The organism is Azospirillum lipoferum (assembly GCF_024170005.1).
In the GTDB taxonomy this organism is placed as follows: Bacteria; Pseudomonadota; Alphaproteobacteria; order Azospirillales; family Azospirillaceae; genus Azospirillum; species Azospirillum lipoferum.
In genome coordinates this window covers 110030-563433 of record NZ_JALJXJ010000002.1, presented here as the reverse complement: position 1 = coordinate 563433, position 453404 = coordinate 110030, and the positions used below count along the sequence as shown (strand labels likewise).

General features: G+C 67.3%; 425 protein-coding genes, 4 tRNA genes, 2 other RNA genes and 1 riboswitch (1 of these 432 cut by a window edge). Of the genes, 222 read left to right on the top strand and 209 right to left on the bottom strand.

Features of this window, described 5'->3' with window-relative positions; genetic code table 11:
- The first annotated feature begins 130 nt into the window (after positions 1 to 130).
- A complete protein-coding gene (locus J2848_RS06525; protein ID WP_149229933.1) occupies positions 131 to 550 on the top strand; it encodes a bacteriohemerythrin in 420 nt (139 codons plus the stop codon).
- 244 nt (positions 551 to 794) lie between these two features.
- Here J2848_RS06525 and lpxC read toward each other — a convergent pair whose 3' ends face one another.
- The 25 genes from lpxC to J2848_RS06400 form a co-directional block, all read right to left on the bottom strand.
- Positions 795 to 1730, bottom strand: a complete 936-nt coding sequence (lpxC, locus tag J2848_RS06520; RefSeq protein WP_149229934.1) for a UDP-3-O-acyl-N-acetylglucosamine deacetylase — start codon at positions 1728 to 1730, stop codon at positions 795 to 797.
- Between the two features lie 417 nt (positions 1731 to 2147).
- On the bottom strand, positions 2148 to 4097 hold the full coding sequence (gene ftsZ, locus J2848_RS06515; RefSeq protein WP_149229935.1) for a cell division protein FtsZ: 1950 nt from the start codon (positions 4095 to 4097) through the stop codon (positions 2148 to 2150).
- A gap of 121 nt (positions 4098 to 4218) precedes the next feature.
- On the bottom strand, positions 4219 to 5493 hold the full coding sequence (ftsA, locus tag J2848_RS06510) for a cell division protein FtsA (protein WP_098741034.1): 1275 nt from the start codon (positions 5491 to 5493) through the stop codon (positions 4219 to 4221).
- Positions 5494 to 5591: 98 nt separating this feature from the next.
- Positions 5592 to 6551 carry a cell division protein FtsQ/DivIB gene (locus J2848_RS06505; protein ID WP_149229936.1) on the bottom strand — a complete coding sequence of 320 codons (960 nt, stop codon included), beginning with the start codon at positions 6549 to 6551 and terminating at the stop codon, positions 5592 to 5594.
- On the bottom strand, positions 6536 to 7483 hold the full coding sequence (locus J2848_RS06500) for a D-alanine--D-alanine ligase (RefSeq protein ID WP_149229937.1): 948 nt from the start codon (positions 7481 to 7483) through the stop codon (positions 6536 to 6538). The genes J2848_RS06505 and J2848_RS06500 overlap by 16 nt, the downstream gene beginning before the upstream one ends.
- Complete coding sequence (gene murB, locus J2848_RS06495; RefSeq protein WP_149229938.1) at positions 7480 to 8445, bottom strand: UDP-N-acetylmuramate dehydrogenase; 966 nt, start codon at positions 8443 to 8445, stop codon at positions 7480 to 7482. Before murB ends, J2848_RS06500 begins: the two co-directional genes overlap by 4 nt.
- Positions 8442 to 9860, bottom strand: a complete 1419-nt coding sequence (murC, locus tag J2848_RS06490) for a UDP-N-acetylmuramate--L-alanine ligase (protein ID WP_149229939.1) — start codon at positions 9858 to 9860, stop codon at positions 8442 to 8444. The genes murB and murC overlap by 4 nt, the downstream gene beginning before the upstream one ends.
- A gap of 7 nt (positions 9861 to 9867) precedes the next feature.
- Positions 9868 to 10107: a hypothetical protein gene (locus J2848_RS06485; protein WP_244592762.1), complete on the bottom strand. Its 240-nt coding sequence runs from the start codon at positions 10105 to 10107 to the stop codon at positions 9868 to 9870.
- Positions 10108 to 10115: 8 nt separating this feature from the next.
- On the bottom strand, positions 10116 to 11363 hold the full coding sequence (gene murG / locus J2848_RS06480; protein ID WP_149229940.1) for an undecaprenyldiphospho-muramoylpentapeptide beta-N-acetylglucosaminyltransferase: 1248 nt from the start codon (positions 11361 to 11363) through the stop codon (positions 10116 to 10118).
- A complete protein-coding gene (gene ftsW / locus J2848_RS06475) occupies positions 11360 to 12481 on the bottom strand; it encodes a putative lipid II flippase FtsW (protein ID WP_149229941.1) in 1122 nt (373 codons plus the stop codon). Before ftsW ends, murG begins: the two co-directional genes overlap by 4 nt.
- Positions 12478 to 13899, bottom strand: a complete 1422-nt coding sequence (gene murD / locus J2848_RS06470) for a UDP-N-acetylmuramoyl-L-alanine--D-glutamate ligase (RefSeq protein ID WP_149229942.1) — start codon at positions 13897 to 13899, stop codon at positions 12478 to 12480. Before murD ends, ftsW begins: the two co-directional genes overlap by 4 nt.
- A 13-nt stretch (positions 13900 to 13912) precedes the next feature.
- On the bottom strand, positions 13913 to 14998 hold the full coding sequence (gene mraY, locus J2848_RS06465; protein ID WP_149229943.1) for a phospho-N-acetylmuramoyl-pentapeptide-transferase: 1086 nt from the start codon (positions 14996 to 14998) through the stop codon (positions 13913 to 13915).
- Between the two features lie 9 nt (positions 14999 to 15007).
- Positions 15008 to 16501: a UDP-N-acetylmuramoylalanyl-D-glutamyl-2,6-diaminopimelate--D-alanyl-D-alanine ligase gene (locus J2848_RS06460; protein ID WP_149229944.1), complete on the bottom strand. Its 1494-nt coding sequence runs from the start codon at positions 16499 to 16501 to the stop codon at positions 15008 to 15010.
- An 8-nt stretch (positions 16502 to 16509) separates the two neighbouring features.
- Complete coding sequence (locus tag J2848_RS06455; RefSeq protein WP_149229945.1) at positions 16510 to 17985, bottom strand: UDP-N-acetylmuramoyl-L-alanyl-D-glutamate--2,6-diaminopimelate ligase; 1476 nt, start codon at positions 17983 to 17985, stop codon at positions 16510 to 16512.
- Positions 17951 to 19822, bottom strand: coding sequence for a peptidoglycan D,D-transpeptidase FtsI family protein (locus tag J2848_RS06450; protein WP_149229946.1), 1872 nt, complete (start codon positions 19820 to 19822; stop codon positions 17951 to 17953). The genes J2848_RS06455 and J2848_RS06450 overlap by 35 nt, the downstream gene beginning before the upstream one ends.
- The gene (gene ftsL / locus J2848_RS06445; RefSeq protein WP_149229947.1) at positions 19819 to 20634 is read right to left on the bottom strand and encodes a cell division protein FtsL; all 816 of its coding nucleotides are present in this window, start codon (positions 20632 to 20634) and stop codon (positions 19819 to 19821) included. Before ftsL ends, J2848_RS06450 begins: the two co-directional genes overlap by 4 nt.
- A complete protein-coding gene (gene rsmH / locus J2848_RS06440) occupies positions 20631 to 21605 on the bottom strand; it encodes a 16S rRNA (cytosine(1402)-N(4))-methyltransferase RsmH (RefSeq protein WP_149229948.1) in 975 nt (324 codons plus the stop codon). The genes ftsL and rsmH overlap by 4 nt, the downstream gene beginning before the upstream one ends.
- A complete protein-coding gene (locus tag J2848_RS06435) occupies positions 21605 to 22051 on the bottom strand; it encodes a division/cell wall cluster transcriptional repressor MraZ (RefSeq protein WP_246193678.1) in 447 nt (148 codons plus the stop codon). Before J2848_RS06435 ends, rsmH begins: the two co-directional genes overlap by 1 nt.
- A gap of 778 nt (positions 22052 to 22829) precedes the next feature.
- Positions 22830 to 23231, bottom strand: an RNA gene (gene rnpB / locus J2848_RS06430) — RNase P RNA component class A.
- Positions 23232 to 23292: 61 nt separating this feature from the next.
- Positions 23293 to 23985 carry an N-acetylmuramoyl-L-alanine amidase gene (locus J2848_RS06425; RefSeq protein WP_149229950.1) on the bottom strand — a complete coding sequence of 231 codons (693 nt, stop codon included), beginning with the start codon at positions 23983 to 23985 and terminating at the stop codon, positions 23293 to 23295.
- Between the two features lie 25 nt (positions 23986 to 24010).
- A complete protein-coding gene (locus tag J2848_RS06420) occupies positions 24011 to 24889 on the bottom strand; it encodes a DMT family transporter (RefSeq protein ID WP_149229951.1) in 879 nt (292 codons plus the stop codon).
- The gene (locus tag J2848_RS06415; RefSeq protein WP_149229952.1) at positions 24886 to 26718 is read right to left on the bottom strand and encodes an ATP-binding cassette domain-containing protein; all 1833 of its coding nucleotides are present in this window, start codon (positions 26716 to 26718) and stop codon (positions 24886 to 24888) included. Before J2848_RS06415 ends, J2848_RS06420 begins: the two co-directional genes overlap by 4 nt.
- A 118-nt stretch (positions 26719 to 26836) precedes the next feature.
- Positions 26837 to 27976, bottom strand: a complete 1140-nt coding sequence (locus J2848_RS06410; protein ID WP_149229953.1) for a hypothetical protein — start codon at positions 27974 to 27976, stop codon at positions 26837 to 26839.
- Positions 27977 to 28100: 124 nt separating this feature from the next.
- Positions 28101 to 28883 carry a TerB family tellurite resistance protein gene (locus J2848_RS06405; RefSeq protein WP_149229954.1) on the bottom strand — a complete coding sequence of 261 codons (783 nt, stop codon included), beginning with the start codon at positions 28881 to 28883 and terminating at the stop codon, positions 28101 to 28103.
- Positions 28884 to 29026: 143 nt separating this feature from the next.
- Entirely contained in the window at positions 29027 to 29173 is a 147-nt protein-coding gene (locus J2848_RS06400) for a hypothetical protein (protein WP_170306948.1), read from the bottom strand.
- Between J2848_RS06400 and J2848_RS06395 the strand changes: the two genes are divergently transcribed.
- Both J2848_RS06395 and J2848_RS06390 read left to right on the top strand, forming a co-directional pair.
- Positions 29172 to 29750, top strand: a complete 579-nt coding sequence (locus tag J2848_RS06395; RefSeq protein ID WP_149229955.1) for a GNAT family N-acetyltransferase — start codon at positions 29172 to 29174, stop codon at positions 29748 to 29750. The genes J2848_RS06400 and J2848_RS06395 overlap by 2 nt on opposite strands.
- A gap of 167 nt (positions 29751 to 29917) precedes the next feature.
- Positions 29918 to 33586, top strand: coding sequence for a hydantoinase B/oxoprolinase family protein (locus J2848_RS06390; RefSeq protein WP_149229956.1), 3669 nt, complete (start codon positions 29918 to 29920; stop codon positions 33584 to 33586).
- A 39-nt stretch (positions 33587 to 33625) separates the two neighbouring features.
- Here J2848_RS06390 and J2848_RS06385 read toward each other — a convergent pair whose 3' ends face one another.
- Positions 33626 to 35572, bottom strand: coding sequence for a sigma-54-dependent Fis family transcriptional regulator (locus J2848_RS06385; protein ID WP_149229957.1), 1947 nt, complete (start codon positions 35570 to 35572; stop codon positions 33626 to 33628).
- Between the two features lie 258 nt (positions 35573 to 35830).
- Here J2848_RS06385 and J2848_RS06380 point away from each other — a divergent pair, with 258 nt between their 5' ends.
- Positions 35831 to 36745, top strand: a complete 915-nt coding sequence (locus J2848_RS06380) for a GGDEF domain-containing protein (RefSeq protein WP_149229958.1) — start codon at positions 35831 to 35833, stop codon at positions 36743 to 36745.
- A 312-nt stretch (positions 36746 to 37057) separates the two neighbouring features.
- Positions 37058 to 38326, top strand: a complete 1269-nt coding sequence (locus J2848_RS06375; RefSeq protein WP_149229959.1) for a hypothetical protein — start codon at positions 37058 to 37060, stop codon at positions 38324 to 38326.
- A gap of 360 nt (positions 38327 to 38686) precedes the next feature.
- On the opposite strand, the gene J2848_RS06370 is transcribed toward J2848_RS06375, so the two are convergent.
- The 7 genes from J2848_RS06370 to cysE all read right to left on the bottom strand — a co-directional run bounded on the left by J2848_RS06370 (position 38687) and on the right by cysE (position 43910).
- Positions 38687 to 38761: transfer RNA gene (locus J2848_RS06370), tRNA-Met, on the bottom strand.
- 169 nt (positions 38762 to 38930) lie between these two features.
- Positions 38931 to 40106 (bottom strand): tRNA 2-thiouridine(34) synthase MnmA, encoded by a 1176-nt coding sequence (mnmA, locus tag J2848_RS06365; protein ID WP_149229960.1) that lies wholly within the window; start codon positions 40104 to 40106, stop codon positions 38931 to 38933.
- 110 nt (positions 40107 to 40216) lie between these two features.
- The gene (locus J2848_RS06360) at positions 40217 to 40546 is read right to left on the bottom strand and encodes a ferredoxin family 2Fe-2S iron-sulfur cluster binding protein (RefSeq protein WP_012974620.1); all 330 of its coding nucleotides are present in this window, start codon (positions 40544 to 40546) and stop codon (positions 40217 to 40219) included.
- A gap of 66 nt (positions 40547 to 40612) precedes the next feature.
- On the bottom strand, positions 40613 to 41293 hold the full coding sequence (locus J2848_RS06355) for a molecular chaperone DnaJ (protein WP_149229961.1): 681 nt from the start codon (positions 41291 to 41293) through the stop codon (positions 40613 to 40615).
- 170 nt (positions 41294 to 41463) lie between these two features.
- Positions 41464 to 42603 carry a cysteine desulfurase family protein gene (locus J2848_RS06350; RefSeq protein WP_149229962.1) on the bottom strand — a complete coding sequence of 380 codons (1140 nt, stop codon included), beginning with the start codon at positions 42601 to 42603 and terminating at the stop codon, positions 41464 to 41466.
- 45 nt (positions 42604 to 42648) lie between these two features.
- Entirely contained in the window at positions 42649 to 43134 is a 486-nt protein-coding gene (locus J2848_RS06345) for an Rrf2 family transcriptional regulator (protein ID WP_149229963.1), read from the bottom strand.
- A complete protein-coding gene (gene cysE, locus J2848_RS06340) occupies positions 43131 to 43910 on the bottom strand; it encodes a serine O-acetyltransferase (protein WP_149229964.1) in 780 nt (259 codons plus the stop codon). The genes J2848_RS06345 and cysE overlap by 4 nt, the downstream gene beginning before the upstream one ends.
- A gap of 346 nt (positions 43911 to 44256) precedes the next feature.
- Between cysE and J2848_RS06335 the strand changes: the two genes are divergently transcribed.
- A complete protein-coding gene (locus J2848_RS06335; protein WP_085089866.1) occupies positions 44257 to 44919 on the top strand; it encodes an alpha/beta hydrolase in 663 nt (220 codons plus the stop codon).
- A 63-nt stretch (positions 44920 to 44982) separates the two neighbouring features.
- On the opposite strand, the gene J2848_RS06330 is transcribed toward J2848_RS06335, so the two are convergent.
- The 7 genes from J2848_RS06330 to J2848_RS06300 form a co-directional block, all read right to left on the bottom strand.
- The gene (locus tag J2848_RS06330) at positions 44983 to 45390 is read right to left on the bottom strand and encodes a DUF2155 domain-containing protein (protein WP_246193680.1); all 408 of its coding nucleotides are present in this window, start codon (positions 45388 to 45390) and stop codon (positions 44983 to 44985) included.
- A 151-nt stretch (positions 45391 to 45541) separates the two neighbouring features.
- Positions 45542 to 45805: a hypothetical protein gene (locus tag J2848_RS06325; protein ID WP_149229965.1), complete on the bottom strand. Its 264-nt coding sequence runs from the start codon at positions 45803 to 45805 to the stop codon at positions 45542 to 45544.
- A 116-nt stretch (positions 45806 to 45921) separates the two neighbouring features.
- Positions 45922 to 46443, bottom strand: coding sequence for an outer membrane lipid asymmetry maintenance protein MlaD (mlaD, locus tag J2848_RS06320; protein WP_149229966.1), 522 nt, complete (start codon positions 46441 to 46443; stop codon positions 45922 to 45924).
- 103 nt (positions 46444 to 46546) lie between these two features.
- Positions 46547 to 46939: an NADH:ubiquinone oxidoreductase subunit NDUFA12 gene (locus J2848_RS06315; RefSeq protein ID WP_149229967.1), complete on the bottom strand. Its 393-nt coding sequence runs from the start codon at positions 46937 to 46939 to the stop codon at positions 46547 to 46549.
- A gap of 135 nt (positions 46940 to 47074) precedes the next feature.
- Positions 47075 to 47482, bottom strand: coding sequence for a hypothetical protein (locus J2848_RS06310; protein ID WP_149229968.1), 408 nt, complete (start codon positions 47480 to 47482; stop codon positions 47075 to 47077).
- A gap of 10 nt (positions 47483 to 47492) precedes the next feature.
- The gene (locus J2848_RS06305) at positions 47493 to 48743 is read right to left on the bottom strand and encodes an MFS transporter (protein WP_149229969.1); all 1251 of its coding nucleotides are present in this window, start codon (positions 48741 to 48743) and stop codon (positions 47493 to 47495) included.
- Between the two features lie 124 nt (positions 48744 to 48867).
- Positions 48868 to 49806 (bottom strand): LysR family transcriptional regulator, encoded by a 939-nt coding sequence (locus tag J2848_RS06300; protein WP_149229970.1) that lies wholly within the window; start codon positions 49804 to 49806, stop codon positions 48868 to 48870.
- 120 nt (positions 49807 to 49926) lie between these two features.
- Here J2848_RS06300 and J2848_RS06295 point away from each other — a divergent pair, with 120 nt between their 5' ends.
- Positions 49927 to 50403 carry an NUDIX hydrolase gene (locus J2848_RS06295; protein WP_149229971.1) on the top strand — a complete coding sequence of 159 codons (477 nt, stop codon included), beginning with the start codon at positions 49927 to 49929 and terminating at the stop codon, positions 50401 to 50403.
- Here J2848_RS06295 and J2848_RS06290 read toward each other — a convergent pair.
- The 7 genes from J2848_RS06290 to J2848_RS06260 all read right to left on the bottom strand — a co-directional run bounded on the left by J2848_RS06290 (position 50348) and on the right by J2848_RS06260 (position 60019).
- Positions 50348 to 51253 (bottom strand): EAL domain-containing protein, encoded by a 906-nt coding sequence (locus J2848_RS06290; protein ID WP_246193681.1) that lies wholly within the window; start codon positions 51251 to 51253, stop codon positions 50348 to 50350. The two genes, J2848_RS06295 and J2848_RS06290, sit on opposite strands and share 56 nt — an antisense overlap.
- Positions 51254 to 51459: 206 nt before the next feature.
- Positions 51460 to 53130, bottom strand: a complete 1671-nt coding sequence (locus tag J2848_RS06285) for a Na/Pi cotransporter family protein (RefSeq protein ID WP_149229973.1) — start codon at positions 53128 to 53130, stop codon at positions 51460 to 51462.
- A 138-nt stretch (positions 53131 to 53268) separates the two neighbouring features.
- Positions 53269 to 54369 carry a redox-regulated ATPase YchF gene (ychF, locus tag J2848_RS06280; RefSeq protein ID WP_149229974.1) on the bottom strand — a complete coding sequence of 367 codons (1101 nt, stop codon included), beginning with the start codon at positions 54367 to 54369 and terminating at the stop codon, positions 53269 to 53271.
- Positions 54370 to 54472: 103 nt separating this feature from the next.
- Positions 54473 to 55045, bottom strand: a complete 573-nt coding sequence (pth, locus tag J2848_RS06275) for an aminoacyl-tRNA hydrolase (protein WP_149229975.1) — start codon at positions 55043 to 55045, stop codon at positions 54473 to 54475.
- A 93-nt stretch (positions 55046 to 55138) separates the two neighbouring features.
- On the bottom strand, positions 55139 to 55735 hold the full coding sequence (locus J2848_RS06270; RefSeq protein ID WP_149229976.1) for a 50S ribosomal protein L25/general stress protein Ctc: 597 nt from the start codon (positions 55733 to 55735) through the stop codon (positions 55139 to 55141).
- A 139-nt stretch (positions 55736 to 55874) separates the two neighbouring features.
- Entirely contained in the window at positions 55875 to 56630 is a 756-nt protein-coding gene (locus J2848_RS06265; RefSeq protein WP_149229977.1) for an FkbM family methyltransferase, read from the bottom strand.
- Positions 56631 to 56962: 332 nt separating this feature from the next.
- Positions 56963 to 60019 (bottom strand): transglycosylase domain-containing protein, encoded by a 3057-nt coding sequence (locus tag J2848_RS06260; protein WP_149229978.1) that lies wholly within the window; start codon positions 60017 to 60019, stop codon positions 56963 to 56965.
- A 311-nt stretch (positions 60020 to 60330) separates the two neighbouring features.
- On the opposite strand from J2848_RS06260, the gene J2848_RS06255 reads away from it, so the two are divergent.
- Entirely contained in the window at positions 60331 to 60537 is a 207-nt protein-coding gene (locus tag J2848_RS06255; RefSeq protein ID WP_149229979.1) for a hypothetical protein, read from the top strand.
- Positions 60538 to 61403: 866 nt separating this feature from the next.
- Here the strand turns inward: J2848_RS06255 and hisS are convergent.
- Positions 61404 to 62753, bottom strand: a complete 1350-nt coding sequence (gene hisS / locus J2848_RS06250; protein WP_149229980.1) for a histidine--tRNA ligase — start codon at positions 62751 to 62753, stop codon at positions 61404 to 61406.
- A gap of 206 nt (positions 62754 to 62959) precedes the next feature.
- Here hisS and J2848_RS06245 point away from each other — a divergent pair, with 206 nt between their 5' ends.
- Both J2848_RS06245 and pyrC read left to right on the top strand, forming a co-directional pair.
- Entirely contained in the window at positions 62960 to 63523 is a 564-nt protein-coding gene (locus tag J2848_RS06245) for a hypothetical protein (RefSeq protein WP_149229981.1), read from the top strand.
- Positions 63524 to 63689: 166 nt separating this feature from the next.
- Positions 63690 to 64745, top strand: a complete 1056-nt coding sequence (pyrC, locus tag J2848_RS06240) for a dihydroorotase (protein WP_149229982.1) — start codon at positions 63690 to 63692, stop codon at positions 64743 to 64745.
- A 41-nt stretch (positions 64746 to 64786) separates the two neighbouring features.
- Here pyrC and xseA read toward each other — a convergent pair whose 3' ends face one another.
- Positions 64787 to 66403: an exodeoxyribonuclease VII large subunit gene (xseA, locus tag J2848_RS06235; RefSeq protein ID WP_149229983.1), complete on the bottom strand. Its 1617-nt coding sequence runs from the start codon at positions 66401 to 66403 to the stop codon at positions 64787 to 64789.
- 73 nt (positions 66404 to 66476) lie between these two features.
- Between xseA and purD the strand changes: the two genes are divergently transcribed.
- A complete protein-coding gene (gene purD / locus J2848_RS06230) occupies positions 66477 to 67763 on the top strand; it encodes a phosphoribosylamine--glycine ligase (RefSeq protein ID WP_149229984.1) in 1287 nt (428 codons plus the stop codon).
- A gap of 25 nt (positions 67764 to 67788) precedes the next feature.
- Here the strand turns inward: purD and J2848_RS06225 are convergent, their stop codons facing one another.
- The 3 genes from J2848_RS06225 to J2848_RS06215 all read right to left on the bottom strand — a co-directional run bounded on the left by J2848_RS06225 (position 67789) and on the right by J2848_RS06215 (position 70800).
- Complete coding sequence (locus J2848_RS06225) at positions 67789 to 68400, bottom strand: Holotricin-3 precursor (RefSeq protein WP_149229985.1); 612 nt, start codon at positions 68398 to 68400, stop codon at positions 67789 to 67791.
- Between the two features lie 199 nt (positions 68401 to 68599).
- Positions 68600 to 70105, bottom strand: coding sequence for a methyl-accepting chemotaxis protein (locus tag J2848_RS06220; protein WP_149229986.1), 1506 nt, complete (start codon positions 70103 to 70105; stop codon positions 68600 to 68602).
- Between the two features lie 242 nt (positions 70106 to 70347).
- Complete coding sequence (locus tag J2848_RS06215) at positions 70348 to 70800, bottom strand: nucleoside deaminase (RefSeq protein WP_149229987.1); 453 nt, start codon at positions 70798 to 70800, stop codon at positions 70348 to 70350.
- A 105-nt stretch (positions 70801 to 70905) separates the two neighbouring features.
- Here J2848_RS06215 and J2848_RS36275 point away from each other — a divergent pair, with 105 nt between their 5' ends.
- From J2848_RS36275 to oxlT, 3 genes are all read left to right on the top strand, one after another.
- Entirely contained in the window at positions 70906 to 72243 is a 1338-nt protein-coding gene (locus J2848_RS36275) for a pseudouridine synthase (protein WP_149229988.1), read from the top strand.
- Positions 72224 to 72778, top strand: coding sequence for a 16S rRNA (guanine(966)-N(2))-methyltransferase RsmD (gene rsmD, locus J2848_RS06205; RefSeq protein WP_149229989.1), 555 nt, complete (start codon positions 72224 to 72226; stop codon positions 72776 to 72778). The genes J2848_RS36275 and rsmD overlap by 20 nt, the downstream gene beginning before the upstream one ends.
- Before the next feature lie 669 nt (positions 72779 to 73447).
- Positions 73448 to 74794 (top strand): oxalate/formate MFS antiporter, encoded by a 1347-nt coding sequence (gene oxlT / locus J2848_RS06200; protein WP_149230437.1) that lies wholly within the window; start codon positions 73448 to 73450, stop codon positions 74792 to 74794.
- 97 nt (positions 74795 to 74891) lie between these two features.
- Here oxlT and J2848_RS06195 read toward each other — a convergent pair whose 3' ends face one another.
- Complete coding sequence (locus J2848_RS06195; RefSeq protein WP_149229990.1) at positions 74892 to 75125, bottom strand: hypothetical protein; 234 nt, start codon at positions 75123 to 75125, stop codon at positions 74892 to 74894.
- Between the two features lie 321 nt (positions 75126 to 75446).
- Between J2848_RS06195 and J2848_RS06190 the strand changes: the two genes are divergently transcribed.
- Positions 75447 to 77132: an alpha-amylase family protein gene (locus J2848_RS06190; protein ID WP_149229991.1), complete on the top strand. Its 1686-nt coding sequence runs from the start codon at positions 75447 to 75449 to the stop codon at positions 77130 to 77132.
- On the opposite strand, the gene J2848_RS06185 is transcribed toward J2848_RS06190, so the two are convergent.
- Positions 77129 to 77566 carry a winged helix-turn-helix transcriptional regulator gene (locus J2848_RS06185; protein ID WP_149229992.1) on the bottom strand — a complete coding sequence of 146 codons (438 nt, stop codon included), beginning with the start codon at positions 77564 to 77566 and terminating at the stop codon, positions 77129 to 77131. The genes J2848_RS06190 and J2848_RS06185 overlap by 4 nt on opposite strands.
- A gap of 146 nt (positions 77567 to 77712) precedes the next feature.
- Here J2848_RS06185 and J2848_RS06180 point away from each other — a divergent pair, with 146 nt between their 5' ends.
- Entirely contained in the window at positions 77713 to 78324 is a 612-nt protein-coding gene (locus J2848_RS06180) for an NAD(P)-dependent oxidoreductase (RefSeq protein ID WP_149229993.1), read from the top strand.
- Between the two features lie 105 nt (positions 78325 to 78429).
- On the opposite strand, the gene mutL is transcribed toward J2848_RS06180, so the two are convergent.
- A complete protein-coding gene (gene mutL, locus J2848_RS06175) occupies positions 78430 to 80349 on the bottom strand; it encodes a DNA mismatch repair endonuclease MutL (protein ID WP_149229994.1) in 1920 nt (639 codons plus the stop codon).
- Between the two features lie 60 nt (positions 80350 to 80409).
- On the bottom strand, positions 80410 to 80727 hold the full coding sequence (locus J2848_RS06170) for a hypothetical protein (protein ID WP_246193682.1): 318 nt from the start codon (positions 80725 to 80727) through the stop codon (positions 80410 to 80412).
- A 318-nt stretch (positions 80728 to 81045) separates the two neighbouring features.
- Between J2848_RS06170 and J2848_RS06165 the strand changes: the two genes are divergently transcribed.
- A complete protein-coding gene (locus J2848_RS06165) occupies positions 81046 to 82251 on the top strand; it encodes a DUF3095 family protein (protein ID WP_149229996.1) in 1206 nt (401 codons plus the stop codon).
- Positions 82252 to 82277: 26 nt separating this feature from the next.
- Here J2848_RS06165 and J2848_RS06160 read toward each other — a convergent pair whose 3' ends face one another.
- Both J2848_RS06160 and J2848_RS06155 read right to left on the bottom strand, forming a co-directional pair.
- On the bottom strand, positions 82278 to 82946 hold the full coding sequence (locus J2848_RS06160) for a hypothetical protein (RefSeq protein ID WP_149229997.1): 669 nt from the start codon (positions 82944 to 82946) through the stop codon (positions 82278 to 82280).
- Positions 82947 to 83056: 110 nt separating this feature from the next.
- Positions 83057 to 83524: a YccF domain-containing protein gene (locus tag J2848_RS06155; protein ID WP_211103050.1), complete on the bottom strand. Its 468-nt coding sequence runs from the start codon at positions 83522 to 83524 to the stop codon at positions 83057 to 83059.
- A 279-nt stretch (positions 83525 to 83803) separates the two neighbouring features.
- Here J2848_RS06155 and J2848_RS06150 point away from each other — a divergent pair, with 279 nt between their 5' ends.
- A complete protein-coding gene (locus tag J2848_RS06150; protein ID WP_149229998.1) occupies positions 83804 to 84352 on the top strand; it encodes a hypothetical protein in 549 nt (182 codons plus the stop codon).
- A gap of 229 nt (positions 84353 to 84581) precedes the next feature.
- Positions 84582 to 85283 carry an alpha/beta fold hydrolase gene (locus J2848_RS06145; protein ID WP_149229999.1) on the top strand — a complete coding sequence of 234 codons (702 nt, stop codon included), beginning with the start codon at positions 84582 to 84584 and terminating at the stop codon, positions 85281 to 85283.
- 27 nt (positions 85284 to 85310) lie between these two features.
- On the opposite strand, the gene J2848_RS06140 is transcribed toward J2848_RS06145, so the two are convergent.
- Both J2848_RS06140 and J2848_RS06135 read right to left on the bottom strand, forming a co-directional pair.
- On the bottom strand, positions 85311 to 85988 hold the full coding sequence (locus tag J2848_RS06140; protein ID WP_149230000.1) for a LuxR C-terminal-related transcriptional regulator: 678 nt from the start codon (positions 85986 to 85988) through the stop codon (positions 85311 to 85313).
- Between the two features lie 297 nt (positions 85989 to 86285).
- On the bottom strand, positions 86286 to 86966 hold the full coding sequence (locus J2848_RS06135; protein WP_149230001.1) for a LuxR C-terminal-related transcriptional regulator: 681 nt from the start codon (positions 86964 to 86966) through the stop codon (positions 86286 to 86288).
- Between the two features lie 581 nt (positions 86967 to 87547).
- Here J2848_RS06135 and J2848_RS06130 point away from each other — a divergent pair.
- From J2848_RS06130 to recN, 10 genes are all read left to right on the top strand, one after another.
- Positions 87548 to 89890, top strand: coding sequence for an ATP-dependent helicase (locus J2848_RS06130; RefSeq protein WP_149230002.1), 2343 nt, complete (start codon positions 87548 to 87550; stop codon positions 89888 to 89890).
- 149 nt (positions 89891 to 90039) lie between these two features.
- Entirely contained in the window at positions 90040 to 91236 is a 1197-nt protein-coding gene (locus tag J2848_RS06125; protein ID WP_149230003.1) for a hypothetical protein, read from the top strand.
- 118 nt (positions 91237 to 91354) lie between these two features.
- The gene (locus J2848_RS06120) at positions 91355 to 92245 is read left to right on the top strand and encodes a 50S ribosomal protein L11 methyltransferase (protein ID WP_109086150.1); all 891 of its coding nucleotides are present in this window, start codon (positions 91355 to 91357) and stop codon (positions 92243 to 92245) included.
- Positions 92246 to 92310: 65 nt separating this feature from the next.
- Positions 92311 to 92781 (top strand): tellurite resistance TerB family protein, encoded by a 471-nt coding sequence (locus J2848_RS06115; RefSeq protein ID WP_149230004.1) that lies wholly within the window; start codon positions 92311 to 92313, stop codon positions 92779 to 92781.
- A 115-nt stretch (positions 92782 to 92896) separates the two neighbouring features.
- Complete coding sequence (locus J2848_RS06110; RefSeq protein ID WP_149230005.1) at positions 92897 to 94948, top strand: aminopeptidase P family protein; 2052 nt, start codon at positions 92897 to 92899, stop codon at positions 94946 to 94948.
- A gap of 246 nt (positions 94949 to 95194) precedes the next feature.
- Positions 95195 to 95560: a chemotaxis response regulator CheY gene (locus J2848_RS06105; protein ID WP_012974572.1), complete on the top strand. Its 366-nt coding sequence runs from the start codon at positions 95195 to 95197 to the stop codon at positions 95558 to 95560.
- A 113-nt stretch (positions 95561 to 95673) separates the two neighbouring features.
- On the top strand, positions 95674 to 96762 hold the full coding sequence (locus J2848_RS06100; RefSeq protein ID WP_149230006.1) for a protein phosphatase CheZ: 1089 nt from the start codon (positions 95674 to 95676) through the stop codon (positions 96760 to 96762).
- Between the two features lie 204 nt (positions 96763 to 96966).
- Complete coding sequence (locus tag J2848_RS06095; protein ID WP_246193683.1) at positions 96967 to 97695, top strand: protein phosphatase CheZ; 729 nt, start codon at positions 96967 to 96969, stop codon at positions 97693 to 97695.
- A gap of 126 nt (positions 97696 to 97821) precedes the next feature.
- On the top strand, positions 97822 to 98637 hold the full coding sequence (locus J2848_RS06090) for an outer membrane protein assembly factor BamD (protein ID WP_149230008.1): 816 nt from the start codon (positions 97822 to 97824) through the stop codon (positions 98635 to 98637).
- An 8-nt stretch (positions 98638 to 98645) separates the two neighbouring features.
- Entirely contained in the window at positions 98646 to 100337 is a 1692-nt protein-coding gene (recN, locus tag J2848_RS06085; protein ID WP_149230009.1) for a DNA repair protein RecN, read from the top strand.
- Positions 100338 to 100345: 8 nt separating this feature from the next.
- On the opposite strand, the gene J2848_RS06080 is transcribed toward recN, so the two are convergent.
- Entirely contained in the window at positions 100346 to 101239 is an 894-nt protein-coding gene (locus J2848_RS06080) for a LysR family transcriptional regulator (protein WP_149230010.1), read from the bottom strand.
- A 62-nt stretch (positions 101240 to 101301) separates the two neighbouring features.
- Complete coding sequence (locus tag J2848_RS06075; RefSeq protein WP_149230011.1) at positions 101302 to 101913, bottom strand: NUDIX domain-containing protein; 612 nt, start codon at positions 101911 to 101913, stop codon at positions 101302 to 101304.
- 395 nt (positions 101914 to 102308) lie between these two features.
- Here J2848_RS06075 and J2848_RS06070 point away from each other — a divergent pair, with 395 nt between their 5' ends.
- Positions 102309 to 104870, top strand: a complete 2562-nt coding sequence (locus tag J2848_RS06070; RefSeq protein ID WP_149230012.1) for an HWE histidine kinase domain-containing protein — start codon at positions 102309 to 102311, stop codon at positions 104868 to 104870.
- Here the strand turns inward: J2848_RS06070 and J2848_RS06065 are convergent.
- Genes J2848_RS06065 through mltA form a run of 3 tightly spaced genes read right to left on the bottom strand, consistent with a single transcriptional unit; the run spans position 104867 to position 107347 of the window.
- A complete protein-coding gene (locus tag J2848_RS06065) occupies positions 104867 to 105631 on the bottom strand; it encodes a TrmH family RNA methyltransferase (protein WP_149230013.1) in 765 nt (254 codons plus the stop codon). The two genes, J2848_RS06070 and J2848_RS06065, sit on opposite strands and share 4 nt — an antisense overlap.
- A 34-nt stretch (positions 105632 to 105665) precedes the next feature.
- Positions 105666 to 106205: a GNAT family N-acetyltransferase gene (locus tag J2848_RS06060; RefSeq protein WP_149230014.1), complete on the bottom strand. Its 540-nt coding sequence runs from the start codon at positions 106203 to 106205 to the stop codon at positions 105666 to 105668.
- A complete protein-coding gene (mltA, locus tag J2848_RS06055) occupies positions 106205 to 107347 on the bottom strand; it encodes a murein transglycosylase A (RefSeq protein ID WP_246193684.1) in 1143 nt (380 codons plus the stop codon). Before mltA ends, J2848_RS06060 begins: the two co-directional genes overlap by 1 nt.
- 413 nt (positions 107348 to 107760) lie before the next feature.
- On the opposite strand from mltA, the gene J2848_RS06050 reads away from it, so the two are divergent.
- From J2848_RS06050 to J2848_RS06035, 4 genes are all read left to right on the top strand, one after another.
- Positions 107761 to 109161: an RsmB/NOP family class I SAM-dependent RNA methyltransferase gene (locus J2848_RS06050; RefSeq protein WP_149230016.1), complete on the top strand. Its 1401-nt coding sequence runs from the start codon at positions 107761 to 107763 to the stop codon at positions 109159 to 109161.
- 131 nt (positions 109162 to 109292) lie between these two features.
- Positions 109293 to 110801 carry a leucyl aminopeptidase gene (locus tag J2848_RS06045; protein ID WP_149230017.1) on the top strand — a complete coding sequence of 503 codons (1509 nt, stop codon included), beginning with the start codon at positions 109293 to 109295 and terminating at the stop codon, positions 110799 to 110801.
- 20 nt (positions 110802 to 110821) lie between these two features.
- Positions 110822 to 111271, top strand: coding sequence for a DNA polymerase III subunit chi (locus J2848_RS06040; RefSeq protein WP_149230018.1), 450 nt, complete (start codon positions 110822 to 110824; stop codon positions 111269 to 111271).
- A 100-nt stretch (positions 111272 to 111371) separates the two neighbouring features.
- Positions 111372 to 112592, top strand: coding sequence for an ATP-binding response regulator (locus tag J2848_RS06035; protein WP_149230019.1), 1221 nt, complete (start codon positions 111372 to 111374; stop codon positions 112590 to 112592).
- A gap of 42 nt (positions 112593 to 112634) precedes the next feature.
- Here the strand turns inward: J2848_RS06035 and J2848_RS06030 are convergent, their stop codons facing one another.
- Both J2848_RS06030 and J2848_RS06025 read right to left on the bottom strand, forming a co-directional pair.
- On the bottom strand, positions 112635 to 113402 hold the full coding sequence (locus J2848_RS06030; protein ID WP_149230020.1) for a class II glutamine amidotransferase: 768 nt from the start codon (positions 113400 to 113402) through the stop codon (positions 112635 to 112637).
- 162 nt (positions 113403 to 113564) lie between these two features.
- The gene (locus tag J2848_RS06025; protein ID WP_149230021.1) at positions 113565 to 114629 is read right to left on the bottom strand and encodes a DUF2125 domain-containing protein; all 1065 of its coding nucleotides are present in this window, start codon (positions 114627 to 114629) and stop codon (positions 113565 to 113567) included.
- 93 nt (positions 114630 to 114722) lie between these two features.
- Here J2848_RS06025 and J2848_RS06020 point away from each other — a divergent pair, with 93 nt between their 5' ends.
- Positions 114723 to 115337, top strand: a complete 615-nt coding sequence (locus tag J2848_RS06020; RefSeq protein WP_149230022.1) for a gamma-glutamylcyclotransferase — start codon at positions 114723 to 114725, stop codon at positions 115335 to 115337.
- Positions 115337 to 117295, top strand: a complete 1959-nt coding sequence (locus tag J2848_RS06015; RefSeq protein WP_170306949.1) for a M1 family metallopeptidase — start codon at positions 115337 to 115339, stop codon at positions 117293 to 117295. The genes J2848_RS06020 and J2848_RS06015 overlap by 1 nt, the downstream gene beginning before the upstream one ends.
- 44 nt (positions 117296 to 117339) lie before the next feature.
- Here the strand turns inward: J2848_RS06015 and J2848_RS06010 are convergent, their stop codons facing one another.
- The 7 genes from J2848_RS06010 to rpsU form a co-directional block, all read right to left on the bottom strand.
- Positions 117340 to 118515 (bottom strand): CobW family GTP-binding protein, encoded by a 1176-nt coding sequence (locus J2848_RS06010; RefSeq protein ID WP_149230023.1) that lies wholly within the window; start codon positions 118513 to 118515, stop codon positions 117340 to 117342.
- Positions 118485 to 118955, bottom strand: a complete 471-nt coding sequence (locus J2848_RS06005; protein ID WP_149230024.1) for a Fur family transcriptional regulator — start codon at positions 118953 to 118955, stop codon at positions 118485 to 118487. Before J2848_RS06005 ends, J2848_RS06010 begins: the two co-directional genes overlap by 31 nt.
- A gap of 284 nt (positions 118956 to 119239) precedes the next feature.
- Entirely contained in the window at positions 119240 to 120712 is a 1473-nt protein-coding gene (locus J2848_RS06000; RefSeq protein WP_149230025.1) for a cryptochrome/photolyase family protein, read from the bottom strand.
- A gap of 77 nt (positions 120713 to 120789) precedes the next feature.
- Positions 120790 to 121491: a ligase-associated DNA damage response endonuclease PdeM gene (gene pdeM / locus J2848_RS05995; protein WP_149230026.1), complete on the bottom strand. Its 702-nt coding sequence runs from the start codon at positions 121489 to 121491 to the stop codon at positions 120790 to 120792.
- Positions 121492 to 121508: 17 nt separating this feature from the next.
- Positions 121509 to 124022: a ligase-associated DNA damage response DEXH box helicase gene (locus J2848_RS05990; RefSeq protein ID WP_149230027.1), complete on the bottom strand. Its 2514-nt coding sequence runs from the start codon at positions 124020 to 124022 to the stop codon at positions 121509 to 121511.
- A gap of 61 nt (positions 124023 to 124083) precedes the next feature.
- Positions 124084 to 124917, bottom strand: a complete 834-nt coding sequence (gene panB, locus J2848_RS05985) for a 3-methyl-2-oxobutanoate hydroxymethyltransferase (RefSeq protein ID WP_149230028.1) — start codon at positions 124915 to 124917, stop codon at positions 124084 to 124086.
- A gap of 221 nt (positions 124918 to 125138) precedes the next feature.
- The gene (gene rpsU, locus J2848_RS05980; protein ID WP_012974546.1) at positions 125139 to 125342 is read right to left on the bottom strand and encodes a 30S ribosomal protein S21; all 204 of its coding nucleotides are present in this window, start codon (positions 125340 to 125342) and stop codon (positions 125139 to 125141) included.
- A gap of 193 nt (positions 125343 to 125535) precedes the next feature.
- On the opposite strand from rpsU, the gene def reads away from it, so the two are divergent.
- On the top strand, positions 125536 to 126066 hold the full coding sequence (def, locus tag J2848_RS05975; protein WP_149230029.1) for a peptide deformylase: 531 nt from the start codon (positions 125536 to 125538) through the stop codon (positions 126064 to 126066).
- 24 nt (positions 126067 to 126090) lie between these two features.
- Positions 126091 to 126786 carry a COQ9 family protein gene (locus J2848_RS05970; RefSeq protein WP_149230030.1) on the top strand — a complete coding sequence of 232 codons (696 nt, stop codon included), beginning with the start codon at positions 126091 to 126093 and terminating at the stop codon, positions 126784 to 126786.
- A gap of 108 nt (positions 126787 to 126894) precedes the next feature.
- On the opposite strand, the gene J2848_RS05965 is transcribed toward J2848_RS05970, so the two are convergent.
- The 3 genes from J2848_RS05965 to ssrA form a co-directional block, all read right to left on the bottom strand.
- Positions 126895 to 127290: a TfoX/Sxy family protein gene (locus J2848_RS05965; protein WP_149230031.1), complete on the bottom strand. Its 396-nt coding sequence runs from the start codon at positions 127288 to 127290 to the stop codon at positions 126895 to 126897.
- A 12-nt stretch (positions 127291 to 127302) separates the two neighbouring features.
- Positions 127303 to 127800, bottom strand: a complete 498-nt coding sequence (locus J2848_RS05960; RefSeq protein ID WP_149230032.1) for an SspB family protein — start codon at positions 127798 to 127800, stop codon at positions 127303 to 127305.
- An 81-nt stretch (positions 127801 to 127881) separates the two neighbouring features.
- Positions 127882 to 128242, bottom strand: a transfer-messenger RNA (tmRNA) gene (ssrA, locus tag J2848_RS05955).
- 120 nt (positions 128243 to 128362) lie between these two features.
- On the opposite strand from ssrA, the gene thyX reads away from it, so the two are divergent.
- Together thyX and J2848_RS05945 are read left to right on the top strand one after the other, a co-directional pair.
- Positions 128363 to 129304, top strand: a complete 942-nt coding sequence (gene thyX, locus J2848_RS05950) for an FAD-dependent thymidylate synthase (RefSeq protein ID WP_149230033.1) — start codon at positions 128363 to 128365, stop codon at positions 129302 to 129304.
- 12 nt (positions 129305 to 129316) lie between these two features.
- The gene (locus J2848_RS05945; protein ID WP_149230034.1) at positions 129317 to 129751 is read left to right on the top strand and encodes a tetratricopeptide repeat protein; all 435 of its coding nucleotides are present in this window, start codon (positions 129317 to 129319) and stop codon (positions 129749 to 129751) included.
- A gap of 23 nt (positions 129752 to 129774) precedes the next feature.
- Here J2848_RS05945 and ruvX read toward each other — a convergent pair whose 3' ends face one another.
- Positions 129775 to 130317: a Holliday junction resolvase RuvX gene (gene ruvX / locus J2848_RS05940; protein ID WP_376992669.1), complete on the bottom strand. Its 543-nt coding sequence runs from the start codon at positions 130315 to 130317 to the stop codon at positions 129775 to 129777.
- A 73-nt stretch (positions 130318 to 130390) separates the two neighbouring features.
- Here ruvX and J2848_RS05935 point away from each other — a divergent pair, with 73 nt between their 5' ends.
- The 4 genes from J2848_RS05935 (at position 130391) to gatA (ending at position 133255) form a co-directional block, all read left to right on the top strand.
- Complete coding sequence (locus J2848_RS05935; RefSeq protein WP_149230036.1) at positions 130391 to 130933, top strand: GNAT family N-acetyltransferase; 543 nt, start codon at positions 130391 to 130393, stop codon at positions 130931 to 130933.
- A gap of 138 nt (positions 130934 to 131071) precedes the next feature.
- Entirely contained in the window at positions 131072 to 131398 is a 327-nt protein-coding gene (locus tag J2848_RS05930; RefSeq protein ID WP_149230037.1) for a hypothetical protein, read from the top strand.
- Between the two features lie 88 nt (positions 131399 to 131486).
- Positions 131487 to 131774 (top strand): Asp-tRNA(Asn)/Glu-tRNA(Gln) amidotransferase subunit GatC, encoded by a 288-nt coding sequence (gatC, locus tag J2848_RS05925; protein ID WP_042691134.1) that lies wholly within the window; start codon positions 131487 to 131489, stop codon positions 131772 to 131774.
- Positions 131774 to 133255, top strand: a complete 1482-nt coding sequence (gene gatA, locus J2848_RS05920) for an Asp-tRNA(Asn)/Glu-tRNA(Gln) amidotransferase subunit GatA (protein ID WP_149230038.1) — start codon at positions 131774 to 131776, stop codon at positions 133253 to 133255. Before gatC ends, gatA begins: the two co-directional genes overlap by 1 nt.
- 83 nt (positions 133256 to 133338) lie before the next feature.
- Here gatA and J2848_RS05915 read toward each other — a convergent pair whose 3' ends face one another.
- Positions 133339 to 133524, bottom strand: a complete 186-nt coding sequence (locus J2848_RS05915) for a hypothetical protein (protein ID WP_014248132.1) — start codon at positions 133522 to 133524, stop codon at positions 133339 to 133341.
- 75 nt (positions 133525 to 133599) lie between these two features.
- Positions 133600 to 133794 carry a hypothetical protein gene (locus tag J2848_RS05910; protein WP_149230039.1) on the bottom strand — a complete coding sequence of 65 codons (195 nt, stop codon included), beginning with the start codon at positions 133792 to 133794 and terminating at the stop codon, positions 133600 to 133602.
- Between the two features lie 142 nt (positions 133795 to 133936).
- On the opposite strand from J2848_RS05910, the gene J2848_RS05905 reads away from it, so the two are divergent.
- Positions 133937 to 134263, top strand: coding sequence for a hypothetical protein (locus J2848_RS05905; protein WP_211103051.1), 327 nt, complete (start codon positions 133937 to 133939; stop codon positions 134261 to 134263).
- A gap of 46 nt (positions 134264 to 134309) precedes the next feature.
- Here J2848_RS05905 and glnA read toward each other — a convergent pair whose 3' ends face one another.
- The gene (gene glnA, locus J2848_RS05900; RefSeq protein WP_109086114.1) at positions 134310 to 135719 is read right to left on the bottom strand and encodes a type I glutamate--ammonia ligase; all 1410 of its coding nucleotides are present in this window, start codon (positions 135717 to 135719) and stop codon (positions 134310 to 134312) included.
- A gap of 294 nt (positions 135720 to 136013) precedes the next feature.
- Complete coding sequence (locus tag J2848_RS05895) at positions 136014 to 136352, bottom strand: P-II family nitrogen regulator (protein ID WP_012974531.1); 339 nt, start codon at positions 136350 to 136352, stop codon at positions 136014 to 136016.
- Positions 136353 to 136720: 368 nt separating this feature from the next.
- Here J2848_RS05895 and J2848_RS05890 point away from each other — a divergent pair.
- The 11 genes from J2848_RS05890 (at position 136721) to J2848_RS05840 (ending at position 149629) form a co-directional block, all read left to right on the top strand.
- A tRNA-His gene (locus J2848_RS05890) sits at positions 136721 to 136796 on the top strand.
- A 191-nt stretch (positions 136797 to 136987) separates the two neighbouring features.
- Entirely contained in the window at positions 136988 to 138451 is a 1464-nt protein-coding gene (locus tag J2848_RS05885; protein ID WP_149230041.1) for an NAD(P)H-hydrate dehydratase, read from the top strand.
- 91 nt (positions 138452 to 138542) lie between these two features.
- Positions 138543 to 140069, top strand: a complete 1527-nt coding sequence (locus tag J2848_RS05880) for a malonyl-CoA decarboxylase (RefSeq protein ID WP_149230042.1) — start codon at positions 138543 to 138545, stop codon at positions 140067 to 140069.
- A 154-nt stretch (positions 140070 to 140223) separates the two neighbouring features.
- Positions 140224 to 140308: transfer RNA gene (locus J2848_RS05875), tRNA-Leu, on the top strand.
- 91 nt (positions 140309 to 140399) lie between these two features.
- Positions 140400 to 141743 carry a trigger factor gene (gene tig, locus J2848_RS05870; protein WP_149230043.1) on the top strand — a complete coding sequence of 448 codons (1344 nt, stop codon included), beginning with the start codon at positions 140400 to 140402 and terminating at the stop codon, positions 141741 to 141743.
- 112 nt (positions 141744 to 141855) lie between these two features.
- The gene (clpP, locus tag J2848_RS05865) at positions 141856 to 142482 is read left to right on the top strand and encodes an ATP-dependent Clp endopeptidase proteolytic subunit ClpP (protein ID WP_098739527.1); all 627 of its coding nucleotides are present in this window, start codon (positions 141856 to 141858) and stop codon (positions 142480 to 142482) included.
- Positions 142483 to 142737: 255 nt separating this feature from the next.
- Positions 142738 to 144000 carry an ATP-dependent Clp protease ATP-binding subunit ClpX gene (gene clpX, locus J2848_RS05860; RefSeq protein WP_012974526.1) on the top strand — a complete coding sequence of 421 codons (1263 nt, stop codon included), beginning with the start codon at positions 142738 to 142740 and terminating at the stop codon, positions 143998 to 144000.
- Between the two features lie 419 nt (positions 144001 to 144419).
- Entirely contained in the window at positions 144420 to 146357 is a 1938-nt protein-coding gene (locus J2848_RS36095; RefSeq protein ID WP_211103052.1) for a methyl-accepting chemotaxis protein, read from the top strand.
- Positions 146358 to 146564: 207 nt separating this feature from the next.
- Positions 146565 to 148979, top strand: coding sequence for an endopeptidase La (gene lon, locus J2848_RS05850; protein WP_149230045.1), 2415 nt, complete (start codon positions 146565 to 146567; stop codon positions 148977 to 148979).
- A gap of 198 nt (positions 148980 to 149177) precedes the next feature.
- A complete protein-coding gene (locus J2848_RS05845; protein WP_012974523.1) occupies positions 149178 to 149450 on the top strand; it encodes an HU family DNA-binding protein in 273 nt (90 codons plus the stop codon).
- Between the two features lie 104 nt (positions 149451 to 149554).
- Positions 149555 to 149629: transfer RNA gene (locus tag J2848_RS05840), tRNA-Val, on the top strand.
- Positions 149630 to 149752: 123 nt separating this feature from the next.
- On the opposite strand, the gene J2848_RS05835 is transcribed toward J2848_RS05840, so the two are convergent.
- Complete coding sequence (locus tag J2848_RS05835) at positions 149753 to 150922, bottom strand: hypothetical protein (protein WP_149230046.1); 1170 nt, start codon at positions 150920 to 150922, stop codon at positions 149753 to 149755.
- Between the two features lie 133 nt (positions 150923 to 151055).
- Positions 151056 to 153302 (bottom strand): type IA DNA topoisomerase, encoded by a 2247-nt coding sequence (locus J2848_RS05830; RefSeq protein ID WP_149230047.1) that lies wholly within the window; start codon positions 153300 to 153302, stop codon positions 151056 to 151058.
- Between the two features lie 75 nt (positions 153303 to 153377).
- Here J2848_RS05830 and J2848_RS05825 point away from each other — a divergent pair, with 75 nt between their 5' ends.
- The 10 genes from J2848_RS05825 (at position 153378) to J2848_RS05780 (ending at position 162800) form a co-directional block, all read left to right on the top strand.
- Entirely contained in the window at positions 153378 to 154139 is a 762-nt protein-coding gene (locus tag J2848_RS05825; RefSeq protein WP_149230048.1) for a trypsin-like serine peptidase, read from the top strand.
- Positions 154140 to 154233: 94 nt separating this feature from the next.
- A complete protein-coding gene (locus J2848_RS05820; protein ID WP_063634880.1) occupies positions 154234 to 154581 on the top strand; it encodes a RidA family protein in 348 nt (115 codons plus the stop codon).
- Between the two features lie 229 nt (positions 154582 to 154810).
- The gene (fusA, locus tag J2848_RS05815; RefSeq protein WP_149230049.1) at positions 154811 to 156952 is read left to right on the top strand and encodes an elongation factor G; all 2142 of its coding nucleotides are present in this window, start codon (positions 154811 to 154813) and stop codon (positions 156950 to 156952) included.
- A 354-nt stretch (positions 156953 to 157306) separates the two neighbouring features.
- Positions 157307 to 157783 (top strand): tetratricopeptide repeat protein, encoded by a 477-nt coding sequence (locus J2848_RS05810; protein WP_246193686.1) that lies wholly within the window; start codon positions 157307 to 157309, stop codon positions 157781 to 157783.
- A 150-nt stretch (positions 157784 to 157933) separates the two neighbouring features.
- A complete protein-coding gene (locus J2848_RS05805; RefSeq protein WP_149230051.1) occupies positions 157934 to 159340 on the top strand; it encodes a hypothetical protein in 1407 nt (468 codons plus the stop codon).
- Positions 159341 to 159539: 199 nt separating this feature from the next.
- Positions 159540 to 159908, top strand: coding sequence for a 30S ribosomal protein S13 (rpsM, locus tag J2848_RS05800; RefSeq protein ID WP_149221948.1), 369 nt, complete (start codon positions 159540 to 159542; stop codon positions 159906 to 159908).
- A 15-nt stretch (positions 159909 to 159923) separates the two neighbouring features.
- The gene (rpsK, locus tag J2848_RS05795) at positions 159924 to 160322 is read left to right on the top strand and encodes a 30S ribosomal protein S11 (RefSeq protein WP_012974490.1); all 399 of its coding nucleotides are present in this window, start codon (positions 159924 to 159926) and stop codon (positions 160320 to 160322) included.
- 136 nt (positions 160323 to 160458) lie between these two features.
- Complete coding sequence (locus J2848_RS05790) at positions 160459 to 161475, top strand: DNA-directed RNA polymerase subunit alpha (protein ID WP_085089782.1); 1017 nt, start codon at positions 160459 to 160461, stop codon at positions 161473 to 161475.
- 162 nt (positions 161476 to 161637) lie between these two features.
- On the top strand, positions 161638 to 162066 hold the full coding sequence (rplQ, locus tag J2848_RS05785; protein ID WP_149230052.1) for a 50S ribosomal protein L17: 429 nt from the start codon (positions 161638 to 161640) through the stop codon (positions 162064 to 162066).
- A 155-nt stretch (positions 162067 to 162221) separates the two neighbouring features.
- On the top strand, positions 162222 to 162800 hold the full coding sequence (locus J2848_RS05780) for a YqaA family protein (protein WP_149230053.1): 579 nt from the start codon (positions 162222 to 162224) through the stop codon (positions 162798 to 162800).
- A gap of 14 nt (positions 162801 to 162814) precedes the next feature.
- Here the strand turns inward: J2848_RS05780 and J2848_RS05775 are convergent, their stop codons facing one another.
- A complete protein-coding gene (locus J2848_RS05775) occupies positions 162815 to 163087 on the bottom strand; it encodes a hypothetical protein (RefSeq protein ID WP_149230054.1) in 273 nt (90 codons plus the stop codon).
- Positions 163088 to 163211: 124 nt separating this feature from the next.
- Here J2848_RS05775 and J2848_RS05770 point away from each other — a divergent pair, with 124 nt between their 5' ends.
- Both J2848_RS05770 and J2848_RS05765 read left to right on the top strand, forming a co-directional pair.
- Entirely contained in the window at positions 163212 to 163601 is a 390-nt protein-coding gene (locus J2848_RS05770) for a hypothetical protein (protein ID WP_149230055.1), read from the top strand.
- 10 nt (positions 163602 to 163611) lie between these two features.
- Positions 163612 to 164931, top strand: a complete 1320-nt coding sequence (locus J2848_RS05765; protein WP_149230056.1) for a replication-associated recombination protein A — start codon at positions 163612 to 163614, stop codon at positions 164929 to 164931.
- Positions 164932 to 164980: 49 nt separating this feature from the next.
- On the opposite strand, the gene J2848_RS05760 is transcribed toward J2848_RS05765, so the two are convergent.
- Positions 164981 to 165208, bottom strand: coding sequence for a hypothetical protein (locus tag J2848_RS05760; RefSeq protein ID WP_098739542.1), 228 nt, complete (start codon positions 165206 to 165208; stop codon positions 164981 to 164983).
- A 202-nt stretch (positions 165209 to 165410) separates the two neighbouring features.
- The gene (locus tag J2848_RS05755; RefSeq protein WP_246193687.1) at positions 165411 to 166268 is read right to left on the bottom strand and encodes a cell envelope integrity EipB family protein; all 858 of its coding nucleotides are present in this window, start codon (positions 166266 to 166268) and stop codon (positions 165411 to 165413) included.
- Positions 166269 to 166379: 111 nt separating this feature from the next.
- Between J2848_RS05755 and J2848_RS05750 the strand changes: the two genes are divergently transcribed.
- On the top strand, positions 166380 to 167408 hold the full coding sequence (locus J2848_RS05750) for a 2-hydroxyacid dehydrogenase (RefSeq protein ID WP_246193688.1): 1029 nt from the start codon (positions 166380 to 166382) through the stop codon (positions 167406 to 167408).
- Positions 167409 to 167548: 140 nt separating this feature from the next.
- On the opposite strand, the gene J2848_RS05745 is transcribed toward J2848_RS05750, so the two are convergent.
- Together J2848_RS05745 and J2848_RS05740 are read right to left on the bottom strand one after the other, a co-directional pair.
- Positions 167549 to 167914 (bottom strand): type II toxin-antitoxin system RelE/ParE family toxin, encoded by a 366-nt coding sequence (locus J2848_RS05745; RefSeq protein ID WP_149230058.1) that lies wholly within the window; start codon positions 167912 to 167914, stop codon positions 167549 to 167551.
- Positions 167915 to 167917: 3 nt separating this feature from the next.
- The gene (locus J2848_RS05740) at positions 167918 to 168169 is read right to left on the bottom strand and encodes a type II toxin-antitoxin system ParD family antitoxin (protein ID WP_149230059.1); all 252 of its coding nucleotides are present in this window, start codon (positions 168167 to 168169) and stop codon (positions 167918 to 167920) included.
- A 371-nt stretch (positions 168170 to 168540) separates the two neighbouring features.
- Between J2848_RS05740 and J2848_RS05735 the strand changes: the two genes are divergently transcribed.
- From J2848_RS05735 to J2848_RS05700, 8 genes are all read left to right on the top strand, one after another.
- Positions 168541 to 169257: a GGDEF domain-containing protein gene (locus J2848_RS05735; protein ID WP_149230060.1), complete on the top strand. Its 717-nt coding sequence runs from the start codon at positions 168541 to 168543 to the stop codon at positions 169255 to 169257.
- Between the two features lie 317 nt (positions 169258 to 169574).
- A complete protein-coding gene (locus tag J2848_RS05730; protein WP_149230061.1) occupies positions 169575 to 169982 on the top strand; it encodes a response regulator in 408 nt (135 codons plus the stop codon).
- Between the two features lie 41 nt (positions 169983 to 170023).
- A complete protein-coding gene (locus J2848_RS05725) occupies positions 170024 to 171418 on the top strand; it encodes a PleD family two-component system response regulator (protein ID WP_149230062.1) in 1395 nt (464 codons plus the stop codon).
- Between the two features lie 103 nt (positions 171419 to 171521).
- Positions 171522 to 172187, top strand: coding sequence for a phosphatase PAP2 family protein (locus J2848_RS05720; protein ID WP_149230063.1), 666 nt, complete (start codon positions 171522 to 171524; stop codon positions 172185 to 172187).
- 184 nt (positions 172188 to 172371) lie between these two features.
- Positions 172372 to 175857 (top strand): DEAD/DEAH box helicase, encoded by a 3486-nt coding sequence (locus J2848_RS05715; protein ID WP_149230064.1) that lies wholly within the window; start codon positions 172372 to 172374, stop codon positions 175855 to 175857.
- Between the two features lie 230 nt (positions 175858 to 176087).
- The gene (locus J2848_RS05710; RefSeq protein ID WP_149230065.1) at positions 176088 to 176894 is read left to right on the top strand and encodes an enoyl-CoA hydratase; all 807 of its coding nucleotides are present in this window, start codon (positions 176088 to 176090) and stop codon (positions 176892 to 176894) included.
- Complete coding sequence (locus tag J2848_RS05705; RefSeq protein WP_149230066.1) at positions 176891 to 177412, top strand: CoA-binding protein; 522 nt, start codon at positions 176891 to 176893, stop codon at positions 177410 to 177412. Before J2848_RS05710 ends, J2848_RS05705 begins: the two co-directional genes overlap by 4 nt.
- A gap of 21 nt (positions 177413 to 177433) precedes the next feature.
- Entirely contained in the window at positions 177434 to 178729 is a 1296-nt protein-coding gene (locus J2848_RS05700; protein ID WP_149230067.1) for an O-acetylhomoserine aminocarboxypropyltransferase, read from the top strand.
- Positions 178730 to 178751: 22 nt separating this feature from the next.
- On the opposite strand, the gene J2848_RS05695 is transcribed toward J2848_RS05700, so the two are convergent.
- The 9 genes from J2848_RS05695 to dprA form a co-directional block, all read right to left on the bottom strand.
- Complete coding sequence (locus J2848_RS05695; protein ID WP_149230068.1) at positions 178752 to 179987, bottom strand: MFS transporter; 1236 nt, start codon at positions 179985 to 179987, stop codon at positions 178752 to 178754.
- 133 nt (positions 179988 to 180120) lie between these two features.
- Positions 180121 to 180540 carry an alternative ribosome rescue aminoacyl-tRNA hydrolase ArfB gene (gene arfB / locus J2848_RS05690; protein WP_149230069.1) on the bottom strand — a complete coding sequence of 140 codons (420 nt, stop codon included), beginning with the start codon at positions 180538 to 180540 and terminating at the stop codon, positions 180121 to 180123.
- Positions 180537 to 181433 (bottom strand): 16S rRNA (adenine(1518)-N(6)/adenine(1519)-N(6))-dimethyltransferase RsmA, encoded by an 897-nt coding sequence (gene rsmA, locus J2848_RS05685; protein ID WP_149230070.1) that lies wholly within the window; start codon positions 181431 to 181433, stop codon positions 180537 to 180539. The genes arfB and rsmA overlap by 4 nt, the downstream gene beginning before the upstream one ends.
- A gap of 56 nt (positions 181434 to 181489) precedes the next feature.
- Positions 181490 to 181798 carry an AzlD family protein gene (locus J2848_RS05680; protein ID WP_149230071.1) on the bottom strand — a complete coding sequence of 103 codons (309 nt, stop codon included), beginning with the start codon at positions 181796 to 181798 and terminating at the stop codon, positions 181490 to 181492.
- Complete coding sequence (locus tag J2848_RS05675; RefSeq protein WP_246193689.1) at positions 181791 to 182519, bottom strand: AzlC family ABC transporter permease; 729 nt, start codon at positions 182517 to 182519, stop codon at positions 181791 to 181793. Before J2848_RS05675 ends, J2848_RS05680 begins: the two co-directional genes overlap by 8 nt.
- Before the next feature lie 10 nt (positions 182520 to 182529).
- Positions 182530 to 183396, bottom strand: a complete 867-nt coding sequence (locus J2848_RS05670; RefSeq protein WP_246193690.1) for an AraC family transcriptional regulator — start codon at positions 183394 to 183396, stop codon at positions 182530 to 182532.
- An 84-nt stretch (positions 183397 to 183480) separates the two neighbouring features.
- Positions 183481 to 185031, bottom strand: a complete 1551-nt coding sequence (locus J2848_RS05665; protein WP_149230073.1) for a tetratricopeptide repeat protein — start codon at positions 185029 to 185031, stop codon at positions 183481 to 183483.
- Between the two features lie 144 nt (positions 185032 to 185175).
- The gene (gene topA / locus J2848_RS05660) at positions 185176 to 187977 is read right to left on the bottom strand and encodes a type I DNA topoisomerase (protein WP_149230074.1); all 2802 of its coding nucleotides are present in this window, start codon (positions 187975 to 187977) and stop codon (positions 185176 to 185178) included.
- Between the two features lie 46 nt (positions 187978 to 188023).
- Positions 188024 to 189160: a DNA-processing protein DprA gene (gene dprA / locus J2848_RS05655; protein ID WP_149230075.1), complete on the bottom strand. Its 1137-nt coding sequence runs from the start codon at positions 189158 to 189160 to the stop codon at positions 188024 to 188026.
- Between the two features lie 383 nt (positions 189161 to 189543).
- On the opposite strand from dprA, the gene J2848_RS05650 reads away from it, so the two are divergent.
- Positions 189544 to 191022 (top strand): methyl-accepting chemotaxis protein, encoded by a 1479-nt coding sequence (locus J2848_RS05650; protein WP_149230076.1) that lies wholly within the window; start codon positions 189544 to 189546, stop codon positions 191020 to 191022.
- An 80-nt stretch (positions 191023 to 191102) separates the two neighbouring features.
- On the opposite strand, the gene J2848_RS05645 is transcribed toward J2848_RS05650, so the two are convergent.
- A complete protein-coding gene (locus tag J2848_RS05645; protein WP_149230077.1) occupies positions 191103 to 191900 on the bottom strand; it encodes an oxepin-CoA hydrolase, alternative type in 798 nt (265 codons plus the stop codon).
- 236 nt (positions 191901 to 192136) lie between these two features.
- Here J2848_RS05645 and J2848_RS05640 point away from each other — a divergent pair, with 236 nt between their 5' ends.
- The gene (locus tag J2848_RS05640) at positions 192137 to 192850 is read left to right on the top strand and encodes a rhomboid family intramembrane serine protease (RefSeq protein WP_149230078.1); all 714 of its coding nucleotides are present in this window, start codon (positions 192137 to 192139) and stop codon (positions 192848 to 192850) included.
- A 77-nt stretch (positions 192851 to 192927) separates the two neighbouring features.
- Positions 192928 to 193815, top strand: coding sequence for an S-methyl-5'-thioadenosine phosphorylase (locus J2848_RS05635; RefSeq protein ID WP_149230079.1), 888 nt, complete (start codon positions 192928 to 192930; stop codon positions 193813 to 193815).
- Positions 193816 to 193894: 79 nt separating this feature from the next.
- Here J2848_RS05635 and J2848_RS05630 read toward each other — a convergent pair whose 3' ends face one another.
- Entirely contained in the window at positions 193895 to 194032 is a 138-nt protein-coding gene (locus J2848_RS05630) for a hypothetical protein (protein WP_170306951.1), read from the bottom strand.
- Between the two features lie 514 nt (positions 194033 to 194546).
- Between J2848_RS05630 and J2848_RS05625 the strand changes: the two genes are divergently transcribed.
- Complete coding sequence (locus J2848_RS05625) at positions 194547 to 195635, top strand: TRAP transporter substrate-binding protein (protein ID WP_109047788.1); 1089 nt, start codon at positions 194547 to 194549, stop codon at positions 195633 to 195635.
- A 198-nt stretch (positions 195636 to 195833) separates the two neighbouring features.
- On the opposite strand, the gene J2848_RS05620 is transcribed toward J2848_RS05625, so the two are convergent.
- On the bottom strand, positions 195834 to 196499 hold the full coding sequence (locus tag J2848_RS05620) for a glycosyltransferase (protein ID WP_211103053.1): 666 nt from the start codon (positions 196497 to 196499) through the stop codon (positions 195834 to 195836).
- Between the two features lie 172 nt (positions 196500 to 196671).
- Entirely contained in the window at positions 196672 to 197115 is a 444-nt protein-coding gene (locus tag J2848_RS05615; RefSeq protein WP_149230080.1) for a MaoC family dehydratase, read from the bottom strand.
- Positions 197116 to 197237: 122 nt separating this feature from the next.
- On the opposite strand from J2848_RS05615, the gene J2848_RS05610 reads away from it, so the two are divergent.
- On the top strand, positions 197238 to 197831 hold the full coding sequence (locus J2848_RS05610; protein WP_149230441.1) for a TetR/AcrR family transcriptional regulator: 594 nt from the start codon (positions 197238 to 197240) through the stop codon (positions 197829 to 197831).
- A gap of 86 nt (positions 197832 to 197917) precedes the next feature.
- Here the strand turns inward: J2848_RS05610 and sciP are convergent, their stop codons facing one another.
- From sciP to J2848_RS05580, 6 genes are all read right to left on the bottom strand, one after another.
- The gene (gene sciP, locus J2848_RS05605) at positions 197918 to 198244 is read right to left on the bottom strand and encodes a CtrA inhibitor SciP (protein ID WP_149230081.1); all 327 of its coding nucleotides are present in this window, start codon (positions 198242 to 198244) and stop codon (positions 197918 to 197920) included.
- 188 nt (positions 198245 to 198432) lie between these two features.
- On the bottom strand, positions 198433 to 199185 hold the full coding sequence (locus J2848_RS05600) for a flagellar hook assembly protein FlgD (protein ID WP_149230082.1): 753 nt from the start codon (positions 199183 to 199185) through the stop codon (positions 198433 to 198435).
- Between the two features lie 78 nt (positions 199186 to 199263).
- Positions 199264 to 201165 (bottom strand): flagellar hook-length control protein FliK, encoded by a 1902-nt coding sequence (locus J2848_RS05595; protein ID WP_149230083.1) that lies wholly within the window; start codon positions 201163 to 201165, stop codon positions 199264 to 199266.
- A 288-nt stretch (positions 201166 to 201453) separates the two neighbouring features.
- Positions 201454 to 201963: a flagellar basal-body protein gene (locus tag J2848_RS05590; protein WP_149230084.1), complete on the bottom strand. Its 510-nt coding sequence runs from the start codon at positions 201961 to 201963 to the stop codon at positions 201454 to 201456.
- A complete protein-coding gene (locus J2848_RS05585) occupies positions 201956 to 202333 on the bottom strand; it encodes a rod-binding protein (RefSeq protein ID WP_149230085.1) in 378 nt (125 codons plus the stop codon). The genes J2848_RS05590 and J2848_RS05585 overlap by 8 nt, the downstream gene beginning before the upstream one ends.
- A complete protein-coding gene (locus J2848_RS05580) occupies positions 202333 to 203475 on the bottom strand; it encodes a flagellar basal body P-ring protein FlgI (RefSeq protein ID WP_149230086.1) in 1143 nt (380 codons plus the stop codon). The genes J2848_RS05585 and J2848_RS05580 overlap by 1 nt, the downstream gene beginning before the upstream one ends.
- 230 nt (positions 203476 to 203705) lie before the next feature.
- Here J2848_RS05580 and J2848_RS05575 point away from each other — a divergent pair, with 230 nt between their 5' ends.
- The 3 genes from J2848_RS05575 to J2848_RS05565 all read left to right on the top strand — a co-directional run bounded on the left by J2848_RS05575 (position 203706) and on the right by J2848_RS05565 (position 205257).
- Positions 203706 to 204131, top strand: coding sequence for a flagellar assembly protein FliX (locus tag J2848_RS05575; RefSeq protein WP_149230087.1), 426 nt, complete (start codon positions 203706 to 203708; stop codon positions 204129 to 204131).
- A gap of 250 nt (positions 204132 to 204381) precedes the next feature.
- Complete coding sequence (gene dksA / locus J2848_RS05570; RefSeq protein WP_012974451.1) at positions 204382 to 204801, top strand: RNA polymerase-binding protein DksA; 420 nt, start codon at positions 204382 to 204384, stop codon at positions 204799 to 204801.
- A 237-nt stretch (positions 204802 to 205038) separates the two neighbouring features.
- Positions 205039 to 205257 (top strand): DUF6494 family protein, encoded by a 219-nt coding sequence (locus J2848_RS05565; RefSeq protein WP_149230088.1) that lies wholly within the window; start codon positions 205039 to 205041, stop codon positions 205255 to 205257.
- A 4-nt stretch (positions 205258 to 205261) separates the two neighbouring features.
- Here the strand turns inward: J2848_RS05565 and J2848_RS05560 are convergent, their stop codons facing one another.
- Positions 205262 to 206383, bottom strand: a complete 1122-nt coding sequence (locus J2848_RS05560; protein WP_149230089.1) for an ATP-grasp domain-containing protein — start codon at positions 206381 to 206383, stop codon at positions 205262 to 205264.
- 187 nt (positions 206384 to 206570) lie between these two features.
- On the opposite strand from J2848_RS05560, the gene J2848_RS05555 reads away from it, so the two are divergent.
- The 3 genes from J2848_RS05555 to J2848_RS05545 all read left to right on the top strand — a co-directional run bounded on the left by J2848_RS05555 (position 206571) and on the right by J2848_RS05545 (position 207319).
- Entirely contained in the window at positions 206571 to 206711 is a 141-nt protein-coding gene (locus J2848_RS05555; protein WP_149230090.1) for a DUF1289 domain-containing protein, read from the top strand.
- Positions 206712 to 206799: 88 nt separating this feature from the next.
- Positions 206800 to 206964, top strand: a complete 165-nt coding sequence (locus J2848_RS05550; RefSeq protein ID WP_170306952.1) for a hypothetical protein — start codon at positions 206800 to 206802, stop codon at positions 206962 to 206964.
- A gap of 163 nt (positions 206965 to 207127) precedes the next feature.
- Positions 207128 to 207319: a hypothetical protein gene (locus J2848_RS05545; protein ID WP_149230091.1), complete on the top strand. Its 192-nt coding sequence runs from the start codon at positions 207128 to 207130 to the stop codon at positions 207317 to 207319.
- Positions 207320 to 207522: 203 nt separating this feature from the next.
- Here the strand turns inward: J2848_RS05545 and flgH are convergent, their stop codons facing one another.
- The 4 genes from flgH to flgF are packed head-to-tail and all read right to left on the bottom strand — an operon-like array spanning position 207523 to position 210686.
- The gene (gene flgH, locus J2848_RS05540; RefSeq protein WP_211103054.1) at positions 207523 to 208287 is read right to left on the bottom strand and encodes a flagellar basal body L-ring protein FlgH; all 765 of its coding nucleotides are present in this window, start codon (positions 208285 to 208287) and stop codon (positions 207523 to 207525) included.
- Between the two features lie 13 nt (positions 208288 to 208300).
- Positions 208301 to 209086 (bottom strand): flagellar basal body P-ring formation chaperone FlgA, encoded by a 786-nt coding sequence (flgA, locus tag J2848_RS05535; protein WP_149230092.1) that lies wholly within the window; start codon positions 209084 to 209086, stop codon positions 208301 to 208303.
- A gap of 60 nt (positions 209087 to 209146) precedes the next feature.
- Positions 209147 to 209932 carry a flagellar basal-body rod protein FlgG gene (flgG, locus tag J2848_RS05530; protein ID WP_149230093.1) on the bottom strand — a complete coding sequence of 262 codons (786 nt, stop codon included), beginning with the start codon at positions 209930 to 209932 and terminating at the stop codon, positions 209147 to 209149.
- 31 nt (positions 209933 to 209963) lie between these two features.
- The gene (gene flgF, locus J2848_RS05525) at positions 209964 to 210686 is read right to left on the bottom strand and encodes a flagellar basal-body rod protein FlgF (protein ID WP_149230094.1); all 723 of its coding nucleotides are present in this window, start codon (positions 210684 to 210686) and stop codon (positions 209964 to 209966) included.
- A gap of 528 nt (positions 210687 to 211214) precedes the next feature.
- Between flgF and J2848_RS05520 the strand changes: the two genes are divergently transcribed.
- From J2848_RS05520 to J2848_RS05505, 4 genes are read left to right on the top strand one after another with little or no spacing between them, the layout of a single operon-like run.
- Complete coding sequence (locus J2848_RS05520) at positions 211215 to 211766, top strand: flagellar basal body-associated FliL family protein (protein WP_149230095.1); 552 nt, start codon at positions 211215 to 211217, stop codon at positions 211764 to 211766.
- A 28-nt stretch (positions 211767 to 211794) separates the two neighbouring features.
- Positions 211795 to 212868, top strand: coding sequence for a flagellar motor switch protein FliM (gene fliM, locus J2848_RS05515; RefSeq protein ID WP_085089732.1), 1074 nt, complete (start codon positions 211795 to 211797; stop codon positions 212866 to 212868).
- A complete protein-coding gene (locus tag J2848_RS05510) occupies positions 212865 to 213497 on the top strand; it encodes a DUF6468 domain-containing protein (RefSeq protein ID WP_149230096.1) in 633 nt (210 codons plus the stop codon). Before fliM ends, J2848_RS05510 begins: the two co-directional genes overlap by 4 nt.
- 2 nt (positions 213498 to 213499) lie before the next feature.
- Positions 213500 to 214471: a MotE family protein gene (locus J2848_RS05505; RefSeq protein WP_246193691.1), complete on the top strand. Its 972-nt coding sequence runs from the start codon at positions 213500 to 213502 to the stop codon at positions 214469 to 214471.
- A gap of 50 nt (positions 214472 to 214521) precedes the next feature.
- Here J2848_RS05505 and parC read toward each other — a convergent pair whose 3' ends face one another.
- Together parC and recO are read right to left on the bottom strand one after the other, a co-directional pair.
- A complete protein-coding gene (gene parC / locus J2848_RS05500; RefSeq protein ID WP_149230098.1) occupies positions 214522 to 216747 on the bottom strand; it encodes a DNA topoisomerase IV subunit A in 2226 nt (741 codons plus the stop codon).
- 21 nt (positions 216748 to 216768) lie between these two features.
- Positions 216769 to 217491 (bottom strand): DNA repair protein RecO, encoded by a 723-nt coding sequence (gene recO, locus J2848_RS05495; RefSeq protein ID WP_149230099.1) that lies wholly within the window; start codon positions 217489 to 217491, stop codon positions 216769 to 216771.
- Between the two features lie 193 nt (positions 217492 to 217684).
- Here recO and J2848_RS05490 point away from each other — a divergent pair, with 193 nt between their 5' ends.
- Entirely contained in the window at positions 217685 to 219817 is a 2133-nt protein-coding gene (locus J2848_RS05490; protein ID WP_149230100.1) for a sensor domain-containing protein, read from the top strand.
- Positions 219818 to 219852: 35 nt separating this feature from the next.
- Complete coding sequence (locus J2848_RS05485; protein ID WP_149230101.1) at positions 219853 to 220236, top strand: hypothetical protein; 384 nt, start codon at positions 219853 to 219855, stop codon at positions 220234 to 220236.
- Positions 220237 to 220273: 37 nt separating this feature from the next.
- Here J2848_RS05485 and J2848_RS05480 read toward each other — a convergent pair whose 3' ends face one another.
- The 3 genes from J2848_RS05480 to J2848_RS05470 are packed head-to-tail and all read right to left on the bottom strand — an operon-like array spanning position 220274 to position 223069.
- Entirely contained in the window at positions 220274 to 221056 is a 783-nt protein-coding gene (locus J2848_RS05480; protein ID WP_246193692.1) for an SGNH/GDSL hydrolase family protein, read from the bottom strand.
- Complete coding sequence (locus J2848_RS05475) at positions 221053 to 221835, bottom strand: SGNH/GDSL hydrolase family protein (protein WP_149230102.1); 783 nt, start codon at positions 221833 to 221835, stop codon at positions 221053 to 221055. The genes J2848_RS05480 and J2848_RS05475 overlap by 4 nt, the downstream gene beginning before the upstream one ends.
- Positions 221836 to 221881: 46 nt before the next feature.
- On the bottom strand, positions 221882 to 223069 hold the full coding sequence (locus J2848_RS05470; RefSeq protein ID WP_246193693.1) for an OpgC family protein: 1188 nt from the start codon (positions 223067 to 223069) through the stop codon (positions 221882 to 221884).
- Positions 223070 to 223639: 570 nt separating this feature from the next.
- On the opposite strand from J2848_RS05470, the gene J2848_RS05465 reads away from it, so the two are divergent.
- Entirely contained in the window at positions 223640 to 224737 is a 1098-nt protein-coding gene (locus J2848_RS05465; protein ID WP_149230103.1) for a TRAP transporter substrate-binding protein, read from the top strand.
- A 46-nt stretch (positions 224738 to 224783) separates the two neighbouring features.
- Here J2848_RS05465 and J2848_RS05460 read toward each other — a convergent pair whose 3' ends face one another.
- From J2848_RS05460 to J2848_RS05405, 12 genes are all read right to left on the bottom strand, one after another.
- Complete coding sequence (locus J2848_RS05460; RefSeq protein ID WP_246193735.1) at positions 224784 to 225563, bottom strand: MBL fold metallo-hydrolase; 780 nt, start codon at positions 225561 to 225563, stop codon at positions 224784 to 224786.
- 26 nt (positions 225564 to 225589) lie between these two features.
- A complete protein-coding gene (locus tag J2848_RS05455) occupies positions 225590 to 226384 on the bottom strand; it encodes a TatD family hydrolase (RefSeq protein WP_149230105.1) in 795 nt (264 codons plus the stop codon).
- A gap of 9 nt (positions 226385 to 226393) precedes the next feature.
- Positions 226394 to 227944, bottom strand: a complete 1551-nt coding sequence (metG, locus tag J2848_RS05450; RefSeq protein WP_149230106.1) for a methionine--tRNA ligase — start codon at positions 227942 to 227944, stop codon at positions 226394 to 226396.
- 51 nt (positions 227945 to 227995) lie between these two features.
- The gene (locus tag J2848_RS05445; protein WP_149230107.1) at positions 227996 to 229114 is read right to left on the bottom strand and encodes a DNA polymerase III subunit delta'; all 1119 of its coding nucleotides are present in this window, start codon (positions 229112 to 229114) and stop codon (positions 227996 to 227998) included.
- Entirely contained in the window at positions 229111 to 229758 is a 648-nt protein-coding gene (gene tmk / locus J2848_RS05440) for a dTMP kinase (RefSeq protein WP_149230108.1), read from the bottom strand. Before tmk ends, J2848_RS05445 begins: the two co-directional genes overlap by 4 nt.
- An 11-nt stretch (positions 229759 to 229769) precedes the next feature.
- Complete coding sequence (locus tag J2848_RS05435; RefSeq protein WP_149230109.1) at positions 229770 to 230972, bottom strand: D-alanyl-D-alanine carboxypeptidase family protein; 1203 nt, start codon at positions 230970 to 230972, stop codon at positions 229770 to 229772.
- An 87-nt stretch (positions 230973 to 231059) separates the two neighbouring features.
- Positions 231060 to 232031, bottom strand: a complete 972-nt coding sequence (locus J2848_RS05430) for a septal ring lytic transglycosylase RlpA family protein (protein WP_149230110.1) — start codon at positions 232029 to 232031, stop codon at positions 231060 to 231062.
- A gap of 132 nt (positions 232032 to 232163) precedes the next feature.
- Positions 232164 to 232958: a YdcF family protein gene (locus tag J2848_RS05425; RefSeq protein WP_149230111.1), complete on the bottom strand. Its 795-nt coding sequence runs from the start codon at positions 232956 to 232958 to the stop codon at positions 232164 to 232166.
- A gap of 82 nt (positions 232959 to 233040) precedes the next feature.
- Entirely contained in the window at positions 233041 to 233433 is a 393-nt protein-coding gene (locus J2848_RS05420) for a VOC family protein (protein ID WP_149230112.1), read from the bottom strand.
- 44 nt (positions 233434 to 233477) lie between these two features.
- Entirely contained in the window at positions 233478 to 234074 is a 597-nt protein-coding gene (locus tag J2848_RS05415) for a class I SAM-dependent methyltransferase (protein WP_149230113.1), read from the bottom strand.
- A 39-nt stretch (positions 234075 to 234113) separates the two neighbouring features.
- Positions 234114 to 234833: an exopolysaccharide biosynthesis protein gene (locus J2848_RS05410; RefSeq protein WP_246193694.1), complete on the bottom strand. Its 720-nt coding sequence runs from the start codon at positions 234831 to 234833 to the stop codon at positions 234114 to 234116.
- Complete coding sequence (locus J2848_RS05405) at positions 234830 to 236740, bottom strand: ABC-F family ATP-binding cassette domain-containing protein (RefSeq protein WP_149230114.1); 1911 nt, start codon at positions 236738 to 236740, stop codon at positions 234830 to 234832. The genes J2848_RS05410 and J2848_RS05405 overlap by 4 nt, the downstream gene beginning before the upstream one ends.
- A 279-nt stretch (positions 236741 to 237019) precedes the next feature.
- Here J2848_RS05405 and betB point away from each other — a divergent pair, with 279 nt between their 5' ends.
- The 5 genes from betB (at position 237020) to J2848_RS05380 (ending at position 242689) form a co-directional block, all read left to right on the top strand.
- On the top strand, positions 237020 to 238489 hold the full coding sequence (gene betB / locus J2848_RS05400; RefSeq protein WP_149230115.1) for a betaine-aldehyde dehydrogenase: 1470 nt from the start codon (positions 237020 to 237022) through the stop codon (positions 238487 to 238489).
- A gap of 44 nt (positions 238490 to 238533) precedes the next feature.
- Complete coding sequence (gene betA, locus J2848_RS05395) at positions 238534 to 240309, top strand: choline dehydrogenase (protein ID WP_425458673.1); 1776 nt, start codon at positions 238534 to 238536, stop codon at positions 240307 to 240309.
- Between the two features lie 70 nt (positions 240310 to 240379).
- Entirely contained in the window at positions 240380 to 241357 is a 978-nt protein-coding gene (locus J2848_RS05390) for a choline ABC transporter substrate-binding protein (protein ID WP_149230116.1), read from the top strand.
- 241 nt (positions 241358 to 241598) lie between these two features.
- Entirely contained in the window at positions 241599 to 242021 is a 423-nt protein-coding gene (gene ndk / locus J2848_RS05385; protein WP_012974418.1) for a nucleoside-diphosphate kinase, read from the top strand.
- A gap of 155 nt (positions 242022 to 242176) precedes the next feature.
- Positions 242177 to 242689: a hypothetical protein gene (locus J2848_RS05380; protein WP_149230117.1), complete on the top strand. Its 513-nt coding sequence runs from the start codon at positions 242177 to 242179 to the stop codon at positions 242687 to 242689.
- A gap of 113 nt (positions 242690 to 242802) precedes the next feature.
- Here J2848_RS05380 and J2848_RS05375 read toward each other — a convergent pair whose 3' ends face one another.
- Complete coding sequence (locus tag J2848_RS05375) at positions 242803 to 243162, bottom strand: cupin domain-containing protein (protein ID WP_149230118.1); 360 nt, start codon at positions 243160 to 243162, stop codon at positions 242803 to 242805.
- Between the two features lie 321 nt (positions 243163 to 243483).
- On the opposite strand from J2848_RS05375, the gene J2848_RS05370 reads away from it, so the two are divergent.
- The 3 genes from J2848_RS05370 to J2848_RS05360 are packed head-to-tail and all read left to right on the top strand — an operon-like array spanning position 243484 to position 248157.
- Positions 243484 to 246027, top strand: coding sequence for a response regulator (locus tag J2848_RS05370; protein WP_246193695.1), 2544 nt, complete (start codon positions 243484 to 243486; stop codon positions 246025 to 246027).
- Positions 246028 to 246035: 8 nt separating this feature from the next.
- Positions 246036 to 247922 carry a response regulator gene (locus tag J2848_RS05365; RefSeq protein WP_149230120.1) on the top strand — a complete coding sequence of 629 codons (1887 nt, stop codon included), beginning with the start codon at positions 246036 to 246038 and terminating at the stop codon, positions 247920 to 247922.
- A gap of 58 nt (positions 247923 to 247980) precedes the next feature.
- Positions 247981 to 248157 (top strand): hypothetical protein, encoded by a 177-nt coding sequence (locus J2848_RS05360; RefSeq protein WP_170306953.1) that lies wholly within the window; start codon positions 247981 to 247983, stop codon positions 248155 to 248157.
- A 61-nt stretch (positions 248158 to 248218) separates the two neighbouring features.
- Here the strand turns inward: J2848_RS05360 and J2848_RS05355 are convergent, their stop codons facing one another.
- Positions 248219 to 248404, bottom strand: coding sequence for a hypothetical protein (locus tag J2848_RS05355; RefSeq protein WP_149230121.1), 186 nt, complete (start codon positions 248402 to 248404; stop codon positions 248219 to 248221).
- Positions 248405 to 248830: 426 nt separating this feature from the next.
- On the bottom strand, positions 248831 to 249274 hold the full coding sequence (locus J2848_RS05350; protein ID WP_211103055.1) for an ATP-binding protein: 444 nt from the start codon (positions 249272 to 249274) through the stop codon (positions 248831 to 248833).
- Between the two features lie 258 nt (positions 249275 to 249532).
- On the opposite strand from J2848_RS05350, the gene J2848_RS05345 reads away from it, so the two are divergent.
- From J2848_RS05345 to J2848_RS05305, 9 genes are all read left to right on the top strand, one after another.
- Positions 249533 to 250291, top strand: a complete 759-nt coding sequence (locus tag J2848_RS05345; RefSeq protein ID WP_246193696.1) for a tetratricopeptide repeat protein — start codon at positions 249533 to 249535, stop codon at positions 250289 to 250291.
- A gap of 174 nt (positions 250292 to 250465) precedes the next feature.
- Entirely contained in the window at positions 250466 to 250804 is a 339-nt protein-coding gene (locus J2848_RS05340; RefSeq protein WP_149230122.1) for an STAS domain-containing protein, read from the top strand.
- Between the two features lie 72 nt (positions 250805 to 250876).
- Positions 250877 to 251278, top strand: coding sequence for a response regulator (locus tag J2848_RS05335; protein WP_149230123.1), 402 nt, complete (start codon positions 250877 to 250879; stop codon positions 251276 to 251278).
- Between the two features lie 264 nt (positions 251279 to 251542).
- On the top strand, positions 251543 to 253081 hold the full coding sequence (locus J2848_RS35865) for a BON domain-containing protein (protein ID WP_149230124.1): 1539 nt from the start codon (positions 251543 to 251545) through the stop codon (positions 253079 to 253081).
- 360 nt (positions 253082 to 253441) lie between these two features.
- Complete coding sequence (locus J2848_RS05325) at positions 253442 to 254002, top strand: cytochrome b (RefSeq protein ID WP_170306954.1); 561 nt, start codon at positions 253442 to 253444, stop codon at positions 254000 to 254002.
- A gap of 25 nt (positions 254003 to 254027) precedes the next feature.
- On the top strand, positions 254028 to 255062 hold the full coding sequence (locus tag J2848_RS05320; protein ID WP_149230126.1) for a hypothetical protein: 1035 nt from the start codon (positions 254028 to 254030) through the stop codon (positions 255060 to 255062).
- 283 nt (positions 255063 to 255345) lie between these two features.
- Positions 255346 to 255903, top strand: coding sequence for a TetR/AcrR family transcriptional regulator (locus J2848_RS05315; RefSeq protein WP_246193697.1), 558 nt, complete (start codon positions 255346 to 255348; stop codon positions 255901 to 255903).
- A gap of 42 nt (positions 255904 to 255945) precedes the next feature.
- Positions 255946 to 257232 carry an efflux RND transporter periplasmic adaptor subunit gene (locus J2848_RS05310; protein ID WP_149230128.1) on the top strand — a complete coding sequence of 429 codons (1287 nt, stop codon included), beginning with the start codon at positions 255946 to 255948 and terminating at the stop codon, positions 257230 to 257232.
- Positions 257229 to 260348, top strand: a complete 3120-nt coding sequence (locus J2848_RS05305; RefSeq protein ID WP_149230129.1) for an efflux RND transporter permease subunit — start codon at positions 257229 to 257231, stop codon at positions 260346 to 260348. Before J2848_RS05310 ends, J2848_RS05305 begins: the two co-directional genes overlap by 4 nt.
- Before the next feature lie 77 nt (positions 260349 to 260425).
- On the opposite strand, the gene J2848_RS05300 is transcribed toward J2848_RS05305, so the two are convergent.
- The gene (locus tag J2848_RS05300; RefSeq protein ID WP_246193698.1) at positions 260426 to 260890 is read right to left on the bottom strand and encodes a hypothetical protein; all 465 of its coding nucleotides are present in this window, start codon (positions 260888 to 260890) and stop codon (positions 260426 to 260428) included.
- 253 nt (positions 260891 to 261143) lie between these two features.
- Here J2848_RS05300 and J2848_RS05295 point away from each other — a divergent pair, with 253 nt between their 5' ends.
- The 3 genes from J2848_RS05295 (at position 261144) to J2848_RS05285 (ending at position 266577) form a co-directional block, all read left to right on the top strand.
- Positions 261144 to 263132: a PAS-domain containing protein gene (locus tag J2848_RS05295; RefSeq protein ID WP_246193699.1), complete on the top strand. Its 1989-nt coding sequence runs from the start codon at positions 261144 to 261146 to the stop codon at positions 263130 to 263132.
- 391 nt (positions 263133 to 263523) lie between these two features.
- Positions 263524 to 265047: a sensor domain-containing diguanylate cyclase gene (locus J2848_RS05290; RefSeq protein WP_149230130.1), complete on the top strand. Its 1524-nt coding sequence runs from the start codon at positions 263524 to 263526 to the stop codon at positions 265045 to 265047.
- Between the two features lie 282 nt (positions 265048 to 265329).
- Positions 265330 to 266577: a hypothetical protein gene (locus J2848_RS05285; RefSeq protein WP_149230131.1), complete on the top strand. Its 1248-nt coding sequence runs from the start codon at positions 265330 to 265332 to the stop codon at positions 266575 to 266577.
- 36 nt (positions 266578 to 266613) lie between these two features.
- Here the strand turns inward: J2848_RS05285 and J2848_RS05280 are convergent, their stop codons facing one another.
- Together J2848_RS05280 and J2848_RS05275 are read right to left on the bottom strand one after the other, a co-directional pair.
- On the bottom strand, positions 266614 to 270117 hold the full coding sequence (locus J2848_RS05280; protein ID WP_149230132.1) for an indolepyruvate ferredoxin oxidoreductase family protein: 3504 nt from the start codon (positions 270115 to 270117) through the stop codon (positions 266614 to 266616).
- Positions 270118 to 270376: 259 nt separating this feature from the next.
- Positions 270377 to 271423 carry a response regulator gene (locus J2848_RS05275; RefSeq protein WP_149230133.1) on the bottom strand — a complete coding sequence of 349 codons (1047 nt, stop codon included), beginning with the start codon at positions 271421 to 271423 and terminating at the stop codon, positions 270377 to 270379.
- 361 nt (positions 271424 to 271784) lie between these two features.
- Between J2848_RS05275 and J2848_RS05270 the strand changes: the two genes are divergently transcribed.
- Complete coding sequence (locus J2848_RS05270) at positions 271785 to 272336, top strand: cation diffusion facilitator family transporter (RefSeq protein WP_246193700.1); 552 nt, start codon at positions 271785 to 271787, stop codon at positions 272334 to 272336.
- A 30-nt stretch (positions 272337 to 272366) separates the two neighbouring features.
- Here the strand turns inward: J2848_RS05270 and J2848_RS05265 are convergent, their stop codons facing one another.
- Positions 272367 to 273638, bottom strand: coding sequence for a lytic murein transglycosylase (locus J2848_RS05265; protein ID WP_149230135.1), 1272 nt, complete (start codon positions 273636 to 273638; stop codon positions 272367 to 272369).
- Positions 273639 to 273982: 344 nt separating this feature from the next.
- On the opposite strand from J2848_RS05265, the gene J2848_RS05260 reads away from it, so the two are divergent.
- Positions 273983 to 275050 (top strand): CgeB family protein, encoded by a 1068-nt coding sequence (locus J2848_RS05260; RefSeq protein WP_149230136.1) that lies wholly within the window; start codon positions 273983 to 273985, stop codon positions 275048 to 275050.
- 96 nt (positions 275051 to 275146) lie between these two features.
- The gene (locus J2848_RS05255; RefSeq protein WP_149230137.1) at positions 275147 to 275680 is read left to right on the top strand and encodes a GNAT family N-acetyltransferase; all 534 of its coding nucleotides are present in this window, start codon (positions 275147 to 275149) and stop codon (positions 275678 to 275680) included.
- A 12-nt stretch (positions 275681 to 275692) separates the two neighbouring features.
- Here J2848_RS05255 and J2848_RS05250 read toward each other — a convergent pair whose 3' ends face one another.
- Together J2848_RS05250 and J2848_RS05245 are read right to left on the bottom strand one after the other, a co-directional pair.
- Positions 275693 to 275908: a hypothetical protein gene (locus tag J2848_RS05250; protein ID WP_149230138.1), complete on the bottom strand. Its 216-nt coding sequence runs from the start codon at positions 275906 to 275908 to the stop codon at positions 275693 to 275695.
- Positions 275909 to 276272: 364 nt separating this feature from the next.
- Positions 276273 to 276521, bottom strand: coding sequence for a hypothetical protein (locus J2848_RS05245; protein ID WP_149230139.1), 249 nt, complete (start codon positions 276519 to 276521; stop codon positions 276273 to 276275).
- A gap of 271 nt (positions 276522 to 276792) precedes the next feature.
- Here J2848_RS05245 and fumC point away from each other — a divergent pair, with 271 nt between their 5' ends.
- The 4 genes from fumC (at position 276793) to J2848_RS05225 (ending at position 279650) form a co-directional block, all read left to right on the top strand.
- Positions 276793 to 278184, top strand: a complete 1392-nt coding sequence (gene fumC, locus J2848_RS05240) for a class II fumarate hydratase (protein WP_149230140.1) — start codon at positions 276793 to 276795, stop codon at positions 278182 to 278184.
- 90 nt (positions 278185 to 278274) lie between these two features.
- Positions 278275 to 278481, top strand: coding sequence for a ribbon-helix-helix domain-containing protein (locus J2848_RS05235; protein WP_149230141.1), 207 nt, complete (start codon positions 278275 to 278277; stop codon positions 278479 to 278481).
- A gap of 91 nt (positions 278482 to 278572) precedes the next feature.
- Positions 278573 to 279295: a DUF599 domain-containing protein gene (locus tag J2848_RS05230; protein WP_149230142.1), complete on the top strand. Its 723-nt coding sequence runs from the start codon at positions 278573 to 278575 to the stop codon at positions 279293 to 279295.
- A 136-nt stretch (positions 279296 to 279431) separates the two neighbouring features.
- A complete protein-coding gene (locus J2848_RS05225; RefSeq protein WP_149230143.1) occupies positions 279432 to 279650 on the top strand; it encodes a hypothetical protein in 219 nt (72 codons plus the stop codon).
- A gap of 30 nt (positions 279651 to 279680) precedes the next feature.
- Here the strand turns inward: J2848_RS05225 and J2848_RS05220 are convergent, their stop codons facing one another.
- The 4 genes from J2848_RS05220 to purE all read right to left on the bottom strand — a co-directional run bounded on the left by J2848_RS05220 (position 279681) and on the right by purE (position 285110).
- Positions 279681 to 281390, bottom strand: a complete 1710-nt coding sequence (locus tag J2848_RS05220) for an EAL domain-containing protein (RefSeq protein WP_246193701.1) — start codon at positions 281388 to 281390, stop codon at positions 279681 to 279683.
- A gap of 373 nt (positions 281391 to 281763) precedes the next feature.
- The gene (locus tag J2848_RS05215) at positions 281764 to 282927 is read right to left on the bottom strand and encodes an acyltransferase family protein (RefSeq protein ID WP_149230145.1); all 1164 of its coding nucleotides are present in this window, start codon (positions 282925 to 282927) and stop codon (positions 281764 to 281766) included.
- A gap of 554 nt (positions 282928 to 283481) precedes the next feature.
- On the bottom strand, positions 283482 to 284606 hold the full coding sequence (locus J2848_RS05210) for a 5-(carboxyamino)imidazole ribonucleotide synthase (protein ID WP_149230146.1): 1125 nt from the start codon (positions 284604 to 284606) through the stop codon (positions 283482 to 283484).
- Between the two features lie 36 nt (positions 284607 to 284642).
- Positions 284643 to 285110 (bottom strand): 5-(carboxyamino)imidazole ribonucleotide mutase, encoded by a 468-nt coding sequence (purE, locus tag J2848_RS05205; RefSeq protein WP_170306986.1) that lies wholly within the window; start codon positions 285108 to 285110, stop codon positions 284643 to 284645.
- 284 nt (positions 285111 to 285394) lie between these two features.
- Here purE and J2848_RS05200 point away from each other — a divergent pair, with 284 nt between their 5' ends.
- Entirely contained in the window at positions 285395 to 285847 is a 453-nt protein-coding gene (locus J2848_RS05200) for a group III truncated hemoglobin (RefSeq protein WP_246193702.1), read from the top strand.
- Positions 285848 to 285910: 63 nt separating this feature from the next.
- Here the strand turns inward: J2848_RS05200 and J2848_RS05195 are convergent, their stop codons facing one another.
- Positions 285911 to 286111 (bottom strand): YdcH family protein, encoded by a 201-nt coding sequence (locus J2848_RS05195; protein WP_012974357.1) that lies wholly within the window; start codon positions 286109 to 286111, stop codon positions 285911 to 285913.
- A gap of 287 nt (positions 286112 to 286398) precedes the next feature.
- Here J2848_RS05195 and J2848_RS05190 point away from each other — a divergent pair, with 287 nt between their 5' ends.
- Both J2848_RS05190 and J2848_RS05185 read left to right on the top strand, forming a co-directional pair.
- Positions 286399 to 287493, top strand: coding sequence for an ATP-dependent 6-phosphofructokinase (locus J2848_RS05190; RefSeq protein ID WP_109442660.1), 1095 nt, complete (start codon positions 286399 to 286401; stop codon positions 287491 to 287493).
- A gap of 10 nt (positions 287494 to 287503) precedes the next feature.
- Positions 287504 to 287953, top strand: a complete 450-nt coding sequence (locus tag J2848_RS05185) for a TIGR02444 family protein (protein WP_149230148.1) — start codon at positions 287504 to 287506, stop codon at positions 287951 to 287953.
- A 9-nt stretch (positions 287954 to 287962) separates the two neighbouring features.
- On the opposite strand, the gene J2848_RS05180 is transcribed toward J2848_RS05185, so the two are convergent.
- On the bottom strand, positions 287963 to 288388 hold the full coding sequence (locus J2848_RS05180; RefSeq protein ID WP_149230149.1) for a hypothetical protein: 426 nt from the start codon (positions 288386 to 288388) through the stop codon (positions 287963 to 287965).
- Between the two features lie 194 nt (positions 288389 to 288582).
- On the opposite strand from J2848_RS05180, the gene J2848_RS05175 reads away from it, so the two are divergent.
- Positions 288583 to 290367 carry a tetratricopeptide repeat protein gene (locus J2848_RS05175; protein ID WP_149230150.1) on the top strand — a complete coding sequence of 595 codons (1785 nt, stop codon included), beginning with the start codon at positions 288583 to 288585 and terminating at the stop codon, positions 290365 to 290367.
- Here J2848_RS05175 and J2848_RS05170 read toward each other — a convergent pair.
- The 5 genes from J2848_RS05170 to J2848_RS05150 form a co-directional block, all read right to left on the bottom strand.
- The gene (locus J2848_RS05170; RefSeq protein ID WP_149230151.1) at positions 290343 to 290603 is read right to left on the bottom strand and encodes a hypothetical protein; all 261 of its coding nucleotides are present in this window, start codon (positions 290601 to 290603) and stop codon (positions 290343 to 290345) included. The genes J2848_RS05175 and J2848_RS05170 overlap by 25 nt on opposite strands.
- A gap of 231 nt (positions 290604 to 290834) precedes the next feature.
- Positions 290835 to 291512, bottom strand: coding sequence for a carbonic anhydrase (locus J2848_RS05165; protein ID WP_149230152.1), 678 nt, complete (start codon positions 291510 to 291512; stop codon positions 290835 to 290837).
- Positions 291513 to 291644: 132 nt separating this feature from the next.
- Positions 291645 to 292238: a UbiX family flavin prenyltransferase gene (locus J2848_RS05160; protein WP_149230153.1), complete on the bottom strand. Its 594-nt coding sequence runs from the start codon at positions 292236 to 292238 to the stop codon at positions 291645 to 291647.
- A gap of 65 nt (positions 292239 to 292303) precedes the next feature.
- On the bottom strand, positions 292304 to 292918 hold the full coding sequence (locus J2848_RS05155; protein ID WP_149230154.1) for a DUF1013 domain-containing protein: 615 nt from the start codon (positions 292916 to 292918) through the stop codon (positions 292304 to 292306).
- Positions 292919 to 293200: 282 nt separating this feature from the next.
- Entirely contained in the window at positions 293201 to 294217 is a 1017-nt protein-coding gene (locus J2848_RS05150) for an NAD(P)H-quinone oxidoreductase (RefSeq protein WP_149230155.1), read from the bottom strand.
- A gap of 120 nt (positions 294218 to 294337) precedes the next feature.
- On the opposite strand from J2848_RS05150, the gene J2848_RS05145 reads away from it, so the two are divergent.
- On the top strand, positions 294338 to 294544 hold the full coding sequence (locus tag J2848_RS05145) for a DUF1192 family protein (RefSeq protein ID WP_149230156.1): 207 nt from the start codon (positions 294338 to 294340) through the stop codon (positions 294542 to 294544).
- Positions 294545 to 294604: 60 nt separating this feature from the next.
- Here the strand turns inward: J2848_RS05145 and J2848_RS05140 are convergent, their stop codons facing one another.
- Positions 294605 to 295411 carry a DUF2189 domain-containing protein gene (locus J2848_RS05140; protein ID WP_149230157.1) on the bottom strand — a complete coding sequence of 269 codons (807 nt, stop codon included), beginning with the start codon at positions 295409 to 295411 and terminating at the stop codon, positions 294605 to 294607.
- Positions 295412 to 295588: 177 nt separating this feature from the next.
- The gene (locus J2848_RS05135; protein WP_149230452.1) at positions 295589 to 295771 is read right to left on the bottom strand and encodes a DUF4169 family protein; all 183 of its coding nucleotides are present in this window, start codon (positions 295769 to 295771) and stop codon (positions 295589 to 295591) included.
- A 292-nt stretch (positions 295772 to 296063) separates the two neighbouring features.
- Between J2848_RS05135 and J2848_RS05130 the strand changes: the two genes are divergently transcribed.
- The 9 genes from J2848_RS05130 to J2848_RS05090 all read left to right on the top strand — a co-directional run bounded on the left by J2848_RS05130 (position 296064) and on the right by J2848_RS05090 (position 305968).
- Complete coding sequence (locus J2848_RS05130; protein WP_149230158.1) at positions 296064 to 299330, top strand: AsmA family protein; 3267 nt, start codon at positions 296064 to 296066, stop codon at positions 299328 to 299330.
- 110 nt (positions 299331 to 299440) lie between these two features.
- The gene (locus tag J2848_RS05125) at positions 299441 to 299812 is read left to right on the top strand and encodes an accessory factor UbiK family protein (protein ID WP_149230159.1); all 372 of its coding nucleotides are present in this window, start codon (positions 299441 to 299443) and stop codon (positions 299810 to 299812) included.
- A gap of 235 nt (positions 299813 to 300047) precedes the next feature.
- Positions 300048 to 300551, top strand: a complete 504-nt coding sequence (locus tag J2848_RS05120; protein ID WP_149230160.1) for a type III secretion system chaperone family protein — start codon at positions 300048 to 300050, stop codon at positions 300549 to 300551.
- Between the two features lie 34 nt (positions 300552 to 300585).
- Positions 300586 to 301410, top strand: coding sequence for a pyrroline-5-carboxylate reductase (gene proC, locus J2848_RS05115; RefSeq protein WP_149230161.1), 825 nt, complete (start codon positions 300586 to 300588; stop codon positions 301408 to 301410).
- 15 nt (positions 301411 to 301425) lie between these two features.
- Positions 301426 to 301908, top strand: a complete 483-nt coding sequence (locus J2848_RS05110; protein WP_149230162.1) for a YbaK/EbsC family protein — start codon at positions 301426 to 301428, stop codon at positions 301906 to 301908.
- A 78-nt stretch (positions 301909 to 301986) separates the two neighbouring features.
- Positions 301987 to 302673, top strand: coding sequence for a TetR family transcriptional regulator (locus J2848_RS05105; RefSeq protein WP_149230163.1), 687 nt, complete (start codon positions 301987 to 301989; stop codon positions 302671 to 302673).
- Positions 302674 to 302845: 172 nt separating this feature from the next.
- Positions 302846 to 303280 (top strand): phasin family protein, encoded by a 435-nt coding sequence (locus J2848_RS05100; RefSeq protein ID WP_149230164.1) that lies wholly within the window; start codon positions 302846 to 302848, stop codon positions 303278 to 303280.
- Between the two features lie 151 nt (positions 303281 to 303431).
- Positions 303432 to 303767, top strand: a complete 336-nt coding sequence (locus tag J2848_RS05095) for a tRNA-binding protein (RefSeq protein ID WP_149230453.1) — start codon at positions 303432 to 303434, stop codon at positions 303765 to 303767.
- A gap of 200 nt (positions 303768 to 303967) precedes the next feature.
- On the top strand, positions 303968 to 305968 hold the full coding sequence (locus J2848_RS05090) for a methyl-accepting chemotaxis protein (RefSeq protein ID WP_149230165.1): 2001 nt from the start codon (positions 303968 to 303970) through the stop codon (positions 305966 to 305968).
- 46 nt (positions 305969 to 306014) lie between these two features.
- On the opposite strand, the gene J2848_RS05085 is transcribed toward J2848_RS05090, so the two are convergent.
- Entirely contained in the window at positions 306015 to 306752 is a 738-nt protein-coding gene (locus tag J2848_RS05085; protein WP_246193703.1) for a response regulator transcription factor, read from the bottom strand.
- Positions 306753 to 307727: 975 nt separating this feature from the next.
- Between J2848_RS05085 and J2848_RS05080 the strand changes: the two genes are divergently transcribed.
- The 5 genes from J2848_RS05080 to J2848_RS05060 all read left to right on the top strand — a co-directional run bounded on the left by J2848_RS05080 (position 307728) and on the right by J2848_RS05060 (position 313562).
- Positions 307728 to 308369 (top strand): response regulator transcription factor, encoded by a 642-nt coding sequence (locus J2848_RS05080; protein ID WP_149230166.1) that lies wholly within the window; start codon positions 307728 to 307730, stop codon positions 308367 to 308369.
- Positions 308370 to 308756: 387 nt separating this feature from the next.
- Positions 308757 to 309401, top strand: coding sequence for a tetratricopeptide repeat protein (locus tag J2848_RS05075; RefSeq protein WP_149230167.1), 645 nt, complete (start codon positions 308757 to 308759; stop codon positions 309399 to 309401).
- A 36-nt stretch (positions 309402 to 309437) separates the two neighbouring features.
- On the top strand, positions 309438 to 310778 hold the full coding sequence (locus tag J2848_RS05070; protein WP_246193704.1) for an outer membrane protein assembly factor BamB family protein: 1341 nt from the start codon (positions 309438 to 309440) through the stop codon (positions 310776 to 310778).
- A gap of 41 nt (positions 310779 to 310819) precedes the next feature.
- Positions 310820 to 312214, top strand: a complete 1395-nt coding sequence (gene der, locus J2848_RS05065) for a ribosome biogenesis GTPase Der (protein ID WP_149230169.1) — start codon at positions 310820 to 310822, stop codon at positions 312212 to 312214.
- A 397-nt stretch (positions 312215 to 312611) separates the two neighbouring features.
- Positions 312612 to 313562 (top strand): glycosyltransferase family 2 protein, encoded by a 951-nt coding sequence (locus J2848_RS05060; protein WP_170306956.1) that lies wholly within the window; start codon positions 312612 to 312614, stop codon positions 313560 to 313562.
- Between the two features lie 52 nt (positions 313563 to 313614).
- Here the strand turns inward: J2848_RS05060 and J2848_RS05055 are convergent, their stop codons facing one another.
- Genes J2848_RS05055 through map form a run of 3 tightly spaced genes read right to left on the bottom strand, consistent with a single transcriptional unit; the run spans position 313615 to position 315466 of the window.
- Positions 313615 to 314061 carry a cupin domain-containing protein gene (locus J2848_RS05055; RefSeq protein ID WP_149230171.1) on the bottom strand — a complete coding sequence of 149 codons (447 nt, stop codon included), beginning with the start codon at positions 314059 to 314061 and terminating at the stop codon, positions 313615 to 313617.
- The gene (locus J2848_RS05050) at positions 314061 to 314648 is read right to left on the bottom strand and encodes an NUDIX hydrolase (protein WP_149230172.1); all 588 of its coding nucleotides are present in this window, start codon (positions 314646 to 314648) and stop codon (positions 314061 to 314063) included. The genes J2848_RS05055 and J2848_RS05050 overlap by 1 nt, the downstream gene beginning before the upstream one ends.
- Positions 314645 to 315466, bottom strand: coding sequence for a type I methionyl aminopeptidase (map, locus tag J2848_RS05045; RefSeq protein ID WP_149230173.1), 822 nt, complete (start codon positions 315464 to 315466; stop codon positions 314645 to 314647). Before map ends, J2848_RS05050 begins: the two co-directional genes overlap by 4 nt.
- A gap of 188 nt (positions 315467 to 315654) precedes the next feature.
- On the opposite strand from map, the gene radA reads away from it, so the two are divergent.
- The 4 genes from radA (at position 315655) to J2848_RS05025 (ending at position 320172) form a co-directional block, all read left to right on the top strand.
- Positions 315655 to 317103: a DNA repair protein RadA gene (gene radA, locus J2848_RS05040; RefSeq protein WP_149230174.1), complete on the top strand. Its 1449-nt coding sequence runs from the start codon at positions 315655 to 315657 to the stop codon at positions 317101 to 317103.
- Positions 317104 to 317142: 39 nt separating this feature from the next.
- Positions 317143 to 317832, top strand: a complete 690-nt coding sequence (locus tag J2848_RS05035; protein ID WP_149230175.1) for a CvpA family protein — start codon at positions 317143 to 317145, stop codon at positions 317830 to 317832.
- 103 nt (positions 317833 to 317935) lie between these two features.
- Positions 317936 to 319384, top strand: coding sequence for an amidophosphoribosyltransferase (purF, locus tag J2848_RS05030; RefSeq protein ID WP_211103057.1), 1449 nt, complete (start codon positions 317936 to 317938; stop codon positions 319382 to 319384).
- Between the two features lie 80 nt (positions 319385 to 319464).
- Positions 319465 to 320172, top strand: coding sequence for an SDR family NAD(P)-dependent oxidoreductase (locus J2848_RS05025; RefSeq protein ID WP_149230177.1), 708 nt, complete (start codon positions 319465 to 319467; stop codon positions 320170 to 320172).
- A gap of 141 nt (positions 320173 to 320313) precedes the next feature.
- On the opposite strand, the gene mutS is transcribed toward J2848_RS05025, so the two are convergent.
- Complete coding sequence (gene mutS, locus J2848_RS05020; RefSeq protein ID WP_149230455.1) at positions 320314 to 322950, bottom strand: DNA mismatch repair protein MutS; 2637 nt, start codon at positions 322948 to 322950, stop codon at positions 320314 to 320316.
- A 259-nt stretch (positions 322951 to 323209) separates the two neighbouring features.
- Between mutS and J2848_RS05015 the strand changes: the two genes are divergently transcribed.
- Positions 323210 to 323728 carry a hypothetical protein gene (locus J2848_RS05015; protein ID WP_149230178.1) on the top strand — a complete coding sequence of 173 codons (519 nt, stop codon included), beginning with the start codon at positions 323210 to 323212 and terminating at the stop codon, positions 323726 to 323728.
- 40 nt (positions 323729 to 323768) lie between these two features.
- Here J2848_RS05015 and J2848_RS05010 read toward each other — a convergent pair whose 3' ends face one another.
- Together J2848_RS05010 and J2848_RS05005 are read right to left on the bottom strand one after the other, a co-directional pair.
- Positions 323769 to 324092 carry a hypothetical protein gene (locus J2848_RS05010; RefSeq protein ID WP_149230179.1) on the bottom strand — a complete coding sequence of 108 codons (324 nt, stop codon included), beginning with the start codon at positions 324090 to 324092 and terminating at the stop codon, positions 323769 to 323771.
- Positions 324093 to 324294: 202 nt separating this feature from the next.
- The gene (locus J2848_RS05005; protein ID WP_246193705.1) at positions 324295 to 324660 is read right to left on the bottom strand and encodes a hypothetical protein; all 366 of its coding nucleotides are present in this window, start codon (positions 324658 to 324660) and stop codon (positions 324295 to 324297) included.
- Positions 324661 to 324925: 265 nt separating this feature from the next.
- On the opposite strand from J2848_RS05005, the gene J2848_RS05000 reads away from it, so the two are divergent.
- The 5 genes from J2848_RS05000 to J2848_RS04980 all read left to right on the top strand — a co-directional run bounded on the left by J2848_RS05000 (position 324926) and on the right by J2848_RS04980 (position 333329).
- Positions 324926 to 327769 (top strand): [protein-PII] uridylyltransferase, encoded by a 2844-nt coding sequence (locus J2848_RS05000; protein WP_149230180.1) that lies wholly within the window; start codon positions 324926 to 324928, stop codon positions 327767 to 327769.
- A 563-nt stretch (positions 327770 to 328332) separates the two neighbouring features.
- A complete protein-coding gene (locus tag J2848_RS04995; protein WP_211103058.1) occupies positions 328333 to 330408 on the top strand; it encodes a TonB-dependent siderophore receptor in 2076 nt (691 codons plus the stop codon).
- The gene (locus J2848_RS04990; RefSeq protein ID WP_149230182.1) at positions 330408 to 331508 is read left to right on the top strand and encodes an ABC transporter substrate-binding protein; all 1101 of its coding nucleotides are present in this window, start codon (positions 330408 to 330410) and stop codon (positions 331506 to 331508) included. The genes J2848_RS04995 and J2848_RS04990 overlap by 1 nt, the downstream gene beginning before the upstream one ends.
- Positions 331486 to 332565 (top strand): FecCD family ABC transporter permease, encoded by a 1080-nt coding sequence (locus J2848_RS04985; RefSeq protein ID WP_211103059.1) that lies wholly within the window; start codon positions 331486 to 331488, stop codon positions 332563 to 332565. Before J2848_RS04990 ends, J2848_RS04985 begins: the two co-directional genes overlap by 23 nt.
- On the top strand, positions 332562 to 333329 hold the full coding sequence (locus J2848_RS04980; protein WP_149230183.1) for an ABC transporter ATP-binding protein: 768 nt from the start codon (positions 332562 to 332564) through the stop codon (positions 333327 to 333329). Before J2848_RS04985 ends, J2848_RS04980 begins: the two co-directional genes overlap by 4 nt.
- Before the next feature lie 14 nt (positions 333330 to 333343).
- On the opposite strand, the gene ccoG is transcribed toward J2848_RS04980, so the two are convergent.
- Positions 333344 to 334861 (bottom strand): cytochrome c oxidase accessory protein CcoG, encoded by a 1518-nt coding sequence (ccoG, locus tag J2848_RS04975; protein WP_149230184.1) that lies wholly within the window; start codon positions 334859 to 334861, stop codon positions 333344 to 333346.
- Between the two features lie 105 nt (positions 334862 to 334966).
- Positions 334967 to 335545: an HD domain-containing protein gene (locus J2848_RS04970; protein ID WP_149230185.1), complete on the bottom strand. Its 579-nt coding sequence runs from the start codon at positions 335543 to 335545 to the stop codon at positions 334967 to 334969.
- Positions 335546 to 335615: 70 nt separating this feature from the next.
- On the opposite strand from J2848_RS04970, the gene J2848_RS04965 reads away from it, so the two are divergent.
- Together J2848_RS04965 and J2848_RS04960 are read left to right on the top strand one after the other, a co-directional pair.
- A complete protein-coding gene (locus J2848_RS04965; RefSeq protein ID WP_149230186.1) occupies positions 335616 to 336806 on the top strand; it encodes a vWA domain-containing protein in 1191 nt (396 codons plus the stop codon).
- 41 nt (positions 336807 to 336847) lie between these two features.
- Positions 336848 to 337429, top strand: a complete 582-nt coding sequence (locus tag J2848_RS04960; RefSeq protein ID WP_149230187.1) for a hypothetical protein — start codon at positions 336848 to 336850, stop codon at positions 337427 to 337429.
- Positions 337430 to 337561: 132 nt separating this feature from the next.
- Here J2848_RS04960 and J2848_RS04955 read toward each other — a convergent pair whose 3' ends face one another.
- The 3 genes from J2848_RS04955 to J2848_RS04945 all read right to left on the bottom strand — a co-directional run bounded on the left by J2848_RS04955 (position 337562) and on the right by J2848_RS04945 (position 339055).
- Positions 337562 to 337888 (bottom strand): type II toxin-antitoxin system RelE/ParE family toxin, encoded by a 327-nt coding sequence (locus J2848_RS04955; RefSeq protein ID WP_211103060.1) that lies wholly within the window; start codon positions 337886 to 337888, stop codon positions 337562 to 337564.
- Between the two features lie 31 nt (positions 337889 to 337919).
- A complete protein-coding gene (locus J2848_RS04950) occupies positions 337920 to 338144 on the bottom strand; it encodes a hypothetical protein (protein ID WP_149230189.1) in 225 nt (74 codons plus the stop codon).
- A 98-nt stretch (positions 338145 to 338242) separates the two neighbouring features.
- Positions 338243 to 339055, bottom strand: a complete 813-nt coding sequence (locus J2848_RS04945; protein WP_246193706.1) for a DUF2189 domain-containing protein — start codon at positions 339053 to 339055, stop codon at positions 338243 to 338245.
- A 332-nt stretch (positions 339056 to 339387) separates the two neighbouring features.
- On the opposite strand from J2848_RS04945, the gene J2848_RS04940 reads away from it, so the two are divergent.
- From J2848_RS04940 to J2848_RS04915, 6 genes are all read left to right on the top strand, one after another.
- Positions 339388 to 340125, top strand: coding sequence for a hypothetical protein (locus J2848_RS04940; RefSeq protein ID WP_149230190.1), 738 nt, complete (start codon positions 339388 to 339390; stop codon positions 340123 to 340125).
- 211 nt (positions 340126 to 340336) lie between these two features.
- Entirely contained in the window at positions 340337 to 342460 is a 2124-nt protein-coding gene (locus tag J2848_RS04935) for a multicopper oxidase family protein (protein WP_149230191.1), read from the top strand.
- Between the two features lie 139 nt (positions 342461 to 342599).
- The gene (locus J2848_RS04930) at positions 342600 to 344045 is read left to right on the top strand and encodes an NADP-dependent isocitrate dehydrogenase (RefSeq protein ID WP_149230192.1); all 1446 of its coding nucleotides are present in this window, start codon (positions 342600 to 342602) and stop codon (positions 344043 to 344045) included.
- 75 nt (positions 344046 to 344120) lie between these two features.
- Positions 344121 to 344639, top strand: coding sequence for an RNA polymerase sigma factor (locus tag J2848_RS04925; protein WP_246193707.1), 519 nt, complete (start codon positions 344121 to 344123; stop codon positions 344637 to 344639).
- Positions 344639 to 345451 (top strand): anti-sigma factor family protein, encoded by an 813-nt coding sequence (locus J2848_RS04920; protein WP_149230194.1) that lies wholly within the window; start codon positions 344639 to 344641, stop codon positions 345449 to 345451. The genes J2848_RS04925 and J2848_RS04920 overlap by 1 nt, the downstream gene beginning before the upstream one ends.
- A gap of 174 nt (positions 345452 to 345625) precedes the next feature.
- Positions 345626 to 345994, top strand: coding sequence for a GcrA family cell cycle regulator (locus tag J2848_RS04915; RefSeq protein WP_109047672.1), 369 nt, complete (start codon positions 345626 to 345628; stop codon positions 345992 to 345994).
- A gap of 59 nt (positions 345995 to 346053) precedes the next feature.
- Here the strand turns inward: J2848_RS04915 and J2848_RS04910 are convergent, their stop codons facing one another.
- The 9 genes from J2848_RS04910 to rpsF all read right to left on the bottom strand — a co-directional run bounded on the left by J2848_RS04910 (position 346054) and on the right by rpsF (position 353414).
- Positions 346054 to 346497: an NfeD family protein gene (locus J2848_RS04910; RefSeq protein ID WP_149230195.1), complete on the bottom strand. Its 444-nt coding sequence runs from the start codon at positions 346495 to 346497 to the stop codon at positions 346054 to 346056.
- Positions 346498 to 346500: 3 nt separating this feature from the next.
- Positions 346501 to 347457 (bottom strand): SPFH domain-containing protein, encoded by a 957-nt coding sequence (locus tag J2848_RS04905; protein WP_149230196.1) that lies wholly within the window; start codon positions 347455 to 347457, stop codon positions 346501 to 346503.
- 92 nt (positions 347458 to 347549) lie between these two features.
- A complete protein-coding gene (locus tag J2848_RS04900) occupies positions 347550 to 347930 on the bottom strand; it encodes a Gfo/Idh/MocA family oxidoreductase (protein WP_149230197.1) in 381 nt (126 codons plus the stop codon).
- Positions 347931 to 348060: 130 nt separating this feature from the next.
- Positions 348061 to 349284, bottom strand: coding sequence for an NADP-dependent isocitrate dehydrogenase (locus J2848_RS04895; protein ID WP_149230198.1), 1224 nt, complete (start codon positions 349282 to 349284; stop codon positions 348061 to 348063).
- Positions 349285 to 349609: 325 nt separating this feature from the next.
- The gene (locus J2848_RS04890) at positions 349610 to 350878 is read right to left on the bottom strand and encodes an SAM-dependent methyltransferase (RefSeq protein WP_149230199.1); all 1269 of its coding nucleotides are present in this window, start codon (positions 350876 to 350878) and stop codon (positions 349610 to 349612) included.
- Positions 350879 to 351134: 256 nt separating this feature from the next.
- Positions 351135 to 351695 carry a 50S ribosomal protein L9 gene (rplI, locus tag J2848_RS04885; RefSeq protein WP_149230200.1) on the bottom strand — a complete coding sequence of 187 codons (561 nt, stop codon included), beginning with the start codon at positions 351693 to 351695 and terminating at the stop codon, positions 351135 to 351137.
- Complete coding sequence (locus J2848_RS04880) at positions 351695 to 352654, bottom strand: DUF2232 domain-containing protein (protein WP_149230201.1); 960 nt, start codon at positions 352652 to 352654, stop codon at positions 351695 to 351697. The genes rplI and J2848_RS04880 overlap by 1 nt, the downstream gene beginning before the upstream one ends.
- A 49-nt stretch (positions 352655 to 352703) precedes the next feature.
- Positions 352704 to 352973, bottom strand: a complete 270-nt coding sequence (gene rpsR / locus J2848_RS04875; RefSeq protein WP_012974291.1) for a 30S ribosomal protein S18 — start codon at positions 352971 to 352973, stop codon at positions 352704 to 352706.
- A complete protein-coding gene (gene rpsF / locus J2848_RS04870; RefSeq protein ID WP_063634790.1) occupies positions 352974 to 353414 on the bottom strand; it encodes a 30S ribosomal protein S6 in 441 nt (146 codons plus the stop codon).
- Positions 353415 to 353840: 426 nt separating this feature from the next.
- On the opposite strand from rpsF, the gene J2848_RS04865 reads away from it, so the two are divergent.
- The 7 genes from J2848_RS04865 (at position 353841) to J2848_RS04835 (ending at position 360076) form a co-directional block, all read left to right on the top strand.
- Positions 353841 to 354827, top strand: a complete 987-nt coding sequence (locus J2848_RS04865; protein WP_149230202.1) for an acyltransferase family protein — start codon at positions 353841 to 353843, stop codon at positions 354825 to 354827.
- A 257-nt stretch (positions 354828 to 355084) separates the two neighbouring features.
- On the top strand, positions 355085 to 356026 hold the full coding sequence (fabD, locus tag J2848_RS04860; protein ID WP_149230203.1) for an ACP S-malonyltransferase: 942 nt from the start codon (positions 355085 to 355087) through the stop codon (positions 356024 to 356026).
- A 40-nt stretch (positions 356027 to 356066) separates the two neighbouring features.
- Entirely contained in the window at positions 356067 to 356804 is a 738-nt protein-coding gene (fabG, locus tag J2848_RS04855) for a 3-oxoacyl-[acyl-carrier-protein] reductase (protein ID WP_149230204.1), read from the top strand.
- Positions 356805 to 356992: 188 nt separating this feature from the next.
- Positions 356993 to 357232 carry an acyl carrier protein gene (locus J2848_RS04850; RefSeq protein ID WP_014247969.1) on the top strand — a complete coding sequence of 80 codons (240 nt, stop codon included), beginning with the start codon at positions 356993 to 356995 and terminating at the stop codon, positions 357230 to 357232.
- A gap of 127 nt (positions 357233 to 357359) precedes the next feature.
- Complete coding sequence (fabF, locus tag J2848_RS04845; protein WP_149230205.1) at positions 357360 to 358622, top strand: beta-ketoacyl-ACP synthase II; 1263 nt, start codon at positions 357360 to 357362, stop codon at positions 358620 to 358622.
- Between the two features lie 49 nt (positions 358623 to 358671).
- Positions 358672 to 359679, top strand: a complete 1008-nt coding sequence (mltG, locus tag J2848_RS04840; RefSeq protein ID WP_149230206.1) for an endolytic transglycosylase MltG — start codon at positions 358672 to 358674, stop codon at positions 359677 to 359679.
- Between the two features lie 94 nt (positions 359680 to 359773).
- The gene (locus tag J2848_RS04835) at positions 359774 to 360076 is read left to right on the top strand and encodes a DUF2934 domain-containing protein (protein ID WP_246193709.1); all 303 of its coding nucleotides are present in this window, start codon (positions 359774 to 359776) and stop codon (positions 360074 to 360076) included.
- Between the two features lie 23 nt (positions 360077 to 360099).
- Here the strand turns inward: J2848_RS04835 and J2848_RS04830 are convergent, their stop codons facing one another.
- A complete protein-coding gene (locus tag J2848_RS04830) occupies positions 360100 to 360339 on the bottom strand; it encodes a hypothetical protein (RefSeq protein WP_149230208.1) in 240 nt (79 codons plus the stop codon).
- Between the two features lie 247 nt (positions 360340 to 360586).
- On the bottom strand, positions 360587 to 362581 hold the full coding sequence (locus J2848_RS04825) for a methyl-accepting chemotaxis protein (protein WP_149230209.1): 1995 nt from the start codon (positions 362579 to 362581) through the stop codon (positions 360587 to 360589).
- Between the two features lie 217 nt (positions 362582 to 362798).
- Between J2848_RS04825 and J2848_RS04820 the strand changes: the two genes are divergently transcribed.
- From J2848_RS04820 to recG, 7 genes are all read left to right on the top strand, one after another.
- Entirely contained in the window at positions 362799 to 364016 is a 1218-nt protein-coding gene (locus tag J2848_RS04820; RefSeq protein ID WP_149230210.1) for a methyl-accepting chemotaxis protein, read from the top strand.
- On the top strand, positions 364013 to 364924 hold the full coding sequence (locus J2848_RS04815) for a CheR family methyltransferase (protein ID WP_149230211.1): 912 nt from the start codon (positions 364013 to 364015) through the stop codon (positions 364922 to 364924). Before J2848_RS04820 ends, J2848_RS04815 begins: the two co-directional genes overlap by 4 nt.
- The gene (locus tag J2848_RS04810; RefSeq protein ID WP_149230212.1) at positions 364921 to 366351 is read left to right on the top strand and encodes a chemotaxis protein CheW; all 1431 of its coding nucleotides are present in this window, start codon (positions 364921 to 364923) and stop codon (positions 366349 to 366351) included. Before J2848_RS04815 ends, J2848_RS04810 begins: the two co-directional genes overlap by 4 nt.
- Positions 366348 to 367427 carry a chemotaxis-specific protein-glutamate methyltransferase CheB gene (gene cheB, locus J2848_RS04805; protein WP_149230213.1) on the top strand — a complete coding sequence of 360 codons (1080 nt, stop codon included), beginning with the start codon at positions 366348 to 366350 and terminating at the stop codon, positions 367425 to 367427. Before J2848_RS04810 ends, cheB begins: the two co-directional genes overlap by 4 nt.
- Positions 367428 to 367483: 56 nt before the next feature.
- Positions 367484 to 367906 carry a response regulator gene (locus tag J2848_RS04800; RefSeq protein WP_149230214.1) on the top strand — a complete coding sequence of 141 codons (423 nt, stop codon included), beginning with the start codon at positions 367484 to 367486 and terminating at the stop codon, positions 367904 to 367906.
- 52 nt (positions 367907 to 367958) lie between these two features.
- The gene (locus J2848_RS04795) at positions 367959 to 370898 is read left to right on the top strand and encodes an ATP-binding protein (protein ID WP_149230215.1); all 2940 of its coding nucleotides are present in this window, start codon (positions 367959 to 367961) and stop codon (positions 370896 to 370898) included.
- 419 nt (positions 370899 to 371317) lie between these two features.
- Positions 371318 to 373399 (top strand): ATP-dependent DNA helicase RecG, encoded by a 2082-nt coding sequence (gene recG, locus J2848_RS04790; RefSeq protein ID WP_149230216.1) that lies wholly within the window; start codon positions 371318 to 371320, stop codon positions 373397 to 373399.
- Here the strand turns inward: recG and J2848_RS04785 are convergent.
- Together J2848_RS04785 and J2848_RS04780 are read right to left on the bottom strand one after the other, a co-directional pair.
- On the bottom strand, positions 373351 to 374130 hold the full coding sequence (locus J2848_RS04785; protein ID WP_149230217.1) for a DUF502 domain-containing protein: 780 nt from the start codon (positions 374128 to 374130) through the stop codon (positions 373351 to 373353). The two genes, recG and J2848_RS04785, sit on opposite strands and share 49 nt — an antisense overlap.
- An 83-nt stretch (positions 374131 to 374213) precedes the next feature.
- Positions 374214 to 374615, bottom strand: coding sequence for a hypothetical protein (locus J2848_RS04780; RefSeq protein ID WP_149230218.1), 402 nt, complete (start codon positions 374613 to 374615; stop codon positions 374214 to 374216).
- Between the two features lie 213 nt (positions 374616 to 374828).
- Here J2848_RS04780 and J2848_RS04775 point away from each other — a divergent pair, with 213 nt between their 5' ends.
- Positions 374829 to 375587 (top strand): Crp/Fnr family transcriptional regulator, encoded by a 759-nt coding sequence (locus J2848_RS04775; protein WP_318604831.1) that lies wholly within the window; start codon positions 374829 to 374831, stop codon positions 375585 to 375587.
- A 113-nt stretch (positions 375588 to 375700) separates the two neighbouring features.
- Here the strand turns inward: J2848_RS04775 and J2848_RS04770 are convergent, their stop codons facing one another.
- Together J2848_RS04770 and J2848_RS04765 are read right to left on the bottom strand one after the other, a co-directional pair.
- Positions 375701 to 375898, bottom strand: coding sequence for a hypothetical protein (locus J2848_RS04770; RefSeq protein WP_149230219.1), 198 nt, complete (start codon positions 375896 to 375898; stop codon positions 375701 to 375703).
- 46 nt (positions 375899 to 375944) lie between these two features.
- A complete protein-coding gene (locus tag J2848_RS04765) occupies positions 375945 to 376139 on the bottom strand; it encodes a hypothetical protein (protein WP_246193710.1) in 195 nt (64 codons plus the stop codon).
- A 261-nt stretch (positions 376140 to 376400) separates the two neighbouring features.
- Between J2848_RS04765 and hisE the strand changes: the two genes are divergently transcribed.
- Positions 376401 to 376820 (top strand): phosphoribosyl-ATP diphosphatase, encoded by a 420-nt coding sequence (gene hisE, locus J2848_RS04760; RefSeq protein WP_149230221.1) that lies wholly within the window; start codon positions 376401 to 376403, stop codon positions 376818 to 376820.
- Positions 376821 to 376878: 58 nt separating this feature from the next.
- Here hisE and J2848_RS04755 read toward each other — a convergent pair whose 3' ends face one another.
- Positions 376879 to 378573 carry a sensor histidine kinase gene (locus J2848_RS04755; protein ID WP_149230222.1) on the bottom strand — a complete coding sequence of 565 codons (1695 nt, stop codon included), beginning with the start codon at positions 378571 to 378573 and terminating at the stop codon, positions 376879 to 376881.
- Between the two features lie 483 nt (positions 378574 to 379056).
- Here J2848_RS04755 and J2848_RS04750 point away from each other — a divergent pair, with 483 nt between their 5' ends.
- The 4 genes from J2848_RS04750 (at position 379057) to J2848_RS04735 (ending at position 382953) form a co-directional block, all read left to right on the top strand.
- On the top strand, positions 379057 to 380817 hold the full coding sequence (locus J2848_RS04750; protein ID WP_246193711.1) for a hybrid sensor histidine kinase/response regulator: 1761 nt from the start codon (positions 379057 to 379059) through the stop codon (positions 380815 to 380817).
- Between the two features lie 116 nt (positions 380818 to 380933).
- Positions 380934 to 381485, top strand: coding sequence for a SiaB family protein kinase (locus J2848_RS04745; RefSeq protein WP_149230224.1), 552 nt, complete (start codon positions 380934 to 380936; stop codon positions 381483 to 381485).
- Between the two features lie 23 nt (positions 381486 to 381508).
- The gene (locus J2848_RS04740; RefSeq protein WP_149230225.1) at positions 381509 to 381907 is read left to right on the top strand and encodes a DUF1987 domain-containing protein; all 399 of its coding nucleotides are present in this window, start codon (positions 381509 to 381511) and stop codon (positions 381905 to 381907) included.
- Complete coding sequence (locus tag J2848_RS04735; protein ID WP_149230226.1) at positions 381904 to 382953, top strand: sensor histidine kinase; 1050 nt, start codon at positions 381904 to 381906, stop codon at positions 382951 to 382953. Before J2848_RS04740 ends, J2848_RS04735 begins: the two co-directional genes overlap by 4 nt.
- 36 nt (positions 382954 to 382989) lie before the next feature.
- On the opposite strand, the gene J2848_RS04730 is transcribed toward J2848_RS04735, so the two are convergent.
- The 4 genes from J2848_RS04730 to ftsH all read right to left on the bottom strand — a co-directional run bounded on the left by J2848_RS04730 (position 382990) and on the right by ftsH (position 388177).
- Positions 382990 to 383751, bottom strand: a complete 762-nt coding sequence (locus J2848_RS04730; protein WP_149230227.1) for a response regulator transcription factor — start codon at positions 383749 to 383751, stop codon at positions 382990 to 382992.
- A gap of 164 nt (positions 383752 to 383915) precedes the next feature.
- Positions 383916 to 385490 (bottom strand): SpoIIE family protein phosphatase, encoded by a 1575-nt coding sequence (locus tag J2848_RS04725; protein ID WP_149230228.1) that lies wholly within the window; start codon positions 385488 to 385490, stop codon positions 383916 to 383918.
- The gene (locus tag J2848_RS04720) at positions 385487 to 386233 is read right to left on the bottom strand and encodes a substrate-binding periplasmic protein (protein WP_246193712.1); all 747 of its coding nucleotides are present in this window, start codon (positions 386231 to 386233) and stop codon (positions 385487 to 385489) included. The genes J2848_RS04725 and J2848_RS04720 overlap by 4 nt, the downstream gene beginning before the upstream one ends.
- 162 nt (positions 386234 to 386395) lie before the next feature.
- Positions 386396 to 388177 (bottom strand): ATP-dependent zinc metalloprotease FtsH, encoded by a 1782-nt coding sequence (gene ftsH / locus J2848_RS04715; protein WP_149230230.1) that lies wholly within the window; start codon positions 388175 to 388177, stop codon positions 386396 to 386398.
- 251 nt (positions 388178 to 388428) lie between these two features.
- Between ftsH and J2848_RS04710 the strand changes: the two genes are divergently transcribed.
- The 4 genes from J2848_RS04710 (at position 388429) to J2848_RS04695 (ending at position 391710) form a co-directional block, all read left to right on the top strand.
- Positions 388429 to 389253: an ABC transporter ATP-binding protein gene (locus J2848_RS04710; protein ID WP_149230231.1), complete on the top strand. Its 825-nt coding sequence runs from the start codon at positions 388429 to 388431 to the stop codon at positions 389251 to 389253.
- Positions 389254 to 389260: 7 nt separating this feature from the next.
- On the top strand, positions 389261 to 390061 hold the full coding sequence (locus tag J2848_RS04705) for an ABC transporter permease (protein WP_149230232.1): 801 nt from the start codon (positions 389261 to 389263) through the stop codon (positions 390059 to 390061).
- A 36-nt stretch (positions 390062 to 390097) separates the two neighbouring features.
- Entirely contained in the window at positions 390098 to 391126 is a 1029-nt protein-coding gene (locus J2848_RS04700) for an ABC transporter substrate-binding protein (RefSeq protein ID WP_149230233.1), read from the top strand.
- Positions 391127 to 391275: 149 nt separating this feature from the next.
- Positions 391276 to 391710: an ArsC/Spx/MgsR family protein gene (locus J2848_RS04695; RefSeq protein WP_149230234.1), complete on the top strand. Its 435-nt coding sequence runs from the start codon at positions 391276 to 391278 to the stop codon at positions 391708 to 391710.
- A 6-nt stretch (positions 391711 to 391716) separates the two neighbouring features.
- Here the strand turns inward: J2848_RS04695 and J2848_RS04690 are convergent, their stop codons facing one another.
- Entirely contained in the window at positions 391717 to 392112 is a 396-nt protein-coding gene (locus J2848_RS04690) for an acyl-CoA thioesterase (protein WP_109085596.1), read from the bottom strand.
- 108 nt (positions 392113 to 392220) lie between these two features.
- On the opposite strand from J2848_RS04690, the gene parE reads away from it, so the two are divergent.
- The 4 genes from parE (at position 392221) to J2848_RS04670 (ending at position 396430) form a co-directional block, all read left to right on the top strand.
- Positions 392221 to 394209: a DNA topoisomerase IV subunit B gene (parE, locus tag J2848_RS04685; protein WP_149230235.1), complete on the top strand. Its 1989-nt coding sequence runs from the start codon at positions 392221 to 392223 to the stop codon at positions 394207 to 394209.
- Positions 394210 to 394365: 156 nt separating this feature from the next.
- Positions 394366 to 394815, top strand: a complete 450-nt coding sequence (locus tag J2848_RS04680) for a hypothetical protein (protein WP_149230236.1) — start codon at positions 394366 to 394368, stop codon at positions 394813 to 394815.
- 163 nt (positions 394816 to 394978) lie between these two features.
- Positions 394979 to 395785, top strand: coding sequence for a hypothetical protein (locus J2848_RS04675; protein WP_246193713.1), 807 nt, complete (start codon positions 394979 to 394981; stop codon positions 395783 to 395785).
- Between the two features lie 90 nt (positions 395786 to 395875).
- Positions 395876 to 396430 (top strand): hypothetical protein, encoded by a 555-nt coding sequence (locus J2848_RS04670; protein WP_149230237.1) that lies wholly within the window; start codon positions 395876 to 395878, stop codon positions 396428 to 396430.
- A gap of 6 nt (positions 396431 to 396436) precedes the next feature.
- Here J2848_RS04670 and J2848_RS04665 read toward each other — a convergent pair whose 3' ends face one another.
- Entirely contained in the window at positions 396437 to 397153 is a 717-nt protein-coding gene (locus J2848_RS04665) for an alpha/beta fold hydrolase (RefSeq protein ID WP_149230238.1), read from the bottom strand.
- Between the two features lie 16 nt (positions 397154 to 397169).
- Positions 397170 to 397715 (bottom strand): hydrolase, encoded by a 546-nt coding sequence (locus J2848_RS04660; RefSeq protein WP_149230239.1) that lies wholly within the window; start codon positions 397713 to 397715, stop codon positions 397170 to 397172.
- A gap of 257 nt (positions 397716 to 397972) precedes the next feature.
- On the opposite strand from J2848_RS04660, the gene J2848_RS04655 reads away from it, so the two are divergent.
- A complete protein-coding gene (locus J2848_RS04655) occupies positions 397973 to 399523 on the top strand; it encodes a DEAD/DEAH box helicase (protein ID WP_149230240.1) in 1551 nt (516 codons plus the stop codon).
- A gap of 4 nt (positions 399524 to 399527) precedes the next feature.
- Positions 399528 to 399770 carry an Lrp/AsnC ligand binding domain-containing protein gene (locus J2848_RS04650; protein ID WP_042694936.1) on the top strand — a complete coding sequence of 81 codons (243 nt, stop codon included), beginning with the start codon at positions 399528 to 399530 and terminating at the stop codon, positions 399768 to 399770.
- A gap of 67 nt (positions 399771 to 399837) precedes the next feature.
- Here the strand turns inward: J2848_RS04650 and J2848_RS04645 are convergent, their stop codons facing one another.
- From J2848_RS04645 to J2848_RS04635, 3 genes are all read right to left on the bottom strand, one after another.
- Positions 399838 to 400257: a winged helix-turn-helix domain-containing protein gene (locus J2848_RS04645; RefSeq protein ID WP_149230241.1), complete on the bottom strand. Its 420-nt coding sequence runs from the start codon at positions 400255 to 400257 to the stop codon at positions 399838 to 399840.
- Positions 400258 to 400274: 17 nt separating this feature from the next.
- Positions 400275 to 401402, bottom strand: coding sequence for a PLP-dependent cysteine synthase family protein (locus tag J2848_RS04640; protein ID WP_149230242.1), 1128 nt, complete (start codon positions 401400 to 401402; stop codon positions 400275 to 400277).
- A gap of 93 nt (positions 401403 to 401495) precedes the next feature.
- A complete protein-coding gene (locus J2848_RS04635) occupies positions 401496 to 403184 on the bottom strand; it encodes a methyl-accepting chemotaxis protein (protein ID WP_149230243.1) in 1689 nt (562 codons plus the stop codon).
- A 233-nt stretch (positions 403185 to 403417) separates the two neighbouring features.
- Here J2848_RS04635 and J2848_RS04630 point away from each other — a divergent pair, with 233 nt between their 5' ends.
- Positions 403418 to 404149 carry a DUF6065 family protein gene (locus tag J2848_RS04630; RefSeq protein WP_149230244.1) on the top strand — a complete coding sequence of 244 codons (732 nt, stop codon included), beginning with the start codon at positions 403418 to 403420 and terminating at the stop codon, positions 404147 to 404149.
- A gap of 32 nt (positions 404150 to 404181) precedes the next feature.
- Here the strand turns inward: J2848_RS04630 and gmk are convergent, their stop codons facing one another.
- Complete coding sequence (gene gmk, locus J2848_RS04625; protein ID WP_149230245.1) at positions 404182 to 404829, bottom strand: guanylate kinase; 648 nt, start codon at positions 404827 to 404829, stop codon at positions 404182 to 404184.
- 39 nt (positions 404830 to 404868) lie between these two features.
- Positions 404869 to 405735 (bottom strand): YicC/YloC family endoribonuclease, encoded by an 867-nt coding sequence (locus J2848_RS04620; protein WP_149230246.1) that lies wholly within the window; start codon positions 405733 to 405735, stop codon positions 404869 to 404871.
- Between the two features lie 142 nt (positions 405736 to 405877).
- On the opposite strand from J2848_RS04620, the gene J2848_RS04615 reads away from it, so the two are divergent.
- A complete protein-coding gene (locus tag J2848_RS04615) occupies positions 405878 to 406639 on the top strand; it encodes an SDR family NAD(P)-dependent oxidoreductase (RefSeq protein WP_149230247.1) in 762 nt (253 codons plus the stop codon).
- 9 nt (positions 406640 to 406648) lie between these two features.
- Here J2848_RS04615 and J2848_RS04610 read toward each other — a convergent pair whose 3' ends face one another.
- Both J2848_RS04610 and rnd read right to left on the bottom strand, forming a co-directional pair.
- Positions 406649 to 407935, bottom strand: a complete 1287-nt coding sequence (locus J2848_RS04610; protein WP_149230248.1) for an EAL domain-containing protein — start codon at positions 407933 to 407935, stop codon at positions 406649 to 406651.
- A gap of 335 nt (positions 407936 to 408270) precedes the next feature.
- Positions 408271 to 409461, bottom strand: a complete 1191-nt coding sequence (gene rnd, locus J2848_RS04605; RefSeq protein WP_149230249.1) for a ribonuclease D — start codon at positions 409459 to 409461, stop codon at positions 408271 to 408273.
- Between the two features lie 343 nt (positions 409462 to 409804).
- Here rnd and aspS point away from each other — a divergent pair, with 343 nt between their 5' ends.
- The 16 genes from aspS (at position 409805) to gloA (ending at position 426029) form a co-directional block, all read left to right on the top strand.
- The gene (gene aspS / locus J2848_RS04600) at positions 409805 to 411631 is read left to right on the top strand and encodes an aspartate--tRNA ligase (protein WP_149230250.1); all 1827 of its coding nucleotides are present in this window, start codon (positions 409805 to 409807) and stop codon (positions 411629 to 411631) included.
- 241 nt (positions 411632 to 411872) lie between these two features.
- Positions 411873 to 412652 carry a 30S ribosomal protein S2 gene (gene rpsB, locus J2848_RS04595; protein WP_149230251.1) on the top strand — a complete coding sequence of 260 codons (780 nt, stop codon included), beginning with the start codon at positions 411873 to 411875 and terminating at the stop codon, positions 412650 to 412652.
- A gap of 133 nt (positions 412653 to 412785) precedes the next feature.
- Positions 412786 to 413718, top strand: coding sequence for a translation elongation factor Ts (gene tsf, locus J2848_RS04590; RefSeq protein WP_149230252.1), 933 nt, complete (start codon positions 412786 to 412788; stop codon positions 413716 to 413718).
- Positions 413719 to 413785: 67 nt separating this feature from the next.
- Positions 413786 to 414541 carry a UMP kinase gene (gene pyrH, locus J2848_RS04585; protein WP_149230253.1) on the top strand — a complete coding sequence of 252 codons (756 nt, stop codon included), beginning with the start codon at positions 413786 to 413788 and terminating at the stop codon, positions 414539 to 414541.
- Between the two features lie 4 nt (positions 414542 to 414545).
- Entirely contained in the window at positions 414546 to 415103 is a 558-nt protein-coding gene (gene frr / locus J2848_RS04580; protein ID WP_063634334.1) for a ribosome recycling factor, read from the top strand.
- A gap of 6 nt (positions 415104 to 415109) precedes the next feature.
- On the top strand, positions 415110 to 415850 hold the full coding sequence (locus J2848_RS04575) for an isoprenyl transferase (protein ID WP_149230254.1): 741 nt from the start codon (positions 415110 to 415112) through the stop codon (positions 415848 to 415850).
- Positions 415792 to 416670, top strand: a complete 879-nt coding sequence (locus tag J2848_RS04570; RefSeq protein WP_149230255.1) for a phosphatidate cytidylyltransferase — start codon at positions 415792 to 415794, stop codon at positions 416668 to 416670. Before J2848_RS04575 ends, J2848_RS04570 begins: the two co-directional genes overlap by 59 nt.
- Positions 416661 to 417869, top strand: coding sequence for a 1-deoxy-D-xylulose-5-phosphate reductoisomerase (locus J2848_RS04565; RefSeq protein ID WP_149230256.1), 1209 nt, complete (start codon positions 416661 to 416663; stop codon positions 417867 to 417869). Before J2848_RS04570 ends, J2848_RS04565 begins: the two co-directional genes overlap by 10 nt.
- A 36-nt stretch (positions 417870 to 417905) precedes the next feature.
- Positions 417906 to 419039 (top strand): RIP metalloprotease RseP, encoded by a 1134-nt coding sequence (gene rseP, locus J2848_RS04560; RefSeq protein ID WP_149230257.1) that lies wholly within the window; start codon positions 417906 to 417908, stop codon positions 419037 to 419039.
- 78 nt (positions 419040 to 419117) lie between these two features.
- On the top strand, positions 419118 to 421406 hold the full coding sequence (gene bamA / locus J2848_RS04555; protein ID WP_376992668.1) for an outer membrane protein assembly factor BamA: 2289 nt from the start codon (positions 419118 to 419120) through the stop codon (positions 421404 to 421406).
- Between the two features lies 1 nt (position 421407).
- Positions 421408 to 422037 (top strand): OmpH/Skp family outer membrane protein, encoded by a 630-nt coding sequence (locus J2848_RS04550; protein WP_149230259.1) that lies wholly within the window; start codon positions 421408 to 421410, stop codon positions 422035 to 422037.
- Between the two features lie 226 nt (positions 422038 to 422263).
- Positions 422264 to 422746 (top strand): 3-hydroxyacyl-ACP dehydratase FabZ, encoded by a 483-nt coding sequence (gene fabZ / locus J2848_RS04545; protein WP_149230461.1) that lies wholly within the window; start codon positions 422264 to 422266, stop codon positions 422744 to 422746.
- The gene (gene lpxA, locus J2848_RS04540) at positions 422743 to 423537 is read left to right on the top strand and encodes an acyl-ACP--UDP-N-acetylglucosamine O-acyltransferase (protein ID WP_149230260.1); all 795 of its coding nucleotides are present in this window, start codon (positions 422743 to 422745) and stop codon (positions 423535 to 423537) included. The genes fabZ and lpxA overlap by 4 nt, the downstream gene beginning before the upstream one ends.
- A 12-nt stretch (positions 423538 to 423549) precedes the next feature.
- A complete protein-coding gene (locus J2848_RS04535; RefSeq protein ID WP_149230261.1) occupies positions 423550 to 424407 on the top strand; it encodes an LpxI family protein in 858 nt (285 codons plus the stop codon).
- Positions 424408 to 424436: 29 nt separating this feature from the next.
- Complete coding sequence (gene lpxB / locus J2848_RS04530) at positions 424437 to 425615, top strand: lipid-A-disaccharide synthase (RefSeq protein WP_246193714.1); 1179 nt, start codon at positions 424437 to 424439, stop codon at positions 425613 to 425615.
- A gap of 18 nt (positions 425616 to 425633) precedes the next feature.
- On the top strand, positions 425634 to 426029 hold the full coding sequence (gene gloA, locus J2848_RS04525) for a lactoylglutathione lyase (protein WP_149230263.1): 396 nt from the start codon (positions 425634 to 425636) through the stop codon (positions 426027 to 426029).
- Between the two features lie 11 nt (positions 426030 to 426040).
- Here the strand turns inward: gloA and ftrA are convergent, their stop codons facing one another.
- Positions 426041 to 427075: a transcriptional regulator FtrA gene (ftrA, locus tag J2848_RS04520; RefSeq protein ID WP_149230264.1), complete on the bottom strand. Its 1035-nt coding sequence runs from the start codon at positions 427073 to 427075 to the stop codon at positions 426041 to 426043.
- Between the two features lie 101 nt (positions 427076 to 427176).
- Between ftrA and J2848_RS04515 the strand changes: the two genes are divergently transcribed.
- Positions 427177 to 427575 carry a rhodanese-like domain-containing protein gene (locus J2848_RS04515; protein WP_149230462.1) on the top strand — a complete coding sequence of 133 codons (399 nt, stop codon included), beginning with the start codon at positions 427177 to 427179 and terminating at the stop codon, positions 427573 to 427575.
- 9 nt (positions 427576 to 427584) lie between these two features.
- Here the strand turns inward: J2848_RS04515 and J2848_RS04510 are convergent, their stop codons facing one another.
- The 3 genes from J2848_RS04510 to gltX all read right to left on the bottom strand — a co-directional run bounded on the left by J2848_RS04510 (position 427585) and on the right by gltX (position 430601).
- Positions 427585 to 427758, bottom strand: coding sequence for a hypothetical protein (locus J2848_RS04510; RefSeq protein ID WP_170306958.1), 174 nt, complete (start codon positions 427756 to 427758; stop codon positions 427585 to 427587).
- A 22-nt stretch (positions 427759 to 427780) separates the two neighbouring features.
- The gene (gltA, locus tag J2848_RS04505; RefSeq protein ID WP_149230265.1) at positions 427781 to 429094 is read right to left on the bottom strand and encodes a citrate synthase; all 1314 of its coding nucleotides are present in this window, start codon (positions 429092 to 429094) and stop codon (positions 427781 to 427783) included.
- Positions 429095 to 429194: 100 nt separating this feature from the next.
- On the bottom strand, positions 429195 to 430601 hold the full coding sequence (gene gltX / locus J2848_RS04500) for a glutamate--tRNA ligase (RefSeq protein ID WP_149230266.1): 1407 nt from the start codon (positions 430599 to 430601) through the stop codon (positions 429195 to 429197).
- A gap of 156 nt (positions 430602 to 430757) precedes the next feature.
- On the opposite strand from gltX, the gene J2848_RS04495 reads away from it, so the two are divergent.
- Positions 430758 to 432911 carry a ComEC/Rec2 family competence protein gene (locus tag J2848_RS04495; protein ID WP_149230267.1) on the top strand — a complete coding sequence of 718 codons (2154 nt, stop codon included), beginning with the start codon at positions 430758 to 430760 and terminating at the stop codon, positions 432909 to 432911.
- Between the two features lie 49 nt (positions 432912 to 432960).
- On the opposite strand, the gene lexA is transcribed toward J2848_RS04495, so the two are convergent.
- The 8 genes from lexA to J2848_RS04455 form a co-directional block, all read right to left on the bottom strand.
- Positions 432961 to 433686, bottom strand: coding sequence for a transcriptional repressor LexA (gene lexA / locus J2848_RS04490; RefSeq protein ID WP_149230268.1), 726 nt, complete (start codon positions 433684 to 433686; stop codon positions 432961 to 432963).
- Between the two features lie 198 nt (positions 433687 to 433884).
- Positions 433885 to 435114, bottom strand: coding sequence for a molybdopterin molybdotransferase MoeA (locus J2848_RS04485; protein ID WP_149230269.1), 1230 nt, complete (start codon positions 435112 to 435114; stop codon positions 433885 to 433887).
- A 4-nt stretch (positions 435115 to 435118) separates the two neighbouring features.
- The gene (moaC, locus tag J2848_RS04480; RefSeq protein ID WP_149230270.1) at positions 435119 to 435616 is read right to left on the bottom strand and encodes a cyclic pyranopterin monophosphate synthase MoaC; all 498 of its coding nucleotides are present in this window, start codon (positions 435614 to 435616) and stop codon (positions 435119 to 435121) included.
- Positions 435613 to 436086: a GNAT family N-acetyltransferase gene (locus tag J2848_RS04475; protein ID WP_149230271.1), complete on the bottom strand. Its 474-nt coding sequence runs from the start codon at positions 436084 to 436086 to the stop codon at positions 435613 to 435615. Before J2848_RS04475 ends, moaC begins: the two co-directional genes overlap by 4 nt.
- Before the next feature lie 4 nt (positions 436087 to 436090).
- A complete protein-coding gene (gene trpC / locus J2848_RS04470) occupies positions 436091 to 436894 on the bottom strand; it encodes an indole-3-glycerol phosphate synthase TrpC (protein ID WP_149230272.1) in 804 nt (267 codons plus the stop codon).
- A complete protein-coding gene (gene trpD, locus J2848_RS04465) occupies positions 436894 to 437928 on the bottom strand; it encodes an anthranilate phosphoribosyltransferase (RefSeq protein ID WP_149230273.1) in 1035 nt (344 codons plus the stop codon). The genes trpC and trpD overlap by 1 nt, the downstream gene beginning before the upstream one ends.
- Entirely contained in the window at positions 437925 to 438518 is a 594-nt protein-coding gene (locus J2848_RS04460; RefSeq protein ID WP_149230274.1) for an anthranilate synthase component II, read from the bottom strand. Before J2848_RS04460 ends, trpD begins: the two co-directional genes overlap by 4 nt.
- A 130-nt stretch (positions 438519 to 438648) precedes the next feature.
- Entirely contained in the window at positions 438649 to 439101 is a 453-nt protein-coding gene (locus J2848_RS04455; RefSeq protein WP_149230275.1) for an STY0301 family protein, read from the bottom strand.
- Between the two features lie 124 nt (positions 439102 to 439225).
- Here J2848_RS04455 and J2848_RS04450 point away from each other — a divergent pair, with 124 nt between their 5' ends.
- From J2848_RS04450 to J2848_RS04440, 3 genes are all read left to right on the top strand, one after another.
- The gene (locus J2848_RS04450; protein ID WP_246193715.1) at positions 439226 to 440359 is read left to right on the top strand and encodes a divergent polysaccharide deacetylase family protein; all 1134 of its coding nucleotides are present in this window, start codon (positions 439226 to 439228) and stop codon (positions 440357 to 440359) included.
- A 25-nt stretch (positions 440360 to 440384) separates the two neighbouring features.
- The gene (locus J2848_RS04445; RefSeq protein WP_149230276.1) at positions 440385 to 440606 is read left to right on the top strand and encodes a heavy-metal-associated domain-containing protein; all 222 of its coding nucleotides are present in this window, start codon (positions 440385 to 440387) and stop codon (positions 440604 to 440606) included.
- Between the two features lie 103 nt (positions 440607 to 440709).
- Positions 440710 to 440940, top strand: a complete 231-nt coding sequence (locus J2848_RS04440) for an FmdB family zinc ribbon protein (protein WP_149230277.1) — start codon at positions 440710 to 440712, stop codon at positions 440938 to 440940.
- A 10-nt stretch (positions 440941 to 440950) separates the two neighbouring features.
- On the opposite strand, the gene J2848_RS04435 is transcribed toward J2848_RS04440, so the two are convergent.
- Positions 440951 to 441709, bottom strand: a complete 759-nt coding sequence (locus tag J2848_RS04435; protein WP_246193716.1) for an alpha/beta hydrolase — start codon at positions 441707 to 441709, stop codon at positions 440951 to 440953.
- 214 nt (positions 441710 to 441923) lie between these two features.
- Here J2848_RS04435 and J2848_RS04430 point away from each other — a divergent pair, with 214 nt between their 5' ends.
- From J2848_RS04430 to J2848_RS04415, 4 genes are read left to right on the top strand one after another with little or no spacing between them, the layout of a single operon-like run.
- Positions 441924 to 442385, top strand: a complete 462-nt coding sequence (locus J2848_RS04430; protein WP_149230279.1) for a cupin domain-containing protein — start codon at positions 441924 to 441926, stop codon at positions 442383 to 442385.
- Entirely contained in the window at positions 442382 to 442906 is a 525-nt protein-coding gene (gene cobU, locus J2848_RS04425; RefSeq protein ID WP_149230280.1) for a bifunctional adenosylcobinamide kinase/adenosylcobinamide-phosphate guanylyltransferase, read from the top strand. The genes J2848_RS04430 and cobU overlap by 4 nt, the downstream gene beginning before the upstream one ends.
- Entirely contained in the window at positions 442903 to 443526 is a 624-nt protein-coding gene (gene cobO / locus J2848_RS04420; protein ID WP_149230281.1) for a cob(I)yrinic acid a,c-diamide adenosyltransferase, read from the top strand. Before cobU ends, cobO begins: the two co-directional genes overlap by 4 nt.
- A 19-nt stretch (positions 443527 to 443545) precedes the next feature.
- Positions 443546 to 445009 carry a cobyric acid synthase gene (locus tag J2848_RS04415; RefSeq protein WP_149230464.1) on the top strand — a complete coding sequence of 488 codons (1464 nt, stop codon included), beginning with the start codon at positions 443546 to 443548 and terminating at the stop codon, positions 445007 to 445009.
- Between the two features lie 21 nt (positions 445010 to 445030).
- Here the strand turns inward: J2848_RS04415 and ispH are convergent, their stop codons facing one another.
- Positions 445031 to 445993 carry a 4-hydroxy-3-methylbut-2-enyl diphosphate reductase gene (ispH, locus tag J2848_RS04410; protein ID WP_149230282.1) on the bottom strand — a complete coding sequence of 321 codons (963 nt, stop codon included), beginning with the start codon at positions 445991 to 445993 and terminating at the stop codon, positions 445031 to 445033.
- Between the two features lie 202 nt (positions 445994 to 446195).
- Here ispH and J2848_RS04405 point away from each other — a divergent pair, with 202 nt between their 5' ends.
- The 5 genes from J2848_RS04405 to gcvPB all read left to right on the top strand — a co-directional run bounded on the left by J2848_RS04405 (position 446196) and on the right by gcvPB (position 451687).
- Positions 446196 to 446750: a hypothetical protein gene (locus tag J2848_RS04405; protein ID WP_246193717.1), complete on the top strand. Its 555-nt coding sequence runs from the start codon at positions 446196 to 446198 to the stop codon at positions 446748 to 446750.
- Positions 446751 to 446949: 199 nt separating this feature from the next.
- Positions 446950 to 447065, top strand: a riboswitch (glycine riboswitch).
- 169 nt (positions 447066 to 447234) lie between these two features.
- Positions 447235 to 448347, top strand: coding sequence for a glycine cleavage system aminomethyltransferase GcvT (gene gcvT / locus J2848_RS04400; protein ID WP_149230283.1), 1113 nt, complete (start codon positions 447235 to 447237; stop codon positions 448345 to 448347).
- A gap of 52 nt (positions 448348 to 448399) precedes the next feature.
- Positions 448400 to 448774 carry a glycine cleavage system protein GcvH gene (gene gcvH / locus J2848_RS04395; protein WP_149230284.1) on the top strand — a complete coding sequence of 125 codons (375 nt, stop codon included), beginning with the start codon at positions 448400 to 448402 and terminating at the stop codon, positions 448772 to 448774.
- Position 448775: 1 nt separating this feature from the next.
- Positions 448776 to 450119: an aminomethyl-transferring glycine dehydrogenase subunit GcvPA gene (gene gcvPA, locus J2848_RS04390; protein WP_149230285.1), complete on the top strand. Its 1344-nt coding sequence runs from the start codon at positions 448776 to 448778 to the stop codon at positions 450117 to 450119.
- Positions 450116 to 451687 (top strand): aminomethyl-transferring glycine dehydrogenase subunit GcvPB, encoded by a 1572-nt coding sequence (gcvPB, locus tag J2848_RS04385; protein WP_149230286.1) that lies wholly within the window; start codon positions 450116 to 450118, stop codon positions 451685 to 451687. Before gcvPA ends, gcvPB begins: the two co-directional genes overlap by 4 nt.
- 51 nt (positions 451688 to 451738) lie before the next feature.
- On the opposite strand, the gene J2848_RS04380 is transcribed toward gcvPB, so the two are convergent.
- On the bottom strand, positions 451739 to 451954 hold the full coding sequence (locus J2848_RS04380; RefSeq protein ID WP_149230287.1) for a hypothetical protein: 216 nt from the start codon (positions 451952 to 451954) through the stop codon (positions 451739 to 451741).
- A gap of 186 nt (positions 451955 to 452140) precedes the next feature.
- On the opposite strand from J2848_RS04380, the gene J2848_RS04375 reads away from it, so the two are divergent.
- Positions 452141 to 453404: the beginning of a glycosyltransferase gene (locus J2848_RS04375; RefSeq protein ID WP_149230288.1), read on the top strand. It continues 1382 nt past the right edge of the window; 1264 of the gene's 2646 nt are visible here — the first part of the coding sequence; it begins with the start codon at positions 452141 to 452143; its stop codon lies beyond the right edge, outside the window.

The window sequence follows — 453404 nt, the reverse complement described above, 5'->3', positions numbered from 1 at the left end:
TCAGACAACGCTCATAGTCAGAAGCGAAACGATGCCAAGGCAGGCGGTCCAACCCGGATAAGGGGGCGGTGCCGACGGGTGGCCAACGCCCGCATCCGCCTGCCCGGCAGCCAACGAAGGGGGAAACGCCATGGAGCCAATTCAGTGGTCGCGCTGGATGAGCGTGGGCAACGACGCGCTGGACGAGGATCACCGCGTCCTGATCGCCATCGTCAACAAGCTGTATGACGAAGCCAACCGTCAGGACCCCGCGCTGATCGAAGCCATCCTGAGCGAACTGATCACCTACACCCGCCACCATTTCGCGGAGGAGGAGGCGCAGATGGAGCGGCTGAACTATCCGACCTTCGCCGCGCATAAGGCTCTGCATGACCGGTTGACCCGGCAGGTGGAAAACTACCGTGACGAGTTCCGTACCAATGGCGGCCGCATCAGCGGCGAAGAGGTGTTCCTGTTCTGCTCCGACTGGCTGGGCAAGCACATCCTGAAAGAGGACACCCGCTTCGGCGAATATGCCGGTACTGGGGCGGAGATGGCGGTGGTGGGATAGGGGAGGGAGGATGGCCCTCCTCCCGCTCGTCTAAAGCTTCATATAAAGAAAATTTCCTAAAATATTGAAGTAGCTCATAAAAACTTTAAACCATCCGAATTGGTGAATGGCGCCTGCTCCGAGAGGGGAGGGCGCTTTTTCTTTTGCGTGCCTAGCCGATCGGTAGGGGAGGGGAGTGCGTGCAAAGAAAAAGCCCTCCCCGGTGGGGGAGGGCAGGGCAAACCCAATCGAAAACTGGTGGCGATCAGGCAACCGCCAGTTGCTTCAGGCCGTGGTGCGCGACCGGCAACGACACCGCCGTCTCGTAGCGCCAGGCGCTGCGGTCGGCGAACAGCGCACGCAGCAGCTGGTTGTTCAGTGCATGGCCGGAGCGGACGCCGTGGAAGTGGCCGACGATCGGCGCACCGGCCAGATACAGGTCGCCGACGGCGTCCAGGATCTTGTGGCGTACGAACTCGTCCTTGAAGCGCAGGCCCTCGGCGTTCATCACCGTGTCGCCGGAGATGACCACCGCGTTGTCCAGCGAACCGCCGCGGGCGAGGCCCATCTTGCGCAGCCCTTCGACCTCATGCAGGAAGCCGAAGGTGCGGGCGCGGCTGATCTCGTCCTTGAAGCTGTCCGGATCGATCTCCAGGGCACGGGCCTGACGGGAGATGGCGGCGCTGTCGAAATCGATCTCGAAGCTGTAGCTGGTGGCGTCGTCCGGGGTGAAGGACGCGCTCTTGACACCGTCGCCGATGGCAACCGGCTTCAGGATGCGGATGAAGCGGCGGGGCGACTTCTGCACGGCGATGCCGGCCTGCTCGATGGCGGTGACGAAGGGGGCGGCGCTGCCATCCATGATCGGCACCTCGATGCCGTCCAGCGACACGATGGCGTTGTCGATGCCGCAGCCGGCCAGGGCCGACATCAGATGCTCGATCGTGCCGACGGTGGTGCCATGCTCGTTGCCGATCACGGTGCACAGGCGGGTGTCGACCACCGTGTCCCAGCGCGCCGGAATGACGGCGGCGGCCCCACGAAGATCGGTGCGCAGGAAGGTGATCCCGGAATTCGCATCGGCCGGCGAAATCGTCAGCGTGACGATGACGCCCGAATGCAGCCCGACGCCGGCGATGGTCACCGGCTTCTTCAGGGTCTGCTGGAACATGCCGTCCGCGTTGCTGCGATTGTTGGCCACGATGTCTTTTCCATCTTGGTCGTGAAGGAGTGGTTTCCAGCGATAGCGCGCCGCTTGATCTTTGAAGATCATCACGTCGGCAGCTTTCGCTTTCGACCATGCTGATAGGTAACACCCAGGCTCGGAAATCGGCAAATCACTCATTGTTACCGTTTGTTGCAGGGCAAAACTGGCTCGCCATGCAAGCAATCAGCGGTTTCCGCCAAATAACGGGGAATAAAAAATCCCCGGCGACGCACGAGGGCATCACCGGGGTCCGAAAGGTTCGGTCAGGTTGTGGAGCCGCCGGCACCGCGATTAGGAGGCTGCGGTGACGGCGGTTATCTCCGGCTTTCGCCGGGATCGGCCGGCCACCGTATCGGACACGGGGTCCGACACGGTGGCCAAGATCGGTTTAGGTCCGGACGGTCCGGCCGCTCAGTTGGCCTGACGGCGCAGGAAGGCCGGGATGTCCAGTTCCTCCTGCTCGCCGGGCTTGGCATCGGCCCGCGGGGCCGGCGCCTGCGGCTGCGGAGCGGCGGGATAGCCCGGCGCCTGCTGCGGAGCGGACTGCGGCGGATAGACCGGCTGCTGCTGCGGGGCCGCCGGATACTGGGGGTAGCCCTGTTGCGGGGCCTGCGGTTGCTGCGGATAGGCCGGCTGCTGCGGATAGCCCTGGGGAGCCGGCTGATACTGCTGCGGGGCCGGCTGCGGCTGGTAGGCCTGCGGTGCCGGCTGGGGAGCCGGCTGCGGCACCGGCGGGTGTGCCGGTTCGGACTTGCGGCCGAGGCCGGTCACCAGACCGAACAGGAAATTGCCCTTGCGGGCCGGCGCCGGTTCCGGCGCGGGGGCCGGGGCCGGGCCGACGGACAGGCCGCCGGGATGCTGCTGGCCGGGATGCTGCTGATGGCCCTGCGGAGCGGCATGGTGGTGGTGCGCCATCGGGGCCGGCTGCTGGTGCTGGGGCTGGTGCTGGGGCTGGTGCGGCTGCTGATGGCCCTGCATCTGCGGCGCCTGCGGGGCGTGCTGCTGGTTAACCGGCTGCTGCGGGGTTGACAGCGGCGCGGCGCCGACGGTCACCGGCTGGCGCGGACCGGCGTCGGCCGGCTTCGGCGCGAAGAAGTGGCCGCCCTGGTTTTCGCCATGCAGCGGGCCGGCGGCCGGCTTCGGCGCCTCGACATGCGGCTGGGCATGGTGGACCGGCTGCTGCTGCGCCGGGTCGTGCTGGATGGCGGCGGCGCCGGCGGTGACCGGCTGCGGGGTGCGCAGGCCCATGGCGGTGCTGGGGATGGGCGAGCCGGGGGCACCGGCCGGAGCGGCGGGGGCGCCGGTCAGGTTGCCGGGAGCGGCCGGCTTCTTCGTGCGGTCGCCGGGGACCAGCGACAGGTTGACCGGGTGAAGGGTGCGCGGGTTGCTCATCGCCGCGGCGTCGATGCCGGTGGCGACGACCGACACGCGCATCACGCCGTCCAGCGAGCTGTCGAAGGTCGAGCCGAAGATGATGTTGGCGTCGGGATCGACCTCGTCACGGACGCGGTTGGCGGCCTCGTCGACCTCGAACAGGGTCATGTCGTAGCCGCCGGTGATGTTGATGAGGACGCCACGGGCACCCTTCATCGATACGTCGTCCAGCAGCGGGTTGGAGATGGCGGCCTCGGCAGCCTCGATGGCGCGGCGCTCGCCGCCGGCCTCGCCGGTGCCCATCATCGCCTTGCCCATCTCGGTCATGACGGACCGGATGTCGGCGAAATCCAGGTTGATCAGGCCGGGCATCACCATCAGGTCGGTGACGCCGCGGACGCCGGAATGCAGAACGTCGTCGGCCATCTTGAAGGCGTCCGCGAAGGTCGTCTTCTCGTTGGCGATGCGGAACAGGTTCTGGTTCGGGATGATGATCAGGGTGTCGACATACTGCTGCAGTTCGGCGATGCCGCCTTCCGCCAGCCGCATGCGGTGACCGCCCTCGAAATGGAAGGGCTTGGTGACGACGCCGACGGTCAGGATGCCGCGCTCGCGGGCCGCGCGCGCGATGACCGGAGCGGCACCGGTGCCGGTGCCGCCGCCCATGCCGGCGGTGATGAACACCATGTTGGAGCCTTCGAGATACTGGACGATCTCGTCGATCTGCTCCTCGGCCGAGGCACGGCCGACATCCGGCTTGGAGCCGGCGCCCAGGCCGCGGGTGGTGCCGGTGCCGAGCTGGATGCGCTTCTCGCACAAGGAACCCTTCAGCGCCTGCGCGTCGGTGTTGCCGACGACGAAGTCCACGCCTTCCAGGTTCGACTTGATCATGTTGTTGACGGCGTTGCCGCCGGCGCCGCCGACGCCGAACACGGTGATGCGCGGCTTCAGCTCGGGCTCGATCTGGGGGATGGTCACGTTGATCATTCTGTGCAGGCCTCCACAACCTGTTTTCATTGGGTTTGATGTTTGATATGCCGCGACCGGCGCCCGGTTGTGTCCGGTGTCTGTCCGTTCGGGAATCGGTGAATGGCGGCTGACGGGATCATCAGAGATTCTCCCGCAGCCACAGGCCGACGCGGCCGAGGAGCCCGGTTGACGCGACCGCCTCTTGGCCGGTCACCATCAGCTCCGTCGGGTTGCGGACGGCATGTAGGAGCAGGCCCGCCACCGTCGAAAAGGCCGGACCGCCATGCGCCTCGTTGAGGCCGGCGATCCGGGTCGGACGGGCGATGCGGACCTGCTTGTCCAGGATGGGGGCGGCCATCTCGCGCGTGTTGGGCAGCTGGCTGGCGCCGCCGGTCAGCACGACACGGCGGCCGACCAGCTGGGAATGGCCGGACTGCTCAATGGCGCTACGCACCTCTTCGAAGATCTCTTCCATCCGCGCCTGGATGATGCTGACCAGGAAGGACCGCGGATGGCTGGCGGTGCCGCTGCCGCTGCGCTCGTCCTCACCGATCTGCGGCACCTCGATCATCTCACGCTCGTCGGCCGGGTTCACCCGGGCGCTGCCGTAGAGCACCTTCAGCCGCTCGGCATGGACCAGCGGCGTGGCCAGCCCGTGGGCGATGTCGTTGGTGACGTGCCGGCCGCCCAGGGGGACGAAGCCGGTCCAAACCAGATTGCCCTCGGCGAAGATCGAGATGGTGGTGCCGCCGCCGCCGATATCGACGCAGGCCGCCCCCATCTCCATCTCGTCCTCCACCAGACAGGCGAGGCCGGAGGCGAAGGGACTGACGACGATGGATTCGATGTTCAGGTGGCAACGGGCGATGCAGGCATGCAGCGTGCGGATGGCCCCGGCCGCCGCGGTGACGACATGCAGCTGGGCACCCAGCGTATGGCCGCTCATCCCCTTGGGATCGCGGATGCCGCGGCTGCCGTCCAGCGTGAAGCCCAGCGGGATGGTGTGGATCAGCGCCTGATCGGGGCCGGCCTGAAGGGTGCGGGCATGGGCCATGGCGCGGCGGATGTCGCCCTCCGTCACCTCCTGGCCGGAAACCGGGACGGTGGCGGTGAAGGCGTGGGAGCGCGGATGGCCCATCGACAGGTTGACGACGACGTCATGCACCGTCTCGCCGGCCATCTGTTCGGCGGCGTGAACGGCGGCGCCGATCGAGGTTTCCGCCGCCTCCATGTCGATGATGGTCCCGGCGCGGATGCCCGTGGCGATCTGGTGGCCGACGCCGATCACGCGGAGGGAGCCGGGCTCCTCCATCCGCGCGATGACGCAGCACACCTTCGTCGAGCCGACGTCCAGCGCCGTGACGATCCCGCCACGGGCCGGCCGCTTCGGCTTCTTGGCACCGTTGAATCCCATCCCGAACATGCCCCCCAAGACTTTCCCTCGACTCCTGTCCGCCGATGACAGGTGCTTCCCCACAAGAGCCTGTCGCCGGCAAGTCTTACCATCTCGTCCTACGATTTCTTGCCGTTCTTTTTCTTCGTATCGTCCTCCCAGCCCGGAAGCTGGGCGGTGGCGGAGGTCTGGATCGCGGCCTTGTCGGGCAGGCGCAGGTCGATGGCGACGATGTCGCGGTCCAGCACATGGCTGGCTGCGTGCATCTGCTCCAGCTGGCGCAGCGCGCGGCGCATCTCGGCATTGCCTTCCGGCAGCTTCACCGTCACGCCGTTGCCGAGCTGGAGGTTCCAGCGGCGGTCGCTGATCCAGCTGGCGGAGGACAGCATCGGCGCGATGGTGGGTGCGCCCTCCAGCGCCGACAGCAGTGTGTGGACCTGCTGCGGCGCATTGGCGCCGATCACCTGCGGCAGCGTTTCGATCCGCTGGTTGCCGCGGCGCGCCAGTTCCGCCGCGTCGGCCAGCGGGCGGCCGGCGCGGTCGATGACGGTGAACTGACGGTCATGCTGCCAGATCGCCATCGGCTGGCGTTCGGACAGGCGGATATAGAGGAAGCCGGGCAGACGCCGTTCGATCGAAGCGGACGACACCCAGGGCAGCTCCTCCAGCCGCTGCTTGGCATCGGCAAGGTCGATGGACAGGATCGGCTCGCCCCGGCGCACGCCCAGCGCGTCGAGCACGACGTCGCGCTCGGTCTCGCTGCGGCCCACCACCAGGATCTCCGACAGGCGGAAGCCCATGTCTCCGGTCAGCCGGACGACGCTCTCCTGTGCCGCCTCCAGCGTCTCTGCCAGATTGCCGCGCTTCCAGGCCGAGCCGGCGGCGGCGGTCAGCCCCAGCACCGGCACCAGCAGCAGCGCCGTCTTGACGGCGGAGCGGGTCCAGCGCGGCCAGGCACGGCGCCGCTTGCCTTTCTCCGCCGACGCGGCCATGGCGCGCGGCGGGGTCGGCATCTCGTCCCGCGCGCGCGCGCCGGCGGCGGCGCGGAAATCCGGGTTGGCCATCAGGCGAGCTGACATGCGGCATTCTCCACCAGCCAGCCGACCAGCGCGCCGTAGGTGATTCCCACATGCGCGGCCTGCTCGGGCACCAGCGACAGGGGCGTCATGCCCGGCTGGTTGTTGATCTCCAGGAAGTACAGCCCGTCCGTTCCCGGCCGGCTGTCATCCCAGCGGAAGTCGCTGCGCGACACGCCCCGGCAGCCCAGGGTGTGGTGCGCCAGCACCGCCAGCCGCTTCGCCTCCTCCGCAACGACCTCGGGGATCGCGGCGGGGATGGTGTGGACGGCGTGGCCGGCGCTGTATTTCGCGGTGTAGTCGTAAACCTGAGCCTGAAAGACGATCTCGGTCACCGCCAAAGCGCGGTCACCCATGACGCCCACGGTCAGTTCGCGACCGGGGATGAACTCCTCGACCAGCGCGCGTTCACCGAAGGTCCACGCATCGCCGACCGGGCTGTTCTGCCCCTCGCGGACCAGGGTTACGCCAACGGTCGAGCCTTCGTCCACAGGCTTGACGATATAGGGCGCCGGCATGGGGTGGCTGCCGCCGGTGATCTCCCCACGGGACAGCACCATGCCCTTGGGCGAGCGGATGCCGACGGTGTCCAGCACGCGCTTGGTCATCGCCTTGTCCATGGCGACGGCGGCGGCCTGGACGCCCGAATGGGTGTAGGGCAGGCCCAGGAACTCCAGCACGCCCTGGATCGTCCCATCCTCGCCGCCGCGGCCGTGCAGGGCGTTGAACACCACGTCGGGGCGCGGGGTGGACAGGGCGTGCATCAGCCCGCCCAGGTCGCGCTGCACGTCGATGGCGGTGACGCGGTAGCCTTCCTCCTCCAGCGCCTTGGCGACGCCGGCCCCGCTGACCAGCGACACCTCGCGCTCGGCCGACCAGCCGCCCATCAGGACGGCGACATGCTTCTTGTGGGCGTGGAGCAGGGCTTCGGTCATTGGGCGGTGCTTTCCTCGGCGGCAGGGCTGCCGATGCGCTTGATTTCCCACTCCAGCGTGACGCCGCTGGTCTCGAACACGCGGCGGCGGACCTCCTCGCCCAGCGCTTCCAGCTGGGCGGCGGTGGCCGTGCCGTTGTTGATCAGGAAGTTGCAGTGCTTTTCCGACACCTGGGCGTCGCCGATCGACAGGCCGCGGCAGCCGGCCTTGTCGATCAGCTCCCAGGCCTTGTGACCTTCCGGGTTCTTGAAGGTCGAGCCGCCGGTGCGGGAGCGGACCGGCTGGCTGTCGGCGCGCTTGTCGGAGATCTCGGCCATGCGCCGCGCGATCTCCAGCGGGTTGCCGGGCCCGCCGCGCAGGACGGCACCGGTGAAGATGCAATCCTCCGGTGCGGCGCTGTGGCGGTAGGTGAAGCCCATGCCGGCGTGGCTGAACTCCAGCCGCCGGCCGTCGCGCGCCACGGCGGTGGCGCTGACCAGCACGTCGGCCAGTTCGCGGCCATAGGCGCCGCCGTTCATCCGCAGGGCGCCGCCGATGGTGCCGGGAATGCCGGAGAGGAACTCCAGCCCGGCAATGCCGGCGTCGCGGGCAACCATGGCGACGTTCAGGTCGAGCGCCGCCGCACCGGCGGTCAGCGTCATCCCATCTGCCGTGATGTCGGTGAAGCCGCGGCCGAGCCGGATGGTGACGCCCGGCACGCCGCCGTCGCGCACCAGCAGGTTGGAGGCGACACCGATCACCGTAACCGGCACCCCGGCCGGCAGAGCCGCCAGGAAACCGGCGAGGTCGTCGGCATCGGCCGGGCGGAACATCACCTCCGCCGGGCCACCGACGCGGAACCATGTCACCGGCGCCAGCGGGGCGTCGGCGGTCAGCCGGCCGCGCACGGTGGGCATCCGGTGGATCAGGTGGCCGTTGGGCAGATGACTGTCAGCCGGGCTCATGCTGGGCGCTGCCGTCATCGGGTCACGCCGTAGAGGGCGGCCAGCTCACCCGGCAGCGCGTTCGCCCACTGGGTGATGTTTCCGGCGCCCAGGCAGACGACGAAATCGCCCGGCTTGGCCATCTCGCGCACCACCTGCGCCAACTCCTGCTGGCCGTGAAGGGCCACGACATGGCGGTGGCCGTGCATGCGCAGGCCCTCCACCAGGCTGTCGCGGCTGACGCCCTCGATCGGCGCCTCGCCGGCGGCATAGACGTCGGCGACGATCACGGCGTCGGCGTCGTTGAAGCAGGTGCAGAACTCCTCGAACAGGGCGGCGAGGCGGGAATAGCGGTGCGGCTGGACGACGGCGATGGTACGGCCGGTGCCGGCGGTGCGCGCGGCCTTCAGCACCGCGGCGATCTCCACCGGGTGGTGGCCGTAATCGTCGATGACGGTGATGCCGTTGGCCTCGCCGGTCTTGGTGAAGCGGCGCTTCACGCCCTGGAACTTGGCCATGCTGTCGCGCATCACCACGTCCGGCAGGCCCATCTCGTTGCCGACAGCGAAGCAGGCCAGTGAGTTCTGGACGTTGTGCGGCCCGTACATCGGCAGGCGCACGCCGGCGATGGCGCGGCTCTCGCCGGTGTGGCGGTCATAGATCAGCACGTCGTACTTGGCGCCATCGGGACCCAGCTCCACGTTCACCGCGCGGACGTCGGCCTGCGGCGAGAAGCCGTAGGTGACGATGCGGCGGTCCGATACGCGGGGGATCATCGCCTGCACCTCGGGATGGTCGATGCAGAGTGCGGCGAAGCCGTAGAAGGGGATGTTCTGGACGAAGCTGTCGAAGGCGGCCCGCGCGTTGTCGAAGGTGCCGTAGAAGTCCAGATGCTCCGGATCCATGTTGGTGACGACGGCGATGCAGGCCGGCAGCTTCACGAAAGTGCCGTCGCTCTCGTCCGCTTCCACCACCATCCAGTCGCCGGTGCCGAGCCGGGTGTTGGAGCCATAGGCGTTGATGATGCCGCCGTTGATGACGGTGGGGTCGAGGTTGGCGTGCTCCAGCATATGGCCGACCATCGAGGTGGTCGTGGTCTTGCCATGGGTGCCGCCGATGGCGATGGCCCATTTCAGCCGCATCAGCTCGCCCAGCATCTCGGCGCGGCGGACCACCGGCACCAGGGCGGCGCGGGCGGCCACGACCTCCGGATTGTCGCGCTTGACGGCGGAGGAGACGACGATGACGGCGGCCCCGGCGATGTTCTCGCCGCGATGGCCGACGAACACCTTGATGCCCAGTTCGCGCAGGCGCTTGACGTTGGCGTTCTCGGCAAGGTCGGAGCCCTGGACGGTATAGCCCAGGTTCCGCAGCACCTCGGCGATGCCGCTCATGCCGATGCCGCCGATGCCGACGAAGTGGATGGTGCCGATCGAGAGGGGGAGGGCGCGCATGTCGGGCTTACTTTCCGCGGCGAAGCATCAGACGAAGGGTGGCGTCGACCGCCCCGTCGGACAGGTCGTTGGGGAGGGGTTGCGATCCGTGGATCATCGACAGGCGGTCGCGCAGGAAGCCGCCTTCGGCGAGGAAGCGCGGCACCAGCGGGCAGCCCGGACGGTTGTACCAGCCACCCTCGGTCCGCGTCATGTCCGCCGGCCAGTCCTGCAGCGGTCGCGGCGTCGGCCGGGTCAGATTCCGCATGGGTTTCATCATTCCGCGGCCCCCTTGGCGCTGGCACCGGCGGATGAGTGCCGGGCGTGTTGGGATTGGTCGTGGTCGGTGTGGGCGTGAGCATGTGCGGTTGGGCCGCCCCCCAGCATCGCCAGCACGGCGTCGGCCAGTGCGGTGGCCGCGTCGGCGGTGCCCCAGTCGTGGGCGGCACGGGCCGCTGCGGCAAGCGCCTGCGGGTCGCCCAGCAGGGCGGACAGCCGCTCCGCCAGGGCCTGGGCGGTGAAGGAGGGCTGCGGCACCAGCCAAGCGGCGCCGGCTCCTGCCAGATGGCGGGCGTTGGCGGTCTGGTGGTCGTCGGTGGCGTGCGGGTAGGGCACCAGGATCGCCGGACGGCCGACGCAGGTCAGCTCCGCGATGGTGGAGGCGCCGGCGCGCGTGACGGCGAGATGGCAGGCGGCCAGCCGCTCCGGCACGTCGCGGAAGAAGGTCTGAAGCTCCAGCCGGGCGAGGCCCAGCGGTTCCAGCGCGTCGCGGGCGGCCTCCAGATCCTCCGGGCGGCATTGCTGCGCCAGATGGGTGCGGGCGCGCGTCGCCTCGGGCAGCAGGGCCAGCGCCGCGGGGATCACCTCGGAGAAGACGCGGGCACCCTGGCTGCCGCCCATCACCAGCAGGCGGATCGGGCCGCCGGGCTGCGGTGCCTCGTAGGGGGACAGACGGTTGGCGGCGACCGCCGGACGGACCGGGTTGCCGGTGCGGACGATTTTGGCGCGTTGCGCCTCGCCCAGCTTCTCGATGTCGGGGAAGGCGACGGCGATGCGGCTGGCCCCGGCGATCAGCATCCGGTTGGCACGGCCCAGCACGGCGTTCTGCTCGTGCAGCAGGGCCGGCAGCTTCGACTGGATTGCGGCATAGACGGTGGGGACCGACGGGTAGCCGCCGAAGCCGACGACCGCGGCGGGATCGAGCCGGCGCATCAGCGCCCGCGCCTCCAGCAGGCCAAGGCCCATCTGCAGGGCGGCCTTCAGCTTGCCGACGATGCCGGCGCCGGGGGAGGCGGCGCGGATGCGGTGGACCGGCACCTCCGGCAGGTTCTCGCCGAAGGCATGGCCGCGCTTGTCGGTGACCAGCGTCACGGCGCGGCCGCGCGCCAGCAGCTCGCGCGCCAGCGCCTCGGCCGGGAACATGTGCCCGCCGGTGCCACCGGCGGCCAGGACGATCGCCTTGTTGGCGTCGGCGTCGAAGCCCGCATTGAAGCCGGTTGCGCTCAAGTCGGTCGGCCTCCTCATTCCGCGGGGCCGAAACGTTTGCGTGTCAGTGCCAGAACCATACCCATGCCGAACCCGAGAGCGAGCAGCGAGGAGCCGCCGTAGGAGATGAACGGCAGGGTCATGCCCTTGGTCGGCATAAGATGCAAGGACGAACCCATGTTGATCGCCGCCTGAAGCCCGAACTGGATCAGAAGACCGGCGGCGGCCAGCAAAACGAAATAATTGTTGTCATTGAAGACACGAGCGAACCCGCGCAGAACGACGAAGGCGAACAGCACCACCAACCCAAGGCAGAAGATCAGGCCCAGCTCTTCACCCGCCACCGCGAAGATGAAGTCGGCGTGGCTGTCGGGCAGATAGAACTTCACCGTGCCCTGGCCGGGACCGGTGCCCATCAACCCGCCGTTGGCGAAGGCCTCAAGCGAGCGGTTGACCTGATAGTTGTCGCCGGCATGCGGGTCGAGGAAGCGGTTGATGCGGCTGGTGACGTGCGGCAGCGTATAATAGGCGCCGACCAGACCGACCACGCCCAGCCCGCCGAGACCCATCACCAGCACGAGGTTCAGCCCGGCCAGGAAGAACTGGGTGAACCAGACGGCGGAGACGACGAAGGTCATGCCGAGGTCGGGTTGAAGGATCAGGCCGGCCATGGTGATGCCGTAGAGCGCCATCGACACCAGCGCGCCGGGGAAGCCGGGATTGGTGCGCGACAGCGAGAACAGCCACGCCGCGACCACGGCGAAGGCCGGTTTCACGAATTCGGACGGCTGGATCGACAGGCCGGGGATATGGATCCAGCGGCGCGCACCTTTGATCTCCACACCCACCACGAGGGTGGCATAGACCAGCACCACCGAGATCAGGAACACCCCCAGCGCCACCCGCCGCACGCCGCGCGGGCTGAGCAGCGAGACGCCGACCATGATGATGATCGCCGGGATCAGCATCATCACGTGGCGTTCGACGAAATAGAAGGTGTCCTGGATACCGATGCGCTCGGCCACCGGCGGGCTGGCCGCGGTGATCAGGACGGTGCCGAGAAACATCAGCAGGGCGACGGCACCCAGCTGCCAGCGGTCGACGGTCCACCACCAGCGGCCGAAGATCGATTGGTCGGTACGGTCGAAGGTGATCATGCAACGCCCCCGCTGGTGCCGTCCCCGGTGCTCTCATGCGCCGCGACGATGTTCGCGACATAGGTCGCGAAGGCTTCACCGCGCTTCTCGAAATTGGCGAACTGGTCCCACGACGCGCAGGCTGGCGACAGCAGCACGCAGGCCCCCTCCAGCCGCTCCGCCAGGGCCAGTCCGGCCGCCTTCGCGGTGGCGACATCCAGCGTTCCACAGCGTGTATAAGCAACGCCCCGAGCATCGAGCCATGCGGCGAATTGTTCCTGCGCCTCGCCGATCAGGAAAGCGTGGCGGACGCGGCCCATATAGCCCTCCAGCCCGTTCAGCCCGGTGTCCTTGGCCTGTCCGCCGAGGATCCAGTAGATCGGGTCGAAGGTCGCCAGTGCCTTTTCCGTGGCGTCGGCGTTGGTCGCCTTGCTGTCATTGACGAAGCGCACGCCGTCCAGCGTCCCGACCAGCTGCTGCCGGTGGGCAAGGCCAGGGAAGGTCGCCGTCGCCGCGACGATCGCCGGTACCGGCAGGCCGGCGGCCTTGCAGGTGGCGAAGGCGGCGGCGGCGTTCTGCCAGTTGTGGGCGCCCAGCAGGTTGGGCAGCGCCGACAGCTCCACGACACGAACCGCTTCGCCGTCGGTGTCGTCGATCAGCCAGCCGTCGGCGGCATAGACGCCACCCGCCACCGGCCCCCGGGCGGAGATCGGCCAGATGCGCTGGTCGCCGACGGCGACGAGGTCGGCGTGGATCTTGCGGCAATGCTCGTCGTCCACCCCGATTACCGCGGTGCGCGGTCGGGTCTGGCGGTGGAAGATCAGCTTCTTGGCGGCGATGTAGCCCTCCATCCCGCCATGGCGGGCGAGATGATCGGGCGTGATGTTCAGCAGGACGGCGATGTCGAAGGTGATGGAGTGGGTCAGCTCCAGCTGATAGCTCGACATCTCCAGCACGCAGGTGCCGCCGGATCCGATGGGATCGAAGGTCAGCACCGGCGTGCCCAGATTGCCGCCGACCGCGGCCTTGCGCCCGGCGGCGGCCAGGATATGGCCGATCAGGGTGGTGGTGGTCGATTTGCCATTGGTGCCGGTGATGCCGATGAAGGCGCAGTCGCGCTCCGCCCGGCCCAGCAGCTCGATGTCGCAGATCAGCTCGATCCCCAGCGCGCGGGCACGCTCCGCCACCGGGTGCGGCTTGGGGAAGCTATGCGGAATGCCGGGCGACCAGACGATGGTGGTCAGGTCCGACAGGTCGGCGGTGGCGAGATCGACCACGGCGAAGCCCTCGGCCTCCGCCGCGGTGCGGGAGGCGGGATTGTCGTCCCACACCCGCACCTCGGCCCCGCTGTCGCGCAGCGCGCGGGCGGTGGCGAGGCCGGACTTGCCCAGCCCCATCACCGCGACGGGCAGCTCCTGCATATAGAACAGGTCGATCATCGCCGGTCTTCCCTCACCGCAGCTTCAGCGTTGACAGGCCGACCAGCGCCAGGATCGAGGCGATGATCCAGAAACGGATCACCACCGTCGGTTCGGCCCAGCCTTTCTTCTCGAAGTGATGGTGCAGCGGCGCCATGCGGAACACCCGCTTGCCGGTCAGCTTGAAGGAGGCGACCTGCACGATCACCGACACCGTCTCCAGCACGAACAGGCCGCCGATGATGGCCAGTACGATCTCATGCTTGGTCACCACGCTGACCGCACCCAGCGCACCGCCCAGCGACAGCGACCCGGTGTCGCCCATGAAGACCATGGCGGGCGGGGCGTTGTACCACAGGAAGCCCAAGCCGGCGCCGACCAGCGCGCCGCAGAACACCGCCAGTTCGCCGGAACCCGGCACATGGTGGATTTGCAGGTAGTTGGCGAAGATCGCGTTGCCCGACAGGTAGGAGATCAGGCCGAAGCAGCCGGCGGCGATCATCGTCGGCACGATGGCCAGCCCGTCCAGCCCGTCGGTCAGGTTCACCGAGTTCGAAGCGCCGACCATGATGAAGGCGCCGAAGGGCACGAAGAACCAGGACAGCTGGATCAGGAAGTCCTTGACGAAGGGAACCGCCACGCCGCCCGACAGCGGCGGGGCCGAGACCCACATGATGAGTGCCGAGGCCACCAATCCGATGGTGATCTCCCAGCCCAGACGGAAGCGGCCGGACAGCCCCTTGGTGTTGCGCTTGGTCAGCTTCAGGTAATCGTCGCCGAAGCCGATCAGGCCGTAGCCGATGGTCACCAGCAGGACGATCCAGATATAGGCGTTGGTCAGGTCAGCCCACAGCAGGGTGCTGACCGTCATGGCGATCAGGATCATCAGGCCGCCCATGGTGGGCGTGCCCTTCTTCTTGAAATGGCTCTCGGGGCCGTCGGCGCGGATGGGCTGTCCTTCGCCCTGCTTGCGCTTCAGCCACGCAATCAGGCGGGGAAAGAAGACGAAGCTGATGACGAGCGACGTGATCACGGCGCCGCCGGTCCGGAAGGTCAGATACCGGAACAGGTTGAACGGCGAGAAGACGTCGGCCAGACCGAAGAGGAGGTTGTAGAGCATTTGGGTCCGTCAGCCTCGCGGGCCTTGCGCGGACTGCGCGGCCTGCGGCTGGTTGGTGGTTCGGGAGGCGGCTTTGTCCTCGCTTTCGCGCCCGCTGTCGAGTGCCGCGAGCGCATCGACGATCAGACCTGTACGACTGCCCAAAGACCCCTTGACCATGATAACGTCGCCGCCTTTTACGGTCCCGGTCACGATGGGGGCCAACTCCACGCTGGTTTCGGTCCAGGCACCACGCATCGCCGCCGGCAGGTGGTCGAACAGTGCCTTCATGTGCGGCCCACAGGCATAGACGGTGTCGACAAGTGCTGCGCGCAACGGCTCGGCGAGCGCGACGTGCAGCGTGTCGGCGCGGTCGCCCAGCTCGCGCATGTCCCCAAGCACGGCGATGCGCCGGCCGCCGGCACCGGGGTCGATCTTGCCCAGCACCTCCAGCGTCGCGGCCATGGCGGCCGGGCTGGCGTTGTAGCTCTCGTCGATCAGGGTGAAAGCGCCCTGCGGCAGCCGGATGCGCTTGCGGGTCCCGCGGCCCTTGACCGACGGCAGGCTGGACAGGGCCCGGGCGGCGGTGGCGACGTCGGCGCCCAGTGCCTTCACCGCCAGCAACACTGCCAGGCTGTTCATTACCCAATGCCTGCCGGGCTGCGACAGGCAATATTGCAGCCGCTCGCCGCGGATGACCGCGGTCACGGCACTGCATGTCGCGTGCAGCGAGCAGTCGAGCAGGCGGGCGTCGGCCTCCTCATGGGTGCCGAAGCTCCAGACGTGGGTCAGGCCGTGGCGTCGTGCCGCGGCGGCCAGCCGGACATACTGCCCGTTGTCGCGGTTCAGCACGGCGACGCCGTTGGCATCCAGCCCCTCGAAGATCTCGGCCTTGGCGTCGGCGATGGCTTCGACACCGGAGAAGAATTCCAGATGAGCCGCCTCGACCGTCGTGATGATCGCGACATGCGGCTTGACCTGCCGGGACAGCGGGCCGATTTCGCCGGCGTGGTTCATCCCCAGCTCGAACACGCCATAGGCGCTGTCGGCGGGCAGGCGGGCGAGCGACAGCGGCACGCCCCAATGGTTGTTCAGGCTGCCTTCGGTGGCATAGGTCGACCCTTGCGCCGACAGGACGTGACGCAGCGTCTCCTTGGTGCCGGTCTTGCCGACGGAGCCGGTGACACCGACGAAGCGCGCGCCGCAGCGCGCCCGTGCCGCGACACCCAGCGCCGCCATCGAGTCCAGCGTGTCGGCCGGGGCCATCAGCAGCGGCGCCTCCGCCGGCAGCCCGTCCGGCAGATGATCGACCAGCGCTGCCGCGGCACCGGCGGCGAGCGCCGCGCCGACGAAGGCATGGCCGTCGAAGTTCGGTCCGCGGATGGCGACGAACAGGTCGCCCGGCGCCACTTTGCGGCTGTCGATGGTCACGCCGGTGGCGGTCCACGCGGATAGGCCGGCCAGACGCCCGCCGGTGGCGGCTGCCGCATCCGCCGCGGTCCAGAGGACCGTCTTATCCGTCATGTCCCTGCTCATGCTCCAACCTCCGCTACGGCTTTCCGGGCCTCGTCCGCATCGTCGAACGGACGCACCTCGGTGCCGATCGTTTGTCCCTGTTCGTGGCCCTTGCCGGCAATGACCAGCACATCGCCGGGCTGAAGCTGCCGTACCGCGGTACGGATCGCCTCGGCCCGGTCGCCGATCTCCTCCAACCGGCCGGCCAGTTCCCCGGTGGCCCCGGCCAGCACCTGACCCCGCACGAAAGCGGCATCCTCGGTCCGCGGGTTGTCGTCGGTGACGATGGCGCGGTCGGCCAGTCTGGCCGCCAGCGCCCCCATCACCGGCCGCTTGCTGCGGTCACGGTCGCCGCCGCAGCCGAATACCGTCACCAGATGGCGCGCGGCATGCGACCGCAGCGCCAGCAGCACCGTTTCCAGTGCGTCCGGCGTGTGGGCGAAATCGACGTAGACCGTCGCTCCGTTGGGGTGGGTCGCGACATGCTGCAACCGGCCCGGCACGCCTTCCAGCGAAGGAAGGGCGGCCAGTGCCCGTTCGGCGTCGCCGCCTGATCCGATGACCAGACCCAACGCGCAGAGCACGTTCCAGGCCTGGAAGCGACCTGCCAGCGGCAGGTCTACCGTCACCTCGCGGCCGAGCACGGACAGGGCAAGGCGCTGACCATGGGCCAGCGGCTCCACCCCGGTCACCCGAAGCTCGGTTCCGGCCAGACCATAGGACAGGATTTGGTGGCCACGTTCGTTACAAATTGTGGCAAAAAAGTGGAAGTCGTCGCTATCGGCGTTCAGGACGGCGGTGCATCCTGTAGGTAGCACACGCTGGAACAGCATCGCCTTGGCGTCGCGATAGGCCGCCATGGTGCCGTGATAGTCGAGATGGTCGAGCGTCAGGTTGGTGAAGCCGGCGGCCTTGATCGCCACGCCGTCCAGCCGGAACTGCTCCAGCCCGTGGCTCGACGCCTCCATCGCCAGATGGTCGATGCCGGCGTCCTTGGCGGCGGCGAGGTCGCGGTGCAGCGACACGGGGTCGGGTGTCGTCATGCCGCCATAGCCGTGCAGGCCGGGGCCGAGCAGGCCCAGCGTGCCCAGGCTGCCGGCGGGCAGGCCCATGCGTGCCCAGATCTGGGCGGCGAACTGCACGGTGGAGGTCTTGCCGTTGGTGCCGGTCACAGCGACCACCGTTTCCGGCTGGCGCCCGCCATGGAAGGCGGCGGCCATGTGCGCGAAGGCGAGGCGAGGCTGCGGGTCGGTCAGCAGGACGGCGGTGGAACCGGCGGGCAGGTCGGTGCCCTCGGGCGCCAGCACCGCGACGGCGCCCTTGGCGAGCGCATCGGCGATGAAGGCGCGGCCATCGGCCTTCACGCCGGGCAGGGCGGCAAAGACGAAGCCGGGCCCGACCGCCCGGCTGTCGGCGGTCAGCCCGGCGATGTCGGGGTCGGCTGCGCCGAGGCCGAAGTCAGCGCGGTTTGGTCTGAGTTGGGAAAGACGCAACGGTGCTTCCCTTCGACGGGGGTGGGGCGGTGACGGGAGGCAGCGATTGCTGCCAGTTGGTGGAACCGGCGGCGTTCAGATAGGTGGAGTTCAGGATTTCCGGCGCGTTCTCATCCAACATCGGCACGTTCAGCAGCGGGCCGACCTGCCTGATGATGCGGCCCACGGTCGGAGCGCCAACGGTGCCGCCGGTCGCAAAGCCGCCGGTCCTGGCGATGCCCTTGGGCTCATCGACCAGCACGTAGACGATGTAGCGCGGATCGTTCATCGGGAAGGCGCCGAGGAACGACGACATGCGCGAGTTCTTCTCGTAATGCTTGCCCTTTTGCTTGTCCGCGGTGCCGGTTTTACCGCCGACAAGATAGCCTTTGACCGCAGCGGTCTTGCCGGTGCCTTCGGTGACCACGAAGCGGAACATACGCCGCATCATGTCGGAGGTCTGGCGCGACACCACCTGTTCGGTCGGGATCTCATCTCCCGCTTTGCGCTTCAGCAGGGTCGGCTTATGGAAGAAGCCGCCGTTGATGACGGATGCGGCGGCGGCCACCGTGTGCATCGGGCTGACCGAGATGCCGTGGCCGAAGGAGATGGTGTAGCTGTTGATCTCGCGCCATGGGTTGGGCACCAGCGGCCAGCCGTTTTCCGGCAGTTCCAGCCCGGTGGGCCTGGTGAAGCCCATCTTGGTCATGAAGGCCTTCTGCGCCGCCACGCCGATCAGCTGGATCATGCGAACGGAGCCGAGGTTGGACGAGTGCTGGAACACTTCCGCCACCGTAAGGGCGCGGTGCAGGCTGTGATAGTCATTGATGGTGAAGCGGCCGATCTTCACCGGATGCGCCGCGTCGAACATGTCCGACACCCGGATCTTGCCGGAATCAAAGGCCAACGCCGAGTTGAAGATCTTGAAGGTCGATCCCATCTCGTACACGCCGAGCGTCGCCCGGTTGAACAGCGTCTCGGGATTCAGGCCGGTCGGATCCTGCGGGTCGAAATCGGGCAGCGAGACCATCGCCAGCACTTCGCCGTTGCGCACGTCGAAGACGATGCCGGCGGCACCGATGGCGCTGAACTCCTGCACCGTGGCGGTCAGTTCCTTCTTCAGGACATGCTGCAACCGAAGGTCGATCGACAGCTGGAGCGGTGTTCCCGGCTCCTCTTTCAGCCGCTTGTTGAAGCCCTGCTCCATGCCGGCAAGGCCGTTGTTGTCGATGCCGGTGAAGCCGACGATGTGGGCGGTCAGCGGACCGGCCGGGTAGAAGCGGCGTTCCTCCTGCTCGAACGCGACACCGGGAATGCCCAGCCGGTGGACGGCGGCCTGCTGCTTCGGCGTCAGGTTGCGCTTCAGCCAGACGAACCGGCGGTCGCCGCTCAGCTTGGCGAGGACGTCCTTGTAGTCCAGGTCCGGCAGGGCGCTGACCAGCTTCTGTGCGGCCTCTTCCGGGCGCGAGACCAGCTTGGGGTCGGCGTAGAGCGACTGGGTGACCAGCGAGGTCGCCAGCAGATTGCCGTTGCGGTCGGTGATGTCGGCGCGGTTGGTGGTGGTCTCGCCGATCTCCAGCGCGACATGCGGGCGCGGCTCGCCGCCGCCCGCGAGCAGAGTTGCCATCGCCAGCTTGACGCTGATGGCGGTGAAGACGGTCGTGACCACGGCAGCCGTCACCATCAAACGGTAACGGCTCTGTTCCAGCGCGACCGCCAGCGAGGTCCGCGGCTTGGCGGACGGCTGCGGGGTCGGCTGGGGAAAAGGCGAGGGCGCCGGCGGCGGCACGTAGGTGCTGCCGGTGCTGGCACCGGGCTGGCCGTAGCCGGCCGGACCGCCGTGGTCGTGACCGTTCATCGATTGGCCCCCAGCCGCGCAACGAGCAGCCCGAGGCTGTCGGTCGGTTTGGGCTGATAGGCCGGCTGCTGGGCGGCGGGAGCCGCGGCGGCGACAACCTTGGGGGTGGGTGCCGGCGCCGGGGTCGGGCGGGCGGCCAGCTCGGTCGGGCGCGAAGTCGGGGCGTTCGGTGCCAGCTTACCGGCGGCCGGCGCCGCCGGGGCAGCGGACTTCTCGGCGGGCGCACGGGCGGAGCCGGGGACCAGGGCGGCCGGCTTGATCCGGTTGGCGCGGGATGGATCGGCGAGACCGCCGGAGGAGGGCAGGGACGCAGGCACGACGACAGGCGCGCGTTCCAGCGCCTTTTCCATCGGCAGCGGCTTCGCCAATCCGACCGGCGCGCTGACCGGAACGATTCCGGCGGCAGCATTGTTGTTGGGAGCGGCGGGGGCGCGGGCGGCGGCCAGCTGCGAATTGCCGGCGCCGGGTGCCAGGACCATCGGCGGGAGCGGAGCGATGCCGGGCGGCGTCAGGGCGGGCGGCGGAACCGCATCGGCCGGGCGCATCGGGATCACGTCCATCGCCAGATACTGGCGCGGTTCGGTCGGTTTCAGCGTCAGATAGGCCTGCGCCATCTGCTCCAGCTTGGTGGGATCGTTCAGGTAGCTCCACTCGGCCTTCAGGACCTGGATGGACTCCTGCTCCTGAACGATCTTGCGGTTCAGCCCGGCGAGCTTCTCCTCCAGATCCTGGACGTCGTAGCTGGTCTGGAACAGCACGCCACCGGCGGCCGCGATCAGGCCGCCCCAGAACAGCCAGGTCTTGCCTTTCATGCTGCCTCCTTGCCGGACGCCGGGAACGCGGGCGCCTCGGTACGTTCAGCCGCGCGCAGCCGGGCGGACCGGGCGCGTGGGTTGTTACGGGCTTCGGCCTCGCTCGGGTCCACGGGTTTCCGGGAGAGCAGGCGGAAGGATGGATGATGCGCCGCGACCGCGGTCACGGGCGTATGGCGGGACGGGGAGGGCGGCGGCGAAGAGCGTTCCCGCAGGAACGCCTTGACCTCACGGTCCTCCAGCGAATGGAAGGAGACGACGGCCAGACGCCCGCCGGGTGCCAGCAGCGACTCGGCAGCGGACAGGCCGCGCCGCAGTTCGCCCAGTTCGTCGTTCACATGGATGCGCAGGGCCTGGAAGGTCCGGGTGGCCGGGTCGATCCCGTCGCCCTTCCCTTTCGGCACCACCGAGCGGATGATGTCGGCCAGCCGCGCCGTGCGCTCGATCGGCGCCTCGCGGCGGGCGGCGGCGATGGCGCGGGCGACGCGGCGCGCCATCCGTTCCTCGCCCAGCTGATAGATGATATCGGCCAGTTCCGCCTCGTCGGCGGTGTTGACCACGTCGGCGGCCGTCGGCCCATCCCGTCCCATCCGCATGTCGAGCGGGCCGTCGAAGCGGAAGGAGAAGCCGCGCTCCGGCTCGTCGATCTGGGGGGAGGAGACGCCGACGTCGAGCGCCACGCCGTCGACCTTGTCGACGCCATGGTCGGCGAGCAGCCGGTCCATATCGCCGAAGCGGCCCTCGATCACCTCCAGCCGTCCGGGGAATTCCTGGGCCAGCGCACGGCCGCGCTCGATCGCGGCGGGATCGCGATCGATGCCGATAACCCGGCAGGAGGCCGATTGCAGCAGGGCGCGGCTGTAGCCGCCGGCGCCGAAAGTGCCGTCCACATAGAGGCCGCCCTCGCGCGGGGACAGCGCGGCGATCACCTCGTCCAGCAGGACGGGAATATGGATGCGGGAGTCGGTCATCAGGCGCCCTCCCCGCTCCGGCCGGCGGCGGCGCGGGAGGCTTTGGCAACGATCTGGCTCAGCGAGATGTCCTTGCGCACGACCTGTTCGCGCAGGGCGGCCTCGTGGGCCTTCAGGGCGTCGGGTTCCCAGATCTGGAAGGTCTTGCGGCGGCCGATAAAGGCGGCCTCCTCGCTGATGCCGGCGAATTCCGCCAGTTCCTTGGGCAGGACGATGCGGCCTTCGGCGTCGGAGGAGACGGGGATCAGCTTGCCGAAGATGAAGGTCTCGATCATGTCGCGCTCGTCGGCATCGAGGTCGGGGGATTCGAGGCTTTCGGAGAGGACGTCGAGATAGTCCTGGTCGGCGCCTTCCAGCGCCTGGTGGTTCAGCGAGGGCCAGAGATAGACGGTGCTGGGGGCCGACGTTTTGGCAAGCGACTGCCTGAACTGTGCCGGGATCGACACACGCCCTTTCCTGTCAACTTTGTTGACGTATGTGGACAGGAAAACGGCCATAGGCCCGGCGATCCCCCCTGCTATTCCCCATGCGCGGTCGGGTGCCCCGCGCTAGCCCCGCTTGGCCCATTCAGCTCCCGCCCCCGGTGTTAACCAGAATGGGTAGGAGCCCCCCTTAAATGGGCATTCTTGGGATAGCATGGGACGGCATGGGCGTCAACGGCCCCCCGAGTATTCAGACGGGGGTGTCAAGACTTTCGAGTCAGGCTGTGGCATCGGCGCAAGTTGGTGTACGAAATTTCTGAATCATCGCAGTATTATGCTGGACTCGCACAATGTGGATAAAGTTATCCACATACGTTCCGCGAACGTTCCAAAGTTTTAAGAAAATTCTATGTATGCATGGTTTGCCCTGCGACCGAATCGACCCCCTCAGACGGCATAGAACCTTGGGTGGGAAAGCCCGGTCCGGCATGGGACAGCATGGGAAATCGCCCCACAGTTATCCACCGGCTGTGGATTAGTCTGGGGAAAATGTGGAAGGGACCGTGCACATGCTGGGGATGGCCGTGGGAAAGCCCGGCGGACTGCGGGATAAGGAGGGAGTGGTGGTCGCATCCGCCCTGTGGATGACGCCGGTATGGTCCATCAGCCGCCCATGCCGTCCCATGCCGGCCCGTCGAAAGGGGCAGGGCGGGGGCAAACGGAGGTCATCATGGGGCGCCATGGGATCAGGCGCCCTGATGGGAGATCCGTTTTGGGACGGAATGGGCAAAGAAGGGGAAAAAGTGCCAGATGGCCTGTAAGCCGGGTTCTGTGTCCCGCCCCGAAGGGCAGGCGATGGCCATTCGTCTGGGACGCCGGTTGCCCGGACGCCTCGCGCGACCAACCCGAGCGGCGGCGCGGAAACGCGCTTGACCCACGCCCGTCCCCTTGCAGGGACGGTGGTCGGGCCGCTCCTATTCGGTCTTGCTCCCGGTGGGGTTTACCGTGCCGTCCCCGTTGCCGGGTCCGCGGTGCGCTCTTACCGCACCCTTTCACCCTTACCTGCGTCGAAACGCCGGCGGTTTGCTTTCTGTGGCACTTTCCCTAGGGTCGCCCCCGCCGGCCGTTAGCCGGCACCGTGTTTCCGTGGAGCCCGGACTTTCCTCCCCCGGTCGAAACCGAAGGCGGCCATCCGGCCATCTGGCGCGGTCGTTCATATAGGGAAGCGGCCGTGGGGGCAAATCCCAAATCGCGGATTCAAACCATCACCGCCCCGTCAGCCGCAGCAGGGCGCGTAGGCGCCGCACCGTCTCGGGATCGGGGGTGCCGGTCAGGCATTCCGGACGGAAGTGGCGCTGGAAGGACAGCAGGGCCCGCGGCTCGGCCGGGTCATACCCATAGCGTCCCAGCAGTGCGGTGACCTCCGCATCGGTGAAGGGACCGTCGTCTGCCTGGGACAGCGTGGGCCACAGCCCGATCCCCTGGGCGGCGAGGCCCAGCCAGTCGAATAGTTCGCCCGGATCCTCCTTGCGGGCGGGCGCCACGTCGCTATGGCCCAGCACGTCGGCGGGAGCGATTCCATGGCGGCCCACGATGCCCAGGCAAAGCTCGGCCACCGCCGCCATTTGCACCGGCGAGAATGGGCGATAGCCGAACTCGTGGCCGGGATTAACGATTTCGACGCCGATGGAGCGGCTGTTGACGTCTTCCGCTCCGCGCCAGCTCGACCGGCCGGCATGCCAGGCGCGGCGGTCCTCCGGCACATGGGCATAGATGGTGCCGTCCTCGTCCACCGTGTAATGGGCGCTGACCTGGGCCGCCGGGTCGCATAGCCGCTCCAGCGCATTGGCGGCGGTGGGCATGCCGGTGTAATGCAGGATCAGCAGTTCCACCCGCGTGCCCTCTGCCCGCGGGCCGTGGTTGGGAGAGGGGCGGTCGATCCGGCGGAAGCTGCTCATGTCGGCATCTTATCAGGTCCGGCGCTCAGGTCGGATTCGTGACCGTCTGATTGACCGCCTTCGGCCCGCGCCGGACGATCACCGCGACGCCGCCGATGGTCAGCAGTCCGCCGATGGCGAGGTTCACCGTCAGTGGGTCGCCCATCAGCAGCACGCCGCTGGCGACGCCGAAGACCGGCACGGTCAGCAGATAGGGCATGGTCTGATTGACCGAATAGCGGCCGAGCAGCGGATACCACAGCCCATAGGCAATGATGGTGACGGCGACCGCCATATAGCCGATGGACGCCCAGCCGACCCAGGTCGAGTTGGCCAGCGCCTCCATCTGCCCATGCTCCATCAGCAGCGACAGGCCGAGCAGCTGCGGCATGGCGAACAGCGCCATCCAGCCGTTGACGGCGAAGCCGTTCACCGAACCGATCAGCTTCATCTGCACGCTCGCCACCGCGAAGGCGAAGCTGGCCGCCAGGATCAACAGCAGCGAATAGAGCGACTCGCCCAGCCGCGGCTCTCCGGCGATCACCGCCACGCCGGCGAAGGCCGCGGCCATGCCGATGCCGCGGCGCCAGCCCAGCTTGTCCTTGAACACCAGCGCCGCCAGCAGGGAGGAGAAGGGCACCTGCACCTGTGCCGCCAGCGAGGCGGTGGCCGCGTCGATCCCGTTGAGCCCGCTGAACATCATCGGGAAATGGATGCTGCCGAGCGTCACCGACAGGAGCGCGATCTTCCACAGCTTGTCGCGCGGCACGCGGAAGAAGGGGATGATCAGCACCGCCACCAGGGCAAAGCGCAGGAACATCACGAACAGAGGCGGGAATTCGGCCAGCGCCCATTTCGCCACCACAAAGTTCAGCCCCCACAGCGCCATCACCACCAGCGCCTGGAGCGTGTGGGCGAAGCTCATGCCCGCCCGCCTTCCAACTCCTCGCGCATCGCCTCCAGTTCCAGCCAGCGCTCCTCCGCCGCGGCGAGTGCGGCCTGCTTGGCATGCAGCTGCTCGCTGGTTTTCTGGAACTTGGCGGGATCGCGGCTGAACAGGTCGGGATCGGCCATCGCCTTCTCCAGCTTGGCGATCTCGGCTCCCAGCGTGTCCATGCGGGCGGGCAGTTCGTCCAGCTCGCGCTGGTCCTTGTAGCTCAGCTTGCCGCGCGGCTTGGCTGCGGTGGCCGGCACCTGGGCAGCGGGCTTCGGCTTGGTGGCGGCAGCGGCGGGAGCCACCTTGGCCGGACGCTGCACCAGATAGTCGGAATAGCCGCCGGCATATTCGGTGGCGGTGCCGTCGCCCTCCAGCGCGATGGTGGCGGTCACCAGCCGGTCGAGGAAGTCGCGGTCGTGGCTGACCAGCAGCAGCGTACCCTGATAGTCGCCCAGCACGTCCTCCAGCAGGTCCAGCGTGTCCATGTCGAGGTCGTTGGTCGGCTCGTCCAGGATCATCATGTTGCTGGGCTTGGCGAAAAGCCGGGCCAGCAGCAGCCGGTTGCGCTCGCCGCCCGACAGCGCCTTGACCGGGCTGTCCAGCTGCCGGGTGTCGAACAGGAAGTCCTTGATATAGCCGGCAACATGGCGCGACACACCGTTGACCATCACCGCGTCGCCGCCGAAGGGACACAGCACCTTGCGGATGGTGTCCTCCGGATCCAGCCCCTCCCGCCGCTGGTCGAAATAGGCGGTGTCGAGGCTGGTGCCCAGCTTCACCGTCCCCTCGTCGGGCGGCAGCTGGCCGGTCAGCATCTTCAGCAGGGTGGACTTGCCGGCGCCATTCGGTCCGATCAGCCCCACACGGTCACCGCGCAGGATGCGGGTGGAGAAGTTCTTCACAATGGTCTTGCGGCCCTCGGGCGTGTCGAAACCCTTGGAAATGCCGGTCGCCTCGATCACCAGCCGGCCGCCGCGCTCGGCCTCGGCGATGGCGAGCTTGGCCTGCTGGCCGCCCTTGATCTGCTCGGCCCGCCCGGCGCGCAGGTCCAGCAGGTTGCGGACGCGCCCCATATTGCGGGTGCGCCGGGCGGAGATGCCCTCGCGCAGCCACTTCATCTCGCTTTCGATCTTGCGGTCCAGCTTGTGGGCCGCGGCCTCCTCCGCCTCGAACACCTCGGCCTGCCAGGTCTCGAATTCGGCAAAGCCACGGTCGGTGGCGCGCACCGTGCCGCGGTCGAGCCACAGCGTCCGCTTGGCGAGCCGGTTGAGGAAGGCGCGGTCGTGGCTGATCAGCAGCAGCCCGCCGCGGAAGGACAGCAGCTCCTCTTCCAGCCATTCGATGGTGGGGAGGTCGAGATGGTTGGTCGGCTCGTCCAGCAACATGACGTCGGGGTTGCCGACCAGCGTGCGGGCCAGCGCCGTGCGGCGGGATTCGCCGCCCGACAGAGTGCGCGGGTCGAGGTTGCCGTCGACCTGCAGCCGGTCCAGCACCGCATCGACCCGGTGAGCCTCGTCCTGCTCGTCGGCGGGCAGGCCCTGCACGACATAGTCGTGGACGGTGGCGCAGCCGGTGAAGTCCGGCTCCTGCGGCAGATAGGCGAGGCGGGCGCCGGGCTGGACGAAGACGGTGCCGCCGTCGGGCTGGATCATCCCGGCCAGCACCTTCATCAGCGTCGACTTGCCCGACCCGTTGCGTCCGACCAGACAGGCGCGGTCGCCGCGTCCGATGGACAGGTCGATGCCGTCGAACAGCGGACGGCCGCCGAAGGTGACGGAGACGCCCTGGAGCGCCGAGATGGGTGCGGGAGGAGCCATGGACCGTTCGTGCGCCGGAAAATCGAGGGAAGGGGATGGGTTATAGCGCGCCATACCCTTCCGCCGCGACCCGGAAAAACGGTTGGGCGGGTTGCGCCCGCCGGAAACGCCTTTGGGTTCAGCCGGCCGCCTGCGGGATGCCGGTCGGCGCGGGCACCTGCTGTTCCTGCATCTTGAAGCCGAAATAGGTGCCGTTGCTGATGCCGGTCAGGGCCAGCAGGTTGGCCGACAGCTCCGGCATGCCCAGCGTGCGGGTGACCTCGTAGAGAAAGGTGATGCCCAGCACGCCGGTCCAGGCCAGCAGTTGCAGGCGGTGGATGTTGTAGCCGGCGGCATCGCTCAGCAGGTCGGGCAGCAGCCCCTGGGTGGGTGGGTAGACCTCGGCCAGACTGGCGGCCATCGCCGTCTGGTCGGGCGGGGTGGCCGACGCTGCGGCGATGTAGAGGGCGGCATGCTGCTGGCGCCGGGTCTGGTCGTCGCTCGGCCGGCGATCCTGGAAGGCGGCCAGGACGGAGGTGCCGCCGACGATCCCCATCAGCGCCATGGTGCCGGTGGTGATGGTGTCCATCGACCCGGTGATGGTCAGGATGGCGACGTAGGACGCGGTGACGATCCCGCTCCACCACAGGAGCTGGAAGCGGGCGAGACTGTAGGGCGCCCGGTAGTTGGCGGGCATCGGCACGCCGGCGATCGGTGTGATGGCATCGGTCCGCCCGAAATGGCGGAAGAAGGCATAGAGGAACATCGCCGCCACCAGCGCGAACCAGATGGCGGCCAATCCCAGGTCGCGGTCACTGGCACCCTGGATCGAGACCATCTGCGGCGCGGTGGTCATGCCGCCGGTGGCCGGGCCGAAGGCGACCGGCAGGGTCTTGGCGCCAGCGAGGCTGAAGAAGCCGCTGAAGGCGGTCTGCCAGGCCGCCCGCCGATTTGTCGCGTCGCTGCCGTTGCCGGCGATGGAGGTGGAGGCGGTGCCTATCACTTCGCCCTTGGCCGAGCAGGCGAAGCTGGCGCGGGCGCCCGGGATCGTCTGGCCGTTGGCGACCAGGACAAGTGCGTCGGCGTTCCATGCCGCCGCCCGCGTGGCACAGTCGGTGCCGGACGGTACCCCCAGATTCAGCGTCAGCGGCTGGCCCAGCACCACCGTCGCGTCGGTGGCCGTCACCGGTATCTGGGCCTGCGCGCCGCAGGCTGCGGCTAGCGTCGTCCCCAAAACCGCAGCGAAGATCGTCCGGATGATCGTGCGTCGCATCGTCATGTCGCCCCCAAAATGCGCGGGCTACCGGTCGCCCGTCCCAGCGGGAACGATATGTCAGAAAACGGGATAAAGACTACCGTAAAGCAATTTCAAATGATCGCAAGCTGTGACGAATCGCGACAGGCTAGGACAGGGCGGCGGCTCCCTCCCGCTCGCGGCGGATGCGATCGTAGGCGGCATTGATCAACGCGAGCTTCTGGGTCGCCAGATCGATGAATTCCTGCGGCATGCCCTGGGCGATCAGCCGGTCCGGATGGTGTTCGCGCACCAGTGCCCGGTGGGCGGCCTTCACCGCGTCGTCGCCGGCTTGGCGCGGCACGCCCAGAACGGCATAGGGGTCGGTCTCCGTCGGGGTGCCGGCCAGATGGTGGCCGGCGACGATGCGGCGGAAATCGGCCTCGTCGAAGCCGAAGATCACGGCGACGGCGCGCAGATACTCCACCTCCGTCTCGTGCAGTTCGTCGTCGGCCTCGGCGATCATCAGCAGGCTGTCGAGCAGTTCCTCCAGCACCGCATGCTTGTCCTCGAACAGCTTGGCGATCTGGCGGGCATACTCCTCGAACCCGCGGGTGTCGCGGCGGGCGAGGTCGAAGACGCGCCCGACATTGGCCAGCTCCTCCGGCGGGACGCGGAACAGCCGCTTGAAGGTGTCGACCTCCACCCGCTTCACCACGCCATCGGCCCGCGCCATCTTGGCGGCCAACGCGATGACGCCGATGGTGAAGGCGACGGTCTGCTTGGCCGCTTCGGCATCCGCATCGCTCATCCCCTGGCGCGGTTGGTCGCTCGGGCCGCAGGGCGACCACAGGTCGACGGCATGCCCGGCCAGACCGCCCAGCAGGGCGCCGAGCGGCCCGCCGGTGAACAGGCCGGCCGCGCCACCCAGGATCTTGCCCCAAATACTCATGTCACGCCCTTTTCGTCCGCGCGGCCCCCACCCGCGAGCGCAGCATAACGGCCGGGGGAGCGCGGGCCAACTGTGGCGCGCCGGCAACATGCCAGCATTGTTCGTATCGCAAAGTTCTAATAAGCGCTTGCGAATTCCGCCAGTCACGCCATGTTGCAATGCAACAAAGGGCGCCGGCGAGAGCGCTGATGGTGATAAAGACGGTGGCTGCCAATGGCGCCGCCGGCAGCCTGGGGAAAACGTTCTGCGCGAATGCGTTTTCGGATTTCGAGAACCGTGAGCAGAGCCATGCCAGTCATCCGCAAGATCATGCCGACCGAGCTGCCCCAGTACCGGGCGCATCTTCTCCGTCTCGACCGTGCGGACCGTTATGCCCGTTTCACCGGCACCCTGTCGGACGAGGCGGTGGAGCGGCATTGCGCGGCCATCGACTGGGGCCGGACGGTCATTCTCGGCGCTTTCGAGGACGGCATGCTGCGCGGCGCCATCGAACTGTGCGGCGACCGTATCCTGTGGCCGGAGGAGGCGGAATTCGGCATCAGCATCGAATCGGGGCTGCAGGGCAAGGGCGTCGGCAGCACGCTGGTCCGCCGCATCCTGACCGTCGCCCGCAACCGCGGCATCCGCCACGTCCATATGATGTGCCTGTCCGAGAATGTCCGCATGCGCGCCCTGGCCCGCCGTTTCGGCGGCCGGCTGGCGCTGGACGGCAGCGAAATCACCTCGATGTTCGAGCTGCCGCCGCCCAACCAGTTCTCCCTTGCGCTGGAAGCGCTGGAGGACGGCACCGGTGCCTTCAACAGCATCCTGTCGGGCAACGCCATCCTGACCCGCCTGTCCACCCCGTCGCAGCGGCTGGCCGCCTGACGGAGGTGTTTGCCGGACCGGCCGTGGGCGATCCTGTGTTCTTTCCGCCGCGTCCTGCCCTTCTCATGGCGGTGGGCCACTCAAGCTGTTGAAATTCGCCGCCGGATCGCGAAACTCCGGCCCACGCGTGGTGCGGTTGCCGCGCATGGAATTCGGCGGGTGCGACGATGGGTGAGACGGAGAGCGCGGCGGTGGTCGGGGGGGCGAAGGCTAAGCCGGCGCGGTGGCAGTTCTGGGTGGATCGCGGCGGCACCTTCACCGACATCGTCGGCCGTCGGCCCGATGGGTCGGTCGTGACCCACAAGCTGCTGTCGGAGAATCCGGAACGCTATGCCGACGCCGCTGTCCAGGGCATCCGCGAGCTGCTCGGCCTGAAGCCCGGCCAGCCGATCCCGCCGGACACGGTGGAGGTGGTGAAGATGGGCACCACCGTCGCCACAAACGCGCTGCTGGAACGCAAGGGCGAGCCGACCGTCCTGCTGATCACCGAGGGGCTGGGCGACCAACTGCGCATCGGCCATCAGGCCCGCCCGAAGATCTTCGCCCGCCACATCCATCTGCCCGACCAGCTCTATTCCCATGTGGTGGAGGTGCCGGAACGGGTGATGGCCGATGGCCGGGTCCTGAAGCCGGTCGACCTGCATGCCGTCCGCCGCGGGCTGGAGGAGGCCTATCGCCGGGGCTTCCGCGCCGCCGCGATCGCGCTGATGCACGGCTACCGCTATCCGGAGCACGAACGGCAGGTCGCTTCGCTGGCCCGCGCGGTCGGCTTCACCCAGGTCTCGGTCAGCCATCTGGTCAGCCCGCTGATGAAGCTGGTCGGCCGCGGCGACACCACGGTGGCCGACGCCTATCTCTCGCCGGTGCTGCGTCGCTATGTCGACCGGGTCGCCAACGATCTCAGCGTCGACGGCACGCCGGTGCCGCTGATGTTCATGCAGTCCAACGGCGGCCTGACCGACGCCCGCCGCTTCCAGGGCAAGGACGCCATCCTGTCGGGGCCGGCCGGTGGCGTGGTGGGGGCGGTGCGCACCGCCGGGATGGCCGGCTTCGACCGGGTCATCGGCTTCGACATGGGCGGTACCTCCACCGACGTCTCACACTATGCCGGCGAGTATGAGCGCGCCTTCGACGCGGTGGTGGCCGGCGTGCGGGTACGGGCGCCGATGATGCACATCCACACGGTGGCGGCCGGCGGCGGCTCGCTCTGCGTCTTCGACGGGACCCGTTTCCGCGTCGGGCCGGACAGTGCCGGCGCCAATCCGGGGCCTGCCTGCTACCGCCGTGGCGGTCCGCTGACCGTCACCGACTGCAATGTGATGGTCGGCAAGATCCAGCCCCGCTTCTTCCCCCATGTCTTCGGTCCCAATGGCGACCAGCCACTGGACGCCGAGGTGGTGAAGGCCCGCTTCGCCGAACTGGCGGCCACCATCAACGAGAAGCTCGGCACGGCGATGACCCCGCAGGAGGTCGCCGAAGGTTTCCTGCGCATCGCCGTCGACAACATGGCGAACGCCATCAAGAAGATCTCGGTCGAGCGCGGCTATGACGTCACCGGCTATACGCTGAACGGCTTCGGCGGGGCGGCGGGCCAGCATGTCTGCGCCGTCGCCGACGCGCTGGGCATGACGCGGGTGTTCCTGCACCCGCAGGCCGGCGTGCTGTCCGCCTACGGCATCGGGCTGGCCGACACCGTCGCCATCCGCGAGCGCGCGGTCGAAGGGCCGCTGAGCGACGCTGTGGTCGACCGGCTGACCATGCTGTTCACCGACCTGGAGACCGAAGGGCGGGCGGAACTGACCCGACAGGGCGTCGACGCCGGCCGGCAGGCGATCAACCGCCGCGTCCATCTGAAGGCCGCCGGCTCCGACACCACCCTGACCGTCGCCTTCGGGTCGAAGGTGGCGATGACCAGGGCCTTCGAGGAGGCGCACCGCCGCCGCTATGGCTTCCTCACCCCCGGCACCGCGCTGGAAGTGGAATCGGTGACGCTGGAGGCGGTCGGCCTGACCGACGTTCTGGAGGATCCGGAGCTTCCTGCCACCACCGCGGTCCTGCCGCGCCGGCTCGCCACCGTCGCCATTCATAGCGGCGGCCAGCGCCGCGAGGCGCCGCTCTACGACCGCCGTCAGCTTCAGCCCGGGAACCGCGTCGTCGGCCCGGCGATCCTGGCCGAAGCCGTCTCCACCACGGTGGTCGAGCCCGGCTGGATGGCGGAGGTCACCCGCAAGAACCATCTGGTGCTGACCCGGTTGGAGCCGGCGACCCAGCGTCAGGCCGCCGGCATCAGGGGTGGGGCGAAGGTCGATCCGGTGATGCTGGAGGTCTTCAACAACCTGTTCATGTCCATTGCCGAACGGATGGGCGTGACGCTGGAGAAGACCGCCCGCTCGGTGAACATCAAGGAACGCCTGGACTTCTCCTGCGCCCTGTTCGACCGCGAGGGCGGTCTGATCGCCAACGCGCCGCACATGCCAGTCCATCTGGGATCGATGGGCGAGAGCGTGCGCGCCGTCATCCAACGCCGCGGCGGCAGCTTCACCACCGGCGAGAGCTTCGCGCTGAACGACCCGTATCATGGCGGCACGCATCTGCCGGACATCACCGTCGTTTCCCCGGTGTTCGACGAGGCGGGCAAGGAGCTGCTGTTCTTCGTCGCCTCGCGCGGGCATCACGCCGACGTCGGCGGCATCACCCCCGGCTCGATGCCGCCGGACAGCAGGACCATCGCCGACGAGGGCGTGCTGCTGGACTGCGTGCCGCTGGTCGAGAACGGCCAATTCCGCGAAGAGGCCATGCTGGAACTGCTGCGTTCCGGCCCGCACCCGGCCCGCAACCCGGCGCAGAACATCGGCGACCTCAAGGCGCAGGTCGCCGCCAACGAGCAGGGCACCCGCGAGTTGCATCGCGTTGTCCGTCTGCACGGTCTGACCACCGTCACCGCCTATATGCGCCATGTCCAGGACAATGCCGAGGAGCAGGTCCGCCGCGCCATCGGCGTGCTGAGCGACGGCGACTTCGCGGTGACGCTGGACAATGGCGCGGTGATCAAGCTGCGGGTGTCGATCGACCGTGCCGCGCGCTCGGCGATGGTCGATTTCTCCGGAACCAGCACGCAGCTGACCAACAACTTCAACGCCCCCTCGGCGGTCTGCCGGGCGGCGGTGCTCTATGTCTTCCGCTGTCTGGTCGACGACGAGATCCCGATGAACGAGGGATGCCTGCGCCCCATCGAGATCGTCATTCCGCCGGGCTCCATGCTGTCGCCCAACCCGCCCGCCGCGGTGGTGGCCGGCAATGTGGAGACCAGCCAGTGCATCGTCGATGCGCTGTTCGGCGCGCTGGGGGTGATGGCGTCGGCCCAGGGCACGATGAACAACACCACCTTCGGCAACGAGCGGCACCAGTATTACGAGACGGTCTGCGGCGGATCCGGCGCCGGCAACGGCTTCGGCGGCACCGACGCGGTGCAGACCCACATGACCAACTCGCGCCTGACCGATCCGGAAGTGCTGGAATGGCGCTTTCCGGTTCTGGTGGAGAGCTTCCGCATCCGCCAGGGGTCCGGCGGGGCAGGGCGCTGGCGCGGCGGCGACGGCGTGGTCCGCCGCCTCCGCTTCCTGGAACCGATGACCGCCGCCATCCTGGCCAACCACCGCAAGATCGCCCCGTTCGGGTTGAAGGGTGGTGCCGACGGTGCGGTCGGCCGGACCTGGGTCCAGCGCACCGACGGCAGCGTGCAGGAACTGGCCTCCCAGGACAGCACCGCGATGCGGCCGGGCGACGCCCTGGTGGTGGAGACGCCGGGCGGCGGCGGGTTCGGGGCTGCGGGGTAACAAGGGAAGCGGGGAGGCGCCATGCGCGCTCCCCCCGCTTTATTCCGCCCGATGCGGCGCCACGATGCCGAATCGGTGCATCTGCCGATGGACGGTCGAGCGGTCGACCCCCAGCGCCCGCGCCGTCGCCGAGACGTTCCAATGGTGCCGCCGCAGCGTCTCGCGCAGCCGCGCGGCGGGGTCCTCTTCCACCACCACCGTCTGCACCGCCTCCTCCGGCCAAGCCCGGAACAGGCCGCTGTGCTGCACCGGCTCCGGGAGGTCGGCGAGGTCGATCAGCCCGCCGTCGCTGACCGCGCAGGCATAGTCCAGCGCATTCACCAGTTCCCGAACATTGCCCGGCCAGCCGTGTCCACGCAGCGCTGCCAGCGCCGCCGGGGTCAGGCGATAGCCGACGCCGTCACGTTCCGCCCGCTCGGCCAGCAGCCGTTCGATCAGCCAGTCCAGGTCGCTGCGCTGGCGCAGGGGCGGCACGGTGAACACCGCGCCGTTGAGACGAAAGTACAAGTCGTCGCGGAACTTGCCGGCCTTGACCAGATCCACCAGATCGCGGTGGGTGGCGCCGATGACGCGGACATCGACCGACATCGCCTTGGTCCGGCCGATCGGCGTCACCTCCCGCTCGGCCAGAACGCGCAGCAGCCGTGTCTGTGACGACAGCGGCATGTCGCCGATCTCGTCCAGGAACAGGGTGCCGCCGTCGGCCTCCAGGATCAGCCCCTTCTTGCCGCGCGCCGTCGCCCCGGTGAAGGAGCCGGGCTCGTAGCCGAACAGTTCACTCTCGATCAGGTTCTCCGGCAGGGCGGCGCAGTTGATGGCGACGAAGGGCTTGTTGCGGCGGATGCTGGCCCTGTGCAGGGCCTTGGCCAGATGTTCCTTGCCGGTGCCGGTCTCGCCATGGATCAGCAGGCTCATGCGGGTGTTGACCAGCTTGGCCGCCCGCGTCAGCACCGCCTTCAGCGCCGGATCGCCGCCGGACACCACCCGCAATGGCTCCGGCAACGGGTCGACGCCATGGTTCGGCGCGTGGCCGCGGGGCAGGGAGACGGCTGGCGGCGGCATCGCCTGGGCGAACAGCGGCAGGCCGGTGCGGCGCAGGCGCAGCGTGCGCTGTTCGGTCGGCAGCGAGCGGACGAAATGAACCAGATCGTCCACCTCGCAGTCGAACAGCTCGGCGAAGGAGCGGCCGAGTGGCGAGACGCCATCCTCCGCCAGCAGATCGCGGGCCTTGTGGTTGAAGCCGACCACCCGCCCGCTGCCGTCCAGCGCCAGGACGAAGTCGGGATCGACCTCCGCGAACTCCTGCGAGGCGGACAGCTTCACCACCCAGTCACGGCGGAAGTTGTTGTAGAGGTTGGCGGTTTCGATCTTGTGGACATAGGCACGCACCATCTGCAGCGCCAGATACTGGCTGATCTTCGGTTCCGGCGAATGCAGGGCGGAGATGTCCAGCACGGCGGCCAGCTCGCCGCCGCTGTCGAAGACCGGGGCGGCGGTGCAGGTCAGCGGGATGTGGGTGGAGTCGAAATGGTCGGTCTGATGGACGGTCAGCGCCTGGGCGGTGGCGATGCAGGTGCCGACCGCGCAGGTACCGGCATGCCCCTCGTTCCAGTCCGCCCCCAGATACAGTCCGGCGCGGCGCAGATGGTTGTCGAAGGTCGGGTCGCCGATGAAGTCCACCGTGACGCCGTTGCTGTCGGTCAGCAGCAGGACATAGCCCATGCCGGCGACCTGCCGGTACAGCGCCTCCAGCCCGAAACGGGCCATGCGCAGGAACTCGTCCATCGCGTCGCGATGCTCGCGCAGCCGTTCCTGCGGCAGGATGTGCGGCTCGCGCCCGACGGTGGGGTCCAGCTTGTGGTCGGCGACGCAGCGCCGCCAGGAGCTTTCGATGATCGGGTCACGGGCGGATCGCACGCCGGTGGAGACACGGCCAGTGGAGACACGGACGAGTTCATCGATGTGGGCCGCGCGCGCGCTGTCCATGGTCGTGCCTCCCGCAGTCATCGTCCGCTTGTCCCGCGAACATATTTGGAAGGGACAGTATCAACCGGCCGACCCGATAAGCAACATGTGCAAAAGCATGACGCCGGACCCTTGGCGCATGGATCGGTCCGACACCCGGCATATCTGCGTATGACGCATTGGAGTTTCGTTATCGGCCGGCGACATGATGTTAAGGAGATTTGCACACGTCCGGCTTCATGCTTCATAAACGGGATGTGATCGCCGGGAGCGCCCGACTTGCGGATTTTGATCGTCGACGATTCGCCGCGCCACCTGACCATGATGGTGTATGAGCTGAACAAGCTCGGTTATGCCACCAGCGTGGTCCACAACGGGGCCGCCGCCATCGAAGCGGTGGCCAATGAGCGGTTCGACGTGGTGATGGCCGACATCCGTCTGGCCGACATGACGGGGCTGGAGCTGTGCTGGCACCTGCGCACCGCCCAGGGGCTTCGCCATCTCTACCTGATCCTGATGATCCCCGGCAGCATGACCGAGCAGTTCCACGAACTGGTGGAGGCCGGCGCCGACGAGTTCCTGCGCAAGCCGCTCGACTGGAAATGGACGGCGGCCCGCCTGCTGGCAGCCTCGCGTGTCGTGGCGATGCAGCGCGATCTGGAGCGGCTGGCGACCACCGACGCCCTGACCGGCGCCATGAACCGCCGCCGCTTCCTGGAGAGGGGGGCTGAAGAGGTTGTCCGCTCGCGACGATACGAGCGCCCGCTGTCGGTGGTGATGCTGGACATCGACCATTTCAAGCGGGTCAACGACACCCACGGCCACGCCACCGGCGACGAGGCGATCCGCGCCACGGTGCGCGCCTGCAAGGAGACCCTGCGCTCCTGCGACCTGATCGGCCGGCTGGGTGGCGAGGAGTTCGCCATAGTGATGCCGGAAACCCCGCCGGTGAATGCCTTCGCCGCCGCCCAGCGCGTGCGCCAGGCGATCGCCGCCAAGGCGGTAAAGCGTGAGGACGGCGGCGAACTGTACCTGACCGTCAGCCTGGGCCTGAGCTGGCTGAACGCGACCGACAGCGGCATCGAACCGATGCTGGCCCGCGCCGACGCCGCCCTCTACCGTGCCAAGAACGCCGGCCGCAACCGGGTGGAGGTCGAACCGCAGATCGCGCTGCCGAAGTCGATGCAGGGGTAGGGGGCGCTGCCAGCTCTCCACCTGCATTGGTAGCGCTAAAATTGATGCGGCATTGGCCCAGTGAATCGCAACGCGCACAAAGTTGTTTCGGTAATATATTATCTTGAAGTGCCGATCTAATTACCTTTCTTCCTTTATAATAACTCAGGCAATATAAAGAGATTTTGCCGCAAAAACTTTGATATACATCTACCAAAGCAGCTCACGAATGGATTGGCAAACGTGCTTTATGAGGCTGTCGAGCAACATCTCCTTTCACCCCCGTTAAAGGGCGCTTAGCGCTGAATCACTTCTAGGATTAGGAAGATAGACATGCATTTTGAACCGTCAACTGAGCCGAAGCATATACATAAATACCTAGATTTGCTCGTATCTATTCCTGGGATATCGTATTGGCGTCGAAGAGATCGGAGCTTCTCGGACGACCTAAGAGATTATCCGTTGATTAGCTCCTATCTTGAAGAACGATATCCTATTGAATTGGGCATGATTTATCTTCTCACGCGGAAAGCTCAACGTGGCCGTTGGCCAAAACCAGAACACATTATTAGGGAGCCTAAGCTTTATCCACTTTGTGCATTTTCTGCCGCAATCAGCATGGTCTACGAACGCTCAAGCGAGATGGTAAAGCGACGTATCTCTGGTATGCTACGTGATGGCTTGCAAAATGAATTGGAGCCATTCGCGATGGAAATGGGGATGGCGGTCCACCTGATGCGTCAGGGGTTTGACGTCAACTTCAATGATTTGGAACTAGGTGGATTTGATTACTTAGTCCGACGCGATGGATTGGAATTAGAGGTTGAGTGCAAGAATGCAAGCGCTGATGTCGGGCGGCAGATCCACCGCCGTCGTCTTTATCAGCTTAGTGGGTACATTTACGAGCCGATGCAACGTGCTCTTCAGCGGGGCGATGGTCATCTAATCAGGATAGTGATCCCAAACAGGTTGGATGGAAATGCCCGAACCTTGGACCAGATTGCAGCACTGGTTGAAACATCCCTCACCTATCAGCGTGACACACAAGGTACGGTATGCGGTGTCCAGTACACCGCTTTTGACGCCACACAAATCAATTCGGTGCCCTCAGAACTTACACAAATAGCGTTGCGTAGTCTGGTTGCAGACAAGCTCAATGTACACAACCAGAATATTCTTATGATTGCAAAACCTAATGCAGGTGCAGTCATTGCTGTTGTTCAATCACAGCGTCCAGATAATGTGGCAAAAGGACTCTACCGACAGATTTCGCAAGGCGTAAAGCAGTTTACCAAGAATCGTCCCGCTGTTTTGTGCATCCGGCTCGCAGATCTTACTGCAGAGCAACTTCTTGACCTGGGTAGTCCTCGAGAACAACGAGGGGCACCTTCCCTGCTCGAACTGATTGCCACAAAGCTATTCGCCGAGCGTAGCCATGCTCACGTACTGAAACTTGCATATACCACGCCGACAAACGTGACAAGGCAAGGAGATGGAATCGTAGAGCGTCGTATCATTTCTGCTCAAGGACCAGCATATCACTTCACGAATGATGACCATCCATTGGCGGGAGACCTAAGGACTCAAATTTTCACGCGTTGATCCGCAAGCGTATCGTTGCGCTTGTGAAATAAAGATCCAACAACATATTTAATCGAGCAGATGACATGGCGGTTTTTCAGGCTCAATTTGCGCCGTGCTGCACGGCGCAAATTCACATCCCCAGCCAAAACAAATCTACGACCTCGACTTCTCGAGTTTTTCGATACTGATTTTTATACATAATGAATCGCAACGTCGCTGACTATTCGTTCTTTTAGGGGTCTGCATTCCCAGAATGTGAATGCGTATTGTTACGGCGGTTGTGCTGAAGCATGTCGGCGCGTTACTTTCGACATATCTTCGCTTTGCCAAAATGAAAAGACCCGCCAAGTCCATGACCTGGCGGGTCTTTTTCTATGATGGTAGCAGCGGAGGGATTTGAACCCCCGACCAAGGGATTATGATTCCCCTGCTCTACCACTGAGCTACGCTGCCATCGTGAGCGCCGTTGTTGGCGTTTCCGCCGCCGTTGGCTACCATCCTGTCCCGTCGTTGCCGCCGGGAGCCGCTATATAGGATAGGGCGACTTAGGCTGTCAACGCGGAATTTTCGGGGGGTGCGATTTTTTTCGGCCAACCGGCAGAAAGCGGCATAAGCCCCTGATTCAGGCTGCTGTTTCACCAGCCTCCACACCCTCGGCCACACCCCCGGCGGTACCGGAAATCCAGCCGCCGCCCAGCACGCGGTCGCCCTTGTAGACGACGCAGGCCTGGCCGGGGGCAATGCCGTGCTGGGCTTCCAACAACTCAACGCGCGCGGTGCCATCCGGGCCGGCGCGCCACAGGGCAGGGGCCGCCGGCTGGGCGGAGCGGAGCTTCACCGACACCTCGATGCCGGCACTGTCCGCCAGATCGGGGGCCAGATCGGGACCCAGCCAGTTCACGTCTCGCACCATCACCAGCGAGCGGGCGAGGTCGCGGCGCGGGCCGACGACGACGCGGCGGCGGGCAGGCTCCAGGCGGACGACGTAGAGCGCCTCCTCCTCCTGGCCGCGGATGCCGCCGATGCCCAGCCCCTTGCGCTGGCCCACCGTGTAATGGACGACGCCCTTGTGGCGGCCCAGGACGCGGCCGTCGACATGGACGATGTCGCCGGGCTCGACCGAGCCGGGACGCAGCTTCGCCACCACCTCGGCATAATTGCCGTTGGGGACGAAGCAGATGTCCTGGCTGTCGGGCTTCGCCGCCACCTCCAGCCCGTGCCGCTCGGCCAGCGCGCGGGTCTCCGGCTTGGTCAGGCCGCCCAGCGGGAAGCGCAGGAATTCCAGCTGCTCGCGCGTGGTGGTGAACAGGAAATAGCTCTGGTCCTTGGCGGGATCGACGGCGCGGTGCAACTCGGCGCCCTGCGGGCCGGCGATGCGGCGGACGTAATGGCCGGTGGCGAGCGCGTCGGCGCCCAGGTCGCGGGCGGTGCTCAGCAGGTCGCGGAACTTGACGCGCTGGTTGCAGCGCACGCACGGGATCGGCGTTTCGCCGCGCAGGTAGCTGTCGGCGAAATCATCCATCACGTCCTGGCTGAAGCGGCCCTCGTAATCCAGGACGTAATGCGGGATGCCGATGCGGTCGGCGACCTGACGGGCGTCGTAGATGTCCTGGCCGGCACAGCAGGCGCCCGGCTTCTGCAAGGCGAGGCCGTGGTCGTAAAGCTGCAGGGTGATGCCGACGACGTCATAGCCCTCCTCCCGCAGCACGGCTGCGGTGACGGAGGAATCCACCCCGCCGGACATTGCGACGACGACGCGGGTGTCCTGGGGGCGTTTGGAAAGACCGAGGGAGTTCATGGCGCCCTATATAAGTCGGGCAGGCGCCCGGAAAAGGCAGGAAAGAGGCCGCCGGGCGCCGCGTTTGTGCGAAGCCGTCCCGGCGGCCGGAACAGGGTTCCCCCGGACCGTCACTTCATCGCGTTGTTGCTGCCGCCCGGCAGGCGGACGACCAGACCGTCCAACTCTTCGGTCATGATGATCTGGCAGCCCAAGCGTGAGGTCTTGGTCAGGCCGAAGGCGAGGTCCAGCATGTCCTCTTCGTCCTCCTGCGCTTCCGGCAGGACGTCGAACCATTCCGGCTCGATCACGACATGGCAGGTGGAGCAGGCCAGCGAGCCCTCGCAGGCGCCTTCCAGGTCCAGGCTGTTCTTGTGCGCGATCTCCAGCACGGACAGGCCGAGCGGGGCATCCACCTCGCGGCGGGTGCCGTCGGTCTCGATGAAGGTCATCTTGGGCATGGGGTCCTCGTTCCTTTAAGGTTGCCTAGCGCGGTTATAAGAGCGTGGTTGTAAGGGAAGTGTGGTTCAGGTCCGCGGCGTCGTGCGGGCGGCACGGCGATCGCGGACCTCGGCGGCCAGCGCCTCCAGCCGTTCCAGCCGGGCCAGGATGCGGGCCGCACCATCGAAGGCCGACGGGCTGTCGGGGCCGGCGGCGGTCTGCGCCTTGCGGAAGGCGGGGGCGAGATATCTGATGCAGGCCTCGACCCGCTGGTTGAGGTCCAGCCCGATGCGGTCCAGTTCCAGCACGTCGTCGGCACGGGTCAGCCGCGTCGCGAGATCGTCGATCTCCTCGTCGCCGTCCTCATCGCCGGCGGCCGGCGCGCCGCCCAGCAGGGCCAGCAGCGCGTGGGCGCGGCGGATGGGATCGCGCAGCACCTCATAGGCCTCGCGCAAGGCCTCGACCTGGGCCTTGGCGTTGGCCTGCTGGCGCGGGCCGCGGGCGGCGAAACGCTCCGGGTCCATGACGCGGGTGAAGCCGGCATGCTGCTTCGACAGCTGTTCCAGATCAATGTCGAAGCGGCGCTCCAGCCCCAGGCGGGTGAAGGGGTCGAGCGGCCGCGGCGGCTGGGCCGCACCACAGGCGTGGCAGAACAGGGCGCGCGGCGCCACCGAGCGGCCGCAGGTGCCGCAGGGCTCCAGATCGCCGGCGATGGCGCCGGAGATGCCGCCGCTGTTGCCGGGCGGGCCGGATTTGGAACGGGTCATGCGCGCAGTCCGTCAAAACGCCGAACAGGTCGGCCGATGGGATGGTTTACCACGACATGTGGCCACCACGGCCATCCGCGGGGTCATACCGATAAGCCGCATCCGGTGCAATGTGCGAATGCGGGCTTTCCGGGCGGGAGACAGATGGTCGCGTGGGCATGGGGTCCGGGTCAGCCATCCACGGGCGCGCTTCGCCGCGCCATCGCGATCCAGGCCGTCAGGAAGCGGTCCACCGCCTCGTCGTCGCTGGTCCAGCCCAGGCTGATCCGGATGGCGCTGGCGGCGGACCGGTCATCCTCGCCCATCGCCGCCAGCACATGGGACGGCTTCACCTTGCCGCTGGAGCAGGCCGACCCGGCACTGACCGCCACGCCGGCAAGGTCCAGCGTCATCACCTGGGTCTCGCCGGGAAGGCCGGGCAGCATCAGGCAACTGGTGTTGGCGACCCGCGCCGCACCGGCCCCCATCACCCGGGCGCGCGGCATGGCGGTCAGCGCCTCGCGCTCCAGCCGATCGCGCAGGGTCGCGAGGTCGGCTGTTTCCGCCAACCCGTCCCGCGCCAGCCGGGCCGCTGCGCCGAAACCGACGATGCCCAGCAGGTTCTCCGTACCGGCCCGCTTGCGCCGCTCCTGCCCGCCACCGCGGATCAGCGCGTCGGGTTCCAGTCCCTCGGCCAGGATCAGGGCGCCGACACCGGTCGGGCCGCCCAGCTTGTGCGCCGACAGCGTCATCAGGTCGACGCCCAGGTCGGATGGCGACAGCGGCAGCCGCCCGGCAGCCTGCACCGCATCGCAATGGACCAGCGCGCCACGGGCGTGGGCGATGCGGGCGGCGTCCGTCACCGGCTGGATCACCCCGGTCTCGTTGTTGACCAGCATCAGCGAGACCAGAGCCGGAGCGTCCGAACCGGCAAGCCGGCGTTCCAGATCGTCCAGGTCGGCGACGCCGTCGCGGCTGACGCCGAAGCGTTCCGTATCGGGCTGGGCAGCCAGCACCGACTCATGCTCGATGGCGGAGGTCAGCAGGCGATGGCCGGGAAAGCCGCGGAGCGCGAAGTTGTTCGCCTCCGTTCCGCTGCCGGTGAACAGCACCTGGGCCGGCTTCACGCCCACCAGAGCCGCCACGGCGGCGCGCGCCTCCTCCACCGCCCGGCGGGCGCTGCGGCCGAAGGCGTGGACGGAGGACGGGTTGCCGACCAGGTCCATCGCCTGACCCATCGCCGCCTTCACCTCCGGCTTCAGCGGAGCGGTGGCGTTGTGGTCCAGATAGACGCCGGTGCGCCGGAACGAGGGGACGAACGGGGCGGTCACTTTTCAGGCATGCTCAACGTGGAAGGCCAATCTCACTCAGCTTCATCACTCGGCGGCGGCGACGGCGGTGTTGTCGGCGGCCGGGGCCGGGCGCAGCAGGTTCAGCCCGCTGGTGCCGATGATCCGCCGCTCCACCACATCGGCCACGGTGACCGAGCTGAGATACATATGGATCTGGTTGCCCAGCTCCTCCCACAAATCGTGGGTCAGGCAGCGCGAGCGGTTGGTGCGGCAGCCCTGCGGCGTGCCGTTGGCGCAGCGGGTGGTGCGGATCGGCTCGTCCACCGCCAGGATGATGTCGGACACGCGGGTGGCGTCGGCCGGATGGGCCAGCAGATAGCCGCCGCCGGGACCGCGTACGCTCTTGACCAGACCGCCCTTGCGCAGCTTGGCGAACAGCTGTTCCAGATAGGACAGCGAAATCTCCTGCCGCTCCGCGATGTCGGCCAGCGCGACCGGGCTGCCCTGGCTGGTGGCGGCCAGATCGACCATCGCCATCACGGCATAGCGTCCCTTGGTGCTGAGTCTCATCGCGATTCTCCTTGCGCTTCGTGCATCCCGACGTGGGAGGCCACCGTCTCTAGCGGTGTGGGTGTTGAACGGGGTAGAGCGGCGGGGCGGTCCGCCTCCAGCTCGCCGACACGGGACTGCAGCGCCGTCACCTGATCGAGCAGGCCGGTCAGCGCGCGGGCCACCGGGTCGGGAATGTCGCCGCAGGGAGTGCCGTAGGGCATGAATTTGCGGGTTTCGGCGCGGTCGCGTGCCACCACCGGCTTGGCCGGGATGCCGACCACTGCGGTGTCGGCCGGCACGTCGGCGACCACCACCGCATTGGCGCCGATGCGGGCGCCGCGGCCGATGGTGATGGCGCCCAGGATCTTGGCGCCGGCGCCGACGATGACGCCGTCTCCCAACGTCGGGTGGCGCTTGCCGGGGTTCAGAGAGGTGCCGCCCAGCGTCACCCCATGATAGAGCATGACGTCGTTGCCTATTTCCGCCGTCTCGCCGATCACGACACCCATGCCGTGGTCGATGAAGAAGCGACGGCCGATGGTGGCGCCGGGATGGATTTCGATGCCGGTCAGCGAGCGGGCGATCTGCGAGATCAGACGGGCCGTGATGTGCCAGCCGGCGTCGCGGGCGCGCCGGGCGATGCGGTGAAGCACGATCGCGTGCAAGCCCGGGTAGCAGAGCGCCACCTCCAGCCGGGACCGCGCGGCGGGGTCGCGCGCCATGATCCCATCGATCTCTTCGCGAAGATGCTTGAACACGCCATCACCCGCCGTGGTATAGTCCGCCGCTCTCATCGGCCGCCCGCGCCCGGCTTCGGCCTGTCGGACCCTTGCGGTTCAGGACCTTCCGGTCCGGATCCTTAAGGGTTCCGGCCGGCAGGGACCCGGACTTATCGATCGGTCCGGCTAGCGCTGGAGCCGATCGGGCGGGTCAGGCGGGTTGTCCCGGAGGACGTTACGACGCATATATGATGACCAAGCAAAACGGTCAAGAATTGTGTGCGGAAAACCCCACTCCAAGACGGGAAAATCCGTGACGGGCCAGATGGCCTGTGCGCCGGGGCGGTTTGCCGGATGAAAATCCGGCCGGTCGTCGCGGTGGTTCCAACAACCCTTTGTCCGCGTCAGGAACGTCGTTCCCATGCCTGAAGTGCTCTTCAACGGTCCCGCCGGTCGCCTGGAAGGCCGTTACACCCACGGCAAGCAGCCGAACGCCCCGGTCGCGCTGCTGTTGCACCCGCACCCGCAGCACAATGGGACGATGAACAACAAGGTGGTCTTCACCCTGTTCCAGTCCTTCACCAAGCGCGGCTATTCGGCGCTCCGCTTCAATTTCCGCGGCGTCGGGCGCAGCCAGGGCACCTATGACAAGGGGGAGGGCGAACTGGCCGACGCGGCTGCGGCGCTCGACTGGCTGCAGACCTACAATCCCAACGCGCCGCTCTGCTGGATCGGTGGCGTCTCGTTCGGCGCCTGGATCGGCATGCAACTGCTGATGCGCCGCCCCGAGATCGACGGCTTCGTGTCGGTCTCGCCGCCGGCCAACCTGTTCGACTTCTCGTTCCTGGCGCCGTGCCCGTCCTCGGGCCTGATCATCCATGGCGACAAGGACGAGGTGGTGCCCCAGGCGGCAGTGACCAAGCTGGTGACCAAGCTGTCGCACCAGAAGGACATCCGCATCGACCACCGTGTCGTCCCCGGCGCCAGCCACTTCTTCGTCAACCGCACCGACGATCTGGCAACCCAGGTGGACGATTATCTGGACAAGGCGCTGGGCAATCCCATCGCGGCGGTGGCGGAGTAAGACACCCCCTTAACCCTCTCCCACAGGGTGGGAGGGGGTTGAGGGGGCAATCTTCCAAAGTCCTTATTGCTCGCAGCCCAGAACCCACACGTCGTAAATCGGGTTCTCCATCGCCGACAGGGCCGGGCTGGAGGCGAACATCCAGCCGCTGAAGACCTGCTCCGCCTGCTCGCCGGGCTTGATCTCCGTCACTTCCAGGAAGGCAGCGGATTCCGGGGTCTCGATCGGCGGGTTCTCACGGCAGGCGCGCAACGTGATGCGCAGGCTGCTCACCGCCTTGGTCTCTCCCACCTTCATGGTGAAGGTGGACGTGCGGGCGGTCACCTTGTCCAGCCATCGCAACTTGGCCGTTGGCCGCTCGATCATCTGGCTGGGGACCGGGGCAGCCTGGACGGCGGCCACGCATACCAGCAGGGCAGCGGCACCCAGCAGACCAGCCACCGGTCGGCGAAAAGTCGAAAGTCTCGTCACGTCGGATCGCTTCCGTAATTGCGGACGGCGCCTGGCGGAGGACCCAGCCAGTCGGCGGGACCTCCGCCGGGGCGCTCCGCCTTCTATCCCGGAAGCGGGGTCAGCGTCCAGTGGTGGGGGACGCCGGGGTGTATTGTGCGAATGGTGTGTATCAGCGCGTGACGGTGCTGCGCGAGGCAGGAGCGCTGTAGGTGGCGCCGGACCCGCTCTGTGCGTTGCGGTCTTCGATCTTCTGGGTCGCCGCACCGGCGCCGGCGCCTGCGGCGGCTCCGACCACGGCGCCCACCGGTCCGCCGACCACGGCACCGGCCGCGGCACCGCCTAACCCGCCTGTGGCCGACTTCTCTTCCATGTTGGCGCCGCACGCGGCGGTGGCCAGCGCGAGACCGAGGATGGACAAATGGAGCAGATGCATCGCGTTCCTCCCTGCTTCGTGATCCGGCAGCAATTTCTACCTGGACCGGAGGAGGAACGCTCGAGCGTGGCCGTCAGTTCCGGCCACGTTCAGGGTTGGGTGCCAGGGTTGGGGGATTAGAGCTTGGGCGGCTGGGCGGGCGCTTGGCCAGGGGCTTGGCCCTGCTGGCCGTTGGCCTGATCGCCCGACTTGCTCATGCTTTGCAACGAGAAGATGACTTGGCCCAGCAACTGCTCCAGGCCCGGGGTGCTCTGGGTGAACTCGATCTTGCCGTTCGGCTTGATCGCGTCGGGATCGCCGCCCGGCTCCAGCGACAGGAACTTGCCGCCCAGCAGGCTTTCCGAGGCGATGACCGCCGCGGTGTCCTTCGGCAGCTTCACCGAATTGTCGACCGACAGATGGACCACCGCCTGATAGCTGGTCGGGTCGAGCGTCAGCGCGGTGACCGTGCCGACCTTCACGCCGCTGATCCGCACGTCGGCGCCGCTTTGCAGGCCGGTGATGCTGTTGAAGTTGGCGGTGACGTCATAGCCCTGCACCTTGCGCAGGTCCGCACTTTTGTAGGCGAAGGCAAGGAACACAGCGGCCACGGCGAGCACGACGCCGCCAAGCACGGTTTCGATCACATTCCGGCGCATAGAGCTATCCTGCTGCGAGTTCCCGAATCGAAACCCGGCCCGCATGGGGCCGGGCTTTCCATTCCGCTTTCCGTTCCGACTTGATGGTCAGTCCCGGCAGGGATCAGCTCGGAGTCCAGGGTTCGTAATCGCCGGTGGCCGGCACGCGCTGGCCGCCAGCCAGCACATGGCCGGGCGGACGATAGGCCTGGACCGAACCCGACATGTTGGGCAGATGTTCCTTCTGCCACGGCTTGTGGAAGGCGCTCGACCCCTCGGGCAGCGGCTCCTTGGTGGTGTGGTGCAGCCAGCCGTGCCATTCCGGCGGGATCTTGGAGGCGTCGGGCTCACCGGCATACAGGACCCAGCGGCGCTCGCGCGTGCCGGGCTGGGTGTCCTTGTTGCGGTAATAGACGTTGCCGAAGCGGTCGCTGCCGACCTTGGCGCCCCGGCGCCACGTGACGTAACGGATGTGTATGTTCGCCAGTTTGGTGAACAGGGAGATCGGCTCGCTCATCGTCGCTCACGAATTCCGGAGTCTGGCCCCGCGGGAACGGGGCTGGTCGAATGCGGGCCGCACTATGACACCGCAAGGGACGCGCGTCCACCGTTGGTGAGGCCCAAGCTGCGCCGAGAGGGTGGAAAGAAGCCCCTATTGCAGGCGGGTGGCGGCGATCTTGGCCGTATCGACCGGCATGGCGGTGCAGCCGCCCAGAGTCGGGCCGACCGGAAGCTCGCCGAAGGCAGCCAGCGCGCCCTCCGCCTTCAGCCGTCCGACGAATCCGGGTTCCGTTCCGCGGGCCACCCAGGCGAATCCAAGCCAGGTGGAGCGCACCGGTTCGCCTCCCGCCCGCACCATCGCCGCCATGGCGTCGGCATCGCTGGTGCCGGGGGAGAAGACCGCCAGCATCATGCCGTCGGTCCTATCCGGCAGGGCGGCACGTTGCAGCGACAGCCCCATCAACCCTGCCCAGACCAGCAGGATGCCGCCCAGCAGTGCCATGGCAAGGCCGTGGCCGATGGGCAATCCGGGAGAGGAGTGGGCGGGACCGTCGCTCATGGGAATTACCTTACGCCTTCGCCTCGGCCGCCGCCAGCGACGGGGCGGGCTTCTCGGCGATCGGCCAGTGGACGATGGTCGCGAACATGGCCAGCGCCACGCCCAGCCACCAGACGACGTCGTAGGACCCCGTCCGCTCATACAGCAGGCCGCCCAGCCAGACGCCCAGGAAGCCACCGACCTGATGGCTGAAGAAGGCGAAGCCGTAGAGCGTGCCCATGTAGCGGGTACCGAACATCAGCGCGACGAGGCCGGAGGTCGGCGGCACGGTGGACAGCCACAGCAGGCCCATCACCGCGGCATAGGCGATCACCGTCACCGGGGAGATCGGCAGCAGGATGAAGATCGCCGTCGCGATGCCGCGCGAGAAATAGTTGGCGCACAGCAGGTAGCGCTTGCTGACCTTGCCAGCCAGGACGCCCGACGCGTAGGAGCCGACGACGTTGAACAGGCCGATCAGCGCCAGCGCCCAGGCGGCCAGCGTCGGGCTGATGCCGGCGGCGGTCAGGTAGGGCGGCAGGTGGGTGGTGATGAAGGCCAGCTGGAAACCGCAGACGAAGAAGCCGGCGACCAGCAGCACATAGCTGCGGTGCTGGAAGGCTTGGCGCACCGCGGCGATGTAGCCGATATTGGCGCCGGTCACGGCCGGAGTGCCGCTCGCCGTCATGCCCTTCGGCCCAGGGAAGACGCTGGCCAGCAGCGGTACGGCGATCATCGAGGCGGCCAGCAGCAGCAGGGCGGTCTGCCAGCCGAAGCCGGCGATGAAGGCCTGCCCCATCGGTGCGAACAGGAACTGGCCCATCGACCCGGCGGCGGTGGCGATGCCGACCGACCAACTGCGCTGTTCCGGCGGCAGCAGCCGGGTGAAGCCGGCGATGATGATGCCGAAGGAGGCGCCGGACAGGCCAAGGCCGATCAGCACGCCGGCGGTCAGGTACAACTCGACGCTGGTGGTGGCATAGGGCATCAGCGCCAGACCCGCCGCATAGAGCAGCCCGCCGCCGGCCAGTACCGGGGCCGGGCCGTAGCGGTCGGTCAGCGCCCCGGCGAAGGGACCGCCGGCCCCCCACAGGATGTTCTGGATCGCCATCGCCAGCGCGAAGACGTCGCGGCCCCAGCCGCGGGTTTCCGAAAGCGGGCCGATGAACAGCCCCATGCTGGAGCGTGGTCCGAAGGCTAGCATCGAGATCAGGCAGCCGCAGATCACGACGAGTGCGGGCGTCCTCCAGGAGGGCGCCGGTGCAGGGGTGGCGGTGGTCAAGGCATCCTCCCGGATCCGGGCGTCGGTCCGCACCGGTGTTGTGGAACTGCTCGCAATGGAATTGCGTCTGCTCCGACGATAGGCGGGCATTAACAGTTCGGCAAATTCATAATCGGCAATCAGGTCATTCCGCAGCGGAATGCAGAAGAGGATGTTCTTCCGTCACGCGATCGGTCCGGCGGCCGGCTGCCATGTCGCGCCGAAGCGCTTCCTCCAACCGGTCGAACACCGGAGCGATGCGTCCAGTCGTCCGTGCCTGGATCAGCCAGATCGTCACCGACATGCGGAAGTTGGGAAGGTCGAGGGGCCGAACCGTCGCCGCTTCCGGAATCGGTGCGATCAGCCCCATCGGCGCCAGACCATACCCGACACCGCGGGACACCAGCGACACCAGAAGGCTTTGGTCGTAAGCCTCAACCGTCACGTTCGGCTGCAAGCCGAACGGAGCCAGCGCCTGATGGAGCGCCTCGCGATACCGGCAGCCGTTCGGTTGCAGCACCCAGCCGCGCTGGTTCATGGCGGCCAGATCGGTGGTGTCGTCGCCGGGTGCGGCGATGATGCTGACCGGTTCCGTCCCGATCCGGCGGGCCGGCAGGTCCTCGGGCGGTGCCTGCTCCTCACACAGCAGGATCACAGCACCATCCAGCGTGCCGGCACGCACCTGCTCGATCAGCGGGTTGCTCCAGTCCGCATGCAGACGCAAAGTCAGTCCGGGAAAGCCGGCCCGCAACTCGTCCAACGGCTGTCCGGTGGTCAGCGCGGTCAGCACATGCGCCGTGCCCAGCCGCAACAGACCGCGTGGTTCGGTCGAGCCGGCAAAGGCGTCGGCGAAATCACTGGTCGCCGCCAGGATGCGCCGGGCATGGGCCAGCGCCAGTTCGCCGTCGCGGGTCAGCGCCAGCGGCTTGGTCTGCCGGTCGAACAGCATGACACCCAGTTCCGCCTCCAGCCGCTGGATCAGCCGCGACACGGCGGACTGGGTCAGGCCCAGGCGGTTGCCGGCCTCCTGCACCGACTGCGCATCGGCCACGGCGATGAAGGTGCGGATCTCGTTGAGCTTCATGGAGGCGGCCGTATGGTCGGGTGGAGTGCGCCGGCAGGACGCGGCGATGCGTCTTCGCGTCTGGTGTCGCAGTGTCGGACCGCGTTAACCTCGGGTCAAGCCATCGATAGGGAGCCGTTCATGTCCGCCAGCCCGCCTGACCGTTCCAGCCGCGAATATCCCGACCGTCCCTGGGTCGGGGTTGGGGTCGTCGTCTGGCGCGGGGACAAGGTTCTGCTGATCCGGCGGGGCAAGGCGCCGCGGATAGGGCAGTGGAGCCTGCCGGGCGGGGCGCAGTCGGTTGGCGAGACCGTGTTCGAAACCGCGGTGCGCGAGGTGCGCGAGGAGACCGGACTGGAGGTTGTGCCGACCGGGATCGTCACTGTCGTCGACGCCATCACCCCCGATGCCGAGGGCCGCGTCCATTATCATTACACGCTGGTCGAGGTGGCGGCGGAGAGTGCGGAGGGTGATCCCCTCTGTGCCGACGACGCGCTGGAGGCCTGCTGGGCTACCGCCGAGGAGGCGGGGGAACTGACGGAGTGGGATGAGACACGGCGGGTCATCCTGCTGTCTGCGGCCCAGCGGCGGAGCCCCCAGACCCCCCAGATACCATAGACCCCATCGGCCGTACGATCACGCTGCGCTCGGCGAGGAAGTCGCCGACCCCGTCGGTGGTCAGTGGACGCGACAGCCAGTAGCCCTGCAGAACGTCGCAGCGATAGGCTTGCAGGTAGAGCCGCTGTTCCTGCGTCTCCACCCCTTCCGCCACCACGCCGAGATCCAGTGCGTGGGCCAGCGCCACCACCGCCTGGACGATGGCGGCGGCGTCGCGGTCCTCCACCATCGCCTGGACGAACTGCTTGTCGATCTTCAGCGCCTCCACCGGCACCCGGCGCAGGGTGGCCAGCGACGACCAGCCGGTGCCGAAATCGTCCAGCACCAGCCTGATGCCGGCGCCGCGCAGCTGCACCAGCGCCTCGCGCGCCTCGACGGTCTGGCTGAACATGCTGGTTTCGGTCAGCTCCAGCTTCAGGTTGGCGGCGGGCAGGCCGGTTTCCGCCAGGATCCCCAGCACCTTCAGCACCAGCGCCGGATCGTCGAGCTGCCGCGCCGACAGGTTCACCGACACCGGAATGTCGGGATAGCCGGCACGCAGCCAGCCGGCCGCGGCAACGCAGGCTGTCCGCAGGGTCCATTCGCCCAGCAGATGGATCGCCTCGCCCTGTTCGGCCATCGGCACGAACACGTCGGGGGGCAGCATGGTGCCGTCGGACAGACGCCAGCGCGACAGAGCCTCGAACCCGGTCAGGCGGTTGGTGACGACATCGGCCTGCGGCTGGAAGACCAGGGACAGCTCCTGCCGGTCGATGGCGTCGCGCACCCGCTCGGCGAATCCGGCGTCGGATCCCGCCTGCGCACCGGACCCGTTTGCGGGTCCGTTCGACGTCGCGTGCGTGTTCGCCACCGTCCGCTCCCTCTCGACAACCATTCCCTGGGGCAGCAACCGCCCATCGGGCCCATTGCCATAACAATCACAGGAAGGTTTTGTTAACCATGTCGCGAAAGAGCTTGGCGAATTTTATATGGTTACGAAAGAGTTAACGTTGCTGCGCCGGTGACAAGAAAAGGTCGAAGCAGAGGCGCCGCCGCTCCCCTATCGGGCATGAACGGTCACGCCCGTGCTGTCCCCCGTTTGAGGCGGCTGGGCAGCAGTTCCCCCGATTGATCGAGCACGGGATAGGCGGCGGCGACCAGATGGGCGTTGATGCGACGAAGGTCGCGCAGGATGTCCAGATGGAGGGCGCTGGTCTCGACGCTTTCCTTGCGTCCGGCGCGCAGGCGGGCGAAATGCGCTTCGGTGGCGCTGGTCTCCAGGTCGCGGATCACCTCCTTCTCATGAATCAGCGCGCGGGCGGAACGGACGTCGCGCGACACGAAGACGGCGGCGGCCAGCCGCTGGGTCTCGCTCAGCCGTTCCAGCATGCCGGCAATCTCGGCCGCTCCTTCGGTGGAGAAGCGCAGCTTGCGCCGGATCTTCTTCGAGGCCATCTCCATCAGGTTGCAGTCGACGATGTCGCCGACATGCTCCAGGTTGATGGTGAAGGTCAGGACGTCCGACATCCGGCTGGCGTCGCCTTCGTCCAGATCCTCGACATTGATCTGGGTGAGGTAGCGCTTGATCGCCTCGTGCAGCCGGTCCAGGACATCGTCCATCCGGCGGATCTCCTGCACCCGCTTGCGGTCGTCGCTCTGGATCACGTCCAGCGCGCCGCGCAACATGCTGTCCACTGTGTCTGCCATGCGTAGCGCTTCGCGCGCGGCGTTGGCGATGGCGAGGTGGGGGACGCGCAGGGCACTGCGGTCGAGATAGAGCGGCATCGCCGGGTCGGCGACCGCCACCCGTTCCGGAAACATCCGGGTCAACGCCCGCGCGAACCAGGGCAGCGGGCCGATGAAGAGGCCGGCCATCGCCAGATTGAAGGCGAGGTGGAAGTTGGCCGCCAGCCGCGTTGCGTCCGGCGATACCATCTGCAAGCCGGAGGTGATCGGTTCCAGCAGCGGCACGACGATCAGGCAGCCGACAAGGCGGTTGACGAGGTTGCCCACCGGCAGCCGCCGGGCCGCCGGGTTGCGGCCGTCGCCGCCCGGCCCTTCGATCACCGGATTGACGGCGCTGCCCAGATTGGCGCCAGCCACCATGGCGACCGCGGCCTCCGGTCCGATCACTCCGCCGCCGGCCAGCGAGGCGATCAGCAGGATGGCGGCGACGCTGGAATGGGCGGCCCAGGACAGCAGGGCCGCCAGCATCACCGCCACCACCGGGTCGGCGGTCAGCATCGCCAGCATCCGCCGCAGCATCGGCGCATTCTCCGCCGGGGCGATGGTCGCCAGCAGCAAATGCAGCGACAGCAGCATCAACCCCAGCCCGATGGCGACCCGGCCCAGGTCGCGGCTGCGCGTCCGCGCCCCGCGGCGGAAGGCGATGAAGCCGCCCAGCAGCAGGACCGGCGCCACATGGGCGACATCGAAGGCAAGAATTTGGACGATCAGGGTGGAGCCGACATTGGCCCCCAGCATCACCGCCAGCGCCGGCATCAGCGACACCAGCCCGGTGGCGGTGAAGCCGGTCGTCATCAGCCCGGTGGCGGTGCTGCTTTGCAGCAGCATGGTGATGCCCATGCCGGACAGGAAGGCGGTCCAGCGGTTGCGCAGTCCGGCCCCCAGGATGCGGCGCAGGTCGCCACCCAAGGCACGGGTCAGCCCGCTCTGCACCATATGCAGCCCCCACAGGAGCAGCACGACATTCCCGGCCAGTTCCAGCAGCACCCGCGTCGCCTGCATCGAACCCCCTCTGTCGGATCGGGGTTGCAATCGGGCGGCACCCCTAACTGAAGGGTAGGGCGTGCGGATTGTTACGACAATATGACAGTTGGGTGACAGCGGAGGTGGAATGGGGGCGACGGCGTCGCCCCGCGTCCATTAGACATTGAAGCGGAAGTGGAAGATGTCGCCGTCCTGGACGACATATTCCTTACCTTCCTGGCGCATCTTGCCGGCGTCCTTCGCCCCCTGCTCGCCACCCAGCGTGACGAAGCTGGTGTAGTCGATGGTCTCGGCGCGGATGAAGCCGCGTTCGAAGTCGGTGTGGATGACGCCGGCGGCCTCCGGGGCCTTGGCGTTGCGGCGCACGGTCCAGGCCCGCGTCTCCTTCGGGCCGACGGTGAAGAAGGTGATCAGGTCCAGCAGTTTGAAGCCGGCCCGGATCAGCTTGTTCAGGCCGGTTTCCTCCAGCCCCATCGATTCCAGGAACTCGGCCTTCTCGGTCGGGTCGGAGAGCTGGGCGACCTCGGACTCGATGGCGGCGGAGATGACGACGACCTCGGCGTTCTCGGCCTTGGCCTTTTCGGCGACCTTGGCGGAGAAGGCGTTGCCGGTGGCGGCCGACGCCTCTTCGACGTTGCAGACATAGAGCACCGGCTTGTCGGTCAGCAGCATGAACTGCTTGAACACCGGCTTCTCGTCGTCCGACAGCTCGACCACGCGGGCGGGTTTGCCGTCCTGGAGCACCTTCAGGGCGCGTTCCATCAGGTCGGCCTTGACCTTGCTGTCCTTGTCGCCACCCTTGGCCTTCTTCTGAAGGCTGGTCAGCTGGCGTTCCAGGCTTTCCATGTCGGCGAGCATCAGCTCGGTCTCGACCACCTCGGCGTCGCGCAGCGGATCGACGTTGCCCTCGACATGGGTGATGTCGTCGTCCTCGAAGCAGCGCAGCACATGGACGATGGCATCGACCTCGCGGATGTTGGCGAGGAACTGGTTGCCCAGCCCTTCACCTTTCGACGCGCCGCGGATCAGGCCGGCGATGTCCACGAACTCCAGCTGGGTCGGGACGATCTTCTGCGACTTGGCGATCTCCGCCAGCTTGTCCTGCCGCGGGTCGGGCACGCCGACGCGGCCGACGTTCGGCTCCTTGGTGCAGAAGGGGAAATTCGCCGCCTCGGCCGCCTGGGTGGCGGTCAGCGCGTTGAAAAGGGTCGACTTGCCGACGTTCGGCAGGCCGACGATGCCGCAATTGAAGCCCATGGGTGGGTGCTCGCCGTCGGAAATGCTGGAATTGAGCCGCTTTATCCTACGATGGGGGACAAAGCGCAAACGCGAAGTGGGGGAGGGCGGAAGCGGGCAGGGGCTATTTGCCCTGCGTCGCCACCGTCACCTTGTTCATGAACAGCTCCGGCTGGCCATCCACGATCAGAGGCAAATTGTCGGAGACGGCGTCGAGCAGCGGACCGATCCAGCCCTGGTCAGCCTTGGCGAAGTCGTGCAGGACATAGCCGCTGACCAGATCCTTGTTGCCGGGATGGCCGATGCCGAGGCGGATGCGCCAGTATTCCTTGCCGATATGCGCGTCGATGGAGCGCAGGCCGTTGTGGCCGCCGTGGCCGCCGCCCTTCTTCACCCGGATCTTGCCGGGGGGCAGGTCCAACTCGTCATGGATGACAACGACGTTCTCGGGCTTCAGCTTGAAGAACTGCAGGGCGGCCACCACCGACTGGCCGGAGAGGTTCATGAAAGTGGCGGGCTCCAGCGCCAGCACCTTGTCGCCGGCGACGGTGCCCTCGGCGGTCTGGCCCTGGAAACGCTTCTTCCATGGGGTGAAGCGGTGGCGCTGGGCGATGGTCTCTACCGCCATGAAGCCGATGTTGTGGCGGTTGCGGGCATATTCGTTGCCGGGGTTGCCCAGTCCGACCAGAAGCAGCATGTCCCTAACCCCTCCGGCAAGCGCACTCCACAAAACGAAGCGGGGGGCCGAAGCCCCCCACCGTAACCATCTTCAAAGGTCGAACGCTCCCGATCAGGCAGCGGCGCCCTCTTCCGACTTCAGGCCCGACGGGGCAACGATGGTCGCGATGGTGAAATCGCGGTCGGTGATCGTCGAGGTCACACCCTCCGGCAGCTTGACAGCGGAGATGTGGATCGAGTCGCCAACATCGAAGCCTTCGCACGAGATGGTGATGTGCTCGGGGATGTTGTCGGCCGGGCAGCTCAGCTCCAGCTCGTGACGGACGATGTTCAGCACACCGCCGCGCTTCAGGCCGGCCGACTTGTCCTGGTCGGCGAACTCGACCGGAACCTGCACGTTGATGCGGGTGTCGGAGGACACGCGCAGGAAGTCGACATGCAGCGGGACATCGGTCACCGGGTGGAACTGCACGTCGCGCGGCAGGACGCGATGGGCGGTGCCGTCGACGGTGACGTCGAACAGGTGCGTGAAGAAGCCCGGCTGATGCAGGACGCGGGTGAACTCGAACTTCTCGAGCGAAATGGTGACAGGAGCCTGCTTACCACCGTAGATGACGGCCGGAATACGGCCGTCACGGCGGGTCTGGCGGGCGGTCCCCTTGCCGGCCCGTTCGCGCGTCTCAGCGCCGAGCGGAATGATCTTGGTCATGACGATGCTCCAAAACGAAAAGGGCGCCGGCCTCCAGGGGTGCCGACGCGTGCGCGGCGTGCTTACGGCAATCCGGCGGGCGCGTCAAGGTCCGCGGCGGGAATTTCGCCGGGGCCGGGTTGCCATGATCATGGCTGCGTTATTGGCGGAAGTGTCTGGCATAGACATCTTTGCGGACGCAAACGATATTCTGGAACGCGAAGATCTCGCAGAAAATCGGATTGTAATCCGTGATTGTGATTACGTTTTTGGGAAGCAGGCGCATGAATCGATAGTCGGGGAGAAAATCCCAGAAGTCTTTGAAAAAAGTCCGCGAGATAACATGGGTTTCATTGAATTCAAACTGAATGGCGTCGACGCGGCCGTCAGCGATGGTCTTGGCTGCCCCATGAAGCACGGACAGCTCATGTCCTTCAGTATCGATCTTCAAGAAATCGATATGATCCACTCCCAAATTGGGCAGCAGATCATCAAGCCGACGGATTGGAACCTCTATGGTTTTCGATGTGCCCTTGTGGATCTGATGGATGACATCTTTGTAAACGGTGGCATGTGCGGTGCCATCCCGATCCGCATAATCGTAGAAGCGTGTCGTCCCGTTTTCGTCACCTAGCGCTGTTTGGATCAGAGTGGCGCCAGTTCCAGCCAGAGTGGACTTCAAGCGCTCAAAAGAACTTGGATGCGGCTCGAAGGCAAAGAGACGAGCCGAAGGACTGATGGCGCGCACGCCGGATGAGTAGTCCCCATTGCATGCTCCCACATCAAAAACGATGGGATTTGGTCGGATGGGTAAATAGCGTTCCAAAAAGTATTTCTCGCCAGTCTCCTCCATGCTTCCCGAGTTCAGGATGCCGACCTGATTCAGGGCTGCGTAAAATCCATTGATCTCAGACATGTAGAAGGACAGCCTTTCCTGAGGAAAATTGCGCGTGCCTGAAGGATAACGGAGCTAATATCACAGCGCGCGCGTGGATGGTAGGGGAGGTGCGATTACACAACATCAAAGGAAGAAAATCGTAGTAAACTATCGCTCTGCTGAAAGCTGGGGCGACCTCAAGCCGTGGCGGAGGCAGGCGTTTCCAGCGCCGATGTGGCTTCATGTCACGGTGGTTTACGGCGGCGAAATTCACGGTTACAGACGATCCTCAACGGCCTGACCGGAAACTGCAGCAGAGGTCGGCGGCGGACGAAATGCTGCACCCCAGGCGGGCGGCCCCGTTGCATGCCTTACAGCCCGGTCGGCGTGGGGCGGGTGTCGGCGGTCCTGGTTGAGCCCTGATCAATCAGCGGCTGGAGCGCCGGAGCAAGGCTTTTCAGCAGCTGGGCGGGCAGGGCGCTGGTGAAGCGGTAATCGTCGGCCTCCGGCCCATGGACGAAGGCGGTCATGGTGCCGAAGAAGCGGTCGCCGATGTAGAAGACGAAGGTGGCGGTGCGGTTGACCGCCTTCGATTCGATCAGCACGCCGCCCGGACCCCAGCGGTCGAGCCGGTGGTCGCCGGTGCCTGTCTTGCCGCCCATTGGGATCGGGGCGCCGGACGGATCCTTGAAGGAGCCCCAGACCCGCTTGGCGGTGCCGTTCTGCGCCACGTCCATCAGGGCGCGGCGCAGGGTGGCGCAGACCTCCGGCCGCAGCACGCGCTCGCCCTTCATCGGTCCCAGCCCGAGCTTCGCCTCGTAGGGCGTGCCGGCGGCGAAATGAAGCGAGCGGATCTTCACCGTCGGCTGGCGCACCCCGTCGTTCAGGATCAGCCCCATCAGCTCCGCCAGCGCCGCCGGACGGTCGGCCGAGCTGCCGATGGCGGTCGCCAGCGACGGCACCAGCGTTTCGAACGGATAGCCGACGCTGCGCCACTGGGCGGTGATGCGCTGGAACGCTTCCTCCTCCAGCCCGATGCGGATGCGGGTGTTCTGGGCGGCCATGCCCTTCTTGAACAGCCAGCGGTAGCTTTCCTGGCGTTCGTCGGCGCTGGCCGCCAGCACCTCGGCCCGCTTGGCCTCGGGATGCTGCTGGAGATAGGCGACCAGCCACAGCTCCAGCGGATGGACGCGGGCGAGATAGCCGAGATCGTTCAGCGGGAAGCGGTCCGGCCCATATTTGGCATAGAGCGCCGACATCTCGTTGTCGGACAGCACCATCCCCGGCAGCCGGCCGCGCAGGAAGGCGGAGAACTCCGCCAGCCCGGCCTTGGGCCGCACGGTACGGAAGATCACCGCCAGCCGGTGCGGCACCGGGCGCGAGCGGGTCGCCAGCCGGGCCAGGGCCTCGTCCGGGGTGCGCTTGCGGTAATCGTTGTAGAAGCGGTTAAGAAAGTCCGAGCCCTCGCGGTCGGCGAAGCGGGCGAGATAGGCCTGCCGGGCGGGGTGGTCGGGGGTGCGCAGGATGTCGGCGCCGTCGTCCGCCCCCTCGTCCATATAGAATTGGACGACATCGCGCATCAGCCGGATGAAGGGCAGGTTGACGCTGTTCCGCAACGCCTCCTGCACGGTCAGGATGCGGCCGTTGTCGTCCTTGTTGAAGTTGACGAAGCTGTGTTGGCCGCCGCCGGTGAAGAACACTTCGCCGGGGCTGGCGGAATAACGCCGCTCCATCGCCGCGTCCAGCATGGCCGGCAGCCGGCGGTCGGGCGCCGAGGCCAGCCATGCCGTCGCCCAGCGCGTCAGGTTGTCCGACGCCTCGTCCTCGACATCGGCCAGCAGGTCCTTCGGCAGGTGGGCGTAGCGGCTGTGCAGCTCGGCGACGATCTCCAGATAGGTTGCCAGCGTGCGCAGTTTGGCGGTGGAGCCGAGGTCCAGCTTCGCCCCGTCGTTGATGTCCAGCGGCTGATCGAGGTTGTCGGCCTGGACGCGCAGGTAATTGGCCTCGGGGCCGCGCTCGTAGAGCGTGATCGAATAGACCAGCTTGGACAGGTCGTTGTTACGGGCGTCGAGCAGCCGTTCGCCGGTCAATCCGAGCGAGCGGGCATAGTTGGGGTCGTTCAGCCTGCCCAGCACCTCCACCACGCGGGCCTGCGTCTCCGCATCCAGGGTGGATTGCGCGGTCAGGTCGAGCCGGTCGAGGGCGTAGAGGTTCGACACGCCGAGCATGCCGAGCAGCCGGGCGCGGATGGCGTTGGTCGCCTTCTGCTCGACATAGGAGGTGGCGGGGCTGGTCGGCGCCTCTTCGCGGAAGACCAGCGGGGTGGCGAGTGCTGCGTCGCGGAGCGCCGGGTCGATCACCCCGGCCTGGGCCAGGGCGCGCAGATGGGCGTCGGCCAGCCGGTCGAGGGATGCGCGGTCCTGGATCAGGTAATGGGATGGCCGCCGCTGGGCCAGCAGCAGGGCCAGCACCTGCTTATAGGCCAGCGCCTTCAGCTTCAGGGTGCGGGCGTCCGTCATGCCGTCGGGTGCCGGTTCGGCGAGCACGTGCTTGGCGATCGACAGGTCGGTGCCGAACCAGGCCCACAGCCCGTCGCCCAGCCCGTTCACCTCGCCGAAGCCCGGCCGCGCGGTCAGCGGAGTGGAGTTCAGGTAATCGACCAGGATGCGGCGGCGGGCCTCGGTCGTGTCCTCGCCGTCGCTGTAGGCGCGGACGCTGGCGGACGCCATCTGGCGCAGCTTCTCCACGCCGCCGGTGGTTTGGCCGTCGGGCGAATGGCGGTATTTCTCGATCTGGGTGGCGAGCGTCGAGCCGCCGGGGGAACGCTGTCCCGGCCGGATCATCTGCAAGGGCAGCATGGCGACGGCGGCGCCGAAACGGTCCCATTCCACCGCCGGGTTGCGGCGCGGCTGGTCGGCGTCCAGCAGCTCGCGGTTCTCGATGAACAGCAGCGTATCGGCGACCAGCTTCGGCACATCGTCGAAGCCGTCGAACACCCGCTCCGGATAGTGCGCTGCATACATGACGGTGCCGTTGCGGTCGAGCAGGGTCAGCCCGGCCTGCGTCTTCTCGCGATAGATCGGAAAACCGCCGCCGGCCATGAAGCGGTCGAGCATGGGCGACAGCACCGCCTGCTGCTCGATGGCGTAAACGTCATGGGTCAGCGCGTCGAGCTGGCCGGGAAGGGCGGTGTAGCCGAGCCGTTCGTTGTATGGCCCATGCTTGGGATAGCGGGCCTGCGGGTTGGGGCCTTCGCGCAAGCTGACGGTCATCGACTGGGCGACGCCGGAGAGCAGCCGGGCCTGGAGACGCGAGGTCCGCATCTCCTGCCAGCCGGCATAGCCGGCGGCGGCGAGCGTGATGGACAGCGTCGCCGCGATCGCGACCCGCCCGGTCCAACGCCCGACCTGCATCCACCGCTTGGCCATCTCGGATGCGCACCCCCTGCCGCCCGACCCACACGGCCGGTGTCGGTCGGAACGATAGGCGGTTTTGGTTAATGTAATATTAAGTTGCGCTATAGCTCTTTATGCCATCATTTCAGCATTCTAACTTCAAACAGGTCTGAACGATTGTAAACCGATATCGTGTAATAAGAGTCTTTGCTTTGGCCATCTTCTGAGGGATCATGTTCCTTTATGCGGCAGTATTCGCTGTTAGAAGCATTTGATTTTTCAGAGTATCTGGCCACGATGCTCGATGATGTCGAAAACATAATGCAGATTCTCTTGCTTTTCCCATGATCGACAGAATTTATTTGTGCTTTGAAGCTGATTTCAGCGGGGAGGCTTCCTCCCGCGCCAATTATGCGAAGAATGCTTCCGGTAACTATCGTGGCGCCTGGAATGAATATCATTACAATCAAGATGTAAGAAAGGGCGAGTATAGCTTTTATTTTGTAGCTTTTTCCGCTGGTGCATTGGGTGATATGAGCGGCGGCCATTAGAAATATTGTCAGTGCTGATGGGTAGGGAAAATCAACATTTCCTATCGAATTATTCACCATTAATCTAAAATTATAGAAGAAAATAATACTCCATATGTAAGATATTGCATTCACAGAAATTATATTTGCAAAATACAATATGCTTTTTCTGATATCTTGAAGGACTAATTTTGACGCTATTTTGAATACGGTCATTGATGAAAATATGGAACAAACTAGAATTACCAAAGAATTAATAAGAACTACAACTGATAGATTAAGATTGGTTTCAGAGAAGCTCAGGGCAATCAGAAATGCCCAAGATATATAAAGAGGAAAATAGCATATGCAGTATGCTTCTAATCTCCTTCTTCCGGAGGAGGCATGAGACAATAAGCATGGAAAGACTCTTAATAAATTTTGGCATCTCGTAATATTATAGAATGAAGGCAAAAAAATTAAACACAATAAAGAATAAACAAAGATAGCCAGAGTCGCCATAAAAACAGTTATGGTCAGTCCGAATGAGGGGTCAATGGGAGGAAGCGGCGTGTTTGTTTGCAGGCAAAATATAATAATTAGAACCGTTCCAAGGAAGGTCGAAATTAGAGCTGTTGCTTTCCCTATTTCGAATATGGTTGAAGAAAAACGTTTCAAATATTCTTGGTGTTTTTCCAAAATCTTCCCGCCTTATTAGATGAGCTGCTTAGAAATTTTTGCGACAGCTAAATTTAAAATTTAGGGCTGCAAATATATGATGCATCCCGGCAATTTGATTGAGTGATTTTTCATGGCGCCCCCTTGCGAGCCTGGAAGGCGGCTTTATCGATCTTGCGGCCTTCCAGGTGGCGGGTTTGCATCAAATTAAAGTGTGTCTTCCCCTTTTTTTACCCCTCCAGCAATGCCTTCGCCCGCGCCGCCAGCTCCGCCAGCGGCACTTCGACCTGCTCGCCCTTGACCAGATGCTTCAGGGTCGCGGTGCCGCGGGCCTTCTCGTCGGAGCCCATCAGCAGGACGACGGGGATGCCGGCGCGGTCGGCATATTTCATCTGCTTGGCGATCTTGCCGCCGTCCAGCTGGATTTCTGTGTTGATGCCGGCGGCGCGCAGCTCGCTGGCCATGCGGAAATAGTCGGTGGACAGGGCCGGGTCCATCTGCGTCACCAGCACCTGGGCAGTCGGGGCGGCGTCCTTGATCAGGCCGGCCTCCATCAGCTGGTAGAACAGGCGGGTGGCGCCGATGGAGATGCCGACGCCCGGCAGCTTCGACTTGGTGTAGTGGCTGGCGAGATTCTCGTAGCGCCCGCCGGAGCAGACCGAGCCGATGCCGGGATGGTCGTTCAGGAAGGTCTCGTAGACGGTGCCGGTGTAGTAATCGAGGCCGCGCGCGATGGCGAGGTTGATGCGGACCGTCCCTTCCGGCACCTGGAAGGCCTTCAGCCCCTCGATGACCGTGGTCAGTTCGCCGACGCCCTCGCGGAAGAGGGCGGTCTCGATGTCGAGCGCGCCCAGCGCCGCCAGCGTCTCGGCGTTCGTACCCTTCATGTCGATCAGCGACAGGATGGTGTCGGCGGCCTGCTCGGTCACGCCGAGGCCCAGCAGGCTGGCGCGCACCTTGTCCTGGCCGATCTTGTCCAGTTTGTCGATCTCGCGCAGCACCAGCACGCGGGTGTCGGCGTCGGCGACGCCCAGACCGTCGAGCAGGCCCAGCAGGATCTTGCGGTTGTTCACGTTGATGGTGAAGCCGCCGAAGTTCAGCTCGGTGAAGACATGGTGGATGACCGCCGGGATCTCGGCGTCGTAATGGGCGGACAGGCTGTCCTTGCCGATCACGTCGATGTCGCACTGGTAGAATTCGCGGAAGCGCCCGCGCTGCGCCCGCTCGCCGCGGTAGACCCGCTGGATCTGGTAGCGGCGGAAGGGAAAGGCGAGGTCGCGCTCATGCTCCGCCACATAGCGGGCGAGCGGCACGGTCAGGTCGAAGCGCAGGGCCAGCTCCGGCTTGTTGCCCTGCTGGATGGCGCCGGTGGACTGGACGAAATAGACCTGCTTCTCCGTCTCGCCGCCCGATTTGGTCAGCAGCGTGTCGACCGTCTCGAACACCGGGGTTTCGACGGGGACGAAGCCGAACCGCTCGTAGCCGCGGCGGATGGTGTCCAGCATGCGCTGGAAGGCCACCTGCTGGCGCGGCAGCAGCTCCATCGTTCCGGGCGGGGTGCGGGGCGTGATCAGGCTCATCGGAGAGGGTCCGCGCTTGGATAGGAAAAGCGTGGGTTTTCTAGCCCCTTTCGCCCGCCCCGTCACCAGGGCCGGAAAAGCCGGAGATAAATTTTTCGCGCCATGCCGAAAATTTTTTGGAAGGGCGTGGAATGAACCGCAGTGGGGCCGCGTTCATCTAAGCACGATCCCGCAACGAGGATCGCTCACCGAAATGGAGAAATCAAATGTCCGGCACCGTCTTTGGGTCGCGTATCCGCTCGTCCGTTTCGACCTTTGCGTTCGTCGCCTTGATGGCGACGGCTCCCGTGCTGAGCGCGGGCGCCGCAACGGTCGCGCCGGCCGCTCCGGCCACGTCGGCCCCCGCCGTGACGACCGACTCCACCACGACGGCCCCGAAACTCGATCAGAAGCTCGACCAGAAGGCCGTCACCAAGAGCGAGGCCACCAAAACCGAAGCCCCGAAGGCTGATGCCACCAAGGCCGACGCCGGCAAGACCAAGCATGAGCAGGTCGCGGCCACCCCGAAGGCCGAGGTGACCAAGACCCAGACCGATGCCGTCGCCAAGGAACTGGGCGCCAAGCCGACCGATCAGCTTTCGGTCCAGCTCGGCAAGTACCACGAGCAGATGCTGGCCGCCCATGCGCTGAAGGACAGCGCCGCCCGCGACAAGGCGGTGGCCGAGGCCCGGCAGCAGCTCGCCAGCATCGGCGGCAAGCCGGTGACCGCGGAGCAGGCCGCGAAGATCGACGGCATCCTCGGCCTGAAGACCTCGACCACCATCCAGTAAGGTTGCAGGCCGCTGCACCTTCCCGCCCGCCAACGCCGGCCGGCGGACGGGGAGGTGCAGCGGCGCGAGGATGCGGCGTCCCGGTGCTGTTGAGATGCGGCGGCGATGGCGATAGAACGTCGTCCAAGCTCACCGACCCCTCGACAGCAGCGCCGGGACCCGATCCATGCCCAACGAACGCCTTGTCATCCGCCGTCCCGACGACTGGCATGTCCATCTGCGCGACGGCGCCATGCTGAAGGCGGTTCTGCCCTTCACCGCCCGCCAGTTCGGCCGCGCCATCGTGATGCCGAACCTGAAGCCGCCGGTGGCGACGGCCGCCGATGCCGTGGCCTATCGCGGGCGCATCCTGGATGCCCTGCCGGACGGCGTCGCCTTCACCCCGCTGATGACCGCCTATCTGACCGACGGCACCGACGCCGCCGATCTGGCCCAGGGCTTCAAGGACGGCGTGTTCGCCGCCGCCAAGCTCTATCCCGCCAACGCCACCACCAACAGCGCCCATGGCGTCACCGACATCGCCCGCATCGCTCCGGTGCTGGAGCGCATGGCGGAAATCGGCATGCCGCTGCTGATCCATGGCGAGGTCACCGACCAGTCGGTCGACATCTTCGACCGCGAGGCGGTGTTCATCGACAGCATCCTGGCTCCGCTGCTGGAGCGCCACCCGACCCTGCGCGTCGTTCTGGAGCATGTGACGACGGCCGACGCCGTGCAGTTCGTGCGGGCCCATGCCGCCAGCGGCCGGATCGGCGCCACCATCACCGCGCATCATCTGCTGATCAACCGCAGCCACATCTTCCAGGGCGGCATCCGCCCGCATCTCTACTGCCTGCCGATCGCCAAGCGCGAGACCCACCGGGTCGCCCTGGTCGAGGCGGCGATCTCCGGCGAGGGGCCGTTCTTCCTGGGCACCGACACCGCCCCGCACACGGTGACGGCGAAGGAAGCGGCTTGCGGCTGCGCCGGCTGCTTCACCGCCGCCAATGCGCTGGAACTCTATGCCGAGGCCTTCGACGAGGCCGGCGCGCTCGACAGGCTGGAGGCCTTCGCCAGCCTGAACGGCCCGCGTTTCTACAACCTGCCGGTCAGTGAGGAGCGCGTGGCGCTGGAACGCCGCCCGTCGGTCGCCCCCGACCTGATCCTGGTCAGCGAGGGCGATGCCGTGCTGCCCTTCCGCAGCGGCGAGACCCTGCGCTGGAGCTTCGCCGGGGTGGTGTGAGGCGAACAGGGCCGCGCTCCGTCCGGGCGCGGCCTCCCTACTCAGAAAAGTGTTCCCTGCACCGGAACCACCCGCGGCTTGCGCGGTGCGGCCTTCTTCTCCGCCTTGGTGTCGGTCGTCGGCTCGTTCGTTGAGTCTACCTTTGTGCCACCATCGACCGTTGCGGCAACTTTGGCGTCACCGGCGAAGACGATGTTGACCGCCAGACCCGGCGTCGCCTGATCGGCGCGGGTCACCGGCCGGCCGTCGCGGTCCTCGACCAGGGCGAAGCCGCGGGCCAGCACGCCCTTGTAGCTGTAGCTTTCCAGCAATTGTCCGAGCGACGCCAGCTTGGCCGCCTTGTCGGCAACGCCCTTGGCATAGCTGCGGTCCAGGCGCGGCGTCAGGTCGGCGATGCGGCGTTCGCCGTCGGCCAGCTTCACCCGCGCCGGGGTCAGCGACAGCCGGCCGGCGACCCGGTCGAAGCGCCCGCCCGCGGTGGTCACCGCGTGGCGCAGGGCCGAGTCGAGCGCGCGGCTCTCCGATGCCAGTTTCTGCTCCGCCTGGGCCAGCTTCTCGCGCGGGTGGCGCAGCTTGGCGGCCAGTTCGCCGATGCGGGTGCGCCGCCGTTCCAGCAGGGCCGAGGCTGCGAGGTTCAGCCGCTCCGCCCGGTCGTCCAGCCGCTGGGCATGACCCTCCAGCAGGGCGCGGGGATCGCCCAGGCCGCGGGCCAGCCCCTCCACCCGGTTGCGGCGGTCCTCCACCGCGCGCGAGGCGCTGGCGAGCAGGCGGCGCTCGTCGTCGAGGATCTGCGCCAGCAGCTCGCCGCGTACTGGCACCGCCATCTCGGCGGCGGCTGTCGGGGTGGGAGCCCGCAGGTCGGATGCGAAATCGATGAGCGTGGTGTCGGTCTCGTGCCCGACGGCGGAGATCAGCGGGATGGCGCTGCTTGCTGCTGCACGGACGACGTTCTCCTCGTTGAAGGCCATCAGGTCTTCCAGCGAGCCGCCGCCGCGCGCCACGATGATGAGGTCCGGCCGGGGGATGCGCCCACCGGGCTGGATGCGGTTGAAGCCCTCGATGGCCGCCGTCACCTCGGCCGCCGCGCGTTCGCCCTGGACGGCGACCGGCCACAGCAGGACATGGCGGGGGAAACGGTCGTTCAGCCGGTGCAGGATGTCGCGGATCACCGCGCCGGTGGGGGAGGTGACGACGCCGATCACGTCGGGCAGGAAGGGGATGCGCTTCTTGCGGGCGGGGTCGAACAGCCCCTCCGCCGCCAGCCGGCGCTTGCGCTCCTCCAGCATCTTCAGCAGGGCACCTTCGCCGGCCAGCTCCATCGACTCGACGATCAGCTGGTACTGCGAGCGGCCGGGGTAGGTGGTCATGCGCCCGGTGACGATGACCTCCAGCCCCTCCTCCGGCCGGACCGCCAGCTTCGCCATGGTGCCGCGCCAGCACACCGCCTCGATCACCGCGCTGTCGTCCTTCAGGCGCATGTAGCAGTGGCCGGAGCTGTGCTTCTTCGGCTGGCTGATCTCGCCGCGGACGCGGACGAAGCCGAATTCCTCCTCGATGCTGCGCTTCAGCCGGCGGGCAAGATCGCCGACGGTGAATTCCGGAAGGTTGGAGCCGGGGCGCGGTTCCGGGGCGATGAGGGGGGCGTTTTCGGACGTCATGGCGCTCTTGAGTTGGGGCGCCGCCATGATACAAGGCGCGCAGAATGCAACAAGGCGGAAGGAGCGCCACCCCATGAAAGTCCTCGTCGTCGGATCGGGCGGTCGTGAGCACGCGCTCTGCTGGGCCATTTCCAATTCGCCGCTGTGCGACAAGCTCTATTGCGCGCCCGGCAATGCCGGCATCGCCGACGTCGCCGCGCTGGTCCCCATCGGGTCGGAGGATGTCGACGCGCTGGTGCGCTTCGTCCAGGACAACGCCATCGATTTCGTCGTCGTCGGTCCGGAAGGCCCGCTGGTGCTGGGTCTGGTCGACAGGCTGACGGCGCTGGGCGTCAAGGCCTTCGGGCCGAGTGCGGCGGCGGCGGAGCTGGAGGGCTCCAAGGGCTTCATGAAGGACATCCTGGCGAAATACGGGGTGCCCACCGCCTTCTACGAGCGCTTCAAGGATCCGGAAGCCGCCAAGGCCTATGTCCGCAAGCATGGCGCGCCCATCGTGGTGAAGGCCGACGGTCTGGCCGCCGGCAAGGGTGTCACCGTCGCCCGCAGTGAGCAGGAGGCGTTTGACGCCATCGACGATGCGCTGGTCGGCGGCCGCTTCGGCGCCGCCGGTGCCGAGGTGGTGGTCGAGGAGTTCCTGGACGGCGAGGAGGTCAGCTTCTTCGCGCTGTGCGACGGCGAGAACGCGCTGCCGCTGGCCTCGGCCCAGGACCACAAGGCGGTCGGCGACGGCGACACCGGCCCCAACACCGGCGGCATGGGCGCCTATTCCCCCGCGCCGGTGCTGACCCCCGACCTGCAGGACCGCGTGATGCGCGAGATCATCCTGCCGACGGTCAAGGGCATGGCAGCGGAAGGCAAGCCCTTCAAGGGCGTGCTGTTCGCCGGCCTGATGATCATGCGGACGCCGGACGGCCCGGTGCCGAAGACGCTGGAGTTCAATGTCCGCTTCGGCGACCCGGAATGCCAGACGCTGATGATGCGGCTGAAGTCCGACGCGCTGGCGGCGCTGGTGGCGGCGGCCGACGGGGTGCTGGACAGCATCGACCTGCGCTGGCACGAGCAGACCGCGCTCTGCGTGGTGATGGCGGCCAGCGGCTATCCGGGCGATTACGCCAAGAATACGGAGATCCGCGGGCTGGACAAGGCCGGCGCGGTGGATGGCGTGACCGTCTTCCACGCTGGCACCAAGCGGGCCGAGGACGGCCGGGTGCTGTCGGTCGGCGGCCGGGTGCTGGGCGTCACGGCGCTGGCGCCCACGGTCGCGGCGGCGCAGACGGCGGCCTACAAGGCGGTGGATGCGCTGGACTGGCCGGACGGCTTCTGCCGCCGCGACATCGGCTGGCGGGCGGTGGGGCGCTGACGCGCCCCATGCCTGTTCCGGTCGCTTAGTATCCGCCGGTCGGCAGGCCAAGAAGGCGGTCCACCCGCGCCACCACCGATGCGGTCAGCGGCTTGTTCGCCACGGTGGCGAGATCGGCCCGGGCCGCGTTGATGACATAGGCGCGGGTGACCGGATCGCTGATCGTCAAAGCTTGCCGCATCGCGGCGTCGTAGGTCGCGATCCTGCCAACCATGGACGTCGGAGCGGCATTCGCCCGTGCAGTTGCCGATGCGTGGGCCGCATTCAGATTGCCAAGTTCATTGGCCACCGCGTTGGTCTTCGTCGCGGAGATGTTGGACGGATGTGCAATGGCCGCCGCGTGGATCTGGGCGGCGCGTGTCTTGGTATCCTGGGTCGCATCGTCAGCCCGGCTGGCTCCGACGGAGTCGCCGGTCTGTGCATGGCTGGAACTTTGGGAGTGACCGGCACTGTTGCCGTGGCTGCCGCTATTGCCGCCGGCGTTTCCGCCCCCATGCCCTCCACCATTTCCGCCGCCGTTTCCGCCGCTGCCGCGGGCGAAGGCGGCCGACGATCCGAACCCGGCGAAAGGATCGACGGATGCAGCGGTGAAGACGAGGCTCAAAGCCAAAATCAGGGATGCGGAGCGGTGTTTCATGATTGGTCTCTCCCTTGCGCCCGCGTCTCTACCTCTATCGATCGAGGGGCGGTATGGGCGTGAGATAGGCGCTGGGGAGCAGTTCCGAAACGGTCCTGCCGGTGACAAAATGTGGACCGGTTTCGCTGCGGATTTACGAGAATTGATGCAGTCAACGAAGGAGGGGGGCGCATCGCTGCGCCCCCTTCCCATTTCCGCTTTACGCCCGCAGCCGTTCCGACGTGGTGGCGATGTTCTGCGACACCACTTCGATGTCGCGGACCACACGGGTGACGCTGTGGGCGATCTCCTTGGTCGCCGATTCCTGCTGCGACACGGCGGCGGCGATGGTGGTGGAGATCTGCTGGACGTCGGTGACGATGGCGCCGATGCGGCGGATGGCGTCCACCGCGTGCAGCGCCTCCTGCTGGACCGAGGCGATCTGCGCCGCGATGTCGTCGGCCGCACTGCCGCTCTGCTGGGCCAGCGACTTCACCTCGTTCGCCACGACGGCGAAGCCGCGCCCCGCTTCGCCGGCGCGGGCAGCCTCGATGGTGGCGTTCAAGGCCAGCAGGTTGGTCTGGGACGCGATGCTGTTGATCAGCTTGGTGATGGCGCCGATGCGCTCGGCCGAAGTGACCAGCGCCTCCACCGCGGCGTTGGTGCGGGTCGCCTCCTCCGATGCCTTCAGCGAGGCGCCGGACGCCTCGTTGGCGCGGTTGCTGATGTCGGAGATCGAGGCCGACAGCTCCTCCGTCGCGGCGGCGACGGTCTGGGCGTTGGCGGTGGCGCGGTCGGCGGCGGTGCCGACCTCGCGGTCCAGCGATTCGGCGAGGGTGGCGACGCTGCGGCGGCGCTCTCCGTCCATCTCCGCCTGCCGCAACTCGGCGACCTTCTGGGCGTCGATGTCGATCAGCGATCCGCAGGCGCGCAGCGCCAGGCCGCTGGCGTCGCGGGCGACGCCGCCGATGGCGCGGAACCAGCGATAGCTGCCGTCCCTCATCTTCAGGCGGTATTCCACATCATAGCCGGTGCGGCCGCTGCGGTCGTTCAGGCAGGCCATGAAGGCATCGAAGGTGCGCTTGGCATCGTCGGAGTGCAGCCGGTCGGCCCAGGACCCGACCTTGTCGGGAAAGCCGGTGGTGTCGTCATGGTCGAAGCCGACGAGACGGCGGAACTCCGGCGACCAGTGCCAGCGGCTCTGCGCGTGCATCGGATCGCCATTGTGGAAGACCGCGTCCCACAGCCCGACGCCGGCGTGGCGGTCGAGCAGCTTGGCCCGTTCCAGCTCGTTGCGTTCGGCATCGATGTCGATCAGGGAGCCGCAGGCACGCAGGGCCAAGCCGCTGGCGTCGCGGGCGACGCCGCCGATGGCGCGGAACCAGCGATAGCTGCCGTCCTTCACCTTCAGCCGGTAATTCACGTCATAGCCGGTGCGGCCGCTGCGGTCGTTCAGGCAGGCCATGAAGGCGTCGAAGGTGCGCTTGGCATCGTCGGGATGCAGCCGGTCGGCCCAGGATCCGACCTTGTCGGGGAAGCCGGCGGTGTCGTCATGGTTGAAACCGACGAGGCGGCGGAATTCCGGCGACCAGTGCCAGCGGCTCTGCACGTGCATCGGATCGCCGTTGTGGATCACGGCGTCCCACAACCCGACTCCGGCATGGCGTCCCAGCAGAGCCAGCTCTTCGGCAGCCTGATTATCCTGCGGCTTGCGGAACGACAACATTCTGAAACTCCCGATGGCTGACGTGGTCTGCCGATCATGGGCCTATGTTCGCTGAACAAACACTTAACAGGCTATATCGTATTTACACGAATTGTGTGACCGGTTGCTTCGCTCATGGGATTTTCACCCGTGCATTCTGCGAAACGAACTGAGTTGAGGAACTGTAGCTTTAAGAAATTCCATTGCGGAACTCTGGCAACAACATTGCGGCCCAGATGTCGGCCGGCTGAATGCGGTGGTGTTTAGCGCCGCTCCCTGAAAAATCCCCGCAGCAGCGCGCCGGCCCGTGTCTCGCCGATGCCGCTGTAGACCTCCGGCGCATGGTGGCAGGTCGGCTGGGTGAAGAAGCGCGGGCCATGGTCGACGGCGCCGCCCTTGGGGTCGTAGGCGCCGTAATAGACCCGCCGGAGGCGGGCGAAGCTGATCGCTGCGGCGCACAGCGCGCAGGGTTCCAGCGTCACATACAGGTCGCAGCCGGGCAGGCGGGGTTGGCCGCGCTCCGCGCAGGCGGCACGGATCGCCAGCAGTTCGGCATGGGCCGACGGGTCGCACAGCTCCTCCGTCCGGTTGCCGGCGGTGGCGAGGACGGCGCCGGTCGCGGGATCGACGAGGACGGCGCCGACCGGCACCTCGCCGCGCGCAGCGGCGGCTTCGGCGGCGGCGAAGGCGAGGTCCATATAGCGGGGAGACGGCATGGCCGGGCAGGGTGCCAACCGCCCGCCGGGCGCGTCAACCGGATTCCGGTGCTCAAGCGCCGGACCAGTGTTGCGGGCGGCGCGTCCAGGCCCTATGGTCCGGCCATGGACCGCTCCGATACTGCCAAGAAATCCGATTCCGCCGCCAACGGCGGTGAACGCATCGCCAAGCGACTGGCGCGCGCCGGCCTTTGCTCGCGCCGCGACGCCGAACGCTGGATCGCCGAGGGCCGCGTCGCGGTCAACAGCCGCGTGCTCGACAGCCCGGCCTGCGTGGTGCGCCCCGGCGACATCGTGCAGGTCGACGGCAAGGTCATTCCGGAGCCGGAGCCGGCCCGCCTGTGGCGCTATCACAAGCCGTCGGGGCTGGTCACCACCGCCCGCGACGAGAAGGGGCGCGAGACCGTCTTCGACCGCCTGCCGCCCGACCTGCCGCGCGTCGTTTCCATCGGCCGTCTCGACCTGACGACCGAGGGGCTGCTGCTGCTGACCAACGACGGCGAGCTGGCCCGCTTCCTGGAGCTGCCGGCGACCGGCTGGACCCGCCGCTATCGCGTGCGCGTCTTCGGCGAGGTGGACGAGAAGCAGTTGGCGGCGCTGGAGAAGGGCCCGACCATCGAGGGCGTGAAGTATGGCCCGATCGAGGCGGTGCTCGACCGCATCCAGGGCCGCAACGCCTGGCTGACCGTCAGCCTGAAGGAAGGCAAGAACCGCGAGATCCGCAAGGTGATGGAGGCGCTCGGGCTCCAGGTGAACCGGCTGATCCGCGTCGCCTACGGTCCCTTCCAGCTCGGCAAGCTGGAGGAGGGCGCCGTCGAGGAGGTGCCGAAGCGCGTCGTCCGCGAACAGATCGCCCCCTTCTTCGGCACGCCCGAAGGGGCGGAGCCTGCCGAGTCCGGCACCAAGCAGCGGGCCAAGGCCCGTGCCGAGGCGGCGGTGAAGACCGCGCCGGCGAAGAAGGCGCCCACCGGCGTCCGGGCGGGCGGCAAGGCCGACCCTGTCGCGGATGCCAAGGCCGCTCCGAAGCGTGCTCCTCGCTCCGCCACCAAGCGGCACGAGGCGGAAGCCGCCCGCGCCGAGGAGGCCAAGCCGGCGCGGCGCGGTACATCCACCCGTGGCACCCTGTCGCTGGGGGGCGGTGCGTCTGCCAAGCCGGGGCGTCCCGGCAAGCCGGACGGCGTCCGGTCCGATGCCCCGCGGTCCGAGGGCGGACGTTCCCGCGATTCCAAGCCCCGGGATGCCAATCCACGGGACGCCAAGTCCCGTGACGAGCGGCCGCGGGATGGCAAGGCTCCCGGCTTCAAACCCGGTGGTTCCAAGCCGACCGGCCCGAAGGGCGCCGGGCCGGCGCCGCGGGGCGGCCCGAAGGCCGGCGGCGGCGAGAGGTCGGGCGGCGGTGCCGGCGGACGGACGGAGCGCCCGCGTGCGGATCGTCGGCGGTAAGCACCGCGGCCGCAGTCTGGTGGCGCCGGGCGGGCGCGATACCCGCCCCACCACCGACCGCACCCGGCAAGCCATCTTCAACATCCTGGTCCATGCCGACTGGGCGCCCGACTTCGAGGGCGTAGCGGTCGTCGACGCCTTCTGCGGCACCGGCGCGCTGGGGCTGGAAGCCCTGTCGCGCGGCGCCTCCTGGTGCGGTTTCCTCGACATGGGCCGGCCGGCGCTGGATGCCGTGCGCGCCAATGTCGAAGCATTGCGCGAGGCGGCGAACGCGCAAATCCTGCGCGCCGACGCGACCAAGCCGCCGCCGGCCCCGCATCCTTGCATGCTGGCCTTCCTCGATCCGCCCTACGGCCAGGGGCTGGCGCCGCGCGCGCTGGAGGGTCTGCTGCGCGCCGGATGGCTGGCCGACGGTGCGCTCGCCGTGGTTGAGGTCGCCGACCGCGATCCGCTGCCGCTTCCCGACGGTTTCACGGCGGTCGACGAGCGCCGCTACGGCGACACCCGCGTCGCATTTCTGGCGGTTCGTCACTAGGCCTGACCGCATAGGCAGTGCCCGCTCACCCCCCACCCCGGGGTCGCCGGTCCGCCCTTTCAATCCCCGAGTTCCATTTTTTGTCGAGACCGTCCACCCGCCGGTGGGCCCGTATCCTTGGCGCTCCAAGACCGGCGCCTGTGTTTTTCCATCATGCGGAAAGACCAAACGGATTGTTGAGTTCCAAAACAATCCGAGCAAAACATTGTGTGTCGCCGATGCGGTTCCTCTATGGAAACGGCGGCATCTATCTATCTCCTAAGACTGCACACCCTCGTTGGAGGGGGCCGTGCAGGTACCGGCACGGCTTCTTTTTACAGAATGCGCGATCAGGTAGGTGAGCCGATACAAAAACCGGTGTGGACCGGTCGGCAATGACGGTGTGTAGCGTAATTTTTACTTGGTCAGACTGTATGCCTACGGCGTCGATCCGTCCGTCGGTGTCTTTTTGTCCCCGGTTTTGGCATACCAGATTTCATATCTGGCATTCCTAAATCGGGACAATCGAACTCCGAGCGATTGTCGGCATCCGCGCCGAGTTCCGGAAAGGAACCGTCAGCAAGAGCGGTCCGTCCGGGTCATTCCGCAATCGTGATTGGCGTGCCGGTCCCCGGGAGAGGGGCCGTGCCGCCGGCTCAGGCAAGTTAATCGGGAGGCACGATGGCTCATATGAATTCACAACCGGCGGCGGAGTCCGCGGCGCCGGTGAGCGATGCGGTCCGCTGGATGCAGATCGTCATCGGCATCGTCTGCATGGTGGCGGCGGCCAACATCCAATATGCCTGGACGCTGTTCGTCCCGGAAATCCAGGCGACCCACGGCTGGACGCGCGCATCGATCCAGACCGCCTTCACCATCTTCGTCGTCGTGCAGACCTGGCTGACGCCGATCGAGGGTTATTTCATCGACAAGTACGGCCCCCGGGTGATCGTCGCCGCCGGCGGCTTCTTCACCGGCCTGTCCTGGATCATCGACAGCTATGCCGGCTCGCTCAGCATGCTGTATGTCGGCTCGGCGATCGGCGGCGTCGGCGTCGGCTGCGTCTATGCCACCTGCGTCAACAACGCGTTGAAATGGTTCCCGGAAAAGCGCGGTCTGGCGGTCGGCCTGACTGCGGGCGGCTATGGCGCCGGCTCGGCGCTCACCATCCTGCCGATCTCGGCGACGATCCATGCCGCCGGTTATCAGACGGCCTTCTTCTGGTTCGGCCTGCTGCAGGGCGCCATCATCATCGCCGCCGCGCTGTTCCTGCGCATGCCGCAGAAGGAGCATGTCAAGGCCTCCACCAAGGTTGCGCAGACCCGCCGCGACTACACGCTGGGCGAGGCGATCCGCACCCCGGTGTTCTGGGTGATGTGGGCGATGTTCATCGGCACCGTCACCGGCGGCCTGATGGCGGTGGCCCAGCTGGGCGTCATCGCCCACGATCTGGGCGTGAAGGAAGCCCCGGTCAGCGTCCTCGGCCTGACCATGGCGGCTCTGCCCTTCGCCCTGATGCTGGACCGCGTGATGAACGGCATCTCGCGCCCGCTGTTCGGCTTCATCTCCGATCACATCGGCCGTGAGGCGACCATGTTCGTCGCCTTCACGCTGGAAGGGCTGGGCATCATCATGCTCAGCAAGTTCGGCCACGACCCGATGATGTTCCTGATCCTCAGCGGCATGGTCTTCCTGGCCTGGGGCGAAGTGTACAGCCTGTTCAGCGCCACCTCGGCCGACACCTTCGGCACCAAGCATGCCGGCAAGATCTACGGCGTCCTCTACTGCGCCAAGGGTGTCGCCGCCCTGCTGGTCCCGATGGGGAACCTGCTGATGGAAGCCACCGGCACCTGGGCGACCGTGCTGTACGTCACCGCCACCATGGACCTGACCGCCGCGGCCTGTGCGCTCTTGGTCCTGAAGCCGATGCTGGCCCGCCACCATGCCCGCAACGAGGAGCTGGCACGGCGTGCCGAACAGGGTGACACCACCCGTGCCGTCCCGGTCGGGGCCGCCGCCGGCACCGCCAACGGGTAAAGGGACAGTCGGGGGCTTCGTTCAGAGGACTGACTGCCAAAGGACTAATTGAATGACGCGGGCCGGGGATGCGTGAGAGCGCCCCGGTCCGCATCGCTCATTCGATCCAGAAGGGACGGTCCTTCGCCTTGCCGGAGTTGCCTTCCGACTTCCCGTCGGTCTGCGCCGCCTGCTGGAAGCGGTCGGAGGAGAACAGGATGCCCGGCTCCTCCTCCGCCTTGTCCTTCTCGGGCTCGATCACGGTGAAGCCGCCGCGGCCGCTGGCCATATAGACGGCGTGGCCGATCATGCCGGTCAGCGCGAGGAACAGAAGGGCCTGGGTCTCGATCATGGAGGAGGCGTCCTTATCGGAAGGGGAGGGGCATCGACAGGATCAACAGCGCATGCCGGCAAACGGCATCCTCCACGGACAGCGGGTGCCCACGGTGACGGTCCAGTCATGCTGTGCTGCAACATAAGCAAACTGGCATGCCATCGCAAAAAGTTTTGCATGCCAGATGCCGGATGCCTGATCTGCAACTTTGCCGCAGGGGAGACCGTCCAGGCCTTGCCGCCGAAGATTTGTCGACCCTGCAACCAAAGTGGCGTTGCCGCTGTTCCCCGCCTGTCCTCCCCGCATCGGGCCGGAGGGCGGCATCGGGATGGAGCGGCCATGATCCGGGACCTCTGGTACAAGAACGCGGTCATCTACAATCTGTCGCTGTCGACCTTCATGGACGCCAACGGCGACGGGGTCGGCGATTTCCAGGGGCTGCTGCGCCGGCTGGACTATCTGCACGGGCTGGGGGTGACCTGCCTGTGGCTGGGGCCGTTCCAGACCTCGCCGATGAAGGACGACGGGTACGACGTCGCCGACTATTACAACGTCGATCCGCGTTACGGCACGCTGGGCGACTTTGTCGAGTTCACCCACGCCTGCGAGCAGCGCGGCATCCGGGTGATCATCGATCTGGTGATCAACCACACCTCCGACGAGCATCCCTGGTTCAGGGAGGCCCGCAGCGATCCCGACAGCAAATATCGCGACTGGTATGTCTGGTCCGACAGGAAGCCGGAGAATGCCGACCAGGGCATGGTCTTCCCCGGCGTGCAGAAATCGACCTGGACCCATGACCGCGAAGCCAAGGCCTGGTACTTCCACCGCTTCTACAAATTCCAGCCCGACCTGAACACCGCCAATCCGGAGGTGCAGGCCGAACTGCTGAAGATCATGGGCTTCTGGATTCAGCTGGGTGTCGCCGGCTTCCGCATGGATGCCGTGCCCTTCATCATCGCGGAGAAGGGGGCCGACGTCACCAAGCCGAAGGAGCAGTTCGGCATGCTGCGCAGCTTCCGCGAGTTCGTGCAGTGGCGCCGTGGCGACGCCGTTCTGCTGGCGGAGGCCAACATCCTGCCGGAAGACGATCTGGAATATTTCGGCGTCGATGGCGACCGCTGCCACATGATGTTCAATTTCCAGGTCAACCAGCACCTGTTCTACGCGCTGGCCACCGCCGACAGCGGTCCGCTGGTCAAGGCGTTGGAGGTGACGAAGCCGCGGCCCGCCACCGCCCAGTGGGGCACCTTCCTGCGCAATCATGACGAGCTGGACCTGGGCCGGCTGACCGAGGAGCAGCGGCAGGCGGTGTTCGCCGCTTTCGGGCCGGACAAGTCGATGCAGCTGTATGACCGGGGAATCCGGCGGCGGCTGGCGCCGATGCTGCACGCCGACCGGCGGCGGATCGAGCTGGCCTACAGCCTGATGTTCACCCTGCCGGGGACACCGGTCATCCGCTATGGCGACGAGATCGGCATGGGCGACGACCTGTCGCTGCCCGAACGCAACTGCGCCCGCACGCCGATGCAATGGTCGGACGAACCGCATGGCGGCTTCACCAAGTCCGACGATCCGGAAATCCCGGTGATCAGCGGCGGCGTCTTCGGCTATGAGCGGATCAACGCCGCGATCCAGCGCCGCGACCCGGAATCGCTGCTGAACTGGACCGAGCGCATCATCCGCATGCGCAAGGAGTGCCCGGAGATCGGCTGGGGCGACTTCCAAATCCTGAAGACCGGCCGGCCGGAAGTGCTGGCCCTGCGCTACGACTGGCGCAACAACGGCGTGGTCGTCCTGCACAACCTGTCGGACAAGCCCTGCGAGGTCATCCTCGATGTGGACGGCCATGGCGAGGGCTGCCGGCTGGTCAATCTGCTGTCGGAGGACCACAGCGAACCCGACGACAAGGGCCGCCACCATCTGGTGATGGAGGCCTACGGCTACCGCTGGTTCCGCGTCGGCGGGCTGGATTATCTGCTGCGGCGGACGGAAGCGGACAAGAAGCCCGGTAAGGAGGTTTAGGCGACGTCCAGCCGGGCCGGGGCATCCTCGTCGTCCCGGTCATAGGCGGCGCGGGCCTCCAGCATCTGCGCGATGTGGGTTTCGGCCCACACCCGCAGCGGCACCAGCGTTTCGGCCAGCGTGGCGCCCAGCGGGGTGATTGAATATTCGACGGTGACCGGCACGGTGGCGAAGACCTTGCGGCTGACCAGCCCGTCGCGTTCCAGGCTTTTCAGGGTCTGCGACAGCATCTTCTGCGAGATGCCCTCGATCTCGCGGCGCAGCTGGTTGAAGCGCATCGGCCCGCTTTCCAGCAATCCCAGGATCAGCACCGTCCATTTGTCGGCGATCCGGTCCAGCGCCTGCCGCGTCGGGCAGGCGTAGGCATAGGCGTCCGGCAACTGATCCACCTCCGACGGCCGCTTGCCGCCGAGCCCCAGCAGGGTTCTGTCCATCCGCATCCACTCCCAGCCGAGCCACCCGTCCACTATTCCCGGCGGTTACGCGCGGGTGACCATGTCACGAAAAGGTGCCTTCTTTACACCAGATTTCCGAAACGGCATCAAGTCACCATTGGAAACCTAGTTAGAGGACACCCGCCATGAACGTCGCCATCATCGGCGCCGCCGGCCGCGCCGGCAGCCGCATCCAGGCCGAACTGCTCCGCCGCGGCCATAGCGTGACCGCCATCGTCCGCAACCCCGCCAAGGTGGAGCCCGCTCCCGGCCTGACGGTGAAGGCCGGTGATGCCAACAACGCGGAAACGCTCGCCCCGCTGCTGGCCGGGCATGACGCGGTGGTCAGCGCCGTGATGTTCCTGGATAGCAATCCCGACAGCCTGATCGGTGCGGCGAAGGCGTCGGGCGTGCCGCGCTATCTGGTGGTCGGCGGCGCCGGCAGCCTGGAGGTGGCGCCGGGGATGCGGGTTCTCGACCTGCCGGAATTCCCCGAGATCTACAAGGCCGAGGCCACCAAGGGCGCCGAGTTCCTCGACCGCCTGAAGGCCGAACCGGACCTGAACTGGACCTTCCTGTCGCCGTCGGCCGAGTTCGTGCTGGGCGAGCGGACGGGCAAGTTCCGGGTGGGAACCGACGGGCTGCTGGCGGACGAGAATGACCGCAGCTGGATTTCCTACGAGGACTTCGCCGTGGCGCTGGTGGATGAGATCGAGACGCCGAAGCATGAGCGCAAGCGCTTCACGGTGGGGTACTGAGGGAAGGAGGGCGGCGTTCGCAATAGGGCGCCGCCCGTCGGTGTTTTAGATGCGCGTCAGGCCGTCCGTTGGACGGGATAGGCGCGTACCAGGGTTTCAACAACCCTACCGCCTCCCAAACAACCGCTCAATATCCGCCAGCTTCAGCTCCACATAGGTCGGGCGGCCGTGATTGCACTGCCCACTATGCGGCGTCGCTTCCATCTGCCGCAGCAGGGCGTTCATCTCGTCGACACTCAGCGTGCGGCCGGCGCGGACGCTGCCGTGGCAGGCCATCGTCGCGCAGACCTCCTCCAGCCGCTCCTTCAGTGACAGGGCGTCGCCCAGTTCGGACAGTTCCTCGGCAAGGTCGCGGATCAGGTTCTTCACATCGGACTGGCCGAGCAGGGCCGGAACCTCGCGCACCATGACGCAGCCATGGCCGAAGCCCTCGATCACCAGACCAAGCTCGGCCAGTTCGGCGCTGCGGGCCAGCAGGCGGTTGGCGGAGGGCTCGTCCAGTTCGATCAGTTCGGGGATCAGCAGGGCCTGGCGCTTCACCCCGCCTTCCAGCAGGGCGGCCTTCATCCGTTCATAGACCAGCCGTTCATGGGCGGCGTGCTGGTCAACGATGACGATGCCCTCGCGGGTCTGCGCCACGATGTAGGTGGTGTGGACCTGCGCCCGCGCGGCACCCAGCGGGTGGCTGTCGGGCGGCGGCTCGGGCCTTTGTGCGGCCGGGTCGGGGGCGCGGTATTCCGGCGGGCGGGCCGCCGGGGCGAAGCCGTTGCCGAATCCGCTGAGCCGGCCTTGCAGTGGCGGCAGGCCCGTCTGGGTCGGTGCCTGGAAGGCGGCGGAGCGCTCCGCCAGACCGCGCGGCACGGATGTGGGCGTGTAGGAACCGCCCCAACCACTGCCCGACCCGCCGCCGGACCGGCCGTAGGGCAGGGGGGAGGGGGTGAAGCCGCTGTCGGTCCCGGCATCGCCGGCCGGTTCCGGCCGCAGGGCGCCCAGCGTGGCGAGGCCGACGGTGGTGGAGGCGCGGTGGCCGGCCTCGGCCAGCGCATGCTTCAGCGAGCCGACGATCAGGCCGCGCACCAGACCCTGGTCGCGGAACCGCACCTCGGCCTTGGCCGGGTGGACGTTCACGTCGACCTCCTGCGGGTCGATGTCGAGGAACAGGGCCAGCATCGGGTGGCGGTCGCGCGGCAGGAAATCGGCATAGGCGGCACGCACCGCGCCCACCATCAGCTTGTCGCGCACCGGGCGGCCGTTGACGAACAGGTGCTGGTGCTTGGCGGTCGGGCGGTGCAGGGTGGGCAGGCCGATCCAGCCGGCCAGCGACGCGCCCTCGCGCTCCGCCGTCACCGGGACGGCGTTCTCCTGGAAATCGCGGCCCATCAGGGCGCCCAGCCGGGTCAGCCGCGCATCCAGCAGGTTGCCCTGCGCCGCACTCAGCCGCAGGCCGCCACGGCCGCCGTCCGACAGCGTGAAGGCGACGCCGGGATGGGCCATCGCCAGCCGTTCCAGGCAGTCGGCGATGTGGTCGTATTCGGTGCGCGACGCCTTCAGGAACTTCAGCCGGGCGGGGACGGCGGCGAACAGGTCGCGCACCTCGATCCGCGTGCCCTGGGCCAGGGCCGCCGGCTGCGGCGATCCCTTGGCGCCGGCATCCACCGTCAGGCTCCAGGCGCTGTCGGCATCGCGGGCGCGGCTGGTGATGGTCAGGCAGCTGACGGCGCCGATGGACGGAAGCGCCTCCCCCCGGAAGCCCAGCGAGCGGATGTCGAGCAGGTCATCGCTTGGTAGCTTCGACGTGGCGTGGCGTTCGACCGCCAGCACCAGCTCGTCGGCGGTCATGCCGCAGCCGTCGTCGGTGACGGCGATCAGCGACTTGCCGCCGTCGCGCGCCACCACGTCGATGCGGGTGGCGCCGGCGTCGATGGCGTTCTCCACCAGCTCCTTCACTGCGGCGGCAGGACGTTCGACCACCTCGCCGGCGGCGATGCGGTTGACCAGTGTTTCGGGGAGAAGACGGATCGGCATGCCCATAGATATAGTGGCTACCGTCGGCCGGCACCACCATCTTCGGGCAGGAATTCGCGTTTACAGCCCCTTGAAGGCCTTCATGTAATCGACCAGCTTGCGTTCGTAGAAGGGCTGCGGCGACTGGTAACGGGCGACGAGGCCGGCCTCCTGCGTCAGCTTCACCACCATCCCCATGCAGGACACGTCCACCGGATCGCCACCGAGGTCGAACTGCAACCGGAAATCGAATTTCTGTTTGGCGATCAGGTCGCCATCATAGGGCCGGATGCGGAAGGACCCGAGGACGAACTCCTCCGGCACATATTCGTGGTGGTCGATCACGATCTTGGGCAGGGTGGTCGGGCGCTCCTTGCGCGGCGCGGAGCCGGCCTTCACGCCGCCCGTCTCCTTGTGCCCCCCGGAAATTTTCGACAGCCAAGACATGAAGAGAGAGGTCCCCTCGTTTTGAAGGCCTTTAACCGAGCCAACATAGTCATGCAGTGTCACGGCTATACCCTTTAGCAACGGTTAATGACGTAAGTATCGGTTGCGGAGCGGGAAATCCCGCGCCGATCATTCGCGCCTGCAACATTGTCCCGCCAATGCCGCCGTGACTTGAGCGCAGCCTTCGGGGGGCCTGCGCTCTGCCGTCATGGCGGCGGTCATGCTACGGTTGATCGTCCCCCGCTGCTGCCCGATCAGGAGGGTTCCCCCATGCCTCTGTTGCCGGTGATCCGCGATTTCGCCGCGCAGGCGTCGGACCCCCGCTGCTACGCGGTGCTCGACGGTGGATGGTCGCTGGCGGTGGCCGACGTCACCGGCAGCACGCAGCTGGCCGGGCAGGGGCGCCATCGCGACGTGAATTTCGTCGCCGCCGGAGTGGTCGCGGTCCTGTCCGACGCGGTCAGGGTCGGGCAGGAGCCGGCGGCCTGCCAGTTCGGCGGCGACGGCGCCATCGCCGCGGTGCCGCCGGGGCGTGAGGACGGGGCGCGGGCGGCGCTGTCCGCGCTGGCCCACTGGTCGGCGGAGGTGATGGACGTGCCGCTGCGCGTCGGGCTGGTGCCGGTGCAGGCGCTGCTCGACCAGGGGCTGGAGGTGATGGCCGCCCTGCATGACGTCGGCAACGGCAACAGCTTCGGCCTGTTCCTGGGGGCCGGCGTCGTGGCGGCCGACGCCTGGGTGAAGGAGGAGGCGCGCTGGCGCCTGCCGCCGCGGGAGGGGCCGCTGCCGGGGTTGGAGTCTGTTTCCTGCCGCTGGAACCCCGTGCCGCCACGCCATGGAACCGTGCTGTGCGTGATCGTCGATGCGGTCGATTCCGGGCCGGCCGGGCTGCTGGAGCTTGCCCGTATCCAGCGCGCCATCGAGACCATCGTGCCCACTGCCGGCGCCGCTCCGCTGGGGGTGGGCGAGCGGCTGGAGGCGCGCTGGCCGCCGGACTGGCGCGCCCTGCTGATGGAGGCGCGCGGCGGCCGCGACGGTGCCGGTTTGGGGATGCGCATCCGGCGGGTGGGCAAGGCGCTGGCCGGGTCGGGCCTGCTGGTCCTGCTGCTGCGGCTGGGCCTGTCGCTGGGCAGCTTCGATCCGCAGCGCTACCGCCGCCATATGGCGGAGCGCACCGATTTCCGCAAATCGGCCGGCGGGCCGCGGCTGGTGCTGGACGTGACGGAGGGGGAGGCGGAGGCGATCGAAACGCTGCTGGCCCAGGCGGCCCAGGCCGGATCGATCCGCTACGGTACCGCGCGGGCCGATGCCACCACCGTCACCTGCCTGGTGGGCGATGTGACGGCCGATCGTCATGTGCATTTCGTCGATGGGGCCGGGCTGGGATTCTGGCGGGCGTCGGTCATGCTGAAGGCGATGAAGTCACGGGAGAAAGCCGGGCAGGCGACGGAGCTTGAGACCGCCGTCGCCCTTCCCTGATCTTGCAGATCCCGTCCTGACGGCAATCAGGCGGTGATGTTCACGCCCTGCGATCCGCGCGGCGTCAGGCTGGCGAACAGGCTCTGCGCGCCGGCGATGTCGCCGGAACTGAGCGAGCTGCTCAGGCTGCCGAGGTTCTTCTTCAGGGTCCCCAGGAAGTCGGTGGAGCTGCTGTCGTCCCCGCTGTCACTGTCGCTGTCGGCGGCGTTCTTCAGCATGTCGGACAGCGCCGACAGCGAGTCCTGCGCGCCCGACACGTCGCCGGACTGAAGGGATTGGGCGAGGCTGCCGACCGTGCTGCGCAACTCGTCCGACCCGCCGCCTTCGCCCGGCGGCGGACCGTTGGGCGGCGGGCCGCCGGCACCACCGGGGCCGCCGCTGGGCGGGCCGTTCTTGGACATCGCCTGCTGGACCTGGCTGATGTCGCCGCTCTTCAGCGCCTCTCCCACGCTGGACAGCAGTTTCGACAGTGGGTCCTTGCCATTGCTGGCGCTGGTGGTGGAACCGGTGCTGCTGCCCTGCTTGTCGGACTGCAGCTTCGACAACGAGTCGTAGGCGGACTGGACGGCGGTCATGTCGCCGGACTCCACCGCCTTCTTCAGGCTGTCGATCCCCTCGCGGATCTCTTTACCCGGCCCTTGCGGCCGCTGATAGGTCTGGCCGACGGCCGACGAACTCACCATGGATACCGACATGGCACTCTCCAACGGATAGCCTCACAAGAGGCAGTACGGTGGAGGGATGCCGCTCCTGCGCGTCATTTCCGGCCAATCGGTAAAATTGTCGGGAATGCCGCAGGCGGCGGTCAGTAACGTCCGGCCATACGGCCTCCGGACATCGGGCGTCCGCCCATTGCGCGTCCGCTGGTTTCCGCCGGCACGATCTCGGTCCCGACCGGCCACAGCGCCAGCAGCGCAAGCTTCAGATGCGCCCAGGCGAAGGGCAGGCCGATGATGGTGATGGCCAGCCCCACCGCCGCGACCAGATGGCCGAGCGCCAGCCACCAGCCGGCCAGCACGAACCACACCACGTTGCCGATGAAGCCGAGTGCACCGGTGCCCATGTCTTCGCGCCCGCGGAACTCATCCCGGCGCACGGCGGTTTGTCCGAAGGGGAGCAGGGTGTAGTGGGCGATGGTCAGGGCGGACCGGGCCCAGGGCAGGCCGATGATGGACAAGGCCATCAGGACCGCGGCCAGCACCCATCCGAGCGCCATCCAGATGCCGCCAGTGACCAACCACAGCAGATTGAGGAGAAGACTGATCAGAGGCATGACACGAAACCCTCCCTTTCGCCGCAGATGTGGGGACGGTCTCAGGCCGCGCCTAGAGGTGGGCCGGAGAGATTGCAAAAACCACGAGGAAGAGCCGCGAGGACGGGGCACCCCGTCCGGCGGCGCGAAAGAGGGGAAGCGTCATGCCATCCATGCCTTGAACCGGATCCGTCCGCTCCACAGATCCGAAACAGGCATCATGACGACGCATCCGGACGGGCCCTTCGTCGGCAGCATCGCCGGCGGGCCGCCTTCCGGATCACACGGATCGGAGGCCGCATGAACGAGGCTTTGAACACCGACTCCGGCGCCGATGCGCCGAACATGCCGGGCGAAGGCGAATCGCTCTCGCCGGTGGTCGCCGCCATCCTCGGCACCGCCGTCGCGGCCGCGGCCAAACGCGGCGGCAACGGGGATGTGGTCCGCGGGCTGATCGCCGGCCTGCGCATCCTGCGCGCCACCGTCGAGGAAGAGGCCGGCTACACCATGGCCGCCGCGGTCGACAACGCCATCCGCACCCGCCTGCTGGCCGACAACCTGTCGCGCCTGCGCGTCAGCGGGGAGAAACCCCAGGCCATCCCGCTGCCGGCCCCCGGACCGGGCGCCAGCGCCGCCGCCGCCATCTTCGAGAGTGCCGCGGAATCCTGCCTGACCGTCAACGCCCACGCGGAAGACAACGGGCCGTTGGAAACCGCCGTCTTCGCCTTCACCGCACAGTTGCTGCAACAGCTGGGTGGAGCGCCGGAATGGCGCAGCCTGGCCGGCGAGCTGCGCCGTCCCCTGGCGGTGGCACCAGACCCCGAAGGCGAGGAGGTGACGCTGCATTGACCGGCTACCCGGCCGCTCTTTCCGGGCAAGCTGGCAAGTCATGGAATTTGCTTTGCTTTTGTCGTGTTTCGAAGGCGGCTGAAACCTTTTGCGGGCGGGGTGGGGTTTTAGGCCGTTTTAAGGGTTCTGCCCGATTTATCGAACGGGACGACTTCGGTTCGGCTTCGTTACGGTTGGGTTCGGCGACGGGACTGTCCCATCGCGGAGCGCCACCATCGGGGACCCGACCGTGTTCTTTCACACCCAGCCTTCCACCGTCCGTGCCGGACGGGCAGACACCGCCCGCTGTCCGGTGAACGGTCTGACCGCGGACGGGGTTGGGACCTGGGCAGGCGATCGCACGGCCGACCGTGCCGGCGACCCGTCCGGTCGGCGGGTGATCTTCCTTCATCCCGGCAAGGGGGCGTGGTGGCGCCTGCTGGATCATGTGCCGGCGGGCCAGGAATGGCTGACCGTTCCGGCCGCCGCGGGGGCGACGATGCTCTCCCCGCTGCTGGTCGACCGTGGCGGGCGCCGGCCGGTTCTGGTCGCGGGCGCGGTGACGGCGCCGCTCGCCATCGCCGCGGCGCTGGATTTCCCGGAGCAGGTCGGCGGGGTGATGATCGTCGACGATGTCGGTGCGGAATCACCGATGCGCCGGCGCTGGAACGCGCTGGCCGCCTGTTTCGGCCGGCCTCTGCCGGCGGCGCTGTTCGGCGAATTGGGGGATCTCGAGACAGAACTGCCGGCGGTACGGGTACCGGTGACCCTGATGCAGGGCAGCGACCCGGCCGGCCTGTTCACGCGCCTCGAAAGCGGACTGACGGGATGCCGGACACTGACGGTGGTCGCGGTTCCCGACGCCGCCGCCATCCGGCCGCGGACCCATGCCGCCGAACTGCGTGGCGCCCTGCTAGCGTTGGTCTCCGCCGTGGAGCGGGCGCAGCGGTAGGCGACTTCTACGGCATGTTATTGAGCGTCACAAACTCTGTGCGGTCAAGGCGGCCTGGGTGCGGTTGCGGACGCCCAGATGGCGCAGGATGGCGGTGACGTGGACCTTCACGGTGCCTTCCGTCAGCCCCAGTTCATGGGCGATCTGCTTGTTGGATTTACCGTCGCGCAGCCGGGCCAGCACGTCGCGCTGACGGGGCGTCAGCTGGTCGCCGTTGCTCAGCCCCGCGCCGTCGTCCGTCGTGTCGACGGAGCCGTGCCCGCCATAGCCGCCCCCCTGGCCACCATGCATCTGATCGACACGGTCGGCGCCGCGGATGGCCTGTTCGGGCAGGTAGATGCCGCCGGCGAGCACAAGCTGCAAGGCTCCCAGCAGCACCTTGGCGCTGGAGGATTTCGGGATGTAGCCGGCGGCGCCGTTCTCCAGGGCCGCCAGCAGGTCGGAGCGCTTTTCCGACCCCGACACCACCACCAGGAGCGCCTTCGGCAGGCTGGCATGGATGTCGCCGAGCGCCGAGAAGCCGGTCCAGCCCGGCATTCCGAGATCGAGCAGGATCAGGTCGAAGGGTCTGGTGCCGTCGCACAGTGCCCGCACCTCGTCATAGGTGCTGGCCTCGAAGAACGTCATGTCGGCGTCGAATTGCGCCAGCAGCCGGCGCAGACCGTCTCGGAACAGCAGGTGATCGTCGGCGATCAGCACGTTCATCGCAGGCATTTCCAGAAGGTTGCGGCGATCTTACACCGGGATGGCGTCATCGGCCCGCAGTTCACATAGGCACCGCCCTTCCCGCCCTGTAGTTCGCTTTTGGTCTTAGACCGCTTCCTCTATGCCTGTGCTCATTGTCCGCCGCCGGCTTGCGGGACTGGGGCTGGAAGCTGAAAAGCACTGCAAAAGGCAACGCGCCGCTCCGCCGGCCGCCTGCCCCGGATGGAGGGGGCGGACGGCCGGAACGGAAGGCGGGCGGGGCCTTTCGGCAGAGCGGTATGCTGGATCGGGTACGGATCAGACGGTGGCGGCGACGCCGGTTTCGGCGGCCTGATCGCCGATGCCGTTGTTCAGCGCCCAGATGGCGGCCTGGGTGCGGTTGGAAGCGTTGATCTTGCGCAGCAGGCTCTTCAGGTGAACCTTCACGGTGGCTTCCGTGATGTTCAGGTGGTTGGCGATCATCTTGTTGCTGTTGCCGTTCAGCAGGCAGCGCAGGATCTGCACCTCGCGCTGCGACAGGCCCTTGCGGCGGGTCGGCAGCTCGGCGCCCATGTCCTCGGTGCGGCCGCTGACCAGCAGCTCGGCCAGATGGGTCGGGAACACCTTCTCGCCCATCATCACCAGCTTCAGCGACTGCATCAGCGCCTCGCAGGCGATGTCCTTCAGCAGATAGCCGCCGGCACCGGCGCCGAGCGCGGCCGACAGGCGGCGGGTTTCCAGATCGTTGGTCAGAATGACGATCCGGATCGACGGATGATTCTCGCGCAGGCTGCGCATCGCATCGACCTCCTCGTCGGCACCGCTCGGCAGGTCGATGAGGATGAGGTCCGGGTTCTTGCCGGTGCCGAGCGTCGACAGGCCCTCGCGCAGGGTGCCGGCCTCGCCGACGACGTTGAAGGAGGTGCCTTCGAACAGACGCTTCATGCCCTCACGGAAAAGCTTGTTGGCATCGATGAGGAAAACGTTGATGGCATCCATGGTCTCAGCCCGCCTTTTGTTCCGTTCCGATCAAAGTGGCGCCGGGTGGCGCTTCGGAGGCATCCCCGACCTTCCGCTCCCGCGTCCGGTCCGTTCCCCCTCAGGGTTCGGGGGTGCCTCGTTGTGATCCATAGATACCCCCGATTTGCGCCGCGCAAAATTTCGCTTAGGTAAATTTCGCGTCGAGCAATGGGCATATGCCGTAAGCCTGCATAAGACAAGATGAGGACATAAGATGGCTTGGTCTGGTCAGTTGGAATAACAGCCTGTGACAGAAAAGGGGAAATCGTTAACGGTGCGGCTGTGACTTCGTCATGACACTGAACTACAGTATCGGGCGACTTTCCCGGCGAACGTCGTTGGCTGGGAAGGACTGCGCCATCGCCCAATGGTTGGAGTCCTATATCCTGTAAACTCGCCTTTCGGCATAAGCGTGGCCGTGCCATCCCCGGCTTCCTACCGGGATATGCGGTCTTTGACGGGGGTCGTGCCGGGGCGCTCTGTGCTGTATACGTTCCAGCCGCAAGACAGCATCGATGTGCTTGAGCCGATCTTTTCGTCCATCCCCAGGCCGGGACGCCATGTCAGACTCTTATGATGATGATCCGTTGAGCCACGCCGCTCCTGCCGCAGCCGGTCCCGCTTCGGGATTTCCGGCGGCCGGATATCCCGCTGCGGCGCAGCGCTTCGCCTATCTGGACGGGCTCAACCCGACCCAGCGGGCGGCGGTGGAGGCTCTGGACGGACCGGTCCTGGTGCTGGCCGGCGCCGGCACCGGCAAGACGCGGGTGCTGACCACCCGGCTGGCCCATCTGCTGATGACGCGCCGTGCCGCCGCTTTCCAGATCCTGGCGGTGACCTTCACCAACAAGGCTGCCCGCGAGATGCGCGAGCGCGTCGCCCATCTGGTGGGGATCGAGCCGGAGGGCTGGTGGCTCGGCACCTTCCATGCGCTGGCCGCCCGCATCCTGCGCCGCCACGCCGAGCTGGTCGGGCTGAAGTCGAACTTCACCATCCTCGACACCGACGATCAGGTCCGGCTGATCAAGCAGCTGCTGGAAGCCGAGAACATCGATTCCAAGAAGTGGCCGGCCCGTCAGGTGCTGGGCGCCATCGAACGCTGGAAGGACCGCGGCCTGACCCCCGATCGGCTGGGCGACGCCGACGGCGGCGAGGTGGCCGGCGGCCGGGTGGTGGCGATCTACCGCGCCTATCAGGAACGCCTGCGCACCCTGAACGCCTGCGACTTCGGCGACCTGCTGCTGCACAACCTCGCCATCTTCCAGAACAATCCGGACGTGCTGGCGGAGTATCACCGCAAGTTCAAGTATGTTCTGGTCGACGAATATCAGGATACGAACGTCGCACAGTATCTGTGGCTGCGTATCCTGTCCCAGGCGCACAAGAACATCTGCTGCGTCGGTGACGAGGACCAGTCGATTTACGCCTGGCGCGGTGCGGAGATCGGTAACATCCTACGCTTCGAGACCGATTTCCCCGGCGCCACCATCATCAAGCTGGAGCAGAACTACCGTTCCACCGGCCATATCCTGGCCGCCGCCAGCGGACTGATCGCCAACAACCAGGGGCGGCTCGGCAAGACGCTGTGGACCGAGGCGGACGGCGGCGAGCCGGTCAAGGTCAAGGCGGTGTGGGACGGCGAGGAGGAGGCGCGCTGGGTCGGCGAGGAGATCGAGACGCTCCAGCGCAAGGGTACTTCCCTGGCGCAGATCGCCGTGCTGGTCCGCGCCGGTTTCCAGACCCGCGAGTTCGAAGAACGCTTCATCACGCTCGGCCTGCCCTACAAGGTGCTGGGCGGTCCGCGCTTCTACGAGCGGCAGGAAATCCGCGATGCGCTGGCCTATTTCCGTGTGGTCAATTCCGGCGACGACGACCTCGCCTTCGAACGCGTCGTCAATCTGCCCAAGCGCGGCGTCGGCCCGGCGGCGATGCAGAGCCTCTACACCGCCGCCCGTGCGCGAGGGCTGTCGCTGACCGAGGCCGGCTGGGTGCTGACCGAAACGGACGAGCTGAAGCCGAAGCTGCGCGCCACCCTGCGCGGGCTGTTGCAGGACTTCTTCCGCTGGCGGACGCTGATGGCGACGGTGCCGCACACCGAGCTTGCCCGCACCATCCTGGACGAATCCGGCTACACCCGCATGTGGCAGGAGGACAAGACGCCCGAGGCCCCCGGCCGGCTGGAGAACCTGAAGGAACTGATCACCGCCATGGCGGAGTTCGAGAACCTGCCGGGCTTCCTGGAGCATGTGGCGCTGGTGATGGAGAATGCCGAGGCCGCCGGGATCGAGCAGGTGACGGTGATGACCCTGCACGGCGCCAAGGGGCTGGAGTTCGACCATGTCTTCCTGCCGGGCTGGGAGGAGGGCGTGTTCCCCAACCAGCGCGCGCTGGACGAGACCGGCATCGCCGGGCTGGAGGAGGAGCGGCGGCTGGCCTATGTCGGGCTGACCCGCGCCCGCCGTCGCGCCTATGTCAGCCATGCCGCCAACCGCAGGCTCTACGGCAACTGGGTCAGTGCTGTGCCCTCCCGCTTCGTCGAGGAGATCCCGCAGGACAATGTCGAGGCGGAGGCCGCCAACGGCCTGTTCGCCGGCAGCGGCGGCCGGGGAAATTTTGGCGGCGGGGCAGGGGGATATGGCGGGGCAGGCGGCTTCCAGTTCCGCGGCTCCACCCGGCAGGCGCCGGCGCCCAAGACCATCACGCTGGACCAGAGTGCCTATGCGGTGGCGCCGCGGCCACGGCCCGATGCGCCCTTCGCCAAGGGCGCACGGGTCTTCCACCAGAAGTTCGGCTACGGCACCGTTGCCGGCGTGTCGGAGGACAAGCTGGAGATCGACTTCGACCATTCCGGCAGCAAGAAGGTGATGGACAGCTTCGTGGTGCCCGCCGACAAGGCGGGCTGAGCCAGGACATGCCCGCCGACAAGGCGGGCTGATCCGGCGCCCGATCCGATCCGTACCGAACGGGTTGCCGCACTGTGACGGCCGTCACAGCCGACACGGCCTTTGCCGCCCAAGATTGCGGCAGGACAAGGGAGCCGGAGGCCACCAGCGTGTTCGGAACGGGTAGCGTCAGTTACGAGGTGCAGAGCCGCCGCGAGGGCCGTTGGCGCATCGAGGGGGCCTACACCGACCAGGAGTCGGCGCTGTCGGCCGCCCGCTCGCAACTGGCGGCGTTCGGCGTCGACGAGGCGAAGGTGGTGAAGTTCCGCACCGTCGCCGGCCTGTCGCTGGAAACCGTGATCCTGCACAAGACCATTCCCCAGCCCCAGCGCAAGGGCCTGACCCTGGGCGGCACGGCGGAGGGGGCACCCCTCTGCCGCACGCCCGACGACCTCCGCGGCTTCGAAAGCCGGGTGGTGATCGGCCGGCTGCTGCGTCCCTATCTGGATGCCCAGCGCATCACCCCGACCGAGCTGCTGCATTCCTGGCCGCTGTTCCGCCGGCTGGAGGAGCAGGGTGCACTGCTGGGCGCCGCCATCCATGCCGTCGCCCGCCATCACGCCGATGTCCATGGCGTCTCCCATGCCGCCCGCGCCCGCGAACTGCGCCAGCTGGTGGAGGCGGTCAGCGGAGCCGCCCGCGACGCGCTGGCCGAGCGGCGCCGGCTGCCGCGTTTCGACTCGACCGATTTGCCGGGCACCAGCCGTGCCATCGACGAGGCGGTCGGGACGGCAGGCCATGACCAGCTGTTCCTCGTCCTGCTGTCCCGGCATCTGGAGGCCGGCGGGCCGCTGGTCGGGAAGCTGGATCTGCTGCTGGCGATGATGGGCGAGGATGCCGAACCGCGGCACCTGTCCCTGCTGGACGGGGTGGTCGCCGACATCATGGGGTCCGCCGACATGGTGAAGGAGCTGCTGGGCGCGCAGCCCAGCCTGCATGCCGGCCTCTGCGCGCTGGCCGACGCCCTGTTCGACCGCGATCCCGACCCGGCGCTGGCACCGATGGGCGCCCCGCTGCGCCGGGTCTGCCGTCTCGCCTTCGAGGGCCGGGCGCCGCAGAGCCGGGCGGTCCTGCTGGAGCGGCTGCGCCAGAGCATTGACGGCGAACAGCCGCTCGACCGCCGCGATGCCAAGGTGGAAGGGGTGCTGACCCGCGACATGGCCGACCGGCTGAAGGGGGCCGACGGCGCCACGCTGGGCGGGGCGGCGATGGAACGGGCGCTGGAACACCGGCTGCTGCGCCATCGCCAGTCGGTTCTGCGCGCCCAGGGCATGCACGACATCGCCGATCGCTTGGCAGGCCGGTAAGGGTTTTCATCGGAATGGAGTGGCTTCCGGAATCCGCACCCGGAATCCTTGGTCTCTTTCCGGCTTGATGCTAAAAACGCCGCTTCTGTTCTCGCGTCGTCGTCGGAAAGCCCCTGTCATGTCGCAAACCCCGCTCTGGCGCATCGCGCTGGTCGTTCCCGAAGCCCATGCGCCCGCCTTTGCCGAGGCGGTGGGCGACCATGCCGATGCGGTGTCGACCTTCGAACTGGAGGAAGGCGGCAACTGGCTGGTGGAGGCGACCCTGTACGGCGCCCCGGACGAGGCGCGTCTGCAATCCCGCGTCGCCGTGCTGGCCAAGGCGCTGGGGATCGAGGAGCCGCGGCTGGCGATCGAGAATCTGCCGCCGATCGACTGGGTGTCGCACAGCTACCAGGGCTTCCCGCCGATTCGCGCCGGGCGCTTCTTCGTCCATGGTTCCCATCATGAGGGGATCGTGCCGGCCGGCAGCATCCCGCTGCTGGTCGATGCCGCCACCGCCTTCGGCACCGGCGAGCATGGCTCGACCAACGGCTGCCTCCAGGCGCTCGACCGGCTGTCGCGCCACCTGAAGCTGCCGCGCGGCGGCCGGCGCGGCGCGCTCGACATGGGCTGCGGCTCGGGCATCCTGGCGCTGGCGGTGGCCAAGCGCTGGCGCGTGCCGGTGACCGCCGTCGACATCGATCCGGAGGCCGTGAGGGTCACCCGCATCAACGCGGCGCTGAACGGACAGAAGACCATGATCCGCGCCCAGGGCGGCGACGGCTACCACACCCCGATCGTCGGGCGGCACAAGCCCTACACGCTGATCACCGCCAACATCCTGGCCCGTCCGCTGTCGCGCATGGCGCCGCAGCTGCGCCGCCATTTGAAGAAGGGTGGCTATGCCGTGCTGGCCGGCCTGCTGAACCGGCAGGAACGCCACGTCATCCAGGCCCACCGCAACCAGGGCCTGCGTCTGGTGGCGCGTATCCCGGTCGGGGAATGGACCACTCTTGTGGTGAAGCGTTGAAACCATAGGGCCGTGATGCGACTTCCCCTAGGGACGATGGTTACACACGTTTCCAGGGAGCCACCATGCTGAACCGCATCCGGTCCTTGTTCACGGGCGACGACGGCATCGAGCCGGGCGAGGACGCCCTGCAAGCCGCCGCCGCCGCCCTGATGGTCGAGGCCGCGCGTACCGACGACACCATTTCCGAAGCGGAGCGCGACCGCATCCTGTCGGTCGTCCGCCGCCATTTCAGGCTGAGCGAGGAAGAGGCGCAGGACCTGCTGTCCGCCGCCGTCTTCGACACCGAGGACGTGTCGCCCTACCTCCGCTACGTCAGCGTCATCATGGACCGTTGCCCGCCCGGCCACCGCCTCTGGATCATCGAGATGCTGTGGGAGGTCGCCTATGCCGACGGCGTGCTGAACGATCTGGAATCGAGCCTGCTGCGGCGGATCGGCGGGTTGCTGCACATCTCCGACGTCGAGCGCGGCGAGGCCCGCAAGCGGGTGCTGGCCCGGCTCGGGCTGCCGGACGATGCGGGGTTGCCGGTCTGAGGAGGCCGGGTTGGCCCCACCCCAACCGGCATAGCCGCCACCCCGCCGCTTGCGCACGGCCTGCGGGGTGCCTAGCCTGTGTCCACAGGATTCACTCTTCCAAGGAACAGGTTCCGTGCCCAGCGCGATTCCCTCCGCTGCCTATCGTGGCGACGACGCCCTTGCGACCCTGTTGACCGAGGCCGCGACCGGCCGCTCTCCCGCCGATGTCCGCGCCCTGCTCGCCGGCGTGCTGGCGGCGCCGGAGGGGGAGGATCCCGCCGCCTGGTCGGTGCTGGTGGGGGAAAACCTCCCGCCCGCCCTGACCGGACAGCTCCAGGCGCTGAAGGCGCTGCTGGCGGCCGAGGCGCCGGCGGCCAATCCCGGCCCGGCCCAGCGGCTGGCCGACCTGCGCGCCGCGCTGAAGCGCCGTGATCTCGACGGCTTCATCGTGCCGCGCGGCGACGAGCATCAGGGCGAATATGTGCCGCCGCGCGCCCAGCGGCTGGGCTGGCTGACCGGCTTCACCGGGTCGGCCGGCAACGCGGTGGTGACATCCGGACACGCCGCGATCTTCGTCGACGGCCGCTACACCCTCCAGGTCCGCAGCGAGGTCCCGGCCGACCTCTACGAGTACAGGCATCTGGTCGAGGACCCGCTGACCGACTGGATCGTCGCCGCCCTGCCCGAAGGTGGGCGCTTCGGCTTCGATCCCTGGCTGCACACCATCGGCTGGGTGGAGAAGACCCGCGCCGCCCTGGAACGCGCCGGCATCCTGCTGGTGGCCTGCGAGGACAACCCGCTCGATTCGGTGTGGCAGGACCAGCCGCCGGCGCCGCTAACCCCCGTCGTGCCACAGGATGAAACCTTTGCCGGCGAAAGCTCCGCCGACAAGCGGGCCCGCCTTGCCGACGAGCTGGGGCAGAAGGGCATCGCCGCCGCCGTGCTGACCCAGCCGGACAGCATCGCCTGGCTGCTGAACATCCGCGGCGCCGACGTGCCCTGCACGCCGCTGCCGCTGTCCTTCGCCATCCTGTCCGCCGATGCGTCGGTGGAGCTGTTCCTCGACCCGCGCAAGCTGGCGCCGCAGACCCGCGCCCATCTGGGAAATCAGGTGCGGGTGCGGCCGGTGGCGGAGTTCGGCCCGGCACTGGACGCCGTCGCCCGCGGCTCCGCCCGCGTGCTGGCCGATCCCAGCTGCACCTCGGCCTGGATCGTCGACCGGCTGCATCTGGCCGGTGCCAGGGTGGAGCGCGACGGCGACCCCTGCGCCCTGCCGAAGGCCTGCAAGAACGCGGCGGAGCTGGCCGGCACCCGCGCCGCCCATGTCCGCGACGGCGCCGCCCTTGTCCGTTTCCTGCACTGGTTCTCTGAAGAGGCGCCGAAGGGCACGCTGACCGAGCTGGCCGTGGTCGAGCGGCTGCTGGCCTGCCGGCGGGAGAATGAGCGGTTCCGCGGCGTCAGCTTCGACACCATCGCCGGGGCCGGGCCGAATGGTGCCATCGTCCATTACCGCGTCACGCCGGAGACCGACCGGCGGCTGGAGCCGGGCAGCATCTTCCTGCTGGACAGCGGTGCGCAATATCTGGACGGCACCACCGACGTCACCCGCACGCTGGCGGTCGGCGATCCCGATCCGGCGATGGCGGCGGAAATGCGCGACCGCTTCACCCGCGTGCTGAAGGGGCACATCGCGCTGTCGACCGTGCGCTTCCCGCGCGGCACCACCGGCTCGCAACTGGACGTGCTGGCGCGGCTGCCGCTGTGGCAGGCGGGGCTGGACTATGACCATGGCACCGGCCACGGCGTCGGGAGCTTCCTGTCGGTGCATGAGGGGCCGCAACGGGTGTCGAAGGTTGGGAATGTCGTGGCCCTGCAACCGGGCATGATCCTGTCTAACGAGCCCGGCTATTACAAGACCGGCGCCTACGGCATCCGCATCGAGAACCTGATCGTTGTCCAGCCGGTGGAAACGGCAGGTGAACTGACAGGGGCCGAACGCCCGGTCCTGGAGTTCGAGCCGCTCACCCTGGTGCCGATCGATCGCGCGCTGATCGAGCGGGCACTGCTGAGCGACGCTGAGGCCGCCTGGGTCGACGCCTATCATGCGCGGGTGTGCGAGTCGCTGGCGCCGCTGCTGGACGATGCGGCCCGCCGCTGGCTGGAGCAGGCGACCGCCCCCCTGTGACCGGAACGGGCGGCTGTATCAAATTGCGGCCGGGTGCTGGGGACGCCCCTGATTCCGCAAGATGTTGCCGCCCGTGGTAACACGTTCTTTACCGGCCTGCTTCAGTGTGACCCAAGGGGATGACTTTTGGCGGCAGTTAGGGCACTACAGTCGGCATCATTATCCCGGTTTACGGCGCAGCCCCCGCGCCGGGTGGGCGTAACGGCCGGACAGACACCGGCAACGGATTATTGCGGAGACGTCTAGATGAAGATCCTCGTCGTCGATGATTACGCCACCATGCGGCGCATCGTGCGGAACCTGTTGACCCAGATCGGCTACACCGACATCGACGAGGCCGGCGACGGCGTGTCGGCGCTGGCGAAGCTGCGTGAGAGCAAGTTCGGCCTCATCATCTCCGACTGGAACATGGAGCCGATGACCGGCCTGCAGCTCCTGAAGGAAATCCGTGCGGATGCGAAGCTGGCGGCAACGCCCTTCATCATGGTCACCGCCGAGAGCAAGACCGAGAACGTCATCGCCGCCAAGCAGGCCGGCGTGAACAACTACATCGTCAAGCCCTTCAACGCCGACACGCTGAAGCAGAAGATCCAGGCCGTCATCGGCGGCTGATCTTCGGGTTTGCGAAGTGGGGGCGGCAGGGACGGCAACGGCCGTCCGGCGCCCGGTTCGGCCGTCCGGGTCCGTGGGACGGCCGGCGCATTCAGTTTGGGGAGTGGACCGGTTTGGAGCAGCTTCCGCAGCTGTCCGATGAAGAGTTCGAGCAGATCGAGGATGCCATCGCCCGATCGGCGAAGGGCAGGGCCTTCCTGCGGCGGCTCCACCGGCGGTCCCTCGGGGCCGCGACGGAGGAAGTGCGCGCCATGCTTCAGGAGTTCCGCGACTCCTGGAGCCGGCAGAACGAAGCGGTGGAGGCCGGCAAGCATGTCGGTGTCCTGCGCCGAGAACTGATGGAAATGGCCGCGTCGATCGAGCAGGCGCGGCGGGAAGTGGCGGCGCTGCGCCCCCCCGACGGCTCGGGCGACAAGATCCTGTCGGCCACCAACGAACTGGACGCCATCGTCATTTCGACCGAACGCGCGTCCTTCGAGATCCTGAACGCCGCCGAACGGCTGATGGAACTGGCGGGCAAGCTTCGCGCCAGCGGTGCCGATCCGGCGATGTGCGGCGAGATCGACACCCAGGTGAACGACATCTTCACCGCCTGTTCCTTCCAGGATCTGACGGGCCAGCGCACCAGCAAGGTGGTCAACGCGCTCCGCTACATCGAGCAGCGCGTCATGGCCATGATCAGCATCTGGGGCGAGGATGGGCTGGCTGGCATCATCGTCAAGGAAGAGCAGACGGACACCCGCCCCGACGCCCATCTGCTGAACGGTCCGCAGCTGGACGGCCATGGCGTCAGCCAGGCGGATGTCGACAGCATGTTCGACAGCCCGGCGCCGGTCCCGGTCGCGCCACCGCCTCCTCCTCCGCCGCCGGCCCCGGTTCAGTCGAGTCAGGCCGACATCGACAGCATGTTCGACGCCCCCGCCCCCGCGGCTGCTCCGGTCAAGGCCAGCCAGGCGGACATCGACAGCATGTTCGACAGCCCGGCACCCGCGGTGGCGAGCCAGTCCGACATCGACAGCATGTTCGATGCACCGGCCCCAACGCCGGCCCCGGCACCGGCCAAGAAGCCGGTACCGAAACCGCCGGGTGCGGCGCCGAAGCCCAAGGCGGCTGCCAAGCCCGCTCCGCCACCACCACCGCCCGCAGCGGCGGAGCCGCCGGTCCCGCTGGATCAGGCGGCGATCGACGCCCTGTTCGGGTAAGGGCCGGTCCCCGGCCGACAGACGCCCGGCCGACAGAGCCTCATGGGTTTCCCCGGATTGACCGCCCCTGCCCGCCGATGGCCGGATAGGGGATGGTCAGCCGATCAGAATGCAGAACCGACGCGACCAGACATCCACCACCAGATTCCACCACCACAGGCCACAGGCGGCCGTTTCCGAGAGGCGGGACCGAGGATGAAGCAGATGACCAAGCCCTTCATGGCCGAGCTTCAGAAAGCCCGCAAATCCGGGCACCCGTTCCAGGCGCTGATCGAAGACGGCGCCGCCGCGGCGGCGGCTCTTCCGGCGCCGACCCAGGTGGTCCAGGCCGACAACACCGAAGTTCTGCGGGCCGTCAGCGACCTTGGCGCCAAGCTTGACCGCTTCCTGGCCATGGATGCGGCGCAGATCGACCAGATCCAGGTCGAGATCGCCGACATCTCCGGCCGTATCAAGGCGACCAAGGTGGAAATGGCCGCCATCCGCCACCCGCTGGCCGGTGACGACAAATTCCAGCAGGCCAGCCAGGAACTGGGCGCCGTCGTCGCCGCGACGGAGGCCGCGACCAACACCATCATGGCCTGCGCCGAAGAGCTGGAAGAGGTGGTGTCGGAGCTGAAGTCGTCGCTGCCGGAGGGCTATCACAACGACCGCGTCAACGACATGGTCGACGTGATCGTCCGTATCTATGAGGCCTGCAACTTCCAGGATCTGACCGGCCAGCGCATCACCAAGGTCGTCCGCGCCATGTCCTTCATCGAAGAGCGCGTCGACGCGATGATGGGCCTGTGGAACAAGCGCGAGTTCGAGGCGATGCCGCTGCCGCCGTCCGTCACCAAGAAGGACGAGAACCTCGACCTGCACGGCCCGGCCGAAGCCACCCCCGACAGCGGCAACATCAGCCAGGCCGACATCGACGCGCTGTTCGGCTAAGGCGCTTTCCATCCATTTTCCGCCGGACGCGGGGAGGGGCGTATTGCCCAACCTCGCGTTACCGCTTGCGGCGCCCTTACCCCGGCGTGCTATACAGGGGCAACTTCGAAAGCGCCCAAGACGACGATGCTTCCTCGCCCGTACCGCCTGCCGCTGACGGCCATTCTCCTGTCCGCCGCTCTGTCCGCCTGCTCCTCCACCAAGGAGGATGCGTATGTCGAACGCCCGGCCGACCAGCTTCTGTCGGAAGCCGACGCGGCGATGCGCGAGGAGTCCTTCAAGAAGGCCGCGAAGCTCTACGACGAGGTGGAGCGCCAGCATCCCTATTCGGATTCGGCCAGCAAGGCGCAGCTTCTTGCCGCCTATGCCCAATACCAGGATCTGAAGTACGACGACGCCATCCTGGCGCTCGACCGTTTCATCCAGCTTCATCCGGGCAGCCCGGACGTCGATTACGCCTATTACATGCGGGCGCTGTGCTATTACGAGCAGATCACCGACGTGCGCCGCGACCAGCGGATGACTCGCCGGGCGCTCGACAGCCTGCAGGAGGTGGTCCGCCGCTTCCCCGACAGCAAATACGCCCGCGACGCGAAGCTGAAGATCGACCTGACCAACGATCACCTTGCCGGCAAGGAGATGGAGGTCGGGCGCTTCTACCTGCGTCAGCACCAGTATACCGCCGCGATCAACCGGTTCCGCGCCGTCGTTGAAAATTACCAGACCACGTCCCATGTGCCTGAGGCGCTGCACCGGCTGGTGGAGTGCTATCTGGCGCTGGGCGTGACCGACGAGGCGAAGGCCGCCGCGGCCGTGCTCGGCCACAACTTCCCCGGCAGCGAATGGTACACGGACAGCTACGCACTGCTGGTGGACGCCAACCTGCGTCCCGAGCGAAACGAGAAGTCGTGGCTCAATCGAGCCTGGAACTCCCTGTTCTAGGCCGTTCCATGCTCGTGTCGCTGACGATCCGGGACGTCGTCCTGATCGAGCGGCTGAGCCTGTCCTTCCGCAAGGGCCTGTGTGCCCTGACCGGCGAGACCGGTGCCGGCAAGTCGATCCTGCTCGACGCCCTGGGGCTGGCCCTCGGCGCGCGTGCGGAGTCGGGTCTGGTGCGCCATGGCGCCGATCAGGCCGCCGTCACCGCGGAATTCGAGCTGTCGGGTGACCACCCGGCCTTCGCCATCCTGAAGGAACAGGGGCTCGACGCCGATTCGGGTGACGGCTCGGCCGGTTACCAGACACTGGTGATCCGCCGCACCGTCAACACCGACGGGCGCAGCCGCGCCTGGGTGAACGACCAGCCGGTCGGCGTTGGCCTGTTGAAGACCCTGGGCGCCGAACTGGTCGAGGTGCATGGCCAGTTCGACACCCACGGCCTGCTGAACCCGCAGACCCACCGCAGCGTGCTCGACGCCTATGCCGGCCTGTCGGCCCAGGCGGCGCAGGTCGCCGCCGCCCACCGCGCCTGGAGGCAGGTGGAGGACGCGCGCCATTCCGCCGCCGCCGACATCGCCCGTGCCCGCTCCGAAGAGGAATATCTCCGCCACGCCGTGGCCGAGCTGGATGCGCTCGCCCCCAAGGCCGGCGAGGAGGAGGAACTGTCGGAGACCCGCGCGGTGCTGATGCACCGGGAAAAGCTGGTCGACGGCATGAACGCCGCCTATGCCGAACTGTCGGGCGACCGTGGCGTGGAACGCGCCCTGTCCTCCGCCATCCGCACCCTGAGCCGCATCGCCGAGCGGGCCGGCGGTACGCTGGACCCGGTGATCGCCGCGCTCGACCGTGCCGCGACCGAGGCGGGGGAGGCGATCGCCGCCCTCCAGGCCGTCTCCAGCGGCGTCGACATGGACCCGCGGGCGCTGGAGAAGCTGGAGGAACGGCTGTTCGCGCTGCGCGCCGCCGCCCGCAAGCATGGCGTCGGCGTCGATGCGCTGGCCGCCCTTCGCGAGGAGATGGCCGGCCGCCTGCTGCTGATCGAGGATCAGGGCGACCTGCTGGCCAAGCTGGCGAAGGAGGCCGAACAGGCCCGCACCGCCTTCCACAAGGCCGCCGAGATGCTGGGCGCCGCCCGCCGCGAGGCCGCCGGGCGGCTGGACGTGGCGGTCGCCGCCGAACTGGCGCCGCTGAAGATGGAGAAGGCCAAGTTCCGCACGCTGGTCGAGCCGGTTGACGAGTCGGAATGGAGCGCGTCGGGCATCGACCGGGTCGCCTTCCAGGTCGCCACCAACCCCGGCTCCCCGCCGGGGGCGCTGAACAAGATCGCGTCGGGCGGTGAGCTGGCGCGCTTCATGCTGGCGCTGAAGGTGGTGCTGGCCCAGACCTCCACCGTCGGCACGCTGGTGTTCGACGAGGTGGACACCGGCATCGGCGGCGCCGTCGCCGCCGCGGTGGGCGAGCGGCTGGAAACGCTGGGCCATGGCCTGCAGGTGCTGGTCGTCACCCACAGCCCTCAGGTCGCGGCGCGCGGCGCCGTTCACCTGAAGGTGCAGAAGTCGCAGAAGGGCGAGCAGGTCACCACCGGCGTCGCCGAACTGGACGGCGACGAGCGGCGCGAGGAGATCGCCCGCATGCTGTCCGGCGCCACCGTCACCGCCGAAGCCCGCGCTGCCGCCGACAGCCTGATCGCCGGCCGCGGCTGACGTGACGGCTAATCCCCCGCCAGTGTTTCGGCGTGGCGGCGGAACAGCCGGACCAGGGCATCGACCACTGCGGCGACGGCCGGCGCGTCGCGCCGGTCGCGGTGGACCAGCAGATGGACGTCCTCGCTGAGCGCGGCCGGCGGGTCGATGACGCGGACCAGTATCGGTTCGGCATCGCCGAGCACGCAGGGAAGCAGCGTCATCCCCATTCCGCGCCGGGCGGCGTCGAGCCGCATCGGCAATTCGCTGAGCCGCGCCACGATGCGGCCGCCGCGCTCCCGGACCGTATCGTCCACCCATCCCGATTGCGACGGCCGCCGCCGGGTTTCCGGCAACCCGACCACCGGAACACCGTCCCAGTGGCCGGACCAGTCGTCACGCAACCCCTGCACCGCGTAAAGCGTGAAGCCGAAGCGTCCGAGGCGGCGGGTGACCAGATCGCCTTCGGCCGGCACCCGATCCATCCGCAGTGCGATGTCGGCTTCGCGTTGGGCCAAATTCAGGGCGTTGCGGGTGCTGAGGATGGTCAGGTCGGCCCCGGTCTCCGCCAGCAGGTCGGGCAGATGCAGGGTGAGGAAGGCGGAGACGGAGGTCGTCGCCGTCACCCGCACCGGCTGGCTGGTCGTGGCCAGCCGGTCGGCGTTGCGGGCGAAGGCCGCGGCGGCTTCGCCCATCACCGCGGCGCTGTCGAGAACGGAGCGGCCGAGCGCCGTCAGCTCCAGCCGGTTGGGCAACCGGTCGAACAGCGGGCCGCCCAACGCATCCTCCAGCCGCTTCAGCCGGCGGCCCAGGGTCGGCGGGCTCAGCCGCAACCGCTGAGCCGCCGCGGTCAGGCTGCCGCGGTGTGCCGTGGTCAGGAAGGCGCGGATATCCTCCCAATCCAATTCCGCATCGTCGATCATCCAGTCCCCGTCCGAATCGCCCGGTGCCAATCTCCCAAGTCCGGCGGGGCGGTCGGACGACGTCACCGCGGCAGCAGGCCGTGAAGGGCGGCATGCTGCAACAGCATGATGGTCTTGCCGTCCAGGATCGCCCCGCTGCTGACCATGGCAAGGGCATCGGCGAAGGTCAACTCGACCACCTCGATGTCCTCGCCCTCCTCGGCGACGCCGCCACCGTCCCTGCGGTCGGCAGCGCGGTATTCGGCGACGAAGAAGGCCAGCCGCTCCGTCACCGAACCGGGGCTCATGAAGGCGTCGAACACCCGGCGCGGCGCCTGGACGGTCACGCCCAACTCTTCCGCCGCCTCCGCGCGGATCGCCTCCTCCGGGCTGCGGTCGTCGAGCAGGCCGGCGCACACCTCCAGCAGCGGTTCGGCATGGCCGTTGACATAGGCGGGAAAGCGGAACTGCCGGGTCAGCAGGACGGTGCCGCGGGTCGGATCGTAGAGCAGCAGGGCGGCCCCATTGCCACGGTCATAGGTCTCCCGGCTGAGGGTCTGCCAGCTGCCGTCACGGCGGCGGTAATCGAATATGGTCTTCTTCAGCACATACCAGTCGTCGGACAGCAGCGTGACCTCACGGATGCGGATGCGGTCGTCGGAGGCGGTGGACAGGGGTGCGGCAGTGATCGTCATGACGGAACCCGATGGTCGATGAAACGGCCAACATCCTGCTGCGTCACCGGTTTTCCGGCAGCCCGTCATCGGTGGAAGGCCCCGCTGCGGAAATTTGGGGGTCGCGCCGTCTGCTCCTTGCGCTGCATATTTCCGGTTGCCGAGTGGATGCACCAAATTTAGGCGATCTGATACGAGATCGAAAATAGAAACATCAAATCATGCGCAGAGCGCACTTCAATCTTATCCTATGTTAAGTTAACGGGCCTTAATTAGAGCAAAGGAATAGCCATTTTGGAGCGTTGCAGTGAATCATCCCGCTCCCTAGATTGTTGCTGAAATCCCTTGGCTGTGCGTGACAAACGCCGCCGGTCCAGCTTCCGCTTGAGGTCGCGTTTGTCCGAAGTCTTTGCTCGATGAGCGGCCCGGTTCCTTCGGGGTCAGTCGACCTCACCGATTGCGACCGGGAGCCCATCCATCAGCTGGGCCTTATCCAACCGACAGGTTTCCTGATCGCCGTCACGGCCGATTGGATCATCGTCCATGTCTCCGCCAACATCGGGCGCTGGCTGGGGGTGGAGCCCGACGGTCTGCTGGGGCATCCGCTGGCCGGCTTTCTCGCGGGCGAGGCGCTGCACACCATCCGCGGCCGATTGCAGGTCGCCCACATCAACGGCAGCGTCGAGCGCGCCTTCGGCGTCCATCTGTCGGACGTCGCCCCGGTCTGCGACGTGGCCGTCCACCTGTCCGGCTCCACCATCGTGATCGAGGCGGAGCCGAGCGAGGGGGAAGGGCCGCAGGATTCGGGATCGCTGCTGCGCTCGATGATCGCGCGGGTCCAGAACACCCGCGGCTTCGACGCCTTTTGCCGCGAGACGGCACGCCAGATGCGGGCGCTGACCGGCTTCGACCGGGTGATGGTCTACCGCTTCGCCCCTGACGGTGCCGGGGAGGTGATCGCGGAATCGGCGGTGCACGGCATCGGCAGCTTCCTCGGCCAGCGCTATCCGGCCTCCGACATCCCACAGCAGGCCCGGCGCCTGTATGAGCGAAGCTGGCTGCGCTGCATTGCTGACGTGAACGCGCCGCCGGTGCCGGTGGTGCCGGCGGTGGATCCGCTGGGCCAGCCGCTGGACCTGTCGCTCAGCCTGTTGCGCAGCGTGTCGCTGATCCATGTCGAGTATCTGCGCAACATGGGAGTGAATGCCTCGCTGTCGGTGTCGATCTTGCGGCACGGCAGGCTGTGGGGGCTGTTCGCCTGCCACCACCGCCACGCCCGCTCCCTCTCCTTCGAGCGCCGGACTACCGCCGAGCTGTTTGGCCAGATGGTCTCGCTGCTGCTGGAAGGGCGGGAGCGCGAGCAGGAAAGCCAGCAGGAGGCGCAGGCCCGCCGCGCCCATGTCCGCATCATGTCTATGCTGGCCGACAGCGAATCGCCGCTGGACAGCCTGGTCAGCTTCGCGACGGAGCTGCGGACGCTGATCGAGTGCGATGGCTTCGCCTGCTGCATCGACGGCCAGCTGCATATGGAGGGCGAGACGCCGACGCGGGAGGAGACGCAGGGCGTCATGCGCTTCCTGCACCGGACGCCGCCCAGCAGGATTTATCTGACCGACCAGCTGGGGACCGTCCATCCGGCGGCCCGCGACTTCACCGAACGGGCCTGCGGCCTGCTGGCGATCCCGGTATCGCGCATGCCGCGCGACTATCTGGTTTTCTTCCGCAAGGAGCTGGTCCGCACCATCACCTGGGGTGGCGATCCGACCAAGCCGGTGCAATACGGCCCCAACGGCCCGCGCCTGACCCCGCGCAAGAGCTTCGAGGCGTGGAAGGAGACGGTGCGCGGCCGTTCCAAGCCCTGGACCGAGCTTGACGAGCGCAACGCCGAATCCCTGCGGGTGACCTTGCTGGAAGTGGTTCTGCGGCTGGCCGACATTGCCGGCCGCACCCGCAAGGAAGCGACCGAGCGGCAGGAGCTGCTGATCGCCGAACTGAACCACCGCGTCCGCAACATCCTCAGCCTCGTCCGCGCTCTGGTGCGGCAGAGCGAGGCCGGGGCGGAGACCGTGCAGCAGTTCGCCGCCATCGTCGCCGGCCGCATCGAGGCGCTGGCCCGCGCCCATGACCAGATCACCGCCGACAATTGGGGACCGGCCTCCTTACGCGCCCTGATCGCGGCGGAGGTTGGCGCCTATCTGTCGGCCAAGGGCGAGCGGGTGCGGCTGACCGGGCCGGAGGTGCTGCTGGCGCCCCAGGCCTTCTCCGTCTTCGCGTTGGTGGTGCATGAGCTGACCACCAATTCGGCCAAGTACGGTGCGCTCAGTGACAGTGGTGGCTGGGTCGAGGCCGGCTGGTCGATCGACGAGGGCGGGCGGCTGCTGATCGACTGGCAGGAGAATGGCGGCCCGCCGGTGCGGGCGCCGTCGCGCATCGGTTTCGGCACCACGGTGATCGAGCGCTCGGTCCCCCACGATTTGCAGGGTGAGGCGGAGGTGACCTACGCCCTGTCCGGTCTGCGGGCCCGATTCATGATCCCGGCCCGCTTCGTCACCATCGCCGCCAGCCTGCCTGACGGCGGCCGGCGCAGCCTGCCGGTGCCGGCCGCCGATTTCTCCATCGGCGGTCCGGTTCTGCTGCTGGAGGACAACATGATCATCGCCATGGCGACGGAGGACGTGCTGTTGAGCTTCAGCGCCAGCCGCGTCAACACCGCTGCCGGCGTCCGCCATGCCCTTCGCCTGATCGACGAGGATCCGCCGGTGGTCGGCGTGCTGGACATTAATCTGGGCAGCGAGACCTCGGTCGCGGTGGCCGAACGGTTGCGGGAACTGGGGATCCCCTTCGTGTTCGCCACCGGCTATGGCGAATCCGCTGCGGTGCCGGAGCGGTTCGCGGACGTCCCGGTGCTGAAGAAGCCCTACGGGTCGGATCAGGTGGTGCAGGTGTTGGCCTCGGTGATGACGGGTTCGTCAGCCTAAAGCTTGACCGACGCATAGCGCGCGAACAGAGCCACGCTGACCGCCACGGTGGCGTTCAGCGACTCCACCGCCCCGGTCGTCGGCACCGACAGCCGCGTCGCCGGGCAGTCCGCCGGCACGCCCTGACCCTCCTCGCCCAGGATCAGCCGCATGTCGGCCGGCCAGTCGAAGCGAGTCAGATCTTCGCCGCCGCCGTCCAGCGCATAGAGCGGCCCCGCCGCCTCGTTCACCGCCGCCCAGCGCGGGCCGCGCAGCAGGGTCAGGGCGAACTGCGCGTTCGATGCCGCCCGCAGGCATTTGGGGTGGAAGGGATGCGCCGCCCCCTCCAGCAGAACGATCCGCGACACGCCGAAGGCCGCCGCACTGCGCAGCAAAGCACCCAGGTTGCTGGGATCGCCCAGCGCGCAGAGCAGTTCCAGCCCCTGCGGCGGCTGCGACAGGTCGATGGCCGGCATCTTCGGCACGGTCCCGACCAGCAGCGGGAAGCCGGTGCCCGATACGTCCAGCGTCCGGAATAGGGCGGGGGCCAGCTGCACCGGCTCCACCCCCGGCGGCAGGCGCCAGCCAGTGATCTGCGCCGGGTCGGTGAACAGCACGCGTTCGAACCGCTCGGGATGGTGGCGCAGCGCCTCCGGCACCGTCTTCAGGCCGGCCAGCAGGAACTTGCCGTTCTTCTTCAGCCCGCGGCTTTCCAGCGCCGATTCCCACAGCTTGAACTGCGGGTTCTGCGGGCTTTCGATCAGCAGGGGCGGGCGGGTCATGGCAACGGGCTTTCCGGCAGCGGGATGCCCCTGCCTAGCACAGGCGGCGACCGAGGAACAGCAGGGGGCCGCGCTGGCAGGCCTCGGTGAAGCCGGCGCGCTGGTAGAACCCGACATTGCGGGCAAAGACGGCAGTGACCAGATGCACGCCGGGCAGGCCGTCAGCCCGGCAATCCTCGGCGAAGCGGTCGAGCAGCCGTCGCCCCAGCCCGTGCTCCCGCCAGCCCGGCCGGACATTGATGTGGAAATGGGCGGGGTAGGCGGCGAAATGGTCGGCGAAGACCTCGTATTTCGGGATGCGCCGCGCCAGCTCCACCGACCCCGCGCTGTCCTTGCAGCCGGTGAGATAGCCGGTGATCTGACCGTCGGCCGCTACCGCCATCCAGATGTCCCGCGGCGCGTCATCCACGAACCAGCCGGTCCAGGTGGCGAGGAAGGCGGCGCGGTCGGCAGCGGACGCGAACTCCGTCCGGGTGGTGGAGGCGAAGAAGATCTCCTCCAGGCCCGCCAGCGCCGCCCCGCGGTCGGGCAGGTCGGTCAGCCGCTCCAGCCGGATGCTTTCGTTCCCCGTCATCACTTCCGCTGTGCGGTCTCGACCGACAGGTTGCGCGGCGCCAGCATGGTGTAGTGGCCGCGCGCCTTCATCACGCCGGCCCCTTCCTCCGCCTGCGGGCCGTGGCCCCAGAACAGGTCCCCGCGTACCGGACCCTTGATGGCGCCGCCGGTGTCCTGCGCCACCACCAGCCGGTTGATGGCGCCGCCCGGCACCGGGGCGTCGCGCACCTCCAGCCAGAGCGGGACGCCTAGCGGGATGTGCTCGGCATCCACCGCAAGGCTGCGGCCGGGCGTCAGCTCCATGTTGCGGGCGCCGCGCGCGCCGACCTCGGGCTTCACCTTGAAGAAGACGTAGGAGGGGTTGAGGTTCATCACCCGCTGGGCCTCGGCCGGATGGTCCTTCAGCCAGCGCCGGATCGTCTGCAACGACATCTGTTCCGGCGTGGCGTCGCCGATGTCGATGATATGGCGGCCGATCGGGTAATAGCTGTGACCGTTCTGGCCGGCGTAATGGATGCCGACCACCGATCCGTCGGCCATGATCGCCCGGCCCGACCCCTGGATTTCCAGGAAGAAGGCGTCGACCGGGTCGTCGACCCACATCAGCTCCAGCCCCTTCCCCTTCAAGGCACCGCCTTCGATACGGGCGCGGGTCGGCAGCCCGTTCTTGCCGCGCGCCGGCATGCGGTAGAGCGGCACGTTGTAGCGCTCGCTCGGCGTCCAGCTGCCGTGCAGCTCGATCTCGTAATAGCCGGTGAAGAGGCCGTTCTCGCCGTTGCTGACGTCGCGCGGGGTGAAGAAGGTCTCGAAGAAGCGGCGGGCCGCCTCGCTGTCGCCGGCGGGCAGGTCGCGGGCGGCGGCGCAGATGGCGCGCCAGTCGTCGGTGGTGCCGGCGGCGCGCATCTGCCCCATCGGCTTGCCCGGCGGCTGGTTCTTCACCCAGCCGCAGGTGCGCTGCACGGCGGGAACCGCCTGGGCATGGTCGTCGTCGATCCAGCCGGCGAGATGGCGGAAGTCGGGCGAGACCTGATCCCAGGTCGGGCGCTGGGCCGTCCGCCGCTGCCCCTCGACCGTCGGGGCGGTGCCGGCGCAGGCCGCCAGCGTCGCCAGCAAGCCGCCCATCAGCACCATCCGCAGGCCGCGCCGCAGGGTTTTCCTCACGTCACGCGCACACGTCACCCCAGCCGCAGCCGCCATCGCGCACTCCGCCACCAGCATCCGATCTGTCCGTCGAAGACCTCTGAGCACCCGGCCGCGCTGGCGGTCCGGTCACGATAAGGTCACATCACCCGACCGTTTGTGCCGGTGGTTACCCCGAGTCGTCAATCCCCAACCTGCACTTTCGGATAGGTCGCGGCCGCTTGTCACGGGCAGGGTGGCGGCAGGGCGGCTGGAAGGCCGAGCGGGGCAGCCGCGCGGCGGCAGGGCGTGACAGAGCGCGGCAAACGCGGTATCGACAGCCCATACGCGAAGGACCGTCCGCAGTTTGCATCCCGACCCCCGGCCATGCCGGGGGCACAGGCGGGCGGGCGGTCCCGTTCGCCGCCATGAGACACCCCAAGGGACCAGACGCCATGACACCCGCCGCCCGCCTCCAGGCGGTCATCGATCTGCTGACCGAGATCGACGAGACCCCTCGCCCCGCCGACGCGGTGATGAGCGCCTATTTCCGCAACCGCCGCTACATCGGCTCGAAGGACCGCACCGCCATCGCCCAGATGGCCTACGCGATCCTGCGCCGCCATGCCCGGCTCGGCTGGTGGATCGAGCGCGGCGGCTACGAGCGCCCCACCCCGCGCGCCCGCGTCCTGGCCTATCTGCTGCTGGAAGAGAGCCGCAACGCCGGCGTCGTGCTGGAGATGTTCAGCGGCGGCAAGTTCGCCCCGGCCCGCCTGACCGACGACGAGCTGGCGATGGTCGGCAAGCTGGAAAGCCACACCATGGACCATCCCGACATGCCGGAGACGGTGCGGGTGGAGTGTCCGGACTGGGCGGAGGGACCGATGCGCGCCTCGCTTGGCGAGCGCTTCGGGGTGGAGATGGAGAAGCTGCTGGAGGCGGCCCCGCTCGACCTGCGCATCAACCCGCTGAAGGCCAACCAGCAGAGCGCCATCAAGGCGCTGGCCAAGGCGCAGATCACGGCGGAGACCACGCAATGGTCACCGTTGGGGCTGCGGGTGAAGGGCCGGCCGCCGTTGGGCAGCGTCGAGGCGTTCAAGGATGGTCTGGTCGAGATCCAGGACGAAGGCTCGCAGCTGGTGGCGCTGGCGGTGGCGCCGAAGCCGGGCCATCAGGTGGTGGATTTCTGCGCCGGCGCCGGCGGCAAGACGCTGGCCGTCGCAGCATTGATGAAGAACAAGGGCCGGGTCGTCGCCTGCGACGTGCTGGACAAGCGCCTGAAGCGCGCCGCCGAACGCTTCCGCCGCGCCGGCCTGCACAACATCGAAGCCCACCCGCTGACCAGCGAGCGCGACCCCTGGGTGAAGCGCCACAAGCGCAAGTTCGACCGCGTGCTGGTCGACGCCCCCTGTTCCGGAACCGGCACCTGGCGCCGCAACCCGGATGCCCGCTGGCGCCAGCTCGGCCCGGGGCTGGAGCAGCTGCTGCCCCTGCAAGCCAACATCCTGGACAGCGCCGCGCGTCTGGTGAAGCCGGGCGGGCGGCTGATCTACGCCACCTGCTCCATGCTGCATGACGAGAACGAGGCCCAGGTCGAGGCCTTCCTGCAAACCCACCACGACTTCATCGTCAAGCCGGTCGCCGAGGTGTGGGCGGAGGAGGAGGCCGGCGCGCCGCCGCCGGTCGAGGGTCCGTATCTGCGGCTGACCCCGGCGAAGCACGACACCGACGGCTTCTTCGCCGCCGTGCTGGAGCGCCGCGCGGAGGAAAGCGTGTCGGAGGAGAGCGTGTCGGACGTGGCGCTGGAACAGGGCGAGGTCGATCCGGTCGAACTGGGCAAGGCGATCGATGCGTGAGTGAGGGGGGAGGGGGCGTCTCCCCTCCCCACCCTTGACAGCCGGGGTGGCGCGCTCCTTATCGGTGGGGTAGGCTTTCCGCCGCCGATGCCATCCGGGCGTATTCGCCCAATCCCTCTCAAGAGGACCAGATGAAGTTCTCCTTCGCCAAGCCGTCCCTGCCGTCCTCCGGCGTGCTCGCCGTGACCGTCGCCGCCGACCGCAGCCTCGGGCTGATCGGGAGCGAGCTGGATCAGAAGACCGGCGGGGCGCTGGCCCGCGCCATGGCCGCCGCCCGCTTCACCGGCAAGAAGGACGAGACGCTGACGCTGCTCGCCCCGGCCGGGACCGAGCTGGACCGCATCCTGCTGGTCGGTATCGGCAAGGCTGCGGACCTGACCGATCTGGTCCTGCAGGCCGCCGGCGGCGCGATCGCCGTGACGCTGGACAAGGCCGCCGACGAGGCTGCCCTGCTGGTCGAACTGCCGGAGGGGGCCACGCTGTCGCCCGCCGCCGCCGCGGCGGAGATCGCCTTCGGCGCGCAGCTCCGCAGCTACAAGTTCGACAAGTACCGCACCAACGACCGGAAGTCCGACAAGAAGGAGCCGAAGCCCAGCCTGCGCAAGCTGACGCTGCTGGTCGAGGATGACGGTGCGGCCAAGTCGGCCTTCAAGAAGCTGGACACGCTGGCCGATGCCATCCGCTTCACCCGCGATCTGGTGTCGGAGCCGGCCAACGTCATCTATCCGGAAAGCCTCGCCGAGAAGACGAAGGAACTGGAGCAGTTCGGCGTCGAGGTGGAAATCCTCGACCAGAAGAAGCTGAAGAAGATCGGCATGGGCGCCCTGCTGGGCGTCGCCCAGGGCAGCGCCTTCGAGCCGCGCGTGGTCGTCATGCGCTGGAACGGCAACCCGGATGCCGACGACAAGCGCCCGGTCGCCTTCATCGGCAAGGGCGTGACCTTCGACAGCGGCGGCATCTCGATCAAGGGTGCGGCCGGTATGGAAGACATGAAGTGGGACATGGGCGGCTCCGCCACCGTGATCGGCACCATGTACGCCCTGGCCGCCCGCAAGGCGAAGGTCAACGCCATCGGCATCGTCGGGCTGGTGGAAAACATGCCGTCGGGCACGGCGCAGCGTCCGGGCGACATCGTCACCTCGCTGTCGGGCCAGACCATCGAGGTCATCAACACCGACGCCGAAGGCCGCCTGGTGCTGGCCGACTGCCTGTGGTACGCGCAGGACGTCTACAAGCCCAAGCTGATGATCGACCTCGCCACCCTGACCGGCGCCATCATCGTGGCACTGGGTCACGAGCATGCCGGCCTGTTCGCCAACGACGATGATCTCGCCATGAACCTGACGGCCGCCGGCCTGAAGGTGGGCCAGCCGGTGTGGCGCATGCCGCTCGGCGACAATTACGACAAGGAAATCGAATCGCCGGCCGCCGACATGAAGAACACCGGATCGGGCGGCGGTGCCGGCAGCATCGTCGGCGCGCAGTTCCTGAAGCGCTTCGTCAACGAGGTGCCGTGGGCGCACATCGACATCGCCGGTGTCGCCTGGGCGAAGAAGGACGGTGCCACGGTTCCGAAGGGTGCCTCCGCCTTCGGCGTGCGCCTGCTCGACCGCTTCGTGGCGGACTTCCACGAGGCCTGATACGCGTGCGTGAAGGAGCCATGACCGAAGTCCGCTTCTACCACCTGCAACGGCGCACGATGGAACAGGCGCTGCCCAAGATCCTGGAGAAGGTTCTTGAGCGGAACTGGCGTGCCGTCGTGCTCGCCGGTTCTCCGGAGCGGGTGGACATGCTGAACCAGCATCTGTGGACCTACGATCCCGGCTCCTTCCTGCCGCATGGGGCGGCGCGCGACGGCTTCGCCGAGCGCCAGCCGGTGTGGCTGACCGATGCCGACGAGAACCCGAACAACGCCACCGTGCTGGTCACGGTGGACGGCTGCGTCAGCGACCGGATGGAGGGCTACGACCTCGTCTGCGACCTGTTCGACGGCAATGACGAGGAGGCGGTGCTGGCTGCCCGCCAGCGCTGGAAGGCGTGCAAGGCGGCCGGTCACAGCCTGACCTACTGGCAGCAGACCGACCGCGGCGGCTGGGAGAAGCGGGCCTGAGCGAAACCTTGTAAAGTTGTCCGCTCATTTCCATTGCATTCGATCCGTTCAGGGACAAATCTGATTGCCCACGCGGACGGTTCAAAGGTGAATGCTCCCGATGAACAGGAGCCAGATCGACCCGGCGCTCGCCCAGCAGGTCAAGGACGCGAGCATCCTGATCGTGGACGACAACCCGTCCAACGTCGACCTGCTGCGCGAAATCCTGAGCCACGATGGATACGGCCGGGTGCGGGGGGAGACCGACCCGCGCAAGGTGCCGGACCTCTGCGCGGCCGAGCCATTCGACCTGCTGCTGATCGACATCCGCATGCCGCACATGAGCGGTTTCGACCTGATGGAGCGGCTGAAGCCGGTTTTCGAAGGCGATTACGTGCCGATCCTGGTGCTGACCGCCCAGACCGACCAGGAAACCCGGCGCAAGTCGCTGGAACTCGGCGCCAACGATTTCCTGACCAAGCCCTTCATCGCCTGGGAGCTTCTGCACCGCGTCCGCAACATGGTGGAGATCCGCAAGCTCTACCGCCGCGCCGCCGAACAGAACCGGGAGCTTGAACGCCGGGTGACGGAGCGCACCGCCGAACTGTCCGACGCTCTGGAAGCGGCGCGCAAGGCCGACCGTGCCAAGCTGGACTTCCTGGCGGTGATGAGCCACGAGCTGCGTACGCCGCTGAACTCGATCATCGGCTTCGCCGATGTGCTGGCGGGGGAGGGGATGGGCAAGCTGGGCCATCCCGATTACCTGGAATATGTGAAGCTGATCGAGGAAAGCGGCCGGTCGCTGCTGACCATGGTCAACAACATCCTGGACTACACACGCGGCTCCACCGGCTCCATCGAGATCCAGGAAAGCGACGTCAACATCCCGCAGATGCTGACCGGCTGTGCCGAGATGCTGGCGCCGAAGGCGGCGGGCAAACGGGTGAACCTGACCGTCCAGCCCTGTCCGCCCTTCCGTATGCGCATCGACCGTCGGCGGCTGCGCGAGATGGTGCTGAACCTGCTCGACAACGCGGTGAAGTTCACCCAGCCCGAGGGCCATGTCGCGGTGGCGGTGGTGGATCGCGGGGAGTTCGTCGGGCTGATGGTGCGCGACGATGGTCCGGGAATTCCCGCCGAACTGATGGGACGCATCTTCAACCCCTTCACCCAGGCCGAACGCTCGCTGGTCCGCCAGCATGAGGGGGTCGGGCTGGGCCTGCCGATCGTGCGGCGTTTCGCCGAACTGCATGGCGGCGGGGTGGAACTGGACAGCGCGCCGGGACGCGGCACGGCGGTGACCATCCTGCTGCCGAAGGAACGGTTGCTTCTGGAGGGATGAGGGGCGGCGGGTGGCGGATGCCCCTCCCCAATTCTCCTCGCTTCAGTGAAATGTGAACATTTCCGGTGCCGCACCGATGCGTGCCACCAGTCCGCCGCTGGGCGGAACCGGACGCCACTGGTCGCGCTGGGCGTCGACCGGTTCCGACACCACGATCAGGCCGTTCTCGCCGCGGCGCCAGTAGAGGCTCGGCGGCTTGTCGTCCGAGGCCCAGCGCACCGCCCACACCCGGTCGCCGTCGGTCCAGGTGGCGGTGAAGCGCAGTGGTGCCGTGATGTCCAGTGCCTGCATCTCGTCGCGGATGGCGTGCAGCACGCGCTGGAAGGCGCCGACCGAATCCCGCTCCAGACCCTGGCCGAGTGCCGCGAGGAAGATCGCCTCACTGTCGGTGGTGCCGGTACGGGTGCTGTACAGCTCGTCCGGGATCATCGCCTCCACCCGGCGGCGCAGGCGGGGCCAGTCTCCGACCTGTCCGTTGTGCATGAACAGGAAGCGCCCGGCCTTGAAGGGGTGGCAGTTGGCCCGGCTGACCGCGGTGCCGGTCGCCGCCCGGACATGGGCGAAGAACAGGTGGGAACGGACATGGTTGCAGATCGACTGCAGGTTCTCGTCCGACCAGGCCGGGCGGATCTCGCAATAGCGGCCGGGTTCGGTCCGCTCGCTGTACCAGCCGACGCCGAAACCGTCGCCATTGGTCTCGGTCTTCGCCTCCGCGGCGTGCATCGACTGTTCGATCAGGGAATGGCAGGGTGTGCAGACCAGCGTTTCCAGGAACACGGGTTCGCCGCAATAGGCAAGAAACCGACACATCGACCGACGCACCATGGCAGCCGCGACAAGGACTGCGTCAATTTGACCCGATCCGCCGTGTGAAACAAGATGCGCCGGTCACGGAACCGTCATGCGCTCCGCCGGGTGTTGCATTTCCGCCGTTCACACACGCCATTCAGGCAGGTCGCCGCCCCGTTTTTGTCACCAGACGAGTTTGGGCAGGGCCGCGACCCGCAGCGGGCCGACGAACAGCGAGCGGTCCTGCACCGTCACCGGGGCGGTGACCACCGGTTCGCCGTTGGGACCGGTCGGGCGGGCCAGCATGGTCAGGACGGTCCTGGCGATGGCCGCCTCGTTCGGGCGCATCATCGGCTTCACCGCATCGAGGATGGCGGGGGCGCCGCGGATCTCCGCGGTCAGCGCCGCCTGCGGCTGCAACTGGGCGTCCAGCGCCAGCGTGCCCGACAGCACCGCCGCCAGCGGCCCCCAGTCCAGCGCCAGCCGGTCGACCTCCACTGTGCCGCCGTCGCGGCTCCAGGCCGACAGGCTGGCCGGTTCCGGCCGCGGCGGGTTGCCCATGACGCGCAGGGTCAGTTCGGTCCGCTTCACCTCGCGGCCAAGGTTCGGCGGCATGCCGTCGGGCAGGGTCAGCCCGTCGGCGGTCAGCGTCAGGGTCAGGCCGGCCACACCACGTTCGGCCGGCGGCTGGTCGGGCTGGGCGGCGCCGACGTCAAGGGCGGCGACCGGGACCGGCTGGCCGGCGACCTGCGCGGTCAGGCCGGTGAAACGCAGGGCGAGCCGCTCCAGCGTGCCCGACATCCGCATGGTCACATCGCCGCTTCCTCCGGTCGGGGCCAGGATGTCGACCGGCGGCTGGCCCGGCTGGACGACGGACAGGCGATGTTCACCGGGAAAGGCCAGCGCGATGCGGGTGGGGTTCCAGGGCGCCGCCTCCGCCACCAGCCGCGCACCCTGCCAGTCGGCGCCGCGCGTCGCCAGATGCGGCTTGTCCAGTTCCGCCCGCAGGGCGAAGGGGAAGCCGTGGACGGTCAGCCCGCCATGCTCCACCACCGCGCCGTTGGCCCGCTGGTCGGCGACCCAGCTTTCCAGCCCGTCGCGCACGGTGCGGGCCGCCTGCCACCACCACAGCGAATAGGCGATAGCCGGCAGCAGTACGGCCATCAGCACCAGGATGGTCGCGATCCGGCGTCCAGTCAGCAGGCGGCGCGGGGGTTGGGAAGTGGCGTTGGGTCGCATCGGTGGCATGTCCGTTCCATCTCCGTACCGTTATAGCGACCCCGAACCCCACATGCTAGGCTCGGTCGCCGCCGATTCGGTTCCGTTTTCCTGCGAACTTCCATGGCCCCCGACTCGACCCTCCTGCATCCCGCCTGGACCCACGACATCGCCGTCGAACCCGGCGCCGACCTGTGGGTCTTCGGCTATGGCTCGCTGATGTGGAACCCGGGTTTCACCTTTGCGGAGCGGCATGCGGCGACCCTGCCGGGATATCACCGCAGCTTCTGCGTCGCCTCCCACCGCTATCGCGGGACGCCGGAGCGGCCGGGGCTGGTGCTGGGGCTGGACCGCGGCGGCTCCTGCCGGGGCATCGTCTTCCGGGTTGCGGCGGCGGACGTGCCGGAAACGCTCGATTACCTGTGGGAGCGGGAGATGGACAGCCGCGTCTATCTGCCGAGAATGCTGCGTGTCCGCCTGCGTGACGGCCGGTCGGCCGAGGGGCTGGAGTCGGTCAGTGCCTGCTGCTTCATCGTCGACCGCACTCATCCGCAATATTGCCGTGGGTTGGACGAAACCGCGGTCGTGTGTCGCATTGCCGGCTGCTGCGGCCAGCGCGGTCCGAACATCGAGTATCTCGCCAACACGGTGGAGCATCTGAAGGAGCTGGGGATCTGCGATGCCCGGCTGTCGTCACTGTATGACCGCGTGCGTGGCCATCCGGGGCGCCCATCTTGATGGGCATGACGATCCTGCGCATCCGGGCTCTTGCCCTGGCGGGAGTGGCGCTGGCCCTGGGCGTGGGGGCCCCGATCCTCGCCGCACCGCTGCACCACGACATCGACCTGACGCTCGATCCCGCCGCCGGCCGGATGGAGGCGGTGGACCGGCTGACCTTGCCCGCCGGGGCGCAGTCCTTGCAGCTGGACCCGGCCCTGGCGGTGCAGGAGGTGCGGGCCGGCGACCGCGTCATCCCGGTGGACCGGCGCGGCGAGCGCTTGCGGCTGGTGGTGCCGGAGGGTGGGGGGGCGGTGACCATCCGTTATGGCGGGCGGCTGCCGGGCTTCGCCGCCGGAACCGGTCTGGCGCTGGATGGCGAGGGCGCTTTCCTGCCGGGGCTAAGCGGTTGGCTGCCCGATCCGGCGATTGCGGTCGAGGAGTCGCCGACATGGCGTCTGTCGGTGCGGGTGCCGGCGCCTTATGTCGCCGTCGCCACCGGCCGGCTGGTGGAGGAGGGGCGTGAGACCGCCGGCTATCGCGCCGTGTTCGAGGAGGACCGCAGCGTCGAGGAACCCTCCGTCTTCGCCGGGGCCTGGATGATCGAGGAGCGGATGGCGGGCAAGCTGCGCCTGCGGCTCTACCGTCATCCGGAGCAGAGCGGGCTGGCCGACGGTTATCTCGGCCTGTCGGAGCAGGCGATTGCCGATGGTGCCACCCGCATCGGCGTCTATCCCTTCCATGGCTTCAGCATCGTCTCGGTCCCGCCACCGGTCGGGCTGGGCTTTCCCGGCCTGACCGCCATCGGCCGGGCGGTGCTGCCGCTGCCCTTCATCCGCAGCCAGTCGCTGACCCATGAGATCATGCATAACTGGTGGGGCAACGGCGTGCGGGTGGGCGAGGGCGGCAATTGGGCGGAGGGACTGACCACCTACATGGCTGATTATGCCGCCGCCCAGGCGCGCGGCGCCGATGCGGCGCGGGCAATGCGGCTGGACTGGCTGCGCGACTATGCCGCCTTGCCGGCCGAGCGCGACCGCCCGCTGACGGAGTTCCTGTCCAAGACGCATGATGCCTCGCAGATCGTCGGCTACGGCAAGGCGGCGATGCTGTTCCACATGCTGGAGGCGGAGATCGGCCGCGACGCCTTCAACACCGGCATCCGGACGTTCTGGAACGGGTTCGCCTTCCGCAATGCCGGCTGGTCCGACCTGCGCCGATCCTTCGAGGCGGCATCCGGCCGCGATCTCGGCGGGTTGTTCGGCCAATGGGTGGAGCGGCGGGGGGCACCAATGCTGACCCTGGTCGATGCGCGGGCCGATGGCGACGGCGTGCTGCTGACTTTGCGGCAGGAGGCCGATGCAGCCTATGCCCTGACCGTGCCGGTGCGGCTGGAGACGGCGGCCGGGGTGGAAGACCACACCGTCCGCTTCGACGGCCGGCAGGCGAGCTTGAGGGTGCCCGCCAGGGCGTCGGTACAGGCGGTGTCGGTCGACCCCGACTTCGATCTGTTCCGCCGTCTGGCGCCGGGGGAGGCGCCGCCGATCCTGCGTGACGTGACCCTGCGGCCGGGTGCCGAGCGGGTGATGGCCGCCGATGGCGACGCGGCGGAGGCCGCGCGGACGCTGGCCGGGCGGCTGATGGACGGTGCCGGGCGCCAAGGCGGCGGTGGGGTGGCGCCGCTGCTGCTGATCGGGACCGACGCGGCGGTGGAACGGGAATTGGAGCGGCGCGGGCTGCCGCCGGTGCCGGCGGAACTGGCCGGTCGCGGCAGTGCGCGGGTGTGGGTGTCGCGCACGGCGGACGGGCGGACGACGCTGGTGGCGTCGGGTGCCGATGCCGAGGCGCTGCGGGCGCTGGTCCGGCCGCTGCCGCATTACGGCCGGCAGAGCTGGCTGGTGTTCGAAGGGGACAAGGCGGCGGACCGTGGGGTGTGGACAGTGGGGGACAGTCCGTTGCGGCGTTTGGTGGGGCAATGAGGGAGGGGGCCCCGGCTGACGAATCCCCCCTCCCTCTACCGACCCTATTTCCCCTCGCCCCAGACCAGCCCGTTGAACAGCGGCTCGATCACCGGCTGGCCGACGTCGCGGGTGATGAAGACCAGCTTGGTGCGATGGTCGTCGCTGGGCCAGTCCTCCAGCCGTACCGGCGGGTGGAACATGTGCTGGACGCCGTGCACGACCACGGGCAGCTCGCTTTCCTGAACGTTCAGCAAGCCCTTGACCCGCAGCAGGTTCTCACCGGCCTGGGCGATCAGCGCCTCCATGAAATCGACGAAGCCGTTCCAGGGAATCGGCCGGTCGATCACCATGCAGAAAGCGCGGATGTGGTCGTCGTGGCGGTTGGCGTCATGGTGGTGATGGTCATGACCGCAGTCGGGACCGCAATGGTCGCCGTGATCATGATCGTGGCCATGATCGTGGTCGTGCCCATGGTGGTCATGCCCGTGGTCGTGATGCTCTTGCGCCTTGGCCTGCTCGTCGCGATAGGCCTCCTCGCGCAGCCAGCGAGCGACGTCGGGGCTCTTGGTCTCCGGATTGTAGAGACCGGCGTCGAACAGCTTCGCCGGGTCGACCTCGCCATGGGCGGCGGGGATCACCGGGGCGGCCGGGTTGATGGCGGCGAGGCGCTGCATCAGGGCGACGGTCGCCGCCGGGGTGGCGACGTCGGTCTTGGTCAGCACGATGCGGTCGGCGACGGCGGCCTGCTTCACGCTTTCCGGCTGGCGGTCGAGCTGGAGCGAGCCGTGCGCCGCGTCCACCGTGGCGATGACGCCGTCCAGGCGGAAACGGGCGGCCAGCAGCGGGTCCGACATCAGGGTGTGGATGATCGGGGCGGGGTCGGCCAAGCCGGTGGTTTCCACCACCACCCGGTCGAAATCGGGGATCTCGCCCTTCACCCGCTTCAGGAACAGGTCGCGCAGCGTGTCGACCAGATCGCCGCGGATGGTGCAGCACAGGCAGCCGCTGTCCATCAGCACCATGTTCTCCGACGCCTTGGCGACCAGCAGATGATCGAGCCCGACCTCGCCGAACTCGTTGATGACGATGGCGGTGCGGGCCATGGCCGGGTTGCGCAGCAGCGCCTGGAGCAGCGTGGTCTTGCCGCTGCCGAGGAAGCCGGTCAGCACCGAGACGGGAAGACGGGCGGGAGGGGCGGCGGAAGCGCTCAACGGGAAGTCTCCTGACAGGATTTGCACAGGCCGCGCACCTCGACGGTGGGGCGCTGGACACGGAAGCCGCGCCCGGCCGCCGCGGCGATGATGGCGGCGCCGACACCCGGATCGTCGATCTCGGCGGCGTCGCCGCAGGCCTCGCACACCAAAAACTGCCCGGAATGGACATCCCCCGGTGCGGCACAGCCGACATAGGCGTTCAGCGATTCGATGCGGTGGACCAGCCCCTGTTCGACCAGGAACTCCAGCGCGCGGTAGACGGTCAGCGGCGCCGCCGCCTTGCCGTCCTGCTGGCTCAGATCCTCCAGGATCGCATAGGCGCCACGCGGCCGGTGGCTGGACCACACCAGCTCCAGCACACGGCGGCGCAATGCGGTCAACCGGGCGCCCCGTTCGGCGCACAGCGCGTCGGCACGGGTGAGGGCATCGGCGATGCAGTGGGTGTGGTCGTGAAGCGCGGACATGGGTGTTACTTTATAACACTCTGTCGGCCGATGCAACGCGACAAGGGAAAAGGCGGCCCCAGGAAGGGGACCGCCTTGTCGAGTGGCATTTGTTGGTCTTGGGGCCGGGCCATTTTTGGAACCGGGACGTGGTTGGACCGCGGGGAAGTGGTCGGCGTCCGTATGGCTCTGACCCGAGAAGGCTGGGCGGGACAGGGCGGCCGCACCGGGCCGCTTTGAGCAGACTAGCAACCGGCCATGACCATTTGCGGGCGTAGCGGTGACTCTTCGGTGAAGATCGCCATTCAGTTGGCCGTCTCCACCTTGCCCTTGCGTTCGTTGTAGAGAGCCAGAGCGCGGTCACGGGCGACGCTGTGGTCGACGATCGGGTGCGGATAATCGTCGCCCAGCCGGACGCCGGCCTGCCGCAGAACTTCGGTCGGGGCGGCCCAGGGCTGGTGGATCCAGCGCGGCGGCAGCCGGTTCAGCTCGGGTACATGGCGGCGGACGTAATCGCCTTGCGCGTCGAACTTCTCGCCTTGCAGCACGGGATTGAAGACGCGGAAGAAGGGGGCGGCGTCGGCGCCGCAGCCGGCCACCCACTGCCAGTTGCCGGCATTCTGGGCCAGATCGGCATCGACCAGCGTGTCCCAGAACCAGCGTTCCCCCTGCTGCCAGGGCAGAAGCAGATCCTTGATCAGGAAGGACGCGACGATCATCCGCACCCGGTTGTGCATCCAGCCGGTTTCCCACAGCTGGCGCATGCCGGCATCGACGATGGGATAGCCGGTGCGCCCTCGCTGCCAGGCCCGCAGGCCCGCTGCATCCTCGCGCCAGGGGAAATCGGCGAAGCGGTGGTCGAGCGGGCTGTCGGGCAGCTCCGGTGCATGGTGCAGCAAATGATACTGGAACTCGCGCCAGCCTATCTCGCGCAGGAAGGCGTCGATGCCGGACGCCAGTTCCGGCCGGGCGTCGGCGGCATGGCGGGCGGCGTGCCAGACCTGCCGCGGCCCGATCTCCCCGAAAGCCAGATAGGGCGACAGCGCGGAGGTCCCGTGTCGGTCCGGCCGGTCACGCTCGGTCACATAGACCCCGACCGGCCCGTCGAGGAAGTCGGCGAGGTGGGACAGCGCCGCAATCTCCCCCGGCACCCAGCGCTTGCGCAATCCAGCGGCCCAGTCGGGCTTGCCTGGCAGCAGACCCCAGCTTTCGAGGTCATCGCTGGCCGGCGCGGTCGCCAGCGCCTTCAGGGTGGACGGCGCGCGGGTCGGCAGCGGCGGGTTCAGCGTCGCCGACAGGTGGCGCCAGAAGGGGGTGAAGACCTTGAACGGGCCGCCGCTCTTGTTACGGACGGTCCAGGGTTCGGCCAGCAGGCCGGCGTTGAAGCTGCGGGCATCGACGCCGCGCGCCTTCAGCCGCTCCTTGATTACCGAATCGCGGGCAGTCTGGGCGGGGGTGTAGCGGCGGTTCCACAGCACGCACTCCGCCCCCGTCTCGGCTGTCAGCGCGTCGAGCACGGCACCCGGTTCTCCCCGGCGCAGAACCAGCGGCGAGCCGTGGCGGGCGCAGCAGGTGGCGAACCGTTCCAGGCTGCCATGCAGCCACCAGCGCTGCGCCCCGCCCAAACCCCAGCCATCTCCCGTCTCCTCCTCCAGGATGTAGAGCGGGATGACCGGCGCGCCGCGTTCCGCCGAGGCCTGGGCGGCGGCGGTCAGCGCCGGATTGTCGGCAAGGCGCAGGTCGTTGCGGAACCAGACGATGATGGGGGTGGCGGACATGCGGGCTGCTCGGTTGGTCTCCTCCGGACCCACCGATATAGGCTGCGCTTACGCTTCGGCCAGAGCATCCCGGAGGGTCACCGCGCACGGTCCGGCGACAAACGGTCGCAGGGGAAGCGGTAGACCCGGCCGCGCGCCGTCATCAGAACTTCGAACCCCGGCGCCAGCAGCCCGTCGAAGGCGGCGTCCAGCACGTTCAGCCCGCCGGTGAAGCTGCCGAAGGCCGGCAGGATCAGCTTGGCTCCGTCATGGGCAAAGCAGCGTTCCCGCACCCGTCGCCCGGCCAGCGCCACCGCGGCGGCCGGATGCAGGTGCCCGGACAGTTCGCCCACCGCACCGGGTTGCGCCTCGTGCCGGAAGGTCAGCGGGCCGAGCGACAGCTCCGCCACCACCCGCCCGCCGAGCCCCTGTGGCGGTTCGGGATCGTGGTTGCCGCTGATCCACACCCAGTCGGCGACGGCGGCGGTCAGGCCGCGCAGCCGTTCCACGTCGGCGGGATCCATCCGCTCCGCCGCCCGGCGGTCGTGGAAGCTGTCGCCCAGGCACAGCACGCGTGCCGGCCGCGCCATCGCGATCAAATCCGCCAGCCGGTCCAGCGTCGCCCGAGTGTCGTAGGGCGGCAGCATCCGGCCGCGCGCGGCGAAGGCGGATCCCTTCTCCAGATGCAGGTCGGCGACGGCGAGGATGCTCTCCGCCGGCCACAGCAGCGCGCCCGACGGATCGGCCAGCAGATCGGCGCCGCACAGCGTCAACGCCGCACGGCTGGCGGTCTGTGTCATGGTCCCGGTCATGGTCATCACAGGATCAACCGGCCCTGTTGCGGTTCGGCACGTTTGGAAGAAGCCGCTTTGGGGGTGGCCAGTTCCGGCATCGCCTCCGCCAGCAGTTCGGCCTCGGCGGCGGCGAGCAACTCGTCGGTGGCGCTGCCCTCCACCCGCTCGCGGCCGATCTCCAGGATCACCGGCACCGCCAGGGGGGAGATGCGGTCGAGATCCTTGTGGGTGATGCGCCCGCGCACCCGCGCCAGGAAATCGGACAGGCGGCGGATGTCGGTCAGCCCGCCGGCCGCATCTGCCCGCGTCGCCCGCAGCAGCACATGGCCGGGGTCGTGCTTGCGCAGCACGTCATAGATCAGGTCGGAGGAGAAGGTGACCTGCCGCCCGGTCTTCTCCTGTCCGGGATGACGGCGGTCGATCACCCCGGCGATCAGCGCCACATTGCGGAAGGTCCGCCGCAGCATCGACGATTCGTCCATCCAGGCTTCGAGATCGTCGCCCAGCATGTCCTGGTCGAACAGCGCGTCCATATCGGTGCCCATATCCTGGGGAGACCGCAGCGACCACACCGCCAGCACATAGTCGGTGGCGACGAAGCCCAGCGGCCCCAGCCCGAACCGCTCCATCCGCCGGGTCAGCAGCATGCCCAGGGTCTGGTGCGCATTCCGCCCCTCGAAGGCGTAGGCGACGAGGAAGCGTTTGCCGGCCTTGGGGAAGGTCTCCACCAGCAGCCCGTCGCGGTTGGGCAGGACCGAGCGGTAGCGCTGAAGCCGCAGCCATTCCTGAACATCCTCCGGCAGCCCGTCCCACTGGCGCGGATCAGCCAGCATGGCGCGCACACGCTCGGCCAGATGGGTGGTCAGCGGCAGCCGCCCGCCGGCATAGGCGGGCACCTTCGGATCGCCGGTGCCGCCCTTGGCGACCTGGGCTTCCATCTCGCGCACGCCGAGGAATTTCAACAGCTGGCCGGCGAACAGGAAGGTATCGCCGGGGGTCAGGCCCTGGATGAAATACTCTTCCACCTCGCCCAGCACCGGGCCGCGGTTCAGCCGGACGCGCAGCAATGCCTCCTGCGTGATGGTGCCGACATTCATCCGGTATTGGCGTGCCACTGCCGGGCCGGCCACCGCCATCCGGCCGTCCTCGCGCAGCTTCAGGCGCTGGAACCGGTCATAGGCGCCGAGCGCGTAGCCGCCGGTGGCGACGAAATCCAGCACGTCGTCGAACTCGTCGCGCGTCATCGCGGCATAGGGGGCGGCGGAAACCACCTCCTCATACAACTCGTCAGGCAGGAAGGGCGCTGCGCAGGCCATGCCGAGCAGATGCTGGGCCAGCACGTCCAGCCCGCCCGGCCGCGGTGCCTCGCCATCGAGCGTGTGGTCGTGCACCGCCTCCAGCGCGGCGCGGCACTCCAGCACCTCGAACCGGTTGGCGGGGACCAGCAGGGCGCGGCTGGGCTCGTCGAGCCGGTGGTTGGCGCGGCCGATGCGCTGGACCAGCCGGCTCGACCCCTTGGGCGCGCCGATCTGCACCACGAGGTCCACCGCCGCCCAGTCGATGCCGAGATCGAGCGAGGAGGTGGCGACCACCGCCCGCAGCTCGCCGCGCGCCATGGCGCCCTCGACCTTGCGGCGCTGCTCCACCGCCAGCGAGCCGTGGTGGAGTGCGATGGGAAGGTTGTCGTCATTGACCCGCCACAGTGCCTGGAACACCAACTCGGCCTGGGCGCGGGTGTTGACGAACAGCAGGGTGGTACGCTGGCGGCGAACGCGCTCGTAGATCTCCTTCATGGCGTGCATCGCCATGTGGCCGGCCCAGGGCACCCGTTCCTGCGAGGTCAGGATCTCGACCTCCGCCTGGGCTCCGCTGCGGCCCAGCACGAGGCGGACGTCGTCGGCTGGCGTCCCGTCATACCGACCGCGGCGCGACAACCAAGCCAGCAGCCGCTCCGGTTCCGCCACCGTGGCCGACAGCCCGACACGGCGCGCGGCGGGGGCGAGGCGGGAAAGGCGGGCCAGCCCTAGCGCCAGCAGGTCGCCGCGCTTGGTGCCGGCCAGCGCGTGCAATTCGTCGATGATGACGCAGCGCAGATTACGGAACAGCCGGTCGGCATCGGTGTAGGACAGCAGCAGAGCCAGACTTTCCGGCGTCGTCATCAGCATGTGCGGGGGATGGGTGCGCTGGCGCTTGCGCTTGGCCTCCGGCGTGTCGCCGGTGCGGGTCTCCGCCCGGATCGGCAGCCGCATCTCGGCGATCGGCTGCTCGAGGTTGCGCTGGATGTCGACCGCCAGCGCCTTTAGTGGCGAGATGTAAAGGGTGTGCAGCCCCTCGCGCGGCCGCTCGGCCAGTTCGATCAGCGAGGGCAGGAAGCCGGCCAGCGTCTTGCCGCCGCCGGTGGGGGCAATCAGCAGCGCGCTCTCGCCCCGTTCGGCCGCCTCCACCATCGCGACCTGATGCGGGTGCGGCGCCCAGCCGCGCGACCGGAACCACGCGGCGACGTTGGGCGGGATCAGGGCGGGGGAGGGGGCATCCATGGCGGTCGGACTGTAGCGGATCGCCTGGAACGGAGGAAGAACGAAAGTGTCGGGGAGAGTGTTACACCGCCGCCGCCTTCTTCACCCCGAAGCAATGTTCCGGCCCCGGAAAGGCGCGGCTGCGCACTTCGGCGGCGTAGGTCGCGGCGGCTTCGCTGACCGTCTCGCCCAGGTTGGCGTAGCGCTTGACGAATTTCGGCTGGAAGGCGCCGAACAGGCCCAGCATGTCGTCGGTGACCAGCACTTGGCCATCGCAGGCTGGCGAGCCGCCGATGCCGATGGTGGGGATCGCCACCTCTTCGGTGATGCGGCGGGCCAGCGGCTCCATCGTGCCTTCGATCACCAGGGTGAAGGCGCCGGCCTCGGCGATCGCGCGGGCGTCGGCGGCGATCCGTTCGGCTGCCTCGGCATCGCGACCGACCGCCTTATAGCCGCCGAGCGTGTTCACCGATTGCGGCGTCAGCCCGACATGGCCCATCACCGGGATGCCGCGGGCGGTCAGGAAGGCCACCGTCTTCGCCATCTCCAGCCCGCCTTCCAGCTTGACCGCCTGGGCGCCGGTTTCCGCCATCACGCGGGCCGAGGCGCGGAAGGCGGCCTCCTTGCTTTCCTGGTAGCTGCCGAACGGCAGATCGACCACGACGCAGGCCCGTTCGGACGCGCGCACCACGGCGGCGCCATGGGCGATCATCATGTCCAGCGTCACCGGCAGCGTGCTGTCCAGCCCGTAGACCACCATGCCCAGCGAATCGCCGACCAGCAGGATATCGACATGCGGGTCGAGCAGCCGGGCCACCGGCGCGGTGTAGGCGGTCAGGCAGACGATGGGCTCGCCCCCCTTGCGGGCGCGCAGCGCCGGGACCGACTGGCGGGCGGTGAGGTTGGAAGCGCTCATGTTCGGGCCTCTCCGGGGCAGGCTACAAGCGGGCCGAAGGGGGGCGGCCCAGCTCGCTGACCATTCAATACGCTTGGCCGACGCACAGTCGGGCCAAGAAAAATGGCGCAGATACACCAAAACCGCCCACGCGAGGATCGCGGGACGGTCGGGTGCAAGACACAAGGGGTCTTGGGCGCGCATCACACGCGCCCATCGCTGTCGCTAGGCGCGACAGACGATTAATAACCCTCGCGTTCCATCCGCTTGCGGAGCAGCTTGCGGGTGCGACGCACCGCTTCAGCCTTCTCACGCGCGCGCTTCTCCGAGGGCTTCTCGTAGTTACGGCGGAGCTTCATTTCACGGAAAATGCCCTCGCGCTGCATCTTCTTCTTGAGCGCGCGGAGGGCCTGATCGACGTTGTTATCTCGGACCAGAACTTGCACGTTAACCGTCACCCTTCCAAGTGAAGCATGTTGCGCCAAGGCAACAAATAGGCATGCGCGGCGGGCGCACCCCTTGTGTGGGCGCAGTGTGTAGCACGCCCCCTCGCCTTTGTGAAGGGGAGTCTTTGCCCTTAAGCATCAGCAGGACAGGAATCGGTTGCTCCGGCAGCCTCCACACTCCAGATATAGCGGCATGCCAGTGCTTCCAATCGCCCGAATGGGCAATCCCGTACTCCGCAAGATCGCGGAGCCCATCGCCGACCCGACCGATCCGGCAGTCTCCCGGCTGGCGGCCGACATGATCGCCACCATGCTGGACGCTCCCGGAGTCGGTCTCGCCGCGCCGCAGATCTCGGAGTCGCGCCGGATCATCGTCTTCCGTGTCCCCGCCGACCGCGGCGAGGGGGAGGAGGTCGCCAACACCGTCCTGGTCAATCCGGTGATCGAGCCGCTGACGGATGACAAGGCCCTGGGCTGGGAAGGCTGCCTGTCGATTCCGGGCCTGCGCGGTCTGGTGCCGCGCTACACGCGCATCCGCTACCGCGGCTATGGCCTCGACGGCGCCAAAATCGAGCGCGAAGCATCGGGTTTCCACGCCCGTGTGGTCCAGCACGAGGTCGACCATCTGGACGGCGTGCTCTATCTTGATCGCATGGACGACCTGCATCACCTGGTCTGCACCGAGGAAATGCATCACCTCAACGCCGCGCCGGCCCGGAGCTGAGGGCGGGCGCAGGGAGAGTTGGCTATGAGCATCGATACGCTTCGCGACGAGATTCTGGTGGCGAGCCTGCCCAACGTCGTCTTCGACGGCTGGAGCCTGCAGTCCCTGCGCGACGGCACTGGGATGGCGGGGCATGAGCCGTCGGCCCTGTTGCGCGCCTTCCCCGGCGGAGTCACCGACGCGGTGGAGCATTTCGCCGACTGGTCCGACCGCCAGATGCTCGACCGGCTGGAGGCGCTGCCTCTGGCCGAGATGAAGGTGCGCGAGCGCATCTCGCTCGCCGTCCGCACCTATTTCGAAGTGCTGGAGCCCTATCGCGAGGCCAAGCGCCGCCAGCTCTCCTATCTGGCGCTGCCGCAGAATGTGGCGCTTGGCCTGCGTCTGCTCTACCGCACGGTCGACGCGATGTGGTTCGCCGCCGGCGACAGTTCGACCGACTACAACCACTACACCAAGCGGGCGCTGCTGGCCGCGGTGGTCAGCTCCTCCACCTTCTATTGGCTGGACGACAAGTCCGACGACCATGCCGAGACCCGCGCCTTCATCGACCGGCGTCTGGCCGACGTGCTGGCGGTGGGCAAGGCGACTTCGTCGGTCGGCAAGCTGGGCTCGATGCTGAACATCCTGCCCAACCCTCTGCGCTTCGCCCGCCAGATGCGCCAGCGCAGCGCCGGCGCTCAGGCCAGCAACGCGACCGTCCACATGGCGGAGAATATCTGAGGGGACTGATGCGTGAATCTCCCTCTCCCCCCTGGGGAGAGGGTCGGGGTGAGGGGGATGCATAGCGTAGCTATCCCGGGGGAGTCCTCGCCGTGCTCCCCTCTCACCCTAGCCCTCTCCCCGGGGGGGAGAGGGAATATCCCGTTTCCGCTTCACCTTTGCCGCCTTCTTCGCCGCGGCCCGCAGCGCTGCGTCGAAGCCCGACCGCGCCCAGGGCAACAATTCATCGCGGTCGTCCAGCGCCGAGTCGGGTGGCGGATAATAGGACAGGGTGGTCGGCTTGTCCGGCATCGGCCGGAAAGGCTCCAGGCCCAGTTCTGTGAACGCCGCGCGGTTCACGTCGTCCGCCTTGAAATACAGGATTTCATCGGCGATCAGCGCGAAGGTCAGCCCGTCGATCGACAGGCCGTAGCCGCCGAACATGCGGCGCACATGCAAATCGCCCAGCGGCGCCAGCATCTCGCAGAGTGTGGCGACATACTCGCTGGGCGGCTGGGCTGGCATCGGTCTGGAAGATTACTTCTTGCGGAAGGCGTCCAGGGCAACGACCTCGCCGCGCTTCGGCTCTTCGGCCGGGGCGCTTTCCTCCGCCTTTTCCTCGACCCGCTCGGCGGCGGTACGGGGCGGCATGGTCGCGACCTCCGCCGACTCGGCGGCGGCCAGCGGCTGGAACTGCAGGGCGAAGTTCACCGAAGGGTCGGCGAAGGTGGTGATGGCGGCGAACGGAATCACCAGCCGCTCATGCACGTTGTTGAAGCTCAGCGTGACCTCGAAATGATCGTCCGTCACGTCCAGCCCGTAATACTGGAATTGGAGGACGATGGTCATCTCGTTCGGATACTGCGAGGACAGGTAATCCGGAATATCGACACCGGGGAAGCCGGTGCGGAAGGTCAGGTAGAAGTGGTGATTGCCCGGCAAGCCGCGCTCGGCAACCTCGGTCAGCGCGTCGCGGACAACGCCGCGCAACGCGGTCTCGACCATGCGGTCATAGCGGAGCTGCTCTTTCGGCATGCTTGGGCGGGTCCCTGATAACGCGATCGGTCTTGAGCGTTCCGCTGCGGCCGAGGGCCGGCACGAAACGCTGGGAAGAGAGGTGTGGGCCTTCTGTTGCTAGGCGGCCCACGGCCCCACCCTTGGGCGCTAACCCGCGGGGATTAGGTTTAGGCTACCAGCCGCCGTTAGGCAGCGAGGCGAGCCTGAGCAACGTTGTCGTTGGCAACTATTGCAACGGCCCGATAACGGCGGAACCATGCCGAGCGAAAACCATGCCTTTACCACGCGTGTCGATCCTGTTTCGCCCCCAACGACCCCGGTCAACGAATCCGGCGTATGGTTGGTGGAGGCGCCGGGTACCGCCCCCGGGTCCACAACGCTTATTCCACAAGGCGTTTATCGCCATAGTCGGCGAACCGACGTCGCGAATATAGGCACTCCCGCCCGGCAAGGGAAGGGGCTGTGTGGCATGATCGCCAAATGCGTTGCGGTGACGCGGGTAGGACGCATTCCTGAAAGGCGGCTTGCACCCTTGTCCCGCACTGCTTAAGAGTCCGGCCGTTGCAGCCCCGGAGTCACCATGCCGATCACGCCCGAGCAGCGCGACGAAATCGATCGCCTGCGCGCCGTCACCGCCACCACCCGCCGCGCCACCGTTCCGGCCCTGGAGGACATCCTCTATCAGCCGCTGGAGGTGCTGGACCACGGCTTCGTCCGCGTCATCGACTATATGGGCGATGATGCGGCGGTCGTGCAGGCGGCGCGCGTGTCCTATGGCAAGGGCACCAAGAAGGTCAGCGAGGATTCGGGCCTCATCAAGTATCTGATGCGCCATCGCCACTCGACCCCGTTCGAGATGTGCGAGATCAAGTTCCATGTGAAGCTGCCGATCTTCGTCGCCCGTCAGTGGATCCGCCACCGCACCGCCAACGTGAACGAATATTCGGCGCGCTACTCCATCCTCGACCGCGAATTCTACGTGCCGGCGCCGGAACAGCTGGGCGCCCAGGCCGTGGTGAACCGCCAGGGCCGCGGCGACGTGCTGGAGGGTGAGGAGGCGGCCAACGTCATGCGGCTGCTGCGCGAGGATTCCGAACGCGCCTACGGCCACTATGAAGAGATGCTGAACCACCGCGAGGACGGCACGGTCATCGACCCGTCCCGCCAGGGTCTGGCGCGCGAGCTGGCGCGGATGAACCTGTCGCTGAACTATTACACGCAGTGGTACTGGAAGGTCGATCTTCACAACCTTCTGCACTTCCTGTCGCTGCGTGCCGACAGCCATGCCCAGTACGAGATCCGCGTCTATGCCGACGCGATGCTGGACGTGGTGAAGCGCTGGGTTCCGGCGGTCTTCGAGTCCTTCACTGAATACCGCATGGGCGGCGCCCACCTGTCGCGCACCGGCCTGGACGTGGTGAAGCGCCTGCTGGCCGGGGAGCCGGTGACCCAGGAGGCCAGCGGCCTGTCCAAGCGCGAATGGCGCGAACTGATGGACCAGCTCGGCCGCAGCGATTCGTAAGGACCCAAGCCGATGACGCCGGATCAGGCCGAAAGCATCTACCGCCAGGGCCTGATCGCCGCTCAGGCCGGCCGCTGGGCCGACGCGCAGGAGCTGATCGCTCAGGCCATCACCGCCCGGCCGGGCGTTCCCGTCTGGTGGGCTACCTACGGGCTGGTGCTGGAAAGCCGGAGTGATTTGCCGGGTGCGGCGCAGGCGTTCGCCGGAGCGCTGAACCTCGACGGCGATCTCGCCATGGCGATGGACGGCCTGCTGGCGGTGGCGGAGACACTGGCCGCTGCCGGCCACGCCGATCTGGCGGAGGGAATTTACTGCCGCGCGCTGGCGCTCACCCCCGGCACGCCGGCCGCCTTCGTCAAGGCCAGTGCCCTGCTGCTGGTGCAGGGACTTGATCCGTCAAAGCTTCTTCGCCGCGCCGCACTGCTTCAGCCCGAGCGCCATGCCTGATTGAACGACGACCGGGGCCTGTTTCAGTCTCGATCGTCGTCTTCGTCGTCGCGCTCATCTTCGTCCGCTTCGGCGGCGAGGCGGCGCTGGTTGGCCAGCATGTCGAGCGCGCCTTGCAGGATGTAGGCGGCGGCCATCTTGTCCACCACCTCGTCCCGGCGCTTGCGGGTCATGTCGGCCTCGCCGATCATGAAGCGCTCGACGGCGGAGGTCGACAGACGCTCGTCCCAGAAGGCGATCTCCGCCTCCCAGCCCAGCAGGTCGGGCCGCTCCAGCAGGTTCTTGGCGAAGGCGCGGACCGACTCGGCGCGCGGTCCCTCCGTCCCGTCCATGTTCAGCGGCAGCCCGACCACCAGCCCGCCGATGCTGTAATCGCGGATGGTCTTCGCCAGTTCGCGCGCGTCCTGGGTGAATTTGGTGCGCTTCAGCGTGCCGATGGGCGATGCGACGATCAGTCCCGGATCGGCCACCGCCAGCCCGACGGTCTTGGTGCCGACGTCAAGGCCAAGCAATCGTTGGTTTTTGCCCAGCCGGGCCGCGAGTTCGGAGAGGGTGTGGATCATCAACCGACCATAGGGCCGCAGCCTTGTCACCGCAAGATCGCTTGAGTTGTTCTCAAAGATACTTACTCTTCTAAGTATGAGCAGCGCACTCTCCCACGCCGTCCTGTCGCACCGGCCGCTTGCCGACACCGACATCCCCACGATCTGCGGTTTTCCCCGCGACGCGGAGGAACTGTATTTCCTGTTCCCGCGCGCGGTCTGGCCGCTGACTCCCGATCAGGTCCGGGCAACCCTGGGCATCCGCCGCGATCCCACCGTGGCCACCCTGATCGGGGATGGGCGGGAGCGCGTGGTCGGCTATGCCAACTACGCCACCTTCGAGGACGGCCGCACCGCCAGCATCGGCAATGTCAGCGTCGATCCCGGCCTGCGCCGCCGCGGCATCGCCGAATATCTGGTGCGGACGATGATCGACCGCGCCTTCGATCACCATCACCTGTCCGAACTGACGCTCTACTGCTTCAGCACCAACACGCCGGCCCTGCTGCTCTATGCCAAGCTAGGTATGGTGCCGATCGCGCTGGAGACGCGGGTGACGCCCTGGGGCGAACCGATCGCGCTGTTCAAGCTGCGCATGGACCGCGCCGGTTGGTGCTCCGCCGCTCCCATCGCCGCCTGAGCTTCTCCAAGCTTCCAAGGATTTCCTTCCAAAGATTTAATGATTGCACCGCTGCCGGACCGCTCCATGCGGCGTATAGTCGGCATCCGGGCCGGTGACGCACGGCCGACCGATGGGACAGATCGACGGAGCGGACGGATGAGCAGGATGGGCGCGGATGCGAACCGGCGTGTGGTGCTGGCCGGACTGGCCGGATTGGCCACTGGCGGTGTCGGGCTGTTTGCCGCCGGTGGGGCGAAGGCGATCACCGCGCAGTCCAGTTCCGATTACGGCGCCATGCTGGATGCCGCCTGTGGTGCCAGCGCCGACCATAAGCGCCAGATCGCCGCGGTGGAGAAGACGATGGGAGTCCTTCTTCCCGACGCGCGGGTGGTGGAGGCGTTGCAGCGCACCCAATGCCCGTCCTGCGGATGCCCGCTGGCGCTGGCCGCCGGCTTCGCGAAAGGCGATGCCGGCGCCTTCTGAGCGGCGGAATGGCCGCAATCGTTGCGGATGAAGCCGGCGGGTGCTAGCTTCGCGGCCGATTTCCAATGTTTTGGAAGAGAGTAGAGGCATGTCGCTCGACAAGGCCACGGTGGCCAAGATCGCGCATCTGGCCCGCATCAAGGTGCCGGACGAGGAACTGGAATCCCTGGCCGGGGAACTGAGCCAGATTCTGACCTTCGTGGAACAGCTCAACGAGGTCGACACGAAGGACGTGCCGCCGATGACCAGCGTCGCCGCGCAGAAGCTGCGCCGCCGCAAGGACGAGGTCACCGACGGCGGCTACGCCGCGCAGGTCCTGTCGAACGGTCCGGAAACGGCCGAAGGCTTCTTCGTCGTGCCCAAGGTGGTCGAGTGATGACGGCGCTCACGCATCTGACGATGGCGGAGGCCCTGGACGGCCTCGCCAAGAAGGAATTCACCGCGGTCGAGCTGACCGAGGCGCATGTGCGCGCGGTCGAGGCCGTGCGTCCCTTCAACATCTTCATCACCGAGACCCCCGACGCCGCCCTGTCGATGGCCAAGGCCAGCGACGAGCGCCGCGCCAAGGGCTCGGCCGGGCCGATGGACGGCCTGCCCATCGCGGTGAAGGACCTGTTCTGCACCAAGGGCGTCGCCACCACCGCCGGCAGCCACATCCTGGACGGTTTCAAGCCCGAATATGAATCCACGGTGACCTCCCAGCTGTGGCGCGACGGCGCCGTCATGCTGGGCAAGGTGAACCTGGACGAGTTCGCCATGGGCTCCGCCACCATCACCGCCCACCAGGGCGAGACGGTCAGCCCGTGGAGCCCCGGCGCTCCCGGCGCCTGGGACAGGAAGATCGTCGCCGGCGGCTCGTCGGGCGGGTCCGCCGCGGCGATCGCCGCGCGCGCCGCACTGGGCGCCACCGGTACCGACACCGGCGGCTCGATCCGCCAGCCGGCCGGCTATACCGGCACCGTCGGCATCAAGCCGACCTACGGCCGCTGCTCGCGCTGGGGCATCGTCGCCTACGCCTCCTCGCTGGACCAGGCCGGGCCGATGACCCGCACGGTCGAGGATGCGGCGATCATGCTGCGCTCCATGTGTGGTTTCGATCCGAAGGACTCCACCTCGGTCGACATGCCGGTGCCGGACTTCCGCGCCGCGCTGACCGGCGATATCCGCGGCCTGCGCGTCGGCATTCCCAAGGAATATCGGGTCGAAGGCCTGTCGTCCGAGATCGCCGCGCTGTGGGACCAGGGCATCGCCTGGCTGAAGGAGGCCGGCGCGGTTCCGGTCGAGATCAGCCTGCCGCACACCAAATACGCGCTGGCCGCCTATTACATCATCGCGCCGGCCGAGGCGTCGTCCAACCTCGCGCGCTATGACGGCGTGCGCTACGGCCTGCGGGTCGAGGGCGGCAACCTCAAGGAAATGTACGAGAACACCCGCGGCGCCGGCTTCGGCAAGGAAGTGCAGCGCCGCATCCTGATCGGCACCTATGTGCTGTCGGCCGGCTATTACGACGCCTATTACAACAAGGCCCGTCAGGTGCGCACGCGCATCAAGTGGGACTTCGACGAGGCGTTCAAGAGCTGCGACGTCATCCTGACGCCGACCGCCCCCAGCACGCCCTTCGCCATCGGCGAGAAGATGGACGACCCGGTGCAGATGTACCTGATCGACGTCTATACCGTTCCGGTCAACCTCGCCGGCCTGCCGGCCATGTCGGTCCCGGCCGGCCTGGGTGCCGACGGCCTGCCGCTCGGCCTCCAGTTGATCGGCCGCCCCTTCGACGAGGAGACGCTGCTGCGCGTCGGCCAGGTCGTCGAAAAGGCCGCCAACTTCACCGCGGTTCCGCCCTTCGTGGCGTGAGACGGGTGCCTTGACAGCGAAAGGGCCGGCTCACGGGAGCCGGCCCTTTTCGTTTGTGGGCGTCGCCAGTCGGCGCCTATCTATCACGCCCCGCCGATTCCCTGCACATAGCTCTCGCCGGTCTTCGGATCGATGTTCTCGCCTGTCCCCGGCGTGCCCGGCGGCGCTTCGTCCTTGTCGCTCATCGGTTCGACCGCCGGCTTGACCGGAATCGGTTTGGTGGCGGGACGGTCGCCTTGCGGCATGTCGGACGTCTTCTCTTCGGCCATGGCGGCTTGCTCCTTCTATTGGCTCGGTTCCCCTTTCCCAACAGGCCGGCCGCCGCTTCGTCACCCGGATTGCCGCTATTCCGCCGCCTCCAGCGCCACCCGCGCCAGTTCCAACAGCTTCTTGTCCACCTCTTCCTCGTCATAGCCGGGGTTGTCGGCCAGGGAATCGCGCAGGCGCATGGTGATGAACTCGCCGGTGTGATGCTTTTCGTAAAGGCGGACGTCGCCCAGCGCCTTGGCGACGCGGTGCAGCCGATCGCGATCCATCATGTTCTCCCGTCCTGGTAATCCATCTTGATCACTGCGGTGGCAACAGCCGGGCCGGTGCTTCATTCCTGCGTCCTGTCCTCGCCCATGCGCCGTACTGCGCTTGGATGGTGGAACAGGAGACATCCTTCCGGCGTCCCTGTTGATGTCGGCAATCATGGCGATTGGGGGCGAAGGCATGGTCCCGGGACACGATCAACGGCGCGAACTGCTCACCCGCGTCCGCCATGTCGTTGAGCATTACGAGCGCCACAGCACCGCCGGCCCGGCCATTATGCGCGGCGTGCGCTATGACCTCGCGGTGAGGGCGACCGATTTGAACGGGGACGGTTGCCTGTTCCCTGCCTGCACCTGTGCCAAGGCGGATTGCGCGGAGCGGACGACATGCGCCCCACCCGATGTTGGCATCTGGATCGAACAGGCCAAAAAAGAAAACCGCCCCCGGCGCAAACCGGGAGCGGCTTTCGAATGATGCGTGACCGGCCGCGGCGCCCGTTGCCGGACGCCGCGAGGCAACATCAGACCGAGTAGTACATCTTGTACTCGATCGGGTGCGGCATGGTTTCGAAGGCCATCATCTCTTCCGTGCGGAGGTCGATGTAGCCGTCGATCATGTCCTGCGAGAAGACGTCGCCCTTGCGCAGGAACTCGTTGTCCTCGCGGAGCGAGTTCAGGGCTTCGCGCAGCGAGCCGCAGACGGTCGGGACCTTGGCCAGCTCTTCCGGCGGCAGGTCGTACAGGTTCTTGTCCATCGCGTCGCCCGGATGGATCTTGTTCTGGATGCCGTCCAGGCCGGCCATCAGCATGGCGGCGAAGGCCAGGTACGGGTTGGCCGACGGATCCGGGAAGCGGACCTCGACGCGCTTGCCCTTCGGCGAGGCGACGTACGGGATGCGGCAGGAGGCCGAACGGTTGCGGGCCGAATAGGCCAGCAGGACCGGGGCCTCATAGCCCGGGACCAGACGCTTGTAGCTGTTGGTCGACGGGTTGGTGAAGGCGTTCAGCGCCTTGGCGTGCTTGATGATGCCGCCGATGTAGTACAGCGCCAGCTCCGACAGGTCGGCATACTGGTTGCCGGCGAACAGCGGCTGGCCGTCCTTCCAGATCGACTGGTGGCAGTGCATGCCCGAGCCGTTGTCGCCGAAGACCGGCTTCGGCATGAAGGTCGCGGTCTTGCCGTAGGCGTGGGCGACGTTGTGCACCACGTACTTGTAGTACTGCATGTTGTCGCCGGTGCGGACCAGCGTGTCGAACTTGATGCCCAGCTCGTGCTGGGCGGCGGCCACCTCGTGGTGGTGCTTCTCGACCGGAACGCCCATCTCGGCCAGGACGCTCAGCATCTCGGCGCGCAGGTCGTTGCAGCTGTCGACCGGAGCGACCGGGAAGTAGCCGCCCTTGGTGCCCGGGCGGTGGCCCAGGTTGCCGTCCTCATAGTCCTTGCCCGACGAGTAGGAACCCTCGTCCGAGGCGAACTCGTAGGACACCTTGTTCATGTCGACGGAGTACTTGACGTCGTCGAACACGAAGAACTCGGCTTCCGGGCCGAAGAAGACAGTGTCGCCGATGCCGGCCGAGGCGGTGTACTTCTCGGCGGCCTTGGCGATGCCGCGCGGGCAGCGGGCGTAGGCGCCGCCGGTGCCCGGATCATAGACGTCGCAGAGGATGTTCAGCGTCGGCTGGGCGGCAAACGGATCCATGACGGCCGTCGTCGGGTCCAGCTTCAGGATCATGTCCGACTCTTCGATGCCCTTCCAACCGGCGATCGAGGAACCGTCGAACATGATGCCGTCTTCGAACACGTCCTCGTCGATGGTCGAGACGTGCTGAGCGGTGTGGTGCAGCTTGCCGCGCGGGTCGGTGAAGCGCAGGTCCACGTACTTGACGTCGTGTTCCTTGATCAGGTCGAAGACCTTGCTGATGTCGGACATGTCTCTTTTTCCACGCTTTAAGAGGGTTGGATCCCGCTGCGTCAAGCCGCTGTCGAAGCCCCGAAGGGGCTTTGGCGGCGGAGGGCGGCGCTCGCGGCGGACGTTATCTCACGCCTTTCTTCCCCGCACAACGCGCCAACCCAAAAACTCGCACGTTCGCCATAGGCGCCTTTCGGCCGTTCGGCGAGGAGTGCGGCCGGGGCCGGCGTGAGGGGGAGGGGAAAACGGCGCATGTTGGCGGGTGCTGGTCGGAGGAAGGCCGATCGGAACGGTGGAGACGACGGAGTTACGCGATCAGATCGCGTCGGCGCCCTTCTCCCCGGTGCGGATGCGGACAACTTCCTCCACGGGCGTGACGAAGATCTTGCCGTCGCCGATGCGGCCGGTGTGCGCGGCCTGCTGGATCGCCTCGATCGCCCGTTCCACCAGGGAATCTTCCATCACCACTTCGATCTTCACCTTCGGCAGGAAGTCCACGACGTATTCCGCGCCGCGATAAAGCTCGGTGTGGCCCTTCTGGCGTCCGAAGCCCTTGGCTTCGGTGACGGTGATTCCCTTGATCCCGACTTCGTGAAGGGCTTCCTTCACCTCGTCGAGCTTGAACGGCTTGATGATGGCTTCGATCTTCTTCATGGGTCTCTCGTGTACGAGGTGCCAACGCCGGCAGGCACCGTCCACGGCACTGCCGACAGCGACGACAGTAAGCATGGAGCGTGCCACATTTGGCCGATCCGGTCCGGCGGCATCGACGCTGGTCATAAGACGGTCGGATGCCGTCCGATGGGGCAGGGTGCTGCCGAAGGATTCAGCGGAGTGAACAATATTTGTGCAAATGGCGCAAGGGCTCCGCGTCGCCGGGCGCATCGTGGCCTCTCCAGGCGGGCGAAAGGGGTGGTAACCCGCCTCGAAAGACGTTTTTTCGCTCTTCGTGAAAAAGACGCTTGACCGGTCAGTCGTGGTGGAGCATAACGCGGCTCCCGACGGCGGAAACGCTGACGGCGGCGGTGGTAGCTCAGTTGGTAGAGCTCTCGGTTGTGGTCCGAGCGGTCGTGGGTTCGAGTCCCATCCATCGCCCCATCTTCTTCTTCGCGTCTTGGAAAATTTGGGTTTTATAAACGTCCGCACGGCTGGCCCGCCGTTTCGCGGGCGTTTATGCTTGTCCGCGCATTCGGTCCGGGTGGAAGGCATCGCCTAGGGGTAGAGCGGGCGTGCGAATCTTCGCCCGCCCAGGGAACGGCACGGCAAGCCAGGGTCGGGGAGAGTGGGGGATGGATGAGCTTCTGTCCGTCGCGGAGATGTATCGGGCTGACCAGCTGGCCATCGCCGCCGGGGTGCCCGGTCCGGTCCTGATGGAGGCCGCCGGCGCCGCCGTGGTCCGCGCGGTGTGCGAACGCTGGGCTCCGCATCCGACCGCCGTGCTCTGCGGTCCCGGCAATAATGGTGGCGACGGTTTCGTCATCGCCCGGCTTCTGCTGGAGGCCGGCTGGCCGGTGCGGCTGGCGCTGCTCGGCACCCGGTCCGCCCTGACCGGCGATGCAGCGGTGGCGGCGGACCGCTGGCCCGGCCCGATCGAGGCGGCCGATCCCTACATCCTGAAGGGCAACCCCCTGGTCATCGACGCGCTGTTCGGCGCCGGACTGTCCCGGCCGCTCGATGGCCTTGCCCGTTCCATCGTCGAGGCGATGGAGGGGCGCACCGTCGTCGCCGTCGATGTCCCGAGCGGCCTGCATGGCGACAGCGGCCGCGTGCTGGGTGCGGCTCCCCAGGCGGCGCTGACCGTCACTTTCTTCCGCCGCAAGCCCGGCCACGTGCTGCTGCCCGGCCGTACTCTGTGCGGCGAGGTGGTGGTGGCCGATATCGGCATTCCGGAGCGGGTGCTGGACAGCATCGCGCCGCAGACCGCAGCGAACGAACCGTCGCTGTGGCGTCACCGCTTCCCCTGGCCGGCGCTGGACGGCCACAAATACGCGCGCGGCCATGCGGTGGTGCTGGGCGGTACGCGGATGACGGGGGCGGCACGGCTGGCCTCGGTCGCGGCTTTGCGTGCCGGGGCCGGGCTGGTCACCATCGCCTGCCCGCAGGAGGCCTTCCCGATCTATGCCGCCGGCTGCGCCAGCGTGATCGTCGACCCGCTGGAGGATGCCGGCGCCTTCGCCCGGCTGTTGCAGGACCCGCGCAAGAACGCGGTGCTGATCGGGCCGGGGGCGGGCAGGGGGGCGCAGACCCGCGCCGCTGTGATGGCCGCTCTGGACGCCCGCCGCGCCTGTGTCCTCGATGCCGACGCGCTGACCAGTTTCGCCGAGTCGGCCGATGAGCTTCTCGACCGGCTCGACAAACGCTGTGTCCTCACCCCGCATGAGGGGGAGTTCGCCCGGCTGTTCGGCGATTCCGTCGGCATGGACGGCGACAAGCTGTCGCGGGTGCGTGCCGCCGCCGCAAGGTCCGGTGCGGTCGTCGTGCTGAAGGGGGCCGACACCGTGGTCGCCGCCCCCGACGGCAGGGCCGTGGTCAACATGAATGCGCCGCCAGATCTGGCGACCGCCGGAACCGGCGACGTGCTGGCCGGCATCGTGCTGGGCCTGCTGGCGCAGGGAATGGACGGGTTCGAGGCCGCCTGCACCGCCGTCTGGCTGCATGGCGAGGCCGGGCGGGCGCTCGGCCCCGGCCTGATCTCCGACGATCTGGCAGGGGCGCTGCCCGGCGTGCTCAAGGCGCTGAAGGCTCAAGGATAGAGCCTGACAATTGCGGCGTCTGCGGTACTCCGGACGGCTGCGTCCGCGCGCCCACTTGCGGCGCCGGCCGGGCAGGGCCAGACTCCGGGGTATGAGCGACGCACCCGACACCACCACTCTGGAGCCTGTGCCGCCATCCCAGGCCGCGCAGCCCAACTTCTTCGACCGCGCGCTGGACAACCTGCGCACCCGCTGGCGCGAGATCGCGGCGTCGGCCCGCGGCGCCGTCGGCGCGGCGCCGCGCACCCATCTGCCCAAGGAGGACGCCGAGCGTCTGAAGGAGCAGATCGAGGCCTGCCTGGAATCGCGCGGCGGCGAGGTCTCGGCCCGCGCCCGCGCCGCCCAGCTCGGCCGCACCTATCTGGCGCTGGACCCGCAGGGGCGGCGCAACTTCCTTCTGATGCTCGCGCGCGACTTCGACGTCGACCGCGATGCGGTGATGGACGCGATGGCGACCTTCCAGGCGGCGGCCGACCCGGTGGCCCGTGGCCATGCCGAACGGGCCTTGCGCCGCGCGCTGGAACCGCCGCGCCTGCGGCTGCTGACCCAGTTCAACGCCCTGCCGGAAGGGGTGAAGTTCCTGGTCGATCTGCGTGCCGAGTTGATGGAGATGGCACGCGGCGAACCGCTGTTGCAGGCGCTGGAAGACGATCTGAAGAACCTGCTGCGGGCCTGGTTCGACGTCGGCTTCCTGGAGATGCACCGCATCACCTGGGACAGCCCGGCCTCGCTGCTGGAGAAGCTGATCAAGTATGAGGCGGTGCACGAGATCAGCGGCTGGCAGGACCTGAAGGACCGGCTCGATTCGGATCGCCGCTGCTTCGCCTTCTTCCACCCGCGCATGCCGCATGAGCCGCTGATCTTCGTCGAGGTGGCGCTGGTCCAGGGCATGTCGGATAATGTGCAGGCCCTGCTCGACCCGACCGCGCCGGTTTGCGATCCCAAGAGCGCCGACAGCGCCATCTTCTATTCGATCTCCAACGCGCAGGTCGGGCTGGCCGGCATCAGCTTCGGCAATTTCCTGATCAAGCGGGTGGTCGACGGGCTGGCGACCGAGTTCCCCAACATCAAGTGCTACGCCACCCTGTCGCCGATCCCCGGTTTCCGCCGCTGGTTCGATCGCGCGCTCGACCGCGACGGCGACGCCCTGCTGACCAACACCGAGGCCGAGCGCATCGCCGAACGGCTGGCGGAGCTTGAGCAGACCGAAGACGCGGACGCATCCACCGAAGGCGGTGTCGGTGCCGACGAATCGCCGCTGCTGTCCCGTGCGCTCGCCCGTCCCGGCTGGGCCGAGGACGAGGAGTTGCAGAAGCGCCTGCGTGGCCCGCTGACGCGTATGGGCGTCCATTACCTGACCAGCGTGCAGGAGGCGAAGGGCCATGGCCGCCCCCGCGCGCTGGATCCGGTGGCGCATTTCCACCTGACCAACGGTGCCCGGATGGAGCGGCTGAACTGGTTGGCCGACCGCTCGGGCAAGGGGCTGAAACAGTCGCTGGGCATGATGATCAACTACCGCTACCGCCTGGGCGAGATCGACGCCAACCACGAGTCCTACACCGGCGAGGGACGCATCATCACCTCCTCCGCGGTGCGGTCCCTGGCGAAGGCTGGGTGAAAAGCGGGCGGCTGACGCGAACAGACCGCGCCTCACTCTCTTGAGTCGGGCCATTTTGCCTGTTTGCTTCCGGCGCGCTGTGCTATAGACCGGACTTCGCCGGCGGTCCGGCGGGTGTTTGCGCACCCGTCGCGGCTGCCTTTGCCATGAGAACGCGGGCGTGGCGGAATTGGTAGACGCGCTGGATTTAGGTTCCAGTGACTTCGGTCGTATGGGTTCAAGTCCCTTCGCCCGCACCATGGCAACACCTTGGACCGCATGGACAACACGGATTCGGGCCGCCCGGACGGGCGCCGCCGGGCCGGAACAACGAGATAGGCTTTCGTTCCGATGAACATCACCGAGACCAGCACCGACGGCCTCAAGCGCGAATTTCAGGTCGTCATTTCCGCCAAGGACATCGAAGAGAAGGTGAACGGCAAGCTGGAAGAGCTGCGCCGCACGGTCCAGTTGCCGGGCTTCCGTCCGGGCAAGGTGCCGGTCACCGTGATCAAGCAGCGCTATTTCGGCGGCGTGCTGTCCGAGGTGCTGGAGGACGCCATCTCCGACAGCTCGCGCCAGGCGCTGAGCGAGCGCGGCCTGCGCGTCGCCCTGCAGCCGAAGATCGAAGTCGAGAAGTATGAGGACGGCGGCGACCTCACCTACAAGATGGCGGTCGAGCTGCTGCCGGACGTCGAGCCGGGCGACTTCACCGGCATCGAGCTGGAGAAGCCGGTCGCCGAGGTCACCGAGGAGTCGGTGCAGGAAGCGCTGACCCGTCTGGCCTCCTCCCACGCGACCCAGGCCCCGGTTACCGAGGACCGTGCTGCCGAGACCGGCGACATCGCCGTGATCGACTTCGCCGGCACGGTCGACGGCGAGGCGCTGGAAGGCATGGACGGCAAGGACTACCCGCTGGAGCTGGGTGCCGGCCGCTTCGTTCCGGGCTTCGAGGAGCAGCTGGTCGGCGTCAAGGCCGGCGAGCACCGCACCGTCAACGTCACCTTCCCGGAGGACTACCCGCACGAGCGCCTGAAGGGTGCCGCGACGGTCTTCGAGGTCGACGTGAAGGAGCTGCGCAAGAACGTCCCGGCCGAGGTGAATGACGAACTCGCCAAGGAGTTCGGCATGGAGAGCCTGGAGAAGATGCGCGAAGCCATCCGCGACCGCATCAAGGGCGAGTATGACGGCCTGTCCCGCCTGCGCGTGAAGCGCCAGCTGCTCGACAAGCTGGCCGAGGCCCATTCCTTCGAGGTGCCGGCCGGCATGGTCGACATCGAGTTCGGCGGCATCTGGGAGCGTCTCCAGGAGGAGATCAAGAACGGCACCGCCGGCGAGGATGCCAACAAGTCCGAGGACGAGCTGAAGGCCGAGTACCGCTCGATCGCCGAGCGCCGCGTCCGCCTGGGTCTGCTGCTGTCGGAAGTCGGCCGCCGCAACAACATCCAGGTCACCCAGGACGAGGTGAACCGCGCCCTGATCAACGAAGCCCGCCGCTTCCCCGGTCAGGAGCGTCAGGTGTTCGAGTTCTTCAAGCAGAACCAGCAGGCTCTGGAGAACCTCCGCGCCCCGATCTTCGAGGACAAGGTGGTCGACCACATCCTGGATCAGGCCAAGGTCACCGAGAAGACCGTCAGCGTCGAAGAGCTGACGAAGGACGAGGACGAGGCCGGCAACGAGTCTGCGGCCGCCTAACTCCCCAAAAGGAGTGGGGGCGGACTACCATCCGCCCCCGAAGGTTCCTATATGTGGTTCCGTGCCGGCAACGATCACCGGTTCAGCCAACTGCGGGGGCAGGGAAGAACACATGTACGACTTCGAGCCGAAGATGAATGCTCTGGTCCCGATGGTCATCGAACAGACCAACCGGGGCGAGCGCGCGTACGACATCTATTCGCGCCTGCTGAAGGAGCGGATCATCTTCCTGATCGGCGGAGTGAACGACGCCGTCGCCAGCCTGATCTGCTCGCAGCTGCTGTTCCTTGAGTCGGAGAACCCGAACAAGGACATCGCGATCTACATCAATTCGCCGGGCGGCTACGTCTCGGCCGGCCTCGCCATCTACGACACCATGCAGTACATCCGTCCGCAGGTGTCGACGGTGTGCATGGGGCAGGCCGCCTCGATGGGCTCGCTGCTGCTGGCCGCCGGCGCGCCGGGCAAGCGCTTCTCGCTGCCCAACAGCCGCATCATGATCCACCAGCCGTCGGGCGGCGCCCAGGGCCAGGCCTCGGACATCGAAATCCAGGCCCAGGAAATCCTGAAGCTGCGCTCGCGCCTGAACGACATCTACGTCAAGCACACCGGGCAGGATCTCGACACCATCGAGACCGCCATGGAGCGCGACAAGTTCATGTCGCCGGAAGAGGCGAAGGCCTTCGGTCTGATCGACGAGGTGGTGGAGAAGCGCCCGGGCGTCGACCACCATTCGTGAGCGGTGGGTCCTGAGCCCACCCAACAAAGGGTTGATCGGGTCGTGACGCTGTTGTTGAATGGCAGTGACACGATCCGGTCACAGGGCAGTCTCCCAAAGGGACCCAGCCATGCGGATCGTGATGCGTCGCTACAATGGCGCATGACCTTGTCGCGGACGCCGTCCGCGATAACCTGAGTAGGACCGGCGTCGGGGGGCGCCGCGAACGGGCATGGTCCTAGGGGTCCACGCCTCCCGCGAGATGACGGAGTACCGATGAGCAAGTCCAGCAGCGGCGATTCGAAGAATACGCTCTACTGCTCCTTCTGCGGCAAGAGCCAGCACGAGGTCCGCAAGCTGATTGCCGGTCCGACGGTGTTCATCTGCGATGAATGCGTCGAACTGTGCATGGACATCATTCGCGAGGAGAACAAGACGACCCTCGTGAAGTCCCGCGACGGGGTTCCGACTCCGCGCGACATTCATGCGGTGCTCGACGATTACGTCATCGGACAGTCCTACGCCAAGCGCGTGCTGTCGGTGGCGGTCCACAACCATTACAAGCGCCTCGCCCACGGGACGAAGCACAACGACGTCGAACTGGCGAAGTCGAACATCCTGCTGATCGGCCCGACCGGCTGCGGCAAGACGCTGCTGGCCCAGACGCTGGCCCGCATCATCGACGTTCCCTTCACCATGGCCGACGCCACGACGCTGACCGAGGCCGGCTATGTCGGCGAGGATGTCGAGAACATCATCCTCAAGCTGCTCCAGGCGGCCGACTACAATGTCGAGCGGGCGCAGCGCGGCATCGTCTACATCGACGAGGTCGACAAGATCAGCCGCAAGTCCGACAACCCGTCGATCACGCGCGACGTGTCGGGCGAGGGCGTGCAGCAGGCCCTGCTGAAAATCATGGAGGGCACCGTCGCCTCCGTGCCGCCGCAGGGCGGGCGCAAGCATCCGCAGCAGGAATTCCTGCAGGTCGACACCAGCAACATCCTGTTCATCTGCGGCGGCGCCTTCGCCGGTCTGGACAAGATCATCGCCCAGCGCGGCAAGGGCACCAGCATCGGCTTCGGTGCCGATGTCCGCTCCGCCGACGAACGCGCCACCGGCGAGATCCTGCACGAGGTCGAGCCCGAGGATCTGCTGAAGTTCGGCCTGATCCCCGAGTTCATCGGCCGTCTGCCGGTGCTGGCCACCCTGTCCGACCTGGACGAGGCGGCGCTGGTCGAGATCCTCAGCAAGCCGAAGAACGCCCTGGTCAAGCAGTACCAGCGCCTGTTCGAGATGGAGGACGTCCATCTGGAGTTCTCCGAGGATGCCATGCGGGCCATCGCCCACAAGGCGATCGCCCGCAAGACCGGTGCCCGCGGCCTGCGGTCGATCATGGAAGCCATCCTGCTCGACCCGATGTTCGACCTGCCGGGCCTGACCGGCATCGAGAGCATCCTGGTCAACAAGGAAGTGGTCGAAGGGCGTGCGAAGCCGCTTTACGTCCATGCCGAGCGGCGCAGCGAAGCGCCCGGCGCCTAGTTCGCGCAACATAGCTGACGTGACAATCGAAAGGGGCGCTTCGGCGCCCCTTTTTCTTTGTGCCCGTTCAGGTTGGGCGGCGTGTCCTTGCTGGCGCGTGCATCTATAATTCTGAAATTCAACCATCCGTCCACAAGATGGCATAGCTACAGAATTAATAAATCAGAAAATATCCGGTGATAGTGTTAGCCAGAAAGTTTGGAAGCGCAAGATCAGCCACGTCGCTTCGGCTCGTGCTTCGGCGATTCCGACCGCTTGAACAAGAAAATTGCGGTGGGCGAGCAATGAAAATACGGAATTTTCTTTATGTGTGCCTGACATGCGTTGGGGTGGTCTCCGCTGTCCCCGCGACGTGGCTTGCAGTGCAGGAGAGCGCGTCGGCCGGCCGGGCCGTCGATGCCCGGAACATTGTCGATGTGGTGGGTGCAGCCACCGCGGTGAGCGAAGCGATGGCGCTGGAACGTGGTGTGGTCAACCTGCCGCTGACGTCGGGGAAGAGCCTCGACGACGCCACCCGGGCTTCGTTGTCGAAGGTGCGCTCCCAGGCGGATACGGCGCTCGCCGCTTATATTGCCTCCCTCAAGATATTGGCGGATGCCCGGGCCAGTTCGGAGAGCGCCGGGCTGGCGCAGCGGCTTTCGGAGGTCCGCACCATGACCGACGGCTGGCTGGCGAAGGAGCCATCCGCCCGTCCGGCCGACGCCTCGGCGCAGTTCTTTGCCGGTATGGTCAAGGTGGCCGAACAGATTGCGGTAACGACGAACCGGCTCGACCACCGTCTGAATGACCTCGATTCGGCCGTGGGCGACCGCGTCGATATTGCCATCCGGGCTGCCGCCCTGCGTGAGCAGGCCGGCCAGCAGTCGGTCCTGTATCTCCGTACCCTGGGCACCGGAAAGCCGATGACCCCGGAGGCCGAAGCCGAGGCGATGACGCTGGAGGGGCGGATCATGGCCAACTGGGGTTCGGTCGAGGACGATATCGTCGCCGGCGAGATGGAGCCATTGCTGCGGACGGCGCTGGAGACCGCGCGCAAGGGTTACATCCAGGGCTTCGGCGCCTTCAAGGCGCGGGTTCTGGCGGCGTCGCGTGCCGGCAAACCCTATGACCTCGATGGCGCGGAATGGCGCCGCTCGGCCTCCCCGCTGCTCCAGGATCTTCTGGTGATCCGCGACGCCGGCATCACCGTCGGCCGCGAGATGGCGTCCGACCATCATTCCGGGGCATTCCGCCGCATGCTGCTGGCGATCGGGGTGATGGTTGCCGGCTTTGCGGCCTTGATCGGCGCCGCGATCGCGATCACTCGGCGGGCATCGCGTCCGATTGTCGAACTGGCGGATGTGATCGGTCTCATCGCTGGCGGACGGCGCGATCTCGCCGTCCCGCACCGGCATCGGTCCGATGAGATCGGTGAGATGGCCGCGGCGATCGAAGTGCTGCAATCCCGTGCCCGCGAAGCCGACGACGCCGAGTCCCGTCGGCAGACCGAACGCGAGACGCGCGAGGAGAACCGGCGCATCATGGAGCGGGCGACCCAGGAATTCGTGGCGCAGCTCGAATCCGTAGTGGGGCATTTGTCCACCACCGCGGAGAGTGTCCGCGGCAACTCCGAACGCCTGTCCTCCGCCGCCGAAAGTGCGTCTTCGCTGTCGTCGTCGGTGGCGTCGGCGTCGGAGCTGGCCAACGGCAACATCCAGACGGTAGCCGCCGCCGCCGAACAGCTTCAGGCTTCCATCGGCGAGATCAGCCGCCGGATCGACGACGCCTCCCGGATTGCCCAGGACGCCGTGCGCGAGGCCGGCAGCACCGCCGGGATCGTCGCCACCCTGGCCGACCGGGCGGCCGGCATCGGTTCGGTCGTCGACATGATCAGTTCCATCGCCTCGCAGACCAACCTCCTGGCGCTGAACGCCACCATCGAGGCCGCCCGTGCCGGCGAGGCGGGCAAGGGCTTCGCCGTCGTCGCCAGCGAGGTGAAGAATCTGGCCGGCCAGACCGCGAAGGCCACCGACGACATCCAGCTTCGCGTCGGGGAAATCCGTGATGTCAGCGGCAGCGCCGTCACCGCCATCGACGCCATCAGCCGCACCGTCACCGCGATCAGCGAGGCCGCGTCGGCCGTCGCCGCCGCGGTGGAGCAGCAGAATGCTGCCACCCGCGAGATCGCCCGCAACATCCAGGCGGCAGCCCAGGGCACCGTGGAGGTGTCTGGCAGCATCGGACAGGTCGCATCCACCGCGGAAAGCACGCGCGTCGCCTCGGGAGAGCTGTTGACCGCGTCACGCGGCCTGTCGAACGAGGCCGGAACCCTGCGTACGACCGTCGATGGCTATGTGAACCGCCTCAAGAGCGCCTGATCCGGCGAAAAAGGGGAGGGAAGCGGCGGTTTCCTGCCTGGTTGCGGCTTGGAAACCGCCCATTGGGGGCCGCAGCCCCCTTGAAGGCCGCAGGGCCGTGTGCCACGTTAGTCCGGTGCCGTAGGCGATCCCCGCGCTCGATCCGAGGCGGGGGCTGTGTCAGGCCCATTCCGGGCTGGCGGCGATCCATTCATTGAGGCCCTGCCCATGATCGAACTCTCCCGTGGTGCCCTCTACCCGGTCCTGCCGCTGCGCGACATCGTGGTCTTCCCCCACATGATCGTGCCGCTGTTCGTCGGGCGCGAGAAGTCCGTGCGCGCGCTGGAAGACGTGATGAAGGATGACAAGCAGATCCTGCTCGTCACCCAGAAGAACGCCGCGCAGGACGATCCGACTCCGGCCGACATCTACAGCGTCGGCACCGTCGGCACCGTGTTGCAGCTGCTGAAGCTGCCGGACGGGACCGTCAAGGTGCTGGTGGAAGGCGGCCAGCGTGCCGCCATCACCAAGTTCGCCGACAATGAGGAGTTCTTCCAGGCCCAGGCCGAGCTGGTCGAGGAAAAGACCGGCGAGAACCAGGAACTGGAGGCGCTGAGCCGCGCCGTCGTCTCCCAGTTCGAGCAGTACATCAAGCTCAACAAGAAGATTCCGCCGGAGGTGCTGGTCTCGATCAACCAGATCGAGGAAGCCGGCAAGCTGGCCGACACCGTCGCCTCGCATCTGGCGCTGAAGATTCCGGAAAAGCAGCAGCTGCTGGAATGCGCCACCGTGTCGGAGCGTCTGGAGCGGGTCTATGCCTTCATGGAAGGCGAGATCGGCGTTCTTCAGGTGGAAAAGCGCATCCGCAACCGTGTCAAGCGGCAGATGGAGAAGACCCAGCGCGAGTACTATCTGAACGAGCAGCTGAAGGCGATCCAGAAGGAACTCGGCGAGACCGAGGACGGCCGCGACGAATCGGCGGAACTGGAAGAGAAGATCAACAAGACCCGCTTCTCCAAGGAGGCCCGCGAGAAGGCTCTGGCCGAGCTGAAGAAGCTGCGGTCGATGAGCCCGATGTCGGCGGAAGCGACCGTGGTCCGCAACTACCTGGACTGGATGCTGTCCATTCCGTGGAAGAAGCGCACCAAGGTGAAGCGCGACCTGAAGCTGGCCCAGAAGGTGTTGGACGCCGACCATTACGGTCTGGAGAAGGTCAAGGAGCGCATCCTCGAGTATCTTGCCGTCCAGAACCGGATGAACAAGGTCAAGGGTCCGATCCTCTGCCTCGTCGGCCCGCCCGGCGTCGGCAAGACCTCGCTCGGCAAGTCGATCGCCAAGTCCACGGGGCGCAACTTCGTCCGCATGTCGCTGGGCGGCGTCCGTGACGAGGCCGAGGTGCGCGGTCACCGCCGCACCTACATCGGCTCGATGCCCGGCAAGGTCATCCAGGGCATGAAGAAGGCCAAGTCCTCCAACCCGCTCTTCCTGCTCGACGAGATCGACAAGCTCGGCGCCGACTGGCGCGGCGACCCGTCGTCCGCCCTGCTGGAGGTTCTGGATCCGGAGCAGAACGGCACCTTCAACGACCATTACCTGGAAGTCGATTACGACCTGTCCGACGTGATGTTCGTCTGCACGGCCAACACGATGCGCATGCCGCAGCCGCTGCTGGACCGCATGGAGATCATCCGCGTCGCCGGCTACACCGAGGACGAGAAGGTCGAGATCTCCAAGCGCCACCTGATCGAGAAACAGGTGGAGGCGAACGGCCTGAAGAAGGGCGAGTTCAGCATCTCCGACGACGCGCTGCGCGATCTGGTCCGCTACTACACGCGGGAAGCCGGCGTCCGCTCGCTGGAACGCGAGATCGCCAACCTCTGCCGCAAGGCGGTGAAGGAGATCCTGCTGAAGTCCGGCGGCAACGCGAAGGTCGCGGTCACCCGCCGCAACCTGGACAAGTACGCCGGTGTCCGCCGCTTCCACTATGGTGAGGCGGAGTTGGAAGATCTGGTGGGCGTCACAACCGGTCTGGCCTGGACCGAGGTCGGCGGCGAGCTGCTGTCGATCGAGGCCGTCGGCCTGCCCGGCAAGGGCCGCGTCACCACCACCGGCAAGCTGGGCGACGTGATGAAGGAATCGGTCCAGGCGGCCGAGAGCTACGTCAAGTCGCGCGCCATCGCCTTCGGCATCAAGCCGACGCTGTTCGAGAAGAAGGACATCCACGTCCACGTTCCCGAAGGCGCCACACCGAAGGACGGTCCGTCGGCCGGTGTCGCCATGGCCACCTCCATCGTCTCGGTGCTGACCGGCATTCCGGTGCGCAAGGACGTGGCGATGACCGGCGAGATCACGCTGCGCGGCCGGGTGCTGCCGATCGGCGGCCTGAAGGAGAAGCTGCTGGCCGCTCTGCGCGGTGGCATCAAGCATGTGCTGATCCCGAAGGACAACGAGAAGGATCTGGCCGACATCCCGGACAACGTGAAGCGCGGGTTGGAGATCATGCCCGTCGGCACGGTGGACGAGGTGCTGCGCAACGCGCTGGTCCGTCCGCTGGAGCCCATCGAATGGACCGAGCCGGAGGTCGATCCGGCCGCGGCGAAGGCCCAGGAGAAGGGTGCCGACGGCGAGGCTCTGCGTCACTGATCCGGCACCGGCGGTTGCGACGGGCTCGTGACCGCCGCCGGATGGCGTGACTTTTGGGACAAGAACGGCTTTGCCGCCCGTCGGGAATTGACGGGCGGCAAGCGCTGTGCTTATCCTTTGCTTCCAAAAAGTCGTGGACGAAAAGTCCAGGGGCGGCTTTTGTCTTTCAGTATTTGCTGAATTTCGAAGGGGGATTGCGTGAACAAGAACGATCTCGTGGCGCATGTTGCCGAAGCGTCCGGTTTGTCCAAGACCGACGCCACGAAGGCCGTCGACGCCGTGTTCGACAGCATCGCCGAATCCTTGAAGAACGGTGATGAGGTTCGTCTGGTCGGCTTCGGCACCTTTGCGGTGGCTGAGCGCCCCGCGACTGAAGGCCGCAACCCGCGCACCGGCGAGAAGATCGATATCCCGGCGTCCAAGCAGCCGAAGTTCAAGGCCGGCAAGACCCTGAAGGACGCCCTGAACTAAGCGCTTATCGGCGCTTGAAGTTTCCGGCCCGCTCAGGGCATAGTGCGGCCGGCCGGGCATCCACCCGGCCGGTTTGCCTTTGAGTGCAAGGCCTTGTCCAGTTCGGGCGATTAGCTCAGCGGTAGAGCGTCTCGTTTACACCGAGAATGTCGGGGGTTCGATCCCCTCATCGCCCACCAATCTTTTCAATGACTTAGCTGCCGTGTCAGAGCCCCTGCGAGGGGCTTTTGTCGTATCCGGGTAATAGCTGGGTAACAGGCTTCAACGCTGGGGAGCGCCCGACGAGGCGCTCCGCCGGCCGTTCACTGCTCGCCGCAGCCGTTCGGCTGGTCCTTCATGCCGACATAGCCCTGCTTCGCGTCGTACAGGAACTGGTACTGGCGCAGGAAATGGCGGCCGGTGTTGATGAAGGGTGGGCGCTTGTCGGTGCTCCAGGGGATCACTTGCTGCGGCTCGTTCGGTGCGCCGGCGCCAACGATGAAGGCGTCGACGGCTATAGGGTTGGCGGCGTCCGGAATGTTGACGGCCACGGAGGTGCGGGGCGCCAGAACGCCGACCGACTTGTTGGGTTCGCTGGCGTCCGGCTGCTGCACGGTGTCGAATCTGATCGCGGGCGGCAGCGTCAGGTAGCTCTGCGGGATGCCGGTATCGACCAGAATGTTGGCGGGCGTGCAGATCGGGCCGCTGGCGTCGCGGTTCAGCTCCGGATTCACCGTGATGCAGCCGCGCGGCATCATCCAGTCGCCGGGATACTGCGCATAGGCCTCCAGCTTGGCGAAGCGGAAGCCCGCCGTGTTGTCGGCGGTCAGCCCGACCTGGATTCCCTGGCGGCCGATGATGTAGCCCGCGTTCAACGATCCGTTGGCAATGGGCTGGCCGTTCACGCTGCGCAGGTTCAGCAGGACGTTCTTGTCCGGCGTGCCCTGCGGCTGGAAATCCGCCTCCTGGCCGAAACCGACGCCCATGTAGAGGACCGGCTTGGCGGGGGCCGGCAGACCGGGGCAGATCTGCTGGTCGGTCTGGTAGCTGTCGCAGGTGCCGGATTTCTCCACCCCCAGGATGAAGACCTCCGACGTCGCGACCGGCTTGCTGGCGCGGTCGTACAGGGTGACCGTCATCGGCACCCAGGTGCCGACCCACAGCACCTTGCTGCTTGATAGGAACTGTGTGCCCGGTTTGGCGCCCGGCGCCGTCTTCAGCGTCTCGTAGTTCGGGATATTGCTGGCGGAGATGGCGACGCCGACCGATCCGGTGTCCATCGTCACCGTGTGGATGGTGCTGTCGCCGGCGATGCTGAAATTCAGCTTCGGCGGATCGGTGAAGGACACCGATTGGAAATTCGCGAAGGGGATGCACTGCGTCACGCCGGTGCCGCCGTAATTGGGCAGGCTCTGAGCCAGGGCAGGGGCAGCCGCGACCAGAGTCAGCGCGGCGGCGGTGACGGTGCGCGAGATCCGACTGGAAAACCTCATGGGAAGTGCTCAGCAATGATTGAGACTGCCCTGAGAATCACCGGCCAATCGAGGCCCGTCCAGCAATCAATATTGCCAAAATCGGGCAAATCTTCGGGGAGTCGCAACCTTTGACGCGGCCGTTGGAGAGCGGTCAACGGGCATGTTGATCCAGGAAACTCCGGCACTGGTCGAAGTCGCGCAGGCAGGGATCGGGGAGGGCGATGCCCTTGCGCTCCGCCAGACTGCGGGCGAAGGCGACCATGCGTTCGGTCGGTTCGCGGCGCCGCCGCGCCTCCGGTGGCGGCGTGTCGGCGGCCAACGTGCCTTCCGCAACTGCAGCCGCCGGAGGCGGGCTGACCGTGGTCTTGCGGCTGCGCCGCGGCTTCCCCGCCGGCTCGCCATCGGTGGGCGTCGCGGCCTTGCGCGTCCGCCGGCGCGCCGGCTTCGTGGCGTCACCGGTCGCCGCAGCGGTGTTGCGTGCCGCCGCACTTCGCCCCGCCGTGCTTCGCCCTGCCGTGCCCCGGCGGGCGAACCGCGCCTTCGGGGCGGGCAGGCCGAGGTCGAGCGCGACGCCGCGTTGTCCGACCAGGGTCCCGATCAGCCGGTCGGCCTCGCTGGCTATGGCGTCGATCACCCGGCGGAAATCGGCGCGGCCGGTCACCACCTCGTCCAGCTTCATTTCCCACAGCGCGGTGGTGCCGGGGTCGACCAGGGTGGGGGCGGCGGCGCGCAGCGTCTCGAACAGGTGCAGGCCGGCCGGCGTAGGCATCAGCCATTTGCCGTCGGCCCCCAGCAGGTTCTGCCTGCGCAGCCCCTTGATGACCTCGGCGCGGGTGGCCGGCGTGCCGATTCCCTTGGCCTCCTTCAGCCGGTCCCGCAGGGCCGGATCCTCGACGAACCGCCAGGCGTTCTGCATCGCGTCGACCAGCGTGCCTTCATTGTAGCGCGGCGGCGCCTGGGTGCGTTTGGCCTCCACCTTGGGATCGCTCAGCGTCGCCGGTTCGCCGTCGGTCAGCGGCGGCAGGGTCTGCTCGGCCTCCTCCTCCGGCTTGCCATCGGACTCGGCGGAGCCGAAGGCGGCCTTCCAGCCCAGCTTCAGCGGGATGCGCCCGACCGCACGGAAGGCAACCGGCTTGTTGTCGACGGGGACCGGCATGGTGACGCTGGTCTGACGATACTCGTAATCCGGCATCACCGCGGCGAGGTAAGAGCGGCAGATCAGCGCGAACAGCCGCTTCTCGTCGTCGGTCAGCCGGACCAGCCGCGATTCCAGGTCGTCCAGCACATTGACGTTGGGGATTACCGCATGGTGCGAGACGCCTTCCAGCGCCTTGTCGCAGAAATGGCCGGACTTGCCCTTGCGGATCACCGGGCGGGCAATGTCGAGGTGGGCGAAGCCGCGCAGCCGGGTCAGCGCCGCGACGATGGCCGGCGCATCGGCGATCTGGTTTTCCGACAGATACCGCGCCTCGGCACGTGGATAGGTGATGAGCTTCTTGCCGTCGCCGTCATACAGCTCCTGCGCCACCGCCAGTGTGCGGTCGGCGGTCCAGCCCCAGCGCTGGCCGCAGGTCTTCTGCAACGACGGCAGGTCGTACAGCTTGGGCGGCGCCTGCCGCTTCTCCTCCACCGTCACGGTCAGCGGGCCACGGTGATTGTCGGCTGCGCGGGCGATCGCCTCGGCGGCGGCGCGGTCCTTGATGCGGTCCTTCGGTGCCGGGGCGTGGCGCATCTGGAAGCTGCCCTCCGCCACGGTGGCGGTCGCCACCACCTCGAAATAATCCTCGGGCTTGAAGTTGCGGATCTCCAGCTCGCGCAGGCAGACGATGGCCAGAGTAGGGGTCTTCACCCGGCCGATGCCGATGACGCCGCGGGTGCCGGGGGCGAGCAGGGTCTTGGTCGCCGTGCGGGTCAGCGACAGGTTGAAGATCTGGTCGGCCTGCTGGCGCGCCACCGCCGCCTCGTAGATCGGCCGCATGCTGTCGTTCGGCTTCAGCGCGGCGAAGGCATCGCGCAGGGTCTTGGGATCCTGGGCTGTGAAAAGCGCGCGCCGCACCTTGCCGCGATAGCCGACATGCTCCAGGATCTCCTGGCCGATCAGCTGGCCTTCGCGGTCGCAGTCGGTGGCGAGGATCACCTCGTCGCAGGCGCGCAGTGCGGCGGTGATCGCCTGCAGCTTCGCCGCCTTGTTGCCGCCCTGGTCGGGGCGGGTGGGATAGAGCCCATCGGGCTTCAGCAGGGTCGGCGACCAGCGTTTCCAGGCGGGATCGACCTCGTCCGGTTCGGCAAGCCGCAACAGGTGGCCCTCGGCCGGCAGGATGCGGCCGTAGCGGTCGCCCAGGGCCGCGCGCAGGTCCTTCGCCTGACTGGATTTCTCGGTGATGATCAGCGTCGCCATGCGCCGGAGGATACGGGATTGAGGGAAACGGAGCAAGAACATGCGTGCGGCCGGCACCGCCTTCGGCTGGACCTTGTGGCAGCCGCCGCACTTGCCTTCGCGCTCCTGGCCGGCATGCCTGCGGCCCATGCGGAACGGCCGCTGTTGCCCGGTGTCGGGCCGGGTGACCGGCGGACACCCGTCGATGCGACTGCGGATCCCTGGCGCAGCGTGGTGCGGGTGCAGACCAATCTCGCCGGGCGCTGTACCGGGGCGCTGGTCGGGCGGCGCACCGTGGTCACCGCCGGCCATTGCCTGTTCAATCCGCGCACCCGGCGCTTCCTCCAGGCGTCGTCGCTGCATGTGCTGTTCGGTTACGACCGGGGGGAGTTCAAGCGCCATGTCGCGGTGGCGCGGGTGGCGACCGACCCGGCCTACGATCCGGCTGCCGCGACGCCGATGATCGCCGCCGACTGGGCGGTGCTGACCCTTGCCGAGCCGGCGCCGGAGTCGGTGCCGCCGCTCCCCGTCAGCGTTGAACCGTTGCAGGCCGGTGCGCCGCTGATGCTTGGCGGCTACAGCCAGGACCGGGCGCAGATCCTGATGGCCGACCGCAAGTGCCGCCTGCTGGGGGAGAGCGGCGGGCTCCTTGTGCATGATTGCGACGCCACGCGCGGGACCAGCGGCGGGCCGCTGCTGGCGAGGACGGCGGACGGAGCGGGGGGGAATGGCAGGGGATGGGCGGTCGCCGGAGTCGGCGTCGCCGCCGGGAACGCGCCGGCCGTGCGCAATTTCGCGGTCCCGTCCGCGCGTTTCGCCGCACTTTTGGCGAAGGATACCGCTGCGGGTCAGCCCTGAGCGGCGGATGCGCATTTTTTTCTTCGCGGACGGCCCCGAATGGCATAGACGTACCCGCGTCTTTTTCAGCCCCGGAACCCGGAGTCTTTCCGCAATGTCGATCCAGCGCTTCCACACCGGACCGCGCATGAGCCAGATGGTTGTCCACAAGGACACGGTCTATCTCGCCGGTCAGGTCGCCGACGAGCCGACGCCCGACGTCGAACGTCAGACCATCCAGATCCTGGCCCAGATCGACGCCCTGCTGGCGGAGGCGGGCAGCGACAAGAGCAAGCTTTTGTCGACCACCATCTATCTGGCCGACATCGCCAGCTTCGGCGCGATGAACAAGGCCTGGGATGCCTGGGTCGACCCGGCCAATCCGCCGGCCCGCGCCACGGTGGAAGCCAAGCTGGCGGCGCCGCAGTATCTCGTTGAAATTCAGGTCACCGCTGCTAAATAAGGCGGCGGAAACGGGGCGACCCGGCAGCCTCGGTTGGGGTGTGCCGGCGTGGCCCGAACGCTGTGAGGGCCGCGCGCTTCAATATTCCGACAAATTGCTTGTCGGTTTACGGAATGTTAATGACGCCTTAACAGATCGCCCGTAAAACCCCGACCAACCTCTGCCGCCGAAGCGGACGACCCCTGACGGTCGCGCTTCGGTTGTCGCGTTACTGCAATGGAACCGCAACATGCCGCGCCAAACGCCACTGTCTGACATTCGGAACATCGGCATCATCGCCCACGTCGACGCGGGCAAGACGACGACCACCGAACGCATTCTGTACTACACCGGTCGCAAGCACACGATCATCGACGTCCACGAGACGAAGGATCTGAAGACGTCGACGACGACCGACTACATGGAGCAGGAGCAGAAGCGCGGCATCACCATTCAGTCCGCCGCGGTTTCGGCCTTCTGGCGCGAGAAGAAGATCAACGTCATCGACACCCCGGGCCACGTCGACTTCACCATCGAGGTGAACCGCTCGCTGCGTGTGCTCGACGGTGCGGTCGTGGTGTTCGACGGCGTCGCCGGCGTGGAGCCGCAGTCGGAGACCAACTGGCGTCTGGCGGACAACTACAACGTTCCGCGCATCTGCTACGTCAACAAGATGGACCGCTCGGGCGCCAACTTCCAGCGCTGCGTCAGCATGATCAAGACCCGCCTGAACGCGCGTCCGGTCTGCATCCAGGTCCCGCTCGGCTCGGAAGACAACTTCCGCGGCATGGTCGACCTCGTCGAGATGAAGGCCTATGTCTGGTTCTCCGACGACAAGGACGCCAAGTGGGAGATCTGGGAGGTCACCGACGATCTCGCCCAGAAGCTCAACCTGTCGGTCAAGGAAGACCTCGACAACATCGCCCTGATCCCGTCGCTGCGCGCCGAGCTGGTCGACACTGCCCTGGAGCAGGACGACGCGGCGATGGAAGCCTATCTGGAGACCGGTGAGGAGCCGTCGGCCGACGTGCTGCGCGCCTGCCTGCGCAAGGGCACCATCAAGAGCGCCTTCACTCCGGTCCTCTGCGGCTCGTCCTACAAGAACAAGGGCGTCCAGCAGGTTCTGGACGCGGTCGTCGACCTGCTGCCGGCCCCAACCGACGTCGAGGCCATCAAGACGGTGGACGAGGACGGCAACCCGAACGGCGAGCGTCTCAGCTCCGACGACGCGCCCTTCTCGGCGCTGGCCTTCAAGGTGCTGAACGACACCTACGGCTCGATGACCTTCGTCCGCGTCTATTCGGGCGTGCTGACCAAGGGCATGTCGATCCTCAACTCGACCCGCGGCAAGCGCGAGAAGATCGGCCGCATGGTCGAGATGTACGCGAAGGACGCCAACCCGATCGAGGAAGCCCGCGCCGGCGACATCATCGCGCTCGTCTCCCTGCAGGAAACCGAGACCGGTGACACGCTGTGCGACGCCTCCGCGCCGGTCATCCTGGAGCGCATGCGCTTCCCCGACCCCGTCATCAGCGTCTCGGTCGAGCCGAAGACCAAGGGCGAGCAGGAGAAGTTCTCGATCGCGCTGGGCAAGATGGTCCGCGCCGATCCGTCGCTCCGCCTGGAGACCGACCGTGAAACCGGCCAGACCATCCTGCGCGGCATGGGCGAGCTGCACCTGGAAGTGACGCTCGACCGCATGCGCACGGAGTTCGGCGTGGAAGGCAACATGGGCAAGCCCCAGGTCGCCTACCGCGAGACGATCACCAAGTCGGTCGAATACACCTACACCCACAAGAAGCAGACCGGCGGTTCGGGCCAGTTCGCCGAGGTGAAGATCATCTTCGCGCCGCGCGAGCGGGGCGAAGGCTTCGAGTTCCTCGACGAGACCGTCGGCGGCACGGTTCCGCGCGAATATGTCCCGTCGGTCAAGAAGGGCCTGGAGATGCAGAAGGAAGACGGCGTCCTCGCCGGCTATCCGACGGTCGACTTCAGCGCCCGCCTGGTGGACGGCAAGTACCACGATGTCGACTCGAACGCCCTGACGTTCGAAATCGCCGCCAAGGCCTGCTTCCGCGAGGCCTTGCCGAAGGCCGGTCCGATCCTGCTGGAGCCGGTGATGAAGGTCGAGATCGTCACCCCCGACGATTACCTCGGCGACGTCATCGGCGACGTGAACCGTCGTCGCGGCACCGTCCTGGGCCAGCTGGAGCGTGGGTCGAACATCGCCGTCGAGGCCAATGTCCCGCTGAACGAAATGTTCGGCTACATCGGCCAGCTGCGCGGCATGACCTCGGGCCGTGCGTCCTACTCGATGGAGTTCAGCCACTACGAGCCGGTGCCGCGCAACGTCACCGACGAAATCGTGGCCGGCCGCAACAAGGCCGCCTGATCGCCAGCTCCCAATCATTGGGGCGGCAATCGGGACACATTCCGGTAAAGCTGACGGCCGGCGGAGCGATCCGCCGGCCGTTTGCCGTTTCAGGAGATCGGGACCAGGGCGCCGGGCCATCCGTTCCGGCCAAGCCTGTTGCATGCACCGATGGTATAAGGGGCATAGGTCGGCGGCCTTAAGGCGACATGAGGAGGCCCTCGACCATTTCATTATCGTTTTGCAACCAAAAAATAGTTGGCAGCCTGTCAAATTCGTGCCCAAATTTGGGGCATGACGATTCGACGCTTCTTTTCCTTGACTGTGCTTTTGACGCTGACCCTCGGGGTTCCGGCCGGGGCAGGGCAGGGGAACATGCGTCTCGACAGTCTTTTCCAGGCTTTGCACGCCACCGCCGACGGGGCCTATGCCGAATCGGTGGAGGAGCATATCTGGGACTTCTGGCTGGAGCATCCCGACCCCGCGATGGTGCGGGACATGCGCGCCGGGGTGTTCAGCCTGAACGGCGACGATTACGAGTCGGCCCTGCGTGCTTTCGACGCGGTGGTCGCCCGCGATCCGTCCTATGCGGAAGGCTGGAACAAGCGTGCCGCCGCCCATTACATGCTGGGCGACTACCGCGCGGCCATGCTGGACCTCCACCGGGCGCTGTCGCTGGAGCCCCGCCATTTCGGGGCGCTGGTGGAATTGGGGCTGGTCTATCTGGCGCTGGGCGACGAGAAGCCGGCGCTCCGCGCCTTCGATGCGGCGCTGACGATCAATCCGCATCTCACCCGGGTCCGGGTGCAGGCCGATGCGCTCCGCCGTCGGCCTGTCGGCAGGGACCTCTGACCGGTCAGGCGTGACGCTGATTGTCACGCGCAAATCTTTCCTGAAAAGCGCGCGATAGGGGTATAACCTTCGTCGGTGCGACTGTCGGGCAGTCGCTTTTCATGACCGCACGTCCCTGACCGGCGTGACGGCTCTGCCGACGGGGGCGGGATGTTCGACCATGCGATCCGGGTGATCGGCGAGTTGCGGGTGCTGAGTGCGCTGGGACTGCTCGGTCTGTCCTTCATCCTGCCGCTGACGATCTTCATCGGGCGCAGCAACATCAAGAATGTGCGGCAGAAGATCATCGCCGATCTGGAGTCGGTGTTCCGCATCGAAGGGCAGGATCACGATCAGTTGATTCCCTCCTTCGAATTCGCCGCCTACAAGTACCGGGCGCTGCCGCAGGGACCGGACAATACGCAGCGGTCGGAATGGCGGGCCTATTTCTTCCCGGTCCTGGTCTTCATCATGGTGTCCTTCAGCGGATTCCTGACCTCCAGCGGCATGCTGCTGGGCAAGGACCGGCTGGACCATTTCCAGCCCCTGTTCAGCGGCATGACGCTGTATGGCGTCGACAACGTCACGCGGATCGACATGGTGCATTACCAGCTCCAGACCGTGGCGGTGCTGTCCTTTTCCTTCTTCGGCGCCTATGTCTGGTCGATCGACTATCTGATCCGCCGCATCTCCAACTACGATCTGTCGCCGATCTCCTTTCTGCGGGTGACCGGGCACATCATCCTGGCCTGCATTACCGCGGTCACCCTGCATCACGGCTATATGGACATGGCGCAGATGGTGCCGGAACAGGCGGTGGGCGACCGCGTGCCGGAACTGCTGGTCGCCTTTCTGGTCGGCTTCTTCCCCAAGCTGGGGCTGCAAACGCTGCTGAGCCGGGTGCCGCAGCTGCAAATCCGGCGGATCGACCCGCGGGCGCAGAGCTTCATCCGCGAATATCCGATCGACATGATCCTCGGCATCGATGGGGCCATCAAGTTCCGGCTGGCCGAGTTCGAGATCGAGGATGTGCAGAATCTGGCCACCGCCAACCCGATCCTGCTGTTCGTCGAAACCCCCTACGGCATCTATGAGACGATGGACTGGGTGGCGCAGGCGCAGCTGCTCCTGGCGCTCGACCTCGACCAGATCGAGGCTTTGCGCGTCATCAACATCCGCACCATCTTCGATGTCGAACGCTTCATGAGCCGGCCGGAGTCGCGGCCGAGGCTGGCTCAGGCGCTGAACTGCCCGAAGACCGATGGGAAGGGCAATGTGCTGCTGGCCGACCGCGGCATCACGATGGACAACCTCGAATCGGTGGTGCTGGCGATCGGCGAGGATCTGCATGTCCAGCGCCTGCGCCAGATCTGGCGCAACATCGAACTGAAGCTGAGCCTCGACCTGCCGCAGGTGCTGCGCGACCGTGCCATGCTGAAGTCCGGCCGCTCGCCTCTGCGGCCCGTTCCGGTCAATGATGCCGTGGTCGAGGACGGGCCGCGGGACGATGCCGGTTCCGGAGAGGAGCCGGCGACTCCGGCACCTGTCACCGTCCGCCTGCCGGTTCCAGCCGAGTAATGGATAGAGCCCGGGCGCAGCAAGCAATCGGCCTTGACAAGTTCCGAGGTTTTTCTATAGTCCCACCCTCTCGCTGCCCCGCCGGGGTGGCGGGTAACATTGTGCGTTCCCGGGTCTGGCCTTGTGCCGGGCGGGATTTGCTCGGTGTGTAGGCGGCCCGACGGGCTGCCGTTGAGATATCGAGACTGAGGAGAGTAGCGTGGCGCGTATCGCTGGCGTCAACATCCCCGCGCAGAAGCGCGTGGAGATCGGGTTGACCTACATCCATGGCATCGGCCCCTTCAAGGCCAAGGAAATCTGCGCGAAGCTGGCGATCCCGGCCGAGCGTCGCGTGAACGAGCTGACGGACGACGAAGTCCTGAAGATCCGCGAGACCATCGACGCCGATTACCGCGTCGAGGGCGATCTTCGTCGTGAAGTCGCCATGAACATCAAGCGTCTGATGGACCTGGGCTGCTACCGTGGCCTGCGTCACCGCAAGGGCCTGCCGGTCCGCGGCCAGCGCACCCACACGAACGCCCGCACCCGCAAGGGTCCGGCCAAGCCGATCGCCGGCAAGAAGAAGTAAGAGGACGAACGCAAAATGGCCAAGCCCTCCGCCGCTTCTCAGCGCCTGCGTCGTCGCGAGCGCAAGAACATCACCGCCGGCGTCGCTCACGTGAACGCCTCGTTCAACAACACGATGATCACCATCACCGACGCGCAGGGCAACACCATTGCCTGGTCGTCGTCGGGTACCATGGGCTTCAAGGGTTCGCGCAAGTCGACCCCCTACGCTGCCCAGGTCGCTGCCGAGGACGCTGGCCGCAAGGCTCAGGAACACGGCATGAAGACCCTGGAAGTTGAAGTGAAGGGCCCGGGTTCGGGGCGCGAGTCCGCTCTGCGCGCCCTGCAGTCGATCGGCTTCCAGATCACCTCGATCCGCGACGTCACGCCGATCCCGCACAACGGCGTTCGCCCGCCGAAGAAGCGCCGCGTCTGATTTAGTACAGCCTTCCGCACCCGCGGGGACCAGCCATTCCGGGATAGGGGGCCGCAGCCATCGCGGCCCCCTCAGCATGGGAATGGTTCGGGCCCCGCGGGTTCGTGTTCACCCGATGGCATCTTGAGGTCGATCCGTGCTTCAGAAGAACTGGCAGGAACTGATTAAGCCGAGCAAGCTGGACATCCAGCCCGGTGACGACGCCGACCGCTTCGCGACCGTGGTCGCCGAGCCGCTGGAACGCGGCTTCGGTCTGACCCTGGGCAACGCGCTGCGCCGCATCCTGCTCTCCTCGCTGCAGGGTGCCGCCGTCACGTCGATCCACATCGATGGCGTGCTGCACGAGTTCTCGTCGATTCCCGGCGTCCGCGAGGACGTGACCGACATCGTCCTGAATATCAAGACGATGGGTCTGCGCATGGGCGGCGACGGCCCGAAGCGTATGCGCCTGCGCGCCGAAGGCCCGGGCGAGGTCAAGGCCGGCATGATCGAGACCGGTCCCGACATCCAGGTCATGGATCCGGAACTGGTCATCTGCACGCTGGACAATGGCGCGCGGCTGAACATGGAACTGACGGTCGAGACCGGCAAGGGCTACGTCCCGGCCAGCCAGAACCGTCCGGAAGATGCGCCCATCGGCCTGATTCCGATCGACGCCCTGTTCTCCCCGGTCCGCAAGGTGTCCTACAAGGTCGACAATGCCCGCGTCGGGCAGGTCACCGACTATGACCGCCTGTCGATGACGGTGGAGACCAACGGTTCGGTCAAGCCGGACGACGCGGTGGCGCTCGCCGCCCGCATCCTGCAGGACCAGCTGCAGCTGTTCATCAACTTCGAGGAGCCGACGCACGCCGTCTCCGAGGAGAAGCACGAGGAGGTTCCGTTCAACAAGAACCTGCTCCGCAAGGTGGACGAGCTGGAACTGTCGGTCCGTTCGGCCAACTGCCTCAAGAACGACAACATCGTCTACATCGGCGATCTGGTGCAGAAGACGGAGGCGGAAATGCTCCGCACCCCGAACTTCGGCCGCAAGTCGCTGAACGAGATCAAGGAAGTGCTGTCCCAGATGGGCCTGCACCTCGGTATGGAAATCCCGAACTGGCCGCCGGAGAACATCGAAGAGCTGGCCAAGCGTCTGGAAGAGCCGTACTAAGCATCTCGGCATTTTGCCTGCGCCTTTTCCGTTTCCGGACGGGAAGGGCGCATTTCCCAGGGCCGCCACGGCCCGACCCCTTGGCCGTACCAGCGATACGACTGGGCGGCGGGGTTCACGATCGGCTCCCCGAGGGGGGCCATGCCATGAAGGAGGACCGCCATGCGTCACGGCGTTTCGGGACGTAAGTTCAGCAAGACCAGCAGCCACCGCAAGGCCATGTTCTCGAACATGGCGAACGCGGTGATCAAGCACGAGCAGATCACCACCACCCTGCCGAAGGCGAAGGACCTGCGTCCGATCGTCGACAAGCTGATCACGCTCGGCAAGAAGGGTGGCCTGGCCAACCGTCGTCTGGCTTTCGCCCAGCTGCGCGACAACGAGACGGTGACCAAGCTGTTCACCGTCCTGGCCGACCGCTACAAGGATCGTCAGGGTGGCTACAGCCGCGTCCTGAAGGCCGGCTTCCGCTACGGCGACGCCGCCGACATGGCGGTGTTCGAGCTGGTCGAGCGCGACGTCTCCGCCAAGGGCCAGAACTCCGGCCCGACGCAGGACGCCGCCGAGGCCGAAGGCGAGACCGCCGAGTAACATGGCCGGGCATCGGGCCGGTCTACCGCCCTGTGCGGCATCGGGTCTCAGTATCCCGTGTCGCACAGGACGGAACCGCCGATATCGGTGATATATTAGACCCTTCCTTCGGGGACTTCCCCGAAGGAGGGGTTTTCTCTTATGTGGCCGGTCAAATGTTGCGTTCTCTTTACACGCGCCTCCAGCGCCTGTCCGCCCGCGACGATGCCGTCTGGTGGATGTCGGCGATCTCCTTCGCCGAAAGCTCCTTCTTTCCGTTGCCGCCGGACGTGATGCTGGTGCCGATGTGTCTGGAGAAGCCGAAGAAGCTGTGGTTCTACACCAACATCTGCGCGCTCGCGTCGCTGCTGGGCGGCCTGCTGGGCTATGCGCTGGGCTTCTATCTGTTCGAGAGCATCGGGCGGATGATCATCGACTTCTACAATGCGCAGGAGTCGTTCCAGCATTTCCAGGAGATGTTCGCCGAATTCGGCCCCTGGTTCCTGATCCTGAAGGGGGTGACGCCGATCCCCTACAAGCTGCTGACGATCACCGCCGGATTCGCGCATCTGGACCTGACGGTCTTCATCCTCTGTTCGATCGTCGCGCGCTTCTCCCGATTCTACATGATCGCCATCCTGCTGCACTTCTACGGCCCACAGGTTCAGCAGATCATCGAGAAGCGGCTGATGCTGGTGGCCACCGTCCTGCTGGTCGTGGTGGTCGGCGGCCTGCTCAGCTTCAAGTTCGTCTGATCCTGCTTGCCTGATCAGTCCGGCATGCCCTGGTCCTGGCGGTTGCGCCGGGACGGGGGCAGGGCGTCGCGGTCGGCGCGGTCGCGGCGCACGATCAGGACGATGGCGACCGCCACGAACAGCCCGCCCAGCAGCGGGACGATCATCTCGCCCATGCCGATGTTGGGCAGAGCCAGCACGCGCGAGGCCAGCATGACGAGGCCAAGGACGAGCAGCGCCAGCAACAGCCGCCAGGACCGGTGGCGCTGCCGGTTGCCGGTTGGTCTGCCGTCCGATTCCGGTGTCATTTCAGTCATTCCCTTCTTGCTACGGTTATCGGCATAGTGGGGACCGAACGGGGAATGGTCCAGAGGGGTGTGGCATTCCGCCATGCCCATGGCCGTTCTCACAACAAGAACAATAGGAGCCGTCGTGGCTATGTTCCGTCCGGTCCGTCTCGCCGCCCCGCTTATGGCCCCGCTTGTGGCCCCGCTTATGGCCGTGGCCCTGCTCGGCCTGTCGGCCTGCGCCGATCCGGCCGCGCGCCCCGCCTCCGGCCCGGCGCCCACCGTCACTGTGGTCCCCGGACCGTCCACCCCGCGGGCCAGTGCCGACGACCAGTCGCTGCGGCTCGATGGCGGCACCGGTGCCGGCGCCTCCTGTCAGGTCCAGTGCGAGCGCAGCCACAATGTGTGCATGGATTCGGTCGCGGCCCGCAACCAGGGTGGCATCGACCGCACCGACTCGACACCCTTCAGCCCGACCGACAACTGCAGCTACCAGCTGAAGCAGTGCTACCAGCGCTGCACCTCGGTGCGCTGAGGCAGCGGTCATGGCGAAACGCGGCGAGTCGGGCGGGGATGCCGGACTGTTCGAATCGGCGGCCCCCCGTCCGCTCGCCGACCGGTTGCGCCCGCACACGCTGGACGAGGTCGTCGGGCAGGATCATCTGCTGAAGCCCGACGGGCCGCTCGGCCGCATGGTGGCGGCTCGGCGGCTGGCCTCCATGATCCTGTGGGGACCGCCCGGCTGCGGCAAGACCACCATCGCCCGCCTGCTGGCCCACAGCACCGACCTGCATTTCGAACCGCTGTCGGCGGTGTTCTCCGGCGTCGCCGACCTGCGCAAGGTCTTCGACGCTGCCCGCGCCCGCCGGGTGGCGGGGCAGGGCACGCTGCTGTTCATCGACGAGATCCACCGCTTCAACCGCTCGCAGCAGGACGGCTTCCTGCCCTTCGTCGAGGACGGCACCGTCACGCTGGTCGGCGCCACCACCGAGAATCCGTCCTTCGAGCTGAACGCCGCCTTGCTGTCGCGGGCGCAGGTCTTCGTGCTGAACCGGCTGGACGACACAGCACTGGAAAAGCTGCTGTCGCGGGCGGAGGCGGAGATGGGCCGGCCGCTGCCGCTCGATGCCGACGCGCGCGCCGCCGTGAAGGCGATGGCCGACGGCGACGGCCGCTTCTGCCTGAACCTGTGCGAGGAGCTGTTCGCGCTGCCGGGCGAAAGAGTGCTGGACACCAACGCGCTCGCCGCCACCATCCAGCGCCGTGCCCCGCTCTACGACAAGTCGCAGGAGGGGCACTACAACCTCATCAGTGCGCTGCACAAGTCGCTGCGCGGCTCGGACACCGATGCGGCGCTCTACTGGTACAGCCGCATGTTGGACGGTGGCGAGGACCCGCGCTATATCGCCCGCCGGCTGACCCGCTTCGCGGTGGAGGATGTCGGTCTGGCCGACCCCAACGCCCTGACCCAGGCCATCGCCGCCTGGGAGGCCTACGAGCGGCTGGGCAGCCCGGAGGGCGAACTGGCCCTGGCGCAGCTGGTGATCTATCTGGGGACGGCGCCGAAGTCGAACGCCGGCTATACCGCCTACAAGGCGTCGGTTCGGGCGGCGAAGGAGACCGGTTCGCTGATGCCGCCCAAGCATATCCTGAACGCGCCGACCAAGCTGATGAAGACCATCGGCTACGGCAAGGGATACGAATACGACCACGACACGGCGGAGGGCTTCTCCGGCCAGAATTATTTCCCCGAAGGGATGGCGCGGCGCGAGTTCTACCAGCCGGTGGAGCGCGGCTTCGAACGCGACCTGCGCAAGCGGCTCGATTATTGGGCCAAGCTGCGCGAGCGGCGCGGGGAGGAGTAGGAGGCGGACGCCGTGCCGAGATTCGACAACGCCCGCTCGACTGCAGCTCCTACGCCGCCATCCCATCCGCCGGAGCCGAAGCGATCAGCCGGTAGTGGCTGGTGTCGGCGAGGACCGAGCAGCTCAGGGTCTTCGACACGCCCTCGTCTTCGGTGCTGACGACGCGGGCATGGGGGATGCCCAGCAGGTTGACCGTTGCCGTCACCCGCCAACCGCGGCCACCGGCACTGCCAACCGGTTGGAAAACCTGCCCGATCTGGACATGCTTCTTGCTCATGACGGAAAACCCTCGGACGGCCGGTCGCCCAATGGAGTCGACCATGGGGTCGCCGGCCTGTTGCGCAAATTCAACCGACAGTTAAGCGCAGCAACGAGTCGCGATCAACAGGGAAACCGTCCCACATCCCACAGGCCGGTAAAAGCAGGGTGAAATGTCACGGCCGCCCCCCTCGGTCCGCTCCCCTTGGCCGCCCGGCCTCTCAGCAGCCCGATTTCGGCAGGGCCTCGATCTTTTCCAGCACGGCGTTGACGGTGAAGTCGCCGTAGTCGATCTGCATGGATTCGGCGATGCCGTTTTCCAGCAGATGCAGGCTCATCTCATATTCCGGCTGGGCGGAATCGCTCTGCACCGGGAAGAAGGCCATGCGGACCGGCCAGGCCTTGCCCACCTTCAGCAGCGGGTCCTTGGCTGCGTCCTTCGGTGCGCCCGGCTTGCCGACGACGGTCGACACCTCGGTCGGCCCCTCCGCGTCCGACCCGTCGAAGATGGTGCGGGCGAAGAAGGGTTCCTTCCGATCGGCATGGTCGAGGATCGCCAGCGTGTGGGCGGTCGGGAACATGGTGCCGGCCGGCAGCTCCATCTCCTGCGGTTCGGGCTTGGTGAACTGGGCGCTGCCGGCGCCGTCGGCGCTCAGGTTGGCCTCGCCGCGCACCTCCTCGTCGACCTCGCCATTCACCAGCTTGCGGACGTTGAAGCGGTAGCGCAGGCCGTTCTTCGCCTCCCACGTCGTGTAGTTGGTGTTCATCGCCATATCCTCGCCTTCGCTGTAGACGAAGCGCAGCTGGAAGCGCTGCTCCGTCGTCCAGCCGTCGCAGGCGTCGGCCCATTCGAACATCATGCGGCCGCGGACGTCGCTGACCTTCGATCCGTTGCGGGCCGATCCCAGCGACATGGCGTAGATCGCCCGGTGGGGCTGGATCTTGACCGCCACCGCCGCCAGCGAGGTCGCGGCCGGCTGAGCCAGGGCAGGGGAGGCCGCGAGGAGCGCACCGGTGGAAACGGCGGCTGCGAGGACCGCGCCAACGGTTGCCGGAAAGGCGGAAAGACGGTCGAGCAAGACAGGATCCACAGGTGATTGACGGCTCTTGGTGGAGTATGGGTGTTTTTGCCGCGGTCCGAAAGGCCCGCCACCCGAGAATGTCCTAATCAATGGAAGGGAACCGCCGGAATGACAAGCCCTGCCGAGGTGCAGCTCGTGACGCAGTCGGACAGTCCCGCCTCACGCCCCCCTGCCCGCCCGGTGCTGCTGCTGACCCGCCGACTTCCCGACGCGGTGGAGGCGCGGGCGGCGCGCGACTACCGGGCGGAGCTCAATCCGGAGGACCGCGCCTTCAGCGGAGCGGAGATCGCCGCCCGCGCGGCGGAGATCGGGGCCGACGCCGTGCTCTGCTGTGCCGGCGACCGGCTGGACGCCGCCGCCATCGCGGCACTGCCCCAAAGTGTTCGGGTACTGGCGACCTTCTCGGTCGGCACCGACCACATCGATCTGGAGGCGGCGCGGGCCCGCGGCCTGACCGTCACCAACACGCCGGACGTGCTGACCGACGCGACCGCCGACATTGCGCTGCTCCTGCTGCTGGGTGCGGCGCGCCGTGCGTCCGAGGGCGAGCGGATGATCCGCGCCAACGCCTGGACCGGCTGGACCCCGACCCAGCTGATGGGCACCCATGTCGGCGGCAAGCGGCTCGGCATCATCGGCATGGGCCGCATCGGCCAGGCGGTGGCGGCCCGCGCCCGCGCCTTCGGCATGACCATCCATTACAGCAACCGCCGCCGGCTTCCGCCGGAGCTGGAACTGGGCGCCACCTATCACGCCGATCCCGAGGCGATGCTGCCGGTGTGTGATGTTCTGTCGCTTCACTTCCCCGCCACGGCGGAAACCCGACATTGGCTGAACGCGGAGCGGATCGAACGGCTGCCGCCGGGCGCCATCCTGATCAACACCGCACGCGGCACGGTGGTGGACGACGGCGCGGTGATCGACGCGCTGAAGCGTGGACGGCTGGCCGCAGCCGGGCTCGACGTGTTCGAGAACGAGCCGAACCTGAACCCGGGCTACCGTGACCTGCCCAACGCCTTCCTGCTGCCGCATCTGGGCAGTGCCACGGTGGAGACGCGCAACGCCATGGGATTCAAGGCATTGGACAATGTCGACGCGGTGACGGCCGGTCGGCCGGCGCCCGACAGGGTGGTGTGAGGCCTCTGCACAAAGCTGTTGCCCCAAGCCCTTGAAAGGTACGCGAAGCCTTCCCAGGGCTTGGTTTTTAGATGTCACCCTCTGCCGAAGATTTTTCCGGCAGCGAGCGGCGGCCTCGTCACCTTGCGGCGATCGCCTGTTCAGGGGGAATCGGGGAAGTCGGTTCGGGCGATGTGCAGGTTTGGCTCCATGCCCTCATGCAACAAACGCAGGATGACCACACGCGGGGAGCCAGCGGGCAGATGCTCCACTGCATAGTAGAGCGTGTGCGCGGCCGCTCCACGCCTGCCAGCTGCGTTCTCCAGGTGGAACGCCCGGAGGCCGGGCACAATGCCGCCTCTGTCCCAGGAACCGCCACGGCCGGGTTCGGTCGCGACCATCTTGACCGCAGTGGCGATCAGGCCTTTGTAGATCTGCCGCTGGTGCGTGCCGAACTGCTCTCTTGTTTCCTTCAGGATCGCCCTGAAGTCCTGTTTCGCCGCGTCGGTGACGCGATAAGCGCCCAAGGCTCAGTCCTCGATTTCATCGAGGATCTCGTCGATGGGGCGGTCGTCAAGACGACCGGCCTTCCAATCGTCGATTCCGACCATAACGGCGCGCCGGAGCATCTCCTGCCGCTCGTGCTCAGCGGCCCGTTCCCGGTGGAGCAGGCGAAGTGCATCACGCACCACCTCGCTTTGCGATGAGTACCCGCCGCTCGCGACTTCCTGCTCGACGAAGGAGGCCAGCTTCTCGGGCAGGCTGATGTTCATCGTCGGCATTTCATCCTCCTCGTTGCCATCCTCGTCTGAGGATTGGAAGCATGGCAAAGTTTGTCACGGCAGCGCGGTCTTTGCCAAGTTCAGCCTGACACCACAGCCGGGGATGCGACAGTTCTGTGTAGGAGCTGAGGCTTTTGCTGGCCCCTTCCGCTGCCCTGCAACCCCGGCAGGGATTTCCTGCCCCGAACGGTTGGGGTGGGCAGAAGATGCCGGTCAGGTGGGAAAGAGGCTCCACCTCCGCCCGGTGATCCGACGGCGCAATCCGCCGGAAATGCATAAAATGCTTGTTATCTGCGGGACGCGGCGGGTTGGCACAGTGGTTGCTTGGAGGAAGGCGAAGTGTTCCGACCTTCATCTGAGGAGCCGACCCCATGAACGCCATCGTCGCCGCCCTGGACCTGAAGCATCACGCCGCCGACCGTTTCGACAGGCAGGCCGATTGGTCGCCTGTTGCGCTGGCCTCGCGCGTCGGGCTTCTGCGGGGGACTGAGCGCCAGACGCTGGACGAGACGATCGCGCTGCTCGCCGAGGCGAAAGACACGATCGCCGAGCTGCAGGAGCGCATCGCCTACCTGGAAAGCCTGACGATGACCGACGAGCTGACCGGCCTGCTGAACCGGCGCGGTTTCTACAGCCACTTCCGCCGCGAACTGGCCTCGGCCCGGCGTAGCGGTGCCGCCGGCGGGCTGCTGGTCATGATCGACCTGGACGGCTTCAAGGCGATCAACGACACCCACGGCCATGTCGCCGGCGATGCCTATCTGCGGCAGGTGGCGCGGATGATCGTCGGCAATGTCCGGCAGGAGGACGTGGTCGCCCGGCTCGGCGGTGACGAGTTCGCCGTGCTGCTGACCAACACCGACACCGCCAGCGGCCTTGCCCGTGCCCGCCAGCTGGCCGCCATCGCCGACGCCACCCATGTGGAATGGGGCGGCGAGAGCCTGCCGGTCCGCTTCTCCGTCGGCACCCAGCCCTATGGCGCCGAAGACAGCGAGGACGAGGTGATGCGCCGTGCCGACGCCATGATGTATGGCGCCAAGGGAGCCCGCCGCCGTGATGCCAAGCGCAAGGCGAAGCGGGCGGCCTGAGGCTCCCGGCCTTCGCCCACTGGTCATCGCCCTTCGGAGATTGCTGCTCGCGACAACCGAACGCCGCCCGCGCCCGCCGCGGGCGGTTTTTCGTTTGCCGACAGGGTGATCGCAGCCCGATAAGGAGCGCAGGCAGCGCTCCGCTAACGACTATTTAACCGTCGCGACCTAATCAGAAAGGGGGTATACCGGATCTGCGGTACCGCGACCGCGCCTTCGGCCTGACGGCCGGGGTGACGCGTCAGCGGTGCGGAGTTGCGGCATTGGGCAGTGTGAACAGGCAGCGTGAACGCGGGGGTCACACCCAGGGAGGATGCATGTCAGCGGAGCCGTGCGGTCCATTGGCGACCGGTGGTAAGCCGACCAAGACCGTCCTCATCGTCGAGGACAACGAGCTGAACATGAAGCTCTTTCATGACCTGCTCGAAGCACACGGCTATGGCACGCTGCAGACCCGTGAAGGCATGGAGGCGATGCGGCTGGCGCGCCTGCACCGTCCCGACCTGATCCTGATGGACATCCAGCTTCCCGAAGTGTCGGGACTGGAGGTCACCCGCTGGATCAAGGACGATCCCGAGTTGAAGTGCATCCCGGTCGTCGCCGTCACAGCCTTCGCCATGAAGGGCGACGAAGAGAAAATCCGGCAGGGCGGTTGCGAGGATTATGTGGCCAAGCCCATATCGGTCGTAAAGTTCCTCGAAACGGTCAAGAAGTTTCTCGGCTAAGTCGCTTTCGTCTGTGCCAATTCTGCAGGATTTCCCTTCCGATGTCCGCGCGTGTCCTTGTCGTCGATGACGTTCTGCCCAATGTGAAGCTGCTCGCGGCGAAGCTGACGCGCGAATACTTCAACGTGCTGACCGCCTTCAACGGACCCGACGCGCTGGAGATGGTGCGGAAGGAATCGCCGGACATCGTCCTGCTGGACGTCATGATGCCGGGCATGGACGGGTTCGAGGTGTGCGAGAGGATCCGCTCCGATCCCGCCACCATGCACATCCCGGTTGTGATGGTCACGGCGCTGTCGGACATCGCCGACCGTGTCCGCGGGCTGGAGGCCGGAGCCGACGATTTCCTGACCAAGCCGGTGAACGACATCGCGCTGTTCGCGCGCGTCCGCTCGCTGGTGCGGCTGAAGATGATGATGGACGAATGGCGCCTGCGCGAAAGCACGTCGGGCCAGTTCGGCGTCATCGAGCGCAGCGGCACCATGCTGAGCGAATCCTTCGAGCGCGCCAATGTGCTGGTGCTGGAGGACTCCGCCCTCGACCTGGAAAAGGTGACGGAGACGCTGGAGCGCGACCACAACACGGTGTTCTCGGCCGACACCGGCGCCAAGGCGCTGGAACGCGCGCTGGGCACGCCGCTCGATCTGGTGGCGGTCAGCCTGACCCTGCTGAACGAGGACGGGCTGCGGCTCTGTTCGCAGTTGCGCTCGCACGAGCGCACGCGGCAGGTGCCGATCCTGCTGATGGTGGACGAAGGCGACCTGGGGCAGGTGGCGAAGGGGCTGGAACTCGGCGCAAACGATTACGTCGTCAAGCCGGTCGACCGGAACGAGTTGCTGGCCCGCGCCCGCACCCAGATCCGGCGCAAGCGCTATCAGGAACGGCTGCGCTCCAATTACGAGCAAAGCCTGTCGATGGCGCTGACCGACAGCCTGACCGGCGTCTTCAACCGCCGCTACGTCAACGCCCATCTGCCGCGGCTGCTGGAACGCGCCATCGACAGCCACAAGCCGGTGTCGGTGCTGATGTTCGACATCGACCATTTCAAGGTGGTCAACGACACCTACGGCCATGCCATCGGCGACGAGGTGCTGCGCGAGGTCTCCGCCCGTGCCAGCCGCAACCTGCGCACCTTCGACCTCGTCGCCCGCCTGGGCGGCGAGGAGTTCATCGTCATCCTGCCGGACACCGATGGGGAAGCGGCGCTGATCGTCGCCGAGCGCCTGCGCTCGCGCATCGCCGACACCCCCTTCGCCGTGTCGGCCGACCGCGGCGAGATCAACGTGACGGTGTCGATCGGCATTTCCATCGGCGGACGTCTGGGTGACACCGCCGAAGGGCTGGTCCGCCGCGCCGACGAGGCGCTGTACGAAGCCAAGCGGTCGGGGCGCAACTGTGTCATCGCCGACGCCCGCGCCGACCAGCTGGAGGGGTAGGGGAAACGGTACATCCGCACCCCTTTTTCGTTCCCTTGTCCTCCGTGCTGCGCCGCACCATCTGGCAAAGCCATTCCTTTCCACCGGCATCCATGGGGATCCGATGCTCGCCACCGCCAGCGGCGCCATCACCCATCTGGGCAGCAGCAGCCTTCTCGTTCCGCTTTCCGCCCTCTATGCGACTGCGCTGTGGCGGCACCATTCGGCGCCGCTGGCGCTGCGCTGGCTGCTGGCCCTGTCGCTGTGCCTGGGTGCCATGGTGGTGCTGAAGCTGGTGGGGCACGGCTGCGGCCTGCCGGACTTTCCGTTGTTTCCGTCGCTGTTCGCCGGCGACCGCTTCATCAGCCCCAGCGGTCACGCCGCCTTCTCCGCCGTCTTCTACGGGTCGGTGGCGGCGCTGGCCGCGCGCAATGCCGAATCGCGCTGGCTGCGCGTCGGGCTGCCGCTGGCGGCGGTGGCGCTGGTGCTGGCCATCGGCGCCTCGCGCGTTGCGGTCTCCGCCCATTCGGGGGCGGAGGTGGTGGCCGGGCTGATGATCGGCGGCCTGTCGGCCCTGCTGTTCCTGTGGAGCAGCCGCAAGGACGGCGCCCCGCGCCTGCGCCCGTCGCCCTGGCTTGCGGGGGCGATGGCGCTGGGACTGGCCCTGCTGGTCCATGCCGGCGACCCGTCCTTTGTCGAGGGCACCATCCGCTGGGCCGCCCATCAGCTCGGCAGCGGCGCCGGCCTGTGCGAGTTGGCCGGCCGCATCTTCCCCGGCGCCCGCGGATAAGTCACCAACCGGGGTGAAGCTGGCGGCGTCCTGTGTTATGACGGACGGCCGCGCCCGGTTCCGCCTGTGCGGCGCCGTTCACGCCAACGCTTAAGCCAAAGGCTTGCGCCGTGCCGCGCAACGCCCTATACCGACGCCCTGTTTCCGTTCCGTTCCCGCTCTGGCCTGGTCACCTCCGCACAGCATGTCGCTCTTCGATGCCTTGCCGCGTGGCCCCTCATCGGGTGGCGCCGCCGTCCCCTTCGGTCAGGAGGACCTGACGCGCGTCTTCGATGCCAAGACGTTGCAGCGCGGCCGCACGCTGATGATGACGGGTGCCGTGACGCTTGGTCCTGCCGGCGGCGACCGGATCGAGGCGGAGGTCAGCGACCTCGGCCGCCGGCTGACGGTGACGGTGACGCCGGTGCAGGGCAAGCGCGGCGTGGTTCTCGACCGGAGCTGTTCCTGTGGCCGCAACGCCTGCGCCCATATGGCAGCGGCGGCGATGCTGGCGCTGGAAAGCCGGCCGGAATGGCGCCGCGCCTCGTTGTTCGATGTCGCCGACGTGAAGGCGCCGCTGGCACCGCCCCCACCCCCTCCGCCGGTTCCGGTCGCGTTTACGCCGAGCCTGCCGACACCGCCCGCACTGCCTGCGCCCAAGCCGCCGCTGACCCTGGTCCGTCCGCCGGTCCCGCCGCCGATCCGCAGCGTGGCGCCGCCACCGCCACCCCCTCCGGCGCCAAAGCCGGAGGGGGTGCGCAGCCTGCGCTGGATTCTGGAGCCGGGGCAGGGCGATATCGCCTGCTATATCCTGGCGGAGTTCGTGGCCGAAGGTTCGACCGACAGCAGCCCCGCCACGCCGCGCGACGTGCTGGCCAAGGCGCCGCGCTCGCTGGACGGTGACGCCGACCGTGCCATCGCCCGGCTGCTCGGCGGCGGCGGCACCGAACGCACCCCTGTCGCCAAGAGCCGGGGCGAGGCGGTGGACCGCCTGCTGCGCCGTCTGCTCTCCACCGGCCGGCTGCGCTGGCGCGACGGTACCCCGCTGGCCGAGGCGCCGGGCCGCACCGTCCGCACCTTCCGCGACCCCGCCACCCGCAAGCTGCGCCCGACCGGCCTGCCCGAACGCAGCGTTCTGGTGAAGGGCCAGTCCTATTGGTGCGTCGACAGCGCCACCGGCACCGTTTTCCCGGTCGACCTCCAGGTGGTGGAGGTGCCGAAGGCCAAGCCGGTCCCGGCCGCTCCGCCACCGCCGCCGGTTCCGTCGAAGGCCAATCCGTCCCGTCTGTTCGGCCCGTCGCGCGGTGGTGTGGCGTCGATGCCGCGCATCACTCCGCCGCCTCCATCCATCGCCACCTCCAGCTTCCGCGACAACGCCATTCCCGGCGTGCGCAGCGGGGCGGCCGACGCCGCCGCTATCCTCGACCGTTCTCCCCGCATCATCGCCCGCCTCGGCCGCGTGGTGACGCCGGCCGACGGGCTGGTCGATGTGCTCCGCCTGTCCTTCGACTATGGCGAACCGGGCCGCGCGGTGGAGATCGAACCCGACGACCAGCGCCAGTTCGCCCGTTACGAGGATGATTTCGGCGACGTCACCTTCGTCCGCCGCGACAAGGCCGACGAGCAGGCGGCGCTGGACCGGCTGTCCGGCCTCGGTTTCGCCCAGGCGCGGATCGAGCCGCCGAAGGGTGCCTTGAACGCCCGCGGTTCCCGCGTCCATTGGCTGACCGGCCGCGACGTCGAGGAGCGCTGGCAGCATTTCCTGACCAACGAGATTCCTGCCCTGACCAAGGCCGGCTGGATCGTCGAGGTCGGCGCCGATTTCGGCACCAAGGTGATCGAGCCGGGTGCCGAAGTGGAGGTCGCCGTCCGCGATGCCGGCGACGGCTGGTTCGACCTGGATGTCGGCGTCGAGATCGACGGCGAGCGCCAGCCGCTGCTGCCGATCCTGGCCCGGCTGGTGGAGAAGGGCGGCCTGTCGAGCACCAGGATCATCGACGGCCGCGCCCACATCGTTCTCGACGACGGCAACGTCCTGGCCCTGCCGGCCGAGCGCATCGAGCGGCTGCTTAGCGTTCTCGAAGCCATGCTGGACAGCGGGCGCAGCAGCGGCGACCGGCTGAAGGTGCCGCTGGCCGAGGCCGATTCGCTGCTGGACATCGACGACCTGATCGCCCGGCGCGGCGACGAGACGGCGCAGATCGACGGCTATCTCCAGCGTCTGCGCGCCGACGAGATGCCGGGCGACATGACCCCGCCGCCGGGCTTCAAGGGTGAGCTGCGCGATTACCAGCGTGCCGGTCTCGCCTGGATGCAGAGCCTGCGCGCCAACGGCGTCGCCGGCATCCTGGCCGACGACATGGGCCTCGGCAAGACCGCCCAGACGCTGGCCCACATCGCCATGGAAGAGCATGAGGGCCGGCTGACCGAACCCTGCATGGTGGTGGTGCCGACCAGCCTCGTGCCCAACTGGGTGGCGGAGGCGGAGCGTTTCACCCCGCATCTGCGCGTCGTCGTGCTGCACGGCGTCGACCGCCATGGCAGGCTGTCGGAGCTTGACCGCGCCCACATCGTCGTCACCACCTATGGCGTGGTGGCGCGCGACCTCGACCTGCTGAAGCGGCTGACCTGGCACATGATCGTGCTGGACGAGGCCCAGGCAATCAAGAATCCCGACGGCAAGGCGACCCGCGCGGTGTCGGCTCTGCCGGCGCGGCACCGGCTCTGCCTGTCCGGTACGCCGGTGGAGAACAACCTGGGTGAGCTGTGGAGCCAGTTCGCCTTCCTGATGCCGGGCCTGCTGGGCGACCGCAAGGATTTCGGCAAGCGCTACCGCGTGCCGATCGAGAAGCGCGGCGACAACACCCGCGCCAACCTGCTGATGCGCCGCATCCGCCCCTTCCTGCTCCGCCGCACCAAGGAGGCGGTGGCGAAGGAACTGCCGCCGAAGACCGAGGTGGTGGTGCGCATCGACCTGGAACGCGACCAGCGCGACCTCTACGAGACCATCCGCCTGTCGGTGAACGAGACGGTGCGCGCGGCGCTGGCCGCCAGCGGCAAGGGGCTGGGCCAGAACGCCATCGCGGTGATCGACGCGCTGTTGAAGCTGCGGCAGGTCTGCTGCGACCCGCGCCTGCTGAAATCCATCGCCGCGCTGGGCGGCAAGGCGCGGCCAAGCGCCAAGCTGCACGCCCTGACCGAGATGGTGAAGGAGATGGTGCCGGAAGGCCGGCGTATCCTGATCTTCTCGCAATTCACCACCATGCTCGACCTGATCAAGCTGGAGCTGGAGAAGGCCGCCATCCCCTATGTCGAGCTGACCGGCCGCACGCTGGACCGTGCCGAGCCGGTGAACCGCTTCCAGAACCGCGAGGTCCCGGTCTTCCTCATCAGCCTGAAGGCCGGCGGCCGCGGCCTGAACCTGACCGCCGCCGACACGGTGATCCACTATGATCCCTGGTGGAACCCGGCCGCCGAGGATCAGGCGACCGACCGCGCCTATCGCATCGGCCAGGACAAGCCGGTCTTCGTCTACAAGCTGATCGCCGCCAACACGGTGGAGGAACGCATCCTCGACCTCCAGCGCCGCAAGGGCAGCCTGTCCGCCGCCACCATCGAAGGCAAGGGGCTGGTCAGTGCGCTCGACGGTGGCGATATCGACTATCTGCTCGGTGATGGCGACGAGGAGTAGGACGCGGTGTTCCCTCTCCCGCCGGTTTGCGTCGCCGTCATTAAAATCTACTTCATAAGAAGACTTTAAGCGCCTTCTCACAAAAATCCCTGTTGAAATCCTTTCCCGCCTGTCGTCTCATTCTCCCTGCCTTGCAGGTTCCCCGTGTTGCCCGCAGGCTTTGCGCGTTAAGCTGCCCGCGGTGCGCAACCAAAATCAGCAAGCCGAAGACGCACGGGAGGACAACAAGCATGAGCGCCGCAGTCACCACCCACGACCCCCATGCCCCGCTGGTCCTGCGCGAGGACCGCGACGGGGTCGCCACGCTGACGCTGAACCGGCCGAAGGCGCGCAACGCGCTGTCGGTGGCGCTGATGGCGTCGTTGCAGGACGCGCTGGACGCCATCGACGAGGATCGGAGCGTGCGCGCCGTGGTGCTGACCGGGGCCGGCGGGGTGTTCTGTGCCGGGCACGATCTGAAGGAGATGCGCGCCGCCCCGTCGCGGGAGCTGTACGAGGCGCTGTTCACCCAGTGCTCGCGCCTGATGCTGACGATCAACCGCATCCGTCAGCCGGTGATCGCCAAGGTCCGCGGCGTGGCGACCGCTGCCGGTTGCCAACTGGTGGCGACCTGCGACCTCGCCTATTGCGAGGAGGACGCGCGCTTCGCGACTCCGGGCGTCAATATCGGCCTGTTCTGCTCGACGCCGATGGTGGCGCTGACCCGCGCGGTCGGGCGCAAGGCGGCGATGGAGATGCTGCTGCTGGGCGACCTGATCGATGCGGAGGAGGCGGAGCGCATCGGCCTCGTCAACCGCGCGGTGCCCGCCGACCAGCTGGACGAGGTGGTGGCCGGCGTCGCCGCCAGGATCGCCTCCAAGTCGCCGCTGACGCTGGCCACCGGCAAGGAGGCCTTCTACCGCCAGATCGATCTGGACGTGGAAGGCGCCTATGCCTACGCCGCCCGGGTAATGACCGAGAACATGATGGCGCGGGACGCCACCGAGGGCATCGACGCCTTCCTGGGCAAGCGCAAGCCGGTCTGGTGCGGCCAATGAGCGAGTTCAAGATCACCGAGCCGGCCGACTACACCGATGCCTTCCTGCGCGGCGTTCTGGAAAGCGTGAAGAGCGTCGCCGTCGTCGGCGCCAGCGCCGATCCGGTGAAGGCCAGCTTCTTCGTGATGAAGTACCTGCGCGACAAGGGCTATCGCGTCATTCCGGTCAACCCGAAGATGGCCGGTCAGACCATCCTCGGCCTGCCCGTCTACGCCAGCCTGAAGGATCTGCCGGAGCCGCCGGACATGGTGGACATCTTCCGCAACGCCGCCGCTGCCGGCGGGGTGACGGACGAGGCGATCGCGGTGGGGGCGAAGGTGGTGTGGATGCAGCTCGGCGTCCGCAACGACGAGGCGGCGGCAAGGGCCCGGGCGGCCGGCCTGACAATGGTGATGGACCGCTGTCCGAAGATGGAAATCCAGCGCCTCTACGGCGAGATCGGCCGGATCGGGGTCAATTCCAACGTGCTGGTGACGCGCCGCATGGCGCCGACGAAATCGTTCAAGAAACTGATCTGAAAAATTGGGGGAATCACACAGATGACTGAGCAGAAGAGCTTCGGCTTCGAGACCCGCGCCATCCATGCCGGCGCCGCTCCCGACCCGGCGACCGGCGCCCGCCAGACGCCGATCTACCAGACCACCAGCTTCGTCTTCGAGGATGTCGACGATGCCGCCTCGCTGTTCAACCTGCAGAAGGTCGGCTTCATCTATTCCCGCCTGACCAATCCGACGGTGGCGGTGCTGGAGGAGCGGCTCGCCAACCTGGAAGGCGGCGCCGGTGCCACCGCGACCTCGTCCGGCCATGCCGCCCAGCTGCTCGCCCTGTTCCCGCTGATGGCGCCCGGCGACCACATCGTCGCGTCGAAGAAGCTCTATGGCGGCTCGCTGAACCAGCTCGGCATCAGCTTCCCGCGCGCCTTCGGCTGGGAACCCAGCTTCGTCGACACGGACGACGTGAACAACGTCAAGGCGGCGCTGACCGAGAAGACCAAGGCGATCTTCGTCGAGAGCCTCGCCAACCCCGGCGGCGTGGTGACCGACATCGAGGCAATCGCGAAGATCGCCGACGAGGCCGGCATCCCGCTGATCGTCGACAACACGCTGGCGACGCCCTACCTGATCAATCCGATCCAGTGGGGCGCCACGCTGGTGGTGCATTCGACCACCAAGTTCCTGTCCGGCAACGGCACCTCGGTCGGCGGCGTGGTGGTCGACAGCGGCAAGTTCGACTGGAGCAAGTCGGGCAAGTTCCCGGCGCTCAGCGAGCCCGATCCCGGCTATCACGGCCTGCGCTTCCACGAGACCTTCGGCCATCTGGCCTTCACCATCCACGGCCATGCCGTCGGCCTGCGCGACCTGGGGCCGAGCCAGGCGCCGATGAACGCCTTCCTGACGCTGAACGGTATCGAAACCCTGCCGCTGCGCATGCAGCGCCATGCGGACAGCGCGCTGAAGGTGGCACAGTTCCTGGAAAGCCATCCGGCGGTGAGCTGGGTCAGCTATGCCGGACTCGAATCGTCGAAGTACCATGCGCTGGCGCAGAAGTACCTGCCGCGCGGCGCCGGTGCGGTGCTGACCTTCGGCGTCAAGGGCGGCTTCGAGGCCGGCGTGAAGGTGGTGGAGAGCGTGGAGCTGTTCAGCCACCTCGCCAACATTGGCGACGCACGCTCGCTGATCATCCACCCGTCCTCGACCACCCACCGCCAGCTCTCGGCGGAGGCCCAGGCCTCGGCCGGCGCCGGCCCCGACGTGATCCGCCTGTCGATCGGGCTGGAAACGCCGGAAGACATTATCGCCGACCTCGATCAGGCGCTGAACAAGACGGTTGCGTAAGGTCCAGGAAGTCGGCGGCGGGTCACTCCGCCGCCGGCACCGGCTCCGCCACCACGTCGGCCTTCCTGCGGTCGTCCGGCAGCAGGAGGGCGGCGGCGAAGGCCAGGGCGGCCAGCACCGACAGGGTCAGGTAGAGCAGGGTGAACTCGCCGGTACGCTCATAGACCCAGGCGACCAGCTGAACCGCCAGCGGGCCGGCGCCGAAGGACAGGATGTATTTGGCGCCGAAGGCCAGCCCGCGGTGCTTGTCCGGGGTGTAGCGGGCCAGCAGCATGTTTTCCGCCGGGATCTGCGTCTGCGAGGCGATGACGACCAGCGCCGCGGCAGCCACCAGCGGCAGGTCAACCAGGACGGCCACCGCCGCCATCAGCGGGATCTGGGCCAGCAGGCAGAGCATGTAGACCCGCTTCAGCGAATGACGGTCGGCCAGCACGCCGCCGATCATCTGCGGCAGGGCGGAGATCAGGTAGACCGCCGTCACCAGCCCGCCGACGCCCAGCGTGCCGCTGCCGAGCCAGCCACCCAGCCGCGCCTCGAACAGCTTGGGCAGCACCACCTGCATGGCGTTGAAGATCAGCCCGGCACAGACCATGGTCAGCGACAGCACGAAGAAGGCGCGCACCACATCGCCGCGCGACGGCTTGGGCTGCGGCTTCACGTCGGCATGGCGGTCCTGAACCACGCCGGTCACCATCAGCAGCGTCAGCGCCACGCCCAGCACGAGGCAGATCGCACCGGGGATGATGAAGGCCATGCGCCAGTTCAGCCACTGCGTCAGGCTGCCGGCGACCACCGCGGCGGTGGCGACGCCGAAGGTGCCGAACAGGCCGAGCCAGCCCATCGCCTTGCCGCGGTTCTCGGCATTGGCCATCATCCAGGCCATGCCGACGGGGTGGTAGATCGAGGCCCCCAGCCCCAGCAGGGCCAGCGACCACATCAGCATCGTCGGCCCGTCAGACAGCCCGGCCAGAACCGCCCCGGCGCCGGTCATCAGGTAGAAGACGGCGATCATGCCGGCCGAACTCCAGCGGTCGCCGAGCCAGCCGGCCAGCGGCGCCCCCAGTCCGATCATGAAGGCGCCCAGCGTCCACAGCCGGATCAGCTCGTCATAGGACAGCTTCCATTCCGTCTCCAGCGCCAGCACGATGGTCAGGAACAGCGCCGAGACGATGTGCATCAGCGAATGCCCGACCCAGGCGAAACCGACGGACAGGCGGGCCGAGGTCGGCGACGGCAGAGTGGCGGATGGATGGCTCATCGAACGTCTCCGGCCCCGCACCCGTCCGGATTGGGGAATGTTTCACAGGCAAGCGAACGCCAAGGCTGGCACGGGATGGTTGAACCGTCCAATGCACCCGCCTCATGGCGGACATGCCCGTGACGGCCCGGAGTCAGTCCTGCACGTTCCCGCGCATCTTCTTCACCTCCGACCGCTTGGCTTTCCCCTCCAGCCGGCGCTCCTTGGATCCCTTGGTCGGCTTGGTCGGACGGCGGGGCGGCGGGGGAGGGGCGGCGGCTTCGCGGATCAGGTCGATCAGGCGCTCGCGCGCGTCCTCGCGGTTGCGCATCTGCGAGCGGTAACGGTCGGCCACCAGGATCAGCACGCCGTCCTGGGTCAGGCGGGAACCGGCCAGCCGCTCCAGCCGATAGCGCACCGGGTCGGGCAGGTTGGGGGAGCGGCGCACGTCGAAGCGCAGCTGGACCGCCGTCTCGGTCTTGTTGACGTGCTGGCCGCCGGGGCCGGAGGCGCGGACGAACTCCTCCTGCAACTCGCTTTCGTCCAGGCTGATGCGGGGATTGACCCGGATCATGCCGGACTCTCAAGTGGGTTACGGGCGCGGAAGGCGCGGGCCAGCGCGGCGAAGCCGGCGACGTCGATCTCCTCCGCCCGCGCCGTCGGGGCGATGCCGGTCTCCTCCAGCAGCGCTTCGGCATTGCCCAGCGACTTCAGGCTCTGGCGCAGCATCTTGCGGCGTTGCCCGAAGGCGGCGGCGGTGACCTGCTCCAGCGCGCGCCAGTCGGCCGGCTCCGGGTTGGCCCGCGGCGTCAAGTGGACCACCGTCGATTCGACCTTCGGCGGCGGGGTGAAGGCGCGCGGCGGCAGGTTGAACAGCACGCGGGCGTCGGAGCGCCACTGCGTGATCACCGAGAGCCGGCCATAGGCCTTGCTGCCCGGCTTTGCCACCAGCCGGTCGGCGACCTCCTTCTGGAACATCAGCGTCAGGCTGACATAGGCCTCGATCCGCGCCAGCCAGCCGAGCAGGAGCGGTGTCGCCACATTGTAGGGCAGGTTGGCGACGATGGCGCGCGGGGCGGGCGCCAACTCCTCCGGATCGACGGTCAGGGCGTCGGCCTCGACGATCGACAGCCGGCCCTGCGAGGCCTCGATCACGTCCTGCAACGCCTCGATGAAGCGGCGGTCGCGTTCGATGGCGATGACCTTCACCGCGTTCGTCGCCAGCAGCGCGCGGGTCAGGCCGCCGGGACCGGGGCCGACCTCGATCGCTGTGGTGCCGGCCGGCAGGTTGGCCGACCGTGCGATCCGCCCCGTCAGGTTCAGGTCGAGCAGGAAGTTCTGACCCAGCGACTTGCGCGCCTCCAGCCCGAAGCGCGCGATCACGTCGCGCAGCGGCGGCAGGGCGTGCGGGTCGAAGGCGGCGGGGGCAGATGTGGACGGGGCGGGGGCGGAGATCGGGTCGGTCATCCCCGACTTATAGGCATCCCCCGCCCGCTTCACCAGACGGCAGTTTGCGACGGGGATTAGATCAGCCGGCGCAGCACCACCACGGCGACCACGCCGGCCACCACCGCGACCACCATCGGCACCCGCCGGGCGATCAGGCAGACGAAGGCGGCGGCCAGCGCGTCGGACGGGCGCGACAGGGCGGCCGGCGCCACCAGCGCCACCAGCACCGCGCCCGGCGTTGCCTCCAGCGCCGCACTCGCCGCCGGACCCGGCCGTGTCCGGGCGATCAGCCACGGCCCGCCGATCCGCGTCATCCAGGTGACCAGCGCCCCGCCCAGCACGACGGCGAAGACGCTCCAGTCCAGTTGCAGGGACTCAGGCATCGCGCATCCTCCTCTTCCCCTGGACGGCGGCGACCGCTCCGCCGGCCAGGGCGCCGGCCAGAATGTGCCAGGTGCCGCCGGAGGACAGCGCATGGACGGCCAATGCCGCGGCGGCACTCGCCAGCCAGGGCGGCAGCGAACCGGCGCCGCGCCAGAACCCGGCCAGCAGGCAGAGGAAGACGGCGATGAAGGTGAAATCCAACCCCCAGGCAGTGGGATCGGCGATCAGCGCGCCGGCCAGCGTCCCGGCCACCGTGCTGGTCAACCACGCCAGATAGAGTGTCGCCGCCACCCCGTACCAGTATGCCAGCGTCAGTTCCGGCCCGCGGCGCAGCGCCAGCGCCCATTGCTCGTCGGTCATGAAGAACAGTGCCAGCCCGGCCCGTGCCCGCGGAACGCCCCGGAACTGCTGCTCCAGCGTCGCCCCCATCAGCAGGTGGCGCAGGTTGACCAGCAGGATGGCGCCGACCACCGCCAGTCCGGCGCTGCCCCCGCTCCCATTTTTGTCCAGCAGCTCGACGGCGACGAACTGGGAACTGCCGGCGAAGACCAGGGCGCTCATCAGCCCCATGTCCAGCGCCGACAGCCCGGCCTTGGCGGCGAGGCTGCCCAGCAGGAAGCCGAAGGGGACCGCGCCCGCCACGATGGGCAGGCAATGGACGACGCCCGACGCGAACTCCTGCCGCGGGGATGCCGGTATGGTGATGCTGTCCATGCTCATGACTGTGACGCTAGGCGGCTGCGGCGGGCACGTCTTGGACGGGATTGCTGCCGCGCCGGTATTGGCCGGGGGAGACGCCGACCCGCCCCTTGAACACCCGGTTGAAATGCGCCTGATCGCAGAAGCCGCAGGCCAGCGCCACGTCGGCCAGGGGCAGGGAGCCCGCCAGCTGCCGCTTGGCCTGGGCGACCCGCCGGTCGGTCAGGTAGCCGTGCGGGGTCGTCCCCACCGCCGCCCGGAAGACGCGCAGCAGGTGGAACCGGCTGAGCCCCGCCGCCTCCGCCAGATCGGCCAGTTCGACCGGGCTGTCGAGATGGGCGTCCAGATACTCCCGCGCCCGGCGGACGGCCGCCGGCTCCCGCCCCACGTCGCGCGGGCGGGCGGTCAGGTCGCCGTGACGCAGGGCCAGGGCGGTGAAGGCGCGCAGCGCGTCGGTGTCGGTGCGCAGCGGTTCGCGGTGCGCTCCTTCCAACCCATGGTGCAGGCCACGCAGGGCCTGGAACAGCTCCGGGTCATCCAGTTCCGTGGCGGAAAAATGCGGTGCGGCGGAACGGCCCAGCGCCTCGGCCATCGCCTGTTCGAACAGTGCCACCGATGGGTAGAACATGCGGTAGGCATAGCCGTCCGCCGCCGGGCGGCCGTCATGCAGGACCTCCGGGTCCAGCACCACCACCTGACCGACATTCGCCACCCGCTCGGCACCGCGGCAGCGGTAAAGCTCGGTCCCGGCGGTGATGACGCCGACCACATAGGTCTCGTGCGTGTGGGGGGTGTAGCTGTGGCGCTGGAAGCGCGCGTTCAGGCATTCCATGCCGTCGAAGCGCGGTTCGCGCCACAGCCGGGCGAAGTCGCCGCCACCGGCCGGTGTCTGATGCAATGAAGGATCTAGGGCTGATTGTTGGTCCATGCCGCAGTCTAACAGGCGCAGACGCCAGTCGTCTTGGACAGGATTGCGGGTGGATCACTCCACGCGCCGGCCGACGGCATGTTCCGCCGGATCACCGGTATGGTCGGGGAATGGCAGGCCATGGCCGGACTGGTGGCTGTCATGGACCAAGCAATCCTCCGCGATCAGCGGCCACAGATGGGAGCGAAGAAAGCGCTGGTCCTGCCAGCGGTCGGCCTCCGCCGAGGCGAAGCGCTCGATCAGCGGCTCCAGCGGCGGCAGCAGACCGGCGATCCCTCCCCACATGCCGGCAAGCATCAGTTCGCTGTGCAACGGGTGGTCACGCATGACGTGGAAGGGCTTGCCCGACGCGATCCACGCTTCCACCGCCGCCCGTTCGCGTGGCCCGACGCGGGAATCGCAGTCGCGGCAGACGAAGCGGCGCACGGTCGGGTCGTCGGATGCCAGGAAGCGCCAATAAAGGCCGATGACCGGGCCGTTCCCCGGCGGCATGACCACCCGTTCCACCCCCAGCGCGTCCAGTTCCGCCAGCACGTTTGGCGGCACGCTGTCGTCGTGGTAGATGCGGCAGGTCCAGCCTGGATAGAGCGACGGCACGAGCCGGGCATTCTCCACGGCGCCGCGGCTGTAGAGCCCGCAGGTGCCCCATAGGCTGAAGGCGACGACGTCGCGGGTGCGGCGTTCCGGCGCGGCCGGTCGGTCGCGCAAGCGGGGCAGGGCCAGTTCCGCTCCCTCCCGCATGGCGATCTCCGCTTTCTGCGTCAGGATCCTGTCGGCATGCGCCAGTGAGTCCGCCTCCCGATAGGATTGGAACAGCAGGATCGCGAGGTTCTCGCGCGCTTCGAGGAAATCGGGAGCCAGGACCACCGACCGGGCCAGCGCCAGCGCCGCTGCTTCCAGCGTTGCCAGTTCGAGACCGCCGGCTTGCTTGGTCAGGATGCCGATGTTGAAGAACGCCCCGTCATGGTCGGGTTGCAGCGCCAGCGTCTGGCGGTAGCGGGCCAGCGCATCCTCCGGCCGGCCGGCGCGGGCGCAGGCGTTGCCGAGCTGGAACAACCGTTCCGCCGTCGGCGGCTCCAGTGCGGACAGGCGCGTCAGGTCGGCGACCGCTGCTTCCGCCCGCTGCCGTTCCAGATGGTGGATGGCGCGCAGTTCCAGCAGCAGGCCCAGGCGCTGCCGGCTTTCCCCGTCCTCCCGGTCGAGCGTCAGCGCCCGGCCCAGCGCGTCGATCGCCGCATCGGTATCGCCGGTCATCTGGGCCGCCATGCCCAGCAGTGCCAGGGCGGCGGGATCGTCCGGTCGCAGGGCCAAGGCACGGCGCTGGCAGGCCGCGGCCTCTGCCGGATGGCCGAGCGCCCGATGGATCTTGCCGAGGTCACGGTGGTAATCGGCCAAGTCGGGGCGAACGCGCAGTGCCGCGGCAAGGCGTTGCGCGGCCTCGTCCAGTCGGCCAGTCTGGGCAAGCACCAAGCCCAGCAGATGGGCGGCGCTGTGGGTTTCAGGGGCTGCGTCGAGAATGCGGCCATAGAGGATTTCCGCCTCCCGCAGCCGGCCAGCCCCGTGATGGTCGACGGCGACCCGCAAGGCTTCCTGGATCGAGGCCATGACACTCCTCTTGCATGTCGTCGGCAATCACAAGGCGACGCGGCCATCATCAGCATGCTGGTGGCGAAGCAGGCTCGCCCGAGGGGCATAGGCGTTTCCCCTCTCCCGGGGGAAGAGGGGGTTTGGAAGCGGGTGAGGACCGCCTTACGACGCCTTGACGGTCTTCTTCTTCGGCGCGGCAGCTTCCGCCGGAGCGTCCTTCGCCGATTTCGCCTTGGTCGCCTTCTTGGCGGCCGGCTTCTTCGCCGCAGTCTTCGCCGGGGCCTTCGCCTTGGCGGGCTTCTCCGCCTCCGCACCCTCGGCCTTGGCCGGTTCAGCGTCCTTGGCCGCCTTGCCGCCCTTCTTGGCGGCGTCCTTGGCGACCTTGGCGTCGATCAGTTCCAGCGCCTGTTCCAGCGTGACGCTGTCCGGCTCGGTTCCCTTGGGGATCGAGGCATAGACGCTGGCGTGCTTCACATAGGGGCCGAAGCGGCCGGAGCCCATGGTGATCGGCTTGCCGGTCTTCGGGTGGTCGCCCAGCGTCTTGGCCGGAGCCGACGCCTTCTTGGCGGCACCGGCCAGCAGGTCGACGGCGCGGTTGATGCCGATGGTCAGGACGTCGTCGTCCGCCGTCAGCGACTTGTAGACGCTGCCATGCTTCAGGTACGGGCCGAAGCGGCCGATGCCGGCGCTGATCTCCTCGCCGGTTTCCGGATGGTTGCCGATGGTGCGCGGCAGGGCCAGCAGCCGCAGCGCGGTGTCGAGATCGACGTCGCCTGCCGCCATGCCCTTGGGCAGCGACACCCGCTTGGGCTTCGGCGCCTCGTCCTTCTTCTTTTTCTTCGCCTTCGGCTTCTTCCCGTCGGCGGCCGGTTCCTCGGCCGCGGGTTCCTCCGGCGGGGTAGCGGCCGCAGGCGCCGGGCCCAGCTGGATGTAGGCGCCGAAGGGGCCGCGGCGCACCGTCACCGGCAGGCCGGTCTCCGGATCGTTGCCCAGCTCACGCGGGCCTTCCTGCGCCTCGCCGTTCTCGTCGTTGGCGACGGCCAGCGGCCGGGTGTAGCGGCATTCCGGATAGCGTGAGCAGCCGATGAAGGCGCCCATCTTGCCCAGCTTCAGCCCCAGCCGGCCCTCGCGGCAGACCGGGCAGACGCGCGGGTCATGGCCGTCCTCGGTGGCGGCCGGGAAGAAATGGGCACCCAGCTCGCTGTCGAGCGTGGTCAGCACCTGGGTGATCGTCAGATCCTTGGTGCCGTTCACCGCCACGTCGAAGGCGGTCCAGAAATCGCGCAGGACGGTCTTCCAGTCGATCTTGCCGTCGGAGATTTCGTCCAGCTGGTTCTCCAGCTCCGCCGTGAAGTTGTACTCCACATAGCGGTGGAAGAAATTCTCCAGGAAGGCCGTCACCAGCCGGCCGCGGTCCTCCGGGATGAAGCGCCGCTTGTCCAGCCGGACGTAATTGCGGTCCTGCAGGACCTGGAGGATCGAGGCGTAGGTGGACGGACGGCCGATGCCCAGCTCCTCCAGCTTCTTGACCAGGCTGGCCTCGGAATAGCGCGGCGGCGGCTGGGTGAAATGCTGCTCCGGATTGATGTCGCCGCGGGAAAGAGCATCGCCCTGGTCCATGGCGGGCAGGCGGCGTTCCTGCTGGTCGTCCTCGGCCGCATCGTCGCGGTCCTCCTGATAGACCTTCAGGAAGCCGTCGAACACGACGATGGAGCCGGTGGCGCGCAGCACCACGTCCTTCGACGGGCTGGCGATGTCGACCGCCACCTGATCCAGTACGGCGCTTTCCATCTGGCTGGCCAGCGTACGCTTCCAGATCAGCTCATAGAGCCGCAGCTCGTCCTGCTCCAGATGGCCGGCCACCGATTCGGGGCGACGGTGCAGGTCGGTGGGGCGGATGGCCTCGTGGGCCTCCTGGGCGTTCTTGGCGGCGGTCTTGTAGACGCGCGGCTGGGCCGGGACGTAGCGCTCGCCATACTGCGTGCCGATCAGGCCGCGGGCGCCGTCGATGGCCTCCTGCGACAGGCTGACGCCGTCGGTTCGCATATAGGTGATGAGGCCGACCGTCTCGCCGCCGATGTCGACGCCCTCATACAGCTTCTGCGCCGTGCGCATGGTGCGGGTGGCGCCGAAGCCCAGCTTGCGCGAGGCCTCCTGCTGGAGGGTGGAGGTGGTGAAGGGCGGCGACGGGTTGCGGCGGCTCTGCTTGCGCTCCACCGTCGAGACGGCGAAGGCCTGCGGACGGATCTTCGCCACCGCGGCCTCGGCCGCCTCGCGGTTGGGCAGGCCGAACTTGTCGAGCTTCTTTCCGTCCAGCTGGGTCAGCGACGCGGTGAAGCTGGAGCCGGCCGGCGTGGTGAAACCGACGGCGATCGACCAGTATTCCTGCGGCTTGAAGACCTCGATCTCCGACTCGCGCTCGCAGATCAGGCGCAGGGCCACCGACTGCACGCGGCCGGCCGACTTGGAGCCCGGCAGCTTGCGCCACAGCACCGGCGACAGGGTGAAGCCGACCAGATAGTCCAGCGCCCGGCGCGCCAGATAGGCGTCGACCAGTTCGCGCGAGACGTCGCGCGGGTTGGCGATGGCGGCCTGCACCGCGCTCTTGGTGATCTCGTTGAAGGTGATGCGCTGGACGTCGCGGTTGTCGGTCAGACGTTTTTCGCGCAGCAGTTCCGACAGGTGCCAGGCGATGGCCTCTCCCTCGCGATCCGGGTCGGTTGCGAGATAGACGCGGTCGGCCGACTTCACCGCCTTGGCGATCTCGTCGATGTGGCGCTTGGACCGGTCGCCCAGTTCCCATTCCATCGCGAAGTCTTCATCCGGGCGCACCGAGCCGTCCCGCGCCGGAAGGTCGCGGACATGGCCGAAGCTGGCGATGACGGTGTAGTCGTCGCCCAGATACTTGTTGATGGTCTTCGCCTTGGCCGGCGATTCGACGATGACGACGTTGCTGCCCGGCAAGAAACCAGCCCTTCGCGTATGCCCACCCAAATCAAAGCGGCGCCGATCAGGCGAGAGAGACCTGATGACCGGGAAGACGCTGGACTCGGCCGGCAAGCTCAAGTTCCAGAACCACGGTCAGCACCACCGGAGCGGACAATTGGCACCCGCGGACGAGTTCGTCAATGGTGACGGGCGAGGGGCCGAGGTTTTCCAGCACCACGGCGCGGGCCCTGGCAAGGTCCGATTCGTCCGGTTCGCCGGCCGGGCCGGGTGTGTGGATGGGCGGGCTGAACAGGTCGCGCTGCCGCTCCGCCAGCGTCGGCGGTCGCAGGGTTTCGATGGCGCGCAGCACGTCGTCGGCCCGCTCCACCAGCGCGGCGCCCTGGCGCAGCAGGTTGTTGGTGCCGTGGCAGCGCGGATCGAGCGGGGAGCCCGGAACCGCCATCACCTCGCGGCCCTGTTCCAGCGCCATGCGCGCAGTGATCAGCGAGCCGGAGCGCAGCGCCGCCTCCACCACCAGCACGCCCAGCGACAGGCCGGAGATCAGGCGGTTGCGGCGGGGGAAATGGCGGGCCTGCGGCTGGGTGCCGATGGCGCTTTCCGCCACCACCACGCCCTGCGCCATGATGTCGCGGTAAAGCTGCTCATTCTCCGGCGGATAGACGATGTCGATGCCGCCGGCCAGCACCGCGGCGGTCCCACTGGCGAGAGAGCCGGCATGGGCGGCGGTGTCGATGCCGCGGGCAAGGCCGGAAACGACCAGCAGCCCGGCCGCTCCCAGCTCGCGGGCCAGCGATTCGGCGAACTTCTTACCGTTCAGCGAGGCGTTGCGCGCCCCGACGATGGCGACGGCGCGCCGGTGCAGCAGATGGGCGTGCCCGGCGACCGAGATCACCGGCGGCGCGTCGTCCACCGCTGCCAAGGGTTCCGGGTAATCCGGCTCGCAGGCGCAGAGCAGCCGGGCACCGAAGCGGCGGTTCGCCTGCATCTCCCGCTCCGCCTCGGCTTTGGAGGCGACCCGAAGCGGCTTCGCCCGCCCGCCGCGCCGCGCCAGCTCCGGCAGCATGTCCAGCGCCCTGGCGGCACTGCCGTACTGATCCAGCAGGCGGTGAAAGGTGATCGGCCCGACATTCTCCGTACGGATGAGACGGAGCCAGTCGAGCCGTTCGGCGTCGGTCAGCGGGCGGCGGAATTGTGTCATGTGAATGGTGTTTACAACCGGGTATGGTTGCTTTCAACATGCATTCGCATGAACGCTTGCTTTATGAATGGCTTTTTCAGCCGCGATGCTTGCCGCCATCCTCGACGTCGTTCCGTCGGACAGCTCAGGATTGCTGCAAGAGCGAAACCACTTTCATTGTTATCCGAAACATTATTTCCGGCGGTGAGTAAAGGATCAAACTCCCATTCATTCCATATCGTCTGTGGAACTATCGGGCGCAACCTTTGGTCATCCCATTTAAGGAAAATAAACATTTCCTTAACTTGCAATTTGTCACAAGATTTAGTGGTTCCCCTTATGGAAGCCGATTTCATTTTTGGTATGATCTGCCCCATACCAGCGTACTCAAGTGAGGGCAAAAGATGTTCGGACGGGGGAAGAGCAATCGGGCGCTGGCTCGTAAGCTGGCCGCGCTGGATGCGTTGCGGGCCAAGGTGATGGTGGCGGATGCCGATCTGAACATCGTCCACGTGAACCCGGCGGTGACCGCGCTTCTGCGCGATGTCGAAGGCGACCTGCGCAAGGAACTGCCCCGTCTGGACGTGAGCCGACTCGTCGGCAGCAACATCGACGTCTTCCATAAGAACCCGAGCCACCAGCGCGGGCTGCTCGCGGCGTTGACCAAGCCCTACGCCGCCACCATCAAGGTCGGCGGCCATCAGTTCGACCTGCTCGTCACGCCATTGACGGAAGGCACTGAGCGCATCGGCTTCGTCGTCGAATGGGCGGACGCCAAGGAGCGGCTGGAGAACCTCGACTATGCCTCGCAGATGGCGGCGATCAGCCGGTCGCAGGCGGTGATCGAGTTCACGACCGAGGGCGTCATCACCAAGGTCAACGACAATTTCCTCAAGGTGATGGGCTATCGCCGGGAAGAGGTGATCGGCAAGCACCACAGCATCTTCGTCGAGCAGGCTTATCGCGACAGCGCCGAATACACCCGGTTCTGGGAAACCCTGCGGCGTGGCGAATTCCAGGCGGCGCAATACAAGCGGATCAGCAAGTCCGGTAAGCCGGTGTGGATCGAAGGCGCCTACAACCCGATCTTCGACGAGAAGGGGAAGGTCACCAAGGTCGTCAAGTTCGCGGTCGACATCACCGCGCAGATCGAACTGCTGAACAACCTCAAGATCATGATCGACAAGAATTTCGGCGAGGTCGACCAGGCGCTCCAGCTGTCGATGGGGGAAGCGCATTCCGCCAACGATGCCGCCGGTTCGACCTCGGCCAGCGTGCAGGCGGTGGCGGCGAGTGCCGAGGAACTGGTCGCGTCCATCGGCGAGATTTCCCAGAGCATGACCCGTGCCCGCTCGGCAACGGACGGCGCCTTCGACCGCACCGTCGCGGTGGCGGAAAGCACCGACCGGCTGGCCGCCGCCGCCCAGGCGATGAACGGCATCGTCGGGCTGATCAACAGCATCGCCGGCCAGATCAATCTGCTGGCGCTGAATGCCACCATCGAAGCGGCCCGTGCCGGGGAGGCGGGGAAAGGCTTCGCCGTCGTCGCCTCGGAGGTGAAGAACCTCGCCAATCAGGCCGGGAAGGCGACCGAGCAGATCTCCGCCGAGATCGAGGGCATCCAGTCGACCTCGACCGAAGTCGCCAACGCGCTGAACGCCATCCGCGAGGCCGTGTCCGTGGTGCGGGAGCATGTGACCGGTACCGCGTCGGCGGTGGAGGAGCAGAGCGCCGTCACCCAGAACATGTCGTCCAACATGCAGAGCGCATCTGCCGCCGTGGCGACGGTGACCTCCAACATCGCCGCCATCTCCACCGCGGTCAGCCAGGTGGCCGGTGCGGTCGGACGGACCAAGGAAGCGGCGCACGTCCTCGTGCGGTGACGGAGGTTCGTTGACGGACACTTTTTTGATGGATACCGGGCCGGGCGCCGCACTCCGCAGCGCCCGGCCTTTCGTGTCCGTCAGCGCTTGTGGAACATCGGGCGGCGCTTTTCGAAGAATGCGGTGATGCCTTCTTTCGCCTCGCCATGGTGCAGGGCCTCGACGAACAGATCGCTTTCGCGGGCAAGCTGGGTGGCGAAGCTGCCATAGGCCAGCTCCATCAGCTTCTTGGCCCGGCCCATGGCGCCGCCCGGCCCTTCGGCGATGGTTTCTGCCCAGGCGGTCGCCTCGGCCAACGCCCGGCCGGGGGCGGTGACGCGGTTGACGACTCCGGCGGCATGCAGGCGCGCCGCATCTACCGGGCCCCCGGTCAGCATCAGCTCCGCATAGAGCTGCGGCGGCAGGGCGCGGGCGAGCGAGGCGGAAGCGCCCCCGTCGGCCGTCAGCCCGACCTTGACATAGGCGGTCAGGAACTGGGCGTCCTCGGCCGCGACGATCAGGTCGCAGGCCAGCGCCAGCGAGAAGCCGGCGCCGGCGGCCGGACCCTCCACCGCGGCGACGATCGGCTTCGGGCATTCACGCATGGCGCGGACCCAGCCGTGGAAGCGCTCGATGCCGTCCCGGTTCTCCGAGCGCGAGCGGCTGCCATGGTGATAGAGATTGTTCAGGTGCCCGCCCGAACTGAAGGCGCCGCCGGCACCGGTCAGTACGATCGCGCCGATGCCGGGGTCGTGCGTCGCCTCGTCCAGCGCGTCGCGGCCGGCGGCCATCATTTTCAAACCCAGCGCGTTGCGGGTGCCGGTGTCGCTCATGGTCAGCACCATGACGCGGCCCTGGCGTTCAACCGTCATGCTGCCGGTATCCTGACGTTCGTTCATGATCGTTTCTTCCCGGTTGTCGTTGTCCGGCAATCGGAACCTCGCCGGATGGTAGAACCACTGTGACAGCCGGCGGGCGGTGCTCCAATCCGTCCGACCGGTATAGGAGCAACCCGGATGCCGCGGGAAACCGCTGTTTCTCCACAGTACCCCTTCCTACATCGGGGTGAGGCCTATCGCCGCGCACGGCTGTGGCGGTACCGGCCGGCAAGGGCAAGGGTGGGTGGGAGCAGGGCATGGCGCTGGCGCTGGACCGGCAAGGCCGGGGCGGGGGTAGGGAGCCGGTGGCCGCCATGGCCGTTCCGCCCTATGCAAACCGCACCGTGATTCTCGTCTGCGTGCTGGCTTTCGTCCTGCGGCTGCCGCCGGAATCCTTCGCTTTCGTCCCCGCCTATTTCTTCGGAACGGTCGAGCTGGCCGGGCCGCTGCCTACCGGCGCGCTGTGGCGCGGGCTGTTCGGCCATGTGCTGATCCATGGCGACCTGACGCATCTGCTGTCCAACATGGCGGTGCTGTGGCTGCTGGGCGACGTGGTGGAACGGGAGGCCGGCCATCTGCGCTATCTGATGCTGTTCCTTGCCGGAACGGTGGCTGCGGCGCTGACGGAGGGGCTGCTCGCCGTCGACAGGATGGCGCCGCTGATCGGGGCGAGCGGGGCGATCTGCGCGCTGATGGGCGCCTTCCCGTGGATTCGTCCGCGCGTCGGCCTGCTGTCCCGGCGCCTGCCCCGGCGGCTGGTGCAAGGGGCGATTCTGGCTTTCGCGCTGTTGAACGCGGCGATGATGCTGGTCCCGCTGAAGGCCGGGTCTCCGCTGGCCGAGGTCGGCTGGGGCGCCCATGCCGGCGGGCTGGCCGCCGGGCTGCTGCTGGGCGCCGTGCTGATCATTTCCAAGCGCGACCGGCCCAAGCGCGGCCGGCCCAGGCGCGAAGGATCAAACCGCGGCCCTTGAGCATTTGCCGGGAGCGGTTGCATTTGCCGCCGCCGCCCGAAATACTCGCGCTGACCTTCAGCGGGAGAGTGCGGTTGATGAGCGACGGCAAGATTGGTGAGACTGTCCTGGGCGTGATCGGCGGCAGCGGCCTGTACGACATCGACGGGCTGGAGAACACCCGCTGGGTCAAGGTGACGACTCCCTTCGGCGACCCGTCGGATGAGCTGCTGACCGGCGAACTGGCGGGCCGGAAACTGGTCTTCCTGCCGCGCCACGGCCGAGGCCACCGCATCCCCCCGTCGGAACTGAATTTCCGCGCCAACATCCATGCGCTGAAGCAGCTGGGCGTGACCGAGATCCTGTCGGTGTCGGCGGTCGGCTCGCTGAAGGAGCATCTGCCGCCCGGCACCTTCGTGGTGATCGACCAGTTCATCGACCGCACCTTCGCCCGCGACAAGACCTTCTTCGGCAGCGGGCTGGTCGCCCATGTGGCGCTGGGCCATCCGGTCTGCGGCCGGCTGGGCGACCTGATCGAGGAGGCGCTGGCCGAGCTGGACATCCCGCACCAGCGGCGCGGCACCTATATGGTGATGGAAGGGCCGCAATTCTCCACCGTCGCCGAATCAAACCTCTATCGGAGCTGGGGCTGCGATGTCATCGGCATGACCAACATGCCGGAGGCCAAGCTCGCCCGCGAGGCCGAGATGTGCTACGCGACCGTCGCCATGGTCACCGATTATGATTGCTGGCACGAGGAGCACGACCATGTCTCGGTCGATGCCGTGATCCGGGTGGTGGTCGCCAATGCCGGAAAGGCCCGCTCGCTGGTGGCGGCGCTGGCACCGAAGGTGGTGCGGCGCGAGGGGCTGTGCGCGCAGGGCTGCCACACCGCGCTCGACAACGCCATCATGACCGCACCCGGTCACCGCGACCCGGCGATGCTGGAAAAGCTGTCGCTGATCGTGAAGCGCACGCTCGGCTGAGTCGTTGCCGACGGGGTGAAAAAGCACTATTTTCTGGGGTGGGCGTACCGGGGCTGCTTTCCCCGGCACGCCCGCCCGATCAGCGGTTCAGGTACTCAAGCACCAGCTTGACCACCTGCAACAGCAGGATCAGGAGAGTGAGGATTTTCTCCATCCTCTTGCCCTCCGTTGGTGCGGCGCGGGCGGTGGCCGGTCCACCGCCCCGACCGCGCGGCAAACATGCCAAGCATCCCCGGCATTTTGAATATGTAAGTTGTATGTAATTTTGCCCGCTCGCTTTTATGCGCGCAAAATGTGCTTGTGCGTGGAATGAAACGATGCATGCGCTCTTCCTTTCCCGCCCATGAACGAAAGTAGGGGTGGGTGCCATTCCGCGCGTCGCATATATCATCGGTACACGTAACCATTCAGGCGACGGCAAGACGGTTCCGCGGTTGATTGACCGGCTGACGGATGCTCGGCTGAGCAGACGCATGTCCCGGTGTCTTCCTGCGATGCATTGCTTTGAAAATCCCGGGTCGGGCGGTGGCTGCTGACCGCCGTTCCAGTCGCGCATGCAGGCTATATTTCCCATGCGATGGAATAGAGCCGGAATGGAAGCCATGCATTTTGACGAATTGTCGGAAGGCTGCCGCAATTTCTAGGATTGTTCGGACACCATAGTGTCTTCTGTTCGGCAAATGGCGTCATCGCTCAACCGGCGCCATGGCCACAACGATGAGGAAACGTTCATGAAGCGTCGTTCCTTCCTGACCTCGGCCGGTGTCGGCGTCGCCGCCAGCACCCTGGCGGCCCCCGCCATCGCGCAGAGCCAGCCGGAGATCCATTGGCGTCTGGCGTCCAGCTTCCCCAAGAGCCTGGACACCATTTACGGCGCCGCCGATACGATTGCCGCCCGCGTCGCCGCCGCCACCGACGGGAAGTTCACCATCCGTCCCTTCGCCGCCGGCGAGATCGTCCCCGGCCTGCAGGTTCTGGATGCGGTGCAGAACGGCACGGTCGAATGCGGCCACACCGCCAGCTATTACTATGTCGGCAAGGATCCGACCTTCACCTTCGACGCGACGGTGCCGTTCGGTCTGAACGCCCGCCAGCAGAATGCCTGGATCTACAATGGCGGCGGCATGGCCCTGCTGCGGGAGTTCTTCGACGGCTATGGCGTCATGAACTTCCCGGCCGGCAACACCGGCGTGCAGATGGGCGGCTGGTTCCGCAAGGAGATCAAGACCGTCGAGGACCTGAAGGGTCTGAAGTTCCGCATCGGCGGCTTCGCCGGTCAGGTTCTGGCCAAGCTGGGCACCGTGCCGCAGCAGATCGCCGGCGGCGACATCTATCCGTCGCTGGAAAAGGGCACCATCGACGCCGCCGAGTGGATCGGCCCCTATGACGACGAGAAGCTCGGCTTCAACAAGGTCGCCAAGTACTACTATTATCCGGGCTGGTGGGAAGGCGGGCTGAACGTCTCGCTGCTGGTCAACAAGCAGCAGTGGGAACAGCTGCCCAAGCAGTACAAGGCCGTTCTGGAGGCGGCCTGCTTCGAGGCCAACCTGACGATGAACGCCAAGTACGACGCGGAAAACCCGGCGGCACTGCGCCGTCTGGTCGCCGGTGGCGCCCAGCTGCGTCCCTTCCCGCGCGAGGTGATGGAGGCCTGCTACAAGGCGGCCACCGAGCTGTATGACGAAACCGCCAAGACCAACCCGAAGTTCGCCAAGATCTACGAGCCGTGGAAGAAGTTCCGCGACGACGAGTATCTGTGGTTCCGGGTGGCGGAGAACTCCTTCGACAACTTCGCCTTCACCGCCGGCCTGAAGCGCTGACGGCATAGATGGAGCTTACGGCCCCCGCAGTCCCGTCCCGGATGCGGGGGCTTTCTTTGGGTGGTGTCTGAAGGAATGGCGCGCTTGCGCTGCGCCTGGATGAGCAAGGGCTGATCGACTTTGGCATTGGCGTGCAGTGCGCTTCAATTGCCAACACTATCGGCGGCATCCCATCGTCGAGCGCTGTGGACAAAAAGCTTACGGTCTGTCAGTAGCGGTGGCGAGTTTCTGCCGGTAATTATTTACTACGCGTTCGGCGGCATTCAGCCATTGCTGTCCATCAGCGGAGCGCGGGCCGGTTGAGTGTAAGCCGCGGCGATTGACAAAGAACACATCGCTGGTCTTGATGCACCGGCCTGCGCTCCATTCGCGGCAATAAAACTCGAAGTCTTCCCCGCAGTCCATATCTTCATTGAAGAGGATGCTTCCGGCAAGTGCCGTTTTAACGAAATGGCCAATCTGGAGCGAAAGGAACGGAGGAACGCTCAGTATCTCGTGGAATGATTCTGTGCTGCCAAGCTGACCGGCTCGCAACTGAGAACGATCATGTCCATAGGACATCTCGCAAATCATCCCCCACACTGCATCGTATTCAGACGTATATCTCTGAACGGCGGAGAATGCCGCGGGCGACATCAGGTCGTCAGCGTCCAGGAAGAACAACCAATCGGCTCCGGCTTCCCTGGCTCTGGCAATACCCTGGTTTCTGGCTGCCGATCTGCCCAGAGCACCTTGCCTGTCATCGACGATCAGGTGAAACACATCCGTGAATGGTCCGGAAGATGCCGCTGCTGCGGCTCGAACGGACTGGCGGCATTCAGCAGCCACGCTTTCGTGCCCCGGCCCAAGCGGGGTGATGATCATGCACTTCATCGCCAGGACCAATGCCACTGGAAAGACGGCCTTATTGCAGCAGACCGTGATCAATGTCCATCGTCGCTGAAAGGCTGGTCTTGAGAGCGCCTGAGAAAATGTGGACCGGGCTTTCGGGAGGGCTGACGCCTCGCCCGGAGGGGGCTCTGTCAGGCGCTCTTGTTCAGGCGGGGCGGCCGGGTGCCAGCAGGTTGGCGATCATGGTCTGCACCACCTCGTCATTCTGGTTGAAGGTGGTGGTCTTCACCCGCAGCACGCCCTGGTCGGGCCGCTTGGCGGAGCGCCGGGCCTCCAGCACCTCCATCTCGATGCGCAGCACGTCGCCAGGGCGGGTCGGGCGCGGCCAGCCGATCTGGTCGACGCCCATGCCGATATAGCCGCCGGCCAGTTCGGCGTCGCTGCCGACGATCATCCGCATCGTCATTCCGGCGGTGTGCCAGCCGCTGGCCGCCAGTCCGCGGAACAGCGTGTCCTTTGCCGCCTCGGCATCCAGGTGGAAGGGCTGGGGATCGAACTTCTCGGCATAGGCGACGATCTCCGCCGCATCGACCGTCAGCGGCCCCCCGGTGAAGCGGTCGCCCACCGTGACATCCTCGAAATAGCGCATCCCCCGGAACTCCGTTCTTGATGATACAGACCTGTCTCTTGATTGCGAAGATAGAGACAGGTCTGTATCATTGTCAATGCCGGGCTTGAACCCGGCCATAGCGGATTGGGTTGGTGCTGGGAATGGTTGAGGCTGAAGGGGCAAGGAAGCCGGCGCGCGAACGGATTCTCGACACGGCGGCGGAGCTGTTCTACCGCGAGGGCATCCGCGCGGTCGGGATCGACACGATCATCGCCCGCTCCGGTGTCGCGAAGATGAGCCTGTACCGGAACTTCGCGTCGAAGGACGATCTGGTCTGCGCCTATCTGGAGCGCAACATGGTCCAGCATGCCGCCTGGTGGGACCGGGTAACCGCCCGCCATCCCGGCGATCCGCGTGCCCAGATGAAGGCGCTGTTCACCGCGCTCGGCCACTGGATCGACCATCCGAAATTCCAGGGCTGCCCCTTCACCACCGCCGCGGCCGAACTGCGCGATCCGGCCAACCCCGCCCGGGCGATGGCGCTGGCCCACAAGCGCATGGTCCGCGACCGCCTGCATGCGCTGGCCGCGGCGGCGGGTGCCGACGACCCGGACCGGCTGTGCGCGCAGTTGCAGCTGCTGATGGAGGGTGCTTACGCCGCCGGCCGTGCCCTGGATCTGGGGCCGGGCAACGAGGCGGTGGCGAGTGCCGCGGCGGCGCTGATCGATGGGGCTTGCGGGGAAGGCGTCGGCTGACGACCGCCTCCACCCGGCACCACTCCGAACACAAAAAAGCGCCGCAGGTCATCCCCGCGGCGCTTCTTCAATTCATCACGCTTGCGTCAGTCGGCGCCGATTCGGTCGCGGACCGGCTGGCCGGGGCGGTAATCCTGCAGCCGGGTGGCGCGCAGGCCGCGCATGCCGTGGCTGTCGATCAGCCGCTGCCAGGACAGGAATTCCTCCACCGACAGCGTATAGCGGCGGCAGGCTTCTTCCAGGCTGATCAGGCCCGAACGGACGCCGGCGACCACTTCCGCCTTGCGGCGCATCACCCAACGCTTGGTGTCGGGCGGGGGAAGGTCGTTTTCGGTCATGGGACGCCCCTCAGGACCAATGACCGATACACCGGCTGCGGAGTCATCGCCGGTGTCGAGTTCGATGAGTGCCATGCGCGGACGCTCCAACCCAAACTGTGGATTCCACGATTTCGGGGTACTGTAGGCGCCGGCACTTAACAAATGCCTAAACGAAAGGGTTAACTTTTTTTCGGGTGGTATCGCTCGCCCATATGGACGGGCCGGTCCCGGCGCCCTGTCCGTATGGGCTGGCAGCAGTCGGTTCATGCAACGAATCCGGGTCAGTAGACCGTGGTCAGCTTCGACAGCGGGACTTCGCTGGCGCCGATGTTCAGCACCGTCTCGCCGTCCTTGTTGCTGCCGATGCCGGCGACGGTGCCGAAGGTGTAGGTGGTGGTCTTGATGGTGTCGTTCTTGTTCTCCGACACCGGCGCCACGTTCAGGCGATAGGTGCCGGGCTGAACCGCGCGGCCGTTGTTGTCCTTGAAGTCCCAGTTGACGGCATGCTTGGTGCCAGCGGTGGTTTCGCCGGGCATCGAGCGGACGATATTGCCTTTGTCGTCCAGGATGTCGACGCGCACCGACTTGGCCGAGGTCGCCAGCTCGTAGCCCAGCGGCGCCTGGGTCATGCCCTGCGTGTACTGGAAGTTGTCGCCCTCGAAGGCGACGGTGCGGCCGAGATAGGCGAGGTTGGTCGAGGCGGTGCCGGCAGACTGCAACTGCACCAGCTTGTCCAGGCGGCTGTTGGTGCCGATGTTCTGCTCGACGTTGGCGAAATCGACCAGCTGCTTGGTCATGTCGTTGGTGTCGAGCGGCTTCAGCGGATCCTGGTTCTTCATCTGCGTGGTCAGCATGGTGAGGAACGTCTGGAAATTGTCGCCCAGCCCCTTGGTCGCCGAGGCGGTCTTCTCCGCATCGGTCTGGGGCGTCTTGCTGGTTTCGGACGGCGTCTTCGACCCGGTGGAAAGACCACCCGAATAGGTGCCGTACTGGTTCACGGTCGGGGTATTGGTGGTGTTGGTGGTCGTGGTCATTGCGGTCGTCCTTTATGGCCCTGCCGGCCGAAATCTCTGATGCGACGTTGAGGCTTGCGGCCGGGCAGGCCGCCTGTCTCAGGCGCGGATGTCGACGCGCCCGTTGCCGAGCGTCGCGGTGTAGACGGCACTGTCGGCCCCATCCTCGTCGCCGCCACCGCCGAAGCCGCGGCCGCGCCGACCCGAGCCGCCTCCCTTGCCATCCCCCTGGCCGCCACCGGCGAAGGGGTTGCCCTCGCCGCGCAGGCTGAAGTTCAGGCTGTTGGAGTCCGTCTGCAGTCCAGCGTCTTGCAAGGCACGTTCCAAACTGCGGCTGTCGCGCTGCAAAAGTTCGAGTGTCTGTGCCTTTTCCACCGCGACCGTCGCGTTGACCCGGCCGTCGGCGCCGATGTCCAGCTTGATGTCGATCCGGCCCAGTTCGGCCGGATGCAGGTTGATGGTGAACTGGTCGACGTCGTCGGCGACGCTCTTCTTGATGTGGACGGCGATCTGGTCCTGCACGCCCATCGGCATGCCGGCACCGCGCGACGGGCGGAGAGTTGCGGTGGCGGCCTGCGTCTGGTCGAGGCCGGGGATGCCACCATGAGGCCCTTCCATCGCGGCCAGTGCCGGATGGGTGTGCGGGCTGGCGGCGGCGGAGGATGCCCCGGCGCTGCCGGTTCCCTCGATGCCCTCCAGCGCTTTGGCGGCGGTGTTCGTGGCGGCGGCGGTCATTGCTTCCGCGACCGGTGCGGCCGGTGCCGCAGCCGCCATCGGCGTCGACTGCGGCATCGTCGTCTGTGCCTGCGGCTGGGCGTCGTTGCGGCCGCCGCCCTCGCTGCCGGCCTGCTTGCCGGTCTGCTTGGCCTCGCCGGCCTTCGCCTTGGCGGCGGCCAGCAGATCGGCGAAGCGGTCGGGCAGGGCGGCATCGTCGGTGGTCGGCAGCGCTTCGGCACCGGCCTGGGCGCCGGCCTCGGCCTTGGCGGTGTCCGCCGTCTGCGCGGCATCACCGTTGACGGCGTCGGTCTTGCCGGCAGCCTTCGCCACGGCGCCCGCCCCCGCCTGTCCAGGCGTCATCGCACCGGCGGCGGCAGCCTGCGCCTGGGCGAGTTGGGCGGCAGGATCGGCAGGCGCGGCGGCCCCGGCGGCGGTGGCATCTCCTCCGCCGGCAGAGCCATCGGTGCTGTCCGTGGCTGCGGCCTTTCCGGCCGGCATCAGGCCGGCGAGGATCAGGTCGCTCGCCTGCGGCATCGGTTGCGGCGGAGCCGGCTGGACAACGGGCAGTGGCTGGTTGGGCGGCTGGTTGGAAAGCTGGTCGGCGGGCTGGGCCGTTGCCTGCTCGCCGGCCGCGCCATCCTGGCCATTCGAATCGTCTGCACCGGCGCTGTCGGCCTGTCCGCCGGCGTCGGCCGATGCGGCATCGTCGCTGGCGGCAGCCTTACCAGCACCGGCGGTGCCATCGGCGGTGGCGTCGGCCTTCGCTTCGTCGGTCTTGTCCGCGGTCGTCTTGTCGGCGCCGGCCTTGGCGCCGTCGGTCTTGGACTGGTCCTTCGCCGGCTTCTCGGTCTTGGCCGGGCGCCGGTCGTCCTGGCGGGCCTCGACCTTGCGGTCGTCCTCGGCCTTGCCGGCCTTCGGCTCCGCGGCACGGGCCGCATCGGCGGCATCCGGCTGGCGGGGAGACTGGACGCTCTTGTCGCGGGTCAGGTCGGGCTTCGGTTCCGCGCGTACCGGCTGCCGACGCTGGGCCTCCGCCGCGCGGGCGTCCCTGGCGTCCTTGGCAGCTTCCGTGGCGGCGTCCCTGGCCGCCTCCTTCGCAGCGTCCTTGGCGGAGTCGCGGGCCGCCGCATCGGCCTGCTCGCGCTTGCGCGCAGCGGCGTCGGCCAGCATGCGGTCCATCATCTTGGAAAACAGGTCGTTCTTCGTCGCCGTTCCCTGGGTCTGCTGGGACTGGCTGAGACCGTCGAACAAGGACGCGGCGATGTTGTTCGATTGGACTTCCATGGAAGGGCCTCTCAGGGACGGCGGAACGCACCGACGGCGATGCGCAGGGTTCAATGCAACGGGCGGGCCAACCGTCAATCCCTGCTATAAGGCCGTCGCTCCGGGGGCAGGCGGCAGTTCCGGCCGGCTGGGGAGACCTCGACCGGCAAATTCGGCCGGGTGACGGACCATTCTTGCCGTCACTATCCGGCACACAAGAAAAAGGCCGCCCCCGTGGAGAGGAGGCGGCCATCCGAAAAATCTCGGCAGTCACGGATGAAGGCAGTCACGGATGAAAGGGAAACCGGCTCAAAGCCGGGTGTTCAGCGCCGCCGAGGTGCGTGGCCCGCTGGGTGTCGGGGAATAGCCGCGGCCGCCGCCCATATGGGCGGCATAGGCGGTGGACGGCGCCTTCTGCTGGCGGGTGATGACGTTCACCACAGTGTCGACCATCACCTTCTGCGCCTCGCCGCCGATGCGCAGGGCCTCGGCATTGTCGGCGGTGGCGGCATAGAGCTTGCCCGTGGCGTCCTTCAGCGCGGTCTTCATCTCCTGCGGCAGGGCGATCAGCCCTTCGCGATCGACACGCAGCATGCGGCTGATCTCTTCATAGACCAGCGTCATCGGCTGCTTGTCCTTGACGATCTGCGCCAGTTCCCTGGCCGGGCGGCGGGCGCGGACGGCGGCGGCCTCGCGCTCCAGCAGGGCGGTCAGGCGGCCCATCAATTCGATCAGCGCGACCGCGCGTTCCTGGGCGTTCTTCGGCAGGTTGGCGGCCGGTTTGGGCTGCTGCGGGAAACGAACGTCGACCTTATCCATGGCTGGCCTCCTGGGCGCGAAGAAGCTCTCCGTAAACCTGATTGGCGATGCCGAAGCCGCCGCGCTGGGTGATCTGCTTGCCGAACTGCTCGATCAGCATCGGGCGGAACATCTCTTCCCCGCGCCCGCCGCCGAAGGTCTCGTCGGTTCCGATTCCCTCGAACATCGGGCCCAGCATCTGCGACACGAACTGGCTCTCGAACTCGTTGGCCGACTTGCGCAGCTGGGCAAGCTTTGCCGGGTCGGTCTTGGCCTCCAGATCGGAGATCTTTGCCTGGGTGCGCACGCCGAACCCTGCGGCCTGGGCGCGCTCCACCAGGGAAGCGCTGCGCGGGGCCGAAGCGGCGGAAAGGGCGGGGCTCATGGTCATCAGATCACCTCGATCTCGGCTTGCAGGGCGCCGGCGGCCTTGATCGACTGGAGAATGGCGATCATGTCCCGCGGGCCCACCCCAAGCGCATTCAAGGATTGTACCAACTCCTGCAAGGTCACCCCGGAATTCATCACGGCGAGGCGGTTGTTGGACTGCTCGTCGACCTGGATGTCGGTGCGCGGCACCACCGCGGTCTGGCCCTGGCTGAACGGGCCGGGCTGGCTGACCTGCGGGGTTTCGGTGATGCGGATGGTCAGGTTGCCCTGGGCGATGGCGACGGTGGAGATGCGGACGTTCTCGCCCATCACGATCACGCCGGATTTCTCGTCCACCACCACGCGGGCGACCTGATCGGGGGTGATGCGCAGTTGTTCGATCTCCGTCACCAGACCCACCACGTCGCCGCGCCGCGTCTCCGGCACGTTGATGAGGACGGAGGCCGGGTCGGTTGCCTGGGCGCGGTTGCCGCGCAGCTGGATGTTGATGGCCGTCGCCACGCGCTGGGCGGTGGTGAAGTCGGGGTTGCGCAAGCTGAGGCGCAGCACCGGCAGCTCGGCCAGCGAGAACTGGATCTCGCGCTCCACGATGGCGCCGGAGGAAATGCGGCCGGAGGTCGGCACGCCGCGGGTCACGCTGGCGCCCTGGCCCTGGGCGGTGAAGCCCGACACCGCGATCGGCCCCTGGCCCACGGCATAGACCTCGCCGTCGGCGCCCAGCATCGGGGTGACCAGCAGGGTGCCGCCCAGCAGGCTCTTGGCGTCGCCCATCGCCGACACGGTGACGTCGATGCGGGTGCCCTGGGCCGCATAGGCACCCAGCGTCGCCGTCACCATCACTGCCGCCACGTTCTTGGTGCGCAGGTTGGTGCCGCGGGTGTTGACGCCCATCCGTTCCAGCATGCCTTGCAGGCTCTGTTCGGTGAAGGGCGAGTTGTTCAGGCTGTCGCCGGTGCCGTTCAGGCCCACCACCAGCCCGTAACCGATCAGCATGTTGTCGCGCACGCCCTCGACATCGACGATGTCCTTGATACGGGCGGACGCGGCCAATGCCGGTGCGGCCGGGACACCGAACGCCAGCAGGGCGGTCAGCACGGCCAGCACGGCACGGCGGCGCAGAAGGCGAAGGGCGGTGGGGATCATGACGCGGACACTCCTGAACTCGTGCCCATCCCTATACAAACCCCGTGCCAGAGGCGGCAGGCGGCAGCTTTCCACGCCTGTCCTGAAAAACGCCCGGGATATGGCGCCTTTTGGTCACAGCCGGCCGGCAATTTTTGCCCGATTGCGGCAAGCCTTGACCGGATGTTAAGGTTGATCCATCTAGAGTGTGCGCGTTTACGCATCCTTTACTGCAAACGGTTGCACGGATCATGAAAGTCGAAGGCTCCGGAAACATACGCGGCAGTGGTTCGGTCCGCCGCACCGGCAAGGCCGAAGGCTCGTCCGGCGCGGCCTTCTCCAAGCAATTGGTGGGAGAGACCGGCTCCGCCCATGGCGTCAGCGGCACCGCCGCCACCGCCGGGGTTTCGGGCGTGCTGGCCTTGCAGGAGGTGGACGTCACCGACGACGCCACCGCGCGTGCCTCCCGCGGCAAGATGCGGGCGGAAGAGATGCTGGACCGGCTGGAGGAAATCCAGCACGGGCTGCTGTCCGGTACCCTGTCGATGCAGAAGCTGGTCGATCTGGCCAAGGTGGTGCAGACGCGCCGTGCCCAGGTCGACGATCCCAATCTGGCCGAAATTCTCGACGAGATCGATCTGCGTGCGCAGGTCGAACTGGCGAAGCTGACCTCCTGAGCCGGTTGGCCGCTTTCAGGCCCGATATGGGCGCCCATGCCGCTGGGGCAGGGCGCTGCCGGTTGACAGGCCACATTGGCCTCCGAATGGGCGGCGGCCGGGGTCGGCGAATCTGCAACGCTGACAAATCTTTTTTATTCCAATGGCTTGTTTGGTCGTTGCGGGGGCGAACCAATGGGTTGCGGTCGCGCCGTGGCGTGCCTATACTCCGCGCCGCCCGGATCACCCCTTTTTCGCTGGATGCTTTCGGATGACGTCGCCGCTTCTGCCCCAGAACTATTCCCCGTCGGAAGACGAGGAGTTCATGAACCCGATCATGCGGGAGTATTTCCGCCAGAAGCTGCTGCGCTGGCGCGCGGAACTGCTTGCGGAATCCACCGGCACGCTCAACAGCCTCCAGGAAGGCGGTATCCAGGAACCGGATATTGCCGACCGCGCCTCGGCCGAGACCGACCGTGCGCTGGAGCTGCGGACGCGCGACCGCGAACGCAAGCTGATCTCAAAGATCGACGCTGCACTGGAGCGTCTGGTCGACGGCAGCTACGGCTATTGCGAGGAGACGGGCGACCCCATCTCCGTCCGCCGGCTTGATGCCCGTCCGATCGCGACGCTGAGCCTTGAGGCCCAGGAGCGTCACGAGCGGATGGAACGGACCCAGCGCGACGACTGACGCCGCGCCGTCTTCCGGCCTTGCGCATCCACCCGGTGCCGGCCGCCGGGGGCCGGGGCGGGCGTGATGCCGGAACAGAGCCGACAGAATGGAAAGCGCCGGTTCCCGACCGGCGCTTTCGTCGTTTCGGATCGCCGGGCTTCGGATCGCTATGTTTCGGCCCGCCAGGGAACCAACGCCGCTGCCCGTCGGTTCGCAACGGCACACGAAGCGGTGCTTCATTCCTGGAGGACGGTCATGGACAATGAGGCGTTGAACCTCGACCTGCGCAAATTCCTGAAGCAGGTCGGCGTCACCTCGCAGAGGGAAATCGAACTGGCGGTCGGCCGGGCCCTGGCGGAGGGTCGGCTGGACGGGGTGAAGTCCCTGTCGGCCCGCATGGTGCTGACGGTTGACGGCATCGACCTGACGCACGAAGTCACCGGCGACCTGTCGCTGGAACAACCGCCGGAGTGACCGCTCAGGCGAGGCGGAACTGCGGGGTAACGGTCAGGATCGCCGTGGTCAGCCGGCGTTCGTTCCACGGCACGTCATGGTGGGCCGAGGTCAGGTAGCGGCTTTTGGGATCGCGGGTCAATTCGCTGGGGAACAGGGCAACCTGCTTGCCGGCGGTCCGTCCGAACACGCCGTCATAGGGCCTGCCCGCAAGGGCTGCCGACATCGCCCGGCACAGATCGCTGCCCGCGACGCCGCCAAGATGGGTGGTCTGGGTCGGTCGGGTGTTGAATTCCAGGAAGACCGGCGCTCCGCCATCCTCCGGCAGAATTGCGTCGATGCCGCCGAAGCCGGAATAGCCCGTCAGTTCCACGATCCGCCGCGCCATCCCGATCAGCGCCGGATGGTCGGCCATTTCGATCACCGAAGCGGGGCCGAAGGGTTCCGGCTGGTGGTGCAGGACGGTGTAGGCAAAGCCCTCCAGCATCCGCCCGCCCACGGCACAGAAGGACACCGATGCCGCCCGCCCGCGCACGAACTCCTGCGCAACGACCTGCCGGACCGCCCCTCCGGGCGGCGGCTTGGCCGCCAACTCCATCGCCTGACGGGCACTGGAGACGAGAAACACCCCACTGCCGGCCGAACTGCCGTCATATTTCAGCAGAAGCGGTTCGCCGAGCCCGACCAGATCGGCCAGTGCGGTGCGTTGCGGATCGACGGCGACCTGCCGAGGCGTCCGGATGCCCGCCGCCGCCGCCATCTCCACGCAGCGCGACCGTCCTTCCTCCCAGCTATGGCCAGCGTACCAGCCCTGGACGATCCGCAGGCTCCGGGCGTCGGCGCTGTCCTCCGGAATCCGTTCGCGCAGTTGCCCGGCCAGACCGAGCACGCGGACGGCCGCTTCCTCGCAGCCGATGACGATATCCGCCTGAAAGCGTGCCGCCGCCCGGGCGGCGGTGACGGTCAGATCATCGAAAGCCAATCCGGGAGCGAAGCAATGGCGGCCGTCGATCTGATCGCTGAACTCAAGCAGCGAGTCCCGCGGGCAGATCACGAAGACGCGAAAGCCCGCCGCTTTCAACGCGGCAGGCATCCTTGCGGTACCGTACCGATACATCGCGCAGGACACCAGCAGTGCCGTCGGCATGCACACCTTCGCTCGGGGGATGTCGGACCAAAGCTTTACTGACTAATCATTCTGTCGGCAATCGGGGCCTCCACCGATCCCTTCATCGTCCCGGAATCCTGCCCATCCTACCGGACAGCTTGAGGCAAGGCCGCCTTTCCGTTAGGGATGGCCCCTGACCGCCAACCCTGAGAGAAGTCCTGGCTCCATGAGCGACGATCCCGATTGCCTGGGCATGTGCGCCATCGACGGCGACGTCTGCACCGGTTGTGGCCGCACGCTGGATCAGATCAACGCCGCGCTGGACCGCGCCGATGCCGACGGAGAGCCCGATCCTCCGGCCGGCTGAGTTCGCCCGCATTTCCTTCTGCGACGATCTCCGGCCGCTGCTGTTTTCTCCTCATCGACAGCCGAAAAACGGACCGAGGAGCAGCCACATGGCCGATCAGCCCAACCAGCAACCGGCCGACGCCGTACGTGACGGCCAGCCGCAGAAGCCCGCCGACACCGGCAACAGTGGCGGCAACAGGATCAGCAGCGAAACCGAAAAGGCCCAGGAGGAAGCCGCCAAGGAGCGCGCCCGCGAAGGCGGCTATCAGTAAGTGGTGGACCGACCATGCGGCGGCCCGGTTCCCGGTGGGGGGCCGGGCCGTTTCCTTTTATGGCCGCGCGCCGGAAATGTGACGCACGCAACAGCGGCTGACGCGAGTGGCGCGTAAGGTCATCCTCGACCAACCGGTCATGGCCTGTTCGAGGAGGTGTACGATGACGAGTGACCTCACCCTGTCCCAGAGCATCACCAACGCGGCCGACCTGATTGACTGTGTTGCCCAGCGCGAGGCCTATCGCCGTGCGACCGAACTGATCGGGCCGGCCTTGGGGCGCATCGGCGGCAACATGGCGGTCGGCATGCTGGATGGCTTCACCGCGGCATCGCAGCCGTTGCTGGAGGGCTGAGCGTCGGGGCAAGAGACAACGGCCCGGCAACATCGCCCCGGCACAACCCACCGGGCGGCAGCAATTTCCCATCCGGTGGCGATGCGCGGAGCCGCCGCCGATCATGGCGAATGTCGGACTTTCCGGCGATCCCCGACGCGCCAGGGCCACGGGGGAATGTCTCCCCCATGGCCCGGCTTCCACAACCGTTACGCCGTCTGTCCTCAGAACGGCATGATGATGTCGTACAGCTGCTGGCCGTAGCGCGGCTGCTGGACGTCGGTGATCTGGCCGCGGCCGCCGTAGGAGATGCGGGCTTCGGCGATCTTCTCGTAGCTGATGGTGTTCTGCGCGGTGATGTCCTCCGGACGGATCACGCCGTGGATTTGCAGGTCGCGCAGCTCGTAGTTCACCCGGACTTCCTGGTGGCCCTGGATGACCAGATTGCCGTTGGGCAGGGTCTGGGTCACCAGCGCCGCCACCTTCAGCTCGATCTTCTCGTTGCGGTCGACCGAGCCCTTGCCGTCGTTCGAGGTGTCGCTCGACAGGTCCACCAGGCTGGAGGCCGAGGCGCCGGCCGGCAGGACGCGGTTCAGCGTGGCGCCTTCCAGGCCGAACAGGTTCGGCATGCCGGCCTTCTCGGTGTTGGCGCGCGACCGCTTGCTCTCGTTCGACAGCTTGGCCTGATCGGCGATCGAGATGTTGATGGTCAGGATGTCGCCGACCTTGGCCGCGCGCTGGTCCTTGAAGAAGGCCTTGGCGCCGGTCCGCCACAGCGAGTTCGGGTTGCGCTCCGTCGGCAGCGGGGTCGGCATCGGCAGGCTGACCGGCTGGTAGCCGGCCTTGGCCTGCGGATCCTGGATGCCGCTCATCTCCGGGGCCTTGCCGATGTCGGCGATGCGCGAGGCGGCACCGCAGGCGGTCAGCGAGGTGGCGGCGGCGGCGATCATCGCGAAGCGGATCAGACGGGCGGTCATGGTGGCGGACATTGGAGCTTTCTCCTTACTGCGCGATGATGCCGGGCTTTGCCACGGCGACGACGTTGGGGCCCGCGACCGTCGCTTCGACGATGCGGTTGGATTGGGTGTTCACGACGCGGATGACCTCGCCCTTGCCGCCGTCCTGCAGAGCCTTGCCCTGGGTGGTCAGCGTCATCGACTGCGTCGACAGGGTGATGGTGACCATGGCGCCCTTGTCGACCATGCGCGGCGATTGCAGGTCGCGCAGGCGGACGGGCTGGTTGGTCGACACGCCGCGCTTCGGCGTCATGCCGATCAGCTGCGCGTCGGTGGCGGCGGTGTCGCTGGTGGTCTGATCGGCGCGCACGTCCTGCCAGTCGATGTCGCCCGGGCCGATGATGTCGCCCGGAATGACCCGGCGCGACAGCACCGGGATCTGCACCACGCCGAAGGCGCGGCCCGACACCGGCAGGCGGACCTGGCTGCCGGTCACCACGATCTCCGCGGCGAAGCGGCCCTGGATCGGGCTGTAATAGAGGTTCTCCACCGCCAGCCCGCCGGCGCCCTGCGGCGCGCGCAGCTCCACCGCGCGGCTGTCCAGCTCCATCTGCAGCCGGCCGGCGGTGATGACCCGCGACAGCGCGTCCGACAGGACCGCCTCCACATGCGGCATCCCGTACACCACGTCGGGGGCCAGACCCGCGCCGGCCACGGCGGAAGCCGAAGCCGTGGCGGCGGATGCCATGCCGGCGCCCATGGCCGGGGCGGCCAGCAGGGCGGCGCCGAGGATCAGGGCGGGCAGGCGGCGGTTGGCGAGGGGACGGATCATGGCGGTGGTTCCCGATGTGAAGGCTGAAGCGAGGCGCCGGCAGCGTTACGTCATGCGGCGTTACTTCATCTGGCTGGCCTGCTGCATCATCTCGTCGGTGGTCTTGATGACCTTGGAGTTCATCTCGTAGGCGCGCTGGGCGGTGATCAGCGTGGTGATTTCCTGCACCACGTTGACGTTGGAGGTCTCCAGCGCACCCTGGGTCACGCGGCCGAAGCCGGGGGCGCCGGGGTTGCCGGTCACCGCTTGGCCCGACGCGCCGGATTCCAGGAACAGGTTGTCGCCGGTGGCTTCCAGGCCGGCGGCGTTGGCGAAGGTGGCGAGCTGGATCTGGCCGACATTCTGGGTCGCCGTCTGGCCGTCCAGCTTGATCAGCACCTCGCCCGACGAGTTGATCGAGATGTCCACCGCGTTGGTCGGGACGGTGATGTTCGGCTGGATCGGATAGCCGTCGGCGGTGACGATCACGCCTTCCGGCGACAGCTTGAAGTTGCCGGCGCGGGTATAGGCGGTGTCGCCGCTGGGCAGCGTCACCTGGAAATAGCCCGAGCCGTTGATCGCGACGTCCAGCTTGTTGTCGGTGATGTTCAGGTTGCCCTGTTCCAGCACGCGGGCCACCGCGGCGACGCGCACGCCGGCACCCACCTGCACGCCGGTCGGCACCACGGTGCCGGCATCCGACGAGGTCGAGCCGATGCGACGGAAATTCTGGTACAGCAGGTCCTGGAACTCGGCCCGCTGCTTCTTGTAGCCGGTGGTGGTCGAGTTGGCGATGTTGTTGGAGATCGTCTCGACGTTGAGCTGCTGGGCGATCATCCCGGTGGCGCCGATGGCGAGGCTGCGCATTCTGGTCTTCTCCTCTCGTCGTCGGTCTGGATCAGGCGGTGCGGCCCAGACGCTGAAGCATCGTGCGGATCCGCTCGTGTTCGTTGTCCATCATCTTCTGGGCGGACATGTACTGACGCTGGATGTCGATCATCTGCGTCATCTCGACCACGGGCTTCACGTTGGAACCCTCAAGCAAGCCCTGTGCCACTTTCGTCTCGACCGGGGCCGGCTGCGGCTGTTCGTCGGTGACGTACAGGCCGTTGCCGACCTCGGTCATCAGCTGCTCGGTCTTGAAGGTGACGATGTTCAGCTTGGCGACCGGGCCCAGTTCGGTGGAGACGGTACCGTCGCCGCTGACCTTCACGTCGCTGGTGCCGGCCGGCAGGGTGATGGGCTGGCCGTTGTTCGACAGCACCGGCAGGCCGCCGGCATCGACCAGCTGGCGCTGGTCGTTCAGGCGGAAATTGCCGGCGCGGGTGTAACGCGGGCCGCTGGCGGTATCGACGGTGAAGTAACCCTGGCCGGTCAGCGCCAGATCCAGCGGGTTGCCGGTCTGGGTCATCGGGCCGTTGGACAGGTCGCGCACCACCGCACGGTCCTGGACGAAGCTGACCTTCTCGTGCAGGCCGGGCTTTTCCAGATATTCGGTGAACAGCATCCGCTGGTTCTTGTAGCCGGTCGTGTTCATGTTCGCGATGTTGTTCGACGTCACGTCCAGCTGGCGTTGCAGCGCCATCTGGCGCGACATGGCGACGTAGATCGAATTTTCCATCTTGCGGCCTCTTCACCTTGCGAACGGATCGAACGACAGCGTCCGACCGGCGAAAAGGGTATTGCAGGCGGCGTGCCAACTTCGCCCAAGCCCCCGGAATCCTCGGCATCCAGGCAAGACGGGGGTGGTCCCGCCGCGTGGGGCAGGGGATGCCGGGCAGAATCTGCCGGGGGGAGGACCTTCCTTGCCGGGCTCCACCGGGCAAGACTCTCCCGTTCCCGCCGCTGAAGGGGTGCGGCAGGGTGATGGCCGGCAGCCCCACATCCCAGAAGGGACCGCGGGCGGCCGGGGGCGGAGTCCGGGCGTGATTGCGCTCCGACCGGAGGACGGACGGAAGGGCGGCCACGGACTGCCGGGCAGCCCCAATCAAGAACCGTGCCGAAATGGTGACAGGGGGCGGAAACCTGCCCGTCCGGGGCGGTCCATTCCCCACTCGAAAGGAGTTATTAACTATCCCAAAAGTAGCTTTGACCCTGTCAGGCGGCGCATGCCTGAGCCGTTGCGTACCTCGAACGATCCCAGGATGTCATGGCTGCCGAAACCGATGCCGGTGAACTGACCGACGGCCTGCCCCGGAAGAAATTCAGCGGCAAGAAGCTGGTCCTGTTCGTCGTTCTGCCCCTGGTCCTGCTGATCGGCGCCGGTGCCGGCGTCTATTTCTCCGGCCTGCTCGACGGGCTGCTGGGGAAGGAGAAGCCGGCGGAAGAGGGGGAGCACGCCGCAGCGGAAGGCGAGCATGGGGCGGAGGCCGGCAAGGGCGACGCCGCCCATGCGGCGCCGATCTTCTACGACCTGCCGGACATGCTGGTGAACCTCAATACCGGCAACAAGCGTCCGGCCTTCCTGAAGATCAAGATCTCTATCCAGCTGTCGAAGCCGGAGGATGTCGGTGCGGTGGAGCATGTGCTGCCGCGCATCATCGACAATTTCCAGGTCTACCTGCGCGAGCTGCGGTTGGAGGATCTGCGTGGCTCGGCCGGCATGTACCGGCTGCGCCAGGAACTGCTTCTGCGCATCACCGCCGCCGCGTTCCCGGTGAAGGTGAGGGACGTGCTGTTCAAGGAAATGCTGGTCCAGTGAGGGCCCGGTCAGGTGGGGATGGGGGCCGATGAGCGACACCGGTGAACTGAGCGAAGAGGAACGGCTTGCCGCCGAATGGGCGGCATTGGCCGAGGACAGCGGCGATGTCGGCGACATGGGCGGCGGCGGGTCGACGCGCGTCCTGAACCAGGACGAGATCGACAGCCTGCTGGGCTTCGACCAGGGTGGTGCCGGCGACGGCGACAACTCCGGCATCATGGCGCTGGTCAACTCGGCGCTGGTCAACTACGAACGCCTGCCCATGCTGGAGGTGGTCTTCGACCGCCTCGTCCGCATGATGTCCACCAGTCTCCGCAACTTCACCTCCGATAACGTCGAGGTCAGCCTCGACCAGATCTCCTCGGTCCGTTTCGGCGATTACCTCAACTCCATTCCGCTGCCGGCGATGCTGTCGGTCTTCAAGGCGGAGGAATGGGACAATTACGGCCTGATGGTCGTCGACTCCGCTCTGATCTACTCGATCGTCGACGTTCTGCTGGGCGGACGGCGCGGCACCGCGGCGATGCGCATCGAAGGCCGTCCCTACACCACCATCGAACGCAACCTCGTGGAACGCATGGTCCATGTGGTGCTGTCCGACCTGTCCGCCGCCTTCGATCCGCTGTCGCCCGTCACCTTCCGCTTCGACCGGCTGGAGACCAACCCGCGCTTCGCCACCATCGCGCGGCCGGCCAACGCGGCGGTGCTGGTCAAGCTGCGCATCGACATGGAGGATCGCGGCGGCCGGCTGGAGCTGATGATCCCCTATGCGACGCTGGAGCCGGTGCGTGAGCTGCTGCTCCAGATGTTCATGGGCGAGAAGTTCGGCCGTGACTCGATCTGGGAAACCCACCTGGCCTCGGAACTGATGGTGACGGACGTCGACCTGTCGGCCGTGCTGGACGAGGTGACGATGACCCTGCACGACGTGCTGAACTGGCGCGTCGGCACCCGCATCCTGCTGAACGCCACCCCCGACGGCGCGATCGAGCTGCGCTGCGGCGACGTGTCGATGTTCCAGGGGCGGATGGGGCGCAAGGGCGGGCACATCGCCGTCCGCCTGGAAAAGGAACTGCCCAAGCAGGAGGTCATGAGGCTATGAGTCCGCTGGTCTCCATCATCATCGACGTCGTGATGGTCGGCCTGCTGGCCGCGACCATCGCCTACGCGATCATCCTGAACCGGCAGATCATCGCGCTGCGCGAGAGCCGCGGCGAGATGGCCGAACTGATCCAGGGCCTGAACGACGCGATGGCACGGGCGGAAAGCGGCGTGCGCACGCTGAAGAAGACCGCCGGCGACACCGGCGAGGATCTCCAGCGCACCGTCAACAAGGCGCAGACCCTGCGCGACGAGCTGGAATTCATGATCGAGGCGGCCGACGCGCTGGCCAACCGCCTGGGCAATGTCGGCGAGCGGGATGGTGCACGCCGTGATGGCGGCAACCGGCCTGTCGCGGTGGCCCCGGCGCTGGCGTCGCGTGCTCCGGCCAAGGCGCCGCTGGTGGCGCCGCGTCCGGCCCTGCGCAGCCTGCCTGCCGAAGACGACCATGACCATGACGACCATGCCCCGCCGCCGGCCCGGCTGGACGCGCCGCCGCGCCGCGCCGCCGCCCGTGCCGAACCGCCGGCCGAGGCGCGCGATCCCATCACCCGTGACGGCGAAAGCCTGTCCAGGGCCGAACGAGAACTGCTTCAGGCGATCGAGAACGCCGGCAAGGGGATCGGATGAGCATGCGCACCAGTGACGGCAAGCCCGCTGCGGCGGGGAACGAAGCCAAGGTGGTGATCCGTCCGGCCGGCGCCGCTCCGACCGGCGTCCGTACCTCTCCCACCCTGGCGGCGCAGCAGGCGCAACTGCCGGCGGTTCGCACCGCCGCGGGCAAGGTCCCGGCCAAGGCTTCGGCGAAGAAGGGCAAGGCGAAGGCGCGGAAGCCGGCGACGCCGCGCGTGCCCTTGACCGAGCGGCTGCGGGCCCGGCTGCGCGGTTTCCGCTTCCGTCTCCTGCCGCTGACCATCTTCGTCGCGGTGATGATGCTGGGCGTTCGGGTCGGCGACCTGTGGCGCCTCGCCACCCACGACGCCCGCCTGCCGGACTTCCCGGTCAGCCTCGCCCAGGGGCCGCAAAGCTCCACTCCGGCGACGCCTCCCAATCAAATGCCGGGTCAGATGCCATCCGCCACCACCAAGCCGGCCGGCAAGGAAGCCCCGCCGGCTCCCGGCGGGTCGAGCGGCCCGGCGAACGCCCCGGCGGCCAATGCGCCGCTGGCTCCGCTCGGTCCGATCGACAACCAGGAACTGCTCCAGCATTTCGCCGAGCGTCGCGCCGAGATCGAGCGCCGCACCAAGGAGATGGAGCAGCGCGAAGCCCTGCTGGCCGCCGCCGAGAAGCGGATCGACCAGAAGGTGGCGGAGATGGAGAAGACCAAGTCCGACATCCAGAAGCTGATGGCCCAGGGCGACGAGAAGCAGTCGGCCCAGCTGGAAAGCCTGGTGAAGATCTACGAGACGATGAAGCCGAAGGAGGCCGCCCGCATCTTCGAGGAACTCGACATGCCGGTGCTGCTGGGCGTCATCCAGAAGATGAAGGAACAGAAGACCGCGCCGATCCTGGCGGCGATGGACCCGGTCAAGGCCAAGGAGGTCACCGCGGCCCTGGTCGAACGGCGCGTGCCGCTGACGGCGACGGTGACCGCGCCGAAGTAGGGGTGGTTATCCCCTCTCCCCGGGGGGAGAGGGGATGTTCTGTTATTTACTCACATGAACCGGTTGTTCTTCGGGAACCCGTTCGGCGGCATCTTGCCCTGACCGGCGCGGTCGCCCATCCAGCCGGTCAGGTCGGTGACGACGAAGTTCCGCTCGCCGTTCTTCCAGCTCAGGCCATCGGCCAGCGTGAAGGTCTTCACGTCGGCGACGCTGGCGTCCTTGTATTTCTGAAGCTGGACGCCCTTGCCGCGGGTCATCACCGGCACCTGCTCCAGCGGGAAGACCAGCATCTTGCGGTTGTTGCCGATGATGGCGAGCGTGTCGCCGGTCGCCGGCTGGCAGATGCGGGCCGACTTGCCGTCCTCCAGGTTCAGAACCTGCTTGCCGGCGCGGGTCTGGGCCAGCACCTCGGCTTCCTCGACGCGGAAGCCGCGGCCGTCCTCCGACACCACCAGCAGGGTGCGGCCGGGCTGGTGGCGGAACAGGTCGACGATGTCGACGTCGTTGCCGAGGTCGATCATCAGCCGGACCGGCTCGCCGAAGCCGCGGCCACGCGGCAGCTTGTCGACGCCGATGGTGAAGAACTTGCCGTTGCTGGCGAAGACCAGAAGCTTGTCGGTCGTCTCGCACCGCTCGATGAAGCCGCGCGTGTCGCCGTCCTTGTACTTCACGTCCTCCGCCTCGGCATCGGTCAGATGGCCGCGCACCGTACGGATCCAGCCCTTGGCGGAGCAGATGACCGTCACCGGCTCGCGCTCCACCAGCGCGTCCAGAGGCACCTCGATCACCGTCGGCGCGTCGGCCACGTCGGTGCGCCGCTTGCCGAGCGCACCGCTGCCGAACTTCTTCTTGATCTCGGCGACGCCCTCGGCGATCCGCTTCCAGCGCAGGGTCTCGTCGCCCAGCAGCTCCAGCAGGCCGTTCTTTTCCTTGGTCAGCGTCTCGTGCTCGCGCCGGATCTCCATCTCCTCCAGCTTGCGCAGGTTGCGCAGCCGCATGTTGAGGATGGCGTCGGCCTGCACGTCGGTCAGCGTGAAGGCGCGGATCAGCTCCTGCTTCGGCTCGTCCTCCTCGCGGATGATGCGGATGACCTCGTCCAGATTCAGGTACGCGGCGAGATAGCCGCCGAGAACCTCCAGCCGGTGGTCGATCTGCTTCAGCCGGTGGTTGGAGCGGCGGACCAGCACCTCATGCCGGTGGTCGAGGAAGGCCTGAAGAACCTCGCGCAGGTTCATCACCCGCGGCACATGGTCGGCCCCCAGCACATTCATGTTCAGCGAGAAGCGGATCTCCAGGTCGGTGGCCTGGAACAGCGAGGCCATCAGCACCTCGGGATCCACGTTCCGGTTCTTCGGCACCAGGACGAGACGGACATCCTCCGCCGATTCGTCGCGGACGTCGTCCAGCAGGATCAGCTTCTTGGCCAGCAGCAGCTCGGCGATCTTCTCGACCAGCCGGGCCTTCTGCACCTGATAGGGCACCTCGGTGACGACGATCTGCCAGGTGCCCTGGCCCAGCTTCTCCACCTCCCAGCGGGCGCGCAGGCGGAAGGCGCCGCGGCCGGTGCGGTAGGCTTCGATCACGTTCTGCCGCGACTCGACCAGCACGCCGCCGGTGGGGAAATCCGGGCCGGGCATGAAGCCGACCAGCGTCTCGATCGAGGCGTCGCGGTGCTTGATCAGGTGGCGCAGCGCGTCGCAGATCTCGCCGACATTGTGTGGCGGGATGTTGGTGGCCATGCCGACGGCGATGCCGCTCGACCCGTTGGCCAGCAGGTTGGGGAAGTTGGCGGGCAGCACCGCCGGCTCGTCGCCGTCGCCGTCATAGGTCGGGCGGAAATCGACGGCGTCCTCGTCGATGCCTTCCAGCAGGGCCTTGGCGACCTCGGTCAGACGGGCTTCGGTGTAGCGCATCGCCGCGGCGTTATCGCCGTCGATGTTGCCGAAATTGCCCTGGCCGTCGACCAGCGGATAGCGGACGGAGAAGTCCTGCGCCAGCCGCACCAGCGCGTCATAGACGGAGGTGTCGCCGTGCGGATGGAACTTGCCGATCACGTCGCCGACGACGCGGGCCGACTTCTTGGGCGGCGTCGTCGGTTCCAGCCGGAGCTGGCTCATGGCGAACAGCAGCCGCCTGTGCACCGGCTTCAGCCCGTCGCGCACGTCGGGCAGCGAGCGGGACATGATGGTGGACAGCGCATAGCTGAGATAGCGCTCGCCGAGCGCATCGGCCAGCGGCTTCTCAAGAACTTCGGAGGCAGGGTTTTGCGGCTTCATGATCCGGTCGGTTTAGCAGCTTCAGCCGGAACGCGCTACCGCGTTCGCGTAACGTTCTCTCAAGCGCTCACGCGCGGGCGGCAGCGGCCCGTTCAGCACGTGGCGTTCCAGGAAATGCGCGGTCAGCCGCAGCCCGTCGGCCACCGCCGCCGGCCCACCGCCACCGCGCCCGGCCAGGAAATCCGGCAGGGGCAGCAGCCGGTCGCGATAGGGTTCCCCCACCGATGCCGTCACCGCGCGGCCGGTGCGCGGGCTGACATAGGCGAGATAGTCGTTGGCCCCCGACACCGCGCAGCGGTCGAGGTCGAGGCCGAATCCAAGCTCCGCCAGCAGCCCGATTTCCCACCGCACATAGGTCTCGGCCCAGGCCGGCCCGTCCAGCAGGTCGAACAGGGCGAGCAGCCCGTCGAACAGGGCAGGGTGCGCCTCCCGCTCCGGCAGGGCCGCCTCCACCAGCGCGCAGGCGCTGATCAGGGCGGCCAGCGCCTGGGCATCGTCGAAGAAGTTGGCGGCATAGCCCTTCATCGGCTCCAGCGTGAAATGGCCGAGATGCTCGGGCAACCGGCCGCGCCAGCGGGCATGGACCAGCGTCCCCGGCTCCAGCGTGCCGCGCTGGCGCACCGACCGGCCGCCCATCACCATGCCGGCATGGCGGCCGTGTTCGCGCGTCAGCAGGGTCGCGACGGCGGACCCTTCCCCCTGGGGGCGGGCGGACAGAACGATGCCCTGATCGGACCAATCCATCGGTGCCGGTTTCGGATGAGGTGGCGAGCTATCCTAATATAGGAAAAAATTTCGCAGAAGGAACCCTCCACGGCCGGGATAAACGGCGTGCTTGGAGCATTTATGGTTTCTTCACCAAACCGACCCTACAATCGGAGCCTCAACGGTGGGAGGCCCCACCAATCGCTGACCGCTACGGGTCCGACGAGGGGTCTTGAACACCAACATCGACCGATATCTGCTGGCGGAAAAGGCCGGAACCGAAGGCGTCTGGGATTGGGATCTGCGCAGCGACACGCTGTACCTCTCCCCCCGCTTCAAGGAGTTCCTCGGGCTGCCGCCGGGCGATCCCAGCCGGGAGACCAACAGGCCGAACGACTGGCTGTCGCTGGTCCATCCGGAGGATGTCGACTGGCTGCATGCCTCGTTCGAGGCGCAGATGGTCGGGCTGTCCGTCCCCTTCCAGATCGAACACCGCGTCCGCCGCGCCGATGCCGCCGCATCCGCCGGGCCGCATTGGCGCTGGCTGGTTTGCCGCGGCATGGCGGTGATGGATGATGCCGGCGAGCCGATCCGGCTGGTCGGCTCCGTCGCCGACATCACCGACCGCAAGCATGCCGAACAGGAGTTGCGGCGTAGCGAGGAACGCTATGCACTCGCCGCCGCCGGGGCGGCCGACGGACTGTGGGACTGGCTCATCGACAGTGGCGAGATCTACTATTCGCCGCGCTGGAAGGCGATGCTGGGCTTCGAGGATGCCGAGATCGGCGGCACCCTCGACGAATGGTTCCAGCGCGTGCTGCCGGGCGACCTGGACGGGCTGCGCACCGCCATCAACCTGCATCTGACCGGCGAGCGTCCCCACCTTCAGCATGAATTCCGCATCCGCGACAAAGCCGGGCAGGAGTTGTGGATGCTGGTGCGCGGTCTGGCTGTCCGCAACGACAGGGGCTGCGCCGTCCGCATGGCCGGCTCGATGACCGACATCACCGCGCGCAAGAAGGCCGAACAGCAGATCCTGTTCAACGCCGTCCATGACGGCATGACCGGCCTGCCCAACCGCACGCTTCTGCTCGACCGCATCGGGCAGGCGCTGGACCGCAACCGCCGCGCCGGTGCCCGGCCCTTCGCCACCATCATCATCGACCTCGACCGCTTCAAGGCGATCAACGACGCGCTCGGCACCAGCGCCGGCGACCGCGTGCTGCGCATCGTCGCCAAGCGCCTTGACGTGACCCGCCGCGTCGGCGACACGCTGGCCCGCCTGTCGGCCGACGAGTTCGCCGTGCTGGTGGACGAGCTGGACGATGCCGGCGCCGCGCTGGAGGCGGCGGAGCGGATGGCCCGCGCCATTTCGCGGCCGGTCACGCTGGAGGAGGGGCGCGACATCGTCCTGACCGCCTCCATCGGCGTGGCGCTGAGCCAGACCGGTTACGACCGGGCGGAGGACATGCTGCGCGACGCCAGCCTCGCCATGTACCGCGCCAAGACCGGCGGGCGGGCGCGCATCGACGTGTTCGACACCAATCTGCGCCGGCAGGCGATGGCCGCCATGCGGATGGAGGCCGACCTGCGCGCGGCGCTGGAGCAGGGGCAGCTCTGCCTGCATTACCAGCCCATCGTCCTGCTGGAAACCGGCGCCATCGCCGGCTTCGAGGCGCTGATGCGCTGGAACCACCCCGACCGCGGCCTCGTCCCGCCTGCCGAGTTCATTCCGCTGGCCGAGGAGACCGGCCTGATCGCGCCGATGGGCCGCTGGGCGCTGGGCGAGGCGGTGCGGCAGCTGGCGGCGTGGCAGGCGCGATTTCCCCGGCCCGTGCCCCTGTTCATGAGCGTCAACGTCTCCACCCGCCAGTTCCGCGACGACGACATCGTCGGCGCCGTGCGCGACCTGCTGGACGCGGTGCCGATCCCGCCCTCCAGCCTAAAGCTGGAGCTGACCGAAAGCCTGCTGGTCCAGGATCCGGACGAATGCCGGATGCTGATGCAGAGCCTGCGCGACATGGACGTCCGCCTGTCGATCGACGATTTCGGCACCGGCTATTCGTCGCTGGCCTATCTGCACAAGCTGCCGGTGGATGTTTTGAAGATCGACCGCAGCTTCGTCCGCGCGGTGTCGACGGGGGAGGGCAACGCCGCCATCGTCCAGGTCATCGCCGGCCTTGCCACCATTTTGCGGCTGGATTGCGTGGCGGAAGGGGTGGAAACGGCGGACGAAGCGGTGTATCTGCGCGGTCAGTGCAAATACGCCCAAGGCTATCACTTCGCCCGCCCGGCCCTGCCGGAGGTGATCGAACGTCTGCTGATCGCCGAGGACGCGCACATTGCCCTGCCAGCACCGGTGTAAGCCGTTGCAAGCCGTCGTTATTTGGAGTTTGCGTGATGTCGGACCGCAACTGCGGTGAATGCACCCTCTGTTGCAAGCTGATGGGCGTGCCGGAGCTGAAGAAGCCCTCGGCGAAGTGGTGCGCGTCCTGCGACCAGGGCAAGGGCTGCTCGATCTACGAGGAACGGCCGCAATCCTGCCGGAACTTCCAGTGCTTCTGGCTGATGGACGAGAATTTCCCCGACGAGTTCCGCCCCGACCGCATCCACGCGCTGGCCGCCTTCAACGACGTGAAGGACAGCTGCGTCCTGCATGTCGACCCCGCCAAGCCGCGCGCGATGGGCAGCCCCGAGGTGCAGGCCCTGACCGACGCCCTGCTGAAGGCCTATTCGAAGGTGTTTTTCCTCTGCGGCAAGGAAAGCGCGATGATGCAGCGGTAAAGTCCCCTCTCCCCGGGGGGGAGAGGGAGAATACCCCCTACCGCTGAAGCCCGCTGTTGTGGACGCTCACCGCGTCCTCGATGCCGGCTGCCAGCATGCGGGCGACACAGTCGTATCCGCCGTCGTTCTGGTGGACGCCGTCCGGCCCGATCAGGTCGGCCATGGTCATTCCGCGGGTTTCCACCAGCGACCGCATCACGTCGAAGCGGTGGAACAGTCCGACATGGTTGTCGCTGGCGATCGCGGCGATGCGGGTCAGCATCGGGGCGACGCCGGTCTTCTCCAGCATCTTCGGGGCGTATTGCAGGTCCATCAGCACCACGTCGACCCCGGCGGCGCGCAGCCGCGCCACGCCCCGGCGCACCGAGCGCTCGCTCAGGCCCTGGTCGCCGTCGCGCAGCACCGTGTTGGCGCCGATCTGCCAGATCACCAGATCGGGCTTGGTGCCCAGCGCGTCGGCCTCGATCCGCTTTTCGGTCTGGTCGTCGGTCTCGCCGTTGATGCCGCGGTTCAGCACTGCGATGTCGGCGTTGCGGAACCGCTCGCTCAGGTAATGGTCGAGCCGGGCCGGATAGGCCTTGTCCGGCGAACTCGCCCCCGCCCCGGCGGTGGAGGAGGAACCGATGGCGACGATCCGGATCGGCGCGCCCGTCGCGATGCGCTGCGACAGCTGCGGCAGGGGCACCGACAGCGCCGAGACGCCACGCGGCAACTGGCAGCTCGGCGACCCCGCGGGTTCGGCGGCGAAGGCCGGAACGGAAAGGGTGAGGGCGGTGATCAGCGACAGGATGCGGACGGCGGACGACAGGGCAGACCTCAATTGCTCGCTCCGGTGCGTCGGCCGATCGACAGGGGATCGATCATCGCCGCGACGCTTTGCGCCAGCAATTGTCCGATGCATTGGTGAACGAATTCATAAGAGCGTCGCTTCGCCTCGTCCGATTCGTCGGCGAAATCGACCCGGCCATCCTCCACCCAATGCCGCATGATGTCGTAGCGGGGGAAATGGAAGACGTCGGAACTCTGGGCCAGCCAGGACATGTAGGACACGTAGGGCGCGAAATCGATCAGCTGCGCCGTGTGCATGCTGTACTGCATATCCATGATGACGATGTCGGCGCCGCGGCGCTGCACCTCGGCGATGCCGGACTGGAGCGCCGTGCCGAAGCTTTCCAGATCCAGGCTGCGCATGGCGTCGACCGTGCCGGTCTGCCAGACGACCAGGGCCGGCCGCTGTTCCTCCACCGCCCGGGTCAGCGGAGCGACCATGGCGGGGGCGGCTTCGCCGGGAAGGCTCAGCACGGCGGTGCTGACCTCGTGGCCGGGCAGGCGGAGCCTCAGCTCGCCCTCCAGCCGGGCGGGATAGCTGACGATGCCTGGCTTGGGCGCCGATTTGGCGGAATGGACGACCAGCACCGACAGCGGCCGGCCGGCGGCCAGCTGCGCCGACACCCGCGGCAGCCCGCCGCCGGGAGCCAGGACGGACTCCGGCACGGCGCAGGCGGGATCGACGGAGGCGGCCAGGGTTGGAGCAGCGAGTGCGCGATCCGGGGACGCGAACAGCGCGGCCGCCAGCAGGATCGCCGTGACCGTCAGCATTCGCCCGAACGCCCGCCCTCGCGCGCCTCTTTGCGCCATGCCGCCCTCAAGTGTTTATCTTAGTGGTCGCGGCGACCTTGTGACGCCGCGACCGCTCCGCCGACTGGTACCAGTTCAGGAAAGACGCCATCAGCACCATCGCGGCGATGCCGAGCACGGTAACAAGGAACTGGGCGGAAAGCGAGCCGCTGACATGGACGAGCACGGTCTGTCCGGCGAAGGACAGCAGCACCCCCAGGCAGAACACGTTCAACGACTGCCTGCCGCAGGCGAGCACCGGAGCGGCCAGCGGTCCGCGCAGCCAGGACGCCCCCACCGGCACCAGCCACAGCACCAGATAGGCCAGCGCGAAGAAATGCAGCAGGCGCAGCGGGTCGAGGTCGGTCTTGCTGATGGGGTAGAGGATCTCGGTCAGCCACACCGGGATCAGCGCGTGCAGCGGGGCGGATTTCCAGGACAGCGTCAGGAACAGGCTGGCCAGCAGCACCACCCCGGCGACGACCGCCACCGGCCGGCGGAAGCGGGTCAGCATGGCCCGCAGATCCGGCTGGAATTGCAGCGAGGCGCCCAGCAGGAACAGGAACTGCCAGGTGAAGGGGTTGAAGTACCAGACACCGCCGTCCGGGTAGGTCGGCAGGTTCCACCCCCATTGCCGCGCCGCCAGATAGAGCGCTCCGGACCCCGCCAGCACCCCCAGCGGCCGGCGGCGCAGGGCCGGCAGCAGCAGCGGGAAGGCCAGCAGAAGCACGATGTAGAGCGGCAGCACGTCCAGGTTGGCCGGCCGGAACTTCAGCAGGATGGCCTGGGTCAGCGCGGTGACGGGGTCCTGGAAATAGCCGGCGATGCCCATTTCCTCCGCGAACAGCGGACTGTCGAAGGCGCGGGCGGTGTAGGCGATCTGGGCGGTGTAGGCGAAGAACAGGATGATGTAGGTGGCGTACAGCGTCCAGCAGCGGTGCAGCACCTGTGCCGCCGCCATCGGCATGCCCTGCCGGTCCAGCGTCCGGCCATAGACCAGCGCCGCGGTGTAGCCGGAGATGAAGACGAAAATTTCCGTGGCGTCGCTCAGCCCGAAATTGCGCGGGGTGGCCCAGGAGATCTGGTTGGCGGGGATGTGGTTCACGAAAATGAACCACAGGGCCAGTCCGCGGAAGAAATCCAGCCGCAGGTCGCGCGCAGCCGTCTCGGTCCCGGTCTCCGCCGCACTCCCGCTTTTCATGGCTGCCTCGGTCATGGCCGTCCAATCCGCAAACGTCTGCTCCGCCCCCATCAACACCCCGGCGCGGCCGGGTTCCCGGCTGCGCGCGTTGCAAAAGATGGGGGCGCGGCCGTTGGAATCGAGGAATTTGATGTCGAATGGGCCGGGAATGCCGCCGGGTTGGTGGTCCGGCCGGTGGTTGAATGGAACCCGCGGCTTCGCGCCGCAGCCTTAAACCACTGAAATACAGACCTCAATTCCCCTTGGTGCTTGATCCCGACCGTTTGCTTCCTGCATAATCCGGACAGCAAAAGAAAGCTGGGGCGGATCGGCCGGAAGGCCGGCGGCATACCCGGATGGACGGGAGGAAACGCACACCAACGTCGGGACGCCACGGAACCGGGCGGATGGCGCGATGCGCCGGTGCCCACCGGTTCCGTGGCTGCCTGCGGTGCGCTGTCCGGGGCGGTCGAGCGTGCATCCCACTCATTCCCGCTTTCCCTGCTCACCCGCTTTCGTCCGGCCTGTCAAAGGGCCGGGCCTGAACGGGTGCCCGCCGGTCCGGCGACAAGAACGCATAACGAGAATGGACAAGGGAGCTTCTGGATGAAACGTCGTGCATTTCTGACCTCTGCCGGCGTGGGCGTCGCCGCCAGCACGCTTGCCGCCCCCGCCATCGCCCAGTCCGCGCCCGAGATCAAATGGCGCTGCGCCTCCAGCTTCCCCAAGAGCCTCGACACCATCTATGGCGGTGCGGAGTTCGTGGCGAAGCGCGTGGCCGAGCTGACCGACGGCAAGTTCCAGATCCGCGTCTTCGCGGCTGGCGAGATCGTTCCGGCGCTCCAGGTTCTGGACGCGGTGAAGGACAACACCATCGAGTGCGGCCACACCGTCTCCTACTATTACGTCGGCAAGGATCCGACCTTCGCCTTCGACGCGGCGATGCCGTTCGGCCTGAACGCCCGCCAGCAGAACGCCTGGATGAGCCATGGCGGCGGCAAGGAGCTGATGGCGGAGTTCTTCGCCACCCACAATCTCGTCTCCATCGGCGCCGGCAATACCGGGACCCAGATGGGCGGCTGGTTCCGCAAGGAGATCAAGACGGTCGAGGACCTGAAGGGTCTGAAGTTCCGCATCGGCGGCTATGCCGGTACCATCATGGCCAAGCTGGGCGTCGTTCCGCAGCAGATCGGCGGCGGCGACATCTACCCGGCGCTGGAAAAGGGCACCATCGACGGCGCCGAGTTCGTCGGCCCCTACGACGACGAGAAGCTCGGCTTCCAGAAGGTCGCCAAATACTACTACTATCCCGGCTGGTGGGAAGGCGGCCCGCAGGTCTCCATGCTGTTCGGCAAGGAGAAGTACGAATCGCTGCCGCCGGCCTACAAGGCGGCGCTCCAGGCCGCCTGTGCCGACGCGACGCTGGACATGCTGGGCAAGTACGACGTCCAGAACATGACCGCGCTGAAGCGCCTCGTCGCCAGCGGCACCCAGCTGCGCCCCTTCCCGAACGAGGTGATGCAGGCCTGCTATCAGGCCGCCATCGAAGTGTATGAGGACGAGGCGGCGAAGAACGAGAAGTTCCGCAAGATCTACGACGCGTGGAAGAAGTTCCGCGAGGAAGAGTATCTGTGGTTCCGCGTCGCCGAATACAGCTTCGACCGCTTCGTCTACGCGGCCCCGCCGCTTGAGAAGAAGAAATAAGCAACCTCTTGGGAGGGGCAGGCATCTTGCCCCTCCCTCGTGAGTTCTATACCTCGATCACCAGCCCGTCGTAAGCCGGCTCGACCCCCGCCGGCAGGATCCGCCGCAGGCTGTCGTAGTCCATCGTGTTGTCCATGTGGGTCAGGTAGGCCCGGCGCGGCTTCACCCGTTCGATCCATTCCAGCGTCAGCGCCAAGTGCGCGTGCACCGGATGCGGCGGCTCGATCCGGCCGCAGTCGACCATCCAGGTATCGACCCCCGCCAGCGCCTCGAACGCGCGGTCGTCCAGCCGCACCACGTCGGTCGAATAGGCGAAGCTGCCGAACCGGTAGCCGACCGTCCGCATATAGCCGTGGTCCTGCTCGAACGGCGTGATCCCCAGCCCCTTCACGCTGAACGGCCCGTCGATGCGGTGCGCCTTCAGCACCGGACGGTAGAAGGGATAGCCCTCCGGCAGTGGATCGAAACAGTAGGGAAAGCGCGTCTCGATGTCGCGCAGATGCTCGTCCCAGCCATAGGCGTCAATCGGCGCATGCATCTGCCGGCAGATCTCGCGGACTTCGTCGATGCCGTGGCAATGGTCGGCATGCTGGTGCGTCCACAGCACGGCATCCAGCCGCGCACAGCCGCTGTCCAGCAACTGCTGCCGCAGGTCGGGGGAGGTGTCGACCAGAACCGAGACGCTGCCGCTCTCCACCAGAACCGACGGGCGCATGCGGCGGTTCTTGCGATTGGCGGGATCGCAGCGGCCCCATTGGCCACCGGGAACACCGGCGATCGCCGGCACGCCGCGCGACCCGCCGCAGCCAAGGACGGTCACGCGCATCGTCCCGGATGATGCGCCGTCCACACTCATGCAGCGGCCTTGTCTTGGGGCGCCTTGTCGAACAGGCGGAAGAAGTTCTCGGTGGTGACGCGGGCCAGCTCGTCGGCCGACACCCCCTTAACCTCCGCCACGCAGGATGCTGTGTGGGCGACATAGGCCGGCTCGTTGCGCTTGCCGCGGAAGGGGATCGGCGCCAGATAGGGCGCGTCCGTCTCCACCAGGAGGCGGTCGAGCGGCACGTCCTTCACGATGGCGCGCAGATCTTCCGATTTCTTGAAGGTGACGATCCCCGACAGCGACAGGGTGAAGCCGTACTCCACCGCCTCCTCCGCCAGCGCCCGGCCGGAGCTGAAGCAGTGCAGCAGCCCCTTCACTTTCTGCCCGGCCGCTTCCTCCTTGACGATCCGCATGGTGTCGTCGTCGGCGTCGCGGGTGTGGATGATCAGCGGCAGGCCGGTCTCCAGGCTGGCGCGGATGTGCCGGCGGAAGCACTCCTGCTGCTGGTCGCGCGGGCTCTTGTCGTAGAAGTAGTCCAGCCCGGTCTCGCCCAGCCCGATCACCTTGGGATGGCGCGACAGCTCCACCAGCTTGTCGACGGTGGTGATGGCGAACTCCTCCTGCGCCTGATGGGGATGGACCCCCACCGTGCAGAGGATGTCGTCATAGCGTTCGGCCACCGCCAGGATGCGGTCGAAGCGGCTGATGTAGGTGCAGATGGTGACCATCCGCCCGATGCCGGCCTGCCGGGCGCGGTCGACGACCGCGTCCAGCTCTTCGGCGAAATCGGGAAAGTCGAGATGGCAATGGCTGTCGACGAGCATAAGCGGAACTCAGACCTTCGGTTCTTCGACGTAGCGCGGGAAGACGCCCTGCGGCGTCGGCAGCGGCGTGCCGGCGACCAGCGCCCCCAACGGACCCAGCGTGCCGAAGCCGCGCGCATCCGCACCCAGCGCCAGCAGGTCGAGGATCCGGGCGGAGGCGTCCGGCATCACCGGCTGGGTCAGGATGGCGAGATGGCGGATCGTCTCGGCCAGCACATACAGTACGGTCGCCATGCGCGCCGGGTCGGTCTTCTTCAGCGCCCACGGCGCCTGTTCGTCGACATAGCGGTTGGCGTCGCCGACCACGGCCCAGATGGCGTCCAGCGCCTTGTGGAAGGCCTGCGCCTTGATCTCCGCCCGGACGATGTCGAGCATGCCGTAGGCCGAGCCGAGCAGCGCGTTGTCGGCTTCGGTGAAGGCGCCCGGCGTCGGCACGGCGGCGCCGCAGTTCTTGCCGATCATCGACAGGACGCGCTGCACCAGATTGCCGTAGTCGTTGGCGAGGTTGCCGTTGATCCGGTTGACCATCTGCTTGTGCGAGAAGTCGCCGTCATTGCCGAACGGCACCTCGCGCAGCAGGAAATAGCGGGTCTGGTCGAGGCCGTAGGTGTTGACCAGCGTATCCGGCGCGATGACGTTGCCAAGCGACTTCGACATCTTCTGGCCTTCGATCGTCCACCAGCCATGGGCGAACACACGGCGGGGCGGCTGGAGGCCGGCGGCCATCAGGAAGGCCGGCCAGTAGACGGCGTGGAAGCGCAGGATGTCCTTGCCGACCATGTGCAGGTCGGCCGGCCAGTATTTGGCATAGTCGCCCGTGGTGTCGGGATAGCCGACGGCGGTGATGTAGTTCGCCAGCGCGTCGAGCCAGACATACATGATGTGGGCGTCGTCGCCCGGCACCGGGATGCCCCACTTGAAGGTGGTGCGGCTGACCGACAGATCCTTCAGGCCCGACTTGACGAAGGCCATCACCTCGTTGCGCTTGCCGGCCGGCGCGATGAAATCGGGGTTCTGCTCATAGAACTCGATCAGCCGGTCCTGCCAGGCCGAGAGCTTGAAGAAGTAGGACGGCTCCTCCACCCATTCGCACTCGGCGCCGGTCGGGGCGATCTTCTTGCCCTCGGCATTGGTGGTCAGCTCGTCCTCGCCATAGAAGGCTTCGTCGCGAACCGAGTACCAGCCGGCGTAGGACCCCAGATAAATCTCGCCCTTGTCCTTCAGCACCGTCCACAGCGCCTGCACCGACGCGACATGGCGCGGCTCGGTGGTGCGGATGAAGTCGTCGTTGGAATAGTTCATCAGCGACACGAGATCGCGGAAGTTCTGCGACACCCGGTCGGTGAACTCCTGCGGCGCGATGCCGGCCTTCTCCGCCGACTTCTCCACCTTCTGGCCGTGCTCGTCGGTGCCGGTCAGGAACTTCACGTCATAGCCGTCGAGGCGCATGAACCGGGCGAGGACGTCGCAGGCGAGCGTCGTGTAGGCGTGGCCGATGTGCGGCACGTCGTTCACGTAATAGATCGGCGTCGTCAGGTAGAAGGTCTTCGGCCCGGCCATTTGCGGCACTTTCTTTCAAGTCAGGTTCAACCGGCAGGTTCTGAAATAACCCTAGGCGGCTGCCGTTTCCAGCGCCGACAGGGCGTTCAGGACCACCTGCTTGCGGTCCAGGTTTGCGGATTCCGCGCGCGCGAAAAGACGCTGAACCTTTTCCCACACCTCCACCCAACGTTCAAGACCGCGGGCGTTGGCCAACCGGGTCATCAGGGCAGCCTCGCCCGGCACCACCTCCGCCGGCCAGGACCCGCGGGCGAGCGAGCGGGCGAAGCGGGCCAGCCACCAGACCAGCAGTTCCGTCGCCGTCTCGTACATCCCGTCATCCTGTTTGCGGATCAGCTTGTCGCCGAAGGCGTGCGCCGCGACGATGTCGATGCGCGGCAGGTCGGACAGCAGCCCGATCATCTCGCGGTAGAGCGCCAGACCGCCGGCATCGGCCAGATCGATGGCGCGGCCGACGCTGCCCTCCGACAGCCGGGCCAGCGCCGGGCGGTCGTCGGCGGCGATATCGGGCCGGTGCTGGCCCAGCAGGTCGATCACCGTCTCTTCCGCCAGCGGCTTCAGCGTCAGCTTGCGGCAGCGCGAGCGGATGGTCGGCAGCATGCCGCCGGGATTGTCGCTGACCAGCAGCAGCAGGGCGCCGGGCGGCGGCTCCTCCAGGATCTTCAGGATGGCGTTCAGGCCGCTCAGGTTCATGCGGTCGGCGCCGTCGATCACCGCGACGCGCCAGCCGCCTTCCGCCGAGGTGCGGCGCAGGAAGGGGCCGATCCTGCGCACGTCGTCGACGGCGATGTCGCGCTTCAGCCGGCCCTTCTTCTCGTCGCGCTGGCGTTCGATGGTCAGCAGGTCGGCATGGCCGCCCGACGCCACCCGGCGGAACACCGGATGGTCGGGGCCGATGTGCAGCGACGTGACCGGAGCGCTCCCGCCGAACAGGCTGTCGCCGGGCGGATCCTGCGCCAGGACGAAACGGGCGAAGCGGAAGGCCAGCGTCGCCTTGCCGATGCCGGGCGTGCCGCCGATCAGCCAGGCATGCGGCAGCCGGCCGGAATTCCAGGCCTCCAGCAGCAGCCGTTCCGCCTCCTCATGCCCGACGAGGTCCGGGTTGCGCCGGGGCGCCAGTGCCTCTTCCGCGGCGGGAGCCGCCGGGGCGGGGGTTCGCGCCTTGCTCACGACTCCAGCCCCAGCCGGGTCGCGACATTATCCCATACGCGGGCCTGCACGCCGTCCAGATCGGTGTCTGCATCCACCACCGCGCAGCGCTCCGGCTCCCGCCGGGCGATGTCGAGGAAGCCGTCGCGCAGCCGCTGGTGAAAGCCGATGTCCATCCGCTCGTAACGGTCCTCGCCGCCATGGCGGGAGGCGGCCCGGCGCAGGCCCTTGCCCACGTCGATGTCCAGGATCAGCGTCAGGTCGGGCCGGAACTCGCCCAGCGCCGCCCGCTGCAACGTCTCCACCAGCTCGCGTCCCAGCCCCAGCCCGTAACCCTGATAGGCCATGGTGCTGTCGAAGAAGCGGTCGCACAGCACCCACTTGCCCTCTGCCAGCGCCGGCCACACCGTCCGTTCCAGATGGTCGCGGCGGGCGGCGGTGTGCAGCAGCGCCTCCGTCACCGGGCTCCAGCGGCCGGTCTCGCCGGTCACCAGCAGGCCGCGGATTTCCTCCGCCCCCGGCGATCCGCCCGGCTCGCGCGTGGTCTCCACCGCGATGCCGCAGGCGCGCAGGGCTTCGGCCAGACGGCGCAACTGCGTCGACTTGCCGGCCCCTTCGCCGCCTTCCAGCGTGATGAAGCGGCCGCGATTCGAAGAGGTCGGCATCGTCGTCACGGTCACAGGCTGTTGCCGAAGACGAGATACTTGGCGGCGGCGAAGGCGCGGCCGAAGATGCCGGCCTTCGGCACGTCCTGCGCGGCCACCACCGGCACCTCCTTGCCCGGGAAGCCGGGGGCGGAGATCACCAGCTTGCCGACGGTGTCGCCCTTCTTGATCGGGGCGGCGACCGGGGCGTTGCTGACCAGCGACACCTTCATGCCCGGGCGGTCGGCGCGGGCCATGGTGACGCTCAGGTTCTGCGGCACGGTGACGGGGACCATGTCCTGCTCGCCCAGCCAGACCGGCACCTGCTCGATCGTCTCGCCGCCCTTGTAGAGGGTGTAGGAGGCGAATTCGCGGAAGCCCCATTCGATCAGCCGGGCCGATTCGTCGGCGCGCGCCTGCATGCTGGGCAGGCCGTTGACCACCAGCAGCAGCCGGCGCCCCTCGCGCTCGCCCGACGCCGTCAGGCCATAGCCGCCGGCGTCGGTGTGGCCGGTCTTCAGGCCGTCGACGTTCATGTTGCGGTAGAGCAGCGGGTTGCGGTTGCCCTGGGTGATGCCGTGATACTTGAACTCCCGGATCGAATCGTACTTGTAGAATTCGGGGAAGTCCTTGATCAGCCGTTCGGCCAGGATCGCCAGATCGCGGGCGGTCATATAGTGGTTGGGGTCGGGCCAGCCGGTGGCGTTGGTGAAGTTGCTGTTCTTCAGCCCCAGTTCCCGCGCGCGCTTGGTCGCCTGTTCGGCGAAGGACTGCTCCGACCCGGCCAGCCCCTCGGCCAGCACGATGCAGGCGTCGTTGCCGGACTGGACGATCATGCCCTTCAGCAGGTCGTCGACCTTGATGTTGTTGTGAAGCTCCACGAACATCTTGGAGCCCTGCATCCGCCACGCCCGCTCGCTGACCGGCAGGGTGCTCTCCAGCGTCAGGCGGCCGCCCTTGATCGCCTCGAACACCATGTAGGCGGTCATGATCTTGCTCATCGACGAGGGCGCCATGCGCTCGTCGGCATTCTTCTCGAACAGCACGGTGTCGGAGGTCAGATCGACCAGGATCGCCTGCTTGGCGATGGTGTCGAGGGTCGCGGCCTGGACCGGAACCGTGGTGAAGCCGGCGCCAATCGTGGCCCCGGCCATCGCGATTCCGGCCGCCATTCCAATCGAGGCGGCAACGGAACGGCCGAAAACGGCACTCAGGCGGACGACAACAGCGTTCATGGCAACAATCCTCCAAGGGCACTCGGTACAGGCATTGGGTCGCTGGCGCTCGTGAAGAGCGGCCGGGGTAAAGGTCGGGTGGCCGGATCAATCCACCACGATTTTGGCCTCCGTAAGGCCGGCCTGGATGATCTGGTTCAACAGGCTGTCCGCCCGGTCGACGCTGTCCAGCGGTCCGACGCGGACACGGTGCAGGGTCATGCCGGCCGACCGTGTCTGGCTGACGCTGGCGCGCTGGCCGATGGAGGACAGGCGGGCGCGGGCCTTCGCCACATTCTCCTCGCTGCCGAAGGCGCCGACCTGCACATAGATGGCCTCCTGCGCCTTCACCGGCAATTGCGCCACCACCGGAGCCGGTACGAAGCGGCCCTCGGCCATGCTGCCGGCGACGGTGGCCGGCGGCGGAATTGGTGCGCCGACCACCGCCGGGCGGGGCGCACCGGTGGATGCGGCGAGGGTCGTCACCGGCCCGGACGGTCCGCTCACCTCGATCCGGCCGCGTGGGGCGGCCTTCGGCGGCGGGCCGTCGACCTCGGCCAGCAGCGGGGCGGGCGTGCCCTGACGCGCCGCGGCGGCGATGGCGCGGCTTTCCTCCGCCAGGATCTGCACGCGTACCTTGGCGGTGCCGGGGCCGTCGAAACCCAGCAACTGGGCGCCGCGGCGCGACATGTCGATGATGCGGCCGTTGGCATAGGGGCCGCGGTCGTTGACGCGCACGACGATCGACCGGCCGTTGTCCAGGTTGGTGACCCGCACCAAGCTCGGCATCGGCAGCGTCTTGTGCGCGGCGGTCAGCTCGTTCTGGTCGTAGATCTCGCCGTTGGCGGTGTTCTTCTCATGGAAGCCGGGGCCGTACCACGAGGCGATGCCGGTCTCGTCGTAGCTGAAGTCTTCCTTGGGGTAATACCAGACGCCATTGATCTGATAGGGCTTTCCCACCTTGTAGATGCCGCTGGTCGGAAGGCCCGAGCCGGTGCCGGCGGGCTTCTGCGCACAGGCGGCGAGCGCTGCCACGCCGACCAGCACGACGACCCTGCTCACCCCGCGCCAGCGACGCATCCGATAAATTCCTTCCATCCCCGACCCGGCCCGACCGCCAGGGCGGCGGCACTCTAGCGGAGTGGCATCGCCGCGCCAATGGCTCGAACGCGGCGGCGGTACGATGACACAGCCCGGATGCAGGCTGAACCGTCAGGGGCCGGGGAACAGGCTGTCGGTGCGGCCCATCAGCCGATAGGCGGTCAGTCCGATCCACTCCCGCACCGCATCGTCGAGGATTACCAGATTCTGCCCGAACTCGAAGCGCAGCCAGGGCGTGGCGTCGTGCTTGGTGCGGTAGTCGACGGGGTAGGGGATCACCTCCCAGCCGACGGCGCGGAAGATGCCGACCGACCGCGGCATGTGCATGGCCGAGGTGACGAGGATCCAGCGTTCCCCCGGCTGTGGCTTGACCATCTCCTTGCTGAGGACGGCGTTCTCCCAGGTATTGCGGGACTCCGCCTCGTAGAGCACACGGTCGGCGGGAATGCCGGCCTGGAGCAGGGCGGCGCGGGCGGTGATGTCCTCCTTCAGATCCGGCGCCAGCAGCCGGCCCGACCCACCGGTGAAGACGGCCTTGGCCTCCGGATGGCGGCGGACGAGGTCGGCGAAGCCCAGGATCCGCTCCGCCGCCTCGTTCAGCGAGGGATCGCCGCGGTCGGCGGTGATCGGCGGGTTGAGCGCGCCGCCCAGCATGATGATGCCGTCGATCCGCCCCTCCGGCTCCGCCCGCGGGAAACGGTTCTCCAGCGGCAGGGCGATCAGCGCGCCCAGGCCGGTATACATGACCAGCAGAAGCAGCAGCACTGCCAGCGTCACCAGCCGCCGGCCCGCCCGCTGCCAGCGCCGCGTCCGCCACAGCAGCGCGCCCAGAGCCACCGCCAGCACCAATGCATTGCCGGGCGCGAAGATTCCCCACAGCAGCTTCGACAGGATGAAGGACAGCACCGGCAGGCTCACGATGGTGGGCGAGGAGGCGAAGCATAAGCGGGGCGGTCGGGGCGGGGCAACCGCGCGGGCCCCGGCGCCGTCAGCCGCCGACCGGCGTGCAGAGTTCCACCAGGGTGCCGTCGGGACAGCGGATGAAGGACACCGTCTGTCCCCAGGGCATGGCCTTCGGCGGCGCCAGTTCGGTGGCGCCGGCGGCCAGCGCCGTCGCATGCGCCGCCTCCACGTCGCCGGTGACCAGAGCGATCTCGACGCCCAGCGGCTTCTCGCTGGCGCTGGCGAACACATAGCCGGCGGGGTGGTGCGACAATGCCAGTTCCTGGCTGGCGAAGGACAGGGTGGTGGAGCCGGTGTCCAGCTCGCCATAGTCGCCCGTCTCGGCGAGGAAGCGGCGGCTCAGCCCGAAAGCCTTCTCGAAGAAGGCCAGCGAAGCCGCGACGTCGGGAACATAGAGGATCGTATAGCCGAATTTCATGGAGGCTCTCGCTGGTTGTGACGTGACCGGACGGAGAGACCCTATCATTCCCCGGCGCGCCGGTATCCCCAGACCGATGCCGGCGGCAAATTGCGCAGGGTGAAGCCCAGCCGCTCCCCCGTCAGCCCCAGCGCCTCGCGGTTCAGCGGCGAATGCGGCATGAAGCTGTAGAGCAGGAAGCGCCCGCCCGGCCGCAGGATGCGGAAGGTGGCGTCCAGCACCTCGCGCTGGAACTCCAGCGGGAAGGTGATCATCGGGATGCCGATCACCACCGTGCCGACCTTGCCGCACAGCGCCTCGCCCAGTAGCTCCGGCGCCTTGCGGCAGTCGTCGGCGATGACGGTGACATCCGGGCAGCGGGCGCGCAGATGGCGGGCGAGGTCGCGGTCGATCTCGAAGCTGTAGAGCCGGTCGGCCGGAATGCCGGCCTCCAGCATCGCCGCGGTGATCGGCCCGGTGCCGCCGCCGAACTCCACCACGACCTCGTCCGGCTCGCGGCGGATCTCGCGGGTGATGCGGCGGCGCAGCGCCTGGGAGGAGGGGGCTACCGACCCCATCGCCCAGGGGTCGGCCAGCCAGCGGCGGAAGAACAGCCAGGACTCGGAAAGCGGGGCGGGTGCCGTCTCGATCTTCTCGCTCATGCAAGGCCTCCCTGGATCGGGACGGCCCGGCGGCTGCCCCTAATGCAGAGTTGCTGCCAGAAGTTGGTGACCGGCGTATGACAGGCTGCTGGCCACCAGTCCAAAAAACACCAGCGCCGCCGCGGTCAGCCCCAGCCCGACGCCGATGGCGCCGCCGTCGCGCTCGATCAGCCCCAGCGAGATCAGCACCAGGGCGAAGCCCGGCAGCCAGCCGGTCAGCGGCAGCGGCACGATGCAGGTCAGCGTCAGGATGAACAGCAGCAGCCCGAACCAGCGTTCCTGGTCGATGCGGGCGAGCCGGTGCAGCCGCGGCTTCAGCATCCGTTCGATCCACACCAGCCGCGGCATGGCGGCGTCCAGCGTCCGCGCCGCCAGCCGGGTGCCGATCGACCGACGCAGCAGCCAGTCCGGCAGCCCCGCCCCGCGCCGGCCGAAGGCCATCTGGGCGGTGTAGAGCACGATCGGCAGGTCGAACAGGCAGGACACGCCGAGCGGCACCGGGGCGATGGTCGGCAGCGACAGGGCCAGCAGGATGGTGCCGAGCGAGCGGTCGCCCAGCGCCCGGATCAGATCGCCCAGCGTGACCCGCCCGGCCGGCAGGTTGGCGCGGAAGCGGGCCAGCACGTCGGACGTCCGCTCCTCCTCCTCCCCGTCGCAGACGGTCGGCAGGGCGATGGTGCCGTCCTGCTCCATCTCCGCCCGCTCCATCTCCGCCTGATCGCCGGCGCCGGAGTGGTCGATGTGCCGGCGGGCGTTCAAACGCCGGCCTCCGCCGCGGCGCTCTCGTAGAGTTCGAGCGCCTCCAGCCAGGTCTCCTCGGCGGTTGCCAGCTTCTTCTCAACCGTGCCCAGGTCGATCTGCAGCTTGGTCAGCTTGTCGGACGGGCCGGTGTAGAGCGCCGGGTCGGCCATCTTCGCCTCGATCTTGCGCTTCTCCTCGCTCAGCTTGGTCACCAGCGCTTCCGCGTCGGTGGCCTTGCGCTTCAGGGGCGCCAGCGCGGTGCGCGCCTCGGCCGCCGCCCGGCGCTGGTCCTTCTTGTTCGGCCCGGCATCGCGCTCGGCACCGCCCTTGGCGCCATCATTCTTCGCTGCGGCGCGCTCCGCCTTGGCGCGGTCGAGCAGATAGCGGCGGTAGTCGTCCAGATCGCCGTCATAGGCCTGCACCGTGCCGTCGGCGACCAGCAGCAGCCGGTCCACCGTCATCTCGATCAGGTGGGGATCGTGGCTGATGATGATGACGGCGCCGGGGAAATCGTTGATCGCCTCGATCAGCGCCTCGCGGCTGTCGATGTCCAGATGGTTGGTCGGTTCGTCCAGCATCAGGATGTGCGGGACTTCCCGGCTCATCAGCGCCAGCAGAAGCCGCGCCTTCTCGCCGCCGGACAGGCTGGCGATCTTGGTTTCCGCCTTCACCTGGGGGAAGCCGAAGCGGCCGAGATGGGCGCGCACCTTCTCCTCCAGCGCCAGCGGCATGATGCGCTGGGTCTGCTGGATCGGCGTCAGCGACAGGTCGAGTTCCTCGGCCTGATGCTGGGCGAAATAGCCGATGCGCAGCTTGGGCGGGCGCCGCATCTCGCCGGCCATCGGCTGGAGCCGGTTGGCCAGCAGCTTGACCAGCGTCGACTTGCCGTTGCCGTTGGCGCCCAGCAGGCCGATGCGGTCCTCCATGTCGATGCGCAGGTTGACGCGCCGCAGGATCACCTTGTCGCCATAGCCGATGCTGACCCCTTCCAGCGCGATCAGCGGCGGCGCCAGCTCGTCGGGCGGCGGGAAGTTGAAGACGACCTCGGGATCGTCCTCCATCAGCGTGACCGATTCCATCTTCTCCAGCAGCTTCAGGCGGCTCTGCGCCTGACGGGCCTTGCTGGCCTTGAAGCGAAAGCGGTCGACGTAGGACATCATGTGCTTGCGCCGCGCCTCCTGCTTGGCGGCCATGGAGGCCAGCCGTTCCTGGTTGGCGCGGCGCTGCGCCAGGAACTGGTCGTAATTGCCGCTGTAGGTGACGAGCTTGCCCTGGTCGATGTGGATCGTCGTGGTTGGCACCGCGTTCAGCAGCTCGCGGTCGTGGCTGACCAGCAGGATGGTGTGCGGGTAGTTCTTCAGATAGCCCTCGAGCCAGATGGTCGCTTCGAGGTCGAGATGGTTGGTCGGCTCGTCCAGCAGCAGCAGGTCAGGGCGGGAGAACAGCACGCCGGCCAGCGCCACGCGCATCCGCCAGCCGCCGGAGAAATCCGAACAGGGCCGCTGTTGCGCCTCGGCATCGAAGCCCAGGCCCGACAGCACCTGTGCGGCGCGTGACGGCGCGGAATGCGCCTCGATGTCGGCGAGCCGGGCGTGGATTTCGCCGATGCGCATCGGGTCGGTCGCCGTTTCGGCCTCCGCCAGCAGGGCGGTGCGTTCGGTGTCGGCGGCCAGCACGGCGTCGATCAGCGTGGTCGGGCCGCTGGGGGCCTCCTGCGCCACCATGCCCATCCGCATGCCGGCCGGCAGGGTGACGGCACCGGCATCGGTTTGCAGCTGGCCCGAGATCAGCTTCAGCAGGGTCGATTTCCCGGTGCCGTTGCGTCCGACCAGCGCCACGCGGTGCCCCTTGGGCACCACCGCCGTCGCATGGTCGAACAACACTCGGCCGCCGAAGCGGAAGGTCAGGTCATTGATGTGCAGCATAGCGCGCGAGGATGTAGCACGAGGGGGCGCCGATTTGAAGCGGGGCCGGGCGGATGGCCCGCGAATGGCACGGCTTTGTCCCGCGCGGGACAGCCCGATCGCCGCTGCCGCGGCCGGCCATGGCCCGGCGGGTTTGTTCGAACACGACCATTTCGGAGAATGGAACCGCCACCCGTTCTTTTTTAATTGAACGTCCAATCAATAAAAATCAAGCTGTGTTCCGGAATTGAAATGCTGACCTCCAATCCACTCAGAACCCGGGAATTTGGGAGAGGGGACATGATGCGGTTCGGACGGCAGGCCCATTACATCCACGGTCGTCCCGTTGAGGGAGAGGGGGCGGAGCGCTTCGCCACCGTCAATCCGGCGACCGGGGAAACGCTGGCCGAGGTCGCGCAGGCGACATCCGCGGAGATCGACCGCGCTGTCGACAGCGCCCGCGCCGGACAGGCGGTGTGGGCAGCCATGACGGCGATGGAGCGGTCGCGGGTGTTGCGCCGGGCCGTCGCCCTGCTGCGCGAGCGCAACGACGCGCTGGCGGAGATCGAAACCCTCGACACCGGCAAGCCGCTGAGCGAGACGCGGGCGGTCGACATCGTTACCGGCGCCGATGTGCTGGAATATTACGCCGGCCTCGCCCCGGCGCTGGAAGGGCGGCAGATCCCGCTGCGCCCCACCTCCTTCGTCTATACGCGTCGGGAGCCGCTGGGGGTGGTGGCCGGGATCGGCGCCTGGAACTACCCGATCCAGATCGCGCTGTGGAAATCGGCCCCGGCGCTGGCCGCCGGCAACGCCATGATCTTCAAGCCGAGCGAGGTGACTCCGCTGACCGCTCTCCATCTGGCGGCGATCTACAGCGAGGCCGGCCTGCCCGACGGCGTGTTCAACGTCGTCCAGGGCGATGGCCGGGTCGGCGCCCTGCTGGCCGCCCATCCCGGCATCGAGAAGCTGTCCTTCACCGGTGGGGTGGAGACCGGCAAGCGGGTGATGGCCGCGGCGGGCGGATCGACCCTGAAGGACGTGACGATGGAGCTGGGCGGGAAGTCGCCGCTGATCGTCTTCGCCGATGCCGACCTCGACCGCGCCGCCGACATCGCCATGATGGCGAACTTCTACAGCTCCGGCCAGGTCTGCACCAACGGCACCCGCGTGTTCGTCCACCGCAGCATCGCGGCGGCGTTCGAGGAGCGGCTGATGGTCCGCGTGCGCCGCATCCGTATCGGCGATCCGCTCGACCCCGACACCAATTTCGGCCCGCTCGCCAGCTTCCCCCACCGCGACAAGGTGCTGCGCTACATCGAGGCCGGCAAGGCGGAGGGCGCCCGGCTGCTGGCCGGCGGCGGCGTTCCGGAGGGGGCCGCCTTCGCCCGCGGCGCCTATGTGGCGCCCACCGTCTTCACCGACTGCCACGACGGCATGACCATCGTGCGCGAGGAGATCTTCGGCCCGGTCCTGTCGATCCTGACCTTCGACGACGAGGAGGAGGTCGTCACCCGGGCCAACGCCACCAGCTACGGCCTCGCCGCCGGGCTGGTCACCAGCGATCTGGCCCGTGCCCACCGGGTGATCCACCGGCTGGAGGCCGGCATCTGCTGGATCAATGCCTGGGGTGAATCGCCGCCGGAGATGCCGGTCGGCGGCTACAAGCAGTCGGGCATCGGCCGCGAGAACGGGGTCGAGACGCTCGACCATTACACCCGCCTCAAGTCGGTCCAGGTCGAGTTGGGACCCTACGCCTCGGTGTTCTGAGCCCGTCTTTCAGGGTAGCCCGCTTTTTACAGAAGGGGTGTTCGATGTCGAATCCACAGACCTCCGGAGCCGCTGCGCCGGAGAACGGCACCGCCATGCCCGACGCCATGTCTGCCATCGCCTCCGCGGTGCGCGAGTATGACTACATCATCGTCGGCGCCGGGTCGGCCGGCAACGTGCTGGCCTGCCGCCTGACGGAGGATGCGGGGGTCAGCGTCCTGCTGCTGGAGGCGGGCGGACCCGACCACCGGCTGGACTACCGCACCCAGATGCCGGCGGCGCTGGCCTTCCCGCTCCAGGGCCGCCGCTACAACTGGGCCTACGAGACCGAACCCGAACCGCACATGGACAACCGCCGGATGGAGTGCGGGCGCGGCAAGGGGCTGGGCGGGTCGTCGCTGATCAACGGCATGTGCTACATCCGCGGCAACGCGCTGGATTATGACGGCTGGGCCGAGCTTCCGGGTCTGGAGGACTGGAGCTATCTCGACTGCCTGCCCTATTTCCGCAAGGCGGAGACGCGCGACGTCGGTCCCAACGCCTATCATGGCGGCGACGGCCCGCTGTTCGTCACCACCGCCAAGCCGGGCGTCAACCCGCTCTACGAGGCGATGGTGGAGGCGGGGGCGCAGGCCGGCTACGGCCGCACCGACGATCTGAACGGCTACCGCCAGGAAGGCTTCGGCCCGATGGACCGCACGGTGACCGCACGCGGGCGGCGGTGCAGCACCGCCCGCGGCTATCTCGACCGGGCGCGGGAGCGGCCGGGGCTGACCATCGTCACCCACGCGCTGACCGACCGCATCCTGTTCGACGGCCGCCGCGCCGTCGGCGTCGCCTATCTGCGCAACGGCACGCCGGTGACGGCGCGGGCGCGGCGGGAGGTGCTGCTGTGCGCCGGGGCCATCGCCTCGCCGGCGATCCTGCAACGCTCGGGCGTGGGGCCGTCGCCGCTGCTGCGCGAACTTGGGGTGCAGACGGTGCTCGACCTGCCGGGGGTCGGCGGCGATCTCCAGGACCATCTGGAGATGTACATCCAGTATCACTGCCGCCAGCCGGTGTCGCTCTATCCCGCGCTGAAATGGTGGAACCAGCCGGCCATCGGCGCCGAATGGCTGTTCCTGGGCACCGGCATCGGCGCCAGCAACCAGTTCGAGGCCGGCGGCTTCATCCGCACCGGCGACGACGTGCCCTGGCCCAACATCCAGTATCACTTCCTCCCCGTCGCCATCAGCTACAACGGCACCAACGCGGTGGAGGCGCACGGCTTCCAGGCCCATGTCGGCTCGATGCGCTCGCCCAGCAAGGGGCGCGTCCATGCCCGCTCGCGCGATCCGGGGCAGGCGCCCAGCATCCTGTTCAACTACATGGCCGATCCGCAGGACTGGCAGGAGTTCCGCGCCGGCATCCGCATCACCCGCGACATCATGCGCCAGCGCGCCCTGGCCCCCTACCGCGGCGAGGAGATCAGCCCCGGCGCCCATTGCGTCACCGACGCCGACCTCGACGCCTTCGTCCGCCATCACGCCGAGACCGCCTATCACCCCTGCGGCACCTGCCGGATGGGGACCGACGACAACGCGGTGGTGGACGGCCAGGGCCGGGTGCATGGGCTGGAGGGGCTGCGCGTCATCGACGCCTCGATCATGCCGCGCATCATCACCGGCAACCTGAACGCGCCCACCATCATGATGGCGGAAAAGCTGGCCGACGCGGTACGCGGCCGTCCGCCGCTGCCGCGCGCCGACGTGCCCTATTACGTCGCCGAGGCCGCCATGACGCAGAAGGAGATTCAGAAGGACCAGCGGCGGCGGGCCTGAGACCCGCGCGCTCCCCACGACAAAAACGACAAGAACGACAACGATAACCACAAGCAAGGAGAACAGGGATATGGCAAAGACATTCGGTAAATTCTCCGCCTTCGCCGTCGGCCTGATGCTGGCGGCCGGGACCGCCACCCTGCCGGCAGGGACGGCGCAGGCCGCCGACCCGGCATCCTGCAAGGCGGTGCGTTTCGGCGACGTGGGCTGGACCGACATCGCGGCGACGACAGCGCTCGCCTCCGTCACGCTCGAAGCGCTGGGCTACAAGCCGACCACCAGCGTCTCGTCGGTGCCGGTCGTCTATCTCGGGCTGAAGACCAAGTCGCTGGACGTCTTCCTCGGCAACTGGATGCCCACCATGGAGACCTTCATCAAGCCGGTGCTGGAGGACGGTTCGGTCGAGGTGACGCGCGTCAACCTCGAAGGCGCTAAATACACGCTGGCCGTCCCCACCTACGCCGCCGAGGCCGGGCTGAAGAGCTTCAAGGATCTGGCGAAGTACAAGGACAAGCTGGACGGCAAGATCTATGGCATCGAGGCCGGCAACGACGGTAACCTGATCATCGACAAGATGCTGAAGGCCGACGCCTTCGGGCTGAAGGACTTCAAGATGGTGGAGTCCAGCGAGGCCGGCATGCTGGCCGAGGTCAAGCGGGCGGTCCGGGCCAAGAAGTGGATCGCCTTCCTGGGCTGGGCGCCGCACCCGATGAACAAGACGATGGACATCACCTATCTCGCCGACGGCGACGACTGGTTCGGCCCGAATTTCGGCGGCGCCACCGTCAGCACCAACGTGCGCAAGGGCTATGCCGCCGAATGCCCGAACATCGGCAAGTTCCTGTCCAATCTGGTCTTCACCGTGGACATGGAGAATGCCGTGATGGACGGCATCATGAATGGCGGCCGCAAGCCGGAAGCGGTGGCGGCCGACTGGCTGAAGAAGAATCCCGCCGTCCTGAAGACTTGGCTGTCCGGCGTCACCACGCTGGACGGCAAGGACGGTCTTGCCGCCGCGCAGGCCAAGCTGGGCGCAGCCAAGTCCTGACCTGACACCTTCTTATCCGAGTAGCCTCCTCGACTCCGGCCGCGGCGGGATACCGTCACGGCCGGATTTTTTCTTTGGAGCGTCCGCACTGCCGGGTGATCCGCGCTGAAAGCGCGAACGAACGCCTTGCCGCGCCGCGAAAGCGCCTCTATAAAGCCGCCCATCCGGCGCCCCGGTCATCCGGCGGCGCCTGCGTGTTTTTCAATCGGCGAAAAGCCCCATTCCCGCAGGAGTCACCACCATGGCCGTCGAACGGACCCTCTCGATCATCAAGCCCGATGCCACCCGCCGCAACCTGACCGGCAAGATCAACGCCAAGTTCGAAGACGGCGGCCTGCGCATCGTTGCCCAGAAGCGCGTCCAGCTGTCGAAGGCCCAGGCCGAGCAGTTCTACGGTGTGCACCGCGAGCGTCCGTTCTTCGGCGATCTGGTCTCCTTCATGATCTCCGGTCCGGTGGTCCTGCAGGTTCTGGAAGGCGAGAACGCCATCGCCCGCAACCGCGAGATCATGGGCGCCACCAACCCGGCCAACGCCGCCGAGGGCACCATCCGCAAGGAGTTCGCCGAGTCGATCGAGGCCAACTCGGTCCATGGTTCGGACGCCCCGGAGACCGCCGCCCAGGAGATCGCCTTCTTCTTCGCCGGCATCGAACTGGTGGGCTGATCCATCAGGCTTGACCCCGCGTCAGGCTTGCCGGAAGGGCCGCTCCCGCAAGGGGGCGGCCTTTTTTGCCTTTTGCGTCAAGCTCTGGCAGTATCGGGGGCCGTGAACCTTTGCCCCGCAGACGCCGGGGTCGATCCCGACAGGAGTTGCCCGCGATGGAATCCCAATCCGCCAAGCCGATCATCGCGGCGCTGCTGCAACCGCTGCCGGTGCTGACCCAGCCGCAGGCCCGCAACGACCTGTCCGACGAATCCGTGGTGCGGCTGCTGGTCCGCCAGTTCATCGACCTCAGCCTGGGCGCCTTCAATCAGGTGCTCCAGGGCAAGCTGGACCAGGACGAGGCGGTCGACGGCATCAACCGTCAGGCGATCGCGCTCAACTCCGTCTTCCTCGGCACCAGCGGTTTCGAGACCGTCATCACCCACCCCTGGAACTCGCCCGACCAGTTGGGCGCCTTCCTGAAGGACGTGGTCGCCCTGGACTACCCCGAGGACGACTGCGTCCGCGCCATGCTGATCCATCTGGCGACCCAGCTGATGCACGCCCTGCGCCTGCCCGACGAGGAGCGCGACGAGGAGGTGGAGGCGCTGACGCTGGACGCCGCCGACCTGCTGCTTGGCCGCGCTCCGGAAGATGACGGCGAGATCGACATCGACATCGACGTTTGAGACGATTTCCGAAGTCCGGAGACTCTCCCTCTCCCCCACCGGGGAGAGGGTCGGGGTGAGGGGGATGAACTGCGTGGCTATCCCGAGAATCCTTGCCCCGCGACCCCCTCACCCTAACCCTCTCCCCGGGGGGGAGAGGGAACACTGTACTCCGCCGGGGTCAGGTTCACTTCGATCAGCACCGTGTCCTCAACGAAGTCGGCGCTGTGCCAGGCGCCGGGATCGAAGCGCATGACCATGCCCGGCCGCAGATCCACCGGTCCCGCTCCGCAGGTCAGCAGGACGCGGCCCTCCACCACGATGACGAACTGCTCGTGAGGGTGGTCGTGGCGCGGGGCGGCGGTGCCGGCCTTGATGACGATATGCTTGAGCGACGCGCCCATGCCGGGAAAACTGCGCCGTTCCACCCCGTCGGTGGCCTGGGCCGGCAGGTCGCTCCAAGTGATCACCTCGGCGTTCGGCTCGGCGGGCATGGCGGACTCCTTTCTGCATTACGAACGGGCCTTCCGGGAAACGGGCAGCAACCGGTTCCTACGTTCACCGGTATCTCCCGGATCCGCCGCCCATCGCCGCTACCGCTTCAGGCTGTCGCACCCGGACGAAAGCTTAGCTACTAAACCTACTGTTAACGCCTAACCGCATATGACGGGACGTCCCGGTGATGGTGTTGCCGGACAACAATTCTTCCGGCACCCTTTCGGACCGACGGAGGCCCCGTGGACGCAGCTGGCACCGATCGACCGCTCCGCAGTGGGGGTGCCGCTGGGGGTGCCACCGCGGAGCCCAAAGAACCGGTGTCCGGGCCGTCCCGCCTCTCCGCTTCGCTTCCGGGCCTTCTGGCCGGACTGGCCGGCATCGGCACCCTTGCCGGCCTGTTTGCCACCGGACAGGCCGGCTGGCCGGTCGCCGGCGCGCTGGCCGCCGGAGGGCTCGCGCTGTGGAGCGCCCGGCGCGCCGGGGCCGCCGCCACCGCTCTGGCCCGTTCCGACGCCGCCCTGCGGCAGGCGACGGACGAGCTGGAGGGGCTGCGCGACCGGTCCCGCGACTTCGCCGCGGTTTCCCCCGGCTGGTTCTGGGAAACCAGGTTCGACCACCGCTATCTCTCGCTGTCGGGCGGGTTGGCCACTCTGCTCCGCTGCGATCCGCGGACGGTGTTCGGCGATTCCCTCCTCGATCTCGGCCTGCTGGTCGCCGACGAGGCGACCTGGGCCGAATACCGCGCCGACATCGAGGCCGGCCGGCCCTTCCGCGATCTGGAGGTGAGTTTCGAGGGGGTGGACGGCCGCGACCTCGTGCTGCGGCTCAGCGCCGTGCCGGTGCGCGATGCCGACGGGCGCTTCCGCGGCTATCGCGGCTGCGGCGTCGATGCCACCGCCGAGACGCTGGCCCTGGTGGAGGCGCGCTTCATGCAGGCGGTGGTGCATGACGCCATCGACAGCGTGTCCGAAGGCTTCGTGCTGTTCAGCGCCGACGGGCAACTTCTGATCTGCAACGAGCAGTACCGCCGCGCCTATCCCACCATCGCCGACATGCTCACCCCCGGCCGCAGCTTCGCCGAGATCCTGCGCGCCGCCGCCGAGCGCGGCGGCTACGAGGGGGAGGGCGACATCGGTGCCTGGGTGGAGCAGCGGCTGACCCGCCATCTCCAGCATTCCGCCCCGGTCGACGGCCGGCTGTCCGACGGACGCTGGTACCGCATCAGCGAGCATGCCACCGGCACCGGCGGCGTGGTGAAGATCCTGATGGACATCACCGAGCTGAAGACGCGCGAGGAGGAATTGGCCGGCAAGACCGTCCGGCTGAAGCAGACCGTCGGCGCCCTGCGTGAGAGCGAGCTGCGCTACCGCCAGCTGGTGGAACTGGCCCCCTACGGCATCGTCATCTGGGACCGCACCGCCATCCGCTTCGCCAACGGCGCCGCCGCCGCGATCCTGGGCGTCGCCGCCGACGGGCTGGAAGGCCGGCCGCTCGCCGGGTTTCTGGAAGATGGCGGGGAGGAGGGCGAGGCGCTCGCCGCGACGCTCGCCACCGCCGCCACCGCCGTCAATGGTGAGGAACGGCGCCTGGAATGCGATGCCCTGCGCCCGACCGGCGAGCGCCGCCGGCTGGAAGTCGCGGCCAGTCCGGCCGTCTATGGCGGCGGGCCGGCGGTTCTGCTGGTGCTGAACGACATCACCGACCGCCGCCGGGTGGAAGGCGAGCTTCAGCGCGCCCAGAAGATGGAGGCGGTGGGCCGCATGGCCGGCGGCATCGCCCATGAATTCAACAACATGCTGACCGCCATCGGCGGGTTCGCCCGGCTGGCCGAGCGCAACCCGGCCGATCCCGACCGCGTGCTGACCTGCGTGCAGGAGATCGCCAAGGCATCGGACCGGGCAGCCGCGCTGACCGGCCAGCTTCTGGACTTCTCCCACCGCCGCGTCACCGACGAGCGCGAGGTGGTGGCCGTCGCCCCGCTGGTGCGCGACCTGCGCGTCTTCCTGAAGCCGCTGCTCAGCGCCGGCATCGACGTGGCGATCCTGGCCGACGACGACAGGGCCCATGCGCTGGTCAACCCGGTGACGCTGAACCAGGCGCTGCTGAACCTCGCGCTGAACGGGCGCGACGCCATGCCCCATGGCGGCACCCTGACCATCGCCTTGACGGTGGAGTCGCCGGACGAGCCCTTCTTCGCCCGCCACCGCGGGCTGAAGCCGGGCCGTTATGTCGCGATCCGCGTCAGCGACCAGGGGCCGGGCGTGCCGGCCGGGATCCGCGACCGCATCTGGGAGCCCTTCTTCACCACCAAGGAACCGGGAAAGGGCACCGGGCTCGGCCTGTGGATGGTCTATGGCACGGCGCAGCAGTCCGGCGGTGCGGTCGAGTTGGAGGGGGAGGAAGGCCAAGGCGCCAGCTTCGCGCTCTATCTGCCCGCCGTCGACCCGCCGGCATCCCCGGCCGGGCTCGACCCCCTGTATGTGGCGGAGGGGGAGGGGGCGGTCATCCTGCTGGTCGATGACGAGGATTCGGTCCGCCGCTATCTCCGCCTCGTGCTGGAGGAGGCCGGCTGCACGGTGGTGGAGGCGTCGGACGGGCAGGAGGCGCTGGACCGCTACGACGAGGCCGGCGGCCTGTTCGACGCGGTGGTCAGCGACGTGTCGATGCCGCGGATGAACGGGCTGGAGCTGGCCCGCGAACTGGAGACCCGCAACCAGCTTCTGCCCATCCTGTTCCTGACCGGCTATGCCTCGCGCGAGATGGCGGCCGGGCTGACGGCGCAGGACGGGCGGCAGATCGTGATGAAGCCGGTGGCGCCGGAACGGCTGCTGGGCGCGCTTCGCGACCTTCTGGCCGTGTGAGAGCGGCGATGGAGGCATCCCGTCACGGCACCCAGCCGGCGGAGCCGGCCCCGGAGGAGGCGGAGGGATCGGCTCTGGCCTCCTGCCGCGAGCCTGCCGATTTCTATACCCCGGCCGGCCGGGACGGCGTCGGCCGCTTCTGCCGCCGCTTCCTGGACGAGAACGCGCTGACCGCGACGGAGCTTCTGCACCACCCGCGCCATCAGACTGCGCTGTCCAACACCGCCACCTTCGTCGCCATCCTGACCCAGGCCGAACGGGCGATGGACCGGAAAGGCGGCATGACCCCGCTGGTCAACGAGATCGCCCGGCTGACGCGCGAACGGCTGAAGGAGAGCCCGCCGCCCGAATTCCTGGCCGACGCCTATCCCGGCACGGCGGCGGAACTGCTGTCGGCCGGCGGCTTCCTCGGCCGCTTCCTGCTCGACGCCGCCGTTACCCAGCACATCGCCGTCTGCCGCAGCTTCGCCGAAAAGGCGGCGGCCTTGCTGGATCTTGCCGAGACCACCGAGCATCCGGACGCGCTGGCGCCGGTGGAACGGCTGCTCGGCGAGATCCTGCTCAGCGATACCGGCACCGCCTCCTGCGCGCGCGACGCGCCCTTCGCGGTGCTGATCGACCTGATCGTGACGCTGATCGCCGCCGACCGGCCGATGCCGGACGAAGCCCCGCCGGTGTTCCGCCGGCTGGACGCGCTGATGCGCCGGATGCCGATGGCGGGACTGCGCGACGCGCTGGCCGCCGCCTTCCGCCGCGAGATGGCCAAGCCGGCCTGCTTCACCATCGCCAGCGCCGGCGATATGTTCGGCATCGAGGCGGTGCAGCGCGAGATCCTGGCGCTGAGCGACCTGTCCGCCCGCCTGCGCGACCGCGAGGGCGCCTATGCCGGCGGTGCCCGGACCGAGGCGGCGCTGCAACGGCGCACCGCGTTGCTGGTCAACGAGGACACGGTCCCGGAGATCACCCGCGGCCGCAACTTCGTGCAGAAGCTGCGCATCCTGTTCGTGCTCCAGAAGATGCCGCTGTCGCCCACCGCGGCCAAGGCGGTGGCCGATTACCTGAAGAGCTTCTTCGACAGCCGCGACTTCGCCGGCCGGCTGCTGGACTGCTGGAAGGAGCGGAACGAGAAGCTGAAGGGGCTGGCCGAGGTTCAGCGCATGGTGCTGTCCAGCGCCTTTCCGGAGGAGGAGCGGGAGTATCTCGGCGGCCAGCTCGACGACATCCAGAACGCCTTCCTGCGCACCCAGCGCGTTCTGGCTCCGCTGATCCAGGCGAAGGACGACCCGCCGGCCGACAGCGTGCTCGACATCGTCCGGCTGGCGGGGGAGGGGGCCTTCTGTACCGGCAAGAGCCGGCTGGCGGTGGCCCGCGTGCTCTACCGCCACTGCCACCGGCCGCGCTTCGTCCGCCATGTACTGCTGAACGCGCCGGGCCCGAAGGAACGGGCGGCGCGCGCCGGCTGGCTGCGCCAGTCGCTCGCCATGGTCGGCGTCCCCTTCATCGACCTCGCCGCCCAGCGCGTGCTGGTGGTGGACGACGAATCCGGGCCGCGCGCCTTCGTCACCTCCGTCCTCCAGGAACTCGGCATCGGCCAGGTCGACACCGCCGCCGACGGGCAGGAGGCGCTGGAACGTTTCCAGGCCGACGGCGCCGCTTACGACCTGATCGTCTGCGACTGGATGATGCCGCGGCTGAGCGGCCTCGACCTGCTGAAGCAGGTGCGCGAGGCGCGCAGCGATCTGCCCTTCCTGATGGTGACGGCGCTGGCGACGCTGGAGGCTGTGAAGAAGGCGCTGGCCCATCAGGTCAGCGGCTATATCGCCAAGCCCTTCACGCCCGACCAGCTGGAGGAGAAGATCTTTCTGGTCCTGGCGCAGAAGGGCGGCGGCGAATAGGGACGTCCGCTTCATCGGGCTGTTGTGGTGGGGAGACCTTTATGGAAGGAGCCCTCCCATGGCAGACGAGAAGCCCGGAAACACCCTGTCCAACGAGCCGGACCGTGACATCGCCGACCCGCTTGAGGCGGCCAGGAAGGTGTCCGACACCGGCAAGCCGATCACCCCCGACACCGAATCGGCAAAGCATATCGACCGCCCCGCAGAGAAGGGCAAAGCCGGGAAAACGAGTTGAGCGGATGAGTTCGTGGAGCGGTGGAAGGTGCCCTCTCCCGTCCCGGGAGGGGGCCTTTCCCTCACCGCAACTCCAGCCCCGCCTGTTTGAAGGCGCGGGTGAGCGCGTCCACGATGGCCGGGTCGACTTCACCCGTGCCGTAATCGAGGTTCATCACGGCGTACCACGGAACGCCAGCCTTGTTCGCCAGCATCCGTGTCGACCAGCCAAGCCGCAGGCGTGCCTCTTGGCACTGCGCCCCGGTCATGATGCGTCGACTCCACACGTTAGCGTTCGCCTTTCATACCCTTGCCCCCGGTCCGCTGCGGGGCGCCCGAACGGCCAGGCCCGTCCGCAACCTGGGGCTATCCACAATTGTGCAAGAATTTGGCCCCCTTGTCATGTGTCGGTTTGTTGCAGGGCGAAACGCTCTGCTTTGCCGGATTGTCATGGGAGGCAACTCGGGGATATTTGATGAAAAGCACGTAAAGTCCGCCCAACCCTCTATATACCCCTTATAACCGGGGGGACTTGGTCAACAGGGCGCCTGCTGGGTCGAAGCTGTAACCCGGCAAGGCAGGCATGACGTTTTTTTGACGTGCGCTTTCCGGGACGCCTCTCACCCTGTACGGTTGCAGGCCCGTTCGTCCCGTCAGCCGATGCCCGTCAGCCGATGCCCGTCAGCCGATGCCCGTCAGCCGATGCGTTTGGCGAGCAGGGTCAGGTTGCGGCGGCCCTCGTGCCGGTGGCTGGCGCGGTCCATCATCCGGCCCACCAGGAACACGCCCAGCCCGCCGACCCGGCGGCTTTCCAGGTCGCCGTGCAGGTCGGGTGGCGGGGCGTCGGTGAAGGGATCGAAGACGCCGGCATCATCTTCGATCTCCGCCCGCAACTCCTGCCCCTCGATCTCCAGCCGCACCCGGATTTCATGCTCCCCCGCATCATCATCACCATCGCCGTACCCATGCGAGACGATGTTGGTGACGAGTTCGTCGAGGCAGAGATTGAAGCGGAAGGCGAGGTCGGCGGGCAGGCCGTTGCGCGAGACGAAATCCTCCACCGCGGCGGCGAGCCGCCCCAGTTCGGACAGCTCGCCGCGCAGGACCATCTCCAGGCGCCTTGCCGCCGCACCCTCCATCCGCTCCGCCTCCGGGTCACACTTTTTCTCCTATGCGTCCGGCTATCCCGGGGCGCGAAGGGAGGGTCATTCTTGACCGATGGCGTCGTCGTGACAATTCCTCGACCACCGGCTGGGGAGGTTGAACGGGTGGCGGCAGGGGGACAGACTCGGGCGCAGGGGATGGACCACAACGCCAGGGCGATCGGAATAAAACCGGTTCGCGTGCTGTTGGTGGGACGGAACCCCCGGGGGACAATCGACGAAGGTGCCGGCGCCATGTCCATGCTTGCCAAGCCCACGCTTGCCACGCCCACGCTCTGGACCCGGATGAAGGCCGAACTGGGCGACAGCGACGCGCAGTTCCGGCTGGCGGAGGCCCTGCGGACGGCCGACGTCGCCGCTTCGGTCTCCTGGTACCGCCGCGCCGCCCGCCAAGGCCATGTCGCGGCCCAGACCATGCTCGCCTTCCTGCTGGCCAACGGCATCGGCGTGGAGGCGGACCCGCGCCGGGCAGTGTCCTGGTATCGCCGTGCCGCCGCCAAGGGCGATGTCGGAGCGCAGAACAATCTCGGCTACATGCACGAGCATGGCGCCGGCGTGCCCTGCGACCCGGCGAAGGCGGCGCTGTGGTACCGGTTGGCCGCGCTCCAGCACTCCGCCCCCGCGCAGGTCAATCTTGCGCTGCTGCTGCTCGATGGACGCGGCGTCGACCGTGACGAGGCCGAAGCGGTGCGCTGGCTGCGCGCCGCCGCCGAACAGGGTCATCCCGCCGCCCAATACCGCCTTGGCCTGTGCCTGCGCGAGGGCGTCGGCTTGGCCTGCGACCCGGCCGAAGCGGCGCTTTGGCTGCAAGCCGCGGCGGCGGCCGGCGACCGTGACGCGCTGGTGGCGCTGGCCGAACTGCGCCAGACCGTCCTTCCGGACTGGGCTCCGGACTGGTCCGACGGCGCCGAGGACGATGGAGAGACGGTGGAGTGGCGGCCGGAGCAACGCCCCATGCAGGAGGTGCATGCCGGCGCGATACCGCCGGGCTGAGCCCCGTCGCTCCACTCTGCAACTCATTGGGGAAATCTGGAGAACGGCTTGCCGGGTCCGGATGAATGGCGATTCATCCGTGACCGCAATTTCCTGCCGCGTTGCGAAGGCATCGTCGGGCGTCCGCCGACATGCTATAACTTCGAACGTGGTAGGAAAGGGCAGAGGCCGGGTATGAATATCACCGAGCAGTCGGTCGGCGGCGTCACCGTGTTGCGGGCGGACGGGCGGATCGACAGCGGCACCGCCGCCGCCTTCGAATCCGCGCTGCTGTCCGTCATCGGCGAGAACGGCACGCGGATCGTTGTCGACATGGCCCAGCTTTCCTACATCAGTTCTGCCGGGCTTCGGTCCCTGCTGGTCGCCGCCAAGGCGGCCCGGGCAAGGCGGGGGTCGATCGTTCTGTCCGCAATGGCGCCGCATATCCGCGAGATGTTCGACGTCAGCGGTTTTTCGTCCCTGTTCCAAATCCATGCCGACGCGGCTGCGGCCGTCGCGGCACTGGAAGGGTGAGGGACGCGCGTAGACTTCCGCCGGCTGCGGCCGGCATTTCGATAAGGCGGTTCCCAAAAAGGAACCGGGTGCATGATGGGAAGTGCCATTCGCCCCAACATCCTGGTCGTCGAGGATTCCCCGGCCGTGCGGATGTCCGTAGCCGGATATCTGGAGGGGCGCGGGTTCGACGTGACGGAGGCGGAGAACGGACGGGCGGCGATCCGCGCCCTCGACCGTTGCAGTTTTGACCTGATCGTCACCGACGTGCTGATGCCGGAAGTGGACGGGATCGAACTGATCAAGGCCGCCCGCAGCGCGCAGCCCGACGTGAAGATCCTCGCCATGTCCGGCGGCGCGCCCAATATGCCGGCCGGTTATCTGCTGAAGATGACCCGCATGTTCAATGCGGATGAGATCATCTACAAGCCTTTCCTCAACGAGGAGTTGGGTGCCGCGGTCGCCCGCCTGCTCGACCAGTCGCTGCCAAATTAAGCAGATCGAGGTCTCTGCCCAATAATAGGGCGTAAAAGAAAACGGCTTCGGTGCATGAAGCGCCGAAGCCGCAAGTGATGCGTGGAACCAACCGCGACCCACCTCGCAAGCCTCGTGCCAGAACTCCGCACTTTCCCTCGGACCGGTCCGTAAAATTCCGGAACGCCGCCGGAGCGCCCCTGTTGTTCGGGACAACGGGCGTGCCCACGCCATGCGTGCGGCTGCCCGCCATCCAAGAATCCTGAAAAGAGGGAGCCGACCACGATGGCGCAGTACGAGAATCGGTGGCGAGGCGAAGGCCGCGACTGGCGCGACGACGACCGCGAACCCAACCGGCACCGCGACTGGGGCGAGGCCCCGCGCCGCACCGGGGTCTATGACCAGGATGACAGCCGCCAGCACGAGAGCATGTACCGCACGCAGGCCCACCGCCACCAGGACGACCAGGGCCGCGACTACCGCGACGCCGGCTATGGCGGGCGCGTCGGCAATGAATCGGGCGGCTATGGCCGCGATTCCTATTACGATGACAATCGCCGCGACAACTCCCGCGAGATGGAGCGCGTCTATGACCGCAGCTTCGGCGGCGGGCGCGACATGAGCCGCGGCGGCTATGGGGCCGGCTATGGCGGGCGTTCGGGGTCCAGCGGCTATGGCGGCTATGCCGGCGCCGGCAATGCCGGGACCGAGGGCAACTACACCAGCCGCGATATCGGCAGCGCCGATTACCGCGATCGCGATTACGGCGTCCGCCCCTATGGCGAAGGCGCTCAGGGCGTGCGCGGCCGCGGTTCGCTCGGCTACGGCGGCCGCGAGTATGGCGAGCGGAATCTCGGTGACCGCACCTATGGGAGCGGCGACTACCGCAACCGCGATTACGGATCGCGCAGTTATGGCTCCCGTGATTACGGCTCTCAGGGCGGCGGTTACGGCGGCGGATACGAATCCAGCCGTGACCGTGGCGACTGGGACCGCGGCGACATGAGCCGTCGCGACTTCGGCGGCGGTTACCAGCGCGACGACTATCGCGACCGCTCCTGGGGCGAGGACCGCGGCGGCATGTACCGCAGCCAGGAAAGCCGCGGTTATGGCGAGAATCGCGGCCGGGGCGAGCAGCGCGGCTTCTGGGAACAGGCGGGTGACGAGATCGCCTCCTGGTTCGGTGACGACGATGCCGAGCGCCGCCGGCACGAGGACCAGATGCGCGCCTCCCGGCATCGCGGCCGTGGCCCGCGCGGCTACAGCCGCTCCGACGAGCGCGTGCGCGAGGATGTCAGCGACCGCCTGACCGACGACGCCTACATCGACGCCTCCGACATCGAGGTTTCAGTCAGCGGCGGCGAGGTGACGCTGACCGGCATGGTCCCCGACCGCAACACCAAGCGCCGGGCCGAGGATGTCGCCGAGTCCGTCTCCGGCGTGTCGCATGTGCAGAACAACCTGCGTGTCCGCAGCCAGACCGCAGGCCAGACCGGTTCGAACTGGGGCAGCTCCACCGGCGCCGGCGCGTCGGCGATGGCGACTGCGGGTGGCATTTCGACCTCCGGCACCGGTTCCTCGTCGATGAGGCCCGACAACAGCGGTTATCAGGGATCCGACACCACCACCGCGGGCACCGCCGGCGGTCTCGGCGTCGGTACCGGCAGCAACACCGGTTCCAGCGCCCCGTCGGTCACCGGCACCGGCGCCGGTACCAGCGGCGGTCCGGCCGCGGCATCGGCGGGCACCGGCTCGATGGCCGGCTCCACCACCGGCGTGACCGGCTCCACCGGCACCGGCCGCTCCTCGACCACGCGAAGCTGACCTCAAGCCATCAGATTCTGCTGACGAGTTCAGTTGACGGGGCGCGAAGCCCGGCCTCCCAGGCAAAGCGGCCTGAGGAGGCCGGGCTTCGCGCCCTTTTTTCGTGTGCGCCAAACGCGCGATCACTCCACAAACGGGGTAATCATTTTTGCACGAACTGTCTTGCGCAATATCGATTGCGTGGCTAAACGGAGTTGCATGTCAGCCTTTTCTTCTTCCTGACTGAAAATCTGCCTGCAATCGATCCGTTCAGAACAAACGACGGCGCCATCAGCCCGGCTATTCGGAATGGTGATGACTGGTTTCGGGACCAGGATGACTTCGAGCCTTGATTGTCCGTATCCTCAAGAGGAGGAAAACATGCCGTCGAACACCCATTCAACGACCGATCAGTCCTATGATCGGGTAAGTATTGCCTTCCACTGGATTACCGTCATCCTCATTCTGGCGATCTTCGTGCTGGCGCTGTTTCCCGGCTTGGTCAAGGGCTCGATCGCGCTGCACAAGTCGCTGGGGCTTACGGTGCTTGCCCTGGTGCCGTTGCGGCTCCTCTGGAGGTTCACCGCCGGGCGCCAGCCGCGCCACAACGGGAACGATCCGGCGATTCTGCGTCTCGCCGCCGGCGGCGCGCATGCGGCCCTGTATCTGCTGCTGCTGGTGACGCCGCTGCTCGGCTGGATGTTCGTCGACGCCAAGGGCATGGAACTGAGCTACTTCGGCATCAAGATGCCGGCGCTGGCCCTGTACGACCGGCCCTTCGCCTGGATGGTCTATGCCTGGAAGAGCTGGGTCGCCTACGGGCTGCTGGCGCTCATCGTCGCCCATGCCGGCGCTGCCATCGGCTACCACGCGATCATCCGCCGCGACGGCGTGCTGCGCTCGATGATCCCGGGCCGCCGCCTCCCCGGCGTTTCCGCCTGACCCGCGCTCCAAGGAAGCTCTGCCCATGCGTTCCGTCGTTCCGCTGCGCCGCCTGTGCGCCGCCGGCCTGTTCGTCCTCGCCTCCGCCACCGGTCCCGCGGTTGCCGCCGACAGCCTGGAAACCTACGCCGCGGCGCTTGCCGCCTCGCTGGCCAAAGCCTGCCCGATGGCCTCGCCGGCCGACACCGCCGCGCACGAGGCCTGCCGCAAGGCCATCGGCCAGGGCGCCGAGGCGAGCATGCGCGACTACACCTTCCAGTTCGGCGGCGATCAGGTCGGCAAGCGCATGAAGGACAAGAAGACCTCGGTCTTCCGCGGCGACCTGTACCAGGACCTCTACATGTCGCTGTACATGTACACCGGCAAATCCAGCGTCTTCACCGCGCCGGACGGCTCCCGCGGGATCGCCGTGCAGGCTTATTTCCGCAACGGGCTGCCGCCGGGCCGTTATCCCTACCCGTTCTGGCACACCGATGGCGACAACAACGCCAACGACAAGTGGGATGCCTACGAGACGGCCAACGAACTGCGCTTCTATTTCGACAAGGACGGGCGGGTCTATTACGCGTCGCGCTCCGATGCCGGTTCCGAGGACAATCGCGGTCCCTACACCCATGTCGATCGTCCTACCTTCGTCGGCGAGTGGATGTGGCGCGACGACAAGGGCACGGCCCAGCCGGTGGTGACGCTGTTCTCCGAGGCCTACAGCCCCGACAACCCGCATCTTCCTGCGCTGGATGCCGCCTATCGCAAGATGGCGATCAATTTCCGCAACGCCGACTGCACCGTCTGCCATCAGCCGGAAGGCCATCGCAAGATGAACAAGCTGACGCTGCTGCAAACCCCGATGCACGCCGCCACCAGCATCGACGCGGTGCTGGACGAGGTGCGCAGCGGCAAGATGCCGGTCGACGACTACAATGATCCCAAGCCGCTCAACCCCGCGCTCAAGACCTCCCTGCTGACGGACGGCGAGGCGTTCCGCAACCTCCTCAACCTCGCCGACGGCTGGGAACGCACCAACAACCGGCCGAAGGCGCGCAAGCCGGTTACGAACTGAACGATTGCGCGCATCATTGTTGCGGGCGGACTCCGGTCACGGCGGAGCCCGCCCGCAACCATTCTCCCGACTGATCCTGGCAGGCCATTTTCCCGGGGCGCAGGGGCCGAACCGCAGCGGAAAACAGCGGTTTCCTTCAGATGACGCGGAATTCATTTTTCTTGGCGACTGGTTCCTTGACACTCTAAGGAACTCGACTATCGTCAGTTTTTGAAACCCGTGAGTTCCATTCATGCCTCTTGATGCGGAAGAGATACCCGACTGGCGCGCTCGGCGGCGTGAGGTGATCCTTACTGCCGCGGCGGAGCTGTTCGCCGGCCGCGATTACGCCTCTGTCCAGGTGGAGGAGGTGGCGAAGCGGGCCGGCGTCGGCAAGGCCACGCTCTATCGCTACTTCCCCTCCAAGGAAGAGCTGTATCTGGAATCGCTGGAACGCGCGCTGGGCGGGCTGGAGCACAAGCTGAACGCCGAACTGGCGCCGCAGCAGGTCCCGGCCTCCGTCCGCCTGTCGGCCATGGTGTCCGCCCTGGTCGGCACCCTGAGCGAACAGTTGCAGACGCTGAAGCTGCTGGGCGGCGACCAGTCCGATCTGGCCGACCGCACCCGCCGCATCCTGCGCCGCCGCAGCCAGCGCACCGCCACCGCATTCCAGCAGGTGCTGGCCGACGGCATGGAATCCGGCGAGTTCCGCAAGATCGACCTGGAGATCGTGCCCCTGCTGATCATCGGCATGGTCCGCGGCGGCATCATGCAGCTGGGCGAGCGCCCGCGCGAGGCGCTGGAACGCTCCGTCATCGACATCCTGATGTCCGGCATCACCAATCTGCCCCCCTTCATCTAAGCCTGTGCCGGCCCCTGGCTCCGGCGTTTGGAGTCCCATAGGATGAGACGGTTTTTCTGGGTCCTGCTGGTTGCCGCCCTGATCGGCGGCGGCGGGTACTATTGGTATGCGACGCACAAGGACGGGGCGGGCAGCAAGACGGCAGCGGCGGACGCCCCGAAGGCGCCGGCCGGCGCTGGCCGCACGGTTCCAGTGGTGACCCAGACGGTGGCGACGCAGGCGGTGCCGGAACAGATCGTCACCATCGGCAGCGTCCAGCCCATTGCCGCCATCGCCATCAAGCCGCGTGTCGACAGCGCGGTCGAAACGGTGGCCTTCACCGAAGGGCAGGAGGTGAAGACCGGCGACACGCTGTTCACCCTCGACAGCCGCTCGCTCGACGCCCAGCTGCGTCAGGCCCAGGCCAATCTGGAGCGCGACCGCGCCAACCTGGAAAAGGCCAAGGGCGACGTGAAGCGCTATGCCGAGCTGGTGCGGACCAGCGCCATCTCGCGCACCACCTACGACGCCGCCGTCGCCACCGCCGACGCGCTGGAGGGCACGGTGAAGGCCGACCTCGCGGCGATCGAGGCGGCGAAGGTCTCGCTCAGCTTCACCCGCATCACCGCGCCGATGGACGGCCGCACCGGTGCGGTGAACGCCAAGGTCGGTGCCATGGTCCGCGCCGCCGATGCCAACCCGCTGGTCACCCTGACCCAGCTGCGCCCGATCAACGTCTCCTTCAACGTTCCGGAAAAGCATCTGCCGGCGATCCGCGCCGCCATGGCCAACGGCTCGCTGCCGGTGACCGCCAGCATCGCCGGCGGCCATGGCCAAAATCCGGGGGGCGAAAAGGCCGAAGGCAAGCTGTCCTTCGTCGACAGCCAGGTCGACCAGCAGACCGGCACCATCCTGGTGAAGGGCGAATTCCCGAACGCCGACACCCGGCTGTGGCCGGGCCAGTTCGTCGACACCGTCCTGACCCTGCGGGTCGAGCAGAACGCCCTGACCATTCCCGATCTGGCGGTGCAGACCGGCCAGAAGGGCCGCTTCGTCTATGTCGTCAAGGCCGACGAGACGGTGGAGGTCCGCCCGGTCACCGTGGAACGCAGCCATGGCGGGCTCAGTGTCGTCGCCTCCGGCCTGAAGGCGGGGGAGCGGGTGGTGGTCGACGGCCAGTCGCGCCTGTTCCCCGGCGCCAAGATCACCGAGAAGGCCGGCGGCAAGCCCGCGGCTCCCACCAGCGGCGGCGAGACGGCCGAGGGGGGACGCCAGCAGGGGTCCGCCACCCAGGACGCCGCGGCCCGCAGCACCATAACCCAGGGCAAGAGCACCGGGGGTGCCACGTGAACCTCTCCGAACTCTGCATCCGCCGTCCGGTGATGACCATTCTCCTGACGGCGGCCCTGGTGCTGAGCGGTCTGGCGGCCTACCGCCAGCTGCCCACCGCGGCGCTGCCGCGGGTGGATTTCCCGGTGGTCAGCGTCACCGCCACCCTGCCGGGGGCTTCGCCGGAGACGATGGCGGCCTCGGTCGCCAGCCCGCTGGAGCGCGAGTTCTCGACCATCGCCGGCATCGACACCATCACGTCGAACAGCACGCTCGGCAACACCAGCATCACCATCCAGTTCGTGCTGGAACGCGACATCGACGCGGCGGCGGCCGACGTGCAGGCGGCCATCGCCCGCACCCAGCGCCGGCTGCCGGCGGAGATGACGACCCCGCCCAGCTACCGCAAGGTCAACCCGGCCGACCAGCCGATCCTGTTCCTGTCGCTGAATTCGCCGACCCTGCCGCTGGCGCAGCTGAACGACATCGCCGAAACGCTGATCCAGCCGAAGGTCGCCACCCTGCCGGGCGTCGCCCAGGTGCAGATCTACGGCTCGCAGAAATACGCCGTGCGGGTGCAGGTCAACCCCAACGCCCTGGCGCTGCGCGGCATCGGCATCGACGAACTCCAGAAGGCGCTGGCCGCCGCCAACGCCAACACGCCGGTCGGCACCCTGACCGGCCAGCAGCAGCAGCTGGTGATCGCCGCCAACCCGCAGCTTCCCGACGCCGCCGCCTTCCGCCAGCTGATCGTCGCCTACCGCAACAGCGCGCCGGTGCGTCTCGGCGACGTTGCGCAGGTGTTGGACAGCGTCGAGAACGATCGCACCGCCAGCTGGCTGAACGGCACCCGCAGCATCATGCTGGCGGTGCAGCGCCAGCCCGACGCCAACACGGTGGAGGTGGTCGACCGCGTCCGCGAGCTGGTCCCGGTGTTCCAGACCCAGCTTCCGGCCGCCGCCGCCATCCAGGTCGTCAACGACCGCTCGGAATCGATCCGTCAGGCGGTGGAGGACGTGCAGTTCACCCTGGGCCTGACCATCGTTCTGGTCGTGATGGTGATCTTCCTGTTCCTGCGCCGGCTGTCCGCCACGCTGATCCCGGCGCTGGCCGTGCCGATCTCGCTGATCGCGACGGCCGGCGGCATGCATCTGCTGGGCTTTTCGGTCGACAACATCTCGCTGATGGCGCTGACCCTGGCGGTCGGCCTCGTGGTGGACGACGCCATCGTGATGATGGAGAACATCGTCCGCTATGTCGAAGAGGGGATGAAGCCGTTCGAGGCCGCCATCAAGGGCGCCCGCGAGATCGGCTTCACCATCCTGTCGATCACCCTGTCGCTGGTCGCGGTCTTCATCCCGATCCTGCTGATGGGCGGTGTGGTCGGGCGGCTGTTCCACGAATTCGCCCTGGTCGTCACCATGTCGATCGGTGCGTCGGCCTTCGTGTCGCTGACGCTGACGCCGATGATGTGCTCGCGCTTCCTCACCCACAACCACGACCAGAAGGAGGGCTGGTTCGGCCGCATGCTGGAGGGTGGCTTCTCAGCATTGCTGAACGGCTATGCCCGCACCCTGCGCTGGACCCTGCGTCACCGGCCGCTGATGGGGCTGGTGATGATCGCCACCGTCATCGGCACCGCGCTGTTCTATCAGGCGATCCCCAAGGGCTTCTTCCCGACCGAGGATATCGGCCAGATCCAGGTGACGACGGAGGCGCGGGCCGACATCGCCTTCCCGTCGATGGCCGAGCGGCAGCAGCAGGTCGCCGCCATCATGAAGGCCAACCCGGCGGTGGTGGACGTCATCTCCTCCGTCGGCGTCGGCGGCAGCACCGGCAACCAGGGCCGCATGTTCATCACCCTGAAGCCGCGCGACCAGCGTGCGTCGGCGACGGAGATCATCCAGCAGCTCCGCCGGCAGGTGAACGGCATTCCCGGCATGGCGGTCTACATGCAGCCGGTGCAGAACCTGCGCATCGGCGGCCGTGCGTCCAAGAGCCTCTACCAGTACACCATCCAGGGCCTCGACCTGGACGAGCTGTACCAGTGGTCCGGCCGGCTGGAGCAGACCCTGCGCGGCATGCCCATCCTTCAGGACGTGACCAGCGACCTTCAGCTGAACAACCCGCAGGCCTATGTCCACATCGACCGCGAAAAGGCGGCGACGCTGGGCCTCGGTGTCGATCAGGTGCGCTCGACCCTCTACAGCGCCTTCGGCCAGCGGCAGGTCTCGACCATCTACACCCCCAGCAACGACTATCAGGTGCTGATCGAGCTGGAGCCGAAATACCAGGGCGACGACGCTTCGCTGTCGCGCATCTATGTCCGCTCCACCACGACGGGCAAGCTGGTGCCGCTCGACGCCTTCGCGCGGGTGGAACGCACCGCCGGCCCGCTGGCGGTCAACCACCAGGGCCAGCTTCCGGCCGTCACCCTGTCCTTCAACCTGGCGCCCGGCGCCTCGCTGGGGCAGGCGGTCGACCTGATCCGCGCGTCGGAGCGGGAGATGGGCCTGCCGCCCACCATCACCACCGGCTTTGCCGGCACCGCCCAGGTGTTCCAGGACGCCCAGGCCGGTCAGGCCCTGCTGCTCTCCGCGGCGGTGCTGGTGATCTACATCGTGCTGGGCGTGCTGTATGAGAGCTTCATCCACCCGCTGACCATCCTGTCCGGCCTGCCGTCGGCGGCCATCGGCGCGCTGGCCACGCTGATGCTGTTCGACACCGAACTCAGCGTCATCGCCATCATCGGCATCCTGATGCTGATCGGCATCGTGAAGAAGAACGCGATCATGATGATCGACTTCGCGGTGGATGCCCGGCGCAACGGCATGTCGGCGCGCGACGCCATCGAGCAGGCCTGCCTGCTGCGCTTCCGCCCGATCATCATGACCACCATGGCGGCGATCATGGGCACCCTGCCCATCGCCATCGCCCATGGTGCCGCGGCGGAACTGCGCCAGCCGCTGGGCCTCGCGGTGGTCGGCGGCCTGTGCGTGTCGCAGGTGCTGACGCTCTACATCACGCCGTCGCTCTACCTCTACATGGAGGATTTCGGCCACCTCATGGGCAACCTGTTCCGCAGCCGCAAGGCGGACATTCCCCACGGCCCGATGCCGGCCGGCGGCGACGATTGAGCGGCGTTATGCCCCTCACCGTACCCGAGCCTATCCCCTTCCCCCCCGGGGAGAGGGGGAATTAGGGAAAGGGCACTTCACACCGCGATCTGCGTGACCAGCGGCGTGTTCACTCCGGCGTCGGCGCGGCGGTAGGCGTCGATCGCCTCCGACCAGGGTTCGATGGTCAGGCCGCTGCCCATGGCTTCCTGATGGATGCTCTGTGCGACATAGCCGGCGTTGGGCAATGCTGTCAGCGGCACCGGGCCGCCAATGACCGGCCCGGCATCCTCACCCGCACCGCCGATCGTGAATCCGCCGGCCGATCCCGCCGCCGATTTCGCCCGCGTCGCCGTCGACTCGGCATCGGCGCGCCCGCTGCCTTGCAGGGCGTCGCCGGTCGCCTCGGTGCCGTCCTTGCCGCGCTTGCGCTCGTCCTCGCCGGGGACGCGGCGGATCGGCTGGACCGCCGCGGCATCGCTCGCCAGCATCTGACGCAGCTTCGCAAGGCCCGAACTGGGCATCGCGCTGGTCGGTGCGGGAAGGGCGGCCAGTCCGGACAAGGGGCGGTTACCTCAGAACAGCCAGGGGAGGAAGGAAGGCACAGTATCGCTCATCGGACGATCTTGCACCAACCTCCCACGCTTCGAAACAGGGTATGCGGCAAAGGTTCCGAAATATTTAAAATATCCCACAAATGTTGCGATCTTGCGACTCCGTGGCGCAGACGAAAGCTCGGCAGGATGGGTTGCGGCTGTTACAGTGGGGCGTTCGATTGCGGACACGCGTGACGATGCCCGCTTAACGATGGATGGCGTGCCGACCTTGCCAGCCCGGATCCCCGACCTGCCGACGAACCGTCTCCCTCCGGTCGACGCGCCCGGACCGGAGCCCCTGACCGGCGACGATCTGGCGGTGCTGGCGCTGGAGCAGATGGACCAGGGCGTGATGCTGGTCGATGCCAACCTTACGGTCCGCGTGATCAACCGCCGGCTCTACGAGATGTTCGACGTGCCGCAGGGCTTCATGCCCGGCGCCGATTATGGCCAGATCATCCAGTATCTCGCCCGCCGCGGCGAATACGGCCCCGGCGATCCTGACGCCGTCGCCAGCCGCCATCTGGACCGGGCGCGCCGGGCCGACCCGCCGCTCTATGAACACCGCCGCCCCAACGGCCGCGTGCTGGAGGTGCGGACCAGTCTGACCTCCGCCGGCGGCTTCGTCCGCACCTACTCCGACGTGACCGAGCGCCGGCGGGCGGAGGACGACCTTGCGATCCAGCGCCACATGCTGCGCCTGACGCTGGAGAATATGGGGCAGGGCATCGTCCTGCTCGACCGCGACCTGCACTACATCGCCTGGAACAGCAACGCGCTGGACATCCTGGGCGTGTCGGAGGAGGTGATGCGCGGCAACCCGGCGCTGTATGACGTGGTGCGTCACCAGATCGCCACCGGGCTGGTGGATTTGCCGGTCGGAGCGCCCGATTTCGGCGGCGATCTGGACGCCAAGACCCTCTATCTGATGGACCGCATCGGCCGGCCGGAGCGCGAGTTCGTCTATGCCCGCCCCCAGGGCGACGGCCGCTTCATCGAGGTGCGGGTGGTGCCGCTGCCGGACGGCGGACAGGTGCGGACCTTCACCGACATCACCGACCGCGTCATCGCCGACGAGGCGCTGCGCCAGAGCCGCGAGATCCTGACCGGGGTGATCGACGCCATCCCGGCGCTGATCGACGTGAAGGACCGCGACGGCACGGTGCGGCTGACCAACCGCTTCTACCGCGACACCTACGGCCCCGCCGCCGCCCCGCCGCCCGGTCCCGCGACCGACCGTGCCACGGCGCTGGACCGGCTGGTGGTGGACAGCGGCCAGGGCGTGCCCTTCCACGAGGACCGCGCCCCCGATGGCGATGGCGCGATCCGCGACTGGCTGACCACCAAGATGCCGCTGACCGACGAGGGCGGCGAGGTCACCCACATCGTCACCGTGGCGTTGGACATCACCGCGCGAAAGCGGGCGGAGGCCGAGCTGCGCGACGCCCAGGCCAGCCTGATCCAGGCGGAGAAGCTGGCCTCGCTGGCCCAGCTGGTCGCCGGCGTCGCCCATGAGGTGAACACCCCGATCGGCGTCACCCTGACCGCGATCTCCCATCTGGGCGAGGTGGTCGGCCGCATCCGCACCCTGTTCGAGGAGAACCGTATCCGCCGCAGCGATTTCCAGGAATTCCTCGACGTCGCCTGGGAATCGACGCGGATGATCCTGTCGAACGTCGAGCGCGCCACCAGCCTGATCCAGAGCTTCAAGCAGGTCGCCTCCGACCAGGCGAGCGGCGAGCGCCGCCCCTTCGACCTCGCCGCCTATGTCGACGAGATTCTGCTGAGCCTGCGCCCCCGCCTGCGCGGCACCCGGGTGACGGTGGAGCTGGACATCCCCGCCGGCCTGATCGTCGACGGCTATCCCGGTTCCTTCGCGCAGGTGCTGTCGAACCTGATCATCAACGCCCTGGTCCATGCGTTCGACGAGGGCGAGGCCGGCCGCATCCTGCTGTCCGCCCGCGAGGAGCCGGCCGGCTGGATCGAGATGCATTATGCCGACGACGGCAAGGGTGTCCCCGCCGACATCCGCCCCCGCATCTTCGAACCCTTCTTCACGACGAAGCGCGGCCTGGGCGCCAGCGGGCTGGGGCTCAGCATCTGCGCCAACATCATGACCGGCACCATGCGGGGCAGCATCGCGCTGGAGGATGGTGAGGGAAGGGGCACGCGGTTCCTGCTGCGCTTCCCGGTACGCCTCGACGTATGACGGCTGCCGGCCGGGCGAAGCATCCTTCGATTGCGCTTCTCCCGGCTGCGTCTTGCGGGATTGACGGAATTCCCGCCGGTCATCCCGCCAGCCCGGCAAATTTTGATACGATATTGCAAAGCATAGAAACTTATTTTCCTTGAGTGAGATTCTAAACAATCTGACGAATGCATTTTTTCATATAAAGATATGAGAGAAAATTACACGTTTTGAAAACAATACGTGCATCATGACACTGATGCATTGCGATCTTTCATATGGCAATGGACTCACCTTGATTATCCATAGTCCTATTGTTTAACAGTCTTTCTCCGAATCTCTGGTGAATTTTGGGGATTTGAAAGCCGTGCAGAGAGGCCGTCGTCATCGGAATGCTTGGATTGGCGCCCTCATGGCGACGTTCATCGTCTCCACCATGGTGCTTTGGACCTTTGTCTTCCATAACATCAGCACCTATCGCGATCTGGACCGGCAGGTTGCTGAAACCAATGCTCAGATGATGGCAAAGGCTTATCACGAATATCTTCTAAGAACGATTCGTCAGATCGATCAAGCCGCACAATTATTGAGGAACGAGTATGCGAAGGAACTGGGAGGTCTTAATTCAAGGTCGCAGGAATTATTTTCTGTACTCAGCCCGGATCTTCTGTTCCAGGTGGCGGTAATCGGCCGCGACGGTCGCCTTGCCTTCTCGAACCTGCAAAGGGTCACCGATGGGATCGATCTTTCCGATCGGGAGCATTTCCGTGTCCACCGGGAACGGGAAGGCGATTTCCTGTTCATCAGCAAGCCCCTGCTCGGCCGCGTGTCGCAGAAATGGTCGATCCAGTTCACCCGCAAGATCTTCAACGACCGGGGCGAGTTCGACGGGGTGATCGTTCTGTCGATCGATCCCTATCACCTTGGGCGCTTCTCGGAGTCGGTTTCCCTGGCCGGAAGGGACGTGATCGCGCTTCTGCGGCAGGATCGGACGTTGCTGTCCCGGGTGCTCGGCGGAAGCTACGACGAGCAGTATCTCGGCAAGGTTGTCGAGCCCCGGCCATACATGGACCCGCATGCTCCCGACTCCGGGGTATTCGAGGTGACCAGCTACATCGACGGCGTCCAGCGGATTGGCGGCTATCAGAAATTGCGGCCGTATGACCTGCTGGTCGTGGCCATGGTGGATCAGGAGGCGGCATTTGCCCGTTCCAGATCCGCGGCCCTGCTGGGCTACCTGATCGGCGTGGGCGGAACGGTCCTGCTGACGCTTGCCGCGCTGGCGACCCGCATCGCGATCAGGACGGTCTTCCGCGAATATGTGACCGTCAAGGCGATGAACGCCGAACTCAAGGCTGCCCACGAGGAATTGGCGGATGCCCATCGCGCATTGAAGCGGCGGGAGGAGGAACTGGTCGTTCTGGCCGAAACCGATCCATTGTGCCGGATCCCGAATCGCCGGCGGTTCATTGCGGTGGCGGAGAGCGAACTTGTCCGCCACCGCCGCTATGGGCGCGACCTGAGCATCGTCGTCCTGGATATCGACCATTTCAAAGTGGTCAACGACACCCATGGCCACACGGCCGGCGACGCCGTGCTGATCGGCGTCACCCGCGTGATCCGCAAGCGTTTGCGGGAAACCGATACCTTTGCCCGCATCGGCGGCGAGGAGTTCGCCATCGTCCTGCCGGAAACCGATGGAGGCGGTGCGTTCACTGTCGCGGAAAGCCTGCGGCAGGCGGTTGCGGAGACCCTGATCGATCTCGATGCCGGCCGTTCGGCGACCGTGACGATCAGCATCGGCATCGCCTGCCTGGACGAACGCCACACGTCGGTCAGCGACATTCTGAACCGGGCCGACAAGGCGCTCTACAGCGCCAAGGGCAGCGGCCGCAACCGGACGGTCCATGGCGAGGAATGCGGCCTGCGGATGTGACCGGGCATCGGAGTGCGATCGGTTCGGACGGAATCGTCTGAAGCGTGAATCGCACGGAAAATCAAAATCTTGGAGTCTGTCTGGTGCTTATTGAAGCACCAGACAGACTCCAAATTTCGTCCCTCATCCCGCGATCAGCTCCCTTCGCAGAATGCCTTGTTTGCGCCATGGGTCCCTGAAACCGGTGCGGCGTGGTCGTGAGGAAGGATAGAATCAGCTTCAACGCGCATCCATTGAACCCGTGTCCAGCGATTCCATTCCTCGCAATCCAGGGCAAGACCGATGTTCAGGCTGATTCCGTTGCGAAGCTGGGCTTTGGCATTCTGCGTTGCCGTCGCGGCCTTGCCGGGGACTGCCGCCACCCCCGCTTCCACCGATTCCGACGCGAGGCTGCGGGGGCTCGGCGATGCACAGGCGCGGATGTGGCATGCCGCCCTGAAGGCTTTGGACGAGACGGGACGGCGCAATCTGGCCGCCGCGCAGGACCAGTGGATCGAGCAGCTGGCGGCCGTCTGCAAACTGCCGCTCCGTGGAAGGCCGACGACCGAGGCCATCGCCGAAGCCGCCATTGGCGATTCCACCGCCTGCGTGGAGGATGGCCTGGAAACCCGCACCGCCGTTCTTCAGGAGATCGCGCTGGTGGGGCAGGGGGAGTACGGCGGCGGGGAGAGGGCGGATCGCCTCTGGGATGTCGGGCCCTACCGGCTGGTCCTGCGGCAGGTTCGCCGTGAGGATCTTGAACGGGATGTCCTGATCGTGCTGCGCGGAGGGACGTGGCTCCATTCACTCGACCAGCAGCATCTCGACGTCAACCCGCGGGGCTTCTTCGAGGATGTCGCCGACTGGGAGGCAGGGCGGGTGCCGTTCGAAGTGGGCCGGGATGTCCTGGGGCTGGGCGCGCCGGCCCTGGTCGTCAGCGGCTTCAGCGGCGGTGCCCATTGCTGTTTCGATCTGACGGTCCTGGTGCTGGGACCGGCATTCGCCGTCATGCCGACGATCGCCCTGCGCGACGGTGACGAGGTCAGGGTGACCCGTGCCGACGGCCACCCCGCCATCATCACCGTCCAGGATTTCAGCTTCGCCTATTGGCGGAGCAGCTTCGCGGACTCCTTCGCCCCGCGGGTGGTCCTCGGCTACGATCCCGTGCAGGCCCGCTACCGGGCCGACCCGGCGCTGATGGCCGCCCCGCTCGCCCCGGCGGAGCAGAGGACCGCCGAGGCGGGCCGTGCCCGCGAGGAGCATCGGCGGATGCTGGCAGCCATCGAGGCGGAGCGGCGCGCCGGCCATGCGGTTATCGACGAACAGGTGCCGGGTTCGACGACCACGGGCGTGCTCACGCTCATCTATGGCGGCCACTGGAACGAAGCGCGGGCCTTTCTGGCGGAGGCCTGGGCCGGCGGCCAGACGGCACGGGACGGCTACTGGTCGGAACTCACCGATTGCGTGCTTCGCCGCAGCCAGTTCTGGCCGGCGGTCGCGGCGCTGAACCGGCTCCCTGCCGCCGCCCCCGCCTGCCAGCCGCCGCCATGACGGCCGGCAGGTCCACGTCGCCTCAACCTCAACCCCTCACTCCGCCGCCAGCGGCTGCGGGGCAGCGACCGGGGCGCGGAACGCCTCCAGCAGCTTGGCTTCCTTCGCCTTCGCCACCGACACGTTGCGGGCCTTCACCGGGCCGTAGCCGCGCATCTCCATCGGCAGCTTGGCGATCTCCACCGCCAGTTCCAGACGCTCGGCCGTCAGGCCGTTCAGCAGTTCGCCCACCACCGCCTCATAGTCGGCGATCAGCTGGCGTTCCTGGCGGCGCTCGGCGGTGCGGCCGAACGGGTCGAGCCGGGTGCCGCGCAGGCGCTTGCCCTTGGCCAGCAGGCGCAGCACCGGCAGCATCCACGGACCGAAGCTCTTCTTCTTCGGTTCGCCGCCGTCCTCCCCGGCCTCGCCCATCACCGGCGGGGCCATGTGGAAGGTCAGCTTCCAGTCGCCTTCGAACATGCGCTGGACATTCTCGACGAAGCCGCTGTCGGTGTAGAGCCGCGCCACCTCGTATTCGTCCTTGTAGGCCATCAGCTTGAAGTGGGCGCGGGCGACCGCCTCGGTCAGCGCGGTGGAGCCGGGGACCTTCTGCTGCTCCGTCCGGCGGGTCCAGTCGACCAGCGCGTGGTAGCGGGCGGCATAGGCGGCGTCCTGGTAATCGACCAGGAAGCGGCGGCGGCGCTCGATCACCTCGTCCAGGCTGCCGGATTGGCGGCGCTGGTCGAGCAGCAGCGACGGCGCGGCCTGCACCGGCTCCTGCGGCTTCGCGGCGGCTTCGACGGCAGCCAGATCGACGGCGGCGCGGCGGCCCCACTGGAAGGCGTCGAGGTTCAGCTTGACCGACACGCCGTTCAGCTCGATGGCCTTCAGGATCGACTCCTCGCTCAGCGGGATCAAACCCTTCTGCCAGGCGTAGCCCATCAGGAACGGGTTGGCGTACAGGCTGTCGCCCAGGAGCGCGGTGGCGAGCTTGGTCGCGTCGAAGGCATCGACATTCGCCTCGCCGCCGCAGGCCTTCTTGATGTCGCCCACGAGGTCGCGGACCGGGATCACCATGTCCGGCTTCTTGATGAAGTCGGCGGTGATGCTGTCATGGGTGTTGATGACGGCGCGGGTGCGGCCGGCAGTCATCTTCGACAGGCCGTCGCCCGCCGCCGCGACGATCAGGTCGCAACCCAGCACCGCGTCGGCCCCGCCGGCGGCGATGCGGACGGAGTGGATGTCCTCCGGCGTGTTGGCGATGCGGATGTGGCTGGTGACGGCACCACCCTTCTGCGCCAGCCCGGTCATGTCGAGCACGCCGACACCCTTGCCCTCGATATGGGCGGCCATGCCCAGCAGCGCGCCGATGGTGACGACGCCGGTGCCGCCGACGCCGGTGACATACAGGCTCCAGGTCTTGTCGAAGGCCGGGACGACGGGTGCGGGCAGGGCGGTGGCGTCGGCGGCCTTCGCGGCGGCCGGCTTCGGCTTGCGCAGCTGGCCGCCTTCCACCGTCACGAAGCTGGGGCAGAAGCCCTTGGTGCAGGAATAATCCTTGTTGCAGCTGGACTGGTCGATCTGGCGCTTGCGGCCGAACTCGGTCTCCTGCGGGATCACCGACACGCAGGACGACTTGGCCGAGCAGTCACCGCAGCCCTCGCAGACCAGCTCGTTGATGACCACGCGCTTGGCCGGATCGACCATCTTGCCGCGCTTGCGGCGGCGGCGCTTTTCGGTGGCGCAGGTCTGGTCATAGATCAGGACGCTGACGCCGGGGACCTCGCGCATCTCCTTCTGCACGCGGTCCAGATCGTCGCGATGCTCGACGGTGGTGAATTGCGGCAGGCCGTTGCCGATGCCGTACTTCTCCGGCTCGTCGCTGACGACGGTGATGCGCTGCACGCCCTCCGCCCGCAGGACATGGGCGATCGACTGCACGGTCAGCGAGCCGTCGAAGGGCTGGCCGCCGGTCATGGCGACCGCGTCGTTGAACAGGATCTTGTAGGTGATGTTCACCTTGGCGGCGATGGCCTGCCGGATCGCCAGGATGCCGGAATGGAAATAGGTGCCGTCGCCCAGGTTGGCGAAGATGTGCTTCTCGTCGGTGAAGGCGGCCTGACCGACCCACGGCACGCCTTCGCCGCCCATCTGGGTGAAGGTGTCGGTCGAACGGTCGAGCCACGTCGCCATGTAATGGCAGCCGATGCCGCCCAGCGCCCGGCTTCCCTCCGGCACGACGGTGGAGGTGTTGTGCGGGCAGCCGGAACAGAAGGTCGGCTTGCGCACCACACGCGCCACATGGGCCTTCTGCTTCTCCTGCGCATCGAGGAAGGCGATGCGGCGGGCGAGGTTCTCGTTCTCGATGAAGCGTTGCAGGCGGCGGCCGATCACCACGGCGATCTGCGCCGGGGTCAACTCGCCGGCGCTCGGCAGGATCCACTCGCCCTGCTCGTCGAACTTGCCGACCACCTTCGGGCGGACGTCGGGGTTCCAGTTGTAGAGCTGTTCCTTCAGCTGGTTCTCGATGACCGCGCGCTTCTCCTCGACCACGACGATCTCTTCCAGCCCCTCGGCGAAGTGGCGGACGCCATCGCGCTCCAGCGGCCAGGGCATGCCGACCTTGTAGACGGTGATGCCCCAGTCGGCGGCCATCTCCTCGCTGATGCCCAGCTCGTCGAAGGCCTGACGGACGTCGAGATAGCTCTTGCCGGTGGTGACGATGCCGAAGCGTGGACGCGGGCTTTCCATCACCACCTTGTCCAGCTTGTTGGCACGCGCGAACGCCAGGGCGGCGTACAGCTTGTGCTTCATCAGCCGGTATTCCTGCTCCAGCGGCGGGTCGGGCCAGCGGATGTTCAGGCCGCCCGGCGGCAGCGCGAAGTCGGTGGGGATGACCGGCGCCACGCGGTGCGGGTCGATATAGACCGACGCCGAGGTGTCCACCGTCTCCGCGATCGTCTTCATGGCGATCCAGCAGCCGGAATAGCGGCTCATCTGCCAGCCGATCAGGCCGTAATCCAGGATCTCCTGCACCCCCGACGGGTTCAGCACCGGGATCATCGCATGCATGTAGGCGTGTTCGGACTGGTGCGGGAAGGTGGAGGATTTGCAGTTGTGGTCGTCGCCGGTCAGCACCAGCACGCCGCCATGCTTCGACGTACCCGCCGCATTGGCGTGCTTGAACACGTCGCCGGAACGGTCGACGCCGGGACCCTTGCCGTACCACATGGCGAAGACGCCGTCATATTTGGCGCCCTTGAACATGCCGACCTGCTGGCTGCCCCAGACGGCGGTGGCGCCCAGCTCCTCGTTCACGCCGGGCTGGAACCGGATATGGTTCTTTTCCAGGAACTTGCGGGCGTTCCACAAATTCTGGTCGAAGCCTCCCAGCGGCGAGCCGCGATAGCCGGAAATGAAGCAGCCGGTGTTCAGCCCGGCGGCGAGGTCGCGCTGGCGCTGCATCATCGGCAGGCGCACCAGCGCCTGGGTGCCGGTCAGGTAAACACGGCCCTGTTCGAGCGCGTACTTGTCTTCGAGCGAGACAGTTGCGAGCGCCATTCTTCATTCCCTCCCATCGATCGGCAGCCTGGCAAGCTCCGGTACGGAGTGCTGGGGAACCGATTTGTTCGCTGGGCAAAAAGGTAATGAAGGCTGTCTTATATCGCAACGGCTGCTGCCGTCCGTCCTGCAAAAAGCAAGGAACGGCGCGGCAACCGCCGGTCTTCCGTAACGGAGCGTATGGAATGCCCTGCCTTGCGGAAATTCCCTCTCCGCTCCCCTCTCGCCCAGACCGTCTCCAGACGATATGGGGGCGGACTCAGCGTCCCGTCAGGGGGGACTTGCCCGGAGGGGTCGGGCCGCCGCCCTCCGGCCAGCTGCCGAAATCGCTGTGCCCGCGGGCAGCCAGCGTGCGGACGCTGGCGCGCAGCGTGCGGATCAGGCACAGCGCCACTGCCATCGACTGGGTGCTGCCATCCGATCCCGCCAGCCAGCGCAGGGCGGCGGCATGGGCCTGGAGCGCATCGACATAGCCTTCGATGTCCGGCTCCACCCAGGTGACGCAGGTGGACAGCGACGCGGCGATGGACGTTGCGGCGGAATCGCCGGCGGTGGCGATCTGCAAGTCGGACAGGGCATGGCGCAGCCGGCTGCCGATCGGGTCCGGCCGGTCGATCGCCGCCTCCAGCTTGTCGAGCGCCAGCAGCAGCCGCACCCGTTTCGGATCCTCGCTGCGCATGGCGGCGGCGCTGCGGTCGGGCGGCATGGCGGAGGTCTGGGCAACGGTCGGCGGAACGGGAGGGGGCAGTTGTGCCGCATTGCCGATCGCCGGACGCGGCGCCGCCGATCGGGGGGAGGGTAAGGCAGCGGCGGAGGCGCTGCCGGGATCGGCCGGGCGATTGGCCGGCTGATCGGCTGGACGCGTGGAGTCGCCGCGGGTTTCCGCACCGCCGGTCCGGACGGTGCCGTCGCGGCGGTTCAGCACCGCGTCGATGCGGCGGGCGAGCGTGGCGGCCGGCACCGGCTTGGCCAGCACGGAATCGGCGCCGGCATCCCAGGCGCTGCGCACGGTGGCGAGATCGGCGTTGGCGGTCAGCACGATGATCGGCATGGTCGGCCGCAGGCTGCCCGGCGACTGGCGGATCCACTGGATCAGCTGCGCGCCGCCCACCGGCTCCATCACCCAGTCGGTCACCATCAGGTCGAAGACCTCGCGCCGCAGCGCGTCCTTGGCCTCCTGCCCGCTGCCGACCGCGGTGATCTGGCCGACCCCCCACAGTCCCAGCATGTCCTTCAACGCCCGCTGCAACAGCGGATTGTCGTCGACAATCAGGATCTTGATGGGGGAGGCGGGGCGCTTCGTCATGGAGTGGTTCCGATGATGCGACTGTGTCTGTCCCGATATCCGCCTCGACGGCCCGCTTTTCATGGAAGGGGACGGGTAAGCGCCCATTGAGACAGCCCATGCACCGTTGGGTGGGCCGGGTTATCCGTGCCGCCGTTCGAAAGGGTAGCCCGCCCGTCCCGCCACCTCTTTCGATACGCCAGAGGTGGGATTTACACATATCAGAAAACTCTGATGGTGATGGACGCCCCAGCCCGTCCCTCCTATGATCTTCCCCTAATCGATGGGAAGGGGTGGTGCGATGGGTGGCGGTTGCGGTGGCGGATCCTGTGGCGGCGGGTCATCCCGTCTCTCCGGCGGGTCGGGTGATCTCAATCACACCATGCGGATGGCGATGGTGGTGAACGGGCTGCTCGGCGCCCTGCTGCTCGCCACCGCCAACGCGACGCAGGCGGTCACCCTGTGGGCTGCGGCCCTGCTGATGCTGAACCACGCCGCCGGCCATGCGGTGACGCTGGTCGGGCTCGGCCGTCGGCCGGACTGGCACGCGCGCCTGTCGATGCTGCAAGGGGCGGCGCTGGCTGCCGCCGCGCTGGCGCTGGTGGTGACGGCGGGGCGCAGCATCGCCGTCATGGCGATCCCCGACGTGCCGCTCGCCAGCCTCGCCCTGCTGCTGGCGGTCGGCGTGACGGTGGCGACCGCGACCCTGCTGTTCGCCGGCCGCCGCGGCACGCTCACCCTGCGGGCGATCTGGCTGTGTTCCCGCAAGGACGTGCTGCCGCTCGGCGCCGGTCTGGTCGGTCTGGGCGCGAGCTGGCTTCTGCTCGACGGCGCGCCCGATGCGCTGGCCGGGGCCGGGGTGGCGGCCTTTCTGCTGCCGGCGGCCTGGGGACTGCTGCGCGGCGGTGTAGGGGGGCAGAGGGTCAGGAATTAAGAAACGCCCTGACCGCCTCCACCCTCAACCTCACGACCGCTGGCGCAACCGCTCCAGCAGCGCCTTGGTGGCGAAGCCGTCCGGGATCTCCCCGACCGACGCCTGGAAGCGCCGCACGGCGTTGCGGGTGTTCGCCCCGACGATGCCGTCGGCCGCACCCGGCTCCAGCCCCAGCGCCGCCAGCCGCTGTTGCAGGTCGACGCGCTCGTCCTTGCTCAGCGCCTGTTCCTCGCGCGGCCAGCTGCCGCGGACGCCGGGCTTGCCGGTCATGCGGTCGGCCAGCATGGCGACGGCCAGCGAATAGCTGGTCGACGGATTGTAGCGCATGATCGCGCGGAAATTGTCGCGCACCAGGAAGGCCGGCCCGCGATGTCCAGCCAGCACCAGGATCGAGGCCGTCCCCTCTCCGCCCAGATCGCCGCCATCCAGCGGACGCACGCCCAGCCGGCGCCATTCCGACAGCGGCTTGGTGATGCTCAGCTCGGCCTGGTCATAGGGGAAGCCGTCGGGCAGCTGCACCTCCTGCCCCCAGGACTCGCCCGGCCGCCAGCCATTGGCCAGCACGAACTTGGCGGTGGAGGCCAGCACGTCGGGCATGCTGCCCCAGATGTCGCGATGGCCGTCATTGTCCTCGTCCACCGCGTTGCGCAGGAAGACGGTCGGCATGAACTGGGTCTGGCCCATGGCGCCGGCCCAGGAGCCGGTCATCCGCTCCGGCGCGATGTCGCCGGACTCGAGGATGCGCAGGGCGGCCAGCAGTTCGGACCGGAAATAGGCGGCGCGGCGGCCCTCGAAGGCCAGCGTCGTCAGCGCGTCGATGACCGAGAAGTTGCCGGTCGACTTGCCGAAGTCCGATTCCACCCCCCAGAAGGCAACCAGGATCTCTCCCGGCACGCCGGTGCGGCGGGTGATGCGGGAAAGCAACGCCGCATGCTCCTGCAACTTCTGACGGCCGTCCTGGACGCGCTTTTCATTCACGGCGCTGTCCAAATACTGCCACACTTGCCGGGTGAACTCGGGCTGGGCGCCATCCAGTTCGACGACGCGGTCGGACAGCTTCACCCGCTGAAAGGCGCGGTCGAAGGTCTGCGGACGGATGCCCTGGCTCAGCGCCTCGACACGCAGCGCCGCCAGCCATTCGGGGAAGGAGGCGGGCTGCTGCGCCACGGGCTGCACGGGTGCCGACGCGGCGGGGGCCGCGGCGCCGGTGGCAACCGGGGCGGTGGCGCCGGTGCTCTGGCAGCCGGCCATCAGCAGGGTGGCGAGAAGGAGGCGGGCGGGATGACGGAACGGGACTCGCATGCGCTCGACCGTGATCGGAAGGGAAGCCGGGCCGTGACCCTAAGGCGCCCGGCCCTGCCGCTCAACCGGCAAATGGGCAGCCCTGGGGTGGAAACCCCTATTGCGGGGGGCATACGCTTGCAGCGCCGCCGGACCGGTCCATATCAAATTTCAATGCAACGCTTTCGCAATTCCCGTCCGGCGGGTCTCCGTTCTCCGGCGCCGCCCCCGGCGGAATTCATGCCCGGCGGAGCCGGCGGGACGGGAGCGGAAGCCGGAACACCGCCTTCCTCAATCGCGTTGATCTGGAGGCACTTCGTTGAAGAAGCCGCCTCCTGCCACGGAACGCCAAGGGTGCCGACGCCATGAAAATCGTGATCTTCGGCTTGACCAATGGGTATCGCCAGGATGGCGGGCACAGCATGCGCTGGCGCGCGCTGATCCACGGGCTGGCGATCCGCGGCCATCGCGTCGTCGCGATCGAGCGCGCCGGTCCCGGTCCCGTCACCCCCTGGACCATCCCCGGCGGCGACGTGCTGTCCTACGGCGCCTGGGACGACGTGGCGGTGGAGGCCGCCGCCCAGGCCGACGATGCCGGGGTGGCGCTGGTGGTGGCGCAGGGGCCGGACGCCCGTCCCGCCGCCGACCTCGTCCGCCAGTCCAGGACGCCGCGCCGCGTGCTCTACGATCCCGAAGCCGCGGTCAGCCTGACCGCGCTGGAGGCGGGGGAGGCGGTGGACCATCTGCCGGCCGACGGGTTGGCCGGCTTCGACATGGTGCTGGCGTCCTGCGGCGGACCGGCGCTGGACCGCTACCGCGCCAAGGCCGGGGCGGAATCGGTGGCGCCGCTCTATCCCTGGATCGTGCCGGAGATCGACAAGCCCGGCGACTTCAAGCGCGAGTATCTCGGCGACCTCTGCTGCATCGTCGGCGGGCCGGACGGCATCCGCGAGGGGCTGGACCGCTTCTTCATCGACCCGGCCCAGCGGCTGACCCGCCGGCGCTTCGTGCTGGTCGGCGCCGGTCTGCCGGACGGCGTGCCGCGTGCCTCCAACATCCTGACCTTCCCCGATCTCGATCCGGCGCATCGTCCCGACGTGCTGGCCTCGGCCAGCCTTGCGCTGACGCTGGCCCGCGACGACGAGCGCAGGATCGGCTGGTGCCCGTCCGACCGCCTGTTCCTGGCCGCCGCCTGCGGTTCCGCCATCGTCGCCGACCAGTGGGAGGGGCTGGACAGCTTCTTCGAACCCGGCCGCGAGATTCTGGTGGCTGCCCAGACCGACGACGTCACCACGGCGATGATGCTGCCGCGCAACCACCTGACCGACCTCGGCCGCCGCGCGCGCAAGCGGGTGCTGGCCGAGCACAGCGCCGAACGCCGCGTGCAGGAACTGCGCAGCCTCCTCGACCTGAAGGGCGGCGGCGACGACTGACGGCATCGCACTTCAACGGGGATGCGCGATCGCGGGGAGCGGGCTATGGTCCGCTCCCCGTTTCGTTTCGCCTTGTTTTGAGGGAGCCTGCCGCCGATGCCGACCGTCACCATCCGCTCCGCCGTCGAGGAGGATTGCACCACCATCCTGCGCTTCGTCCGCGAACTGGCGGAGTTCGAGCGCGAGGCCGATTCGGTCAAGGCGACCGAGGCGGATTTCCGCCGCGACGGCTGGGGGCCGCATCCGGTGTTCGAGGCGTTGATTGCGGAGCTGGACGGCACGCCAGTCGGATTCGCGCTGACCTTCCGCAACTTCTCCACCTGGGAAGGACGGCCGGGCCTCTATGTCGAGGACCTCTACGTCACGCCGGACGCCCGGCGCTGGGGCGTCGGCCGCAAGCTGCTGGTCGCGGTGGCGCAACGCGCGGTGGAGCGCGGCTATCGCCGGGTGGATCTGAATGTTCTGGACTGGAACCCGGCGCGTGAATTCTACGACCGGGTCGGGTTCCGCCAGATGAAGGAATGGCTTCCCTATCGCCTGACCGGACACGCCCTGCTGGAACTGGCGGCTGCGGCACTTCCAGTGGAGGGGCCGGCGGGGGGGCCGGCGGAGGGATCGTCCGGGAAGTAGCAGGAAACGGGATCAGACGGCGCGGTTCAGCGCGATCGCGCCAATGATCTCGGCATAGTCGGCGCGTTCGTTGCGCAGGTTGGACAGAAGATCGACCAGGCTGTCGCGAACGAAGGCATCGTCCTGCTCGACGATGGTGTCTTGCGTCAGCCGGATGAATTGGTCGAGAAGCGCGATATGGGCCACGGATGACGCATTGATCTTCTTCGAGTTGACGGCGCCGATCATGTAAATCTCCCTTGGCCTGAGCATTCCCGATGAGCTCATGAAGCCATCGGGCCAGTTAAAGACTTCCTAACAAGACTATGCGGCAGGTAGTATCTTCAGGGGTACTTCCGATCTATGGTCTGGTCTCCCAAGATCGCCCCGAAGAGTTACCCCGAACGCCTAGGGCGGCGTCCTGAAACCTGCGGCAATGCGTCAGCGTCGGATGTCCCGGCGGGTAGCATGCATGATGACAACGCGCGTCGCTATGTCCGGTTGCTCAGACCGCCCGAGGGAATTGGAGGGAGTGACTACCAAAGGGTGCAGTCCGGCCAACCCGGTTGGGCAACCGCAACCCCCTGAAAATGCTTATTCCCGGAAAAGTCGGTCAGGCGGCGCGGCGGGCGGCGATGCGGTCGCGGGCATCGGCGCGTTCCAGGGCGCGAGCGATCAGATCATCGAACAGCCCGCCGATGGGCGCGTCCAGGACCGCCGCGCGGCCGGCCAGCATCGGGCCTTCCATCAGCAGGGAGCCTTCCTCGCCGGGGCCGAGAACGCGCCAGCCGCGGCTCTTCATCTCCGCAACGCGCGTCCGGGCAATGAAGGCGCGGACATGGTCGTGTGCCAGATCGTCCATTCTGTTCCCCCAATCGCTGTCGATAACCGCCGGCCTTGCGGCGGATCGTTCGGAAAAGCGTACGGAAGAAATACGAACACAACAAGAACAAATTCGAGGGAAGAGCCAGGATTTCCGCCGAGTCGCCCAAGCTCCCGCTTGGACCGTAGCCCTGGCCTGCGTGTCCCCGGCCCTTGCCGTTCCGCCCCTCACCGCAAAGATCAGGCGGGGCGGGGCCGCTTTCAACCCGGCCCGCCCGTGACCAGAAGCGGCGATCAGGAAAGGTCCGACCATGAGCGGTGTCCGCACCGAAACCGACAGCTTCGGCCCCATAGACGTTCCGGCCGACCGTTACTGGGGCGCGCAGACCCAGCGCTCGCTCCAGAATTTCCGCATCGGCGGCGAACGCATGCCGGTGCCGCTGGTGCGCGCCCTGGGCATCCAGAAGCGCGCCGCCGCCGCCGCCAACCTGAAGCTGGGCGTGCTCGATCCGAAACTCGGCGCCGCCATCATGGAGGCGGCCGACGAGGTGATCGACGGCCGGCTGGCCGAGCATTTCCCGCTGGTGGTCTGGCAGACCGGCTCCGGGACCCAGTCCAACATGAACGCCAACGAGGTGATCGCCAACCGCGCCATCGAAAAGCTGGGCGGCACCATGGGGTCGAAGACGCCGATCCATCCCAACGACCATGTCAACATGGGGCAGTCGTCGAACGACAGCTTCCCCACAGCCATGCACATCGCCGCCGCCGACGAGATTGTGCGCAGCCTGATCCCGGCGCTGGAGCATCTGCGCACCGCGCTGGACGCCAAGGCCGACGCTTTCCAGGACATCGTCAAGATCGGCCGCACCCATCTCCAGGACGCGACGCCGCTGACGCTGGGGCAGGAATTCTCCGGCTATGCCGCCCAGGTCTCCTACGGCATCGGCCGGGTCAAGGGCGCGCTGCCGCAGCTCTACCGGCTGGCCCAGGGCGGCACCGCGGTCGGCACCGGCCTGAACGCCAAACCCGGCTTCGCCGAGGCCTTCGCCGAGGAGGTGGCGGCCTTCACCGGCCTTCCCTTCGTCACCGCGGAGAACAAGTTCGAGGCGCTGGCCACCCACGATTCGCTGGTCGACGTCCATGGCCACCTGAACACGCTGGCGGTGTCGCTGATGAAGATCGCCAACGACATCCGCCTCTTGGGCTCCGGCCCGCGGTCCGGCATCGGCGAGCTGTCGCTGCCGGAGAACGAACCCGGCTCCTCCATCATGCCCGGCAAGGTCAACCCGACCCAGTCGGAGGCGATGACGATGGTCTGTGCCCAGGTGATGGGCAACCACACCACCGTGACCGTCGCCGGCGCCACCGGCCATTTCGAACTGAACGTGTTCAAGCCGGTGATCGCCTTCAACGTTCTGCAATCCATCCGCCTGCTGGCCGATGCGGCGATGAGCTTCACCGACAATTGCGTGGTGGGAATCGAGGCCAACCGTGACCGCATCGCCAAACTGGTGTCGGACAGCCTGATGCTGGTTACGGCGCTCAACCCCCACATCGGCTATGACAATGCGGCGAAGATCGCCAAGAAAGCCCACAAGGAAGGGACAAGCCTAAAGGAGGCCGGGCGGGAACTCGGACTCCTGACGGATGAGCAATTCGATCAATGGGTTCGCCCCGAACGGATGGTTGGTCCCGGCTAAGCTTGGGGTTAGGGTGGGGGTGAGTTGTCCCGGCCGTCCCGGCTTTCCTCTGACCACCCCCATCCCCCACTTGCGATGCGTCGAGTGACCATGAAGAAGCGTTCGGTCCTGATCGCCGGCCATCCCACCAGCGTTTCCCTGGAGGAAGAGTTCTGGGACGCCCTGAAATCGGTGGCGCAGTCCCGCGGCCTGTCGGTGAACGCCCTGATCGAGGAGATCGACCAGACCCGCAGCGGCAACCTGTCCAGCGCCATCCGCGTCTACCTGCTGAAGGCGGTGCAGGCGCGCGCGGAGTGAGGGGTTCCCGCGGATAGCCACAGGTGGACACCGGCACGTCGTCGGCGTACACGCTTGCTGGCCTTCCGCCACCCGACAAGACCCCGCCGCCATGCCGCCAGACGTCACCACACTCGACATCATCGCCTTCGTCTGGTTCGTCGGCTCCTGGGTCGGCTTCACCGTCATCCAGGACCATCTGCTGTCCGGCCGGAACATGGTGAACCAGCACCTGAAGATCGTGCGCCGCCACTGGATCGAACGGATGCTGGACCGCGAGAACCGCATCATGGATGCGCAGCTGTTCGGCCACACCATGCACAGCTGCACCTTCTTCGCCTCCACCAACATGCTGGTGCTGGCCGGCCTGATCGGTAGTTTCGGCGCGGCGGAGCGGGCGCAGCAGGTCGTCTCCGACCTCTCCTTCACCGTCCAGACCTCGCACCAGATGTTCGAGCTGAAGATGCTGCTGATGGTGGCGATCTTCACCTTCGGCTTCTTCAAGTTCACCTGGGCGCTGCGCCAGTACAATTACTGCTGCGCGCTGATCGGTTCGGCGCCGATGCCGCCGGTTCCGCCGGAAGACCGCAAGGCGATCTCGCAGACCATCGGCGAGGCGCTGACGCTGGCGATCACCGCGCTGAACGGCGGGATGCGCGCCTATTACTTCGCCCTGGCGGCGCTGGCCTGGATCATCGGGCCGCTCTTCCTGATCGCCGCCACCAGCGGCGTCATCCTGGTCCTCACCCGCCGGCAGGCCTTCTCCGCCACCGAGAAGGTCATTCGCGTGCAAACCCAGTGGTTGGAAAGAAACGAGTCAAGAAAAGAGAAATAATAAATAAAATCCCGCACGCTTTCTGCGCATGCGACCAAATATCCTCTACCTGACGGTGAGTTGCGGCGGCTAAGGTCGGTGCATCGAGGATCGCGCGACGACTTGCCGGCGCGGCGCAGAGAACGAGAGGGCGACAATGGACGCCGATACCGCATTGACCATCATGGAAGCTCTGGATCAGGCGGAAGCCCTGCTGAACCGCATGCACCTGCGCGACGGCTATGCCGGTCGCGACACGCTGGCCCGCAACCGGGAGCTTCTGGATGCTGCCCGCGACCGGCTGCAACAGGTCCACAGCGTCGAAGGAATGGGCGCGTTCGACTGTTACTTCGGCCGCTCTCCGGCAATGGCCTGAGGCACAAGACTTCCGGGCACTCCCGCCGCCTCATCCCTTCAGCAGAACCTTGCCGCCGCTGCGCACCCGCGACCAGTCCTTGGCGAAATAGGCGAAGTCGCGGGACGGCCGGCTGAACAGGAAGCCCTGGGCCAGCGACACGCCCAGCCCGGTCAGCAGGTCGGCGTGCACCGCCTCCTCCACCTGCTCGCCGATCAGTTCCAGCCCGAGCTGGCGGCAGACATCGATCATGGACCGCAGCATCGCCATGTCGCGCGGGTTGGCGACGGCGCCGCGGACGAACTTGCCGTCGATCTTGGCATAATCGGCCTGGATGCCGTACAGCGACTGGAAGCTGGTCGATCCGGCGCCGACATCGTCCAGGCAGATGCGGAAGCCGCTCTCGCGCAGCTTCTGCAAGACCTCGTTCAGCTTGGCGATGTCGGTGACGACCACCGTTTCCGTCACCTCGATCAGCAGCTTGGCCGCCAGATCGCCATAGGGGGCGACCACCGACTGGAACTGCTTGAGGAAGATCGGGCTCATCAGCGTCTTGGCCGACAGGTTGATCGCCACGTCGGGCAGCTTCGGTTCCTTGCGGAACTCGGCCAAGGTGTCCAGCACCGTCCGGGTCAGCAGGAGGTCGAAGTCGTAGATCAGCCCGACATCCTCGGCGAAGGTGATGAAGTCGGCCGGCGACCCCATCCCGTCGACACGGGTCAGCGCTTCCAGATGATGGACGGCGCCGTTGGCGATGTCGACGATGGGCTGGTAGACGACGAAGAAGTTGCGGTTGTCGATGGTGGCGCGCATCTGGCCGATCCGCTCCACCGCACCCGCCATCAGCCGGTTGGCGCCATCCTCCAGGCTGGAGATGGTGAACTCGCCGCCCTGTTCGGAGGCGAAGGCCTGCACGGTATAGACCAGCGCGCGGGCCGCATCCGCCGCGTCCAGCCGGTCGTCCGCCATGTCCAGCGTCCAGGACCGGATGCCGCCGGGCAGGGCGCCGCCCGCCGCTTCGATGATCTGGGCGATGTGGCCCTGCACCTCGCGCCCGTCGATGTCGGCGGCATGGACGATGCCGTAACGGTCGCCGGTCAGCTGTCCGGCGCTGTCGCCGTCGGCGGAGATGCCGCGCAGATAGGCGTCGATGCCCTCGCGCACCTCCGTCGCCGCTCCCTCCGGCATCGCCTCCACCATCGCCTGCAACCCTTCGACCAGCAGCAGGGTCAGCCCCTGGTCGAGCCCCTTCTCCCGCGCGGCGAAGATCCGCTCCTCCAGGATGCCGGCGAATCCGGCCTGGTCCCGCAGCTCGCCCTGGGCCGCCGCGAGCCCAGCCCCGTTGCCGGCGCGCGCCGGCGCGGTCAGCAGAACGGTGAGGAACAGCGACCCCGGACAGGAATCGAGCCGGCAGCCGCCGAGCAGCGCCGGGAACTGCTGGCCGTCGAAGGCCTGGAACAGCACGCGCGACGGCTTGATCCGCGCCTTTTCCCGGATGCGGTCGAACAGGACATGGACGTATTTGCGGTCGCCGGGGGCCACCACCTCCATCAGGTTGCTGCCCACCAGCCCGCCGACCTCGCCCTTGGTCAGGCGGCAGCGGGCGCCGGCGGAAAACAAAATGTTGCCCTGCGCATCCGTCTCGATCAGCAGGTCGGCGGCGGCGAAGGCGAAGCCGACGAAACGGTCGCGGTCGCGGCTGGACTGCGGACGGCGTGTCCCCGCCGCGCCGGAGGCCGGGCTGACGACCGGTCCGATCACGGGAGGGGATCGTCCTGCGCTTTCCTGCGACAAGGGCATCGTCATCCGGCTACAAATTGCATCAAAGTTTAGAGAGTTTCAGGCTGAATGCAGCAGAGGGTAACCAATATTGACGTAAGTTAAAAGCGTATCTGTGGCCGATGACCTTCGTCCGGGGCGGTCACGGCAATTTATGATATCTATTCCGCAAATGCGAAATACCCGGGAATGCCTTGGCCGATAACGGAAATGCTGGGAATTATCGGTGCCGGAAACCTGACGCGATCATTCCGATTCCGCAATGATCGTTGTCGTCGAGGACCGTCACCGATTTGCGGCCGCGGCAGTCCTTCTTCCGTCGCGGCCGTCATGCCGGGCATGGGGCCGGGCCCGGTCAGACGATCTCCACCACCGCCGGCTGGACCGGGCGTTTGCGGTCCTTCAACAGCAAGGCGTTGAAGCTGGCCTGTCCGGGTCTCTCGACGAACCGGTAGGTCAGGCTGGCGACCGCGACCACCGTTCCCAGATAGGCGAGTGCCAGCGAATCCATCACCAGGGGGATGCCGATGGAGATCAGCCGCTCCTCCTCGCCCTCGATCGTCTGGTCGACGAACATCGGCTGGCCGAGAAGCCGTTGCAGGAAGGCCGCGGCCTTGTGGAACAGCGCGATGACCAGCGCATGCACCATGTAGATGGAGTAGGAGCGGGCGCCCAGCCACTGGAACGGCCGCTTCGCCAGCAGCCGCGAAAATCCGCCGCCTTCGAAGGCGAACACCCAGACGACGAGACCGAACAGCAGCGGCGAGGCGTAGGACAGGGCATTGCCGCGCGCCATCGCGACGAAGCCGATCACTGCGGCAAGGCTGAGCCCCTCGATCACTCCCGGCATCGGCAGGCTCGACAGTCCCGCGCCGCGGGCCGCCCGGAACAGCCGATACACGATATGCCCGGCGAAGAAGCCATAGAGGCAGCGGAAATATCCGAAATCGAAGCTGGTGTCGACGTAGCGGTCGGACCAGCCCATGACCACGAAGGCGCCGGCCGCCGAAAGAGCCACCGCCGAGGCCGTCACCAGCCATCTGCGGCGGGCCAGCAGGCAGAGCGCGGCGAAGGTGATATAGGCAAGGAACTCGGCGCTGATCGACCAGCTCGGGACGTTCCAGGTCAGCCTGTCCTCGATGCCCAGGGAATGTACCAAAAACAGGTTGCTGAGGATGGAGGATGGCGCGAAGCGGCCGGTGAAGGCCGCAGTCTCGCCGCTGATTGCCAGCGCCTTGACGATCTCCAGCGGAATGAAGGCGATCAGGGTGGCGGCATGCAGGGGCCAGACCCGTCCAAGGCGCCGGACCAGGAAATTCCTCCCGTCCGGTGCCGATTTCAGGCGGCCGACATAGGCGTGGGTGATGACGAAGCCGCTGAGAACGAAGAAGAAGTCCACAAACAAATAACTGCCGCGAACGAACGGAACGAGATAGAAGTGACCTAAGGCGTTGAAGTGGAACAATGCGACGAACAGGGCGCATAAACCGCGCCAGCCGTCGAGCACTGGGAAGCGCATTTGGACTCTCCAAATCGATGTCTTGCTTCGGTCATCTCATGCTGTCTGCCGATACTATGGTCGTGGAAAATGCGGTCTGCTCCGCGATGAGGAGCATGTACCCGGTTACCGTCGGGTGACCGTAAATGTCGGCACTGCAACCAAAAAGCGGAAATCGGGCTTATTCCGAAAGCCGGCCGGTGAGTACCACCGTCAGGTTGCGGGTGCGCAAGGACCACTTCCTGAGGACTGCGGATTTGCCGGTTGTCGGGATTGTCACACCGGTCGTGAGCGGCGCCTCATCGGATTGGACGCCATGGCACCGTTTGGTTGTCTTCGAAGCGGTACGCTGCTTGCGCCTTCAGGTTGAGCTTTTCCCGCCTTGAGCGGGGCGGGCTCAACCGGCATTCTCCGGCCATCCCGCCGCGGCCGAGAAACCGGTGATGCCCATCCACCGGCGCAGCGCGTGCAGTGGCTGCACGTCGGCCGTGGCGGGGATGACCTTCGCCTGCAAACGAAAAGGCCCCGCGGACCTGCCGGTCGCGGGGCCTTTCGGCTTTTGCGGGGAAACAGCGTCAGCGGCGCGGGAACAGCCGGTTGACGTGGCCCATCTTGCGGCCGGGCCGGGCTTCGGCCTTGCCGTACAGATGCAGGCGGGCGCCGGGTTCGGCCAAAAGGTCGGGCCAGCGCAGCACGTCGTCGCCGATCAGGTTGGTCATCTCGGCATCGGCCACCCGCTCCACCGATCCCAGCGGCAGGCCGCAGACCGCGCGCACCAGCTGCTCGAACTGGTCGGTGGCGCAGGCGTCCATCGTCCAGTGGCCGGAATTGTGCGGACGCGGCGCCATCTCGTTGACCAGCACCCTGCCGTCGGCGGTGACGAACATCTCCACCGCCAGCACGCCGACCAGATCCAAAGCCTCGGCGATGCGGCGCGCGATGCGGTCTGCCTCCGCCGCGGTCTCCGCTGACACCTTCTCGGGCGCGGCCGGGGCGATGGTGACGTCGAGGATGCCGTCCTTGTGGCGGTTCTCCACCGCCGGATAGGCGACCATGGCACCGTCGGCACCGCGGGCGACGATCACCGACACCTCGCAGGCGAAGGTGACGAAGCCCTCGACGATGCCCTCCACGCCCGGCTTGCCGCCGCCGATGCCGGTCCAGGCCGTCACCGGATCGCTGCCGCTGTCCAGCCGCGCCTGCCCCTTGCCGTCATAGCCGAGCCGCGTCGATTTCAGCACGCAGCGCGGCCCGATTTCGGCCACTGCGCGGGCGACCTCCTCGGCGCTGCTGGCGGTGCGCCAGGGGGCGGTGGCGATGCCCAGCTGGTTGACGAAGCTCTTCTCGGCAATGCGGTCCTGCGCCACCGACAGCACATTCGGGCCAGGGTTCAGGTTGGTGAAGCGGCGCAGATGCTCGGCGGTGGCGACCGGCACATTCTCCCACTCCAGCGTCACCACATCGACCGAGCGGGCGAAGCGCTCCAGCGCCTCCAGGTCGTCCCAATCGGCGACGGTCGCTGCGGCGCTGACCTGGGCGGCCGGACTGTCGGCCGCGTCGGGGGCATAGACATGGGTCTTGTAGCCCAGCCGCGCCGCGGCCAGCGCCGTCATCCGGCCGAGCTGTCCGGCACCCAGCATGCCGATGGTGGAACCGGGGGCGAGACGGGGCAGGGGAGTCCCGGTTGGAGTGCCGGTCATGACGGTCAGGCTTTCTCTCTGTCAGGCGGGATCGCGTCAGTTGGGATCGTCGACGGGCGCTTCGGCGACCGCGGCGGTCTGGCGCGAGCGCCAGCCGTCGAGTGCCTCGGCCACCGCCGGGTCCATCAGCGCGATGACCGAACCGGCCAGCAATGCTGCGTTGATGGCGCCGGCCTTGCCGATCGCCAGCGTGCCGACCGGGACGCCGCCCGGCATCTGCACGATCGACAGCAGGCTGTCCATGCCTTTCAACGCGTGGCTTTCGACCGGAACGCCGAACACCGGCAGCGGCGTCATCGATGCGGCCATGCCCGGCAGATGGGCGGCGCCGCCGGCGCCGGCGATCACCACCTTCAGCCCGCGCGCCTTGGCGGTGGTGGCGTATTCCACCAGCCGGTGCGGGGTGCGGTGGGCGGAAACGATGCGGACCTCGTGCGGGACGCCCAGCGCCGTCAGCGTGTCGGCGGCGTGCTTCATCGTCGTCCAGTCGGACTGGCTGCCCATGATGATGCCGACCAGCGGCTGGACGCCGGCAGCCGAAGCGGTGCTGTTCGGGGAGAGATCGGCGGTCACGGCCTGTCGCTTTCCTCAAGGTCCGGAAAGCGGCGCATTATAGGAAGAGTCGGGCAACTGTCCAGAGGCCGCACCGTGTCCGCACCCCTGTCCGTCCCGAATCCTACCCTGCGGCTGCGACATTCCGGCCCTTCCGGTGGAACATGGTTCCACTTATGGTGCCGCCTTATATGGACTGGATAGACCCTGCTCATTCCCAGAACCGGACCCATCGCATGACCGACGCCGCTTCCAACGAAGACCAGCGCAAAGAGCACCGCGACATCCGCGCCGCGATGGCCGAGGAGCGGATGGCCGCCGTCGGCATCGACGAGGCGTCGATCGAAACGCTGGTGCGCACCTTCTACGGCAAGATCATGAAGGACGAGGAACTGGGTCCGATCTTCGGCCGCGCCATCACCGATTGGGAGCCGCATCTGCGCAAGATGATGGATTTCTGGTCGTCCATCGCCCTGCTGACCCAGCGCTACGACGGTCGCCCGATGCCGGTGCACATCTCGCTGGGGCTGGAGCCGCCGCATTTCCAGCGCTGGCTCGGCCTGTTCCGTGAAACCGCCCGCGAGATCCTGCCGGCCGAGGGCGCTGATTTCCTGATCGGCAAGGCCGAGAACATCGCCCGCAGCTTCCAGATGGGCATCCAGTTCTTCACCGTGCCCAAGAAGGGGTGAGGGGACCATGCTCCCCCTCTCCCCGGGGGGAGAGGGGATGGCTGCGCGTTTCCCCAAGCCCCGTTAAGCAATGATATCCGGCAGCAGCCGGCTTTCCAGGACCATGATCTGGTCCTTCAGCATCAGCTTGCGCTTCTTCAGCCGCTGCATCTGCAACTGGTCATAGGGCGCGCGTTCGGCAAGCCGGGCGATGACGTCGTCCAGGTCGCGGTGCTCGCTGCGCAAGCTCGCCAGCTTTTCCTTCAAAATCTCTTGCTCGTTCATCGCGCCCGTTAGGAATGGCCGTTGCCCCGGGTGGATCGGGGGTGCTCTTGCGGGTGACCCTTTGGCTGGGCGGGCCGGACTATATCAGATTTCCTGACGTACGGCACCGCCAAACCGCCGGAATCCCGATAGGGTCCGATCCTTTGGCCCCGCCCGCTACCGCGGCGGAAGGGCGTGCGCGACGCAATGCCCCCTTTGCGGCTGCGGGCAACGATTGCGGGAAACTCCTGTTCCGGTAACATGGTGGTCCATTTCAATGAACAGGCGAACGGGACGGGAAACCCTCAATGACTGCCCCTAATAAAGCCGGCAAGCGCATCGGCATCCTGACCAGCGGCGGCGATTGCGCCGGGCTGAACGCGGTCATCCGTGCGGTGGTCCACCGCGCCACCGGCTATGGCTGGCAGGTGCTGGGCATCAAGGAAGGCACCCAGGGGCTGCTCCAGCGCCCGGTGCAGTATCAGACGCTCGATCTCGGTTCGGTCGACGGCCATATGATGCGCCAGGGCGGCACCATCCTGGGCACCACCAACCGCGGCGACCCCTTCGCCTACCCGATGCCCGACGGCACGCTGAAGGACCGTTCCGACGAGATCATCGGCGGCTACCGCGAGCTTGGGCTGGACGCGCTGATCGGCATCGGCGGCGACGGCAGCTTCGCCATCCTGCACAAGCTGGCGCAGAAGGGCGGCTTCCCGATGGTGGGCGTGCCCAAGACCATCGACAACGACCTGGGCAAGACCGAGGTGTCGGTCGGCTACGACACCGCCGTCGCCGTGGCGGTGGAGGCGCTGGACCGTCTTCAGCCGACCGCCGCCAGCCACCACCGCGTGATGGTGCTGGAGGTGATGGGCCGCGACGCCGGCCATATCGCTCTGGCGGCCGGCATCGCCGGCGGGGCCGACGTCATCCTGATCCCCGAGATCCCCTATTCCATCGAGAGCATCGCCGCCAAGATCCAGAGCGTCCGCGACTCCGGCCGCAACTTCGCCCTGGTGGTGGTGTCGGAGGCGGTGAAGACGCTGGAAGGCACCGGCGTCAAGAAGATCCTCCAGGGCGGCGAGAAGCGCTATGGCGGCATCGGCGACTATATCGGCGAGAAGATCGCCGACGCCACCGGGGCCGAGACCCGCGTCACCGTGCTGGGCCATGTCCAGCGTGGCAGCATGCCCAGCCCGCGCGACCGCCTGATCGCCTCGGCCTTCGGCGTCCATGCCGTCGACCTGATCGCGGAGGGCAGGTTCAACCGCATGGTCGCCTGGTCCAACCGCGGCGTCATCGACGTGCCGATCACCGAGGCGATCGAGCATTATTCCTGCGTCGAACTGGACGGCGCGCTGGTGAAGACCGCCCGCGGCCTGAACATCAGCTTCGGCGACTGACCGGGCAGCGATGTCGGCGAATCCCTTCTGGGACTTTTCCCTGGCCGTCTACGGCCGGCCGGGGGTGCCCGCCTGCTGTCTCGCTCTTCAGGACCGGTGCGGGGTGGACGTGAACGTCCTGCTGTTCGCCGCCTGGGCCGGCCTGCACTGCGGCATCCGCCTGTCGGCCGAAGATCTGGCGCGCACCGACGGGGCGGTCGCCGGCTGGCGCGACGAGGTGGTGCGGCCTCTGCGCGCCCTGCGCCGCCGCGCCAAGACGGAGGACGACGCCTTCTACCGCCGTATGAAGGCGGCCGAACTGGAAGCCGAACGCGTCCAGCAGGACCGCCTGTTCGCCGCGGGCGGCTTCACTCCGCAGGCCGGCGGCGGCCTGGAGCTTGCCGCCGCCAACATGGCGCTGCTGGTGCCGGGCGGCGACCCGGCGCTGGACGAACTGGTGGAACTGCTGGCGGGACGGTGAGGGGGCTCCCTACCTGTTCAGAATCAGCTCGTCCGGATTGTGGGTGACGTTCGACACCAGAACCGGCTTGCCCGCATAGAAGGCGCTGCACCGCTTGCCGCTGACCAGCCGGGTCAGCGCCGCTTCCCACTCGCGCCCCTTGGGGCCGATGATGCGCAGCTTCAGCTGGTCGACCAGCGGGACGACCTTGAACGTCTCGATCTCGATCGGTTCGGCACTGGTGGTGGTGAAGACGTCCTGCTTCAGCGTCAGCGTCCTGCCGTTGATCTCCAGCGTCACGTCCTGCGCCCACGGGCAGCCGTTCGACTTGGCGCCTTCGTTGGCCTGCGCAGCGGTGATCCCGAGACCGAAAGTCAGGAGGCCGAGCGTCAGGGCGGCGAGAGTGACCCGGCGGAGACCGGAATGGCAGAGTGCCCGGATTGGGCGGGTGATCATGATCCGCTCCTCGAAGAATGGCGCGGACAATAGCCACGAGTATGCTCCCTGACAATCCAGGGAAAATCCTGATTCTGTGACCGTTTGCCACGATTTCAGACCGCAGGTGACTGGACCGGCGGGGCGGCGGCGGGGCATCATCCGGATCCCGGCAGCGCGCCCGCCACCCCGCCCAATACCCTGCAAGAGTCCCGATGGTTACATTGTCGCAGGCCCTGCTGATCGCGCTTGACCACCATCAGGCGGGCCGGCTGGCGGAGGCGGAGGACATCTACCGCCGCATCCTGGGCGCCGATCCCGAATATGCCGACGCGCTGGAACTGTTGGGCGTGCTCGCCGCCCAGACCGGCCGGCTGGCCGAGGCCACCCGCTGCCTTCGCCTCGCCGTGGCCCTGCGTCCCGAGGGGGCCGGCGGGCTGTCCAACCTTGCCGGCGTCGAGCAATCGTCCGGCGCGCTCGCCCTTGCGGTGCGGCTCTATGGCCGGGCGCTGCGCCTGCTGCCGGACCTCGCCGACGCCCATGCCAGCCGCGCCGGTGCCCTGCGCCGGCTTGGGCAGGCACTGCCGGCACTGACGGCCACCGGTCTTGCCCTGGCCCTGGCGCCCGACCATGCCGACGCGCTGGCGAACCGGGCCGCCGCCCTGCTGTCCTGCGGTGAGCCCATCACGGCCGAGCACTGCGCCCGCCGCTCGCTACGCCTGAACCCGCGGTCCGCCGTCACCCATGCGACGTTGGCCGCCGCCCTGGCCGCACAGCGCCGCTGGGCGGAGGCCGAATCCGCTGCCCGCGACTCGCTGGCCCTCGACCGCTCCACCGCCGAGGCGTGGGAGGTGCTGGGCTCGGTCCTCGCGAGGCTCGCCCGCTTCCCCGATTCGCTGGACGCCTTCGCCATGGCGGAGCGGCTGCATCCCGGCCCGTCGCTGTCTGCGGCGCGCGGCACCGCCCTGATCGCCATGGCCCGCCCGGCGGAGGCGGCAGCCGACTTCGAGCGCGCCCTGGCCGACCGGCCGCAGGATGCCGGACTGCACTGGAACCTCGGCTTTGCCCGTCTGATGGCCGGCGACTACGAAGGCGGCTGGCCGGAGTTCGACTGGCGCCGCCACGACGACCGCGCCGAGCCGCCCTGGCGCCGCCTCAATCAGCCGACATGGCGGGGCGAGCCGCTGAATGGCCGCACCATCCTGCTCTATGCCGAACAGGGGCTGGGCGATACGCTCCAGTTCCTGCGCTATGTCCCGCTGGTGGCGGCCCGCAGCGGCCGGGTGGTGCTGGAGGTGCAGCGGCCTCTGCTGCCGCTGCTGGAGCCGCTGCCGGGGGTGGAGGGGGCGGTCCAGGTCGTCGCCCGCGGCGATCCGCTGCCGTCCTTCGACCTCGAATGCCCGCTGATGAGCCTGCCGCGGGCCTTCGACACCGGCCTGGACGGCGTGCCCGCCGACACCCCCTACCTCCGCCCCGACCCCGCGCGCGTCGCCCGCTGGCGCGACCGTCTGGGGCCGCACGCGGCTCTGCGCGTCGGCGTCGTCTGGGCCGGCAACCCGCGCTTTCCTGCCGATGCGGAACGGTCGCCGAAGCTTGCCGGCCTGCGCGGCCTGTTCGACGTGCCGGGCTGCTGCTTCTACGGCTTGCAGATGGGGCCGGGGCGCGCTGATCTCGCCGACAGGATCCTGCCGGACAGCTTCAGCGACCTCGGGGCGGAGATCGCCGACTTCGCCGATACCGCGGCGATCATGGCGAACCTGGACCTTGTGGTGTCGTCCTGCACCGGGCCGGCCCATCTGGCCGGGGCGCTCGGCCTGCCGCTGTGGCTGGCGCTGCCCTTCTCGCCGGACTGGCGCTGGCTGACCGGCCGCGACGACAGCCCCTGGTATCCGACCGCCCGCCTGTTCCGGCAGCCGGCGCCCGGCGACTGGCCTGCCGTCGCCGGGCGCATGGCCGCCGAACTGGTCGTGCTGGCTCAGCGCTTCAGGCCGTTGCCATAGCGGGAGCAGTCGTAATCGTCGGTTCCGGCCTCGGCACGGCCACCGTTGGAGGTGTTGTAGCGCGGGTCGTCGCAACGGCCGTTGCGGGCGTAGGAATCGGACTCTCCCGACCCGAACAGCCCGCCGCCGCTGCCGCCGAACAGCCCTCCGCCACTGCTGTTGCTGCTGGTCTGGTTGCAGGCGGCGAGCGCCAGCGGCATGGCGGCGGCGATCACGAATCGAAGTGCGGTCTTCATGGCAGTCCCTTTCCCTGGTGAGGGTTGCGAAGGAAATGTTCCCTTCGCCCTCAACAGGGCAGGGCGCCCGCAATTCCCGCGCTGGCGCTCGGATTAGAGTGTGATCGTTTCAAGCGGGATCGCTTGAAACGTGAATCACACGGAAAGCCAAAAACTTAGAGTCTGTCTGGTGCTTCAACAAGCACCAGACAGACTCTAACGCTTCCTGGCCTTACCGGGCCGGTTCCGGCTTCACTCGACCGGCTGGAACAGGCGGGTGACGGGGTGGATCGCCCACATCTCGCCCGACTCGATGTCGAACCACCAGCCATGGATGTTCAGCGTGCCGGCCTCCACCCCTTCGCGCACGAAGGGGAAGGTCATCAGATTCTCGACCGAGGCGCGGACCGCCGCCCGCTCGATCACCGCCGGAGTGTTCTGCAGCTTCTCCGCATCGGCGCGCGCCTGTTCGGAGCCTTCCGGCCCGACATAGGGGTCGAGCGCCGAGCCGGCGATCGACACCCAGGGGGAGACGAAATCATCCTCGGCCTTCTGGCCGGCGCGCAGCCGGATCAGGCCCTGGATGCCGCCGCACTGGGCATGGCCCAGCACGATGATCTCCGACACCTTCAGCGCCTTGACCGCATATTCGATGGCGGCCGAGGTGCCGTGATAGGCGCCGTCGGGCTGATAGGGCGGGACGAGGTTGGCGACGTTGCGCACGACGAACAGCTCGCCGGGCTCCGCCATCGTCAGCAGGGCCGGATCGACGCGGCTGTCGGAACAGCCGATCAGCAGGACCTCAGGGTGCTGCCCTTCGGTCGCCAGCAGCCGCATGCTGTCGGGGCGGCGTTCGTAATAGCGGGCGCGGAAGGCCTTGATGCCTGCCAGAAGCTGGCGGATGGGCTCGCTCGGTTTGCTGAAGGGCATGGTCGGCTCGTTCCCGTTTCTGCCGGCCGGCTGGGGCGCCGGTTCCGCATCATGATCCATCGACAGCGGTATAACGGCATTGCGTCCGCCGACCAAGCCGCCTGTTGCGTTGCAAATGCGGGTCGACGCGGATCAGGCCTCTTGCCCACGCTCGCCCCAGCGCCGCAGGTTGCCGGCATCCAGCCCAAACAGGTCCAGCACCCGGCCCACCGAATGGTCGACCAGATCGTCGATGCCCTGCGGCCTGGCGTAGAAGGCGGGGACCGGCGGCGCGATCACCGCCCCCATTTCGGCCAGCGCGGTCATGGTGCGCAGGTGGCCCAGATGCAGCGGCGTCTCCCGCACCATCAGCACCAGCCGCCGCCGTTCCTTCAGCGCCACGTCCGCCGCCCGCGTCAGCAGGGTGGAGGTGACGCCGCTGGCGATCTCGCTCATCGTCCGGACGGAGCAGGGGGCGACCACCATGCCCAGCGTGCGGAAACTGCCGCTGGACACCGCCGCCCCGATGTCGGCGGCGGCATAGCTGACATCGGCCAGCGCCCGCAGTTCCGCCACCTTCATCGCAGTTTCATGCGCCAGCGTGACCTCGGCCGAGCGGCTGACCACCAGATGCGATTCGACGCCGATCCGCCGCAGCGTCTGCAGCATGCGGATGCCATAGATCACCCCCGACGCGCCGCTGATGCCGACGACGAGCCGGGGCGGAGGTGTGGTGGGATCGGTCATGGAATTCTTAAAAGCTCTCCAAGCCCTCGACGGTCCCTCTCCCGGGGCGGGAGAGGGGCCCACCCTCAGCGCGCGTCTTCCTGCTCGGAATAGCTGTCGTCGTCGCGGCCTTCGCCGTAGAAGTCCTCGGCCGCTTCCTCCGGCGGGCGCGGCACGCCGCCGCGGCGGATCGCCAGGGCCAGCGCCTCTTCCAGCTCGCGCTGGGAGCAGAGGCCCAGCATCACCGGGCTGCGCGGCTTGATGTTGGCGACATTCCAGTGGGTGCGGTCGCGCACCGCGGCGATGGTCGGCTTGGTGGTGCCGATCAGGCGGCAGACCTGGGCGTCCGACAGCTCCGGATGGTGCTTCAGCAGCCAGGCGATGGCGTCGGGCTTGTCGCCGCGCTTGGTGATCGGGGTATAGCGCGGACCCTTGGACCGGGACGCCACCTGCGGCAGGTCGGCGACCAGCAGCTTCAGGCGCAGGTCCTCGTTCTTCTCGCAGCGCTCGATTTCCTGCTTGGTCAGCTGGCCGTTGGCGATGGGGTCCAGCCCCACCATGCCGACTGCGACCTCGCCGTCGGCGATCGCCTGGACTTCCAGCGAATGCATGCCGCAGAAGGCGGCGATCTGCTCGAAGGACAAGGACGTGTTCTCGACCAGCCAGACGGCTGTCGCTTTCGGCATCAAGGGCAGTGCCATCATCCCTCCTGACAAACTCTTCACCGGCCGCACCCGCTGGCGGGTGGTGCGGCCGGCCGTTCTAACTGGTTATGCGGCGCGGGGGCGGCTTCGCGGCCCCGGGGCGACCCCGGGGCGGCCGCCCCATTCTCGTCACCACGATATAGGGCGAATACCGGTCCGCGTAAGCATGCTTGCGCAGGCGCACCGGGAAATCCCGGCCGCCCGCTCGCCTCTGCTAACCTGTCTTGCCTGCTTATGGCAAGCCCGACGGCGCGGATGCGGTGAAGAAAAGCGCAAAAATCAGGCGGCGTCCGGCCCGACCGTCAGCACGATCTTGCCGATATGCGCGCTGCTTTCCATCAGCCGGTGCGCCTCGTCCGCCTGTTCCAGCGGGAAGGTGCTGTGGATCTGCGGCCTGATGCCGCCGGATTCCAGCAGCGGCCAGACATGCTCGCGCAACGCCGCGGCGATGCGGCCCTTCTCCGCCACCGGCCGGGCGCGCAGCGTCGATCCGGTCAGGGTCAGCCGCTTGGTCATTACCGGCGCCATGTTCAGCGACACCTTCGACCCTTGCAGGAAGGCGATCGAGACGTGGCGGCCGTCCATCGCCATGATGTCGACGTCGCGGGCGATGTAATCGCCGCCGACCATGTCCAGCACCACGTCGACGCCGCGCCCGCCGGTCGCCTCGCGGATCACCGCGACGAAATCCTCGGTCCTGTAGTTGATGGCGCGGTCGGCGCCGAGATCCTCGCAGGCGCGGCACTTGTCGTCGCTGCCGGCGGTGGTGAACACCGTGGCGCCGAAGGCCTTGGCCAGCTGGATCGCCGTGGTGCCGATGCCGCTCGACCCGCCATGGATCAGCAGGGTCTCGCCGCGCTTCAGGGCGCCGCGCTCGAACACGTTGGTCCAGACGGTGAAGAAGGTCTCCGGCACCGCCGCCGCCTCGACCATCGTCAGCGGGGCGGGAACGGGCAGGGCCTGCACCGCCGGCACCACGCAATATTCGGCATAGCCGCCGCCGGCCACCAGCGCGCAGACCCTGTCGCCGCTGGCCCAGTCCTCCACCCCTTCGCCGATGGCGATCACCGTGCCGGACAGCTCCAGCCCCGGCAGGTCCGATGCCCCCGGCGGCGGGTCGTAGCGGCCCTGGCGCTGAAGCGTGTCGGGGCGGTTCACCCCGGCGGCGGCGACCTCGACCAGGATTTCGCCGGGGCCGGGCACCGGGGCGGGGCGGCGGGTCGGTCGCAGCACCTCCGGCCCTCCGGGCTGGGTGATCTCGACGCAACGCATGCTGTCGGGCAAGGCAAGGCCCATGGCGGTCGTCCCTTCGGTTTTGTCTGTTTGGCAATGTCCGGCCCGAAAGGTAGATTTGCCCAACCGGCCTGACAAGCCGGACCAGGGACCGAAAACACGGTAGGGGGAGGGAGCCGAACCATGGCCATCGACGACCGTTTCGAGGATCTGGAGCCGCGCAAGGCCAAGCCGGCGCCCAAGGACCTGACCGTGATGGGCGTGGCCGAGATCGAGGCCTACATCGCCACGCTGGAGGCGGAAATCACCCGCGCCCGCGCCGCCATCGCCGCCATCGCCGCCAAGCAGGCGCAGAAATCGGCAGCCGAGGCGTTTTTCAAGAAGGGGTGAGGCGCCAAAGGAAAAGGCCCTTCCCCTGCGGGAAGGGCCTTGATTCCATTTGGTTCCACCTCACCGCCCGACCAGATCGCGGTAGCAGTGCCAGGAGGCATGGCCGATCACCGGCAGCGCGATCGCCAGCCCGAGGAAGCCGGTGACCATCCCGGCGCTCATGAACAGGGCGATCAGGAAGCCCCAGGCGATCATCGGTTTGACGTTGGCGCGCACCACCGTGATGCTGGTCGCCATGGCGGTGAAGACGTCGGTCTCGCGGTCCAGCAGCATCGGCACCGACACCACGGCGATGGAGAACACCGCCGTCGCGATGATCCCGCCGAACACCGTCCCGGTCAGCAGGAAGGGAATGGTCTCGGCCGAGAAGAAGATGCGGTCGACCAGCTGGTCCAGCGCCGGCGGCTCGCTGGAGAAGAACAGGGCGAAGATCAGGAAGGCGACGCGGATCCAGGCCAGCAACGCCAGCATCAGCACCATGCCGATCCCGGCGATCTGCACGCCGTTGCGGCGATAGGCGGCGACCACCTTGCCGAAGGTCGGCCGTTCCCCAAGCTCCAGCAGGCGGCTGGTCTCGTAGAGCCCGACGGCGAACAGCGGTCCGACCAGCATGAAGCCCGCCGCCATCGGCAGCAGCAGATATTCCATGTCCAGCATCGCCAGCCCGACCACCAGGGTGAAGCTGGAGATCACCGCCAGCGCGCCATAGGCGAAGCTGATGCCGGGGGCGGCCATCATGTCCTGCCAGGCCGAGGCGAGCCAGACCCAGGGGCGGTCCGTCTCGACCTCGCGGATCGCCGGCAGCCAGTGCGGGGTTTGCGTCTGAGGCGTCTGCACCGAACCGCGAAACGACGTCATGTCGACCATGATGACGGTCCTCCCCAACAGCCAAGGAAAGCGCCCGCCGGCGCCCTTGACCGGCACTGTCACACAGTCGCGCGGATCGTCGCAATAGGGAACTATCGGCCTATCCAATAGTAACAAAAACGCAGAGGTTATTCCCAGCGCCCGGCTTGGTCTTCGCCGTCCCTTCGTCCTGGCCGGTCAGTCCTCCCCGTCCAGCTTATGCCCGTCCAAAGTCTGAGTTCTCCGCTCGGCCTCCTTGCGGTCGCGGTCCTTCTCCGCCTTGGTGCGGCCGAATCGGGCCCGATTCGCCTCCGCTTCCTTGGTGCGTTCGGCTTTTTCACGGGTCTTGCGGAAACGGTTGAGGTTGACCACGTCGCCCATGGCACGATCTCCGATGGCTGATTTCCGGGGGTTCGGGGGCCGCGCGGCCGATTCCGGCAGGCGGCGGGACGGAAAAATTTCGCGAAAAAATCCGGCGGACTCCGACTTGGCCGTGGGATTGCCCAAATTGCTTGTTTCTTCTGCGGGCGCTAGCTTACCGAAGGACGGCGCGCACCGGAAGCGGACGGTGCGGCGGGTGGGGGAACGGGTCTTTGTTTAGACAGTCTTTGTTTGGATGTGGCAAAGGGGCGCGGCCGACGACAGGGCCGGTCGCAGGGAAGGCGGAAACCCGGTGAAGAAGATCCTGATCGCTGCACTGGCCGGGCTGGCGGTTTCGGCCGGTCTGCTGCTGGTGGCGCCGAGCCTCATCGACTGGAACGCCTACAAGGGCGCCATTGCCGAGCGGGTGTCGCAGGCGACCGGCCGGCAGGTGGAGTTGCGGGGCGACGTCGGCTTCACCCTGCTGCCGTCGCCGGCCCTGACCGTGCGCGACGCCCGGCTGGCCAACGCCGCCGGGGCCGCCGAGCCCGACATGGTGCGCCTGAGGAAACTGGACGCCCGCGTGGCGCTCGGCCCGCTGCTGGGCGGCCGCGTCCAGGTGGAGAGCATCGCGCTGGTCGAGCCGACCTTCGTGGTGGAGGTGCTGAAGGACGGCCGCATCAACTGGGACCTGTCCACCGCCGGCACCCGCACCGGCGACGGGCTGGGGGCGGCCGAAGGGCTGGTCTCCGCCGTCAGCTTCGATCAGGTGCTGATCGACAACGGCACCGTCATCTACCGCGACGACCGCAACGGCCGGACCGAGACGGTGGAGGGCCTCAGCGCCCGCATCGCCGCCGGCAGCCTGAACGGTCCCTTCCAGCTTCAGGGCGATTTCCGCCTGCGCGGCCTGTCCCTGCATGGCGAGGCGACCGCCGGCCGCTTCACCGAAGGGGCGGCGGTGCCGGTGCGCGCCACCCTGTCGCTGCCGCACACCGACGCCACCCTGCGCTTCGCCGGCATCCTGACCGGCGGCGGCACCAGCGGCAGCGGGTCGAAGGTGCAGGGCGACCTGCGCGCCGAGGGCGGCGACTTCGCCAAGCTGGTCGACGCCTCCAAATCCTCCTGGGCTCCGGCGGCGCTCGCCCAGCCCTTCAGCCTGCGCTCGACGGTGGAGGCGGGGACCAGCCTCGCCACCTTCACCGGCCTGGAGGCGCAGCTTGGCGACACGCGCGCCACCGGCAACGCCACGTTGCGCGCCGGCGATCCCGCCAGGCGCGAGGAGCCGCGCACCGAACTGACCCTCGCCGTCAACCGGCTCGATCTCGACGCGTGGCAGGCCCAGGCCGCCCGGACCGCCGCCGGCAACGCGGCCCCTGCCGGCGATAAGGGCAGCACGGGCGCGAACAACAAGGCGCCGGTCCCGTCCTTCGTGCTGCCAGCGGGGGTGGAGGCCAAGCTGGACGTCGCCGTCGACGCCATTGCCTACAACCGCAGCGTGGTGCGCCAGGGCCGGATCGAGGCCAGCCTGTCCGGCGGCCGGCTGAACATCGACCGGGTCAGCGCCCTGCTGCCCGGCGGCTCCGACTTCGTCGCGGCGGGTGAGGTGACGACGCCGGGCGGCCAGCCGACGCTGGACGTGCGGATGGAGGCGAACGCCGACAACCTGCGCGCCCTATTGGAATGGGCGAAGCTGGACCTGCACGGCGTACCGGCCGACCGGCTGCGCCGCGCCTCGCTGTCCGGCCGTCTCCAGGGCCATGCCGACCGCTTCGAGCTGTCGGGGCTGGATTTCCGCTTCGACAGCAGCCGCCTCAGCGGCGCCGTCGCCTATGTCGACCGTGGCCGGCCGGCCTTCGGCGCCCGGCTGGAGCTCGACCGTCTGAACCTGGACGGCTATCTGCCCGCCGATCCCGCGCCCACCCAGCCAGCCGCCCAAACCGCGTCCCAGCCGGCGACCCGCGCCGTCGGCCCGCGCAACGGAACCGCCTCCACCGACTCCGTCCAGGCGCCGCAGCGCATGCTCGGCCTTGCCGACGCCAACCTCGACCTGCGGGTCGGGCAGCTGACGGTGGGTGGGCTGCCGGTGCAGGGGCTCCGCCTCGACGCCACCGTCGCCTCCGGTGCGCTGACGGTGCGCGAGGCCAGGGTGGACGATGTCGCCGGCCTCCAGGCCCGCCTCGACGGCCAGATCGCCAGCCTGATCCCGCTGCGCGGCGTCAACCTCGCCCTGACGGCCGACGCCAAGTCGCTGGGCGGCCTGCCCAGCGCGGTCTCCTGGCCGCGCGGCCTGCCGGTGCCGGAACGGCTGGGCGCGGTCAGCGCCAAGGCGCGGCTGGCCGGCGACGGCGAACGGCTGGCGGTGGAGGCGTCGGCCGGCATGCTGGGCGGCACGCTGGAGGCCGGCGGTGCCCTGATCGGGCTGGACCGCACGCCCAGCGCCGACCTGAAGCTGCGCGTCACCCATCCGGAGATGGGGCGCATCGCCGCCCTGTTCACCGACACCGGCCTCGCCCGCGCCTATGGTCCGCTCGACCTCTATGGCGAGCTGTCGGGAAATGCCGCCTCGCCCGCCCTGAACAACCTCCAGGGTCTGGTTGCCGGCATCCCCCTGCGCGGCAAGCTGATGCTGGACCGCAAGGCGGAACGCCCCGCCTTCCAGGCCGACATCCAGACCGGCGACCTCGACCTCGACCGGCTGCGCAATGCCCCGCTGGTCGGTGACGGCGCCAGCCGTCCCGCCACCGCTGCCGCCGATCCCGCCGCCCCGCCGGCCGACCCGCTGTCGGACCTGACCTGGATGCAGTCGCTGGACGGCCGGCTCGGCCTGACTTCCACCTCGCTGACGGTGGGCGGGCAGCGCATTGCCCAGCCGGCACTGCGGGCCACCCTGTCCAAGGGTGTGGCGACCCTGGAACAGCTGGACGGCGAATGGCAGGGCGGCCAGATCGGGCTCAGCGGCCGTCTCGCCACGGCACCGGGGCAGGGGGCGGGACAGGGGGCCGCGCAGGCGCCGAAGCTCGACGCCGACCTCACCGTCATCAAGGCCGACATGGGCAACGCCCTGTCCGGCCTTTCCGGCCTCGGCCTCAGCGGCGGCAGCGTCGACCTCGATGTGACGCTGTCGGGCAGCGGCCATGGCGACGCGCTGCTGCGCAGCCTGACCGGCCGTGGCCGGGCGGTGGCGTCCGGCGGCGTGCTGCGCGGCGTCGACCTTGCCGCCCTGCGCAGCCGCCTCGCCGGGGTGGAGCGCACGCAGGAGGTGCTGACCGCCGTCGCCGGTGCGCTCCAGGGCGGCGAGACGAAGCTGGACCGGCTCGACGCCCGCTTCGTCATCGACAAGGGGGTGATCCGCACCGAGGATGCCCGCCTGACCACCGCGCCGGCCGACGGTACGCTGGCCGGCACCGTCTCGCTCGCCGACGAGCAGGTCGATCTGGGATTGACCCTGACGGTGAAGGCGGACGGCGACCTGCCGCCGCTGACCCTGCGCATGGCCGGCCCCTGGGCCGCCCCGACCCAGACCCTGGACCTGAAGGCCCTGCGCGATCGCTTCAACGCCGCCGGACCTGCCAAATAATGAGGCACTGAAACCGACGCCCTGCCCACACGGCAATGGGCGTTCCAAGGGCGTTGAAGTCGCCGCGCGCGACGTCCATAATGAACGAACGGTAACCGGAAGTCAGAGCGATGCAGGTGGACAACAGGATTTTGGACGATCTCGCCCGTGTGGCGGGTGGCGCTCTCGGCGCCTTCTCGTCCTTGCGCGAAGAGGCCGAAGGTCAGCTCCGTGCCCAGCTCGAACGTGTTCTGTCGCGGATGGACGTCGTCAGCCGCGAGGAATACGAGGCTGTCCGCGCCATGGCCGCCAAGGCCCGCGAGGAGCAGGAGGCGATGGCCGAGCGGCTGGCCGCGCTGGAGGCGACCGTCGCATCGCTGAGCGCCGCGAAGGCCCCGCTGCCGGTCGCGGTCGAGCCTGCCGGCATCCCGGCGGTGGTCGAGCCCAGCCCCGGCAAGCCTGAAGACGGCAAGCCCGACAGCACGGCCACCCCGGCCGCTTGAGCCCAGCCGCTTGAGCTTCGGCGCCGCCGCACATACCCGACGTTCCCTCCCGTCGTTCCCGTTCATGCCGCTCTTCGCGGTGGGGCGGGTGTGCACCGGCGGCAAGCCCGCCTACAGTTCAGCCCGTTTTTTCATCATCTTGGGGTATTGGCCCGGACCGCGTGCTGTCGCCGGCACGTCTCTTCGGTCCGGGAGAACGGTACCGCCCATAGCGCCTTCACAGGAGGACGCGGACATGTCGGCAGTCGCCGTAGAGACCACCACTTCCGCCCACAATCCGCTCGACGTGGTCGAGGAGATCGTCACCGCCAACGAATGGCCCTTCGACCGCGCCACCGAGGACGAGCTGGTCGTCGAGATCGGCGGGCGCTGGTGCGATTACCGCCTCTATTTCGTCTGGCAGCCGGACGTCAGCGCAATGCAGTTCTCCTGCCAGTTCGACATGAAGGTCCAGGCCGCCCGCCGCACCGCCGTCGCCGAGCTGCTGGCCGAGGTCAACGGCCGCATGTGGCTCGGCCATTTCGACGTCTGCTCGGAGGAGCATACGCCGATGTTCCGCCAGACCATGCTGCTGCGCGGCGCGCGCGGCGCCGCGGTGGAGCAGCTGGAGGATCTGGTGGAGATCGCCCTGTCGGAATGCGAGCGCTTCTATCCGGCCTTCCAGTTCGTGATCTGGGGTGGGAAGTCGGCGTCGGAGGCGGTGTCCGCCGCCATTCTCGACACCATGGGCGAAGCGTAAGCAACAAGAAACCAGGGACGGGAAGGTCACGGTCATGACGGCGGAATCGGGTGCGTCGCTGCTGCTGGTCGGCTGCGGGAAGATGGGCGGGGCGATGCTGGACGGCTGGCTCGCCGCCGGGATCGCGTCCCGCGTCGTGGTGGTCGACCGTGCCGGCCTGCCGCAATCGGTGGCCGGCGATGCCCGTGTCACCCTGGTGTCCGGTGCCGACGCCCTGCCGGAGGGCTTCGTCCCCGACGTGATCGTCCTGGCGGTGAAGCCGCAGGTGATGGAGGAGGCGCTGCCGTCCTACCGCGCCCTGGTCCGTCCCGGCACCGTCTTCCTGTCGATCGCCGCCGGCAAGACCATCGCCTGGTTCGAGCGCCTGCTGGGGGAGGGGGCGGTCGTCGTCCGCTCCATGCCCAACACCCCGGCCGCCATCGGCCGCGGCATGACCGTCGCCGTGCCCAACGCCCGTGTCAGCGCCGCCCAGCGCGACCTGTCCGACCGTCTGCTGCGCGCCGTCGGCGACGTCGCCTGGGTGGAGGACGAAGGGCTGCTCGATCCCGTCACCGCCGTGTCGGGCAGCGGCCCAGCCTATGTCTTCTTCCTGGTCGAGGCGATGGCCAAGGCCGGCGAGGCTGCCGGCCTGCCCGCCGATCTGGCGATGCGGCTGGCCCGCGCCACGGTGTCGGGCGCCGGCGCCCTGCTCGACGCCTCGGTGCAGCAGCAGGCCGCCGACCTGCGCAAGGCGGTGACCAGCCCGAACGGCACCACCCAGGCCGCGCTCGAAGTGCTGATGGCGCCCGAGGGCATGCAACCGGTGATGACCGCCGCCATCGCCGCCGCCACCCGGCGGTCGCGCGAACTGGCCGGTTGAGGAGACGCGGCCGCCATGACGACGCTCAGCCCCTCCGCCGCCCGCGTCCAGGCCATTCTGGACGGCATCGGCCTCGGCCACCGCGTGGTCGAGCATGAAGGCAGCACCCGCACCTCGGAAGATGCCGCGAACTCCGTCGGCTGCGAGGTGGCGCAGATCGCCAAGTCGCTGATCTTCCGCACCAAGGAGACCGCTCGTCCGGTGCTGGTGGTCGCCAGCGGCGTGAACCGTGTCGACGAGAAGGCGGTCGGCCGGCTGATCGGCGAGAAGATCGAGCGGGCCGACCCGGAGTTTGTCCGCGAATCGACCGGCTTCGCCATCGGCGGCGTCCCGCCCATCGGCCATGCCGTGCCGCCGCTGGTGCTGATCGACGACGACCTGCTGCGGCTGGAGACCATCTGGGCCGCCGCCGGCACCCCCAACGCCGTCTTCCGCCTGACCCCCGCCGATCTGGTCAGCATGACCGGCGGTCGGGTGGAGTCCGTCCGCAAGGCATGATTGGACGGTTGGACGGGTGACGTTCGCCCGTCCGCACACCATTTTATCAGGTGATCCCTGTCGCCTGGAGGTGGTGCCATGTCCGACATGTCGTCCGACAAGCCTGAAGACAACAGCTTCCGCTCCGACCCCACGGACCCCGACTCCCTCGACCGCGCCGTCGCGGCGGCGGCGATGGAGCTGGCGGCCGAGAAGGGCTGGCGCCATGTCGGCCTGCTGGAGGTCGCGCACCGGGCCGGTATCCCGCTCTCCCGCTTCCATCACCGCTACCGCGGGCGTGCCGAGGTGCTGGCGGCGGTGTCGCGCGTCGCCGACGCCACCGTCCTGGCCGGCGAGTCTCCCATCGACCCGACCGAATCGGCGCGCGACCGGCTGTTCGACGTGATGATGCGCCGCTTCGATGCGCTTCGTCCCTTCCGCGACGGCCTGCGCGCCGTCCTGCGCGATCTGCCGGCCGATCCGGCGACTGCGCTGGCCTTCTCCTGCGCCTTCGGCCGTTCGATGGCCTGGATGTTGCGCGCGGCCGGCATCGACCCCGACCGGCGCGGCGGCGCGGCGCTGGTCGCCGGCCTCGGCACCGTGCATGCCCGTGTGATGCGGGTGTTCCTGACCGACGACAGCGCCGACCTGTCGCGCACCATGGCGGCGTTGGACAACGCGCTGCGGGGGGCGGAGCGCTGGGGCGCGACCTTCTGCCGCTGGACCCGGTCGCGCGGACCGATCGGCAAATCGTCGGGAACAGAGTCCATGGCATCAGGCATTTAGCGACGGGAAGGCGATCCGCGGCGGGGAGTTTCTCCCGCCAAGGTTATGCTGCGGCGCAAAAACCGGATTGACTAACTTTTCGGCACTCTGCATAGTCCGCTTCTGTAATGTTGCGACGCAACATGCCCGGATTTCGATGCGGGCAGCAAACACCGATGCTGGGATGAGAAACATGGCCAAGATCAGCGGTAACCCCTTCCTCGAATTCGATCCGTCCAAGCTGATGGGTGACCTGAAGCTGCCGGGCGTGGACGTCGAGTCCATCGTCGCCAGCCAGCGCAAGAACATCGAGGCGGTGACCGCTGCCAACCAGCTCGCCTTCGAGGGCTTCCAGGCCATCGTCCGCCGTCAGGCCGAGGTGCTGCGCACCGCCGCCGAGGATGTGAACCGCGCCGTCGGTGAGCTGACGGCCGCCGGCACCCCGGAAGAGAAGGCCGCCAAGCAGGCCGATCTGGTCAAGGCCGCCTTCGAGAAGTCGCTGTCGAACATCCGCGAGCTGAGCGAGATGATCGCCAAGTCGAACACCGAGGCCGCCGAGATCCTGACCAAGCGCGTGTCGGACAGCCTGGACGAGGTCAAGGCCGCCATCGCCAAGGCGAAGGCCTGATCCTCTCCGGTCCGCCGGAAAGTTCGTGAAGAGGGGTCGCCAACCGGCGGCCCCTTTTTCGTTGGAGGGATGCCGGGTGCGCTTGCCCATTCCGATGCCCGCCCCGGCGCGCTACCCTGGCGCCGACCGCAAGAACCGCATCGGACCCGTCATGACCATCTCCTACGACGATTTCGCCAAGGTCGACATCCGCGTCGGCACCATCCGCGCCGTCGAAGCCTTCCCCGAGGCGCGCAAGCCGGCCTACAAGCTGACCATCGATTTCGGCGGCGAGATCGGCACCAGACGCAGCTCCGCCCAGATCACCAGCCACTACGCCGCCGACGCGCTGGTCGGCCGTCAGGTGCTGGCGGTGGTGAATTTTCCGCCCAAGCGCATCGGCCCCTTCACCAGCGAGGTCCTGTGCCTCGGCCTGCCCGATGCCGGGGGTGCCGTCGTGCTGGTCGGTCCCGATCAGGCGGTGCCGGACGGTGCGCGCCTGTTCTGACAAGGCGGAGAGAAAGAATCGACCGCTCCTCAAGGTCGGAAAAATCGCTTCTGAGTTGAATTGATGCGGGTGTGATAAGGCGACAAGTTGCCGCAGGGGTCGTAGATATTTTAAATGAATGCAATCTAAACCGGGATGGCATAGTGCGGCGCGACCAAGACTTCGCATCTGCACTATATCTTTCCTGGTGGATGGCACCCATGGACGCCTTGCGCTCCTTCGTCGGCCGGCTTTCGATTTCCACAAAAGTCACGGCGTTGAATCTCTTCGGCATGCTGGTCCTCAGCACCGCGATCCTGTTCGCGATCGGTCAGGTGATCGTCCGCGACCTCGAACGGCAGGCGATCGACATGCAGCGTCTCAGCATGGACATCGCCTGGTCCTCGTTGCAGGAGCGCGGCGGCCGTTTCACCGTCGCCGATGGGAAGCTGCTGCTGGATGGCGTCGTGATGAACGACAACAATCTGGTGGTCGACAAGATCAAGCGCATCACCGGGGGCACCGCCACCCTGTTCCTGGGCGACCGCCGCATTGCCACCAACGTCACCACCGCCGACGGCAGCCGCGCGGTCGGCACCACGCTGGCGCAGGGTCCGGCCTATGAGTCGGTTCTGCGCCGCGGCACCCCCTTCCGCGGCATGGTCGAGATCCTGGGCGAGCCCTATTACGCCGCCTATGACCCGATCAAGGACGCGTCCGGCACCCCGGTCGGCATCCTCTATGTCGGCATCAGGAAGGCGGAGGTGTTCAAGACCTTCGACGACAGCATGCGCTTCGCCACTATGCTGGTGGTGCTGTGCGCCGTCGTGCTGGCGGTTCCCGGCTATCTGGTGTCGCGCCGGCTGCTGCGTCCGCTGGGCCAGCTCAGCCATGTGATGACCGCGCTGTCGTCGGGCGACCTCACCGCCGGTGTGGCGGGGGCCGAGCGGCTGGACGAGATCGGCGCCATGTCGCGCTCCGTCCTGGTCTTCCGCGACGGCATGGCCGAGGCGGAGCGGCTGCGTGCCGAGCAGGAGCACCAGCGCATCGAGGGCGAGGCGCTGAAGCGCAAGGCCCTGCAATCGATGGCCGACACGGTGGAGCAGGAAAGCCGCGGCGCCGTCGAACGGGTCGCCGCCCGCACGCAGGAGATGGACCGCAACGCGGGCGCCATGGCGAAGTCGGCCGGGCTGGTCGGCTCCAACGCCCAGAATGTCGCCGCCGCCGCGGCCCAGGCGCTCAGCAACGCCCAGGCGGTGGCCTCGGCCGCCGAGCAGCTCTCCGCCTCGATCGAGGAGATCGGCAATCAGGTCGGCCACGCCGCCGGCGTCACCCGCGCCGCCGTCGCCGCCAGCGACCGGACCGAGAGCACCATCGAATCGCTGTCCTCGGCGGTCAGCCGCATCGGCGACGTGGCGGAACTGATCCAGGGCATCGCCGCCCAGACCAACCTGCTGGCGCTGAATGCCACCATCGAGGCGGCGCGGGCAGGGGAGGCAGGCAAGGGCTTCGCCGTCGTGGCCGGGGAGGTGAAGAACCTCGCCAACCAGACCTCGCGCTCGACCGAGGAGATTTCACGGCTGATCGCGGAAATCCAGACGGTCACCGCCCGCAGTGTGGAGGAGGTGCGCGACATCAGCCGCACCATCGGCGAGATCGACGCCATTTCCGGCACGGTCGCCGCCGCGGTGGAGCAGCAGGCGTCGGCGACCCTGGAGATCTCGCGCAATGTCGCGCAGACCGCCGGCGCCGCCACCGACGTGTCGACCCGCATCGACGAGGTGTCGCGCGAGGCGCGGGTGACGGAGGAACGGGCCGACGAGTTGCGGGCCGGTGCGTCGGAGGTCACCCACAGCATCGACGAGCTGATGCATGTGCTGGTCCGTGCCGTGCGCACGGCGACCGACGACGTCGACCGCCGCAGCGTGCCGCGCTACCGCGTCGAGGCGCCCTGCACGGTGGAGGGGCCGGAGGGCCGCGTGACGGTGCGGTTGCTGGACATCTCGCGCCATGGTGCCGCACTGGGCGACGCCGACGCGGTCGGCGTCCGCGGCACCCTGCTGTTCGACGGTCTGGGTGCGGCCTTGCCCTTCGAGCTTTTGAACCGGGAGGAGGGGGTGGTGCGCATCCGCTTCCGGCTGGCCGAGATCGACCGGCCGGCCTTCGACGCCCGCTTCGACCGTTTCGAAGAGGCGATGGCCGGTCGCCGCCTGGCTGCCTGATCCCGCTTCAGCGGGGCCGGTCCGGCTGGGCGGCAGGACACCCCGCTCAGACCCCGGCCCGGCGGACGGCGGCGTGGACATGCGGCGGGGTCATGCCGGTCCGCGCCTGCTCCAGGGCGCTCTGCTGCCGGGCGGCAAAGACACCGGCTTCCGTCCGGTTGCGGAAATGCAGCTTGGACAGCACGCTGCGCACCATCGACTTGATGACCGCTTCCGACAGGTCCAGCGCGTTGGCGATGGTCCGGTTGTTCATGCCCTCGCCCAGCAGGCGCAGCGTCTCGAACTCCGGATCGGACAGGCGCGGCAGCAGCGTCAGCCGGATCTCGTCGACGCCAAGCCGCGACAGGAACTGCTTGGGCATCAGGCAATGGCCTTCCAGCCCCAGGTCGAGCAGTTCGTTGATGCGGTCGACGTTCAGATCCTCGAACACCCAGGCGTCGGCGAAGGCCAGGATATGGGCGGCGTCCAGCAGTTCGCGCGACGACAGCACGACGACGATCCGCGAGCGGCGCGACAGCCGCAGATAGACCATCGGTTCGTTTTCGCGCAGGGCCGTGAACTGCTGCAGCCCGATCAGGATCGCATCCGGCGTCAGCGCGCTCTGCGTCAGTTCCCCGATGTCGTGCAGGACCGTCACCCGGTGGCGGCCGCCGCGGTCGAGCTGCTGCACCACGTTCTCGGTCAGCGCGTTGTTGTCGAGGATCAGGCAGACATGCATGGGAGTCACCGCGTTGCGGGTCTGGTGAGATGCTTTCTCATGGGCGTACTCATGGTGTGTGTGCATGGGTCAGCTCTGTCTGGAGGAGGCATCCACGGCCGGCCCGGCTCAGGGCATTGCCGCCTGCGTCTAAGGGTTGATGAGGAACCGGCCGGTTGGCCCAGGCACGTCATGGATTGGGTCACGTCGTTGGGAAATATTGCGGGGTTCGAAGTATTTCGGTGCGGACCGCGGACTCCCTCGCCGTCGGGGGTCGGGAAAACCTGCTCGCACCGCGTGATTTAGAAATGATCGGTGCTCTTCGTAAATCAGGCGATGGATGATCAGCCAAGATCGCTTCCCGTCTCCTTGTTGGTCGCCTCAGGTTTCGAAACGGTAACACCTATGGAATGATGTGTGCTGGCCGGGTCACACGGGAATGCGCGTTGGTACAGGCATCCTTCAGGACTATCCTTTCGGTTTCGAAACGGCTTTCTCCTCCTCTTTTTCGCGCTCGAATCGGATTTAGCCGCGTCCCTGACACACGAACGCCGCAAAGAGGGCAAGGTTCCAGAAAAATTCCCGTCGCTAATGGAGACAGCAGGTCACTTTTTGAATGATCCCGTTCGGATCGAAGGAGTCCGATGGGGCTGTGCGATCACTCTATTCGCGGGCGCAGAAGAAACTATGACCTTAGGAGGGGGCGTTTCTTGCCGGTCGCATGACGAACGGTGTCTCTAAGGGGGGGGGCGGCTTCAAATGACCTATGGCCCTTGTCGGGATACAGGGCCCCTTCCGATCGTGGTATCAGATACTCAACACAGAGAAGAAGAGGCCCACAACGGCAGACAGCCTTCCGGCCGATGCCAGGCGGGGTCCAACAGACCAATAGGCCACCAAGCCGCGCGGGTGGCATGACCACCAGGCCGCTCAGGCGGCGCGAAATCGGTGATCCGGGTGCCGCGGGGGCGCACCGGGCAAGATCGACAACAGCCCTGACGGGCGATCGTCCGCAAGGCGGGCGGCACCGGCAAGGGTCGGCGAGCGAGGATGACGGGGACCATGAAGATTCTGATCGGGGACGACCATCTGCTGTTCCGCGAAGGCCTGCGGCGTCTGCTGGAACAGTTGCAGGGCGACGCCAGTTTCGTCGAGGCCGGGACCTTCGACGAGGTTCTCGACCAGTGCCGCGCCGGCGGCACCTTCGACATCATCCTGATGGATCTGCATATGCCGAGCTGGCCGGGCTTCGACGGCCTGCGTGAGATCCAGGCCCTGCAACCGGGCGTGCCGGTGGTGGTGATCTCCGCGTCGGAAGCGCTGGGCGACATCCGCGGCGCGCTCGACCATGGCGCGACCGGCTACATCCCGAAGTCGAGCAGCGTGAAGGTGATGATGGGCGCCCTGAACCTGGTGTTCTCGGGCGGCATCTACCTGCCGCCGGGCGCCCTGACCGCCAGCATGGAGGCCGCGCCGCGCCGCCGCACCGTCGACATGTCCGACCGCAACGCCGGCTACGGCCTGACCCAGCGCCAGCGCGAGGTTCTGGAATGCCTGCGCCTCGGCAAGTCGAACAAGCAGATCGCCTATGAGCTGGGCCTGTCGGAAGGCACGGTGAAGATCCACGTCACCGCCATCTTCAAGTCGCTGGGCGTCAAGAACCGCACCCAGGCGGTCATCGCCGCCGCCGCCATGTCGGCGTAAGCCGCAGAGATCATGTCGGCGTAAGCCGCAGAGATCATGTCGGCGTAGGGATAGAGAAGACTCGATCCGGGGCACGTCGGATCGCGGAACTGGGTCGCAGGGGATCGCCTCCGCGGCCCATTTTCTTTTCGTGGCAGGGAAAAGCCCTCTCCCTCAAGATCCCCTCTCCCCAGGGGGGAGAGGGGGAATTGGCCGGGCTTCGATGACGTGCGCGCCCACCCCAAAAACAGCCAGCCTCTTGACCGGGCGGGTTGCCCGATGCTATCCGCCCCTCTTGATCTTGTGGAATCATCCGTCCGGCTTACCGGGCGGAGGGGTTCCGCCTGACCCGCGCCGCCATCCGGGCCGTGCGCGACGCCGCCACCGCAGGGACGCCACCGCAGCGCCATGAGCGATATTTTCCGCGAAGTCGACGAGGATCTGCGCCGGGACCGCGCGGAGCACCTTTTCAAGAAGTATGGCGGCGCCATGATCGCCGCGGCCGTCCTGGTCGTCGCCGGCACCGGCGGCTACAGCTTCTGGCGTCATTGGCAGGCGCAGAAGACGCAAGAGCAGACCGCCGCCCTCGTCACCGCCATCTCGCAGAGCGCCCAGGGGCCGGAGAAGGGCGTCGACGCGCTGGCCGCCTTCGCCGGCACCGCCGATCCCAGCCTCGCCTCGATCGCCCAGTTCAACGCCGCGGCGCTGATGATCCGCCAGGGCAAGGGCGCCGACGCCGCGACCGTCTATGACGGCATCGCCGGCAACGCCTCGGTCCCCGCCCAGTACCGCGACCTCGCCACCCTGCTGGCGGTGATGCAGCGCGCCGACGGCGGCGACCCGGCGCAGCTGACCGCGAAGCTTCAGCCGCTGACCGCCGACACCAGCCCCTGGCGCTTCTCGGCGCGCGAGCTGACGGCGATGCTGGCCGCCCGTGCCGGCGACACCGAAAAGGCGCGCACGCTCTACAAGCAACTGGCGGATGACCAGCAAGCGCCGCAGGGCGTGCGCGGTCGCGCCGCCGATCTCGCCTCCCTCTACGGCAAGGGCTGATCCAGGGTCATGACGAACAAGAACGGGAAGACCGCAATGACCGGTTCGATCCGCCGCGCGGCGCTGCTGTCCGCATCGCTGCTGTCCGTTTTCCTCGCCGGCTGCGACACCATCGACGGCTGGTTCGGCAAGACGCCCGATCCGCCCCTGCCGGGCAAGCGCGTCGCCGTCCTCCAGCGCGAGCGCAAGGTGGAGCCGGACGCCCAGCTCGCCGCGGTCGCTGTTACCGTCCCGCCGGCCGTCGCCAACGCCGCCTGGGCGCAGCCCGGTGGCACGCCGGACCATGTGCTGGGCAACCTCGCTCTGTCGGCCAGCCCGTCCGACGCGTGGCGTGCCGACATCGGCGCCGGGTCCAGCAGTTCGCGCGCCCTGCTCGGCACGCCGGTGATCGCCGACGGCCGCATCTTTGCGATGGATGCCGATTCGCACGTCACCGCGCTCAACGAGCGCAGCGGCCAGTCGCTGTGGCGCGTCGATACCCGGCCGGAGAACGAGCGCGGCGGCGCCACCGGCGGCGGGGTCGCCTATGCCGACGGCCGCGTCTATGCCGCCACCGGCTTCGCCGAAGTGCTGTCGCTCGACGCCGGCAGCGGGAAGATTCTGTGGCGCAAGCGCATCGCCGGTCCGGTCCGCGGCGCCCCCACGGTCGCCGGCGGCCGCGTGCTGGTCATCACGCTGGACAACCAGACCATCGCGCTGTCCACCGACGACGGTGCGGTGCAGTGGTCGCAGCAGGGCATCCTGGAGACCGCCGGCCTGCTCGGCGCCGCCAGCCCGGCCGCCACCGGCACGCTGGTCGTCTCGCCCTATTCCTCCGGCGAGCTGTTCGGCCTGCGGCCGGAGAACGGCCGCGTGGCGTGGCAGGACAGCCTCGCCAACATCCGCCGCACCGGTGCCTTGAGCAATCTGGCCGACATCCGCGGCCTGCCGGTGGTCGACCGCGGTGCCGTCTATGCCATCGGCCATTCCGGCCGCATGGTGGCAATCGACGAGCGCATCGGCGCCCGCATCTGGGAAACCGAGATCGGCGGCGTCCAGACCCCCTGGCTGGCCGGCGACTACCTGTTCACCGTCACCAACGACCAGGAAGTGGTCGCGGTGGCCCGCCAGAACGGCAAGGTCCGCTGGGTGGCGCCGCTTGCCCGCTTCAGCGATCCGGAGGACAGGACCGGCCCGATCGTCTGGTCCGGCCCGGTGATGGCGGGCAGCCGCCTGTGGGTCGCCGGCTCCAACGGCCAGCTGCTCGGCCTGTCGCCGTCCGACGGCCGGGTGGAGGTGACCCGCTCGCTGCCCACCGGTTCCTACTTGTCTCCGGTCGTTGCTAACAACACTCTCTATGTGCTGTGCGACAACGGAACGCTGGTCGCGTTCCGCTGATCGCGGATTTCCTCCGTCTGTTGTGAAAGGCCTTTGGCCCCATGTCGTTCACCGTGGTCCTCGTCGGTCGGCCGAATGTCGGCAAATCGACTCTCTTCAACCGTCTGGCCGGCAAGAAGCTGGCCCTGGTGGACGATACGCCGGGCGTCACCCGTGACTGGCGCTCGGCCCCGGCCCATGTCGGCGGCCTGTCCTTCACGGTGGTCGATACCGCCGGCCTGGAGGACGTGACCGACGACAGCCTGGAGGCGCGCATGCGCCGCCAGACCGAGCAGGCGCTGGCCCGTGCCGACGTGGCGCTGTTCATCATCGACGCCCGCGCCGGCATCACGCCGCTGGACCGCCATTTCGCCAACCTGCTGCGCCGGGGCAAGACCCCGGTGCTGCTGGTCGCCAACAAGACCGAGGGCAAGGCGAGCCAGCCCGGCCTGTTCGAATCCTACGAACTCGGCCTCGGCGATCCCATTCCGCTGTCCGCCGAGCATGGCGAGGGCATGGCCGATCTGGTCGAGGCCCTGCTGCCCTACGCCCCGGCCGAGGGTGACGGCGAGGTCGAGGACAAGGACGACGGCTACGACCCCTCGATCCCCATCGGCGACCAGCCGGAGCCGGAGGAGGATCGCAGCAAGCCGATCCAGATCGCCATCGTCGGCCGTCCCAATGTCGGCAAGTCGACCCTGCTGAACAGCCTGCTCGGCGAGGAACGCGTGCTGACCGGCCCCGAGGCCGGCATGACCCGCGACGCCATCGCCGTCGACTGGGAATGGCGCGACCGCCGCTTCAAGCTGGTCGATACCGCCGGCATGCGCCGCCGCGCCCGCGTCGACGAGAAGGTGGAGAAGCTGGCGGTCGCCGACAGCCTGCGCGTCATCCGCATGGCGAATGTCGTGGTGCTGGTGGTCGATGCCGCCGCCATCCTCGACAAGCAGGACCTGACCATCGCCCGGCTGGTGATCTCCGAGGGCCGCGCCCTGGTGATCGCCGTCAACAAGTGGGATACGGTCGACGACCGCGCCATGGCACTGCGTCAGGTCGAGGACAAGCTCCAGGCGGCACTCGGCTACATCAAGGGCGTGACGGTCGTCACCATCTCGGCACTGAAGGGCCACAAGCTCGACACGCTGCTGGACGGCGTGCTGGAGACCTACACGGTCTGGAACCGCCGCATCCCGACCGCCCAGTTGAACCGCTGGATCGAGGGCGTTCTGGAACATCACCCGCCGCCCCTGGTCGAAGGGCGCCGGGTGAAGATCCGCTACGTCACCCAGGTGAAGACCCGTCCGCCGACCTTCGCCCTGTTCGTCAACAAGCCGCTGGATCTGCCGGAAAGCTACCAGCGCTACCTGACCACGCATCTGCGCGAGAGCTTCGACATGCCCGGCGTGCCGGTGCGCCTGCTGCTGCGCAAGGGCAAGAATCCGTACGCAGAGGATTGAGGGCTTGTTCGCAGCAGGCGAATCCCTGGCGGGGCCGGTCGGGATGCGCCTTTAAGCTGAACAGTGGTGGTCCGGCGGGGCGCGGTCTGGTCGCTCCGTCGGCCTCGTTCTGACCGGCTGGAACCGCATTCCAGGGGCACCGCCATTCATCCGGCAATCACCAGGCCGGCGTCCTGGGACGCGTTCTCGGATATCGATGCCTTCGTCGGGGGCAGCCAGCGCTCATGACGACGTGGCCGGACTATGCAGGAATTCCAGCTTTAACGATTTCATAACCAGGCCGGTCGATAAAAGAACGGTCGGTCACGTCGTTGCGTCCGTTTGGGCGGGTGAAACGATTGCGCAATCCGAAGGCTAGTTGCTGGTTCAGCCAAATTGGATGCGGGTTGCTCAGGAAATGGACTACAAATTGCCTGTGGAAGCATCACGCTGGCAGCTTCCATTGACTTTGCCAGCTAGCCATTCGATAGAGCGACATCTGTACTCTGCGGCCGATGTGACGGTCGTCATTCCCGTGAAGGACGATCCGTCCGGGCTGAGCGAGACCCTTCAGGCGTTGAATGCGCTGCACGGCGGGATACGCCCGGCGAGGGTGATTGTCGTCGATGATGGGTCCGGTGATGCCGGAGCGGCCACAAGCGTCGAAGTCTGCAAGGCGTCTGAGGCTGGCCTCGTCGTTGAAGCATGCGTCCAGCTTGTGAACCAAGGGCCGGCTGCGGCACGCAACCGCGGAGCCGAAATGGCGACCACGCAGTGGCTCTGGTTCCTTGATGCGGGAGTGCGGCCGGATACAGAGTTCCTTGTGGCGCTGATGGAGCATGGCCACATCTGTCCAGCGGTGGCCTGGACGGGCCCGATCGCTTCCGATTCAACCGGATTGTTTGCCTCATACTACTCCGCCCAATCGATTCTGAGCCCGCCCGCGCAGCCGGACGGGCAGCTGGACGGTTTTGTGACCGCGTCCGTGGTGATCAATCGGTCAGCATTCGAAACGGTCGGCGGGTTCGATGGGCGTTTCCGGAGGGCGGCTTGCGAAGACCTCGACCTCGGTCTGCGTCTTCGCCCGCACGGTCTGATCGGATACGCCGCAGATCTGTTGGTGCGGCACCGGTTCCGCGAAGACGAGGGGGATTTCCGCCGGCGGTTCAGGCGCTACGGATACGGCTTCTTTCAATTCGGTGCCAAGTGGCAGCGGAACATGGAGCCTTGGCCGGTGGTGGCCAGGATCGACGATCCTGTGCACCGGCAGCTCGCGGGGATCCAATATGAGGAGCTTTGGAACGGCTGGAAGGAGGCCCAGGCAGCGGACGAGGCGGCAAGGTCACAGGATGCGAGCCTCCTCTTCTAAGAGCTTGGCCGCAGCAGGCGCATCCCTGGCGGCGCGCAAAGGCGCGCCAGCGTTACCCCGCCGCCGGCTCCCATCCTTCCGGTGCCATCCTGAACCCGGCAAACTCGAAGGCCGGCGCCACGGTGCAGCTCACCAGCGACCAGCCGTCCGGCCCCTCGGCCAGACTCCGCGCCGCCTGCCAAGCGCCCACCGGCACCACCGCCTGCGGCCGCTCGCCGCCCGCGATGTCCATCCCCAGCCGGCAGCGCTCGACCGTCCCGCCGTCCTCATAGACCGACAGCTCCAGCGGCGCTCCGCCGTGCCAGAGCCAGATCTCCACGGCATCCACCGTATGCCAGTGCGACCGTTCCCCTGCCCGCAGCAGGAAATAGATCGCCGTCACCGCCCCACGCCCGTCCTCGCCCGGCGCGCGATGGGTCTCGACGTAGCAGCCGCCCTCGGGATGCGGCTGCAACCCCAGCAGTTCGATCAGCCGCCCGGCGGTCAGCGCGCTGTCCATCAACGAATGCTCCGCGCCGCCATGCCCAGCCCCTCGCGCAGTTCCGGCATCAGCATCGCCCCCAGCATGGCGATCACCGGCAGCACCGCATAGTCGCCGCGCGCCGCCGCGTCGATCAGCTCGCGGGCGCTGTGCAGTTCGATCCGCATGTCTTCCAAGTCACCATTGTCGGGCTCCGCCACCTTGCGGGCGCCCCTGGCGTGGAACATGTGGCAGGTCGCACCCCTGGCGTTCGCCCCGACGACGAAGCCGCCCAGCGCCGTCCAGTCATCGGCGGCGTAGCCGGTCTCCTCCAGCAGTTCGCGCCTGGCGGCGGCCAGCGGCTCCTCGCCGGGTTCGATGGCGCCGGCGGGGAAGGTCAGGCTGACGCGGCGCGGCCCATGCTTGTAGGTGCGCAGCATCACGACCTTGCCGTCCTCGGTCTCCACATACATCACCGCATAGTCGGGCTGGTCGAGCTGGTAGAAATTCTCCACCGTCCGCCCGTCGGGCAGCCGCACCGTTTCCGCCCGCACCTTCAGATAGGGGCTGGCGTCCAGCAGGTCGCGGCTGTCCAGCACCTCCCACGGCTTCTGCTCGTCGCTCATGCGGTGGCTCCATAGGGCGGCCCATAAGGAGGTTGGGTATAGCCGGCGGGGGAGAGGGTGAAGATCTCGCAGCCGTCCTCGGTGATGCCGATCTGGTGCTCGAACTGCGCCGACAGCGAGCGGTCGCGGGTGACCGTGGTCCAGCCGTCGGACAGGATCTTCACTTCGTGCCGGCCGGCGTTGATCATCGGCTCCACCGTGAAGACCATGCCGGGGCGCAGTTCCACGCCGGTGCCGGGCTTGCCGAAATGGTCGACATGGGGGGCGTCGTGGAAGACCTTGCCGATGCCGTGCCCGCCGAAATCGCGCACCACCGAGCAGCGCGCCGCCTCCGCCATCGTCTGGATGGCATGGCCGATGTCGCCCAGATGGTTGCCGGGCTTGGCCTGGGCGATGCCGGCCATCATGCAGCGGTACGTCAGGTCGACCAGCTTGCGCGCCTTCACGCCGACCTTCTCGCCGACGAAATACATGCGGCTGCTGTCGCCGTACCAGCCGTCCAGGATCACGGTGACGTCGATGTTGACGATGTCGCCCTCGACCAGCTTCTTGTCGTCGCTGGGGATGCCGTGGTTGACGATGTGGTTGGGCGAGATGCAGCTGCAGGCGGGATAGCCGTGATAGCCGAGAGTCGCCGGAATGCCGCCGCGGTCGCGCTGGAACTCCTCGATCAGCTTGTCGAGCCGACCCGTGCTGACGCCCGGCACCACGAAGGGCGTGATGTAATCCAGCGTCTCGGCCGCCAGCCGGCAGGCCTTGCGCAGCGCCGCGAACTCTTCCGGACCGTGCAGCACGATCCGTTTGCCTTCCTTGTCCATCAAACCGTCATCCGTCACGTAAATCCTCTGACCGTCTTTCAACCGCTGCGACCATCCGCAGACAGCGCAACAAGCTAACACGCCACCGGTCTGAAAAAAGCCCCTGCATTCCACCCCTGCAAGCATAGGATTCGGCGGAACGGCTTGCTATATGTGGCGGGCCTTACCCCCATCGGACTACCAGACCTTTGGCGAAGCCCACCACCCGATATGTCTGTCAGGCCTGTGGCGCCTCCTTCCCGAAATGGGCGGGCAAGTGCGACGCCTGCGGCGAATGGAACAGCCTCGTCGAGGAGGCCGCCCCCGACAGCGCGCCCAAGGGGTTGGGCGCCGCCCGCGGCCGGCGCATCGACTTCGTCGGCCTGCATGGCTCCAGCGAGGCGCCGCCGCGCCGCATGACCGGCATCGCCGAGTTCGACCGCGTCTGCGGCGGCGGGCTGGTTCCCGGCTCGGCCATCCTCATCGGCGGCGACCCCGGCATCGGCAAATCCACCCTTCTGCTCCAGGCGATGGCCCGGCTGTCGCAGGACCACCGCTGCGCCTATGTCTCGGGCGAGGAGGCGGTCGATCAGGTCCGCCTGCGCGCCCAGCGCCTGGGTTGCGCCACCGCCCCCGTCGATCTGGCGTCCGCCACCAGTGTGCGCGACATCGTCGCCTCGCTGGATGAGGCCAAGGGTCCGGAGGTGATCGTCATCGATTCGATCCAGACCATGTATATGGACAATCTGGACAGCGCCCCCGGCACCGTCGCCCAGGTCCGCGCCAGCGCGCAGGAGCTGATCCGCGTCGCCAAGCGGCGCGGCGTCGTCCTGCTGCTGGTCGGCCATGTCACCAAGGAAGGCATGATCGCCGGTCCCCGCGTGCTGGAGCACATGGTGGACACCGTCCTCTATTTCGAAGGCGAGCGCGGCCACCAGTTCCGCATCCTGCGCGCGGTGAAGAACCGCTTCGGCCCGACCGACGAGATCGGCGTGTTCGAGATGGGCGACGGCGGGCTGGGAGAGGTCGCCAACCCGTCCGCCCTGTTCCTCGCCGAACGCCGCGGCGACGTCTCGGGGGCCGCCGTCTTCGCCGGGATGGAGGGCACCCGCCCGGTGCTGGTCGAGGTGCAGGCGCTGGTCGCCCCGTCGCCGCTCGGCACGCCGCGCCGTGCGGTCGTCGGCTGGGATTCGGCCCGCCTCGCCATGGTGCTGGCGGTGCTGGAGGCGCGCTGCGGCGTGCAGATCGGCGCCAACGACGTCTATCTGAATGTCGCCGGCGGTCTGCGCATCACCGAACCGGCCGCCGACCTCGCCGTCGCCGCTGCTCTCGTCTCGTCGCTGACCGGGGAACCGGTGCCGGCCGACGCGGTGGTGTTCGGCGAGATCGGCCTGTCGGGCGAGGTCCGCGCCGTCGGCCAGAGCGACACGCGCCTGAAGGAGGCGGCGAAGCTCGGCTTCTCCTCCGCCATCTTCCCGGCGCGGCGCACCGGCAAGAAGGGCAGCCGCGGCGACAACGGACTCAAAACCGTGGAACTCCAGCAGTTGGGCGAGCTGATGCCGCTGTTCCAGCCGCAGGGCTCCTCCGGCCGGCCGCCGTCGCGGCGCCCGCATGACGACAACGACACGCGCCGCTGGCGCGACGACGAATATATCTGACCGCATCCCATCAATCGGTACAGCAATCGGCACAGGGTCATGGACAACCTTCCCGTCAATCCGGTGGACGCCGTCGTCATCGCCGTGCTGCTTCTGGCCGCACTGCTCGCCTTCAGCCGCGGCCTCGTCGCCGAACTGGTGTCGGTCGCCGCCTGGGCCGGCGCCGCGATCATCACGCTCTACGCGCTGCCCCATGTCCTGCCCTACGCGCAGATCTACATCCGCTTCGAGATGCTGGCCTATGCCGCCTCGGCGGTGGGCGTGTTCATCGTCGCGCTGATCGTGCTGTCGCTCTTGGGCCGCAGCCTGTCGCGCGGGGTGCAGGCGTCGGCGCTGTCGGCGCTCGACCGCACGCTGGGCTTCGCCTTCGGGCTGGTGAAGGGTGGCATCCTGGTTTCCATCGCCTATCTGTTCTTCCTGTGGCTGGTGCCGAACCAGGCCGAACAGCCGGTCTGGCTGCAACAGGCGAAGACCCGGCCCTTCCTGGCGATGGGGGCGGAGACGCTCTATGCCTTCGTGCCGGAGAATTTGCGCAAGGAAGGTCTCGGCCAGATGGACATGGCGCGCGAACGTGCACGTCAGGCGATGGAGGCCAAGCAGGCGCTCGACCGCCTGTCGACGCCGGTGCCCAGCCCCGCGAAGACCGGGGGTGCGCAGGCGCCCGATACCGGTTATAAGGACCGCGATCGCGCCGATCTTGAAAGGCTGATGCAGAACAACGCCCGCTGAGCTTGACCGCTCGGTTTCGGCGCTATCGACGTTTGTGGACTGTTTTTTCGTTGCATGTGCTGACGCGCGCCGACGGCGCCTCTTGGACGAAGGACTTCTGGTGATGCTGACGACGCATCCGTTCGACGACGACAAGCTGCGCGAAGAGTGCGGCGTGTTCGGCATCTACGGCAACCCGCAGGCGGGCGCCATCACGGCGCTGGGCCTGCACGCCCTGCAGCACCGCGGGCAGGAGGCGGCGGGCATCGTCAGCTTCGACGGCGACCGCTTCCACCTCCAGCACACGCTGGGTCTGGTCGGCGACCATTTCAGCTCCGAGGCGATCATCGCCAAGCTGAAGGGCGCCAGCGCCATCGGCCATGTGCGCTATGCCACCACCGGTGACACCTCGATCCGCAACGTCCAGCCGCTCTACGCCGATTTCGAGTTCGGCGGCTTCGCGCTGGCGCACAACGGCAACCTGACCAATGCCCAGGTGCTGCGCCGCCAGCTGGTCCGCCGCGGCTGCCTGTTCCAGTCCTCCACGGACACCGAGGTGATCGTCCATCTGATGGCGACCGCCCGCGGCGGCTCCCCCGTCGACCGCCTGATCGAGGCGGTGCGGCAGGTCGAGGGCGCCTTCTCACTGGTGGCGCTGACCTCCAACAAGGTCATCGGTGTGCGCGACGCGCTCGGCGTCCGGCCGCTGGTGCTGGGCAAGCTGGGCGACACCTACCTCCTGGCGAGCGAGACCTGCGCCTTCGACATCGTCGGCGCCGACTATGTCCGCGACGTCGAGCCTGGCGAGATGATCGTCATCGACGGCGACGGCATCCACAGCCTGCGCCCGTTCCAGCCGCAGCAGCGCCGCCTGTGCATCTTCGAATACATCTACTTCGCCCGTCCCGACAGCGTGATGGAGGGCACCTCCGTCTATCAGGCGCGCCAGCGCATCGGCCGTGAACTGGCCCGCGAGGCCGGGGTTCCCGCCGACGTGATCGTCCCGGTCCCCGACAGCGGCGTTCCCGCCGCACTGGGCTACGCCCAGGAAGCCGGCGTGCCCTTCGACCTCGGCATCATCCGCAACCATTATGTCGGCCGCACCTTCATCGAGCCGACCGACCAGATCCGCCATCTCGGCGTGAAGCTGAAGCACAACGCCAACCGGGCGATGATCGAAGGCAAACGCGTCGTGCTGGTGGACGACAGCATCGTCCGCGGCACCACCTCGAAGAAGATCGTCGAGATGGTGCGCGCCGCCGGGGCCAAGGAGGTGCACATGCGCATCTCCAGCCCGCCGACCTCGCACCCCTGCTTCTACGGCATCGACACGCCGGAGCAGGGCAAGCTGCTGGCTCACCGCATGACGGTGGAGCAGATGCGCGACTTCATCCAGGCCGACAGCCTCGCCTTCATCTCGCTCGACGGCCTCTACCGCGCCATGGGCGAGGAGAAGCGCGACCCGGCCAAGCTCGGCTACTGCGACGCCTGCTTCACCGGCGACTACCCGATCCCGCTGACCGACGCGCTGGAACATCCGCCGGCCGAGGCGAACGTCCCGGTCCGCGCCTGACCCCAAAAAACCCTCTCCCTTCCTGGGAGAGGGTTTTTCATATGTGAACGAACAATAATCCCAGGAAACGAGTCGTCCCCATGTCCCGTCTCTCCGGCCGCATCGCCCTCGTCACCGGCGCCTCGCGCGGCATCGGCGCCGCCGTCGCCAAGCGCTTTGCCGCCGAAGGCGCCCATCTGGTCCTGGTCGCCCGCACCGTCGGCGGGCTGGAGGAGACCGACGACGCCATCCAGAAGATCTCCGGCCAGTCGGCGACCCTGGTGCCGATGGACCTGCGCGACTACGACAAGATCGACCAGCTCGGCCATGCGCTCTACCAGCGCTTTGGCAAGCTGGACGTGGTCGTCGGCAATGCCGGTGCCCTGGAGGCTCTCGGCCCGGTCGCCCAGTATGACCCGAAGCTGTGGTCGCGGGTGATGGACCTGAACGTGACGGCGAACTACCGCCTGATCCGCTCGATGGACCCGCTGCTGCGCGCGTCGGGCACCGGCCGTGCCATCTTCGTGACGTCGGCCGCCGCCAAGGCGCCGCACCATTACTGGATGCCCTATGGCGCCAGCAAGGCGGCGCTGGAGATGATCGTGAAGACCTATGCGATGGAGGTCGCCGGCTCGACCCTGCGCGTCAACCTGATCGACCCCGGTGTGGTCGCCAGCAAGCTGCGCACCCAGGCGTTTCCGGGTGAAGACCCGACCAAGGTCGCCCAGCCCGACGACGTGACCGAGCGCTTCGTCGAACTGGCCGAAGCCGGCTGCGAGAAGCACGGGGAACTGGTGCTGGCGCAGTGACGAAATCCCCCTCTCCCCCCGGGGAGAGGGTCGGGGTGAGGGGGATCCATTTCGAGGATCTCTTCGGCTACGCCGAACCCCCTCATCCTAACCTTCTCCCCAGGGGGGAGAAGGGATCTGGGAGAAGGGATCTCCGAGCGATCAGCGCATCATCCCCCGCAGCCGGTACAGCTCCTCCAGCGCCTGACGCGGCGTCAGGCTGTCCGGATCGATCCCCGCCAAAGCCACCTCCACCGCCGACGGCCCGGCCGGTGCCGCCTCGACCGCAGCCGCCACCTTCGCCGGCCGTTTCAGCGCCGCGCTGAACAGCGGCAGATCCTCCGCCAGCCGATGGATCGTCGCATTCTGGTCGCCCGATTCCAGCAGCTTCAGCACCTCGTCCGCCCGCCAGACCACCGCCGGCGGCAGACCGGCCAGCTTGGCGACATGGATGCCATAGCTGCGGTCGGCCGCCCCCGCCGTCACCTCGTGCAGGAACACCACGTCGCCCTGCCATTCCTTGATCCGCATGGTGTGGCAGGACAGCGCCGGCAGCTTCGACGCCAGCATCGTCAGCTCGTGATAGTGCGTGGCGAACAGCGCCCGGCAGCGGTTGACGTCGTGCAGATGCTCCACACAGGCCCAGGCGATCGAAAGGCCGTCGAAGGTCGCCGTGCCGCGCCCGATCTCGTCCAGGATCACCAGCGCCCGCGCGCCCGACTGGTTCAGGATCGCCGCCGTCTCCACCATCTCCACCATGAAGGTGGAGCGTCCGCGCGCCAGATCGTCGGCGGCGCCGACACGGCTGTAGAGCCGGTCCACCACCCCGATATGCGCGTGCTCCGCCGGGACGAAGCCGCCCATCTGCGCCAGCACCGCGATCAGCGCGTTCTGCCGCAGGAAGGTCGATTTACCGGCCATGTTCGGACCGGTCAGCAGCCACAGCCGGTTGTCCGGCGCCAGATCGCAGTCGTTCGCCACGAACGGCCCGCCATGGGCGGAATCCAGCACCGCCTCCACCACCGGATGCCGCCCGCCCTTGATGGTGAAGCCCAGGCTGTCGTCCACCAGCGGCCGGCTGTAGCGCCGCTCCTCCGCCAGTTCGGCCAGCGAGGTGGCGACGTCCAGCGCCGCCAGCGCATGCGCCGCCTGGGCGATGGCGTCGGCGCGTCCAGCGACCACCTCCACCAGCCCGGCGAACAGCTCCAGCTCCACCGCCAGCGCCTTGTCGGCGGCCTCCGAGATGCGGCGCTCCAGGTCCGACAGCTCCACCGTGCCGAATCGCACCGCGTTCGCCATGGTCTGCCGGTGCATGAACACCTCGCGGCCCCGGTCCGACATCAGCTTGTCGGCATGGGCGGCGGTGACCTCGATGTGATAGCCCAGCACGTTGTTGTGCTTGACCTTCAGCGACGGCACCCCGGCGATCTCCGCGTATTTCGTCTGCAAGCCGGCGATCAGCCGCCGGCTCTCGTCGCGCAGCGTCACCAGCTCGTCGAGCGCATAGCTGTAGTCGCGCGCGATGAAGCCGCCGTCGCGTGCCAGCAGCGGCAGTTCCGGCGCCAGCGCCTGGGTCAGCTGGTCGACCAGTTCCGAATGCGCGCCCAGCCGCTTGTCCAGCGCCGCCAGCCCGTCCGGCAGCGGCAGGACGCCGGCCAGCAGCTCGCGGATCAGCCCGGCCTGCCGCAGCCCGTCGCGGATCGCCGCCAGATCGCGCGGACCTCCCCGGCCCAGCGTCAGCCGCGACAGCGCCCGTTCCAGATCGGGACAACTGCGCAACGCCTGCCGCAACTCGCCGCGCAGCCGCTCTTCGGTCAGGGCGAACTCCACCATGTCCAGCCGGCGGCCGATGGCGACCGGGTCGGTCAGCGGCGAGGTCAGATGGGCGCAGAGCAGCCGCGCCCCGGCCCCCGTCACCGTGCGGTCGATGGTGGCGAGCAGGCTGCCGCGCCGCTCCCCGCTCAGCGTCCGCGTCAGTTCCAGGTTGCGCGCGGTGGACGCGTCGATCTCCATCACCGCCCCCGGCCCCAGCCGGCGCGGCGGCGACAGCCGGGGCACGCGCCCCTTCTGCGTCAGCTCGACATAGCCGACCAGCGCACCGGCCGCCGCGACCTCCGCCCGGCTGAAATTGCCGAAGGCGTCCAGCGTGCCGACTCCATACTGGCTCAGCAGGCGCTGCTTGCCGTTCTCGCTGTCGAAGCGCGGGTTGGGCTGCACGGTCAGCCGCGACTTCCATTCGCCCCACAGCTCGAACAGCTCCGGCGTCTGGCTCAGCTTCTCGGAGATCAGCACCTCCTGCGGATCGAGCCGCCCCAGCGCGGCACCTAGCCCCGTCCGCTCCACCGGCTGCACCACCAGCTCGCCGGTCGACATCTCCAGCCAGGCCAGCCCCAGCCCGCCGGCCGTCTCCGCCACCGCCGCGAGCCAGTTGGAGGAGCGGGCGTCGAGCAGACTGTCCTCGGTCAGGGTGCCGGGGGTGACGATGCGGATGACGCCGCGCTTCACCACCGATTTCGCCCCGCGCTTCTTCGCCTCCGCCGGGTCTTCCATCTGTTCGCAGATGGCGACGCGGAAGCCCTGGCGGATCAGGCGCTGCAGGTAGTTCTCGTGGGAATGCACCGGCACGCCGCACATCGGGATGTCTTCGCCCAGATGCTGGCCGCGCTTGGTCAGCGCGATGTCCAGCGCCGCCGCGGCATTGACCGCATCCTCGAAGAACATCTCGTAGAAGTCGCCCATCCGGTAGAACAGCAGGCAGTCGGGATGCGCCTGCTTGATCTCCAGATACTGCGCCATCATCGGCGTGGCGTCGGGCGGGATGACGATTTCTGCGGTGTCGGACACGGGAACCACGGGGCCTTGGATGGGGGGTGCCAGATAGGCGTTGTTTTGGCGCGCACCCTATCACGGGATATGCAGCCGCGGGATAGGCCGGATAGCCGAATATGGGACAATGAGACGCGCACGAATGACCGAGGGTGCGTCCCCGTTGCGATTGACGGGCGCGCGTCGCCGGTCGCTACAATAGGGAAAGCTGAAAAATAGGGAGACGCCCATCATGACGCAATCGACCGGGCAGACCGTACCCGCCACCGTACCCGCCGAAGTGCGGGAGGTCGTTGCCCTCTTCGCCACCCGCGCCGCGTTCGACCGTGCGGTGGAGGCGGTTCTGGCAGCCGGCTTCGACCGCGCCGATCTGTCGGTCCTGGCCAGCCACACTTCGCTGGAGGCCGCCGACCCGAAATACCGCCCGCGCGACGAGGCGCTGACCGGTCTGGTGGGCGAGCTGAAATACGCCTTCCCCCTGACCACCGCCGGCCTGATCGCCATCGTCGGCGGCCCGATCGAGGCGGCCCTGGCGGCCCTGGTCGCGGCCGGGGTCGGCGGTGTGGCGATCAAGGACTATCTGGACGAACTGACCAGCCATCCGAAGCCCGACGAGTTCACCCGCGCTCTGGAGGCCGGCGGCATCATCCTGTGGGTGCGCGTCGAGTCCGCGGAGGAGGAGGTGCAGGCGTCCGCCCTGCTGGAGCGCGAGGGCGGCGGCAACGTGCATGTGAGCGCGCGCGGCGCGTGACGGACCCGGACGGGCGGGGCGGGCGGGGCGGGGCAGGCCATCAGGCGGTCAGGTTCATCACGGCGCCGCGCTTGGCGTCCTGCCCCGTCAGCTTCCGCTTCAGCTCCTCGGCGATCTCCTTTTCGATCGCTTCCCGCTTGTCCGACGGCATCGACTTCAGCTCGTCCTCCGTCATCTTGTGGCGGGCGAGCCAGTCGTCGCGGAGCCGCTCGGCCGGCGTCTTCTTCGCCTCCGCCAGGAAGTCGGTGACGGCGGCGGTGTCGGTGGTCGGTCCCGCGGCGGTGCCCCAGCCTTTCCGGGTGGTCGCCGCCTGCGTCTGGCCGTAGAGGCTGGCCGAATAGCCGTTGTATCCGTTGACCTGCATCGCGGTGATCCCGCTGTTGGTTGCGCCTTCGCCGGACGGCGAGTGCCGGCGGCGCTGACCCCGATGCAAATTCAACGCCGAATGCCAAACCCTTCGGCTTCCACAGCTTGAGGCATTGATCGAGGCGGCGAATCCTGCCGCCGGGCAGCTTCTGCCGGTTCGATCCTGCCGGTCCTATGCCGTAACATCCGGCCCCGTCACCTCAGGCCGCGGCGGCCTGCCGGAGCTTTGGGGCGGCGACCATCCGCAATCCCTGCACCTTGTACTGGGCCTGGACGATGGACGCCCACCCCATGCGGATCAGCGTCAGCTTCACCCCGTCCGACACGTCGTCGCCGGTGACGAGGTCGGTCACCTGCCACATCAGCGTGTCGTCGACCGCGCGCGGATACATCGCCGCCACCCGCAGCAGCCGCGCCATCAGCGCCGCCGTCGTCTGCCGCCCCAGCCCGCGTTCGGCCAGCGTCAGCGCGTCGTTCAACGCCGCCAGCTCCCGCCGCGCCTTCAGGGAAGGCTCCTTCGCCGTGCGCTCCGTGATCGTCCGCCCAATCATCGTCCGGTCCGTCATGGCCCGTCTCCCGTATTACGCTCAACACAAGACCAGTTTGACTACGCAATATCGGTGCCGCTGTGACGGCGGTCACAACCGGAGGCATAAGCAGGGGCCACAAGCACGGGACCGGCCCCTGGTTTTCCAGTGCGGGCGTGCTACCTGAAGGCTTTACCGCTATAGTGCGACCGTTGCGGCCGGCCCGATCGCCCGAAAGCGTCCACCATGCCGCCCCAGTAGCCGTCCCAGTAGCCGCCCCTAAAGCGAAGGTTTCCCCCGACCGATGCTGTCCCGTTCCAAGGCGTCGCCCCCGCCAGAGTCGCCCGCCCCCGCCATCCCCAACAAGCGCGCCATCATCTCCCGCCGCAAGCTCTCGGGGGAGCTTGAGGATCTGGTCGCCGAACTCGGCACCGGCGACAAGCTGCGGCCGGCGCTGATCGCCTGTCTGCGCAAGGCGCTGGCCGAGGGCCGGGCGGAGGTGCGGCAGCGCTTCGACGCCGGTGGCTCGGGCGAGCAGTGCGTGCGGGAGAACTGCTATCTCGCCGACCGGGTGGTCGGCACGCTGGCCGACTTCACCGTCCGCCACATCTTCCCCACCGCCAACCCGACCTCCGGCGAGGTGTTCGACGTGGCGGCCACCGGCGGCTACGGCCGTGGCGAGCTGGCGCCCTTTTCCGACATCGACCTCTTGTTCCTGCTGCCCTACAAGCGCACGCCGCGGGTGGAGCAGGTGGTCGAATACATGCTCTACATCCTGTGGGATCTGGGGCTGAAGGTCGGCCATGCCGTGCGCAGCGTCGACGAGTGCATCCGCCAGTCCAAGGCCGACGTCACCATCCGCACCGCGATCCTCGAATCCCGCTATCTCTGGGGTCCGGGCAAGCTGTTCGCCGAGCTGCGCCGCCGCTACGACAAGGAGGTCGTCGCCGGCACCGGCCCCGAATTCGTCGAGGCCAAGCTGGCCGAACGCGACAACCGCCACCTGAAGATGGGCGACAGCCGCTATGTGCTGGAACCCAACCTGAAGGACGGCAAGGGGGGCCTGCGCGATCTCCAGACCCTGTTCTGGATCGCCAAGTATCTCTACCGGGTCGAGGGCGTCGACGAACTGGTCGGCAAGCACGTCCTGACGCCGGAGGAGGCGCAGCGCTTCGCCAAGGCGCAGAACTTCCTGTGGACCGCGCGCTGCCACCTGCATTACCTGACCGGCCGGCTGGAAGACCGCCTGACCTTCGACGTCCAGACCAGCATCGGCGCCGCCATGGGCTACACCGACCATGCCGGCACCAAGGGCGTCGAGCGCTTCATGAAGCATTACTTCCTGGTCGCCAAGGATGTCGGCGACCTGACGCGCATCTTCTGCGCGGCGCTGGAAGCGGAATCGAAGCGTCCGCCCAAGTTCAACCTGCTGCGTCTGGCCTCGGTCGCCCGGCGCAAGGATGTCGACGGCTTCATCGTCGACGGCGAGCGGCTGAACGCCCGCAGCGACAAGCAGTTCAAGGAACAGCCGATCGACATGATCCGCCTGTTCCACACCGCGCAGATGAACGACATCGACATCCACCCGGCCGCACTCCGCTCCATCACCCGGTCGCTGTCCGCCATCGGTCCGAAGCTGCGCAACGATCCCGAGGCCAACCGCCTCTTCCTCGACATCCTGACCGGTCCCAAGGATCCGGAGATCACCCTGCGCCGGATGAACGAGGCCGGGGTGATGGCCCGCTTCATCCCCGACTTCGGCCGGGTCGTGGCGCAGATGCAGTATGACATGTACCATGTCTACACGGTGGACGAGCACACGCTGTTCGCGCTGGGCATCCTGCACAAGATCGCGTCCCGCGAGCATGCCGACGAACTGCCGCTGTCCACCGAGGTGATCCACAAGGTGGTGTCGAAGCGGGCGCTCTATGTCGCCGTCCTGCTGCACGACATCGCCAAGGGCCGCGGCGGCGACCATTCCGTGCTCGGTGCCCGCGTGGCGGAAAAGCTCTGCCCGCGCCTGGGCCTGAGTGCCGAGGAGACGGAAACGGTGGCGTGGCTGGTGCGCTGGCACCTCGCCATGTCGCACACCGCCTTCAAGCGCGACCTGGAGGACGACAAGACCGTCCGCGACTTCGTGGCCCTGGTCCAGTCGCCCGAACGCCTGCGCCTGCTGCTGGTGCTGACGGTGGCCGACATCCGCGCGGTGGGCCCGCAGCGCTGGAACAACTGGAAGGCCACGCTGCTGCGCGAACTCTACAACCGCTCCGAAGAGCTGATGTCCGGCGGCATGACGGTGGAGGGCCGCGGCCGGCGCATCCAGGCCGCCCAGGCGGCCCTGCGCGCCGAACTGACCGACTTCGACGACGCGGCCTTCGAGCATCACAAGGGCCTGGGATATCCCGGCTACTGGCTGGCCTTCGACGCCGACACGCTGGCCCATCAGGCCCGCGTCGTCCGCGAGGCGGAGCGGGCGCAGCGTCCGCTGACGGTGGAGACCCGCGTCGACCGCGGCCGGGCGGTGACGGAGGTGACGATCTACGCCACCGACCACAGCGGCCTGTTCTCCCGCCTCGCCGGGGCGCTGGCGGCCTGCGGGGCGGACATCGTCGACGCCCGCATCTTCACCATGACCAACGGCATGGCGCTCGACGTCTTCTCGGTGCAGGACGCCGCCGGCGGCGGTGCCTTCGAGAGCGGCGACAAGCTGGCCAAGCTGTCGGTGATGATCGAGAAGGTGCTGTCCGGCCAGTTGAAGCCGCTGAACGACCTGTCGACCCGCCGCACCACCCAGGCCAGCCGCACCCGCGTCTTCCATGTGCCGCCGCGCGTGCTGATCGACAACAACGCCTCCACCACCCACACGGTGATCGAGGTGAACGGCCGTGACCGTCCGGGACTGCTCTACGATTTGACCCGCGCCCTGTCGAACCTGACCCTGCAGATCAGCTCGGCCAAGGTCTCCACCTTCGGCGAGAAGGCGATCGACGTCTTCTATGTGAAGGACGTCTTCGGCCTGAAGGTGACGCATGAGGGCAAGCTGGCGAAGATCAAGGAACGCCTGCTGAGCGCGCTCGACGACCCCACCGGCGACGCCCCGCCGCCCACGACGGTGAAGCGGACACGGACGAAGGTGGCGGGGGGGTGAGCCGCAGGCGCTGACTTGCAGGGTCGAAGCCAAGCGCATCCCTTATCGACCGTCATCCCCGCGGAGGCGGGGATCCAGTGTTTCCCAAGCAGAACCAAGGAGTCAGCCTGGATCCCCGCCTTCGCGGGGATGACGCCAAAAGAGGTGCCCGCCCATTGGGAAACGGGCAGACTCCTGCAAGTTGGCGCTCCTGCGCTTTCGGGGATGATCCCCAGCCATAGGGCGATTCCCTGAACAACACTCCACTCCCGCAAGCCTGAATTGGCGTGAAGATCACCGAAGTCCCGGACCTCCTGCCGGGCGGACCGGGTGGTTCGTTGGTGCATCAAACGACGATAATAATAATCATTTGCATGTTCTACCCATTTCGGTTTATTCGCATTCGAAGGGAATCACGGAAGGCCCTGCGGCCAAGTCCATAGACTGCGCTCCATCGGACTGCACTCGATCAGACTGCACTCTGCGGTTCCCGTTTTTCGGCAGAGACGGGGAAGGGTCGTCGCGTGGAGTCCAGGAAACTAATCGCGTGCATCGCCTGTGCGACCATTGCGTCCGCGGGCGCCGTGACGGCCCATGCCGAAGAGACCGCTCCCGAAAAAAGCGGAACCGCACTGGAACTCGGTCCGATCACCTTGATCGGTCAGGGTGCCCCGACCGTCGGCTACCAGCCCAAGCGCACGTCGCTCGCCACCGGAACCGACACGCCGCTGCTCGACGTGCCGCAGGCGGTCAGCGTGGTGGCCGCCCCCGTCCTCAAGGATCAGGCCGCCCGCACGCTCGACGAGGCGCTGGCCAATGTCAGCGGCATCACCCAGGGCAACACGCTGGGCGGCACCCAGGACGCCTTCATGAAGCGCGGCTTCGGCGACAACCGCGACGGCTCCACCATGCGCGACGGCCTGCGGACGGCGATGCCGCGCAGCTTCACCGCTGGGGCCGACCGCGTCGAGGTCCTCAAGGGCCCGGCCTCGATGCTCTACGGCATCCTCGATCCCGGCGGGATGGTGAATGTCGTCAGCAAGATGCCCGAACTGACGCAGCGCGGCGAAGCCCAGGCCTGGGGCAGCAGCTTCGGCGGCGGCGGCGGACAGCTCGACGTCACCGGACCGCTGACCGCCGGCTCCAACCTCGCCTACCGCTTCGTCGGCGACATCCAGGACACCGCCTACTGGCGCAATTTCGGGCGCATCCGGCAGAAGACCGTCGCCCCGTCCCTCGCCTGGTACGGCGAGGACACCACGGTCACGCTCGGTTACGAATACACCCGCTATCAGGTGCCCTTCGACCGCGGCACCATCTTCGACACCGCGACCGGCAAGGCGCTGCCGGTGTCGCGGCGGGAACGCTTCGACGAGCCCTACAACGTCACCAGCGGCTTCACCCATCTCGCCCGCATCGGCATCAGCCACAAGATCGATTCCGACTGGACCGTCAGCGCCAACTACGCCTACAGCCACAACTGGTACAAGGACGATCAGGCGCGCGTCACCGCCTACAACGCCCGCACCGGGGTGCTGACCCGGCGCGCCGACGCCACGCAGGATTCCAATGTCGATGTCCATGCGGTCCGTGCCGACCTCGCCGGCAAGGTGACTTTCGCCGGCCTGCGCCACCAGCTTCTGTTCGGCGCCTCCTATGATTACAGCGACACGCTGCGCACCGACCTGATCCGCGGCCCGACCTCCACCGCCTTCAACATCTACCGGCCGGTCTACGGCCGTCTCCCGGTCAGCCGCAACGTGGTGGCGACCGACAGCGACCAGACCGAACGGCTGGAGACCTCCTCGGTCTACGCCCAGGATTCGGTGGAGTTGGGCGACCGCTGGATCGTGCTGGGCGGCCTGCGCTACCAATATTACGACCAGTATGCCGGCCGCGGGCGGCCCTTCCGCGCCAACACCGACGTGCAGGACGGCAAGCTCGTGCCCCGCGCCGGCGTCGTCTACAAGGTGACGCCCGACGCGTCGGTCTATGCCAGTTGGAGCCAGAGCTTCCGCCCGAACTCCTCGATCTCCAGCTATCTCGGCGCCCTGCCGCCGGAGGAGGGCGACGCCTACGAGGTCGGCGCCAAGGTGGAACTCGCCCGCGGCCTGACCGCCACCGCCGCCCTGTTCGACCTGCGCAAGCGCAATGTGCTCTATTCGGAGGTGGTCAACGGCCTGACCGTCAACCGCACCGCCGGCGCCGTGCGCTCGCGCGGCTTCGAACTGGACGTCGCCGGCGAGGTGGCGCCGGGCTGGAGCATCATCGGCAGCTACAGCCTGCTCGACGCCCAGGTGACCAAGGATCCGCTCTACCAGGGCAACCGTCTGGCCAACGTCGCCCGCAGCACCGCCTCGCTGTTCGTCACCCATGATCTCGGGCCGGTGCTCGGCAGCACCGCGCTCCGCGTCGGCGGCGGCGCCCGTTATGCCGGCAAGCGTGCCGGCGACGCCGCCAACAGCTTCTACCTGCCGTCCTACGTCGTCGCCGACGCCTTCGCCGCCTACGACACCGATGTCCATGGCACGCCGGTCACCTTCCAGGTCAACGTCAAGAACATCTTCGACAAGACCTACTACACCTCGGCGGTCAACAACCTCGGCGTCGCCATCGGCGAACCGTTGCAGGCGGTGTTCCAGACCCGGGTCAGCTTCTGATGCGCTTCATCCCGCCATCCTCCCTGGCCACCGCCGTTTTATTGCTGGCCCTGTCGCCCGGCCCGGCCAGAGCGGCGGAGAGTGGGGCGGCGGAGATCCGCACCACCGACCTCGCCGGCAACGCAATCGTCCTGCCGAAGCCGGCGGAACGCATCGTGGCGCTTCCCGCCCCCTCCGCCCCGACGGTGATCGCCGCCGACCGCTCGGCCGACCGGCTGGTCGGCATGCACCAGACGGTGGGCGAGGTGGCGAAGGGCGGCCTGCTCGGCCGGCTGTTTCCCCGGCTGAACCGGCTTCCCGCCTCGCTGCTCAGCGCCGGCAAGTCGGCCTTCATGCCGAATGTCGAGGCCATCGCCGCCCTGGAGCCCGACCTCGTTCTGCAACGGGGCGAGCTGGGACCGCAAATCGTCTCGCCGCTGGCCGAGGCCGGGCTGAAGACCGCGCTGGTCGTTTATGGCGACGAGGAGACCACCCGCCGCAACATCCGCCTGATGGCCGATCTGACCGGGCATCCCGAACGGGCCGAGGCCCTGATCGGCTGGCGGGACGAGGTGCTGGCGCGCATCCGCCGCCCCGACGGAACCGCAGGCAAGAAGCCGACGGTGCTGTTCCTGTCCAGGCTCGCCGGCCATCTGGTGGTGACCGGGCAGAACACGCCGACCGATTTCGCCATCGCCGCGGCCGGCGGCCGCAACCTTGCCGCCGAGCGCAGCGGCTCGATCACCGTCACCGCCGAGCAGATCATGATCTGGGATCCTGAGGTGATCCTGCTGAACAGCGCCGACCGCGATTTGCAGCCGGCCGACATCCGCAACGACCCGCTGCTGTCCGGCACCGCCGCGGCGAAGGCGGGGCGGGTCTACAAGGTGCCGGTCGGCGCCTTCCGCTGGGAACCGCCGAACGCCGAGAACCCGCTGTTCTGGCTGTGGCTGGCCAAGCTGTTCCACCCCGTCGCCAACGGTTACGACCTGCGGGCCGAGGTGCGGCGCGGCATCGGGCTGGTCTATGGCGGTGAGCCGACCGACGCCGAGATCGACCGGCTGCTGCTGGCCGACGTCAACAGAGGGGCGCTGAACTATGACCGCATCGTCGGCCCCTGATGCCGGTTCCGGCGCAGCTTCCGCCTCTGCCGCATCCATGCCCGGCCGGCCCTGGCTGCTGGCGGGGATGGCGGCCGGTCTGCTGGCGATGATGCTGGTGGCGCTGTGTGCCGGCCGCCTCTCCATCCCGCCGGTCACGGCGCTGCGCATCGTCGCGGCGCAGCTGCTGCCCGGCGGGCTGGAGGCGGACTGGAGTTCGCTCCAGGAACGCATCGTCCTGCTCGTCCGCCTGCCGCGCGTGCTGATGGCGGCGGCCTGTGGTGCCGGGCTGGCCCTGTGCGGTGCCGCCTTGCAGGGTGTCTTCCGCAATCCGCTGGTGTCGCCGCACATCCTCGGCGTGTCGTCGGGCGCCTCGCTCGGCGGGGCGGTGGCGATCCTGCTCGGCCTGTCGGGGGCCGGGCTGGTCGGGCTGTCCTTCCTCGCCGGCTGCGCCGCCCTGCTGCTGGTCGGGCTGCTCGCCCGCATCGACGGGCGCAGCGGCGTCGTCACCGTGGTGCTGACCGGCGTCGTGGTGTCGGCGCTGTTCAGCGCGCTGGTGTCGATGGCGCAGTTCGTCGCCGACCCCGACAGTTCGCTGCCCGCCATCGTCTTCTGGCTGATGGGCAGCTTCGCCGCCGCCGGCTGGCGCCAGACCCTGCTGGCGGTGCCGGTGATCCTGGCCGGCCTGCTGGCGATCTGGGCGATGCGCTTCCGCATCAACCTGCTGTCGCTGGGCGAGGACGATGCCCGCATGCTGGGCGTCCGGGTGGAGCGCGACCGCTGGCTGATCTTCGCCGCGGTGGCGCTGGTCGAGGCGACGGTGGTGGCCTTCTCCGGGGTGATCGGCTGGGTCGGGCTGGTGGTTCCGCATTTCGCCCGGCTGCTGGTCGGGTCCGACCACCGCATCCTGATCCCGGCCTCGGCACTGATGGGCGGGGCCTATCTGCTGCTGATCGACACCATCGCCCGCACGGCGACCACGGCGGAAATCCCGCTCGGCGTGCTGACCGCCATCGTCGGCGCCCCGATCTTCGCGCTGCTGCTGCGGCGCCGGCAGAAGCAGGAGATGGGCGAATGACCGGGCTGGAGATCAGGCTGGAGGATGCCGGGGTGCGGCGCGGCGAGCGGTGGATCTTCCGCCATCTCGACCTCGCTTTGTCGGCCGGCCGCTGCCTCGCCGTGCTCGGTCCCAACGGCCGCGGCAAGACCACGCTGATCCGCGCCCTCGCCGGGCTGCTGCCGCTGGCCGAGGGTCGCCGCCGCGCGCCGGCCGCCATCGGCTATGTCTCGCAGTCGATCGGCGACACGGTGCCCTACCGCTGCATCGACGTGGTGGTGATGGGGCGGGCGCGGCGGATCGGCCTGTTCGGCGCGCCGAACCGCGCCGACTATCGCGCCGCGGAAGAGGCGCTGGCCCAGGTCGACGGCCTGCGCTTCGCCGAGCGTCCCTTCAGCCGCCTGTCGGGCGGCGAGCGGCAGATCGTGATGCTGGCGCGCGCCCTGGTGACGGGTGCCGACCTGCTGATCCTCGACGAACCGGCATCCGCTCTGGACCTCGCCAATCAGGCGCTGCTGCTGTCGGTCATCGAGCGTCTGCGCCGCGACGGGCGGCACGCCATCCTGTTCAGCACCCATCTGCCCCAGCATGCGCTGTGCGTCGCCGACGAAGCCCTCCTTATGATGGGAGTGGAGGAGCATCTGCACGGGGCGGCGGATGCCGTCATGACCGAGGCCAACCTCGCCCGGCTCTACGGCATCCCCATCCACCGCACCCGTGTCGCCGGACAGGTCGAGGCGGTCGTCCCGGTCTTCCTGCCGGCGGACGGCGTCACGGCGCCATGATCAGGACGCCATGATCAGGGTGCCATGAACACGCTGGCGTGCCGGCCGGCCTCGCCGCTCGCCCGATCCCTGGCGATCACCGCGACGTCCGTCGATCCCGACTTCACCGCCGCCGCCGGCACCCTCACGAACACCCGGAAGGTCGCCACCGAATCCGCCTCCGCCGTCAGCGTCAGGCTGCCGCCGCTGCCGGCGGCCTCATCGCCAGCCACCGACAGATGCGCGTTCCCCAGCCCCTCGAACGTCACGGCATAGCTGCGGGCGATGTGCGTCTTGTTCAGCACCTTGATGGTGTAGGCGTTCTGCACCGACCCGTCGGACAGCGTCACGAACAGCGGCGCCCGGTCGCGCAGCACGCTGACGTCCAGCGTCGGCCGCAGCAGCAGCGCGATGCCCATGGCGCAGACCACCACCAGCATGATCAGCGAATAGATCACCGTGCGCGGCCGGACCAGCTTCACCCGCTCCGGCTTGCCGTCGATCTTGGCGATCTGGTTCGACTGCGTGTCGAAGCGCACGAGGTCGAGCGGCCGGCCGATCTGCCGCATCACGTCGTTGCAGGCATCGACGCACAGGCCGCAACCGATGCAGGAGATCTGCTGGCCCTCGCGGATGTCGGTGCCGGTCGGGCAGACATGGACACACTGCTTGCAGTCGATGCAGTCGCCCAGCCCCGCCGCCTGCCGCTCGTCCCAGCTCTGCGACTTGCGCAGCGGCCCGCGCCCCTCGCCGCGCCAGTCCTCATAGGTGACGAGGAAGGTGTCCTCGTCGACCATCGCCGACTGGAAGCTGCGCCACGGGCAGACATAGATGCAGATCTGCTCGCGCGCCCAGCCGGCGAAGAAGTAGGTCGTGAAGCTGAACAGCGCGATGAAGGTCGCGACGCCGCTGGTGATCTCCCCATGCAGCAGCTCGTTCATCAGCGTCGGCGCGTCGTTGAAGTAGAACACCCAGGCCCCGCCGGTCAGCAGCGAGATCGCCAGCCACGCCGCATGCTTGGCCGTCTTGCGCGCCAGCTTCGCCCCGGTCATCGGCGCCTTGTCCAGCCGGATGCGGGTGGTGCGGGGGCCTTCGATCCTGCGCTCCACCCACATGAACAGGTCGGTCCACACCGTCTGCGGGCAGGCATAGCCGCACCAGATGCGCCCGGCCAGCGTGGTGGCGAAGAAGATGCCGAAGGCGCCGAGGATCAGGAGGCCGGTCAGGTAATAGACCTCCTGCGGCCAGATCTCGATCCACAGGAAGTAGGCGCGGCGCCCGACCATGTCGATCAGCACCGCCTGATCCGGAATCCCCGGCCCGCGTTCCCAGCGAAGCCACGGCGTGACGTAGTAGATCGCCAGCAGGACGACCAGCGCCGCCCATTTGATCTGCCGGAAGCGGCCCCTGACATCGGCGGCATAGACCTTGGGCCGGTTGATGAACCAGTGGCGTCCCGGCTCCTCATGCGGCTCGGCATGGGACGAAGCGGCCGGTTGGGCGGCCGGGGCAGGGCGGCGGGTGAGGGTGGTGTCTTCTTGCGGAAGGGACATGGCATCTTTCCTCGGCCGTCAGCGGCACGGGTGGCGTCAGCGTCGTCCCTTCTCCATAAGACTTCCGTGATGGAGCCGCATTGCGCGATGTCAATCCGTGGAGGATTACACCGCCTGCCCGCGCAGCTCCGCCAGCCCGTCGTGATAGGCGCGGTCGAACAGCGCCTCCAGCCGGGCGTCGATGCCGCGCAGGCCGGCGACCACCGCATGAGCCCATTCGAAATACTCGACCTTGCGCGACAGCGGCCAGTCGGCGGGCGGGCTGTGCGCCATCGAGCGCAGGTTCGACACCTTGTCGGCCAGCTTCACCAGCTTCGCCCGCGTCGAGGCGTGCGGCGCGGCGTCGATCTGGTGCTGCTTGCGCTCGGCCTTCGACATGCGCTTGTCGTCGGTGGTCTCGGCGACGACCTGCACCACCTCGGTGCCGAACAGCTGCTCGATCTCCTCATAGCTGGCGTCGGTGTCCTCCAGCGTGTCGTGCAGCAGCGCCGCGATCACCACCACCGGGTCCTTGCCCGCCGTCGCCTCCGCCACCAGCAGGGCGACCTCCGACAGGTGGTTGACGTAGGGTTCGGCGCGCACGCCCTTGCGGCGCTGGTCGATGTGCTTGTGCGCGGCGAAATCCAGCGCCCGCGCGAAATCGAGGAGGGGAGCACCCGGCAAGGAAGCGTTCGGCAAGGTCATGCTGTTCTCTCGGCTGGGGCATTGCATTATCCTCCGCCCCGGGGAGACTCCCAAGCGAAGGACCGCGCCCATGTTCACGTCATTCTTCTTCGATCTGCGCAAGGCCGGCGTCCCCGTCTCGCTGACGGAGTACCTGACGCTCATGGAGGCCATGAAGCAGGGCACCGCGTCCTTCCGCGTCGAGGATTTCTATTATCTCAGTCGTGCATGCTTGGTTAAGGACGAACGCAACCTCGACCGCTTCGACCGCGTCTTCGGCGCCACCTTCAAGGGCCTGACCGACGAGGCCGCCGCAGCCGACGAAGTCCCCGTCACCGACCTGCCGGAGGAGTGGCTGCGCAAGCTGGCCGAACGTTTCCTGACCGACGAGGAGAAGGCGCAGGTCCAGGCGCTCGGCGGCTGGGACAAGCTGATGGAGACGCTGGCCCAGCGTCTGGCCGAGCAGAAGGGCCGGCACCAGGGCGGCTCGAAATGGATCGGCACCGCCGGCACCTCGCCCTTCGGCGCCTACGGCTACAACCCGGAGGGCGTGCGCATCGGCCAGCACGAGAGCCGCCACCGCCGCGCCGTCAAGGTGTGGGACCGCCGCGAGTTCAGGAACCTCGACGACCGGGTGGAGATCGGCACCCGCAACATCAAGGTGGCCCTGCGCCGCCTGCGCAAGTTCGCGCGAAGCGGGGCCGCCAGCGAACTGGACCTGCCCGGCACCATCCGCGCCACCGCCAACAACGCCGGCTGGCTCGACCTGAAGATGGTCCCGGAGCGGCACAACACGATCAAGGTGCTGCTGTTCCTCGACATCGGCGGTTCGATGGACGACCACATCCGCCTCGTCGAGGAGCTGTTCTCCGCCGCGCGCAGCGAGTTCAAGCACCTGGAGCACTTCTACTTCCACAACTGCGTCTATGAGGGCGTCTGGCGCGACAACGCCCGCCGCCATACCGAGCGCCTCTCCACCTGGGACGTGCTGCACACCTATCCCGCCGACTACAAGCTGGTCTTCGTGGGCGACGCCGCCATGAGCCCCTACGAGATCGTCTATCCCGGCGGCAGCGTCGAGCACTGGAACGAGGAGGCCGGGCAGGTGTGGATGCAGCGCCTGCTGTCGGTCTACGCCAAGGCGGTGTGGCTGAACCCGACCCCGCCGCAATATTGGGACTACACGGAAAGCACCCGCCTGCTCCAGCGCCTGATGGGCGGGCGGATGTTCCCCCTGACGCTGGAGGGGTTGGACGGGGCTATGCGGGAGTTGGGGAGGTGAGTTTTTTTTGAAATCATCAATGTTTACATAAGGAGATGGTAATGATTGAGTTTGATAATTTGACCTTCGAGGTATATCGATTTTACGAAAAAATGCACGAGGTGGCGCGGATTTCTTGTGTATCAATTGGGTTGCCGGAGGGCGTTTTTGATGATCTGAGTGATGATTTGACAGAAGATAATGACTGGTCTTTTGTTCTTAAGGTTGTTGGTTTGTTTGAAGTTTGTTTGGCAAAATTAATAATTAAGGAAATAGGATCAGAATTAATATACGATAACATTGTAAGTCTCAATCTCGGTGGAAAAAGCGGGAAAATCTCTCTTTGCAAAAACTTAAAGTTGCTAAACGGCGAAAGGATAAAATTTCTTGAAGCTTTGATTGTGCTCAGAAATTATTATGCTCATGATATCTTGAATGTTGGGAAAACGGTATTTGATTACTTAGAAGAATTGAAGGTTAATGAGAGGAGAAGTTGGATTGATAGGATTTGCTCAATAAATGAGGTTAGGAAAGGGCTGCCTTCCCTGGGTAATGAAGAAAAGAAAAGGTATATACGGAATATTATTTTCTGCGAATCGGTTATGCTTTTAAATGATATCGGTAAACGAATGACCAACAATTAGTTTCTGGAATCTTGTTTGAGAATTGGTTAGAAGCGCAATATGTAGGGGGTAATCTAGGACAAATTCCACTACATCTTGTTGTTTCACTGTATTCTCAAACAGGCTCTAAGCTAATCTGTGTCTCTACCTCTTTTATCGTTCGCTGAACTCCCGTATCCGCTTCTTCATCGCCTTCCCGCGCGGACCATACAAATCATCGTGCTGACAGATCAGCAGTGGTCGAACCACGTTGTTCTTATCGGTGTAGATCAGCAGGATATCCGCCGCCAAATGGCATTCGCGGAAACCGGTGAGGTCGCCGGTCAGATGATGGTCACGCATGCTGCGCGGCAGGTCGGCAGGCGGGCGCTGGATTTTGCAGCGGACGAAGGTGTGGAAGGGTTCGACGATCCCAGGGTGATCGTCTTTGTAGTGCCGGTATAGCCTCTGGAATTCGTCGACTGGTTCGAAACGCGCCACGACAGGTCCGAACGGTGGCGCCATGAGGGGATCAGCCGTTTAACCAGCGGAGATAGGTCTCGCCATCCATAGCCTCTCCGGACGCTGGAGCATCGGCCAAAGCCTTCACGCGCTCGACCGTCTCGGCCTTATAAGCGGGTTCGGTGTCAGGGCGTGCAGACACGGCAAAGCGGCCGGTAACGCTGTCGCGTCTTATGCGCACAGCACCGACCTTCTTCTCGCTGCGATCCTCCAACGGCTTTCGCTGGGTACCCATGGCCGCTCTCCAACAACCCACCTCGAATCCTACAGATGGCGACTAGAGGCGTCAAAGGCGAAGAGCACCACCGTTTCTCTGATGGCCGCACCTACCTCTCACCCCACCACCCGCCGATACAGGTGCCACGTCGCGTGCCCCAGCACCGGCATGACGATCGCCAGCCCGACGAAGGCCGGCAGGCACCCGATCGCCAGCAGCGCCACCACGATCACGCCCCACAGCATCATCGGGCCGGGGTTCGCCATCACCGCGCGCACCGAGGTCTGCATCGCGATGATCCAGTCCACCTCGCGATCCAGCATCATCGGGAAGGACACCACGCTCAGCGCCAGGGTCGCCAGCGCGAAGACCAGGCCGACGGCGTTGCCCAGCACGATCATCTGCCAGCCCTCCGGCGTGGTGAACAGCAGATGGACGAAGGCGCCGACGCTTCCCGGCTCCAGCCGGCCCAGCGTGTGGTCGTAGACGATCTGCGCCGCTCCCAGCCACAGCACATAGAGCGTCAGCATCAGCAGCCCCAGCGCCGCGATCGACCAGATCGCCCGCGACCGGAAGACGTCCAGCGCGTTGGTCCAGGATACCGGCTGGCCGCGTTCCCGCCGCCGGCTCAGTTCGTAGATGCCGACGGCGGCGAGCGGGCCGACGAAGGCGAGGCCGGCGACCAGCGGGTAGAACAGCGGCAGCAGCTCGCCGCCATAGGCGATGCGCGCCGCGACCAGCCCGACCAGCGGATAGATGACGCCCAGGAACAGCAGCTGCGTCGGCGCCGCCAGGAAGTCGCGCCATCCCAAGGCCAGCGCCTCGCCCAGGCTGAGGGTGTCGATGGACCGGATGCGGACATCCTCGGGCACCACCAGCATGTCTGCCAGCGGGGCCTTATGATCGGGCATGTACCAGCGGTTCGCCATGGCGGGACTCCTCCCTCTTCCTTGACCGGCCCGGTGGGGCGTGGACGGGCTGTCGGCGGTGTCGCGGGGGCGGCTCGATCCGGCGGACGGGCGGGGCGGCGGAACTGCGCCGGCCGGGCGGGAACGGGGGATCGGGCCACGGTCCGGCGAAGGATACACCCACCGTCGCCGCCGGGCACGAAAAATGATGGGTATACGTACATTTTCAGCGGATGAAACAGTGCAGATCCTCGGGTCGCGGTCGCAGCGAGCAAGGATGTTAAGCCTATTGTTGCCAGTGTCCGGGGTTTAATATAGGAATAACAACCTATATTAAACCCCGGAGCCACCCCATGCCCGACTGCCTGAACCCCGCCGAAACCGTCACCTCCACCTCCCACCCCACCGACAGCCTCCCCCGCTGGGCCGAGGAGCCGCCGGTTCCGCCCGAAGGCTCCCTGGTTCCCGGTTCGCGCTTCCACGAGGAACAGTGGGTGATGGCCGCCGGCATGCTGGCGCGCGGCGCGTCCTTCCAGCAGGTCGCCCGTGCCATGGGATGCAGCCGCACCACGCTGTGGCGGGCCTATTACGGGTCGCAGGCTTTCCGCTATCGCGTCTGGTGGGAGCGGCAGGCGCTGAACCGGGAATCCGACCTTCGGCTCGCCTCGCTCCGCGCCCTGGTGACGGAGCAGATCGAGCGGCTGGTTTCCTCCGGCGATCCCTCGACCGTGCGCTGGCTGGCCGAGCGGCTCGGCCTGTTCAGGGACTTCGACGACCAGGCCCGCAACCACGCCGCCCCCGCGCAGAGCCAGCCGGCGCCCCAGGATGCCGCCACCGCCGCGGCCACCACCACCGCCCCCGCCGAGCCCGCCGCCCCGCTCCCCGGTCTTGACGACGACAGCGTCCCCGGTGCGATCCGCGAGTACAATCCGCCCGACCCGAAGGTGATCGCCGCCATCGTCGCCCGGCCGGAGGCGGAGGGGCCGAAGGGCGCCTATCCCTGGACCTTCAACCCCGACGATCCTTACCCCAATCTCGGCTCGGCGCTGGAGCGCCAGGGCGGGCAGGGGGTCTTCCCCCGCCGCCGGTGACGGTGATGAACGGTGGAACGCCGCCCGGAAAACGGTTCACGGCGTTTCACATGTTCCATTCACCACCCCACGGTCCCTATCCCCGCCATCCCCGCCCCAGCCAGTGAGCAGCATATCGCGGCACCACATGATTAAACGTGTATAACCGTTGCAAATATCAATTATCAGGGATCATATCTCCGTCCATAGGGCTGAACGGAGGGATTATTTCATGAGGCATACATATTTATTAAGCCTGCTGCTGCCCCTGGCGCTGGGCGCCACGCCCGGCGTGACATCGGGCGCCCTGGCGGCCACCGCCACGGCGAAGGACGCCGCGGAACCGGCTGGCGAGGCGTTCGGCAATCCGCCGGTGCTGGGCAATTCCGAATCGCCGCGCGTCGGCTCGCTGCTGATGCGCCAGCCGCAGGCCACCGCCCGTCCGCACACCGGGCAGGAGCGCAATTACGACCTGTTCGTCACCTTCACCGACGGCTACATCCGCAACCCGGCCCAGGGCCGTCCGGACGCGGTGCGGCTGCGCAGCTATCGCGGCACCGACGTCGATCCCGCCCACCCCTATGTCGCGCCGACCATCCAGGCGACGCCGGGCGACACGATCCGCATCAAGCTGCACAACGAGCTGCCGCCCGATCCGAACTGCACCAGCCAGGCGGCGGCGGACGTCAACACCCCGCACTGCTTCAACGGCACCAACCTGCACAGCCACGGCGTCTGGGTCAGCCCGGCCGGCAACAGCGACAATGTGCTGGTGTCGATCAATCCTGGCGTCAATTTCGAGTATGAATACAACATTCCGGCCGACCATCCCGCCGGCACCTTCTGGTATCACCCGCACCGCCACGGCTCGACCGCCCTCCAGGTCGGCAGCGGCATGGCCGGCGCCCTGATCATCCGCGGCGACCGCCCGCCGACCCCGGAGGCCAACGGCGATCTCGACACCCTGCTGACCAGCCGCAAGGGCGTGGCGATGACCGAGCGGGTCCTGCTGTTCGAGCAGATCCCCTACGCCTGCACCACCAAGGACGGCAAGCTGAAGTACAAGGACGATGGCAAGACCATCGACTGGAGCTGCGCGCCGGGCGAGGTGGGCCAGGTGATCTCCTACGAGCAGTTCGCGCCGAAGACCTGGGAACAGTCCGGGCGCTTCACCACGGTCAACGGCCGTGTCCGCCCGATGTTCGCCAACGGGAAGACCGGGCAGCCCGAACGCTGGCGCCTGATCCATGGCGGCGTCCGCTCGCCGATCACGGTGGAGTTCCGCAAGCTGGACCCCACCGGCTTCTTCCAGGCCGAAAAGACCCTGTCGGCCGCCGACCAGGACCGCTTCGCCAAGGAGCGCTGCACCGGACAGCCGGTGCCCTACATCCTGGCCGCCTCCGACGGCCTGACCATGGGGGAAGGTCAGGTGCGCGACAGCGTGCGGATGGAGCCGGGCTATCGTGACGATCTGCTGGTCAATTTCCCGGAGTCCGGCATCTACTGCGTCATCAACAAGGAGGCGGCCGCCAACGCCAGCCCCGACCAGACCGCCACCTCCACCGGCGTGCTGGGCTTCGTCCGCGTGCGCGGCGACCGCGTGGTCAAGGATCCGGTGAAGGAGACCATCCGCCAGCTGTCGATCAACGCGACGAAATACCAGCGCTCCGTCTCCAGGGAGGTGATAACCGACCTGAATGCCCGCTGCGCCGGCCAGACCCTGACCGACAGCCCCTATTGCCCGCGCTTCACCAAGTTCACCGCCCACCGGCCGATCGGCGAGCATGAGGTCATGCACCAGCCCAAGCAGGAACTGGTCTTCTACATCAACACCGTGCCGACGGACGGGGGGCAGACCAAGACGCTGTTCCAGGTCGCCAACAGCTTCGAGGTGGTCCAGAATCCCGACGGCACCTATGGTCCGAAGGGCGCGTCCTCCTACCAGCCGGACGTGATCAACCGGCCGGTGATTCTGGATACGGCGCAGCAATGGGAACTGGAATCCTACGCCGGCAGCCACCCCTTCCACATCCACGTCAACCCGTTCGAGATCGTTTCGGTCATCGGCCCCGACGGGCGCGACGTCAGCGAACCCGGCTCCGGCGATCCCGATTACGCCGGGATGAAGGGCGTGTGGAAGGACACGCTCTGGGTCAAGAGCAACGTCAAGGGGCTCACCTCGACCGAGCCGCCGAAGGGCGTCTACAAGGTGACCGTCCGCACCCGCTACGAGCGCTACATCGGCGAGTATGTGCTGCACTGCCACATCCTCGATCATGAGGACCAGGGCATGATGCAGAATGTCAGCATCGGCGTGCCCGACGGCCATGGCGGCGTCGCCGGGGCGCATCACTGACCGGCCGGCGCGCTCCTGCTCCTGAAAAGCCGGGAGCAGGGGCGCGCGCCACCCGAATGCTGCCATCCGTCGCTGCCTCCAACCATTGAAAAAGGCCCCTGTTTGCGTCTACGGTCGCGCGTCCCGTTGGAGTGAGTGCATGCGCGATATCACCCCCGTCACGGTCGCCCGCGGCGACGGCATCGGCCCAGAGATCACGGATGCGGTGCTCTATGTGATGAATGCGGCCGGCGCGCGGCTGAAGGTGGAAGAGGTTCCGGCCGGCGAGGCCGTCTACAAGCGGGGCCATCCCGGCGGGCTGGATGCCGCCGGCTGGGGATCGATCCGCCGCACGCGGGTCTTCCTGAAGGGGCCGATCACCATGCCCCAGGGATATGGCAACAAGTCGCTGAACGTCGTCGCCCGCACCACGCTGGGCCTGTTCGCCAATGTCCGTCCCTGCGTGTCCTACCACCCCTATGTGCGGACCCGGCATCCGCGCATGGACGTGGTCATCATCCGCGAGAACGAGGAAGACCTCTACGCCGGCATCGAGCACCGCCAGACCGACGACGTGATCCAGTCGGTCAAGCTGATCTCGCGGCCGGGGTCGGAGCGCATCGTCCGCTATGCCTTCGACTTCGCCCGCTCCAACCACCGGCAAAAGGTGACGGCCTTCGTCAAGGACAACGTCATGAAGATGACGGACGGGCTGTTCCTGAAGATCTTCTACGAGATCGCCGCCGACTATCCGGAGATCAAGGCCGACCACATGATCGTCGACATCGGCGCCGCCCGGCTGGCCGACCAGCCGGAGCGCTTCGACGTCATCGTCACCCTGAACCTCTACGGCGACATCGTCTCCGACATCGCCGCCCAGCTGACCGGCTCTGTCGGTTTGGCCGGTTCCGCCAACATCGGCGAGACCTGCGCCATGTTCGAGGCGATCCATGGGTCCGCCCCGATGATCGCCGGGCAGGGCATCGCCAACCCGTCGGGCCTGCTGATGGCCGCGGTGATGCTGCTGGTCCATATCGGCCAGGGCGACATCGCCGCGCGCATCCACAATGCGTGGCTGAAGACCATCGAGGACGGCATCCACACCGCCGACATCTATGCCCGCGGCCTGGGCCGCGTGCGGGCCGGCACCGCCGCCTTCGCCGAAGCGGTGGTGGAGCGGCTGGGCCAGACCCCGGTCACCATGCCGCCGGTCGGCTACTCCACCGCGCGGCCGACCTATGACGGCCTCAACCGGCTGGCTCCGCGCGTGCGCGCGCTGAAGGAACTGGTCGGCGTCGACGTCTTCCTGCAATGGTCCGGCGGGCTGCCCGACGATCTGGCGGAGCTGGTGCTTCCGCTGTCGACCGAGGCCCTGAAGCTGACCAGCATCTCCAACCGCTCGCAACGGGTCTGGCCGGACGGCAATGCCGACGTCTTCTGCACCGACCATTGGCGCTGCCGCTTCCTGGCGCAGCACGGCCCGGTGCAGCATGGCGCCATCGTCGAACTGCTGGGTCGGCTGGCCTCGGCCGGAATCGACTTCACCCAGACCGAGAATCTCAGCAATTTCGACGGCAAGGCCGGCTTCTCCTCGCCGGGGCTTTGAAGTGATCGGCGCTGTTGGAATAAACCGGCAGGGCAGGGCGTCATGACGGGTGAAGACGCTATCCCCGGATCCGATATGAGCCCGCCCGACATCGACGACCGCGCCATCGCCGCGCATGTGCCGCGGCTCCGGCGCTATGCCACCGCGCTGGTGGGCAACCGGGCGGACGCCGACGATCTGGTGCAGGACTGTGTGGAAAAGGCGCTGGCCAACCGCCACGCGCTGCGCGACCCGTCGAAGCTCGGCGGCTGGCTGATGACGATCCTGCATAACCTGCACATCTCCAGCCAACGCGGCCGGCGCCGGCGCGGGGCGGAGGTGCCGGTGGAGGATCTGGCCGACGATCTGGCGCTCAGCGCCCCGCCGGCCGACCGTGGGGCGGTGCGTGACTTCGTCCGCGCCTTCGCCCAGCTGACCGACGAACACCGCACCATCCTGCTGCTGACGGGTATGGAGGGGCTGTCTTACCGCGAGGTGGCGGAGGTTCTGGAACTGCCGATCGGGACGGTGATGTCGCGGCTGGCCCGGGCGCGCGAAAAATTGAGGATCCTGTTGGACGGTGGAACCCAGCAGGTCGTCAGGAGGATCAAGTGATGAGCGGCACCCGCAATCCCGTGACCGAGGCCGAGTTGCATGCCTGGATCGACGGCGAATTGCCGGAGGAACGGCTGGCCGACGTCGAGCGCCACCTCGCCGAAAATCCTGACGTAGCCCAGCGTTTCGAACGCTACCGCGCCCAGCGCTCTCTGCTGGGTCAGAGCTTCGGTCCGCTGATCGACCAGCCGCTGCCCGACCGCCTGACTCCGCCCTTCACCGCCCGGGACCCTTCGGAAAAGCCGGCTCTTGGTCGGGGCTGGGGCCGTCGCCGGGGTGCTTGGTGGGGAATGGCGATTGCCGCCTCCCTCCTGGTCTTCGTCGCCGGTGGAACCAGCGGCTGGCTGCTGCGCGACCGCATCGGCGGGCGGACAGAACCGCTGACCGCCGCCTTCATTGCCGACGCCGTCGCCGCCCACCGCGTCTTCTCCGTCGAAGTCCGCCATCCGGTCGAGATCGGCGTCGATGAGGAGGCGCATCTGGTGAACTGGCTGTCCAAGCGGCTGGGCAAGAACATGCGTTGCCCAAAAGTCACACGAGGGGGCTACCAGCTGATCGGCGGGCGGCTTTTGGCCGATTCTGTTGGACCTGTTGCAATGTACATGTACGAGGATGCGGCCGGGCGTCGCATCACGTTGTATATCCGCCCCTCTCCCAACACCTCCGGTTCGGCATTCCGTTTCGCGCAGGATGGCGGGGTCCGCGCTTTGTATTGGCAGGACAATGGGTTAGCGCTTGCCGTCGCTGGCGAGGCCGACCGGGATACCCTGTCCAACGTCGCCGAGGAGGTTTATGGCGCGCTGAATTCGTGAGTTTGCCCACGGACTTATCAACAGGAATGTTGCCGCGCCCCTCTATCGTCTGCGGCCGTCATCTGGTAGCTTCTTCACCGGCTGGCACAAAATGTTGCGGCTTATGGAAAACGGCACTAGACCGTAACCTGTTTGCCACAGCATAACCGGACACCGGATCGGGAGTACTCGGGGATGAGTTGGACGGACGAGCGGATTCAACAGCTCAAGGATCTCTGGTCCCAGGGTTTGAGCGCGAGCGAAATCGCCGACATTCTGGGAGACATCACCCGCAACGCGGTCATCGGCAAGGCCCATCGCCTGGGCTTGTCAGGCCGGCCGTCGCCCATCAAGAAGAAGCCGACGCGCGGCGCCACCATCCTCGCTCTGACCGAGCGGATGTGCAAATGGCCGGTCGGCGACCCCAAGCACCAGGACTTCCACTTCTGTGGCAAGACCGCTCTGCCGGGCATGCCCTATTGCGCGGAGCATGCCGCCCTGGCCTACCAGCCGGCCTCGGGCAGTAAGAAGCGTGAGGAAGACCGCAACGTCGGCGCCGCCTGACCAGCCGATGCGACACCCAAAAAGCCCGCTCCCGGAAGGGAGGCGGGCTTTTTTGTTGCCTACCGCTCCTGCGCCGCATCGCGCACAACCAGCACCATACCCTTGTGGCCGGCGACCAGCATCGCGGCCCCGGCCGGCCGATCTGGCCCTTCGACTGCCCACAGCGTGTCACCGACGAACACCCGGCCCTGGCCATTGACGATCGGCTCGCTCAGCGTGACCGCACGGCCGACCAGCTGGCCGGCACGGTCGTTGATCTGGGCGGCATCGCTCTCCGCCGACGCATTCCGGCGGCGCGCGTGGATCATGGCGGCCGCAACCGCTGCTCCGGCGGCGATGGTGAAGAAGCCGGCCTCGTTGACCAGACCCCAATCATGCCACAGCGCGGTGACCAGCCCGGTCAGCAGTGCCGCCCCGCCGAACCAGATCAGGAACAGTCCAGGGATCACCAGTTCCGCCGCGATCAGCACGGCACCCAGCGCTCCCCAAAGCAGAGGCGACATCCCTCACTCCTCGTCGGACGAGACCGCAGTCGGTGGCACCGACCAGGGATGGCGCGGAGCGTGGGCAGGCGGCTCCGGCGTCCGGGGCGGAGTAGCGTCACGCACCAACTCGCCCAGTCCCGCCAGGGCACCGGCGACCCCGGCAAGCTCCACCGGCAGGATCATTGTCTTTTGATTGGGCGAAGCGGCGAAGGCCTTCAGCGCCTCCATGTATTTCTGGCCGAGGAAATAGCCCAGCGCCTGGCTCGATCCCTGCGCCACCGCTTCGGACACCATCCGCGTCGCCTTGGCCTCCGCCTCCGCCAGCCGTTCCCGTGCTTCGGCCTCAAGCTTGGCGGCCTCCAACTTGCCCTGGGCAATGCGGATCTGGCTTTCCTTCTCAGCGTCGGCCTCCAGGATCTGGGCGCGGCGCAGACGTTCTGCCTTCAACTGCCGGCCCATCGCCTCGACGATGTCGTCGGGCGGGGTGATGTCGCGCAGCTCGATGCGGGTTACCCGAACCCCCCAGGAGGCGGTGGCTTCATCCACGGCACGCAGGAGGCTGGCGTTGATCGCCTCGCGCTGGCTCAGCAACTCGTCGAGGTCCATGGAGCCCATCACCGTGCGGGTGGTGGTCATTGCCAGCGTCTGGATCGCCCGTTGCAGGTCGTTGACCTCATAGGTCGCCTTCATTGGATCAAGCACTTGGAAATACAGCACGCCGTCGGCGGTCACCGCGGCGTTGTCCTTGGTGATGACGCTCTGTGATGGTACATCCACCACGGTCTCGCGCATGTCGACCTTGGCCCGCACGGAGGTGATAACCGGGAAGATGACATTGAAGCCGGGATGCAGCGTCTCCTGATAGCGGCCCAGCCGCTCGACGATGAAGTTGAAGCCCTGGGGGACGGTGCGGACGCTGGTGACTGCCAGAATGACGACCAGCACGAACGCCGCGATGACCAGAATGCCGAGTTCCATCGATGGCCGCTCCTGACATGGACGGGCGCCGCGATAGACGCCCTCGCTCCATCATGAGGCAATTTCGAGGGGCTGCAAATGCTGGCGCTGTCTCAATAATCCTGCATATCACGCTTCAGCCGCACCAGTTCGCCGTTCAGCAGTGACAGCATCAGCTGAATCACCGTCTCATGGACGATCACGGTGTGGTGGTTGCCGGTCTCCTGCATCGCCTTGCGCAGCGATTCGCGGACCGCCGGCACGCCGGTGACGTCGATCAGCACGTCCAACCGCTCGCCCAGTTCTGCCAGATCATGGAAGTTGGTGGTGGTCTTCACGCCGTGTTGATCCGCAAGGCGCATGCCCGGCGCCTCACGATCGAGGTCGGCCACACCCAGCAGCTCGACGAAGGGGACGGCCAGCAGTTTGCGCAGCAGGGGCGTTCCGGTCTCGCCAGCGCCGATGACGGCGACGCGGAACAGATCGTTTGGCATCGGGTTCGGTCCTTTCCAATTTCGGACAAGAAAAAGGCGGGGAGCCGAAACTCCCCGCCCGAACCCTAGCCGAGCCGCGATCCGGTTTGACCCGGACGCGGCGTCGCACCCATAAAAGACGGCGTCGGCCTTACGACCAGGCGGCCATCTTCTTTTCCAGATTGTCCGACAGCTTGTCCAGGAACTGCTTGGTGGTCAGCCACGGCTGCTGCGGGCCGATCAGGATGGCGAGATCCTTGGTCATGTAGCCGGACTCGACGGTCTCGACGCAGACGCGCTCCAGCGTCTGGGCGAACTTGATCACGTCCGGGGTGTTGTCGAACTTGCCGCGATAGGCCAGACCCTGGGTCCAGGCATAGATCGAGGCGATCGGGTTGGTCGAGGTTTCCTTGCCCTTCTGGTGCTCGCGGTAGTGGCGGGTCACCGTGCCGTGGGCGGCCTCGGCCTCGACGGTCTTGCCGTCCGGCGTGACCAGGACCGAGGTCATCAGGCCCAGCGAGCCGAAGCCCTGCGCCACGACGTCCGACTCCACGTCGCCGTCGTAGTTCTTACAGGCCCACACGAAACCGCCTTCCCACTTCAGGGCCGAAGCGACCATGTCGTCGATCAGGCGGTGTTCGTAGACCAGGCCCTTGGCCTTGAACTGGTCGGCGTAGGTCTCGTCGAAGACCTTCTGGAAGATGTCCTTGAAGCGGCCATCATAGGCCTTCAGGATCGTGTTCTTGGTCGACAGGTAGACCGAGTAGCCGCGCTCCAGGCCGTACATGAAGCTGGAGTGGGCGAAGCCCTCGATCGACTCGTCGAGGTTGTACATGCCCATCGCCACGCCGGCGCCGGGGAAGTCGTAGACTTCATGCTCGATCTTCTCGCCGCCCTCTGCCGCTTCCCACTTGATGGTCAGCTTGCCCGGGCCCGGAACGACGAAGTCGGTGGCCTTGTACTGATCGCCGAAGGCGTGACGGCCGATGATGATCGGCTTGGTCCAGCCCGGAACATAGCGCGGAACGTTGGAGCAGACGATCGGCTCGCGGAAGACGGTGCCGCCCAGGATGTTGCGGATCGTGCCGTTCGGCGACTTCCACATCTTCTTGAGGTTGAACTCCTTCACCCGCGCCTCGTCCGGGGTGATGGTCGCGCACTTCACGCCGACGCCATACTGCTTGATGGCGTTCGCCGACTCGACGGTGACCTTGTCGTCGGTCTTGTCACGGTTCTCGATGCCGAGGTCGTAGTACTTCAGGTCGATGTCGAGGTAGGGCAGGATCAGCTTGTCTTTGATGAACTGCCAGATGATGCGCGTCATCTCGTCGCCGTCGAGTTCGACGACCGGATTGGCTACCTTGATCTTGGTCATGGGTGCGAGATCTCCCCGAACGGGTAAGGGCGTTGTCATTCCTTGGGAGCCGGGCGCGTCGTCCAGCGGGCGCTTGTTGCCGGGGAGCATGCCGCATGGGTGGCTCCCCGGTACCCCGGGCGGAAATCAATCGCGGTTATATAGCATCGCCCCGTGACGGAAAGGAAGGCGCGGTCGTGGTTCAGGCGTCGATGTCGCACGATTCCGCTTGCAACGCGGCCCTGCGCCCGGCCATGATGGTCAATTGGTATTACCGGTTGCCCGGATTGGGCTGCTGACGCGGTGGAATGACCTGGTGGAGCGGCAAATCCGGCGCTTGGAACGTTCAGGCTGCCGACTCCGGTGTGCGCGAGGGCCTCAGGTCCGCCGATTGCCCTGCTGATGCACCGGTAAGGTCCCGTTCCGCATTCAGCATGTAGTCTCGGGTCAGAGGCACCGCCCCCAGCGAGCGCGCGAGTTGGACCTGGAACACCATGTGCCCTTGCAGGCGGAACGCCAGCTCTGCACCAGCCAGATAGAACTCCCACATCCGGCAGAAGCGCTCGTCATACAGCACCTTGGCCTCTTCCCAGCGGGCGAGGAAGCGGGCTCGCCAGTGGCGTAGCGTCTCGGCATAATGCAGACGCAGCACTTCCAAGTCGGTGGCCAGCAGGCCGGACCGCTCGATGACCGGCAGCACCTCCGACAAGGCAGGGGAGTAGCCGCCGGGGAAGATGTATTTGCGGATCCAGGGGTTGGTGCTGGCCGGCCCGTCGAGTCGCCCGATTGAGTGGATCAGCGCCACGCCGTCGTCGTTCAGCATTTCGCGCACCGCTGAGAAGTAATCGCGATAATGCGGCACGCCGACATGCTCGAACATGCCGACCGAGACGATGCGGTCGAAGGCACCCCGGTGAGCGGCCGCGAATTCTCGATAGTCGCGCAGTTCGAAGCTGACGCGGTCGGCCAGCCCTGCCTCCTCCGCCCGCTGGCGTGCGACCGCCAACTGCTCGGACGACAGGGTGATGCCGGTCACCCGCGCGCCGGTGTGCCGCGCCAGATAGAGCGCCATGCCGCCCCAGCCGCAGCCGACGTCGAGCACCCGCATGCCCGGAACGATCAGCAGCTTGGCCGCGATGTGCCGCTTCTTGGCCTCCTGCGCCTCGTCCAGCGATATCCCCGGTTCCGGAAAATAGGCACAGGAATACTGCATGTCGCGGTCGAGGAAGAGTTGATAGAACTGGCGCGACAGATTGTAATGGTGCTCCACATTCTGCCGCGACCGCTGCATCGGGTTGTATTGCTGCACATGGCGCAGCAGCGGCGACAGTGATTCCAGCGCACGGCCCAGCGCGCCCTGCACCTCGGTGCCGCTCATCAGCATCGACAGCAGGTCGTAGATGGTGCCGCCTTCGATCGAGAAGCGGCCGTCCATATAGGCTTCACCGAAACGCAGACGCGGGTTGATCAGCAGATCCCGTTCCACCCGGTGGTCATGCAGACGAAGCGTCAGATGGGGCGGACCGGACCCGATCCGATGGTGCTTCCCATCTGCCGTGACGAGGTTGAGGGTTCCGTCGCCCTTGGCGGCGGCAAGCAGACGAACCAGCAGCATGCCGAACTCCTTCCGCGGTGCCGTCTAAGCATCGCGCGCACGGAGGGGTGCGACAATCCGTCAATCGGTCAGAACTGCTACCCAATTGGGCATTGCTGCCCTATGCGCAGAGTTATGTGCAACCTCGCTCCACCATACCCTGAATGCGGAAAACCGCCCGGCCCCGGGATGGGGCGGGCGGCTTCCGGACAAGCGGTGCGACAGTGCCGCGATAACCCCAAAGGCATCTTCAGGGCTTCCGCGGGCAGAAGGGCGATCAGCCCTCCTCTTCCTCGGTCGCGGTCTCTTCGACGAAGGTCTCTTCTTCCTCGTCGTCGCGCAGGTCGGCGGCGGTGATCATGCCGCCACGCTGAGCCTGCAGCTCGGCCTCTTCGGCCGAACGGGCGACGTTGACCGTGACCGTGATCGACACTTCCGGATGCAGGACGACGCGCAGCTTGAACAGACCCAGGGTCTTGATCGGGGTGTCGATCTGGACCTGCTTGCGGTCGGTCTTGTAGCCGGCGGCAGTCAGCGCGTCGGAGACGTCGCGGGTGGTCACGGAGCCGTACAGGACGCCGGTCTCGGCGGCTTGGCGGATCACGACGACCGTCACGTTGTCCATCTTGGCCGCGACCTGCTCGGCGTCCTTGCGGCGCTCCAGGTTCACGGCTTCAAGGTGGGCCTTCTGCTTCTCGAAGACGGCCAGGTTCGCCTTGGTGGCGCGCATGGCCTTCCGCTGCGGCAGCAGATAGTTGCGGGCGAAGCCGGGACGCACATTGACGACCTGGCCCATCTGGCCGAGCTTCTCGACCCGCTCCAGCAGAATAACTTCCATCACTCGTCCTCCTGACCGGGGGCCGCGGGGGAAAACCGGCGGCGCAGCCCGATCCATTGCTCGATCATGCCCAGGCCGACCAAAAGCAGGATCGGCCACCCGAAGAGAAACAGCATCATGTAGAAGCCAACCAGGATCAGCGTGCGCGCCGATTTGCTGCTGGCGAATACATGAACCACCGAAAGCCCGGCGAAGGCGAACGGGACAGCCAGGATCAGAGCCAGATTGACCGCCAGGAACCCGACGGTTCCCGGTACGGCGGATGCCGCGGCGACCGACACCGCGAACAGCGGCGCCAGCCAGCTCGGCAATTCCAGCTCGGCCAGACGCATGGCAGGGCGCCGGTTGCGGCCGAACCGCATCAGCGCCCCCTGCGCGAGCACCGCGTTGACGATCGTCATGACAAGCCATGAGATCGCAACCAGCCCCGGCAGGACGGCCGCCACCCAGAATGCCTCGGGATCCGGAGCCGGCTGGCCCTGCGAGCGGAACGCCGGTTCGACGAATCGAGCCAGGGTCTGTCGCATCAGCCCTTCGAGCCCACCGGGCTCTCCGAGCGTCAGGATCACCGCGGCGAGCAGCGCCGCCACGCCCATCCCGGTCAGGCCCATCAGGACCCGGCCGGGCGGATACCATTCCAGAGTTCCATCCTCCCGTGACCGCGCCAGCAGCGACTGCCGCACCACCAGGATCGCCGGGGCGGCCCCGGTCACCAAGTAGGACAGTGCCACCAGCACGCTGCCGGAGGTGCCCAGCATCACTGCGGCAGCGCCGGCCAGACCGGCCAACGTCACCGCCGGAGCCCCCAGCCACAATCCCGTCAGGAACAGGGGCAGGGGGGCCAGATAGCCCAGGATCAGCGCACCCATCCCGCCGAATGTAACCGACAGGTAGAAGAACGCGCTTGCCAGACCGCCGCTGACGGCGACCACCAGCGGTACGGCCGGACCCAAGGCCATGGGAACCCCTTGAAGAACCTTCACCGAAACAATTCGGCCGTTGCCGGGCTTACTTCACCACGTAGGGGAGAAGGGCCAGGAAACGGGCGCGCTTGATGGCGCGGGCCAGTTCGCGCTGCTTCTTCGTCGAGACCGCGGTGATGCGGCTCGGGACGATCTTCCCGCGTTCGGAGATGAAGCGGGACAGCAGCTTGACGTCCTTGTAGTCGATCGCCGGGGCATTCGCGCCCGAGAACGGGCAGGTCTTGCGGCGACGGAAGAACGGGCGGCGGGCGCCGCCGGTGCGGGCCGGAGCGCCCGTGGTCTGCTTGTCGGACATTTACGCGGTCTCCCCTTCGGCGGCGGCAACGTTTTCCTGGCGACGCGGCGGACGCGGGCCACGGTCGTCGAAGCGACGCGGACCACGGTCACCACGCTCGCCGCGCTCGCTACGCTCGTTGCGGCTCTGCATCATCGCCGACGGGTTGGCATCGAGGGCGTCGACACGCACGGTCATGAAGCGCAGCACGTCTTCGCTGATGCTCATGTTCCGCTCCATCTCGGCGACGGCGGCGGCCGGCGCGTCGATGTTGAAGAGGGTGTAGTGCCCCTTGCGGTTCTTCTTGATCTTGTAGGTGAGGGTCTTCAGACCCCAGTACTCGCTCTTGGCGATCGTGCCGCCGTTGTCGCGGACGATCTGGGCGAACTGCTCAGAGAGCTGCTCGGCCTGGGCGGCCGAAATGTCCTGGCGCGCGATCAGCACGCACTCGTAAAGTGCCATTGCACTCCCCATGGCTGTTCATGGTCCGGCGCTGCGCCCCATCCCTCATGGATCGGATCAGCCGCCCGGGCCTAGCCGACGGCGGACCGCCGGCAAGGAGTTATGAAGCGGCGCAGTATGCACAGGCCGGCGGTGGTAGCAAGCGGAAATCCAGCCTGCCTTTTGCAAACTCCATCTCGGCCATAGGGCGTCACCCGCAAGAAGAGGGGGCTGCCCGGATGAACACTGCTGCGCATACCTGGGAATGGACTGGGTAGGGATGGGGCAAGGGTGGATATCGCGCGGGATACGGTCCGGCGCATTTGACCGAAGTGCAATCCACCGCTCCGGGCGCCATGTTCCCCCTGCCGTCCGGGGCGGAGCCATGGGTTGATAAAGACCGCATACTCCATCCGCGGCAATGACAGCCCGGTGCCTGGAGTAGCCATGCGCAAGAACATGTTGCCGTACCATGTCGTGGAACTGAGGGGGCTGGCCTGCATTCTGCTGGTTGCCTATCACGTGGTCGGCATTCCCGGATCCGGAATGCAGGTGGCGGAGGGCTCGATCTACCGCTACGCCACCGATAGTTTCGAACTGATCCGTATGCCGCTCTTCACCTTCATTTCGGGGCTGGTCTATGCCCTGAACCCGGCCAGGGCAGACCGGCTGACCACCTTCTTCATCAAGAAGTTGCGCCGCCTGGGTTTCCCGTTCCTGGTGGTGTCCGCCCTCTTCTATTTCCTGCAGACGCACGCGCCCGGTGCGAATGGAAGCTTTGTTCCCGAGTCGATGTGGCGGATCTACGTCTTCCCCTATGCCCATTTCTGGTATCTGCAGGCTCTGTTCCTGATCTTCGCCGCGGTGGCGCTGCTCGATGTGCTCCATGCCATGGACCGTCCGGGCGGTTTCGCGCTCGCCATGGCGGCTGCGGTGGCTGCCTGCCTGACCGTCCATGCCGACTCGAACGTCCTGTCGATCAATGAGGCCTGCTTCCTGTTGCCGCACTTCCTGTTCGGTGTGGGCGTTACCCGGTTCCGGGCGATGGTGCCGCGGCAGACGATGCTGGCTGCCGCCGGTGCGGCACTCGCCATCGGCGTCGTTCTTCATCAGGCGTCGCTGTGGGGATATCTGCCTCATTTCGGATGGAACAGCGGTGTCGCCCTGCTGTGCGGGATGGGGGGAGCGGTAACCCTGCTGCATGCGATGCCGTCGAGCTGGGTTTTCCGGATCGTGGGTGCCTCGTCCTACGCCATCTATCTGCATCATGCCCTGTTCGCCGCCGGTGCGCGTGTGGTCCTGCACCGGATCGAGGCTCCGGACGGCGTGATCTTCTGGGTGGCCCTGCTTTCCGGCCTGATCGGTCCGATGGTGCTGGAGGCGATGGCGCAGATCAGGCCTTGGACCAGGGTGGCGCTGATGGGCAAGGCGTGACCGCAGGCCTTTGATTTGCGCCGTGGCAGAAGGCGCAAGACCCTGCACGCGGTACCTCTGTGCGAGCCCACGAACAAGCCCCCCGGAACGGCGGTTTTTCGTGGGCCTTCTGCCTCATTACGTGGCGTTTTATCGCAGCATTGTCGCTTTGGTCATCGCGCGTCGCTTGACTTGCTCAAAAGTGAGGGTATGACTGTCGCCCAATCCATGGTGCCGCCGCAGGGGCGGGGCGCATTCATCCAGGGTTTCACTGAAGCATGACCAGGGCGTTCGTCTTTCCGGGGCAGGGCAGCCAGGCCGTCGGCATGGGCCGCGAACTCGCCGAGGCGTTCGAAGTCGCTCGTCACACCTTTGAAGAGGTGGACGACGCGCTGAACCAGCGGCTGTCGCGCCTGATGGTCGAAGGCCCCGAGGCCGACCTCACCCTGACCGAGAACGCCCAGCCCGCCCTGATGGCGGTCAGCATCGCCGTGATGCGCGTGCTGGCGAGCGAGGGCGGAGTCGATCTGTCCAAGCATGCCACGTTCGTCGCCGGCCATTCGCTTGGTGAGTATTCCGCCCTATGCGCCGCCGGCGCCTTCTCGCTGGGCGACACCGCGCGCCTGCTGAAGCTGCGCGGTCAGGCGATGCAGAAGGCGGTTCCCGTCGGCAAGGGCGCCATGGCGGCCCTGCTGGGCGCCGACCTGGACCAGGCGCAGGCGATCGCCGCCGACGCCGCCCAGGGCGAGGTGTGCAGCATCGCCAACGACAATTCGGTTGGGCAGGTGGTGATCTCCGGCAGTGCCGACGCCATCGACCGTGCCATCGCGCTGGCGGCGGAACGCGGCCTGAAGCGTTCGGTTCGCCTGCCGGTGTCCGCACCCTTCCATTGCTCGCTGATGCAGCCGGCCGCCGACGCGATGGCGGAGGCTTTGGCGAACGTCACGATTTCCGCTCCGGCGGTTCCGGTGGTGGCCAACGTCACCGCATCGGCGGTGTCGGATCCCAACGCCATCCGCCGCCTGCTGATTGAACAGGTGACCGGCATGGTCCGCTGGCGCGAATGCGTACTCTATATGAAGGAGCAGGGCGTCGAGCGGCTGGTCGAGGTCGGGTCGGGCAAGGTATTGGCCGGGCTGACCAAGCGCATCGACAAGGATCTGGCGGCGGTGTCGGTCGGTACGCCTGCCGATGTCGAGTCGTTCCTGAAGACCCTGTGATCACCCTGATCCGTGATATATCAGCCTCGTGAGGCCATCCATGTTTGACCTGACCGGCAAGTCGGCCCTCGTCACCGGCGCGTCCGGCGGCATCGGCGCGTCGATCGCCCGTGCGCTGCATGCCCAGGGCGCTGCCGTTGCGCTGTCCGGTACCCGCGTCGCCCCGCTGGAGGCTCTGGCCGCCGAACTGGGAGAGCGCGCCTTCGTCGTGCCCGGCAACCTGTCCGAGGCCGCGGCAACCGAGCAGCTGTTCAAGGACGCCGAGGCGGCGTTGGGCAAGATCGACATCCTCGTCAACAATGCCGGCCTGACCCGCGACCAGATCGCGATGCGGCTGAAGGACGAGGACTGGCAGTCGGTCATCGACGTGAACCTGACGGCGGCCTTCCGCCTGTCGCGGGCCGCCATGCGCGGCATGATGAAGCGCCGCTGGGGCCGCATCGTCAACATCACGTCGGTCGTCGGCGTCACCGGCAATCCGGGGCAGGCCAACTACGCCGCGTCGAAGGCCGGTCTGATCGGCATGTCGAAGTCGCTGGCGGCCGAGTTGGCCTCGCGTAATATCACTGTCAACTGCGTCGCGCCGGGCTTCATCGCCACGGCCATGACCGACGCCCTGAACGACGAGCAGAAGCAGAAGCTGCTCCCCGCCATACCGGCCGGCCGCATGGGCCAGTCGGACGAGATCGCCGCCGGGGTCGTGTACCTCGCGAGCGAGGAAGCCGCCTACGTCACCGGCCAGACGCTGCATATCAACGGCGGCATGGCCATGATCTGATGAGGATCGGACGGGGCGGCATCGCCACGTGTGAAGAACGGCGCCAACCAGGTTCCCTCGCGGGTGCTGGTCAAGGCTGCTGAAATGTGTTATCGGACGGGGCTTTTCGCGGCAGGACGGCACGTTCTTCGCGTGTTGCTCCGACCGGATTATCCCGAGCGGTTTCAAGGATTGGAAGGTCTTAAAAGATGAGCGACATCGCCGAGCGCGTGAAGAAGATCGTTGTGGACCACCTGGGTGTCGAGGAGTCGAAGGTGGTGGAGAACGCCTCCTTCATCGACGATCTGGGCGCCGACAGCCTCGACACCGTCGAGCTGGTCATGGCCTTCGAGGAAGAGTTCGGTGTCGAGATTCCGGACGACGCCGCGGAGAAGATCCTGTCGGTGAAGGACGCTATCGACTTCATCAAGGCCAACGCCGCCGCCTGATCGGGCCGCGGGCATTGAGCCCCCGAGGGCCAGGCGAACCGCATTTGCGACACCAGCAGCGCGGGGCCTGGCCGTCGACGACCAGATCGTCGACAGAATATTCGAGGAAAGGTCAAGGAACAGCCTCATGAGACGTGTCGTCGTCACCGGCCTCGGTATGGTCACGCCGCTCGGCGTCGGCCACTCGCTGAACTGGGAGCGGCTGATTTCCGCAACGTCGGGAATCCGCGGCATCACGGGGTTCGACGCTTCGGACTTGGCCTCCAAGGTCGCCGGGCAGGTTCCGCGTGGAGCGGGTGAGGGCGAATTCAACGCCGACACCTTCGTTTCGCCGAAGGACCAGCGCAAGATGGATGACTTCATCGTCTTCGCCATCGCCGCGGCGCAGGAAGCAATCAAGGATTCGGGTTGGGCTCCCCAGACCGATGAAGAGCGTGAGCGGACCGGCGTCATGGTCGGCTCGGGCATCGGCGGCCTTCCGGGCATCGCCGACGGCGCCGTGACCCTGCACGAAAAGGGTCCGCGTCGCCTGTCGCCCTTTTTCATCCCGGCCTGCCTGATCAATCTGGCCTCCGGCCACATTTCGATCCAGCACGGCTTCAAGGGCCCCAACCATGCGGTCGTCACTGCCTGCTCGACTGGCGCGCACGCCATCGGCGACGCTGCCCGTCTGATCATGTGGGACGATGCCGACGTCATGGTCGCCGGCGGCACTGAGGCGGCGGTCAGTCGTCTCGGCGTCGGCGGTTTCGCCGCCATGCGTGCTCTGTCCACCAACTTCAATGACACGCCCGAAAAGGCCTCGCGTCCCTATGACAAGGACCGCGACGGTTTTGTCATCGGCGAGGGTGCCGGTGTCGTGGTGCTGGAGGAGCTGGAGCACGCGAAGAAGCGCGGCGCCACCATCTATGCCGAGGTCGTCGGTTACGGCCTGTCGGGCGACGCCTACCACATCTCCGCCCCGGCGGAGGACGGCAATGGCGGTTTCCGCGCCATGAAAGGCGCGCTGAAGCGCGCCGGCATGAACCCGTCCGATATCGACTACGTCAACGCCCACGGCACCTCCACGCCGCTTGGCGACGAGATCGAGCTGGGTGCGGTGAAGCGCCTGTTCGGCGACGCCATGGATACCTTGGCGATGTCCTCTACCAAGTCGGCCATCGGACATCTGCTGGGGGCCGCCGGTGCGGTCGAGGCGATCTACTCGATCAAGGCGATCAACCACGGCATCGTGCCGCCTACGTTGAATCTCGAAAACCCGTCCGAGAGCTGCATGGGCGTCAATCTGGTGCCGAAGGTGGCGCAGGAACGCCGTGTGCGCGCCGCGCTGTCGAACTCGTTCGGGTTCGGCGGTACCAACGCGTCGCTGGTGTTCAAGGAATTCGCGTAAGCGAAGTGCCACACCCGCGTTGCGGTCTATGGTCTTCAAGAGGTGAGCGATGGGCTGGGGTCTCCGAATTTTCGCGGGGACACTGGCCCTCGCGGTTGGTGCAGCGGGCGGAATTGGCCTCTGGGGCTATCAGCGCTATTCAGCCCCCGGACCGTTGGAGCAATCCGAAACGGTTGTCATCCCGCGCGGCAGCGGGTTGGAGGCCATCGCCATCACGCTGAGCGACTCCAGCGTGATCGGCTCGCCGCTGGTGTTCGTCGCCGCGGCCAAGCTGACCGGCACTTTCCGTGAGTTGAAGGCCGGCGAATACCAGTTCCCCGCAGGCATCAGCATCGAAGGTGTTCTGGAGCAGATGCGCCAGGGCCGCACCGTCGTTCACCGCTTCACCGTGCCGGAAGGGCTGACCTCGGCCCAGGTCGTGGCGCTGCTTGCCCGGGAAACCGGCCTGACCGGAGAGATTCCGAGGTCGCCGAAGGAAGGCTCTCTGCTGCCGGAGACCTACCATTTCGCCTATGGCGATAGCCGCGCCGCCCTGGTCGAGCGGATGCAGACGGCGATGACCCAGGTGTTGGCGGAGGCCTGGAAGAACCGCGACCAGAACCTGCCCTTCGAGACACCGCAGCAGGCCCTGACCTTGGCTTCCATTGTCGAGAAGGAAACGGGCATCGCCGCGGAGCGGCCGCGGGTCGCGGGAGTCTTTGTCAACCGGCTGGAAGCCGGCATAAAGCTTCAGTCGGACCCGACGGTGATCTACGCACTGACCGACGGCAGCGGCGAGCTTGGGCGGGCACTGACCCGCAATGACTGGAAGTTCGAGTCGCCCTACAACACCTATGTCGCGACCGGCCTGCCGCCGGGGCCGATTGCCAATCCAGGCAAAGCATCGATCCAGGCGGTTATGAAGCCGGAACGGCACGAGTTCCTGTATTTCGTCGCCGACGGCACCGGCGGCCACGTCTTCGCCAAGTCGCTGGCGGACCACAACCGCAATGTCACCAAATGGCGCGAGGTCCAGCAAAGCCGGCAGCCCGAGCACGGCGAAACGTCATCGGAGTGACGGCCGATAACGATCTGCTTGGTTGCGCGCATTTTAGGAATTCGGCAGTCTTTGCATCGCAGCAAATCCGACCACCATTCCCTGGGGAGATGTGATGAGCGTGGATGTCGAACAACGCATCCGTGACCGCGCCTATGCGATCTGGCTGAATGAGGGATGCCCCCACGGCCGCGATGCCGACCACTGGCTCCAGGCCGAGCGCGCGATTCTTGCCGAAGCGGTTGCCATTCCCGACCGTGCGCCGGTCGTCGCCGTGGTGAAGGCTCCGCGCAAGACCACCAATGCCAAGCCGCGCACGGCGGCGAAGCCGGCTGAGGCGGAAGCCGCATCCACCGGTCCTTCGGCCCAGCCCCCGAAAGCGCGCAAGCCGCGGACCCGAAAGCCGGTCACCGCCTGATCGGGCGCGGAAGGCCCCCGGGGTCAGGCGGCGTTCGAGGCCTGCGGCAGTTGCAGGTTGGAGACGACCATCACCCCGGCGGTCGTGCCGTAGGACTTGCGGGCGGCGCGCAGGGCTTCCAGCGCTTCCATCAGGCTTTCTTCGGCAAAGCCCGGGGCCAGACCGGCCAGTTCCCGCTCCGTCAAGTCGATGAAGGCATCCAGCAGGCGCGCGTGGATGCGGCTGGCCAGGCGGACTTCATCGGCGACCTTCTGTGCGGGCATGGGGAACTCCCTCGGTGTCGTGTGGGTCTAGTGTTCAGTGGAGCGTCTTCTCGGGATCGAGCGTTCCCGCTGGCCGATTAGGCGTGGAATAGGGTTAAAAGAACTTTAAATGCGAGATAATCCCGGCTGGGATTAAGAATTACCACTTCAGAGCTTGGCATCCGGTGATGATGCGCGACCGCCGGCCGCTCCGGAAATGCCTCCCGCACTTGGTGCCCCTCCAGGAACTTCAGCGAACGGCCAAGCTTCAGCTGGCTTGGAAGCGTGACACCTGACGCCGCGTCTCGTCGGCCAGCCGCGAGAGATGGACCATGGTCGCGGCGATCTCCTCCGACGCGGCGGCGTTCTTGGAGGCGACGGTGCGCACGCTTTCGACCGAGCGTTCGATCTCGCGGACGGAGGCCTGCTGTTCCTCCATGGCGACCGCCACCGACTGGAAGGCACCGTCGATGCGGTCGACCCGCTCGGCCAGACCGTCCATCCGGCGCCGCGCCTGTTCGGTGACCATCTTACCCTCTTCGGCGAGTGCCGCGGCGGCCTCGATGATCTCGGCGATCTGACGGGCGCTTTCCACCGCGTTGTCGGCGAGCTTGCCGACCTCCTCGGCCACCACCTCGAAGCCCTTGCCCTGTTCCCCGGCCCGGGCGGCTTCGATCGAGGCGTTGACCGAGAGGATGTTGGTCTTCACGGCGATCTGGGTGATGGCCTCGGTGATGCGGCCGATGCGGCGGCTGTTCTCGGCAATGGTCTGCGAGACCCGCAGCAGCCGCGCCATGTCCGCCCGCCCGCCATCGGCGAAGTCGGCGGCATCCTTCACCATCTCGGAGGTGTCGCGCGTGCTGTCGGTGACATGGGCGATGGCGCGGGCCGACTGGCCGACCGCCGTCGCCACCTGATCCAGATCGTCGGTCTGTTCCGATGCGCCGTCCGATACATGGGCGATGGCGGTGCTGGCCTGTCCGGCGGCGACGGCGACCTGGGTCGCCTGTTCGCCGATGGTGCGGAAGGCCGCACCGGTTTCCTGCAACAGCGCCACCATCTCGCCATAAGCCCCATGGAAAGCCAGCGCCTTTTCAGCCTCCACAGCCTCCACCGGCTTGCCCGACAGCCTGTGCATTTCGCCATGCAGTCCATGCAGAACCTGGATGACGGTGGCGACGGCACGGCCGATGGAGCCCAACTCGTCCTGCCGGCCGGTTCCGGGCACCGCGACTGTCAGGTCGCCTTCCGACAGGCGCTGCACCGCCGTGGTGGTGGCGGCGATGGGACCGGTCAGGCTGCGGGCGATCAGGATCGACAGAATCGTACCGGCGGCCAGCGCGCCGAGCGCGCCGCTCCACAGCAGCATCACCGCGCGCGACCGCCCGGCCTCCCGCTCCGCCGTCTGGGCGGCCACCAACTGCGTCACCTGATCGTTGACGACCCTGGCGGCATCGCGCATGGCGTCACGGGCGGCATTGCGCCGGACGACGATGTCGGCGACCAGCAGGAACTCGGTCTCCACCCCCATGATGGAGGCGGTCAGCTTCTCCGATTCGCGCAGGGAGTCGGTATCGTTGGCGGCTTTGCGCACATCGCTGACGATGCCGAGCAGCCGGTCGATGCTCGCGCTGAGCGAATTGCGGCCGGAACCGCCATGGTCGATCAGGAATTGCTGCACGTCCAGCAGGGCACCGCGGGTCTCCTGGATCAGCCGCCCGGCGATGGTCACCAGCATGGCCGAGGATTCCAGCGCCGTCATCGCGGCACGGTCGCCGGGATCGGCCTTCACCCGGGCCAGCGCATCGGCATAGCGCGCCGACTGGTCTTGCGTCAGCGTCTGGGCGATCACCAGCAGGGCCGCGGTCTGCTTGCGCAGCTTCGCCAGACTGGCGAAGCGGTCGACCTCAAGCCCCACCACCTCGTCGAAGGATTTGCGGTAGGCGGCCAGCTTCTCCAGAGCCTCCCTCAGCGTGTCGGGCGGCACGGCATGATTGGGCAAGGCCAGCAGCGCCTCGGCTTCGCTCTTCATCTGTTCGGTTAATTGCCGCACCCGCCGGCTGGCGGAGGGGTCGACGTCCAGCAGATAGCGCGCCTCCTCCTGCCGGGCGCTGTATAGCAGCGTGTCCAGGCGGGCGGTCTGGGCGGCGATCTCCACCTGCGAGGCGTAGGTGTTCAGCCCGCTCCAGCCGACGACGGCGACGGCGAGCGTCAGCAACAGGACGGCGGCGAAACCCAGGGCGATGCGGGTGGCGATCGACATGCCGGTGGAGGTCCAATCAAGGCCGCCGCGAAGGGCGGTGCCGGGTTGAGCGGATGGGCGGACGGCGAATGCCGCACGCGAAGGGCGGCATCCCGGGCCATATGCCGGAATCACCTTGCTTCGGTTGGGGTGCATCCGGCAAGTCATAAGGGTGGCATGCGGTCTCCGCGGGGTGTCGCGGGGTGCCGCTGGTCGTTCCTAAGGAGCCTGTACTGCGATGTCCCTGCCGGCCAGCTTGCGGATCCTTCCCCGTTTCGGGACAGCCGTCCTTCTGCCCACTGCCGCGGCGCTGCTTCCCCTTCTGCTGCCGCGCGCCATTCCCGACATCACGGCATCGACCGTGTGGCTCGCCACGGGTGGGGCGCTTGTCCTGGGGCTGCTGATCGGTTGTGTTCTGGCGCTCGATCTGTCCGACGCGATAGGGCGGCTGGCGGCGGCGGCTGGCCAGCTCGCCGATGGCAAACCGGGTGATCTGTCCGCGCTGACCGTCCGTGGTGACGAGGCCGGGAGCGTCGCCGCAGCCCTCGATCGCATTGCCCAGACCCAGGACAGGCTCCATGCCGCCCTGCGCCGCCTGACCCAGGAGGGGGAGGCGGAGAGCATAGCACCGGCCGTCCCACCTCTCCCCGGCCGCTATGGCGAGATGGTGGCACTGGTGGAGGACGCCCGTGCGTCCTTCCGCCATATCGGCCAGCAGGCTGCCCAGGTCGCCGTCGCCGCCGGGCAGGCCAGCACCGCGGTGTCGCAGGTCGCTGACGGCGCGGCCATCCAGACCGAGGATCTTGACCGGGTGGTCAACGCGGTCGGCCGCTCCGTCCGCGCCATCGCCGATGTCACCGACAGCACCCGCGCCGCCTCCGACATGGTGCGCGTCACCGCCGGCTTCGCCGACCGCGGCAAGGCGGAGATGGCGCGGCTGGTCCGCGTCTCCCAGACCATCGGTGACAACAGCCGCCGCATCGGCCGCATCACCGAGGCCATCACCCAGATCGCCGTGAAGACCAACATCCTCTCGGTCAACGCCTCGATCGAAGCCGCCCGGGCCGGCGAGCAGGGCAAGGGCTTCGAGGTGGTGGCCGAGGAGGTCGGCAAGCTCGCCGACAACGCGGTGGAGAGCGCCCGCCAGATCGCCGAGATCGTCGAGGCCGCCGCCGCGATGGCGGAGGAGGGCATGACCGCCACGGCCGAGGTGGTGCAGATGATGGACGGCATCGCCGAGCGGGTGACCCAGATCGACCGCATGGTCCAGTCGGTGGCCGCCGCCATGGCAAGCCAGCAGGACCACATTGTCGAGATCGAATCGAACGTCGGCAACATCCGCACCGTCGCCTCCAAGAACGCCGCCGCATCGGAGGAGATCACGGCGACAATGGTCCACCTGTCCCGGCTGGCCGACGACACGCGGCGGCTGGCCGAACGCTTCCGGGCGTCGTGACCGGCGTCGCCGCTCCTCCGCCGACGGGGTCGGATGGCCCGCTGTACGATCTGGTGCGGCGGCTGCTGGACGACGTCCGGCGCAAGGCCGGTATCCGCCATGACCGTCCGCTGGAACGCAAGCTGGCGCGCATCCTGGCGGCGATGCCGCTGGCGGTTCTGGAGCAGTGGGTGGCGCAGATCGAAGGGGCGCCGGCCGACAGCCCGGACTGGCTGAGCCTGATCGAGAATCTGACGATCCACGAAACCTATTTCTTTCGCGACCTGCCCCACCACGTCCACCTTCGCCGACATCTGCTGCCCCGCCTGATCGCGGAGCGCGGCACCACCCGAACGCTGCGGCTGTGGAGCGCCGGCTGCGCCACCGGGGAGGAGGCCTACGGCCTTGCCATCGTGACGCTGGAGGCGCTGGCCGACGCCGGGCAGGCGCGCCGCACCGCCCATGGTCTGGAATCCGACTGGACCATCGGGATCCTCGGCACCGACCTCAGCCGCATTGCCGTGCGGCAGGCCACCAACGCCTGTTACGGCGGCGAGGGGCTCGGCCCCTTCCGCGAGATGCCGGCCGAGTATGAAGGCTGGTTCATGCCGCTCGGCCCCGAGGCGCCGCTGCATCGCCGGGTCCGTGACGATGCCCGCCGGGTCGTGCGCTTCGCCCGCCACAATCTGATGGACGGGGCTCTGCCGGACGGCGCGCCGGCCGGCGGTTTCGACCTCGTGTCCTGCCGCAACGTCATGATCTATTTCGACGACGACAGCCGCGAACGGGCGCTCTCCCTGCTGACCGCAGCGGTGGCGCCGGGCGGCTGGCTGGTGCTCGGCACCACCGACCGGCTCGATGACAGCCATGGCTTCGCCCGCCACCGCGGCGACCGCGCGCTCGCCTACCGGCGGGGAGGGGGGGCATGAGGCCCTGCGGATATCTCACCTTCGACATTGCCGGCACGCCCTTCGCCGTCGCCGCCGATCGGGTGGAGGAGGTGGCGGAGCCGACCGGCACCACCCGGCTGCCCTTCTCCCCGCCGCAGGTGGAGGGGCTGGCGAATGTCGCCGGCCGCATCCTGCCGGTGCTGGACGTCACCGGTTATCCCTCGCTGCGTCTGGCCTGGGGGGGAGGGCGGCGCGGCGGCCTGCTGATCGTGCTGCGCGCCGGAACCGGGTTGCTGGCACTCCGCGCCGGCCGTATCGGCGGCACCCTGACGGCGGAACGGGTGACCCTGTCCGCGGCGGAGCCAGAGGATGGCGGGACGCCGGTGGCTGGCCGGCTGCACCACGGCGAGCGGTTCCTGCGCCTGCTCGACCCCGATCTGATGCTGCTCGGACGTGGCGCCGCGCTTGCCGCTCCGGGACTTATGGATGCCGACGCGCTGACCGGCGGCGCTGCCGATCCGCCCGACCCATCGCGCGAGCGCTCCAGCATCCGCCTGCTGTTGGTGGAGGCTGCCGGCCGGCCCCAGGCGCTGGAGATGGCTGATCTGCTGCTGGTCTTCCCCGTCGGCGACCTGCGCCCCTTGCCCCATGCGCCATCGCTGGTCCGCGGCGTGGCGCGGGTGCAGAAGCGGTCGATCCTGGTCACCGACCCTCTCGGCGCCGGTGACCGGCCCAACGGTTACGCCGTCGTCCTGCGGACCCGCCGGGGGCCGGTTGGTGTGCGCGTAGACGGTGTGCGCGGCGTGGTGCGCGTGCCGCTGGACCGCCTGCGTGCGGGAGAGGCCGGGGCACCGGCCCGGATTGTGGATTATGATGGCACTTGGCTCGACGTGAGGAGCGTGGCGCGCATGCTGGGCGATCAACTCGACGACATCGGCCGTTTCGTGCCGGACGGCGGCGATCCCGACGACGATCTGGCGGAAAGCCGCCTGCCGCGCCGCTTCTACCGCCGCTTTCTCACCCTGGTGGTGGAGGCGCGCATCTATGCGCTGGAATTCGAAAAGGTTCGCCGTGTCGTCGAAGTTGGCGACCGGCTGCGCCTGCCGAAGGGGGCGGAGAGCTTCGACGGGCTGACCGACGTGGACGGCCGTATCCTGCCGGTCCTCGATCTGCGCCGTCTGCTGTCGCGTGGGCCCATCGGCGCCACCCCCGCCACGCCCGGCATCGCCATCCTGGTGGAGATCGAAGGCGGCGCCGTGGCGGTGATCGCCGATGAGGTTCAGCGCATCCGCAAGATCGCCACCGAGGACGTCGACCCGCTGTCCGACCGCCTGACCGCGGCCGTCATCCGACTGGACCACGCCCTGATCCCGGTGCTGCGGCCTGAGGGGCTGACCGCCGCCGCGACCGACGGCACCAGGGCTCTTCCCGCCGGGACGCCACCGGCAGGGATTGCCGCGCCATGACCGATCCGCGCATCCGCCTGCTGGTGGTCGACGACAGCAATTTCGTCCGCATCGCGCTCCGCAAGATGCTGGAGCCGGCCGCGGACATCGAGATCGTCGGCGAGGCGCGCAACGGTGCCGAGGCGTTGCGCCTTTCGCGCAAACTGAAGCCGCATGTGGTCGCGATGGACCTGAACATGCCGATCATGGACGGCATCGAATCGGTCCAGGCGATTGCCGCGGAGAAGGGGCCGCCCTGCATCATGGTCTCCAACGAAACGTCGGAGGGGGCAGCCGCCACCATCCGCGCGCTGGAGACCGGGGCGGTCGATTTCGTCTGCAAGAACAGCTCCTTCATCACCTTCGACATGGCGTCGATCGAACGCCAGCTGACCGAGAAGGTGCGCCATTGGGGCCGCTGGCGCATGGCCCAGACCGGGGAGTGCGCCGCCGACCCCGGTCCGGCTCCAGCCGTCGCAGCGATGCCCGAATCGCTTCCGCAACCGCGTCCCGCCGTCCGCGGCCACCGCCCCGACCTCGTGGTCGTCGGCGTGTCCACCGGCGGGCCGGTGGCATTGGTGGAACTGCTCGGCACGCTGGGGCCATTGCCCTGTCCGCTGGTGGTGGCGCAGCACATGCCGGCCAGCTTCACCGCCGGCTTCGCCGCTTCGCTCGCCCGCTCTCTCGGCCGGCCGGTTGGGGAGGGCGCCGACGGGGATACGCTCGACCCGGCCGCCGTCACCATCCTGCGTGGCGGCAGCGATTGGACGGTGCGCCGCAGTATTTCCGGCCGCTTCACCCTGCATGCGGCCGATCCGGCCGGCGCCATCTACCACCCCTCGGCCGACCGCCTCTTCCGCAGCGCTGCCGAGGCCGCGGAGTCGCCGGTCGCTGTGATCCTCACCGGGATGGGCGACGACGGCAGCGCCGGCTCATCCGCCTTTTCGGAGCGCCGCTTTCCCGTTCTGGTGCAGGATCCGGCAACCTGTGCGGTCGACGGCATGCCAAGGGCGGCAATCCGCGCCGGCACCGCCACGGAGGTGTTGCCGGTTGCGTCAATCGCCCGCAAGCTGAACGCCCTCTTCACACTCTCTTGATAGTCAAGCAGAACCCGATAGCCGACAGGCGCTGCAAACATAGGAAGTTTTCACCCATGGCGAAGCCGACGATCCTGCTGGTCGATGACTCGGTGCTGATGCGCACCATCATCGGCGACATCGTGCGCGCGGACGACGAGCTGTCCCTCGTCGGCGCGGCCGAAAACGGCAAGGTGGCTCTGGAAATGGTCAAGAGCCTGAAGCCCGACATCGTCCTGCTCGACATCGAGATGCCGGAGATGTCGGGGCTGGAGGTGATGGAACATCTGTCGCTGATGTCGCGCGCCAAGGTCATCATCATCTCCTCCGTCGCCCAGGTCGGCTCGCCCGAAGCGAACGAGGCCCGCGCGCTGGGGGCGGTGGAGATCATCGCCAAGCCGTCCGGCACCATGAGCCTCGACCTCGCCCATAAGAAGGGCCACGACATCGTCGCCGCCATCCGCCGTGCCGCCGGCTTGGCCCCGCCTGCCAAGCCCTGACTTTCCGGTTCGGCACCTCCTCTCCAGAGCGGTGACCCTTGAACGGTGATCCATGAGCAGCGAACTGATCGAGACCCTGTGGCGGCAGTTCGGCGTCGAGGCCGGCGAGCATTTCGACCTGCTGGAAAAGCTGCTGTCCGCCACCTCCGGCGACGGGCCGGAGGCGGAGCGGATCGCAGCCCTGTTCCGCTCCTTTCATTCGCTGAAAGGCGCTGCCCGCGCCATGGATCTCTTCGCCATGGAGGCGGTGGCGCACCGGGCGGAGACCATCCTCGGCCGCGTGCGCACCGGCGCGATGGCCCTGACGGAGGAGGTCGCCGCGCCGCTGCTGGAGGCGCTGGACGCGCTGCGCGGGCTTGCCGACTCCGGAATGCGCGACCGCCGCGACGGGCAGGCGCCGGCCGACCTGCTGGCGCGGCTCGACCTGCTGGGCGGTGAGGCACCTGCCACCAGGCACGCTCCCGCTCCGCCGCCACCGCCGGTGCGCCTGCACGAGAACGAGCGGATGCTCGGCCTGTTCGTCGGGCTGCTGCACGACGGCATGGCGACGCTGACCCGCGCGCTCGACCTCGACAGCCTGGACGAGGAGGGTACCCGCAGCGTCGACGATACCGCCGACCGGTTGGAGCTGGCTTGCGAACGGCTGAACTTCCTGCCCTTCGCCGACACGCTGCGCCGTTTCCGCGAGGCGCTGGCCGCCCGCGATGCCGACGCCATCCTGCGCGAGCTTCAGTCCGTCGCCACCGCCAGCGCCCGCATCGGCCGGCTGACGGGCAAGGATGCCGGTGCGGCGATCCTGGCGACCCTGCTGGCCGACCACAACGCCCAGGTCCTGGCCCAGGGCAGTACCCGCGCCGATGCGCTGTTGGCCGACCCGGCGGCGCTGTCTGATGCGTCCGCCGCTGCCGAGTTGGCCGGGCTGCTCGACCGCATGGCGGCGACGCTGGACATCGTCCGGCTGCCGCGCGGCTCCGCCCTGCTGCGGGTGCTGGCCGACGTGATGCGCCGGGCTGCCCCCGCCGACCATGCCGACTGGCCGGTCCTGCTGGCCGACGCCCGCACCGCACTCGCCGATCTGACGGTGCGGGCGGCGCGTGAACCGGCCGAAGACCTCGACGCCGACGGCGTGGACGCACTGGAAGGGCGCCTGCGCACCTTTGTCGACGTGGTTTCCGCCGAGCGGGAGGCCGGGGAGGCGCGCAGGCCGCTGACCGTCGAGGAGCTGTCGTCCCTCGGTCTCGATTCCGGCCTTCTGCGTTTCCTGTCGCCCGACAGCACCGCCGATCTGCGCGCCGCCATCGCCGACCCCGAGATGCGGCTCTACGAGGTCACCGCCTTCCTGGAAACCTCGCCGGAGGTGGCATCCGGCTTCGTCCAGTGGATGGGCAGCAAGGTGCGCGCCATCACCAACTGGCCGGAGTTCATCGACGGCAAGACCTGGCTGCGCGTGCTGATCGCTTCGCCGCAGGAGCTTTCGGCCCTGGCCGATGCCCTGGCCGGCATCGACCCCGGCGGCGGCTTCCTGCGCATCCGCGCCTGCGCGCCGTCCGACCCGGTCGACGAAGGCGTAGAGCCGATCGTGGCCGATACAATGCCGCCGGACGCACCCTCCCTGCCGGTGGTGCAGTCCGCCGGCCCTCCAGTTGCAACACCCACCGCTCCGCCACCCGCCAATCCACCCGTCCGTCCGGCGGCGTCCACCGGGGGCGGCGTGTTGCGTGTGCCCGGCGAGGTGATCGACCGGTTCATGGCCCGCATCGATGGCATGGTCCTGCTGTCCGGCGACCTGAACGCCACCGCCAACGATCTGCGGCTGGAAAGTGCGCTGGCATCCCTGACCGAGCGGCTCGGTGCCGGCGACCCCGACCTGCGCGCCCTCCGCGAAGCGGTGGAGCATCACCGTCGCGACCTGCTCGACCTCGACACCCAGCTCAGCCGCTCCGTCGACCGCTTGCGCGAGGCGGCGCTGGATCTGCGAGTCGTCCCCATCGAAACCCTGTTCAACCAGTTCCCCCGTGTCGTGCGCGAACTGGCACGGGTGCAGGGCAAGTCGGTGCGCTTCGCTACCGAGGGCGGCGAGGTGCGCATCGACAAGAGCATGGTGGAGATGCTCTACGATCCGCTGATGCACATGGTGCGCAACGCCATCGACCACGGCATCGAACCCCCCGCCGACCGCGAGGCCGCCGGCAAGCCGGCACAGGCGACGCTGTCCCTGCGCGCCATCCAGCGCAACAGCCGCGTGGTGGTGGAGATCGCCGAAGACGGCCGCGGCATCGCGACGGAGGCAGTGCGCGCCAAGGCGGTGCGCCAGGGCCTGATCGGGGAGGAGGACAGCCTCCGCCTGTCGGCGGATGCCGTGCGCGAGTTCATCTTCGCCCCCGGCTTCTCAACCGCCGAAACGGTGACCGAAACCTCGGGCCGCGGCGTCGGCATGGATGTGGTGCGCAACGCCATCACCCGGCTGGGCGGCAGCATCGCCATCCGCACGCGGGAAGGGGCGGGCACCGCCTTCGCCATTGACCTGCCGCTGTCGGCTGCGATCCTGCGCACCCTGCTGGTCCAGGTCGACGATCAGGTCCTGGCGATTCCCGACCGCTTCGTCGAGGAGGTCTGCGGCTTCACCGCCGATGACTTCCACCGCGTTTCCGGCTGCTGGACGGTCATGCGCCGCAAGCGGGTTCTGCCGGTGGTCCGCCTCGCCGACGCCCTCGGCTTCCCCGCCGAGGGGGACTGGCCGCCGTCGGGTCCCGGCCAGCGCTTGGTCGTCGTTCTGCGCCAGGGCAGCCGTCGCATCGGGCTGGAGATCGACAAGCTCCTGCGCCGCGGCGACCTGTTCGTCCGCGAAAGCCACCCCGGCCTTGCCGAGGTGCCCGGTGTCGGCGGCGTCTCCCTTCTGAATGACGGCCGCATAGTCATCATCCTGGACGGCGACGAACTCTATCGCCTCGCCGCGGTGGCCCAGCGGCGGGAGGCCGACGCGCCGGCCTGATGCACCCGTTCGTCCCGGCCAGTTCATGAAGGGGAATTCATGGTTGAGTCAGGTTGGGGACAGGGCCGCCGGGCTAATGTCCTTCTTGTGACGCGGTCGGGCCAGCCCCCCTGAAACACCGGCCGGTCACGAGTGAGCGTCTTCTTATCTGGTGTCTCTTCCCGATGGTTCCCTGCCATCGGACTTGACCGTCCGGTTCTCCCGTTTGCCTCCGGACGGTACCTATCGGCGGAGCGCGTCCAGGCCGAATTCCAGGCCGACGTTGCCCCCCACCATAGGCCCCTGGCCTTGGGTGCGCTCCGCCGTTCCTTCCTTTCCCCGCCCTCCCTTTTCCCCGGTGCCGTTCAGCAGCCTTGACGCCGCGGGATCCTCCCGGCTTTCTGGTGTCCGTCGAAGGCTTTCCCGGTAGCGTCCCGCCCGTGCGTCCCGCCATCCTGTTTCCGCTGTTCAAACCGGTCACGGCACTCCCCGGCCTCGGCCCCCGTCTGGGCAAGCTGGCGGAGAAGCTTGCCGGCCCCCATGTCGTCGATCTGCTGTGGCATCTGCCCTGCGGCGTGGTCGACCGCCGCTTCTCGCCGAAGATCGCGCAGGCGCCGCACGGCCGCATCGCCACCCTGACCGTGCGCATCGATTCGCACGCGCCGCCGGTGAACCCGCGCCACCCCTACAAGATCCGCTGCACCGACGAGACCGGCGTGCTGGAGCTGGTCTATTTCCACGTCCGCGGCGACTGGCTGTCGAAGCAGATCCCCGCCGGCACCACCATGGTGGTTTCCGGCAAGGTCGAGTGGTTCAACGACACCGCCCAGATCACCCATCCCGACGCCGTCGTCCCGGTCGACGCGAAGGAGGATCTGGAACTGGTCGAGCCGGTCTATCCCATGACCGCCGGCCTGCCGGCCAAGACCCTGCGCAAGGCGGTGCGCGCCGCCCTCAACGATGTTCCGGCACTCGACGAATGGCAGGACCCGGCATGGCTCGCCCGCCGGCAATGGCCGAGCTGGGCCGAGGCGCTGAAGCGCGCCCACACGCCGGAGGACGAGGGCGACCTTGCCGCCACCGCCCCCATCCGCAGCCGCCTCGCCTATGACGAGCTGCTGGCGAACCAGCTGGCGCTGATGCTGGTGCGGGCGAGCCAGCGCCGGCTGGCCGGGCGCGCCACCCAGGGCGACGGCAGCCTGCGCCGTGCCGCTCTGGCCGCACTTCCCTTTTCGCTGACCGGCTCGCAGACGTCCTCGCTGGAGGATATCTATGCCGACATGGCGGCCGAGCGGCGGATGCTGCGGCTTCTCCAGGGCGACGTAGGCAGCGGCAAGACGGTGGTTGCGCTGATGGCGATGCTGAACGCGGTGGAGACCGGCGCCCAGGCCGCCCTGATGGCGCCCACGGAAATCCTCGCCCGCCAGCATGCCGAAAGCCTCGCACCGCTGTGCAAGGCGGCCGGCGTCGAAATCGGTCTGCTGACCGGCCGCGACAAGGGCAAGGCGCGGCAGGCGGTGCTCGACCGGCTGGCCTCGGGCGAACTGCCGCTGCTGATCGGAACCCACGCGCTGTTCCAGGAGGATGTCGCCTTCAAGGATCTGGCGCTGGCGGTGATCGACGAGCAACACCGCTTCGGCGTCCACCAGCGGCTGCAACTGTCGGCCAAGGGTCGGGCGGTCGATGTGCTGGTGATGACCGCCACCCCGATCCCGCGCACGCTCACCTTGACCGCCTATGGCGACATGGACGTGTCGCGCCTGACCGAGAAGCCGGCCGGCCGCAAGCCGGTGCAGACCGTCACCATCGCCCTCGACCGGCTGGAGGAGGTGGTCCACGGCATCCAGCGCAAGGTGGCGGAGGGTGCCAGGGTCTATTGGGTCTGTCCCCTGGTCGACGAATCGGAACAGAGTGACCTTGCCGCCGCGACCGAGCGCCACGCCTTCCTGCGCGCGACCTTCGGTGACCGCGTCGGGCTTGTCCACGGCAAGATGCGCGGGCTGGACAAGGATGCGGTGATGGCCGCCTTCTCCGAGGGCAGCCTGGACGTGCTGGTCGCCACCACGGTGATCGAGGTCGGCGTCAACGTGCCGGAAGCGACGGTGATGGTGATCGAGCATGCCGAACGCTTCGGCCTCGCCCAGCTTCACCAGCTGCGTGGCCGGGTCGGGCGTGGCGAGAGGCCGTCGAGCTGCCTGCTGATGTTCGACTCCAACCTGACCGAGACGGCGCGGGCGCGGCTGAAGACCCTGCGCGACACCGAGGACGGCTTCGTCATCGCCGAGGAGGATTTGCGCCTGCGCGGCGCCGGCGAGGTGCTGGGCACCCGTCAGTCCGGCCTGCCCGGATTCCGGCTGGCCGATATCGCGGTGCATGGCGACCTGCTGGCGGTGGCGCGCGACGACGCCCGGCTGATCGTGGACCGGGATCCCGACCTCGCCAGCCCGCGCGGGCAGGCGTTGCGGACCTTGCTCTACCTCTTCGAACGCGACGCGGCGGCCAAGACCTTGCGGTCGGGCTGATCGTTGTCGTCGCCATGGTCGGCCGGCGTCTCCACCAGGGTGGGACGGCGATCGGGCGGGACGACGATGCCGCCGGACATCACCAGCTTCAGCCCGTCCTCGACCGTCATGTTCAGCACGGTCACGTCGCGCCGCGGCACCATCGCCAGATAGCCGGCGGTGGGCGGCGCGCAGGGGATGAAGACGTTGACGATGTCCTCGGCCTCCCCGGCCAGCTTCACCTGCACCTCCGGATGGGCGCTGCCGGTGATGAAGCCCAGCGACCACACGCCGGGGCGCGGATACTGGATCGCCACCACCTCGCGGAAGGCGTTCGACTTCTTCGCCAGCACCGTTTCGAAGATCTGCTTCACCCCGCCATAGACGGAGCGGACGACCGGCATGCGCCCGACCACCCCTTCGCCGACGCCCAGCACCAGCCGTCCGACATAGCCGGCGGCGAAGGCACCGATCAGCGTCACGGCGATGATGACCACCAGCACGCCGATGCCGGGAATCGAGAAGGGGAGGTAGTTCTCGGGATTGTATGCGCTGGGGATCAGCGGCCGGATATAGCCGTCGATCAGCGAGACGAACCACCAGGCGATATAGACGGTGATGGCGATGGGGGCCGTCACCAGGATGCCGGCCAGGAAATAGGCCCGCAGGCGCCCCATCAACCCGATGCCCTCACGGCGGTGCCGCGCCGGCTCCGCCGGCTGGCCCTTCGGTTCAGTCTGATCTCCGCTCACGCCTGCCCATCCGCCGATCGTCCAACCGCGCCATAGTGGGGCAAGCGCCGTCCGCTCTCAACTGCCGCGTATGGGGAACCGCTTCAGCCGACCAGCGATCCGGCGATCACGCACAGCAGGGTGACGGCCCCGGCGATGGCGGCGCCGTCGACATGGTTGGGGAAGGCGCGCCAGAATTCATCCCGGGAGACCGGTTCCGGGGCGTCGTATTCGTCCATCGACAGGCCGGCGGCGAGGCTGCCGCAGGTGTGGTCGGCGATGGCGCCCGACAGATGGGCCATGGCGACGGCGAGATAGCAGAACTTCACGAAATCCAGCAGGAAGCCCAGCGTGCTGCTCGCCTCGCCCAGCGGGCTGGCGGTGAAACCGGTGGCGGCGACCGTGCTCGCCATGGCGATGGCCGCCGCGAAGGGGATCAGCGCGACCGACAGCAACCGTTGCGGGTCGATGCGGCGGGCGGTGGGCACGGGGAACAGGCTCGGCATGGTCGGCGCTCCGGGCAACGATGAAAGGTGCGGATGGAAAGATCGGCGAGGTGTCGTTCCCTTCTGCGCGCTCGGCGTTAACGGAGGGTTGACACAGGCCATAGGTCACAGCGCCTTCCACCTTTGCGCAGGTCACGCTATCCTTTGGCGCAATATACAGTCCGGGGCGAAGCCGGAACTTTCGGTGCCCAAGGCCGACATGACGAAACCCGCATGACGAAATCCGCTAGCCCGGCCGATGCGCCGGCCGCCAGTCCGGCCGCCATGCCGGCAGATGCGCCGGTTGCCGGCCTGGACCGCATCGAACTGCTGCGTCCGCTGTCCGCCGATCGGCGAGCCGCCGTCGCGCGCCAGTGCCGCTGGCGCCGCTTTGCTCCCGACGAGCAGCTGATCGACCATTGGGCCGATACCCGCGACGTCGCCTTCGTGGTCGAAGGGCGGGTGCGGGTGCTCAGCCACTCGGCCGGCGGGCGCGAGATCAGCTTCAGCGATGTCGAGGCGGGAGAACTGGTGGGGGAGATGTCGGCGCTGGACGGGCGCCCGCGCTCCGCATCGGTGGTGGCGCTGGGGGAGGGCGCCTTGATCGCCTTCCTGCCGGCGAAGCCCTTCCAGTCTCTGGTGACCGCCCACCCGGAGGTGGCGATGGCGATGATGCTGCGTCTGTGCGACAAGCTGCGCGGCGCCACCGACCGCATCATGGAACTGTCGACTCTCGGCGCCAACAACCGCGTCCATGCCGAACTGCTGCGTCTTGCCAAGCGTGGCTCGCGGCAGGGGGCGTCCGCGATCATCGCGCCGATCCCCGTCCATTCCGACATTGCCGCCCGCGTCAGCACAACGCGTGAAACCGTCGCCCGCGTGCTGAGCGATCTGACCCGAGACGGAATGCTGGAACGCCGTCCCGACGCGCTGGTGGTGCGCGACCTGTCGCGGCTGGAAATGCTGGTCGAGGATGTCCGCGGCGGCGCCTGAGCGCTGGCAGAAGAGCGAGCCCAAAAAACGAAAAGGCCGCGGCCGCCCGAATGGTCGGGCCATGCCGCGGTTGCCTTTCAAACCCTCAGAACTTTTTTGCTTTTTTGCCGCGGTCAGCGGTGCAGGGACTGGAACAGGATCCCCACCGGGGTCGCCTTGGCCCATTCCGTCAGGAATGCACCGACCGGACGCAGCAGGATCGCGGCGGGGGTGGCTTCCAGCCAATCGGCTGCGAAGTCGCGGACCGGATGCAGCGACGGGGTCTCGCCATGGACGTGGTGGTCGCCGTGATGAAGGCTGAGGATGCTCATGATCGTCTCCGTTGGATTGGATATCGAAAGCGGGGCAGGCGGGATATCAGCGCTTCAGCAGGCCGAGCAGGATGCCGGCCGGAGTGGCGGCGGCCCATTCGCGCAGGAAGGCGCCGACCGGGCGCAGGACCAGATAGGCCGGGGTGGCTTCGAACCAGGCCACCGGGAATTCGGCGACGGCATGCAGAGCATCGGTCGAAGCGTGGTTGTCGGTGCCGGGCTGGAAAGTGGTGGTGGTCATGATCGTCTCCATCGGGCTGTTGAGGAGACTATATACTGGTATACCCAATGCCAAATACGTTTGCTTTGCATTGCTGGATGCCGCAAAAATTACAGCTATACAGAGATTTCCTTCGGCGAATAGTTGCCATCAAAATCAATCAGCACCACGAACCATAATCCTGTGGCGGAGCCGTCCGGATTGCTCCAACCGCGAGCGTAAAATATTCGGACGACCAACCAACATCTTGACAGTGCGGCCTTAAAAAACGACTTCAGGTTCATGATCCAGTACATCGGTCCCGATCCCCTCCGCAGCCTCTACGACGCCGTCCAAACCATGCGGCGCGAACCGTCCGCCGTTCCCGAGACTTCCCGTACCGGAAAGCTGCTGGCGCAAGGCCGTACCCGCATGGCACGCAAGGTGGGGGAGGAGGCGATCGAGGTGGCGATCGAGGCGATGCGCGGCGACCGCGGCGCGCTGGTGATGGAGGCGGCTGACCTCCTGTACAATCTGGTGGTCCTGCTGGCCGATCTGGATATAGCCCCCGATGAAATCCTGGCGGAACTCCGGCGGCGTGAACTCGCCTACGGCATCGCCGAGAAGCTTCCGAAGTCCGACGACCCGATCAACGGCGTTGCCGTCAGCCCTGCCAAACCGCTTCCGGCCAAAACCAATCCCGCCAAGCGCTGCAAGCGTTAGAGTGCGATCGGTTCAGACGGAATCGTCTGAAGCGTGAATCGCACGGAAAATCAGATGACTAGACGACGTCCCCGTCCTGCGGGAAGACCAGATCGAACCGCGTGCCAGCACCCCGGGTGAAGTGGTATTCGCCGCGGATTTGCCGGGTGAATGCCCGGATCAGGTCCATGCCCATCGACCGCCGGCCAGGTGCGCCGGCGTCCTCCGGCACCGGCGCGCCGGTGCCGTCATCGACGATGGTCAGGTGCAACGAACCGCTTTCCGCCGTCACCATGATGTCGATGGTGCCGGAACAGCGGCCGGCGAAGGCATGCTTGTAGGCGTTCGACACCACCTCGTTCAGGATCAGGGCGAAGGGTACCACCCGGTTCAGGTCGAGGCTGAGCGGTTCCACATGGTGCCTGATCGCGATGTCGCGGCCCGGGCGGTTGTGGAAGCTGTTGAGGTGCCCGGCCAGCGCCTCCACGAAATTGTCGAGCCGGACGGCCGACACCCCGGTGGAGCGGTAAATCTGTTCGTGGATCAGCCCCATGGTGTTGATTCGGGTCAACGCCTCGCTGAACGGCGCCTCCAATTCCGGTGCGCGCTGTGCCTGCAACTCCAGCAGGCTGAGGATGACCTGCAGATTGTTCTTCACCCGGTGATGGATGTCGCGCACCAGCACTTCCTTGTCGGCGAGTGCTTGGTCGAGGTGGCGTGTACGGTCGGTGATGCGGCCCTCCAGTTCCTCGTTGGCCCGGCGCAGCGCCTCCTGCGCATCGGCGGCCTGCCGCGACCGGCGCAACGCGATTCCGCCCAGCAGGCAGAGCAGACCCAGCGCCGGAACCGCGGTCAGGACATAAGGCAGTACCCGGTCGCGCCATGCCGTCTCGATGGAGGCGACGTCCGTGCCATAGACGACATAGACCGGCAGGTCGGGCACCTTGCGGCGGGCCAACACCCGCTCGACCCCGTCGAAGGGCGTCACCGTCCGAAAGACGCCGTCCCGGTCGGGGATCGAGATCAGATCCGGGAAACGGCCGATGTCGGTACGGTCATCCGGGGCGTTCAGCGGATTGCGGACCAGAACCTCGCCATCCTCCCGCATCAGCAGGATCACATCATGCGACCCATGCAGGACCGAGCGGTAGAAGTCGGCAAAGTAGCTGGGAAGCAGGGAGATCTGCGCCACCCCCTGGAATCGCCGGTCGGGCAATTCCATCCGGCGGCTGAGGGTGAAGAAGAGATCCGACACGATCTTGCCGTTCAGCCTGGGGCCGATGTGGATCGTGGCGCCGGGCTTCAGATGCGCGCGGAAATACTCGCGGTCGGCGGCGGTCAGCGGACGCATCGGCCACTCGTAACTGCTGGCGCGCACCCGCCCGGTCTCGTCGGTGATCCAATAGGACTGGACCTCCGGCGTCTGTGACGCCATGGCCTTCAAACGCTCGTACAGCAGGGGGGAGCCGTCGATCCGCTCCCAGCCGAGGTCGTCCACCATCCATTCCATGTGCGACAGGGTGGCGGCGTGGATGCCCAGCGTCTTGGCCGCATGTTCTTCCAGGACGCGGGCGATGGCGATGCTGCGGTTCTCCGCTTCGGCGATCACTTGGGTGTGGTATTGGTAACCCGAGAACACCAGCAGGGCGGCGGTGAGCCCCAGGGCCACCGCCAGCAGGGCCGCGACCGCCAGGGACGCCGCCTTGCGTGCGCCCCGCCCCGCATCCCGGCTTCCCGCGGCATGTGCATCCTGTTCGAAGCCGGCAGGGGTCATCGGAGCGAGGTGGTCCGTTCATGGAGTGGATTGGGCAGGGGCCGAGAATAGCTCAACCGCCGCTGCTCGTCATCCGACAACTATGTCGAGATAAACTAACTTTATATCTCTCCGTATGGTGGATGCGCCTTGGTCCAGCCCGACATGGGCCCCGACTGCCCTGATGGCCCGGCCGCTTCCGGCGTGGGAGCATCCCTGCGGCGAACCAAAGGGAAGCGGGCATCAATAGGCCGAGCCGGCAGCCGCATCATGGTTATCGCCATCACCACGCTGTCCATTGCACAGCTTCCGTTATGTGCCGGCATAACGAACTCTTGCACAACATTGACGATGCCCCACGACACTCCTCCTTCATATGCGACAAATTGAAACTAATGCTGCCAATCCAGCCGATCGGACTTGGAACCGGCACCGTACAGTGGTTCCATCATGGCTGGGAGCGGGTGGGCTTGCGCAGGGTTACGGGGGCAACGGATGACGGGGATGGACGGAGGGCTGGACGACGAGTTGCTGTTCGGCCCGGAGGACGGGGCCGTGACCACGGCAATGCCCAACCGTGTCTCCGGCTTGCCCTGGCCGGTCCTGGTGGTGGACGACGATCCCCAGGTCCACGCCATGACCGCGGTGCTGCTGCGTGACTTCGACTTCGACGGACGCCCGTTCGAGGTGGTGAGCGCCTTGTCGGCGGAGGACGCCAAAGTCGTCCTCGCCCGGCGGCCGGACCTGCCGGTCGCCCTGCTCGACGTGGTGATGGAGACGGAGGACGCGGGCCTGAAGCTGGTCCGCCACATCCGGGAGGAGTTGGGCAACCGCCGCATGCGCATCATCCTGCGCACCGGCCAGCCCGGGCAGGCGCCGGAACGCGACGTCATCGTCGGCTACGATATCAACGACTACAAAGCCAAGAGCGAGCTCACCGCCCAGCGCCTGTTCACCACCCTGGTCAGCGCGCTGCGCGCCTGGCGCGACATCGTGACGATCGAGCGCAACAGGCAGGGGCTGGAGCGGATTCTCAGCGCGTCGGCCCCGCTGTTCGAGATGCGGCCGATGCGCAGCTTCGTCGAGCGGCTGGCGGAACAGATCGCCCAGGTCGTCGATCACGGCAGCGCGCCGGCGGTGCTGGCCTGCCGGCCGGTGGCGCGGGCTGACGGCGGCCTGACCGTCGAACTCGTCGCCGGTCTGGGTCCGTTCGCCCGCAGCATCGGCATGCCGGTGGGCGACGTCCTGTCCGCGGCGGCGGCGGCGGAGGTGGCGGATGCCCTGACCACCCAGCGCAACCTCTACCACGACGACCGCTGCGTCCTGGCCTTCCGCACGCGCGAGCATGGCGTCACCGTCTTCCGGCTGGAGCGGGCGGAGCCTTATACCGCCGACGAGCAGCGCCTGCTGGAGCTGTTCTGCAACCGGGTCGCCATCGGTTTCGACAATGTCTGCCTCTACGAGGAGCTGATGGCGCTGAACCGCTCGCTGGAGCAGCGGGTGGAGGAGCGCACGGTCGAACTGGCGGCCAACCAGAAGGCGCTGATCCTGGCGAAGGAGCGGGTGGAGCGGGCGCTGGAGCGCGAACTGCTGGCGCGCGACCAGCAGCGCCAGTTCCTGGGCATGGTCAGCCACGAATTCCGTACGCCGCTCGCCATCATCGACAGCGCGGCGCAGCTTCTGGCGATGCGCGCGGGGCAGGTGGAGCCGGAGATGCTGGAACGGCTGGCGGTGATTCGCGGCAGCGTGCAGCGCCTGACCGGCCTGATCGACGCCCATCTGACCGATGAGCGGATGCAGAGCAACGCCCTCGTGCTCGAACGGGCCGAGATCGATCTGCCGGAACTGATCCGCACCGTCGTCCAGCCTTTCCGCGTCGCCTATCCCGACCGTGAATTCCGGCTGACCCTGGACAGGCTGCCGCGGCGGGTGGAAATCGACGCCAATCTGATCGGTCTGGTGATCAGCAACCTCGTCAACAACGCCGTCAAATATTCCGGACCGGGCGGTCCGATCGCCCTCAATGGCGACTCCGATGGCGCCATGGCGGTGATCGAGGTGACCGACCAGGGTCGCGGCATCCCCGAATCGGAGCTTCCGCGCCTGTTCGACCGCTTCTTCCGCGGGTCGGGCGCGTCCGGCGTGCCGGGCACCGGAATCGGGCTGCATACGGTCCAGCAGATCGCCCTGCTGCATGGTGGTGCTGTCGCCGTCGACAGCAAGCTGGGCCGGGGATCGACTTTCCGGGTCGTGCTGCCGGTGTGACGCTGCGAGATGGCTCGGCAGCCATAAATTTCCTGCCCGAAAGTCTATGGCCCTTTGACATAGGAAATGAGATAGTCGGCGCAATTCGGGTACCGGTGGAACATCAGGCCGCAACCATGCTCGCCCAGCAGTATGCGTCGATTAAGCGCGATCTCGACGAAAAGGGGATCGTGTTCTCATTCAGCGGATACTTGTCGGAAGGGATACTTTATTCCCTGGGGGAGGCGCTGCGCGAGAAGATGGCCTTGGAAGCGGCCGATGGGCCCACCATTCGACGCGTCTTTTCGGTCTTCGTCGAGCAGATGCAAAATATCATCCGCTATTCGGCGGAAAAGATGTCGGGCACCGCCGGCCGTGCGGTGGAGCTCAGCGCCGGCATGGTCACCATCGGCATGGAGCGCGGCAAGGTCTTCATTGTTTGCGGCAACACTGTGCGCAACAGCGAGGTCCCCCGTCTGAAGGAGCGGCTGGATCATCTGAAGAGCCTGGATCGCGACGGCATCAAGACCTACTACCGCGAGCAGCTTCGCGAGGAGCCCGACGATGGCAGCCGCGGCGCGACCCTGGGGCTGATCGAGATCGCCCGGCGGGCAAGCGATCCCATCGATTATGATTTCGATGCGATGGACGCCGAGCGCAGCTTCTTCTGCCTGAAGGTCCGCGTATGAGCGGCCGAAGCGAGCGACACGCCATGGACAGCCTGACCATTCCCGCCACCGGACGCACGCCCGGCGTGTCGTTTGACTTCGTCGGCGGCCATTTACGCATGACCGGCGAGTCCTATCCCGACGACGTCGCCGGTTTCTTCGGCCCGGTGTTCGAGGCGTTGCGCGGTTTCCTCGGTCGTCCCGACGGCGGTCCCGTCCACTTCGATATGGAGCTTCTCTACTTCAACAGCTCCAGCGCCAAGGCGCTGATGAACATCTTCCAGATGCTGGAGACGGTGGCCAGGAGCGGGCGGCCGGTGACGGTGACCTGGTGCGTCGAGGAGAACGACGACTCCATGCGCGAGCTGGGCGAGGATTTCGCCGAGGATCTGCGCCACGTCGTTTTCCGGATGCGGGAGATGCCCGCCGGTGGGGCTCCATGAGCTTCAACCTCTTCGCCGCGGAGGAGGCGGCCCTCGCCAAGGCCCGCGCGCTGGACAAGAAGCTTGGCGCGCTGGCGCCCGATTGCCTGCGGGAATTCCGCGAACTGGTCGCCGCCTTCGAGCTCAGCACACGGGAGCAGCAACGTCTGGTGCGGGTCAGCGACCGACTGCAGGCCCAATTGAGCGACGCCAACCACGAGCTGGAACGCCGGAGGAACGAGGCGGAGGCGGCGCTGGATCGGCTGCGCGACGCGCAGGAGGCGATGATCCAGTCGGAAAAGCTGGCCTCCCTCGGTGCGCTGGTCGCCGGCGTCGCCCACGAGATCAACACGCCGGTCGGCATCGCCGTCTCCTGCGCCTCGCATCTGGCCGACGCTACCCAGGCGATGCGCCGTCGCGCTACCGACGGCGAGTTGAGCAAGGCGGAGTTCGCGCGCTACCTGTCCACCGCGGTCGACACCACCGACCTGATCCTCGGCAATTGCGAGCGGGCGGCGCAGTTGATCGCCGGCTTCAAGCAGGTGGCGGTCGACCGCGCCAGTGCTGCACGGCGCAGCGTCAACCTCGCCGCCTACATCCAGGACACGCTGGTCAGCCTTCAGCCGAAGCTGCGCCCGTCCGGCCACGCGGTGGCGGTCAGTTGCCCTGCCGACCTGGAGCTGGACAGCTATCCCGGCGTGCTGTCGCAGATCCTGTCTAATCTGGTGATGAACGCCCTGACCCACGCCTTTGCCGACGGCAGGGCGGGGGACATGGCGATCATGGTGGATTGTCCGGATGCGGACACTGTCCGCCTGTGCTTCACCGACAACGGCCTCGGCATGAGCGAGGAGCATCGCGCCCGGGTGTTCGAACCCTTCTTCACCACCCGGCGCGGCCGTGGCGGCAGCGGGCTCGGACTGCACATCGTCCACAATCTGGTGGTGGGCGTGCTGATGGGCGCGATCACGGTTGACAGCGCACCAGACCGCGGCACCCGCTTCACCCTGCTGTTCCCCCGCCGGACCCCCGACCGGGATCTGTCGGTTGAGGACATGGCGATATAGGAACGGCGATATGGGAAGGGGCGTGATGGAACCGGCTCAGCCCTGGGCCGCGCCGATCACCCGGATCGGAGCGGAGAAGACGTAGCCGACGCCATGCACCGACTTCAAGGGAGCCGGACCACCGATTGCGCCCTCCACCTTGTGGCGCAGGCGGCCGACGACCGTGTCGATGGAGCGGTCCTCCGGGTTCCAGCGGCGATTGTATAGCGCCTGCGAGATCTGGTCGCGCGTCGCCGGCTTGCGGGCCTGGGCGGCCAGCAGGCTGGTCAGCTTCATCTCCATGCTGGTCAGGCTGATGCGGACGCCGGCAGGATTGGTCAGGCTCCATTCCGTGGGGTCCAGCGACCAGCGCGCCTCGTCCACCCCATCGCCGGCGGTGTCGACGGATGCAGCACCATTGGTGGACTGGGCGGCCGATTCGGCGGCACGTTCGCTCAAGCGGCGCAGCAGCGACTTCACCTGCGCCTCCAACTCGCGAAGCTCCACCGGCTTCACCAGATAGGCGTCGGCACCGATCTCCAGCCCGACGACGCGATCGACGGTGGAGCTGCGGGCGGTGACCATGATGATGCCGGCGCCATGGCCATCGCGCAGCCTCGCCGCGATCTTGAAGCCGTCCTCGTCCGGCAGGTTGACATCCAGGATGACGATCGCGGCGCTGCGGGTCTGCAGAAGCCGGTCCAGTTCCGTCCCGTCGCGTGCGCCGATGGCATCGAATCCGCAGCTCGACAGATACTCGACCATGTCGGACCGCAGTGAATTCTCATCTTCGACCACGACGATCGTCGGACCGGCCATGCCGTACTCTCCCTATCACCACTCCAGCGGGTGCAACATACCCCAGAATGCCTAAATTTTAAAACAAACTTGAGTAGCAGCCAGCACTCCTGGCATGCTTGCGTCACAACCCGTCACAATAGGTGACATCTCTGTAACAGATTCGCACAAACGGTCCAGGGATTTTACGCGGCGCGGCGGCCGGAGCCTGCACTGGAGGCTGCGACTGCGTCCATCAACCGTACGCGAAAGCCGAAAAAGGTGATGTCGTCACGCTGTTCCCGGCTGCCCTGGAACTGGTCCAGCGAGCTTTCCAGATCGCTCTTTACCCGGTCGAGCGGGCCGTCGCCACCCTGGTTCAGCAGCGCACGCAGCCTGATCCGGCCGAAGCTGCGCCCGTGCTCCCCGCCATTCTGGTCCACCAGCCCGTCGCTGCCCATCAGGAAGGTCTGGCCGGGCCGCAGGGTGATGCTGTGGTTGGTGAAGGGCGACTCGGCGCCATCCGCGACGGCTTCGATGGCTGTCGGGCGATAGCCCAGGCTTCGGCGGTCGCCGCGCAGTTCCGTCACGCCGCCGTCGGTGACGACCAGCAGCGGGATGCGGGCGCCGGCGAAGACCAGCTTTCCCTCGGCCGGACGGATGTGACACAGCCCGAGGTCCAGGCCGTTGTCGAAACAGTCGGTTCCGCCGCGCGCCTCCTCCTCCTGGTGCAGGGCGGCGCGGACCTTGCGGTCGACGGCGGCCAGCACGGCGGCCGGGTCCCCGGCACCCAGCAGGTCCAGCACATTGTTCAGAATGGCACTGGCGGTCATCGTCATGAAGGCGCCGGGCACGCCATGGCCGGTGCAGTCGGCAACGGCTATCACAAAGCCGTCCGCCACCTCTCGGCAGACATAGAAATCGCCGCTGACCACGTCGCGCGGACGCCACAGCACGAAATGCTCGGTCAGACCGGCCGAAAGCGTGTCGGCGGACGGCAGGATGGCGGATTGGATCAACTGGGCGTAGTTGATGCTGTCCATGATGGCGCGGTTGGTGGCGGCCAGCGCCTCCGTCCGCTCACGGACGCGGCTTTCAAGCGTGCTGGTGTGGTCCTGCACCGTTGCCGCCATCCGGTTGAAGCCGTCGGCCAGAACGCCGATTTCGTCGTCCCGACCGGTATTCATGCGGGCGCCGTAATCGCCGCGCGCCATGGCGCTGGCCAATTGGGTCAACCGGCGCAGCGGCCGCAGCACCATGCGGTCCAGCGTCAGGCCCAGCGCTGCCATCGCCCCCAGCAGCGACAGCAGAAGCAGTCCGGCCACCGGGATCAGCGCGTCCAGCGTGGCCTGCCGCACCTCGGCCGTCGAATAGGCGATGCGCAGATTCCCAACCGTCTGGACCCGGCCCTCGCGCCCATGCAGCACGATAGGCCGTTCCACCGTGATGATGCCGGCACCGTCCTCCAGTGTTCCGGCAGCGGTGCGCGCCAGCGGCTCTTCGCGATCGCTTTCGAAGACGGCGATGGAGCGGATGGCGGGGTCGCGACCGGTCAGCGCTTCGATCATGCGCTGGGCACCTCGGTTGTCCAGCTCCCACACCGGACCGCTCAGCGCGTCGGCCTGGGTGGCGGCGACCAGTTCGGCCCGGCGCAGCAGATCCTGGTGGCGCTGTCCCTCGACGATGTGATCCGACAGCAGCATCGCGGCGCTGCCGATACTGGCTGTTGTCAGCAGGATGGCTCCGGCCACCCGCGCCAGCAGGGAGGATCGCCGCTTCACGACAGGATCCCGCTGCGCCGCCAAAGCGTCTCCAACTGCCCGTCGGCTTCCAGCCGGTCGAGCAGCGTATTGAGCCAGCCGGCGGTGACCGCCGTGCCGTGCCGGGTCAGGATGGTGTGTTCGTAAATCTGGTCGGTGCGCTCGGACACCAGGATCTGGCGGGCCAGCTCCGGCTCGCGCTGAAGGAAGCGGGTCAGGAAGGACCGGGTGACGATGGCGAGGTCGGCGCGGCCGGCGGCGACGCTGCGGACATTGCCCTCATGCGTCACCGTGACGCGGGTGCGATAGCGCTGTTCCAGCTGCTTGGGGTCCGCATCGAAGCCGGCAAAGGCATAGTGATAGCCCAGCCGCCCCAGAATCGTCTTCCCGCTCAGATCATCGAAATATCGCTGGTCAATCCCCGGAGCAGCCCTGGCGACGAATACTTCCGCATCGCGCAGGAAGGGGCGGGTCGCTTCGACCGGCCGGTCCTGCCAGCCCCAATCGCGGCATTCGAAAGCGATCATGTCGAACCGCCCCTGATCCAGATCGTCATAGCGCCGCTGCGGGGCGGTTCTGACCATCTCGAACCGGAATTCGCCCTGCGCGCCGTTCAGCAGCTCCAGCAGGTCACGCGTGACGCCCCCGCCCGTTTCGTCGACGTAGGGCGGGAATTCATAGGCGCCGACCCGGACCACCGTTGCCGACGATTGGGCCAGGACGGTGTGCGCCGGCAGGAAGGGCAGGGCGGAGAGAAGAGGCAACGCGGTTCTCAAAACCGTGCGGCGGGATAGCGGCCCCGTCATCGCGCCCCTCTCGTGTTACTTCGAAACGATTAGGATCAGTCTACCCCCGTATGCACTCATGCCGCAATGCAGGACATTTCCTTATCAAGACCCTGCCTTTCTTCGAAGGGGCCCACTCTGTCAGGCCGCCTCGGTGGCGCGCTCCGTCTCGCTGTCGGCCAGGGCGGCGATCTCGTCGCCGCTCAGCGTCTCACGCTCCAGCAGGCCCTGGGCGATGCCGTCCAGGGCGGCGCGGTCGGTGCGCAGCAGACGGCGGGCATGGTCCATGCCTTCGTCGGTGATGCGGCGGACCTCCTCGTCGATGCGCCACGCTGTCCGCTCCGACCGCGCTCCCGGCTCCGCCGCCGCATGGGCGACAAAGCCGATCTCCTCGCTCATCCCCCAGGCGGTGACCATGCGGCGGGCGAGATCGGTGGCTGCGCGGAAATCCGCCTCGGCCCCGGTGGTGACCTGATCGGGACCGAAGGCGATCTCCTCCGCCGCGCGGCCGGCCATGGCGACGGCGATGTCGGCCATCAGCTTGGCGCGGGAGACCGACACGCGGTCGCCCTCCGGCAGCCGTACCACCATGCCCAGTGCGCCGCCGCGCGGGATGATGGTGGCCTTGTGGATCGGGTCGGCCTGTGGGCAGCGCAGAGACACCAGCGCGTGGCCGGCCTCATGCACCGCGATCAGCCGCCGCTCGTGCGCCGTGAGGGCGAGGCTCCGCCGCTCCGTGCCCATCAGGACCCGGTCCTTGGCGGCCTCGTAATCCGCCATCGTAACGACGACCCGCCCCTGGCGTGCCGCCGACAAGGCCGCTTCGTTGGTCAGATTGGCAAGCTCGGCACCGGAGAAGCCCGGCGTGCCGCGTGCCACCGTGCGGGTGCAGACGTCGGGAGCCAGCGTCAGGCGGCCGGCATGGACGCCCAGGATGGCCTCGCGCCCGGCGACATCGGGCAGGCTGACATGGATGTGGCGGTCGAAGCGGCCGGGGCGCAGCACGGCGGGATCCAGCATCTCCGACCGGTTGGTGGCGGCGATCACCACCACTTCGCCACCTTCGACAATGCCGTCCATCTCCACCAGAAGCTGGTTCAGCGTCTGCTCGCGTTCGGAATGGCTGGTCGATTCGCCACGCTTGCCGGCCAGCGCGTCGATCTCGTCGATGAACAGGATGCAGGGGGCATTGGCGCGGGCGGTCTTGAACAGGCCGCGGACGCGCGCCGCTCCCAGACCGACAAACATCTCGACGAAGTCCGACCCCGACGCGGCGAAGAAGGGAACGCCCGCCTCACCCGCCGCCGCCTTGGCCAGCATGGTCTTGCCGGTGCCCGGCGGGCCGACCAGCAGGATGCCCTTCGGCACGCGGGCGCCGGCCATGGCGAAGCGGCGCGGGTCCTTCAGGAACTGCACGGTCTCGCGCAGTTCCTCCTTGGCCTCGTCCACGCCGGCCACGTCGGCGAAGACGGTCTTGGTGTCCTCCGGCCGCACGCGGGTGGCGCGGCCCATGCCGAAGAACTGTCCGCCACTCATCAGCAGCCCGCCGATCAGCAGGGCCACGACCACGAAGGGAGCGGCACGGTCCAGCACGCCCACCGTCTGCGCCATCAGCCCGCCCGGCCCCTCGTCGAAGGCGATGGCAACCTTGTGGGCGCGCATTTCCTTCAGCAGATCGTCGGTCACCGGCATGACGACGCGGTAGCGGCTGCCGTCGGTGCCGACCGCATGGCCGGTGCCGTTGGCGAAGGTGATCGAGCTGAGTTCACCCTGCCCGGCCTGTTCGATCAGCGCGCTGTAGGTGGCCGGCCGTTCCTCCGCCCGCTGGTGATGATCGTACCAGGCGGCGAAGCCGAGCCACGCGGCAAGCAGGGCGGCCAAGACGGCAAGCGCGATCAACGGGCGTTTCGGCAGCGTGGGCATGTCGGCTCCGCGAAGGGAAAGGGACTGGCTTTCGATCTATGCCATAGATGACATCATTGATGCTGGAGGGCAGGGCGTCCCGGCAACCGATAAGGGCCCGCGTCCCTTCTTTGACACCGTAAGCGGTGCATTTCCGGAATGGCTCCCTTCGGAATCTACGGAGATCTCAAGCGGTTGCCGATAGGCTCCTCTTCGGACAGTATGGTCCTCCAACCAAAGCGCACCGCCCGAACCATAAGGACCATAAAGACATGGCCGAGGCCGCCGCCGCGGCGCCCGCCCTCCAGTTGGAAGGCGTGACCTGCACCTTTCCCTCACCCGACGGCCGGGGACGTTCCTACACCGCCGTCCAGGGTGCCAGCTTCACCGTCGCCGATGGAGAGTTCGTGTCGATCGTCGGCCCGACCGGCAGCGGCAAATCGACGATGCTGAATGTCGCCGCCGGCCTGCTGAAACCCAGCGAGGGCCGCGCGCTCTCCTTCGGGCAGCCGGTGACCGGCATCAATCCCAAGGCCGGCTACATGTTCCAGGCCGAGGCGCTGATGCCCTGGAAGTCGGCGCTCGACAATGTCGCCGCCGGGCTGGAGTTCCGCGGCGTGTCGAAGGCGGAGGCGCGGGAGCGCGCGATGCCCTGGCTGTCCCGCGTCGGGCTGGAGGGGTTCGGCGACCGTTTCCCGCACCAGCTCTCCGGCGGCATGCGCAAGCGGGTGGCGCTGGCCCAGACGCTGATCGTCGATCCGAAGATCATCCTGATGGACGAGCCCTTCTCGGCGCTCGACGTCCAGACCCGCCAGATGATGGAGAACGAGCTGCTCGATCTGTGGGCGGCCGACCGCAAGTCGGTGGTCTTCATCACCCACGACCTGGAGGAGGCCATCGCCATGTCCGACCGGGTGCTGGTGCTGTCGGCCGGGCCGGGATCGCGGCTGATCGGCGAATACCGCATCGACCTCGACCGGCCGCGCGATGTGGCGGAAATCCGCATGACCCCGCAGTTCCTCGCCCTGCACCAGGAGATCTGGGCGCAGCTGCGCGACGAGGTGCTGAAGGGCTACGCCCAGACCAAGCTGCGGTGACGACATCATGAGATCCCACGCCAAACGCCTGCCCAGCCGTCCGGTCATCCTGCTTCTGCAACTGGGCGTCCTGATCGCCTTCTTCCTGATCTGGCATGTCCTGACCGACACCAAGATCCTCAGCCCCTTCTTCTTCGGCACGCCGGGAGCGGTTCTCGCCCGCACCTGGGCCGACTTCGCCTCGGGCGTCATCTGGTACCATCTCGGGATCACGCTGCTGGAAACGGCGCTGGCCTTCGTCATCGGCACGGTTGCCGGCATCGCCTTCGGCTTCTGGTTCGCCCGGGCGCCGTTGGTTTCCGTCGTCTTCGACCCCTACATCAAGGCGGTCAACGCGCTGCCCCGCGTGGTGCTGGCACCGATCTTCGCGCTGTGGCTCGGCCTCGGCATCTGGTCGAAGGTGGCGCTCGGGGTGACGCTGGTCTTCTTCATCGTCTTCTTCAACGTCTACCAGGGTGTGAAGGAGGTCAGCCCGGTGGTGCTGGCCAATGCCCGCATGCTGGGCGCCAGCTCCCGCGACCTGTTCCGCCACGTCTATCTGCCCTCGGCGCTGTCCTGGGTCTTCTCCTCGCTGCACACCGCCGTCGGCTTCGCCATGGTCGGTGCCGTGGTGGGCGAATATCTCGGCTCCGCCGCCGGGCTCGGCTACCGCATCCATCAGGCGGAGGGTGTGTTCGACACGGTCGGCGTCTTCTCCGGCATGCTGGTGCTGACGATCTTCGTCGTCCTGATCGATGCCGCCGTCACCGTGATCGAGAAACGGCTTCTGCACTGGCGCCCGCAGGATACCAGCGGCGGGCAGCACTGAAATCTGAACGGAAATCCAATTGGGGGGAGGAAACCCATGAAGCTCAAATCGCTGATCGCGGCCGCCGCGGTCGCCCTCACTCTCGGGACGGCCGGTCTGGCCGCAGCCCAGCAGAAACTTGAGAAGACCGACATCAAGATCGCCGTCGGTGGCAAGCCGCTGCTCTATTACCTGCCGCTGACGCTGGCGGAGCGGCTCGGCTACTTCAAGGAGGCCGGGCTGAACGTCGAGGTCAGCGACTTCGGCGGCGGCGCCAAGAGCCTTCAGGCCCTCGTCGGCGGCTCCGCCGATGTCGTCACCGGCGCTTACGACCACACCATTCAGATGCAGGCCAAGGGTCAGCCGATCGTTGCCGTGACGCAGCTCGGCCGCTATCCCGGCATCGTCCTGGCATCGGTCAACAAGGCGGGCACCGTCAAGTCGGTGAAGGACCTGAAGGGCAAGAAGGTCGGCGTCACCGCCCCCGGCTCCTCGACCAATTTCATGCTGAACTATGTCCTGACCTCGCTCGGCATGAAGCCGGAGGATGCGTCGGTCATCGGCGTCGGCGGCGGCCCCAGCGCCATTGCCGCCATCAAGCGCGGCGAGATCGACGCCATCGTCAACCTCGACCCGGTGATCAGCCAGGCCCAGGCCGACGGCGACATCACCATCCTGGCCGATACCCGCACGGAAAAAGGCACGATGGACGTCTATGGCGGCCCTTATCCCGCCGCCGTGCTCTATATGAAGCCGGACTTCATCAAGGAGAACCCGAAGACCACCCAGGCGCTGGCCGACGTCTTCGTCCGCACCATGCTGTGGCTGAACAAGGCCAGCACCGACGACGTGCTGAAGGTCCTGCCGGAGGAATATTTCCTGGGCAACAAGTCGCTTTATGCCCAGGCCTTCGAGCATTCCAAGCCGACCTACTCGCCCGATGGCCGCTTCACCCAGGACGGCGCTGATGCCGCGCTGAAGGTGCTGAAGGCCTTCGATCCGGCTGTGGCATCGGCCAGCATCGACCTGTCCAAGACCTACACCAACCAGTATGTCGAGGATGCCCTGAAGCGCCTCCAGAAGTGAGCCTTGCCGCCCGCTTCGAAATACCCATAGAAAAAATGTGGGCGCGGCATTCTGTCGCGCCCTTTTTCATGCCGCACCGCCGTTAGACTGGACGAAATCGGTCCTGATTTCCCCAGATCAGGATCTCCCACCAGACAGCGGAGTGCCCCATGGCCGAAGTGATTTTCTACGGACTGGCCGGTTGCCCGGCGAATGCCAAGCAGAAGCAGCAGTTGGCTTCCGCCGGCCATACGCTGGTCGAACGCGACCTCGCTACCGCCGAACTGACGGCGGCTGATCTCCGCGCCTTCTTCGGCGACAAGGAGGTGGATGCCTGGTTCAACCGCCGCGCCGCCGCGATCAAGTCCGGCGCCGTCACCCCCGACGCCATCGACGAGTCTGCGGCGCTGGTGGCGATGCTGGCCGACCGCGACCTGATCCGCCGCCCGCTGATCCAGGTCGGCGACCGCCGCGAGGCCGGCTTCGACCCGACCACGCTGCATGGCTGGATCGGCCTGACCTCCGGCGAAAGCTGCGACGACAAGCACGCCCGCGGCCAGTGCGACCACGGCCACCAGCATTTCGTCAAGGCGCCGGCAGCGTAACAGGCCTTACTCCGGCGGCACTTCGCGCGGCTTGCGGTCCTCGCCGATGGCGACATAGGTGAAGACGCCTTCCGTCACCTTGATCGGGTCGGAGCCGGAACGTTCACGCCGCACCCAGGTCTCGATGCGGACGCGCAGCGACGTGCGGCCGACCTTCTCGATCCGGGCGAAGCAGCTGACCTCGTCGCCGACGAAGACCGGCTTGTGGAAGGTCATCGCCTCGATCCCGACGGTGGCGACACGGCCGTGGCTGCGCCGCACCGCCACCGTCCCGCCGGCCAGATCCATCTGCGCCAGCAGCCAGCCGCCGAAGATGTCGCCGTTCGGATTGGTGTCCGCCGGCATCGCAATGGCCCGCAACGCCGGGCCGTTGTCGAAGTCGTATCCGTCCGCTGCGCTCATGCTTCCTCCGGCGTCAAAAAAATTTCGTCCACAAAACCATGCGGCGACGCAGTATAAGCGGCCCAGGACGCGCTTGCGCACCCCTGACGAAATTCCTATCATCCCGTCATGAGCGATCTTTTCGAGAACACGGCCCCCAAGGCCGACAGCTATTCCGCCCAGGACATCGAGGTTCTGGAGGGGCTGGAGCCTGTCCGGCGCCGGCCGGGCATGTATATCGGCGGCACCGACGACCGTGCGCTGCACCATCTGGTGGCCGAGGTGCTGGACAACGCCATGGACGAGGCGGTGGCTGGCCATGCCAGCCGAATCGACCTTGAGCTGGCTGCCGACGGCACGGTGATGGTGCGCGACAACGGGCGCGGCATCCCCATCGACGACCACCCGAAATATCCGGGCAAGTCGGCGCTGGAGGTCATCATGACCACGCTGCACTCCGGCGGCAAATTCTCCAACAAGGTCTATCAGACCTCGGGCGGCCTGCATGGCGTCGGCCTGTCGGTGGTGAACGCCCTGTCGGACCGGCTGACCGTCGAGATCGCCCGCGAAAAGCAGCTCTACGTCCAGGAGTACAGCCGCGGCCTGCCGCAGGGGCCGCTGGCCCATCGCGGCAACGTCAACCGGCGTGGCACCACCATCCGCTTCCACGCCGACCCGGAAATCTTCGGCGAGACCGCTCATTTCGAGCCGCACCGGCTCTACCGGCTGGCGCGCTCCAAGGCCTACCTCTACCGCGGCGTCGAGATCCGCTGGATCTGCGACCCGTCGCTGCTGTCGGTTGATGCCACCACCCCGGCGTCGGAGACGCTGCATTTCCCCGGCGGGCTTCAGGACTATCTGAATGCCGCGCTGAAGGACCGCAAGACCCTGACTCCGTCGCCCTTCGCCGGCGCGCTCGACTTCCCCAATGGCCAGGGCCGGGTGGAGTGGGCGGTGGCGTGGCCCGATGATGACGAGGGCTTCTCGCACACCTACTGCAACACCGTGCCGACCCCACTGGGCGGCACCCACGAGGCCGGCCTGCGCACCGCGCTGACCCGCGGCCTGAAGGCCTATGGCGAGCTGACCAGCAACAAGCGCGCCGGTCAGGTCACCGCCGACGACGTGATGGGCGACGCCTGCGTCCTGCTGTCTGTCTTCATCCGCGAACCGCATTTCCAGGGCCAGACCAAGGAAAAGCTGGTGACGGCGGAGGCGCAGCGCCTCGTCGAGACCGCGGTGAAGGACCATTTCGACCATTGGCTGTCCGGCGATCCGCAGAGCGCCAACGGCCTGCTCGAGCGCCTGATCGAGAAGGCCGAGGAGCGGGCGCGCCGTAAGCAGTCGAAGGAAATGACGCGCAAGTCGGCCACCCGCCGCCTGCGCCTGCCCGGCAAGCTGGCGGATTGCTCGCGCAACTCCCCCGAGGGCACGGAACTGTTCCTGGTGGAGGGCGACTCGGCCGGCGGCTCCGCCAAGCAGGCACGCCAGCGCGAGACCCAGGCGATCCTGCCGTTGCGCGGCAAGATCCTGAACGTCGCCAGCGCGTCGGTCGACAAGATGAAGGCCAACCAGGAGCTGAACGATCTGGTGCAGGCGCTTGGCTGTGGCGTCGGCAAGGACTTCTCGACCGACAAGCTGCGCTACGAGCGGGTCATCATCATGACCGACGCCGATGTCGACGGCGCCCACATCGCTTCGCTGCTGATGACCTTCTTCTACCGCGAGATGCCGGGCCTGATCCAGGAGGGCCACCTCTACCTCGCCCTGCCGCCGCTCTACCGGCTCAGCCACGGCAACAAGCAGGTCTACGCCCGCGACGATGCCCACAAGGACGAGCTGCTGTCGAAGATGTTCAAGGGCAAGAAGCCCGACATCAGCCGTTTCAAGGGCCTGGGCGAGATGATGCCGGCCCAGCTGCGCGACACGACGATGGACCCGTCCAAGCGCTCGCTGCTGCGCGTGGTAGTTCCCAACGCCGCCGACCCGGAGGAAAAGCCGGAATGCGAGCGCACGCGGTCGCTGGTGGAGGACCTGATGGGCAAGCGACCGGAACTGCGCTTCAAGTTCATCCAAGACAATGCCAAGTTCGTGAAGGCCGACGACATCGACGTGTGATGGCGATAGCCCGGCGTTGCCTTTAATCGCATATGCCACCCTCTCCCCCCCCGGGAGAGGGTGATTCCCGCCACAGGCAATGATCCGCTGCACCTCTCCGCATTGCTGCAAAGATCGAGGATATCGTTCAAGGCTATGCCGTCCGGGAGCGTGAAGATGACCGACGACCTGACTCGCCGTCCTGGAACGCTGGCCGAGGCCGTCCGGCGCTGTAAATCCGGACAGCAGACCTTCTCGGTGGCGTTGGGCGAGTTCCTCGACGAATTCTACATGGACCGTGACTCAGGCAGCCGGTATGCCCGCGTCCAGGATCCTCCGGACCAGCTTGGCGACGATGTCTTCGACGCCTATGCCGGCGCGGTCGGCGAACATCTGGTGCGACGCTGGCGCCTCGGCACGCCGCCGGACTGGACCGAAGTCCCTGCCGCTTCCTGCGCCGCCCCTGGTTTCCACCGGGCGTGCAAGCTGAAAAGCCGATCCTGCTGGTCGAAAGCCCGATGGCCTTCCGCCGCCGGATGCTGTTCGTCGAGGCCGAACCCCTGCGGCGGGCCCGGATGCCGCATGACGACCGCTGGCGTGCGTATGAATATCTGCGCACGGGCCTGATGCCGGACGAGGATATGGCGAACCCGGATTGAGGTTGGCTCCCGGGTAGAAGAGTCCACAACAATTTCCCGGTTATGGGGACCGCTTTCCCTGGTTTATCATCCGGAGGACGGCCATTCCGGGGCTTTTCTCGCGGACCACGGCCGGTTCCCGCAGGAGACGCATGCATCCCTTAGCTTTCCCCGGTGCCGACATTCCGGCCGACGCCATCCCGCCCGAAGTTTTGGCGGAGGCTCTGACGCCGCTCACCCCCTTCGTCACCGACCTGTTCGTTCCTCGCTATCAGCCTTGTGAGGTCGGGCGCTGGCAACTGCGGGTGGCGCCGATGCTGATCGGTTCCGGCTATTGGAGTCCGGCGCTGATGACGACCGACACCGCAGCCCTGTTCCGGCGCGAGGCGGACGGCGATCCCCGCTGCTGGATGTCGATGACCCCGATGGAGATCGAAAGTCAGGAGATCGGCGTGCGCGCCGCCACCGGCCATACGGTGGTGATGGGCATGGGCATGGGCTGGGCGACGGTGAATGCGGCGCTGCGGCCGGAAGTGACGCGGGTCACCCTGGTCGAACTGGACCCCGACGTGATCGAGGTGAACCGCCGCATCGGCCTGTTCGACCAGTTGCCGGCCGAGGTTGTGGCGAAGATCGACATTGTCAACGGCGACGCCTTGGACTACCGCAGCGACGAGCCGGCCGACACGCTGATGACCGACATCTGGCTGCCGATCAACGGTGACGAGCGGATGGAGCAGTCGCGGGTCATGGCCCGCAACACCGGCGCACGACGGGTCTATGTCTGGGGCCAGGAACTCGCCATCGCCCGCCGCGCCCGCGCGCTGGGTCTGGAATTGACGCACGGGACGGTCGCCCGCATCGTTGCGGAGTTCGACCTTCCCCTGATCGGTCCGGAACGCCCCGACTATCCGGCCCTGATCGCCCGCGCGGCCGACAAGTGGCTGAAGGACGTGTGACGGATCGGGCTTCGCGGGGCAGGGGAGCACTCGCCCTTCGGGCAACCGCTCCCCATATCCGGCCAAGCGACACCCATGGACGATCCGATCATGCGTATGTTCCCGCCGCCCGCCGCCCTGCTGTTGAGCGTCTCCGCTCTCGCCGCCTGTACCAACGAGCGGGTGGTGGCAAGCGAGCCGACACCGGCCTACACGCGCGCCGAGGTCGCCTATGCGGCGAGCGACCGCGACCTCCGGGTGGTCCTGCACGGCAACCCGTTCGGCCTGCCCCCGGACCGTTTTGCGGAGAAGGTGCTGCCCAACATGCAGGACCGGGTGTTCGGCGTGAAGACCAACCTCACCACGACGCCCAACGACACGGCCCGGCGTGATTACAAGGTGGTGCTGGCCTTCAACCTCGTCGAAAACACGCTCAACTCCGCCCTTTGCACCGAGGGGCCTATGCGCACCGCGCCACCGGGCGGACCCATTGTCGTGCAGGGGGCGTTCTGCCGGTCGGGTGCCGCGCTGACTTCGGCCACCGGCTGGCTCGACCGGCCGCAGGGGCCGGACGATTCCGACTTCCGCAACCTGATCAGCGACATGACCTTCTCGCTGTTTCCCAGCCAGCGGTCCGATTTGTTCTGCGGCCGGCCCGACTGCTGAGAAAGCTCAGTCCCGCAGCAGCCAGTCCCGCATCAGGGCGGTGACCGCCTGCGGCTGCTCCATCGCCGACAGATGGCCGCAGTCCTCGATCAGCACCAGCCGGGCGCCGGGGATGGCCGCGGCCATCTCCTCATGCAGGGCCGGCGGCGTCAGGATGTCCTGGCGTCCGCAGACCACCAGCGTTGGGCAGCGGATGGCGGCAAGCCCCGGCCGGCTGTCCACCCGGTTGATGATCGCCTCCTGCTCCCGCGCATAGCCGTCGACGCCCACCCGCTCCATCTGCGCCAGGACGGAGCGGACGAAGCCGTCGTCGGCCAGCCGGTCGGGATGGATCAGGCGGGGCAGGGCGGCACGGATGACCTGTCCGTAGCGGCCCTGACGGGCGAGCGCCACCGCTTCCCGCCGGGTGGCGCTCGCCTCCGCCGTGTCGGGGCGGGCGTTGGTATCGAGCAGGGCCAGCCGCTCCACCCGCTCCTGCGCCCGGCGCAGCAGCTCCAGCGCGACGTATCCGCCCATCGACAGGCCGGCGACGGCGAAACGCTCCGGCGCCTGGGCCAGCACCTTGTCGGCCATCGCCGCGATGCTGTCGCAGTCGGCCAGTTCGACCACCCGCGGATCGGCGATCTCGCCGAGATGCCGGACCTGATGGTCCCACAGCGCCGCGTCCAGCGGCATGCCGGGCAGCAGGATCAGGGTGGGGCGGCTGGTTGAGGTCAAAGACATGCGGTTTCTCCTGCGCTCACTTCACCAGCGCACTCACGACCTTGAAGACCGGCGTGCCGGCCCGCTCCATCCACTCGAACAGCACCATTTCCGTGCTGACGATGGTCACGCCGGCGGCACGCATCCGTTCCAGCGCCATCGCGTGGTTGGCGGGGGTGCGCGACGACACCGCGTCGGCCACCAGATAGACCGCATGGCCCTGCTGGCGCAGCCCCAGTGCCGTCTGCATCACGCAGACATGCGCCTCCGTTCCGCACAGCACGATCTGCGGGCGCCTCAATTCCTCGACCGCCGCGTTGAAGGCGGGTTCGCCGGTGCAGCCGAAGGTGATCTTCTCGATCACCGGAGTGCCGGCCGGCAGATGCGCGCGTACCGCCTCCACCGTCGGCCCCAGGCCGCGCGGATATTGTTCGGTCACCAGTACCGGCACCGACAGGGCGGCGGCCCCCTTCAGCAGCATTCCGGTATTGCGGACGACGCGCTCGGAGTCGTGGATGGCCGGCAGCAGCCGTTCCTGCACATCCACCACCACCAGCACCGATTCCTGGGCACGAAGAATCATCAAATGCTCTCGACCATTCCATTTGAAGCGGATCACCGCGTTTCAGGGCGGCGGCAAGCGCCGCGACTCGCGGTACTACCGGACGACAGCCTAGCGCAGGGCGCCGATTTCGCCAACGCGGCGTGTTTTCGCGCCAATTTTCGGGTTCCGAACATCGGATCTATTGACATGCAGCTTTGACTTCCTATTCTTCGGCCTCATCCAGGCATCGGGCGTCGAACGCTCGATTTGCGCACTCCAGAACAGAAACAGGTTGGATGCTTTTTTCGGAACTTGGGCTTGGCCCTGACGTCCTGCGCGCCATCGAGGACAAGGGTTACACCCAACCGACGCCCATTCAGGAACAGGCAATTCCCTGTGTCCTGCAACGCCGCGACGTGCTGGGCTGCGCGCAGACGGGCACCGGCAAGACGGCGAGCTTCACCTTGCCCATGATCGACATCCTGGCGTCGGGCCGTGCCCGTGCGCGGATGCCGCGGTCGCTGATCCTGGAGCCGACGCGCGAGCTGGCTGCCCAGGTGTCGGAAAGCTTCGAGACCTACGGCAAGTACCACAAGCTCAGCATGGCGCTGCTGATCGGCGGCGAGACCTTCACCGAACAGGTGAAGAAGCTTGATCGTGGCGTGGATGTGCTGATCGCGACTCCGGGTCGTCTCATCGACCTGTTCGAGCGCGGCAACATCATGCTGAACGACATCAAGGTCTTCGTCATCGACGAGGCCGACCGCATGCTCGACATGGGCTTCATCCCGGATATCGAGCGTATCGTCAGCAAGCTGCCGAAGAATCGCCAGACCCTGTTCTTCTCGGCGACCATGCCGCCGGAAATCCGCCGTCTGGCCGATGCCTTCCTGACCCAGCCGCTGGAAATCTCGGTTGCTCCGCCCGCCTCGCCGGCGGAGACTGTGACGCAGGCGATGGTGCTGGTCCACGACATGGACAAGCGCAAGGCCCTGCGTCATCTGCTGCAGACCGAGGACGTCAAGAACGCCTTCATCTTCTGCAACCGCAAGCGCGACATCGCCGTTCTGCAGAAGTCGCTGGAACGCCATGGCTTCAACGTCGGCGCGCTGCATGGTGACATGGTGCAGTCGAAGCGTACCGAGACGCTGGAGCGGTTCAAGCAGGGTGAGATCACGCTGCTGGTCTGCTCCGACGTCGCCGCCCGCGGCATCGACGTCCAGGGGCTCAGCCACGTCTTCAATTTTGACGTGCCGCTGACCCCCGACGACTATGTCCACCGGATCGGCCGTACCGGCCGCGCCGGCAAGCAGGGTCGGGCCTTCATGCTGGCCACGCCGGACGACACGAAACTGGTCGGTGCCATCACGCGCCTCATCAAGCGGGAGATCCCCATGATCGCCATCGACGGCCTGGAGACGGCCGAGTTCGGCGAGGAAGACAGCAGCAGCTCCCGCGGGCGTGGCCGCGGCCGTGGCGGCCGCGGTGCCAAGCCGGAGTCCCGTTCGGAAGGCCGTCCGCCCCGCGGCGGTCGTGAGGAGCGCGCCCCGCGCGAGGAGGCAGCGCCTCGCGAAGAGCGCCCTGCCCGTGACGAGCGCCCAGTGCGCGAGGATCGTCCGGTCCGTGAGGAGCGCCAGCCCCGCGAATCGTTGGCTGCCGCCGAGTCCCGCCGCAACAGCGAGCCGCGCCGTGATCGCGACCGCGGTGACCGCCGCCGCCGCCGCGACGATGATGACGACGACGTGCAGGTGATCGGTTTCGGCGACCATATGCCTGCCTTCATGCTGCGCTCGGCTCGTCCGCGTCCGTCCACCGAAGCCTCGACCGAACCGTCGCAGGAGGGCTGAGCCCGTGCAGACCATCTTCGTCATGGTCAAATGCGATCTTGGCCGCGCCTATGAGGTTGCCGACCAGGCGGTGCAACTGATTGAACAGGTGTCGGAGGTGCATTCCATCTCCGGTCAGTACGACCTGTTGATGAAGTGCTACCTGAAGCAGGACGATGACATCGGCCGCTTCGTGACGGAGCATGTGCAGACTCTCGCGGGCGTGCGCGACACCTTTACGCTGATTGCGTACAAGGCGTTCGCATAGCCGGGTTCGGAATGCGGGAATGAAAAGGCCGGGCGATCTGCCCGGCTTTTTTGTTGCCCGAAGCCGGTTATTTCTCCGGTCCGCAGCCCGGCCCCACTGCCGGATCGCTCGCGAAACTCCGGTCATCGACCTGCCTGTCCGCGCCATAGTCGGGATTCGTCCCCGCAGCCAGCGCCGCCAGCCGGTGGGCGGTCGCCACATGGGCCTCGCGTTCGACCGCGCGGTAATGGTCGATGACCTGTTCGCCGAAGGCGGTCAGCACCGTGCCGCCACCATGCTTGCCGCCGACCGCCGCACTTACCACCGGCTCGCGGAAGATGCGGTTCAGGTCATCCACCAGCAGCCACGCCCGCCGGTAGGACATCCCCAAGGCCCGGCCGGCGGCGGAGATGGAGCCGGTGTCCCGGATCCGCTCCAGCAGCGCGATCTTGCCGGGACCGATCGAACCGCCGGTCTCGAAATCGATGCGGATCCGCATGCGGGTCATGACGGCCGGCTCCCCGCTCAGTGCCCGGCCGTTTCCAGCCCGTCGCCGCTCCAGGCGCCGGTCCGGAAGAAGGCGTCGATCCGCTCGCGCCACGGGTCGATGTCCAGCCCGCTCGACGCCAGCCAGTCGCGGTTGAAATAGGTCCCCATATAGCGTTCGCCGGGATCGCAGATCAGCGTGGCGACGCTGCCCTGCCGGCTCTCACGCATCATGCCAGCGATCAGCTCGATGGCGCCCATCAGGTTGGTGCCGGTCGAGCCGCCGCAGGCGCGCCCCAGCCGCTCGCGCAGCACCCAGACGGCAGCGATGCTGGCGGCGTCGGGCACGCGGATCATCCGGTCGATCACCGTCGGCTGGAAGGACGGTTCCACCGTCGGCCGCCCGATGCCCTCGATGCCCGACCCGCGGCCGATGCTGGCCTTCGGGTCGTTGTCGCGGAAACCGGCGAAGAAGGCGGAATGCTCCGGATCGGCCACGCAGACCCGAGTCGGCAGCCGGCGATAGCGGACATAGCGCCCGAAGGTGGCCGAGGTGCCGCCGGTGCCGGCGCCGCAGACGATCCAGTCCGGCACCGGATGCGGTTCCTGCGCCAGCTGTTCGAAGATCGATTGGGCGATATTGTTGTTGCCGCGCCAGTCGGTGGCGCGCTCGGCATAGGTGAACTGGTCCATGAAGTGGCCGTCGCAGTCGCGGGCCAGCCGCTGCGCCTCGGCACAGACCTCCGACGCGCGCTCAACCATATGGCAGCGACCGCCATAGAATTCGATCTGCGCGATCTTGGCGGGCGAGGTGTTGCGCGGCACCACGGCGACGAAGGGCAACTCCAGCAACTGGGCGAAATAAGCCTCGGACACCGCGGTGGAGCCCGACGACGCCTCGATCACCGTCGTGCCCTCGCGGACCCAGCCGTTGCAGATGGCGTAGAGGAACAGCGAGCGCGCCAGCCGGTGCTTCAGGCTGCCCGTGGGATGGGTCGATTCATCCTTCAGATACAGCGTGATCCCCGGCACCGCCGGGATCGGCAGCCGCAGCAGATGGGTATCGGCGGAGCGGTTCACGTCCGCCTCGATCCGGCGCAGAGCCTCGTCGAGCCAACCACGGCGGGCAGAGGTGGGGGTAGTCTGAGCGGTGGAGGGGGCGGTCATGGGGTCCTGTCCGACAGTTCGCTGGCCCCATCCATAGCGCGGAATTTTACCGAATGCATCCGGTAGAATTCCCCTCCCCGCCGCAGCGGATGGTCAGCCCTGGCGGATGCGGGCGACGAAGGCCGACACCTCGCCCAGCATGCGGTCGGCGCGCTCGCCCACCGCACGGGCCGCGGCGGCGACTTCGGCGGAGGCCTGACCGGTGGCGGTCGCGTGGCTGCACACCATGGTCAGGCTGTCGGACACCGAGCTGACGCCCTGCGCCGCCTCGTTGACGTTCTGGCTGATGTCGCGGGTCGCCGCACCCTGCTCCTCGATGGCGGCGGAGATGCTCGAGGCGACGCTGTTCACCGTCTCGATCACGCCGCCGACCCCGCGCATCGCCTCGACGACGGAGGATGTTGCGTCGGTCATCGCCGCGATCTGTGCCTGCACGTCGTCGGTCGCCTTGGCCGTCTGGTTGGCGAGATTCTTCACCTCGCTGGCGACGACGGCGAAGCCCTTGCCGGCTTCTCCGGCGCGGGCCGCTTCAATGGTCGCGTTCAGCGCCAGCAGGTTGGTCTGCTCGGCGATGGACCGGATCAGGTCGACCACCTCCACGGTGCGGCGGGCGACGCCGTCCAGCTGTTCGATCAGGGCGTAGGTGCGGCGGACATCCTCCACCGCGCGGGCGGAGCCCGTCGTCGACTCGGCGATCTGCTGGGCGATCTCGCGGATGGAGGCGGCCAGCTCCTCGGTCGCCCCCGCCACCGCCTGGACATTGCCGGACGTTGTCTCGGCGGCGCGGGCGGCGCCGTTCATCAGGCGGGTGGTCTGCTCCGCCCCGCTGCTCATGGCGCCGGAGGTGTGGGTCAGCTGACCGGCCGACTCGGCGACCGAATGGACCAGCGCGCCGACCGTGTTTTCGAACTCATCGGCCAACCGCTTCATGGTGGCACGGCGGGTCTCCTCGGCTTCCCGTTCCAGTGCCGTATGACGACGGCGCAGATCCTCGGCCTCGATGGCGCTGAGGCGCAGGGTCTCGACCGAGCGGGCCAGCGCCCCCACCTCGTCGGCGCGATCGGTGCCGGCGACCTGGGCGACCAGATCGCCCTTGGCGATGCGGCCGGTGGCGGTGGCGATGCCGTCCAGCCCCTTGCCGATGCGCGACACCAGACGGATGCCGAACAGTCCCAGCAGCAGGGCTGCGGCCAGCGTCACGATCAGTGTGTTGATCAGCGTGCTGCGGAAGGCGGCGTCGACGTCGTCGATGTAGACGCCGGTGCCGATCATCCAGCCCCACGGCTCATAGATCGCGGCATAGGCCAGCTTCGGAAAGGGTTCGGTCCCGCCGGCCTTGGGGAAGTTGTAGATCAGGGTGCCGTCGCCGCTGCGCGCCGAGTCGATCAGGCCGCGGATCACCAGCACGCCGTTGCTGTCCTTGAAATCGGCCAGCTTGCGCGTTCCCTCCAGGTCGGCACGCACGCCGTGGAAGACGTTGGTACCGTCGAACTCGTAACCGAACATATACTCGCTGCCGAAGAAACGCAGGGCCCGCAGTGCGACCTTGGCACGGTTCTGCGCCTCCTCCCGGCTGAACTCGCCCTTGGCGGAACGGGCGTCGTAGGCCTTCATGATCGACAGCGAGGTCTGCACCACCGCCTGGATGGAGTTGCGGTATCCCTCCACCATGGTCTCGCGCTTCGACGTCGCGGACCAGATGCCGGCCACCAGGATGGTGACGAGAAACAGCCCCTGAAGGATCAGGAGCTTCGCCTTGATGCTGTGAAGTTTGCCGATCATCGCCCAGTTCTACCTCATACGCATGAAGCGGCGTCCGCGGTCTGACGGCGCAGGATGCTACGCTTCGCTAATTAATCTGACGCTAATGCAACAAGACGGTCATACTGGAGTATTGTTCGTCGGTGCAATTCCCATAGTTCGGGGAGGAGTAATCCGAATGGCGTCGTAAGTGGTTGTGACCATTGATGCACTAGGGTTACACCGGATGCCGAACTCTGGCAGGATGCGACGTCATGACGCTGATCGCTTATCCGCTCTCGGGCGCATTGCCCGATATCCGCCCGGCCCGCACGACCCGTGACTGGATCGACGCTCTGCCGGAACAGTATGGTTACCGTTGCCTGCCACTGAACATCGCCAGCATGCATGGGTGGGAGGTCTGCTGCCCGGTGCGGGTCAGTGCGGTGTGGAATGGCGGGGTGGGGGTGGAGGCCATCACCGTCACGGCGGACGAGGCGCATCCCCTGCTGCCGGCCAGCCATTTTGGCAGCGGCGTGCTGACTTTCCATGTCGCGGCGCTGTTCCGCACCCCGCCAGGGGTCAACCTGATGGTCACCGGCCCGCTGAACCATCCGAAGCACGGCATCATGGGCCTGTCGGGGATCATCGAGACTGACTGGTCGCCCTATCCCTTCACCATGAACTGGAAATTCACCGCGGCCGGCATGCCGGTGACCTGGGAGAAGGGGGAGCCCTTCGCCCATCTGATGCCGATCCAGCGCGGTCTGGTGGAAAGCCTGACGCCGGAGGTCCGCGACCTCGACAGCGATCCGGAGACGGCGGCGCAGTACCGTGCCTGGGCGACCTCGCGCAGCCAGTTCAACAGCGACCTTCAGACGCCCGGCAGCGCCGCGGCCCAGGAACGCTGGCAGAAGGGCTATTACCGCGGCAAACAGCCGGACGGCAGCGACGGCCCGCCCGACCATGAGATCAAGGTGCGGGCGAAGCCGTTTCCGGACAAATAGCTAATCCGAACGAATAGTTACTGGGCAAGCGGTTACAGCGTGTCCTGGATGCTGCGCACGAACTCCGGCAGGCCGACCTGACGGCGGCGGCGCAGCCGTTCGGCATGCAGGATCGACTCGACCGCGGCGATGCTCTCGTTCACGTCGCTGTTGACGATGACATAGTCATATTCCGGCCAGTGGCTGATCTCGTTGGATGCCTTCGCCATGCGGTTGGCGATGACCTCCTCCGAATCCTGGCCGCGTCCGCGCAGTCGACGTTCCAGCTCGCTGACCGACGGCGGCAGGACGAAGACGCTGACCAGATCGTCGCGGGCGTTCTGCGCCAGTTGCTGCGCACCCTGCCAGTCGATGGCGAACAGCACGTCGCGGCCGGCCCCCAGCGCGTCCTCCACCGCCACCCGCGGCGTGCCATAGCAATTGCCGAAGACGCGGGCATGTTCCAGCAGGTCGCCGGTCTCCGCCATGCGGTCGAAGCGCTGCTGGTCGATGAAGTAATAGTCCAGCCCTTCGACCTCGCCCGGGCGCATCGCCCGGGTGGTCACCGACACCGACATGGTGATGCCGGGATCGCGTTCCAGCAGGCCACGGGCGATGGTGGTCTTGCCGGCGCCCGACGGGGAGGACAGCACCAGCATCAGGCCGCGCCGGTGGATCGGGGAGGTATTGGTCGCAGCCATGGCGCTCACTCGCAGTTGGCAGTTAACTGATGCCGGTCGTCACTCGATGTTCTGGACCTGCTCGCGAAGCTGCTCGATCGAGGCCTTCAGCGACAGGCCGATGCGGGTCAGATCGACGTCCGCCGATTTGGAGCAGAGCGTGTTGGCCTCGCGGTTGAACTCCTGGCACAGGAAGTCGAACCGGCGGCCGATGGCTCCGCCCTCCGCCATCATGTCGCGCGCGGCCTGGATGTGGGCGCGCAGGCGGTCCAACTCCTCACGGACATCGGCCTTGCCGATCAGGATCGCCGCCTCCTGGGCCAGCCTCTCCTCCGACAGGGCGGGGAAGGAGCCGAGGATCGCCGCGACCTGGGCGCGCAGCTTCTCGCGCAGCGCCTCCGGCTGGGTGGAGGCGCAGGCCGATGCCGCCTCCACCAGCCGTGCGATCTCGTCGAGATGGCCGTTCAGCACCTCGGCGATGCGGGCACCCTCAGCCAGACGGTTGACCACCAGATGGTCGACCAGCTTGACCAGATCGCCCTTCAGCGCCGACTCGACACGCTCGCGCGCCTCGGTCTCGTCCTCTTCCACCGGCTCGATGATGCCGCGGACCGCCAGCAGCGAATCCAGCCGCGGCGGGGCGGCGCCGGCACCTTCGATCTCCCGCGCGATCTCCAGAACCTGGGCCAGAAGCTCGCGGTTGATGCGCAGTTGCGACACCGCCTGGGCGCGGTTGACGGTCAGCGTCAGGTTGACGTTGCCGCGAGCCAGCCGCTTCGGCACATCGGCACGGGCCGCCGCTTCGACACTGTCGAAGCCGGACGGCAGGCGGCAGCGCAGATCGAGGCTGCGACCATTGACGCTCTTGGCCTCGAAGGTCCAGGAATAGCCGTGGCCGTGCCCGTCGACGCGCGCGAAACCGGTCATGCTGGCAATGACGGGGCGATGGGCTGGCAAAGGCGGCCTCTTTTGAAAAGCGGTGTCGATTGGTGTCGTGCTTATAAACGCGACGTCACCCCACAACAAGCTTCGGCGCCATATGGCGGCCGGTCAACCGGGCGGAAACCTCATGAAACAGCCGCGTTCCATCGTCATCACCGGCGCTTCCAGCGGCATCGGCGAGGCCTTGGCCGACCTCTATGCGGCTTCCGGAATTGTGCTCGCGCTGACCGGCCGCGACTCCGCAAGGCTTGAGGCGGTGGCCCAGCGCTGCCGCGCCGCCGGTGCACGGGTTGAGACGGCGGTGCTCGACGTGGCCGACCGTGCCGCGATGGCAGGGTGGCTGGCGCGCATCGACGCCGACGCTCCGGTCGACCTGCTGATCGCCAACGCGGGCATGTCCGCCGGCACCGGCGACGGCGGCGAGACGGAAGAGCAGGCCCGGCGCATCCTGGCGGTGAACATCGACGGCGTTCTGAACAGCATCCACCCGCTGCTTCCGGCGATGCGGGCGCGGCGGCGCGGGCAGATCGCCATCATGGCCTCGCTGGCCGGCTTCCGCGGCCTTCCCGGCGCGCCGGCCTATTGCGCCAGCAAGGCGATGGTCCGGGTCTATGGCGAGGCGTTGCGCGGTGATCTGGCCGGGGAGGGGATCGGCGTGTCGGTGATCTGCCCCGGCTTCGTCAAAAGCCGGATGACGGCGGTGAATCGCTTCCCCATGCCCTTCCTGATGGAAACGGATGATGCCGCCCGCGTCATCCGCCGCGGGCTGGAGCGCAATCGGCCACGGATCGCCTTTCCCTGGCCGATGATGGCCGCGGTCTGGCTGCTGGCCCTGCTGCCCCCGGCCTGGACCGACGGCCTGCTGCGGCAGGCGCCGCGCAAGCCGTAACCGCCGCCTTCAATCCACCTTGGCGTGGGCGATGGCCTCGCGGACGCTGACGCCCTTGCGCATGATGTTGTCGACGGCGCGGCCTTGGACCAGATTGATTCCCATCTTGTGGGCATAGACCAGGCTGGTCACGCTGTCGCAGCGCGCCAGGATGAACTTGCAGCGGTCCTGTTCGGCGATGCGGTCGCGGAAATACTTCTCGAACGACGGGTCCATCTCCAGCATGTCGTTCGACCAGAAGATCTTGGCGTAATCGGCGTTCAGATATTCCAGGTCGAAGTTCGTCACCCAGAACGGGTTCAGTCCGTCGACCGCGATCTGGTAGCGGCGATCCTGGGCGAACTCCACCACCTCGTTGAACAGCGACAGGTTCTCGATCAGGTCGCCCTTCGACACTTCCAGCACCACCTGCCCGCGGAAATCGATCGGCAACCGTTCGTCGAACTTTACGAAGCCGGTCGAAATCACGGTGGACAGGTTGATGTTGATGCCGATCCGCCGGCCGCGCATGAAGCTCAGCCCATGGTTCAGGGCGCGCAGCACCGACTGGTCGAGATTGGCGGTGAAGTAGTTGAACAGCCACTTGTTGGCGGTGATGTCGTAATCGGGGCAGAGCCGCTCCTGAAGCAGCTTGATGGAGATATAGAGTTCGAAATACTCCATCTCCGCATCGCCGGTGCCGATGTTGGCGATACCCTGGTTGAACAGAAAAGGCGACAGGTCAAACATCTGCATGGAGCGTTCGAGCTTGCCGAGTTCTTCCAGCGTGATCGGTGGCTTGGTCTCGGTGACGTGCTGCCCGGTCTCGTTCGCTTGCAGTTCTTCGATGAAACGGATGACGTTGATGAAGTTCAACGCCAGTTCCATGATCGAATAGAGCGAATATTCCTTATAGGGGTTCGGCCCGGTCAGCGTCGTCTTCGACAGGAAGACCTGCTCCACCGTCTGGCAGACATCGGTGACGCCGGTCAGCTTCAGCCCCTTGTAGAGGATGATGACATCGCCGTTGGAGATGTTGAAGGACTGAAGATAGGAGGCTTTGCTGGCCAACTCCTGGATGATGGAGCGCACCATCATCTGGCTGCTGGGGTCGCGGTCCTTCAAAAGCGACAGGTGCATGTGGATTAGACGCATGCCCTGCAGTTCGTTCTTTGCCGACCGCAGCAGGTTCAGCAGCTTGTCGTTGTCGAACTCCGGCTTCTGGTCCTTGGCGGCGGCAACGGCGGCCTGCTTCTCCGTCGTGGAAAGCCGGACACGGTCCCGTCCAATGGGTGGTCTGCCGCCAAACCTGCTCATACCTTGCTCACTCCCACAACAAGCATCGCGCCTGCCCACCACCCGTATCCACGGCCGCTCTTTGTTCGGCAGCCTTTCAGTCTTCCATCCCGGCATCAGTGCCTGGGCAGCCCATTTCCGGCCGGCAGATCCTTACAGGCAACAGATCTTTCGGCCGGCAAATCTTTCGGCCGATAGAATGGCCGAGCATGCCCGATCCGTCCGATGCTGCGAAGCCGAACCGATCTTAACCGTAACTTTCTTTAAAAAGCCCTTAAAGCTGAAGTCCGGGTGCAGGACGCACCCGGACTGTGGCAAAGGCATCGCAGTTATCGAAGCGACGCCATCCGAAAAGGTCAAGTTTCGGATTCGGGCGTGGCTGCCGATGGGCGGGGTTCGCCAGCAGGAACAATGCGGACGCGACGGTCTATAACCGCAAGGCCGATCTTTCCGTGCTTCAAGGCAAGTGCATCATTGCCGAACAGTTCGCGTCGCCATCCCTGCATCGCCGGAATGTCTGCGCCGTCATCAGCAGCCAGGGCTTCCAGATCGGCCGACGACGCCACCAGCTTCGCCGCGACATTGTTCTCGTCGCACTTCATCTTCAACAAGACGCGCAGAAGTTCGACGATCGGTTGCAGGCCGGGCGGTGGTTCTTCGCGCGGTTCGACCCGGGGCAGGGCGCTGTCCGGCAGGTCGAGCCCCGCCTGCACCGCAGCCAGAACGTCGGCGCCCTGGCGCCCTTCGGCGAAGCCGCGGCCGAGCCCGCGGGTCCGGGCGAGATCGTCGACGGTGGTCGGCGCATGGGCGGCGATTTCCAGCAGCGCCTCGTCACGCAGGATGCGGGACCGCGGCTGGTCGCGGCGCTGGGCCTCGCGCTCGCGCCAGGCCGCCAGCTCCTTGAGGATCGCCATGAAGCGCGGCTTGTTGGTCCGCACCTTCAGCCGCAGGTAGGAGCTTTCCGGATCGACCTGATAGGTGGCCGGGTCGGTCAGGATCGCCATCTCCTCTTCCAGCCAGTGGGAGCGGCCGGAACGGGCGAGGCGGCGCTTCAGCTTCTCGTAGGCCGGGCGCAGATGGATGACGTCGGACAGGGCGTAGGTCAGCTGGCGCTCGGTCAGCGGCCGGTGCGACCAGTCGGTGAAGCGGCTGGACTTGTCGATGCGGGCGCCGGCCAGCTTTGTCACCAGCGTTTCATAGCCCACGCTTTCGCCGAAGCCGCAGACCATCGCCGCGACCTGGGTGTCGAACAGCGGATGCGGGATCTGGCCCGACAGGTGCCAGAAGATCTCCACGTCCTGTCGGGCGGCATGGAACACCTTCAGCACCGACGGGTCGCTCATCAGCGCGAACAGCGGCGCCAGGTCGATGCCATCGGCCAGCGGGTCGATGGCGACCGCGCCGTCGGGCCCGCCGACCTGGACGAGGCACAGTTGCGGCCAATAGGTCTTTTCCCGCAGGAACTCGGTGTCGACCGTGATGTACTCGGCCCCTGCCAGCGACTGACAGAAGGCCTGAAGGGCGTCGGTTGTCGTGATGAGCGTCATGGTTGCTTCATACACGACCGAACGGGTGCTTGAAAGTCCGCCGACGCGCGAAGCCGATGCGCGTTCGAAAAGGACGGGGTAGACCGGCATGCGGCCCGATTTTCCCGTTCCGCTTATCCTGCGGTTCCCACGGTGTTAAACTTGGGTCCAACGACCGGCACAGCGCCGGATGGAACAGTTGAACAGGGAGGTGCCGGATGTTTCATACTGTTCCAGACGTCTCATTCCGGCCGCTGCGGTGCAGTGCTCCGCCCTATCGCGGCTTGACTTTCGCGCGCGTCCGGTGTGGTGTGTCGGACCGCTTTTTCCGCCGGAATCCGCCCTTTTCAAGGTGTTTCGACCCATGCACCCCTACCGCACGCACACCTGCGGCCAGCTTCGTGAAGAGAATGCCGGTGAAACCGTCCGCCTGTCGGGCTGGATGAACCGGAAGCGCGACCATGGACAGCTGCTGTTCATCGACCTGCGCGACCATTACGGCCTGACGCAGTGCGTGGTCGATACCTCCAACCCGGCCTTCGAGGTCGCGAACCGGCTGAAGCTGGAATCGGTCATCACCGTCACCGGCAAGGTGGTGAAGCGCACGGCCGAGACCATCAACGACAAGCTGCCCACCGGCCGCATCGAACTGCAGATCGCCGAACTGGCCGTCGAAGGCGAGGCGGAGCAGATCCCGCTGCAGGTCAACCAGGACACCGATGCCGGCGAGGATGTGCGCCTGCGCTACCGCTTCCTCGACCTGCGCCGCGAGCGCATTCACGAGAACATCATGCTGCGGTCGCGCGTGATCGCCTCGGCGCGCCGCCGCATGATCGACCAGGGCTTCACCGAGTTCCAGACACCGATCCTCACCGCCTCCTCGCCCGAAGGCGCGCGTGATTATCTGGTGCCCAGCCGCAACCATCCCGGCAAGTTCTACGCCCTGCCGCAGGCGCCGCAGCAGTTCAAGCAGCTGCTGATGGTCGCCGGTTTCGACCGCTACTTCCAGATCGCCCCCTGCTTCCGCGACGAGGACGCCCGCGCCGACCGCAGCCCGGGCGAGTTCTACCAGCTCGACTTCGAGATGTCCTTCGTCACCCAGGAGGACGTCTTCGCCGCCATCGAGCCGGTGCTGCACGGCATCTTCGACGAGTTCGGCGGTTTCCGCCGCGACTCGAAGCCGGCCATCGACGGGCTGCCATTCCGCCGCATCTCCTACGCCGAATCGATGCTGAAATACGGCAACGACAAGCCGGACCTGCGCAACCCGCTGGTCATCACCGACGTGACCGAGGTATTCAAGCGCGACGACGTCGAATTCCGCGCCTTCAAGCAGACGCTTGAGAAGGGCGGTGTCGTCCGCGCCATCCGCGCGCCGAAGGTCTCGGACCGCCCGCGCAGCTTCTTCGACAAGCTGAACGACTGGGCCCGCGGGCTCGGCGCTCCCGGCCTCGGCTACATCGTCATGGAAGCCGGCGGCGGCAAGGGTCCGATCGCCAAGTTCGTGCCGGAGGCTGCCCAGGCCGCCCTGCGCGAGCTGGCCGGTCTCGAGGACGGCGATGCGATCTTCTTCGTCTGCGACCAGCCCGGCCCGGCGGCCAAGCTGGCCGGCTTCGCCCGCACCCGCATCGGCGAGGAGCTGGACCTGATCGAGAAGAACGCATTCCGCTTCTGCTGGATCGTCGACTTCCCGATGTACGAGCTGGATGAAGAGACCAACAAGGTCATCTTCAGCCATAACCCGTTCTCCATGCCCCAGGGCGGCCTGAAGGCTCTGGAAACCATGAACCCGCTCGACATCAAGGCCTACCAGTACGACATCGTCTGCAATGGCGTGGAGCTGTCGTCCGGTGCCATCCGCAACCATCTGCCGGAAGTGATGTACAAGGCCTTCGAGATCGCCGGCTATCCGCCGGAGGAGCTGGAAGCCCGATTCGGCGGCATGTTGAGCGCGTTCAAGCTGGGCGCCCCGCCGCACGGCGGCTCGGCCCCGGGCATCGACCGCATCGTCATGCTGCTGGCCGACGAGCCGAACATCCGCGAGGTCATCGCCTTCCCGCTGAACCAGCGGGCCGAAGATCTGCTGATGCAGGCCCCGGCGCCGGTCGACACCGCCCGTCTGCGGGAACTGCACCTGAAGCTCGACCTGCCGAAGCCGAAGGTGGCGGCCCCGTCCGCGCCGCAGGCGTAAAGGTCAAACGACAGGTCTTTTGCGAATTGGTGAAAAGGCCATCCGGACGCAGGTCCGGGTGGCCTTTTTCCTTGTCAACATGCGCGTGCGGGGCTATGTAAGCGCCGTCGTCAAAACCTCACGCGGGCTGGCGGACCCTCGGCTTTACCCCGATGGCCCGATCCGGTGTCTTGAGCCATGGACTCCATGCGCACTCGACAATGCCCGCGGCGGAGCAACCGGAAAAAGGGATTTTTTCCACATGACCATGCCCACCTTCACCATGCGCCAGCTGCTGGAAGCCGGTGTCCACTTCGGTCACCATACCCGCCGCTGGAACCCGAAGATGAACCAGTACATCTTCGGCGTCCGCAACGGCGTGCACATCATCGACCTCGAGCAGACCGTCCCGATGCTGCACCGCGCCCTCCAGGCCGTGCGTGACGTCGTCGCCGGTGGTGGCCGCGTCCTGTTCGTCGGCACCAAGCGCCAGGCCCAGGAGCGCATCGCCGAGGCTGCTGCCAAGTGCGGCCAGTACTACGTCAACCACCGCTGGCTCGGCGGCATGCTGACCAACTGGAAGACGATCTCCCAGTCGATCAAGCGTCTGCGCGAGATGGAAGAGCGCCTCTCGGGCGACACCTCGGGCCTGACCAAGCGCGAAGTGCTGGAACTGACCCGCGAGCGCGACAAGCTGGAGCGTGCGCTGGGCGGCATCAAGGAGATGGGCGGCCTGCCGGACGTCATCTTCATCATCGACACCAACAAGGAGTCGATCGCGGTCAAGGAAGCCAACAAGCTGGGCATCCCGGTCATCGCGGTCCTCGACAGCAACTCTGATCCGGACGGCGTGGCCTTCCCGATTCCCGGCAACGACGACGCCCTGCGCGCCATCGAGATGTACTGCGATCTGACGGTCGGCGCCGTGCTTGACGGCCTGCAGGCCGAGATGAGCGCCGCCGGCATCGACGTCGGCGCCGCCGAGGATGCCCCGGCCGAGCAGCTGCCGGAGGAAGAGACCGCCGAGACCGCCCAGGCCTGACCCTGACGGTTCAAGGGCAGCCGGGCCTTATGACCTATGGCCCGGCTGCCTTTTTTATGGGTTGCCACCCGTTTTGACTTTGTGACTCAATCCGATCCGCCTGCCGGATCGCTTGGAAGGAAGAGGGCGCAACATGGCCGAGATTACCGCCTCGCTCGTCAAGGAACTGCGCGAGAAGACCGGCGCGGGCATGATGGACTGCAAGAAGGCGCTGAACGAGACGCAGGGCGACCTCGAGGGCGCCGTCGACTGGCTGCGCAAGAAGGGCCTCGCCGCCGCCGCCAAGAAGTCGGGCCGCGTCGCCGCCGAGGGTCTGGTCGCCGTCGCCACCGCCGGTACCAAGGGTGCCGTCGTCGAGGTGAACGCCGAGACCGATTTCGTCGCCCGCAACGACAAGTTCCAGGCTTTCGCCGCCAAGTCCGCCGAGCTGGCCCTGGCCACCGGTGGCGACGTCGAGGCCCTGAAGGCCGCCGCCTATCCGGGCACCTCGCACACCGCCCAGGACGAGCTGACCAGCCTGATCGCCACCGTCGGCGAGAACATGAACCTGCGCCGCAGCGTCACCCTGTCGGTTCCGGCCGGCGTGGTCGTGAGCTACGTCCACTCGGCCATCGCGCCGGGTCTGGGCAAGATCGGCGTTCTGGTCGCCCTGGAGTCGACCGGCGACGCCGGCAAGCTGGCCGACCTCGGCAAGCAGATCGCCATGCACATCGCCGCCGCCCGTCCGGACGCGCTGGACATCGCCGACGTCGACAGCTCGTCGCTGGAGCGCGAGCGCAACGTGCTGGCTGAGCAGGCCCGTGCTTCGGGCAAGCCGGAGAACATCATCGAGAAGATGGTCGAAGGCCGCGTCCGCAAGTACTACGAGGAAGTCTGCCTGCTGGAGCAGACCTATGTGATCGACGGCGAGACCAAGGTCCGCAAGGTGGTGGAGAACGCTGCCAAGGACATCGGCGCTCCGGTCAAGGTCACGGCCTTCACCCGCTTTGCGCTGGGCGAGGGCATCGAGAAGGCCCAGTCGGACTTCGCCGCCGAAGTCGCCGCCGCCGCCAGCGGTCAGGGCTGAGACCGGCAAGGTCGAACGCTTAAGGTCCGTCCGCCGCATTCTGAAACAGCAAGGGAGCGTTCCCCCCATGGTCGAAGCCACCGGGACCACCGCACCGGCCGAGGGCGTCCGCTACAAGCGCGTCCTCCTCAAGGTGTCGGGCGAAGCGCTGATGGGTCAGCGCGACTATGGCCTGGACCCGGAGATGGTCAACCGCATCGCCAGCGAGGTGAAGGCGGTCATCGGGCTCGGCGTCCAGGTCTGTCTGGTCATCGGCGGGGGGAACATCTTCCGGGGTGTGAAGGGTGCGGCGAGCGGCATGGAGCGTGCCTCGGCCGACTATATCGGCATGCTCGCCACCGTGATGAACGCGCTCTCGATGCAGAGTGCGCTCGAACGGATGGGGGTCAGCACGCGGGTGCAGTCTGCCATTCCCATGTCGACGGTCTGCGAGCCCTATATCCGGCGCCGCGCCGTCCGTCACATGGAAAAAGGCCGGGTGGTGATCTTCGCCGCCGGCACCGGCAACCCCTTCTTCACCACCGACACCGCCGCGGCGCTGCGCGCCTCGGAGATGGGCTGTGACGGTCTGCTGAAGGGGACGCAGGTCGACGGGGTCTATACCGCCGATCCGAAGAAGGATCCGACGGCCGAGCATTACGAACGCCTCACCTACATGGATGTCCTGACCAAGGAGCTGCAGGTGATGGACGCTTCGGCGATCGCGCTGTCGCGCGAGAACCACATTCCCATCCTGGTTTTCTCGATCCACACGCCCGGCGCCTTCGCCGAAGTGATGCAGGGCCGTGGCAAGCACACCATCATAACGGAAGAAAGGGAGTAGGCCCGTGGCTGCGCCCGACCTATCGGATCTGAAGCGCCGCATGGAAGGCGCGCTTGACTCGTTTCGCAAGGAATTGGGCGGTCTGCGCACCGGCCGCGCCTCGTCCAACCTGCTCGAACCGGTGATGGTGGAGGCCTATGGCAGCCGCATGCACCTGCGCGAGGTTGCGACCGTCTCCGTTCCGGAACCGCGCCTGATCTCCGTTCAGGTGTGGGACCGCGGCATGACCAAGGCGGTCGAGAAGGCCATCCGCGACAGCGGCCTGGGCCTGAACCCGCAGGCCGAGGGCCAAGTCATCCGTGTGCCGCTGCCCGACCTGACGCAGGAGCGCCGCGCCGAACTGGCGAAGGTCGCCCACAAATATGCCGAGCAGTGCCGTGTCGCCATCCGTAACATCCGTCGTGACGGCATGGACGGCCTGAAGAAGGCTGAGAAGGCCAGCGAGATCACCCAGGACGAGCACAAGGTCCAGGCGGACAAGGTGCAGGTCCTGACCGACCAGCACATCAAGATGGTCGACGACTCGCTTGCGCAAAAAGAAAAGGAAATCATGCAGGTCTGATCCGGAATGCGCGAAGCGGACGACAACCGGTCCAACACGGCCCCCGGGCACGTTGCCATCATCATGGATGGCAACGGGCGCTGGGCCAAGGCGCGCGGTCTGCCGCGCACTGCCGGTCACAAGAAGGGCGTGGACGCCGTCCGCCGCACCGTGGAAGCGGCGCGCGAACTTGGCATCGGCACTCTGACGATCTTCAGCTTCTCTTCGGAGAACTGGCGCCGGCCGGAGGAGGAGATCAGCGACCTGATGGGCCTGCTCCGCTTCTACCTGCGCAGCGAGGTCGCTGAACTGCATCGCGGGGGCATCCGCCTGCGGGTCATTGGTGACCGCACCCGGCTGTCCGAGGACATCAACCGGCTGATCGACAATGCCGAGGATTTGACCCGCGACAATCGGGTGATGACCCTGGTGGTTGCGCTCAGCTACGGCTCGCGGTTGGAGATCGTCCATGCCGCGCGCCGGCTGGCGGAAGAGGTGGCGGCCGGCCGCCTGTCGCCCGAGGCCATTGATGAGAATGCGCTGTCGGCACGGCTCTATACGGCCGACATCCCGGACCCCGACCTGATCATCCGCACCAGCGGCGAGAAGCGGATCAGCAATTTCCTGCTGTGGCAGGCGGCCTATGCCGAGTTGGTCTTTGTCGATACGCTCTGGCCCGATTTCACCAAGCGCGACCTGGAGGCGGCGATTGAAGAGTTCCACCGACGGGAACGCCGCTTCGGCGCCACCACCGCCGGGTCCCGCTGACCTCCCGGCTCCGGCCAAACCGTCCAAGGCGGGGGACCTCAAGGTCCGCGTCCTGTCGGCCCTGGTCATGGCACCCGTCGTATTGGGTGCCGTATGGGCCGGCGGCTGGGTGTTCCATGCCCTGATCGCCTTCGGGTCGGTGATTGCCGTCTCCGAATGGACCAATATCGTCCCCAGCGCCCGCCGCCTGCCGGCCCGGCTTATGGCAACCGTCGGAATACTCGTTGCGTTGATGGCGCAGATCGCCGCCGGCCCGGCCGCCGCTTCCGGCGCAGCAATTGCTTTTGCGGTTCTGACCGCCATCGTCGGCGGAGGCAGCGACCGCGGCCTGCTTGGCTTCGGCGTGCTTTATGTCGCGGTCGGCATGGCCGGCCTGCTGTGGCTTCGTGACCTTCCCGACACCGGCTTGTCCCTTTTCCTCTTCATCCTCTTTGCCATTTGGGCTACCGACATCGGCGCCTATGCCGCCGGCCGCAGCATCGGCGGACCGAAGCTGGCGCCCCGCATCAGCCCCAAGAAGACCTGGGCAGGCCTGATTGGCGGCATGGTCTCGTCGGCTCTGTTCGGCTGGCTGGTGGCTCTCGCCTTCGGAGCGGCGCGTCCGGACATAGCCCTGATGGTTGGAGCCGCCGCCGCGGTGGTCGGACAGGCCGGCGACCTGTTCGAATCGGCGGTCAAACGGCGCTACAATGTGAAGGACAGTGGCCAGCTCATTCCCGGGCATGGCGGCATCCTCGACCGCATCGACGGGCTACTGGCCGCGGCCCCGGTGCTGGCCCTGTTCCACGCGGCCGTTGGATCGGTTCTGTCATGGTGGTGAAAGCGGGAGCGGTGGCGGATGCGCCGCGCAGCGTGACGATCCTCGGGTCCACGGGCTCGGTCGGCACGCAGACCGTGGACCTCGTCTCCCGCAATCCGGAGCGTTTCCCGGTGGAGGCGCTGACCGCCAACCGGAATGTCGCTCTGCTGGCCCGGCAGGCCCGGCAACTCAAGGCCCGGATGGCCGTGGTCGCCGATCCGGCTGCTTATGCCGAGTTGAAGGAGCTTCTCTCCGGCACCGGCATCGAGGTCGCCGCCGGTTCCGAAGCGGTCGCCGCCGCCGCCGAGCGCCCAGCCGACTGGGTGATGGCCGCCATCGTCGGCGCCGCCGGGCTGGAACCGACGCTCGCCGCCGTCCGCCGCGGCGCCATCGTCGCCTTCGCCAACAAGGAGGTGCTGGTCTGCGCCGGCGCCCTCATGATGGAGGAGGTCAAGGCTCACGGTGCCACGCTGCTGCCGGTCGACAGCGAACATTCTGCCATCTATCAGGTCTTTGATTTCGAGCGCACCGACAGCGTCGCCCGCCTGATCTTGACTGCGTCCGGTGGCCCCTTCCGCACCAGGGATCGCGCCTTCATGGCCGCGGTAACGCGGGAACAGGCGGTGGCCCACCCGACCTGGGACATGGGCGCCAAAATCTCGGTCGACAGCGCCACCATGATGAACAAGGGGCTTGAACTGATCGAAGCCCATTTCCTTTTCGGCATTCCGGAAGAGCGCATCGACGTCCTGGTTCATCCGCAATCAGTCATCCACTCGCTGGTCGAGTATGTCGACGGCTCGGTCCTGGCGCAGCTCGGCACGCCGGACATGCGCACACCCATCGCCTATGCCCTCGGCTGGCCTGCCCGCATCGCCACGCCGACGGAGCGGCTGGATCTGGTGAAGGCGGCGACGCTGACTTTCGAGGAGCCGGATCCCGTGCGATTCCCGGCACTTCGGCTGGCCCGGGCCGCCTTGCAAAGCGGTGGGGGCGCTCCTACTATACTCAGTGCCGCCAACGAGGTGGCCGTTCAGGCGTTTCTCGACCGCCGGATCGGCTTTCTCGACATCGAAAGGATCGTCGAGGAGACGTTGACGGCGTTGCCCCACCGCCCGCTGCGCGATCTCGCCGCCGTGCGGGAGGCCGACGCGGACGCGAGGCGGGATGCCGCCGGCCGCGTTGCGGCCATCGGTGCGACGGCGGTTGGCAGCCGATGATCCGCGTTCGAGGCGCTGGAAGGCGCAAGGGTTGATATGGACGTTATCGGCGGTTTCTGGACCTCGGTGCTGGCCTTTTTGTTGGTCCTCACCGTGCTCGTCTTCGTGCACGAGCTTGGTCACTATCTGGTCGCGCGGCGCAACGGCGTGCGGATCGAAACCTTCTCCATTGGCTTCGGACCGGAGCTGTTCGGCTTTACCGACCGCACCGGAACACGCTGGAAATTCAGCGCGCTTCCGCTTGGCGGTTACGTCAAGATGTTCGGCGACGCCGATCCGGCCAGCACGCCCGGCGCCCACCTGACCGCCATGTCGGCGGAGGAGCGGGCAGTCTCCTTCCATCACAAGCGGGTGGGGCAACGCGCGGCCATCGTCGCGGCCGGTCCGATCGCCAATTTCGTCTTCTCCATCGTCGTTCTGGCTCTGCTGTTCATGACGGCCGGCCAGTCCTTTACCCCACCGGACGTGGGCGGGATCCAGCCCGGCAGTGCCGCGGAGCGCGCCGGCATCAAGCCGGGCGATCTGATCCTGTCGGTCGACGGCACCGGCGTTCAGCGATTCGAGGAGATCCGCCAGATCGTTTCGATCCGTCCGGGCGAGCCGCTGGCGATCGAGCTGAAGCGAGACGGCCGGGTGATGACCCTGACCGCCACGCCGGATTCCCAGACCGTCACCGACCGACTCGGTAACGCCCATCAGATCGGTCTGCTCGGGATCAGCCGCGGCAGCGTCGGCATGATGCGCCACGATCCCTTGACCGCCGTCTGGCAGGCGGGACGAGAAGTCGCAGGCATGGTCACCGGAACCTTCACCGCGCTGGGCCAGATGGTTCAGGGATCGCGCGGGACGGAGGAATTGGGCGGACCGCTGCGCATCGCCCAGATGTCGGGCGAGGTGGCGCAGTCCGGCTGGTATCCGCTGGTTTGGTTCATGACCTTCCTGTCGGTCAATCTGGGGCTGATCAATCTGTTCCCGGTGCCGATGCTGGATGGCGGGCACCTGCTTTTTTACGGGATCGAAAAGCTGCTCGGCCGGCCATTGGGAGCGCGAGCGCAAGAATACGGTTTCCGAATTGGATTGGCCTTGGTATTAACGCTCATGGTCTTCGCCACGTGGAACGACCTTGTTCAATTGCGCGTGGTCGATTTCTTCCGGGGACTGGTTTCCTAAAACCAGCCCCTTGCCAGGGAGCGTGATTTGCCGGTGTCGAGCAAAGTTCTGGTGGCGGGCCTGCTGGCCGGCTGCGCCATGACGACGGTGTCTGTCGCCCACGCCCAGACCGCAGCCTCGCCCGGACGGGCGCAGGGTGCCACGGGGTCTATGGTCGCCCAGGTGTTCAGTGGCGGTACGGTGCGCGACATCCGGGTCGAAGGCACCCAGCGAATCGAACCCTCCACGGTCCGCTCCTATCTGACGATCCAGCCGGGCGATCCGTTCGATCCCGACCGGATCGACCAGTCGCTGAAGTCGCTGTTCAACACCGGCCTGTTCGCCGACGTCGTGCTGAAGCGCGACGGCGATGTGCTGGTGGTGACGGTTGCCGAGAACCCGATCATCAACCGCATCGCGTTCGAGGGGAATAAGCGCATCGACAAGGAGACGCTGGATAAGGAAATCCAGCTGCGTCCCCGTGTCGTCTACACGCGCACCCGGGTCCAGTCCGACGTCCAGCGCATCCAGGAAATCTATCGCCGTCAGGGCCGATTCGGCGCGACGGTCGAGCCGAAGATCATTCAGCTCGACCAGAACCGCGTCGATCTGGTGTTTGAGATCAATGAAGGCGTGCGTACCGGCGTGCGCGGAATCACCTTCATCGGCAACGAGCATTTCTCGGACGGGACCCTGCGCGAGAACATCCAGACGAAGGAATCGGCCTGGTGGCGTTTCCTGACGTCGGATGACAATTACGATCCGGACCGCCTGAACTACGACCGCGACCTGCTGCGCCGCTTCTATCTGAGGGAAGGCTATGCCGATTTCCGCGTGGTGTCGGCTGTCGCCGAGCTGACGCCGGACAAGTCGGACTTCTTCATCACCTTCACCATCGAGGAAGGCGAGCGCTACAAGTTCGGCAAGGTCGACATCAACACCTCGCTGAAGCAGCTCGACCCGGCTGTTCTGCAGAACAGCGTGACGACCACCGAAGGCGATTGGTACAACGCCCAGAAGGTGGAAGACACCATCACGAAGCTGACGAACGCCGTCGGTGACTTGCAGTACGCCTTCGTGGATGTCAGGCCGCGGATTTCGCGCAACCGCGAAACCCACACGATCGACATCACCTATGAGATCAACGAGGGGCCGCGCACCTTCGTCGACCGCATCGATATTTCGGGCAACGTCCGCACGCTCGACAAGGTGATCCGTCGCGAGATGCTGCTGTCGGAAGGCGACCCCTTCAGCGCATCGAAGCTGAAGCGCTCAGAACAGCGCATCAAGGATCTCGGCTTCTTCGAGCGCGTGAACATCACGACCGCCGAGAGCAGTGCGCCTGACCGCACCGTGGTCAATGTCGACGTGGCCGAGCAGTCCACCGGTGAAATCTCCATTGGTGCCGGCTTCTCGACCTCCGACGGTCCGCTGGGCGACTTCTCGATCCGCGAGCGCAACCTCCTCGGCCGGGGCCAGGATCTGCGCTTGGGTGCGACGCTGTCGGGCCGGCGCCAGCTGTACGATATCTCCTTCACGGAGCCGTACTTCATGGACCGCGACCTGTCGGCCGGTGTCGACATCTTCAGGACGCGCTACAACTACCAGGACGAAAGCTCGTTCAACGAGAAGAACACCGGCTTCGCCCTGCGCCTGGGCTACCCGCTGACCGAACGTCTGCGCCAGCGCGTCTACTACCAGCTTCAGGACACGCTGATCGAGGAAGTGCCGACGACCGCATCGAAGTACATCCAGGAGCAGCGTGGCGAACGTCTGACCTCGCTGATCGGCCAGGAGTTGACCTACGACGTCCGCAACAGCAAGCTGACGCCGACGGAAGGCTACTTCATCCGCCTGACCAACGACATCGCCGGTCTCGGCGGTTCGGTCCGTTTCCTGCGGAACAAGCTGGCGGGTGGTTACTATCTGCCGCTCGGCGATGACCAGTGGGTGCTCAGCACGACCGGTGAACTCGGGTATATCCACGGCCTTGGCAAGAAGGTGGATCTGGGTGACCGTTTCTTCATCGGTGGCGATACCCTGCGCGGCTTCAACACCGCCGGTATCGGCCCGCGCGATATCTCGACCGGCGACGCCCTCGGCGGTACGCGTTATGCGCGCGCTTCGGTCGAAATGAGCTTCCCCTTCGGTCTGCCGGAGGAATTCGGTCTGCTCGGCCATGCCTTCACCGACATCGGCACGCTCGGCAAGGTCGATATCAAAGATCCGAACGTGAAGGATGACGAGAGCATCCGCGTTTCCATCGGCACGGGTGTGTCGTGGAAATCGCCGTTCGGTCCAATCCGGCTCGACGTCGCGCTGCCGATCCGCAAGGAAGGCTACGACAAGAAAGAGCTCGTCCGCTTCAGCTTCGGAACCAGGTTCTAAGATGCAATCCACCCTGTCGAAGACGCCGTTTCGCGTCGCCGTTCTGTCGGCCGTCACGGCTGCCAGTCTCGTTCTCGCCGCAGGCGCGGCTCAGGCCCAGTCAGCGACCAAGGCAGAGGCTCCCAAGGCCGACGTTCCGGCGCCGGGCGCGGAGCTGAAGGCGCCGGTTATTGCCGTGATCGACGTGCAGAAGATCATGCAGGACTCCAACGCGTCGAAGGGCATCACCAAGTCCTTTGAATCGTTGCGTGATTCCTACCAGAAGGAAATCTCTGCGCTCGAGGACAAGCTCCGCAAGAACGAGGACGAACTGCGCAAGCAGCAGACCGTTCTGTCGCCGGAAGCGCTCGCCAACAAGCGCCGCGATTTCGAAAAGCAGGTCGCCGACGTCCAGAAGACCGTGCAGACCCGCAAGCGCGCTCTGGAGACCAGCCTGAACGAAGCGATGGCCGTCGTTCACAAGACGATGGTCGAGGTGGTCGCCGATATCTCCCGCGAGCGCGGCGCCAACCTCGTTCTGGCCCGCCAGCAGTTCGTCCTGGTCGACACGCAGCTCGACGTCACCGACGCGGTGATGGAGCGTGTGAACAAGAAGCTGCCGCAGGTCGCGCTGAACGTTCCGAAGCAGTGATGCTGGTTTGAACGGGGCCGCCGTCCTCTTAACGGGGGCGGCGGCCCCGTTCCGTTTCCAGCTTTGGTTCCCTCCGGGTTCGGCGTTGCGGTCGTCGCGGAAATGGGGCAAGAAGGCGGAGCAAACAAGAAGACACCGGTGTTCCCCGTTGGGGCGGCGGTGCCTGTTCCCTGAAAGCGGGAATGCTGAAACCCTATCGGTTGGTGGAAAGGCGGGCGGCCGGGCAATGGACGTGACGGCGGACAACAACGCACAAAGCAACAAGATCGACGACCTCGACATTACGCGGATCATGAAGATGATCCCGCATCGCTACCCGATCCTGATGATCGACCGGGTGATCGATGTGACGCTCGGTGAAGGCGCCACCGGCGTGAAGAACGTCACGATCAACGAGCCCTTCTTCCAGGGCCATTTTCCGTCGCGCCCCGTCATGCCTGGCGTGCTGATCATCGAGGCGATGGCCCAGACGTCCGCCGTTCTGGTGGTCGCGACCCTGGGTCCAGATGCGGAAGGCAAGTTGGTCTATTTCATGACGGTCGATGAGGCGCGTTTCCGCCGTCCCGTCACCCCCGGCGACACCATCCACATCCATGTCACCAAGCAGCGCCAGCGTGCCAACGTTTGGAAGTTCAAGGGCGAGGCCAAGGTCAATGGCGTCCTCGTCGCTGAAGCCGTCTATTCCGCCATGATCCTGGACGAAAAATGACCGTCACCATCCATCCGTCCGCCATCGTCGATCCCGCGGCCAAGCTGGGGGAGGGGGTCAACATCGGCCCCTTCTGCGTCGTCGGTCCCGACGTCACGCTGGGCGATGGCGTTCGGCTGGTTTCGCATGTAGCGGTCGACGGTCGTACCAGCATTGGTGCCGATACCGTCATTTACCCCTTCGCGTCGATCGGTCATCGCCCGCAGGATCTGAAGTTCCACGGCGAGCCGTCGGAACTGGTCATCGGCGCTCGCAACCAGATCCGCGAGCATGTGACGATGAACCCCGGCACCGAAGGCGGCGGGATGATCACCCGCGTCGGGAATGACGGGCTGTTCATGATGGGCTCGCATGTGGCGCACGACTGCATCGTCGGCGACCATGTCATCATGGCGAACAACGCCACCCTGGGCGGCCATGTGACGCTGGGCGACTATGTCATCATCGGCGGGCTGTCGGCGGTGCGCCAGTTCGTGCGCATCGGCTCTCACGCCATGATCGGCGGCATGTCCGGCGTCGAGAATGACGTGATCCCCTTCGGTCTGGTGATGGGCGACCGGGCCCGTCTCGCCGGCTTGAACCTGGTCGGGCTGGAGCGGCGCGGCTTCAAGAAGGACGATATCCACGCCCTCCGCGCCGCCTACCGCATGCTGTTCGGTCCGGAGGGTACCTTCGCCGAGCGGGTGGAGGAGGTTGGCCGCGATTTCGGCGAGCGTGCGCTGATTTCCGACGTGCTGTCCTTCATCCGGGCCAAGGAAGCCCGGTCTCTCTGCCAGCCGCGCGAGAGTTGAGGCGGCCGGCCGATGGCCGATACCCCACAGGGCATAGGGTCGCCGGAAGTCGGACCGAAGCTGGCGATTCTCGCCGGCGGCGGCACTCTTCCCGCCCGCATCGCCGAAGCGGTGCGCGGGCAGGGGCGTGAGGTCTTCATCGTCGCCTTCGATGGTCACACCGATCCGCAAACCGTTGTCGGGCTTCCGCATCTCTGGAGCCGCTTCGGTGCTGCCGGGACGATCCTGCGTCGCCTTCACGAGGAAGGGGTCGGGGATGTCGTGCTTGCCGGGCCGGTGAAGCGCCCTTCCTTCACAGAGCTTATGCCGGACTGGCGCACCACCCGTTTTCTCGCCCGCGTCGGTACTCGCGCCTTGGGCGATGACGGGCTGTTGCGGGCAGTCGTGCGCGAGGTGGAAGAGGACGGATTCCGCGTGGTCGGTTTGCACGAATTGCTGAAGGATCTGCTGACCGTCGCCGGTCCGGTGGGCCGGCTCCGTCCCGATTCCGAAGCGGAGCGGGACATCGCCCGAGCGGTCGAGGTTGCCCGTGTCATGGGAGGCCTCGATGTCGGACAGGGCGCGGTGGTCCAGCAGGGGATCGTTCTGGCGGTCGAGGCGATCGAGGGCACCGACGCCATGCTCGGACGTTGTGCCGCTCTGGCACGGCCGGGCGCCGGCGGTGTGTTGGTCAAGGTGAAGAAACCCAAACAGGACCGTCGAATCGATCTACCCACCATGGGCGTCACCACGGTGGAGCGGGCGGCGGCTGCCGGCCTGCGTGGCGTTGCGATCGAGGCCGGCGGTAGTCTGCTGGTCGACCGTGCCGCGGTTGCCGAAGCGGCCGACCGGCTCGGGCTGTTCGTGATCGGTATCGAGATCCCGCAATGACTGTCCGCGATATCGCTGACGACAGCCCGATGCTGTTCCTGATCGCCGGCGAACCGTCCGGCGATGCTTTGGGGGCCCGGCTGATGGCGGCGGCGAAACGGCTGACCGGTGGAAGGGTTCGTTTCGTCGGAATCGGCGGCGAGCGGATGACGGCGGAAGGGCTGGTCAGCCTGTTCCCGATGGCCGAATTGACGCTGTTCGGCATCTTCGAGCTGCTGCCCCATTTGCCGAACCTGATCCGCCGCATCGACCAGACGGTCGCGGAGATCCTGCGCTTGCGGCCGGATGCGGTGGTTGGCATCGACTCGCCCGGTTTTACCGTGCGCGTCGCTAAGAAAGTGCGGGCGGCCGAGCCGACCATTCCGCTGATCCATTATGTCGCGCCGACGGTCTGGGCGTGGAAGCCGAAGCGCGCGGCGAAATACGCGGCCATCTACGATCATCTGCTTGCCGTGCTTCCCTTCGAGCCTCCCTATTTCGAGAAGGAGGGGCTGGCTTGCACCTTCGTCGGCCATTCGGTGGTCGAGGGCGGGGCCGGGACGGGCGACGGTCCGGCTTTTCGCCAGCGCCACGGGATTGCTGCGACCGACCGCGTCGTGGCTGTGCTTCCCGGCAGCCGCAAGGGCGAAGTGTCCCGCTTGCTGCCGGATTTCCATGCGACCCTGGAATTGCTGCGCACCACCCATCCCAATCTAGTGGCGGTGGTGCCGACGGTGGCGACGGTACACAACCGCGTTGCCGCTGCCATCGCCGACTGGCCGGTCCGCACCTTGCTGGTCGAGGGTGATGCCAAAAAATACGATGCGTTCGCGGCGGCGGAGGCGGCACTTGCGGCCTCCGGCACTGTTGCGCTGGAATTGGCGCTCGCCCGGCTGCCGACGGTCATCGCCTATCGGCTCAATCCAGTGACCGTCGCGCTCTATCGACGGCTGATCCGGGTCAAGTATGTAAACCTCGTCAACCTGATGCTCGATCGGATGCTGGTTCCGGAACTGCTGCAACAGGATTGCCGTCCGGATAAGCTGGCCAGCGAACTTGGCAGACTGCTGGACGATCCGGCTGCGCGTCAGATGCAGATTGACGGCGTCGCCGAGGTTGCCCGCTGGCTGGGGCAGGGAGACACTCCGCCCAGCGAACGGGCCGCCCGTGCCATTCTCGACGTCGTCGCAGAGCATCGCCCGAACAGCCCCAAAACGGGCAAACCCTGAACGGGAGTACGAAAGACCATGAGCGAATTCCGTCTGCTGCACACGATGCTGCGCGTGCTGGATCTGGAGAAGTCGTTGGACTTCTACACCCGGCTGCTCGGCATGAAGCTGCTGCGCCGCAACGACTATGAAGGCGGCCGTTTCACCCTGGCCTTCGTCGGCTATGGCGAGGAGTCCGACACCGCTGTTCTGGAACTGACCCACAACTGGGACCAGAAGGAACCGTACGAGATCGGCACCGCCTATGGTCACATTGCGCTGGGCGTGCCGGACATCTACGCCACCTGCGAAAAGCTGGCGGCCGAAGGCGTCAAGATCCCGCGTCCGCCCGGCCCGATGAAGCACGGCAGCACCGTGATCGCCTTCATCGAGGATCCGGACGGCTACAAGGTGGAGTTGATCGAACGGAAGTAACCGTTCGGCAGTCACAGGTCTTGAAGGGGGGCGCGGCCGGTGACGACCGCGCCCTTTTTCGATGTTGCCGGATCGGAAACCGGAAGCTGGCGGAAACGCGCCCGGTAATTGGCGGGGCTGAGGCCCAGTCGTTGCCTGAAATGGTGCCGGAGAGTGGCGGCGGAGCCGAAGCCGGTCAGGGTCGCCACCTCCTCCACCGGCAGGCTGCTGCGTTCCAACAGATCGCGGGCGCGGGTCAGTCGCTCCATCAGCAGCCATTCGCCCGGGGTGGTGCCGGTCATTGCCTGAAAGCGGCGCAGGAAGGTGCGCAGGCTCATGCCGGCCCGCGAGGCCATGCTGGACAGGCTGTGGTCCTCCACCAGGGTTTCTCGCAGATGGTCGAGCAGAGGGGCGAGGCGGGCGCCTTCGCGGGCTGTGGGCACGGGCGCTTCGATGAACTGTGCTTGCCCACCTTCACGGTGAGGCTGCACCACCAGCCGGCGGGCGACGCTGTTCGCCGCTTCCGGTCCGAAATCGCGACGGACCAGATGCAGGCAGAGGTCAATGCCGGCAGCGCTCCCCGCGGAGGTCAGGATGTTTCCCTCGTCCACATACAGGACGTCCGGCACGACCTGGATGTCGGGATAGAGATCCGTGAGCATCGAAGCGTAGCGCCAGTGGGTGGTCGCCCGGCGGCCGCTCAGAAGACCGGCAGCGGCAAGGACGAAGGCGCCGGAACAGATCGACAGGATGCGGGCACCGCGAGCATCGGCACGGCGCAACGCCGCAACCAGCCGCTCGGGCGCCGGTTCGCGGGCACCGCGCCAGCCGGGAACGACGATGATGTCGGCTTGATCGAGGAGGTCGATGCCGCCATCGGCTTCGACACGGATGCCACCCATGGCACGCAACGGGCCAGGATCGAGTGCCGCCACTGCAAAGCGATACCAATCTGGTCCAAGTTCCGGACGTGGCAGGCCGAAGACTTCGACGGCGACGCCGAACTCGAAGGTGCAGAGGCCGTCATAGGCGAGGGTGACTACCAACGGAGGCGAGGATTTTGGCATGAACTGAACGATAGCTGGCAAACGCGCCACTTTCCAGTCTCAGCCTTCGAAGGAATGATGTGGCCGTCACCCTGGTTCAGATAATTATGAAAGCGGACGCCATGACCAGTCTTGTCACCGAAATTCCTGCCGCCCCGTCCGAAGATGCGGCTGCCCATTTTGCCAAGCGCTTGTCGTTCGAGACCGATTGCTGGGACGTGCATGAGTCGCTGAAGTCCGGATCACCGGATTTCGTCCTGCTCGACGTTCGCGGTCCGGCGGCTTATGCACGGGGGCATGTGCCGGGTGCGCTAAACCTGCCGCACGGCAAGATGACCGAGCGGCGCATGGAGGAATGGCCTGAGGGGACGCTGTTTGTCGTCTATTGCGCCGGTCCGCATTGCAACGGGGCGGATCGTGCGGCCTTGCGGCTGGCACGGCTCGGGCGGCCTGTCAAGCTGATGATCGGCGGCGTGACGGGCTGGACCGACGAGGGCTTCGCGCTGGATGGCGAAAACTGAGATGCCACCTCAGACGAACACAATTCCGGCTATCAGTGCCAGAATCAGCAGATAGACAACCAGACGGCGCATCCGCCACCCGAGCGGCGCCCGGTTGTCGTTGGCCGGCGCGCGCAGACGCACCCGCCGGGCCGGAACGATGTACGCAGTCGGGTCCTGGGCGGCTCCGTTGGAGCCGCCCATTCCGATATGGGCTGTGGGCCGGTTAGCCACGCTCGGCCAGCGGCACGAACGGCCGCTTGGTGTCGCCGGTGTAGAGCTGACGCGGACGGCCGATCTTCTGCACCGGATCCTCGATCATCTCCTTCCACTGGCTGATCCAGCCGACGGTACGGGCGAGCGCGAACAGCACGGTGAACATGCTGGTCGGGAAGCCCATCGCCTTCAGGATGATGCCCGAATAGAAGTCGACGTTCGGATAGAGTTTCTTCTCGATGAAGTACTCATCCGACAGGGCGATCTTCTCCAGTTCCATGGCGATGTCCAGCAGCGGCTCGTCCTTGACGCCGAGTTCGCCGAGAACCTCGTGGCAGGTCTGGCGCATGACCTGGGCGCGCGGATCGTAGTTCTTGTAGACCCGGTGGCCGAAGCCCATCAGGCGGAAGTTGTCGTTCTTGTCCTTGGCGCGGCGGACGAACTCGGGGATGCGCTCCACCGAGCCGATCTCCTCCAGCATCTTCAGCACGGCCTCGTTGGCGCCGCCATGGGCCGGACCCCACAACGAGGCAATGCCGGCGGCGATGCAGGCGAACGGGTTGGCGCCCGACGAACCGGCCAGACGGACGGTCGAGGTCGAGGCGTTCTGCTCGTGGTCGGCGTGCAGGATGAAGATCTTGTCCATCGCCTTGGACAGGATCGGGTTGACCTTGTACGGCTCGCACGGCGTGCCGAAGGTCATGTACAGGAAGTTCTCCGCATACGACAGGTCGTTGCGCGGATACATGAAGGGCTGGCCGGTCGAGTACTTGTAGGCCATCGCCGCGATCGTCGGCATCTTGGCGATCAGACGGTGGGCCGCGATCTTGCGCGCCGTCGGATCGTTGATGTCCAGCGAGTCGTGATAGAAGGCCGACAGGGCGCCGACGACGCCGCACATGATCGCCATCGGGTGGGCGTCGCGGCGGAAGCCGCTGTAGAACTTGGTCAGCTGCTCGTGCACCATCGAGTGGCGGCGCAGGATGTTCTCGAACTCCGTGCGCTCGGCCGCGGTCGGCAGGTGGTTGTTGAGCAGGAGGAAGCAGACTTCCGGGAAGGTCGAATGCTCGGCCAGTTCATCGATGGCGTAGCCGCGGTGCAGCAGCACACCCTCGTCGCCGTCGATGTAGGTGATGCCCGATTCGCAGCTGCCCGTGGAGGTGAAGCCCGGATCGTAGGTGAAATAGCCGGTCGCGGCGTAGAGCTTGCGGATGTCGATCACGCTCGGCCCGACGCTGCCGTGCATGATCGGCATCGTGACCTGCTTGCCCGTCTTATTGTCGATGAGGGTAACGGTGTCCTTGCCGTCCTCAGTCTGGGTCATCTCGGCACGTCCTTATCGTTGAGGGTCGGGCTTGGTGCCCTTTTTTCGTCGGCGCAGCATAGTTCCAAGGCTGCCCAATGGCAACGCACGGAAATGACCATTATGCTGCACCCGCTGCATCGCGGATGCGAGAAAGCGTCGCTTCCCGACCCAGCAGTTCAACGACCTCGAAGATCGGTGGCGACACCGTCGAACCGGTCAGCGCGGCGCGCAGCGGCTGTGCCACCTTGCCCAGCTTTTCGCCCCGTGCCTCGGCAAAGGCGCGGACCTGGGATTCGAGTGCAGCGGCGGTGAATTCCGGCTCGGCAGCGAAGGCGGCCGCCAGTTCCTTCAACAGGCTGCGGCCTTTTTCATCCAGCAGGGCGGATGCTTTTTCGTCATAGCTGAGCGGCTGCGGCGCGACGTAGAAACGCGCGCTCTGCGCCAGATCGACGACGGTGCGGGCGCGCTGCTTCAGTCCGTTCATCGCCCGCGTCAGAAGGTCGCGTTCGGCATCGGTCAGGCTGCGTCCGAAGTCGGCCTCCAGCCGCGGGGCGATCAGGCCGAGCAGCCGGGAATCGTCGGCCAGTCGCATGTAATGGGCGTTCAGATTCTCCAGCTTGGCGAAGTCGAAGCGGGAGGGCGAACGGCCGATGCTTTCCAGGTTGAACCACTCGATCGCCTGTTCGGTCGAGATGATCTCGTCATCGCCATGCGACCAGCCGAGCCGCAGCAGGTAGTTGCGGACCGCTTCCGGCAGATAGCCCATGTCGCGGTAGGCGTCGACGCCGAGCGCGCCGTGGCGCTTGGACAGCTTGGCGCCATCGGGACCATGGATCAGCGGGATATGGCCGAAGCGCGGCAGTTCCCAGCCCATGGCGTTGAAGATCTGGATTTGGCGGAAGGTGTTGGTCAGATGGTCGTCGCCGCGGATGACATGGGTGACGCCCATGTCATGGTCATCAACCACCACGGCCAACAGATAGGTCGGGGTGCCGTCGGCGCGCAGCAGGATCAGGTCGTCCAACTGGGCGTTCTGCACCGTCACCTCGCCCTGGACGAGGTCGTTCAGGACGGTCTGCCCTTCCTGTGGCGCCTTCAGCCGGATCACCGGAGCCACACCCGGAGGGGCGTCGGACTCAGGCCGGTCACGCCAACGGCCATCATAGCGCACCGGCAGGCCGGCGGCCTTCTGGGCGGCGCGCATCTCCTCCAGCTCTTCCGGGCTGCAATAGCAGCGATAGGCCTTGCCGGCGGCCAGCATCTGGTGCGCCACCTCGGCGTGACGGTCCTTGCGCTCGAACTGGCTGACGACGTCGCCGTCCCAATCCAGGCCCAGCCACTGTAGTCCGTCGATGATGGCGTCGACCGCCGCGTCGGTGGACCGTTGCCGGTCGGTGTCTTCGATCCGCAGCAGGAACTTGCCGCCGGTGTTGCGGGCGTACAGCCAGTTGAACAGGGCGGTGCGGCCACCGCCGATGTGCAGAAAGCCGGTCGGCGACGGAGCGAAGCGGGTGACGACGGTCATCGGTCTCTCAATTTCCGGTTCGGCGCTGGTATGATGCGCCGGTGGTTCGACACCGTGGTTTAACACAGCCACCCGGCTTGGAGGCAATGCGATGCGCGCATGGACGGTCGTTGAGGGGCTCGCGGGCGGCATCTCTGCGCCCGGAATCCGTTACCGGTGACGGCCGCTGGCTGGCCGGAGGAGGACACCGACGATCCGCCGGCGCTCGGCGGACGCTGGCGGCGTCTGCTGGCAGCTGCCGGCAGGCGACTCGCGGCATTGGCGGAGGCCGAGGGCGAGCGCTGGGTGCTGTGGCTGCCGGTGGCATTCGGGGCCGGAGTGTCGCTGTATTTCGGGCTGCAGCGTGAACCCGACTGGTGGATCGGTGCGGCGGCGGTGGGCGGCAGCCTGCTGCTGTTGCTGGCGGTGCGGCGATGGTTCGCGGTGGCCGGGGCGGCGATGGCGTTGCTGATGCTGTCCTCGGGCTTTCTGGTGGCGCAGCTGCACACGGTCCATATGGCGGCACCGGTCCTGGGCCGAAGCATTGCGGGCGCCATCGTCACCGGCCGGGTGATGGCGGTTGAACGGCGTCCAGGGGCGACGCGGGTCACCTTCCGCGAGGTGTCGGTCAGCCGGCTGGCGCCGGAACAGACGCCGGCCGCCCTGCGCGTCCGCCTGTCGGACCGCTATCCGGCGCCGGCCCCCGGATCGGTGGTGCGGCTGCGGGCGACGCTGTTGCCGCCGCAGGCGCCGGCCGAACCCGGCGCCTTCGATTTCCAGCGCCGCGCCTGGTTCATGGGGTTGGGCGGCACGGGGTTCGCCACCGGAGCGCCGGAACTTGTCGAGGCGCCGCCAGTGACGGGGTGGAGCACCGTTTCCATCGCCTTCGAGCAGGCACGGGGCGCCATTGCCGGGCGGGTGGCGGCGGCGATCGGCGATCCGGTGGAGGCAAGCGTCACCACTGCGTTGCTGAACGGCGAGGAGTTCGGTATCCCGGAGGCGACGATGGATGACTTCCGCAACAGCGGACTGGCGCATCTGCTGTCGATCTCCGGCCTGCATGTCGGTATCGCCGCCGGTATCCTGTTCTATGTCGTTCGGGCGCTGCTGGCGGCGGTGCCCTATGTCGCGTTGCGGTGGCCGATCAAGAAGATCGCGGCGCTGTTCGGCATCTTGTCGGCGTTCGCCTATACGCTGCTGGTCGGGGCGCCACTGCCGACGGTGCGGTCGGTGCTGATGACCGGCATGGTGATGGGGGCGATCATGCTGGACCGCCACCCGCTGAGCATGCGGCTTGTCGCCTTTGCCGGGCTGGTCACCGTGGCCATGGACCCGGAGGGAATGCTGGGGCCGAGCTTCCAGATGTCCTTCGCTGCCGTGGTGGCATTGATCGCCGCGTTCGAGCGCGGCAGCGTCAGGCTGGCGGAGTGGCGGCGCGACGCCGGGTGGCTGGTGCGCGGGCTGTTCTATGTCGGCGGGATTCTGCTGACCAGTGTGGTGGCGACGCTGGCGACCTTGCCATTCTCGCTCTTCCACTTTCAGCAGATCGCCTTCTATGGCGTGCTGTCGAACCTGATCGCCATTCCCATCACCTCCTTCTGGGTCATGCCCTGGAGCCTGATCGCCTATGCGCTGCTGCCCTTCGGGCTGGAGGCGCCGGCGCTGATCGCCATGAACTGGGGCGACCGGGCGGTGATCTGGACCGCGGAGTTCTTCGGCCGCCTGCCCTGGGCCTCGCTGACGGTGCCGGCCATGCCGGTGGAGGGATTCGCGGTGCTGGTGCTGGGTGGCATCTGGCTCTGCATCTGGCGGCAGCGGTGGCGGTGGCTGGGGATGCTGCCGATCCTGGCCGGGCTGGCCTCACCGATGCTGGCGGTGCGGCCGGACGTGCTGGTGGCGGGAGACGGGACGGTGATGGCGGTGAGGCTGCCGGATGGGCGGCTGAGCGCCTCGGTCAAGGGCGGGGGACGGGTGACAGAGACCTGGCGGGAACGGGATGGCGAGCGGTCGGTGGCCGATCCCTGGCCGGCGGCCGGGGGATGGAGCGAGGGAGAGCGGTCGCTGACCTGCGATGCGCTCGGGTGCTTGTACCGGGTCCGGGGAAAAACGGTGGCGTTGCCGCGGCTGCCAGATGCGCTGGACGAGGATTGCGGGATGGCGGATGCGGTGGTGACGGCGGCGGTGGCGCGGGGATGCCGGACGCATCTGGTGATCGACCGATGGACGCTGCGGCATGAGGGCGCGCATACGCTGACGGTCACCGAAGAGGGGATAAAGGTGGAGACCGTACGGAAACTGAGAGGGGATCGGCCTTGGACTGGGGGGAGGTGACGTCGGGGCTGTTGCCCCCACCCTGACCTTCCCCCCACTCAGCGTGGCGTCAGTATTTCCGTACCAGACCAACCAGCTTGCCCTGCACGCGGACGCGGTCGGCGCCGAAGATGCGGGTTTCGTAGGCGGCGTTGGCGGGTTCCAGGGCCACCGTGTTGCCCTTGCGGCGCAGGCGCTTCAGCGTCACTTCGCCTTCATCGACCAGGGCGACGACGATCGTGCCGTTCTCCGCCGAATCGCAACGCTGGATGACGATGGTGTCATGATCGAGGATGCCGGCCTCGATCATCGAGTCGCCGGAAACCTCCAGAGCATAATGGTCGCCGCTGGTCAGCATCGAGGCGGGGATGTCGACGAAGGCGCTGTTGTCGCGCAGAGCCTCGATCGGCGTGCCGGCGGCGATGCGGCCATAGAGCGGAAGCTGCACCGTCTCGTTCGCCGCGGCCGGGGTCGGGGCGGGCGGGGCGGTGTCGCGCCCGGCGAAGGCGAAGTCGCCCTTGATGACGTTGGGCTGGAACTTCGGCTTGGGAGCGGCGCTGCGGGTGCGGGCGGCGTCGAGACCTTCGGGAAGGCGCAGAACCTCCAGCGCGCGGGCGCGGTGGGGCAGGCGGCGGATGAAACCGCGTTCCTCAAGCCCGGTGATGAGGCGATGGATGCCCGACTTGGACTTCAGGCCCAGGGCGTCCTTCATCTCGTCGAACGACGGCGAGACACCGCCCTGGCCGAGCCGTTCGTGGATGAACAGCAGCAATTCGTGCTGCTTGCGCGTGAGCATGGATGCCTCCCGGCCGTGGCCAGACTGAAGATGGAACAAAAACTAAACGTTGCTCCATGTTCTAGTTTGGTTCCTGCCTTCCGTCAAGCCCCCCGTCGGCTTGTTTTAGAACTTGAATGGAACATTCGGAACGCCGTGAAACAGTTTTCGGAGTGATGTTCAACTGTTCAACCCGTCGTCCGAACGCCGTGTTCAAGTCTAAATGCTAAGCGCTCCATCAGTCAAAGGGAGCACGGTCACCATGGCGCCTGCCGGCTCCGGGTCGGCATGGGGCGGGCGGGGGATCAGGCAGTCGGCCTGGGCGTAGAGCGTGGTGATGGCGCTGTCCTGCCGGGCGAAGGGGGTGACGGTCAGCACCCCGTCGGGGCCGGCGGAGAGCGTGGCGCGCAGATATTCCTCGCGCCGGTCGTTGGCCTTCAGCGCGGCGGTCAGCCGGGCGCGCAGCGGCAGCCGGTCGTCTTCCAGCGGCAACCCCTGCAACAGGCGCAGGATCGGGCGCAGGAACAGGATGGCGGTCACCCCAGTGGACACCGGATTGCCGGGCAGGCCCAGCAGCGGCACCGATCCCGCCCGGCCGAACATCAGCGCCTTGCCCGGCCGCATCGCCACGGTCTGCACCTCCAGCGCCACGCCGCGTTCGGCCAGCACGTCGCGCACGAAATCGTAATCGCCATGGGCGGCACCGCCGGTGGTGACCAGCAGGTCGCACCCCGCCGCCCCCTTCGCCAGAGCGGCTACGCTTTCCGGCGTGTCCTTGGCGATGCCCAGATTGTGGGCAAGGCCGCCTTGGGCGGCGACCAAGGCGCAAAGGCCGAGCGCATTGGTGCTGACGATCTGGCTTGGTCCCAGCGGGTCGCCGGGCAGGGCGATCTCGTCGCCGGTGGCGAGGATGGCGATGCGCGGCCGGCGATGGACTGACAGCCAGGGCACATTGCCGCCGGCGGCCAGCGCGATGTCGCGGGCGGTCAGGCGGCGACCCTTCGGCAGAAGCTCCTGGCCGAGGGCGAAGTCGAAGCCGGCTTCGCGGATGAAGCGCCCGGCGACCACGGCGCGGCCGACCCGGACATGGGTGTCGTCGGCGCTGCAATCCTCCTGCATCACCACGGCGTCGGCGCCGTCGGGCAGGGGAGCGCCGGTGAAGATGCGCACGGCCTCGCCGGCACCGACGCCGCCGGTGAAGGCATGGCCGGCGGCGGACTCTCCGATGCGGCGCAACCCGACGGGAGACTCGGCGGTCGCGGCGGCGATGTCGGCAGCGCGTACCGCCCAGCCATCCATCGCGGCGGCGTGGAAAGGCGGCTGGGTCAGCCGGGCGACCACCGGTTCGGCCAGCACGCGGCCGAGCGCGTCAGGCAATGCGACGATCTCCGCCGGCAGAGGGGCGAAGGCCGACAGGATGCGGGCGCGCGCCTCGGTAACGGAGATCATGGCGTCAGGCTCCCGCCGGTGGATTGGTGGCAGCACCCCATTCGCCGCTCTTGCCGCCGGCCTTGTGCAGCAGGCGGACGTCGGTGATGGTCATGCCGCGGTCCACCGCCTTGCACATGTCATAGACGGTGAGGGCGGCGACGGTGACGGCGGTCAGCGCCTCCATCTCCACGCCAGTTTGCCCCTTCAGCTTGCAGGTGGCGGTGACGTCCACCGCATTGCGCGCGGGATCGCAGGACAGGTCGACCTTAACCGAGGTCAGCATCAGCGGGTGGCACAGCGGGATCAGGTCCGGCGTGCGCTTGGCCCCCATGATGCCGGCCAGCCGGGCGACCGACAGCACGTCGCCTTTCTTCACCCCGCCCAGCATGATGAGCGCCAGGGTTTCCGGCTGCATCAGCACGGTCGCCGCGGCGGTGGCGGTGCGTTCGGTTTCGGCCTTGTCGGAGACGTCGACCATCACCGCCTTGCCTTCGGCATCGAAATGGGTGAAGCCGGTCATCGGACGGTCTCCGTTAGAAGCTTTTCCATGAAGACGCTGACGCCGTTGTCTTCGTAGCAGGCGTAGGGACCGCGGTTGGCGAAGCCGGCCTTGCGGTAGAGCGCCAGCGCCTCGTGCTGATGGATGCCGGATTCGAGCAGCAAGGCGGACAGCCCCTCCGCCCGCGCCTGCTCCTCCAGCCGGGCGAGCAGGCGGTCGCCGATGCGATGGCCGCGGGCGGCAGGATCGACATACATCCGCTTCACTTCGCCGTAACCGGTCGCATCGACGCGGAGCGCGGCACAGCCGACCGGAACGCCGTCCTTGCGGGCGACGAAGAATCGCACGTCCGGTGCCTCAAGCTCGGCAATGTCCAGCAGGTGGCAGGTGTCCGCCGGATAGAGGTCCAGCAGGTAACGGTCGAGTGCCGTGACCAGCGCCACGACCGCATCCTGGCGCGGGCTTTCCGCGGCGATCGCCACATCGGCCATGGCATCACACCGGAGCTAGCAGGGCACGGGTGGCGGCGGTGACATCGGCTTGCCGCATCAGCGATTCGCCGACCAGGAAGCAGCGCGCCCCGACCTTCGCCATCCGCGCCAGATCGGCCGGGGTGTAGAGGCCGCTTTCCGCCACCAGCATGCGGTCGGCCGGCACATTCGCCGCCAGTTCCTCCGTCGTCGCAATGTCGACCACCAAGGTCTTGAGGTTGCGGTTGTTGACGCCCAGCAGCGGCGTCTTCAGCAGCAGCGCGCGGTCCAGTTCGGCACGGTCATGCACCTCGACCAGCACGTCCAGGCCCTGCGAAATCGCGGCATCCTCGATCTCCGCCGCCTGGGCGTCGGACAGCGAGGCCATGATAATGAGGATGCAGTCGGCACCCAGCGCGCGAGCCTCGACGATCTGATAGGGATCGACCATGAAGTCCTTGCGCAGGACCGGCAGATCCACTGCAGCGCGGGCGGCGACCAGATACTCGTCCTTGCCTTGGAAATAGGGCTCGTCGGTCAGCACCGACAGGCAGGTCGCCCCGCCCTCGCGATACGCGCTAGCCAGCGCCGGCGGGTCGAAGTCGGCGCGGATCAGGCCCTTGGACGGGCTGGCCTTCTTGATCTCGGCGATCAGGCCGTAGCGCCCGGCCTCCACCGCGGCGCTCAGTGCCCGGATGAAGCCGCGCGGCGGGTTGGTCTCATTGGCGGCCCTGGCGGCAGCCTCCACCTCCGACAGCGGGCGGGCGGCCTTGCGGGAGGCGACCAGCGCGCGCTTGTCGTTGTTGATGCGGGTCAGAACGTCGCTCATCAGGCCATTGCCTCGTTGGTGATGCCGACCAGCCGGCGCAGGCGGTCACGGGCGCCGCCGCTGTCGATGGCGTCGGCGGCCATGGCGACACCCTCCTTCAGCGTCGTGGCCTTGCCGGATACCAGCAGGGCAGCGGCGGCGTTCAGCAGCACGATGTCGCGGTAGGGGCTGCGCACCCCGTCGAACAGGGCATGGATCGCCGCGGCGTTGACCTGGGCGTCGCCGCCCTTCAACTCCTCGATCCGGGCGCGGGGCAGGCCGGCATCCTCCGGCGTCACCTCGAACACCGTCACCTCGCCGTCCTTCAACTGGGCGACGGTGGTGGGGCCGGTGGTGGTGATCTCGTCAAGCCCGTCGGAGCCGTGGACGACCCAGGCGGCCTCCGATCCCAGACGCTTCAGCACCTCGGCCAGCGGCTCTACCCACTGTTTGGAGAAGACGCCCAACACCTGCCGCCTGGCGGTCGCCGGGTTGGCGAGCGGGCCCAGCAGGTTGAAGACGGTGCGGGTGCCGAGTTCGACGCGGGTCGGGCCGACGTTGCGCATGGCGAGGTGGTGGCGCGGCGCCATCAGGAAGGCGATGCCGGCATCCCACAGAGCCTTGCGGACCAGGGCAAAGTCGCAATCGAGGTTGACGCCCAGCGAACCGAGCACGTCCGCTGCACCGGATTTCGAGGAGATGGCGCGGTTGCCGTGCTTGGCGACCGGCACGCCGCAGGACGACACCACCAAAGCCGCGGCGGTGGAGATGTTGTAGGTGCCGGCGCCGTCGCCGCCGGTGCCGCAGGTATCGATGGTGCCGGGAGGCGCCTCGACCGGGATCGCTTTGGCACGCATGACGCGGGCGGCGCCGGTGATCTCGTCCACCGTCTCGCCGCGCACGCGCAGAGCCATCAGGAAACCGCCCATCTGCGACGGGGTGGCATTACCCGACATGATGATGTCGAAGGCGAAGCCGGCCTCGGCCTCGGTCAGGGCGGCGCCGGTGGCGACCTTGCCCAGAATCGCCTTCATGTCGGTCAGATCGCCGCTCATGCCGCGTTCTCCAGGCGGGGACGGGTCAGGTCCAGGAAGTTCTGCAGGATCTTGTGGCCGTGCTCGCTCTCGATGCTCTCGGGATGGAACTGCACGCCGTGGATCGGCAGGTCGCGGTGGGCCAGTGCCATGATGAGGCCGTCGGCGGTCTCGCCGGTCACCTCCAGGCAGGCGGGCAGGGTGTCGCGTTCGACGATCAGCGAGTGGTAGCGGGTGGCGCGGAACGGGCTGGGCAGGCCGGCCAGGACGCCGCGGCCCTGATGCAGGATGTTGTCGACCTTGCCGTGCATGGGGACCGGCGCGCGGATCACCCGGCCGCCGAAGGACTGACCGATGGACTGGTGGCCGAGGCAGACACCCAACAGTGGCAGGCGGGCCTTGGCTGCGGCATCTATCAGGGGCAGGCAGATGCCGGCGCGGTCGGGATCGCAGGGGCCGGGGGACAGCACGATGCCGTCGGGGCGGAGCGCCATCGCCTCCTCCACCGTCAGGGCGTCGTTGCGGCGGACCTGCACGTCGGCGCCAAGCTCGCCCAGGTAATGGACGAGGTTGTAGGTAAAGCTGTCGTAGTTATCGATGAGCAGCAGCATGCGCCTTCCGCCTTCTACCTTCGCCCGGATCAGTTGGGCCGTTCCGGCCCTGTTCCAATGATGGACACCCTAGCCGCTGAGGGGGCGGATTTCCAGCCTCCGCGGAGAACTTTGCCGAGGCGCGCGCTCTTCAGCGACAGTCGAGCTGTGGCGAGGTCTTCGGCTCATCCAGGACTTCGCCGCGGATGTCGGTTTCCAGCGTCAGGGTGCAGCGGCGGGTCTGGCGCGGCAGATCGGCGGCGAGCGTCGCCTCGGTGCCGCGGTAACGGCAGAGGACGAAAAGCTTGCCCCGCTGCGCGGCGTCGAACTCCCAAAGCTGAACCAGCTTGCGGGCATGCTTGGTCTCGCTGTCGGGCGCCAGGGTGGTGCGGGAGGCGCTGGCCATCTGCGCAGTGCGGTCGCCTTCGATCAGGGTGATGCCGACGAAGCCGTGGCTGTCGCGGCCGGGATAGGGCGCCCAGCCGCCGGGCGCCTCCGGCTGGGCCGTGACGGTGATGGTCGGCGGGCATTGCGGGCCGGCGGCCAGCGCGGGCGAGGAAAGGGCGGCAATCAGCAGGAGAGCGGTGACAAAGAACGGACGCATCGGGCGGTCTCCGGGGAATAGGCAGGCCGTATGAATGAGGGAGCCATTCCGGCGGCCATTTGCGTCGTTTGAGCGATTGCGGTCGCCGCGGCCGGGTGCCACTGTGCGGCGCCCCGGTCGCAGGATGGACGTCGTCACCATGGCCCGCAAGGCGCCTTCGAAGGCCCGCAAGATTTCGCTTCCGCCCTTTCTGTCGAATCCCTTCCTTCTGGCTCTGGCGGCCGTAGCCGCGGTGTTCGCGGTGGCGATCGGCGTGGCGACGCTGACCGGCGGCCGTTCCGGCGGAGAGCGTGCCCAGCAGACGCCGGTTCAGCAGGCTCCCGTCCAGCAGGCGGCTGTGCCTCCCGCGCCCCCCTCGCTGCCGGCTGTGAGGGCAGAGTCTCCGGCGGCGACTCAGCATGCGGCCGAGGGGCCGGAACATGCGGTGCCGGAAAAACCGGCCCAGGCGGAAACGCGCCCGCCGGCGACCGCCGTGGCGATGCTGCCGCCGCCGGCTCCTCCCGCCCAGCCGCCGGTGCAGGCTCCCCCCGGCAATGCCGCGCTGTGGCGCAAGAACGCGCTGCCGGCCGAGGTGCCGCAGGGCAAGCCGGTCATCGCCATCGTCATCGACGACATGGGGCTGGACCGCAAGCGTTCGGCGCGGATGGCGGGGCTGCACGGGCCGCTGACCCTGTCCTGGCTGCCCTATGCCCGCGACCTGTCGGCCCAGTCGAAGGCGGCGCGCGCCAACGGGCATGAACTGATGCTGCACATGCCGATGGAGCCCAGCGTGAAGGCCGATCCCGGTCCGAACGCGCTGCTGGTCTCGCTCGACAAGGGGGAGATCGTGAAGCGGTTCCGCGCCGCGCTGGACAGCTTCGACGGCTATGTCGGGGTGAACAACCATATGGGCAGCCGCTTCACCGCCGACCGCGCCGCCCTGGCGCCGGTTTTGGCGGAACTGCACCGTCGGGGCCTGCTGTGGCTGGACAGCCGGACGACGCCGAACAGCGCCGGAATCGGGCTGGCGCAGGAGCTGAAGATGCCTTGGGTCGGACGCGACGTGTTCCTCGACAACGAGGAAACCGTGACCGCGGTGAAGGCCCAGCTTGCGAAGACAGAGCAGGTGGCGAAGCGCCAGGGCTATGCTGTTGCGATCGGCCACCCGCATGATGCGACAATCGAGGCTCTGGCGTCCTGGCTGCCGGATGTGCAAAAGCGTGGCTTCGTTCTTGTCCCGGTCAGCGCGGTGGTGCGGACGCACCATGCCGGCGGCTGACCCGACCGAAGGGGAGCCCGCGACGATGCCCGATGTATACAAGACCGATGCGTACAAGGTGGACGGGATGACATGCGGCGGCTGCGCCCGCTCCGTTTCGAATGCGATCACCAAGGCAGCGCCCGATGCCGCAGTGACGGTCGACCTCGCCACCGGCACCGTCCTGGTCGCCGGCGGCATTCCGGCCGAGCTGGTGCGGCAGGCGGTGGAGGCCGCCGGCTTCGACTTCGGCGGGGCAGCGGCCTGACCCTTTCGCCTCGCAAAGATTTGGTGCGACGCAAAAAACCGTTTTCTGATTATGGATATTGCGGCATGCTCGGGGCGGATGCGATCCGTTCCACGAGGGTGCGATGCCGCTCTATTCCTACCGCTGCAAGGCCTGTGACCATGGGTTCGAGACCCTGGTGCGCTCCGGTGAGACGCCTGCCTGCCCGTCCTGCGGCAGCGGCGATCTGACTCGGCAGCTCTCCAACGTGGCGCCGGAGGGTAAATCCGGCGCCATCATCCAGTCGGCCCGCCGGCTGGCGGGGAAGGAGGGGCACTTCAGCAACTATTCGCGCTCGGAGAGGCCGAAGGGATAAGGCGAGAGGGTCAGGCGGCTTCGGCCGTCACCGCCGCCGCGACCCACGCCTCAACCCGCTCGGCGGCCGATTGCCAATCCTGCTCCAGCATCATCGCGTGGCCCATCCCCGGCATGAACACCGGCTGGGTGCCCAGCGCCATTGCGGTGGCGACCACTTCGGTGCGCGGGAACAGCAAATCCTCTTCGGCACCCATCACCAGCATCGGCATGTCGCGCGGTGGCAGGACGGGGAAGGGAATCCAGCCACCGATATCCAACAGGACGCGGCGCGATTCCTCCTGAAGATAGCTCTCGTACTTGGCGGCTTCTGCGCGCGGCATCTTGTCGGAGAACATGGCGCGGCGGATGGCGTCGGGGTTGATCGCCTTCTCGCCGAAGGTCATCAGCATCGACATCTGCTGGAACACATAGGGCGAGCGCCAAGCCAGTCCCATGGTCGAGGACAGCAGGCCATAGGGCGGGGCCGACGCCATCAGCACGCCGGCTGGAAAGCGGCGCTTCGCCAGGGCGCGCTGGATCACCATGCCGCCCATGGAATGGCCAATCAGTACCGGCGGGGCGGAGAGGCGGTCGGCGGCTTCCAGCACGTCGTCGACATAATCGGCGATGCCGAAATCATGCAGCCGGTCGCGCCCCTCGCTGTTGCCATGGCCGCGGAGTGAAACAGCATGCGCCTCCCACCCACGGGCGGCGAACCAGGGCAGGAACTTGGCGTCCCAGATCCAGGCGCCGCTGAAAGCGCCATGGACGAACAGGAGCGGTGGCATCTTGGCAGTACCGGAAGGATGGCGGCTGATGATTTCCAGGCGGGACATGGGATCGCAGGTTGTTGTTTTGCGCTGCAATAAGCATGGTGGGCGAAGTGGCGGCTGTCCAGCCACGGTGCCGGCAACCCTGCCCTGTAAGGGGACTTGAGCCGTTTGACGCCGCCGGTGCGGTTTGCGACAGTCCGGACCCGCAATGCCGAACCGGAGAGCGTCCATGCCGAAACCGCCGGTCCTCGATCCCGCGAAGCTGACCGCCGAAACCGGGGCCACCGACTATCCGCAGCCCTTCCGGGCGCAGGTCGCCGGTCGCCACCGGGTGGTGCTGGGCGACCCGCTGGGCTTGCGCAATTTCGGCGTCAACCTGACCCGGTTGGCGCCAGGCGCATCGTCGGCCCTGCGTCATTGGCACAGCCGGCAGGACGAATTCGTCTATGTGGTCGAGGGAGAGTTGACGTTGGTGACCGACGCCGGTGAGACGCTGCTGACCGTCGGTATGTGCGCCGGCTTTCCGCATGGCGTCGCCGACGGCCACCGCCTGATCAACCGCAGCGGCCGGCCGGCCAGCTATCTGGAGGTCGGCGACCGCAGCGACGGCGACGAGATCGACTATTCCGACGAGGACATGGTCTGGCGCGGCGGCGCCTATCACCACCGCAACGGCACGGTTTGGGAATGAGCGCGGATCTAACGCTGGTGCTGGGTGGCGCCCGCTCCGGCAAGAGCCGCTATGCCGAGGGGCTGGTCACCGCGCTGGGTGGCCCGCGCGTCTATATCGCGACCTCTCAGGTGTGGGATGCGGAGATGGCGGAGCGGGTGGCGAAGCACCGCGACGACCGTGGCCCGGACTGGACGACGGTGGAGGAGCCGCGCGACCTGACCGGTGCCTTGCGCCGGCACGCTGCCGAGGGCACCGGCGTTCTGGTCGACTGCCTGACCCTGTGGCTGACCAACCTGATGATGGCCGATGCCGATGTCGTGGCCGAGACGGCGGCGATGGTGGAGCTTCTGCCGAGCCTGCCGGGCCGGGTGGTCCTGGTCTCCAACGAGGTCGGGCTGGGCATCGTGCCCGACAACGCTCTGGCCCGCCGTTTCCGCGACCATGCCGGCCGCCTGCACCAATCCATCGCGGCCGTGGCGCCGCGCGTCGTGCTGACCGTCGCCGGTCTGCCGATGTTCGTCAAGGGAACCCCCGCATGACCGCCGATACGACCGATACCGAAGAGCTGAATCGACGCCACGCCGAGAAGATGAAGCGGCGCAAGGCGTTGCAGGAGCGGGCTCTCGCCTCCAAGACGATGGAGAAGGGCCTGCTGATGGTCCACACCGGCAAGGGCAAGGGCAAGTCCACCGCCGCCTTCGGCCTGATGATGCGGGCTGTCGGCCACGGCATGCGGGTCGGCATGGTGCAGTTCGTCAAGGGCGCCTGGTCGACCGGCGAGACGGTGGCGCTGGAACGGTTCGAGGATCTGGTCGATTTCTACACGATGGGCGAGGGCTTCACCTGGGACACTCAGGATCGTGCCCGCGACATCGCCGCTGCCGAGGCCGCCTGGGCCAAGGCCAAGGAACTGATGGCCGACCCGCGCTATCGCCTGATCGTGCTGGACGAGCTGAACATCGTGCTGCGCATGGACTACTTGGCCCTGGAGGAGGTGCTGGCGACGCTGGCCGCCCGCCGGCCGGATCTGCATGTCTGCATCACCGGTCGCAACGCCAAGCCGGAACTGATCGCCGCCGCCGACCTCGTCACCGAGATGACGCTGGTCAAGCATCCGTTCGAGGCCGGGGTGAAGGCCCAGGCCGGCATCGAGTTCTAAAGCCATGCGACCTCGGGGGATGCGGTCACGGGCGATCATGTTGCAGGGCACCGGCTCCGACGTCGGCAAGTCGCTGCTGGTGGCGGGGCTGTGCCGGGCGCTGGTGCGGCGCGGGCTGAGCGTCCGACCGTTCAAGCCGCAGAACATGTCCAACAACGCCGCGGTGACGGCCGACGGCGGCGAGATCGGCCGCGCCCAGGCGCTCCAGGCGCGGGCCTGCGGCGTGGCGCCCAGTGTGCACATGAACCCGGTGCTGCTGAAGCCGCAGTCGGATGTCGGCAGTCAGGTGGTGGTGCGCGGCGTGGTGGTCGGCACTGCGCGGGCCGCCGACTATCAGGCACGCAAGCGCGAACTGCTCGGCACCGTTCTGGACAGCTTCGAGCGGCTGCGGGCCGAGGCCGACATCGTGGTGGTGGAGGGTGCCGGCAGTCCAGCGGAGGTCAATCTGCGGGCCGGCGACATCGCCAACATGGGTTTCGCCACCGCCGCCGACGTGCCGGTCCTGCTGGTCGGCGACATCGACCGTGGCGGCGTGATCGCTAGTCTGGTGGGTACCCACACACTTCTACCAAAATCTGAACAAGAGCGGATTAAGGGATTTCTTATCAACAAGTTCCGCGGCGATGTTCGCCTGTTCGATGAGGGGCTGCGGATCATCGAGAGCCACACCGGCTGGCGCGGATTCGGCGTGGTGCCCTGGCTGCACGAGGCGGCGACCCTGCCGGCGGAGGATGCGGTGGCGCTCGACCGGCCGCGGGCTGCCGGCGACGGGGCACTGCGCATCGCAGTGGCCATGCTGCCGCACATCGCCAACTTCGACGATTTCGACCCGCTGGCGCAGGAGCCGGGTGTCGCGCTGACCATGGTGCGTCCGGGCCAGCCGCTGCCGGGCGATGCCGATCTGGTGATCTTGCCCGGTACCAAGACGACGATCGCCGACCTCGCCTTTCTGCGGGTGCAGGGCTGGGACATCGACCTGATGGCCCATTGGCGGCGCGGCGGCCGCGTGCTGGGCATCTGCGGCGGCTATCAGATGCTGGGCCGGCGCATCGCCGATCCGGACGGCATCGAGGGACCGCCGGGCGAGGCCGCCGGGCTGGGGCTGCTGGAGGTCGAGACGGTGCTGAAAGGGCCGAAGGTGCTGGAGGAGGCCCGCGGAATCGAGCGGCGCACCGGGGCGGCGGTGGCGGGGTATGAGATGCACATGGGCCGCACCGAGGGAGCGGACCGGGCGCGGCCGATGCTGGAGCTTGCCGGCAGTGGGACCGACGGGGCGGTGTCGGCGGACGGGCGGGTGGCGGGATGCTACCTGCACGGGCTGTTCACGGCTGACGGCTTCCGGGCAGCGTACTTGCGCGGGTTCGGTGGTGGCGGGTCGGAGCTGAGCTATGGCGCAGCGGTGGAGCGGGCGCTGGATGCGGTCGCGGACCGGCTGGAGAGCGTGGTGGATGTGGATGCGCTGTTGCGGGTGGCGGAGGAATGAGGAAAGGGGGCGTGCGCCCCCTCAAACCCCCTCGCGCTCCACCGATAATGCGCGCGGCAGCTTGAAGACGATGTTCTCGGTCGCCGTGCGCAGTTCCTCCACCGTCACGTCGAAGCGGCTGCGAGCGGCCTCGATGACCTCCTCCACCAGCACTTCCGGAGCCGACGCGCCCGCGGTGATGCCGAGGCGGGCGACGCCGTCCAGTGCGCTCCAGTCGATGTCGGCGGCGCGCTGGACCAACTGGGCGGTCGGGCAGCCGTGGGTTTTCGCCACCTCGACCAGCCGCTTGGAATTGGAGGAATTCGGCGCCCCCAGCACCAGCAGCGCGTCCACCTTCGGCGCAATGGCCTTCACCGCCGCCTGACGGTTGGTGGTGGCGTAGCAGATGTCCTCCTTCTTCGGCCCGGCGATGGCGGGGAAGCGGGCCTGGAGGGCGGCCAGGATCTCCGTCGTCTCGTCGACCGACAGGGTGGTCTGGGTGGCGTAGGCGAGGTTGTCCGGGTCGCGCACCGCCAGCGTCGCGACGTCGGCCACCGTTTCCACCAGTACCACGGCGCCTTCCGGCAGCTGGCCCATGGTGCCGATCACCTCGGGATGGCCGGCATGACCGATCAGGACGATCTGCTTGCCTTCGTCGAAATGCCGTTCGGCCTCGCGGTGGACCTTGCTGACCAGCGGACAGGTGGCGTCGAGATAGAACAGGCCGCGCGCCTCGGCCGCCTGCGGCACCGATTTCGGCACGCCATGGGCGGAAAAGACCACCGGGCGGCCGTCCGGCACCTCGGTCAGTTCATCGACGAAGACGGCGCCCTTGGCTTCCAGGCTTTCGACCACGAAGCGGTTGTGAACGATCTCGTGCCGCACATAGACCGGCGCCCCGAAGCGCTCCAACGCCGTCTCGACGATCTGGATCGCCCGGTCCACTCCGGCACAGAAACCGCGCGGTGCCGCCAGGAGAATGGTCAGGGAGTTGGTCGTGGTCATATGCGCTGCACCGCCCTTGCGTGAAGAAGGTCGCCTTTAGGTGGTCCTGTGCTGAACGGTCACAAGGGATAGAACCGCCGCGCGGTCTTGTGCCGGTCAAGCTGGGACACTAAAGTCGTGGTCCAACAGCCCGTTAACCGATCAGGCCGAACCGATGGACCGCCGCGACCGTAATATAGGAACCCCCGCCCGGAAAAGCCCGATGGCGTCCCTCTTTGGGATGGGCCGCCCTGCGCTGCTGGCGGCCGGGGCCGTTCTGGTGCTTTCCGGCTGCTCCGGCATGGGATTGGGGCCGAAGGATCCGGCCGAGGCGGCACTGGCCTGTCCGAAGGTCAACATCGTCCGCGATCTGCAGGAGGTGACGGTCTTCCGCCCCGGCGGCAAGGATCTGACCGATCTGGAGTCGCGTGCCGCCCTGACCGACTACAGCGGCAGCTGCGATTACACCAGCGCCGGCGTCACCGTGAATGTGAACGTCTATCTGGTGGCCGAACGCGGCCCGGCGCTTCAGGGCACCACCGCCAAGTACCAGTATTTCGTCGCCATCGCCAAGCCGGACGACACGCTGGTGTCGAAGGCCTATTTCGATACCGACGTGACCTTCGTCCCCGGCCAGCCGCGCGCCGGCACCAAGGAGGAACTGGCTCCGAAGATCCCGCTGCCCAAGGACGCCAACGCCAAGGACTGGAAGATCTATCTCGGCTTCCAGCTGACGCCGGAGCAGCTGAACTTCAACCGGACGCAGGTGAAGAAGTAAGACTGTCGGCAAACAAGCGTGATCCTTATCGACCGTCATTCCCTCGTAAGCGGGAAGCCAGCAACCTCAAGTGTTTGGCGTGGAAAGCTGGATCCCCGCCTTCGCAGGGATGACGGCCGAGGCGGATGCGGATTTGGCAACAGATCCCCCGATTGACAAACCTGTCTGATCGCGACAAGGTGCGCCGCATATACGCCGATGATCCCTCGCGGGAGAGATCGCCCGTGGAACCACCGGAAACGGACAGGTCCGCGGGCGGCGCCGAAGGAGCAACCGCCCCCGGAAACTCTCAGGCAAAAGGACCGCAAGGGGATAAGGCAACTCTGGAAAGCAGCCTCGGCGCCCAGTCGCCGCGACTCACCGAAGGAGTAAACCGGGTGCCCGGCTCGACCGGACGACGGTGAATCTCTCAGGTCCAAGACAGAGGGGGCAGCGTCCCGCACCGATCCCGGCGCGGGTGCCGTAACCCTGTCGGAGGACCCGCGTGACCGAGGCCGCAACCGCTCTCAAGACCACCCCGCTGCACGCGCTCCATGTCGAGCTTGGCGCCCGCATGGTGCCCTTCGCCGGCTATGACATGCCGGTGCAGTATCCGCTGGGCATCCTGAAGGAGCACCAGCACACCCGCGAGAAGGCCGGGCTGTTCGACGTGTCCCACATGGGGCAGGTCCGCCTGACCGGCGATGATCCGGCCGCAGCATTGGAAACGCTGGTTCCTGGCGACATCAAGGGGCTGGCGCAGGGCCGCATGCGCTACACGCTGTTCCTGAACGAGCAGGGCGGCATCCTCGACGACCTGATGGTGACCAATGCCGGCGACCATCTGTTCCTGGTGGTCAATGCCGCCTGCAAGGAGCAGGACGTCGCCCATCTGCGCGAGAAGCTGGCCGGCAAGGCCGAGGTGGAGCTGCTGGACGATCTGGCGCTGATGGCCCTTCAGGGTCCGATGGCGGCCGAGGTGATGGCCCGCTTCGTGCCGGAAGCCGCCACCATGAAGTTCATGAGCTATCTGTCCGCCACCTTCAAGGGCGTGCCGGTGATCCTGACCCGCTCCGGCTACACCGGCGAGGACGGCTACGAGATCTCCTGCGACAAGGCCGATGCCGAGATGATCGCCCGTGCATTGCTGGGCGAATCGGAGGTCGAGGCGATCGGCTTGGGCGCCCGCGACTCGCTGCGGCTGGAGGCCGGGCTCTGCCTCTACGGCCACGACATCGACACCACCACGACGCCGGTCGAAGGTGCCTTGGAATGGACGCTGCCGAAGCGCCGCCGCGCCGAGGGCGGTTTCCCCGGCTATGACATCATCCACCGGCAGCTGACCGAGGGCGCCACGCGCCGCCGCGTCGGCATCCAGCCGGAAGGCCGCCAGCCGGCCCGCGAGCACACCGAAATCCAGGATGCCGACGGCACCGTTATCGGCGAGATCACCAGTGGCGGCTTCGGCCCGACTGCCGGTGCGCCGGTTGCCATGGGCTATGTCGATATCGCCAACTCCGCGGTCGGCACGCCGCTGACACTGGTCGTGCGCGGCAAGCCGCTGCCCGCCCGCGTCGCCGCCACGCCCTTCGTGCCGCAACGCTATTACCGGGGCTGACGCCTCGGGCCTTCAAACCACAAGCAACCGCTTTGAACAGGGAACCTTTCAGATGACCAAGAAATTCACCAAGGACCACGAGTGGGTTCAGGTCGATGGCGATGTCGCCACCGTCGGCGTCACCGACTTCGCCCAGAGCCAGCTGGGCGACGTGGTGTTCGTTGAGCTGCCCGAGGCCGGCCGCGTGCTGGAGCAGGGCAAGGAAGCCGCCGTCGTCGAATCGGTGAAGGCCGCCAGCGACGTCTACGCTCCGGTGTCCGGCACCGTCGTGGAGGCCAACCAGGCGCTGGTCGACGATCCGTCGATGGTCAACAGCGCCGCCGAGACTGAGGGTTGGTTCTTCAAGATCCAGTTGAAGGACGCCTCTGAACTCGATGGTCTGATGGACGAATCGGCCTACAAGGCCTTCGTGGAGGAAGCCCACTAACATGCGTTACCTGCCCCTGACCGAGGCCGACCGGCAGTCCATGCTGGAGGCCGTCCGCGCAACATCGGTCGAAGACCTGTTTCGCGATGTTCCAAAGTCGGCCCGGCTGGCCGGCCCGATCGGGGGCTTGCCCAACCATATGGGCGAGCTTGAGGTCGAACGGCTGCTCGGTTCCCTGGCGGCCAAGAATGTGCCGGCCGGGTCGGTGCCGAGTTTCCTCGGCGCCGGTGCCTACCGTCACCATGTGCCGGCCACCGTCGACCATCTGGTCCAGCGCGGCGAGTTCCTGACCGCCTACACGCCGTACCAGCCGGAGGTGAGCCAGGGCACGCTGCAGGTCCTGTTCGAATTCCAGACCCAGGTCGCGCTGCTGACCGGCATGGATGTGGCCAACGCCTCGATGTATGACGGCGCCACCTCCTGCGCCGAAGCGGTGATGATGGCCAACCGCGTCACCAGGCGGAAGAAGGCGATCCTGTCCGGCGGTCTGCACCCGCATTACCGCGACGTGACCACCACCGACGCCCGCTTCATCGGCTTCGAGGCGGTGGCCCTGCCGGCCGCCCCGACCGGCGGCGAGGATCTGCTGGCACTGGTCGACGACAAGACCTCCTGCGTCGTCGTGCAGAACCCGGACGTGTTCGGTCATGTCCGCGACTACACCGATCTGGCCGCCGCCTGCCAAGCCAAGGGCGCCCTGCTGATCGTCGTGGTGACGGAAGCCCTGTCGCTCGGCCTGCTGACGCCGCCGGGCGACATGGGCGCCGACATCGTCGCGGCGGAAGGCCAGTCCTTCGGCAATGCGCTGAACTTCGGCGGCCCCTATGTCGGGCTGTTCGCGGTGAAGGATAAGTACGTCCGCCAGATGCCGGGCCGCCTGTGCGGCGAGACGGTGGACGCCGACGGCCGCCGCGGTTTCGTGCTGACGCTCTCCACCCGCGAGCAGCACATCCGCCGCGAGAAGGCGACCTCGAACATCTGCACCAACTCCGGCCTGTGCGCGCTGGCCTTCTCGATCCATGTCAGTCTGCTGGGCGAGGCGGGGATCACGCAGCTGGCGCAGCTGAACCATGCCAAGGCGGTCCAGATGGCCGACAAGCTGGCCGCGGTTCCGGGTGTCCAGGTGCTGAACGACGGCTTCTTCAACGAATTCACTGTCAAGCTGCCGAAGCCGGCCGCCGCGGTGGTCGAGGAACTCGCCAGGCGCCGCATCCTGGGCGGCGTTCCGGTGTCGCGCCTCTATCCGGGCGAGATGGAAGACCTTCTGCTGGTCGCCGTCACCGAGACCAACACCGACGCCGACATGGACGCCTTCGCTGCCGCGCTCACTGAGGTATTGGCATGAGCATGAACAACCAGGGCCGTCCGTCGGCCATTCCCGCCGGCAGCGCCGGGTTCGACGGCGTGACCGGCACCGTCACCGGCAACCGCGGACTCCAGATCGAAGAGCCGCTGATCTTCGAACAGGACAGCGCCGGCCGCACCGGCGTCGACCTGCCCGACGTGCCGAAGGTCGCCACTCGCCTGGGTGCGGTGAAGCCGCGCGCCAAGGTCGGGCTGCCCGGTCTTGCCGAGCCGCAGGTGGTCCGCCACTACACCCGCCTGTCGCAGAAGAACTACGCCATCGACAGCGGGTTCTATCCGCTCGGCTCCTGCACGATGAAGCACAACCCGCGCCTGAACGAGAAGATGGCGCGGCTGCCGGGCTTCTCCGACGTACACCCGATGCAGCCGGTCAGCACGGTGCAGGGTGCGCTGGAACTGATGGACCAGCTGGCCTATTGGCTGAAGACGCTGACCGGCATGGCCGCCGTGACGCTGGCGCCCGCCGCCGGTGCCCATGGCGAGATGTGCGGCATCATGGCGATCCGCGCCGCGCATGAAGCCAAGGGCGACAGCGGCCGCACCAAGATCCTGGTGCCGGAAAGCGCCCACGGCACCAACCCGGCGACCGCCGCCGCCTGCGGCTACAGCGTCGATGCCATCCCGGCGACCGCCGACGGCCGTGTCGATCTGGAGGCGCTGAAGGCCAAGCTCGGTCCCGACGTCGCCGGCCTGATGCTGACCAACCCCAACACCTGCGGCCTGTTCGAACGCGACATCGTCGCGATCGCCGAGGCGGTGCATGCGGCCGGCGCCTATTTTTATTGCGACGGCGCCAACTTCAACGCCATCGTTGGGCGGGTGCGTCCAGCCGACCTCGGCATCGACGTCATGCACATCAACCTGCACAAGACCTTCTCCACCCCGCATGGCGGCGGTGGTCCGGGGTCGGGGCCGGTGGTGTTCGCGGAGTCGCTGGCGCCCTACATCCCGGTGCCCTACGTCACCCACGGCAGGGGCGGCTTCGCGCTGGTCGAGAATGCCGGCGAGGGACCGGCCTTCGGCCGCATGAAGGCCTTCCACGGCCAGATGGGCATGTTCGTCCGCGCTTTGTCCTACATGCTGAGTCATGGCGCCGACGGGCTGTGGCAGGCGTCGGGCGACGCGGTGCTGAACGCCAACTATGTGATGGCACGGCTGGAGGACGTGATGACGGCCTCCTTCGAAGGGCCGTGCATGCATGAATGCCTGTTCGACGACCGTTTCCTGAAGGGGACGGGGGTCACCACGCTCGACATGGCGAAGGCGCTGATCGACGAGGGCTTCCACCCGATGACCATGTATTTCCCGCTGGTCGTCCACGGCGCCCTGCTGATCGAGCCGACCGAGACGGAAAGCAAGGCCAGCCTCGACCAGTTCGTCGACGCGCTCCGTGCGCTGGCCGAGCGGGCGAAGTCGGGGGACGTCGCCTATTTCCAGGCCGCTCCGCGCCTGACACCACGCCGGCGCCTGGACGAGACGGCCGCCGCCCGCAAGCCTGTCCTACGCTGGACCCCACCGGTTCCGGCGGAAGCTCTGGCGGCGGATTAAGGATGGACTGGAAGCTCCCCCTCCCCGCATGGGAGAGGGAGCTTTTTCTTGTTACCTATCGGTCTTTCCGACGTACTTGTCGGCCTTCTTCTGATCCTCGGCGGCCTCGCGGGCCATTTCCTCGCCGATCTTGGGATCGATGCTCTTGGCCTCCTCGATCAGGTCGCGCGCCTTGCGGGCGTCGCCGTCGGCGGCCTTGTCCAGCGCCTGTTCGGCCAGATCGTGGGCCTTCTTGTGTTCGGGGCTGTCTTCGTGGCGGGTGGCCATGGGGCGTTCTCCTGTGTTGCGGGAGTGGGAACCGGACGTTGTCCAACAGGAGTTGCCGGCCGGGGTTCCGCTCTCCGCACTGCACAAAAAATTTTCGGAAGCGGCGGAATAGGGAAGTGGGTTTGCCCGTTTGTGCGGATGTCCGGTGGCGAACGGCCACCCTGCAACAGGGCACGCGAACTCCCCATGAGCAACCCGAAGAACTCGATCCGGCGCGCAGCCATCGCCGCCGCCGTGCTGGCCGTGACTGCCGGTCAAGCGTCCTTCTGGTCCTGGCGCAATGCGCCGACGCCGGTGGAGGCGGAACCGGGCCGCATCGAATCGGTGTCCTACTCGCCCTCTGGCCGTAATTACGACCCCAACCACCAGCCGGTGGTGCCGCGGAAAGACATCGAGAAGGACATGACCGCCATCGCCGGCTTCGCCGATGGGGTCCGCACCTACTCGACGCTCGGCTCGCAGGGCGAGGTGCCGGAGATCGCGGTGTCCAAGGGGTTGGACGTCACGCTCGGCATCTGGCTGAGCAAGGACAAGGCCCGCAATGAACGGGAGGTGCTGCACGGCATCGCGCTCGCCAAGGAATTCCGCGGCATCAAGCGCATCGTCGTCGGCAACGAGACGCTGCTGCGCGCCGAACTGACCGATGCCGAACTGGCCTCCTACATCAAGCGCGTGCGCGCCGCCGTCCCGGCCAACATCAAGGTCGGCACCGCCGACGTCTGGTCGGAGATGGTCAAGGCCGACGCCACGGTGAAGGCGTCCGACTTCATGGGCGTCCACGTCCTGCCCTACTGGGAAGGCGTGCCGGTGTCCGACGCGCTGACCTGGATCCGCGACCGGCTCGACACCGTGCGCAAGGCCCATCCGGGCAAGGCGCTGTTCGTCGGCGAGGTCGGCTGGCCGTCGGGTGGCGAGAACTTCCACGACGCCTACCCGACGCCGGAAGCCCAGGCCGCCGTCGTCCGCGGTTTCGCGGCGGAAGCCAACGCGCTCGGCCTGCATTACAATGTCGTCGAGGCCTTCGACGGCATCTGGAAGTCCACCATCGAAGGCTCGCCCGGCCCGACCTGGGGCGTGCTGGATGCCGACCGTCAGCCGAAATGGTCGATGACCGGCGCAGTCGCCGCCCCCTATGGTGAGCGGGTCGGTGCGGGCGTCGCCATCGCCGTCGGCCTCGCCCTGTCGGCTTTCGCTGTGTTCCGCCGCCGGACCAATGCCGGCTTCGCGCTGGCCGCCTCGCTGGGCGCCAACATCATCGGCTTCGCCATCGGGTCGGCGGTTGCCGGCGCTTTCTCCGAATATCTGACCTTCGGTGCCGTCACCACCTGGGGCTCCGCCTTCGCGCTGGGCACCTTGATGATGAGCGTCGCCTTCGCCGATCTGGTGGATGTCGCCCGCCGGCTGCTGACCGGCCGCGCCCCGGCCCTGCTGCCGCATGCGGTCCCCAGCA

Bases quoted from the DNA above. Each gene is read 5' to 3' on its own strand.
- J2848_RS06525 (WP_149229933.1), top strand. From the start codon at position 131: ATGGAGCCAATTCAGTGGTCGCGCTGGATGAGCGTGGGCAACGACGCG.
- ftsZ (WP_149229935.1), bottom strand. From the start codon at position 4,097: ATGATCAACGTGACCATCCCCCAGATCGAGCCCGAGCTGAAGCCGCGC.
- ftsA (WP_098741034.1), bottom strand. From the start codon at position 5,493: ATGGGATTCAACGGTGCCAAGAAGCCGAAGCGGCCGGCCCGTGGCGGG.
- J2848_RS06505 (WP_149229936.1), bottom strand. From the start codon at position 6,551: ATGTCAGCTCGCCTGATGGCCAACCCGGATTTCCGCGCCGCCGCCGGC.
- J2848_RS06500 (WP_149229937.1), bottom strand. From the start codon at position 7,483: ATGACCGAAGCCCTGCTCCACGCCCACAAGAAGCATGTCGCCGTCCTG.
- murB (WP_149229938.1), bottom strand. From the start codon at position 8,445: ATGACGGCAGCGCCCAGCATGAGCCCGGCTGACAGTCATCTGCCCAAC.
- murC (WP_149229939.1), bottom strand. From the start codon at position 9,860: ATGCGCGCCCTCCCCCTCTCGATCGGCACCATCCACTTCGTCGGCATC.
- J2848_RS06485 (WP_244592762.1), bottom strand. From the start codon at position 10,107: ATGCGGAATCTGACCCGGCCGACGCCGCGACCGCTGCAGGACTGGCCG.
- murG (WP_149229940.1), bottom strand. From the start codon at position 11,363: ATGAGGAGGCCGACCGACTTGAGCGCAACCGGCTTCAATGCGGGCTTC.
- ftsW (WP_149229941.1), bottom strand. From the start codon at position 12,481: ATGATCACCTTCGACCGTACCGACCAATCGATCTTCGGCCGCTGGTGG.
- murD (WP_149229942.1), bottom strand. From the start codon at position 13,899: ATGATCGACCTGTTCTATATGCAGGAGCTGCCCGTCGCGGTGATGGGG.
- mraY (WP_149229943.1), bottom strand. From the start codon at position 14,998: ATGCTCTACAACCTCCTCTTCGGTCTGGCCGACGTCTTCTCGCCGTTC.
- J2848_RS06460 (WP_149229944.1), bottom strand. From the start codon at position 16,501: ATGACGGATAAGACGGTCCTCTGGACCGCGGCGGATGCGGCAGCCGCC.
- J2848_RS06450 (WP_149229946.1), bottom strand. From the start codon at position 19,822: ATGAACGGTCACGACCACGGCGGTCCGGCCGGCTACGGCCAGCCCGGT.
- ftsL (WP_149229947.1), bottom strand. From the start codon at position 20,634: ATGAAAGGCAAGACCTGGCTGTTCTGGGGCGGCCTGATCGCGGCCGCC.
- rsmH (WP_149229948.1), bottom strand. From the start codon at position 21,605: ATGACCGACTCCCGCATCCATATTCCCGTCCTGCTGGACGAGGTGATC.
- J2848_RS06425 (WP_149229950.1), bottom strand. From the start codon at position 23,985: ATGAGCAGCTTCCGCCGGATCGACCGCCCCTCTCCCAACCACGGCCCG.
- J2848_RS06420 (WP_149229951.1), bottom strand. From the start codon at position 24,889: ATGAGCTTCGCCCACACGCTCCAGGCGCTGGTGGTGATGGCGCTGTGG.
- J2848_RS06415 (WP_149229952.1), bottom strand. From the start codon at position 26,718: ATGGCTCCTCCCGCACCCATCTCGGCGCTCCAGGGCGTCTCCGTCACC.
- J2848_RS06410 (WP_149229953.1), bottom strand. From the start codon at position 27,976: ATGACGATGCGACGCACGATCATCCGGACGATCTTCGCTGCGGTTTTG.
- J2848_RS06405 (WP_149229954.1), bottom strand. From the start codon at position 28,883: ATGAGTATTTGGGGCAAGATCCTGGGTGGCGCGGCCGGCCTGTTCACC.
- J2848_RS06395 (WP_149229955.1), top strand. From the start codon at position 29,172: ATGCCAGTCATCCGCAAGATCATGCCGACCGAGCTGCCCCAGTACCGG.
- J2848_RS06400 (WP_170306948.1), bottom strand. From the start codon at position 29,173: ATGGCTCTGCTCACGGTTCTCGAAATCCGAAAACGCATTCGCGCAGAA.
- J2848_RS06390 (WP_149229956.1), top strand. From the start codon at position 29,918: ATGGGTGAGACGGAGAGCGCGGCGGTGGTCGGGGGGGCGAAGGCTAAG.
- J2848_RS06385 (WP_149229957.1), bottom strand. From the start codon at position 35,572: ATGGACAGCGCGCGCGCGGCCCACATCGATGAACTCGTCCGTGTCTCC.
- J2848_RS06375 (WP_149229959.1), top strand. From the start codon at position 37,058: ATGCATTTTGAACCGTCAACTGAGCCGAAGCATATACATAAATACCTA.
- mnmA (WP_149229960.1), bottom strand. From the start codon at position 40,106: ATGAACTCCCTCGGTCTTTCCAAACGCCCCCAGGACACCCGCGTCGTC.
- J2848_RS06360 (WP_012974620.1), bottom strand. From the start codon at position 40,546: ATGCCCAAGATGACCTTCATCGAGACCGACGGCACCCGCCGCGAGGTG.
- J2848_RS06355 (WP_149229961.1), bottom strand. From the start codon at position 41,293: ATGACCCGTTCCAAATCCGGCCCGCCCGGCAACAGCGGCGGCATCTCC.
- J2848_RS06345 (WP_149229963.1), bottom strand. From the start codon at position 43,134: ATGAGACTCAGCACCAAGGGACGCTATGCCGTGATGGCGATGGTCGAT.
- cysE (WP_149229964.1), bottom strand. From the start codon at position 43,910: ATGAGAGCGGCGGACTATACCACGGCGGGTGATGGCGTGTTCAAGCAT.
- J2848_RS06335 (WP_085089866.1), top strand. From the start codon at position 44,257: ATGCCTGAAGTGCTCTTCAACGGTCCCGCCGGTCGCCTGGAAGGCCGT.
- J2848_RS06325 (WP_149229965.1), bottom strand. From the start codon at position 45,805: ATGCATCTGCTCCATTTGTCCATCCTCGGTCTCGCGCTGGCCACCGCC.
- mlaD (WP_149229966.1), bottom strand. From the start codon at position 46,443: ATGCGCCGGAATGTGATCGAAACCGTGCTTGGCGGCGTCGTGCTCGCC.
- J2848_RS06315 (WP_149229967.1), bottom strand. From the start codon at position 46,939: ATGAGCGAGCCGATCTCCCTGTTCACCAAACTGGCGAACATACACATC.
- J2848_RS06310 (WP_149229968.1), bottom strand. From the start codon at position 47,482: ATGAGCGACGGTCCCGCCCACTCCTCTCCCGGATTGCCCATCGGCCAC.
- J2848_RS06300 (WP_149229970.1), bottom strand. From the start codon at position 49,806: ATGAAGCTCAACGAGATCCGCACCTTCATCGCCGTGGCCGATGCGCAG.
- J2848_RS06295 (WP_149229971.1), top strand. From the start codon at position 49,927: ATGTCCGCCAGCCCGCCTGACCGTTCCAGCCGCGAATATCCCGACCGT.
- J2848_RS06285 (WP_149229973.1), bottom strand. From the start codon at position 53,130: ATGCAGGCGACGCGGGTGCTGCTGGAACTGGCCGGGAATGTCGTGCTG.
- ychF (WP_149229974.1), bottom strand. From the start codon at position 54,369: ATGGGCTTCAATTGCGGCATCGTCGGCCTGCCGAACGTCGGCAAGTCG.
- pth (WP_149229975.1), bottom strand. From the start codon at position 55,045: ATGCTGCTTCTGGTCGGACTGGGCAACCCCGGCAACGAATATGCCCGC.
- J2848_RS06270 (WP_149229976.1), bottom strand. From the start codon at position 55,735: ATGACCAAGATCATTCCGCTCGGCGCTGAGACGCGCGAACGGGCCGGC.
- J2848_RS06265 (WP_149229977.1), bottom strand. From the start codon at position 56,630: ATGTCTGAGATCAATGGATTTTACGCAGCCCTGAATCAGGTCGGCATC.
- J2848_RS06260 (WP_149229978.1), bottom strand. From the start codon at position 60,019: ATGGCCAAGCGGTGGATGCAGGTCGGGCGTTGGACCGGGCGGGTCGCG.
- J2848_RS06255 (WP_149229979.1), top strand. From the start codon at position 60,331: ATGATCGACAGAATTTATTTGTGCTTTGAAGCTGATTTCAGCGGGGAG.
- hisS (WP_149229980.1), bottom strand. From the start codon at position 62,753: ATGAGCCTGATCACGCCCCGCACCCCGCCCGGAACGATGGAGCTGCTG.
- J2848_RS06245 (WP_149229981.1), top strand. From the start codon at position 62,960: ATGTCCGGCACCGTCTTTGGGTCGCGTATCCGCTCGTCCGTTTCGACC.
- pyrC (WP_149229982.1), top strand. From the start codon at position 63,690: ATGCCCAACGAACGCCTTGTCATCCGCCGTCCCGACGACTGGCATGTC.
- xseA (WP_149229983.1), bottom strand. From the start codon at position 66,403: ATGACGTCCGAAAACGCCCCCCTCATCGCCCCGGAACCGCGCCCCGGC.
- purD (WP_149229984.1), top strand. From the start codon at position 66,477: ATGAAAGTCCTCGTCGTCGGATCGGGCGGTCGTGAGCACGCGCTCTGC.
- J2848_RS06225 (WP_149229985.1), bottom strand. From the start codon at position 68,400: ATGAAACACCGCTCCGCATCCCTGATTTTGGCTTTGAGCCTCGTCTTC.
- J2848_RS06220 (WP_149229986.1), bottom strand. From the start codon at position 70,105: ATGTTGTCGTTCCGCAAGCCGCAGGATAATCAGGCTGCCGAAGAGCTG.
- J2848_RS06215 (WP_149229987.1), bottom strand. From the start codon at position 70,800: ATGCCGTCTCCCCGCTATATGGACCTCGCCTTCGCCGCCGCCGAAGCC.
- J2848_RS36275 (WP_149229988.1), top strand. From the start codon at position 70,906: ATGGACCGCTCCGATACTGCCAAGAAATCCGATTCCGCCGCCAACGGC.
- oxlT (WP_149230437.1), top strand. From the start codon at position 73,448: ATGAATTCACAACCGGCGGCGGAGTCCGCGGCGCCGGTGAGCGATGCG.
- J2848_RS06195 (WP_149229990.1), bottom strand. From the start codon at position 75,125: ATGATCGAGACCCAGGCCCTTCTGTTCCTCGCGCTGACCGGCATGATC.
- J2848_RS06190 (WP_149229991.1), top strand. From the start codon at position 75,447: ATGATCCGGGACCTCTGGTACAAGAACGCGGTCATCTACAATCTGTCG.
- J2848_RS06185 (WP_149229992.1), bottom strand. From the start codon at position 77,566: ATGGACAGAACCCTGCTGGGGCTCGGCGGCAAGCGGCCGTCGGAGGTG.
- J2848_RS06180 (WP_149229993.1), top strand. From the start codon at position 77,713: ATGAACGTCGCCATCATCGGCGCCGCCGGCCGCGCCGGCAGCCGCATC.
- mutL (WP_149229994.1), bottom strand. From the start codon at position 80,349: ATGCCGATCCGTCTTCTCCCCGAAACACTGGTCAACCGCATCGCCGCC.
- J2848_RS06165 (WP_149229996.1), top strand. From the start codon at position 81,046: ATGCCTCTGTTGCCGGTGATCCGCGATTTCGCCGCGCAGGCGTCGGAC.
- J2848_RS06160 (WP_149229997.1), bottom strand. From the start codon at position 82,946: ATGTCGGTATCCATGGTGAGTTCGTCGGCCGTCGGCCAGACCTATCAG.
- J2848_RS06155 (WP_211103050.1), bottom strand. From the start codon at position 83,524: ATGCCTCTGATCAGTCTTCTCCTCAATCTGCTGTGGTTGGTCACTGGC.
- J2848_RS06150 (WP_149229998.1), top strand. From the start codon at position 83,804: ATGAACGAGGCTTTGAACACCGACTCCGGCGCCGATGCGCCGAACATG.
- J2848_RS06140 (WP_149230000.1), bottom strand. From the start codon at position 85,988: ATGAACGTGCTGATCGCCGACGATCACCTGCTGTTCCGAGACGGTCTG.
- J2848_RS06135 (WP_149230001.1), bottom strand. From the start codon at position 86,966: ATGGATGCCATCAACGTTTTCCTCATCGATGCCAACAAGCTTTTCCGT.
- J2848_RS06130 (WP_149230002.1), top strand. From the start codon at position 87,548: ATGTCAGACTCTTATGATGATGATCCGTTGAGCCACGCCGCTCCTGCC.
- J2848_RS06120 (WP_109086150.1), top strand. From the start codon at position 91,355: ATGTCGCAAACCCCGCTCTGGCGCATCGCGCTGGTCGTTCCCGAAGCC.
- J2848_RS06115 (WP_149230004.1), top strand. From the start codon at position 92,311: ATGCTGAACCGCATCCGGTCCTTGTTCACGGGCGACGACGGCATCGAG.
- J2848_RS06105 (WP_012974572.1), top strand. From the start codon at position 95,195: ATGAAGATCCTCGTCGTCGATGATTACGCCACCATGCGGCGCATCGTG.
- J2848_RS06095 (WP_246193683.1), top strand. From the start codon at position 96,967: ATGACCAAGCCCTTCATGGCCGAGCTTCAGAAAGCCCGCAAATCCGGG.
- J2848_RS06090 (WP_149230008.1), top strand. From the start codon at position 97,822: ATGCTTCCTCGCCCGTACCGCCTGCCGCTGACGGCCATTCTCCTGTCC.
- recN (WP_149230009.1), top strand. From the start codon at position 98,646: ATGCTCGTGTCGCTGACGATCCGGGACGTCGTCCTGATCGAGCGGCTG.
- J2848_RS06080 (WP_149230010.1), bottom strand. From the start codon at position 101,239: ATGATCGACGATGCGGAATTGGATTGGGAGGATATCCGCGCCTTCCTG.
- J2848_RS06075 (WP_149230011.1), bottom strand. From the start codon at position 101,913: ATGACGATCACTGCCGCACCCCTGTCCACCGCCTCCGACGACCGCATC.
- J2848_RS06070 (WP_149230012.1), top strand. From the start codon at position 102,309: ATGAGCGGCCCGGTTCCTTCGGGGTCAGTCGACCTCACCGATTGCGAC.
- J2848_RS06065 (WP_149230013.1), bottom strand. From the start codon at position 105,631: ATGACCCGCCCGCCCCTGCTGATCGAAAGCCCGCAGAACCCGCAGTTC.
- J2848_RS06060 (WP_149230014.1), bottom strand. From the start codon at position 106,205: ATGACGGGGAACGAAAGCATCCGGCTGGAGCGGCTGACCGACCTGCCC.
- J2848_RS06050 (WP_149230016.1), top strand. From the start codon at position 107,761: ATGACACCCGCCGCCCGCCTCCAGGCGGTCATCGATCTGCTGACCGAG.
- J2848_RS06045 (WP_149230017.1), top strand. From the start codon at position 109,293: ATGAAGTTCTCCTTCGCCAAGCCGTCCCTGCCGTCCTCCGGCGTGCTC.
- J2848_RS06040 (WP_149230018.1), top strand. From the start codon at position 110,822: ATGACCGAAGTCCGCTTCTACCACCTGCAACGGCGCACGATGGAACAG.
- J2848_RS06035 (WP_149230019.1), top strand. From the start codon at position 111,372: ATGAACAGGAGCCAGATCGACCCGGCGCTCGCCCAGCAGGTCAAGGAC.
- J2848_RS06030 (WP_149230020.1), bottom strand. From the start codon at position 113,402: ATGTGTCGGTTTCTTGCCTATTGCGGCGAACCCGTGTTCCTGGAAACG.
- J2848_RS06025 (WP_149230021.1), bottom strand. From the start codon at position 114,629: ATGCCACCGATGCGACCCAACGCCACTTCCCAACCCCCGCGCCGCCTG.
- J2848_RS06020 (WP_149230022.1), top strand. From the start codon at position 114,723: ATGGCCCCCGACTCGACCCTCCTGCATCCCGCCTGGACCCACGACATC.
- J2848_RS06015 (WP_170306949.1), top strand. From the start codon at position 115,337: ATGGGCATGACGATCCTGCGCATCCGGGCTCTTGCCCTGGCGGGAGTG.
- J2848_RS06005 (WP_149230024.1), bottom strand. From the start codon at position 118,955: ATGTCCGCGCTTCACGACCACACCCACTGCATCGCCGATGCCCTCACC.
- J2848_RS06000 (WP_149230025.1), bottom strand. From the start codon at position 120,712: ATGTCCGCCACCCCCATCATCGTCTGGTTCCGCAACGACCTGCGCCTT.
- pdeM (WP_149230026.1), bottom strand. From the start codon at position 121,491: ATGACACAGACCGCCAGCCGTGCGGCGTTGACGCTGTGCGGCGCCGAT.
- J2848_RS05990 (WP_149230027.1), bottom strand. From the start codon at position 124,022: ATGGATGCCCCCTCCCCCGCCCTGATCCCGCCCAACGTCGCCGCGTGG.
- panB (WP_149230028.1), bottom strand. From the start codon at position 124,917: ATGAGCGCTTCCAACCTCACCGCCCGCCAGTCGGTCCCGGCGCTGCGC.
- def (WP_149230029.1), top strand. From the start codon at position 125,536: ATGCCAGTGCTTCCAATCGCCCGAATGGGCAATCCCGTACTCCGCAAG.
- J2848_RS05970 (WP_149230030.1), top strand. From the start codon at position 126,091: ATGAGCATCGATACGCTTCGCGACGAGATTCTGGTGGCGAGCCTGCCC.
- J2848_RS05965 (WP_149230031.1), bottom strand. From the start codon at position 127,290: ATGCCAGCCCAGCCGCCCAGCGAGTATGTCGCCACACTCTGCGAGATG.
- J2848_RS05960 (WP_149230032.1), bottom strand. From the start codon at position 127,800: ATGCCGAAAGAGCAGCTCCGCTATGACCGCATGGTCGAGACCGCGTTG.
- thyX (WP_149230033.1), top strand. From the start codon at position 128,363: ATGCCGATCACGCCCGAGCAGCGCGACGAAATCGATCGCCTGCGCGCC.
- J2848_RS05945 (WP_149230034.1), top strand. From the start codon at position 129,317: ATGACGCCGGATCAGGCCGAAAGCATCTACCGCCAGGGCCTGATCGCC.
- J2848_RS05935 (WP_149230036.1), top strand. From the start codon at position 130,391: ATGAGCAGCGCACTCTCCCACGCCGTCCTGTCGCACCGGCCGCTTGCC.
- J2848_RS05930 (WP_149230037.1), top strand. From the start codon at position 131,072: ATGAGCAGGATGGGCGCGGATGCGAACCGGCGTGTGGTGCTGGCCGGA.
- gatC (WP_042691134.1), top strand. From the start codon at position 131,487: ATGTCGCTCGACAAGGCCACGGTGGCCAAGATCGCGCATCTGGCCCGC.
- gatA (WP_149230038.1), top strand. From the start codon at position 131,774: ATGACGGCGCTCACGCATCTGACGATGGCGGAGGCCCTGGACGGCCTC.
- J2848_RS05915 (WP_014248132.1), bottom strand. From the start codon at position 133,524: ATGGCCGAAGAGAAGACGTCCGACATGCCGCAAGGCGACCGTCCCGCC.
- J2848_RS05910 (WP_149230039.1), bottom strand. From the start codon at position 133,794: ATGATGGATCGCGATCGGCTGCACCGCGTCGCCAAGGCGCTGGGCGAC.
- J2848_RS05905 (WP_211103051.1), top strand. From the start codon at position 133,937: ATGTCGGCAATCATGGCGATTGGGGGCGAAGGCATGGTCCCGGGACAC.
- glnA (WP_109086114.1), bottom strand. From the start codon at position 135,719: ATGTCCGACATCAGCAAGGTCTTCGACCTGATCAAGGAACACGACGTC.
- J2848_RS05895 (WP_012974531.1), bottom strand. From the start codon at position 136,352: ATGAAGAAGATCGAAGCCATCATCAAGCCGTTCAAGCTCGACGAGGTG.
- J2848_RS05885 (WP_149230041.1), top strand. From the start codon at position 136,988: ATGGATGAGCTTCTGTCCGTCGCGGAGATGTATCGGGCTGACCAGCTG.
- J2848_RS05880 (WP_149230042.1), top strand. From the start codon at position 138,543: ATGAGCGACGCACCCGACACCACCACTCTGGAGCCTGTGCCGCCATCC.
- tig (WP_149230043.1), top strand. From the start codon at position 140,400: ATGAACATCACCGAGACCAGCACCGACGGCCTCAAGCGCGAATTTCAG.
- clpP (WP_098739527.1), top strand. From the start codon at position 141,856: ATGTACGACTTCGAGCCGAAGATGAATGCTCTGGTCCCGATGGTCATC.
- clpX (WP_012974526.1), top strand. From the start codon at position 142,738: ATGAGCAAGTCCAGCAGCGGCGATTCGAAGAATACGCTCTACTGCTCC.
- lon (WP_149230045.1), top strand. From the start codon at position 146,565: ATGATCGAACTCTCCCGTGGTGCCCTCTACCCGGTCCTGCCGCTGCGC.
- J2848_RS05835 (WP_149230046.1), bottom strand. From the start codon at position 150,922: ATGAGGTTTTCCAGTCGGATCTCGCGCACCGTCACCGCCGCCGCGCTG.
- J2848_RS05830 (WP_149230047.1), bottom strand. From the start codon at position 153,302: ATGGCGACGCTGATCATCACCGAGAAATCCAGTCAGGCGAAGGACCTG.
- J2848_RS05820 (WP_063634880.1), top strand. From the start codon at position 154,234: ATGTCGATCCAGCGCTTCCACACCGGACCGCGCATGAGCCAGATGGTT.
- fusA (WP_149230049.1), top strand. From the start codon at position 154,811: ATGCCGCGCCAAACGCCACTGTCTGACATTCGGAACATCGGCATCATC.
- J2848_RS05810 (WP_246193686.1), top strand. From the start codon at position 157,307: ATGCGTCTCGACAGTCTTTTCCAGGCTTTGCACGCCACCGCCGACGGG.
- J2848_RS05805 (WP_149230051.1), top strand. From the start codon at position 157,934: ATGTTCGACCATGCGATCCGGGTGATCGGCGAGTTGCGGGTGCTGAGT.
- rpsK (WP_012974490.1), top strand. From the start codon at position 159,924: ATGGCCAAGCCCTCCGCCGCTTCTCAGCGCCTGCGTCGTCGCGAGCGC.
- rplQ (WP_149230052.1), top strand. From the start codon at position 161,638: ATGCGTCACGGCGTTTCGGGACGTAAGTTCAGCAAGACCAGCAGCCAC.
- J2848_RS05780 (WP_149230053.1), top strand. From the start codon at position 162,222: ATGTTGCGTTCTCTTTACACGCGCCTCCAGCGCCTGTCCGCCCGCGAC.
- J2848_RS05775 (WP_149230054.1), bottom strand. From the start codon at position 163,087: ATGACACCGGAATCGGACGGCAGACCAACCGGCAACCGGCAGCGCCAC.
- J2848_RS05765 (WP_149230056.1), top strand. From the start codon at position 163,612: ATGGCGAAACGCGGCGAGTCGGGCGGGGATGCCGGACTGTTCGAATCG.
- J2848_RS05760 (WP_098739542.1), bottom strand. From the start codon at position 165,208: ATGAGCAAGAAGCATGTCCAGATCGGGCAGGTTTTCCAACCGGTTGGC.
- J2848_RS05750 (WP_246193688.1), top strand. From the start codon at position 166,380: ATGACAAGCCCTGCCGAGGTGCAGCTCGTGACGCAGTCGGACAGTCCC.
- J2848_RS05740 (WP_149230059.1), bottom strand. From the start codon at position 168,169: ATGCCGACGATGAACATCAGCCTGCCCGAGAAGCTGGCCTCCTTCGTC.
- J2848_RS05735 (WP_149230060.1), top strand. From the start codon at position 168,541: ATGAACGCCATCGTCGCCGCCCTGGACCTGAAGCATCACGCCGCCGAC.
- J2848_RS05730 (WP_149230061.1), top strand. From the start codon at position 169,575: ATGTCAGCGGAGCCGTGCGGTCCATTGGCGACCGGTGGTAAGCCGACC.
- J2848_RS05725 (WP_149230062.1), top strand. From the start codon at position 170,024: ATGTCCGCGCGTGTCCTTGTCGTCGATGACGTTCTGCCCAATGTGAAG.
- J2848_RS05720 (WP_149230063.1), top strand. From the start codon at position 171,522: ATGCTCGCCACCGCCAGCGGCGCCATCACCCATCTGGGCAGCAGCAGC.
- J2848_RS05715 (WP_149230064.1), top strand. From the start codon at position 172,372: ATGTCGCTCTTCGATGCCTTGCCGCGTGGCCCCTCATCGGGTGGCGCC.
- J2848_RS05710 (WP_149230065.1), top strand. From the start codon at position 176,088: ATGAGCGCCGCAGTCACCACCCACGACCCCCATGCCCCGCTGGTCCTG.
- J2848_RS05705 (WP_149230066.1), top strand. From the start codon at position 176,891: ATGAGCGAGTTCAAGATCACCGAGCCGGCCGACTACACCGATGCCTTC.
- J2848_RS05700 (WP_149230067.1), top strand. From the start codon at position 177,434: ATGACTGAGCAGAAGAGCTTCGGCTTCGAGACCCGCGCCATCCATGCC.
- J2848_RS05695 (WP_149230068.1), bottom strand. From the start codon at position 179,987: ATGAGCCATCCATCCGCCACTCTGCCGTCGCCGACCTCGGCCCGCCTG.
- arfB (WP_149230069.1), bottom strand. From the start codon at position 180,540: ATGATCCGGGTCAATCCCCGCATCAGCCTGGACGAAAGCGAGTTGCAG.
- rsmA (WP_149230070.1), bottom strand. From the start codon at position 181,433: ATGACCGACCCGATCTCCGCCCCCGCCCCGTCCACATCTGCCCCCGCC.
- J2848_RS05680 (WP_149230071.1), bottom strand. From the start codon at position 181,798: ATGCCTGAGTCCCTGCAACTGGACTGGAGCGTCTTCGCCGTCGTGCTG.
- J2848_RS05675 (WP_246193689.1), bottom strand. From the start codon at position 182,519: ATGAGCATGGACAGCATCACCATACCGGCATCCCCGCGGCAGGAGTTC.
- J2848_RS05665 (WP_149230073.1), bottom strand. From the start codon at position 185,031: ATGGCCTCGATCCAGGAAGCCTTGCGGGTCGCCGTCGACCATCACGGG.
- dprA (WP_149230075.1), bottom strand. From the start codon at position 189,160: ATGACACAATTCCGCCGCCCGCTGACCGACGCCGAACGGCTCGACTGG.
- J2848_RS05650 (WP_149230076.1), top strand. From the start codon at position 189,544: ATGTTCGGACGGGGGAAGAGCAATCGGGCGCTGGCTCGTAAGCTGGCC.
- J2848_RS05645 (WP_149230077.1), bottom strand. From the start codon at position 191,900: ATGAACGAACGTCAGGATACCGGCAGCATGACGGTTGAACGCCAGGGC.
- J2848_RS05640 (WP_149230078.1), top strand. From the start codon at position 192,137: ATGGCGCTGGCGCTGGACCGGCAAGGCCGGGGCGGGGGTAGGGAGCCG.
- J2848_RS05635 (WP_149230079.1), top strand. From the start codon at position 192,928: ATGAGCGACGGCAAGATTGGTGAGACTGTCCTGGGCGTGATCGGCGGC.
- J2848_RS05625 (WP_109047788.1), top strand. From the start codon at position 194,547: ATGAAGCGTCGTTCCTTCCTGACCTCGGCCGGTGTCGGCGTCGCCGCC.
- J2848_RS05620 (WP_211103053.1), bottom strand. From the start codon at position 196,499: ATGATCATCACCCCGCTTGGGCCGGGGCACGAAAGCGTGGCTGCTGAA.
- J2848_RS05615 (WP_149230080.1), bottom strand. From the start codon at position 197,115: ATGCGCTATTTCGAGGATGTCACGGTGGGCGACCGCTTCACCGGGGGG.
- J2848_RS05610 (WP_149230441.1), top strand. From the start codon at position 197,238: ATGGTTGAGGCTGAAGGGGCAAGGAAGCCGGCGCGCGAACGGATTCTC.
- sciP (WP_149230081.1), bottom strand. From the start codon at position 198,244: ATGGCACTCATCGAACTCGACACCGGCGATGACTCCGCAGCCGGTGTA.
- J2848_RS05600 (WP_149230082.1), bottom strand. From the start codon at position 199,185: ATGACCACGACCACCAACACCACCAATACCCCGACCGTGAACCAGTAC.
- J2848_RS05595 (WP_149230083.1), bottom strand. From the start codon at position 201,165: ATGGAAGTCCAATCGAACAACATCGCCGCGTCCTTGTTCGACGGTCTC.
- J2848_RS05590 (WP_149230084.1), bottom strand. From the start codon at position 201,963: ATGGATAAGGTCGACGTTCGTTTCCCGCAGCAGCCCAAACCGGCCGCC.
- J2848_RS05585 (WP_149230085.1), bottom strand. From the start codon at position 202,333: ATGACCATGAGCCCCGCCCTTTCCGCCGCTTCGGCCCCGCGCAGCGCT.
- J2848_RS05580 (WP_149230086.1), bottom strand. From the start codon at position 203,475: ATGATCCCCACCGCCCTTCGCCTTCTGCGCCGCCGTGCCGTGCTGGCC.
- J2848_RS05575 (WP_149230087.1), top strand. From the start codon at position 203,706: ATGAAAGTCGAAGGCTCCGGAAACATACGCGGCAGTGGTTCGGTCCGC.
- dksA (WP_012974451.1), top strand. From the start codon at position 204,382: ATGACGTCGCCGCTTCTGCCCCAGAACTATTCCCCGTCGGAAGACGAG.
- J2848_RS05565 (WP_149230088.1), top strand. From the start codon at position 205,039: ATGGACAATGAGGCGTTGAACCTCGACCTGCGCAAATTCCTGAAGCAG.
- J2848_RS05560 (WP_149230089.1), bottom strand. From the start codon at position 206,383: ATGCCGACGGCACTGCTGGTGTCCTGCGCGATGTATCGGTACGGTACC.
- J2848_RS05555 (WP_149230090.1), top strand. From the start codon at position 206,571: ATGAGCGACGATCCCGATTGCCTGGGCATGTGCGCCATCGACGGCGAC.
- J2848_RS05550 (WP_170306952.1), top strand. From the start codon at position 206,800: ATGGCCGATCAGCCCAACCAGCAACCGGCCGACGCCGTACGTGACGGC.
- J2848_RS05545 (WP_149230091.1), top strand. From the start codon at position 207,128: ATGACGAGTGACCTCACCCTGTCCCAGAGCATCACCAACGCGGCCGAC.
- flgH (WP_211103054.1), bottom strand. From the start codon at position 208,287: ATGTCCGCCACCATGACCGCCCGTCTGATCCGCTTCGCGATGATCGCC.
- flgA (WP_149230092.1), bottom strand. From the start codon at position 209,086: ATGATCCGTCCCCTCGCCAACCGCCGCCTGCCCGCCCTGATCCTCGGC.
- flgG (WP_149230093.1), bottom strand. From the start codon at position 209,932: ATGCGCAGCCTCGCCATCGGCGCCACCGGGATGATCGCCCAGCAGCTC.
- flgF (WP_149230094.1), bottom strand. From the start codon at position 210,686: ATGGAAAATTCGATCTACGTCGCCATGTCGCGCCAGATGGCGCTGCAA.
- J2848_RS05520 (WP_149230095.1), top strand. From the start codon at position 211,215: ATGGCTGCCGAAACCGATGCCGGTGAACTGACCGACGGCCTGCCCCGG.
- fliM (WP_085089732.1), top strand. From the start codon at position 211,795: ATGAGCGACACCGGTGAACTGAGCGAAGAGGAACGGCTTGCCGCCGAA.
- J2848_RS05510 (WP_149230096.1), top strand. From the start codon at position 212,865: ATGAGTCCGCTGGTCTCCATCATCATCGACGTCGTGATGGTCGGCCTG.
- J2848_RS05505 (WP_246193691.1), top strand. From the start codon at position 213,500: ATGCGCACCAGTGACGGCAAGCCCGCTGCGGCGGGGAACGAAGCCAAG.
- parC (WP_149230098.1), bottom strand. From the start codon at position 216,747: ATGAAGCCGCAAAACCCTGCCTCCGAAGTTCTTGAGAAGCCGCTGGCC.
- recO (WP_149230099.1), bottom strand. From the start codon at position 217,491: ATGGATTGGTCCGATCAGGGCATCGTTCTGTCCGCCCGCCCCCAGGGG.
- J2848_RS05485 (WP_149230101.1), top strand. From the start codon at position 219,853: ATGTCGGACCGCAACTGCGGTGAATGCACCCTCTGTTGCAAGCTGATG.
- J2848_RS05475 (WP_149230102.1), bottom strand. From the start codon at position 221,835: ATGCTGACGGTCACGGCGATCCTGCTGGCGGCCGCGCTGTTCGCGTCC.
- J2848_RS05470 (WP_246193693.1), bottom strand. From the start codon at position 223,069: ATGACCGAGGCAGCCATGAAAAGCGGGAGTGCGGCGGAGACCGGGACC.
- J2848_RS05465 (WP_149230103.1), top strand. From the start codon at position 223,640: ATGAAACGTCGTGCATTTCTGACCTCTGCCGGCGTGGGCGTCGCCGCC.
- J2848_RS05460 (WP_246193735.1), bottom strand. From the start codon at position 225,563: ATGCGCGTGACCGTCCTTGGCTGCGGCGGGTCGCGCGGCGTGCCGGCG.
- J2848_RS05455 (WP_149230105.1), bottom strand. From the start codon at position 226,384: ATGCTCGTCGACAGCCATTGCCATCTCGACTTTCCCGATTTCGCCGAA.
- metG (WP_149230106.1), bottom strand. From the start codon at position 227,944: ATGGCCGGGCCGAAGACCTTCTACCTGACGACGCCGATCTATTACGTG.
- tmk (WP_149230108.1), bottom strand. From the start codon at position 229,758: ATGCCGACCTCTTCGAATCGCGGCCGCTTCATCACGCTGGAAGGCGGC.
- J2848_RS05435 (WP_149230109.1), bottom strand. From the start codon at position 230,972: ATGAACGCTGTTGTCGTCCGCCTGAGTGCCGTTTTCGGCCGTTCCGTT.
- J2848_RS05430 (WP_149230110.1), bottom strand. From the start codon at position 232,031: ATGCGTCGCTGGCGCGGGGTGAGCAGGGTCGTCGTGCTGGTCGGCGTG.
- J2848_RS05420 (WP_149230112.1), bottom strand. From the start codon at position 233,433: ATGAAATTCGGCTATACGATCCTCTATGTTCCCGACGTCGCGGCTTCG.
- J2848_RS05415 (WP_149230113.1), bottom strand. From the start codon at position 234,074: ATGAGCGAGAAGATCGAGACGGCACCCGCCCCGCTTTCCGAGTCCTGG.
- J2848_RS05405 (WP_149230114.1), bottom strand. From the start codon at position 236,740: ATGCTGCACATCAATGACCTGACCTTCCGCTTCGGCGGCCGAGTGTTG.
- betB (WP_149230115.1), top strand. From the start codon at position 237,020: ATGATGCGGTTCGGACGGCAGGCCCATTACATCCACGGTCGTCCCGTT.
- betA (WP_425458673.1), top strand. From the start codon at position 238,534: ATGTCGAATCCACAGACCTCCGGAGCCGCTGCGCCGGAGAACGGCACC.
- J2848_RS05390 (WP_149230116.1), top strand. From the start codon at position 240,380: ATGGCAAAGACATTCGGTAAATTCTCCGCCTTCGCCGTCGGCCTGATG.
- ndk (WP_012974418.1), top strand. From the start codon at position 241,599: ATGGCCGTCGAACGGACCCTCTCGATCATCAAGCCCGATGCCACCCGC.
- J2848_RS05380 (WP_149230117.1), top strand. From the start codon at position 242,177: ATGGAATCCCAATCCGCCAAGCCGATCATCGCGGCGCTGCTGCAACCG.
- J2848_RS05375 (WP_149230118.1), bottom strand. From the start codon at position 243,162: ATGCCCGCCGAGCCGAACGCCGAGGTGATCACTTGGAGCGACCTGCCG.
- J2848_RS05365 (WP_149230120.1), top strand. From the start codon at position 246,036: ATGGAGGCATCCCGTCACGGCACCCAGCCGGCGGAGCCGGCCCCGGAG.
- J2848_RS05360 (WP_170306953.1), top strand. From the start codon at position 247,981: ATGGCAGACGAGAAGCCCGGAAACACCCTGTCCAACGAGCCGGACCGT.
- J2848_RS05355 (WP_149230121.1), bottom strand. From the start codon at position 248,404: ATGACCGGGGCGCAGTGCCAAGAGGCACGCCTGCGGCTTGGCTGGTCG.
- J2848_RS05350 (WP_211103055.1), bottom strand. From the start codon at position 249,274: ATGGAGGGTGCGGCGGCAAGGCGCCTGGAGATGGTCCTGCGCGGCGAG.
- J2848_RS05345 (WP_246193696.1), top strand. From the start codon at position 249,533: ATGTCCATGCTTGCCAAGCCCACGCTTGCCACGCCCACGCTCTGGACC.
- J2848_RS05340 (WP_149230122.1), top strand. From the start codon at position 250,466: ATGAATATCACCGAGCAGTCGGTCGGCGGCGTCACCGTGTTGCGGGCG.
- J2848_RS05335 (WP_149230123.1), top strand. From the start codon at position 250,877: ATGATGGGAAGTGCCATTCGCCCCAACATCCTGGTCGTCGAGGATTCC.
- J2848_RS35865 (WP_149230124.1), top strand. From the start codon at position 251,543: ATGGCGCAGTACGAGAATCGGTGGCGAGGCGAAGGCCGCGACTGGCGC.
- J2848_RS05325 (WP_170306954.1), top strand. From the start codon at position 253,442: ATGCCGTCGAACACCCATTCAACGACCGATCAGTCCTATGATCGGGTA.
- J2848_RS05320 (WP_149230126.1), top strand. From the start codon at position 254,028: ATGCGTTCCGTCGTTCCGCTGCGCCGCCTGTGCGCCGCCGGCCTGTTC.
- J2848_RS05310 (WP_149230128.1), top strand. From the start codon at position 255,946: ATGAGACGGTTTTTCTGGGTCCTGCTGGTTGCCGCCCTGATCGGCGGC.
- J2848_RS05290 (WP_149230130.1), top strand. From the start codon at position 263,524: ATGGCGACGTTCATCGTCTCCACCATGGTGCTTTGGACCTTTGTCTTC.
- J2848_RS05285 (WP_149230131.1), top strand. From the start codon at position 265,330: ATGTTCAGGCTGATTCCGTTGCGAAGCTGGGCTTTGGCATTCTGCGTT.
- J2848_RS05280 (WP_149230132.1), bottom strand. From the start codon at position 270,117: ATGGCGCTCGCAACTGTCTCGCTCGAAGACAAGTACGCGCTCGAACAG.
- J2848_RS05275 (WP_149230133.1), bottom strand. From the start codon at position 271,423: ATGACGAAGCGCCCCGCCTCCCCCATCAAGATCCTGATTGTCGACGAC.
- J2848_RS05270 (WP_246193700.1), top strand. From the start codon at position 271,785: ATGCGGATGGCGATGGTGGTGAACGGGCTGCTCGGCGCCCTGCTGCTC.
- J2848_RS05265 (WP_149230135.1), bottom strand. From the start codon at position 273,638: ATGCGAGTCCCGTTCCGTCATCCCGCCCGCCTCCTTCTCGCCACCCTG.
- J2848_RS05260 (WP_149230136.1), top strand. From the start codon at position 273,983: ATGAAAATCGTGATCTTCGGCTTGACCAATGGGTATCGCCAGGATGGC.
- J2848_RS05255 (WP_149230137.1), top strand. From the start codon at position 275,147: ATGCCGACCGTCACCATCCGCTCCGCCGTCGAGGAGGATTGCACCACC.
- J2848_RS05250 (WP_149230138.1), bottom strand. From the start codon at position 275,908: ATGATCGGCGCCGTCAACTCGAAGAAGATCAATGCGTCATCCGTGGCC.
- J2848_RS05245 (WP_149230139.1), bottom strand. From the start codon at position 276,521: ATGGACGATCTGGCACACGACCATGTCCGCGCCTTCATTGCCCGGACG.
- fumC (WP_149230140.1), top strand. From the start codon at position 276,793: ATGAGCGGTGTCCGCACCGAAACCGACAGCTTCGGCCCCATAGACGTT.
- J2848_RS05235 (WP_149230141.1), top strand. From the start codon at position 278,275: ATGAAGAAGCGTTCGGTCCTGATCGCCGGCCATCCCACCAGCGTTTCC.
- J2848_RS05230 (WP_149230142.1), top strand. From the start codon at position 278,573: ATGCCGCCAGACGTCACCACACTCGACATCATCGCCTTCGTCTGGTTC.
- J2848_RS05225 (WP_149230143.1), top strand. From the start codon at position 279,432: ATGGACGCCGATACCGCATTGACCATCATGGAAGCTCTGGATCAGGCG.
- J2848_RS05215 (WP_149230145.1), bottom strand. From the start codon at position 282,927: ATGCGCTTCCCAGTGCTCGACGGCTGGCGCGGTTTATGCGCCCTGTTC.
- J2848_RS05210 (WP_149230146.1), bottom strand. From the start codon at position 284,606: ATGACCGGCACTCCAACCGGGACTCCCCTGCCCCGTCTCGCCCCCGGT.
- purE (WP_170306986.1), bottom strand. From the start codon at position 285,110: ATGGGCAGCCAGTCCGACTGGACGACGATGAAGCACGCCGCCGACACG.
- J2848_RS05200 (WP_246193702.1), top strand. From the start codon at position 285,395: ATGACCGACGCCGCTTCCAACGAAGACCAGCGCAAAGAGCACCGCGAC.
- J2848_RS05195 (WP_012974357.1), bottom strand. From the start codon at position 286,111: ATGAACGAGCAAGAGATTTTGAAGGAAAAGCTGGCGAGCTTGCGCAGC.
- J2848_RS05190 (WP_109442660.1), top strand. From the start codon at position 286,399: ATGACTGCCCCTAATAAAGCCGGCAAGCGCATCGGCATCCTGACCAGC.
- J2848_RS05185 (WP_149230148.1), top strand. From the start codon at position 287,504: ATGTCGGCGAATCCCTTCTGGGACTTTTCCCTGGCCGTCTACGGCCGG.
- J2848_RS05180 (WP_149230149.1), bottom strand. From the start codon at position 288,388: ATGATCACCCGCCCAATCCGGGCACTCTGCCATTCCGGTCTCCGCCGG.
- J2848_RS05175 (WP_149230150.1), top strand. From the start codon at position 288,583: ATGGTTACATTGTCGCAGGCCCTGCTGATCGCGCTTGACCACCATCAG.
- J2848_RS05170 (WP_149230151.1), bottom strand. From the start codon at position 290,603: ATGAAGACCGCACTTCGATTCGTGATCGCCGCCGCCATGCCGCTGGCG.
- J2848_RS05165 (WP_149230152.1), bottom strand. From the start codon at position 291,512: ATGCCCTTCAGCAAACCGAGCGAGCCCATCCGCCAGCTTCTGGCAGGC.
- J2848_RS05160 (WP_149230153.1), bottom strand. From the start codon at position 292,238: ATGACCGATCCCACCACACCTCCGCCCCGGCTCGTCGTCGGCATCAGC.
- J2848_RS05155 (WP_149230154.1), bottom strand. From the start codon at position 292,918: ATGGCACTGCCCTTGATGCCGAAAGCGACAGCCGTCTGGCTGGTCGAG.
- J2848_RS05150 (WP_149230155.1), bottom strand. From the start codon at position 294,217: ATGGGCCTTGCCTTGCCCGACAGCATGCGTTGCGTCGAGATCACCCAG.
- J2848_RS05145 (WP_149230156.1), top strand. From the start codon at position 294,338: ATGGCCATCGACGACCGTTTCGAGGATCTGGAGCCGCGCAAGGCCAAG.
- J2848_RS05140 (WP_149230157.1), bottom strand. From the start codon at position 295,411: ATGGTCGACATGACGTCGTTTCGCGGTTCGGTGCAGACGCCTCAGACG.
- J2848_RS05135 (WP_149230452.1), bottom strand. From the start codon at position 295,771: ATGGGCGACGTGGTCAACCTCAACCGTTTCCGCAAGACCCGTGAAAAA.
- J2848_RS05125 (WP_149230159.1), top strand. From the start codon at position 299,441: ATGCAGGTGGACAACAGGATTTTGGACGATCTCGCCCGTGTGGCGGGT.
- J2848_RS05120 (WP_149230160.1), top strand. From the start codon at position 300,048: ATGTCGGCAGTCGCCGTAGAGACCACCACTTCCGCCCACAATCCGCTC.
- proC (WP_149230161.1), top strand. From the start codon at position 300,586: ATGACGGCGGAATCGGGTGCGTCGCTGCTGCTGGTCGGCTGCGGGAAG.
- J2848_RS05110 (WP_149230162.1), top strand. From the start codon at position 301,426: ATGACGACGCTCAGCCCCTCCGCCGCCCGCGTCCAGGCCATTCTGGAC.
- J2848_RS05105 (WP_149230163.1), top strand. From the start codon at position 301,987: ATGTCCGACATGTCGTCCGACAAGCCTGAAGACAACAGCTTCCGCTCC.
- J2848_RS05100 (WP_149230164.1), top strand. From the start codon at position 302,846: ATGGCCAAGATCAGCGGTAACCCCTTCCTCGAATTCGATCCGTCCAAG.
- J2848_RS05095 (WP_149230453.1), top strand. From the start codon at position 303,432: ATGACCATCTCCTACGACGATTTCGCCAAGGTCGACATCCGCGTCGGC.
- J2848_RS05090 (WP_149230165.1), top strand. From the start codon at position 303,968: ATGGACGCCTTGCGCTCCTTCGTCGGCCGGCTTTCGATTTCCACAAAA.
- J2848_RS05085 (WP_246193703.1), bottom strand. From the start codon at position 306,752: ATGCACACACACCATGAGTACGCCCATGAGAAAGCATCTCACCAGACC.
- J2848_RS05080 (WP_149230166.1), top strand. From the start codon at position 307,728: ATGAAGATTCTGATCGGGGACGACCATCTGCTGTTCCGCGAAGGCCTG.
- J2848_RS05075 (WP_149230167.1), top strand. From the start codon at position 308,757: ATGAGCGATATTTTCCGCGAAGTCGACGAGGATCTGCGCCGGGACCGC.
- J2848_RS05070 (WP_246193704.1), top strand. From the start codon at position 309,438: ATGACCGGTTCGATCCGCCGCGCGGCGCTGCTGTCCGCATCGCTGCTG.
- der (WP_149230169.1), top strand. From the start codon at position 310,820: ATGTCGTTCACCGTGGTCCTCGTCGGTCGGCCGAATGTCGGCAAATCG.
- J2848_RS05060 (WP_170306956.1), top strand. From the start codon at position 312,612: ATGGACTACAAATTGCCTGTGGAAGCATCACGCTGGCAGCTTCCATTG.
- J2848_RS05055 (WP_149230171.1), bottom strand. From the start codon at position 314,061: ATGGACAGCGCGCTGACCGCCGGGCGGCTGATCGAACTGCTGGGGTTG.
- J2848_RS05050 (WP_149230172.1), bottom strand. From the start codon at position 314,648: ATGAGCGACGAGCAGAAGCCGTGGGAGGTGCTGGACAGCCGCGACCTG.
- map (WP_149230173.1), bottom strand. From the start codon at position 315,466: ATGGACAAGGAAGGCAAACGGATCGTGCTGCACGGTCCGGAAGAGTTC.
- J2848_RS05035 (WP_149230175.1), top strand. From the start codon at position 317,143: ATGGACAACCTTCCCGTCAATCCGGTGGACGCCGTCGTCATCGCCGTG.
- purF (WP_211103057.1), top strand. From the start codon at position 317,936: ATGCTGACGACGCATCCGTTCGACGACGACAAGCTGCGCGAAGAGTGC.
- J2848_RS05025 (WP_149230177.1), top strand. From the start codon at position 319,465: ATGTCCCGTCTCTCCGGCCGCATCGCCCTCGTCACCGGCGCCTCGCGC.
- mutS (WP_149230455.1), bottom strand. From the start codon at position 322,950: ATGATGGCGCAGTATCTGGAGATCAAGCAGGCGCATCCCGACTGCCTG.
- J2848_RS05015 (WP_149230178.1), top strand. From the start codon at position 323,210: ATGACGCAATCGACCGGGCAGACCGTACCCGCCACCGTACCCGCCGAA.
- J2848_RS05010 (WP_149230179.1), bottom strand. From the start codon at position 324,092: ATGCAGGTCAACGGATACAACGGCTATTCGGCCAGCCTCTACGGCCAG.
- J2848_RS05005 (WP_246193705.1), bottom strand. From the start codon at position 324,660: ATGACGGACCGGACGATGATTGGGCGGACGATCACGGAGCGCACGGCG.
- J2848_RS05000 (WP_149230180.1), top strand. From the start codon at position 324,926: ATGCTGTCCCGTTCCAAGGCGTCGCCCCCGCCAGAGTCGCCCGCCCCC.
- J2848_RS04990 (WP_149230182.1), top strand. From the start codon at position 330,408: ATGCGCTTCATCCCGCCATCCTCCCTGGCCACCGCCGTTTTATTGCTG.
- J2848_RS04985 (WP_211103059.1), top strand. From the start codon at position 331,486: ATGACCGCATCGTCGGCCCCTGATGCCGGTTCCGGCGCAGCTTCCGCC.
- J2848_RS04980 (WP_149230183.1), top strand. From the start codon at position 332,562: ATGACCGGGCTGGAGATCAGGCTGGAGGATGCCGGGGTGCGGCGCGGC.
- ccoG (WP_149230184.1), bottom strand. From the start codon at position 334,861: ATGTCCCTTCCGCAAGAAGACACCACCCTCACCCGCCGCCCTGCCCCG.
- J2848_RS04970 (WP_149230185.1), bottom strand. From the start codon at position 335,545: ATGACCTTGCCGAACGCTTCCTTGCCGGGTGCTCCCCTCCTCGATTTC.
- J2848_RS04965 (WP_149230186.1), top strand. From the start codon at position 335,616: ATGTTCACGTCATTCTTCTTCGATCTGCGCAAGGCCGGCGTCCCCGTC.
- J2848_RS04960 (WP_149230187.1), top strand. From the start codon at position 336,848: ATGATTGAGTTTGATAATTTGACCTTCGAGGTATATCGATTTTACGAA.
- J2848_RS04950 (WP_149230189.1), bottom strand. From the start codon at position 338,144: ATGGGTACCCAGCGAAAGCCGTTGGAGGATCGCAGCGAGAAGAAGGTC.
- J2848_RS04945 (WP_246193706.1), bottom strand. From the start codon at position 339,055: ATGGCGAACCGCTGGTACATGCCCGATCATAAGGCCCCGCTGGCAGAC.
- J2848_RS04940 (WP_149230190.1), top strand. From the start codon at position 339,388: ATGCCCGACTGCCTGAACCCCGCCGAAACCGTCACCTCCACCTCCCAC.
- J2848_RS04935 (WP_149230191.1), top strand. From the start codon at position 340,337: ATGAGGCATACATATTTATTAAGCCTGCTGCTGCCCCTGGCGCTGGGC.
- J2848_RS04930 (WP_149230192.1), top strand. From the start codon at position 342,600: ATGCGCGATATCACCCCCGTCACGGTCGCCCGCGGCGACGGCATCGGC.
- J2848_RS04925 (WP_246193707.1), top strand. From the start codon at position 344,121: ATGAGCCCGCCCGACATCGACGACCGCGCCATCGCCGCGCATGTGCCG.
- J2848_RS04920 (WP_149230194.1), top strand. From the start codon at position 344,639: ATGAGCGGCACCCGCAATCCCGTGACCGAGGCCGAGTTGCATGCCTGG.
- J2848_RS04915 (WP_109047672.1), top strand. From the start codon at position 345,626: ATGAGTTGGACGGACGAGCGGATTCAACAGCTCAAGGATCTCTGGTCC.
- J2848_RS04910 (WP_149230195.1), bottom strand. From the start codon at position 346,497: ATGTCGCCTCTGCTTTGGGGAGCGCTGGGTGCCGTGCTGATCGCGGCG.
- J2848_RS04905 (WP_149230196.1), bottom strand. From the start codon at position 347,457: ATGGAACTCGGCATTCTGGTCATCGCGGCGTTCGTGCTGGTCGTCATT.
- J2848_RS04900 (WP_149230197.1), bottom strand. From the start codon at position 347,930: ATGCCAAACGATCTGTTCCGCGTCGCCGTCATCGGCGCTGGCGAGACC.
- J2848_RS04895 (WP_149230198.1), bottom strand. From the start codon at position 349,284: ATGACCAAGATCAAGGTAGCCAATCCGGTCGTCGAACTCGACGGCGAC.
- J2848_RS04890 (WP_149230199.1), bottom strand. From the start codon at position 350,878: ATGCTGCTGGTTCGTCTGCTTGCCGCCGCCAAGGGCGACGGAACCCTC.
- rplI (WP_149230200.1), bottom strand. From the start codon at position 351,695: ATGGAAGTTATTCTGCTGGAGCGGGTCGAGAAGCTCGGCCAGATGGGC.
- J2848_RS04880 (WP_149230201.1), bottom strand. From the start codon at position 352,654: ATGGCCTTGGGTCCGGCCGTACCGCTGGTGGTCGCCGTCAGCGGCGGT.
- rpsR (WP_012974291.1), bottom strand. From the start codon at position 352,973: ATGTCCGACAAGCAGACCACGGGCGCTCCGGCCCGCACCGGCGGCGCC.
- rpsF (WP_063634790.1), bottom strand. From the start codon at position 353,414: ATGGCACTTTACGAGTGCGTGCTGATCGCGCGCCAGGACATTTCGGCC.
- J2848_RS04865 (WP_149230202.1), top strand. From the start codon at position 353,841: ATGCGCAAGAACATGTTGCCGTACCATGTCGTGGAACTGAGGGGGCTG.
- fabD (WP_149230203.1), top strand. From the start codon at position 355,085: ATGACCAGGGCGTTCGTCTTTCCGGGGCAGGGCAGCCAGGCCGTCGGC.
- fabG (WP_149230204.1), top strand. From the start codon at position 356,067: ATGTTTGACCTGACCGGCAAGTCGGCCCTCGTCACCGGCGCGTCCGGC.
- J2848_RS04850 (WP_014247969.1), top strand. From the start codon at position 356,993: ATGAGCGACATCGCCGAGCGCGTGAAGAAGATCGTTGTGGACCACCTG.
- fabF (WP_149230205.1), top strand. From the start codon at position 357,360: ATGAGACGTGTCGTCGTCACCGGCCTCGGTATGGTCACGCCGCTCGGC.
- mltG (WP_149230206.1), top strand. From the start codon at position 358,672: ATGGGCTGGGGTCTCCGAATTTTCGCGGGGACACTGGCCCTCGCGGTT.
- J2848_RS04835 (WP_246193709.1), top strand. From the start codon at position 359,774: ATGAGCGTGGATGTCGAACAACGCATCCGTGACCGCGCCTATGCGATC.
- J2848_RS04830 (WP_149230208.1), bottom strand. From the start codon at position 360,339: ATGCCCGCACAGAAGGTCGCCGATGAAGTCCGCCTGGCCAGCCGCATC.
- J2848_RS04825 (WP_149230209.1), bottom strand. From the start codon at position 362,581: ATGTCGATCGCCACCCGCATCGCCCTGGGTTTCGCCGCCGTCCTGTTG.
- J2848_RS04820 (WP_149230210.1), top strand. From the start codon at position 362,799: ATGTCCCTGCCGGCCAGCTTGCGGATCCTTCCCCGTTTCGGGACAGCC.
- J2848_RS04810 (WP_149230212.1), top strand. From the start codon at position 364,921: ATGAGGCCCTGCGGATATCTCACCTTCGACATTGCCGGCACGCCCTTC.
- cheB (WP_149230213.1), top strand. From the start codon at position 366,348: ATGACCGATCCGCGCATCCGCCTGCTGGTGGTCGACGACAGCAATTTC.
- J2848_RS04800 (WP_149230214.1), top strand. From the start codon at position 367,484: ATGGCGAAGCCGACGATCCTGCTGGTCGATGACTCGGTGCTGATGCGC.
- J2848_RS04795 (WP_149230215.1), top strand. From the start codon at position 367,959: ATGAGCAGCGAACTGATCGAGACCCTGTGGCGGCAGTTCGGCGTCGAG.
- J2848_RS04780 (WP_149230218.1), bottom strand. From the start codon at position 374,615: ATGCCGAGCCTGTTCCCCGTGCCCACCGCCCGCCGCATCGACCCGCAA.
- J2848_RS04775 (WP_318604831.1), top strand. From the start codon at position 374,829: ATGACGAAATCCGCTAGCCCGGCCGATGCGCCGGCCGCCAGTCCGGCC.
- J2848_RS04770 (WP_149230219.1), bottom strand. From the start codon at position 375,898: ATGAGCATCCTCAGCCTTCATCACGGCGACCACCACGTCCATGGCGAG.
- J2848_RS04765 (WP_246193710.1), bottom strand. From the start codon at position 376,139: ATGACCACCACCACTTTCCAGCCCGGCACCGACAACCACGCTTCGACC.
- hisE (WP_149230221.1), top strand. From the start codon at position 376,401: ATGATCCAGTACATCGGTCCCGATCCCCTCCGCAGCCTCTACGACGCC.
- J2848_RS04755 (WP_149230222.1), bottom strand. From the start codon at position 378,573: ATGACCCCTGCCGGCTTCGAACAGGATGCACATGCCGCGGGAAGCCGG.
- J2848_RS04750 (WP_246193711.1), top strand. From the start codon at position 379,057: ATGGACGGAGGGCTGGACGACGAGTTGCTGTTCGGCCCGGAGGACGGG.
- J2848_RS04745 (WP_149230224.1), top strand. From the start codon at position 380,934: ATGCTCGCCCAGCAGTATGCGTCGATTAAGCGCGATCTCGACGAAAAG.
- J2848_RS04740 (WP_149230225.1), top strand. From the start codon at position 381,509: ATGGACAGCCTGACCATTCCCGCCACCGGACGCACGCCCGGCGTGTCG.
- J2848_RS04735 (WP_149230226.1), top strand. From the start codon at position 381,904: ATGAGCTTCAACCTCTTCGCCGCGGAGGAGGCGGCCCTCGCCAAGGCC.
- J2848_RS04730 (WP_149230227.1), bottom strand. From the start codon at position 383,751: ATGGCCGGTCCGACGATCGTCGTGGTCGAAGATGAGAATTCACTGCGG.
- ftsH (WP_149230230.1), bottom strand. From the start codon at position 388,177: ATGCCCACGCTGCCGAAACGCCCGTTGATCGCGCTTGCCGTCTTGGCC.
- J2848_RS04710 (WP_149230231.1), top strand. From the start codon at position 388,429: ATGGCCGAGGCCGCCGCCGCGGCGCCCGCCCTCCAGTTGGAAGGCGTG.
- J2848_RS04705 (WP_149230232.1), top strand. From the start codon at position 389,261: ATGAGATCCCACGCCAAACGCCTGCCCAGCCGTCCGGTCATCCTGCTT.
- J2848_RS04700 (WP_149230233.1), top strand. From the start codon at position 390,098: ATGAAGCTCAAATCGCTGATCGCGGCCGCCGCGGTCGCCCTCACTCTC.
- J2848_RS04695 (WP_149230234.1), top strand. From the start codon at position 391,276: ATGGCCGAAGTGATTTTCTACGGACTGGCCGGTTGCCCGGCGAATGCC.
- J2848_RS04690 (WP_109085596.1), bottom strand. From the start codon at position 392,112: ATGAGCGCAGCGGACGGATACGACTTCGACAACGGCCCGGCGTTGCGG.
- parE (WP_149230235.1), top strand. From the start codon at position 392,221: ATGAGCGATCTTTTCGAGAACACGGCCCCCAAGGCCGACAGCTATTCC.
- J2848_RS04680 (WP_149230236.1), top strand. From the start codon at position 394,366: ATGACCGACGACCTGACTCGCCGTCCTGGAACGCTGGCCGAGGCCGTC.
- J2848_RS04675 (WP_246193713.1), top strand. From the start codon at position 394,979: ATGCATCCCTTAGCTTTCCCCGGTGCCGACATTCCGGCCGACGCCATC.
- J2848_RS04670 (WP_149230237.1), top strand. From the start codon at position 395,876: ATGCGTATGTTCCCGCCGCCCGCCGCCCTGCTGTTGAGCGTCTCCGCT.
- J2848_RS04665 (WP_149230238.1), bottom strand. From the start codon at position 397,153: ATGTCTTTGACCTCAACCAGCCGCCCCACCCTGATCCTGCTGCCCGGC.
- J2848_RS04660 (WP_149230239.1), bottom strand. From the start codon at position 397,715: ATGATTCTTCGTGCCCAGGAATCGGTGCTGGTGGTGGTGGATGTGCAG.
- J2848_RS04655 (WP_149230240.1), top strand. From the start codon at position 397,973: ATGCTTTTTTCGGAACTTGGGCTTGGCCCTGACGTCCTGCGCGCCATC.
- J2848_RS04645 (WP_149230241.1), bottom strand. From the start codon at position 400,257: ATGACCCGCATGCGGATCCGCATCGATTTCGAGACCGGCGGTTCGATC.
- J2848_RS04640 (WP_149230242.1), bottom strand. From the start codon at position 401,402: ATGACCGCCCCCTCCACCGCTCAGACTACCCCCACCTCTGCCCGCCGT.
- J2848_RS04635 (WP_149230243.1), bottom strand. From the start codon at position 403,184: ATGATCGGCAAACTTCACAGCATCAAGGCGAAGCTCCTGATCCTTCAG.
- J2848_RS04630 (WP_149230244.1), top strand. From the start codon at position 403,418: ATGACGCTGATCGCTTATCCGCTCTCGGGCGCATTGCCCGATATCCGC.
- gmk (WP_149230245.1), bottom strand. From the start codon at position 404,829: ATGGCTGCGACCAATACCTCCCCGATCCACCGGCGCGGCCTGATGCTG.
- J2848_RS04620 (WP_149230246.1), bottom strand. From the start codon at position 405,735: ATGACCGGTTTCGCGCGCGTCGACGGGCACGGCCACGGCTATTCCTGG.
- J2848_RS04615 (WP_149230247.1), top strand. From the start codon at position 405,878: ATGAAACAGCCGCGTTCCATCGTCATCACCGGCGCTTCCAGCGGCATC.
- J2848_RS04610 (WP_149230248.1), bottom strand. From the start codon at position 407,935: ATGAGCAGGTTTGGCGGCAGACCACCCATTGGACGGGACCGTGTCCGG.
- rnd (WP_149230249.1), bottom strand. From the start codon at position 409,461: ATGACGCTCATCACGACAACCGACGCCCTTCAGGCCTTCTGTCAGTCG.
- aspS (WP_149230250.1), top strand. From the start codon at position 409,805: ATGCACCCCTACCGCACGCACACCTGCGGCCAGCTTCGTGAAGAGAAT.
- rpsB (WP_149230251.1), top strand. From the start codon at position 411,873: ATGACCATGCCCACCTTCACCATGCGCCAGCTGCTGGAAGCCGGTGTC.
- tsf (WP_149230252.1), top strand. From the start codon at position 412,786: ATGGCCGAGATTACCGCCTCGCTCGTCAAGGAACTGCGCGAGAAGACC.
- pyrH (WP_149230253.1), top strand. From the start codon at position 413,786: ATGGTCGAAGCCACCGGGACCACCGCACCGGCCGAGGGCGTCCGCTAC.
- J2848_RS04575 (WP_149230254.1), top strand. From the start codon at position 415,110: ATGCGCGAAGCGGACGACAACCGGTCCAACACGGCCCCCGGGCACGTT.
- J2848_RS04565 (WP_149230256.1), top strand. From the start codon at position 416,661: ATGGTGGTGAAAGCGGGAGCGGTGGCGGATGCGCCGCGCAGCGTGACG.
- rseP (WP_149230257.1), top strand. From the start codon at position 417,906: ATGGACGTTATCGGCGGTTTCTGGACCTCGGTGCTGGCCTTTTTGTTG.
- bamA (WP_376992668.1), top strand. From the start codon at position 419,118: ATGACGACGGTGTCTGTCGCCCACGCCCAGACCGCAGCCTCGCCCGGA.
- J2848_RS04550 (WP_149230259.1), top strand. From the start codon at position 421,408: ATGCAATCCACCCTGTCGAAGACGCCGTTTCGCGTCGCCGTTCTGTCG.
- fabZ (WP_149230461.1), top strand. From the start codon at position 422,264: ATGGACGTGACGGCGGACAACAACGCACAAAGCAACAAGATCGACGAC.
- lpxA (WP_149230260.1), top strand. From the start codon at position 422,743: ATGACCGTCACCATCCATCCGTCCGCCATCGTCGATCCCGCGGCCAAG.
- J2848_RS04535 (WP_149230261.1), top strand. From the start codon at position 423,550: ATGGCCGATACCCCACAGGGCATAGGGTCGCCGGAAGTCGGACCGAAG.
- lpxB (WP_246193714.1), top strand. From the start codon at position 424,437: ATGCTGTTCCTGATCGCCGGCGAACCGTCCGGCGATGCTTTGGGGGCC.
- gloA (WP_149230263.1), top strand. From the start codon at position 425,634: ATGAGCGAATTCCGTCTGCTGCACACGATGCTGCGCGTGCTGGATCTG.
- ftrA (WP_149230264.1), bottom strand. From the start codon at position 427,075: ATGCCAAAATCCTCGCCTCCGTTGGTAGTCACCCTCGCCTATGACGGC.
- J2848_RS04515 (WP_149230462.1), top strand. From the start codon at position 427,177: ATGACCAGTCTTGTCACCGAAATTCCTGCCGCCCCGTCCGAAGATGCG.
- J2848_RS04510 (WP_170306958.1), bottom strand. From the start codon at position 427,758: ATGGGCGGCTCCAACGGAGCCGCCCAGGACCCGACTGCGTACATCGTT.
- gltA (WP_149230265.1), bottom strand. From the start codon at position 429,094: ATGACCCAGACTGAGGACGGCAAGGACACCGTTACCCTCATCGACAAT.
- gltX (WP_149230266.1), bottom strand. From the start codon at position 430,601: ATGACCGTCGTCACCCGCTTCGCTCCGTCGCCGACCGGCTTTCTGCAC.
- lexA (WP_149230268.1), bottom strand. From the start codon at position 433,686: ATGCTCACGCGCAAGCAGCACGAATTGCTGCTGTTCATCCACGAACGG.
- J2848_RS04485 (WP_149230269.1), bottom strand. From the start codon at position 435,114: ATGATCTCCGTTACCGAGGCGCGCGCCCGCATCCTGTCGGCCTTCGCC.
- moaC (WP_149230270.1), bottom strand. From the start codon at position 435,616: ATGACCGGCTTCACCCATTTCGATGCCGAAGGCAAGGCGGTGATGGTC.
- J2848_RS04475 (WP_149230271.1), bottom strand. From the start codon at position 436,086: ATGGCCGATGTGGCGATCGCCGCGGAAAGCCCGCGCCAGGATGCGGTC.
- trpC (WP_149230272.1), bottom strand. From the start codon at position 436,894: ATGAGCGACGTTCTGACCCGCATCAACAACGACAAGCGCGCGCTGGTC.
- trpD (WP_149230273.1), bottom strand. From the start codon at position 437,928: ATGAGCGGCGATCTGACCGACATGAAGGCGATTCTGGGCAAGGTCGCC.
- J2848_RS04460 (WP_149230274.1), bottom strand. From the start codon at position 438,518: ATGCTGCTGCTCATCGATAACTACGACAGCTTTACCTACAACCTCGTC.
- J2848_RS04455 (WP_149230275.1), bottom strand. From the start codon at position 439,101: ATGCGTCCGTTCTTTGTCACCGCTCTCCTGCTGATTGCCGCCCTTTCC.
- J2848_RS04450 (WP_246193715.1), top strand. From the start codon at position 439,226: ATGGACGTCGTCACCATGGCCCGCAAGGCGCCTTCGAAGGCCCGCAAG.
- J2848_RS04445 (WP_149230276.1), top strand. From the start codon at position 440,385: ATGCCCGATGTATACAAGACCGATGCGTACAAGGTGGACGGGATGACA.
- J2848_RS04440 (WP_149230277.1), top strand. From the start codon at position 440,710: ATGCCGCTCTATTCCTACCGCTGCAAGGCCTGTGACCATGGGTTCGAG.
- J2848_RS04435 (WP_246193716.1), bottom strand. From the start codon at position 441,709: ATGCCACCGCTCCTGTTCGTCCATGGCGCTTTCAGCGGCGCCTGGATC.
- J2848_RS04430 (WP_149230279.1), top strand. From the start codon at position 441,924: ATGCCGAAACCGCCGGTCCTCGATCCCGCGAAGCTGACCGCCGAAACC.
- cobU (WP_149230280.1), top strand. From the start codon at position 442,382: ATGAGCGCGGATCTAACGCTGGTGCTGGGTGGCGCCCGCTCCGGCAAG.
- cobO (WP_149230281.1), top strand. From the start codon at position 442,903: ATGACCGCCGATACGACCGATACCGAAGAGCTGAATCGACGCCACGCC.
- J2848_RS04415 (WP_149230464.1), top strand. From the start codon at position 443,546: ATGCGGTCACGGGCGATCATGTTGCAGGGCACCGGCTCCGACGTCGGC.
- ispH (WP_149230282.1), bottom strand. From the start codon at position 445,993: ATGACCACGACCAACTCCCTGACCATTCTCCTGGCGGCACCGCGCGGT.
- J2848_RS04405 (WP_246193717.1), top strand. From the start codon at position 446,196: ATGGCGTCCCTCTTTGGGATGGGCCGCCCTGCGCTGCTGGCGGCCGGG.
- gcvH (WP_149230284.1), top strand. From the start codon at position 448,400: ATGACCAAGAAATTCACCAAGGACCACGAGTGGGTTCAGGTCGATGGC.
- gcvPA (WP_149230285.1), top strand. From the start codon at position 448,776: ATGCGTTACCTGCCCCTGACCGAGGCCGACCGGCAGTCCATGCTGGAG.
- gcvPB (WP_149230286.1), top strand. From the start codon at position 450,116: ATGAGCATGAACAACCAGGGCCGTCCGTCGGCCATTCCCGCCGGCAGC.
- J2848_RS04380 (WP_149230287.1), bottom strand. From the start codon at position 451,954: ATGGCCACCCGCCACGAAGACAGCCCCGAACACAAGAAGGCCCACGAT.